Source organism: Streptococcus cameli (assembly GCF_053207365.1).
In genome coordinates this window covers 630,667-1,092,039 of sequence record NZ_JBRUIM010000001.1, presented here as the reverse complement: position 1 = coordinate 1,092,039, position 461,373 = coordinate 630,667, and the positions used below count along the sequence as shown (strand labels likewise).

432 protein-coding genes, 3 tRNA genes, 12 pseudogenes, 1 CRISPR repeat array and 3 other annotated features (2 of these 451 cut by a window edge) are annotated in these 461,373 nt (G+C 38.5%); of the genes and pseudogenes, 78 read left to right on the top strand and 369 right to left on the bottom strand.

Features of this window, described 5'->3' with window-relative positions:
• From ACVR1I_RS05440 to ACVR1I_RS05430, 3 genes are all read left to right on the top strand, one after another.
• A protein-coding gene (locus ACVR1I_RS05440) for a YeiH family protein (RefSeq protein WP_447443019.1) crosses the window boundary here: on the top strand, positions 1-960 show its 3' portion. The gene continues 60 nt to the left of window position 1, outside the view; 960 of the gene's 1,020 nt are visible here — the last part of the coding sequence; its start codon lies beyond the left edge, outside the window; its stop codon occupies positions 958-960.
• 18 nt (positions 961-978) lie between these two features.
• A complete protein-coding gene (locus ACVR1I_RS05435) occupies positions 979-1,449 on the top strand; it encodes a cupin domain-containing protein (RefSeq protein ID WP_447442980.1) in 471 nt (156 codons plus the stop codon).
• A 78-nt stretch (positions 1,450-1,527) separates the two neighbouring features.
• Positions 1,528-1,704 (top strand): hypothetical protein, encoded by a 177-nt coding sequence (locus ACVR1I_RS05430; protein ID WP_447442979.1) that lies wholly within the window; start codon positions 1,528-1,530, stop codon positions 1,702-1,704.
• Positions 1,705-1,743: 39 nt separating this feature from the next.
• Here ACVR1I_RS05430 and ACVR1I_RS05425 read toward each other — a convergent pair whose 3' ends face one another.
• Positions 1,744-2,691 carry a polysaccharide deacetylase family protein gene (locus tag ACVR1I_RS05425; protein WP_447442978.1) on the bottom strand — a complete coding sequence of 316 codons (948 nt, stop codon included), beginning with the start codon at positions 2,689-2,691 and terminating at the stop codon, positions 1,744-1,746.
• Positions 2,692-2,804: 113 nt separating this feature from the next.
• Between ACVR1I_RS05425 and ACVR1I_RS05420 the strand changes: the two genes are divergently transcribed.
• The 15 genes from ACVR1I_RS05420 (at position 2,805) to ACVR1I_RS05350 (ending at position 19,470) form a co-directional block, all read left to right on the top strand.
• Positions 2,805-4,091 carry a homoserine dehydrogenase gene (locus tag ACVR1I_RS05420; RefSeq protein ID WP_447442977.1) on the top strand — a complete coding sequence of 429 codons (1,287 nt, stop codon included), beginning with the start codon at positions 2,805-2,807 and terminating at the stop codon, positions 4,089-4,091.
• Between the two features lie 3 nt (positions 4,092-4,094).
• Complete coding sequence (thrB, locus tag ACVR1I_RS05415) at positions 4,095-4,955, top strand: homoserine kinase (RefSeq protein WP_447442976.1); 861 nt, start codon at positions 4,095-4,097, stop codon at positions 4,953-4,955.
• Between the two features lie 113 nt (positions 4,956-5,068).
• Positions 5,069-5,968: a UDP-N-acetylmuramate dehydrogenase gene (murB, locus tag ACVR1I_RS05410; RefSeq protein ID WP_447442975.1), complete on the top strand. Its 900-nt coding sequence runs from the start codon at positions 5,069-5,071 to the stop codon at positions 5,966-5,968.
• A 63-nt stretch (positions 5,969-6,031) separates the two neighbouring features.
• Positions 6,032-7,186 (top strand): ABC transporter ATP-binding protein, encoded by a 1,155-nt coding sequence (locus tag ACVR1I_RS05405; protein WP_447442974.1) that lies wholly within the window; start codon positions 6,032-6,034, stop codon positions 7,184-7,186.
• Entirely contained in the window at positions 7,170-7,970 is an 801-nt protein-coding gene (locus ACVR1I_RS05400) for an ABC transporter permease (protein WP_447442973.1), read from the top strand. The genes ACVR1I_RS05405 and ACVR1I_RS05400 overlap by 17 nt, the downstream gene beginning before the upstream one ends.
• Positions 7,970-8,743, top strand: coding sequence for an ABC transporter permease (locus ACVR1I_RS05395; RefSeq protein ID WP_447442972.1), 774 nt, complete (start codon positions 7,970-7,972; stop codon positions 8,741-8,743). The genes ACVR1I_RS05400 and ACVR1I_RS05395 overlap by 1 nt, the downstream gene beginning before the upstream one ends.
• Positions 8,740-9,810, top strand: coding sequence for an ABC transporter substrate-binding protein (locus ACVR1I_RS05390; RefSeq protein ID WP_447442971.1), 1,071 nt, complete (start codon positions 8,740-8,742; stop codon positions 9,808-9,810). Before ACVR1I_RS05395 ends, ACVR1I_RS05390 begins: the two co-directional genes overlap by 4 nt.
• Before the next feature lie 8 nt (positions 9,811-9,818).
• A complete protein-coding gene (locus tag ACVR1I_RS05385; RefSeq protein ID WP_447442970.1) occupies positions 9,819-11,354 on the top strand; it encodes a chloride channel protein in 1,536 nt (511 codons plus the stop codon).
• 177 nt (positions 11,355-11,531) lie between these two features.
• The gene (locus ACVR1I_RS05380; protein ID WP_447442969.1) at positions 11,532-12,245 is read left to right on the top strand and encodes a helix-turn-helix domain-containing protein; all 714 of its coding nucleotides are present in this window, start codon (positions 11,532-11,534) and stop codon (positions 12,243-12,245) included.
• 100 nt (positions 12,246-12,345) lie between these two features.
• Entirely contained in the window at positions 12,346-13,227 is an 882-nt protein-coding gene (locus ACVR1I_RS05375) for an aminoglycoside phosphotransferase family protein (RefSeq protein ID WP_447442968.1), read from the top strand.
• Positions 13,228-13,302: 75 nt separating this feature from the next.
• Complete coding sequence (gene nth, locus ACVR1I_RS05370) at positions 13,303-13,926, top strand: endonuclease III (protein ID WP_447442967.1); 624 nt, start codon at positions 13,303-13,305, stop codon at positions 13,924-13,926.
• Positions 13,927-14,217: 291 nt separating this feature from the next.
• Complete coding sequence (gene guaC / locus ACVR1I_RS05365; RefSeq protein ID WP_447442966.1) at positions 14,218-15,201, top strand: GMP reductase; 984 nt, start codon at positions 14,218-14,220, stop codon at positions 15,199-15,201.
• Positions 15,202-15,261: 60 nt separating this feature from the next.
• Positions 15,262-15,843, top strand: coding sequence for a xanthine phosphoribosyltransferase (locus ACVR1I_RS05360; protein ID WP_447442965.1), 582 nt, complete (start codon positions 15,262-15,264; stop codon positions 15,841-15,843).
• Positions 15,844-15,950: 107 nt separating this feature from the next.
• The gene (locus tag ACVR1I_RS05355; protein ID WP_447442964.1) at positions 15,951-17,693 is read left to right on the top strand and encodes an ABC transporter ATP-binding protein; all 1,743 of its coding nucleotides are present in this window, start codon (positions 15,951-15,953) and stop codon (positions 17,691-17,693) included.
• A 1-nt stretch (position 17,694) separates the two neighbouring features.
• Positions 17,695-19,470: an ABC transporter ATP-binding protein gene (locus tag ACVR1I_RS05350; RefSeq protein ID WP_447442963.1), complete on the top strand. Its 1,776-nt coding sequence runs from the start codon at positions 17,695-17,697 to the stop codon at positions 19,468-19,470.
• Positions 19,471-19,492: 22 nt separating this feature from the next.
• On the opposite strand, the gene ACVR1I_RS05345 is transcribed toward ACVR1I_RS05350, so the two are convergent.
• Positions 19,493-19,675 (bottom strand): 4-oxalocrotonate tautomerase, encoded by a 183-nt coding sequence (locus tag ACVR1I_RS05345; RefSeq protein ID WP_447442962.1) that lies wholly within the window; start codon positions 19,673-19,675, stop codon positions 19,493-19,495.
• Positions 19,676-19,759: 84 nt separating this feature from the next.
• Between ACVR1I_RS05345 and ACVR1I_RS05340 the strand changes: the two genes are divergently transcribed.
• The 21 genes from ACVR1I_RS05340 to ACVR1I_RS05240 all read left to right on the top strand — a co-directional run bounded on the left by ACVR1I_RS05340 (position 19,760) and on the right by ACVR1I_RS05240 (position 38,279).
• Positions 19,760-20,023, top strand: a complete 264-nt coding sequence (locus ACVR1I_RS05340; RefSeq protein ID WP_447442961.1) for a hypothetical protein — start codon at positions 19,760-19,762, stop codon at positions 20,021-20,023.
• Positions 20,024-20,034: 11 nt separating this feature from the next.
• Positions 20,035-20,343, top strand: coding sequence for a VanZ family protein (locus tag ACVR1I_RS05335; RefSeq protein WP_447442960.1), 309 nt, complete (start codon positions 20,035-20,037; stop codon positions 20,341-20,343).
• Between the two features lie 87 nt (positions 20,344-20,430).
• Positions 20,431-21,012, top strand: coding sequence for a thymidine kinase (locus ACVR1I_RS05330; protein ID WP_447442959.1), 582 nt, complete (start codon positions 20,431-20,433; stop codon positions 21,010-21,012).
• Positions 21,013-21,018: 6 nt separating this feature from the next.
• Positions 21,019-22,098, top strand: coding sequence for a peptide chain release factor 1 (gene prfA, locus ACVR1I_RS05325; protein WP_447442958.1), 1,080 nt, complete (start codon positions 21,019-21,021; stop codon positions 22,096-22,098).
• Positions 22,098-22,946, top strand: coding sequence for a peptide chain release factor N(5)-glutamine methyltransferase (gene prmC, locus ACVR1I_RS05320; RefSeq protein ID WP_447442957.1), 849 nt, complete (start codon positions 22,098-22,100; stop codon positions 22,944-22,946). The genes prfA and prmC overlap by 1 nt, the downstream gene beginning before the upstream one ends.
• Positions 22,921-23,511 (top strand): L-threonylcarbamoyladenylate synthase, encoded by a 591-nt coding sequence (locus tag ACVR1I_RS05315; protein WP_447442956.1) that lies wholly within the window; start codon positions 22,921-22,923, stop codon positions 23,509-23,511. The genes prmC and ACVR1I_RS05315 overlap by 26 nt, the downstream gene beginning before the upstream one ends.
• A gap of 35 nt (positions 23,512-23,546) precedes the next feature.
• Entirely contained in the window at positions 23,547-24,803 is a 1,257-nt protein-coding gene (gene glyA / locus ACVR1I_RS05310; RefSeq protein WP_447442955.1) for a serine hydroxymethyltransferase, read from the top strand.
• A gap of 1 nt (position 24,804) precedes the next feature.
• Complete coding sequence (locus tag ACVR1I_RS05305; protein WP_447442954.1) at positions 24,805-25,779, top strand: nucleoid-associated protein; 975 nt, start codon at positions 24,805-24,807, stop codon at positions 25,777-25,779.
• 1 nt (position 25,780) lies between these two features.
• A complete protein-coding gene (locus tag ACVR1I_RS05300) occupies positions 25,781-26,380 on the top strand; it encodes a lysozyme family protein (protein WP_447442953.1) in 600 nt (199 codons plus the stop codon).
• A gap of 78 nt (positions 26,381-26,458) precedes the next feature.
• Positions 26,459-27,217, top strand: a complete 759-nt coding sequence (locus tag ACVR1I_RS05295) for an SDR family NAD(P)-dependent oxidoreductase (RefSeq protein WP_447442952.1) — start codon at positions 26,459-26,461, stop codon at positions 27,215-27,217.
• Positions 27,218-27,236: 19 nt separating this feature from the next.
• Positions 27,237-28,043 (top strand): DUF6287 domain-containing protein, encoded by an 807-nt coding sequence (locus ACVR1I_RS05290; protein ID WP_447442951.1) that lies wholly within the window; start codon positions 27,237-27,239, stop codon positions 28,041-28,043.
• 728 nt (positions 28,044-28,771) lie between these two features.
• A complete protein-coding gene (locus tag ACVR1I_RS05285; RefSeq protein WP_312221411.1) occupies positions 28,772-29,080 on the top strand; it encodes a hypothetical protein in 309 nt (102 codons plus the stop codon).
• Positions 29,081-29,250: 170 nt separating this feature from the next.
• Positions 29,251-29,850, top strand: coding sequence for a recombinase family protein (locus ACVR1I_RS05280; protein ID WP_447443018.1), 600 nt, complete (start codon positions 29,251-29,253; stop codon positions 29,848-29,850).
• 113 nt (positions 29,851-29,963) lie between these two features.
• Positions 29,964-30,233, top strand: a complete 270-nt coding sequence (locus tag ACVR1I_RS05275; RefSeq protein ID WP_447442950.1) for a Mor transcription activator family protein — start codon at positions 29,964-29,966, stop codon at positions 30,231-30,233.
• Positions 30,234-30,251: 18 nt separating this feature from the next.
• Positions 30,252-30,974 (top strand): double zinc ribbon domain-containing protein, encoded by a 723-nt coding sequence (locus ACVR1I_RS05270; RefSeq protein WP_447443017.1) that lies wholly within the window; start codon positions 30,252-30,254, stop codon positions 30,972-30,974.
• Between the two features lie 248 nt (positions 30,975-31,222).
• Positions 31,223-32,155 carry a hypothetical protein gene (locus tag ACVR1I_RS05265; RefSeq protein WP_447442949.1) on the top strand — a complete coding sequence of 311 codons (933 nt, stop codon included), beginning with the start codon at positions 31,223-31,225 and terminating at the stop codon, positions 32,153-32,155.
• Positions 32,156-32,442: 287 nt separating this feature from the next.
• Positions 32,443-32,961 carry a DUF1643 domain-containing protein gene (locus ACVR1I_RS05260; protein WP_447442948.1) on the top strand — a complete coding sequence of 173 codons (519 nt, stop codon included), beginning with the start codon at positions 32,443-32,445 and terminating at the stop codon, positions 32,959-32,961.
• A 4-nt stretch (positions 32,962-32,965) separates the two neighbouring features.
• On the top strand, positions 32,966-33,985 hold the full coding sequence (locus ACVR1I_RS05255; protein WP_447442947.1) for a hypothetical protein: 1,020 nt from the start codon (positions 32,966-32,968) through the stop codon (positions 33,983-33,985).
• A 122-nt stretch (positions 33,986-34,107) separates the two neighbouring features.
• Positions 34,108-36,879, top strand: a complete 2,772-nt coding sequence (locus ACVR1I_RS05250) for a DUF927 domain-containing protein (protein ID WP_447442946.1) — start codon at positions 34,108-34,110, stop codon at positions 36,877-36,879.
• Positions 36,880-37,074 carry a DUF3173 family protein gene (locus ACVR1I_RS05245; RefSeq protein ID WP_447442945.1) on the top strand — a complete coding sequence of 65 codons (195 nt, stop codon included), beginning with the start codon at positions 36,880-36,882 and terminating at the stop codon, positions 37,072-37,074. It abuts the gene before it with no gap.
• Positions 37,071-38,279 (top strand): tyrosine-type recombinase/integrase, encoded by a 1,209-nt coding sequence (locus ACVR1I_RS05240; RefSeq protein ID WP_447442944.1) that lies wholly within the window; start codon positions 37,071-37,073, stop codon positions 38,277-38,279. Before ACVR1I_RS05245 ends, ACVR1I_RS05240 begins: the two co-directional genes overlap by 4 nt.
• A gap of 152 nt (positions 38,280-38,431) precedes the next feature.
• Here ACVR1I_RS05240 and guaA read toward each other — a convergent pair whose 3' ends face one another.
• Positions 38,432-39,982 (bottom strand): glutamine-hydrolyzing GMP synthase, encoded by a 1,551-nt coding sequence (gene guaA, locus ACVR1I_RS05235; RefSeq protein ID WP_447442943.1) that lies wholly within the window; start codon positions 39,980-39,982, stop codon positions 38,432-38,434.
• Between the two features lie 133 nt (positions 39,983-40,115).
• Between guaA and ACVR1I_RS05230 the strand changes: the two genes are divergently transcribed.
• The 6 genes from ACVR1I_RS05230 (at position 40,116) to xerS (ending at position 45,902) form a co-directional block, all read left to right on the top strand.
• On the top strand, positions 40,116-40,814 hold the full coding sequence (locus ACVR1I_RS05230) for a GntR family transcriptional regulator (protein ID WP_447442942.1): 699 nt from the start codon (positions 40,116-40,118) through the stop codon (positions 40,812-40,814).
• Positions 40,815-40,912: 98 nt separating this feature from the next.
• The gene (locus ACVR1I_RS05225; protein WP_447442941.1) at positions 40,913-41,245 is read left to right on the top strand and encodes a putative DNA-binding protein; all 333 of its coding nucleotides are present in this window, start codon (positions 40,913-40,915) and stop codon (positions 41,243-41,245) included.
• Between the two features lie 21 nt (positions 41,246-41,266).
• Complete coding sequence (ffh, locus tag ACVR1I_RS05220; RefSeq protein ID WP_447442940.1) at positions 41,267-42,814, top strand: signal recognition particle protein; 1,548 nt, start codon at positions 41,267-41,269, stop codon at positions 42,812-42,814.
• A gap of 383 nt (positions 42,815-43,197) precedes the next feature.
• Entirely contained in the window at positions 43,198-44,130 is a 933-nt protein-coding gene (locus ACVR1I_RS05215) for a metal ABC transporter solute-binding protein, Zn/Mn family (protein ID WP_447442939.1), read from the top strand.
• An 82-nt stretch (positions 44,131-44,212) separates the two neighbouring features.
• The gene (locus ACVR1I_RS05210) at positions 44,213-44,719 is read left to right on the top strand and encodes a 2'-5' RNA ligase family protein (protein ID WP_447442938.1); all 507 of its coding nucleotides are present in this window, start codon (positions 44,213-44,215) and stop codon (positions 44,717-44,719) included.
• Between the two features lie 112 nt (positions 44,720-44,831).
• A complete protein-coding gene (gene xerS, locus ACVR1I_RS05205; RefSeq protein ID WP_447442937.1) occupies positions 44,832-45,902 on the top strand; it encodes a tyrosine recombinase XerS in 1,071 nt (356 codons plus the stop codon).
• A gap of 40 nt (positions 45,903-45,942) precedes the next feature.
• On the opposite strand, the gene ACVR1I_RS05200 is transcribed toward xerS, so the two are convergent.
• From ACVR1I_RS05200 to ACVR1I_RS05020, 37 genes and pseudogenes are all read right to left on the bottom strand, one after another.
• Complete coding sequence (locus ACVR1I_RS05200; RefSeq protein ID WP_447442936.1) at positions 45,943-46,893, bottom strand: sensor histidine kinase; 951 nt, start codon at positions 46,891-46,893, stop codon at positions 45,943-45,945.
• Positions 46,890-47,555: a response regulator transcription factor gene (locus ACVR1I_RS05195; RefSeq protein ID WP_447442935.1), complete on the bottom strand. Its 666-nt coding sequence runs from the start codon at positions 47,553-47,555 to the stop codon at positions 46,890-46,892. The genes ACVR1I_RS05200 and ACVR1I_RS05195 overlap by 4 nt, the downstream gene beginning before the upstream one ends.
• Positions 47,556-47,598: 43 nt before the next feature.
• Positions 47,599-49,575 (bottom strand): ABC transporter permease, encoded by a 1,977-nt coding sequence (locus tag ACVR1I_RS05190; protein ID WP_447442934.1) that lies wholly within the window; start codon positions 49,573-49,575, stop codon positions 47,599-47,601.
• A gap of 1 nt (position 49,576) precedes the next feature.
• Positions 49,577-50,329: an ABC transporter ATP-binding protein gene (locus tag ACVR1I_RS05185; RefSeq protein WP_447442933.1), complete on the bottom strand. Its 753-nt coding sequence runs from the start codon at positions 50,327-50,329 to the stop codon at positions 49,577-49,579.
• Between the two features lie 135 nt (positions 50,330-50,464).
• Positions 50,465-51,628, bottom strand: a complete 1,164-nt coding sequence (locus ACVR1I_RS05180) for an ATP-grasp domain-containing protein (protein WP_447442932.1) — start codon at positions 51,626-51,628, stop codon at positions 50,465-50,467.
• A 16-nt stretch (positions 51,629-51,644) separates the two neighbouring features.
• On the bottom strand, positions 51,645-52,391 hold the full coding sequence (locus tag ACVR1I_RS05175) for an esterase family protein (protein WP_447442931.1): 747 nt from the start codon (positions 52,389-52,391) through the stop codon (positions 51,645-51,647).
• Between the two features lie 13 nt (positions 52,392-52,404).
• A complete protein-coding gene (locus tag ACVR1I_RS05170) occupies positions 52,405-53,229 on the bottom strand; it encodes an alpha/beta hydrolase (RefSeq protein WP_447442930.1) in 825 nt (274 codons plus the stop codon).
• A gap of 123 nt (positions 53,230-53,352) precedes the next feature.
• Positions 53,353-54,687 (bottom strand): methylenetetrahydrofolate--tRNA-(uracil(54)-C(5))-methyltransferase (FADH(2)-oxidizing) TrmFO, encoded by a 1,335-nt coding sequence (gene trmFO / locus ACVR1I_RS05165; protein ID WP_447442929.1) that lies wholly within the window; start codon positions 54,685-54,687, stop codon positions 53,353-53,355.
• Between the two features lie 134 nt (positions 54,688-54,821).
• Positions 54,822-57,170, bottom strand: coding sequence for a glycosyltransferase (locus ACVR1I_RS05160; RefSeq protein WP_447442928.1), 2,349 nt, complete (start codon positions 57,168-57,170; stop codon positions 54,822-54,824).
• A 28-nt stretch (positions 57,171-57,198) separates the two neighbouring features.
• Positions 57,199-58,191 (bottom strand): D-2-hydroxyacid dehydrogenase, encoded by a 993-nt coding sequence (locus ACVR1I_RS05155; RefSeq protein WP_447442927.1) that lies wholly within the window; start codon positions 58,189-58,191, stop codon positions 57,199-57,201.
• A gap of 112 nt (positions 58,192-58,303) precedes the next feature.
• Positions 58,304-60,397: a type I DNA topoisomerase gene (gene topA, locus ACVR1I_RS05150; protein ID WP_447442926.1), complete on the bottom strand. Its 2,094-nt coding sequence runs from the start codon at positions 60,395-60,397 to the stop codon at positions 58,304-58,306.
• A gap of 92 nt (positions 60,398-60,489) precedes the next feature.
• Positions 60,490-61,332 carry a DNA-processing protein DprA gene (gene dprA / locus ACVR1I_RS05145; RefSeq protein ID WP_447442925.1) on the bottom strand — a complete coding sequence of 281 codons (843 nt, stop codon included), beginning with the start codon at positions 61,330-61,332 and terminating at the stop codon, positions 60,490-60,492.
• Positions 61,333-61,399: 67 nt separating this feature from the next.
• On the bottom strand, positions 61,400-62,173 hold the full coding sequence (gene rnhB, locus ACVR1I_RS05140; protein ID WP_447442924.1) for a ribonuclease HII: 774 nt from the start codon (positions 62,171-62,173) through the stop codon (positions 61,400-61,402).
• Positions 62,160-63,008 carry a ribosome biogenesis GTPase YlqF gene (ylqF, locus tag ACVR1I_RS05135; protein WP_447442923.1) on the bottom strand — a complete coding sequence of 283 codons (849 nt, stop codon included), beginning with the start codon at positions 63,006-63,008 and terminating at the stop codon, positions 62,160-62,162. The genes rnhB and ylqF overlap by 14 nt, the downstream gene beginning before the upstream one ends.
• 75 nt (positions 63,009-63,083) lie before the next feature.
• A complete protein-coding gene (locus ACVR1I_RS05130; protein ID WP_447443016.1) occupies positions 63,084-63,620 on the bottom strand; it encodes an HD domain-containing protein in 537 nt (178 codons plus the stop codon).
• 96 nt (positions 63,621-63,716) lie between these two features.
• Positions 63,717-64,700: an ABC transporter substrate-binding protein gene (locus ACVR1I_RS05125; protein ID WP_447442922.1), complete on the bottom strand. Its 984-nt coding sequence runs from the start codon at positions 64,698-64,700 to the stop codon at positions 63,717-63,719.
• Positions 64,701-65,239: 539 nt separating this feature from the next.
• The gene (locus ACVR1I_RS05120; RefSeq protein WP_447442921.1) at positions 65,240-65,812 is read right to left on the bottom strand and encodes a hypothetical protein; all 573 of its coding nucleotides are present in this window, start codon (positions 65,810-65,812) and stop codon (positions 65,240-65,242) included.
• A complete protein-coding gene (locus ACVR1I_RS05115) occupies positions 65,805-66,545 on the bottom strand; it encodes an ABC transporter permease (protein WP_447443015.1) in 741 nt (246 codons plus the stop codon). Before ACVR1I_RS05115 ends, ACVR1I_RS05120 begins: the two co-directional genes overlap by 8 nt.
• Complete coding sequence (locus ACVR1I_RS05110) at positions 66,535-67,434, bottom strand: ABC transporter ATP-binding protein (RefSeq protein WP_093998652.1); 900 nt, start codon at positions 67,432-67,434, stop codon at positions 66,535-66,537. Before ACVR1I_RS05110 ends, ACVR1I_RS05115 begins: the two co-directional genes overlap by 11 nt.
• Positions 67,427-67,687 carry a phosphoglycerate mutase gene (locus ACVR1I_RS05105; RefSeq protein WP_093998653.1) on the bottom strand — a complete coding sequence of 87 codons (261 nt, stop codon included), beginning with the start codon at positions 67,685-67,687 and terminating at the stop codon, positions 67,427-67,429. The genes ACVR1I_RS05110 and ACVR1I_RS05105 overlap by 8 nt, the downstream gene beginning before the upstream one ends.
• Positions 67,674-68,057, bottom strand: a complete 384-nt coding sequence (locus ACVR1I_RS05100; RefSeq protein ID WP_447442920.1) for an SPASM domain-containing protein — start codon at positions 68,055-68,057, stop codon at positions 67,674-67,676. The genes ACVR1I_RS05105 and ACVR1I_RS05100 overlap by 14 nt, the downstream gene beginning before the upstream one ends.
• A 71-nt stretch (positions 68,058-68,128) precedes the next feature.
• The gene (locus ACVR1I_RS05095) at positions 68,129-69,643 is read right to left on the bottom strand and encodes an ATP-binding cassette domain-containing protein (protein WP_447442919.1); all 1,515 of its coding nucleotides are present in this window, start codon (positions 69,641-69,643) and stop codon (positions 68,129-68,131) included.
• On the bottom strand, positions 69,627-70,646 hold the full coding sequence (locus ACVR1I_RS05090; RefSeq protein ID WP_014623245.1) for a radical SAM protein: 1,020 nt from the start codon (positions 70,644-70,646) through the stop codon (positions 69,627-69,629). Before ACVR1I_RS05090 ends, ACVR1I_RS05095 begins: the two co-directional genes overlap by 17 nt.
• Positions 70,647-70,768: 122 nt before the next feature.
• Positions 70,769-70,891, bottom strand: a complete 123-nt coding sequence (locus tag ACVR1I_RS05085; RefSeq protein ID WP_014623246.1) for an SSH motif RaS-RiPP peptide — start codon at positions 70,889-70,891, stop codon at positions 70,769-70,771.
• Between the two features lie 49 nt (positions 70,892-70,940).
• The gene (locus tag ACVR1I_RS05080) at positions 70,941-71,990 is read right to left on the bottom strand and encodes a radical SAM protein (RefSeq protein WP_447442918.1); all 1,050 of its coding nucleotides are present in this window, start codon (positions 71,988-71,990) and stop codon (positions 70,941-70,943) included.
• Complete coding sequence (locus ACVR1I_RS05075) at positions 71,980-72,252, bottom strand: PqqD family protein (protein ID WP_043040909.1); 273 nt, start codon at positions 72,250-72,252, stop codon at positions 71,980-71,982. The genes ACVR1I_RS05080 and ACVR1I_RS05075 overlap by 11 nt, the downstream gene beginning before the upstream one ends.
• Positions 72,253-72,348: 96 nt before the next feature.
• Positions 72,349-73,212, bottom strand: a complete 864-nt coding sequence (locus ACVR1I_RS05070) for a helix-turn-helix domain-containing protein (RefSeq protein WP_447442917.1) — start codon at positions 73,210-73,212, stop codon at positions 72,349-72,351.
• Positions 73,213-73,451: 239 nt separating this feature from the next.
• Positions 73,452-73,742, bottom strand: a complete 291-nt coding sequence (locus ACVR1I_RS05065) for a DUF5966 family protein (protein ID WP_447442916.1) — start codon at positions 73,740-73,742, stop codon at positions 73,452-73,454.
• Positions 73,743-73,807: 65 nt separating this feature from the next.
• Positions 73,808-74,281: pseudogene (locus ACVR1I_RS05060) on the bottom strand (DNA primase); the annotation flags it as partial.
• Between the two features lie 197 nt (positions 74,282-74,478).
• Complete coding sequence (locus tag ACVR1I_RS05055; protein ID WP_447442915.1) at positions 74,479-75,195, bottom strand: NisI/SpaI family lantibiotic immunity lipoprotein; 717 nt, start codon at positions 75,193-75,195, stop codon at positions 74,479-74,481.
• Position 75,196: 1 nt separating this feature from the next.
• Entirely contained in the window at positions 75,197-76,474 is a 1,278-nt protein-coding gene (locus ACVR1I_RS05050; protein WP_447442914.1) for a lanthionine synthetase C family protein, read from the bottom strand.
• Positions 76,467-78,263 (bottom strand): ABC transporter ATP-binding protein, encoded by a 1,797-nt coding sequence (locus ACVR1I_RS05045; RefSeq protein ID WP_447442913.1) that lies wholly within the window; start codon positions 78,261-78,263, stop codon positions 76,467-76,469. The genes ACVR1I_RS05050 and ACVR1I_RS05045 overlap by 8 nt, the downstream gene beginning before the upstream one ends.
• Positions 78,256-81,231, bottom strand: a complete 2,976-nt coding sequence (locus ACVR1I_RS05040; protein WP_447442912.1) for a lantibiotic dehydratase — start codon at positions 81,229-81,231, stop codon at positions 78,256-78,258. The genes ACVR1I_RS05045 and ACVR1I_RS05040 overlap by 8 nt, the downstream gene beginning before the upstream one ends.
• Before the next feature lie 239 nt (positions 81,232-81,470).
• Complete coding sequence (locus ACVR1I_RS05035; RefSeq protein ID WP_447442911.1) at positions 81,471-81,638, bottom strand: gallidermin/nisin family lantibiotic; 168 nt, start codon at positions 81,636-81,638, stop codon at positions 81,471-81,473.
• A 357-nt stretch (positions 81,639-81,995) separates the two neighbouring features.
• Complete coding sequence (locus ACVR1I_RS05030; RefSeq protein ID WP_447442910.1) at positions 81,996-82,673, bottom strand: ABC-2 family transporter permease; 678 nt, start codon at positions 82,671-82,673, stop codon at positions 81,996-81,998.
• Positions 82,651-83,388, bottom strand: a complete 738-nt coding sequence (locus ACVR1I_RS05025) for a lantibiotic immunity ABC transporter MutE/EpiE family permease subunit (RefSeq protein ID WP_447442909.1) — start codon at positions 83,386-83,388, stop codon at positions 82,651-82,653. Before ACVR1I_RS05025 ends, ACVR1I_RS05030 begins: the two co-directional genes overlap by 23 nt.
• A complete protein-coding gene (locus ACVR1I_RS05020; protein WP_447442908.1) occupies positions 83,381-84,082 on the bottom strand; it encodes an ABC transporter ATP-binding protein in 702 nt (233 codons plus the stop codon). The genes ACVR1I_RS05025 and ACVR1I_RS05020 overlap by 8 nt, the downstream gene beginning before the upstream one ends.
• A 419-nt stretch (positions 84,083-84,501) precedes the next feature.
• On the opposite strand from ACVR1I_RS05020, the pseudogene ACVR1I_RS05015 reads away from it, so the two are divergent.
• A pseudogene (locus ACVR1I_RS05015) lies at positions 84,502-85,517 on the top strand (IS110 family RNA-guided transposase).
• 228 nt (positions 85,518-85,745) lie between these two features.
• Here ACVR1I_RS05015 and ACVR1I_RS05010 read toward each other — a convergent pair.
• The 23 genes and pseudogenes from ACVR1I_RS05010 to ACVR1I_RS04900 form a co-directional block, all read right to left on the bottom strand.
• On the bottom strand, positions 85,746-87,110 hold the full coding sequence (locus ACVR1I_RS05010; protein WP_447442907.1) for a sensor histidine kinase: 1,365 nt from the start codon (positions 87,108-87,110) through the stop codon (positions 85,746-85,748).
• Complete coding sequence (locus ACVR1I_RS05005; protein WP_447442906.1) at positions 87,088-87,786, bottom strand: response regulator transcription factor; 699 nt, start codon at positions 87,784-87,786, stop codon at positions 87,088-87,090. The genes ACVR1I_RS05010 and ACVR1I_RS05005 overlap by 23 nt, the downstream gene beginning before the upstream one ends.
• Positions 87,787-87,826: 40 nt before the next feature.
• Positions 87,827-89,200, bottom strand: coding sequence for a S8 family peptidase (locus ACVR1I_RS05000; protein WP_447442905.1), 1,374 nt, complete (start codon positions 89,198-89,200; stop codon positions 87,827-87,829).
• Between the two features lie 326 nt (positions 89,201-89,526).
• Positions 89,527-89,922 carry a DUF5945 family protein gene (locus ACVR1I_RS04995; protein WP_124758847.1) on the bottom strand — a complete coding sequence of 132 codons (396 nt, stop codon included), beginning with the start codon at positions 89,920-89,922 and terminating at the stop codon, positions 89,527-89,529.
• Positions 89,923-89,925: 3 nt separating this feature from the next.
• Positions 89,926-90,153: a DUF5965 family protein gene (locus tag ACVR1I_RS04990; RefSeq protein ID WP_447442904.1), complete on the bottom strand. Its 228-nt coding sequence runs from the start codon at positions 90,151-90,153 to the stop codon at positions 89,926-89,928.
• A 53-nt stretch (positions 90,154-90,206) separates the two neighbouring features.
• Complete coding sequence (locus ACVR1I_RS04985; RefSeq protein WP_447442903.1) at positions 90,207-91,295, bottom strand: DNA primase; 1,089 nt, start codon at positions 91,293-91,295, stop codon at positions 90,207-90,209.
• A 38-nt stretch (positions 91,296-91,333) separates the two neighbouring features.
• A complete protein-coding gene (locus ACVR1I_RS04980; protein ID WP_307122160.1) occupies positions 91,334-91,972 on the bottom strand; it encodes a peptidylprolyl isomerase in 639 nt (212 codons plus the stop codon).
• 108 nt (positions 91,973-92,080) lie between these two features.
• Positions 92,081-93,655, bottom strand: coding sequence for an ATP-binding cassette domain-containing protein (locus ACVR1I_RS04975; protein WP_447442902.1), 1,575 nt, complete (start codon positions 93,653-93,655; stop codon positions 92,081-92,083).
• Between the two features lie 8 nt (positions 93,656-93,663).
• The gene (locus ACVR1I_RS04970; RefSeq protein ID WP_447442901.1) at positions 93,664-95,217 is read right to left on the bottom strand and encodes an ATP-binding cassette domain-containing protein; all 1,554 of its coding nucleotides are present in this window, start codon (positions 95,215-95,217) and stop codon (positions 93,664-93,666) included.
• A gap of 175 nt (positions 95,218-95,392) precedes the next feature.
• Positions 95,393-96,754, bottom strand: coding sequence for a radical SAM protein (locus ACVR1I_RS04965; protein WP_447442900.1), 1,362 nt, complete (start codon positions 96,752-96,754; stop codon positions 95,393-95,395).
• Positions 96,755-96,763: 9 nt separating this feature from the next.
• A complete protein-coding gene (locus tag ACVR1I_RS04960; protein ID WP_447442899.1) occupies positions 96,764-97,627 on the bottom strand; it encodes a helix-turn-helix domain-containing protein in 864 nt (287 codons plus the stop codon).
• A gap of 256 nt (positions 97,628-97,883) precedes the next feature.
• Complete coding sequence (locus tag ACVR1I_RS04955) at positions 97,884-98,183, bottom strand: DUF5962 family protein (RefSeq protein WP_447442898.1); 300 nt, start codon at positions 98,181-98,183, stop codon at positions 97,884-97,886.
• 70 nt (positions 98,184-98,253) lie between these two features.
• Positions 98,254-98,343, bottom strand: a pseudogene (locus tag ACVR1I_RS04950) (helicase SNF2); the annotation flags it as partial.
• Positions 98,340-98,765: pseudogene (locus ACVR1I_RS04945) on the bottom strand (putative cross-wall-targeting lipoprotein signal domain-containing protein); the annotation flags it as partial. The pseudogenes ACVR1I_RS04950 and ACVR1I_RS04945, both read right to left, overlap by 4 nt.
• A 469-nt stretch (positions 98,766-99,234) precedes the next feature.
• Positions 99,235-100,076: pseudogene (locus ACVR1I_RS04940) on the bottom strand (nucleotidyl transferase AbiEii/AbiGii toxin family protein).
• A pseudogene (locus tag ACVR1I_RS04935) lies at positions 100,073-100,665 on the bottom strand (type IV toxin-antitoxin system AbiEi family antitoxin domain-containing protein). Before ACVR1I_RS04935 ends, ACVR1I_RS04940 begins: the two co-directional pseudogenes overlap by 4 nt.
• A gap of 183 nt (positions 100,666-100,848) precedes the next feature.
• A pseudogene (locus ACVR1I_RS04930) lies at positions 100,849-101,485 on the bottom strand (hypothetical protein).
• A 355-nt stretch (positions 101,486-101,840) separates the two neighbouring features.
• Positions 101,841-102,784, bottom strand: a pseudogene (locus tag ACVR1I_RS04925) (IS30 family transposase).
• Between the two features lie 311 nt (positions 102,785-103,095).
• A complete protein-coding gene (locus tag ACVR1I_RS04920; RefSeq protein WP_447442897.1) occupies positions 103,096-104,256 on the bottom strand; it encodes a tyrosine-type recombinase/integrase in 1,161 nt (386 codons plus the stop codon).
• Positions 104,257-104,499 (bottom strand): DUF3173 family protein, encoded by a 243-nt coding sequence (locus tag ACVR1I_RS04915; RefSeq protein WP_447442896.1) that lies wholly within the window; start codon positions 104,497-104,499, stop codon positions 104,257-104,259.
• Positions 104,500-104,681: 182 nt separating this feature from the next.
• Entirely contained in the window at positions 104,682-105,041 is a 360-nt protein-coding gene (locus ACVR1I_RS04910; RefSeq protein ID WP_024397052.1) for an SAG1252 family conjugative relaxosome accessory protein, read from the bottom strand.
• 384 nt (positions 105,042-105,425) lie between these two features.
• A complete protein-coding gene (locus ACVR1I_RS04905) occupies positions 105,426-106,412 on the bottom strand; it encodes an aldo/keto reductase (RefSeq protein ID WP_447442895.1) in 987 nt (328 codons plus the stop codon).
• Between the two features lie 84 nt (positions 106,413-106,496).
• Entirely contained in the window at positions 106,497-107,360 is an 864-nt protein-coding gene (locus tag ACVR1I_RS04900) for an aldo/keto reductase (protein WP_307122192.1), read from the bottom strand.
• A 118-nt stretch (positions 107,361-107,478) separates the two neighbouring features.
• Between ACVR1I_RS04900 and ACVR1I_RS04895 the strand changes: the two genes are divergently transcribed.
• Positions 107,479-108,354: a LysR family transcriptional regulator gene (locus tag ACVR1I_RS04895; RefSeq protein WP_447442894.1), complete on the top strand. Its 876-nt coding sequence runs from the start codon at positions 107,479-107,481 to the stop codon at positions 108,352-108,354.
• Positions 108,355-108,752: 398 nt separating this feature from the next.
• On the opposite strand, the gene ACVR1I_RS04890 is transcribed toward ACVR1I_RS04895, so the two are convergent.
• The 42 genes from ACVR1I_RS04890 to ACVR1I_RS04685 all read right to left on the bottom strand — a co-directional run bounded on the left by ACVR1I_RS04890 (position 108,753) and on the right by ACVR1I_RS04685 (position 150,740).
• Positions 108,753-109,667 carry a pre-toxin TG domain-containing protein gene (locus tag ACVR1I_RS04890; protein ID WP_447442893.1) on the bottom strand — a complete coding sequence of 305 codons (915 nt, stop codon included), beginning with the start codon at positions 109,665-109,667 and terminating at the stop codon, positions 108,753-108,755.
• A 26-nt stretch (positions 109,668-109,693) separates the two neighbouring features.
• The gene (locus ACVR1I_RS04885) at positions 109,694-109,987 is read right to left on the bottom strand and encodes a DUF4176 domain-containing protein (protein WP_017770768.1); all 294 of its coding nucleotides are present in this window, start codon (positions 109,985-109,987) and stop codon (positions 109,694-109,696) included.
• A gap of 13 nt (positions 109,988-110,000) precedes the next feature.
• Positions 110,001-110,879: a hypothetical protein gene (locus tag ACVR1I_RS04880; protein ID WP_002943583.1), complete on the bottom strand. Its 879-nt coding sequence runs from the start codon at positions 110,877-110,879 to the stop codon at positions 110,001-110,003.
• Complete coding sequence (locus ACVR1I_RS04875; RefSeq protein WP_141600305.1) at positions 110,872-112,392, bottom strand: LXG domain-containing protein; 1,521 nt, start codon at positions 112,390-112,392, stop codon at positions 110,872-110,874. The genes ACVR1I_RS04880 and ACVR1I_RS04875 overlap by 8 nt, the downstream gene beginning before the upstream one ends.
• The gene (locus ACVR1I_RS04870) at positions 112,382-112,726 is read right to left on the bottom strand and encodes a DUF3958 family protein (RefSeq protein ID WP_017770766.1); all 345 of its coding nucleotides are present in this window, start codon (positions 112,724-112,726) and stop codon (positions 112,382-112,384) included. The genes ACVR1I_RS04875 and ACVR1I_RS04870 overlap by 11 nt, the downstream gene beginning before the upstream one ends.
• Positions 112,713-113,033: a TIGR04197 family type VII secretion effector gene (locus ACVR1I_RS04865; RefSeq protein WP_079268486.1), complete on the bottom strand. Its 321-nt coding sequence runs from the start codon at positions 113,031-113,033 to the stop codon at positions 112,713-112,715. The genes ACVR1I_RS04870 and ACVR1I_RS04865 overlap by 14 nt, the downstream gene beginning before the upstream one ends.
• Before the next feature lie 9 nt (positions 113,034-113,042).
• Positions 113,043-117,419: a type VII secretion protein EssC gene (gene essC / locus ACVR1I_RS04860; RefSeq protein WP_141600306.1), complete on the bottom strand. Its 4,377-nt coding sequence runs from the start codon at positions 117,417-117,419 to the stop codon at positions 113,043-113,045.
• A gap of 15 nt (positions 117,420-117,434) precedes the next feature.
• Positions 117,435-118,589, bottom strand: a complete 1,155-nt coding sequence (gene essB, locus ACVR1I_RS04855) for a type VII secretion protein EssB (protein ID WP_447442892.1) — start codon at positions 118,587-118,589, stop codon at positions 117,435-117,437.
• Between the two features lies 1 nt (position 118,590).
• On the bottom strand, positions 118,591-118,833 hold the full coding sequence (locus ACVR1I_RS04850; protein WP_017770762.1) for a hypothetical protein: 243 nt from the start codon (positions 118,831-118,833) through the stop codon (positions 118,591-118,593).
• Positions 118,834-118,944: 111 nt separating this feature from the next.
• Positions 118,945-119,409 (bottom strand): type VII secretion EssA family protein, encoded by a 465-nt coding sequence (locus ACVR1I_RS04845; RefSeq protein ID WP_095123090.1) that lies wholly within the window; start codon positions 119,407-119,409, stop codon positions 118,945-118,947.
• Between the two features lies 1 nt (position 119,410).
• Positions 119,411-122,695: a type VII secretion protein EsaA gene (gene esaA, locus ACVR1I_RS04840; RefSeq protein ID WP_447442891.1), complete on the bottom strand. Its 3,285-nt coding sequence runs from the start codon at positions 122,693-122,695 to the stop codon at positions 119,411-119,413.
• A 64-nt stretch (positions 122,696-122,759) separates the two neighbouring features.
• The gene (locus ACVR1I_RS04835) at positions 122,760-123,056 is read right to left on the bottom strand and encodes a WXG100 family type VII secretion target (RefSeq protein ID WP_017770820.1); all 297 of its coding nucleotides are present in this window, start codon (positions 123,054-123,056) and stop codon (positions 122,760-122,762) included.
• Positions 123,057-123,354: 298 nt separating this feature from the next.
• A complete protein-coding gene (locus ACVR1I_RS04830) occupies positions 123,355-125,190 on the bottom strand; it encodes a recombinase family protein (RefSeq protein WP_447442890.1) in 1,836 nt (611 codons plus the stop codon).
• A gap of 459 nt (positions 125,191-125,649) precedes the next feature.
• Entirely contained in the window at positions 125,650-125,874 is a 225-nt protein-coding gene (locus ACVR1I_RS04825) for a helix-turn-helix domain-containing protein (RefSeq protein WP_307122182.1), read from the bottom strand.
• A 188-nt stretch (positions 125,875-126,062) separates the two neighbouring features.
• Entirely contained in the window at positions 126,063-126,950 is an 888-nt protein-coding gene (locus ACVR1I_RS04820) for an aldose 1-epimerase family protein (RefSeq protein WP_307122181.1), read from the bottom strand.
• A 22-nt stretch (positions 126,951-126,972) separates the two neighbouring features.
• Positions 126,973-127,251, bottom strand: a complete 279-nt coding sequence (locus ACVR1I_RS04815) for a DUF3884 family protein (protein ID WP_307122180.1) — start codon at positions 127,249-127,251, stop codon at positions 126,973-126,975.
• Positions 127,252-127,275: 24 nt separating this feature from the next.
• Positions 127,276-128,682: a 6-phospho-beta-galactosidase gene (gene lacG / locus ACVR1I_RS04810; protein ID WP_447442889.1), complete on the bottom strand. Its 1,407-nt coding sequence runs from the start codon at positions 128,680-128,682 to the stop codon at positions 127,276-127,278.
• A 97-nt stretch (positions 128,683-128,779) separates the two neighbouring features.
• Positions 128,780-130,468 carry a lactose-specific PTS transporter subunit EIIC gene (locus ACVR1I_RS04805; protein WP_447442888.1) on the bottom strand — a complete coding sequence of 563 codons (1,689 nt, stop codon included), beginning with the start codon at positions 130,466-130,468 and terminating at the stop codon, positions 128,780-128,782.
• Positions 130,468-130,785, bottom strand: a complete 318-nt coding sequence (locus ACVR1I_RS04800) for a PTS lactose/cellobiose transporter subunit IIA (protein WP_447442887.1) — start codon at positions 130,783-130,785, stop codon at positions 130,468-130,470. The genes ACVR1I_RS04805 and ACVR1I_RS04800 overlap by 1 nt, the downstream gene beginning before the upstream one ends.
• 36 nt (positions 130,786-130,821) lie before the next feature.
• The gene (locus ACVR1I_RS04795; RefSeq protein WP_447442886.1) at positions 130,822-131,655 is read right to left on the bottom strand and encodes a PRD domain-containing protein; all 834 of its coding nucleotides are present in this window, start codon (positions 131,653-131,655) and stop codon (positions 130,822-130,824) included.
• A 236-nt stretch (positions 131,656-131,891) separates the two neighbouring features.
• Entirely contained in the window at positions 131,892-132,872 is a 981-nt protein-coding gene (gene lacD, locus ACVR1I_RS04790) for a tagatose-bisphosphate aldolase (RefSeq protein WP_447442885.1), read from the bottom strand.
• 2 nt (positions 132,873-132,874) lie between these two features.
• On the bottom strand, positions 132,875-133,807 hold the full coding sequence (gene lacC, locus ACVR1I_RS04785) for a tagatose-6-phosphate kinase (protein WP_447442884.1): 933 nt from the start codon (positions 133,805-133,807) through the stop codon (positions 132,875-132,877).
• 10 nt (positions 133,808-133,817) lie between these two features.
• Positions 133,818-134,333: a galactose-6-phosphate isomerase subunit LacB gene (lacB, locus tag ACVR1I_RS04780; protein ID WP_050196751.1), complete on the bottom strand. Its 516-nt coding sequence runs from the start codon at positions 134,331-134,333 to the stop codon at positions 133,818-133,820.
• 32 nt (positions 134,334-134,365) lie between these two features.
• Positions 134,366-134,791, bottom strand: a complete 426-nt coding sequence (gene lacA / locus ACVR1I_RS04775; RefSeq protein ID WP_000215993.1) for a galactose-6-phosphate isomerase subunit LacA — start codon at positions 134,789-134,791, stop codon at positions 134,366-134,368.
• A 225-nt stretch (positions 134,792-135,016) separates the two neighbouring features.
• Positions 135,017-135,772: a DeoR/GlpR family DNA-binding transcription regulator gene (locus ACVR1I_RS04770; protein ID WP_307122176.1), complete on the bottom strand. Its 756-nt coding sequence runs from the start codon at positions 135,770-135,772 to the stop codon at positions 135,017-135,019.
• A gap of 181 nt (positions 135,773-135,953) precedes the next feature.
• Positions 135,954-137,816 carry an SAG1250 family conjugative relaxase gene (locus tag ACVR1I_RS04765; protein ID WP_447442883.1) on the bottom strand — a complete coding sequence of 621 codons (1,863 nt, stop codon included), beginning with the start codon at positions 137,814-137,816 and terminating at the stop codon, positions 135,954-135,956.
• Positions 137,803-138,168, bottom strand: a complete 366-nt coding sequence (locus ACVR1I_RS04760) for a MobC family plasmid mobilization relaxosome protein (protein ID WP_447442882.1) — start codon at positions 138,166-138,168, stop codon at positions 137,803-137,805. Before ACVR1I_RS04760 ends, ACVR1I_RS04765 begins: the two co-directional genes overlap by 14 nt.
• A gap of 9 nt (positions 138,169-138,177) precedes the next feature.
• Complete coding sequence (locus tag ACVR1I_RS04755) at positions 138,178-138,537, bottom strand: SAG1252 family conjugative relaxosome accessory protein (protein WP_447442881.1); 360 nt, start codon at positions 138,535-138,537, stop codon at positions 138,178-138,180.
• A 343-nt stretch (positions 138,538-138,880) separates the two neighbouring features.
• The gene (locus tag ACVR1I_RS04750; protein ID WP_447442880.1) at positions 138,881-140,899 is read right to left on the bottom strand and encodes a UvrD-helicase domain-containing protein; all 2,019 of its coding nucleotides are present in this window, start codon (positions 140,897-140,899) and stop codon (positions 138,881-138,883) included.
• A 3-nt stretch (positions 140,900-140,902) separates the two neighbouring features.
• The gene (locus ACVR1I_RS04745; protein ID WP_447443014.1) at positions 140,903-143,227 is read right to left on the bottom strand and encodes an AAA family ATPase; all 2,325 of its coding nucleotides are present in this window, start codon (positions 143,225-143,227) and stop codon (positions 140,903-140,905) included.
• Between the two features lie 14 nt (positions 143,228-143,241).
• Positions 143,242-144,012 carry a type II toxin-antitoxin system toxin PezT gene (pezT, locus tag ACVR1I_RS04740; protein WP_447442879.1) on the bottom strand — a complete coding sequence of 257 codons (771 nt, stop codon included), beginning with the start codon at positions 144,010-144,012 and terminating at the stop codon, positions 143,242-143,244.
• Entirely contained in the window at positions 144,012-144,488 is a 477-nt protein-coding gene (gene pezA, locus ACVR1I_RS04735) for a type II toxin-antitoxin system antitoxin PezA (protein WP_443591766.1), read from the bottom strand. The genes pezT (ACVR1I_RS04740) and pezA (ACVR1I_RS04735) overlap by 1 nt, the downstream gene beginning before the upstream one ends.
• Before the next feature lie 64 nt (positions 144,489-144,552).
• Positions 144,553-144,840, bottom strand: a complete 288-nt coding sequence (locus ACVR1I_RS04730) for a hypothetical protein (protein WP_447442878.1) — start codon at positions 144,838-144,840, stop codon at positions 144,553-144,555.
• 44 nt (positions 144,841-144,884) lie between these two features.
• Positions 144,885-145,280: a DUF5945 family protein gene (locus tag ACVR1I_RS04725; RefSeq protein WP_447442877.1), complete on the bottom strand. Its 396-nt coding sequence runs from the start codon at positions 145,278-145,280 to the stop codon at positions 144,885-144,887.
• A 3-nt stretch (positions 145,281-145,283) separates the two neighbouring features.
• Entirely contained in the window at positions 145,284-145,511 is a 228-nt protein-coding gene (locus tag ACVR1I_RS04720) for a DUF5965 family protein (RefSeq protein ID WP_447442876.1), read from the bottom strand.
• 53 nt (positions 145,512-145,564) lie between these two features.
• Positions 145,565-146,653, bottom strand: a complete 1,089-nt coding sequence (locus tag ACVR1I_RS04715; RefSeq protein WP_447442875.1) for a DNA primase — start codon at positions 146,651-146,653, stop codon at positions 145,565-145,567.
• Between the two features lie 38 nt (positions 146,654-146,691).
• Positions 146,692-147,330: a peptidylprolyl isomerase gene (locus ACVR1I_RS04710; protein ID WP_447443013.1), complete on the bottom strand. Its 639-nt coding sequence runs from the start codon at positions 147,328-147,330 to the stop codon at positions 146,692-146,694.
• Positions 147,331-147,461: 131 nt separating this feature from the next.
• Positions 147,462-148,187 carry a YydJ family epipeptide exporter permease subunit gene (gene yydJ / locus ACVR1I_RS04705; RefSeq protein ID WP_447442874.1) on the bottom strand — a complete coding sequence of 242 codons (726 nt, stop codon included), beginning with the start codon at positions 148,185-148,187 and terminating at the stop codon, positions 147,462-147,464.
• 1 nt (position 148,188) lies between these two features.
• Complete coding sequence (gene yydI, locus ACVR1I_RS04700) at positions 148,189-148,809, bottom strand: YydI family epipeptide exporter ATP-binding subunit (RefSeq protein ID WP_447442873.1); 621 nt, start codon at positions 148,807-148,809, stop codon at positions 148,189-148,191.
• Positions 148,810-148,870: 61 nt separating this feature from the next.
• Entirely contained in the window at positions 148,871-149,032 is a 162-nt protein-coding gene (locus ACVR1I_RS04695; protein WP_139914092.1) for an epipeptide YydF family RiPP, read from the bottom strand.
• Between the two features lie 57 nt (positions 149,033-149,089).
• Entirely contained in the window at positions 149,090-149,833 is a 744-nt protein-coding gene (locus ACVR1I_RS04690) for a YydH/LiaK family epipeptide maturation metalloprotease (RefSeq protein WP_173940484.1), read from the bottom strand.
• Positions 149,808-150,740: a YydG family radical SAM peptide epimerase gene (locus ACVR1I_RS04685; protein WP_447442872.1), complete on the bottom strand. Its 933-nt coding sequence runs from the start codon at positions 150,738-150,740 to the stop codon at positions 149,808-149,810. The genes ACVR1I_RS04690 and ACVR1I_RS04685 overlap by 26 nt, the downstream gene beginning before the upstream one ends.
• Before the next feature lie 166 nt (positions 150,741-150,906).
• Between ACVR1I_RS04685 and ACVR1I_RS04680 the strand changes: the two genes are divergently transcribed.
• Positions 150,907-151,758 (top strand): helix-turn-helix domain-containing protein, encoded by an 852-nt coding sequence (locus tag ACVR1I_RS04680; RefSeq protein WP_447442871.1) that lies wholly within the window; start codon positions 150,907-150,909, stop codon positions 151,756-151,758.
• A gap of 96 nt (positions 151,759-151,854) precedes the next feature.
• Here ACVR1I_RS04680 and ACVR1I_RS04675 read toward each other — a convergent pair whose 3' ends face one another.
• From ACVR1I_RS04675 to parE, 78 genes are all read right to left on the bottom strand, one after another.
• Positions 151,855-152,145, bottom strand: a complete 291-nt coding sequence (locus ACVR1I_RS04675; RefSeq protein WP_156021795.1) for a DUF5966 family protein — start codon at positions 152,143-152,145, stop codon at positions 151,855-151,857.
• Positions 152,146-152,159: 14 nt separating this feature from the next.
• Complete coding sequence (locus ACVR1I_RS04670; protein WP_447442870.1) at positions 152,160-152,459, bottom strand: DUF5962 family protein; 300 nt, start codon at positions 152,457-152,459, stop codon at positions 152,160-152,162.
• 71 nt (positions 152,460-152,530) lie between these two features.
• Positions 152,531-159,355: a helicase-like domain-containing protein gene (locus ACVR1I_RS04665; protein ID WP_447442869.1), complete on the bottom strand. Its 6,825-nt coding sequence runs from the start codon at positions 159,353-159,355 to the stop codon at positions 152,531-152,533.
• Between the two features lie 50 nt (positions 159,356-159,405).
• Entirely contained in the window at positions 159,406-159,957 is a 552-nt protein-coding gene (locus ACVR1I_RS04660; protein WP_447442868.1) for a hypothetical protein, read from the bottom strand.
• Complete coding sequence (locus tag ACVR1I_RS04655; protein ID WP_447442867.1) at positions 159,941-160,132, bottom strand: thrombospondin type 3 repeat-containing protein; 192 nt, start codon at positions 160,130-160,132, stop codon at positions 159,941-159,943. Before ACVR1I_RS04655 ends, ACVR1I_RS04660 begins: the two co-directional genes overlap by 17 nt.
• Positions 160,133-165,037 (bottom strand): SspB-related isopeptide-forming adhesin, encoded by a 4,905-nt coding sequence (locus tag ACVR1I_RS04650; RefSeq protein WP_447442866.1) that lies wholly within the window; start codon positions 165,035-165,037, stop codon positions 160,133-160,135.
• A gap of 192 nt (positions 165,038-165,229) precedes the next feature.
• Positions 165,230-166,624: a hypothetical protein gene (locus tag ACVR1I_RS04645; protein ID WP_447442865.1), complete on the bottom strand. Its 1,395-nt coding sequence runs from the start codon at positions 166,622-166,624 to the stop codon at positions 165,230-165,232.
• Positions 166,625-166,630: 6 nt separating this feature from the next.
• Positions 166,631-167,473 carry a nucleotidyl transferase AbiEii/AbiGii toxin family protein gene (locus ACVR1I_RS04640; protein WP_447442864.1) on the bottom strand — a complete coding sequence of 281 codons (843 nt, stop codon included), beginning with the start codon at positions 167,471-167,473 and terminating at the stop codon, positions 166,631-166,633.
• Positions 167,470-168,063 (bottom strand): type IV toxin-antitoxin system AbiEi family antitoxin domain-containing protein, encoded by a 594-nt coding sequence (locus ACVR1I_RS04635; RefSeq protein WP_447442863.1) that lies wholly within the window; start codon positions 168,061-168,063, stop codon positions 167,470-167,472. Before ACVR1I_RS04635 ends, ACVR1I_RS04640 begins: the two co-directional genes overlap by 4 nt.
• Before the next feature lie 231 nt (positions 168,064-168,294).
• The gene (locus ACVR1I_RS04630; protein ID WP_447442862.1) at positions 168,295-168,930 is read right to left on the bottom strand and encodes a hypothetical protein; all 636 of its coding nucleotides are present in this window, start codon (positions 168,928-168,930) and stop codon (positions 168,295-168,297) included.
• A 343-nt stretch (positions 168,931-169,273) separates the two neighbouring features.
• Entirely contained in the window at positions 169,274-172,078 is a 2,805-nt protein-coding gene (locus ACVR1I_RS04625; RefSeq protein WP_447442861.1) for a phage tail tip lysozyme, read from the bottom strand.
• Complete coding sequence (locus ACVR1I_RS04620) at positions 172,075-174,426, bottom strand: VirB4-like conjugal transfer ATPase, CD1110 family (RefSeq protein ID WP_447442860.1); 2,352 nt, start codon at positions 174,424-174,426, stop codon at positions 172,075-172,077. The genes ACVR1I_RS04625 and ACVR1I_RS04620 overlap by 4 nt, the downstream gene beginning before the upstream one ends.
• A complete protein-coding gene (locus tag ACVR1I_RS04615; RefSeq protein ID WP_001097593.1) occupies positions 174,383-174,736 on the bottom strand; it encodes a PrgI family protein in 354 nt (117 codons plus the stop codon). Before ACVR1I_RS04615 ends, ACVR1I_RS04620 begins: the two co-directional genes overlap by 44 nt.
• 61 nt (positions 174,737-174,797) lie before the next feature.
• Positions 174,798-175,652, bottom strand: coding sequence for a VirB6/TrbL-like conjugal transfer protein, CD1112 family (locus tag ACVR1I_RS04610; protein ID WP_447442859.1), 855 nt, complete (start codon positions 175,650-175,652; stop codon positions 174,798-174,800).
• 16 nt (positions 175,653-175,668) lie between these two features.
• Positions 175,669-175,911 carry a hypothetical protein gene (locus ACVR1I_RS04605; protein WP_155997701.1) on the bottom strand — a complete coding sequence of 81 codons (243 nt, stop codon included), beginning with the start codon at positions 175,909-175,911 and terminating at the stop codon, positions 175,669-175,671.
• Between the two features lie 17 nt (positions 175,912-175,928).
• Positions 175,929-177,749 (bottom strand): VirD4-like conjugal transfer protein, CD1115 family, encoded by a 1,821-nt coding sequence (locus tag ACVR1I_RS04600; protein WP_447442858.1) that lies wholly within the window; start codon positions 177,747-177,749, stop codon positions 175,929-175,931.
• Positions 177,749-178,237, bottom strand: coding sequence for a hypothetical protein (locus ACVR1I_RS04595; RefSeq protein ID WP_447442857.1), 489 nt, complete (start codon positions 178,235-178,237; stop codon positions 177,749-177,751). The genes ACVR1I_RS04600 and ACVR1I_RS04595 overlap by 1 nt, the downstream gene beginning before the upstream one ends.
• Before the next feature lie 77 nt (positions 178,238-178,314).
• The gene (locus ACVR1I_RS04590; protein WP_447442856.1) at positions 178,315-178,896 is read right to left on the bottom strand and encodes a CPBP family intramembrane glutamic endopeptidase; all 582 of its coding nucleotides are present in this window, start codon (positions 178,894-178,896) and stop codon (positions 178,315-178,317) included.
• Between the two features lie 2 nt (positions 178,897-178,898).
• Positions 178,899-179,132, bottom strand: a complete 234-nt coding sequence (locus ACVR1I_RS04585) for a hypothetical protein (protein ID WP_017649785.1) — start codon at positions 179,130-179,132, stop codon at positions 178,899-178,901.
• Positions 179,133-179,141: 9 nt separating this feature from the next.
• A complete protein-coding gene (locus ACVR1I_RS04580) occupies positions 179,142-179,525 on the bottom strand; it encodes a thioredoxin domain-containing protein (RefSeq protein ID WP_447442855.1) in 384 nt (127 codons plus the stop codon).
• A 9-nt stretch (positions 179,526-179,534) separates the two neighbouring features.
• Entirely contained in the window at positions 179,535-179,963 is a 429-nt protein-coding gene (locus tag ACVR1I_RS04575) for a hypothetical protein (protein WP_447442854.1), read from the bottom strand.
• Positions 179,947-181,302 carry a DNA (cytosine-5-)-methyltransferase gene (gene dcm, locus ACVR1I_RS04570; RefSeq protein ID WP_447442853.1) on the bottom strand — a complete coding sequence of 452 codons (1,356 nt, stop codon included), beginning with the start codon at positions 181,300-181,302 and terminating at the stop codon, positions 179,947-179,949. The genes ACVR1I_RS04575 and dcm overlap by 17 nt, the downstream gene beginning before the upstream one ends.
• 157 nt (positions 181,303-181,459) lie before the next feature.
• The gene (locus tag ACVR1I_RS04565) at positions 181,460-182,284 is read right to left on the bottom strand and encodes a replication initiator protein A (protein ID WP_447442852.1); all 825 of its coding nucleotides are present in this window, start codon (positions 182,282-182,284) and stop codon (positions 181,460-181,462) included.
• Positions 182,281-182,454: a hypothetical protein gene (locus tag ACVR1I_RS04560; RefSeq protein WP_447442851.1), complete on the bottom strand. Its 174-nt coding sequence runs from the start codon at positions 182,452-182,454 to the stop codon at positions 182,281-182,283. The genes ACVR1I_RS04565 and ACVR1I_RS04560 overlap by 4 nt, the downstream gene beginning before the upstream one ends.
• A gap of 327 nt (positions 182,455-182,781) precedes the next feature.
• Positions 182,782-183,078: a DUF5962 family protein gene (locus ACVR1I_RS04555; protein WP_307122184.1), complete on the bottom strand. Its 297-nt coding sequence runs from the start codon at positions 183,076-183,078 to the stop codon at positions 182,782-182,784.
• Positions 183,079-183,273: 195 nt separating this feature from the next.
• A complete protein-coding gene (gene rplL / locus ACVR1I_RS04550) occupies positions 183,274-183,642 on the bottom strand; it encodes a 50S ribosomal protein L7/L12 (RefSeq protein ID WP_018167322.1) in 369 nt (122 codons plus the stop codon).
• 66 nt (positions 183,643-183,708) lie between these two features.
• Positions 183,709-184,206, bottom strand: a complete 498-nt coding sequence (gene rplJ, locus ACVR1I_RS04545; RefSeq protein WP_447442850.1) for a 50S ribosomal protein L10 — start codon at positions 184,204-184,206, stop codon at positions 183,709-183,711.
• A gap of 26 nt (positions 184,207-184,232) precedes the next feature.
• Positions 184,233-184,367, bottom strand: a sequence feature (ribosomal protein L10 leader region).
• Between the two features lie 80 nt (positions 184,368-184,447).
• A complete protein-coding gene (yihA, locus tag ACVR1I_RS04540; protein WP_447442849.1) occupies positions 184,448-185,035 on the bottom strand; it encodes a ribosome biogenesis GTP-binding protein YihA/YsxC in 588 nt (195 codons plus the stop codon).
• Between the two features lie 18 nt (positions 185,036-185,053).
• Positions 185,054-186,280 carry an ATP-dependent Clp protease ATP-binding subunit ClpX gene (clpX, locus tag ACVR1I_RS04535; protein WP_447442848.1) on the bottom strand — a complete coding sequence of 409 codons (1,227 nt, stop codon included), beginning with the start codon at positions 186,278-186,280 and terminating at the stop codon, positions 185,054-185,056.
• Between the two features lie 199 nt (positions 186,281-186,479).
• Entirely contained in the window at positions 186,480-186,992 is a 513-nt protein-coding gene (locus ACVR1I_RS04530; protein ID WP_447442847.1) for a dihydrofolate reductase, read from the bottom strand.
• Positions 186,993-187,070: 78 nt separating this feature from the next.
• Positions 187,071-187,910 carry a thymidylate synthase gene (locus tag ACVR1I_RS04525; protein ID WP_447442846.1) on the bottom strand — a complete coding sequence of 280 codons (840 nt, stop codon included), beginning with the start codon at positions 187,908-187,910 and terminating at the stop codon, positions 187,071-187,073.
• Between the two features lie 86 nt (positions 187,911-187,996).
• A complete protein-coding gene (locus tag ACVR1I_RS04520) occupies positions 187,997-188,956 on the bottom strand; it encodes an ROK family glucokinase (protein ID WP_447442845.1) in 960 nt (319 codons plus the stop codon).
• Positions 188,957-189,052: 96 nt separating this feature from the next.
• Complete coding sequence (locus ACVR1I_RS04515; RefSeq protein WP_447442844.1) at positions 189,053-189,388, bottom strand: hypothetical protein; 336 nt, start codon at positions 189,386-189,388, stop codon at positions 189,053-189,055.
• Positions 189,389-189,394: 6 nt separating this feature from the next.
• Complete coding sequence (locus tag ACVR1I_RS04510; RefSeq protein WP_447442843.1) at positions 189,395-191,269, bottom strand: ABC-F family ATP-binding cassette domain-containing protein; 1,875 nt, start codon at positions 191,267-191,269, stop codon at positions 189,395-189,397.
• Positions 191,266-192,474, bottom strand: coding sequence for a CCA tRNA nucleotidyltransferase (locus tag ACVR1I_RS04505; RefSeq protein ID WP_447442842.1), 1,209 nt, complete (start codon positions 192,472-192,474; stop codon positions 191,266-191,268). The genes ACVR1I_RS04510 and ACVR1I_RS04505 overlap by 4 nt, the downstream gene beginning before the upstream one ends.
• Complete coding sequence (gene dapB, locus ACVR1I_RS04500) at positions 192,471-193,238, bottom strand: 4-hydroxy-tetrahydrodipicolinate reductase (RefSeq protein WP_447442841.1); 768 nt, start codon at positions 193,236-193,238, stop codon at positions 192,471-192,473. The genes ACVR1I_RS04505 and dapB overlap by 4 nt, the downstream gene beginning before the upstream one ends.
• A gap of 2 nt (positions 193,239-193,240) precedes the next feature.
• Entirely contained in the window at positions 193,241-194,098 is an 858-nt protein-coding gene (locus ACVR1I_RS04495) for a DegV family protein (RefSeq protein WP_447442840.1), read from the bottom strand.
• The gene (locus ACVR1I_RS04490) at positions 194,099-194,473 is read right to left on the bottom strand and encodes a DUF1149 family protein (protein WP_447442839.1); all 375 of its coding nucleotides are present in this window, start codon (positions 194,471-194,473) and stop codon (positions 194,099-194,101) included.
• Between the two features lie 137 nt (positions 194,474-194,610).
• Positions 194,611-195,222 (bottom strand): acetate uptake transporter, encoded by a 612-nt coding sequence (locus ACVR1I_RS04485; protein WP_447442838.1) that lies wholly within the window; start codon positions 195,220-195,222, stop codon positions 194,611-194,613.
• A gap of 108 nt (positions 195,223-195,330) precedes the next feature.
• Entirely contained in the window at positions 195,331-197,283 is a 1,953-nt protein-coding gene (locus ACVR1I_RS04480; protein WP_447442837.1) for a PTS fructose transporter subunit IIABC, read from the bottom strand.
• Positions 197,280-198,191 carry a 1-phosphofructokinase gene (gene pfkB / locus ACVR1I_RS04475; protein WP_447442836.1) on the bottom strand — a complete coding sequence of 304 codons (912 nt, stop codon included), beginning with the start codon at positions 198,189-198,191 and terminating at the stop codon, positions 197,280-197,282. The genes ACVR1I_RS04480 and pfkB overlap by 4 nt, the downstream gene beginning before the upstream one ends.
• Positions 198,188-198,940: a DeoR/GlpR family DNA-binding transcription regulator gene (locus ACVR1I_RS04470; RefSeq protein WP_447442835.1), complete on the bottom strand. Its 753-nt coding sequence runs from the start codon at positions 198,938-198,940 to the stop codon at positions 198,188-198,190. Before ACVR1I_RS04470 ends, pfkB begins: the two co-directional genes overlap by 4 nt.
• 169 nt (positions 198,941-199,109) lie before the next feature.
• Positions 199,110-200,180: an aminotransferase class I/II-fold pyridoxal phosphate-dependent enzyme gene (locus ACVR1I_RS04465; RefSeq protein ID WP_447442834.1), complete on the bottom strand. Its 1,071-nt coding sequence runs from the start codon at positions 200,178-200,180 to the stop codon at positions 199,110-199,112.
• Between the two features lie 71 nt (positions 200,181-200,251).
• On the bottom strand, positions 200,252-200,986 hold the full coding sequence (gene trmD, locus ACVR1I_RS04460; protein WP_447442833.1) for a tRNA (guanosine(37)-N1)-methyltransferase TrmD: 735 nt from the start codon (positions 200,984-200,986) through the stop codon (positions 200,252-200,254).
• Positions 200,976-201,494 carry a ribosome maturation factor RimM gene (gene rimM / locus ACVR1I_RS04455; RefSeq protein WP_447442832.1) on the bottom strand — a complete coding sequence of 173 codons (519 nt, stop codon included), beginning with the start codon at positions 201,492-201,494 and terminating at the stop codon, positions 200,976-200,978. Before rimM ends, trmD begins: the two co-directional genes overlap by 11 nt.
• A 102-nt stretch (positions 201,495-201,596) precedes the next feature.
• Positions 201,597-203,087 (bottom strand): LPXTG cell wall anchor domain-containing protein, encoded by a 1,491-nt coding sequence (locus tag ACVR1I_RS04450; RefSeq protein WP_447442831.1) that lies wholly within the window; start codon positions 203,085-203,087, stop codon positions 201,597-201,599.
• A 186-nt stretch (positions 203,088-203,273) separates the two neighbouring features.
• Positions 203,274-203,513, bottom strand: a complete 240-nt coding sequence (locus ACVR1I_RS04445; protein ID WP_447442830.1) for a KH domain-containing protein — start codon at positions 203,511-203,513, stop codon at positions 203,274-203,276.
• Between the two features lie 23 nt (positions 203,514-203,536).
• On the bottom strand, positions 203,537-203,809 hold the full coding sequence (rpsP, locus tag ACVR1I_RS04440) for a 30S ribosomal protein S16 (RefSeq protein WP_447442829.1): 273 nt from the start codon (positions 203,807-203,809) through the stop codon (positions 203,537-203,539).
• A 116-nt stretch (positions 203,810-203,925) separates the two neighbouring features.
• On the bottom strand, positions 203,926-204,675 hold the full coding sequence (locus ACVR1I_RS04435; protein ID WP_447442828.1) for a class I SAM-dependent methyltransferase: 750 nt from the start codon (positions 204,673-204,675) through the stop codon (positions 203,926-203,928).
• Positions 204,676-204,725: 50 nt separating this feature from the next.
• The gene (gene carB / locus ACVR1I_RS04430) at positions 204,726-207,902 is read right to left on the bottom strand and encodes a carbamoyl-phosphate synthase large subunit (RefSeq protein WP_447443012.1); all 3,177 of its coding nucleotides are present in this window, start codon (positions 207,900-207,902) and stop codon (positions 204,726-204,728) included.
• Between the two features lie 346 nt (positions 207,903-208,248).
• A complete protein-coding gene (locus tag ACVR1I_RS04425; protein ID WP_447442827.1) occupies positions 208,249-209,337 on the bottom strand; it encodes a carbamoyl phosphate synthase small subunit in 1,089 nt (362 codons plus the stop codon).
• A 47-nt stretch (positions 209,338-209,384) separates the two neighbouring features.
• Positions 209,385-210,311, bottom strand: a complete 927-nt coding sequence (locus tag ACVR1I_RS04420) for an aspartate carbamoyltransferase catalytic subunit (RefSeq protein WP_447442826.1) — start codon at positions 210,309-210,311, stop codon at positions 209,385-209,387.
• A gap of 46 nt (positions 210,312-210,357) precedes the next feature.
• Positions 210,358-210,879: a bifunctional pyr operon transcriptional regulator/uracil phosphoribosyltransferase PyrR gene (pyrR, locus tag ACVR1I_RS04415; RefSeq protein ID WP_447442825.1), complete on the bottom strand. Its 522-nt coding sequence runs from the start codon at positions 210,877-210,879 to the stop codon at positions 210,358-210,360.
• 202 nt (positions 210,880-211,081) lie between these two features.
• Positions 211,082-211,735 carry a Pr6Pr family membrane protein gene (locus ACVR1I_RS04410; protein ID WP_447442824.1) on the bottom strand — a complete coding sequence of 218 codons (654 nt, stop codon included), beginning with the start codon at positions 211,733-211,735 and terminating at the stop codon, positions 211,082-211,084.
• A gap of 42 nt (positions 211,736-211,777) precedes the next feature.
• On the bottom strand, positions 211,778-212,113 hold the full coding sequence (locus ACVR1I_RS04405; RefSeq protein WP_447442823.1) for a zinc ribbon domain-containing protein YjdM: 336 nt from the start codon (positions 212,111-212,113) through the stop codon (positions 211,778-211,780).
• Positions 212,114-212,195: 82 nt separating this feature from the next.
• A complete protein-coding gene (locus ACVR1I_RS04400; RefSeq protein ID WP_447442822.1) occupies positions 212,196-213,095 on the bottom strand; it encodes an RluA family pseudouridine synthase in 900 nt (299 codons plus the stop codon).
• On the bottom strand, positions 213,085-213,543 hold the full coding sequence (gene lspA, locus ACVR1I_RS04395; protein WP_447442821.1) for a signal peptidase II: 459 nt from the start codon (positions 213,541-213,543) through the stop codon (positions 213,085-213,087). Before lspA ends, ACVR1I_RS04400 begins: the two co-directional genes overlap by 11 nt.
• Position 213,544: 1 nt before the next feature.
• A complete protein-coding gene (locus tag ACVR1I_RS04390) occupies positions 213,545-214,450 on the bottom strand; it encodes a LysR family transcriptional regulator (RefSeq protein WP_447442820.1) in 906 nt (301 codons plus the stop codon).
• A 63-nt stretch (positions 214,451-214,513) separates the two neighbouring features.
• The gene (locus ACVR1I_RS04385) at positions 214,514-215,020 is read right to left on the bottom strand and encodes an NAD(+) diphosphatase (protein WP_447442819.1); all 507 of its coding nucleotides are present in this window, start codon (positions 215,018-215,020) and stop codon (positions 214,514-214,516) included.
• Positions 215,021-215,118: 98 nt separating this feature from the next.
• Complete coding sequence (gene rpmA, locus ACVR1I_RS04380; RefSeq protein WP_447442818.1) at positions 215,119-215,412, bottom strand: 50S ribosomal protein L27; 294 nt, start codon at positions 215,410-215,412, stop codon at positions 215,119-215,121.
• Between the two features lie 51 nt (positions 215,413-215,463).
• Positions 215,464-215,778: a 50S ribosomal protein L21 gene (gene rplU / locus ACVR1I_RS04375; RefSeq protein WP_049617884.1), complete on the bottom strand. Its 315-nt coding sequence runs from the start codon at positions 215,776-215,778 to the stop codon at positions 215,464-215,466.
• Positions 215,779-215,810: 32 nt separating this feature from the next.
• Positions 215,811-215,882 (bottom strand) — a sequence feature (ribosomal protein L21 leader region).
• Positions 215,883-215,939: 57 nt separating this feature from the next.
• Complete coding sequence (locus ACVR1I_RS04370; RefSeq protein WP_447442817.1) at positions 215,940-216,386, bottom strand: GNAT family N-acetyltransferase; 447 nt, start codon at positions 216,384-216,386, stop codon at positions 215,940-215,942.
• Positions 216,387-216,507: 121 nt separating this feature from the next.
• Positions 216,508-216,852 (bottom strand): hypothetical protein, encoded by a 345-nt coding sequence (locus tag ACVR1I_RS04365; RefSeq protein WP_447442816.1) that lies wholly within the window; start codon positions 216,850-216,852, stop codon positions 216,508-216,510.
• A gap of 83 nt (positions 216,853-216,935) precedes the next feature.
• Positions 216,936-217,103 (bottom strand): hypothetical protein, encoded by a 168-nt coding sequence (locus tag ACVR1I_RS04360; RefSeq protein WP_447442815.1) that lies wholly within the window; start codon positions 217,101-217,103, stop codon positions 216,936-216,938.
• A gap of 9 nt (positions 217,104-217,112) precedes the next feature.
• Positions 217,113-218,330 (bottom strand): tRNA uracil 4-sulfurtransferase ThiI, encoded by a 1,218-nt coding sequence (gene thiI / locus ACVR1I_RS04355; protein ID WP_447442814.1) that lies wholly within the window; start codon positions 218,328-218,330, stop codon positions 217,113-217,115.
• Between the two features lie 14 nt (positions 218,331-218,344).
• Positions 218,345-219,205 carry an acyltransferase gene (locus tag ACVR1I_RS04350; RefSeq protein WP_447442813.1) on the bottom strand — a complete coding sequence of 287 codons (861 nt, stop codon included), beginning with the start codon at positions 219,203-219,205 and terminating at the stop codon, positions 218,345-218,347.
• Between the two features lie 27 nt (positions 219,206-219,232).
• A complete protein-coding gene (locus ACVR1I_RS04345) occupies positions 219,233-220,378 on the bottom strand; it encodes a cysteine desulfurase family protein (protein WP_447442812.1) in 1,146 nt (381 codons plus the stop codon).
• A 127-nt stretch (positions 220,379-220,505) separates the two neighbouring features.
• Entirely contained in the window at positions 220,506-222,539 is a 2,034-nt protein-coding gene (locus ACVR1I_RS04340; protein ID WP_447442811.1) for a glycosyltransferase family 8 protein, read from the bottom strand.
• 83 nt (positions 222,540-222,622) lie between these two features.
• The gene (locus ACVR1I_RS04335; protein WP_447442810.1) at positions 222,623-223,651 is read right to left on the bottom strand and encodes a threonine aldolase family protein; all 1,029 of its coding nucleotides are present in this window, start codon (positions 223,649-223,651) and stop codon (positions 222,623-222,625) included.
• Positions 223,652-223,711: 60 nt separating this feature from the next.
• Positions 223,712-223,783, bottom strand: a tRNA-Arg gene (locus tag ACVR1I_RS04330).
• A gap of 77 nt (positions 223,784-223,860) precedes the next feature.
• Positions 223,861-225,075, bottom strand: a complete 1,215-nt coding sequence (rpsA, locus tag ACVR1I_RS04325) for a 30S ribosomal protein S1 (protein WP_447442809.1) — start codon at positions 225,073-225,075, stop codon at positions 223,861-223,863.
• Between the two features lie 122 nt (positions 225,076-225,197).
• Positions 225,198-225,269: transfer RNA gene (locus ACVR1I_RS04320), tRNA-Gln, on the bottom strand.
• 140 nt (positions 225,270-225,409) lie between these two features.
• A tRNA-Tyr gene (locus tag ACVR1I_RS04315) sits at positions 225,410-225,490 on the bottom strand.
• A 50-nt stretch (positions 225,491-225,540) separates the two neighbouring features.
• Positions 225,541-225,774, bottom strand: coding sequence for a DUF2969 domain-containing protein (locus ACVR1I_RS04310; protein WP_447442808.1), 234 nt, complete (start codon positions 225,772-225,774; stop codon positions 225,541-225,543).
• A 67-nt stretch (positions 225,775-225,841) separates the two neighbouring features.
• A complete protein-coding gene (locus ACVR1I_RS04305; protein ID WP_447442807.1) occupies positions 225,842-226,864 on the bottom strand; it encodes a branched-chain amino acid aminotransferase in 1,023 nt (340 codons plus the stop codon).
• 146 nt (positions 226,865-227,010) lie between these two features.
• The gene (parC, locus tag ACVR1I_RS04300) at positions 227,011-229,464 is read right to left on the bottom strand and encodes a DNA topoisomerase IV subunit A (RefSeq protein ID WP_447442806.1); all 2,454 of its coding nucleotides are present in this window, start codon (positions 229,462-229,464) and stop codon (positions 227,011-227,013) included.
• A gap of 193 nt (positions 229,465-229,657) precedes the next feature.
• Positions 229,658-230,092, bottom strand: a complete 435-nt coding sequence (locus tag ACVR1I_RS04295) for a YkvA family protein (RefSeq protein ID WP_447442805.1) — start codon at positions 230,090-230,092, stop codon at positions 229,658-229,660.
• Positions 230,093-230,104: 12 nt separating this feature from the next.
• Positions 230,105-232,054: a DNA topoisomerase IV subunit B gene (parE, locus tag ACVR1I_RS04290; protein WP_447442804.1), complete on the bottom strand. Its 1,950-nt coding sequence runs from the start codon at positions 232,052-232,054 to the stop codon at positions 230,105-230,107.
• A 170-nt stretch (positions 232,055-232,224) separates the two neighbouring features.
• Between parE and plsY the strand changes: the two genes are divergently transcribed.
• Positions 232,225-232,863, top strand: coding sequence for a glycerol-3-phosphate 1-O-acyltransferase PlsY (gene plsY, locus ACVR1I_RS04285; RefSeq protein WP_447442803.1), 639 nt, complete (start codon positions 232,225-232,227; stop codon positions 232,861-232,863).
• Positions 232,864-232,888: 25 nt separating this feature from the next.
• Here the strand turns inward: plsY and ACVR1I_RS04280 are convergent, their stop codons facing one another.
• From ACVR1I_RS04280 to cpsA, 25 genes are all read right to left on the bottom strand, one after another.
• Entirely contained in the window at positions 232,889-234,157 is a 1,269-nt protein-coding gene (locus ACVR1I_RS04280; RefSeq protein WP_447442802.1) for a dihydroorotase, read from the bottom strand.
• An 18-nt stretch (positions 234,158-234,175) separates the two neighbouring features.
• Entirely contained in the window at positions 234,176-234,523 is a 348-nt protein-coding gene (locus ACVR1I_RS04275) for a MazG nucleotide pyrophosphohydrolase domain-containing protein (protein WP_447442801.1), read from the bottom strand.
• The gene (locus ACVR1I_RS04270; RefSeq protein ID WP_447442800.1) at positions 234,516-234,983 is read right to left on the bottom strand and encodes an NUDIX hydrolase; all 468 of its coding nucleotides are present in this window, start codon (positions 234,981-234,983) and stop codon (positions 234,516-234,518) included. Before ACVR1I_RS04270 ends, ACVR1I_RS04275 begins: the two co-directional genes overlap by 8 nt.
• A 7-nt stretch (positions 234,984-234,990) precedes the next feature.
• Positions 234,991-235,644, bottom strand: coding sequence for a uracil-DNA glycosylase (locus tag ACVR1I_RS04265; RefSeq protein ID WP_447442799.1), 654 nt, complete (start codon positions 235,642-235,644; stop codon positions 234,991-234,993).
• 2 nt (positions 235,645-235,646) lie between these two features.
• A complete protein-coding gene (locus ACVR1I_RS04260) occupies positions 235,647-236,579 on the bottom strand; it encodes a glycosyltransferase family 2 protein (RefSeq protein ID WP_447442798.1) in 933 nt (310 codons plus the stop codon).
• Positions 236,580-236,683: 104 nt separating this feature from the next.
• Positions 236,684-237,313 (bottom strand): orotate phosphoribosyltransferase, encoded by a 630-nt coding sequence (gene pyrE, locus ACVR1I_RS04255; RefSeq protein ID WP_447442797.1) that lies wholly within the window; start codon positions 237,311-237,313, stop codon positions 236,684-236,686.
• Between the two features lie 51 nt (positions 237,314-237,364).
• Positions 237,365-238,060 (bottom strand): orotidine-5'-phosphate decarboxylase, encoded by a 696-nt coding sequence (pyrF, locus tag ACVR1I_RS04250; protein ID WP_447442796.1) that lies wholly within the window; start codon positions 238,058-238,060, stop codon positions 237,365-237,367.
• Between the two features lie 180 nt (positions 238,061-238,240).
• Entirely contained in the window at positions 238,241-238,726 is a 486-nt protein-coding gene (locus ACVR1I_RS04245; protein ID WP_447442795.1) for a prolyl-tRNA synthetase associated domain-containing protein, read from the bottom strand.
• A 1-nt stretch (position 238,727) separates the two neighbouring features.
• On the bottom strand, positions 238,728-239,669 hold the full coding sequence (locus ACVR1I_RS04240) for a dihydroorotate dehydrogenase (RefSeq protein WP_447442794.1): 942 nt from the start codon (positions 239,667-239,669) through the stop codon (positions 238,728-238,730).
• 9 nt (positions 239,670-239,678) lie between these two features.
• Positions 239,679-240,479, bottom strand: a complete 801-nt coding sequence (locus ACVR1I_RS04235; protein ID WP_447442793.1) for a dihydroorotate dehydrogenase electron transfer subunit — start codon at positions 240,477-240,479, stop codon at positions 239,679-239,681.
• A gap of 206 nt (positions 240,480-240,685) precedes the next feature.
• Complete coding sequence (locus ACVR1I_RS04230) at positions 240,686-241,918, bottom strand: nucleotide sugar dehydrogenase (RefSeq protein ID WP_447442792.1); 1,233 nt, start codon at positions 241,916-241,918, stop codon at positions 240,686-240,688.
• 9 nt (positions 241,919-241,927) lie between these two features.
• Positions 241,928-243,376: a flippase gene (locus tag ACVR1I_RS04225; RefSeq protein ID WP_447442791.1), complete on the bottom strand. Its 1,449-nt coding sequence runs from the start codon at positions 243,374-243,376 to the stop codon at positions 241,928-241,930.
• 18 nt (positions 243,377-243,394) lie between these two features.
• The gene (locus ACVR1I_RS04220; protein WP_447442790.1) at positions 243,395-244,717 is read right to left on the bottom strand and encodes an O-antigen polymerase; all 1,323 of its coding nucleotides are present in this window, start codon (positions 244,715-244,717) and stop codon (positions 243,395-243,397) included.
• A 12-nt stretch (positions 244,718-244,729) separates the two neighbouring features.
• The gene (locus tag ACVR1I_RS04215) at positions 244,730-245,578 is read right to left on the bottom strand and encodes a glycosyltransferase (protein WP_447442789.1); all 849 of its coding nucleotides are present in this window, start codon (positions 245,576-245,578) and stop codon (positions 244,730-244,732) included.
• Entirely contained in the window at positions 245,575-246,198 is a 624-nt protein-coding gene (locus tag ACVR1I_RS04210; protein WP_447442788.1) for a P-loop NTPase family protein, read from the bottom strand. The genes ACVR1I_RS04215 and ACVR1I_RS04210 overlap by 4 nt, the downstream gene beginning before the upstream one ends.
• A 20-nt stretch (positions 246,199-246,218) precedes the next feature.
• Positions 246,219-247,262, bottom strand: a complete 1,044-nt coding sequence (locus ACVR1I_RS04205; protein ID WP_447442787.1) for a glycosyltransferase family 4 protein — start codon at positions 247,260-247,262, stop codon at positions 246,219-246,221.
• Between the two features lie 20 nt (positions 247,263-247,282).
• Positions 247,283-248,203, bottom strand: a complete 921-nt coding sequence (locus ACVR1I_RS04200) for an ATP-grasp fold amidoligase family protein (protein ID WP_447442786.1) — start codon at positions 248,201-248,203, stop codon at positions 247,283-247,285.
• A complete protein-coding gene (locus tag ACVR1I_RS04195; protein WP_447442785.1) occupies positions 248,187-248,960 on the bottom strand; it encodes a glycosyltransferase family 2 protein in 774 nt (257 codons plus the stop codon). The genes ACVR1I_RS04200 and ACVR1I_RS04195 overlap by 17 nt, the downstream gene beginning before the upstream one ends.
• Positions 248,961-248,968: 8 nt before the next feature.
• Positions 248,969-249,823: an NAD-dependent epimerase/dehydratase family protein gene (locus ACVR1I_RS04190; protein WP_447442784.1), complete on the bottom strand. Its 855-nt coding sequence runs from the start codon at positions 249,821-249,823 to the stop codon at positions 248,969-248,971.
• Between the two features lie 2 nt (positions 249,824-249,825).
• Complete coding sequence (locus ACVR1I_RS04185) at positions 249,826-250,428, bottom strand: sugar transferase (protein WP_447442783.1); 603 nt, start codon at positions 250,426-250,428, stop codon at positions 249,826-249,828.
• Positions 250,429-250,430: 2 nt separating this feature from the next.
• Positions 250,431-252,197, bottom strand: coding sequence for a polysaccharide biosynthesis protein (locus tag ACVR1I_RS04180; RefSeq protein ID WP_447443011.1), 1,767 nt, complete (start codon positions 252,195-252,197; stop codon positions 250,431-250,433).
• A 132-nt stretch (positions 252,198-252,329) separates the two neighbouring features.
• Positions 252,330-253,043, bottom strand: a complete 714-nt coding sequence (locus tag ACVR1I_RS04175; RefSeq protein WP_447442782.1) for a tyrosine-protein kinase — start codon at positions 253,041-253,043, stop codon at positions 252,330-252,332.
• Between the two features lie 10 nt (positions 253,044-253,053).
• A complete protein-coding gene (locus tag ACVR1I_RS04170; protein ID WP_447442781.1) occupies positions 253,054-253,743 on the bottom strand; it encodes a Wzz/FepE/Etk N-terminal domain-containing protein in 690 nt (229 codons plus the stop codon).
• Positions 253,744-253,751: 8 nt separating this feature from the next.
• Positions 253,752-254,483 (bottom strand): capsular polysaccharide biosynthesis protein Cps4B, encoded by a 732-nt coding sequence (gene cps4B, locus ACVR1I_RS04165; protein ID WP_447442780.1) that lies wholly within the window; start codon positions 254,481-254,483, stop codon positions 253,752-253,754.
• 11 nt (positions 254,484-254,494) lie between these two features.
• Complete coding sequence (gene cpsA, locus ACVR1I_RS04160) at positions 254,495-255,961, bottom strand: LCP family glycopolymer transferase CpsA (protein WP_447442779.1); 1,467 nt, start codon at positions 255,959-255,961, stop codon at positions 254,495-254,497.
• A gap of 213 nt (positions 255,962-256,174) precedes the next feature.
• Here cpsA and ACVR1I_RS04155 point away from each other — a divergent pair, with 213 nt between their 5' ends.
• From ACVR1I_RS04155 to glgB, 5 genes are all read left to right on the top strand, one after another.
• Entirely contained in the window at positions 256,175-257,089 is a 915-nt protein-coding gene (locus ACVR1I_RS04155) for a LysR family transcriptional regulator (protein WP_447442778.1), read from the top strand.
• 182 nt (positions 257,090-257,271) lie between these two features.
• Complete coding sequence (locus ACVR1I_RS04150) at positions 257,272-258,399, top strand: glucose-1-phosphate adenylyltransferase (RefSeq protein ID WP_447442777.1); 1,128 nt, start codon at positions 257,272-257,274, stop codon at positions 258,397-258,399.
• 12 nt (positions 258,400-258,411) lie between these two features.
• Complete coding sequence (gene glgD, locus ACVR1I_RS04145; protein ID WP_447442776.1) at positions 258,412-259,527, top strand: glucose-1-phosphate adenylyltransferase subunit GlgD; 1,116 nt, start codon at positions 258,412-258,414, stop codon at positions 259,525-259,527.
• 9 nt (positions 259,528-259,536) lie between these two features.
• A complete protein-coding gene (glgA, locus tag ACVR1I_RS04140) occupies positions 259,537-260,982 on the top strand; it encodes a glycogen synthase GlgA (protein ID WP_447442775.1) in 1,446 nt (481 codons plus the stop codon).
• 63 nt (positions 260,983-261,045) lie between these two features.
• The gene (gene glgB, locus ACVR1I_RS04135) at positions 261,046-262,884 is read left to right on the top strand and encodes a 1,4-alpha-glucan branching protein GlgB (protein WP_447442774.1); all 1,839 of its coding nucleotides are present in this window, start codon (positions 261,046-261,048) and stop codon (positions 262,882-262,884) included.
• A 40-nt stretch (positions 262,885-262,924) separates the two neighbouring features.
• Here the strand turns inward: glgB and ACVR1I_RS04130 are convergent, their stop codons facing one another.
• Positions 262,925-263,728: a transporter substrate-binding domain-containing protein gene (locus ACVR1I_RS04130; RefSeq protein ID WP_447442773.1), complete on the bottom strand. Its 804-nt coding sequence runs from the start codon at positions 263,726-263,728 to the stop codon at positions 262,925-262,927.
• Between the two features lie 235 nt (positions 263,729-263,963).
• On the opposite strand from ACVR1I_RS04130, the gene ACVR1I_RS04125 reads away from it, so the two are divergent.
• Positions 263,964-264,380: an OsmC family protein gene (locus ACVR1I_RS04125; protein ID WP_447442772.1), complete on the top strand. Its 417-nt coding sequence runs from the start codon at positions 263,964-263,966 to the stop codon at positions 264,378-264,380.
• Positions 264,381-264,466: 86 nt separating this feature from the next.
• On the opposite strand, the pseudogene ACVR1I_RS04120 reads toward ACVR1I_RS04125, so the two are convergent.
• The 5 genes and pseudogenes from ACVR1I_RS04120 to ACVR1I_RS04100 all read right to left on the bottom strand — a co-directional run bounded on the left by ACVR1I_RS04120 (position 264,467) and on the right by ACVR1I_RS04100 (position 269,813).
• Positions 264,467-266,113: pseudogene (locus ACVR1I_RS04120) on the bottom strand (carboxylesterase/lipase family protein).
• Between the two features lie 146 nt (positions 266,114-266,259).
• Positions 266,260-266,808: a GNAT family N-acetyltransferase gene (locus ACVR1I_RS04115; RefSeq protein ID WP_447442771.1), complete on the bottom strand. Its 549-nt coding sequence runs from the start codon at positions 266,806-266,808 to the stop codon at positions 266,260-266,262.
• On the bottom strand, positions 266,792-267,238 hold the full coding sequence (locus ACVR1I_RS04110) for a MarR family winged helix-turn-helix transcriptional regulator (protein ID WP_447442770.1): 447 nt from the start codon (positions 267,236-267,238) through the stop codon (positions 266,792-266,794). Before ACVR1I_RS04110 ends, ACVR1I_RS04115 begins: the two co-directional genes overlap by 17 nt.
• A gap of 240 nt (positions 267,239-267,478) precedes the next feature.
• Positions 267,479-268,336, bottom strand: a complete 858-nt coding sequence (locus ACVR1I_RS04105) for a phytoene/squalene synthase family protein (protein WP_447442769.1) — start codon at positions 268,334-268,336, stop codon at positions 267,479-267,481.
• Positions 268,329-269,813, bottom strand: coding sequence for a phytoene desaturase family protein (locus ACVR1I_RS04100; RefSeq protein WP_447442768.1), 1,485 nt, complete (start codon positions 269,811-269,813; stop codon positions 268,329-268,331). Before ACVR1I_RS04100 ends, ACVR1I_RS04105 begins: the two co-directional genes overlap by 8 nt.
• 182 nt (positions 269,814-269,995) lie before the next feature.
• Between ACVR1I_RS04100 and ACVR1I_RS04095 the strand changes: the two genes are divergently transcribed.
• The gene (locus ACVR1I_RS04095) at positions 269,996-270,244 is read left to right on the top strand and encodes a hypothetical protein (protein WP_447442767.1); all 249 of its coding nucleotides are present in this window, start codon (positions 269,996-269,998) and stop codon (positions 270,242-270,244) included.
• Between the two features lie 39 nt (positions 270,245-270,283).
• Positions 270,284-270,937, top strand: a pseudogene (locus ACVR1I_RS04090) (DNA/RNA non-specific endonuclease); the annotation flags it as partial.
• Between the two features lie 20 nt (positions 270,938-270,957).
• Here ACVR1I_RS04090 and ACVR1I_RS04085 read toward each other — a convergent pair.
• The 6 genes from ACVR1I_RS04085 to ACVR1I_RS04060 all read right to left on the bottom strand — a co-directional run bounded on the left by ACVR1I_RS04085 (position 270,958) and on the right by ACVR1I_RS04060 (position 276,798).
• Complete coding sequence (locus ACVR1I_RS04085) at positions 270,958-271,263, bottom strand: DUF5960 family protein (RefSeq protein ID WP_447442766.1); 306 nt, start codon at positions 271,261-271,263, stop codon at positions 270,958-270,960.
• Positions 271,256-271,615 (bottom strand): hypothetical protein, encoded by a 360-nt coding sequence (locus ACVR1I_RS04080; RefSeq protein WP_447442765.1) that lies wholly within the window; start codon positions 271,613-271,615, stop codon positions 271,256-271,258. The genes ACVR1I_RS04085 and ACVR1I_RS04080 overlap by 8 nt, the downstream gene beginning before the upstream one ends.
• A gap of 2 nt (positions 271,616-271,617) precedes the next feature.
• The gene (locus tag ACVR1I_RS04075) at positions 271,618-273,033 is read right to left on the bottom strand and encodes a Y-family DNA polymerase (RefSeq protein WP_447442764.1); all 1,416 of its coding nucleotides are present in this window, start codon (positions 273,031-273,033) and stop codon (positions 271,618-271,620) included.
• A gap of 6 nt (positions 273,034-273,039) precedes the next feature.
• The gene (relB, locus tag ACVR1I_RS04070; RefSeq protein ID WP_447442763.1) at positions 273,040-273,717 is read right to left on the bottom strand and encodes a type II toxin-antitoxin system RelB family anti-toxin; all 678 of its coding nucleotides are present in this window, start codon (positions 273,715-273,717) and stop codon (positions 273,040-273,042) included.
• Between the two features lie 105 nt (positions 273,718-273,822).
• Positions 273,823-275,814: an excinuclease ABC subunit UvrB gene (gene uvrB / locus ACVR1I_RS04065; RefSeq protein WP_447442762.1), complete on the bottom strand. Its 1,992-nt coding sequence runs from the start codon at positions 275,812-275,814 to the stop codon at positions 273,823-273,825.
• 63 nt (positions 275,815-275,877) lie between these two features.
• Positions 275,878-276,798, bottom strand: a complete 921-nt coding sequence (locus ACVR1I_RS04060) for a CPBP family intramembrane glutamic endopeptidase (protein WP_447442761.1) — start codon at positions 276,796-276,798, stop codon at positions 275,878-275,880.
• Between the two features lie 162 nt (positions 276,799-276,960).
• Here ACVR1I_RS04060 and ACVR1I_RS04055 point away from each other — a divergent pair, with 162 nt between their 5' ends.
• Both ACVR1I_RS04055 and ACVR1I_RS04050 read left to right on the top strand, forming a co-directional pair.
• Positions 276,961-279,177 (top strand): amino acid ABC transporter substrate-binding protein/permease, encoded by a 2,217-nt coding sequence (locus ACVR1I_RS04055; RefSeq protein WP_447442760.1) that lies wholly within the window; start codon positions 276,961-276,963, stop codon positions 279,175-279,177.
• Positions 279,177-279,917 (top strand): amino acid ABC transporter ATP-binding protein, encoded by a 741-nt coding sequence (locus ACVR1I_RS04050; protein ID WP_447442759.1) that lies wholly within the window; start codon positions 279,177-279,179, stop codon positions 279,915-279,917. The genes ACVR1I_RS04055 and ACVR1I_RS04050 overlap by 1 nt, the downstream gene beginning before the upstream one ends.
• A gap of 29 nt (positions 279,918-279,946) precedes the next feature.
• Here the strand turns inward: ACVR1I_RS04050 and ACVR1I_RS04045 are convergent, their stop codons facing one another.
• On the bottom strand, positions 279,947-280,432 hold the full coding sequence (locus tag ACVR1I_RS04045; protein WP_447442758.1) for a P-loop NTPase family protein: 486 nt from the start codon (positions 280,430-280,432) through the stop codon (positions 279,947-279,949).
• A 241-nt stretch (positions 280,433-280,673) separates the two neighbouring features.
• On the opposite strand from ACVR1I_RS04045, the gene ACVR1I_RS04040 reads away from it, so the two are divergent.
• Positions 280,674-282,182 (top strand): ATP-binding cassette domain-containing protein, encoded by a 1,509-nt coding sequence (locus ACVR1I_RS04040; RefSeq protein WP_447442757.1) that lies wholly within the window; start codon positions 280,674-280,676, stop codon positions 282,180-282,182.
• A 26-nt stretch (positions 282,183-282,208) separates the two neighbouring features.
• Here the strand turns inward: ACVR1I_RS04040 and ACVR1I_RS04035 are convergent, their stop codons facing one another.
• The 30 genes from ACVR1I_RS04035 to ACVR1I_RS03890 all read right to left on the bottom strand — a co-directional run bounded on the left by ACVR1I_RS04035 (position 282,209) and on the right by ACVR1I_RS03890 (position 311,550).
• Positions 282,209-283,990 carry a glycerophosphodiester phosphodiesterase gene (locus ACVR1I_RS04035; protein WP_447442756.1) on the bottom strand — a complete coding sequence of 594 codons (1,782 nt, stop codon included), beginning with the start codon at positions 283,988-283,990 and terminating at the stop codon, positions 282,209-282,211.
• Positions 283,991-284,101: 111 nt separating this feature from the next.
• Positions 284,102-287,557, bottom strand: a complete 3,456-nt coding sequence (locus tag ACVR1I_RS04030) for a pneumococcal-type histidine triad protein (protein ID WP_447442755.1) — start codon at positions 287,555-287,557, stop codon at positions 284,102-284,104.
• A gap of 128 nt (positions 287,558-287,685) precedes the next feature.
• The gene (locus tag ACVR1I_RS04025) at positions 287,686-287,856 is read right to left on the bottom strand and encodes a hypothetical protein (RefSeq protein ID WP_447442754.1); all 171 of its coding nucleotides are present in this window, start codon (positions 287,854-287,856) and stop codon (positions 287,686-287,688) included.
• A gap of 27 nt (positions 287,857-287,883) precedes the next feature.
• Positions 287,884-288,495, bottom strand: coding sequence for a DUF1349 domain-containing protein (locus ACVR1I_RS04020; RefSeq protein ID WP_447442753.1), 612 nt, complete (start codon positions 288,493-288,495; stop codon positions 287,884-287,886).
• A 38-nt stretch (positions 288,496-288,533) separates the two neighbouring features.
• Positions 288,534-289,154, bottom strand: a complete 621-nt coding sequence (locus tag ACVR1I_RS04015; protein WP_447442752.1) for a tetratricopeptide repeat protein — start codon at positions 289,152-289,154, stop codon at positions 288,534-288,536.
• Positions 289,155-289,194: 40 nt separating this feature from the next.
• Positions 289,195-290,511: a GTPase ObgE gene (obgE, locus tag ACVR1I_RS04010; protein ID WP_447442751.1), complete on the bottom strand. Its 1,317-nt coding sequence runs from the start codon at positions 290,509-290,511 to the stop codon at positions 289,195-289,197.
• A gap of 80 nt (positions 290,512-290,591) precedes the next feature.
• Positions 290,592-290,717 carry a DUF4044 domain-containing protein gene (locus tag ACVR1I_RS04005; protein ID WP_447443010.1) on the bottom strand — a complete coding sequence of 42 codons (126 nt, stop codon included), beginning with the start codon at positions 290,715-290,717 and terminating at the stop codon, positions 290,592-290,594.
• 162 nt (positions 290,718-290,879) lie between these two features.
• A complete protein-coding gene (locus ACVR1I_RS04000) occupies positions 290,880-291,749 on the bottom strand; it encodes a MerR family transcriptional regulator (RefSeq protein ID WP_447442750.1) in 870 nt (289 codons plus the stop codon).
• Between the two features lie 141 nt (positions 291,750-291,890).
• Entirely contained in the window at positions 291,891-295,520 is a 3,630-nt protein-coding gene (gene nifJ / locus ACVR1I_RS03995; protein WP_447442749.1) for a pyruvate:ferredoxin (flavodoxin) oxidoreductase, read from the bottom strand.
• A gap of 105 nt (positions 295,521-295,625) precedes the next feature.
• Complete coding sequence (gene eutM / locus ACVR1I_RS03990) at positions 295,626-295,898, bottom strand: ethanolamine utilization microcompartment protein EutM (protein WP_447442748.1); 273 nt, start codon at positions 295,896-295,898, stop codon at positions 295,626-295,628.
• 20 nt (positions 295,899-295,918) lie between these two features.
• Positions 295,919-296,194, bottom strand: a complete 276-nt coding sequence (locus ACVR1I_RS03985) for a BMC domain-containing protein (protein ID WP_447442747.1) — start codon at positions 296,192-296,194, stop codon at positions 295,919-295,921.
• Positions 296,195-296,214: 20 nt separating this feature from the next.
• Positions 296,215-296,490, bottom strand: coding sequence for a BMC domain-containing protein (locus ACVR1I_RS03980; RefSeq protein ID WP_447442746.1), 276 nt, complete (start codon positions 296,488-296,490; stop codon positions 296,215-296,217).
• Between the two features lie 15 nt (positions 296,491-296,505).
• Positions 296,506-297,225: a phosphate propanoyltransferase gene (locus ACVR1I_RS03975; protein ID WP_447442745.1), complete on the bottom strand. Its 720-nt coding sequence runs from the start codon at positions 297,223-297,225 to the stop codon at positions 296,506-296,508.
• A gap of 11 nt (positions 297,226-297,236) precedes the next feature.
• Positions 297,237-298,892: an acetaldehyde dehydrogenase (acetylating) gene (locus ACVR1I_RS03970; RefSeq protein ID WP_447442744.1), complete on the bottom strand. Its 1,656-nt coding sequence runs from the start codon at positions 298,890-298,892 to the stop codon at positions 297,237-297,239.
• A gap of 20 nt (positions 298,893-298,912) precedes the next feature.
• Positions 298,913-299,569, bottom strand: coding sequence for a BMC domain-containing protein (locus ACVR1I_RS03965; RefSeq protein ID WP_447442743.1), 657 nt, complete (start codon positions 299,567-299,569; stop codon positions 298,913-298,915).
• Positions 299,570-299,584: 15 nt separating this feature from the next.
• Positions 299,585-300,220, bottom strand: coding sequence for a EutQ-related cupin domain-containing protein (locus ACVR1I_RS03960; RefSeq protein WP_447442742.1), 636 nt, complete (start codon positions 300,218-300,220; stop codon positions 299,585-299,587).
• Between the two features lie 81 nt (positions 300,221-300,301).
• The gene (locus tag ACVR1I_RS03955; RefSeq protein WP_447442741.1) at positions 300,302-300,598 is read right to left on the bottom strand and encodes a EutN/CcmL family microcompartment protein; all 297 of its coding nucleotides are present in this window, start codon (positions 300,596-300,598) and stop codon (positions 300,302-300,304) included.
• A 12-nt stretch (positions 300,599-300,610) separates the two neighbouring features.
• Entirely contained in the window at positions 300,611-301,453 is an 843-nt protein-coding gene (eutJ, locus tag ACVR1I_RS03950; protein ID WP_447442740.1) for an ethanolamine utilization protein EutJ, read from the bottom strand.
• Positions 301,431-302,072 carry a hypothetical protein gene (locus ACVR1I_RS03945; protein WP_447442739.1) on the bottom strand — a complete coding sequence of 214 codons (642 nt, stop codon included), beginning with the start codon at positions 302,070-302,072 and terminating at the stop codon, positions 301,431-301,433. Before ACVR1I_RS03945 ends, eutJ begins: the two co-directional genes overlap by 23 nt.
• A 123-nt stretch (positions 302,073-302,195) precedes the next feature.
• Positions 302,196-303,329 (bottom strand): 1-propanol dehydrogenase PduQ, encoded by a 1,134-nt coding sequence (locus ACVR1I_RS03940; protein WP_447442738.1) that lies wholly within the window; start codon positions 303,327-303,329, stop codon positions 302,196-302,198.
• Positions 303,326-303,760 (bottom strand): EutP/PduV family microcompartment system protein, encoded by a 435-nt coding sequence (locus ACVR1I_RS03935; RefSeq protein WP_447442737.1) that lies wholly within the window; start codon positions 303,758-303,760, stop codon positions 303,326-303,328. The genes ACVR1I_RS03940 and ACVR1I_RS03935 overlap by 4 nt, the downstream gene beginning before the upstream one ends.
• Positions 303,761-303,771: 11 nt before the next feature.
• Positions 303,772-304,110, bottom strand: a complete 339-nt coding sequence (locus ACVR1I_RS03930; RefSeq protein WP_447443009.1) for a BMC domain-containing protein — start codon at positions 304,108-304,110, stop codon at positions 303,772-303,774.
• A gap of 36 nt (positions 304,111-304,146) precedes the next feature.
• On the bottom strand, positions 304,147-305,136 hold the full coding sequence (gene cutD, locus ACVR1I_RS03925; RefSeq protein ID WP_447442736.1) for a choline TMA-lyase-activating enzyme: 990 nt from the start codon (positions 305,134-305,136) through the stop codon (positions 304,147-304,149).
• Between the two features lie 159 nt (positions 305,137-305,295).
• A complete protein-coding gene (cutC, locus tag ACVR1I_RS03920) occupies positions 305,296-307,836 on the bottom strand; it encodes a choline trimethylamine-lyase (protein WP_447442735.1) in 2,541 nt (846 codons plus the stop codon).
• Positions 307,837-307,930: 94 nt separating this feature from the next.
• Complete coding sequence (locus ACVR1I_RS03915; protein ID WP_447442734.1) at positions 307,931-309,277, bottom strand: aldehyde dehydrogenase family protein; 1,347 nt, start codon at positions 309,275-309,277, stop codon at positions 307,931-307,933.
• Positions 309,278-309,296: 19 nt separating this feature from the next.
• Positions 309,297-309,620, bottom strand: a complete 324-nt coding sequence (locus ACVR1I_RS03910) for a BMC domain-containing protein (RefSeq protein WP_447442733.1) — start codon at positions 309,618-309,620, stop codon at positions 309,297-309,299.
• Positions 309,621-309,637: 17 nt separating this feature from the next.
• Positions 309,638-309,934, bottom strand: a complete 297-nt coding sequence (locus tag ACVR1I_RS03905; protein ID WP_447442732.1) for a BMC domain-containing protein — start codon at positions 309,932-309,934, stop codon at positions 309,638-309,640.
• Between the two features lie 15 nt (positions 309,935-309,949).
• Positions 309,950-310,234, bottom strand: a complete 285-nt coding sequence (locus tag ACVR1I_RS03900; RefSeq protein WP_447442731.1) for a hypothetical protein — start codon at positions 310,232-310,234, stop codon at positions 309,950-309,952.
• 3 nt (positions 310,235-310,237) lie between these two features.
• A complete protein-coding gene (locus tag ACVR1I_RS03895) occupies positions 310,238-311,233 on the bottom strand; it encodes a DMT family transporter (RefSeq protein ID WP_447442730.1) in 996 nt (331 codons plus the stop codon).
• Between the two features lie 38 nt (positions 311,234-311,271).
• The gene (locus ACVR1I_RS03890; RefSeq protein WP_447442729.1) at positions 311,272-311,550 is read right to left on the bottom strand and encodes a BMC domain-containing protein; all 279 of its coding nucleotides are present in this window, start codon (positions 311,548-311,550) and stop codon (positions 311,272-311,274) included.
• A 422-nt stretch (positions 311,551-311,972) separates the two neighbouring features.
• On the opposite strand from ACVR1I_RS03890, the gene ACVR1I_RS03885 reads away from it, so the two are divergent.
• A complete protein-coding gene (locus ACVR1I_RS03885; RefSeq protein ID WP_522732206.1) occupies positions 311,973-312,314 on the top strand; it encodes a hypothetical protein in 342 nt (113 codons plus the stop codon).
• A gap of 421 nt (positions 312,315-312,735) precedes the next feature.
• Positions 312,736-313,020: pseudogene (locus ACVR1I_RS03880) on the top strand (Rep family protein); the annotation flags it as partial.
• A 97-nt stretch (positions 313,021-313,117) separates the two neighbouring features.
• On the opposite strand, the gene uvrC reads toward ACVR1I_RS03880, so the two are convergent.
• From uvrC to ACVR1I_RS03825, 11 genes are all read right to left on the bottom strand, one after another.
• Complete coding sequence (gene uvrC / locus ACVR1I_RS03875) at positions 313,118-314,896, bottom strand: excinuclease ABC subunit UvrC (RefSeq protein WP_447442727.1); 1,779 nt, start codon at positions 314,894-314,896, stop codon at positions 313,118-313,120.
• A 93-nt stretch (positions 314,897-314,989) separates the two neighbouring features.
• On the bottom strand, positions 314,990-315,691 hold the full coding sequence (gene pynA, locus ACVR1I_RS03870; RefSeq protein ID WP_447442726.1) for a pyrimidine 5'-nucleotidase PynA: 702 nt from the start codon (positions 315,689-315,691) through the stop codon (positions 314,990-314,992).
• A gap of 139 nt (positions 315,692-315,830) precedes the next feature.
• Positions 315,831-316,502: a hypothetical protein gene (locus tag ACVR1I_RS03865; protein ID WP_447442725.1), complete on the bottom strand. Its 672-nt coding sequence runs from the start codon at positions 316,500-316,502 to the stop codon at positions 315,831-315,833.
• 325 nt (positions 316,503-316,827) lie between these two features.
• Complete coding sequence (locus tag ACVR1I_RS03860) at positions 316,828-317,607, bottom strand: sulfite exporter TauE/SafE family protein (RefSeq protein ID WP_447442724.1); 780 nt, start codon at positions 317,605-317,607, stop codon at positions 316,828-316,830.
• 36 nt (positions 317,608-317,643) lie between these two features.
• A complete protein-coding gene (locus tag ACVR1I_RS03855) occupies positions 317,644-319,104 on the bottom strand; it encodes a glycoside hydrolase family 1 protein (protein WP_447442723.1) in 1,461 nt (486 codons plus the stop codon).
• A gap of 61 nt (positions 319,105-319,165) precedes the next feature.
• Positions 319,166-321,004, bottom strand: coding sequence for a beta-glucoside-specific PTS transporter subunit IIABC (locus tag ACVR1I_RS03850; RefSeq protein WP_447442722.1), 1,839 nt, complete (start codon positions 321,002-321,004; stop codon positions 319,166-319,168).
• A 143-nt stretch (positions 321,005-321,147) separates the two neighbouring features.
• On the bottom strand, positions 321,148-322,041 hold the full coding sequence (locus ACVR1I_RS03845; RefSeq protein ID WP_447442721.1) for a MurR/RpiR family transcriptional regulator: 894 nt from the start codon (positions 322,039-322,041) through the stop codon (positions 321,148-321,150).
• 530 nt (positions 322,042-322,571) lie between these two features.
• Entirely contained in the window at positions 322,572-323,222 is a 651-nt protein-coding gene (locus ACVR1I_RS03840) for an ArsR/SmtB family transcription factor (protein ID WP_447442720.1), read from the bottom strand.
• Between the two features lie 96 nt (positions 323,223-323,318).
• Positions 323,319-324,578, bottom strand: coding sequence for a YeeE/YedE family protein (locus ACVR1I_RS03835; protein ID WP_447442719.1), 1,260 nt, complete (start codon positions 324,576-324,578; stop codon positions 323,319-323,321).
• Positions 324,575-325,894, bottom strand: a complete 1,320-nt coding sequence (locus ACVR1I_RS03830; RefSeq protein ID WP_447442718.1) for an APC family permease — start codon at positions 325,892-325,894, stop codon at positions 324,575-324,577. Before ACVR1I_RS03830 ends, ACVR1I_RS03835 begins: the two co-directional genes overlap by 4 nt.
• A gap of 1 nt (position 325,895) precedes the next feature.
• Complete coding sequence (locus ACVR1I_RS03825; protein WP_447442717.1) at positions 325,896-327,593, bottom strand: FAD-dependent oxidoreductase; 1,698 nt, start codon at positions 327,591-327,593, stop codon at positions 325,896-325,898.
• A gap of 142 nt (positions 327,594-327,735) precedes the next feature.
• Between ACVR1I_RS03825 and ACVR1I_RS03820 the strand changes: the two genes are divergently transcribed.
• Positions 327,736-328,590, top strand: a complete 855-nt coding sequence (locus ACVR1I_RS03820) for a putative phosphoesterase (protein WP_447442716.1) — start codon at positions 327,736-327,738, stop codon at positions 328,588-328,590.
• Positions 328,591-328,769: 179 nt separating this feature from the next.
• A CRISPR array of direct repeats spans positions 328,770-330,656; the repeat unit is 32 nt; unit sequence ATTTCAATCCACGCACCCGCGAAGGGTGCGAC.
• A 147-nt stretch (positions 330,657-330,803) separates the two neighbouring features.
• Here the strand turns inward: ACVR1I_RS03820 and cas2 are convergent.
• The 13 genes from cas2 to dhaK all read right to left on the bottom strand — a co-directional run bounded on the left by cas2 (position 330,804) and on the right by dhaK (position 345,974).
• Positions 330,804-331,097, bottom strand: coding sequence for a CRISPR-associated endonuclease Cas2 (cas2, locus tag ACVR1I_RS03815; RefSeq protein ID WP_447442715.1), 294 nt, complete (start codon positions 331,095-331,097; stop codon positions 330,804-330,806).
• 10 nt (positions 331,098-331,107) lie between these two features.
• A complete protein-coding gene (gene cas1c / locus ACVR1I_RS03810; protein ID WP_447442714.1) occupies positions 331,108-332,133 on the bottom strand; it encodes a type I-C CRISPR-associated endonuclease Cas1c in 1,026 nt (341 codons plus the stop codon).
• The gene (gene cas4, locus ACVR1I_RS03805) at positions 332,130-332,801 is read right to left on the bottom strand and encodes a CRISPR-associated protein Cas4 (protein WP_447442713.1); all 672 of its coding nucleotides are present in this window, start codon (positions 332,799-332,801) and stop codon (positions 332,130-332,132) included. The genes cas1c and cas4 overlap by 4 nt, the downstream gene beginning before the upstream one ends.
• A 1-nt stretch (position 332,802) precedes the next feature.
• Positions 332,803-333,654, bottom strand: a complete 852-nt coding sequence (gene cas7c, locus ACVR1I_RS03800; RefSeq protein WP_447442712.1) for a type I-C CRISPR-associated protein Cas7/Csd2 — start codon at positions 333,652-333,654, stop codon at positions 332,803-332,805.
• A gap of 3 nt (positions 333,655-333,657) precedes the next feature.
• Entirely contained in the window at positions 333,658-335,541 is a 1,884-nt protein-coding gene (gene cas8c, locus ACVR1I_RS03795) for a type I-C CRISPR-associated protein Cas8c/Csd1 (protein WP_447442711.1), read from the bottom strand.
• Positions 335,541-336,278, bottom strand: coding sequence for a type I-C CRISPR-associated protein Cas5c (gene cas5c, locus ACVR1I_RS03790; RefSeq protein WP_447443008.1), 738 nt, complete (start codon positions 336,276-336,278; stop codon positions 335,541-335,543). Before cas5c ends, cas8c begins: the two co-directional genes overlap by 1 nt.
• A gap of 288 nt (positions 336,279-336,566) precedes the next feature.
• A complete protein-coding gene (cas3, locus tag ACVR1I_RS03785) occupies positions 336,567-338,963 on the bottom strand; it encodes a CRISPR-associated helicase Cas3' (protein WP_447442710.1) in 2,397 nt (798 codons plus the stop codon).
• A 102-nt stretch (positions 338,964-339,065) separates the two neighbouring features.
• Positions 339,066-339,575, bottom strand: a complete 510-nt coding sequence (locus ACVR1I_RS03780; RefSeq protein WP_447442709.1) for a phosphatidylglycerophosphatase A family protein — start codon at positions 339,573-339,575, stop codon at positions 339,066-339,068.
• A 68-nt stretch (positions 339,576-339,643) separates the two neighbouring features.
• On the bottom strand, positions 339,644-340,837 hold the full coding sequence (locus tag ACVR1I_RS03775) for a cation:proton antiporter domain-containing protein (RefSeq protein WP_447442708.1): 1,194 nt from the start codon (positions 340,835-340,837) through the stop codon (positions 339,644-339,646).
• Between the two features lie 242 nt (positions 340,838-341,079).
• Positions 341,080-343,818, bottom strand: coding sequence for a cation-translocating P-type ATPase (locus ACVR1I_RS03770; protein WP_447442707.1), 2,739 nt, complete (start codon positions 343,816-343,818; stop codon positions 341,080-341,082).
• A 204-nt stretch (positions 343,819-344,022) separates the two neighbouring features.
• The gene (gene dhaM / locus ACVR1I_RS03765; RefSeq protein ID WP_447442706.1) at positions 344,023-344,397 is read right to left on the bottom strand and encodes a dihydroxyacetone kinase phosphoryl donor subunit DhaM; all 375 of its coding nucleotides are present in this window, start codon (positions 344,395-344,397) and stop codon (positions 344,023-344,025) included.
• On the bottom strand, positions 344,390-344,971 hold the full coding sequence (gene dhaL, locus ACVR1I_RS03760) for a dihydroxyacetone kinase subunit DhaL (protein ID WP_447442705.1): 582 nt from the start codon (positions 344,969-344,971) through the stop codon (positions 344,390-344,392). The genes dhaM and dhaL overlap by 8 nt, the downstream gene beginning before the upstream one ends.
• A gap of 13 nt (positions 344,972-344,984) precedes the next feature.
• A complete protein-coding gene (gene dhaK / locus ACVR1I_RS03755; protein ID WP_447442704.1) occupies positions 344,985-345,974 on the bottom strand; it encodes a dihydroxyacetone kinase subunit DhaK in 990 nt (329 codons plus the stop codon).
• A 156-nt stretch (positions 345,975-346,130) separates the two neighbouring features.
• On the opposite strand from dhaK, the gene dhaS reads away from it, so the two are divergent.
• Together dhaS and dhaQ are read left to right on the top strand one after the other, a co-directional pair.
• A complete protein-coding gene (gene dhaS / locus ACVR1I_RS03750; RefSeq protein ID WP_447443007.1) occupies positions 346,131-346,679 on the top strand; it encodes a dihydroxyacetone kinase transcriptional activator DhaS in 549 nt (182 codons plus the stop codon).
• The gene (gene dhaQ / locus ACVR1I_RS03745; protein WP_447442703.1) at positions 346,676-347,665 is read left to right on the top strand and encodes a DhaKLM operon coactivator DhaQ; all 990 of its coding nucleotides are present in this window, start codon (positions 346,676-346,678) and stop codon (positions 347,663-347,665) included. The genes dhaS and dhaQ overlap by 4 nt, the downstream gene beginning before the upstream one ends.
• Positions 347,666-347,699: 34 nt before the next feature.
• Here dhaQ and ACVR1I_RS03740 read toward each other — a convergent pair whose 3' ends face one another.
• The 5 genes from ACVR1I_RS03740 to ACVR1I_RS03720 all read right to left on the bottom strand — a co-directional run bounded on the left by ACVR1I_RS03740 (position 347,700) and on the right by ACVR1I_RS03720 (position 352,289).
• Entirely contained in the window at positions 347,700-348,197 is a 498-nt protein-coding gene (locus tag ACVR1I_RS03740) for a YkgJ family cysteine cluster protein (RefSeq protein WP_447442702.1), read from the bottom strand.
• Between the two features lie 22 nt (positions 348,198-348,219).
• Positions 348,220-348,456: a hypothetical protein gene (locus tag ACVR1I_RS03735; RefSeq protein ID WP_447442701.1), complete on the bottom strand. Its 237-nt coding sequence runs from the start codon at positions 348,454-348,456 to the stop codon at positions 348,220-348,222.
• Positions 348,457-348,477: 21 nt separating this feature from the next.
• Complete coding sequence (gene lepA, locus ACVR1I_RS03730) at positions 348,478-350,310, bottom strand: translation elongation factor 4 (RefSeq protein WP_447443006.1); 1,833 nt, start codon at positions 350,308-350,310, stop codon at positions 348,478-348,480.
• Positions 350,311-350,397: 87 nt separating this feature from the next.
• A complete protein-coding gene (locus ACVR1I_RS03725; protein ID WP_447442700.1) occupies positions 350,398-351,489 on the bottom strand; it encodes a hypothetical protein in 1,092 nt (363 codons plus the stop codon).
• 62 nt (positions 351,490-351,551) lie between these two features.
• Positions 351,552-352,289 carry a PHP domain-containing protein gene (locus ACVR1I_RS03720; RefSeq protein ID WP_447442699.1) on the bottom strand — a complete coding sequence of 246 codons (738 nt, stop codon included), beginning with the start codon at positions 352,287-352,289 and terminating at the stop codon, positions 351,552-351,554.
• A gap of 172 nt (positions 352,290-352,461) precedes the next feature.
• Here ACVR1I_RS03720 and ACVR1I_RS03715 point away from each other — a divergent pair, with 172 nt between their 5' ends.
• Both ACVR1I_RS03715 and ACVR1I_RS03710 read left to right on the top strand, forming a co-directional pair.
• On the top strand, positions 352,462-353,613 hold the full coding sequence (locus ACVR1I_RS03715; RefSeq protein ID WP_447442698.1) for a cobalamin-independent methionine synthase II family protein: 1,152 nt from the start codon (positions 352,462-352,464) through the stop codon (positions 353,611-353,613).
• A gap of 129 nt (positions 353,614-353,742) precedes the next feature.
• Positions 353,743-354,780 carry an NADH:flavin oxidoreductase/NADH oxidase gene (locus tag ACVR1I_RS03710; protein ID WP_447442697.1) on the top strand — a complete coding sequence of 346 codons (1,038 nt, stop codon included), beginning with the start codon at positions 353,743-353,745 and terminating at the stop codon, positions 354,778-354,780.
• Positions 354,781-354,834: 54 nt separating this feature from the next.
• On the opposite strand, the gene ACVR1I_RS03705 is transcribed toward ACVR1I_RS03710, so the two are convergent.
• Positions 354,835-355,518: a DUF4956 domain-containing protein gene (locus ACVR1I_RS03705; RefSeq protein WP_447442696.1), complete on the bottom strand. Its 684-nt coding sequence runs from the start codon at positions 355,516-355,518 to the stop codon at positions 354,835-354,837.
• Positions 355,499-356,242, bottom strand: coding sequence for a polyphosphate polymerase domain-containing protein (locus ACVR1I_RS03700; RefSeq protein ID WP_447442695.1), 744 nt, complete (start codon positions 356,240-356,242; stop codon positions 355,499-355,501). The genes ACVR1I_RS03705 and ACVR1I_RS03700 overlap by 20 nt, the downstream gene beginning before the upstream one ends.
• A gap of 122 nt (positions 356,243-356,364) precedes the next feature.
• Here ACVR1I_RS03700 and ACVR1I_RS03695 point away from each other — a divergent pair, with 122 nt between their 5' ends.
• On the top strand, positions 356,365-356,688 hold the full coding sequence (locus ACVR1I_RS03695; RefSeq protein WP_447442694.1) for a hypothetical protein: 324 nt from the start codon (positions 356,365-356,367) through the stop codon (positions 356,686-356,688).
• Positions 356,689-356,816: 128 nt separating this feature from the next.
• On the opposite strand, the gene pheT is transcribed toward ACVR1I_RS03695, so the two are convergent.
• The 7 genes from pheT to ACVR1I_RS03660 form a co-directional block, all read right to left on the bottom strand.
• Positions 356,817-359,219, bottom strand: coding sequence for a phenylalanine--tRNA ligase subunit beta (pheT, locus tag ACVR1I_RS03690; protein ID WP_447442693.1), 2,403 nt, complete (start codon positions 359,217-359,219; stop codon positions 356,817-356,819).
• Positions 359,220-359,230: 11 nt separating this feature from the next.
• Positions 359,231-359,755: a GNAT family N-acetyltransferase gene (locus ACVR1I_RS03685; protein WP_447442692.1), complete on the bottom strand. Its 525-nt coding sequence runs from the start codon at positions 359,753-359,755 to the stop codon at positions 359,231-359,233.
• A gap of 14 nt (positions 359,756-359,769) precedes the next feature.
• Positions 359,770-360,816 (bottom strand): phenylalanine--tRNA ligase subunit alpha, encoded by a 1,047-nt coding sequence (gene pheS / locus ACVR1I_RS03680; protein WP_447442691.1) that lies wholly within the window; start codon positions 360,814-360,816, stop codon positions 359,770-359,772.
• Positions 360,817-361,116: 300 nt separating this feature from the next.
• Entirely contained in the window at positions 361,117-361,962 is an 846-nt protein-coding gene (locus ACVR1I_RS03675) for a DNA/RNA non-specific endonuclease (RefSeq protein ID WP_447442690.1), read from the bottom strand.
• Positions 361,963-361,990: 28 nt separating this feature from the next.
• Entirely contained in the window at positions 361,991-362,182 is a 192-nt protein-coding gene (locus tag ACVR1I_RS03670; protein ID WP_447442689.1) for a DNA-directed RNA polymerase subunit beta, read from the bottom strand.
• Positions 362,175-363,458 carry a UDP-N-acetylglucosamine 1-carboxyvinyltransferase gene (gene murA, locus ACVR1I_RS03665; RefSeq protein ID WP_447443005.1) on the bottom strand — a complete coding sequence of 428 codons (1,284 nt, stop codon included), beginning with the start codon at positions 363,456-363,458 and terminating at the stop codon, positions 362,175-362,177. The genes ACVR1I_RS03670 and murA overlap by 8 nt, the downstream gene beginning before the upstream one ends.
• Positions 363,459-363,495: 37 nt before the next feature.
• The gene (locus ACVR1I_RS03660; protein ID WP_447442688.1) at positions 363,496-363,729 is read right to left on the bottom strand and encodes a DUF1146 family protein; all 234 of its coding nucleotides are present in this window, start codon (positions 363,727-363,729) and stop codon (positions 363,496-363,498) included.
• 157 nt (positions 363,730-363,886) lie between these two features.
• Between ACVR1I_RS03660 and ACVR1I_RS03655 the strand changes: the two genes are divergently transcribed.
• Positions 363,887-364,213: a hypothetical protein gene (locus ACVR1I_RS03655; protein WP_447442687.1), complete on the top strand. Its 327-nt coding sequence runs from the start codon at positions 363,887-363,889 to the stop codon at positions 364,211-364,213.
• A 30-nt stretch (positions 364,214-364,243) separates the two neighbouring features.
• Here ACVR1I_RS03655 and ACVR1I_RS03650 read toward each other — a convergent pair whose 3' ends face one another.
• The 15 genes from ACVR1I_RS03650 to ACVR1I_RS03580 all read right to left on the bottom strand — a co-directional run bounded on the left by ACVR1I_RS03650 (position 364,244) and on the right by ACVR1I_RS03580 (position 382,801).
• Positions 364,244-365,449, bottom strand: a complete 1,206-nt coding sequence (locus ACVR1I_RS03650) for a TPM domain-containing protein (protein WP_447442686.1) — start codon at positions 365,447-365,449, stop codon at positions 364,244-364,246.
• Between the two features lie 13 nt (positions 365,450-365,462).
• Positions 365,463-366,557 (bottom strand): TFIIB-type zinc ribbon-containing protein, encoded by a 1,095-nt coding sequence (locus tag ACVR1I_RS03645; RefSeq protein WP_447442685.1) that lies wholly within the window; start codon positions 366,555-366,557, stop codon positions 365,463-365,465.
• A 30-nt stretch (positions 366,558-366,587) separates the two neighbouring features.
• Positions 366,588-367,745, bottom strand: a complete 1,158-nt coding sequence (locus tag ACVR1I_RS03640; protein ID WP_447442684.1) for an SPFH domain-containing protein — start codon at positions 367,743-367,745, stop codon at positions 366,588-366,590.
• Between the two features lie 201 nt (positions 367,746-367,946).
• A complete protein-coding gene (locus ACVR1I_RS03635; RefSeq protein ID WP_447442683.1) occupies positions 367,947-368,864 on the bottom strand; it encodes a DUF4300 family protein in 918 nt (305 codons plus the stop codon).
• 152 nt (positions 368,865-369,016) lie between these two features.
• Positions 369,017-370,021, bottom strand: coding sequence for an NADP-dependent oxidoreductase (locus ACVR1I_RS03630; RefSeq protein WP_447442682.1), 1,005 nt, complete (start codon positions 370,019-370,021; stop codon positions 369,017-369,019).
• 79 nt (positions 370,022-370,100) lie between these two features.
• Positions 370,101-370,535 (bottom strand): Rrf2 family transcriptional regulator, encoded by a 435-nt coding sequence (locus ACVR1I_RS03625; RefSeq protein ID WP_447442681.1) that lies wholly within the window; start codon positions 370,533-370,535, stop codon positions 370,101-370,103.
• 176 nt (positions 370,536-370,711) lie between these two features.
• On the bottom strand, positions 370,712-372,313 hold the full coding sequence (locus ACVR1I_RS03620) for a type I restriction-modification system subunit M (protein WP_447442680.1): 1,602 nt from the start codon (positions 372,311-372,313) through the stop codon (positions 370,712-370,714).
• A 127-nt stretch (positions 372,314-372,440) separates the two neighbouring features.
• Positions 372,441-373,001 (bottom strand): hypothetical protein, encoded by a 561-nt coding sequence (locus tag ACVR1I_RS03615; RefSeq protein WP_447442679.1) that lies wholly within the window; start codon positions 372,999-373,001, stop codon positions 372,441-372,443.
• Between the two features lie 17 nt (positions 373,002-373,018).
• Entirely contained in the window at positions 373,019-374,272 is a 1,254-nt protein-coding gene (locus tag ACVR1I_RS03610; RefSeq protein ID WP_447442678.1) for a restriction endonuclease subunit S, read from the bottom strand.
• Positions 374,273-374,390: 118 nt separating this feature from the next.
• Positions 374,391-375,245, bottom strand: a complete 855-nt coding sequence (locus tag ACVR1I_RS03605) for a DUF8370 family protein (RefSeq protein WP_522732207.1) — start codon at positions 375,243-375,245, stop codon at positions 374,391-374,393.
• 819 nt (positions 375,246-376,064) lie between these two features.
• The gene (locus ACVR1I_RS03600; protein WP_447442676.1) at positions 376,065-379,064 is read right to left on the bottom strand and encodes a type I restriction endonuclease subunit R; all 3,000 of its coding nucleotides are present in this window, start codon (positions 379,062-379,064) and stop codon (positions 376,065-376,067) included.
• Positions 379,065-379,273: 209 nt separating this feature from the next.
• Positions 379,274-380,326, bottom strand: coding sequence for an LLM class flavin-dependent oxidoreductase (locus ACVR1I_RS03595; protein WP_447442675.1), 1,053 nt, complete (start codon positions 380,324-380,326; stop codon positions 379,274-379,276).
• 196 nt (positions 380,327-380,522) lie between these two features.
• Positions 380,523-380,822 carry a rhodanese-like domain-containing protein gene (locus ACVR1I_RS03590; RefSeq protein ID WP_447442674.1) on the bottom strand — a complete coding sequence of 100 codons (300 nt, stop codon included), beginning with the start codon at positions 380,820-380,822 and terminating at the stop codon, positions 380,523-380,525.
• Complete coding sequence (locus ACVR1I_RS03585; RefSeq protein ID WP_447442673.1) at positions 380,815-382,467, bottom strand: FAD-dependent oxidoreductase; 1,653 nt, start codon at positions 382,465-382,467, stop codon at positions 380,815-380,817. The genes ACVR1I_RS03590 and ACVR1I_RS03585 overlap by 8 nt, the downstream gene beginning before the upstream one ends.
• Before the next feature lies 1 nt (position 382,468).
• On the bottom strand, positions 382,469-382,801 hold the full coding sequence (locus tag ACVR1I_RS03580; protein WP_447442672.1) for a rhodanese-like domain-containing protein: 333 nt from the start codon (positions 382,799-382,801) through the stop codon (positions 382,469-382,471).
• Positions 382,802-382,957: 156 nt separating this feature from the next.
• On the opposite strand from ACVR1I_RS03580, the gene ACVR1I_RS03575 reads away from it, so the two are divergent.
• Positions 382,958-383,218 carry a metal-sensitive transcriptional regulator gene (locus ACVR1I_RS03575; protein ID WP_104967803.1) on the top strand — a complete coding sequence of 87 codons (261 nt, stop codon included), beginning with the start codon at positions 382,958-382,960 and terminating at the stop codon, positions 383,216-383,218.
• Between the two features lie 44 nt (positions 383,219-383,262).
• Here ACVR1I_RS03575 and ACVR1I_RS03570 read toward each other — a convergent pair whose 3' ends face one another.
• From ACVR1I_RS03570 to ACVR1I_RS03490, 17 genes are all read right to left on the bottom strand, one after another.
• The gene (locus tag ACVR1I_RS03570) at positions 383,263-385,803 is read right to left on the bottom strand and encodes a M1 family metallopeptidase (protein ID WP_447442671.1); all 2,541 of its coding nucleotides are present in this window, start codon (positions 385,801-385,803) and stop codon (positions 383,263-383,265) included.
• A gap of 280 nt (positions 385,804-386,083) precedes the next feature.
• Positions 386,084-387,253 carry a MalY/PatB family protein gene (locus ACVR1I_RS03565; protein WP_447442670.1) on the bottom strand — a complete coding sequence of 390 codons (1,170 nt, stop codon included), beginning with the start codon at positions 387,251-387,253 and terminating at the stop codon, positions 386,084-386,086.
• A gap of 8 nt (positions 387,254-387,261) precedes the next feature.
• A complete protein-coding gene (gene malX, locus ACVR1I_RS03560) occupies positions 387,262-388,827 on the bottom strand; it encodes a maltose/glucose-specific PTS transporter subunit IIBC (RefSeq protein ID WP_447442669.1) in 1,566 nt (521 codons plus the stop codon).
• 110 nt (positions 388,828-388,937) lie between these two features.
• On the bottom strand, positions 388,938-389,696 hold the full coding sequence (locus ACVR1I_RS03555) for a MurR/RpiR family transcriptional regulator (protein ID WP_447442668.1): 759 nt from the start codon (positions 389,694-389,696) through the stop codon (positions 388,938-388,940).
• A 363-nt stretch (positions 389,697-390,059) separates the two neighbouring features.
• The gene (locus ACVR1I_RS03550) at positions 390,060-391,094 is read right to left on the bottom strand and encodes a hypothetical protein (RefSeq protein ID WP_447442667.1); all 1,035 of its coding nucleotides are present in this window, start codon (positions 391,092-391,094) and stop codon (positions 390,060-390,062) included.
• A 342-nt stretch (positions 391,095-391,436) separates the two neighbouring features.
• Positions 391,437-392,225: an ABC transporter permease gene (locus tag ACVR1I_RS03545; protein WP_447442666.1), complete on the bottom strand. Its 789-nt coding sequence runs from the start codon at positions 392,223-392,225 to the stop codon at positions 391,437-391,439.
• A 1-nt stretch (position 392,226) separates the two neighbouring features.
• Positions 392,227-392,997, bottom strand: a complete 771-nt coding sequence (locus ACVR1I_RS03540; RefSeq protein ID WP_447442665.1) for an ABC transporter permease — start codon at positions 392,995-392,997, stop codon at positions 392,227-392,229.
• Between the two features lie 8 nt (positions 392,998-393,005).
• Complete coding sequence (locus tag ACVR1I_RS03535) at positions 393,006-393,818, bottom strand: ABC transporter ATP-binding protein (protein ID WP_447442664.1); 813 nt, start codon at positions 393,816-393,818, stop codon at positions 393,006-393,008.
• 103 nt (positions 393,819-393,921) lie between these two features.
• Complete coding sequence (locus tag ACVR1I_RS03530; RefSeq protein WP_447442663.1) at positions 393,922-394,968, bottom strand: ArsR/SmtB family transcription factor; 1,047 nt, start codon at positions 394,966-394,968, stop codon at positions 393,922-393,924.
• A gap of 285 nt (positions 394,969-395,253) precedes the next feature.
• On the bottom strand, positions 395,254-396,930 hold the full coding sequence (locus tag ACVR1I_RS03525) for a recombinase family protein (protein ID WP_447442662.1): 1,677 nt from the start codon (positions 396,928-396,930) through the stop codon (positions 395,254-395,256).
• Positions 396,931-397,334: 404 nt separating this feature from the next.
• Complete coding sequence (locus tag ACVR1I_RS03520; RefSeq protein ID WP_447442661.1) at positions 397,335-397,952, bottom strand: TIR domain-containing protein; 618 nt, start codon at positions 397,950-397,952, stop codon at positions 397,335-397,337.
• The gene (locus ACVR1I_RS03515; RefSeq protein ID WP_447442660.1) at positions 397,952-399,361 is read right to left on the bottom strand and encodes an SIR2 family protein; all 1,410 of its coding nucleotides are present in this window, start codon (positions 399,359-399,361) and stop codon (positions 397,952-397,954) included. The genes ACVR1I_RS03520 and ACVR1I_RS03515 overlap by 1 nt, the downstream gene beginning before the upstream one ends.
• Positions 399,362-399,378: 17 nt before the next feature.
• Complete coding sequence (locus ACVR1I_RS03510; protein WP_447442659.1) at positions 399,379-400,278, bottom strand: hypothetical protein; 900 nt, start codon at positions 400,276-400,278, stop codon at positions 399,379-399,381.
• Positions 400,279-400,312: 34 nt separating this feature from the next.
• Positions 400,313-401,068: a type II toxin-antitoxin system toxin PezT gene (gene pezT / locus ACVR1I_RS03505; protein ID WP_447442658.1), complete on the bottom strand. Its 756-nt coding sequence runs from the start codon at positions 401,066-401,068 to the stop codon at positions 400,313-400,315.
• Positions 401,068-401,544, bottom strand: a complete 477-nt coding sequence (pezA, locus tag ACVR1I_RS03500) for a type II toxin-antitoxin system antitoxin PezA (protein ID WP_447442657.1) — start codon at positions 401,542-401,544, stop codon at positions 401,068-401,070. Before pezA (ACVR1I_RS03500) ends, pezT (ACVR1I_RS03505) begins: the two co-directional genes overlap by 1 nt.
• Positions 401,545-401,639: 95 nt before the next feature.
• Positions 401,640-401,777 (bottom strand): hypothetical protein, encoded by a 138-nt coding sequence (locus ACVR1I_RS03495; RefSeq protein ID WP_447442656.1) that lies wholly within the window; start codon positions 401,775-401,777, stop codon positions 401,640-401,642.
• A 192-nt stretch (positions 401,778-401,969) separates the two neighbouring features.
• Positions 401,970-402,347 carry a hypothetical protein gene (locus ACVR1I_RS03490; protein ID WP_447442655.1) on the bottom strand — a complete coding sequence of 126 codons (378 nt, stop codon included), beginning with the start codon at positions 402,345-402,347 and terminating at the stop codon, positions 401,970-401,972.
• A gap of 575 nt (positions 402,348-402,922) precedes the next feature.
• On the opposite strand from ACVR1I_RS03490, the gene ACVR1I_RS03485 reads away from it, so the two are divergent.
• From ACVR1I_RS03485 to ACVR1I_RS03475, 3 genes are all read left to right on the top strand, one after another.
• Complete coding sequence (locus ACVR1I_RS03485; protein WP_447442654.1) at positions 402,923-403,888, top strand: phage integrase N-terminal SAM-like domain-containing protein; 966 nt, start codon at positions 402,923-402,925, stop codon at positions 403,886-403,888.
• Between the two features lie 68 nt (positions 403,889-403,956).
• Positions 403,957-404,562, top strand: coding sequence for a hypothetical protein (locus tag ACVR1I_RS03480; protein WP_447442653.1), 606 nt, complete (start codon positions 403,957-403,959; stop codon positions 404,560-404,562).
• Positions 404,563-404,824: 262 nt separating this feature from the next.
• Entirely contained in the window at positions 404,825-405,190 is a 366-nt protein-coding gene (locus ACVR1I_RS03475) for a S24 family peptidase (RefSeq protein WP_447442652.1), read from the top strand.
• Positions 405,191-405,472: 282 nt separating this feature from the next.
• Here ACVR1I_RS03475 and ACVR1I_RS03470 read toward each other — a convergent pair whose 3' ends face one another.
• Positions 405,473-405,763, bottom strand: a complete 291-nt coding sequence (locus ACVR1I_RS03470) for a hypothetical protein (protein ID WP_447442651.1) — start codon at positions 405,761-405,763, stop codon at positions 405,473-405,475.
• Between the two features lie 227 nt (positions 405,764-405,990).
• Here ACVR1I_RS03470 and ACVR1I_RS03465 point away from each other — a divergent pair.
• Positions 405,991-407,096 (top strand): annotated as a pseudogene (locus tag ACVR1I_RS03465) (IS3 family transposase).
• Between the two features lie 181 nt (positions 407,097-407,277).
• Here ACVR1I_RS03465 and ACVR1I_RS03460 read toward each other — a convergent pair.
• From ACVR1I_RS03460 to ACVR1I_RS03430, 7 genes are all read right to left on the bottom strand, one after another.
• Positions 407,278-408,069, bottom strand: coding sequence for a SagB/ThcOx family dehydrogenase (locus tag ACVR1I_RS03460; protein WP_447442650.1), 792 nt, complete (start codon positions 408,067-408,069; stop codon positions 407,278-407,280).
• The gene (locus ACVR1I_RS03455) at positions 408,062-408,916 is read right to left on the bottom strand and encodes a hypothetical protein (protein WP_447442649.1); all 855 of its coding nucleotides are present in this window, start codon (positions 408,914-408,916) and stop codon (positions 408,062-408,064) included. Before ACVR1I_RS03455 ends, ACVR1I_RS03460 begins: the two co-directional genes overlap by 8 nt.
• Before the next feature lie 28 nt (positions 408,917-408,944).
• Positions 408,945-409,949: a YcaO-like family protein gene (locus tag ACVR1I_RS03450; protein ID WP_447442648.1), complete on the bottom strand. Its 1,005-nt coding sequence runs from the start codon at positions 409,947-409,949 to the stop codon at positions 408,945-408,947.
• Between the two features lie 42 nt (positions 409,950-409,991).
• Positions 409,992-410,963, bottom strand: coding sequence for a YcaO-like family protein (locus ACVR1I_RS03445; protein ID WP_447442647.1), 972 nt, complete (start codon positions 410,961-410,963; stop codon positions 409,992-409,994).
• Between the two features lie 19 nt (positions 410,964-410,982).
• On the bottom strand, positions 410,983-411,582 hold the full coding sequence (locus tag ACVR1I_RS03440; protein WP_447442646.1) for a hypothetical protein: 600 nt from the start codon (positions 411,580-411,582) through the stop codon (positions 410,983-410,985).
• 3 nt (positions 411,583-411,585) lie between these two features.
• Positions 411,586-412,434: an McbB family protein gene (locus ACVR1I_RS03435; protein ID WP_447442645.1), complete on the bottom strand. Its 849-nt coding sequence runs from the start codon at positions 412,432-412,434 to the stop codon at positions 411,586-411,588.
• A 78-nt stretch (positions 412,435-412,512) separates the two neighbouring features.
• Positions 412,513-414,099, bottom strand: coding sequence for an ATP-binding cassette domain-containing protein (locus ACVR1I_RS03430; protein ID WP_447442644.1), 1,587 nt, complete (start codon positions 414,097-414,099; stop codon positions 412,513-412,515).
• Between the two features lie 982 nt (positions 414,100-415,081).
• On the opposite strand from ACVR1I_RS03430, the gene ACVR1I_RS03425 reads away from it, so the two are divergent.
• Positions 415,082-415,990: a hypothetical protein gene (locus ACVR1I_RS03425; protein WP_447442643.1), complete on the top strand. Its 909-nt coding sequence runs from the start codon at positions 415,082-415,084 to the stop codon at positions 415,988-415,990.
• A gap of 143 nt (positions 415,991-416,133) precedes the next feature.
• On the opposite strand, the gene rlmD is transcribed toward ACVR1I_RS03425, so the two are convergent.
• From rlmD to ACVR1I_RS03345, 16 genes are all read right to left on the bottom strand, one after another.
• Positions 416,134-417,765, bottom strand: coding sequence for a 23S rRNA (uracil(1939)-C(5))-methyltransferase RlmD (gene rlmD / locus ACVR1I_RS03420; RefSeq protein WP_447442642.1), 1,632 nt, complete (start codon positions 417,763-417,765; stop codon positions 416,134-416,136).
• A 92-nt stretch (positions 417,766-417,857) separates the two neighbouring features.
• Positions 417,858-419,231, bottom strand: coding sequence for an LCP family protein (locus ACVR1I_RS03415; protein ID WP_447442641.1), 1,374 nt, complete (start codon positions 419,229-419,231; stop codon positions 417,858-417,860).
• 13 nt (positions 419,232-419,244) lie between these two features.
• The gene (gene pheA / locus ACVR1I_RS03410; protein ID WP_447442640.1) at positions 419,245-420,072 is read right to left on the bottom strand and encodes a prephenate dehydratase; all 828 of its coding nucleotides are present in this window, start codon (positions 420,070-420,072) and stop codon (positions 419,245-419,247) included.
• On the bottom strand, positions 420,063-420,554 hold the full coding sequence (locus ACVR1I_RS03405) for a shikimate kinase (RefSeq protein ID WP_447442639.1): 492 nt from the start codon (positions 420,552-420,554) through the stop codon (positions 420,063-420,065). The genes pheA and ACVR1I_RS03405 overlap by 10 nt, the downstream gene beginning before the upstream one ends.
• The gene (aroA, locus tag ACVR1I_RS03400; RefSeq protein WP_447442638.1) at positions 420,547-421,830 is read right to left on the bottom strand and encodes a 3-phosphoshikimate 1-carboxyvinyltransferase; all 1,284 of its coding nucleotides are present in this window, start codon (positions 421,828-421,830) and stop codon (positions 420,547-420,549) included. The genes ACVR1I_RS03405 and aroA overlap by 8 nt, the downstream gene beginning before the upstream one ends.
• An 85-nt stretch (positions 421,831-421,915) precedes the next feature.
• Positions 421,916-422,830, bottom strand: coding sequence for an L-lactate dehydrogenase (locus ACVR1I_RS03395; RefSeq protein ID WP_447442637.1), 915 nt, complete (start codon positions 422,828-422,830; stop codon positions 421,916-421,918).
• 97 nt (positions 422,831-422,927) lie between these two features.
• Entirely contained in the window at positions 422,928-425,837 is a 2,910-nt protein-coding gene (locus ACVR1I_RS03390) for an oxidoreductase (protein ID WP_447442636.1), read from the bottom strand.
• A 3-nt stretch (positions 425,838-425,840) separates the two neighbouring features.
• On the bottom strand, positions 425,841-426,608 hold the full coding sequence (gene aroD, locus ACVR1I_RS03385) for a type I 3-dehydroquinate dehydratase (RefSeq protein WP_447442635.1): 768 nt from the start codon (positions 426,606-426,608) through the stop codon (positions 425,841-425,843).
• 148 nt (positions 426,609-426,756) lie between these two features.
• The gene (locus tag ACVR1I_RS03380) at positions 426,757-428,094 is read right to left on the bottom strand and encodes a citrate:H+ symporter (protein WP_447442634.1); all 1,338 of its coding nucleotides are present in this window, start codon (positions 428,092-428,094) and stop codon (positions 426,757-426,759) included.
• Positions 428,095-428,118: 24 nt separating this feature from the next.
• Entirely contained in the window at positions 428,119-428,937 is an 819-nt protein-coding gene (locus tag ACVR1I_RS03375; RefSeq protein WP_447443004.1) for an alpha/beta hydrolase, read from the bottom strand.
• 292 nt (positions 428,938-429,229) lie between these two features.
• Positions 429,230-430,117, bottom strand: a complete 888-nt coding sequence (locus tag ACVR1I_RS03370) for a quinate/shikimate dehydrogenase (protein WP_447442633.1) — start codon at positions 430,115-430,117, stop codon at positions 429,230-429,232.
• Positions 430,118-430,171: 54 nt separating this feature from the next.
• A complete protein-coding gene (locus ACVR1I_RS03365; RefSeq protein WP_447442632.1) occupies positions 430,172-431,056 on the bottom strand; it encodes a quinate/shikimate dehydrogenase in 885 nt (294 codons plus the stop codon).
• A 26-nt stretch (positions 431,057-431,082) separates the two neighbouring features.
• Positions 431,083-432,300 carry an MFS transporter gene (locus ACVR1I_RS03360; RefSeq protein WP_447442631.1) on the bottom strand — a complete coding sequence of 406 codons (1,218 nt, stop codon included), beginning with the start codon at positions 432,298-432,300 and terminating at the stop codon, positions 431,083-431,085.
• A 75-nt stretch (positions 432,301-432,375) separates the two neighbouring features.
• Positions 432,376-433,701 (bottom strand): MFS transporter, encoded by a 1,326-nt coding sequence (locus tag ACVR1I_RS03355; RefSeq protein WP_447442630.1) that lies wholly within the window; start codon positions 433,699-433,701, stop codon positions 432,376-432,378.
• Between the two features lie 47 nt (positions 433,702-433,748).
• The gene (locus ACVR1I_RS03350) at positions 433,749-434,606 is read right to left on the bottom strand and encodes an SDR family NAD(P)-dependent oxidoreductase (protein ID WP_447442629.1); all 858 of its coding nucleotides are present in this window, start codon (positions 434,604-434,606) and stop codon (positions 433,749-433,751) included.
• A 56-nt stretch (positions 434,607-434,662) separates the two neighbouring features.
• A complete protein-coding gene (locus tag ACVR1I_RS03345; protein WP_447442628.1) occupies positions 434,663-435,505 on the bottom strand; it encodes a sugar phosphate isomerase/epimerase family protein in 843 nt (280 codons plus the stop codon).
• Between the two features lie 157 nt (positions 435,506-435,662).
• Between ACVR1I_RS03345 and ACVR1I_RS03340 the strand changes: the two genes are divergently transcribed.
• Complete coding sequence (locus ACVR1I_RS03340) at positions 435,663-436,565, top strand: LysR family transcriptional regulator (RefSeq protein ID WP_447442627.1); 903 nt, start codon at positions 435,663-435,665, stop codon at positions 436,563-436,565.
• A 39-nt stretch (positions 436,566-436,604) separates the two neighbouring features.
• Here the strand turns inward: ACVR1I_RS03340 and ACVR1I_RS03335 are convergent, their stop codons facing one another.
• From ACVR1I_RS03335 to ACVR1I_RS03295, 9 genes are all read right to left on the bottom strand, one after another.
• Complete coding sequence (locus ACVR1I_RS03335; RefSeq protein ID WP_447442626.1) at positions 436,605-437,408, bottom strand: ABC transporter ATP-binding protein; 804 nt, start codon at positions 437,406-437,408, stop codon at positions 436,605-436,607.
• Positions 437,409-437,418: 10 nt separating this feature from the next.
• Entirely contained in the window at positions 437,419-438,315 is an 897-nt protein-coding gene (locus ACVR1I_RS03330) for an ABC transporter permease (RefSeq protein WP_447442625.1), read from the bottom strand.
• 36 nt (positions 438,316-438,351) lie between these two features.
• Positions 438,352-439,320 carry an ABC transporter substrate binding protein gene (locus ACVR1I_RS03325; RefSeq protein WP_447442624.1) on the bottom strand — a complete coding sequence of 323 codons (969 nt, stop codon included), beginning with the start codon at positions 439,318-439,320 and terminating at the stop codon, positions 438,352-438,354.
• A gap of 10 nt (positions 439,321-439,330) precedes the next feature.
• The gene (locus tag ACVR1I_RS03320; protein ID WP_447442623.1) at positions 439,331-440,290 is read right to left on the bottom strand and encodes an ABC transporter substrate-binding protein; all 960 of its coding nucleotides are present in this window, start codon (positions 440,288-440,290) and stop codon (positions 439,331-439,333) included.
• A 422-nt stretch (positions 440,291-440,712) separates the two neighbouring features.
• Positions 440,713-441,051 (bottom strand): YlbF/YmcA family competence regulator, encoded by a 339-nt coding sequence (locus ACVR1I_RS03315; RefSeq protein WP_447442622.1) that lies wholly within the window; start codon positions 441,049-441,051, stop codon positions 440,713-440,715.
• An 11-nt stretch (positions 441,052-441,062) separates the two neighbouring features.
• Positions 441,063-442,169 (bottom strand): prephenate dehydrogenase, encoded by a 1,107-nt coding sequence (locus ACVR1I_RS03310; protein ID WP_447442621.1) that lies wholly within the window; start codon positions 442,167-442,169, stop codon positions 441,063-441,065.
• Positions 442,170-442,238: 69 nt separating this feature from the next.
• The gene (gene aroC, locus ACVR1I_RS03305) at positions 442,239-443,405 is read right to left on the bottom strand and encodes a chorismate synthase (RefSeq protein ID WP_447442620.1); all 1,167 of its coding nucleotides are present in this window, start codon (positions 443,403-443,405) and stop codon (positions 442,239-442,241) included.
• 1 nt (position 443,406) lies between these two features.
• Positions 443,407-444,081 carry a type I 3-dehydroquinate dehydratase gene (locus ACVR1I_RS03300; protein WP_447442619.1) on the bottom strand — a complete coding sequence of 225 codons (675 nt, stop codon included), beginning with the start codon at positions 444,079-444,081 and terminating at the stop codon, positions 443,407-443,409.
• A complete protein-coding gene (locus ACVR1I_RS03295; protein ID WP_447442618.1) occupies positions 444,078-445,250 on the bottom strand; it encodes a class I SAM-dependent rRNA methyltransferase in 1,173 nt (390 codons plus the stop codon). Before ACVR1I_RS03295 ends, ACVR1I_RS03300 begins: the two co-directional genes overlap by 4 nt.
• A gap of 115 nt (positions 445,251-445,365) precedes the next feature.
• Here ACVR1I_RS03295 and ACVR1I_RS03290 point away from each other — a divergent pair, with 115 nt between their 5' ends.
• Positions 445,366-447,534, top strand: coding sequence for an LTA synthase family protein (locus tag ACVR1I_RS03290; RefSeq protein ID WP_447442617.1), 2,169 nt, complete (start codon positions 445,366-445,368; stop codon positions 447,532-447,534).
• A gap of 91 nt (positions 447,535-447,625) precedes the next feature.
• Here the strand turns inward: ACVR1I_RS03290 and rplT are convergent, their stop codons facing one another.
• From rplT to ACVR1I_RS03265, 5 genes are all read right to left on the bottom strand, one after another.
• Positions 447,626-447,985: a 50S ribosomal protein L20 gene (rplT, locus tag ACVR1I_RS03285; RefSeq protein WP_000124834.1), complete on the bottom strand. Its 360-nt coding sequence runs from the start codon at positions 447,983-447,985 to the stop codon at positions 447,626-447,628.
• 46 nt (positions 447,986-448,031) lie between these two features.
• Positions 448,032-448,232, bottom strand: a complete 201-nt coding sequence (rpmI, locus tag ACVR1I_RS03280; RefSeq protein WP_447442616.1) for a 50S ribosomal protein L35 — start codon at positions 448,230-448,232, stop codon at positions 448,032-448,034.
• A gap of 26 nt (positions 448,233-448,258) precedes the next feature.
• The gene (infC, locus tag ACVR1I_RS03275; RefSeq protein WP_447442615.1) at positions 448,259-448,789 is read right to left on the bottom strand and encodes a translation initiation factor IF-3; all 531 of its coding nucleotides are present in this window, start codon (positions 448,787-448,789) and stop codon (positions 448,259-448,261) included.
• 14 nt (positions 448,790-448,803) lie between these two features.
• Positions 448,804-448,928, bottom strand: a sequence feature (ribosomal protein L20 leader region).
• A gap of 26 nt (positions 448,929-448,954) precedes the next feature.
• Positions 448,955-449,632, bottom strand: a complete 678-nt coding sequence (gene cmk / locus ACVR1I_RS03270; RefSeq protein WP_447442614.1) for a (d)CMP kinase — start codon at positions 449,630-449,632, stop codon at positions 448,955-448,957.
• 10 nt (positions 449,633-449,642) lie between these two features.
• Positions 449,643-450,140, bottom strand: a complete 498-nt coding sequence (locus ACVR1I_RS03265) for an SAG1386/EF1546 family surface-associated protein (protein WP_447442613.1) — start codon at positions 450,138-450,140, stop codon at positions 449,643-449,645.
• A 48-nt stretch (positions 450,141-450,188) separates the two neighbouring features.
• Here ACVR1I_RS03265 and ACVR1I_RS03260 point away from each other — a divergent pair, with 48 nt between their 5' ends.
• Positions 450,189-450,383 (top strand): ferredoxin, encoded by a 195-nt coding sequence (locus ACVR1I_RS03260; RefSeq protein WP_447442612.1) that lies wholly within the window; start codon positions 450,189-450,191, stop codon positions 450,381-450,383.
• On the opposite strand, the gene ACVR1I_RS03255 is transcribed toward ACVR1I_RS03260, so the two are convergent.
• The 10 genes from ACVR1I_RS03255 to ACVR1I_RS03210 form a co-directional block, all read right to left on the bottom strand.
• Positions 450,372-450,860: an EbsA family protein gene (locus tag ACVR1I_RS03255; protein WP_447442611.1), complete on the bottom strand. Its 489-nt coding sequence runs from the start codon at positions 450,858-450,860 to the stop codon at positions 450,372-450,374. The genes ACVR1I_RS03260 and ACVR1I_RS03255 overlap by 12 nt on opposite strands.
• A gap of 167 nt (positions 450,861-451,027) precedes the next feature.
• Complete coding sequence (locus ACVR1I_RS03250; protein ID WP_447442610.1) at positions 451,028-452,656, bottom strand: LTA synthase family protein; 1,629 nt, start codon at positions 452,654-452,656, stop codon at positions 451,028-451,030.
• On the bottom strand, positions 452,653-454,437 hold the full coding sequence (locus tag ACVR1I_RS03245; RefSeq protein WP_447442609.1) for a rhamnan synthesis F family protein: 1,785 nt from the start codon (positions 454,435-454,437) through the stop codon (positions 452,653-452,655). The genes ACVR1I_RS03250 and ACVR1I_RS03245 overlap by 4 nt, the downstream gene beginning before the upstream one ends.
• Positions 454,438-454,443: 6 nt before the next feature.
• On the bottom strand, positions 454,444-455,781 hold the full coding sequence (locus tag ACVR1I_RS03240; RefSeq protein ID WP_447442608.1) for a glycosyltransferase family 2 protein: 1,338 nt from the start codon (positions 455,779-455,781) through the stop codon (positions 454,444-454,446).
• Positions 455,774-456,994, bottom strand: coding sequence for an ABC transporter ATP-binding protein (locus tag ACVR1I_RS03235; protein WP_447442607.1), 1,221 nt, complete (start codon positions 456,992-456,994; stop codon positions 455,774-455,776). The genes ACVR1I_RS03240 and ACVR1I_RS03235 overlap by 8 nt, the downstream gene beginning before the upstream one ends.
• Positions 456,994-457,800, bottom strand: coding sequence for an ABC transporter permease (locus ACVR1I_RS03230; RefSeq protein ID WP_447442606.1), 807 nt, complete (start codon positions 457,798-457,800; stop codon positions 456,994-456,996). Before ACVR1I_RS03230 ends, ACVR1I_RS03235 begins: the two co-directional genes overlap by 1 nt.
• A gap of 2 nt (positions 457,801-457,802) precedes the next feature.
• Positions 457,803-458,732: a glycosyltransferase family 2 protein gene (locus ACVR1I_RS03225; RefSeq protein WP_447442605.1), complete on the bottom strand. Its 930-nt coding sequence runs from the start codon at positions 458,730-458,732 to the stop codon at positions 457,803-457,805.
• On the bottom strand, positions 458,729-459,877 hold the full coding sequence (gene cps2T / locus ACVR1I_RS03220) for a beta 1-4 rhamnosyltransferase Cps2T (RefSeq protein WP_447442604.1): 1,149 nt from the start codon (positions 459,875-459,877) through the stop codon (positions 458,729-458,731). The genes ACVR1I_RS03225 and cps2T overlap by 4 nt, the downstream gene beginning before the upstream one ends.
• A gap of 129 nt (positions 459,878-460,006) precedes the next feature.
• Positions 460,007-460,858, bottom strand: a complete 852-nt coding sequence (rfbD, locus tag ACVR1I_RS03215; RefSeq protein WP_447442603.1) for a dTDP-4-dehydrorhamnose reductase — start codon at positions 460,856-460,858, stop codon at positions 460,007-460,009.
• Between the two features lie 37 nt (positions 460,859-460,895).
• Positions 460,896-461,373 carry the 3' portion of a glycosyltransferase family 2 protein gene (locus ACVR1I_RS03210; protein ID WP_447443003.1) on the bottom strand. 476 nt of this gene lie beyond the right edge of the window, so 478 of the gene's 954 nt are visible here — the last part of the coding sequence; its start codon lies beyond the right edge, outside the window; its stop codon occupies positions 460,896-460,898.

Sequence of the window (461,373 nt, the reverse complement as noted above, 5' to 3'; positions counted from 1 at the left end):
CTAGGGAATGTATTTCCCATTGTTGGTGGAGCTGTTTTTGCTCTTGCCATCGGAATTGGTGGAGCTCGTTTTTTTGGAGACAAAGAAGAATTAATAGCAGGAATTACTTTTTCTTCCAAAAAATTATTGCAGTATGCGGTTGTATTGCTTGGATTTGGTTTAAATTTAATAGTTATCCTAGAGACTGGGAGACAATCTCTGCCTATTATTATTTCAACCATCTCAATAGCACTCCTGGTTTCCTATTTCTTTTATAGGCTATTTGGGATATCGAGTCATACAGCAATATTGGTTGGAGTGGGTTCTTCAATCTGCGGTGGTTCTGCCATTGCCGCAACTGCACCTGTTATTGAAGCTGAGGAAGAAGAAGTAGCCCGAGCCATTTCTGTTATTTTCTTCTACAATCTCGTAGCTGCAGTTCTTTTTCCTCTTTTAGGACAAGTTCTTGGCTTTTCGACTGAATCGGGTATCAACTTTGGAGTATTTGCAGGAACCGCTATAAATGATACTTCTTCGGTTACTGCTGCAGCCTCTACCTGGGATTCCTTGTTTCATTTAGGTAGCGAAACACTAGATACTGCTGTAACAGTCAAGTTAACGAGAACATTGGCTATTATTCCGATTACTGTTTTTTTATCTTTTTGGAAGTCTCGTTCTAGCTTGGATCAGGCTAAGACCTTTTCTCTGAAAAAAGTATTTCCTACGTTTATTGTTTATTTTCTTCTAGCCAGCTTGCTGACAACCTTTTTGACATATTTTGGGATTGATACTCGTATTTTTCAATCTTTAAAAAATTTGTCAAAATTTTTCATCATGATGGCTATGGCTGGAATTGGTCTGAAAACGAATTTGTTATCCCTTTTAAAAAATGGGAAATCGGCTCTGATTTTAGGTGGTGTTTGCTGGCTAGGAATCACAATGGTCTCACTAGTATTTCAATATGTCATGAAACTAATATAATGGAAAAGAGGTATGGGTATGAAAAAAACAGCTATGGATTGGATTGAATCTCTAGAGATGGAGGCTCATATTGAGGGTGGCTATTTTAAGGAAGTTTACCGTGATGGAGACAACTTGGAGCAGCGCCCCTTGTATTCTAGTATTTATTTTTTATTAGATGAAGGGAACCCATCTCATTTTCACCGCTTAACGGCTGATGAAATCTGGTATTTTCATGACGGTCAACCCTTGACGATTCATATGATTCATCCAGATGGTCGTTATGAGGAAGTAGATTTGGGGCTGCATTTTCAAAAAGGGCAAGTCTTGCAGTATTGTGTGCCTAAAGGAACCATTTTTGGTTCCAGTGTGAAAAAAGGATTTTCTATGGTGTCTTGTATGGTGTCACCTGCCTTTGAATACAGTGATTTTGAATTATTTGAGAGATCATTATTACTCGAAAAATATCCAGAACATACTGAAATTATTACAAAATTGACAAGAGTATAACCTTTCTCATTTTACATATATATCCTTTTTAATTAACCATGGCTATGGTATAATAAAAATAAAAAAGGGAGAAAAGCGATGTCTCATCATATTCATGGAACTTTAGTAGAAGAGCATGGGGTGAGTTGCTGCCATTCCATCATTCAACATGCTGATCATGTTGGTTTTCGATATGAGGAAGTATTTCCGTATGGGCAAGAAGAACATTGGTTTGGATTTTATATTGTGCACACAGAATCAGAAGATAGGTATTAAAAAAGATTCGAGTGGTTTTAAACCATTCGAATCTTTTTATTAAGGCGTATAGATTGTTTGCAATAGCATCTCTGAAGTGGTAGTCGGAAAGACTCGGATTCGTTTCAATGTCAGTAGTCCATCAGCTGCTGAAGCGATTCCTTCGTTAGTTGTAGTTGCCAGTTTGTAATTAGCTTGTTCCACAAGAGTGATAGTTTCTTCAGAGTAACTTCCTGAAGGGTAAGCAATTGAAATGGTATCTTGTGAAAGATTGGTATCCAAGAATTGTTTTGATCCAACCAATTCAGAACTTTGTGTGGTAGCATCCACATATTCTAATGATGGGTGGTTAACAGTATGAGCTTGAAGTGATATACCGTTTTCTTTCATTTCTTTCATTTCATCTAAGGATAAGTTAGCTTCATATCCGACCGTTCCTGTAATGACATTGTTGGTGGCTTTCATATTGTATTTTTTTAAAATAGGATAGGCAATATCATAGAAATCCCAGATGCTGTCATCAAATGTTAACCAAACCACTTTTTTATCCTTTGGTAGAACATTTTCAGTTAGAATTTTATAGGCTTCTTCAGGAGAAACGGCATAGTAGCCATTGTCTTTTAATGCTTGAATGTGACTTTCAAATATCGTTGGATCGACAATTAAATTGGCACTTTCAGCTTCTTCTGGTGCCATGACATGGATCGCATGGTACATTAAGATGGGAAGCTGTACAGGAGATTCTTGAGTAACCCATTCAATTTCTTCATTTGAAGGAGGTGCAGGAGTATCAACTGTTTGTGGCTCTTCTTGCGGTTCTTGGCTAGGAGCTACTTCGGACTTCTTGGTTACTTTAGCAGCATTGCTAGTGGTAGCAGAAGGTGTTCTCATTTTATGAAAGGTTTCTGTTTTTGTAAAAGCTAATCCAGCAACAATAAAAATCAAAAGAAAAATAGTCAAGAGGACTAAACCAAATTCTTTAAATTTGTTTTTTCGTTTGGCGGACATGGTATTCTCCTTGATCAATGTGTAAATAATATAATTCTATTATACCAAAAAAATACTATTTAATTATCAGAAAATTTGGTATAATAGAGAAAATATTCGAAAGAGGATTAGCTATGACAGTTCATATTGCATTATTAGGGTTTGGAACAGTAGCCAGTGGGATACCATTTTTATTAACAGAGAACAGAGAAAAAATTGCGATTGCAGCACAAGAAGACATTGTGATATCAAAGATTTTGGTGCGCGATGATAATGAAAAAGAAAAATTATTAGCAGCTGGCCATTCGTATCATTTTGTAACAGATGTACAAGAGATTTTGACGGATTCTGACATCTCAATTGTTGTGGAGTTGATGGGAAGGATTGAACCTGCTAAAACTTTCATTACAAAGGCTTTGGAATCTGGAAAGCATGTTGTGACAGCAAACAAAGATCTTTTAGCTATACATGGTAAGGAATTAAATGAAATTGCTCATCAGAATGGTGTTGCCCTTTATTACGAGGCGGCAGTAGCTGGTGGGATTCCGATTTTACGGACACTGGCAAATTCGTTTGCTTCGGATAAAATCACTCGTATCTTAGGTGTCCTAAATGGAACGTCTAACTTCATGATGACAAAGATGGTTGATGAAGGGTGGACTTATGAAAAAGCCCTACAAGCTGCTCAAGAATTGGGGTATGCAGAGAGTGACCCCACAAACGATGTGGAAGGCATTGACGCTGCCTACAAGGCCGTTATTTTGAGTCATTTTGGTTTTGGGATGACCATTGATTTTGATGATGTTACACATAAGGGAATTTCTGGTATTACACCTGAGGATGTGGCTGTTGCACAGGATTTAGGCTACGTCATCAAATTGGTCGGAGATATTTCTGAGACAACGACAGGATTGGCAGCGGAGGTTTCACCAACTTTCCTTCCTAAGAATCATCCTCTAGCAAGTGTCAATGGCGTGATGAATGCTGTCTTTGTGGAATCAATCGGTATTGGAGAATCCATGTTTTACGGTCCTGGCGCAGGTCAGAAACCGACTGCAACAAGTGTTTTAGCTGATATTATCCGCATTGTCCGCCGTTTGAAAGACGATACTGTTGGTAAATCATTTACGGAATACAAACGCCCTGTCAAATTAGCCAATCCAACAGATATTCAAAGTCATTACTATTTCTCCATTACTACACCTGATACAAGTGGCAAAATGTTACGATTGGCAGAAATTTTCCATTCAGAGGATATTTCATTCAAACAAATTTTACAAAAGCCAGTTTCAAATAATGAGGCACGTCTTGTGATTGTGACACACTTGATGAACAAGGAGCAGTTGGAAAAAGTGAGTGGAAAATTAGCTCAGTCAGAAGACTTTACTGTCTTAAATTGTTTTAAAGTGTTAGGAGAATAATAGATGAAAATTATTGTTCCTGCAACAAGTGCTAATATCGGCCCAGGTTTTGATTCGGTTGGTGTTGCATTGTCAAAATATTTAACCATTGACATTCTAAACGACCAAGATGAGTGGTTTATTGAGCATGATTTGGAATTCGTTCCGACGGATGAACGAAATCTCCTCATCAAAACAGCGTTGAAAGTTGCTCCTAATATACAACCTCATCGCTTAAAAATGACGAGCGATATTCCCTTGGCGCGTGGATTGGGTTCCTCGAGTTCAGTTATTGTAGCTGGGATTGAATTGGCCAATCAATTGGGCGATTTGCAGCTAAGTCAAGAAGATAAGTTGCGAATTGCAACGTCAATCGAGGGCCACCCAGATAATGTCGCACCGGCAATTTATGGTAATTTGGTGGTAGCAAGTTATGTCAATAAGGAAGTTACAGCTCTAGTTTCCGATTTTCCAGAGGTTGATTTTGTAGCCTTTATTCCGAATTACCAATTACGTACAAAGGATAGTCGTGGTGTTTTACCAAATCAGCTCTCTTATAAAAAAGCAGTAGCTGCTAGCTCCATTGCTAATGTGGCAGTGGCATCCCTAGTAAAAGGCGATTTAAAAACAGCTGGAAAAGCGATTGAATCGGATCTATTTCATGAACAACATCGTCAACGTTTGGTCCATGAATTTTATCCAATTAAGCAAATTGCAAAGGAGCATGCAGCCTATGCAACCTATTTGTCTGGAGCGGGGCCAACCGTTATGGTATTGAGTCCAAAAGCGAATACCCAACAACTGATTCAGGCTTTGCAACAAGAAACATTTGATGGTGAAATTGCATTATTAAATGTTGATTTATCTGGTGTTCAAGTGATCTAAAAATGTCCATTTAAAAAATGGGCATTTTTTTATCTTAAAAAAAGATAATTAGTTTTTTATTGGTTTTTTTGGTATAATTGACTAGATGTATCTAAATTTGAAATGAGAAAAATATGAAAGAAAAAATATTATTAGAATTGAATGGAATAGACATTCGATTTGATGAGCCGTTAAAAGATTATACCTATACAAAAGTCGGGGGGGCAGTAGACTACCTGGCTTTTCCTCGTAATCGATATGAAATTGTGAGGATTGTTGAGTTTGCAAACCGGGAAAATATCCCTTGGATGGTTTTGGGGAATTCAAGCAATATTATTGTGCGGGATGGTGGCATTCGTGGCTTTGTCATTCGCATGGACAAACTGAATTCGGTCACTATTTCGGGCTATACATTGGAAGCTGAAGCAGGGGCTAACCTCATCGAAACAACCCATGTTGCACTGCATCATTCCTTGACAGGCTTTGAGTTTGCTTGTGGCATTCCTGGTAGTGTCGGTGGAGCAGTCTTTATGAATGCTGGTGCATATGGCGGGGAGATTGCCCATATTCTTGTGTCCGCTCAAATCTTAACACCTGCTGGCTATGTTGAGACATTAGATGCTAGAGAGTTGCGTTTTGGTTACCGGTCATCGATTTTACAAGAAAACGGAGCGATTGTTTTATCCGCTAAATTTGCTTTAAAACCTGGTAGCCATACGGCTATTCAACAGGAAATGAATCGTTTGACACACTTGCGAGAATTGAAACAACCACTAGAATACCCATCTTGTGGCTCTGTTTTCAAACGACCTTTGGGACATTTTGCAGGTCAGTTGATCATGGAAGCCGGCTTAAAAGGTCATCGTATGGGTGGGGTAGAAGTGTCTGAAAAACACGCTGGTTTTATGGTAAATGTAGCTGATGGAACCGCAAGCGATTATGAAAATCTCATCAACCATGTAATTGCGGTTGTAAATGAATCCTCTGGCATTACCCTAGAGCGTGAAGTTCGTATATTAGGTGATTGTTTGTAGTTTGTTTTTTGTGGTCTCACAGAGCCTGTATCTGTAATACACGAATATAAGGAATCAAAAAAATTGAAAAATCCAATTATTGAATTTAAAAATGTGTCAAAAGTTTTTGAAGACAATGGGACAACTGTTTTAAAAAATATAAATTTTGAATTGGAGGAGGGCAAGTTTTATACCCTTCTTGGTGCTTCTGGATCTGGTAAGTCTACTATTTTAAATATTATTGCTGGATTATTGGATGCCTCCTCGGGCGACGTGATGTTGGACGGCAAACGAATCAATGATGTACCGACCAATAAACGCGATGTCCATACTGTCTTTCAATCCTATGCCCTCTTTCCCCATATGACGGTTTTTGAAAATGTCGCTTTTCCACTTAAATTACGGAAAATTGAAAAATCAGAAATCAAGAAACGGGTTACCGAAGCCTTAAAAATGGTGCGTTTAGAAGGCTTTGAAAACCGTTCGATTCAAAAGTTATCAGGTGGACAACGCCAACGGGTTGCCATTGCACGTGCTATTATTAACGAGCCACGTGTTGTCCTTTTAGATGAGCCCTTGTCAGCGCTTGATTTGAAATTGCGGACAGAGATGCAGTATGAGTTACGGGAATTACAGCAACGTCTTGGGATTACCTTTGTCTTTGTCACTCATGATCAGGAAGAAGCACTTGCGATGAGTGATTGGATTTTTGTCATGAATGATGGAGAAATTGTTCAATCAGGAACGCCAGTTGATATTTATGATGAGCCGATTAACCACTTTGTTGCAACCTTTATCGGGGAATCCAATATTCTTCCTGCAACCATGATTGAAGACTATTTGGTGGAATTCAATGGCAAACGGTTTGAAGCCGTTGATGGAGGGATGCGTCCAAATGAGGAAGTAGAGGTTGTCATCCGTCCAGAGGATTTGCAAATTACGCTTCCAGAAGAAGGCAAGTTACAAGTTAAGGTTGATACGCAACTCTTCCGTGGGGTGCACTATGAGATTATTGCTTATGATGATTTGGGCAATGAATGGATGATTCATTCCACACGAAAAGCAATTGTGGGAGAGATTATCGGACTTGATTTTGAGCCAGAAGATATCCACATCATGCGTCTCAATGAAACAGAAGAAGAATTTGATGCTCGTATTGAAGAATACGTTGAAACAGAAGAGGTGGAAGAAGGTCTCATCAACGCGATTGAGGAGGAAAGAAATGAAGAAAACCTCTAATTTCTTTGTTGCGCCTTACTTGCTCTGGGTAGCCTTGTTTGTTTTGGCACCAGTTGTCCTTATTGTTTACCAATCTTTTTTTGACATTCATGACAATGCAACTCTAGCCAATTACCAGACCTATTTTAACTCACCGAACATGACCTATCTTCGCATGAGTTTGAATTCCATTCTTTACGCTGGTCTGATTACCTTGGTCACCTTATTATTTGCTTATCCGACAGCCTTTTTTCTAACCCAGCTAAAGCATAAGCAATTGTGGCTCATGTTGATTATTTTACCAACCTGGGTGAATTTATTGCTCAAGGCCTATGCTTTTATTGGTATTTTTGGTCAACATGGTTCCATTAATCAGTTTTTAGGATTTTTTGGAATCGGTGCCCAGCAAATCTTATTTACGGATTTCTCTTTTATTGCAGTTGCAAGTTATATTGAAATTCCCTTTATGATTTTACCAATTTTTACGGTCTTAGATGATTTGGATCCTAATCTCATCAATGCGAGTAGAGATTTAGGAGCCAATCCTTGGCAGACATTTTGGAAAGTGATTTTCCCCTTGTCAATGAATGGTGTCAGAAGTGGTGTTCAAGCTGTTTTTATCCCAAGTTTAAGCCTCTTTATGCTCACTAGGCTAATTGGAGGAAACCGTGTGATTACCCTGGGAACCGCTATTGAGCAACATTTTCTGACAACACAAAACTGGGGAATGGGATCTACCATTGGTGTGGTCTTGATCCTTGCAATGTTGGCTGTCATGTGGTTAACAAAAGAAAGGAAAAAATAATGAAAAAAATTGCAAAAATTTATCTCGTTGTCGCCTTTCTTATCCTTTATCTTCCTATTTTTTATCTGATTTTTTACGCTTTTAACAAGGGCGGTGATATGAATAACTTCACCGGTTTTACCTTGGAGTATTTTTCAAGCATGTTGAGTGACAATCGCCTCATGTTGATTTTGGCTCAGACATTCTTTCTTGCCTTTTTAAGTTCCTTGATTGCCACAATTATTGGAACATTTGGGGCGATTTATATTTACCAAGCCAAGGAAAAATGGCAAAATGCTCTTTTATCTGTTAACAACATCTTGATGGTGGCGCCAGATGTCATGATTGGTGCTAGTTTCTTGATTTTGTTTACTAAGATTGGTTTTAAACTCGGTTTCGTATCTGTTTTGTTAAGTCACATCGCCTTTTCGATTCCGATTGTGGTCTTAATGGTCTTGCCACGTTTGAAAGAAATGAATGCAGATATGATTTCGGCGGCTTATGATTTGGGTGCAACCCAGTTGCAAATGCTGAAAGAGATTATGCTGCCTTATTTGACTCCAGCTATTATTGCGGGCTATTTCATGGCGTTCACTTATTCTTTAGATGATTTTGCGGTGACATTTTTCGTAACAGGAAATGGCTATTCAAATTTATCTGTTGAGATTTATTCACGCGCTCGTCAAGGTATTTCACTGGAAATCAATGCCCTATCTGCACTTGTCTTCCTCTTTAGTATCCTTCTTGTCGTTGGCTATTACTTTATTTCAAAAGAAAAGGAGGAGACTGCATGAGACGACTCTATTCATTTTTTGCAGGCGTTCTAGTGATTATCCTCATTTTATTTGGGATTTCCTCTAGCTTAGAAACAAAGAAAAACAAAGGAACAACTGATAAATTAGTCATCTACAACTGGGGAGATTACATTGATCCCGATTTGTTGGATGAGTTTACAAAGGAAACGGGGATTCAAGTCGATTACCAGACATTTGATTCCAATGAAGCCATGTATACCAAAATCAAACAAGGCGGAACAACCTATGATTTAGCAGTACCGTCTGAGTACATGATTTCCAAAATGATAGAAGAAGAGATGCTGATTCAGTTGGACAAAACAAAAATCAAAGGGATGGAAAATATTGATTCTGAGTTTTTAGGATTGAGTTTTGATCCAAACAATGATTATTCCATTCCTTATTTTTGGGGAACGCTGGGTATTGTTTACAATGAGAGCATGGTAAAAAATCCACCACAAGAGTGGGAAGATTTATGGTCGGAAGAATACAAAGACAGCATTATGTTGGTGGACGGTGCCCGTGAGGGGATGGGAATTGGCTTGCAGACCTTGGGTTACAGTCTTAATTCCAAAGATCCAGCTCAATTAGAAGAAGCTGCTAATCTCATGTATCAATTAACGCCTAATATCAAGGCAATCGTTTCGGACGAAATCAAAGGGTATATGATTCAAGATGCAGCTGCCATTGCTATTAGCTTTTCTGGTGAAGCCAGTGAGATGCTAGATGGAAATGAAAATCTTCGCTACGTTGTCCCATCAAAAGGTTCCAACCTTTGGTTTGACAATATGATTATTCCAAAAACAGCTAAAAACATTGATGGGTCTTACCAATTTATTAATTTTATGTTGCGGCCTGAGAATGCTTATCGCAATGCATTGTACATTGGTTATGCCACACCGATTGGAAAAGCAAAAGACATGCTCCCAGAAGATGTGAAAGAAGACGAAGCTTTTTATCCAACTGCTGCCACCTTGGAAAATCTTGAAGTCTATGACAATTTAGGTGCAGAGACCTTAGGACTTTATAATGACCTGTACCTTCAATTTAAAATGTATCGTAAATAATAGAAAAAATGGAACAAACAAAAAAAGAATTTCGCTACGCCTCCAGCTCGATCATGGTCTCTATCTTAAGAGGCATTGTAGTCGGTCTTGCTGTTGGTTTAGTGGTTAGCCTATTTCGGTTGTTTATTGGACATAGTTTTGAATGGCTGGTCCACCTTTATCAAATGGCACGACAAAACCTGTTCGTGCTTTTTGCTATTGCATTGGCCTATTTCTTATTGACACTTTTTCTATCTTGGCTAGCCAAAGGTGAAAAAGGCATTCGTGGCTCGGGCATTCCCCAAGTAGAGGGGGAATTGAAAGGTTTGATGGAATCAAACTGGTGGTCGATTCTCTGGCGAAAATTCATTGGTGGTGTCCTAGCGATCTCTAGCGGTCTCATGTTAGGACGTGAGGGGCCATCGATTCAGTTAGGAGCAATGACTGCTAAAGGAGTTGCTGGTCGATTCAACTTAAGTCCTTTGGAAACCAGAGTATTGATTGCTAGTGGGGCTGCTGCTGGTTTATCTGCGGCTTTTAATGCTCCAATTGCAGGTTTGCTATTTGTAGTTGAAGAAGTCTATCGTCATTTTTCACGGCTCGTCTGGGTAACAACCTTGACGGCTAGTCTGGTAGCCAATGCTGTTTCACAATCAATCTTTGGTTTGACACCCGCTCTTCATTTGCCAATTTCATTGCCGACTTTGGATTTGACACAATATTGGCTATTGATTGTAACAGGTGCTATTCTAGGACTTGCTGGCTATCATTATGAGCAGGTGATTCTTTCCATGTCACTTGTTTACCAGCGTATTGGGAAAGTGCTTCGTTTGACGCCAACTTTTTACCCGCTGATTCCGTTTATTTTCATTCTTCCAGTTGGTATTTTCTTACCTGAATTATTGGGCGGAGGACATGAGTTGATTGTTCACTTGCCGAACGCGCAGACAAGCCTTGGTTTGCTGATGGGATTCTTTGTTGTTCGATTTATCATGAGTATGTTCAGCTATGGCTCAGGATTGCCTGGTGGTATCTTCTTACCTATATTGGCATTGGGTTCCGTTTTAGGGTTGATGATCGGTCATATTTTGCTGGAGCTGGGCCTTATCACAGCTGAAGATTTGTCACTATTCATTGTACTAGGAATGGCTGGGTATTTTGGGGCGATTTCAAAAGCCCCATTGACTGGGATTGTTCTTGTTACTGAAATGGTTGGTGATATGCATCAGTTAATGCCGTTAGGCCTTGTTACTTTATCGGCCTATGTAGTCATGGATCTTTTAAATGGTGCGCCGATTTATGAAGCTATGCTTGAAAAAATGCTTCCGGAACATGCCAAAGAAACGTCTAAAGTTACTCTGATTGAGATACCGGTTTCTGAGAAAATCGCTGGGCGACGTGTGGCAGATTTACCTTTGCCAGAAGGAGTGTTGATTACTGGTCAAATCACGCATGAGCATTCCGAAGTTGTCAATGGACAAACCATGCTCTATCTTGGAAACACGATTCACCTAGTTGTCCAAACCCACAAAATGGATGAAGTCAAATCCCTTTTATTGGATTAGTACGTCATATTGAAAGAAAGACAAGGCCAACAGTGCCTTGTCTTTTGTGGTATAATGTGGAAAATAGTGGATTTACTTACCAGACATCAGTTGTCTAGTTAAAAAATAAGGCTTTTCTCGCTTTTTGTCCTTGTTTTTCAAAGAATTTCTGATAGACTGAAGGAGAAAGGAGGCACAATGAATCAAGAAAAAATTGGATTGTTTTTAAAAGAACTCAGACTAGAAAATGGGTTAACCCAAGAACAATTTGCAGAAGACTTTGCTGTTTCTAATCGGACAGTATCTCGTTGGGAAAATGGTGTTCATCTACCGGATTTGGGATTGCTGATTGCCATTGCCCAATTTTACAATGTTTCTATTAACGAGCTCATAGACGGAGAAAGGAAAAGCGAGATGAAATCAAATGAATTCGATACAACAATTGAAAAAGTAGCGGCCTATGCAGATCAAGATAAGAGGACCTATCGGTATAGAATACGAAAAACAGTTGGCTATGGGTTTATCTTGTTTGGCTTCTTTCTCATTATCACCTTCCTGACCATGATGCCAGCTGACAGTAGTTGGGGCAGCTTTTATTCGGTGATTGGGACACTATTTATCTCCATTGGGATTACCTATATTCTGGCGATGACACAATTTTGGAAAAGAATCTTGCTGTCAATCTCAGCTTTTGTAGTTATTATGGCTGTTCTTTTGTATGCGGATTACCTTGGTGTCAAACACCAAAATCAAGTTCCACGCTTTGTCCACTCTAAAATCTATTACGGTGGCAGTGACTATATCATCTACGAATCATTCTTCTATACAGCCCTCTATCATATCGAAACAAAAGATGTCAAAATTGTTGATGCACAAGAAATAGAGATGTATGACCCTAAAGAAGACAAATAGATAGAGGAGAAGTAAATGAAATACTATGAATCTAGGCAAGCATCGCATACATTTTTGATACTGTAAAGTAATTTTCAAAGAAACAACTAGAAGGAATATTATGCTCTCTTTATCCACAATAAACCTCTCAAATCAGCAAGAAATCAAGAAAGGCTATTCTCCAGAAAAGAAGTACAAGCTAGTTGATGATAAAGCCTATTTCTTAAAGGTATCCCCTTTATCCTTTAAGGAACGCAAACATTTAGAGATGAAATACCTGAGTGATCTTCCCGATAAAACACTCCAACGAGCTCAGCTGTTAGATGTTACCTTTGAAAAAAATCACATTCTTAGCCTATACGACTGGATTGATGGTGAAGACTTTAGGGATGTTGCAGATAGACTAACTTCCCAAGAATTGTATGATTACGGCTTACAAGCTGGAAGCTACCTAAGGGAAATTCACAGCCTGCCAATTGATGAGAAACCATCAGACTGGGCCAGTCACTATAAGGCTAAAATTGAGCGAAAAATTACGGCTTTCAATGAGGTTAAAACCCTCTATCCTAAAGGTGGTATTTTCATTGAATTTATTAAGAAACAGCAACACTTACTTGACAATCGTCCGCAACGTTTGTGTCATGGGGACTACCATGTTGGAAATCTAATGATCGAAAACGCTTCTAAAGAATTGGTCATCATTGACTTTGGCAGCTTAGAGATTGGGGATCCGTATGAAGAATTCAATCGCATGATATGGAATGCCCAGCTTTCAGAAGAGTTTGCGACAGGGGTTATCCATGGTTATTTTAAGGGAAAAGAGATTCCAGAAAACTTTTGGAGGTTAATGGCTCTTTACATGGCGACAGACGTCATTGGCTCCATTCCTTGGGCAGTGCCTTTTGGTGATGAGCAGGTTCAAACCATGCTTACAAGAGCCGAAGCGGTGCTGGCTTGGTACCAGAATTTTGACACAATCATACCGAGCTTTTATCAGGGATAAATCACTGGTTTCTTCACTTAGAATAGCTTATGGTATAATATTCTAAAACAGGATAAAGAAAGAGTGATTGAAAATATGGTTTTATCAAAAAAACGAGCTCGAAAAGTGATTGAAGAGATTATTGCCCTATACCCTGACGCCCAGCCAAGTTTGGATTTTCGAAATCATTTTGAATTAGTCTGTGCTGTTTTATTATCAGCTCAGACAACTGATGCGGCAGTTAACAAGGCAACTCCTGGGTTGTTTGCGGCTTATCCAACGCCTCAAGCCATGGCAGCAGCAGATGTGGCAGATATTGCAAAGCATATTTCAAGATTAGGTTTGTACCGAAACAAGGCAAAATTTTTAAAAGAATGTGCCCAACAACTCTTGGATAGACACGATGGCATTGTTCCACAAACTCGTGAAGAATTAGAAGCCTTATCTGGTGTTGGACGAAAAACCGCCAATGTAGTCTTAAGTGTTGGTTTTGGGATTCCTGCTTTTGCAGTAGATACCCATGTTGGACGGATTTGCAAACACCATAATATTGTGAAAAAGTCTGCAACTCCACTTGAAACAGAAAAAAGAGTGATGGAAGTTCTGCCTCCAGAACTTTGGCTAGCGGCTCACCAAGCCATGATTTACTTTGGTCGGGAGGTTTGTCATCCGAAAAATCCAGAGTGTGATACCTTTCCACAACTGTATGAATTTGACTAGAAACTTAGGAGTATTCCTAAGTTTTTTGACTTTTGAAAATGGAAAAAGTCGCTATGTCAAAATGAATTAAACTTATAATCGATTCCATATTTGAATGCCACAAAATGACGAACTAATTGTTTCACAAACTTTAATTAAAGTATAAAAACCGAAATATATTTAAAATAAAACAAATTTAATTGACAAAAACAGAACGTTATACTATACTTATAATGGAAACGCCTGTGCGTAGTAATCTGGTGAGAATGGTCTTATTCAGATAGGTAGGTTAGCTTTTTAAAGGAGATAAGCATGTATAACGATGTTCCTGTTTTTGATTATGAAGATGTCCAGTTAATCCCCAATAAATGTATTGTAAAAAGCCGGTCTGAGGCAGATACATCAGTGGTATTTGGTGGACACACTTTTAAATTACCAGTAGTTCCAGCCAATATGCAAACGATTTTAAATGAAGAATTGGCGGAAGAACTCGCAAAAAATGGGTATTTTTACATTATGCACCGCTTTGACGAAGAAGCTCGTAAGCCATTTATAGCTAAAATGCACGCTCAAGGCCTCATTGCTTCTATCTCAGTTGGAGTGAAAGATTATGAATACGATTTTGTGACCTCACTTAAAGAAGATGCTCCTGAATTTATTACCATTGATATTGCACACGGTCATTCTGATTCTGTTATCAATATGATCAAACACATCAAGGCTGAATTACCTGAAACCTTTGTCATTGCTGGAAACGTCGGAACGCCAGAAGCTGTTCGTGAATTGGAAAACGCTGGTGCAGATGCGACAAAAGTGGGTATCGGTCCAGGTAAAGTCTGTATCACTAAAGTGAAGACTGGTTTTGGTACAGGTGGTTGGCAACTAGCGGCCCTTCGTCTTTGTGCCAAAGCTGCGCGTAAACCCATTATCGCAGACGGTGGGATTCGCACACACGGCGACATTGCCAAGTCCGTTCGTTTTGGGGCAAGCATGGTCATGATCGGTTCACTCTTTGCCAGTCACAACGAGAGCCCAGGTGAAACCATTGAAGTAGACGGTAAAGAATTTAAAGAATACTACGGTTCAGCCTCCCAATTCCAAAAAGGCGAATACAAGAACGTTGAAGGTAAGAAAATTTTATTGCCAACCAAAGGCAGTATCTTCGAGACCTTGACAGAGATGCAGCAAGATTTGCAAAGCTCTATTTCCTATGCTGGTGGTCGGGATCTGGAAAGTTTGACACGAGTTGATTACGTCATTGTTAAAAATTCCATTTGGAATGGTGATTCCATTTAGTGACTTGCAAAAGCAACTAAATTTTGTTTTAATAGTATCAAACACTGAAGGAGTAGCGCAATGAAGTTATTAGAAGACCGTATTCTAAAAGATGGTCAGGTTTTAGGTGAAAATATCTTAAAAGTCGATTCGTTTTTGACCCATCAAGTCGATTTTTCACTGATGAAGGAAATTGGAAAAGTATTTGCTGAACATTTCAAAGCCTCAGGCATTACAAAAGTAGTGACCATCGAAGCTTCAGGTATTGCACCTGCGGTTTATGTGGCAGAAGCCCTGAATGTTCCAATGATTTTTGCGAAAAAATCAAAAAACATTACCATGACTGAGGGGATTTTAACCGCAGAAGTCTACTCTTTCACGAAACAAGTGACGAGTCAAGTTTCTATCGCTGGAAAATTCCTGTCTCCTGAGGATAAGGTTTTGATTATTGATGACTTTTTAGCCAATGGTCAAGCAGCAAAAGGATTGCTTGAAATCATTGACCAAGCTGGAGCTAGTGTTGAAGGCATTGGTATTGTCATTGAAAAATCCTTCCAAGATGGACGAAAATTACTAGAAGATGCAGGACAAACTGTTGTTTCCCTTGCTCGTATTGAAAAATTTGAAAACGGTCAAGTCGTCTTTGCAGAAGCTGATGCTTGATGAAGAAAAAAGGAAGCACTGAATAGAGTGTTTCTTTTTTTAATCTTAGTCCAATCATTTGAAAAATATGGTATAATAGTAAAAGATTTGAAAGAAAAGGAGTTTGTATGCATTTAATATGGTCTTATCTTAAATCAAAACGCAAATGGTTAGCCTTAGATTTTCTAGGTGGCTTTTTATTTGTCGTTGTGAATCTTGGGATGCCAACAATTTTAGCACGTATGATTGATGAGGGCATCACAAAAAATAATCCTGAACGCCTCACGTTTTGGGCGTTTATCATGTTTGTAATCATTGTTTTAGGGATAGCTGGTCGCGTTTTTTTGTCTTATGCATCCGGAAAATTAACGACAACTATGATTAAAGAGATGCGAATGGACATGTACGCAACCTTACAAACGTATTCCCACAATGAATATGAAAAAATTGGGGTTTCCTCACTTGTTACTCGTATGACGAGCGATGCGTTTGTGTTGATGCAATTTGCTGAAATGAGCCTTCGAATGGGTGTTGTGACACCACTGATGATGATTTTTTCAGTTGTCATGATTTTGCTTACGAGTCCTTCTTTAGCGTGGATTGTTGCTGTTTCCATGCCGTTTCTGGTTGCAGTTGTGGCATATGTTGCTACCAAAACACGGCCAATATCTACAAAACAACAAGAAACGTTGGATAGAATCAACCAATATGTTCGTGAGAATTTGATGGGGCTTCGGGTTATTCGAGCATTTGCACGAGAAGAATTTCAAGAAGAACGATTTGGAGAAGCGAATCAGACTTATTCAGCGATTTCAAAACGCTTGTTTATCTTGACCGGTTTAACAGAACCTCTTTTTGTACAGATCATTATTGCCATGATTGTTTCGATTGTTTGGTTCGCTTTAGATCCCTTATCAAGAGGAAATCTGCAAATTGGGGATTTAGTCGCTTTTATTGAATACAGTTTCCATGCACTGTTTTCGTTCTTGATTTTTGCCAATTTGTTTACCATGTATCCAAAGATGTCTGTGTCAAGTGCGCGGATTCAAGAAGTACTGGATATGCCTATTTCGATTTCTCAAAATGAAGATGGTATTACTGAGACAGAAACCCATGGCTATTTAGAATTTGACAATGTTACCTTTGCTTATCCTGGTGAAACAGAAAATCCAGTTCTTCATAACATATCTTTTAAAACAAAACCTGGTGAAACGATTGCTTTTATTGGCTCAACTGGATCTGGAAAATCATCACTTGTCAACTTGATTCCACGTTTTTATGATGTAACGCTAGGGAAAATTCTTGTTGATGGAGTAGATGTTCGGGATTACAATCTAAAAGCACTTCGTCAGAAAATCGGTTTTATCCCTCAAAAAGCCCTTTTGTTTACTGGAACTATTGAAGAAAATCTAAAATACGGTAAACCAGATGCTAGCTATGTAGAATTAGATGAAGCGACTGAAGTGGCCCAGGCAAAAGAATTTATTGCTAGCCGTGAAGAGGGATACGAAACTCACCTAGCAGAAGGGGGAAGTAATCTTTCAGGTGGTCAGAAGCAACGCTTGTCCATCGCTCGGGCTGTCGTTAAAAAGCCAGATATTTATATCTTTGATGATTCATTTTCAGCTTTGGATTATAAGACAGATGCAACATTGCGCAAACGTCTGAAAGAAGTAACGGGAAATGCAACTGTTTTGATTGTAGCCCAACGTGTTGGCACAATTATGGATGCAGACCAAATCATCGTTTTAAACGAAGGAGAAGTAGTTGGTCGCGGAACACATGAGGAACTCATGGCGTCCAATACCATTTACCGTGAAATTGCAGATTCGCAACTAAAAAATCAAACATTTGAAGAAGGAGGGGCATAGCATGAAACAACAATCCGTTTTTCTACGTCTATGGGATTACTTAAAACACTATAAAGGCTCCCTCTTTTTAGCTGTTTTCCTAAAGATTGTGGCAGCAGTGATGAATGTTTTGGAACCCTTTGTTCTTGGTTTGGTCATTACAGAATTGACCAGCAATCTATTGGATATGGCAAGAGGTGTTGAAGGTGCCGCAATCAATACACAATATGTATTTTGGGTCTTGGTACTTTATGCCATCCGTGCGCTTTTTTATGAAATCGGAGCTTATGGTTCTAACTATTTCATCACTAAAACCGTTCAAAACAGTATTCGAGACTTGCGAAATGATTTGAGTATCAAAATCAATCAAATTCCTGTCTCTTATTTCGATAAAAATCAATTTGGTGATATGTTGGGACGTTTTACAAACGATGTCGAGACGGTCGCCAATGCTTTACAACAATCTTTCTTGCAGATTGTGAATGCCGTGCTCAGTTTGACCTTGGTCATCTGCATGGTCCTCTACCTTAATTTCCAATTGGCCTGGGTTGTCATTTTGAGCATGCCGATTACATTTTTCTCGGCGCGCTTTATTCTTAAAAAATCCCAGCCTTATTTCAAACGCCAAGCCAATGTTTTGGGGAAAATGAATGGTTTTGTGCAAGAAAACTTAACAGGATTCAATGTTTTAAAGTTATATGGTCGCGAAGAAGCCTCTACAAAGGAATTTTCAGAGATTACTGATGAATTACAAGATGTTGGTTTTAAGGCCAGTTTTATTTCAGGGATTATGATGCCCGTATTAAATGGAATTTCTGATTTGACCTATCTTTTAGTTGCCTTATTAGGAGCTTTGCAGGTCATGGCTGGCAAGATGACCATCGGGAACATTCAAGCTTTTGTTCAATATGTCTTCCAAATTAGCCAACCGATTCAAACCCTGACTCAGTTAGCGGGTGTTCTCCAAAGTGCTAAATCATCATTGGAACGGATTTTTGAAGTTTTAGACGAGACTGATGAAGAGACAAGAGCTACTGAAAACCTTGAAAAAGATTTGACTGGTCAAGTCAGCTTTAATCAAGTTGACTTTCAATATGTAGAGAACAAACCTTTAATTCGTGATTTTAATTTAGAAGTGAGTCCGGGTGAAATGGTTGCCATTGTTGGTCCAACTGGAGCTGGAAAAACCACTCTGATTAATTTATTGATGCGATTTTATGATGTAACCAAGGGCAGTATAACAGTTGACGGCCATGATATCCGCAACTTATCACGCCAAGAATACCGTCAACAATTTGGTATGGTCTTACAGGACGCTTGGCTTTATGAGGGAAGCATCAAAGAAAATCTTCGTTTCGGAAATCTCAAAGCAACCGACGACGAAATCATCGAAGCAGCTAAAGCTGCCAATGTCGATCATTTTATTCGAACCTTGCCTGGGGGCTACAACATGGAGATGAATCAAGAATCCAGTAATATCTCTCTTGGCCAAAAACAGTTGTTAACCATTGCACGCGCACTTCTAGCTGATCCGAAAATCTTGATTTTAGATGAAGCAACCTCCTCTGTTGACACACGTCTGGAATTGCTGATTCAAAAAGCCATGAAACGCTTGATGGAAGGCCGGACTAGCTTTGTCATCGCTCATCGTCTTTCGACCATTCAAGAAGCAGATAAAATCCTTGTCCTAAAAGATGGTCAAGTCATTGAACAAGGCAATCATAACAGCCTGCTTGCAGATAAAGGATTCTACTACGAACTTTATATGAGTCAGTTTAGCCAATCAAAAGAAGCATAAAAATAAGACCAGATGCCTGGTCTTATTTTCGTTTCATCTCACCTTGAGGGAAGTAAGTGCCTTCTTTCAAGTCATTGATAAAGACATGAATGGCTTCCTTGCTGGCTCCAGTATGTTTGCTGACAACTTCTGTCACCTCTTTGGCAAGGGCAATCTTTTGCTCGTCTGAACGTCCCTCAAATAAATCAATTTTCACAAATGGCATCGTAACAATCCTCCTATTGGTTTATACCATTTTATCATATTATACTCGATTATGGTACAATGAAACGAAAACAGGAGAAGCAGTATGAAAAAGAAAAATACAATCCTAATAGATAGTTTGGTGCTAGTCCTATCCTTTCTCATTTTAAGATGGATTTTTATGAATTTTTTATATAACCGGTTTGTTTCTATTTTTGGATTCCCAGCATCTGGAGTTGATTTTTGGCGTCCCTTAGGAGCGATTCTTCTCTTAACGCTTGTCTTTTTTGTGAGTATTAGGCTACTCTATAAAGGAAAAATCAATCGCCCATCCTATTTGTTCTTTATTTATCCTACTTTCTCATTCTAATCTATGCCTTATTGTTCAAAAATATTGGCTTAAAAGGATGGAATTGGGATTTAATAGCCTATTTTCGTGATATGCTCCAGATTGATGTCTTTGTGCCTGTTCTTAATGTCCTAATTTTTATTCCAATGGGAGCCTTAATGCGGTTTCGTCCAAGAATTCTATGCTACTTTATCATCTTTATTTTCTGCATTGAAGGTCTGCAATACCTCCTTTCGCTAGGATTTTTTGATATCGGTGATATTGTCACCAACACTGTTGGCTTTGTGATTGGAAATGGTTTAAATCCTTATATTCAAAAATACATTACATCTAAAAGCTAGTCTATTTTGACTTGCCTTTTTTCTGTCTAAAGACATGATTTTGTGTTAAAATAGAATGAGTGACTTTATTAGAATGGAAAAGAAAAAGTGGCACAACTATACTACAAATATGGCACTATGAATTCAGGAAAAACCATTGAAATCTTGAAAGTAGCCCATAATTATGAAGAACAGGGAAAACCTGTTGTCATCATGACCAGTGCTCTGGATACCCGTGATGGATTTGGCTTAGTTTCGAGCCGTATCGGGATGCGGAGAGAAGCGATTCCGATTGCGGATGATACCGATATTTTTGCTTATATCTCCTCCTTGCCTGAGAAACCCTATTGTATTTTAATTGATGAGGCTCAATTCTTAACCAGACCTAATGTTTATGATTTGGCTCGGGTTGTCGATGATTTGGATGTTCCAGTTATGGCCTTTGGCTTAAAAAATGACTTCCAGAATCATCTTTTTGAAGGTTCCCGAGAACTATTACTCTTAGCAGATAAGATTGAAGAAATCAAAACGATTTGCCAGTATTGCTCCAAAAAAGCGACCATGGTTTTAAGAACAGAAAATGGGAAACCCGTCTATGAAGGAGCACAAGTCCAAATCGGTGGCAACGAGACCTATATCCCGGTTTGCCGCAAGCACTATTTTAATCCTGAGATACCAAAAGGAGAATAAGAAAAAATGAATATTTACGATCAATTACAAGCGGTCGAAGATCGTTATGAAGAATTAGGAGAATTGTTGTCCGATCCAGCCGTTGTCTCAGACACCAAACGTTTTATGGAGTTGTCTAAAGAAGAAGCGGGAACACGTGATACTGTAACAACCTACCGTGAATACAAACAAGTGATTCAAAACATTGCTGATGCAGAAGAAATGATCAAAGATGCCGGTGGCGATGCTGAATTGGAAGAGATGGCCAAGGAAGAACTCAAAGAATCCAAAGCTGCTAAAGAAGAATACGAAGAGAAACTCAAAATCCTTCTCTTACCAAAAGATCCTAACGATGATAAAAATATCATCTTGGAAATCCGTGGTGCAGCAGGTGGGGACGAAGCTGCTCTTTTTGCAGGTGATTTACTTCAGATGTACCAAAAATTTGCCGAAGGCCAAGGCTGGCGCTTTGAAGTGATGGAAGCTTCCTACAATGGTGTCGGTGGTATCAAAGAAGTTGTGGCCATGGTATCTGGACAATCCGTCTACTCAAAACTTAAATACGAGAGCGGTGCCCACCGGGTACAACGTGTTCCAGTAACCGAAAGCCAAGGCCGGGTCCACACGTCAACTGCAACAGTATTGATTATGCCTGAGATTGAAGAAGTCGAGTACGATATCGATCCGAAAGATCTTCGGGTTGATATTTACCACGCCTCTGGTGCTGGTGGACAGAACGTCAATAAGGTTGCAACAGCTGTTCGTATTGTCCATTTGCCAACCAACATCAAGGTGGAGATGCAGGAAGAACGGACACAGCAGAAAAACCGGGATAAGGCTATGAAAATCATCCGGGCCCGTGTAGCAGACCATTTCGCACAGATTGCCCAAGATGAACAAGATGCAGAGCGGAAATCAACGGTTGGTACAGGAGACCGTTCAGAACGGATTCGGACCTATAATTTCCCGCAAAACCGCGTGACGGACCACCGTATTGGCTTAACCTTGCAAAAATTAGACACGATTTTATCTGGAAAATTAGACGAAGTCGTTGATGCACTCGTTCTTTACGACCAAACACAAAAATTAGAAGAGTTGAACAAGTAATGAATTACGCGCAGCTCTTTGCACACTACGAAAAAAAATTGAGCTTGATAGGTGAGGAACCTGAAAGTCTCAGTTACATCTTTAAAGAGAAAAAAAACATCTCAACTACTGATTTTTATCTGTCTCTCCGCCAAGAAGTGACCGAGGCAGATGCAGCCTTACTGGAAGATAGTTACCAGCAGCTGGCTAAACATATTCCTGCACAGTATGTCCTTGGTTATGCATATTTTTCAGATATGAAGTTGAAAGTCGACAACCGCGTCTTGATTCCTCGACCAGAAACAGAGGAATTGGTTCAGCTCATTTTAGAAGAAAATAAGGAGCATAACCTTAAGGTCTTGGATCTCTGTACAGGTTCAGGAGCTATTGGACTTGCCCTTAAAAAAGCAAGACCAGCTTGGGAAATCGTAGCCAGTGATATTTCTTCTGCGGCATTAGAGGTTGCTAGAGAGAATGCGAACGTTCAGAATCTAGATATAAATTTCATTTTATCAGACCTTTTTAATGAGATTTCCGAACAGTTTGATATGATAGTATCAAATCCACCTTATATTGCTCCTGAAGATCAGCATGAAGTTGGATTGAACGTCTGGCATTCAGAGCCTCATTTGGCCTTATTTGCTGAGGATAATGGACTAGCGATCTATCAAAAAATAGCCGAGCAGGTATCCGATTATCTGGTGGAAGATGGAAAACTATATTTTGAAATCGGCTATAAACAGGGACCAGACTTGGTACACTTACTCACCAAGGAATTTCCCAAAAAGCGCGTTCGTCTCTTAAAAGATGCATTTGGCTTGGATCGAAAGGTGGTGATGGACAGTGAAAAACTGTTTGCAAACCATTAAAGATGGCGGAGCGGTTATTCTACCAACAGAAACGGTGTATGGTCTGTTTGCAGATGCATTAAAGGAAGCAGCTGTTAATCATGTTTATGATTTAAAGCAACGTCCTAGAGACAAGGCGATGAACTTAAATGTATCGAGCTTAAAGGATATTGTTCGGTTTTCTAAAGAACAACCACCCTTTTTAGAAAAACTGTTTGCTCATTTCTTACCAGGACCTTTGACCATCATTTTAAAAGCCAATGAGCAGGTGCCGACTTGGATAAACTCTGGCTTGGACACGATCGGTTTTCGTGTTCCGAATCACCCTGTGACACTGAAAATCATTGAAGAGACAGGACCTTTGATTGGCCCATCTGCCAATCTTTCTGGGCAATCAAGTGGGCAAGTTTTCACAGAGATTCAAGATCAGTTTCAGGTTGCACTCAATGGGATTGAAGATGATAGCTATTTATCTGGTCAAGATTCCACCATTTTAGACTTATCAGGCGACCGTGCTCGGATTTTAAGACAAGGTTCCATTACCAAAGAAGCATTATTGTCTATTGTTCCAGACTTGCCTTTTTAAACCATCACTTTATACCATATCAAAGGAGAAGACATATGATTTTTGATAAAGCAGACTACAAAACATTTGATAGTGAATTATGGAATGCCATTGCAGCAGAAGAAGACCGCCAACAGCACAATATCGAATTGATTGCATCAGAAAATGTCGTGTCAAAAGCAGTCATGGCTGCACAAGGTTCTATTTTAACCAATAAATATGCAGAAGGCTATCCAGGGAAACGCTATTATGGTGGTACAGAAGTAGTAGATGTGATTGAAAACTTGGCCATTGATCGTGCTAAAGAAATTTTCGGTGCGCAATTTGCCAATGTTCAACCGCATTCTGGTAGCCAAGCAAATGCTGCTGCTTATATGTCTTTGATTGAACCGGGAGATACAGTTCTTGGGATGGATTTATCTGCTGGTGGTCATTTGACACATGGTGCACCTGTTAACTTTTCAGGAAAAACCTATAATTTTGTAGCTTATGGCGTTGATAAAGAAACAGAGCAACTCGACTATGAGGCTATTTTAGCACGCGCTAAAGAGGTCTCTCCAAAATTGATTGTAGCTGGTGCTTCAGCCTATTCACGTATCATTGATTTTGCAAAATTCCGTGAAATTGCGGACGCTGTTGGTGCCAAACTAATGGTTGATATGGCACACATTGCTGGCTTAGTAGCAGCAGGTCTTCATCCAAATCCCGTTCCGCATGCTCACATTGTTACCACAACGACCCATAAAACCCTTCGGGGTCCTCGTGGTGGATTGATTCTAACCAATGACGAAGAATTGGCAAAGAAAATCAATTCTGCTGTCTTTCCTGGTATTCAAGGTGGTCCACTAGAGCATGTGATTGCAGCTAAGGCAGTCGCATTCAAAGAGAATTTGGATCCGTCTTTCAAAGAGTATGCCCGCCAAATTATCAAGAACTGTCAAGCAATGGCAGCAGTCTTCCAGAAAGACGAGCAATTCCGAGTAATTTCAGGTGGAACAGACAACCATGTCTTTTTGGTTGATGTCACTAAGGTTGTTGAAAACGGTAAAGTAGCTCAAAACTTGCTAGATGAAGTTTGTATTACGCTTAACAAAAACTCGATTCCTTTTGAAACACTTTCACCATTTAAAACTTCAGGAATCCGCTTAGGAACAGCAGCAGTTACAGCACGTGGATTTAAAGAAGAGGAATGCCAATTGGTCGCTGAATTGATTATTAAAGCCTTGAAAAACGCAGATGATGAAACTGTCCTAGACGAAGTACGACAAGAAGTGCGCGCTTTAACCGACCGTTTCCCACTATATGAGAAATAATATGGATATTTATATAAAACAAGCCATTCTTCATCAGTTTAGTCCAGAAGATACTGAATTACAGCTATCTTCTTCTTTACTGACCATTACAGCCAAGATTGAAGAATACTTACGAAAAAAAATTGAACGTGTCTATTCAGACGAAGCGAAAACAGGCCAATTAGCAGTGGACAGTCCCTTTTTAGAGATGATCTCTCAGGACTTGATTGCAGCCTCTCACCAAATCGCTCAGCTTTGGAAAGAGGAATTTTTGGTTTCTGAAAATCAAAAAACAAATGATTTACTGTTTATTCTTTTTGAAAAAAACGGTAAGGAGAATGTTGCATTTCTGCGCATTGCGCTGAGAGAAAATTTGGTGCATATCGCAGACAATAGCGACAGTCCACTCAAATTGACTCAGAATAACCTGCCAAGTGCAGGAGCTGCACCTGACGAAGCAATTGTCGTTGAGTTGGCTTCTAGGAAATACCATTTAATTGAAAAACGCATCAAGTACAATGGTGCCTTTCTGAATTATTTCTCGGAAAATGTATTGCAGGACCAGCCAACGATTTCTCCAAAGAAATCAATTCAAGCGATCGAAAAGACTGCTCAGAAGATTGCAGATAATTTTCAGCAGGATGATTTTCAATTTCAATCCAAAGTCAAATCAGCTATTTTTTCTACTCTTGAAGAAGAAGGGGAACTTTCTCCTGAAAAATTAGCCAATCAGCTCTTTGATCAAAACTTGACTGCGCGTTTGACTTTTGTTGACCAGTTAAAAGAAGTTGTTCCAGAGACGATTAGCTTTCAAGAGATTGATAGCTCACGCCAACTGAAAAAATTTGAAAATCAAAAACTTTCCCTCTCCAATGGAATTGAATTGATTGTCCCGAATACTATCTACCAAGATGCTGAATCCGTTGAATTTATCCAGAATGAGAACGGGACCTATTCCATCTTAATCAAAAATATAGAAGACATAAAGAACCACTAATATGAAAAAATTAACAAGAACGATTTTCCTTGTCGTCCTTGTTTTTCTCGCTTATTATTCCTATAAAACTTGGCAAAATGTCAAGCAAGTGATGACCTACCAATCGATGGTCCAAGAAGTGCTTGCTGAAAATGATAGTCAAGCAAATGAGGAATTGATTCTAGCGATGATTTACACTGAAACGAAGGGGAAAGTAGCGGATGTTATGCAATCGAGCGAATCAGCATCAGGCTATGCCAATACCATTACAGATAGTAAAGAGAGTATTCGACAAGGAGTTGAGTACCTCAGTCAAAATTTGATGCTAGCAGAAAAAGCAAAAGTTGATGTCTGGACAGCAGTTCAAGCCTACAATTATGGACCGGCTTATATTGATTATATTGCTAAAAATGGAGGACGCAATACCATTGATCTGGCAACTACGTACTCAAAAGAGGTCGTAGCACCAAGCCTAGGCAATACAAGAGGAGACTCCTATACTTATTACCACCCGATTGCCCTGATGCATGGCGGAAAACTCTATGTCAATGGTGGAAATATCTATTACTCCAGACAAGTTTATTTCAATATGAAATTGATGAAACTCATGAATCTTATCTAAAACGAATCGAATAACAGGATTCGTTTTTTCTATTTATCAAAAAGTGCTATAATAGATGTAGTTAAGGGAGGAAAAAAGATGTCTCGAACAGTATTAGTCACAGGTGCGACAAGTGGTATTGGAAAAGCGATTGCGTTTGCTTTTGCCAAACAAGGGGATCGTCTGATTTTAATAGGTCGACGTACGGAACGACTCCAAGCTATCAAAGCAGAGCTTGAAAACGAATATGGTGTTACAGTATGGATGTATCAGTTGGATGTAACAGATCCTCAAGCCATTCAATCTGTTTGCCAAACCATTTTGTCCGATGTTCAAAAAATTGATATTTTAATCAATAATGCTGGTTTGGCTCTTGGTTTGGAAAAATTTTACGAATATAATAGTGAAGACATGTTAACGATGTTGGATACCAATGTCAGAGGACTATTATTGATGACACGCCAGATTTTACCCGCAATGGTAAAAGAAAATCATGGCCATATCATCAATATGGGCTCAACAGCAGGAATTTATGCCTATGCAGGAGCAGCTGTGTATGCAGCTACCAAATCTGCTGTAAAGGTCCTGAGTGATGGCATTCGCATTGATACCATTGAAAAAGACATAAAGGTGACCACGATTCAACCTGGAATTGTTGAAACGGATTTTAGTGAAGTGCGCTTTCATGGTGATAAGGAACGTGCGGCCTCAGTTTACCAAGGTATCGAAGCGTTGAAGCCAGAAGATATTGCCGATATTACCCTCTACATCGCTAACCAACCCAAACATGTTCAAATTTCAGACATTACCATAATGGCAACCCAACAAGCAACAGGATTTACCATTCATCGTCAATAATTTTTTAGGAGAAAATACCATGAAAAAGAAAAATAGCCTTCGTTTCTTAGCCGTTAGCAGCCTTGTATGTGTCAGTTTACTAACAGCCTGCTCTCAAAAAGCAAAAGAACTACCATCTGCATCATCCAATAAACCAAAAACAAGTCAATCTGTCTCCAAAGCGTCTTCGACTCCAGCAGATACATCCAAAACGACGGCAGCAACAAGTCAGGCGCAAACTCCTGTCGCAACAGGAATGGACCTTCAAGCAATTGCAAAAGGCGATTACTCCAGCATTTCTGGAACATGGCAAAACCAAAATGGAAGTGTCCTTGTTTTTAATCAATCTGGTTTTGTGAGTGGCCACACGTTCACATCAGCGGGACAGATTGAAGATCATATTTACAGTGTGGGTGTCTCTCCTCAGACTAGTGTCGGTGGTTTTCAACTGCTAATGATTCCTAAAAATGTGACTATTCCAGAAAAACTATTTGAGCCAGGGCATAGTGATACTTCAGACAAAACACAAGACCGAATGGTTGGAACACAGAATGCGCTATCTAAGGATTTCTTTATTGTCTACTATAAGGTATCTGACTCAACAGAAGCTCCTGTTGAGCCAAGTAAGCCAGTAAATAGTGGGGTAACTCTCTCAAGTGGTCAAGAAACAATTGATTACGCCAATGCCATTCTTGGTGAGTCTGGCTGGACTGTAATTGAAGATAACTACAATCGGACAAATGTCAATCCCTTTAATGTTGTCCAAAGCACAGAAGGCCATATCTACCGTATTTATCAAAACGGCGTTATTGAAGATGCTGACGGCTTTATCGTATACACACCATAAACGAATACAATCACTCTTGGAGAAGCTCCAAGGGTGTTTTTTTATCTCTAATAATTTTTTTAAATTGATTGGCAATTGGACTGCTGTTGGCTTAATTTAGGATGAGATAAAACAAGTTCACCACATTCTACTAATGAACTTGTTTGGGTGGTACTTTAAATTTTGTTAGCTTGGACATCAATCTATCTCGTCAAAGATTGATTTCCATTGAAAGAAATACCCCCTTTTTACTTCATTGAAGTTCATACAATACAGATTATTTACTTAGCTTTTCTCCTAAAAATGAATATTTTTAGGAGATTTTTTTTAAAAGAAGAGAATTGCTATATGATTATACTTTGAACAGTAAGAATGTAAACTATATGTTGTTGATATATAACAGATTTACTTTACTTTTGTACGAAAGGGGGAATAAACATGGCACTTTTTCGATCTATTGAACAGCTGTATTGAACCTTCTTCAGTAACTTTAGCAGGCATTCAGTTCTTCTCCGATACCCTCCAACAAACCATAAATGACAAAAGTAGCTGTCTATAAACAAGTCAGCAGTTCTATAATAAATAAAAAAACCGCTGAAAAAATGATTTCATGCGGTTATTTGAGTAAATAATCTCTACTCCCACTCAATAATTAAAAAATAGCATAAGTAATAGATTTATCAATAGCTAATAATGAATGTGGCAGGGAAATAGGCAGGGATATTTTAAGAATAGAAAAGTGAGGCTCCATGAACCAAAAAACAATAGTTATAAATTATTTATCTAAATATATAAAAGGGGAGATTCAAATTGAAGACATTAGCAACGAGAGTAATGTTTTTGACTTTATAGAATTAGATATAGATTTACTTCCTAGTGAGTATCTCAATCTTTTTCTAGAGAAGAGGGTTAAAGTAGATGGTTACATGTATGGCCTATTCTATATCTACTTTATAAGTTCACTAGATGCTACTCAAACAGGCATTCTAGTTGGAATAGTAAAAGAACATCTGCTACTAGAATATAAATTTTTACAGAAAGGGAAAGAAGATGTTTAGTCTAACATTGGTTCTAGAAGTGATAGCATTAATTGCTAAGTCTGTTTCAAACGAATTAAAGAAAAAGAAATAAAAACGTCTAAAATAAGTGTACCTATAATTGACAATAATCAGTTAGGTAAGTTATCTATAGAAATTGTAAAAAATACATGACAAAAAAGGGAGGACAGATGAAAATAGGATATATAAGGGCTTCTACTAAAGACCAAAACTTAGACAGGCAAATTGAAATGATGAGACAAGTCTGTGCAGATAAAGTTTTTAGTGAAAAAGTCAGCGGTAAGGATATGAACCGTAAGGAATTAGAGAATCTATTGAAATTTGTAAGAGAAGGTGATGAAATTATAGTAGCTTCTCTTGATAGATTAGGTAGAGATTACCAAGACATAAAAGAAATCGTTAGACAATTACAGCAAAAGCGCATCAAGTTAACTATACTTGATGCGCCTTTTTTAAATTTCGATACAGGAAATAATACACTAGATACAGCAATGTTTGATATGTTTCTATCATTATTAGGATATATAGCACAAAATGAGCGTGAAAAAATCTTAGAAAGACAACGCCAAGGAATCCAATTAGCTAAACAGCGTGGAGTTTATAAGGGACGTCCCATACAGTATCATGAAAATGCTAAAAATGCTAAGGATAGGTTAATCTATCAAAATATTAAGCGAATGCTTGAAGAAGGACTACCAGTTACACAAATAGCTAAAGAGAACGGTATATCAAGGCAGACAGTCTATATTATACAAAAAAGAATGAGATAAAGAGAAATACTTAATGACAAATATCAGACTTTTATGAAACTTTTGTCTAGGTCATTATACTATTGATTTGTCTTAGAAAGGATAGTTTAATTTAGATATAGGAGAAATTAAGAATGGCATTAGAAGAGACAAAACCTGATGATTGGAGTAAACTTTATATGGAGTTAGCTATATTAATAGGGAAAGAAAATGCTTTTCGTTTATACACTCATTACAAAGGAGCTTATATTAGTTTCCCCATGAGATTATTATCAAAGGACGGGTTACAAAGAATAGTATCTTCCGAGTATGACGGAACTAATTCAAGAGACATTGCAAAGAAGTATGGCTATTCTACTAGGCATATTAATAGAGTTATACAAGAATTAAATCATAGAAAATAAAAATGGAGCGTGAAAAAGATGTTTTGTAAAACATGTGGTAAAGAAGTAAATAAAAATGCTGACTACTGTTTAAGTTGTGGGGTGAATCCACAAGTTGGAAATGCATACTGTTATAATTGTGGAGTTGACATAAATCCAGAACAAGTTGTTTGTGTAGCATGTGGAGTTAATCTTGAAAAAATTGAATCTAACAGTTCTGATGGGAACGAAAGTACTAATATGTTCTGTAAAGGTTGTGGAAGTAAAATTCATGAGAAAGCTGAAATATGCACATCTTGTGGTATTAAACCTTTAAACGCTCATAATTTTTGTCAGCATTGTGGAGCTGAAACTAGAGAGGAACAAGAAATATGTACATCATGTGGTGTAAGAGTTAATAGTAAAGCAAGTGAGAAAGAAACATCTCGTTTTAAGAATACAGATTCTTCCTACAACTCTTACCCTCAATATTATCAAGCTGAGTTTTCTGCTATAGAAAATAGTAATGAACAATATCAAGGAAAGTTTAATTGGCCATCATTTCTTATTTGCCCAATTTGGTTAGTGTCAAAAGGTTTGTGGCAATTGGCATTAATAGTTTGTGCAACAGCTTTATTACCTTTTTTCGGAATGATTCTAAATATTCTATTTTGTTTCTTAGTTGGTCGTAAGGCAAATTATCTATATTATCGAAAAGAGAAGTATGGTGAGCAACTTCCAAAAGATTGGAAAATATTCCTAGACTTTAGCAATCGTAACTAGTAAATGTCGTCATACCTAGAAATACAGTACTTTATAGTGCTGTTTCTTTATTGTTTCCTTTATAAAAATTGATGGTATTTATATCATTTATCTAACAAGGAGTGAAAATACAAATAATAATGTGATATAATCTATTAAGAAAACACTTAATAAATTTATAGTGAGAACTCATTAAAAGAGAATACTTAAATTGGGAAATTATCTTATATTTTGTACTATTATAAATTTATATTTTTAGGAGAGTAGAAATGAAAAGTAAAGCACAAATAATTAAAAGTCTTATAACTGCAGGTATTGTTATTGTCGGCGCAAGTGGTATCTATTATGTATCATCGAACTCTGATGGTAACACCAATGGTGTTTTTGTAAAAGAAAATCAAGAAACAAAAGTAAAGAAAGAACTAAAATCTTTTGAAAAATCTATGACTAAATTTTTGCAGAAAGATGAGTACGATTCATTAAAATCATTACTAGAAAAATCCTCTAAAGACCTGCAGGAACTGCCCGAATTTATAGCTTTGAAAGAAGACTTAGAGGTAATTATCAAAGCTTCGGACATCTTGAAAAATAAAAAGACGGAAGATTACCAATCTATCATAGAAGAATTGAAATTACATACAGATAGCAATCTCCTCGTTAAACGTGAAGCTGAAGATTTGACTAAAAAAGTTAACACTCTTAAAGCAGAAGCAGATAAGAAGGCGGCTGAAGCTAAAGCAGCAGCTGACAAGAAAGCTCAGGAAGAGAGAGCTGCAGCAGAAGCAGCGGCAGCTCAAAAAGCAGCTGAAGAGCAAGCTGCAGCAGCGGCTGCTGCTCATGTTAACCCTGTTGATATGACCGATATTGCCCCTCTACCACCAGAGCTTCAAGGCTATAAACCAATAGCCGGAACTATCTATCCAGAAAATCAACGTGGTGACCTTGTGGGACTCCTTCATGGGAAAGCAGCTGGACATCAAGACGACCCTCATACTTTGATGCAACGTCTCCGTGAGAATACAGACATAGATGGTGAACGCCTCAATGTTATGGACCAATGGACTTATAACTATTTAAATGATTTATCCATTCGAGCTTATGCCTACTATGTAGGTAGTGATTTCCTTGATAATGAGTGGAGAGCATATTACCTCCGTTACGCAGGTACTATCAAGACCTACTTCTTTGGTATTGTGGAATAGGAGGGACTAGGATTCAAAAACTTAATTTACATATACTATTAATCTATCTAAATAAGGACACAGCATATCAAAAAGTGCTGTGTCCTTTAATATGTGCTATTTTGTAAGTGATAACTTGTCATAAAAGATAAAAATATCCTTTGTCACGGCAGTACGTAACAAAAAGGACTATGTTAATATATCATAGATTAGAAAGGAGAGTAAGATTAGCACTTGATATTGTCACTCTACTGTTAACCCAACAATGTTTTACACCAGTTAAAATTAAGCTAAAGAGGAGGAATTCAATGGTAAAAAAACAGTCAAATGTTAGCATCAAAATAGAAATTATAGAGTCCAGTAATAGACATCATCGCTATGTTCTAAGTAAACAATGGAGTAACAAACCCATGGTAACAGTCTTGACTCTTTATCCCAGTTCTAGTAATTTAGTAGAAGATGATATGACTATGATGTTGATAACTAACAATATTCATAAGTTAGGATATGGAGGTTTCTATAGTGTTAATTTATTTTCTAAATATAAGATTGATAAGAAAAACTATTTGAAAGCGACTAATGTGGATAATGACGACCACATATTAGAGTGCGTGAAAGAATCATCCGAGGTAATATTTGCTTATGGCTCATTACCTTTTAAAAATAAACAAGTGGCTCAACGACTCAGCGACGTATACAATTTACTAGAAAATAATCAATTGAATGAAAGAATCAAGTATTTAACAGATAAGCATCAAGAAAATTGTTTTCATCCATTAGCTAGTCAAGTAAGAGAAAAGTGGTATACTATGAATAGGGAGGAATAACATTATGACGATAACAATAAGAGAAATAAAAGAAAATATTTTTTATGTGAATAAAAGACAAAATGAATCTGAACAAGGGATAATGGTAAGAAAAGTAACAGTAGGGAATTTTTATACTAAGCATAATAATTCTTTTTACAGAAGGTTACTTGCTTGCATTATCATTCTGAAAAGCTCAAAAAAAATTCAAGAGGATTACCCTGAGTTATTTGGGGATATTATCAAGAGACTAGACAAGGAAGGTTTTCCCGATGCACTAGATCATTTGAGTAAATTAGATAAATATGTAAAGTATAATCGCAATAATATAGATGATACCCAAGTACCCAAACCAGTAGCTTATCTTCTATTTATGCTCGTTTCATTCTATAATTTAAATGGACTATTAAATGATTTTTATCTAATGTTTAGTCGTACTTTTGCGTATGAAAAGGAACAACTAGTCATTCAAAAATGGGATAGTCTGTTAAAAGATGATTTTTTATTATCAATGCTTATTTTCGGACTTGATGAACTAGAATTATCTGAGGATTCCTCCGAATACTTTGAATCACTTCAAGAAAAATATATAGAAAAGAGTAATTTTTACCGAGATGTCGTTCAAGAGAAAAAACTTATAGTTTCTAAATCTTTTGAGCAGTCAGTTAATACAAAAGTATTTCTTATAAAAGATGAAGATAAAGCACTTCTAAAGGAAAATGAAGTATTTGACAATCTAAAAAAGATGACACCTGAAGAAAGGAAACAGACCGAGGAGCTAATTTTAAGTTTATTTGTATTTAACATTTCACCAAGGCTACGACAGGAAATTGAGGAGAAATCCTATCTAAGTAGTCAAATTTCAAGCAAATCACTTACATTAGTAGATGCTATTAAAAAAACACATGTAAGAAAAGACCTAGAGGAATATCAATGGATTCAACCTTTAGAGCAAGCCTATAGATATATAGATGAGGATATCGCAGACTGTTTTGTAAATAAAGATATTCCTTATAAACTAATACCCTTCTTCCCTTTATCATAAAAATCCGATATTGTCAACCCTCTTCCTATACCCATGCAAGAGGGCTTTTTTTATGATAAAGATGTCTTATAATCTATGTACCTTTTGAAAAAAAGGAAATAAATTTTTTAGAGGTACTTATCATGAAAGATAATAATATTGCTACCAATTACGTGCGTCAAGTGCGTCGAAATGAAATATCGCAAGATATGATTATATCAGAAGTACAAAAAACTATAGGTGTATTAAGCGATTATGGTATTCGTAAAATTAACTTGCGCCTATTAGGTGAGGGAAAAACTGAAAATCAAGTGTGTCAAATTGATGAAATTGATGTGTCTACAGTTGTGTCAAATGATATAAAGATTGCTTGCTATACAACATTCAATGAGATTGATGATGACTGTGAAACAGGAAGCATAGCAATCAAAGATAGCAATATTTCCTCCTATCGTTTTATGTTGATTGATGTAGACCCAGAACGACCAAGTGGCACCTGCGCTACAGAAACAGAAAAGCAATCAGCTATTACGATGACTAATAATATTTTAGAATGGTTTGAGACTAATGGCTTCGCACAAAAAAATATCATTGTTGCAGATTCAGGAAATGGTATGCACTTATTAGTTCCATTAAACTTTATACCAGCAAACAGTGCAAAAGTTATGGTAAAGGCGTTTTTGCACTTGCTTTCTAAGAAATTCTCAAACAAAGAATCTAAAATTGATACTACAGTATATAATCCTAGTCGTATTACACGTCTGTATGGAACTGTCAATTGTAAAGGGGAGGATATTTCTGAAAGGCCATATCGCCAAAGTAAATTACTAAAAATACCTAGCGAGATACCAGATGGTTTAAATAATGAGGACTTAAATTTATTACTTAAACTATTAAGAGACTCTCTTGAGGAGAAAGAAGTAGTAGTTTACAATCCAGAAGTCCATGAAGAAATTCCCTACATAGTAGCAAGAGGAAAGGAGTGGTTAGAGCATTATAATTTTGAATTCTCTACACCTAAAAAAGACGAATATGGTAATGAACTTTACCCATTCAAATGTTGTCCATTAAAAAATCACTCTAATAACAATTATGGAGCAAGTTTTACTATTACTAAATATGGAAGATGTCGGTTTAAGTGTCTTCATGAAAGTTGTTCCAGTAAAACAATTAAAGATTTTATGACTAAATACCCGTGTCCTAAAGAATTCCTAGTAGGAGCAAAATCTTCAAGTAAAGAAGTTCCAACTTTAGATGGGTTACTTGCAGGAGAAAAATATACTTACGGGGACTATGAGATTAGTAAATCAGGAATTAAGAAATTAAGTGATAAAAAGATTGAAACTCTTTCATCTACACCTTTCTTTATATCACAAAGCTTTCTTAATGTTGATACAAACCAATTTCAATATGAGTTACAGTATCTCATTCAAGATAGGAAAGGTACTCAGAAAATATCAGCTAGTACTTTATCGCCTTATAAAATATCTGATTTGACAAATTATGGAATTATTGTGGCATCAGCGCCACAAAAAGTAATTGAATATTTGAATTATCAGATAAATTGTGCGCCTATTCAAAATACACATTCCTACATAGGATGGAAGAAAAATCAGCAAAATAGACTAACATTTCGACTGAATAGAAGCTATGGTGATAGCGAATTAAGTCTATTAGCGGAAGATTCAATCTTTAAAACTTCAACCAAAGGAGTATTTGAAGAATGGAAACAAATGGTAGTAGATAACGTATTAGATAGTAATCTAGAGATTGCTTTATGCGTAGGATTCAGTTCCATTATTTTAGGGTATCTATCGGTTACAGATAAGCCAGATATCGGTAGTTTAATTATCAATTTCTATGGTAAATCTACTAGCGGTAAAACAACAGCCCTTCATTTAATCAACAGTATCTACGCTAATCCAGTGAATACTATATTTTCTTTTAATGCTACGCAAAATGCTTTGCTTGCTATACTGAATGAAAATAAAGGGGTTGTAACTACCATAGATGAGTTATCAGCTTCTAAGACGACTGACCTCTCAGAGTTATTATATCAGATAGGACAGGGACAAAGTCGCTTGCGATTAAGTTCAGCTTCGACCTTAAATCAGCAATTTAGATTTAACACTGTGATTGCTACCACGTCAGAAATTCCTATGGCAAAATATCTAAACTCCAATCAAGGACTACATATGCGCTATATAGAATTAACATCAGATATGGGGTGGTCAAAAAATGGAGAAGTTGCTGACGCAATTAAATTAAAATGCTCACAGTGTTATGGAGTGGCTAGCGATACATTCATGACAAAACTTTTTAAACATGAGAAAGGAGTTCATTACATAAGTGAAGTATATAGTTCAGCATATACTGAATTATTGGAAAAACTTCCAGATACTGAATTTAAAACTCGTATCGGTGCTTCCTATGCTATAATCTATACTTCAGCAATTTTAATTAAAGAATTGCTGAACATAGACATCACTGTAGAAAAAGTACGTGACTTTTTAGTGGAGACGGAAAAAGTAGCACTAGATAAACGAGGAGAAATCCCAAATAATTTGTATGATAAATTAGTGGCCTATACCTTGTCACATTCTAACTTATTCCATATTAAGGACAGTTATAGTAGAGGGGGAAATAAGGTAGGAGTTATTAAGCAGAACAAAGGGACGTACCGAGCTTTCTTCTTTAGAGATGAGATGGAAAAAGTACTGAAAAAAGATTTTTCTATATCTAACATAGAAAAAGCAGTTCAGTTTTTGAAAAGTCAAGATAAATTGGTTACCGATAAACGACGAATGACAAAATATCTCATCATTGAAAGTAACCGATTTCCTATGTACTGCATAGAACTACCAGCAGGATGGAAAAGAACTGCCATGGAATTTGGGATATTAAGGGAGTATTAAATGCAAATGATAGATTACACAGTATTAATGAAACTGGGTTATAAACAACATACAGCCAAAGGCATTATTAAACAAGCTAAAGCTTGGCTTGTGGGAAATGGGTATGAATTTTACCTCAATAAACGTTGTGGTGTTGTACCTGCGTATGCTGTAGAAAAAGTAATAGGAGTAAAACTTGAGGGGGAAGTTAGATGAGTAAAACAAAGTATCCTTGTGTATTTAAAAATGATAAGACTGGGTTCTATTACTATAGTGTAGAACTGGGAGTAGATAGAATTACAGGGAAACGAATTCAGAAAAAATCTTCTAAATCAACAAAAGGAAATCCATTTCGTACAGCTAAAGAAGCTTACGAGGAAGTAACCAAAATTAAATTAGAATATCATAAAGTGAAAAGGTACAGCGATTATGATATAACCTATGAACGGTTTATGGAGGAACACTATTTGCCAATGTATGAGAAAAGTGTTGAAAAAGGGACATGGATTTCTAAACAACCTGCATTAAAATTGTTAGTTCAGAGGTTTGGGAAAATTAGGCTGCGGGACATCACGCTAACAAACTGTGAGAAATTTAGAGTCTATCTCTTAACCCATGACCAATATTCTCAAAGCTATGCTTCTATGATTTATGGAGCGTTTAGAAAAACTTTAGACTATGCAGTCAAAATACAGTACCTCGAAATGAATATATCCAAACAAACGGATGCAATTTCTAAAGGACGAACAACTGTAGCTTATTGGACTAAAAAAGAGTTTGAAAAAGTACTGACAAGCTTCTACATCGATGACCTTTATGAACACATGTCCTTTATTGCAGTTTGGTTATACTATATGACTGGAATTAGAGTGTCTGAGGGGTTAGCACTAAAGTGGACGGATGTAGACTTAGAAAATAAAAAGTTACGGATACATGGGACTTTGGAGAGAAGAGGAAGAGCAGAATATGAAGTAAAAAACTATACGAAGACCGTAAGTAGTCAACGTATCATCTCTTTAGATGATACAACTGTTCAACTGTTGACGAAATGGAAGCAAAGACAGGAAAAACAGCACATATCTCCTTTTATTCTCAGTTATTCTAAAACACCCCTCTACCGTTCGACAATCAATAGAATTATCAAACGCCATGCCAATATTAGCGGTGTCCGTCCAATACAAGCAAAGGGGCTAAGGCATAGTCATGCAAGCTATCTCATTAATGAGCATAACATTGATGTCCTAGTGATTTCAAGAAGATTGGGTCACTCAAGTCCTGAGATAACGCTAAAACATTACGCCCACCTATGGTCTAGGAATGACGAAAGCGTAGCACAGGCTATAGAGGACGACATTATTATTAAGTATAGTATAGAAAGTAAGGTGAATTTTAAAGGAAACCAAAGCATAAAGAAAAAATAAACAAATAACCCCCAACGCATAAAGGTTAGCGTTGGGGGTTAAAAGCAGGGATAGAGGCAGGGAATAAGTTAACTAAAAGTTGCGATAAGTAAAATAACTTAACGTTAAATCCTTATAAAATCAATTGAAAAAAGATTGGAATAGAGGTTGACTTACTCCCACTCAACAGTTGCTGGTGGTTTGCTGGTGATGTCGTAGACGATACGATTGACGTGGTCCACTTCATTGACGATACGGGTTGAGATTTTCTTCAAGATATCCCATGGCAATTGAGCAAAGTCAGCTGTCATTCCATCGATAGAAGTGATGGCACGAATTGCAATGGTATAGTCGTAGGTACGTCCGTCTCCCATAACACCAACGGAACGCACGCCTGTGTTGACAGTAAAGTATTGCCATACGTCACGGTCTAAGCCAGCCTTGGCAATTTCTTCCCGCAAGATAGCATCCGATTCACGAACGGTTTCTAGTTTTTCTTCTGTGATTTCCCCCATGACACGGATAGCTAGTCCTGGACCTGGGAATGGTTGGCGCCAAACGATGTGGTCTGGCATACCAAGAGCAGATCCGAGTGCACGAACTTCGTCTTTGAAGAGCGTGTTAAGAGGCTCAATCAATTGGAATTGCATGTCTTCTGGTAGACCACCAACGTTGTGGTGTGATTTGATGGTTTGTGCTGTTTCAGTACCAGATTCAATGATGTCGGTATACAAGGTTCCTTGTGCCAAGAAATCAACATCTGTTAACTTGCTGGCTTCATCGTCAAAGACGTAAACAAATTCGTTACCAATGATTTTGCGTTTTTTCTCAGGATCAGAAACTCCTGAAAGAAGGTCCAAGAAACGTTTTGCAGCATCAACTCGAATGATATTCAAGCCAAATTTGCCACCTAACATGTCCATAACTTGGTCACCTTCGTTTTTCCGAAGCAGTCCATGGTCTACAAAGATACAAGTTAATTGGTCACCAATTGCACGTTGCAAAAGAACCCCAACAACAGATGAGTCAACGCCACCTGATAAGCCAAGAAGAACTTTTTTATTGCCAACGGTTTTGCGAATCTTCTCGATTTCTGTTTCAATGAAGTTTTCCATGGTCCAATCGCCTTTGGCACCACAGATATTGATGGCAAAGTTTTTCAAAAGATCGTTACCGTAGACAGAATGACGAACTTCTGGGTGGAATTGAATACCATAGATTTTCTTTTCTGTATTCTCGATGGCAGCAAATGGGCAGTCAGCAGATAAGCCGACCAAATGGAAATCGGCAGGAATTTCTGTCACAGCATCGCCATGGCTCATCAAGACAAGCTGTTCTTCAGGAGTGCCGTTAAAGAGAGCAGATTCAGTTTTTAATTGAAGATTTGATTGACCATATTCACGATTTCCGGCTTGGCCAGCGGGTACCACTTTACCACCCAATTTGTGTGTAATAAGTTGCATACCATAACAGATCCCCAAAATCGGAATCCCCAATTCAAAAATTTCTGGATCAATGTCAAAAGAATTTTCAGCGTAAACTGAGTTTGGTCCACCAGAGAGGACAATACCGATTGGATTAATATCACGGACTTCTTGAGCTGTGATTTTATGGCTTTTTAGCTCAGAAAATACTCCGAATTCACGAATACGGCGCGAAATCAATTGATTGTATTGGCTACCGTAATCTAGAACGATAATTTTTTGGATGTCTTGTTTCGTCATCTTTTTACCTTTCATTTTGAAAAAATATCACTTTTCACATCTTATTTTAACACAAAAACGAACAATTTGCTGAAAGAATGGTGAAAAAAAGAGAATTTTGGTAAAATAAAGAAGAGAAAAGCGAGGAATGTCTATGAAACCAGCCTATTTAACCATTCATGACCAGATTAGAGATGATATTGATAAAGGAGTCTGGAAAATTGGCCAGCGTCTTCCTAGCGAGCGTGATTTGGCCGATGATTTTCAAGTTTCCCGTATGACCCTACGTCAGGCCATAACCCTTTTAGTAGAAGAAGGAGTGCTGACGCGTAAGGTTGGGGCAGGGACTTTTGTAGCCAATACGCGGGTACAAGAAAAAATGCGCGGTACGACCTCTTTTACAGAAATCATTCAATTACAAGGGAAAAAACCTTCTAGTAAGTTGCTCTCTTATATTCGTACCTTGCCAAATGAAAAGGAGAAGGAGCAGCTCTGCCTATCTGATAGAGAGAAAATTATCCGAATGGAGCGTGTCCGTTATGCAGATGACCTTCCTGTTGTTTATGAAGTAGCCAGTATTCCTGAACGATTGATTAAGGATATGAAAAAAGAAGATGTGACTAATCATTTCTTTAAAACCTTGTCTGAAAATGGTTATCGGATAGGTACCAGCCAACAAACCATTTTTGCTCGATTGGCCAGTGATACTGTTTCTAAACATTTGCAAATTTCCAAAAAAGATGCCGTTTTAGCATTGCGTCAGGTATCCTATTTAGAAGACGGACAACCTTTTGAGTTTGTGAATAGTCAGTATGCTGCGGAACGGTTTGAATTTTATTTAGAAAACAACTAATTACATAACATTTATTATGTAATTAAAACAAAAAAAGAAATCATATCAAACTACTGAAATGCTTTTAAGATAAGAGGAATTTTGATATAATAAATCTTATGGAAATTGAAAAAACCAATCGCATGAATGCCCTCTTTGAATTTTATGCTGCACTCTTAACTGACAAGCAAATGAACTACATCGAGCTTTATTACGCTGATGATTATAGCCTGGCTGAGATTGCAGAAGAATTTGGGGTGAGTCGCCAAGCTGTCTATGACAATATCAAGCGGACCGAAAAAATTTTAGAAGCTTATGAAATGAAATTGCACATGTACTCAGATTACATTGTGCGAAGTGAAATTTTTGATGAAATTACTCAGAAATACAAAGAAGATACATATTTGCAAGAAAAAATTGCGATTTTAAGCAGTATTGACAATCGAGATTAAGAAAGGAAATCGGTATCCATTATGGCATTTGAAAGCCTAACCGAACGCCTACAAGGCGTCTTTAAAAATTTACGCGGCAAGAAAAAGCTGTCTGAAAAAGATGTGCAAGAGGTTACCAAAGAGATTCGTTTGGCCCTTTTAGAAGCTGACGTTGCCCTTCCAGTTGTAAAAACTTTTATCAAGCGTGTTCGAGAACGTGCAGTTGGACATGAGATTATTGACACACTGGATCCAACCCAACAAATTGTTAAAATCGTTAACGAAGAATTAACGGAAATTTTGGGTTCTGAAACAGCTGAAATCGAGAAATCACCAAAAATCCCAACCATTATTATGATGGTTGGTTTGCAGGGGGCTGGTAAAACGACCTTTGCAGGCAAATTGGCTAACAAACTGATCAAGGAAGAGCAAGCTCGTCCAATGATGATTGCTGCAGACATTTACCGTCCAGCGGCCATCGACCAGTTAAAAACGCTCGGTGGACAAATCAATGTTCCTGTTTTTGACATGGGAACAGACCATTCAGCAGTTGAAATTGTCACAAAAGGTCTGGAACAAGCTCGAAACAACCACCATGATTATGTCTTGATTGATACGGCTGGACGATTGCAAATTGATGAAACGCTCATGCAAGAATTGAGTGACGTCAAAGCCATTGCCCAACCAAATGAAGTCCTCTTGGTAATTGACAGTATGATTGGTCAGGAAGCTGCTAATGTTGCGGCAGCCTTTAATCAACAACTGGATATTACCGGGGTTGTCTTGACCAAGATTGATGGTGATACCCGTGGTGGTGCAGCTCTTTCTGTTCGTGAAATTACCGGTAAGCCAATCAAGTTCACAGGTACTGGTGAGAAGATTACTGATATTGAAACTTTCCACCCAGATCGGATGTCTAGCCGTATCTTGGGGATGGGAGACCTTTTAACCCTCATTGAAAAAGCTTCGCAGGAATACGATGCCCAAAAATCAGCGGAATTGGCTGAAAAAATGCGGGAAAATACCTTTGATTTTAATGACTTTATCGACCAATTGGACCAGGTTCAAAACATGGGCCCAATGGAAGACCTTTTGAAGATGCTCCCTGGTATGGCAGGTAATCCTGCCTTGGCCAATCTCAAAGTGGACGAACGCGAAATTGCACGAAAACGTGCGATTGTCTCATCTATGACACCAGCAGAACGTGAAAATCCAGATTTGTTGACACCAAGTCGAAGAAGACGGATTGCTGCTGGATCTGGCAATAGCTTTGTCGATGTCAACAAATTTATCAAGGACTTTAACCAAGCTAAAACCATGATGCAGGGTGTCATGTCGGGAGACATGAACAAAATGATGCGTCAAATGGGTATTGATCCAAATAATCTTCCGAAAAATATGCCAAATATGCCCGATATGGGAGGCATGGGGATGCCAGATTTGTCTGCCTTCGGTGGTGGAGCTGGAATGCCCGATATGAGCCAAATGTTTGGTGGCGGATTCAAGGGTAAAATTGGTGAATTTGCCATGAAACAAGCCATGAAACGCCAAGCCAATAAGATCAAAAAAGCCAAGAAAAAACGCAAATAAAAAGAGAATTGAATGCTCGTCATTCAATTTTTCTTGGACTTATCCTTAACTGGTAAAATATGGAGGTTTAAGGTGATGGCAGTTATCATTTGGTTCGAAATAGTACCTATATGAAAACTTCAAATTTGATATCATTTTTTTCATTGTTGGAAGTCTGTATTTCTTTGTTTATTTAATGGTTGTTTAGGGGACATTCTGGCAATTCCCGCAAGTGTTGGTGACACTATATCTACTAGCCTGTACCACTTGATTTGCATTTGTTGCAGAAACACCTTGATCAAAAATTTCAAAACCAAGTACATCTATTTTCTTACGAATAATTTATCTCGTCATGTATTTTATTTCGCCAATTTACTATATCTATTATGCTAATGGAGTTAAAAATGAAACTAAAAACTAATCTGGTTCTGGTATTCCTTTTTTCTTTCTTTTTCTTATCAGCCTGTGGGCAGCAAACTACGGTTCAAACCAGTGATAAGGAATCAGGATTGAAAATTGTGACCAGTTTTTACCCTGTATATGCTCTAACCAAGGCTGTCAGTGGTGATTTGAATACAATTGAAATGATTCAATCAAATGCTGGTATTCACGGCTTTGAACCTTCTGCAAATGATGTTGCCAGTATTTATGACGCCGATGTCTTTATCTATCATGCAGATAACTTAGAAAGTTGGGCAACTGCTTTGTCTGGCAACTTAGATGACAGTTCTGTCCAGGTTATCATGGCAACAGACGGAATGAAATTAGACAAGGTTAAAGGCTTGGAAGATATGGAAATAGAGCCAGGAATGGACGAAGCTAGTGTCTACGACCCCCATACTTGGAATGATCCAATCAAGGCAGCAGAAGAGGCAAAGGTAATTGCCAGCCAATTATCGAAAATTGACCCTGACAATGCGGCTATCTACCAAAAAAATGCAGAAGTTTTTTCGCAAGAAGCCCAAACATTGGTTGCAGAGTATCTCCCAAAATTCCAAGAAGCAAAATCACCTTATTTTGTAACCTCACACACAGCCTTTGCCTACCTTGCTAAACAATTTGGTCTAGAACAAATCGGAATAGCCGGTATTTCAACAGAAGATGAACCAACATCACGCCAAATCGCGGAAATACAAGATTTTGTCAAAACCTACCAAGTCAAGACTATCTTTGTAGAACAAGGTGTCTCCACAAAAATTGCTGAAACCATTCAAGCAGCAACGGGTGCAAAGATTGTGACGCTCAGTCCCTTAGAAACACCTCCAGACAACCAAAACAGCTACCTTGAAAACCTAGAAACCAATTTGAACATCTTATTGATAGAGCTTAATAAATAAGGTAATATTATTGAAATAAAAAAACAAATGTACATAATATATATTACAAAATATATATTATGTAAAAAGAAAGGCTGAAATAATGGCTTATAGAACGATTCTTTGTTTTCCAAAATTCGAAAATGATCAGTGGATTCAGCAAACACGCCAGCAATACGATCCCTTAGCAGAGTTGATTCCCTATCATATTACCTTGGTTTTTCCTTTTGAGGAGGACATGACACAGGATGATTTAAAATACCATATTATTGACCATATTCAAGATTTTAGACCATTTACAGTGACGTTTTCTGGATTGCAACAAGCTGAGGAATATATTTTCTTACAAATGAGAAAAGGAAATCAACACATTGTTGAATTACACGATGCCTTGTATCAGAATGGCTTGAGTAAACACCTCAGGAAAGATATTCCTTATGTACCACACATTACCTTGGGACGGTTAGCTGATGCTGAAACAGCCTCACAAGTGATCAGTGAATTGCAAGAAACCGCCATAGAGGAATATAGCTGTGTAATTGACCGCATTTGTGTAGAAGAAATTGGTCCAAATGAGGAATCCATTATCTTGTTTGAAATCCCTCTCTAAAAGAGAGAGGGTATTCTTCTACATAACATCTTTCCGAAAAACTGTAATTTTCTTGAAAAATATATAATGGTGTGGTATACTACTATTATAGAAATTTGGAGTGTGTCGATACATGAGACGTGAATTGTTACTGGAAAAAATTGAAGAGCTAAAGGAAATCATGCCCTGGTATGTTCTGGATTACTACCAATCCAAGCTAACCGTTCCGTATAGTTTTACAACCTTATACGAATACTTAAAAGAATACAGACGTTTTTTTGAATGGCTCTTAGATGCTGGGATTTCAAATGCTGACAAATTAGCCGATATTGAGCTTTCTATTTTAGAAAATTTAACCAAAAAAGACATGGAAACCTTTATTCTCTATCTAAGAGAACGTCCGTCATTGAATACCTATTCGACCAAACAAGGCGTTTCCCAAACCACGATCAATCGGACGCTTTCTGCCTTATCCAGTTTGTTTAAATATCTGACAGAAGAGGTTGAGGTTAAAAATGGGGAGCCCTACTTCTACCGAAACGTCATGAAAAAGGTAGCAACCCGTAAACAAAAGGAAACCTTGGCATCACGAGCTGAGAACATCAAACAAAAACTCTTCTTGGGCGATGAAACCATGGAATTTCTTGAATACGTAGATACAGAATACGAAAACAAGTTATCCAATCGGGCAAAATCTTCCTTTAAAAAGAACAAAGAACGTGATTTAGCCATCATTTCCTTGCTGCTGGCTTCTGGTGTTCGTTTATCTGAAGCGGTTAATTTGGATTTGAAAGATTTAAACCTCAAAATGATGGTCATTGATGTGACCCGTAAGGGTGGAAAACGGGATTCCGTCAACGTTGCAGGATTTGCCAAACCCTACTTGGAAGCCTATCTAGCTATCAGAACACCGCGCTATAAGGCTGAAAAACAAGATACTGCCCTCTTTTTGACGGAATACAGAGGAACTCCAAATAGAATTGATGCTTCCAGCATTGAAAAAATGGTCGGAAAATACTCCCAAGATTTTAAAATTCGCGTTACCCCCCATAAATTACGTCATACATTGGCAACCAGGCTCTATGATGCCACTAAATCGCAAGTCTTGGTCAGTCACCAGCTTGGGCATGCTTCAACACAGGTAACCGACCTCTATACCCATATCGTCAATGACGAACAAAAGAATGCCTTGGATAAATTGTAAATTACATAATACATGTTATGTAAACAAAATGAAAGAACTCTCAATTAGAGTTCTTTTTACTTGTAATTATAACGGATGTTCCCTCGTCAATGACACTTTCAATAGAGATATTTAGGTTCAACTCATCTAAAATCAATTTGGTCATGTAGAGGCCCAAACCAGTTGATTTGTGGTGTTGGTGCCCATTAAAGCCAGTAAAACCTTCATCAAATAGGCGGGGCAGGTCTTCAGGCAAGATGCCCATCCCCTCATCCTGAATGAGTAATTGGCTCTCTTTCATTAAAATCCTGATTCTACCACCACTTCTGCTGTATTTAATGGCATTATCAATCAATTGACTAATCGCAAAGCTTAGCCATTTTTTATCGGTTAGCAACTGCCAATCGCCCTCTATTTGAACGGATAAGTCCTTTGCCAAACAGTGCATGCGGTAGTCTTTGATGATGGTAGTGATTAACGGACGGATAGAAACATTTTCAAATCGGTAGTCGTCCAATTTTTCTTGGAATTTCATGTAGTTGAGTAAGATGGTCAAGTAATGTTGAATCGCATGGACCTGACTAGCCACCTCTTGTGTTTTTAATTGATTGGTCTGCACCATCAAATCCAAACTAGCTAAGGGAACCTTGATCTGGTGGGACCACATTTTGATTAAGCTATTTAGTTTGATGGATTGCTGCTGGAGGGTTTCTTTTTCAGCTTGAGCTTGATTCAACTCTTTCATCAAAACAGCATAAAATGCTTGTTCTAAAGGCGTCTGCAAATCTTTTTCCTGCTGGATGGACAAATGATCTAAATCTTGGATGAACCTTCGAAACCGAACATATTGAAAGCATAGTACCAAGACAAATACAGTCGAGGCAAACAAGAGACTGTTGGCAAAGATGGACAGGGGTAAGCGATAGAGGAAGAAGGTTGCAAGAAAAATCAAGACCAAGACTAGATAGAGAAGAATCCAGCCCAGGTGTTGTTTGATAAATTTTCCAATCATTGAATTAAAAAGCCTACCCCTCTAATGGTGTGAATCCTATCAAATTGCAAGGACCGTAATTTTTTCCGAAGCCTTGTCATATTGACATTCAGCGTGTTCTGGTCGATAAAATCTTCATTTTCCCAAAGCTTTTCGAGCAAGCGTTCTTTGGTCACCAATTTTCCCTGTTCCTGCATTAAGATATGAAAAATCTTGTTTTCCGTGGGAGTGAGTTGAATGCTCTCAACACCGTCTGTAAATTCTCCATCTCCTGACAGACGGAACTGATCCAATACAAGGTCATTGCTACTATAATCCTGACTTCTTCTCAGCAGCGCAGCAATTTTGGCTTCTAAAATAGACAAAGAAAAAGGTTTGGCAATGAAGTCGTCTGCTCCCATATTCAGTGCCATAATAGCATTCATTTCCTCATTGGCACTGGAGATAAAAATCAAGGGAACACTGGAGTGTTTTCGCAACTCGGTTGTCCAATAAAAGCCATTAAAATAGGGAAGTGTGATGTCCATCAGAACAATGTCTGGTGCTACTTCTGCTATTTCTTGTTGAACTGCTCGGAAATTTTGGACGCTTTCAACCTGGTAGCGATCCTGAAAATAGGTCTTTAGCGATGAAACAATCAATGGATCATCTTCCACTAAAAATAGTTTCTTTTGTTCATTCATATCTTTATTTTACAAAAAAGTGGCTTGAATTGCCACTTTTTGTCTACCTTTCAATGATTCGGTAATAAATCCTGCTGGTTATTCTATACACCAGATAATAGAGCAGGACAAAAACCAAAATAAGAATAGCTGCAATGTAATAGATTTTGTAGCCAAAATCTGGCCCCATTTGACTGATAAAGCGATTAAGAAGAGGAAGAGCTGCTACAACATGGCAAACTGCCAATAATAGAGGTGCAAAGAAAACCAAAAGTATTTGGCCATTGATGGTTTTTTTCACCAATTGTTGGCTCATGCCAACTTCTTGTAGCACTTTGTAGGACTTCTTGTCTTCGTAACCCTCTGAGAGCTGTTTGTAATACATGATCAAGCAAGCACCCAGTAAGAATGATGTGCCAATAAGAACGCCAATAAAGAGGAATGGTCCCGTGAAATCCAAGTTTTCCTGTTTGTCTTCGTCCTTGTTATTGGACCAAAAATAAGTGCTAGCAATTGTTCGGTTATCTCGTAGATAACTCAATTTTTCATATTCTTCTGAAGTTAAGCTGCCATTGAGGGAATAACTGAGGTAACCTGCATTTTCATCGTCGAAAGCATAATCGCCTCCAAAGATATCTGATTGCTTATATAGCAGGTCTTCGTTTGGTAAAACCACTATGACACTGCTTTGTGCAAGGTTTAATGATTGTATAGAGAGAGTTGGCTGCTGATCCAATTGTTTGACCGAATAGGTTTTATTATCCAATAGTGTCACACTTTTTAACTGGCTATTGCTCTTATCATCACTTTGGTATACGGCTACTTCTCCTGCTTTTAATGCAAGAGAAGGGTTATCGAAAGTTTCATAATCCTCCATGCTGATGAGGTAGAGATTGGAAGTATAGCCACCATCTTCCATCACTTGTTGAAGGGATAAGTTTTCTATGTTTTCAATATTTCCACCTGTTGAAAAGTAAAGTGTGCTGTCAAAATGTTCTGAAGACGCCCCAATTTCTGAGAAAATTTCTTGACTAACTTTTTCAGCAGCGTGACGGTCTCGGACGTTGTTGATTGTAAGATAGGTATTTTTATCAGTAGAATACATCTTTTCAATCATTTCATTGGTCGAGTAATAAAAACTGGCCGTTCCGATAAGAGTTGCCATGACCATGGTTGCTAAAATCGTTATATTAGCCAGACCAAGTGCATTTTGCTTCATGCGGTACAACATGTTGGATACCGGTATAAAATGCTTGGAGTTGTAAAAATAATGAGGATTTTCTTTTTGTTTCTTTAAGAACCAAGAAAGAAAACTGATAAAGAAAAGATAGGTCCCAATGATGACGCTGACGACAGCCAAGAACGAAAATTGGACATAGTAACCGTCGAAATGCTGAATATCTTTGAAAGAAAAGATATAGCTCGCAAGGATCAGTACGACGCCCACTATTCCAATGAATCCATTGCCTCTAGGCTCTTTTTCTTCTTTCTTGCTGGCTTTTAACAATTCCAAAGAAGAGAGACGAGTCAGCCTTAACCATGTCATCAGCATAACCGTCCCAAAGATGACTGCAAAACAGAGAAGGCTCTTGAAAAAGCTAGCGCTGGTAATCTGAACATCAAAATTGGACAGCTGCATCAAATTGACCAAGACAAGATAAAGAAACTTAGATAAGACTGTTGCTAACAAACTACCTAATAGAAGTATTCCCAAAAACACAAAGACCAATTCCAGCGTGGCAATCAGGCTAATGCGCTTACGGTTCATCCCCAATACACTATAAAGACCAAATTCCTTTGTCCGCTGTTTTAAAAGGAAATTGTAACTGTAATGGACGATGATAAAGGAAAAAATCGCAATGACCCAAAAGGCAAAGCCCAAAACAGTTGGCGTTGTCCGCTTGACTTGGATATCGGGTGTCAGCCAGATGATGGAAACGGTATTGAGGAGTACAAAAAGAGTCACGCTGGAGAGAATAAATGGAAAATAGGCAGAATTGGCCTTTTTTAAATTACTGAGGGCTAATTTAAGATAGAACATCTTACTCACCCCCTAGCAGGCTGGTCATAGTTAATGAAATAGTCTTGTAAAACTCTGTATTGCTTTGGTGGCCTCGGTACAATTGATGGTAAATGCGCCCATCTTTAATAAACAAGACCCGACTAGCATGGCTAGCTGCCATCGGAGAATGGGTCACCATTAAAATGGTTTGCCCACTCATATGAATATCTTCAAAAATCGTCATTAAGTCTTCTGAATTTCGGTAATCCAAGGCCGCTGTCGGCTCATCTGCTAAAATTAACTGAGGCTGGGTAATGAGGGCGCGTGCGATAGCCACCCGTTGTTGTTGGCCACCAGAGAGTTCGTAAGGTCGTTGCAGCAAGAGATCTTTTAGTCCCAAACGGTGTGCTAATTCTGGCAGTTTGGCTTCCATCTCCTTTGGTGGTGTATCCGTCAATACCAAGGGGAGAAAAATATTATCCTTGACGCTTAAGTTATCTAAGAGGTTAAAATCTTGAAAAACAAATCCTAGATTGTTCAAGCGAAAATCAGCCATTTGATGTTCTTTAATCTTGGTTAAATCTTGACCATTTAAGCTGATTGTCCCTGAAGTTGGTTTGTCTAAGGTCGCTAGTATATTGAGTAAAGTGGTTTTACCAGAACCAGACTCTCCCATAATGGCTACAAATTCACCTTTTTCAACTTGAAAGCTAATATCCTGTAAGGCTTTCACTTCCGCACTCGATTTTCTCGTCCGAAAGGTTCGGGTCACATGATTGGCTGTTAGAAACATACTCCTACTCCTTTTCTTTGCTTATTGTATCAAAAGATAAGTGGTTTGACTATCCTTATTATAACGCAAGTGTTCTCCTTATCCCCTTACAGACAAAAAATCCTCTCTTACAACTTTGTAAGAAAGGAATAAAGTTTATGATTTTTCACCAATAAAGTTAAGCATTTCTTGGATATCACCAAGTTCCTGCGTTGTGAAAATGAAGAATAAATCGCCTTGTAAATCTGCAAAGGCTTTTGGCATTTTCTTAACAGCCTTAAGCTTATCCGCATAGGTTGACCGAATCTCTTCTTCCGACTGAATATAAGACAACCGGTTGCGGCGGCTTACCGCCAAACAGTATTGAGGTTCAAACTGTCGTTCTTCTACTTCCTTACCAGCAACAACACGGGCATAATCCCTGTATAGATCAATAGAGTGGGCATAATTATAAACATCCAATGCAAAACCACCAGCAGGACGGTTGTTGTATTCGAGGGCAATATAATCATCGCCAACACGGAAAAATTCAATATGGAAGAAACGTTCCTTCATTTTGAATGTAGAAATAATTGCACGGCCATATTCTTGCAATTTTGAATCCAGCACTTTTGAAACGTAAAAGGCATTTTCCTTGTCGTCGTTGACCAATTCAATCGGTGGGTGAACGTAGTCCAGTGTCGTTTCAAAAACAATATTGCCATTTGTATCAATCAAACCGTCATATGTACAGACGTGATTGGAATCGATAAATTGCTCGAAGAAATAAACTGTTTCTCCATCCCATTTTTCCTTAAAGGTGTCTAAATCTGATTGACTCAATAATTTGTAGGTCCCTGCTGCTCCAACACCGTTGTCTGGCTTTGCAATCATGGGAAAGCCAATTTCTTTGACCGCCTTGGCCATATGTTTTTCATTTTTAATGACTTGTCCTGGAACGACTGGAACGCCTGCTTTTTTAAAGTATTTCTTCATCTCAGATTTGAATTTGGTCTTTTTCAATTCAGAAGGTTTCATACCAAAAACATTAAATTGTTCTCGTAAGATTGCATCTTTCTCTAACCAATATTCATTGAGCGACTCGATGCGGTCAATGGGACCGTGTTTGTAGAAAAGGAAGGCGACAGCTTTTTTCACCTCTTCGATATTTTCTAAATCTTCAACACGAAAATATTCTGTTAAAGCATCTTGTAGTTCTTTCCCCAACTGGTCGTAAGGTTCTTGTCCAATTCCCAAGACAGTAATTCCTTGCTTGGCTAATTCAATGGAAAATTGTTGAAAATTTTTAGGATAATAGGGCGATAGTACAATGTAGTTCATAGGCAGTCCTTTCTATTTACAAATTCATATGTGCGAGGAAGTAAGGCATTTGCTGGCGCCACCAGATCCAATCATGAGCCACGTCATTGCCCCACTCATCAAACCAGGCTGGAATATTTTTTTGAGAAAAAGCATCTTTTAAGGTATAGAAACTTGGCAAGCCTTCACCCTCCCAATCTCCAAGACCGGTACAGACGATAATATCCGCTTGTCGATAATGGTCAATAAACCAGCCATCGTTCTGGTGCCAGATATAGTCTGATGGAGACTGATTGTAAACGACTGGATCATTGCCATAATCGTTTTGTTGGTTAAAATAGCGAACATCATAGACACCTGACAAGGCAATGACTTTTGTAAAAACATCTGGGTGTTGGAGAAAAAAATTGACTGAATGGTAAGCTCCCATGGAGCATCCTGTGGCCATCATACCGTCAAACCAACCTGTCTTATGTTTAATAAAAGGAATGGCTTCTTCAATAACATATTGATCATAAGCTTGATGAGCTAAGGCACGATCATGAAGAGACTTCCAATCAGCTAGCCAACTCTCCGAATCAATGCTACTAAGGGTAAAAAATTGGATTTTCCCTTGTTCAATAAACTCTTTACTGGCTTCGATCATTCCAAAATCAGCATATTCATTGTGTGAACCACCTGAAGATGGAAAGACAACAACTGGAATCCCAGCGTGGCCATACCGATTTAAAAACATTTCACGGCCAAGTTTTCCAGACCAGTGATTTAAGGCTTCAAAATGCATCGTGTATCTCCTTTTACCAATTTTCACCTAAAAAACGAAGACAGTTTGGCAGTTGACTGGACCAGGCTTCTTCATTGTGAATCGCTCCTGATACAATCTCTAATTGAATCTGGTTCAATGGAATGCCACCTTCTATCAATTGGCGATAGTATGAAAGGGATGAATTGATATAGGCTTGCTTGATATTTCCGGCCATCAAGGTTTTATCTGTTTCATCCGCTTCTTCTGTTCCAACATAGAGATAAATCCGTTGTTCTGGATCCAGATTCTTTTTTTCAATATAGCGATTGAATGCCTCCTGGTGCAACCAGTTAGCAGAAGAAAATACTCCTAGACAACCTATCTGATCAGCATAGGCTAATCCCATAAACTGGGTAATATTGCCACCTAAAGAAGAGCCAACCATCGCTGTGTGTTGTTTATCTGATTTGGTACGGTACTCTTGATCAATAAAGGGTTTAACCACTTCCATTACAAATTCAGCATATTCAATGCCTTTTCCGCCAAATTGCATACCAGGAATCGCAAATTCTTGGTATTTCCAGGCTGCATATTCATTCATGCGGTTTCCACCATCATTGTCAATTGTCACCACAATCATTTTTGCGATATCGGGATTTCGTTTGATAGTTGGGATGACTTTCCAGGAATGACCAGAAAAAGATTCCTTGCTATACAAAACATTTTGGCCATCATGGAAATAAACAACTGGATAGGCTTGTTCCTGTTCTTTTTCATAATTTTTGGGAAGTAAAACACGAACCCTTCGTCGCTGACCACTATAAGGCACTTCTAGTTCATGTGTTTTCATATCCAAATAAAAATAGGATTTATTCATAAGCTTATCCTCAAATATCTTGTTTTTTGATATTATACCTTTTTTTGCAAAAAAATTCTATATTATCTTTTTAAAACAAAGAAAAAACCGAACATTTTCGGTTTTTTGTGTTAGTGAATCAGTTTAATACGAAAGATAGGGTTCCAAATCTGTCAAAGCTCGCTCAGCAATGGCTTCATAGCGTGCCTTCTTATCACGAATCCGAGGGCCTTCAAGCTCCTTGATAATACCAAAATTGACATTCATGGGTTGGAAATGCTTGCTCTCTGTATGCGTAACGTAATAAGGTAGACTACCAATAGCCGTTGTTTCAGGGAAGAAAATAGGTTCTTCACCATTGAAGAGGCGCGTAGCATTGATACCAGCAACTAAACCACTAGCAGCAGACTCGACGTAACCCTCAACACCGGTCATTTGTCCCGCAAAGAAGAGGTTGCTCTGCTTCTTAGACTGGAAGGATTGGTTAAGAAGGTTTGGGGAATCCATGTAGGAATTGCGGTGCATCACACCGTAACGGACAAATTCCGCATTTTCAAGACCTGGAATCATCTGGAAGACACGTTTTTGCTCGCCCCATTTGAGGTGGGTTTGGAAACCGACCATATTGTAAAGAGATCCAGCAGCATTGTCCTGACGAAGCTGAACAACGGCGTAAGGCGTTTTAAAGTCGCCATCGCGTGGGCCTTCAAAGTCTTCAGGGTATTCCAGTCCGACAGGTTTCATCGGACCATAAAGCATGGTTTTAATGCCACGCTTGGCCATGACTTCGATCGGCATACACCCTTCGAAGTATTTTTCTTTTTCAAAGGAATTCAGCGGTGCTTCTTCTGCTGTTGTCAAGGCTTCGTGGAAAGCGATGAACTCTTCCTTAGTCATTGGACAGTTGAGGTAAGCAGCTTCGCCTTTGTCATAACGCGACTTGAGATAAACCTTGCTCATATCGATGGTATTGACATCAATAATAGGAGCTGCCGCATCGTAGAAATAAAAACCATCGCCATCATTGAAGTAATGAATTTTAGCAGCCAAGGCGTCTGACGTTAAAGGACCTGTTGCGATAACGGTGATCACATCGGTTGGTAATTCTGTGATTTCTTTACGGATAACTTCGATCAGTGGGTGATTGTGGATTTCCGCGGTAACGGCTTCTGCATAGCCTTCACGGTCCACTGCCATGGCTCCGCCTGCTGGCACACGGTGGGCTTCACCATTCCGCATAATGATCGAGTCCAAGCGTCGCATTTCTTCTTTAAGAAGGCCAACGGCGTTGGTTAAACTATCTCCACGGAATGAGTTAGAACAAACTAACTCCGCAAAATTGTCTGTCTTGTGCTGCGGTGTTGGTTTGACTCCACGCATTTCATACAACTTCACGGGAATGCCACGTTTGGCGATTTGGTAAGCTGCTTCAGAACCAGCAAGACCAGCTCCGATGACATTGATATAAGATTGAGACATGCACTAATACCTCTTTGCTAGGAATCCCTAGCACAAATCTTTCTATTTCCCTTTAAAGGGGTAAATTTTGATACTTATTGATTATACCAAAAATCAAACTTAAATGCCTCTTGTGCGTTTATGAATGTAAAAAATTATTTTTTGGATTTGCTCAGTAGTTTCAAATGGTATTGGAGTTTTTTGTATTGCTGACTAATCTCTAATTCATCTAATGTGAAATTAGCTTTCGCTTCAGTTTCTAAATCATGCAAATCGTTTATCAATGATTGAATCGATAAACCCGCAAAAGTAAAGTCCAGTACTTGTTGGTACTTGTCTTGCAACTGTTTTTCAAACGCCGAAAGACTCAGTGGCTCTTTATCAAGTATTGTTTGTTTCTGACGGTGGAGATAGGCATTCTCATTAACAACGACAATCTTTGTGCTTGCAAGTATGAGGCGATAGTTTTCCATGTTCGGATCAAAAATAGAAAATCCACTAGTGAGTGCTACTTCAAATAGTTGTTTTTTATATAGTTTTCCCCAAGGTGTAGCCACCATTTTATTAAAATAGTCACTGAACTGTTCTTTTGCCAAAATGGTAGATGGTTCAAAAGTTTTAATAGAGAATTCAGAAGCTAACACATAATAAACGAATTGCTTGACTTCTTCTTTGTATTCGTAGTAATTTGCAATTGCAACATCCGCTTGAAACCAGTTCAAATTAAAATAAAGTGAAGCAAGATAGTATTTTTCAATACAATCATCTGGCTGAATAATGGTGATCAGTTCATTATCGTTCTCCTGCAGCATTTGCTGAAGTTGCTCTTTGGTATTTTTTTGAGCATATTGGACAAGTTTAAACCGTTTGTCCTTTTCAACGAATTGTTGACAAATAGCCAGCGAATCAGGTGGGGCTCCATTGTCCATCATCAATACTTCAAAGTTCGAATAGGTCTGCTTCCGAATACCGCCCAAACATTCTGCTAAATGTGGGACATCGTTGTTGATTGGAACAAGAATACTAATCGTTTCGGTTTTTCGAATACGTTTGATATAAAAATGCCCATTGACATTTGTAACTGTTTGTTGCGTTTGAAACAGATGGTGCATCATTTTACTTTCCTCTCCGTTATAGGAAAGTAAACTCTCAAATGCTTTTGCAGTTAATATTGTGCCGTAAATTTCATTTTCTTGCCAATCATTTAACGAAATCGAACAATTTTTCGATAATAGGTTTTCAGTCGATACTGTTGTGATATGGTAATTTTTATTAGGGAAATAAAAGTATCCGTCATGTTCGTTGAATGAAAAATAATTCGGAATCAATAAATCAGCTTGTGACTCGATTAAGGGCAACATCTCTTCTTCCAGAGCCTTTTCTGCTAGCCAATCAATTGATTTCACAATCAGATAAAAATCGCTACTTGCATGTTGGGAAGCACTTTTTAGAGCTGCAAGTAGATTAGTTTGTCGATCTGTTATGACTTTTATACAATCAAATGACTTAAAGTAATCAAATGTATATTGTCCGAGAATATCAACCGAGTCATTCAAAATAATGATTTCAATGTTCTTATAACTTTGGTCTAATAAGCTTTCTACACAAGCTTCGAGGTAATGCGCGTATTCTTGAGTAGGGATGATAATACTTAATTTTGGTGATGGGTCAAACAAAGCATGATAACGACGTTGGTAATTTTGATAGGTTGCGGCAGAAATCTTTAGATAATCTGGTATTTTTGATAATGGGTGCCATGCTTTGATGGTTCCGTTAAAATGTTCAATAATAACTTCTTCAGAAGGTAAATCTTTATCTTTTTTTCTACGGTCTGTATAATTATATGCCGGTGATAAAAAGACATACTGTTCCTGATAATAGAGATTTAAAATGTCCTGATCAGGAAATTTATATTCCAATCCTTTTTCAATGGCCATCTTGACCAAATCGCGACTCGAATGATTTTTTCGCATCAAGTCAAGGTTCATGAGTAGAACACCAGAGCTGAAATAATGACTATCCATTGAAAATCCAAGTGAATTGAGATAAACAGGCCGATAGGCATAAATATCTGATTCTCTAACAGCCGCAATTTCCTTACCTTCAAAATCGATTGTCCATAAAGAAGATAAATTTCCCTTTACAAGAATATCGACATCAAGATAAAGGACACGATGGCAATTTGGTAATAAATCTGGAAGTAAAAAACGGAAAAATGACTCAAATGGAAATTGTTCCGTTTGAATAGGGATCTGAATGAATCGCTCTGCTTCTACTTGAATCCAATGGATACTCAGGTTTGGTTGATGTTCTTCTAGAATATTTAATTGTTCAATAATAGTAGGTGTCAATTCTTGATACAAAACGTGGGTAATTATTTTCGTATCTGAGTTGCTTGTCAATATAGACGATAAAGTCGCTCCTAAATACTGGGCATAATTTTCATTAACAGCAAAGGCGATATCAATAGTTTGTTGTTTTGATTTTTCCTGAATTGTTTGCAATGGTTTCTCCTTAGGATTAATGTATCTGTTAATTTACACGATTTTGAGTAGTACCAGTCTGAACAATATCAAAGGTCGCATTTAAAGCTCCTTCAACCAGGTTTTTCACTGCTTCATCTGTAAAATAGGCTACGTGTGGTGTATAAATAACTTTGGGATGGTGAATGAGAGCTTCAAAAGCATTGTCTTCTAGTGGCTTTTCTCCCCAATTTTTAGGAACATAAGGACCTTCAAACTCATAGGTGTCAATTCCAGCACCAGCTAATAAGCCCTTATCCAAGGATTCCAGTAAATCCTCTGTTTTGACCAAGGCTCCGCGGGCTGTATTAATTAAAATAGCATCTTTTTTCAATTCTTGGAACATCTTCTGGTCAAACAAATGATGATTGTCTTCACTTGGTGGCATGTGTAGGGAAATCACATCTGCTTCTTTAACAGCTTCCAGCACAGAATCTTTATACTCAATTATGTCAGCCATTTGCTCTGATGGATACAGGTCATGCCCCACAATACGACAGCCTATACTCTTAAACATTTTAGCGGTAGCTTGTCCAATACGGCCTGTCCCCAAAATGGCAACCGTCATCTGTCCTAATACGCGACCACAAATTGAATTATCCCAGCTAAAATTATGGTTTTCAACTCTATTGCTGATGTCTTTGGTCTTGCGGATCAGCTGCAGTGCTAAAGTCAATGCAAACTCCGCTATGGACTCTGGGGAGTAACTTGGTACATTTGTTATGATGATGTCGTTAGCAGTCGCCACTTCCAAGTCATACATGTCAATCCCAGCGCCTCGTTGGGCAATCTGTTTAATACCCAATGCTTTTAAAGCAGGGTAGATTGCTTTATCAAGCTGGCCAATTTGTAGATTGACAACCCCGTGGCAGCCCTCTAAGCCAGGTATTTCTTCCATGGTCAAGAGATTTTGAGTGCTCTCAATGGAAACACCTTTTTCTATTCCCCACTTTCGAGCGATAGCTGCTTCTTCAACCGTTGCATTAAATAATTTAAGTTTCATGCTTTTACCTCAATATTAAGTCAATATAACTATACCATATTTTGATTTGAAAATGTAATGATAGGAAAAAGAAAAAAGTTTGCATAACATTAGATATGCAAACTTAGTGGTTTTATTTCACTTTTTCTTCTTCGTAGTCACCATTTGGACAAACAACTTGTTTGCCACCGCCACGCACTTTCTTTTCGACGAGGTAATGATCACATTTTGGACAAGAACGCCCAACCGGTTTATCCCATGAAGTGAATTCACAAGCCGGATAGCGGTCACAACCGTAGAAAATACGATTGCGTTTGCTTTTACGCTCAATCACATTCCCCTCTTGGCATACTGGGCATTGCACACCAATTGATTTAACGATTTGCTTAGTATTGCGGCAATCCGGGAAGTTGCTACAAGCATAGAATTTACCAAATTTACCAAGTTTTATAACCATCTCATGACCACAAACCTCACAGTCAAATCCTGCTGGCTCATCCTTAATTTGGATTTTTTCCATTTCAGTTTCAGCCTTTGCCAATTCAACTTTAAAGGGTTGATAGAAACTATCAATGACTTTTTGCCATTGGGCTTTCCCAATTTCAACATCATCTAATCTCTGTTCCATGTCAGCCGTGAAGGCAACATTAACAATGTCTGGGAAGAATTCAACAATCAATTTATTGACAACTTCTCCGAGCTCTGTCGGTTCAAAACGTTTGGCCGCCAACTTCACATAATAGCGCTTTTGAATGGTTTCAATGGTTGGTGCATAAGTTGATGGCCGACCGACACCATTTTCTTCTAAAGTTTTAATCAGGGTCGCTTCAGAATAACGTGCAGGCGGTTGTGTAAAGTGCTGTTCTGGTTTGGTGAGGGTCCGTTGAACCGTATCTCCCTCTTCCATATCTGGCAACATCTTGCTCTTGTCAGCATCATTATAGACTGCCATGTATCCATCAAATTTGGTTTGGCTACCATTGGCAGAGAAGACAACACCATTTTGCGCTAGACGAACGTTCATGGTATCAAAGATAGCAGCCGTCATCTGACTAGCCACAAAGCGGTTCCAAATCAAGGTGTAGAGTTTTAATTGGTCCTTGTCCAAGTACTTAGCGATTGATTCAGGCGTATACTGAACATTTGATGGTCGAATCGCTTCGTGGGCATCTTGGGCACCACCAGCATTTTTAACACGGCTTCCATGTTTGGAATAGTTACTTCCAAATCGCTCTGTGATAAATGCTGCTGCTTGACCTTGAGCAACAGGGCTGATACGAGTCGAATCGGTACGCATATAGGTAATCAAACCTTGTGTGCCACCAGTACCAAGACTAACACCCTCATACAATTGTTGGGCGACCATCATGGTCTTACGGGTACGGAAATTGATTTTATTGGCCGCATCCATCTGCATCGTAGATGTGGTATATGGAAGTGGTGCATTGCGCTTTCGTTCCTTGCGTTCAACTTGTTGCACGGTAAAATCATCACCTTTTAAGCGGTCCAACACTTCTTTAACCTGGTCATTATTTTCCAGTTTTAACTTTTTACCATCTACACCATAAAAGTTAGCTTGGAATTTCTTTGTACCTTTTTTAAAGGTTGCATCAATGCTCCAGTACTCTTCAGGTTGGAATTGATTGATTTCATTTTCGCGGTCAATGATGAGCTTAAGAGCAACTGATTGAACCCGACCAGCAGATAAGCCTTTCTTAACTTTTTTCCAGAGAATAGGAGAAATGGAATAACCAACAATCCTGTCCAAAACACGACGAGCTTGCTGAGCGTCTACTAAAGATTGGTCAATGGTGCGTGGTTCTTTAAAGGCATTTTTGACGGCATCTTTGGTGATTTCATTAAAAACAACACGGTTTTCATCGGCTTCGTCTAGATTCAAGATATGAGCTAGATGCCAAGAAATAGCTTCTCCTTCTCTATCCGGGTCACTTGCCAAATAAACTTTTTTTGCATTCTTTGCTTCTTTTTTCAATGAATTGATCAAATCACCCTTACCACGAATATTGATATATTGTGGCTCGTAGTTATTCTCAAAATCAATGGACATGCTGGATTTTTTTAAATCCCGAATGTGACCAACTGAAGCCACTACTTTGTAATTTTTTCCAAGGTATTTTTCAATAGTTTTAGCTTTTGCTGGCGATTCGACAATGACCAAATTTTTCTTAGTCGCTGTCTTTTTCTTACTTGTTGTTTTTGTTACCATTCTGACACCCTTTTTGTTTCTTAGCTTCAAAAAGAATATACTATTTTTTTAAGTGTGTCAAGAAATTTCTTTTTCTTATAGGAAAAACAGCTTTAGTTTTGGTATTCCGAAAGGATATCAAAGCCTGATGTGACGCAGGTTGCACCTTCTTTTATCAAATGATGGCAGCCGTCTGATTTTCCATCTAAAATCGAGCCTGGTACAGCAAAAATATCTCGTCCTTCTTCCAAAGCTCGTTCACAGGTAATCAAACTACCAGAACGCATTTTAGCTTCTGCAACCAGAACGGCACGAGACAAGCCAGCAATTATTCGGTTACGCTCAGGGAAATGAAATTTACGAGGTGGCTCTCCAGCTGCATATTCTGTTAACAACAAGTGGTGTTTTGCGATATAATCTTGTAATTCTTTATTCTCTTTGGGATAATACTGATCCAATCCAGTGCCGATAATGGCAATGGTTTTACCGCCATTTTTTAGACTTGCAATATGGGCTGCAGTATCAATCCCTCGCGCTAATCCACTCACAATGTTGAAATGATTGCCCAATTCTTTGATGAGTTTTTGAATCGATTTCGTACCGTTTGTACTGGCATTTCTAGTCCCCACAACTGCTAACTTGGGTAGTTCTAACAATTCCAGATTTCCTTGGTAAAACAGGAGGACTGGGGGATTGTAGATTTGTTTTAAACTTTCTGGATAAATCCTATCTAAAATAGAAAAAGAGGGATAGCGGTTAAACTCTTCTCGACAGGACTTACTATCCAATTGTTTATAAGCTTCTAAAAATTGACTGGGCTTGCTGATTTCAGAGACGACCGCAATATTACGAACACTCAACGATTTACCGGTTTCTTTTTGGTACTGAATCACACGGTTTAGTTGAAGATTGGTTAAGCCAGCTTTTTTTAATTTAAATAGTTCAAAATTGTTCATATAGTTCCTCCACCTATACATTCGAAAAACCGCCTGGAAAATCCAGACGGCTTTAAATAGTAAAAATTTATTTTTTTACAAGTAATGACTTAATGGGTTCAAAACTTCTTCGGTGGATTGGAGTAACACCAAATTGTTCCAAACCTTTTAGGTGACTAGCGGTACCATAACCAGCATTTTGGGCAAATCCGTAGCCAGGATAGGTTTGGTCATATGCTGCCATCATCTTGTCCCTAGTTACCTTTGCGACGATAGAAGCCGCTGCAATAGATAGACTATTGGCATCACCTTTGATGATGGATTGTTGTGGCAACTTTACTCTTTCTAATGTCATGGCATCAATCAACAAAGTTTGTGGTTGAATAGACAACTGTCTCAGAGCCTCTTCCATAGCCAATTTAGTCGCTTCATAGATATTAACCTTATCGATAACATTATTGTCCATGACACCGATACCGACTGCAAGGGCCTGATTTAGAACCGCTTGATAAATAGTTTGGTGCTTGGATTTAGGAATTTTTTTTGAATCATTTAATCCTTTGATTCTGCAATTCTTGGGAAGAATAACTGCCGCAGCCACAACAGGACCAGCCAGAGGACCACGACCAACTTCATCAATTCCAGCAATCAATTCATACCCTTTTACATAAAGATCTTTTTCATAAGACAACATCTTCTCCAAACGGCATTCTTCATCCTGTTCAGCTTGAATAGCTTTGCGGCGTTGATTGATGGCGGTTTGAACACCACTTCTACTGTCTTCTTCAAAGCGTGCCCAAGCCTTGTCCTCTAAATCTGTCAGCAAGGCTAACGCTTCTTTAATTTGTTTAATCGTTGCCATCAATTGCTACCCGATCTAGTGTATATAAGCCTAGTTTGCCATCACGTACTTCTTTGACAAAAAGATTGTAAAAGCGATCATAGTCATCGCGAAAACCAAGTTTTCTAGTTAAATCCATAATGATTTCAGGAGCTTCCGCTTCCAAATCAATGCCCCTAAACCGCTCCTTCAGGCGTTCAGGGTAGTATTCTTTGAAATAATTTAATCCAAAGATAGTGACCTCATCCATCGGCAATAACTGGTCTTTGATGGCTCCTGTTAAGGCCAATTTCAGACCAACGACCTCATCTTCGAATTTCGGCCACAAGATACCTGGCGTATCTAATATTTCCAAATCCTTGTTGGACTTCAGCCATTGTTGTCCCTTTGTGACACCAGGCTTGTTGCCGACGACGGCAATTTTCTTACCAGCCAACCGGTTCATCAGCGTTGATTTTCCAGCATTGGGAATCCCAATAATCATGGTCCGCAGTGTTTCTTTTTGAATACCACGTTCCCGCAAGCGAACAATCTTATCTGCCATTAACTGTTTAGCAGCATCTGTTACTTTTTTGACAGTCGATTGTTCCTTGGAATTGATTCGGAGGGTTTTAATACCTTGGGCTTCAAAATACTGTTTCCACTCTTTGAGAAGGACTGGGTCTGCCAAATCCGCCTTGTTTAAAATCAATAACTTTGGTTTGTCCCCAACGATTTTTGTCAACATGGGATTTTGACTCGATAAGGGCAGACGAGCATCCACTAAAATCGTGACAAAATCCACGTGTTTGATATTTTCTTGTACCTGTCTCCGAGCTTTGGACATGTGCCCTGGAAACCATTGTATAGTAGCCATTTTCTCATCCTTTTTCTTTCTTATGTCTATTATAACATGAAATGAAAGAATTTTTTGAAGAGTGACTCTAAACAGTTAGAGAATAGCCAGAGTTTCAGTTAAAATTTTTTCGACAATATCTTTTCGAATTTCCTCACGTAAACTTTGCAAGTAAGGAGAAAAAGCCACTTTATCATGAGCATAGGTCAAATTTAATTCAAATTCGTTGGGAATCCAAGTTGATAAATCAGAAATATTATGTTGAATCAAGGCTTCTAGTCCATCCAAGGCCTTATACAATTTTGCTTCTGCTGTTTCTCTCTGATTCATTTCAGCATACAAATCTTGCATTTTGCGTCGAAGAGAATTTGGGAGCTGACTTAGCCAAGCCTGTAAATGATTTTCTTCTAATTTTTCATCTTCTTCATTTTTATCAAAAGTCGGAATATCCCCTATAAAAGCTTCTCCTAAATCATGAATCAAACACATCTGAATCACGTTGTTCATGTCTAAATCTGAAATTTCCTCTGTTAAAAAGAAAGCCATCAAGATCATCATCCAACTATGTTCTGCAACACTTTCATGCCTACCTTTACGCATATAGCAACGCCTCGTAGTATCTTTTAATTTAATATCTCTAATAATTTTCTAGGCTATAAGTTCAAACCTCCTTTTTCTCAAGTATATCCCTAATCAAAGCAGAATTCAAACATCTTTTTAAAAACTCACTTACTTTAGATTTTCTAATTCTTCCACTGAAAAACCAAGTGCTTCTGCCATTTCTTCATTAACTTGTAACGATAATTTTTTCGGTTGCTCAACTGCTAAATCAGCTGGTTTTGCTCCTTTTAAAATTTTAAGAGCCATTTCACCAGTTTGACGCCCTAATTCATGGTAATCAACACCGTAAGAAATTAAAGCGGCGGCATTCATTCCATTATCACTGGCCACAGCAGGCACTTTTTTCTCCTTCAGAACAGAACCAACTGTTTGTGCAGCAGAGGCAACTAGATTATCTGTTGGGATGTAAATAGCATCTACCTGACCTGCTAGACTTTCCAAATTCGTTTGGACATCATTTGTATTGGAAATGGTTTTAACAACAGCTTCTAGTCCTTTTTCTTTCAAAATCTTTTCTGCTTCCTTAGCTTGAACTTCCGCATTTATCTCACTAGAAGCATAGAAAATTCCGATTTTCTTAGCACCAGGAACAACTTTTAAAATTAAATCCAAACGGGCTTCAACTGAACTGGCATTGCTAGCACCTGTCATGTTTCCACCTGGCTTGTCCAAACTGTCCACCAATTGAGCTGCTTCAGGATCATAAACGGCTGTAAACAAAGATGACGTTTGGCTATCTGCAGTCAATAAGGATTGGGCAGCAGCGGTTGCAATCGCAAGATTAAGTGTATTTTCACCTGCTAACTGCTCGGACATGGTTTGCAACTGACTTTGGTCGCCTTGGGCATTTTTGTAGTTTACCGTTAAATTTTTCCCTTCAACATAGCCTGCATATGAAAGTGCTTCTAAAAAACCTTCTCGTGATGCTGTTAAAGCTTGGTGTTCAGCATATTGAAGAATACCGACAGAAACAGCATCAGAATCAGAATCAGATTCTGATTTCGTTTCTGATTGACAGGCCATAAGAATTAAGCTTCCCAAGACCAATGTGGTAGCAAGTAAAAGTGTTTTTTTCAATGGTTTTTTTAACATGATTTTCTCCTTAATGTATAAAAATAAGACCATTTATCTCTAAATGGTCTTACTGTACAGTAAAAGGAATCAGATTCCAGTTCGTATGGTAGGTCCACTTAGATTTCATCGTCTATGTGGACAGTCAACGCAAAGAACATAGCCCCATAGATACAAACATTGTTTGAAATGTGTTTGTATCCATATTTCTATGTCTACAAACACTATCTAAAGAAGCTATAGTAATAAGAAACTGCGTTCATTTGGATCGTGTTATGAGTTACCATACGAACCTCCTTTGTGTTATTTTTAAACAGTATACCGTAATTTTATGCAACTGTCAATCTCTTTTATAAAAAAAGTCCGAGAAATCGGACTTTTACTGTATTGGACTCTATTATTTAACATCACTAGTGCTATCTCCTTTTTTATAAGATAGCACTATCATAACAAGATGGACTTGAAAAAGTTATCACAAGAAAAAAGGACTACCTCATGTAGCCCTACAACCTTCGTATGCTGAAATGATATACTTTGAGCATATCAACTAAATCTCGAGTCTAATTCAGAAAAATATCCAACAAATCTGCATAGCTAGCAAATGAAGTTGGAAATACTAGGCCTGAATAAAATAACATAATAGTATTAAATAAATTTAATATGACCGAGATTCTTTTAAAACGTTCAGTTAACTTAATTGTCAAGACATAAATCACCAAAAATGAAATACAATTAAGTGCTGTAATTACTATCAGACCGACCATATCTAAAGAAGGAATAGTGAATTTCTTATAAAAAAATGGGTAAGATAATAAAATTGAAATTGAAAATATGAATGTTGACCAGATAAAATAGGTTAATGAACGGGTGATATAAATCATCATTGGTGTACGTTTTGTTGTGCTAATATTTGCATATTGATCTGTTCGAATTTCGTATTCTAACTCTTCATTCGCAAGTAAGATTATATTAGTCATCGAATAATAAATAAAAAAATTAATTAAGTTTATTGGTTTATCACTATCAAAAATAATAATGATACCTGTAATAAAAATTAAAGAGTATATGACTTCACAAATACTACCAAACAGATATCGAGCTTTATAATTAAAATATCTTCTCAATTCAAACATGGAAGAGACTACCTCTTTTCTTAGCTATTTTTAATAAAGCAATAAATAGAAAAGTTCCAACTAACCAATATAAAGCACCATAAATAATTATAAAAAATACATTCTGATATGATGGAGAGATAATAAAATTTCTCAAAGCATAATAGGGGAAGAATTTACCTATTATTCCAAATAGACCACCTAGTGGGGCTAGTATACCAGTAAAATATAGCATAAAATAAGAAATTAATGATGTGATACTAGATGTACGATTAAAAATAAAACAGAGACTGGATAAGCAAAAACCAAAGCCATACATGCAAATAATAGTTAGCATACATGCAGCGATACTCCCAACTAATTTAAAAAAATCATCTGGAAAATTAATATGATTAATCATGGATAAAACAATAAAGATAGGAATTGCTTTGACAAAATCTACCAATATTTGAACTATGATTTTAACCATTAATACATGTAAAATACTTTTACTGCTCTGAATGATGCTTATCAGAGTACGATCATAAAGGTCATCTTCAATAAAGAATGTTGGATGTGTAATAGCATGACTTGTAAAGTACCAAGTAAATAGTAAACATAATAACAAATACTTACTCTGTACATCTTTAAAGTATTGGAGATAAGCTGAAACCATTATTAGGATTCCAAAATTTGCAAAAAATAAATTAAATTTAAACTGTGTCATCTCTTGCAGCTGTCGCTTCAACTCCCTCCTTATTTCTTTAATCATGATTAATAACCTCATACAAAATTTCTTCAATACTTTCTTCAATTTCTTCAAAAAATATAATATTAAAATTATTGAAGATATGATTTTTTATATGACTTTCTTTCACTTCAACAATTAATCTCTCATTGTCTACATGATAAGATAGCTCGGGAAATTGTTTTTCAAAGGACTCTTTCTCAAAGTATGAAATACCAATTCTATATTTAGTCCACCTATTATTTTTTCCAAAAATTTCTGAGAAACTGCCTTCTTGCTTTATTTCTCCTCTATTCATCACGCAAACTCTTGTTGAAATCTCTTCTGCAAAATAAATGTCATGTGTAGTCATCAGAACTATGGTTCCTTTTTCTTGGCTTAGGGCCATTAATAATTTTGCAAATTGTTTTTTTGCAATGATATCTAAACCATTTGTAGGCTCATCTAAACACAAGACTTTTGGATTACAGAGAAGAGCAATAATCAGAGACAATTTTTGTCTCGTTCCTTGTGACAATTCGGATACCAATACATTGGTGTAGGCATTAAAGTCAAGTATTTCAAATAAATTCTCTAAATCCTTCTTAATCTGATTCCGTGAAATTCTATTCAAGTGCAAAAAATAGTCAATGTTTTGATTTGCAGTTAAATACTCATAGTACCCCCTACCGCTTTCTAAAACAAATTTGACATCCTGATGAACAGCTACTGAATCATTACTATTGCCAAAAACAAAAACATTACCTGAATCTTGTAACATTAGACCCGAGACAATCTTTATCAAAGTGGATTTACCTGCACCATTAGCACCTACTATAGATACGACTTCTCCTTTATCCACTTCAAATTTGGGGATATTCAGTACGTTTTTACCATGGAAACTTTTTTTGATGTTGTAAACTCCAACCTCACTCATTAATAATTACTCCTAGTGATATTAGATTTTTTAAAATCGTATTTTCAATCTCAAATACATCTTCTTTTTTGGTTTTATATTTTCTTAAGAGAAGCGTTTGAAAATTAGTTCCACTTCTTAATGAATCAATGAAATCATAATAAACTTCTGTCACTTCATACAATTCTCCATTTAATTTATTGAATAAAATTGTATTTTGTTCTGTTTGAAAATTAGGCTCAAACCTAATAAACCAATTTTTACTTATTTGCATGTATGATACACCTCTTATCATATTCTCGTTTCGAAACAAATGCCATGGCATAGCAACCTCCACCACAATCTTTAAAAAGTTTACAATCCTTACATTTGGTATCATTTGACCAAGTAGTTCTATTTAATCTATCTACGCCAGAACTCCATACTAATTCAAAATCATTAGTAAGCAAGTTTCCCATTAAATGAGTTTCATCATGCAAAAAAGGACATTGATATACATCTCCATGCATATCAATCTCAAATTCTGTTTTTTGAGCTGGACAATAAAGTGGTGAATTATATTCAACTCCGTTCTTAATTGCAAGTGACCATGGATGACAAAACGGTGATGTTAAAAATTTCATACCTTGATTGCTAAATTTCATTATTAAATTATTGTAATAATCAGCATAACTGGTAAAAATGATTATAGTTTGGAAATGTTTTGTACTCGTTCTTACGACTTTTCTATCACCAAACTTCCGTTAGCTATACGCCAAACTTGAGAAAATTTATTTAAAATCTCATCATTTTGGTGTATGGTTAAGATTACTGTACTATCCAAATCTAATACTTTTTTCAATTGTCTATCAAATTGAGTCCTGTCGAGAGCAGAAAAGGGCTCATCAATAATCAGTAACGGAGAGTTCCTGTTAATTTCTCGTTCAAGAAACATTATTTGTTTCTCCCCACCAGATAGAGTAGCACCATTTTTTGAAAAGAAAGTTTTAGTTGAAGCTTTCATTGAGTAAGACCCAAATAAGGAAATATTATCTTCATAGCTTGCCTTATAGGCGTGGTCTTTTTGGAGAATCTTACCAAACAGACCGTCTAAACTATTAATTCGTTTACCATCCAAAAAAATTTGACCAGAAAAATCTGCATCACTCCCATTAAAAATATTCAGCAACGAACTTTTTCCTACACCATTCTCACCAATCACTACAATTTTTTCTCCAAATGACACTGTTATCGAAGGGATTGTTAAAGTTTGACTACCAATGTCTTTCTTGATATCTTTCAATTCAAGAGTTTGAAAACTTTTTATCGGTTTCTTTTCACTTGGCTTCTGAGAAATGATTTCTAAAAAACTCATCTTAACTGGCTTTACCGACTCTAGCATTTGTATATCGTACAATATTTCTTGAAGCGGCTCTGAGAAGGCATTTATATAACTTAAACTTGCAACAATCTGAGCAATTGTTATATTGTTGTTGTAGATTGAAAGTGCCAAATAAATAAACAATATAATATCTGTAAACCTAATTGATAAACCTGTTAACGCAAGTCCTAATGACTTTGTCATACCATACTTGAAATAATTTTCTTGCAAAATAGCCAGAGAACCCCTTTGAACCAACTTGATATTAGCTACATTTTCAGCGTCCACTAAATGATGTCCAGACAACAAATTTTCAAGTTGATCATAGTATTCACCTTGCTTATTTAAGTATCGACTCCTTTTATTTGCGATTTTCTTTCCCAATATATTTGGAATCTGGAGTGAAATCAAGGAACAAACAAAAATAATTACTGCAACACTTAGATTTACAACTTTTCCAATGGCAACAGAAAATATAATGATCCGAATAATCTGTTTATATAAACTAACCAGTGGGGGAAGATAATCTTTTTCCAACGCATCTAAATCATTTGATTGGTAGGATAAATACTCTGGAATACTCTTCTTTTTAAACTCTTGATGAGAAAGACTCTGTAAAGCATCAAACCACTTATTCTTCAAAATACTAGAGAAAGTGATCGCTTGCTTCCACTCAATCACCATCTGAATGTAATTAAAGATAATAAATAAGAAAATACAACAAACATAGCCAATGACTGCTATTGTTAAATGACCATTTATTAGCTCTTGTATATAATAGGGCATTAACGCTAGTGCAATATTTGAGAACATACTAAATATGACATCTAATATAATATTAAGATGAATCGGCTTAATTAACTGCTTCATAATTTAACCTCCTAGCTATTGCTGTCTTTTGACATATTTTGGAACATGAAGTTGAGTTATTCCCTTCACTTAAAGCAATACCTGGACACTGAGTACAATACTTAGATAATGAACAAGTTGAACAATGGTCACTATCTTTTAAAGTATAGTTTGATAACTTCCTAATACAAAAATCATCCCAAATATCCTTTATATTATCAAAATTTACATTAGCGATACTATAATTGTAGAGAGAACAGGGTTGTACCCCTCCTATTGATGTAATATAGAGGGAAAGACGAAGAGATTTACACGTCAAATAATTCTCACTTTTTTCAATAATTTGTACGCCATTAATTTTATCTAATCTACTTTGAATTTTAACTAGCTCCTTTAGCGATAATGAGTAGTCTAGCCCATCTTTTTTTATCCGATTTGGAACAATCTGAGCATCAACCTTATATCTTATATTGTTGATTTTACAAAAATTATATATGTCTTCGAAACAATGTTTATTCCTTTTCATAATTGGAGTTTTAATCTCCACGTTGATATTTTTTTGTTTTAATAACTGTAAATTTTTTAGACTTCTATTCAATGAACCAGAAACTCCGGTAATATAATCGTGTATTTCAGATTTTAAAGAAAAAATTGTACACGTAATATAATCTATATTTAATTTTGATAATTCTTCTATCTTTTGTGAAGTTAACATTGAAATATTAGAATAAAGTATAACATTAAAAAACATTTCTCGAGCAATTCTTATCATCGAAAAACAGTCAGGATGGGCGAAAATTTCACCTCCTGTTAGTACTATCTCATAGGTACCCATTTTACGCAAATCTATCAGTAATTTTTTAAAATTATCTAATTCAAATCCTTTAAAACTATAATCACCAATATAACAATGCTTGCAATGCCAATTACAAAATGAAGTTAGTTCAATCGTAACAGAAAATAAATTTTGCTTTTGACGATATAAAGAAATAACATCATTAAGATTATTTATTTTATCTTTCATAATATTTTTTGCTCTCAACTATTTAATTTTAATTAAAAGTGCATGTAACATTATTTTAGCTACATGCACATATAAACCCAATAAATGTTATAAAAATAATTTGATTTTACCACCAATTATTTTTATTTATCAACATCTACAACAATATGAGAGCTACTACCGCTACACAAGGCACTTTTATTAGAGGCAACAAATGTTGTTGTCTTTTTTACCCGAAGCGTAGGTTTTAAAAACTTTTTAGCCATATGTATATACTCCTTAATTTTGTGGTATTATTACCCCTCCCCAGGGATGTTAACAATGATTTTTAACCTTTTGTATGGTTGAGTACCATTCTTTGTTATGAAATCTAGCATTAGCTACTTTTCTTTCAGATGATAAGCAACCCCAAAGATTTCCATCCTCTAACAAGGCAATCCCACTGCATCTATTACAATAACTCTGTAACGGGCACTGGGGGCAATTTTCTAGAGTATCAAAAGTTTTATTTTGAATAATATGTAAAGTTTCTGACCTCTTCCAAATTTCTTTAATTGATCGTTCATTAATATTAGCAATTGGAAGATTTAGATTGTTACAAGCTAAGTAAGTGCCATCCGCTTCAATTGTACAAGAATATCTTGTCGCGTTACATACATAAGTTGACTCATCCCTATCGTAACAATGAAAATTTCTGATTTTATCAATATGAATAATATTATTCTCCAAATACTCATTATCAACACTTAATTTTAATGGCGACTTATTACCGTCAGATTGAGCAAAAATATTTGTTGTAGCTAAATGTTTAAAACCCATTTTGGCACAATATTGAGCCACCTCATCAACACAATCTTTATTATTCTCCATTAAAATTTGCTTGACTTCTACCTTTATACCATATTTATTCAAAAGTTCTAAATTCTTAAGAGAATGTTTGAGGCTCCCCTTTACCGTAGTAATCCCATCATGTATTTTTTCATCTAAGGAAAATAATGTGCATGAAACCTCAGATACATTAAGTTTTGCTAGCTCCTCTATTTTACTCTCTGTTAAGAGTGACACATTAGTAAAAAGCTTGACGTCGAAAAAATATGACCTAGCATCTCTAATAATGTCGATAACATCTTTTCTAGTAAAGATTTCTCCCCCCGTAAAAATCAACTCAAAGGTTCCCATTTCTCGTAACTCTCGAAATAAATCATTGAGTTTTTCTCTTTTCAACCCCCTTTTTGTGTATGTTGGAATATAACAATGCTGACATCTCCAATTACAAACAGTTGTTAATTCAATTGTAACAGATAAAAGAGTTTTGTTTTCAGAAGCCAAAGTGTACAGATCTTTTTTATAGAAATCAGATTTCATAAATTAGCTCCTTTTCTAGTAATTCTGTAAAAAATTCTAATATTTCGTCTTGAATTTCTGAAACATCACATTCATAACTGATTGAAATTTTTTCAATAATATCTCTTAATGTTGATTCTTTGGATATTAGCAACCATATATCTCTACCTGAATCTTCAATGATGGTCATCTCGTTTGTTCTTTTGTCTAAAATAAATACAGTCTTAGTAGAAGGTTCAATCTGCCAAGCAAGATGGCTACAATAGTAATATATTTCATCCATAGTTAGTATCTTTCCTTGTTTGTCAATAACATCGAAATTTTATAAAAATTATATCACTTGGTTAAATCAGGCAATAATTTTTCCCATATCTGCTGACTAGTCATTTTCAGCTAAAATTTTTTCTAGATGTCCTTCATAAGTCTTTGCTAAGTGGTTACTTCCTGCTAATTTCATTGCTCCAATACATTTTCTCATTTCAATAATTGCTTTACAATCCTTCTCTTTTTTATGGTGATACAGATGTTGTGCATACTGAAACACCAATCGCTCATAAATTTCAGTCTCAGTGAAAAAGCATTGATTTAGTTGTTTTTCAAAATACAGAGCATCCAGAAATTTTCCTCTCTCAACACATGTGATATATCCATTTAATAACATTGATGAGATTAATCGTCTATTATTTGGAATTTCTTTATAGAAATCAGAACGTCTAGACATTTCCCTCGCTAAGACCATGAAAACATCGTGTTTTAGGACATCTAAAGTATTTGCAAAAATCAACAATTCATAATAACCCCAGTATTCCACACCAAAAAGATAGTCTGTTAATTCAATTAAATCTTGTTCTGTATAATAGTCTTCGCCAGACAAATCTTGCAAGCGTATTTTTAATAAAATAGTATTAATGTGATGAAATTTCTCTCTCTTAGTCCTTGACTCCATTTGAGAATAAAGTAACTTTTTCAATCCCTCAATATCATGATTAGACACAAAATGGCGTACCTTTGACAAGATTTCGTTAAGTTCATCACGGTGAAAATCATGAACTGCATACATAAATTCATCAATTGGCATGTTAATCTCATCCAAGATGAGCATAAATTTTGAAATGGTTAAATCAGTCTCCCCTTTCTCAAAGCGAGAGAGCTGGGAGATTGATATACCAGCCTTAGCGACATCTTTTAATCGTAATCCTCTAGATTCTCGAAACTTTTTAAAAATTTCTCCAATTTTTTTCATCATACACCTCCAATAAGCATATATGGGAATGTTTTTTGATTTTTAACATTTTAGCATAAAATAGAAAAAAATAAAAGTGAGGTATTTCACATGAAAAATCAAAAACTACTACCTTTATTGTTCCTACTCTTTGAGGGAATTATTATTATCGTTGTTGGCTAACACTAAAAACTTTGTCACTATAATGCTTATACATTCATGAAAATAGGGCTACCTGAACTCAGGTAACCCTATTTTTATCATGTCATCCTACTTCTAACAACTTTTCTAACAAGTCCAAAGACAAGTAAAAGATTAAAAATAATATAGAAAGTGGTAAAGCTGAGAATTCCATTGGTGGATAAATCTTCCACATAGAGGTATCTTTCTGTAAAAAAGAGGTAAATCCCATAGACTTCTGTAAAAGCTAAAAATCCGATTAATCCAATGACAAATAAGCTTCCAAGCATCTTCGCAATCTGGTAAAGGACAAGCAAAATCAGTCCTATCGCTGCGATAATCAAAAGACTTTGAATGATTTGTTCTAACATCTCTACACCTCTTTCTACCCTAATTGCTTACGATAATAATCTGCCTTCCCCTTGTCTAGGTCATCCAGTTGGCCATGATGATTGTAACTCTTAAAGACAAGGACTGATTCTTGAAAGGTCTTTGTCTGGTAATGAGCCTGTGCTAATAGACCTTGTCTGCCAAAAGCATTTATAGTCTCGTCACTTAAACCACGAATGTCATTCAGGTATATCTGTGCTTGGTCAAATGGTTCTTCCCTTAGATAATAACGAAAGGGTTGGTAGGTCTCTTCGACTACCTTAGCTTGTTCAAAGTCTCCAGTTTCAAGGTAAGACAGGGCTTCTTTAAAAGACACTCCTGTCATTAACTGAACGAAATCAATCACATCTCCCTGGATGTCACGTGAAAACCATTTAAAAGTATTGGTATCCGCAAATATCCTAAAAGAATCATGTTCTGGATGTTCATAGACTTGCCCTGATAGTCGTTTAAAAGAATAACCTAGACTTTCTGCCACCTCTAAAATCGCCTTTTGTTTCACTTTTTCAATTCTTGTCATCTCACTTTTTATTCAGCTTGAGAAGTTCTCGCCACTATAAGAGTGAAAATATGGTGCTTTTGTTCCCCTGAAAAATGTTTGTAAAAAACAGCAAGCTCTCCTGAACTTGCTGAACTATATTTTAATAAGTTTCTGTTTATACGTAACAATAAGATATTTTGCTATATAAGCAATGTAATACCTAGATAATCTATAATTTATTCTATGCGCGCTATTCTAAATTCATTATTAATCTCAACAGCTATGGTTCCTTCTTCTGCTAACAAATAAACTTCTCCGTAATCCCAAACTTCTCTTTTTCCATTAGAATTAGAACCAGAATAATCTATTTTATTTAGTTCTGATTTAGAAATTTCTTGTCCCGTATTCAAAATAAATGTTTTTGAATCTGCTATTACTCCTAGAAATTCTTTCAGTTTATCATCAGATACAATATCAGATGAAATACGAAATTTATTACTATTAAATTTAACTATCCTACAATCAGATGGATCAATTACAAGTTCCCCACCTTCTGAATTATTATTGAACTCTTCCAAGCTCAGCATTTCATTATTGGATTGCACATCCGAACTCAAAGAAACCTTATAATAAGAATCATTTATAGAAATAGCTAAACCATCACTAAAATTATAGAGCCCACTATATGCTAATGATACTGTATCACTATTACTTTTAGTAACAACTTTCTGGCTATTTCTATCAATTACTAATGTTTTAAAAAAAGATTCCTTCACAGTACCTAGATCATTTTCATCAACAATTTGATTCATGATTGTATAATCATTTCCTTTATATGTAAATTGATTAAATGATTGATCATAAAACTCTATTGTTTTATTGTCTACCAATCTACATGCAACTAAAGTGCAAATTCCAAAAAGAACAACTAAGCTAAATAAAATTTTCCTCATGCTACTTCACCTCCTTTATAACATCATCAAATAATAAGAGTGCCCTTTGCCAATTTGTTGTAACCTTTAAGTTATTTAGTTCGATCATTGTTAACAGAATTCCAATTATTCCATCTAAATAACCAAGATTATCTTTTGTTTTTATATTTTCAAATTCCTCGGCAGTATTAAAACCATATGTCATGTCTTCTCTAAAATCACTAATTAACTTTTCCTTAAGAGATTTTATACAGTCATCAAAATCAGTTGTTTTATAAATTTTTTTAAAAAATAGACAAATCTCAATTGCTCCAGAAAATCCGTGACATAAAATAGATTGTTCCAAACCATTACTTCTCCTGATGGATGCTTTCAAAATGTTACAAGCTTTAGATTTTAGTTTCTTATCTTCTAGAGCCAAACTTGAATACAGATATAGTAAACTAATTCCTGGGCTACCGTAGCACCACGCATCTCGAATAAATTCATACTGTAAATTGCTTTTTTCTGTTTTCTTTAGTTCAATATCGCTTAATCCCTCTTTCCACATATAATTTTTTAACTCGTGTTTTTCGTATAACAATATAATTTTTTTGATTGCTGCAATAGATTTTTCATTAGAATAGCCTTTTAATTTTGAATAAGACAACATTACGCCAACACCCGCAAGGCCGTGTGCTAAACCAAAATTTAGACATCCTAACGGATAAAGCTTAGACTCTGTCTTGGACATTTGATTCTTTGATTCCACATAGAAGCCTGTTAAAGTAGAATTTTTTAGTGAAAACTCAGATAAGAAATTGATAATTCTGTTTATTATATAATCATTTTCATCTTGCTCCTGAGATAAAAGATAAACTAATACTCCAGATACTCCTTCTATAATGTCATAATCTGTAGGAGAGATTTTCTTAATATCTATATTTTCAATCTTACTTAACGTATAGTACTTAATGTACTCATTAAAACTAATCAATAAGTTATGATATTCTGGGTGTTCTTCAACTAAATGAAGTATACTTATTCCAATTCCAGAAACTCCTGAAAATAAAGAATCCGATAAAACACCATAATTTCTCATTTGTTTAACCATAAAGTTAACATATTTACCCGTTCTAACAGAGTATTTTCTTTCACTAGTTAAACCTGTCAATTCTGAAGATAATAATATCAATCCAGGTAAACCAGAAGACAAGGTCAATAAATCATAATTCGGTTGTTCAGCATATATTTTTAACTGCTCATCAAATTTAGCAAATACTTTCTCAGATAAATCAATAATAACTTTATTTTCATCCATCAGACTCCTCCTCGTACTTTTCTGAATAGTAAAGTTCCCTATAATATTTAGATTTACTTATAAGGTCGTCATGTTTTCCTTCATCAATAATTCGTCCATCTTGCATAACTATAATTCGATCTGCTCTACTCGCAGCCATTAGATTATGTGACACAAACAAAGCAATCTTATCTTTAGAACGAGTTACAAATTCATCAAATATTTCTTTCTCTGAAACAGGATCAAGCGCTGAACTTGGTTCATCCAAAATGTATATGCTTGCATTCTTGAAGAAAGTCCTAGCCAATGCTACTTTTTGCCATTGTCCTCCTGAAATTTGTCTACTATCGTTAAACCAGGTCCCTAAACGTTGATTAAGGTTGAAATTGTTTTCTGCGGTTAAGAAATTTAATTTTAAGTTATCAATATGTTTCTTTATTTTGGAGTCAGATATACTGTTTACATCACTTAGGCCAATATTTTCTCTCACAGATAATTCAAACTTCACAAAGTCCTGAAAAAGAACAGAAACATTATTTTGATAATAACTCAAGTCTAGGACATCACTAGATTCGTTATTATAATATATTTGACCCTCCGAGGGTTGATATAATCCCGATAGTAATTTTACTAAGGTACTCTTACCAGAACCATTCTTCCCCACAATTGCTACAAGTTCACCCTTATTAAACTCAACATTAATATCCTCTAAAGTTTTTTTGACTCTTCCTGGATAGATAAAAGAGAGATTATTGACTTTTATTTTGTCAATGCGCTTTTCAATTGTTGAGATTTTACTATTCTGAATTGAAATATTACTTTCTTCCATATCAAAAAATTTAAATAATTGTTCCATGAATAAACTTGTGTTATAAATGATATAAGTATTTTGGATCATAGATTGTGAGTAGGTATTTACACGAGTTATTGCTTGAATAAGGCTTACAAAATTACCTACTAAAAGTTTACCGCTTCGAATTGACTGTATCATCATAAAAATAGCTATACCATTAATAAAATTCAATAAAATATCCAAACTTCCTCTGAAAAGAACTTTCTTTTTCGAAATATTCAAATCCTGATTCATAAAATTTCTTTTCAATGTTCCATATTTATCGATGAAATATTGACTAATACCATTTAGTTTAATCTCTTTAAATGAAAAATCATGAGTAAGAAGATAATTGATGTACCAAACTTCTCTCTCCGAATTTGCTCGCTCCCATTGAATCAAAAATTCTAGCTGGCCAACACGCATAAAAATTACTAAGGAAATAACAGGAATTATCAGTAAAAAAGTCGATACTGCCACATTCCAAGTGGACACATAAATAATACTTGTTAATAAAGATAGAAACCCTGTAATCACACCAATGATAGCATTGAAAAGTTGGAACGGCTTATATGTACTATCTTGTACAATATTTTCAATGAGATTGTATGTATCTGCTTGTTCAAAATCTATTAAATTTAGAGATGATGTTTTTTTCAATAACTTCAAATTGAGATTATAGGACAAGTTCATATTAAATTTCTCACTTATATTTGAGTTTAACTGACTTAGTATTGATAGCATCATTTGCATTAATATATAGACAATTAATACTGAAAAAATGTTACTTCCTTTTTTTGAAACAGCATTGATTAATTCTTGATAGATAAATAAGCTCGCTAAAGGTATTATTGATTGTAATATGTTTAAAATTATTAGATAGCTAGCATATTTTCTTTCTATTCGAAAAATTAATCTTATTGTTTTAGGAATTGTCAAAATTGTTTGAAAAAAATTTTTTAGTGTAAATTTATCCATGATTGTGCCCATTTCTAAATTCTTCACTGATTATCAATCCGCGAATTATAGCATAAATCTTAGTCTCATTTTCTCTCTTTATACCAAATAAGCGATTATTGTGTACATGAATGATACTATCATAAATGATATATGTATAGTCATTTGATAATTGAATACAACTGTCTGATAATTTCTTAAGTCTTTGACATAGTTTAGATAGTTCTGGAAGAAGATTTATTAAATATCCCTTTATTAAGTACAAATCAATTAATGCAGTATTCCTATTTTTATCTCTATTTTGGCTGTCTAAATGCTCTGGACAAGCAAATTCTAAAAATTGTATTATTTCTTTATTGTTATCTTTAAAAAATGATTTGAGATAAAAGTAGTTAAATATTATTGCTAAATCATCTAGGGTTAAATCTAATCTTTTCTGCCGAATTAAACTTAATGAATTGATGACTATTTCAGTATCTAGACAAAAAATTTCTTCTACCAAAGGAATTCTTTCTAGCCCCCCATACCTTTCGATTTCTCTGTCATACGTTGAAATATCTATATTTGATATTAACTTGTTTTGTATGCAGAGTTGAAAAATCTCTTGAATTTTTTCAAAACTTTTATATAAATTCTGCGTTCTTATCCTTAGTCGGATATGAAATTTTGGATCAGTATATCTGATATAGAAGCTCATCCCATCATCTAAATATACTAACTTCAAAATTTGAGGCATTATATCCGAAAGAAATTCCTCTTGCCTATCTGCCGACATATACAATTTAAAGTAGAGCCATTCATCAAATGGTATTTTCTGTCTAACATTTGTCGGAATAACCTCTGGTAATATTTCTTTTATGTTCCTAGGTTCCATAATTTCATCCTTAGCAAATACTGGAACAACTATATCAGAAATATGAGTTGTAGATTCCTTCTCTACAAGCTGTGAATCAAAAATACACTCTGATAGACATAATTCTTCATTTTTATTACTACTTTTTTTTACAATATCTTCAAAAAGTTGATTATCTAGTGGATTATTACGGTTAATTAATATTCGATTATCACTGTTATCAATATAAAATTTTGTCGGAAGATTGTTTTCAAGAATAATCTGATGAATATCCTTCGACAACATCCTTCCACTAAGCCTCCAACGTTCAGGAGCAACAATAATCTCCTTAAATACTATTCTAGGAATATGAGAAAATTTTTGATAAACTATCTCCCAAGGGAATATTCCGAAATGGTCTTCTTGAGCTATCTCACATAAAAACCGTAATTCATTGCTAAACATCATTTGGTTATACATATTTGTACTATAAAATTTTAAGAGTTCCTTAGTTTTGAAATTTCTAGCATAAAAACTATTCTTAGAATCAATACCAATATATATATCAGATAAAATTTGACTTCTCTTATCCATATTCGTAAAAAGTGATAATACTTTTTCTCTGACATTTGTTGTGCGCATAACATTAGCATGACGAAGATTCTCTGGTAAAAATGTTATCTCACAAGAGTTATACCCTGATACGTGATTATTGTTTTCAACAATTTGAGTGATAGTTTGATGATAATGTTCCAATTTATCTGATAGAATAGAAAACCTGCCTGAGCTAGCTCCTAAGTTCTTAGAACATCCTGTATTAGTTAAGCTTAGTACGCTTTTACCATCTACTTTATTAACATAAAAGAACAACTCAAATCCTACATTGATTTTATCTTTGTCTTGATTAAAAAAATCTTCTTCATTATAAAGTTGAATATTTCCACCTGTTTCTAAGGCTTTTTCAAAATTATTGAGATATTCTAATTCTTCTTTTTCACTAAAATATACAGTAGAAGGCGAAGATTCCCAGAAATCATTTTTGGGGTGCTGATATCCATATGGAGAACCAATTCCTAAATTAGAATCAAACAACTCCATCAACTGAACTTCTCTATTTACTCCGTACTTATCTAAAAATTTTTCTTTATAATCATCTAAATAAGTACGCTTTACATGATGTGAATTACTTACTAGAAACTCAGCAAATTCTACTATCTGAGTTTTATTTTCATTACCTAATTGGATTTGACCATCATTATAAAGATCAATTTGAAGAAAATTAGGGGTTTCAACTAACGATGACATTAACTTGTAGATTTCTTGAAGCTTTTCAATCCCATCCCCAATTTCCAATTCAGAATATTCAACAATTAAGTTGCTAATTGCTATTAGTTTAAAATAATAAAGATTTTGCTTATCGATTTCTTTGACTTTAGAAATGAATTCTTCAAACTTAAAATTCATTATTAATTCTGAATTAATATTTGAAATTAGAAAATGACTATCAATCAAACTCATGATATATGATGTTGCAATATCTCGATACTCTTCACCATAGGATTCAACAAGTTTTTCTATAATACAGTTAAAATATACATATTTATCACAACAAAACTCATCAATAAGTTGATAAACTTTAGTGAACTTTATGTTGACTTCTTCAATTTTAGTATCATTTATAGAAAACAATTGAACAACTCTATCTCCAAATTGATAGTTGGCTGTATTTATTTTATAGGCTAAGTCTCGAGAATATTCCTTCTCAATCTTAAAAACTAGACGTATTAACCACTCTGAATCCAAGAGTACTTTTTTCAATGTTTTTCCATCCAAGTTTAATTTCTCTGTAGAAGAAAATGAACCTATTGAAGTTTCACTAAATAAACCAAATGGTGTTGAGCGCTCCTTACTACGCTTATAATATTTATATACAGATTCTGATAATTGGTTGATTTTTTTCCTTTTCATTGAATCACCACTATAATATTTTTGAAGCGATTCATATAAACTCCTGCTGGCTACAAATAGTTGCTCCTGGAATATCTTATTCTCTCTTATAGTTTCTAAAAATGAATTATAATCACATTCCAACAATTCATGAATTCCAATGATTGCATTACGAACCAAAAAATTATTTGTAGTATATTTATGTTCCATTAGCAGCTCCAACTTCTAAATTATTTTTATAAATCTTCAAATATTATTTTGGAAATTTATAAAAATAAAGGTAGTAGACTACTATCCACTACCTTTATTTTAGCAATAGACATACTCGTCTAAAGAGTAATATCCTAAGCAAGTATTCTAATATTTAGAGGGACCTTACTTGAAAAGATATAGAGTCCCTTTCTTTCTTAGTCAAAATTGCAAAAAGATAGTTACTAAACAAATCAATTTTATCCAAAATGGCAACCACAAGTTGCGGTTTTGATTGCACAGGTCATCAAAATACCCGTCTTACATCCAGGAGTACATAATGATTTACTAGTTATCCGAGGTGAAGCTCCTGAGTTGTTTTCCTTTGAGATTGTGACAAGATCCAAATTGAAATCTTCATTGTTCATAATAAAATTCCTCCAATTATTTTTTCTTTGTTCGAACAAATATATTGTAAGATACCTAGTTCAGAATTTGTTCATAATTATAGAGAATGAACAATTTTTTTATTTAGAATGCATGAAATATTTATACTGATACTCTGGATAATTAAATAAAAAGATAGTTGACCGATGAAACTGCTGAAAAAGTCTGATTTTTTTAAAATATCATGAACAATACTATCTTGAAAAGATAATAAAACAGACATGAAAAGCGGATGACCTACAAGCTTTAGATTTCAAAATATGCTGTCATTCGCTTTTTATCTATTGAATTTTGTTGTATTCTACTTTTCCAGAGACCCCTAACCAATTTACCTCTTTTTACATAATTTTTTGAATTTTAACCTTATTTATAACAGCTAAATTACAGAAATACGATAATATGATAAAACCAATTAAGTACACTAGAATCATAAAAATTTCATTTTTCCCAATTTCTAGAATCAGATTAACTGGTAAAACGATAGGCAACCATAATATATTTAAAAATACTTTATTAGTTGCAAATATAATAAACAGACATTCGATAAAAGAAATTACTAGATTCCCTCCCTTGCCCATGATAAGACTAAGTAACATATGAAAATGGTTTAGTAAGACTAATAATAACCAAGTAATCATACCAACATAAGCAAAGTAAGAGAGTCTATTAAATTCAACTCCTACCACTATCCAAACCGGAACTCCCAGTAAAACCATGAGTAAGTCTGTCGAAATAAGCTTCATTCCCCAAATAATTCCACTATTTTTTTCACTTTTTATATTTTGAAAGAAATTTGCTTTTTTCTCCTGTTCATGAAGTAAGATAGACAAAATTGATGCTAGGATACAATAACCTAGCATAGGTAAAAAAATGATATTTTCAATGATAACTGGATTATTTGTAAAATGTAAATAGAGAGGAATTGTGAGTAGTTCAATGATTGCTAAAATCAAAATAAAATTGAAAGCAAAAGAGCCTTTCCACTTTAGTAACTCACTTTTTAAAATTTTGTTCATTCATTATCCTCCACTTCAACAAACCAAGGAAAGTCACAAAAACTAAGATTGAAAGAGTTGCTGATAATAAAATTGTCGATGTTTCAACTCCATTTAATGTTACATCTAAATTGCCTGATGGTTTCAAATGTAAAAGAGCATAAGCAATTTTATAATGATAAGTATAAGGAAATATGAACCAAACCGATGTCTGAGCTATTAGAGGAGCAACTAATAAGCAAATAAGAGAATTTGTAGCTAACAACAAGTAGGGATTTATCCACTTTGCTAGAAAATATAAAAGTGGTAATACCCAAGCAGAAGAAACACCAATAAGTAATAAACAAATCAAATCTTTACAAATGTCTACTGACATCACACCTGAAAAAAGAAATGAGATGAAATAAAATATTATCGTAAAAATAAAGGTTGAAATCAAAACATCCTTGAACTTCAACAGTATCTTCGCTAAATAAATCGTAAACGTATATCTACCCAAGCTAATATTTTGAAATGCACCTGCATTCTCCTCAGCACTATAATCAGCTAAAAATAACAATCCAATGAGAGTAAAAAGAAAGACACCTTCCCACCAATAAATTGAGAAACTTTCTAGATTAAATGGTCCTGCGAGTATGAAAGCTATAAAAATTGCTAGCAAAGGAATAAGGGTTAGTAATTTTTTATCAGAACTAGATTTTTGCTTCAACCACTCAGATTTAAAAATATTATTCATTTCCATCACCTCCATGGACAATTCTAAAGAATAGGTTTTCTAAATCATTTGAATTCCTATTAGTATCATCATAAAAAATCTTACCCTGATTCAGTATAACGATTTGATCTGCAATTTTGCTGACTTCACTTAGTTGATGGCTGGACAAGAGGACTGTCATTCCAGATTTTTTTAGATCCCTAATTAAATTTAGCAATTCTTTTATCCCATCTGGATCTAGACCATTAGTTGGCTCATCTAAAATTAATAAATCAGGATTGGTAATAATTGCCATTCCTAGTCCAAGTCGTTGCTTCATTCCTAATGAAAAGTGCCCTGCTTTCTTTCTTCCAGTATTAGATAAACCAACCAACTGAAGCACCTCATAAATTCTTTCATCTGGAACATCATGTAGCAATGCTCGTGTTTTTAAGTTGTCGAATGCAGAGAGATTCAAATAAATAGCAGGAGATTCAATCAACGCTCCAATACCAGATCTATTTTCTTCTACAATATCCTTGTGTTTTCCATTAAAAACAACTTCTCCACTATCAGCTCTTTCAATACCAAAAAGAATCTTCATAATAGTTGATTTTCCAGCACCATTTACTCCTAGAAGACCACAAATAGTACCTTCTTCAATTGTAAACGAAACACCTTTTAAAACCTCTTTGTCTTTATAGCTTTTTCTTAGATTTTGAATGATAACTTCCATATTTACTGCCTCCATTTCTTTAATTATAATATACAAAAGAAATTTCAGTATTTGTTCAGAAAAAGGGGGCTGGGTAAGACATCCATGATGGCTCCGCCCTCACCCACAGAATAATGAAAACGAACATAAAGCCCTCACTAGGTGTAACATCTTAGTGAGGGCTTTGTGGTTGACGAGTTAATGATGTTATTCATCGAGGGAAAAACTGATCCACTCTACTGACGAGCACCCCAAAATATGCGATAGGCATGAGTATAAAAATATAGTCGAATAAATGAGCTTTCAGACAAGGAACTGAGGTGCAGGCAGTACTAGAGTACGGCAAGCCGAAAGTGACGATGTATCAAAGTTAATTCAAATGACTATGCGACTAAAATTCGGTGGATAAGCTCTCTAATTTTTAGAAGGAGGGAATTATCATGGATGTTCTCTATCAATCTTTTGCAGGTATTGATGTCCATCAAGCCAATATTGTCGTCTGTATCCTACACGGACCACTCACCTCAACTTGTCCAAAGCGTGAGATGGCTACGTTTGATACAACGACTAAAGGCCTACGTGCTTGCCACGATTTTCTCAGTCAATTTCATGTGGAAGCTGTTGGTATGGAAAGCACAGGTGTTTATTGGCGACCTGTCTGGCATGCTCTATGTGATGACTTCAAGTTGATACTCGCTCAACCAGCCCACATGAAGGCTATTCTAGGTCAGAAAACCGACAAGAAGGACGCTCACTGGATTGCCAAATTAACACGGATTAGTCTGTTGCCTCGGAGTTTCGTCCCCGATAAAACCATTCAAGAAATGAGGGAGTTGACCAGACAACGAAAACATTATGTGGAAAGTCGTAATCTTCTTCAATTATTGTTTGATAAGATGCCAATCACACATCGTATTGTTCATCAATCAGTTTATACCAGTTTGAAGAAGAAAGTACCAAAACTTCTGGAAGCCTTGGATGGCTATTTCTCCAACCACCATCGTTTCATGTTAAAGCAGTCTTTGGAGATTTATGATTTTTACAAGAAGCAGATTGACTTGTTGGAAGAGCGAATTAATGTCTATCTATCACAATATGAAAACCATATAGAAATATTGGATTCTATCCCAGGTATTGATGTCATTACAGCTTCTGGTATCATTTCTGAAGTTAGTGTTGACATGAGTCAGTTTCCGACATCTGGACATTTAGCCTCTTGGGCGGGACTCTGTCCAGGTAATAATGAGAGTGCTGGTAAGAAACGAAGTACCAAGATTCGACATGGAAATTCTTATCTGAAGAAGTGCCTTTGTCATGCCGCTTTCGCTGTCAAAAAACAAAAAGGAAGTCCTTTAGCAGACCGATTTTATCAAATTCAAAGTCGACGTGGTTCACAAAAAGCTACTATTCAGTCGCACACCAACTATTAAAAATTGACTATATCCTCTTGAAATAACAGATAACCTATCTGAATTTTTAGCACAGAAAAAGACTACTAGAGACGAGCTAGTAGCCTAACATAAAAATTTTTCGCTTTAATTATATCATAGGGAGGGAATTTTTGCATTCTTTTTTGTTTTCGTATAAAAAGTCGAAATCTCATTGATTTTTTCAAATTTCCGAAATAAGAAACCGCATGAAATCAACGTTTGTAAACGAAAGATTTCATGCGGTTTTGTTTATATTAGGCTTTTTGCCTACCCCCCTGAAAATTTTTAATCAATAAAGTGACCTGCGCACCACCATTTTGTGGATTTGAGAGTACTAATTGACCTTGATGTCTCATAGCTATCTTTTGAGCAAACGAAAGTCCTATTCCGTAATGCTTATCATTTCTTCCTTTATTCTCTGTGTAAAAAAGTTTTCCTCCATCTTTAAGAGACTCTTCTGTAAATGGTAAACCATTATTCCAAATCTCAAAACTGATAAAGTTAGAACTTTCAGATATAGTAAGTACCACCTTGCCCTCTTCTGAACAAAATCTAGTCGCATTGGATAAGATATTTATCAAAGCTCTATCTAAGTTGAGACGATTTCCTTTAATCACTTTGGTATGAGATTCATTAACTATTTGAAAATTAATTCTTTTTGAAGACATAATTTCTCGACATTCTAATGACAGTTCATCAAGAAATTTTGATAATTCAATATTTTCCTGATAATTCTTATCTTCAATTAGCAACCTTGAATAATTAACCATTGAATTAAAATACTTTTCAAATATACCAACACTATGATTCATTGAGGACATAAAATCTAATTGTTTTTCATCTAGATTAGTCATCTCAAGCAACTCGATATTCCCCTTTAAAACAGTTAATGGTGTTTTAATATCATGTGCTAATGCAGCAACTTGAAATGACAAATCTTTTTTATCTTTTTTCTCTATTTCTAATAACTTTATCAACTCTTCGTCTTTTTGATAAAGCGTCAATAAAATGTTATTACATTCTAGCATTTCAGTTTCTTTACGTTCAATATCCATTCCTGGTATTCCCATATTCAGAGATATTTTTTCAATTAAACGAAAATTCTTTGTAAATTCTCTTAAGAGCCTGATAACGGAGATAGAGATAAGTAGTAATTCTAGCACTATAAAAAACAAATAAGAGACTAAATTATAGGAAATATGTCGAAAGTTTCGATTTACAAATTCGGGCATTGTTGGTCTTCTAATAACCAAAATAAAATCTGAGTTTTCATATTCTGTAAACAATATAGAATCCTCGCTAACCGAACTTCCAGTATCAAAAACTTCTTTATACTGTTGTAAATCCTGTTTTTGATATTTTCCAGAGACCAATTCGCCATTATCGCTATCAAACAATACATAATCAAAGACAGAGGAATCCATTTGATTCTTAATACTGCCAGCAGATTTACTATCACCAATTGATATATGATAGTCTGTTCCATATGTATTCAACTGACCTGTAAAAATAAGAATGTAGCTCAATACAAGCAACATAGTAACATTTGCAACTGTACCAATCACTATTTCAAGGACTGTCCTTAAAATCCGCTTATTAATTGAATATCTTTTCATCATTCCACTTATATCCCATCCCCCTTATTGTTTTAATGGGATTAATTCCATAGGGAACAAACTTGACTCTAATTTGATAAATGTATTCCGAAATTGAACGAAATAATGCATCTGCTTCATCATCATAGACACATTCATAGATTTCTTCTCTTGTATAAACCTTATTTGTCTTACTAGATAATAGCTCTAAAATATCATATTCCCTTTTAGTAAGAGAAATAGCTTTACCATTAACACACACGAGTTTTTCTTGAAGGTAAAATGTTAGTGGAAGTAATTCTCGAATAACAGATTCATTAGATTCAGCATTTCTATAACGTTCTTCTCGTTTTAAATGTGCTGCAACCTTGGCAACTAGTTGATTAACACTAAAGGGCTTTGTTATATAATCATCGCCACCAAGATTTAAGCCAGATACAATATCATCTTCAGAATCTTTTGCACTGACAAAAATAATTGGAGAGAGTACTGATTCACGAATATGTTTACAGATTTGCAGACCATCAACATTGGGCATCATAACATCAAGCAATATTAAATCAAATCCTTCAAAATCACTTATTTTTATAGGAAGCTTAACTTCTTGATAAGTCGTCACATTATAGTTTTTCATTTCTAAAATTGTTCGCATCAATTTTAAAATTTCAAAATCATCATCAACTACCAAAATCTTATACATACTAGGTACCTCTTTTATCTCATACAACTATTTTACACTATTATTGTACAAAATTTGTAATATTTAGTAGCCTAATTTGTCCATTGTTTCCATTATTACTAAGAAAACAATTATCATATAAAATTCGAATAGCTTCATCTGGTTGGTCCTTCAAATTATACTTTTCTATAATCAATCCTAAAGCTGCAGAGACTTTAGGAGTAGAAATTGAAGTCCCATATGCATATGTATACTTTCCTTCAAGCGTTGGAACAAGAATCCATTCTTTTTCATATAATTTATCAGCTACCCATTTATCATATCCTACTTTCGAAAGCGCTTGACTTCCACCCCCTGTCGCATAGATATCAATGTATTCATTCCCTTGATTTGAGAAACTAGATACAAGATCGTTATCATCTACTGAACCAACTGTAATAACATTGTCTAATTCAGCCGGAATATCTTGTACAGTTCCATCAACTTGACTATAATCTTTTCCTCTTAAACTACCAAGGTAGTTTTTTAATTCATCTTGATTCTGTAAATCCATCCCTTCATCACCTACTGAAGCAACGACAACGGAACCTTGATTATGAGCATAATTAATTGCCCGTTGATAGATATTGATCAAAGCTGTATCATCATCTTCATCAGTGGAATCTCTTAACAAATATTCTCCTAAACTAAGGTTAATAACATCAACATCATCTTTTGCTGCTTGAATGAGCGCTTTGAGAATCCATTGGTCTTGAGCATTCCCTTCATCAAAAACACGATACATTCGTATTTTCATGTCAGGTGCTATCCCTAAATATTCTCCATTTGATGAAATTTGTCCCACAACAGAGGTCCCATGCCCAATTTTATCTACAACATTTTGGTTATCAACTATTCCTGTTTCCAAATCTGATGTGAAATTTTGTACTGAAATAATGTGTGAATAAATATCTGGATTATCATATGTAATACCAGAATCTATTACACCAATTGTTGCTTTACCAGAGGACTTATGTTGAAATTTACTTCCAGTACTAATACTCTTTTGCATATCCCACTGATTTTCCCAAAAATCTAAATTAGTATTTGTATAAACCTTGTCCCCATACAAATAAGTAATATTAGGCTTTACAGTCATAGTATTATCTATAACTATGTCATCAATATAATTAGAGTTTTCTTTTTTTATTGTATCTTCACTTTTTTCGGTAGAAATAGTTAAAAAATTTATTTCAGGTATTTTATCAGTAACTTTAATTCCTTGGCTTTGTAAAACATCTTCTACATCCTCAATAGATTTATTTTCACTAACTAAAACATTATAACTAATTTCCTTATTTTCATTAGCACTTACTCCTGATGACACAGAACCGCTAGCTAATATAACAATAAACAATGATATAAAAACATTCGACAATAAGCCTATCTTTTTCATAATATCATCTCCTTAGTTTTTTATTCCTTTTTATCAATTTTATTTCAGAATTTCTTCAGAGTACTCAATATTTGGTATCAATAAATCCGAAAAATGCTATTCTTTCACATTTTTTCACTGTGTTCCAATTTTAGTTCATCCTTGCTTGAGTCTATTTCATTTAAAATTTTGACAAACTTTTCCAACCTCCTTATTAAATACTCATTGTCATCTATTGACTTATCTGATGGATGAGACGCTTAAAACTATCTTGATTATGCCTTTGCTTTTTGAATAACTTCATCTTCTCTCCCCATAAAAAGCAGCCCTTGTAAGGACTGCCTCACTTACAAGTCATCAATAGCTGCTGAAATGGCTTGTAATTTCTTATTTTGCTTATTTTTGTCATCAATCAACTGGTGCAACTCTTCAATTTTCTTCTGACTTTGACGAATGTCCTCATTGTTTTGATCCATCACATCGGCTAGGTGTTGCTTGTAGTCACTGGTAATAGTTGAGGAGGGCTTTACTTCTGGTATAGATTGCTTTTGAGGTTCTTGCTGTGGAGCCATCTGATTTTTAGCCTTTTGTTGTTCCATTTCAAAGGCTGCCACATAGTCAACATCTTCAGTGCCCTCTTGGTTTTCTTTATGAAATAGTGCCGCAATCTTCGCACGTTCTTCCGATGAAGATGTCGGTGTGTTATCATCTAAGGGTTGGTCAAAGGTCCAGTCTTTTGTCATGTGTTATTCCTCATTTCTATTATCTGATGGTATTGGTTTTTGTTCATACTGGCCAAAGGCTTGCGTCAATGCTTCATCAAATGTCCAGGGACTATTTTGTTGGCGTTTGATAAAGGCTTGATACATCGCTGTTTGTAATTGACTGCGATAAGTATCTAGTTTTTCCGTTTCTTTCGCAACTTTTTCCTCTTGCCTAGCCACTCTTTCAACTAGGCGTTCAATCAGACTCATAGGGTGTCCTCCTTATCACTTTCTAGATTAATCTAAGAAACTTGATTTTGTTATCACAACTCTAAAGCAGTATTTTTTCTAGGCGGAGGATTGCTTCGGATAACTTGTAACTTGGCCGATTGGATCACATCTTTTAGAGAATGATTACTATGACCTTTCACAATATCGTTCCAATCTGCTTTAGTTTCCAGTTCCTGTAATGATGGTAAGTCTATTTCAATGGGAAGTCCTTTCTCAGATAACTTCTGACAAAAGTCTCGCCCTGCTTCATCATTGTCAACAGCTAATGTTATCAAACCTGGGTGGTTCTGAAAAAAGATAGTTGTTTCTTGTATGATACGAAGAAAATGCGTTAATTTACTTGGCTTGATATTATCTAAAAAATTGAGCTTGTCATGTTCCTCTGCTGTTAACCTTAGTGTCTGATAAGCAATCACAGAGAGTTTTAAGCCCTCCATAGAAACCAAACGCACATCTGATAACTTCTTCTGATGGAGTTGATAATAACTCATCATATCAATCACCGATTCACAAAAGATAAGGCGTTTCGGTTTTCCTATATCAAAACTCATTCCTATATAACCATGAGAGTCTTTCATGATTTTTTTGAGATAACCTCGATCATGTCTCTGAGCATTTTTGACAAGCCCTTGAAGACTTGCCCCCTCTAGTTGTCCATGATGATTGTAACTCTTAAAGACAAGGACTGATTCTTGAAAGGTCTTTGTCTGGTAATGAGCCTGTGCTAATAGACCTTGTCTGCCAAAAGCATTGATAGTGTCATCACTTAAACCACGAATGTCATTCAGGTATATCCGTGCTTGGTCAAATGGTTCTTCCCTTAGATAATAACGAAAGGGTTGGTAGGTCTCTTCGACTACCTTAGCTTGTTCAAAGTCTCCAGTTTCAAGGTAAGACAGGGCTTCTTTAAAAGACACTCCTGTCATTAACTGAACGAAATCAATCACATCTCCCTGGATGTCACGTGAAAACCATTTAAAAGTATTGGTATCCGCAAATATCCTAAAAGAATCATGTTCTGGATGTTCATAGACTTGCCCTGATAGTCGTTTAAAAGAATAACCTAGACTTTCTGCCACCTCTAAAATCGCCTTTTGTTTCACTTTTTCAATTCTTGTCATCTCATCTCCTTATCAAAAAAGCAGAAGATAAACTCCTGCTAGTTGGTCTCACTTGTCGTAGTGCCTTGAATCTTTGGAATGCTTGAATTTACTTCATCAGAAGATTCTTTCAAGTCTCCTAGCTTCCCATTCCAAATGGTTACCTGATTGACAAGGAGTTTATCTGACAATTTGGCATAAGATAGTTTAAGAGAGGTCGTTTCTGTCTGTGTACTTTTCTGAGCCTTGTCACTGACATCTGACACGTAAACAACCTGATAAGACACTTCCACAAAAGCTTCATTTTCTTCTGTATTGACATAGATGTTGGCAGATTCAAAGCGATAATCCAACATATAGTCTTTATAGACTTGGTTGATAGAATCTTCTTGACGAGCTACCTCTTCCTTAAAGGCAGAATCTGTCATATAGGGCTTGATACGGTTGTTGTTCTCGCCCAGCTTTTCCTTGGTATAGTATTGGGTAAGGAATTCCTTGACTAACTCATCAGAGAGGACACTTGCCTTCTCTTTTTCTTTCTCTTTGATCAGCAGTTTATGAGCTTCAGTCTGAATCTGTTTCTGCGTGTGATTGGTTACAGACTGAGAACCAATGGTGTAGCCCATCATCACCATAAAGCTGGTGACTGCTAGACCACCAAAACCAATCAAAAATCTAGCCTTCATTTTATTTAACATCACTAGTGCTATCTCCTTTTTCCATAAGATAGCACCATCATAACAAGATGGACTTGGATAAGTTATCACAAGAAAAACTACCACTCACTAATGAGTGGTAGCTCCTCCTTAATTCTCATAATATGACAAATCAATCTCACTATCATAGATAAAGTCATCATCAATGTGATGGGCGATTTCAATAACAGTAACTGGTAAATTGAACAGTAGGTTTCGGATATTCTTAGCATTTTGAGCATCCAACGGAGCTGTCACTTCATCTGCAAGAAGCACATCTTTTTGTCTAATCAGATTTCGTGCAATTTCAAGGCGTACCTTTTGTCCCCCAGAAATATTTTCCCCATTATTAACAATTTGATAGTCTAAAATATTATCAAACTCAGCTGTCAAACCAACTTGCTCAAGCTTTTCTAATAATAGCTCATCAGAAAAATCAGCTCCCAATGTCAAATTAAAGCGAATGCTATCATTAAAGAGATAAGGTGACTGGGCAATGAGACCGATACACTGCTGATAGTCTGTCGTCACCTGACCATTATCAAGCACCATGTCAATAGCCCCCTCATCAGGACTTAATTCCTGTAAAATCAGTTTAAAAAGCGTTGATTTTCCAGAACCACTCGGACCCTTAATGAGGTATTTCTTCCCTTTGTCAAAGCGATAAGTGAGATTTGAAAAGAGTCTTCTGCCTGCAAAGGATTTCGCCAATTGATGGCATTCTAAAGCTTCAAAATCTTCATTTGTAAGAGACCGCTCCTGCTCTTTAGGAATAGGCTGAGCTAATATCTGGTCAAATGTGTCAGAAATGGATTTTGCTCCTTTGAGCCTAAAAATATCGTTAACAATATTCATCAATGGCTGCTCCAGACGTGTTGCTGCAATAAACATGGCAATTAAATCTGTCACTTGTATGCTAGTTCCTGCTGCTATGAGTACCAGACCTAAAAAGATTGGGAGAAACTGAGACACAAAGAGCATCAGATTGGCTAAAAAGGCAAAGAAAGATTGATAAATTCCAAATGTTTGTCGTGAATCTTCGTAGCGTGTTGACTGGTTTTGAACATTTTTAAGACCAGAAGAAAGGGCTTGATTCTGAACTAACGTTGGCCTTCCAACAACGGCATCGCTCACTAAACTCAGTAATTTCTGTCTCTCTGATGCTTGCTCGTCCCCTTTTCGCTCTGCTATTTTACTAATCCTCAGTTGAACAACTAAGAAAATAAAGGAACAGGCAATAAACAGCAAACCAATCGGTATATTTTTTACCAAGAGATAGATGCTAAGTAATAGGAAATTACTAATGTGTGCAACAAGGAGAATACTTGGACTAATATGATTCCAGAGATAATATTCAACATCTTGTGTTAAAAGGGAAATCTTCTGTTCATTCCCAATCTCCTGATGCCCCAATATCAAACGCTTGTAAAGATCAAGGCGAATGTTACCGCAGCCAATGGTCATAATCTGATTGATCAAGAGATTAGCGATAAACATGACAGCATATAAGAGCAAGTAGAGAGTCAATCCATAGACCAAAAACCCCCATGTTTCTTTACGACTATTTAACGCTGTAAGGTCAAAGATTTTATCTGTCATCAAGGGTTCAATGAGAAAGACAAAACTGTTTAAGATACAGGCGATAAGGGTTAAGGTCACTAAAAATTTATTAAAATACTTAAACATCTCATCACCTACAACTCTATCACAGCATCATAAACGATTGTTTCGTCCACATGATGAGCCACTTCAATAATGGTTATGGGCAGTGAAAAAATCAACTCTCTGACACGATGAGCATTCTCTTTATCAAGTGCTGCTGTCACTTCGTCAAGCAGTAAAACATCCTTCTGGCGCAGTAAAAAGCGTGCTAATTCTATGCGCACTCGCTGACCACCTGAAACATTGCTGCCGTTATTTTCAATGTTGGAGTCTAAGCCGTCTGGTAGCTCTTCAAGCAGGTGGACTTGATTTAACACCCTAATCATCTCGTCATGAGAAAAGGTCTGATTTAGACAGATATTTTCTTCCAAGGTGCCATTAAAGAGAAAGGGTGACTGACTGACCATACCAATATTCGCTTGATAAGAGTTAAATAACTGATTGTCATCCGTCACAAGAGCGACTTGTCCCGAATCGACAGCTTCACCTTTAATGATATTTAAGAGGGTGGTTTTTCCTCGTCCACTAGCTCCCGTGATGAGATATTTCTTCCCTTTTTCAAAGGTGTAGGAGAAATCTTTCAAAATAGTTTTGTCTCCATAGGATTTTGTGATATTTTGCAAAATCAGAGCTTTAAAATCTGGAATATAGGAGACTTCCTCCTCATTAACAACCTTATCCATTAGATTATAGATTTTTGTCTTGATAGAATGAGCAGCTTGCATGTCAAAAGTGGCATACATCATATTTTGAAGAGGACTTGACAGGCTATTTGAAGCGATAAACATGGCAACTAGAGATGATACTGGAATATGACCAAAAACATTTGGGAATAAAAAATAAATTCCAATTGGTAGCACACGTCCTAAAAACTGTGTCAAACCATTACAGAAAAAGAGGAAATTAGATAGGTAATAATAATTTCGGCGGGCAGTTTCATAAGTCAGTACCTGATGTTTCAATTTTCCATAGGTCGTTGCAAATGCTTGATGATGTAACAAGGTGCTTCCACCATTGACAAAGTCCATAATGAGAGCCATGGAACGCTCTCGCTCCTCGCTCTGCTTTTGTCCAAAAGCATCTGCCACTTTACTCAAAAACACTTGGGGTAGTGGGCGTAAGAGAGAGCCTAAGATAAACAGCAGCGCTAAAATGGGATTTAAGGTGATTAAATAGACCGACACAACCAAGAAAATCATGCCATTTTTGGGCAAACGCATGACCTGAGTCACGTAACTATCATAGAAAAATTCTAAATCTTGGCTGAGAAAATTCGTCGTCTCATGCTGATCTGTGAACGCGCTAGATAAAAGGAGCGTCCTCATCAACTTATCTCGTAAGACCAACATGATGCGTTTACAAGACACATCGTAAACGAAATCTGCACCAAACTCCAAACCATAAAAAAGCAGATAGGTCAAAAGTCCCACGACAAAAACTTTCCCGAGTGACTCAAAATCCGTTACCGTATCAATCGCAATGACTTTTTGAATCACTAACGATTGTAAAATACTAGAGAAAGCTCCTAATATAAAGACCACGAAGGCAACATAACGGAATTTCCCAAGATAAGATAATAATTTCATAGTAAGCTCCCATTAAATAAAATAGTCAGCTAGGAAAGGATAGCTAACTATTTTATATGCTAATTAGCAGTTTCCGTTTGTTCTTGGACAGCTAGCATTCAGCTCAATATTATATGCTGAATTGGGATCATATTTTTTATTTTCTTTTATAATCATTGTTACTTCCTCCAAAAAATTAATTTATATCAAGGATATCGTTATAGGACTTACTAAGGATAAAAAGTGAAAAATCTTTTTGTATGCGCTCTTTATATAGTCGACACAACCTTTCCCAAGATTTTTCTTGATTTATCCTTACCAAAGGACAATATCCTGATTTACAAAGCAATACATAAGGGCATTGGCTACATCTCTCAAACTCAATCTCTTTGAGCCAATCATTCCTTTTCTTTTCGTTAACAACACTTGTTAAAACGCTTCCAAAAATATTTTCTTTATGGTACAGAGCTACTGTGCAGCTTTGAATTACTCCTTTAACGTTGAACATATAGTGGTATTTACGATTAGCATAGCAATTTATACTGTTCGACATCATTATTTGAGGGGATTCTATATTATATCCTAAAGAAATTGCCTGTTGAGAACAATAATAACTGAAATCACCATTTGGAATATCAACACAATAATCATCAGCTCGCTCTCCTTGCCCCCAATCCCCAATGTTATGATAAGCAAGACTAAATCTGCTATCTTCCCTGAATACCAGACCATCTAATTTTAGAAAGTGCTCCATAGATTCAACATTCTCTTTTGAAATATTAAATCGAATAGTACAATGAAAATGTAACGAACTAGCCCCCATCATTTTTAAATTTGCAAAAATTCTATCATAAGAACCTACACCATTTTTAAGTAAACGTTGATTATCATGGAACTTCTTCTCACCATCAACCGTTATTTGATAACCAGTAACTTTACATTTTCCTACTAAGTTTTGAAACATACGTTTATTTAAGAAATAACCGTTAGTTGTAATTCCAGAAAAATATTCAATATCATATACCGAACATAGTTCTAAAAATCTCTCAGATAGCCGAACTATTGTTTTATAACCAAGCAAGGGCTCTCCACCAAACCATTGGACACTAAATCTCTCGAACTTTCCCTCGGATAATAGTTTATCCGCAAACGTTACAATAGCATCTTCTACTTCTGGAGACATTGAAATATTCTCAAACTTTTCATAACAATATTTACATCTAAAATTACAATCTCCATGAGTTAGAATTGTAAATTCTAGGAGCTTTTCATCAACATTTTTAATTTTCGCTAGGGTTTCTTCCAGCTCATTTTCTTCTTGATGATAATGCCAAGACTCTAGATAATCATTATACTGACTTCTTGTAGTATCATCACAATCAATTTTCCTTAATAATTCGTTGGTTATAAAAAAGGAGTGATTATTTTTGGTATTGAAATGTACCTCTCCTTCAGGAAGAGATTTACTTAAAACATAAGGTGACATTTCCATAATAGAACCTCCTTCATCACGCTTTAAGTATATCACTCTGAAAAAACTTTTAAATTTCTTTCCCATATCTGCTGACTAGTCATTTTCAGCTAAAATTTTTTCTAGATGTCCTTCATAAGTCTTTGCTAAATGGTCACTTCCTGCTAATTTCATTGCAGCGATACACTTTCTCATTTCAATAATAGCTTTACAATCCTTCTCTTTTTTATGGTGATACAGATGTTGTGCATACTGAAACACCAATCGCTCATAAATTTCAGTCTCAGTGAAAAAGCATTGATTTAGTTGTTTTTCAAAATACAGAGCATCCAGAAACTTTCCTCTCTCAACACATGTGATATATCCATTTAATAACATTGATGAGATTAATCGTCTATTATTTGGAATTTCTTTATAGAAATCAGAACGTCTTGACATCTCTCTGGCTAAAACCATGAAAACATCGTGTTTTAGGACATCTAAAGTATTTGCAAAAATCAACAATTCATAATAACCCCAGTATTCCACACCAAAAAGATAGTCTGTTAATTCAATTAAATCTTGTTCTGTATAATAGTCTTCGCCAGACAAATCTTGCAAGCGTATTTTTAATAAAATAGTATTAATGTGATGAAATTTCTCTCTCTTAGTCCTTGACTCCATTTGAGAATAAAGTAACTTTTTCAATCCCTCAATATCATGATTAGACACAAAATGGCGTACCTTTGATAGAAGTTCATTTAGTTCATCTCTATGAAAATCATGAGCCGCATACATAAATTCATCAATTGGCATGTTGATTTCATCTAAGATAAGCATGAACTTAGAAATGGTTAAATCAGTCTCTCCTTTCTCAAAGCGAGAGAGCTGAGACGTTGATATACCAGCCTTAGCGACATCTTTTAATCGTAATCCTCTAGATTCTCGAAACTTTTTAAAAATTTCTCCAAATTTTTTCATCATACACCTCCAATAAGCATATATGGGAATATTTTTTGATTTTTAACATTTTAGCATAAAATAAAAAAAATAAAAGTGAGGTATTTCACATGAAAAATCAAAAACTACTACCTTTATTGTTCCTACTCTTTGAGGGAATTATTATTATCGTTGTTGGCTAATACTAAAAAATTTGTCACTACAAGCAAAATCAGTCCTATCGCTGCGATAATCAAAAGACTTTGAATGATTTGTTCTAACATCTCTACACCTCTTTCTACCCTAATTGCTTACGATAATAATCTGCCTTCCCCTTGTCTAGGTCATCCAGTTGGCCAACCAGGTCTAGATACTCTCCTTTAGTCACTTCATCTAAGTCTGGAAAGTCATTCTCACGAGTCGTGATAATAACTTCTAATTGACCAATGATTTCTCGCTTTGAAAAGCTATAATCAAGGGTTTCATCTTCATATTGTTCCTTTAAGACTTGATAATTAGCTTGGTCTTCAAGGCTAGTAAATCCTTGTGATAGCCATTCTTCTAGTTGATAACGCATTTCTTCTACTGTTTGGCTCATTAGTTTGTTCTCCTTTGATGATTTCTTGACTTCATTTTATCGCGTTCACTATTTTTTGTCAGCCTTTTTCTTAAAAATCAAGCGAAAGTTGTTGGTCCTGTTGCGGTTGGGTCGTTTCATTGAATTTAGCTAGTGCTGCATCTATTTCTTCAACCTCTGCTTACTAGTGTCACTCGCAGAAGTCGTATTTCCCAAGTCCATAGGTTGGTCTTGAACAGTAGTAACTCCTTCAGCAGTTGCTTGATTGACAGCCTGTATCACAACATCATGAGGAACCGTAACCGTGATAGCCTCATCTGATTGACCAGTTGACGCAAGGCTATTCGTCTGTTCAACAACTGGAGTTGGCTGTGCTTCTGGTAAGTTGGTCGCAGGATTATCTGTCAACTGAACGGCTTTATCTTGCGAGGGTGTTACCACTTCGTCAGCTTGTGCTACTTGGCTACCCCAAGCGACAACAGCCGTCACCATAGTTCCAAGAGCTACCGAACAAAGTGTCCGATACTTCTTACTTTTACGGAAGAAGTGCTTTTCTGCTTTTTCCTGATTGACTAAAAAGTGATGATGACATTGTTTGGTCATAAAAAGTCCTTCTTTTCTTTTGATAAGTAGCAACAATCTGTCACTCTCTCCTCATCATAAAAAAGACGACTTGATTTTGGTATCACATCAAAAAAAGTACAAAGAAAAAAACTATCTGTAGCACTATTGATAACTTCTGAAACCCCCTATAAAAAAGGGGAGGACTGACGTATCAGACCCTCCCAGACGTGACTAGCACACCCCAATTCGATATAATTATACTACCACTAACTTTGTTTTTCATCAATAAGTTTACTTATTTGTCGAATCGACGGTTTTATATCGATATATATCGTTACAAAACTATTATAAAGCAATGAACCCAAGGCCTACAAAATCAGTAATACTAAACTTTTGGATTATACTATTTTTTAGCCACTCTATAACATCAAATTATTTGTTTCATTTGTCCGGCCATAAAGAATATCTTCTTCTACGAATTTGGCTTCTCCTGTCCAAACATGCATTACTAAATCCCTAAGTGTTTTAAAATAATTGCCACCACTTCTACCGACTTCTCAAAACTAATTTCACTGGCATACCTAAATGATTTTTGATAGCGAGACCAAAGCTGATTCTGATAGTCAGAGCTACGGATTACCTCTAATTGACTTTCCCAATTTATCAAAACATCTAAGCTTTCTCTTTTTTTACCAGTATTGTTTAGAGCAGTTTTCAATATTGGGATATCAATCTCATCTTTTCGAAGGTGATACAATGTGTAGAGGTCATAGCGATCACGAGGTCTAGTTGAAGCAGCTCCTCGACGAATAATCGTTTCTAATTTTTCAGCAAGAACAGTTTCTAAATTATAAGTCCAAACTTCTAGTTTATTCTCTGAAAAAACAGACTGCAATTGATAAGTAATTTCTCGTGGCGTTATCCGATCACCTGTTGTTATATCAATAAAGACAACTTCACGTAGGGTATCAAATGTCGCCCTGAGTTTGAGGGTAAAGCAACCATATTCGTCATCTTGTCGAATTGGCTCTAACATATCAACTTCAAATTGAAAACCTTCAGAAGGTTGACTTACAATTTCTTTGAAGATTGTTTGAATATTTTCCTCGCTAAGAGGTTGACCTTTCAAAGTAACATCTAAATCCATTGTTGTTCGTTTATCTAAGCCAATCATCTGTCCGATAAGGAATCCACCTTTCACAATGAAATAATCTTTATACCGACTTTCAGAGATGAGTTTTAAGATTTTTTCAATCAAATAGTTCTGCTGAACTTGTTGAGCAGATATCCTTTTTCTCTTGCGATATTCATAATTTTCGCTTTGAAGCTATTGGCATTTGAAAATTTCACGACAATACCTCCACATAAGATTGTAGCTTTTCAGTGACTTTAAATAGTTGTGCATAGTGGTACAACTTGGCATAATTCACAGCTCCTTTTTTAAAGTAAGCTTGAAACGCTGGAGCAACGACTTGAACATCAACATGATAAGCTGTTCTCAAACACTCTACCAAAGTTCGTTCCATATCATATACTGAGATAAACTGTCCAGCCTGTCGCTCTAGTTTTATAATACCGATTTCATGATGATTTCTAGCAACAATCGGCTTAACACCAGCTTCTTTCATTAGCCTCGTGTTCGTCCCAAAAGGAAAAGTCATCACAGGTTCAAATGGAACAGTGAGGGAAAGGCCATGTAACCATAGTGCTGTTTCTAAGGAATAAATTCCTTTTGGAAAACGATACTGTAAACTAAAGAAATCATCAATATAGGTATCAGGCAGATGATAAATCCCTCTTTCAATTGATTCCACTTTACCTTTTGAGACCAATTGATTCAGTTGTTGGTAAGAAAAGTTAAGCTCTTCTATATCACGAAAAGTTATAACTCCATGATTTTTTTTATATAATCATAAACAGGTTTCTCTAACAGATCCATATCGCCACCTCCTAAACAATAACAAAGAAAACAATATGCTAACAACTTAATCGTTTGTTAGCATATTGTTTTTTAATTCCCCGTAAAGGCAACTTGGTTTTGGTATCACATCAAAAATGGATAAAGAAAAAAGCCACCCACAAAAAAGTGGATGACCCAATGATTATCATATCAATTTTTACATTAAGACGGCCAATTAACCTTTCTAGCTTTAGCGGTCTTAAAGCGTTTCTTATCAACAAGTTTCAACTCTATTTCTCTACAATTTGTAATTAAGGTGTCGTTGATTTTAAGACTTCTTGGAAAGTATTGGTTCCCTTGTTCACGCGATAATTCAACGGTATAACTAATACCATTACTTAATTTGAAGACCACAAAATAAATATTATCTCTTCTAAATCGTTTGCCAACTTTTATATTCAAAATACCATCCGTTGTGTAGAATTTACATTCCATCACATGTAACATTTGATAAAGTAATAATGTTCCAACGATTTTGAATTTATTTTCGTTAAACCATCCATTATCAGCCTTATTTAGAGGCTGATAATGTCCAATCATCCTTTAATCCTTCAAAAATACTCCCTGCATTATTAGTTGGTAAATTGACATGATGATCACTTTATAATCCCAATAGATGGGGAATAGAGGAATTTGGGACGGAGAGAACAATTTCGGAGTAGTCTTCCATATTTGTCTGATAAACGTATTTGTACTGAGAAATATATTTCTCAATAGTATTGGCTAGACAAGACATATTGACATTGAGAATATCAATTTCTCCATCAAAGGTCTCGAGCCATTCCAAAGTATATGTCATTCTATTTTTCTCCTAAAAAAGAGAAGGAATCTGGTACTTCCTTCTCTTCCACGTATTGAGTTTCACCTCACGCTAGATATGCCCTATCTATTCCTCAAGGGTAGGCAGTCCTGCTATTCTTTTTCTCAACAAACAGTTTGAACTGAGTGCGGAGCCCACAGGCGGGTGCAGGCCATATCCACTAGCCCACAAGTAATTTATAATCTTTATTTGCTATTATTATACTGGATAATTCCTTATTTGTCAACACCTATGTTCACGCTTAAAGTTTAGATGAGATGATTACTTTGTCCCAAATATCGTACAACATTTGGGACAAGAAGACAAGTACTCTAATATTACCCAGATTGTCAAATTAAGCTAGACATTTTATGTAACTCAGAAAAACTTGATAAGGTGTTTGATAGTTTAGTGATTTCCTAGGAATGTTATTTCGTCTATCAGCTATAGCTGATAACACATTTTGAGACAAGTCATTAAAATCCATTTGTTTAGGCAATCCATGACGTCTTAATAACCCATTTGAGTGTTCATTTAATCCACGTTGACCAGGGCAACCTGGATTCGCAAAGAAAATATCAATATCGTGCTGGTTGGAAATCGTCTTCCAATTAGAGAACTCTTTTCCACAATCAAAGGTCATTGATTTAAAGAGGTGTTTTGGAAATCTTGAGAACCATCTAGTTAGTGCTTGTTCAACATCATTAGCTTTTCGCCCCTTTGTTTGAAGCGTGATAATAGCTTTAGACTGCTTCTCTACCAATGTGATAACAGCACTTTTATGGTTTTTACCAACAATAGTATCACCTTCAAGATGGCCAAACTCACTGTCAAATTCTAGATAGACTTTCGAACGTTCACGATTATCCCGACGAAAAGCTTGCTTGCCACGTTTTTCTGTCTTACCATTTGGCTTGCGCTTTCCCTTCCAGGGTAATCCTCTTTCTTGAAGATACCACGGTCAGCTAGGCGATAAAGAGTTCTCATAGAACAAGAGATTTTATCAGGATAAGTTCCTTTAACAACATCTAGACTCCAATCGCGATCTAAATGCATTTGGATAAATGTTTGTTCATTTTGAGTGAGTTGGGTTTTACGACGACCACAACGTTGCTTGTTAGCTTTGTAGTTTTCATAGTAATCATAGGCGGTATGTCCGGCTTTAAAATAAGCAATAAGCTTATAAATGGTTTGTTTTGATCTTTTGAGAGAGTGACAAATAGCACTAACTGCCATTCCTTCTTGGTAGTAAGCCTCTATCATTACAAGCTCGTTTGTGGTAAGATGAGTGTAGGTCATGTATGTTAGTTCCTCTCAGAAAAATGTGGTGTTTATCTGAGACTAACATAGATGGCTTTTTTCTGTCTAACTTAATTTGACAATCTGGGTATATAAAAAAAATCCTGCCAAAGATTTTTTGGCAGGATTTTTGGCAGGAAACCAAATCAATTTATCAGTTTCTCTAAATCGCTATAAGCTCTAAAAGACTGGTAAATCGGGCTTCCACTCTCAAATTGCTATGTGCTTCTTATTTAAGAGTAACATAAGCAAATCGCTTTTAAACCTTAGTATTATGCATTTTTTTAGTCAAATATTATTGATAGTGGTCCTTATCGGGGTGTTGATGAAACACCCTCCTTTTTCAATAATTCTGTTATCTCATTACCTACTGTCTGCTTTCTAGCATTGTAAAAATGAGAATAAGTATTTAGAGTTGTAGCTTTATCAATTCTACCTGAACGTTGAGAGACTGCTAAAACATCTTTTCCTAGGACATTGATCATAAATGAATCATGACTATGTCTCAATCCTTTACCAGTTATCTCAGGTACTCCTGCTAACTTAGCCTGTCTCTTCAACATTCTAGTTAAGGTACTCTTAACCATAGGTTCACCAAACTTAGATAAGATGTAGTTATCATCAGAATTAGCAATTTGAACTTTTCTCCAACGTTCTAAGACATTAATCGTTTCATCATCTAGATCAACAAATCGAACCCCTGCATCCGTTTTAGTCTGGTCTTTTATACGATAAATACCACCTTTTAACGCTTCTAAAGTTGAATGGACAAAAATTCGCTTATTCTCTTTATCATAGTCAGACCACAATAAAGCAAAACCTTCACTGACTCGCACCCCGGTCATGTAGTATAACCAAGTTGTTGTAAAGCGATGTAAATCTTCATAGTCTTCTATATCAAAGGTTGCAATAACTTTTTTGAACTCATCGAATGTCCAAAATTTTGTATCTGGTCGCTTCCCTTTTGGATTATCAAGATTCTTACATGGGAAAGTTTTAATATATTCCATTCTTTCCGCATATCCTACGCATTGTTTGAAACGAATCCAAACACATTTTGCATAATTAGGAGAATGGTTTGCTATAAGCTTTAGTCGAAATCTCTCGCAATCATGTGGCTTAATATCACGCAATTTCATTTTCCCGAATTCCTCTATAAATAACGTAAAATGAGTGATTGCAGTTCTATATGTTGAATCCTGTACCGTTTGTTTATAATACGGTAAGAAAATGTCTTCCATGTATTGAGCAAATGTTAAATTATAATCTGAATAATCAAATTTATCATAAAACTCAACTCTTGCTCGACAAAGCTCATTATAAGCTTCTTTCTCTGTCGTGAAAGATTTTCCCCACATATTGCGATAACGTTTAAAACGTTGACGTTTCCCAGTTGCAGATGCCTTAAATTCAGTTTGACAATATATCCTACCTTTTTCATCTCTAAATACACCTTTATATTTCTTAGACATTTATTTGTTTTCCTTTCTTTCATCAATGATTGGAAAACCGAGCAGCTCCTCTACGATAATTTTTGGAGCTAAGTCTAATCGTCTATTATCAAAAGGCGATTTTCTTAATTTTACCGCATTATTATCTAAATGACTACTATAAAATTGATTAACGGCTATTGCTTTAGCTTCTCTGATAATCAACTTTGAAGCTGTCTTAGAAAAACCAAGTTTCATAATATTTTTATGTGTAATAGTTTCCATTGGATACTCCTTCTATTTTATTCTGATAAACTCTCAGATAATAGTAAAGTACCAATTTATGTTTGAAAAAGTTATCACAGTACAGTCATTTCTAAAATACTACTTTAAAACTTTCATTACTTAAAATTAAAGTAAGTAAATCCCTAGGATTAAAACAGCTATACACTATAAAATTAAATCTACTAACCTATATACTTTTCACGAAACTCTCTACTCAATGGTTGCATCTGACTAACTTCGAAAATTAAATCTTGAACACAGGTCAATAAAATAGATACATGTTCCTGAGTCACTTGATTATTCACTCTTGCGACAGTCATAATTTCATGAACATCACGTCCAATCTGTTCTAACTTCTGAGTTTTCCAAAATGAAAACCACTCTTTAGCAGTTAACTGTTTATCATCAGTCATTAATAATTGATCTCTGACAAATGGTGAAAAGTGTCGATAACGCTTCTCCCTCATTAATTGTTCAATTTGTTTTAACTCATTGGCTGTTAAATTTATTTCTTTTCGAATATCTCTATATTGTTCAGACATGTTATTTTCTCCTTTTTATCCTTTCTCGGGTAATCCCCGACCCCGTATGTCATACGGGAAATTCCCTAAAGACCTTGTTGGGTCTTTGCGAGCTCAGATATTGTATCCACAATATCCCAAAAATCATATCGCCAGCCAACCAAAACTTTCCAGTTTTGACAGCCAACGATAAGATAACTTGGTAGCTTTGCCCCCAAACCCCCAACAAAAAATCAAGACTTGATTTTCTTAGGTATAATATTAGGATAACAAGGATGATTTGGAAAAGTTATCACATCACTCAATAAAGCATAATAAAAAGAGAACAGAATGCTCTCTTTAATACTTTATAATGAACTTATTTTTGTGGCTCTAAGAATGTTAGTTTCTAAGAAGATATATTAATTACAAAGCACCTACAATTTTATGAGGGAGATATTTTTCATCTAAATAAGCAATATCTTCATCTATCAATGTAACTTCAAAAGCTCCCATAAAATCATCTAAGTATTTTTCTTTTGTGACACCAACAATAGGAGAATCCATTCCCTTCTTCCACAACCAAGCAAGTGCTACTTGAGAACGAGTAACGTTATATTTTTCTGCAATTTCTGCTACCCTCATTACAATTGCTTTGTCCTGCTCCATCGTACTATCATATTTTGAAATAGCTACTGTATCTGTTTTACTTCTAGCAGTGTCAGCATCCCAGTCTCTAACGATACGACCTGATGCAAGTGGGCTATAAGGGGCAAGACCAACACCATAATCTTTACAAAATGGAATCATCTCTCGTTCATCTTCACGATAGAGCATATTGTAGTGATTTTGCATGACGGAAAACGGTGTCCAACCATTTTTCTCAGCAATATACTGCGCTTTTTGAAATTGCCAAGCGTACATCGCAGAAGCGCCTAGATAATGTACTTTTCCAGAACGGACCAGATCGTTTAACGCAGATATCGTTTCCTCAATTGGAGTGTTGTAATCCCAACGATGAATGTACAAAACGTCAATGTAATCCGTACCTAAGCGTTTTAAGCTTGCTTCAACTTGGCTAAAAATAGCCTTTCTAGATAAACCAGTTGTATTTCTTCCCTCATGGAGACCGTCTCCGAAAAACACTTTTGTTGCAATAACAACCTCTTCTCGATCTGCAAAATCGCGTAAGGCACGCCCCAGATATTCTTCACTAGTCCCTTTACCATAAACATTTGCAGTGTCAAAAAAGTTAATCCCCATATCCAAGGCTTTTTTGATAATCACACGTGATTTTTCTTCATCTAATAACCATCCTGAATGAAACTCTTGACTGGCATCTCCAAAACTCATGCCACCTAAACATAATTTTGAAACTTCGAGACCTGTGTTACCTAATCGTGTGTATTTCATATTGTCTTCCTTTCTATTTTGAAAATCTCAATAAGTCAGTCTGCCAAGACCAACTTTTTTGCTATTTGCTCAAGATGATATAGCTTAGAAGCTTTTCCCCACAAATCCAGCCAAGAGTTCAACAGTTGTAGCGTCGTGGTGGTCGGCAAAGACAGTAGTATCAGTGTTGAGAGTGGCAATTTGTGCCATATCGTCATCCGACAATTCAAAATCAAAGATTGCAAAGTTTTGACGAACACGTTCTGGATTAGCTGATTTAGACAGGCTTACGATACCACGTTGCAACTGCCAACGCAACATGACTTGGGCGGTTGTCTTGCCGTACTTGTCTGCAATAGCTTTCAAGACAGGATTGTTGAACACATCATTTTTACCTTCTGCAAAAGCACCCCAGCTCTCCATTTGAATCCCTTTTGAAGCGAGATAGTCTTGGTCAGCTTGTTTTTGGTGAAAAACATGGACTTCTACTTGGTTGACAGCTGGAATGACCTCATTAAAGAGTGACAGATTAGCAATCTGGTCATTTTTGAAGTTTGAAACGCCAATAGCACGGATTATTCCTGCCTTGTAAAGTTCTTCCAAAGCACGCCAGGCCCCAAAAGTATCACCGACAGGCTGATGTAAGAGATATAGGTCAATATAATCCAAATCCAATTTTTTCAAAGATTCAGCGAAGGCTTCCTTAGCCCCCTCGTAGCTCATATGCTGGATAAAGGCTTTGGTCGTAATAAAGAGCTCCTCACGTGGCACACCAGAGGCTTTAATGGCTTTTCCGACTGCCTCTTCATTACCATAGACTTCAGCCGTGTCAATAAGGCGGTAGCCTGTCTTGATGGCTTCTTCTACCACTTGTTGGGTCGTATCGGCATCTTGAATCTGGAAAACACCAAAACCAACTGCTGGCATTTTTACGCCGTTATTAAGGGTTACTGTAACTGTGTTTGTCATCATGTTTACCTCACTTGTTTTTCTTGATGATATTAGTATAACCTGCTTTAAAGGACTTGAAAATTGCTAGTTAGGCATGGTAGTATACTATTAACGTATACTTACGAAAGGAGATATTATGATTGACAATTACCTCTTAGAAGAATTGGTGGCTTTTGCTAAGTACGGGACGCTGGCCGCCACAGCAGAGCACCTCATGGTGACCCAACCTACCGTCACACGCGGCATGCAAAAGTTGGAAGATGACCTAGGTGTAGCCCTCTTTGACCGCAAGCCCAACCGCATCAACCTGACCGAAACAGGCCAACTGGCAGCCAAAGAAGCAGCCAAGCTTCTGAAAGCCCAAGACAACTTCATCCAGACTGTTCAAAATTTCGATCGCCACCACCGAAGTATTCAGATCGGCTTTACACTACCCGGACCACGCCTAGTTTTGAAAACTGAGGTAATTAAAAATACCACATTATTACCAGGCTTGCTAAAAACGTCTGACATCATACAGCGATTGTTCAATCGTAAAGCAACACTTATCCTCTCCGATCAGGAACTCCACTCCGACCAAATAGAGTCGCTTTACCTGGCAGATGAATATCTCTATGTCAATTTGGACGCCATGACGACAACCGCCGATAAAAGTGAGACAAGCTTTAACAATTTGGCTGGGCAGAGCTTCTTGGTACTAAGTGACATAGGGGTATGGCAAGAGATTATCGAGAAACATATTCCTCGTGCAAAATTCCTCTACCAACAGAATGACGATAGCTTTGAAGAAATCAATCGATATGCCAACTTCCCTGTCTTTACAACCAACCTAACCAACAAATTACGCAGTGAGAAAATCGACAATTTCGACCGTAGAATTGCCCTAAAAATCACTGACGAGGTTGCTACTGTTCCCATCTATGCCAATTATCTGATTGAAGACAAGCAGCGCCTAGCACCTTTACTTACAACTATCCGAGACAAGCTGAACCAAACAATCTCTTCAGAATGAAGCCTCTGAAGGGATTATTTTTACGTTTATGATTTAGGGACATATAAAAGTCAATATTTTCTCCATCTTCTGGGATAACCAATTGGTCGACAAAGCCTTTTTCGGTTGTAAAACGATCCAACTCTGAACGCGAAAGTACCCAACGGTTGACGGCTTCCATATGAACAGATAATAACTGGGCACCATGACCTCCTATAAAGTGGGTACGATTCTATTCCCAAAAACTCCTTGTCAATGGAAACAAACACGTACCCACAGGGTAAATGGAAATAGAAACTGATAATTTCTTGCTATCACTTCTACTTACTCCAAAAATTTACTCACTCTGATACTTCCCCACTATAAAGCAAAAAGCCTTGTAATCAAGGCTTTTCATTATCCCTTTCGTTCCAATGTTTCTAGGCTTTTACGGCCGCAAGTCCTGCCTTCTTCCCTGTCTTGGCCAAGTCATTGAGATAGGAAACACCTGGGATTAGGTCAAAGAGAGAAAAGACGCCACGAAGCACACGCTCTGTGTTATCCAACTCTCGGCCCGTTCCCCAGTCTTTCCCGACAGCTGCTGAGTACATATCAGCTCCTGCTAGAACGACACCTGCCGCAGCTCCTGCTGGTGGACAGAAGATAGTAAGGATAATGACACCCGCAGTCAGTGCAAGGTCACGCCACATCTCAATTCTTTCCTTCTGGTCATCAATAGAGTCATAGGTAAACGCCCTAGTATGATGCATGGCCATCAGGTAGTCGTCTTTGCTGAGTTTATTGTCCTTGTAGGCATCGCTATTTCTAAATTGCTCATAGCTTTTCTCAAGAGTGGCCTTATAGGGGCTATCCACCTTATATAGGTCAGAAAGACTGATTGTTGGAGGAGTCACCTCCCGGGACACAAATTGCATTCCAGTCGCATCTGGGACATACTCTGTCCTCTTAAATCCTACCGTATTACTTGTCGTATAACTCCTAATCGATACGGCTTCAAGTCTTGCACCAACTTTATCCATCTCTTCATAGAAAGGTTGGTCAATCTTCTCCTTGAGGTAGCGAGAGACATTGCTGGAGTAGCGTTCTAACTTGACCAAATTAACCTGCAAGTTTGTTGCAGTAGTTCGGTCATCGTGATAGTTAAAAGAGACTACACCGTCTGTATCTTTCTCGGCAATGAGACGCTTGGCTTTTTCAGAAATTTTAACCAAATCATCGATTCGTTTACTAAATCCCTGCTTTCCTGAACTGATGTCCATAGAGTAGCTTGAACCCATGTAAGACCCTCCATAGCTGGAGGAGGCTTCTGTAATGGCAGCTAAAGCTCCTTTCATCTTCGACCAGGTATTTGAACGATGGTTTACATTTTTATTTTTATTACTTCTAGCTCAGATTCCCAACTTTCATACACTTCCATAAAGCGTTTTTCTTCATCATCTTTATAGCCTTCAAATACAACCTTTTCAATATTTTCGTGGTTGAAGAAAATGGCATCTTCTGGATTGATCCCTTCTGGATAAATTACTCCTACATAATCACTATACACATTCTCCCCATCTGATTCAAAAATAGGACCTCTTCCTACAATCATCAACTTTGTTGTTGCTTCCTCTAAGTAAATCACACTTCCTAATGGTAATAATTCTTTAGTCATTATTTTACTCCTATTATTTATTTTTATTCATCTTTTTTGCACGCCATTTACCATACCATTGCTCGTTTGAGACTTTAAAGAACTGGCGATATTCTTTTTGGTACTTGAAAAAGTAAAATGCAGCTACAAAATTTTTCAGGGTCATGCCCGTAGTAAAAATCATGAGAGCCGCAACTAATAAGAAAGCCCAACCATACAAGAAACTGAAAATGTCTGGTTGCGTTTTGATCGCTTCCCCAAAATTGAAGGTCCAACGATTGACAATAGCTAGAAGTAATAGAACACCTCCATACTTCTTGATAAATGCCATTAGGCTCTCTCCCCAGTCTTTATTAGCTGGTTCCCCCTTATAAAGTTGTTTTTTAAGCTGTTCTACATTTGAGATTACTAGAGTCTTCCACAGATATACACATACTAACAGTTGAAGTAAAAAACCAATCCATCCAAAGGCACCTACTGTGAGACCGATTGTAAAGGGAAACAGCATCAAAAATACTGTGATTAAAAAAACAAGAAGAGTAATGGTTCCATAAAGCAATTGATGTGCATAATTTTTTTTTGGAAAAACATTTATGATAACCATTACTATTGAGCAATACATCAGTGCCAATAGCGGGATTCTAAAGATTGTTCCAATAGTGACAATTGATTGGGCAGTAGAGGTTGATATGTATCTAATTTTCTCTGTTGAGGTTAAGAGACTTTCTGGTAGATATACTCCTACTCCATATGACATAATAAAAAGTAATAAAATGACTAGCCCAGAAAACCTTTGAGATAGCTTCATAGAAGATAATACGCCAACCTGTGCACCTTCTTCTGTTAGTATCTTCTTACTAACAACCTTTTTTGATTGCTCAAAGGTTGCCGATAGTAACCTCTCTTTACGCATATTTAGCTCCTCCACCAAACCAACTAGTCACAGAATTCCATGTACCTTTAACCGCTTTCCCGACACCATCCGCAATGAAATCGTATCCATCGTCTAGTACATTCTGTACTCCAGAGTAAAACGCATTTTTTGTATCTGGTGACACAATACCCCAAACAGTATTTATAGTGCCTGCCGCAAAACCGGCAAGAGCGCCCCAGGGTCCAGCTTTAGCACCTATCAGAGCCCCTTCAATCGGTCCTGCGCTCTTCAGTTGTGCAACACCTGCATGAATTAAAGACTTTCCTACGCTACCGTAGGCTCGACTGTCCTTATTATTAAATTCTCTGACACTAGTGACAGTGACATCAACCCCAACAGCAACCCAACCCAGTACTTTTGCAGCCTTACCTACGAATTTAAGTTTACTTCCTATTTTAGACTTACTTACTGTCTCGATTAATTTTTTTCCATAGGTTTTTATTGGATCTGTCATTTTTCCAAGCACGGAATTAATATTTTTTACAGGATATTTACCAAATACTTTAAAGTTTGCAGCCTTTGAAGTGATGGAATGATGGAATGTACTCAAAAACTGATTGAAGCTTCCCTTTTTCCACTTCGAACCTAGTTTAGCATACCACTTCCAATTTTTCTCGTTTGCAAGCTTTTTCACACTACGCCATGCAGTCTGTAAATTCTCGTTGGCTTTTTTCCCCAACTTACCGTATTTCATAAAGCCAGATTTTTTGTAATCTTTTGAGACAGCTGACATATAACTCTTCCCCATTAAATATGCTGTTTTTGCATAAGGATGAATTGCACCTGCCCCTTTAGAAATAAAATCTGGTTTTATGAGGTAATCAATACCAGCTTCGACAAGGTCTATACGCTGCTCCCACTTCTTGTTCACACCTTCAGCCCAAGATAGCTTTTCCTTTTCAGGTATCACGAAACTTCGAGTGCTCGAATTCCAAGAATTTTTTACTTGCTTCAAGCCTTGTTGAACAGCATCTATCAAAGGTTCAATTGAAGAGAAGAGATGTGCAGACTGATTATTAAATATCAAAAGTTTTTGCAACTTTTCCTGCAACCTTCGCTCAACCTCCATATAGCGACTAGCTGTAAGAGATAGGTTGTAAGCATGCGATAGATTGGGAACTTTCTTGTTTCGCTCTAAAGACGCTAGGTAGTCGTACCGACTAGCCATGAGGCCTGCCCTCTGAATCTTATCACGCAACTCGTCCTCCCTCAAATCAATATTGTCTACTTGGCTACGATACTCTCTAGGTAGTTTAGCGCAGGCTTCTTTTATCGCTTCATCAAGCAAAATGGCTCCTTTAAGTAGCGGAATTAGGACTTGACTACTATAAGTTTTGGCTGTTTTATAGGTCTGTCCTTGCAAACTATTAGAACCAATAAAAATTCTCAGACTATCCCTAATAGACTGGTAAGCATTAATCCGATTAGATAAAATAGCCGACGCAGTTCCTGCTTGTTGTTCCGACTGACCTAAGTACATTTCAACGCCCATTTTTCTCCTCCTCTAATCTCCGTTTCTGTGACGCCATTTCATCCACTCGAGAACTTACAAAACGGTATTCACTTTGTAATTCGTCGTATTCTCGCTCAATATCACCTTTTAATTTTTTGTCAAGCGACACTAACTCATCATAGAATCCTTGAAAGATATGGCCTTCTGAAGAGCCTTGAAGAAGAGCCAGTGTCTCTTGAAAAAATCCTTGCCCTTCCTTAGACAATTGTTGAATTTCTTCTAGACTGGTTTTATTTTCTTTTAGTCTTTTTTGAATTTCAATTACTTGTTCAGTCAGATTTTTTTCATCACTAAGTAGTTTATTTTCTTCCATTTAAGCTAAACTCCAGACTATTGGCTTGATCTAACTTATTGAGTTGATTGCCCAATTGATTATCCATCGCTTCAAATTCACTAGAGACACTTCTGATATTTCGTGACATTTGTTCAATCGCCTGACCTATTGCTTTAGAAATATCGTAAGAGGCACTAATAGCACTCTTAGCTTTGTCATTTCCGCTGAGTCTGCTACGTTCGTCTCTGATAACCGTACCTGTACTAGCTAGAGACGACACACCTCGAGCTAGCGAGGTGGCATTCCTTCCTGCTACATGAACATCGTTTTGTAAGATTTCCATCATATTTCCTTTCTAAATCTCTAATAACTGAATAAACTCATAGCCCTCGGGATGCAAGATATAACCCTGATTTGGTCGAAGAGCTGGTTCATTATTGATATATGGGTAGCGTGTATGATTTTGATCACTGATACGTACGCCAAGGAAGACCTGCTCCACCAGTTGGTTGGCCAACTTAACAAAGCTGTCATAGGTATTAGAGACCAAATCTTGATAAGTTCCAATGAGAAGCACCGTCACCCCATGCTGGCTGCCTTCCACAAGCAAGAGCTTCAAGTCCGACTCGCTAATCCCGGCTGCCATTACAGTCGCCGCAAGGTCAGGAATTACAATCAACCATTTTGGATAATCTGGATTTGGTTCTGCCACTCGTTTTCTCAAATCTTCTAGAATGGTTTTCATGACATTTTCCACATCCAATGATTTATCAAACCGCTTAAGCCCTACAAACAGGTTGTTAGACAGGCGTTGGCTAGAATCCAGAATAACCGTATTGTAAACTCCTGCCAAGCGTTTCAAATGGAACTCAAGCAGTTTATAGTAATTGTTCACAAAAGCGGGACTGTCTGAGGCCATCAAAATTGGACGCTCAAAACTCATTATCGCTGGTACAACAGCTTCACGCTCCAATCCCAAGACAAAGTCTTGGCTGCTTGCTAGGACATCTGCCAGTACCTTTTCGCTGACTTTCTCTGGCAACATTGGGATACCCATAGGCAGTGAACCGATGTAGGCCTCTTTCATAGCCTCCACCTCATCTCTGACCTCAGAAATATAGTCAGTATAGTGTTCACTACTATAAGGCAGCGTCATTTGGAATTGGATAATTTCATCTAACTTGGTTATCGCCCGTCCCTTGATTTCATCTAGTGAAATATTGGAACGACCGACGACACCTGACAGGTCACTATTGTCAAATAAGAAGAGAGATAGCTTGGTCTTGAAGTTAGACTGTAGCTGCAAACGCATAGCATTAAGACGTGACAGAGTTACCACAAGATAGATGCCTAGGGAAACACCGTCACGGGCAATGACATTCAGGACATCATAGAAGGCGTCGGAGAATGGGGCATCTGCTACACTATCAAAACCGTCAATCTGGATAAAGAGAGTAGGAAAGCTATCAGAGGATAGCTGATTATACTGGGCTAGGTTGGTCGCCTTGACTTTGGATAAGGCTTTCTTACGTTTTTTTACTTCCTTGGTCAAGAAACGAAGGGATTTCATAATCTTCTCTGTCTCATCTAAAGCAAAATAATCAGCCACATGAGGAAAATCAGACAATGAAATCAAACCACTTGTCCCAAAGTCATAGAGGTAGAAATGAACCTGGGCTGGCGTCTGCTTCCGCATAACGTCTACTGCAAAATTCTGTAGGAAAGTGGATTTACCAAAACCTGGACTGGATACGAGGAGAATATGGCCTCGTTGTTCCATATCAAAGTAGAGAGGGGATTGTTCCTGTCTCTCAGGGATATCCTGATAACCTACCAAGATTGGTTGAAGGCTATCAGTCTGGTTCCAATAATCTCTAAAGTCTACAGACTGCAAGTCTTTGGCATAAATCTTTTCCTTCAAAGGAGGAAGCCATGGACTAGCTACTTTTGGAATCTGCAAGCCTTCAAACAGCTGATGTGCTTCTTCCACGATGGCATCCAACTCTGTTGGCACAGATTTGGTTTCTTTTTTCTTATCCAGGCCACTCAAGTCCTTGTTAATGGCGTTGTACTGACCATTTTCTGTAATTTCATAGACTGTCGTATCTCGCTGGATATGATTGCGACCTTCAGGATTATAGTCAGCACCTGACCAGGCACTCTGGAAGAGTTCATAGATCTCATTATTTCCGACCTGCAAATAGGCACGACCAGTCTGCGTGATTTCTGCTGCGTCCGGTGTCTTGATGACTTCACGAGAATCTGCGACATCTTGAACCTTCAGGGCGATTTTGAACTTGGAGTTAGACCAAATTTGGTCGTTTACCACACCACTTGGTTTCTGAGTCGCTAAAATCAATTTCACACCAAGTGAGCGACCGATACGAGCTGTGGAGACAAGCTCATCCATAAAGTCAGGTTGGTTGGCTTTCAATTCCGCAAATTCATCACTAATAATCAAGAGATGCGGAAGAGGTTCGCTCACTTTTCCTTCCTTGTAGAGCTTCATATACTGATTGATGTGGTTGACATCATTTTCAAGGAAAATTTGTTGGCGTTTTTTCAGTTCTGCCTTGATGGATACCAAAGCTCGGTTAGCTTGGTTTCCATCCAAGTTGGTAATTGTACCAACCACATGAGGAAGATCCGCAAAGAGATTGGCCATTCCCCCACCCTTATAGTCAATCAAAAGAAAGGCAACTTCATAGGGATGGTAGTTGACTGCAAGGGAAAGGATATAGGACTGGACCAGCTCAGATTTCCCTGAACCCGTCGTACCCGCAATCAGACCATGGGGCCCATGAGCCTTTTCGTGTAGGTTGAGATAGAGAATATCGTCTCGTCCCCGTACCCCAAGAGGCACAGCCATGGTTTGATAGGTTTCATTTTCCTGCCAACGATGTAAGAGGTCCAATTCTTCAACCTTATTGACACCATACATTTCTAGGAAAGTAATACTGTTTGGAATGGAATTGCGGAGCGTTTGAACATGGTTGATTCCTGCCAGATTTCTCGCAAAGTTTTCTTTCTCTGCCAAAGGAATATGCGGTAGCGGTGCAATTTCTTTGTTGGTATAGTCACCATCCTGCAGCAACAAAATCCCATTCTTATCCCCTCGGAAGTCGACAACTGTTGTCACATGTTCTGGGAGACTTTCAATCACTTCTTCCACAAACACATAGTGGATACCCAAGTGGGATAAATCCTCATTGATGTACTCCATGATATTGTGATCCAACATCAAGCTCATGTCTGTGATAAAGAGAATAAAGCGTGGCGCATACTGCTTCTCAGTCCCCTTATCTTGCTCGCTATCCAGCTTTCTCTCTTTGATGACTTGGTACAAAGAAGTTAACAACTGGTCACGAGTTCGCTGACTGTAGACAAAGCCCCGACTGTTTAAGGCCTTAATCTTTGTATGTGGCAACCAACGACTCCAATTCCAGATATCCAGCTCCTCTTCACGGAAAATCGGAATAAACTGAACATCATGGTAACTTTGGAAGGTCGCCAGCTGCATCATCATCTGTTGGACTTGCTCAATAACTACCTGACGTGCCCCAATATAGCCAATAGGTCCTGTTATGGTATGAGTAATAGGAACCTGATCAATGATACGGTAATAAGAAAGGAGTTCCTTTACCTTTTGATGAGCAGACAGATTATACTTGGTTAGTTCCGAATCTGAATATTCTACTTGGAAACTAGTCTGTACATTCCCCAGCCCCAAGCGGTAAGATAAGAAGTCAAAATGGTAAGGTGTCTTTTCATAGATTCGTCGATCTACTTTCTCGACCATCTCTAAAATCTTGTCAGTTCCTGGATAGTGATACACTAAGGCTTCTTGTTGTTCTTCTTTCAAGTCTGCCAGTTGAGAATACTTGGTGTCCAAGTACTCCATGTACTCATGAATTTTTTGTTCCTGATTTGCTTTTTGAGACTTCTTATCCGAGAAGTAAGAATGGATCGAGGTTCCGATCGTAATCACAGACATCCCCATCATCATCAGTACCATCCCACCACTTTGTGAAAAATAAGCAGTTAAGGCTGTAAAGACAATCATGGCTAATGGAGTCATGATATTTTTCAGTAGCGATTGTTTCGTCCCCTCATCATCTGTTGGAGCAGAAGCAATAACCACCTTGCCTTCTGGTTCTCTTAAAATAATTCTTGGGGAGCGATGGAATTCCTTTGAGCGGTCTCCAACTGCCACTTTAGAGAAAGGCAATAAACTTGTCTCTATTTCAAACAGCGACTGGATGGATAGCACTTGCCGTTGAAGGGATAATACAAGCCCTTGTTCAAATACAATTTGGTCCTTCTCCTGGATGCTTTGCTTGCCTGTTGTCTTTCGGCCATTGATAAAGTATGACGATGCACTATAGATGCTTCTTTCCTGAGGATCCAGGGAAAGTAAAATTTCTTTTCTAAAACCTCTTAATCGAATGGTCGCCTCTTCTTTATCTGCCAAGTATAGAACTTTTTCAGGAAGTAGGTAGTGGGCCTCCTCTGTCAGAAGCAAAAGAGTGGCAACTAGACCATCCTCAAACGAAACCGAATGATGCCCCAGACCATAGCTCTTCCCTAATACTTCTACTACCTCATCACCAACGTCTAGGCTTGCTTCTTCCTTAAGGGGGAGGTAGATGTCTGAATGTTCTCCCTCTCCTAATGAGTAACTCGCCCCTGAATAAAGCGGATAGACATTTTCCTTATAAATAAAGTACTTCATCCTAATCTCCTATTTTTAATCTGATGAATCTGTAGTTGAATCAGCAGTTTCTGGTGTTAGGTAAATTTTCTTCAATTCCTCTAATTTGCCCTTATAGCTGTTCAACTGATTGGTCCGTTCTTCCGAAGACAGGCTTGGGTCACGCTGCACCTCGTCAATTTTCTTGGTCAATCCATACATGAGTAGTTGCGGATCGTCCAAATAGCTGGCGATATCCATCGCTTCATCAACCTTGGCTTGTCCAATTAAAATCCAATAACGAAGGTAGTCCGCATTAGACTGGATAGATAGTTTAGACAGCTCTGTCTTTTGTACCTCTGTCAACGGCTCTGTCATAATGACCGAATAAGCGACCATATACTTATCATCCTGGCTCAGAGATTTCGAGTCTGTCTGTTTAGCCGTCTCTACAACACTAGAATAGTTTTCATGCACGAAAGCTAGACGCAGTTCGGAAATCATCTCCTGATTTGGCATGGCAAACAGTAAGAAGTAAAGAATACCAATCGTAGAGAGTACTCCGATGATAGATGTCACAATTGCTGTAATCTTCAGTCTGGACATCACCTTATTCGAGACACGAGAAAAATTCTCTAGGTTATTCTGTTTTTCCTCTTGGTATTTTTTCAATAATAGTTCAAGAATAGTAGCTAGGTTTTCTGACTTAATGACATTTTCACAGAAGAGATTTCCCTTGTAGAAAGGAAGTTTGCCATCTACCAAACTTTCATAACTCGCTCTCTTGTCAAAAAGTGATACGATCATTGCTTTGAATGCTTGAATAAACGATTCTTCCTCAATCGCTTCATAAGGAGGGATTTGACCTTTAATACCGCGGGAAACAAAGAGTGGTTCCGCATTTCTAGAGAATACTAGATGAGATGGTTCTAATTGATAGGTATAGACTGTATCCTTCAAAGTAGTAAATACCTGACCGATATTTAGAAGATGGCGTAGTTTCTCCTCATCAATCATCGTTGAAAGGGTAGCCCAGTCATAATAGGCATCCAATCCTAGACTCTCAACAACTACCTTCCCCTCTTCTTCCCTTACATTTTGGGTAACAAAAAGAGGATGCTCAGCCGTCAACAAGGCATAAGCAACCTCACGACTTCCTTTTACATCCTCAATAAGTAATTCTCGTTTTTGTGTTTCCATCTTTTTCTCCATATTAAACATTCTCCAACTCTAATAAGGCACCATCTCTTACCAGTCCCAAGAGACTTGTACTGGAGAGAATTTCACCTGTTTGCTTATTTCGAGCACTAGGATTTTGAACCTTAACATTTACTCCATATGCATCGATAACAATTTGTACCAACTCTCTGAGAGTCAAATCTATAGGAACTCGTAAGTCTAACTCCTTTGATAAAAACAACGGACAATAAAAACTAATATTTATATAGCCATCCATAGACCTATACCCCTCGTGCTTGTAATACTTTTATTATATCATGAAGAGCATGATTTTTGAAGTAACTTCATGAAGAAAAAAAAGAAAGTACTTGCGTACCTTCTTTAAGTTTTATTCTTGCTTGAGAGACTCAAATTTCTTACGAAAAATCGAATAAATCATAACTGCTCCACCTAAAATAGATAAGACAATTACTGGCCAAGATAAAGGCGTCTCTACCTGATTCAGGGATACTCCATAGTCTGATTTATTGACAACAATGGTCTGCGGAGTAAACAACAGGGATTGATAGCTATCAAGAATACTCTCCTTCTCCAATTCTGTAACAAATAAATTGGTCTTGGTTTCTCGATAGGTTTCTTCATCTGCTTTTAGTACAGTCTCAACCAGCTTTTCTGTCTCTGGTCGAAACAGCTTTACTAAGTCGCCTTCTTGTTCAAAATACTGTAATTCTGTCTTCTGGTTATTCTTGTCTAAAGATGTATCGATTTGCAAGGAACCGTCATTTGCAAATACCAGCGATGGACCTTGTATGATCCAAAATATAAGAGAGAATACAATAACTCGTTTTTTCATACTACTCCTTATGCTCAACCTGTCGATAAAGGAACATATTCCCCACTCCTAAGACACTAGCTAAAATGATTAACATAACCACAGACAATAGAAGATTTCCTTGCTGATTAATGAAACCTTTAACAAGTTCCTCTAGATAGGTTAATGGAGACAATCTTGCCAGAAGCTGAGTTGAATTGACATAGTAGGTGTCAAACAGCTGAGTCGCTGAAACAATATAAACCATTAACACACCAATGCTTAACAAGAAACCTAGACTTCTTAGATTATCCATCAATAGGTTCACTCCATAGGTCATAACCAGACTAATAAGAGAAAGGAGAACGATGAAGGAACCAATTTGCGGCATTGAGAACTCAAGTTTCAGTCCTGAAACCAGTGCGATAATGAGACCAGCAGTAGCTGATATCGCACTTAAGAACACCAGTGGACCTGTCGCATTTTTCCAAGATAGACGCTCTGTCAAGTTCAGACGCTTTTGTAATTCAGCTTTATCTGCATGCTGCATCAAGTAGGCTGCAACCAGACTAACAAGATAAGCAATCAGGATAATCAACAAACCTGAACGTTCATCTTGACGACTTGCTTGTGGTTGAGCGGATGTAGCTGCTGAGACAACATTTCCAATCTTTGCTGCATCGACTGGATTAGAAAGGTATTCATATACTGCCTCATTCTTTGTATTTCCAGTTCTAGTATTGCTCAAAACTGTAGAGAAATTTTTGAGGAACTCTTCATTGGAAGAATACTCACGAGACATAATTTGTTGCAATTCCGCAACACGGCCACTTAAGGCTTCTCCGTCTTTTTCCAAATTGGTAATGTCACCTGAAAGTTTATTTATGTTCCCTTCAATCATTTCCGACACCACTTGATTGGATTTCGTGTTGTTCATCAGATTCTGACTGGCTGCCATTAGTTTAGATAAGTCACTATTCAGATCCATGCTGACGGTGACCATATCTGTATTATCTATCTTCTCGGTAGTAGCAAAAATTGGCTTATCTTTCAGCGTTTTATCAACAGCTACTCCCTGCTCGATTAGGCTTGACAACTGTTCGAGTAATTGGCCTGTAGTCGCTCGTAAATCTGCAATATTGCCTGTTAATTGCTCTGAATTTACCAACCGACTCTCAATAGCTGCCAACTTCTCATCAGATGTCTTCAAGTCTGATTTCAAAGCTTCAACAGTGGTAGCCTTGATAAGATTGGTCACAATAGATTGCAAGTCATTACTATTAGCCAGAGCGACTAGTGAGCCCTCGGCAGGTAAAATAGAACTTTGCGAATAAGTGCCATTCGTTAGATCTAATCCATAATAGGCAGTCACAATACCAGACAGCTGCAAGTAGGCATTCACATCTTGATAGATAGCCTGAGACAGAATCAGCGGATTGTATGTCCAGCTAGTGACGATATCCTGTTTTTCATAATGGCGTCTCAAAACTTTTGTTTCTGTCTGATTGGTTCTCGTTATGGTGATTGTTTTTGTGACAGTCACAACTTCTTTCTCACCAGTCTGTGTGGTTCCTTCTCCTTCTGCCCCCTCGCCTTCCGAACCTTCATCTTCTGAACCTGTCCCATCTGTACTAGTACCAGTTGTATCTGAGGAACCTCCTGATGTAGAGGTCGTTTCCGTCTCTTCCCTCTCTTCGTTAAACGGAGCACCTTCCTTAATAACTGAGACTTCCTCAGTCGTATCAATCGACATCTTCACCACAACCGGTGAAAAAATACTTACAGACTCTTTGTCTTGAATATTGAGTGAGTAAGGAATTTTTGTTCCACCTGCAATATCTTCTGGCAGGGATACTTGATAATTTCCATTTCCTAAATCAGTCAATGGATAGTCTGCCAAACTTAAAGAGTAACCTTCGGGAACGGTTAGCGTCATAGATTCGACTTTTCCCTCAAATGTTGGAATCGTCAACGTACGGGCTGACTCAATCTTAGAGGCCACTTCTTCCCTTAATTTTGTTAACTCTTCCTTCTCAACAGTCACTTCTTTAGAGGTTGGCAGTTCTTGACCTTTTTCTTGACTATACCACTGAATAAAGGCATTGATATTCTTCAAATGTATCTTATCTGCCTCAGATAAAGACAAGCTAGCAATCGTTGCTGCATCATAATAAACAGTAGGCCATTTAGAAGCAACTTGACGATCCATGCTAGCATTCAAGCTATCAATATAGCCTCCTAGAGTCTTGCTGGCATTATTAACGACACCTTCCTTAGTAGCCAGAGACGCTGCTACAGCTTCTTTTATTTTAGTATCGTAGTCAGACAAGGTCGTATCAATCTCACCATTAAGTAATCTCAATTCCTCAAGGAGACTAATGATATCTTGATTGTAGGCAATTACCTTATTTTCAGTTTCTTGCCAAACTGCAGGCTCTGATAGATTTGTCCCCAGATGAGTATTTATTTCTGCTAATTTAGCTAATTGTTCTTCAACTGATAAAGAAGAGAAGCCTTCGTCAAAATTAGCTAAATTTTGTTCCCTAGTAGCTAATGAAAGCTGCCATGCTTCCTGTTGTGATTTGATTTGGTCAATCACGCTTTCATAGGTCTTATCGACAGAGATAATCGAAGTGAACGCATCATTACTATTTAACAGGTCCTTATTAAACGATGAGTAGGCAGACAGCAAATCTGACGGGGACGACCCTACTCCTGCAAACTGTTGAGAGTATAGGTTCAGTGGATTAACCAAATTGTTATTAAAGGAGGCTAGGGAGGTTTCTTCATTAGCAACAACATCCGCAACCTGAACTTGAGCAGTCCTTAAGTTTCCGATAATACTGGTGAAGTAAATATTAATTAGATCTTTATTAAAAAGTTCTTTGAATTCAAGTACAGCTTGCTCAGCCTGTTTTACTGTCAACTGCTTATCGGAGACAATCTGATATTGGAAATTCGCTTTGATAGGTGAAGCTGACTCTAAAGCCAGTGTCTCTTCTGAGAACTTACTAGGTAAGACAATCATCAACTGATAAGTATCATTTTTCAAGCCGTTCTCAGCAATGGCCCGTGAAACAACTTCAATGTCATAATTGTTTTGGGCAATAAAGGAGTTGACCAATGTCGTAGCGATATTGACAGGCTGACCATTATATACTTTACCAGCGTCCTCATTTACAACCGCAACTCTGATAGTAGCTTGTTGGGCTGGGGTAGTCGAAGCCGTTCGACTAAGGGGTGTTGGTTTTACAATGGCGACAAAAGACACCAATGTCGTAACCAACAGTAATAATGTTCCTAGATAAAATAAAATTTTTTTCTTCACTGTTTCATAATCTCCGTAAAAATAAAAAGGTTAGGGACACCGCCCCAACCTTGCCATAGACTAATTATTGAAGACCAAAGTTACGAGACAAATCTTGGTCATTTTGTTGCATTGCTTGAGCAGTCTTATCAAGCTGGGTGTTGATTTGTTGCATCAATTCCGCAAAATTTTGTACCTTCGGTTTCAATTCATTGAATTGATTATCAAAACCTTGGAAGGCAGCACCTTCCCACTCCGTACGAAGTGTGTCTTGCAAACGTTGAAGGCTGTTCAAGATTGCTGTGATGTCATTTGAAGCTTTACCGTATTCACGAGCACGTGATTGTAGCGTTTCTGGGGATACACGGATTTGTCCTGACATAAGATTGTCTCCTTTAAATTTTATTGATTCTATTTTAGCACGATTTTAGATGAATTACAAGCATTTTATCAAAATTGTAATCTGAAAAAATTGTATCAATTACTGAACTCACACTTCCATCGACCATATTGGTGACACTATTAATAAAAAGGGGGGGTGCAAAACTATTCCCACAAACACCCTACCTGTTGGAACATTTTGCACCCCCTCTGCGTATGTGGGAATAAATTTCATACTTTACCACTATCAATCCTACTACATCACTTCAGAGTGTTGGATTGATACTTCACTCAAAAATTCAAAAAAGGCTTAGTATCAAGCCTTTTCTAAACCCTGAAACGGTGGGCTTTATCCCTTTCTCTCCAGCAGTCCTACAACCTCGATATGTGTTGTCTGTCCCTTGAGAATACAATTTTTTGTCCTCGTCACAGTTTTGAGGACACAATTTATCTGGTTCTAGTTTAGCATTTTTACGTTTACTTTTAAATTGTTTACCGTCCTTATTTTGAGTTTCTCCTGTTTTGAAAATAATGGTTAACATTGCAGGATCAATTTCACCATCGCTATTAACACCACCTACAATAATTTTCTCAACGATGCTCTCAAAAACTGTACGATCAAACTCAGTGAGCATTTTCTGTGAAGACAGTAATTGTTTAAATTCTGTTAGTCTTTTCTTAACATCAATTTCTGACTTCAATATTGTTTCAACATTTACTTTTTCTTCTGCAAGATATTCTTTTTCTGAGGAGAGCTCATTATATTTTTCATTATAAATAGAATCACTTATTTTCCCTTCTAGTTTTAAATTTACAAGATTCTCCTCTTTTTTTAGTAAAGTACGAAGCTTATTAGTAATCTTTTTTAGTTCCTTGTTGAGGCTATTGTCATTTAATTCAGATTCAATCGTTTCAAGTAAATCTGACACTATATTTTCATTCGAATGATATAGTTGTCTGTAAGCTTCCATGAAAGCTCCCTCAATAGCCAGTTCCTCTAATCCTTTACTATGTTTACAGTATTTTTTCCCTTTTTTTATCGAAGTAACACAATGCCACACAACTTTTCGATAATCTGAACGACAGTGCCAACTTCTCCTAGACAATAATGAACCACAAAAGCCACATTCTAACATACTACTAAAAGCATACATTTTTGAATAGCGTTCACGTTTTCCATTTACATTCGCAACTGTCTTTTTATTTCCTGCCCTACGCAACCTAATCTCCTGAGCTTTCTCAAAGTCTTCTTTAGATATTATAGGTTCATGGTTATCTTTGATGTAGTACTTATCTTCTTCACCAAAATTACTTAAACGTCTCTTGCTTATTGGATCCACTGTAAAAGTTTTTCCCATTAGAATATCGCCTTTATATTTTTCATTCTTTATGATTCCTAAGACTGTTGTATCATTCCAATGATCTAATCCTCTCGGAGATTTGTAACCTAGTTCATCAAGTTCCCTTGCTATAACTTTCCCTCCAATACCTTCCAAGTACCTTTTAAAGATATAACGTACTATTTTTGCTTCTTTTTTATTGATAGAAAGTTGTTTGGTTTCTACATCATAGTCATACCCCAAGCACCCTTGAAACCCTATCAGTTCACCACGTTGCATCTTCATTTTTAATCCCTTTTTCACATGTGCAGATGTATTTTCTACTTCTTGCTGTGCAACAGAGCTAAGAATGGTTAGAAGTAATTCTCCATCCATAGTAAGGGTATCAATGTTCTCTTCCTCAAAATAAACTCCAATTTGCATATCCTTTAACATTCTGACATACTTCAAAGTATCTAAGGTGTTTCTTGCAAATCTAGCAATTGCTTTTGTTACAATATAATCAATTTCTCCATTAACACAATCATTGATTAAGCGTTGAAAATCTTGTCTCTTTCCTACTTGAGTTCCTGAAATCCCCTCATCTGCATAGATATCAGCAAGTTCCCAATCTGAACGCTGAGAAATGTAATCTTTATAATGTCTCACCTGAGATTCATAACTGTTCTTCTGATCCTCACTATCAGAACTCACTCGGCAATAAGCAGCAACCCTTTTTAAATGTCTTTCTACACCGACACCTCTACGTCGAACTAAAGAATCAGCTTTTATTATTTCAACATTATTTTTTTTCATACTGAAATTCCTCCTTTTGATTCTATATTACCGCGTTCAAATAAAAAGGTCAGCTATTTTGTGTACTTAGTACGCAGTCTATTTCTGATTTTTTCATATTCATTTTTAGATAACAATTCTTTAGAGTATAAAAAATTAAGCATTGATAACTGCAGACTATATTTTACAATTGTTTGTTCCAAAATTTTTCCTCCTGATAACGTGATACTCTATATTTTCCTCAGTAGGTATGATTGGTTAAATCGTGCATGGGCATCTCACCCGCTGTCCTTTTACGATGGCAGCCTGAACGTTCAGAAGTATCATTGTCCTTATTTGTGGTCATGGCAGATAGAGAACCACTCTATTTTATAGCAAATAATTTTCGCTCCTATCACGGCGTATCTCACTAAATTGCTCGACAAATAAGAAAGTCCCACCTCGGTTTATTCAATTGTCAATGAACAAAGCAAGGAGAGACTATTTTATTTTTTGTTTAATTCTTTGAGGACAATCTGATAGTCCAAGAATGTAATCCGTACTAACGTTATAGAGTGCAGAGAGTTTTATAAGTATTTCAGCTGTCAGAACTACCTCACCTCTCTCAATCTTTGCATAATTTGTGGAAGAGAACGATAGTTTTTCAGCTACAAATTTCTGAGTGAAGTCACTGTCTTCTCTCAAGTCCCTTATACGTTGGTACATATAGCTTTCTCCTATGAAAAGTATAGAATACTTTTAGAAGAAAACTTGGAAATTGTCATAATATGACAGCTGATATATTACCTCAATATTACTGAAGTTTATTGATAAATTTTAAATCAATAAATCATAATTTCATGATATAAGTAAAAATATTAAAGTAAATATTATTAAGCTAATTGCCAAATTCATTAACAAATTTCAATTGTAAATGCTTTGCGAGATACTTCGCCTTTTTCAACATAAGTGACATGAGTTTTATCGATAAAGTTGTCCGTTTCTGTCAAAGAGGTAGATAAGCCACTCCACGGTTCCAGAGCAATAAATGGCCCTTTATTAGTTGTTGTCCAAACAACTAAGAAAGGAAAATCTTCAAATGATACCTTTAATCCTTTTTGATGGTTTTTGGATTTCAAAGTAACCTTCCGAGATTTAAGGTTATCAAACGTCAACGCATCATGTTGAAACAGTTCATAATTCAATTCTAAAATTCTTGTTTTAGATAGCATTGGTTGACGTTTGGAAAAATCAAGAAGTCCCGTATCTGGGAAACTTTCTGGAATCGTGCAATCTTCTTCCAATTCGAATTCTAGGTAATAGTCATCAAATGCTTCATCCTCTAATAATGGACAATTAAATCCTGGATGTCCTCCAATAAAGAATGGCATCGCATCTAACTCACCTAAATATCGAACTGCATATTCTGTTTCCAACTTCTTACCGTCCAAGCGATAGGTTAATTGGAGTTCAAATGGAAATGGGTATTGCTTTAACATCTCGTCGTCAGATAAAATACGAAACTGTATCTCATTTTCGGTATGTTTTACTAAATCAAAAGTGCGTTTTCTGACAATCCCATGGCGAGGCATGGATCCAGAAATTGTTTTTTCACCAACCTGAAACGTGGCCCCATCATTTCTTAGACTACCACAGATAGGAAATAGAACTGGTGCCTGACCACCCCAGTACTCTGGATTACCTTGCCAAAGATATTCCACACCATCTCGATCTTTAATCGAACTGATGGTCGCCCCCTCCGGTTTAAATTCAACCGTTAATTCATCATTTTTTAATTTCATTAGTTGATTCCCCAATTATAGTCTATGATTGCTGAAAAGGCATATAGTCCATTTCATATCTAACATTCCCTTTTAAAGAATCTTCTAAGAGATTGTTAAACAATATTTTGAATTCATCTAATTCTAAATCTGAATGACAAATCCATTCTCCTCCAGTAGAGACATACCATTTCCCTAAAGATTTTAAAACATCTTGATCGATGTACGGAATATAGGGACATTTTTCAAAATTAACAATATAAACTTTTTCATAGGCAGAAGTTAAAACACCGTCTGCCACTCTTTTTAATGTTTTAAACATAGGTACACACTTTCATAGTAAGGATTAATCAATGACTTGAGTTTCAGCAACTTTCTTGTACCAATGCGCTGATTTTTTAGGATAACGTTCTTGTGTCTCAAAATCAACATAGAAGAGACCGTAACGTTTCTCATATCCATTTGACCATGAGAAGACATCCATCAGAGACCAGATAAAGTATCCGTTAACGTTAGCACCATCTGAAATCGCATCAGAAATCACTTCCAAATGTTTTTTTACGTAGTCAATACGACCATCATCATAAACTGTTCCGTCTACAAATTCATCCTTATAACCAAGACCATTTTCAGTAATGTAAATCTTTTTATAATTAGGATAGTCTGTTTTTACCCGCATAATTTGATCATATAGACCTTGAGGGTAAATAATCCAATCCCAATCTGTTTTCGGAACATTCACTGGTGCTTCTCGTCTACCAACACCTTTAATTTGGTATTTTGAACTTCCTTTTTCCCCTTTACCGTTATGAATGATTTCAGTCTCACCATCAAAAGCTTGCATCCAATCACTCATGTAGTAGTTAATTCCAAGGAAATCATTCAAATCTTTAGCCGCTTCGAGGATGGCAAAGTCTTCTTCACGAAGATCTAATTCCCCTCCATTTGCTGCCAAAATGTGCTGAACACCTTCCATTGTTTTCTCAGAATAACGGCCAAGGTAAGTCGCATCCAAGATAAATTTGTTGTGAATAATATCTTCTAATTCTGCAGCTCGCACGTCATCTGGATTAGCTGGATCATAAGGGTATTTGGTTGGTAAAGCATGAACGACACCGATTTCCCCTTTGTAACCTTTATCTTTATAAAGCTTAACTGCACGTGCATGGGAAACCATCATATTATGATGAGATTGAAAAACTTTTGCCAAATCATATTGGATACCTGGAGGGAACTTACCAACTAAGTATTGCCCGTCACCGATAGGTCCAATTTCATTGAAGGTAGTCCAGTAGTTCACTTCCGGAAACTCTTCGAAACAGAAGGCAGCATAGGCAACAAAATGGTCAATATTGTCACGATTTAAAAAATCACCGTTTGAATGCAAGGCTTCTGGTGTATCAAAATGATGCAAAGTAACGAATGGTTCTACACCACGCTTATGACATTCTGCAAATAAATTATGATAGTACTCAACTCCTTTGCGATTGACCTCACCATATCCAGTAGGGAATACACGAGACCAAGCAATCGAAATACGGATTCCATTGACACCGTATTCTTCAGCCAGCTTTAAGTCGACAGGATAACGATTATAAAAATCACTTGCAGGTTCTGCTGTGTACCAATAATTGTCTTCTAAATATTTATCCCATGCAACCGGGCCTTTACCATCTGTTTTAGTTGCTCCTTCTGCTTGGTAAGCTGCTGTTGCTCCACCGAAAATAAAGTCTTTTGGTAATGTTTTAGTCATTTCAATTCCTCTTTCTAATGAAAAAAAGAAAGGGAAGAGCAGATTATTCTCGGATAAGCTACTCCGTTAATCTCACTATTCCCTTACATGTATAGCATTAGCCTTCGATTTGTTGTGTTACAAAGTCCAAAGCACCTTGACCATCACGGGTCAATCCGATATATTGTGCACCCTCAGTTTTAGCTAACTTAATACCGAGTTTGTCAGTTTCTAATTTCATATCTTCATAGTTAGATGCCACTTGAGGCGCCAAGATAACTAATTGATATTGAGGTAAAATTTCACGGTGAGCACCATAGCTACCAGCCGCAGCTGTTACTGGAGCTCCGTATTCTTTAGCAGCCTTGTTCAAGGCATTCGCTAGAAGACCACTTGTGCCACCACCTGCACAAAGGACGAGAACGTTGGTTTGTTCTTTAATTTCTTTAGCAGTAACGCCAGCATTTTCAAGAATAGCATCTGCTTTTGCTGTGTTGAAGTTTGCAGCAACTTTTTCTTTCAAACTATCAGATGTCTTACCTGAACGTTCTTCTTCCAAAATTTGTTGGTCATAGACCTTCAAGAATGGGTAGTAAATAAGTACGTCTACAACAATCAAAGTCAAAGCAAGAACAAATGACCAGAGACCAAAACCAGTACCCATGATAATACCTATAGGACCAGGTGTTATCCATGGCAAGTTCACACTAAAGCTGTTCATACCAAGAACATCAACGAAGAATTTGAAAATCCAAACATTTGCAATAGGTGCAAAGACAAATGGAATAAAGAATGTTGGATTCAAAACAAGTGGTGCACCAAATAAGATTGGTTCATTAACACCGAAAAATGTTGGAACAACTGCCGCTCGACCAATTGCTTGATTACGTTTTGATTTTGTCAGCCACATGAACATGAATGGCACCACAAGAGTTGCACCTGTACCACCCATCGTTACAATAAACATTTGAGTTCCTGAAGTCAAAATTTTATCAGCGTGTTGTCCTGCTTGAAGTAACTGCAAGTTTACTTCTACATTAGCATAAGTAATGGCAGCAATAGCAGGTTCAACGATTGATGGCCCATGAATACCAACGAACCAGAAAAGAGCATAGGCACCAAAAATAATCGTGATTCCAAGATAACCATCAGCTGCTGTAAAGAGTGGCGCAAGTAATGTACCAATCGCTTCAGCAACGCTTGTGCCAACAGTATTACGAACAATAATATCAAGAGCATATAGAGTTACAATTGATAATGTGAATGGGATTAAGTCTTTGAATACTTGCGAAATGTTCGGTGGAACTTCGTCTGGCATACGAATTGTTACATTGTTTTTCACACAGACTTTATAGATATTTACAATGACAAAAGCTGAAACAAAGGCAGAAAGAAGACCTTTTGTCCCTAAGAAGCCACTTGCAAAGCCACCTTCAATCGCATCTGATGCTAAAATCAAGAAGCCAGTGATAGAGGCAAGCATAGTAGATAGGAAGTTAATCTGATTTGTACTTTCTAATTTACGGTTTACAGAATCAGTTAATGATTTTGCTGTTGTACCTGCGATCAAGAGAGCTACAACTCCCATTGTATAATTATAAGGTTTCATTAACATTCCAACTACTTCTTCACTCCAATTAAATCCGAAGATGTTTGGAACAAAAGCAATCAGAAGGAAAATACTTGAGAATAAGATAACTGGCATGCTGGCAATAAAGCCATCACGGATAGCACGTAAGTAGATATTACGTGAGATTTTCTCAAAAAAAGGTTTCCCTTTTTCAATTTGAGCAATTAGTTTATTCATTAGTTCGTACCTCTCTTATAAAGTTCAATCATATGTTTCATCATATCTTTCAATAGAAGAGTTGTCATCAAGTGGTCTTGCCCGTGCATCAAAGTTACGCTAAAGGCTAGCTCTTCACCTGCTGCTTCTTTTTGAAGTAGACTTGTTTGAGCATGGTGTGCTTCAACAATACTTGAATTAGCAGATTCCACCAACTCTTCCGCTTTTTCAAAGTCGCTATTTTGTGCTGCTTTTAAAGCATCTAATAATTTTGAACGTGCTTCACCAGCATAAGATACAATTTCAAATCCCAAGAGGGTAATTTCTTCTCTATTCATTTTTTAAGCTCCTTTATTAATTTTTTGGTTTAGTGATTAGAGTAAGCGTTGTACATGTAATACAATATAAAACTTTTCACTTTCATGAATCGCAACACCTGTTTCTGAGGCTATGATTTGATAAATTTTATCACCAACATCATAAGCTTCAGGGTAGGCTATCTGAATATGTTTTCCCATATCCATGAGAGGCCCATTATCATTTGGACTTCTATCCAAATATTGAAGGAAGTATGTTAGATGGATCATTAAGCGATCGTAAAAGTTACTATTTTCTTTTGTTCGCTTAATTCCTAACCTTTCTAACTCTTCTTGAACTTTTGACAACACCGAACGTGTTAAGTCTACTTTAGGTGATTTTTCAACAGCTGTTACCCCTTTTGCATTGATGAAATGTAAGGCTATCCTTCCAATCTCATCATCAGGTAAATCGTTCAAGAGTTTCTGACGAAACATCCCCAAAGCTTCTTTTGCAATGACATACTCTATGCTGTATTCTTGTGAAATATTCGGCAACTTACTTTCTTGATAATTATCTTCAAGAACCGCCTTATAGGCACAATGAATATGGTCCGTTAAGGTAACATAGAGATATTCTTGAACGGGATAGGAATATTTGCTTGACAAGGTTTCAATCACATCATAGGTTACTGTGATAAAGTCCAATGGCACATCTTTTAGCAAGGTCATGAAATTTTCTTGCGATTCCGTGCTTTTTAAGGAAAAGACTTTTTCAATCTTCTCAGCAATAACGAGATCTCCTTTTCGTTTCTGAAAAGTAATCCCAAGTCCCATCACTACAAACTGTTGATCATGCTCATCTTTTACTAAAGCGACATTATTATTAAGCGCTTGTAAAACACGATACATTTATTACCTCCCCCTCTTAATTTATAATTGGATAGAAAAAGAGACCACAAATAAACTAAAGATAGCAAAGGCTTACCTTCCATTCATTTGTAGTCTCGCCTATTCGTAATAGTTACGATCTACCCGTATTCGATTTATGAACTTATTATAACACAGGACAAGAGGTTTGTAAACCCTTTCTGTTTAAAAAAATAACATTTTTTTATTTTTTTGTTTGCTTTATGTTGTTATAATGTTTAAATGCGTTGTGTCCAGGGTGTTGCTGTTTCTTTCAAGACCTTGTTCAATTCATCAATATTTTGGAATCCAGTAGTGCGTAACCACTCACGAGCAGCTGCTTCACCTTGTTCAATATAGTCTTTGACACTACCAGCCCAAGTTGCACGGCCACAAAGGACACCGTTAAAGTTTGCACCAGATTCTTTGGCAAACACTAAAGTGTCTTGGAAGAGCTTAGCTGATACACCTGCGCTCAGGTAGATATATGGAAGGTGAGTCGCTTCATCCTGTTGTTTGAAATAAGAAGCAGCTTCTTCCTTAGTATAGACCACCTCGTCTTGACCAAAACCTTCTACGAAATTCATATTAACTGGAACTTCTACCTTCAAGACATCAATACCAAAACGGTCATCCGAAAATACTTTCATCGCTTCAATAACCTTGCGTGGTTTAACTTTGGCATATTCTGCACTTGAAGCATCAGCGATTTTCTCATCATAAGCTAGGATTTCAAGATAAAACGGTATATCTTCAGCTGTACATTCTGAGCCAATACGTTCGATATAAGCTTTTTTCTGACGATTTGTCGCTTCATCACTATCGACATCATAGTAAAGCAAGAATTTAATGGCATCTGCCCCTTCTTCTTTCAAACGCTTTACAGACCAATCAACCAAGCAATCCGGTAAGCGTTTCGTGCTAGTGGTGTCATAGCCTGTTTTTTCATAAGCGAGAAGCAACCCTGCGTCTTTATGAAGTACCTTGGTGGCAGGCAAACCGTATTCAGGATCCAAAAGCATAGATGAAGCAAATGGCGTCAATTCTTCAGAAACCAATACTTTAAGCTCTTCCATTTGAGCAACTGTTGGTTCATCAGTTTGATGTTGTGCCATCAAACGTTTTAGAGCACCACGTTGGTCAAATGCTAATGCTGAAATAATACCATTTTCATCACTTAATTTTTCCATGTAACGACGTTTTTGTTCTGTTAATACCATGATTATACCTCTTCTACTTTAATACGTTCAAATAATGCTGAATAGTTTGCCATATTAACATGGCCGGTTTGTTTTTCTTGGGCATTTAACATCCCCAAACAATTGGCTTTTTTCAATAGCTCTTCATCTGATTCTGCATGGTAAAGAGCTGATGTAATTCCTGCTACCGTTGAATCACCCGAACCTACTGGGTTGACTACTTCTATTTTGGGAATCGTCACCTGATAATACGAATCAATATGTTTGGCAAAAGCACCCTTAGAACCTAGTGATACAATCACCCATTCTACTCCGTCAAATAAATCTTGATCAAGAGCTGCTTTTAAGACACTAGTATCACTCGTAACTTCCATATTTAAGAGCTGAGACAATTCTTCTGTATTGGGCTTGATGACTGTCGGTTTTGCATGTCCTTTCAAAACTTCTAATAAGGCTTGGCCGGAACAATCTAAAACCACAGGTTTCTGATAACGCTCACAAATCTCAATCATTTTAGAGTAAAAGTCCACAGGCAATCCCTTTGGCAGGCTACCTGAAACAGAGATAATACTTACTTGCTTAACCAGTCTTTCAAAGTGCTCTAAAAAAGCTTTGCCTTCTTCATCAGAAATAGTTGGACCTGACTCTAAAATCTCTGTTTGCTGACCTTCATGTAAAACTGCAATACAGTTGCGTGTTTCTCCTGATATTGGTGAAAAATCATGCTGAATACCAACTTGATCTAATTCCTTCTGAATAAATTCACCGATTTTGCCACCCAATAAACCAGTAGCAAGAACATCATCATCGACTTGAGAAAGAACTCGTGTAACATTTAAGCCCTTTCCTCCAGGGGTTTTGTGTGTTTCAGCAACACGGTTAACCGTATCTAGATTAAAGACATCCAGTTGATAAGCAATATCAACCGACGGATTCATAGTGACTGTTAAAATCATGATTCACCTCTTAGTCGTGGTATTCTCCGCGATCCCATTTTTCTAAAAACTCATCGAAGAAATGCGGATCGGCTTGTCCTTGATTCAAACTTTCAACTTTCGCAATTTTTTCAATCAATGCTTTGTTTTCTTCAGTTGGTTTATATTCTGCATGGATAAATGCTTCAATAATATCTGTCATTAATAAGCCACCAGTGATTTTACCACCAAAGCCAATGACATTAGCATTCAACTCTTCTTTAGCGTAGATTGCAGAGGTCATATCACGAACCAAAGCTGAACGAATTCCTGGTACTTTGTTTACAGCATTATTGATTCCAACGCCAGTTCCACAAATACAAACGCCTAAATCTGCTTCACCACTCGCAACAGCTTCACCAACTTTTTTCCCAAAAATTGGATAGTGAGTCCGAACATTGTCATAAGTTCCACAATCAATGACTTCATAACCTTGAGTCTTCAAGTAGTCAACAACAGCAATTTTATCGTTTGTTACAATATGGTCACAGCCAACAGCAATTTTCATCTTATTTTACCTCTTGATTATATTATTTTTTATTAGCACATTTTGTTAAGCATGTCGACACGGATTTGGTGACGACCACCGTCATACTCACCTTCGACAAATCCTTTAGCAATGTTTTTTGCAACGCCAGGACCAACAATTTCAGACCCCATTGTAATAATGCGAGAATTATTGTGTCCGCGGGTCATATAAGCTGAACGTTCATCTGAGACTTCAGCAGCAATCATGCCTTTAATTTTAGTAGCCGTCATAAATGAGCCAACACCGTATGCATCAATTACAATTCCTAGGTTAACATCGTTAGCAGTTACTTCTTTAGCTACTGCTAGTGTTGTATCAACAAAATCACGACCTTCAGCAGAGACATCTTGGACATCATGACCAAGTTCTACCAAATAAGATTTAACGATTTCTTTCAATTCTAAGCCTGCTTTATCAGCACCAATAATAACTGTCATCTGTTTTCTCCTGTTTAAAAATGTTGTTTTGTTTGATTTACAATTATATTATAAACATTAAAAAACATCTTGTCAACCCTTTTTGTTTATTTTTTGTTTGTTTTTGTTTATTTGTTTCTAAAAAAAAGAACATCCATCATAGAATGTTCTTTTAAATCATGACCAAACTAGCTGCGAAGACGATAATGTTAACATTATTTATGCCTGGCAAGAATTTAAGCCTTGTTAATTAATTATTTCCGTCCATTTCGCGAGTTGACTGACCTTTTCCTCGTCTTTTTTATCGGTTATAACACCTGTTAACTGTGAAAGTTGGCAAAAGACTGAAAAATCCTCTTTGCCTATCTTTGAACTATCTAGCAGAAGATATTGTTCAACCGATCGGCTAATCGCTAAACGTTGGGTATAGGCCTCTTCAACTGTTGAAGTCATAACATCATCTTCACGATTACCATTTGCACTAAAAAACATTTTACTAAAGTGCATTTTTTCTAGACTTGTATTTGTCACTTCTCCTACAAATGATTCCGTGACCTGCCGCATCTCACCTCCTAAGAGAAAAACTTTAAATGTCTCTGATTTTTTCTTAAGTAAGATATTAAATACAGGCAAACAGTTTGTTACGACACTCAATCGTTGATTATTGATTTCTTCTGCAAAACTCTCAACCGTAGTACCAGGACCTAAAAAGATAGTATCCCCTTCTTCAATGATATTTGCAGCTAATTTAGCAATATGGCGTTTTTCTTCTATATTTAATGTATGTTTTTCTTTATGTGAAATCTCTCGGTATTGGAAAGCTGAATTACTTCTTGCTCCACCATGGATTTTTTTTAGCAAACCTTGTTCTTCCAGTTCGATTAAGTCTCTACGAACGGTCATATCTGTTACACCAAAAGATTCCATAATTTCAGAAATACGAACAGTCCCTTTTTTGTTAACTAATTTCGTAATCTCTTCTAAACGTTGAAATTTATTCATTTTACAGCCTCCTTTATTTTATTATATCTCTTCCTTAAACATTATTCAACATTTTTTGTTTGTTTTTTAAACAAAACTCATAAATAAATTATTATTACTATTTTCTTATTAAGCTGTGAACAATTAAGTCAAAATCTGAATATTAAGCGCTCGCTTCTGATAAATCTTGAATATCTTTATACTATAACGAAATCTCCTCATCAAACTGTTTGTCAAATCCGTTATCAAAATTCAAGATTTTTACAAATTTTACCAGTTTTTTTGTACTCTTCTCATAGTCATTCATATAAAGTTTGAAATCCTGTTGAACCATGACAATCTCTTTATTCACTTGTTCTATTGAAATTGATTCTGTCATATTCAGTTTTGAAAAATCATACCTTGCTAATTTTCGACTATTCGGATCATCACTCTTTAGATTGATAAGCACTTCCGCCATCTTGTTTAAGGTGGCGTTTTTTTCATTTGTTTGAGTCAGTTTGATATCTAGCTCTGCTATTTCTGCGATCAGTTCGTCTTTGATGTCCTGGTATTTTTTGTCTGTCTCAGTTAGCTCAATCAAGAGGTTAATCTCAGAAATCTTTTCTTGAAGTCGTTCAACAGTTGGTCTTCTGTATGGTATCACTCGACTATCGTTGGTTAGCTGTCTAATCAAGGTTCGCCCTTTTATATACTGATTCTTATCCGAATATTCTTTGTTATAGATAAAGTATGAGGTTGTCTCACGGATATAGACTTTAAATTTTTTCCGATTCTCTTCTTCAAGAATATCTAATTGATAGTTGGGAATGAAAATAAGACCGCTCTGTTTGACACCGAAAGACACCTTGATATAAACGCCCTTATCAGCTAGCTTCTCTATTTGGTGCTCTGCAAGTTCCACTTCAAATTCATGAACGGCATCTCGTTTTTCCTTAAATGTCTCAAAGGCTTCTTCAATCTCTTCAGTGGATACCTTATCCTTATCTCGTTCTTCTTGAAAAGCATGGTACTGTTCCTGTAAATTTTCTAATCCTTCTGAATCACCGACCTCCTTATTTTTAAAGTAATCTTGAAAAAAATTAACATCATATAATTTCTTGTCACTTATTTTTTTATGACCCAAACTTATCTTTTGAGTATCTTCTTCTAGTATAAAAGTTACATTTTTTTGTTTTAAGTCAATGGTTAGATTCAATTCTTTTGCTTTTGTCAGTAACTCTTCTAAAGAATTGACACGGTTCAACAAAAATTCTAAACGACTTTCAATCTCTTGCTTAGCAAAATGCGTTCTAAAAAATTCTTCATCATAGAAATTTCGTTTGCTGAGTTGGCGTCCTCGAATTGGTTTTGTCATTGCTCTATCCGTCATCATGAATCGACTATGCTTCTGACTAAAATCAATATAAACATGTAACTGCACCGCTTTTTCTAAAAAATCATCAAAGGACTTTGACTGTTGCATCAAAAAATACAGACGTTGTTTCAATTCAAATTTATGATTAGACTGCCTATATTTTTGATAATCACAGTAGGAGTAACGCTTCTCGATAATTTTTGCCCCCGCCATTTTAGAAATACGGTCTGAAATCATACGTAAATTTCGTTCTAAGGCATAATTCCATATCAATTTTTTATCTGAATTACTGTCTATGGCATTGACTAAGATATGGTTGTGGACATGGTCTTTGTCTGTATGGGTTGCCACGATAAATTTAAAGCGACCTCCAGTCAATTCCTTCATAGTCTCATAACCAATGAGGTTAATTTCTTCAGGTGTCAGATTATCTTCAGGAGAAAATGATTGAATGAGGTGATGGGCATGAATATTTTGTTGGTGTTTTTCCTGTCGGTCATTTCTAGATTCGTACAACTTGTCGTTATTGGTAAAGTTGACATTGTACATTTCTACCATTTCTTCATAGCTAGGGAAGTCTAAATAATTGCTCATGCCAAAATCAGATACCAATTTCAAATTGTCTGTTTTATCAGGATTGAGAATATACTTAATTAAACGCCTACGATATTTTTTTCCATGTGTCGCAAAGTGTTTAGTGACTACCATGAAACTCCTTTAATTTTTTAATCTTTACTTGAAATTCTTTTTCGACTTCTGTAACTAACTCACCAATCCCCTTACGCAATTCATTCAGCTGTTCTTGAGAAATAAGATGACTGTAATTAATAACACGCGCAATTTGATTGATGTTATTTCCAATCCGTCTCAATTCAAAAACTAACTGGTCATAAGTATCCGTGTTAATTGTGACAAAAGATATATTGGGATTAAGCAACACTTTTCTGGCATAGACCGAGAAATTTTGACAGTGACTCTTAGCAATACGCTCATTTAATTGATGTAATTCTGAATCAGTCAGAAATACTTTTTTAAGATTGGTACGATAACGATAAACCATAGTAGCCCCCTATCTCATATATTTTTCACGAAACTCACGACTGAGTGGCTGTACTTGATTGACTTCCGCTATCAATTCTTGAACGCAGCTCAATAAGATTGAAACGTGTTCTTGAGTCACTTGGTGATTTTCTCTTGCAATAATCAAAACTTCATACACATCTCGACTAATCTGCTCAAACTTTTGAGATTGCCAAAGGGAGAACCAACTTTCAAAAATTCTATCCTGATAATTCTTTTTCAACAAATTTTGACGAAGAAATTCTGAGAAACTATCCAGTTTTTGTTCCCTCATCATTTCTTTTATCTGTTTTTCTTCTTGTCTCGTGATTCTAAATTGCTTACGAATCAACTTAATTTCTTGTCCCATCCTACTATCCTTTCAACATTATACTTGTCTGACAATGTCAGGCTGCCTCACATTGTCAGTACGCTTCCTAAAGACCTCACTCTCTTCTTGTTCGGTCTTTGCGAGCTCAGGCATTGTGGTCACAATACCCAAAAAATCATATCGTCAGCCGTCCAAAAACTTCCAGTTTTGACAGCCAACGATAAGATAACTTGGTGGCTTCGCCCCCAAACCCCCAGTAGAAAATCAAGACTTGATTTTCTTAGGAATGATATTAGGATAACAAGGATGATTTGGAAAAGTTATCACATTACTGTAGAAGGTAAGAAAAAAGAGAGCTGGATAGCTCTCGGAAAAATTTAGATTATATTAAATTTTGGATCTTACCAAAAATACTCTCAATATTTGCCAATATGTTTTCTTGTATTTCAGCAATATAAACCACATGAAGATTTATTTTTGCTCTTGAACATGCTACATAAAGAAGATTACGAATTTCAATAAACCGATTAACATCATCAGTTCGATTATCATAATTTTCAAAAAAATATTTACAATAATCCTTTTTCTTAGCAAAATTATCCTGTAACACAACAACTACATTATCAAATTCTAAGCCTTTTGAACCATGTAATGTATAGTAGCTAATCCCCTCATCTTTAAGGTCATCAAAAATATATTTATACCACTTGATAAATTGAGAAACATCTAAGCTAAAAAATTCATCAATAACTGTCATTTCTGGTTCGGAGTCCTCCTCCGAATCTTGAGAATAGTAAAAATAATCATACGCTCTATTTTTGATGTTCAATAAAATGTTGTCAGCAGTTTCGTCAATCGAGAATATTTTTCTTAAAATCTCTACACCTGAAATTCGTCCTAAGATTTTTGCAATTTTATTAATATATTCATCAATTGTCAGTGGTGACAAGTTAATTTCTCTAAAACTACTAATAAACTGTTTCATGTCTGCAAATGTTAGTGTTGATTTAGACGATGCTATAAACTGAACAATTTCCTTAACGGTTGAATCACTATCTGAGGACTTTTGAATAAAGTCTATTAAAGTTAAACTCTCTCTTAAAAACCATCCCATGTGCTGTAAATTCTTCTGTAAAAACTCATTGGTTACGTTTTCATAGTTAGAACCTCTAAATCTAGGAAATTTTTTCAAAACCAATAATAGTTCCTCAAATCCTCGAGCCTTGGAAATATCATCATTTTTCATTAAAAGACATGCTGTATTATCGGTCAGACTATTTTCCCGTAAAAAATTATCTAAATTAAAATCATCACTAGCAATATAAAATTTATATGAGCCTTTATCAAAATCAGTATATATCGATTGTTGTCCAAAATTATCATTTCTGATTTTCTCAATTAGCTCTACTATTTGCTTAGAGGAACGTCGATTAAAGATTTTTTCAATACTTTTGTACTCTCCCTTATTAGGGAGAATCCCTACTCCTGAACCATAAATATTTTGTAAGGAATCACCAAAAAAACCTACCACAAAGTTTTTTTTAGAATTTGAATATTCTCTGATACTATCAATAATCTCAATAACTTTTTCATCCGTATCTTGATACTCATCAACTAATACATATGGATATCTATCTGAAAGCAATCTCTTTAATAAATTCTGACTCGTGATGATATTCTTACAATAAAGCAATAACGTATCATGGCTAATAACATAGTTTTCAAGCTTATCACGATTTTGAACTGGGTTATAGATAATTTTTTTAGATATTTTATCTTCAATCTCCTTCAGTGTCATTTCCAACTTATACCTTTTATTAGTATTCTTAACTAAATCGCTAAAGTTCTTGACACTACTTAAATATGGTCTAAAGTATTCATTGTAGCCAATAATCACTTCTTTGAAATTTTGTGCTGGATTAGCGGGGGTGCTATAAAATACATTGAGAAACTCTTCATCACAGATACGCTCTCGAAATTCATTCTGTTCCACATTGCTGGAAAGAGAATTTCCATTTATTTTTTGTTCAATTTTTTCGAGTTCAGCTTTTATTTTATTTTTATGTTCTTCAGTCAGTAGTTCTTGCTGAATCGCAATAAATCCCCAAAGAAATTCATGAATGGTAGATACTACCACCGAAGAATTTTTTCCAAGTCGATCAAGAATCTCATTTTTTGCAGCATTAGTATATGTGATACATAATATTTTTTGATTACTTAGCTTTAAATTGTCTCCCTCCGTCTTTAAAAGATGCTCAATTGATTTTTGAAGAGCATAGGTTTTCCCTGCACCAGCACCCGCATCAAAACAAAAACTCTCAAAATCATCCAAACATTTATTAATTTTTTTCTGAATGTCTAACTCTAATTGTCTATTTTCTGGACTAATCGTATATGTCATCGTTTACTCCTTAAAATAATCACAAAGCGACTCTAAACCTGACTCAATATACTTAGGAATCTTGAGATTAAAGGTATTATCAGTTACAGATAGATATACTAACCCTGTAGAAAATCTTGATTTCCCATCAGATAGTTTCACTTGATACATATAAGACTTTTCTGCAATCTCAGAACTTTCGTCAATATCTTTAAAATGCTTCATCCTTGGATGAACATATTTTAGAAGTTTAACCAAAGATTTCTTGTGTCCGTTTTCATCATCTATCGCATTTGTTAAAACAATTGACTCCTCAAAACTAGTGGCATAGAATCCATTTATTTTCCCTTGAGAATACATTAAAATGTTATTATGTTTAAAAATCAACTCCTCTTTATTCGTAAGCATCTCAATTAACTGAGAGTTGATTCTATCATATGTCGCACTATCATCATTCAGCACTTTTTTTACAAAGTACTGTATGGTTCCATTGGTAGTCAAAGAACTTCCTATACTGCTATACTTTTCCTCTAAATCAGAAATATTTGAAGGAATAATATCAGGATCACCGTTTTCTTTTATATCAACCTTCTTTTCAGATTCTGATCTTTTTAAATCTAAATCAGAAATATTTGAAGGAATAATATCAGGATCACTGTTTTCTTTTATATCAACCTTCTTTTCAGATTCTGATCTTTTTAAATCTAAATCTGTAAAAATAACAGTTTTAATTCCTAACAAATCTAATAAGCTAATAAACTGATGGGCATATGCTCCATCAATCCTATAAACCTTAATATGATGATTTTTCAAAGTAGGATGCCTATCAATTTCAAACCTAAGATAAGTTTCTTCAGAAACTCCTTCAACCAAAATAACTGCATCAGCAAAGAAAATATCTGAAACCTCTAGTCTTAAATATTTTTTGATATATTCATAAGCTTTTTTGTCAATATCTCTACCAGATACTATTTTGTCATCACTTATGTTTTCTATAATATTATTTGTATTTGCTTGCCCCAGATAACAAATATTATTCAGAGTATTTCCTGATTGAATCTTACTGTTTAAGATATGCGTTGAGTGAGTCGTGATGATAATTTGAAAAGTATCTAATTGCTGTTTTTTACCAAGTAAGGTAGCAATTGCTTTTGAAATATTTTTTATAAATAATTCTTGCATCTGAGGATGCATAAATGACTCTGGTTCCTCAATACAAAGAATATTTACTGAACCATTAATATCCTTCTCACTATATAATTCAATATAATCAACAATCTTTGCAATAATGACCATCAAATTTGTATATCCCATACCAAACTGACTTTCGGGTATGTTATTATTTCCTTCTTGGTACTCATAAATAATACTATTTGCAAAAATTTTCTCTAAAGTTACATCTGGATGTAAATTCATCTTTAAATTCTTTGTTGACTCAATACTAGAAACTGCAGTTTGAAGAATATCCTTTATATTGGTATCAACCATAGCCTTGACTTGAGAATTAATATTATCAACTAAACCATCAATTGCTGTTATATCATTGTTTTTTATGTAAGTTGAAACTATTTTATTATATGCTTGTGAAAGTGTCTTGTCACTTTTTACTGTATTTGCTTCTATTGTTTCTACCTTTAGTAATGAAGATAGAGAAAATTCTTTAGCAGGCTCCTCTCTTCCTAGTGGATAGCAATTTAATACAAAGTAATTACTACTGAATAAACCTAAAAATTGTCGGTACTGAATCTCTTTTTTATAGTCTAAAATTTTTTCATCCTGCTGAACTTCTTCTAAATAACTACTCTTAAGTTTAACAAGCTCTTCTGAAAAAGACTTAACATCAGCAACTTCATACTTAATATTGATAGTTACTTCTGCAATCTCTTCATTTTCATGAGTTCCAACTGTTTCTATACCACCTAAAATTAAGATATCTTCGAAACTTGAAATCAGATCATTTTGATCATCAATTCCTAATACCAGTTGAAACTCCATACTAGGAAACTTATCAATACTTTTTACCTCTTCGTCAGATTTACTATCAATATTTAAACGATACCAATCCGATAACATTTTTAAATTGAAGTCTGTATGCTTGAAAATATTTCTACTACCTGACTTGGTATTTTGTAGTGTACTTAATAACTTGACAATTGTACTTTTACCAGAATTATTTTTTCCTACAATTAATGATGAACTTTTTGATATATACTCTTCTGTTATATCTATCTTTTCCGATTCATCTTCAACACCTGACGTTTCTGGCCATTTACTATGAGCAAAGTTAATAGTCTGAACTTCTTCGCCATATTTTCTATAATTTTTTATTGATAAACTTTTTAAATACATTCCATATTCTCCTCTTAATTTTCGTTCATTATAGAGAGCTCCCTCAACTGTTCCTGTCCCATTTTCATCATCTCCTCCTCTACCTTGCTCCATTTTCCGAAGAGGCATTCTTGTAGGACATCGGCTACTGAACCTTTATCTGTTTCAGAATCATAGACACAACGTCTGTCTCTTTGATAAATTTGAATCTGTTCAAAGAGTTTATCAGTTTCTAACTCTCGTAAGTTATCAACTAAATGTTCTACAATACCATCGTGATGCTCTTTCGGAGTTGCTCTAGCTTGGTTAGGATTCACCACATAGACTTCTTCGTAACGGATTAAGGTGCTAATATAGGATAATTCAGGCTTGGTTGCTATCAAAGCTAATGAGACTTGATAGCCTCGTGATTTCAATAGCCGAGCAGTTTTTCGCGGGACTTCTGTCGTTCTCAAAGTTCCTTCGATTAACAAATGATACCCCTGCTTACTTAGCTCATCTACAAGATGTTCCACCATTTTTCCTGCAAAACCTTTGGTATAATCCACGCTATTTTTACCGTATTCATCTTGTAAAACTAGATAATTCGGGTGTAAAGAACGATAGCTGTCGCCGTCAATAATAATGATATTGCCTTGGAACTCTTTCTGCTTAATACGGTGTATCGTTGTCTTACCCGCTCCGCTTTGTCCGCCAAGTAAAATGGCATTTGGATTAACTGATGTCCTTTTACCACGAGTTAAGGAACGAAGGGTCCGTTTTAAGGCTAAGTCAAAGTCATCTTTGCTAAATTCTTCTAACCGCATTAAGCCACCACCTGATGATGAGCAAGCTCCAACATTCGCTCAATACCATCCAAATAACCATTGTAGCGCTCCACTTCATCAAACGATTGAACAAGATAAATCTTGGTATTGATAAGATCAGACAAATCATCACTCATCAAAATCCAAGGATTGATTTCATCGTCAAATGCAATTTCTTGGCTATCTTGATAGCGATACAGTTGGGATAAAATCGCTGCGCCTCGCTCTTTAATGACTTCTATTTTTAACGTTAATTGATAATCTTCTACTGGTGTTAGCATTTTTTCTTCTCCTACAATATCGACATAAGACACGTTGAATTTCTGACAAATACGGTCTATCAGTTCTGTCGAAACAGAGCTTGTTCCATTTTCATAGCGACTAAGGCTATTTCGTGAAATTCCAACAATCTTTGCGAATTCTGGTTGTGTTAAATCATGGGTTTTACGTAACGATTTGATATTCTCTCCAATCATGAGCGTCCTCCTCTGTTACTTTCATTATAACACAAAAAACGGATAACGCACCAAAAATGGTGCGTTATCCGTTTTTATGTTTCTTCGCCTGCCTAAATTGCTCTATCCGCTTTTCAAGTTGCTCAGTCTTCAATTTATTCTTAGCTTCAGTTATGGTCTCATCTAATATAGGCTCCTTTAGCAATATTTCAGGAGACTTTTTTTCATCTTGGATAGTTTGACGTGTAGCGTCAAAAACGACATCTAATAATTGGTTGACCTTCTGTAAGTCAGCTTCAGACATTCCTGATAAGCGATGAATGAGACGTTTAAAACTATCTTGATTTTGCGTTTGCTTTTTGAATAACTTCATCTTATCTCCTTATAAAAAGCAGCCCATTTAAGGACTGCTCGTTCTTACAAGTCATCAATAGCCGCTGAAATGGCTTGTAATTTTTTATTGTGCTTATTCTTTTCGTCAATCAACTGGTGCAGCTCTTCGATTTTCTTCTGACTTTGACGAATGTCCTCATTGTTTTGAGCCATCCCATCGGCTAGGTGTTCCTTGTAGTCACTGGTAATAGTTGAGGAGGGCTTACTTTCTGGTCTGGATTGCTCTTGAGGTTTTTGCTGTGGAGCCATCTGATTTTTAGATTTTTGTTGTTCCATTTCAAAGGCTGCAACATAATCAACGTCTTCAGTGCCCTCTTGGTTTTCTTTATGAAATAGCGCCGCAATCTTCGCACGTTCTTCCGATGAAGATGTCGGTGTGTTATCATCTAAGGGTTGGTCAAAGGTCCAGTCTTTTGTCATGTGTTATTCCTCATTTCTATTATCTGATGGTATTGGTTTTTGTTCATCTTGGCCAAAGGCTTGCGTCAATGCTTCATCAAATGTCCAGGGACTATTTTGTTGGTGTTTGATAAAGGCTTGATACATCGCTGTTTGTAATTGACTGCGATAAGTTTCTAGTTTTTCCGTTTCTTTCGCAACTTTTTCCTCTTGCCTAGCCACTCTTTCTGCTAGACGTTCAATCACACTCATAGGGGATCCTCCTTATTCCTTTCTAGCTTATGATAAGAGACTTGATTTTGCTATCACAACTCTAAAGCGGTATTTTTTCTAGGCGGAGGATTGCTTCTTAAAACTTGTAACTTGGCCGATTGGATCACATCTCTCAAAGAAAGATTTCTCTGACTTTTCACGACATCATTCCAATCTGCTTTAGTTTCCAGTTCCTGTAATGGTGGTAAGTCAGTTTCAGTAGGAAGTCCTTTCTCAGATAACTTCTGACAAAAGTCTCGCCCTGCTTCATCATTGTCAACAGCTAATGTTATCAAACCTGGGTGGTTCTGAAAAAAGATAGTTGTTTCTTGTATGATACGAAGAAAATGCGTTAATTTACTTGGCTTGATATTATCTAAAAAATTGAGCTTGTCATGTTCCTCTGCTGTTAACCTTAGTGTCTGATAAGCAATCACAGAGAGTTTTAAGCCCTCCATAGAAACTAAACGCACATCTGATAACTGCTTCTGATGGAGTTGATAATAACTCATCATATCAATTACCGATTCACAAAAGATAAGGCGTTTCGGTTTTCCAATATCAAAGCTCATTCCTACATATCCATGAGAGTCTTTCATGATTTTCTTGAGGTAACCTCGATCATGTCTCTGATTATCTTTGACAAGCCCTTGAAGACTTGCCCCTCCTAGTTGGCCATGATGATTGTAACTCTTAAAGACAAGGACTGATTCCTGAAAGATCTTTGTCTGGTAATGAGCCTGTGCTAATAGACCTTGTCTGCCAAAAGCATTGATGGTCTCATCACTCAAACCACGGATCTGCTTCAAATAAGTTCGTGCTTGGTCAAATGGTTCTTCTCTTAGATAATAACGAAAGGGTTGATAGGTCTCTTCGACTACCTTAGCTTGTTCAAAGTCTCCAGTTTCAAGGTAAGACAGGGCTTCTTTAAAAGACACTCCTGTCATTAACTGAACGAAATCAATCACATCTCCCTGGATGTCACGTGAAAACCATTTAAAAGTATTGGTATCCGCAAAAATCCTAAAGGAATCATGTTCTGGGTGTTCATAGACTTGCCCTGATAGTCGTTTAAAAGAATAACCTAGACTTTCTGCCACCTCTAGAATCGCCTTTTGTTTCACTTTTTCAATTCTTATCATCTCATCTCCTTATCAAAAAAGCAGAAGATATACTCCTGCTAGTTAGTCTCACTTGTAGTAGTCCCTTGAATCTTTGGAATGCTTGAATTTATTTCATCAGAAGACTCTTTCAAGTCCTCTAGCTTGCCTTTCCAAATGGTTACCTGATTGACAAGGAGTTTATCTGACAATTTGGCATAAGATAGTTTAAGAGAGGTGGTTTCTGTCTGTGTGCTTTTCTGAGCCTTATCACTGACATCTGACACGTAAACAACCTGATAAGATACTTCTGCAAAAGCTTCATTTTCTTCTGTATTGACATAGATGTTGGCAGATTCAAAGCGGTAATCCAGCATATAGTCCTTATATACCTGAGTGATGGAATCTTCTTGACGAGCTACTTCTTCCTTAAAGGCAGAATCTGTCATATAGGGCTTGATACGGTTGTTGTTCTCGCCCAGCTTTTCCTTGGTGTAGTATTGCGTGAGGAATTCCTTGACTAACTCATCAGAGAGGACACTTGCCTTCTCTTTTTCTTTCTCTTTGGTCAGTAATTTTTGAGCCTCAGATTGGATTTGTTTCTGCGTGTGATTGGTGACAGACTGAGAACCAATGGTGTAACCCATCATCACCATAAAGCTGGTGACTGCTAGACCACCAAAACCAATCAAAAATCTAGCCTTCATTTTATTTAACATCACTAGTGCTATCTCCTTTTTCCATAAGATAGCACTATGATAACAAGATGAACTTGAAAAAGTTATCACAAAAAAGAAAAAGACTACCTAATTTAGGTAATCCGATAATCCTTAGCATAAATTTTCTCTATTTATAGTAGACCATTTCTGAGCCATCTTTTATTAGAAATGACTCCAACAAATAAACTTAGAAAAATTAGAATTAATATATAAGGGATTACAACAACAAAGTCGTGCATTTGAATAATTTCCCCTTTAGAAAATATTTTTTCAACTAAAACATATAAAGAATTGGAAGCATCAAAAATTGCAACAAGTTTAAAAAAACCTCCTACTGCAACAAGAATGATAGACAGTATCCAATAAACAAGTGATACTCCTAATGAGATTAACAAATTTGAAAATATTAAACTAATGGTGCCAACAATCAAGATATATTGAAGAACAATTAATGAAAACATTAATAAAGAAAACATAAAATGAAAACTATTAAAACGAAGAAAAAATGCCGTTAAAATATTAGAAATAAAAATTGAAAAAACAAATTCAAATAGAAGTACTGTCACTTTTGTAAAAAGAAATTTCAGTGAATTAATACCTGAGAAGAAGCTGAATAATATTGTTTTATCAGCATAGTCCTTGTTAAAAAAATAGACAATTACAAAACCAAATAACAAAAAACCAAACTGGGTAAAAACTGTGTATGTACTGAAATAAAAATCACCTATACTAAGTTTACTAACTTTATCAATTCCAACAGGCAAAATATAGCCCAAAATATAAGATAAAATAACAGAAGAAAAAATATAAAGTAATGTCTTATTTCTAAACGACTTAATAAATTCCATTTTTAACATATCAAATTTCTCCTAAATACCATTTTATTGCTTCGTCCGCTGTCGAAATTTGGTATAATCTTTGATTATCGATTATAAAATAATTTCCATGTAATGTTCGAATGTCACTCAAATCATGAGAAATATTTATAATAATTTTTTCTGGATGTTTTTTACTATATTTTTGTAAAAAAATATGAATTTCATTAACAGTAACTTTATCAAGCGCATTAGTAATTTCATCAAGAATAATAATTTCTTTATTCCTAGATAATAAAATATATAATTTTATTTTCTGATTTTGTCCATCACTTAATTTTTTTAATGGAATATTATTTGGCACATTTTCTAAACCCAGTAATCTATAAATCTCAGCAGATAAAGACCAGCTTACTGTTTTTATCACATCATTTAGCGTCAATTCTTTGGGTAAATTTGAATAACTCGAAATGACTAATGTTCGATCCGGAATATTCCTTGAAAAATATCCTCCCCTATTTAAAATAAAATCTTTGGCAAGTTGAGATTTCCCCGAACCATTTCGTCCTATTACATGATTTATTATTCCTTCCTCGAAATATAACTCTGAGTCTTTCAATAAAACTTTTTTCCCAATTACCAGGTTATAATTTTTTACTATCATCACTCATCCTCCAAACCATTACTTGCTTCAGAAAGCAACCTGTCCCAAAATTAATAATTAGTTAATGGGCAGAACCTGCAATCCATCTATTTTTTGAACTTTTAACAAAATACCATAAATCATTTACATTATCTAACTCATTTTTTTTGGTTAAAACTTTTTCAAAATTCATGTCGCTAAGGACAGGTTTCATTTCACGTTTGATATTTTCTGATTGTTTCATAATATTTTCCTCCACACTGTGCAGGACAGGTCACTCACTGAAACAAGTAAAACTTTTTTACAAACTCCAAATAAACCAAATAGTATATACGATAACGAATAAAATATTTACTACTTTTATTATTTGAATTAAGCGCCTATTTTCTTCAAAATTTTTCTTTTCTTCCATTCCTTTCAACGATAAAATAACTTTATACCCATCTGAATTCATCATCGGTAAAGAATTAAACATAATATCAATTGACATATATTTTGCTAAATATACCAAAAGAACATTATTTAACATAACACCTAATAGAAATACAAACGTATTTATCAAAAGACTAAACATCATCCCTCCTGAGTGGACTATTAAACGCTCTTTTTTACTCAGTAAATATGTATCATTCATTCGTACAAAGAAAGAGGGAAAAATATAATTAAATTTGAAGCCAACTTTATCAATTTTTTTATCAAATAGATGAAAAAATGAAATATGACCTAGCTCATGTAAAATTATGAACATAGGTAAATATATGCATAGAGAGTATATAAAATCAATCTCATCTATCTCTCCAACAACAGATTTTAGGACGATATATATATTAAAAATTTCTAAAGAAAATAGTATAATAAAGAAAATAAATAAGTTTAAACTGGAAATTTTTTCATCTCTATTTTTAAATTTTAAATTGAAATTTTTTATCTCAGTAGCAGTAAGTTTATAGTACTTGTGCTCCTGTATATCTTTTACAATATACTGGTCATCTTCTCCAAAAATTTCATAATTATCATCTTTATATACTTTCAAAGTTTTCATCATAATATAATTTCATGTCGTCTGTAATAGAGTTAATACGATCAATATCTGAGAAAATATATTTACATATTTCACATGTTGACACAAACTTCATATCTGAAATATCTAAATTCATTTTTTCAATAAACCAGCTTAACCCTTCCTCCTTCAAAATATAAAGTAAAATATTGGAATAAAATTTTTTCTCAAGAGTTTCTATAGAAGAATCAGCAATATTTCCAAGTCTGAGTTCACTCTCGAAAACAGACGGTGAACAACAAGGGTAAATATAGCCATCATGATGTACTACAAATTCCCAACCAGTTGCTGGACAAGATAAATCTAACTCAGAAATATTCTTAACGTACAAATCATCTTTATTTATTCCATTTGCACGTCCAACTGGTGAAGCTGGTACAACTGTAATTTGAACCCCAAAAATACTCTCTCCTAATTGCTCCAGTAAACCAATCCCATTATTAGTCTTATCAGCAACCATATTCATTGCTACTTCCATCTCGAACTCCCTAACAATTGTAAGTAGTCTTCTAATATTTTCGACTGGAATATACTTAGCATGGTAATCATCAAAACTAACCGTTAGATATTTTAACCCTGCTTCAGTTAATTCCGTAAGAATTCTTCGAGTAGTGCGATCATTAGTAGCCCAAAAGCCATTTGAAATCAATGTAACTTCTTTGCCAGCTGAAGAAAGTCTTTTTGTAATTTCTAATACTTTCGCTTTCCTTAATAAAGCTTCTCCACCTGTTAATGATACTACTTTTACATCTTCATGACTCTCGGCATACTGAACAATTTTTTTAATTTCAAAATCAGTTAGATAATTTTCAGAATTTGGTAAACAACCAAAACAACAATGAGCACATTTTGCATTACATTTCTGTGTTAAATTTAAAACTATACTTTTCATAAGAATATCCTTCTTTTTCATTACTTAGTTATAGGAATAATAGTAATAACCACATAGATTTTCCCTCCACTTATTTATGCAACTATATTACTACTGGTATAAATCAAATTGATTTTTTGTTGCAAATCATATATAATGGTTACAAATATGTTACACGAGGGTCATTATGAATTTTGGTCAAACTGTAGAGTTTATTCGGCATCAAAAAAATTTTTCTATAAAACAAATCTGTGGAGATTATCTTTCTAGGCAAACGTATTACAGATTTGTAAAAGATGAAATAGATATTTCAGCAAAAAAGTTGTTTTATATTTTAGACAGTCTTAATGTAAACGTTGATGAATTCCTCTTTATAAATAATAACTTTCAAGTATCTAAAGAATTCTCTGATATGGAGAAAGTTAAATTTCATTTTGAAAATAATGACATTAAAGAATTGAATAATTTGCTAACTAATTATTCTTCCAAATCATCGAGTAAAGAGCAGGTTCTATCCTCACTTATTTCCAGTTTGATTGGTCGATTAACTGGAGAAAAAGCTCCTAATGAAGAAAAATTACTACGTGAATATCTGATAAATATCGAAACGTGGACTCACTATGAAACAGTACTTTTTAATAACTCAATGTTTATTTTTGATAACGAATTCATTGAGCTCGTTTTTGCTAAAATTAATTACAATATCGAGAAGTATTCTACCTTGAGATACTATGGTAACGAGTCTATACGAATGTTCATAAACATGGTAATTTTATACATTGACAGACAAGATTTAATAAGAGCTCAACAAACCCTGGATACTGTACAAACTTTCAAATTAAATGATGATTGTCTCTATGAAAAAAGCTGCATATTATTTTTTAGTGAGGTGCTCAACTACTTGACTAGAAAAACAAGTACTTTAAATAATTGTTTCTCAGTTATTACTTATTTCAAAATGGTCGGGAGTACCTCTATTGCTTCAATGTTTGAACTTTACCTTGAAAATCTAGTGAAAAATTATCCCTATCAAATATAGCTCATTCATCTTACAATAAAGTAAATAACCAGCATCATTAAAATACCTGATGCTGGTTATTTACTTTATTTGTCAAAAATTGGATAACCATTTTTATTATGCCATCCGACTTCTAACAACTTTTCTAACAAGTCCAAAGACAAGTAAAAGATTAAAAATAATATAGAAAGTGGTAAAGCTCAATATACCATTAGTCGCTAAATCTTCCACATAGAGGTATCGTTCTGTAAAAAAGAGGTAAATTCCATAGACTTCTGTGAAAGCTAAAAATCCGATTAAACCAATGATAAATAAGCTTCCAAGCATTTTCGCAATCTGAAACAAGACAAGTAAAATCAGTCCGACCGCTGCGATAATCAAAAGACTTTGAATAATTTGTTCAATCATATCTGTACCTCTTTCTACGTTAATTGCTTGCGATAGTAGTCAGCCTGTTCCTTGTCTAGGTCATCCAGTTGTGCCACTAGGTTAAGATACTCTCCTTTAGTCACTTCATCTAAGTCTGGAAAGTCATTCTCACGAGTGGTGATGATAACTTCTAATTGACCAATAATTTCTCGCTTTGAAAAGCTATAATCAAGCATTTCATCTTCATATTGTTCCTTTAAAGCTTGGTAATTAGCTCGGTCTTCAGGGCTTGTAAAGCCTTGTGCTAACCAGTCTTCTAATTGGTATCTTAATTCTTCTACTGTTTGACTCATGGAATCTGTTCTCCTTTGGTGATTTCTTGACTTCATTTTACCGCGTTCATTATTTTTTGTCAGCTTTTTTATTAAAAATCAAGCGAAAGTTGTTGGTCGTGTTGCGGTTGGATCGTTTCATTGAACTTAGCTAGTGCTGCATCAATTTCCTCAACCTCTGCTTCTTGTTCAACCAAAGGGGCAAGGATGTCATATTTGGCTTTAACCAGCTGATAATCTTCTTCTTTAGGAAAGACCTTCTCTACTTCAACCCTTGCGACTGCTAGCTTGTCTTTGAGGTTATTAGCCATTTCTTCTGTCTTTTCTTGGTCTTCTAAGATATGGTCAATGGCATTGGTAATGCGTTGGATGGTTCCCACGTCTGATTTCAAGTCTAAAGAGACAGAATACTGGTTGCTGCCTGAAATGGTTAAAGACACCATATCTGGCAAGGGCTCACTAGGACTTCTGGTTGCCATTTTAAGCTCAAACCCTCTAAAATTAGCCAGTGTTCTCACTTCTTTGGTTTCAGAACGGTTATAGGTAATGAGTTTACGTAGATAGTCTCCAGCTTCTGCACGGTTATCCATCATTTGATTGTCAAACCGCATGATAAAATCTTGTGACTTAGTTGCCAAAGATTGGGCAATATCACGGTCATATTTGCTAAGGCGATTCTCTAATACAGGGAGGTTCTGCTCACAGTAAGAAATGGTATGGCGATACTCATCTTTGGAGCGATGAAAGGCACGCTTTTGATTGTCCAATACCGTCAACTCATTCTCTAGTTCCATTTTCAGTTTGAGATAAGGATTACCTGTCGCTAAAGCCTTAAAGTCTGAAGCAGTCATGGTTTGTTCATCAATGTCTTCTGCCGACCGTACTGGGTCTTTAGAGGTCATGATTTGCGTGATATATTTGAGTTTATTCTCCTGAGTTTGCCAGAGGTAGTTATCGAAGCTCCCTTTCGTAATGTAATGATAAATATCTACCTCTTGGTGCATATTACCTTGACGAATTAACCTACCATTGCGTTGGACAATATCACTTGGTCTCCAGGGAACGTCTAAATGATGAACAGCTTTCATGCGAGACTGCACGTTTAATCCTGTCCCACCTTTTTCCGTAGAAGCCATGAGAATCCGTACTTCTCCACTGTTGACTTTGCGTGACAGAGAGTTCTTTTTCTCATCCGTATTAGCGTCATGGACAAAGGCAATTGCTTCTTTGGGAATCCCTCTATCCACCAAGAGGTCTTTCAATTCATTGTAAACATCAAACCCTTCTTCCTTACTTTTAGGTGTGCCAATATCTGAGAAAATCATCTGGGTAGCTTTATCATGTTCTCCCTCACGATAAATGCGTTCCACATTGTCCACTACTTGAAGAATCTTCTGATTGTCAGATAAGGTATAAGCTGGGTCAATAAGGCGCATGTCAATGGCTAATTTTCTAGCTTCTCCAGTAATCTTTAACATGTTATCAACACTAGGGTCAACGCTGCCTGACTTGATAGCGTCTGAACGGTCAACCAACTCTTCAAGATAATATTTCTGAGCTTCTGTCAGTTCGCTCTCCACCGCAATGACTTTAGCTTCAGGAACAGGTAAATCAAGCATATCTGAGGTCTGAATATCAGCTGTTTCCTTATAAATCCGCATGAGTTCAGGCAGATTCACAAATTTCTTAAAGCGTTTCTTGGGTTGGTATTTATCCCCTGTCGGTGCTAGTTCCATGGAATTTTCGATATTTCCAAAAGCACCCACCCACGAGTCAAAGTTAGATACTTGATACCGTTCTAAGACATCTGGTTGAATATAGCTCATCATGGTATAGAGTTCACTAATAGAGTTAGAGACTGGTGTTCCTGTCGCAAAAACCACATTACGATAGTCGTGTTCTCCTTGAACCTGTCTCACTTTCATTTCCATATCCACGTTCTTTTTTGAGGTAGTGTTGGTAATCCCTGCCACATTTCCTAATCCAGTAATGGGGCGAATATTCTTGAAATGGTGAGCTTCGTCCACAAAGAGAAAATCAATGCCAAGGTTTTCAAATTCAATAAAGGTATCTCGCTCCAGTTTTTGGAGTTCTTCCAATTGGTGTTCCAAACCTTTGATGGAACGCTCTGCTTCTTTGACCGTATAATCACTATCACTGCCTTGCTTGATGTCACGAAGTTGTTGTAACTTATCTTGGATATAAGTCACCTGCTTTTCATGGCTCATGGGGATTTTTTCAAACTGGGAATCCCCAATGACAATGGCATCGTAGTCCCCTGTGATGATCCGTGACACAAATTGCTTGCGTTTAGCTTTCGCAAAATCTTTCTTGGTCGTCACATAAACATTCTTGGTTGGGAAGAACTTCATGATTTCTTGGCCAAACTGAGCGGTCAGACTAGACGGCACCACATAAAGAGGTTTATGCACCATTCCGAGTTCTTTCAGTTTGAATCCTGCCCCAAGCATGGTTAAGGTCTTACCTGAACCCACTTCATGAGCTAGAAGCGCTCTTTTTTCTTCCACAATCCGTTGAATAGCATTCTTCTGGTGAGGGCGTAAGGAAATATTCTGGGCAAGCCCATCAATGGTTAAATGACTGCCATCATAAACTTTTGAGACTGTACGATTATAAAGGCTATTATAGGTCTCTTCAATCATCTGTTGCACCTCTGGGTACCTCGCCACAAAATCTTGGAAGAGTTCTTGAAGTTGTGTTTCCTTAGCACGAAGAACCGTTGTCTTCTCCACGTCCGTCACATGCTTTTTCTTATCCCCATCTTCAACTTGTTTGGTAATGGTTGGTTGATTGGAATTAAGCAGGTTTTCAAAGATTTTTCGGCCACTATCATAGCGTGACCCAGGCACACCTAAACTTCTATCCGTTGCGGTAGAATACCTAAAGGCAAACTTGGATTGATAAGACATCGTCCCATCAATCGGACTGACTTCAAGAACAGTTGATACTTCTTGGTCAGTCAGGTCAAAAGTTTGTCCCATAAAGGTTTCTTGGGCAAATTTCCCATAAACGGCTAGAGGAATCCAACGTGAGCCAATCCGATAATCAATATCAGCTAAGGTCACACGTGGCGGTTTCACGTCTTCTAAGAGGTTTTGATAGTGTTGCCACGGAAAATCAGAATTGTCTTCTTTAATGAGTAAGTCCACGACCTCTAACTTAGTCATCACATCCCCTGATAAGAAATCCTGCCGAGATACATAGACCACTTCCCTATCGTTTAGATAGCGTTCTGGGTCTGGAATAATAGCGTCTCCTAATTCCTCAATCAAAGACGCTTTAGAATCCGTCTGATAAATAGACATCATGTAATCCAAATCGACCCCACGACCATCTGCTAGACTAGAATTGAGAGCGTCAAGGGCAGAAGAAACTGCCGTTACTTCCTTTTCAGGACGAACTAGGGCTTTCTCAAAAGCCAGAGACTTGGTATAAATAACTGTCTTCCCACTTGAGTCAAGACTTTCATCTTCTAAACTCGCAAGGAGCGAATACTTATCATCACTATCAAAAAGGTTACGATTCACAGCACTATTGACATAACCAAAGCGTTTCACAAAAGTATCATAGGTGCGATTGAGATGTCCTAACAAGTGGTTAAACTCATCTCTGTCGTAATCATAGTAGCGCTGAATGGCAATCACCTCTTGGTAGGCGTTCCGAATATCAACCATCCCTTTAATCCGTGCCACTTCTTTCTCTGACAAAGGCGCTTCATAGAAAACCGTCTTTTTGAAATAGCCCTTAAACTGCCCACGTTTAGTGGCTTCTTCGGTCACATACACATCAAGAGCGGTGCTATCAGTCACTTCTAAAGCATTAAAACGGTCAATTTGCTTTTGAGAATGCTTAGTGTCCCAAGCCTTAAAGGTCCCCTCCTCATCCACATAATAGCTAATCTCCTCGGTCTTAGTCCCTACACGAATGCCCTTATGATCTCGGTAGTAAACCGTAGAATCTTTATAGCCAAAACTATAACGAGCTAAGCTTTCTCTGATGTCAGAAGGAATCGAGGTATCAATGACCTGTCTTCTCATCACATCAGGAGTGATGAAGATGTCAGAGTTATCCACCACTCTAGGGGCTTTAACCTGTTTAAGAGCAGTCTGAACATCTGCTAGCAAATGATCAGAATTGCCTTTCACAGAAAGTGTCCCACCGTTAAAGTTTCTAACCTCATAGGTCCCAAGAACCTGGCTATTGTAGTCCCCATCAAAGTAAGGATTGAGCCAAATACGGTCATCCTTGTCATAGCGAATAGAACCTGAAAAAGCTAAATCATCTGCCACATATCCCTTATCCATATGTTTCTGGAAGAACAACATATCTGTTGTGACATTGGTACCTGCAATTGCCTTAAAGGCGTTATCTGGTAGGCGCACACCACCAAGAAAATCAGTCGTCTCGCGAATGTCCTGGAGAATGTTTTCCGTCCGTTTGTCCATGGTTCCTGTGGAGGAAATGATAGCGACTTGCCCACCATCATGCACCAAATCTAATGATTTTTTGACAAAGTAATCATGAATCATATAGGGTTTGTCATAGCGACTATCCGCAATCCTGATATTGGCAAAAGGCACATTTGAGAGAACCAAATCAAAGCTATTGTCATTAAAGGCAATGGTCTCAAAGCCCTTTACTTCAATGTGACTATTCGGATGAAGGTGTTTGGCAATAACCCCTGTAATCGTGTCTAGCTCTACACCATACAACTCACTATTTTCTCTCAGGTGTTTAGGCATTGCCGCAAAGAAATTTCCCGTTCCCATAGACGGGTCTAGGATTTTACCACCTGTAAAGCCATCACGTTCTAACTTCTCCCACATCTGACGAATCAAGTGAGGATCTGTGTAATAAGCTGTCAGAGAAGATTGTTTCATATCGGAATATTCTTTATTGGTGACTAGCGTTTTTAATGCCCCACGTTCCTTAGAAAACTTTGGGTTATACTCATCAAAGAACTCGTTAGCTAAGCCTCCCCAGCCCACGTATTTAGCAAGGAGTTCTTGTTCAATTGGTGTGGCTTGACGGTGTTCAGATTCAAGACTTTTCACCAAACGAACAGCAGCCACGTTGGTTTCAACCTTATCCCTTGTTGTCTTAGGGTAGAAGTCTGTCAAATCTTCTGGGAAGTGAAAATCTGTAGCTGGTGGCGTCTTAATGACTTTTGGTTCCAACCCATCTTCTGACAATGCTTCTTCTTGTTTAGCCTCTCTCTTATTTGATGATAGAGATGTCATCACTTGAGAAACCGACTCTTTTTGTTCTTCCATATCCATGAAGGAAAAGAGGTCTAATTCCTGATGAGATTCTTTCACTTCCTCTTTTTCTTCGACAGAAGGAACATGAAGAGCTTGAGTGATGTCTTCTAGTGTCCGTAAGAAAAGAACTGGATTTTGTTCAATCACATCGGTGAAATCATTTTGTAATTCAATCCGAATCAGGTTATTAACGCCTGACTCCTCAATGGCCATTACCTGAAACTCTTGCCCCTTATAAGTTACTCTAGAATCAATCGGGTAGCGTTTAAGGGCTTCTTCTACGATAGGATTTGGTAGTTTTTCTTGAGTCACAATGATTTCAGGTTCTGTTTGCGGTAGGTATTCTCGCCATTCCCTAAAGGATAGATCTGGTTGGGACAGTTTGTCCCTTTCAAAGGTTCTTGCTTCTTCAAGAGTGAGGTCTTCATGCAAGAAGGCGTAGGCAATGGTTCTTGCTTCTTCTAAATCTAGCTGACCGGTCAAGAAAAATTCTGCCTTGTCATGAGCAAGTCCCATCTGAAGCAATTCTGTCGTAAGGGCTAATTGAGTAACGGTTGCTTTGGGATAGCCCCCTAGTAAGGCTAGGTCGGCATTCTTCAAATGAAAACGCCCTGCAGCATCTATCAGTATCCCACGTTGTTGCTCGTCAACGTCAGCTAAGTCTATTCCTAAACGAGTCAGTTTTTCGGTATTTTCACCCAAAATGGTTTGACCCATTTCAGTTAAGATCACTTCTTCTTGAGGTGTTAGAGGACGTTGTAAGTCATAGACTGTCCCATCAGCTTCTAAATAGGTTAATAGCTCATTGTCCGCATAGATTGGCGTCATTTCCATCTCATGATCAAACTCCCCACGTCTCAGGTTTGGTAGCTTTGGACGGCTATTTCGCACTTGGTCAAAGTGACTTAGTATCTCAAATTTTTGGGACAAGTTTAGATATTCATAAGCTGGTAAATGTTCTGTTTGCCCTGTTCGTAAATCCAGTTGTGATAACTCGTCCTCATCAAGACTTGCGATTATCGCAAAATCTTCTTCTCGGAAGGTGATCTCTTGACGAGACTCTGATATTACTATATTCTCAACAACCTCCTTTTTTTCCTCCAACGTTTCCTGGGGACTTTCTATTTCAGGTTCATAAGTGAGAAGAAATTGTTCAATATCACGGCTAATACGGTCAGACAAATTATTGGCCACTCGGTAGACATTAACCAAATTAGCAGCTTTGCTTTTATCAAAAAGAGAAGCTACCGAAATGGATTGATAGGCGCCCTCTTGGTCTAAGAGCTGAAAGCGAGTGGCTAGGTTAAAGAGGGCTACCTCAATCACCAAGGCTTTCTCATCACTGTTTAATTGAGGTAACTTCTTTAAGCCAGCCTGACCAAAGGTCTGTGTGTAGCTGCTTAGGTCTGTTGCCTCGTCAAAGGGGCTTGCCTCTACAAAAGCAGAAACTTCTGTTTCAAAGCGAACCACTTGAACAGGTGAGGTGACTACTCCTCTTTGAGTTGTAAAATTTTGGATAAGGCTATCCCAATCCTCATCAAAATGGGTTGCTTGATAGCGTAAAAAGGATTCCAAAAGAATCTGGTCACGTGGCAATCTTGCCCGCAACATCTCAAGTAATTGTTCTTGATTCATACGTTCCTCCAATTAAAAAAGGAGCTGAGAGGTATTCTCAGCCCACTGCTTTAGTCTAGGACCAAGGCTCTTTGGTCTTTTTCTTGTGGCAACTTATCCATCAAAGTTGTCACATACTGTTGTAAGAAATGGCTTTTCTGGTCTAACAAATCCTTCTGCAAGGCAAGATAGGTCACATCTCCAAAATAATCTTGACTCGTTAAAGACAACTCCTGTTGGATAATGTCTTCCAAGGTTTCTAAGGTAAGAGACGAATAATCCTCCTCATCCAAAATATCATATTGTGCAAGGGACTCAGAAATATTGTTGGACGCTAACACTCCCATGATGAAACTGGCTCCCTCCCCTGTTCGGTAGAGTTTATCCAAGAGGTCCGTCATTTCTTCTTGAATCTGTCCCTGATAACCGTCTGCTCTTAGGCGCATGTCATTACTGACTAAAGACAAGTCATCAATGCCCATAAAGTCTTGATAAAGCCTGTCAAGAAGTGGCTTGTTTTGAATGTTTAGCTCCATGGCTAAAAAGGCTTTAACCATGTCTTCATAATTTTCTCGTGCCATCTCAGAAAGGGCTCTAGAAATTGTGTCATAATTCCAAGCCATAGTTTCTCTCCTTACGCTGTTGAATTGGATTCAAGTCTTGTTGGACTTCTTCAAGGTCTGTCAGTCCGTCACTATCCGAATCGCTACTAAAAGGATTGGTGCCTAGAGCTAACTCCTGAGCATCCGTTAGACCATCTTGGTCTGAATCCATTGTGTAAATGTTTTTGGGTTCCATTTAGTTGTCCTCCATTTTGCGTTTAGAAAGTCCGTAAGCCAAGCCAAGAAGAAGTCCTCCACCGACAAGCGCCAAGAGGGAGTGACTCTCTCCTGTATTCGGTAAGACACTTGCTGGAACTGGTGGTTCTTGTGTTGGAATAGGTGGTTGGGGTGGTGTTGGTTGATTTGGAGTAGGTGACTCTGGTTCAGGGGTAGTCGTTTTAACCGTATTTGAACTGATGGTGTAGCCATTGACAATATGTAATACGGTATTTTCCACCTCACCTGAAGCAATCCGTTTCATCTGCAAGTAAACATCAGCCTGAAACTCGGATTCTTCTGCTAGTTTTTCAAGGAATTCCTGATCAAAACTGATGGTAACCGTTCCTTTTGACGTGTCGACCTGTTGTAGCGTGTACTTGGTCACTTCTGTCCCTTTTGGTAAAACCGTTCCATCTTTTAGGGTGACATCTACCACAGTATAAGCCTTGTAAACACCATTATAGTCGTCATGGCTTTCATCGTAATCATCGTCAAAGCGGTATTCGATGAGTGGTGTCGCACGATTGCCTGGAATGAGTGCTCCCACCAAACGGTAGTTAAAGACCTGATTCAAGGCAACTTCTTTTCCATCAAGGCTTTTCTCCTTTTGCGACAAATCAATCACCACATCTTTTTGTGGGTCTAGTTTTGGCACATTATTGACCACTGTCTCTGTCACATAAGCCAAACCAAAGTCAATCTGATAAGCGGTGTTTTCATACTTCCCACCAGTCTTTGTCAGCTCATTCTTAATGGTCATTGGAAGGGTCACCACTAAGGTTTGACCAGTTTTAACATAAGTTTCGTAAAAGGCTTGTGGATCATCAGCGCTTAAAACTTGAATGGCTCCTTTTGGTGTGAACTGACGTTTGGCCATAGCATCTTGAACCACTTTAGGCGCTTCTGACAATGAAGCATAGGCTTTCACCGAAATCCCTTTGACAAGATTTCCTGCCTTATCCATCACTTGGATACCATCTGCATTGAGGCTAAGCGCTTCTTCAGGGTAATCATCCACCATGTAAAAACCTTTGGCAAGAACATCCTCCGTCACCACCAAGTCCTTGTACTGACTGTAATCCAGAACAATCTTATAGTAATTGACGGTATTTGGAAGAACAGTCTTCCCATCAATAGACACGCCCTCTTTATTGGTATTGGACTTATGAGGGTTTACTTTTGGCACGTGATTCGTTACCGTATTGGTTTCATAGGCTTGTCCAAAGTCTACTTGATAAGCTACATTGTCATAAGACTTTCCTGAATTAAGCATAGACTCACGGACAGTCATAGGAGTAACGATGGTGATGTTTTGACCTTGCGTTACATAAGAATCATAAAAGGCTTGCGGATCTTCTGCCATAAAGACTTGGAAAGCTCCTTTAGGAGAAATCTTGCGTTTTGATAGGGCTGCTTGTAGGGTTTCCGGAACTTCTGATAGGCTCGTATAAGTTTTTACTGTAACTCCTGTGACAGCTTTACCATCAGATGTAATGAGTTGAATCGCTGTTTCATCTGGTAATAGAGCTTCTTCGGGATAGTCATCCACAAAGTAAAACCCTTGTGCAATCTGAGCCTTATCGGCCTTAGTGCCTCGGTATTGGTCTAAGTCCCATGACAAGGTATAGTAGTTTTGTGAACCCACTATCATCGGTTTTCCGTCAATGTCCACCTTATCCTTATTAAGGTTTTGTTTTTTAGGTGTTGGGCTAACGAGGGTATTGATCACCTCATCGGTTTCATAGCCATTGCCAAAATCCACTTGGTAGGCTTTGTTTCGATAAGTCTTCGTCTGACCATAAAGGCTGTCTTTGACGGTCATTTTGGTGAGAAGGTTTAAAGAAGTTCCTGTTTTGACATACTGGTCATAAAAGTCTTGATTGTCATTAGGCATAAAGACTTGGAAAGCCCCTTTAGGAGAAATCTTGGCATGAGTGAGTTTATCTTGAAGGTCTTTAGGAGCTTCTGACAGCGACGCATAAGCCTTAACAGTAATCCCTGATACGGCTTTGCCATCAGGAGTGGTGATACCTGTCCCATTGTCTACTAAGTCCAACACTTCTTCTGGGTAGTCATCTACAAAGAAGAAACCACGAGCAATTGTCTCTTTAGAAGACCTATCGCCTTTATATTGATCTAAATCCCAGGTCAAACGGTAATGATTAGTTGTTCCTAAAGCCACTACCGTATCGTTAATGACCACACCATCTTCATTTTCATTTTTCTTCTGCGGCTCAATACGGCTAGTGGTCGTTCCATCACCAGGCGTACGCACTGTCACAACATTAGAAGTCACTGTATAGGCATTTGGGGTCCCCTTATTGATGAGGAGCTTATAACTGTTGGAATAGCTTGCTCCATCATTTTGAAGGCTACCATAAAGTTTCGGAGTCACCAGTTGGTAAGACTTGGTGAGGTCTTGGTTGACCTCTTGAAGCAAGGCTTCCTTGGCGGTCAAGGTCACAAAGTTCTTAGCAGCATCAAAGGTAAGGGTATAATTTCCATTTTCTGCCTGCGTTTTTTCCTTGTCAAAAGCATAGCCTGCTGGAAGGTAATCTTCAAAGGTGAGGCTTGTGGTTTTGGCTCGATTTGGAGAAAAAGCGTCTACGGTTAAAGGGTAAATGACCGTTGAATCTTTTGCGACCGTTTTGTCATGAAGGTTCACTTGGTCGGTATTGATAACTTCCTTAACAATTTCAGGAGTCGTTGTCAGACGATAGTCGTGATAATGAACCGTTGGCACTTGTGGTGCTTTTGGTAACGGTTCTGGCGTAGGGTCTTTAGGCAAGGTGACCTTGGTAAGTGTTAGGCTAGGCTGAGTGACTTTCTCTAATGGTTTTTCCTTAAAGCTCACAGATGGCTCTGGCGTAAAGGTCTTTGGGGTAAAGGTTTTTGGCACAACCTTAACGGGTTCTGGAATTGGCTCTAACTTTGGTGTCACATGAGGTTTTGGACTATAAGGTTTAACCGTCCGTGCAACTGGAAGGGTGTTTAAGGCAAACCAATAAGAGAGACCAACATTTTGGGGCATATCCCCTTGACCAAAGGTCACCGTATAGGTGTTGCCTGATGTAACCGTTGAGACAATTGCTCCTTTATAGGCATACTTACTATATGACGTATCCCATTCTTCAGGAAGATTTAAATCACTGGCACGGTTTGACCCAAGTGAACGAGCCAAACCTTCGTTAGTCACTTGAATGGTTGAGCCATTGATAGGAACAAACTTACCTGATGTGTCTTTTACATACTCTAAACCGATGTCATTGTGGTTGAGTGAGGAATGAGTAAAGACACCTGGTTTTTCCTTGGTGAAGCTGACTTGTGAGCCATCTTCTAAGAAATACTTGGCCTTGACACGAAACTCCATCTTGTCTGTTCGCCAATTGCCTGTCCCATCATTACGGTAAGCGATAAAGCCTTCTGTTGGGTCATTTGGCACGACTAACTGCACGGCATTAGTTCCAGTTGGAGAAACAAGGTTTGTAATGTCATAGGCTACTTTTGTGATTTTCTTACCATCAAAGCGAGCATTTTGAAGATTTTGATAGGTAAAGGAAAGGGTTTCTCCCGTTTTGAAAGTATCATAGACAAAGAAACCAGTAGAATCTAGAATTTTAGAATAGCCCCCAAGCATGGCGTCACCCTTAGCAATGATGCGATTAGGGTTTCTGGTATCAGCTGAATGACGAGCTTGCGGTTCTCCATTATTCAAATTGAGAGCCTGAGCAAGAGCTTGAGAGATATAGCCTTCCTCACCTTTTGAAATCTCAGCTAAATCACGTTTATAGCGCTCCATTTCTTTGGCGTTGTAGGCATCAATGGCATCATTTTCTTTCTTGGCGGCTTCTTCTTTTTCCTTATTGCGTTTCGTGATAGCAGCAATCTCAGCTTCACGGTCTTTCACTAATTTCTGTTGGTCTTTATTATAGGTATCAACAGCAGCTTGACCTGCCTTGTTTTCGTCATCCACTGCTTTTTGTCCGGCTTGATTACGTTTATCAATTGCTTCATTATCAGCCTTTGCCTTAGCAAGACCCGCTTCATTTTCCTTTTGAATCTGAAGGTTCTTTGCGACAATGGCGTCTGCGGCTTTTTTCTTCGATTCATACTCAGCTAGATTATCCTTATTTTGCTTATCAATAGCAGTTACCGCAGAGGTATAATCCTGATAGCCTGAAACAGTTGAGCCATCTCCTGATGGTACTGTTTGAGTGGTAACGGTCACATTAGCCGACTGATCTTGACCTTTGATTTTTGAAACTGTGCTATCCACTGAATGATTCAAGGCTTTTCCTGCTTGAGTGGCGTCTTTATGACTAGCAGCCAACGCAGTATTCCCTTGTTCAACACGAGTTTTATCTTGTTCATAGGCGGCTTTATCTGCTTTATAGGTATTGGTCACCTGAGTGATGGCTTCAGCCTGCTTAGCAGCATCCGCTTCCGCTTTATCTAATTGCTTACTGGTATCACTCGCAGAAGTCGTATTTCCCAAGTCCATAGGTTGGTCTTGAACAGTAGTAACTCCTTCAGCAGTTGCTTGATTGACAGCCTGTGTCACAACATCATGAGGAACGGTGACTGTAATAGCCCCATCTGATTGACCAGTTGAGGCAAGGCTATTCGTTTGTTCAGCAACTGGAGTTGGCTGAGCTTCTGGTAAGTTGGTCGCAGGATTATCTGTCAACTGAACGGTCTTATCTTGCGAAGGTGTTACCACTTCGTCAGCTTGTGCTACTTGGCCACCCCAAGCGACAACAGCTGTCACCATGGTTCCAAGAGCTACCGAACAGAGCGTACGGTACTTCTTACTTTTACGGAAGACATGCTTTTCTGCTTTTTCCTGATTGACTAAAAAGTGATGATGACATTGTTTGGTCATAAAAAGTCCTTCTTTTCTTTTGATAAGTAGTAACATTCTGTCACTCTCTCCCCATCATAAAAAAGACGACTTGATTTTGGTATCACATCGAAGAAGGACAAAGAAAAAAGCTATCGGTAGCACTACCGATAACTTCTGAAATTCCCTACAAAAAAGAGGAGAACTGACGTATCAGACCCTCCCAGAGCCACTCTATAATGCCAAATTATGGTGAAATACTTCATTTATAATTTTTTGGATTTCTATCTCATCTATTCCAAAATATTGGAGTTGCATAGCTAGGACAATTTGTTCAAGGAACACCACATCTAGCAAAGACTCATTTATAAATTCTTTATCTAAATTTCCGTGGGCAAAATTATTTCTTTGCTTGCCAATCCTCTCTCCGATTTTAGAATGATCATAAGAGATATTGTTTATTTTATACATATAACAACCAAATATATCTAGTATTCTAGCCCCGTATTCTTCAAATATTTGATGAATCTTTTGAGAAAGAGATAGATAAGAAATAACTGATTTTTTCAAATCTTTGTAAATTTTTTTCTTTTTACCTGTTGAGGTTTCAATTAAACACTCCAATTCTTTGCTGACTTCCTCTTCCAGTCTTTTTCTTTGATCACTTTTCCATTTATCTTCTGAAAATAGTTTGCTAAACTCCCATTCAAAGGCAGCAGTTCTTAGCACAAAACTGGCAGCATCAATTATCAGACTATCCCTAAAACTATTACCTAGATGTCTGAGATATAGATTATTTTCAGCTATGTCATTTAATACCTTCCCCTCATAACCAGCAATATATTTTTGTTGAATATATCTTCCATCTCTCAATGGCTTCATCTCAATCTCAATACTTTCTTCAATCACATTGAATTCCCCAACCTTTCCTTGATTATTTGACAACCGAATATCAGTAAAATTAACATTTCTTCGATTACAAAGAAATTGGATAAACTCCTTTGCGATACGATATAACTCTCGTACAAAAGAATAATCTTGAGTTTCTTCAAAATGAAAAACCATTGACGATGATAACGCTAGAGGTGGCTTTTCGATAGATAAACTTGTTGTTCTAGTGACGCCGAAATAAACTTGAACTTCTTTTCTAAAAACATTAAACTTCTGTTCTTCTGTCGTTGTTGAGTCAAAATCATAGGTACTAATATTTATTTTTCCATCATGTTCATCAGGTTTATACGAAATTTCAAAAGCATGATTGATTGGATGAATATAGTTTAGTTCTAACCCGCTGAAAGATATCCGACTAATCATCGGTCTTTCAGAATAACTAAAAAAATAGGCCAAAAACGGTACAGTAATAACACCATTGTTTTCATGAAGTTGAATGTGTTTATTTATTAAAAATGTAATAACTTGATTTGTTTCATTTGTACGTCCATAAAGAAAGTCTTCTTCTACAAATTTAGGCTCTCCAGGCCAAGCATAGCTCCCATTTCCCAATTTTTTATAAAACCAAGAATGCCTAATCTCGTCTTTTTCCCCTTCTTTGGGAATCAAGGATAATTTTTCTTCAGCGAACGTAAAGAAAAATTCATAACCCATCATCTGCAAAGTTCCTGTCAGCATACACTACTAACCCCCTAATTGATTTAAAATAATTGCCACCACTTCCACTGATTCCTCAAAACTAATTTCACTGGCATACCTAAATGATTTTTGATAGCGAGACCAAAGCTGATTCTGATAGTCAGAGCTACGGATTACCTCTAATTGACTTTCCCAATTTATCAAAACATCTAAGCTTTCTCTTTTTTTAGCAGTATTGTTTAGAGCAGTTTTCAATATTGGGATATCAATCTCATCTTTTCGAAGGTGATACAATGTGTAGAGGTCATAGCGATCACGAGGTCTAGTTGAAGCAGCTCCTCGACGAATAATCGTTTCTAATTTTTCAGCAAGAACAGTTTCTAAATTATAAGTCCAAACTTCTAGCTTATTCTCTGAAAAAACAGACTGCAATTGATAAGTAATTTCTCGTGGCGTTATCCGATCACCTGTTGTTATATCAATAAAGACAACTTCACGTAGGGTATCGAATGTTGCCTTGAGTTTGAGGGTAAAGCCACCATATTCGTCATCTTGTCGAATTGGCTCTAACACATCAACTTCAAATTGAAAACCTTCAGAAGGTTGACTTACAATTTCTTTGAAGATTTTTTGAATATTTTCCTCACTAAGAGGTTGACCTTTCAAAGTAACATCTAAATCCATTGTTGTTCGTTTATCTAAGCCAATCATCTGTCCGATAAGGAAACCACCTTTCACAATGAAGGAATCTTTATACTGACTCCCAGAGATCAGTTTTAGTACTTGCTCAATCAAATAGTTCTGCTGAACTTGTTGAGCAGGTATCCCTTTTTCTCTTGCAATATTCTTAATTTTCGCTTTGAAGCTATTGGCATTTGAAAATTTCACGACAATACCTCCACATAAGATTGTAGCTTTTCAGTAACTTTAAATAGTTGTGCATAGTGGTACAACTTGGCATAATTCACAGCTCCTTTTTTAAAGTAAGCTTGAAACGCTGGAGCAACGACTTGAACATCAACATGATAAGCTGTTCTCAAACACTCTACCAAAGTTCGTTCCATATCATATACTGAGATAAACTGTCCAGCCTGTCGCTCTAGTTTTATAATACCGATTTCATGATGATTTCTAGCAACAATCGGCTTAACACCAGCTTCTTTCATTAGCCTCGTGTTCGTCCCAAAAGGAAAAGTCAGCACAGGTTCAAATGGAACAGTGAGGGAAAGGCCATGTAACCATAGTGCTGTTTCTAAGGAATAAATTCCTTTTGGAAAACGATACTGTAAACTAAAGAAATCATCAATATAGGTATCAGGCAGATGATAAATCCCTCTTTCAATTGATTCCACTTTACCTTTTAAGACCAATTGATTCAGTTGTTGGTAAGAAAAGTTAAGCTCTTCTATATCACGAAAAGTTATAACTCCATGATTTTTTTTTATGTAATTATAGACAGGTTTCTCTAACAAATCCACATTACCACCTCCTAAATAATATGCTAACATTTCACTACAATGTTAGCATATTATTTAGAAAAAATCAATCACAAATAAAACAATATGCTAACAACCTGACGATTTGTTAGCATATCATTTTCTATTTCGTCGTAAAGACGACTTGATTTTGGTATCACATCAAAGAAGAACAAAGAAAAAAGCCACCCATAAAAAGTGGATGCCCCAATGATTATCATATCAATATTTCCATTAAGACGGCCAATTAACCTTTCTAGCTTTAGCAGTCTTAAAGCGTTTCTTATCAACAAGTTTTAGCTCTATTTCTCTACAATTTGTAATTAAGGTGTCGTTGATTTTAAGACTTCTTGGAAAGTATTGGTTCCCTTGTTCACGCGATAATTCAACGGTATAACTAATACCATTACTTAATTTAAAGACCACAAAATAAATATTATCTCTTCTAAATCGTTTGCCAACTTTTCTATTCAAAATACCATCCGTTGTGTAGAATTTACATTCCATCACATGTAACATTTGATAAAGTAATAATGTTCCAACGATTTTGAATTTATTTTCGTTAAACCAACCATTATCAGCCTTATTTAGACGCTCCAATGTCCAATCATCCTTTAATCCTTCAAAAATACTCCCTGCGTTATTAGTTGGTAAATTAACATGATGATCTCTTGATAATCCTAATAAATGGGGAATAGAGGAATTTGGGACAGAAAGAACAATTTCGGGATAGTCCTCCATATTTGTCTGATAAACGTATTTGTAATGAGAAACATATTTCTCAATAGTATTGGCTAGACGAGACATATCGACATTGAGAATATCAATTTCTCCATCAAAGGTCTCGAGCCATTCCAAAGTATATGTCATTCTATTTTTCTCCTAAAAAAGAGAAGGAAGCAGATGCTTCCTTCTCTTCCACGTATTGAGTTTCACCTCACGCTAGATATGCCCTATCTATTCCTCAAGGGTAGGCAGTCCTGCTATTCTTTTTCTCAACAAACAGTTTGAACTGAGTGCGGAGCCCACAGGCGGGTGCAGACCATATCCACTAGCCCACAAATAATTTATAACCTTTATTTACTATTATTATACGGGATAATTCCTTATTTGTCAACACCTATGTTCACGCTTAAAGTTTAGATGAGATGATTACTTTGTCCCAAATATCATACAACATTTGGGACAAAAAGACAAGTATTCTAATATTTTTTTATTTCGTCGTATAGGCAAAACTAATCGTACCATCGACTCCTGATAACTTACGGAAGATATAGTTAGGATTGCCATTATAGTTGGTTTCTGAGATAAGGAAAGATTCATCTGGATAAACTTTCTCGACAAAGGCGACATGACCGTATTCTGTTGGCGATCCATGGCCTCCTCCCGCAAAGGAAATAATCGCTCCTGCTTTTGGTATCTTACCTGTTTCTCCACCAAGGCGTGCTGCTGTTGCCACCCAATCTTGACCATTCCCCATGGTACTGATAATTGGAATTTTTTCACCGTTTCGGCCTTTGAGTTTCAAGCCCAATTGGTTAATCCGAGCGGCCACTCCCCAAGTACATTGTCCATAAGCATAACCCATACCGTCACCCCCACCTGGAACGGAGTTGTCATAAAGGTCTCCTCGAACAGCCCCAAGTGCTTTTGGATCACTCTGGGCGGTTCCACCATTTGGTTGGCTAAAGCCTTTCTCAATTTGGTAATACCACTCGGTGGCTCTGGTTTGACGTTCTAAGAGCTTATCACCACTATTTCCCTCCCAATAAATGAGAAAGAGTTGGGCAAGACTAGCTGGGCTTCCTGAGTTTTTGAAGAAATCTTTTAACCAGTTGGTATAGTAAGGATTATCCCCATGCAACATGAAATCCAGTTGTAAGCCTAAGTCATACCACTTCTGCTTTTTTCGTTTGGCATACTCTAATAATAAGGTATGTCTGCGTGACCCATCTGCTGTATCTGTCCACTGCCCTAAGCCTAAGCCACGTCTTAAAATATTTGGGTACCTGCCATTATAGATAGCTGGACCATTTAGAGACAACCAGCCCTCATTGTCCCAAGAACTATCCGTTGCCCCAACAGGAGGTGATAAGTAGTCGCCTTCAGCTCGTTTAGGATTGATAGAGGATTCTACTGACCAGTTTCCTAAAATTGCCGCAATGGCTTGATTGGTCGCTCCTTGACTCTTAAAATACTCATAGATAGCTTTGGCTCTCGCAAACTCATCACCTCCAAATTGACCAATGGTAGGTAGAATGGTCGTTTGGAGTTGAATGACTTTAGGAAAGTAAAAGGCTGGATTGACGTAAACCAGTTTCTCTGAATCATCGTCAACCTTTTGATAGGTCACTTTAAGACCAGTACCATCCTTGGTTTGACCAATCACTTCCCCTGCTTGGACTTTCTGACCGTCTGTCACTCGACCACTATGACTATTAAATAGGGTCAGCTGAGCTTTATTCAGTCCCTTACCTGACGTAATGATAATGTTCTCTCCCTCTAGGGAAACCTTACCATCCATGGGAGCCACAATCACTTGATTCTCTTTAGCTTCTAGAATGATATGGTGATGAAGTGTTGGCTTGTCATCAATCACCTCATAGCCATAGCGGACCGTCATGGTTAGCGCATCGTCTTCAGTCTGTCCCTGAAATGGATTATCCAATTCTTGGAGGGCAAGGTAGGTGCCTTCCTCACTTAATTCCTTTAAGTCTTCTCTATCGTCATCAGAGAGCTTATAGGCAGGCTCCTTACTTAACTCAAGCATAGATTTTAAAGAATCCCCACTGTTTAAGTCCTGCCAAAGCTGACTGAGATAGGCTTGATAAGTTTTATCCCCTTCTTCCATGACCTCATCTAAAGCATAATCTTGATACTTGAGATTCATAAAGCCCATGACGTCATCAATCTTGGTGTAGTAGGTAATGCCAGTGGGGTTGGTTCGAGTGTTTTCCGCATCTTCCCACGTCATGTGTGTATAGGCTTTTGTCAGTTCACTCTCATCCTGTTGAATGAGAGTGGTTCCTGAAATTCCTATGACAAAACTCATCATCAGAAGCAAGAAAAACAAGAGGCCTGATACGACCCAAGTCATAGGATTAAGGGCAATCGATGAAAAGAAGGTCAGGCTATTCTTAATTGCTTGAATAACCCTTGTTATTCCTGACACACTGTGCCTTCTGGCTTGCTTGAGAAAGGTGTGGTATCGCCTTTTGGGCTTTAAGGGCTTCTGACGGGTGAACCCTTTCCCCTTTTTAAAGTTCTGATACCACTCCTTACTATGAGCGGCTTTCGTCTTAGTAAACCGAAGACCTGTCTGCCCACTTTTGACAAGGAGTTTTCCTGACTGATAAGTAAATCTCCCATAGCGTCTTCCTTTAATCACAGACTCTTTTAGGGTTCTGATTCCCTCTAAGTCATCATCTTGAGCGACTACATCCAGTGATTCTGAAACGACAAAGCGTAACCCTCGTTTGACCTTAGTCGAGGGGTTCTTAAACTGATGTGCTTTTTTCAGTTGTTTCACGTCACGCTTAGCTGATTTCACCTCTTTTTCTGCCTGAAGGCGTTCAAGAGGTTTTTCCTTTTGAAACTGAAACCGTGATGTTTTTGATTCTGTTGGCTTTTTCTGATCGATAAACTTAGAGGTAACAGCCTCCTCTTTTTCGGCCATCTTGACCTCTGCCAAGTGTTTTCTCGCTACTGCTAGGCGCTGTCTGGCTTGAGGAAGCCGATACTTCTTAATTTCCCTAGCCTTTAGCCATCTGGGAGACACATAGGCAATCGCTTCCTTAAAGGTATCTGTCGCTAGGTCTTTTTCCTCCTTATAGGTTTGCTTCAGAGTCTGACGTTGTTCCCTTGTTTCAGCTCTCTCAGCTCGGCGCATGATAAAGCGTCGTTTCGGAAAAGAGCGTTTTAACCCCTTCTTCTCCCTGCGGTAATGGATACGACTAGCCTTTAAACTACTCTGAAAGGTTTTACGGGCCTCCTTGACCTTCTGTTGCTCTCTTGTCATGATTCACCCCTCATCTTTTCTGGATCGGTACTCATGATGTCAAAGAGTTGGGTTTGAAGTGGGATTTTATTTCTAAAGGGAACAACCGTTGAGCCTGCCTTAATCAATCCAGCTCCCTTTTCTGGGTTAACCAAATATTTCTCAAGCTCCTTAGATAAGCCCAAAAGATGAACCAACTCTTCTCGGTCACTCTTAGCTTGTTTTAGAAGTATCATGAACTCGCTATTAGCGATAATACGTCTCCCGTTGGCATCAAGCAATAAGGTTTCTACGTTTTGAGTAATGCCTGTTGGAATGGCCCCATACTTACGGACACGGCTCCATAATTTGAAGAAGAAATCAGAAGCGTACTTATCCATCAACAGAAGCTGCATTTCATCAAAGTAAATCCAGGTCTTCTTGCCAAGTTTTTGGTTTTTAACCACGCGATTCCAAATCTGGTCAAAGATGACCATGAGGGCAATCTGCTTCAATTCATCCCCTAATTTTTTGACATTGTAAATGAGGAAATGGCTATCGGTTTTGATGTTGGTGCGGTGTGAGAAAATGTCGAGTGACCCTTCCACATAGAGTTCCATGTCAAGGGCTAAGTCCTTGGCTTCTTGTTCAGGTTGTTTAGAGAGAACAAAGACCCATTCCACGAGAGATGGTGTGTCAAAATGTTTATAGGTTAGCCGTGTTACACGGTCAATTAGGGACTTTTCTCGACCGTCCATTTTCCGGTCTAAGAGTTTCCCAATCCAAGACAATAGAAATTCAGATTTGACCTTAATAGGGTCTTCATCCATATTGTCATCGGATAAGTCTAAAACGTTTAAGAAAGTGGTAGAGTCAGGCGCAATGTCAATACTTTCCCCACCAAAGGCTTGACCAATGATACTGTACTCATTTTCGGGATCAACGATGATGATTTCGGTATCAGTCTCTGCTTCTTTTAACTTGGTTGAGATGATTTCATGCTTAGTCGCCATCCCCTTACCTGCACCTGAAGTTCCTAGAATCAATCCTGATGGGGTATTTAGTTTCCCACGGTCAATGGTGATGATATTACTTGAAATCTGGTTTATCCCATAAAATTTCCCTCCCTTATCTTGTAGGTCAACAGAGGTCCAGGGGGAATTAACGGCAATGTTTGAGGTCAAAAGAGACCGTGACACACCATCAAGGTAGTTCTTGCCAAATGGCAATAAGCTATTAAAGGCAGCTTCTTGCATATAGGTCAGATTATCAATCACAAGGTCATTAGAACCTGCCACTTGTTTGATAATATCAAGGGAGTGCTTCAATTGGTCTTCGTTATCCGCAAAGACCCCAATCAAAAAAAGAGTGTCAAAGAGCTTATCGCCTGTTTGCGTCATGGTTTTAATCAACTCATCGGCTTCATCAATATTACTTTCTAAGACTTGACTAACCTTTTCAAGATAAACGCCAGAACGTGCCATCTTTTGTTGCTCCCCAATTTTTTGCGATTCCATCAAAGTCTTCTTGGTGCGGAGCTTGGTCATGGCTTCTGACTTGGCTGCTCCTTTGGCATGAAGACTAATCATCACTTCTAAATCCGACTGCATGAGTTCTCGTAAGAACTTATCTCCCAACTCCATCCCATAGTCACGAACATAGACAATCTGAAGCAGTTTATCATCCATTTCAATATGATTTTTGTGCTTAAAGGACAGACTGGTTGGGGCAATAAAGTGCTTAGTTGTTTGTCCTGAATGCACCAGGTCTTGATAAGTAAAGGGCAAATGATTTTCCCCTCGCAACATATCAGCTAAGTGATTCACACGGCTTTCTCCACTGAGGAGAGTAAAGTTCGCATCTATTTCCGAAAAACCACTCTTGAAGTATTCCCCAATCTGAGACAGAGAGCGATAAGCGAGTTTCGGATTTTGGTCTGACTTCCCAAAAGAAATGAGCTTAACCGCTGAAAAGTTATTTTCTCCAGCTTCAAGGTTATTTTCCATAATACGATTGAGTTCTTCACGATAGGTATCGTAGCCATCCTCATGAAAAGGATACAAGACACCCTTTCTAAACTTATCCAAGTTGACCCTCTGGTTAAAAATAGTAAGTTGGAAATTGGTCTTGTCATCCAAACTGTTAATCAAGTCCGAATAGGTTTCCATAATGGCTCCCTTATCCTCCAAACCAACCGTTTGGTAATTGACATCTCCTAGAAGATAGGACTGGGAAAAATAATCTGGGGTGACTTGCATGAGACCATTAGGAAAAAGCCCTTGGTAAAAAAGCGTATTAACAGTTGTTGGCAGCACTTCTTCTTTTGGTTTACGTGTCTTCTTGTGTTTAGAAGAGGTCTTTGGTTTCATTGAGCGATTTGTTTTTTTCACGTTGTATTCCTTTCTGTCCAGTTAGTGTACGGTCTGGTATGGTCATTTCATAATGCCATCTATAATTAAGATACGTTTCAAAAGGTAAGTCATTAGGGCGATAGACCCCAAAAAGCATAAGAGGAATGGTAAAGGTAAAGATAAGACCATAGACAAACCAATCCCCAAATTGCCAATAAAAGAGGTTTAACCCTAAAATCAGGATGGTAATGGCAATGGCTGGCAAGACAAAGATGACTTGTCGTGTGGTAAAGCCTAGCCAAGCCCTATGTTGGACTTTTGTGATGTCCTTAAAAACACGTGTATTCATAAGACTCCAATCTAAGATGAATATGAAAAAAGATTGGAAGGAACGTCCTTCCCAATCCTCCTTACATGCCTAGGATACTCCTGGCAGTCCGTTGACTGCCCACCAAGGCAATGATCAATAAAATAGCCTGAACTAAACCACCAAAGGCGGTCGCTAGCGTCTCCATCACTCCCGCCCCATTTGAGAGAGCCAATTTCCCAGCTGATTCAAAGAGGGGAACAAGGGAGATGATTAAGAAAATCAAGACACCTTGGAGAGCATAGACTATGATGTTTTTCAGGTAGCCAATCCCAACGCTTCGCCAGTCATCACTAAGGAAAGTCGGAATCGTTAAAGGTGCAAACGGAATCATGAGATAAAGTTGAATAAAGCGAATGGAAATGAGGAGATTCACCACCATCACACTGACCAATCGCACTAACCATATCAGAATGGCAAAAAATCCAACAATCAGTTTTCCAATAATTCCTGAGCCTTTAAGTCCTGAAATAGTCTCATAAGTCGTTCCCCCATGAGAAACGACACCAGCTACGCCTTCAATGATGTGAGAAGCAACGGCTAGAATGGCTTCCACAATAACGGTGGTGTTTGTAATGACCACAGCCACCATGATATAAGAGACAATCATAGGAGCAATGGCTTCAAAGGTCATGGCACCACCTGAGTTGGCGATTTTCTTAGCCATCTTAGAAAACTCAAGGACTAACACAACGGCTAAAATAGCCACTCCCAAGGGCTGCATCACTCCTTTTGTGATCGCTGACATATAAGACCAAACGGTTGGGTTATAATCCGCAAGGGATTTGACCAAGTTGGCCGTCGATTCCAAGTCAACGTTAAAGCCTTCAAAAAGGCTATCGATTGAAATCTTCTCCGAGGCTAAAAAGGCAAAAGCTGAAGGTAATGTGTTGTTCATGTCATACCTAGTCCTCCTAAATAGTAATTTGGGTGATGAAGGCACCTGCGGCACCTACCATAACACCACCCACAATTTCTAAGATGGCATTGCGGACACCAGGTCCACCATCTTTGATATTGGTTGATAGGTTAATAATGCCCATGACGACAAGAAAGGCGCCTGTCGCAACCATTCCTTTTTGTAAGAGCGCCATGGCTTGGGCAAACATGGAACTAGCGTCCACGCCATAAACAAATCCTGGAAATTTTTGGTTCATACGATTCCTCTTTTCTATTAGTGTAGTGTGCTTTCTGTACTTAAATCCCTAACCTTGTGGTCTGATGGTTCAAACGGAACTTCCTCTGTTTTGAGGGGGTCAATGTGGTAATGCCACCAACGCTCATCCGTCTCATTGTCCGCCAGGTATTGCCAGTTCTTGTGTTTCAAGGGGAAATACTTCTTTTCCTTAAAGACTGGAACCCCTGCAATTCTCACCAAGCATTCATCACGTTTCATGTTTCCGACTTCATCAGGGGTCATGAGATCCCTTGCGATTTTTTGATGAGACGTTGACCCAGACCCTGTTTGGCCATACGACCGACTGGTACTTCTCACATCAATGGTTTGTTTGCCTAAGAGACCACTCATAAACTTAAAGGTCTCTTCATCATTGCCTCCAAGATAAAGCAAGCTATCACAGTTTCCTAGAATGGTTTTCCAAGCCTCCTTCTCCTTATAGAGCCCTTGAAGTTGGGCGATGTTTTGAAGAATGGGTACGAGACTCATGTTCCGTGAGCGAACTGTTGAGGTTTGTTCCGCAAAGTCTGGAATTTCGCCGACATTGGCAAATTCATCTAAATAACTTCTGACGTGGATAGGCAGTTGTCCCTTAAAGTCCACATCAGCTTGTCTCGTTAAGGTTGAAAAAACCGTGGAGAAAAAAAGGGCTGAGAGAAAGCGATAGGTGGTGTCATTATCTGGAATAACGAGATAGACCATGGTTTTCTGCGTTCCCCATGTTTTTAAGTCCAAGGTGTCACGTTTGGTTAAATCAATGACGGATTGGATATTAAAGAGGGCAAACTTAGCCGTTGTTACGGCAATTACTGAATCCAAGGTCTTATCCTTGTAGTTTTGGAAGTCTGCCCAGTTACGCATGGTGAAGTTTTCTGTCCCATATGTCTTGGCATAGGTCTCAAACATCACTTCTAAGACACTCTTATCTTGATTTTCTCCTTTGGATAAGAGCTTGATGAGTTTTCCAATTTCAGAAAAAGAGGGGTAACACCCACGCTTACGACGACTGTCTGCTTCTTCCTTTGGACTACCTGGAGGATTGTAAAAATCCACCAAGTAAGAGGAAATGGCTCTCACTAAGGTCATGGAAGCTTCATCCCAAAAAGGATCACTGCGACTGCCATTGCCTTTGGTATTATTGAAATAGACCGTAAGCATACGGTTCAAATCATTCTCCGTTTCCACATAGCGAAAAGGATTAAAGCCATCTGAGTTTGTCATGTTTACGAGGTCTAAGACCTTGACCTGATAGCCATTCTCTAAAAAGAGCTTCCCTGTCTTTTCAGCTAAGTGATCCTTAGGGTCAACGACAATATTGGAACAGTTTAGCTGAATCAGATTGGGTTTGACAAACCGAAAGGTCTTCCCTGCCCCTGACCCACCAATGACCACAAGGTTCTTGTTTCGGTCAAACTGTGGGGCTTTCTTTTCTAACAGGGTTAGCCTAACATTACGTGACAAAATAGAGTCATTAAAGGGATCTTTACTGATAAAGGCTTTACGCTCACGATTGTTTCCAAAGCGAGCAGAGCCATATTCAGCCCCTTCTCGATAAACCTTTTGACCAGTTGAGACGTAAAGATAGACTAGCCCCATCGTCACAATCCCAAAGCAATAGCCTAAAAACGATCTTCCAGTGAAGTTGCCATTCCACAAGGGATTTAAGACCTGATTCTGTCCCTCTCCTAAGAGATAGGCAAGGCGTTCCAAGGGCGGTTGATTAGGTAGACTATCGTAAAGCAAGACTAGTCTATGGCAGAAATAGCCAAAGGCAAGTCCTAATACGCCAAAAATAAAGGCTTTTTTCCCTGAGACCATTAGAGAATGACCTCCTTTGTTTTCACAGCAGAGGGTTCTGACATCACAATCTGTTCCTTGGCTTGTGCGATTTCCTCATCAAGAGTTTTATCCATAGTTAGCCCTTTCAGTTTTTCTGGATTGGAAACCAACTTCTGAAGCAACTCATCTAAGTGCTTGTCTAAGAGCGACTTATCCTTAGCATAGAAATGCAGGTAGTCTCCTTGCCAACTAATGGCAATAGGAAGGTTATCCGATTCCACCAATTCCTTGAATTTCTCGACATCAACGGGTTTATCCAAGATGTCTTTTGAGATATTAAGCGACTCAATGGCATAAGGACTTTGAAGGAGTTCTTCTAACTTTTGAACCCCAATCTTATAAGCCGAGTCTTGTGCTAGGGCGTGTCTAGCTGACCACTCTAAGAGTTTGAGAAGGACCTTTACCGTAAACATAGCACTCCGTTCTGCATATTGAATAGCTTGGCGTTCCTGTTGTTCAGATGACATCATTCCCTCCTTTATGTGATTCCCTTATCAAAACAATAGGGTGCTTTCATGATACGAAAGCACCCTTGATTTTGGTATCACAATAAAGATAGAAAAAAGACGATTCCATTCCAAGACAGATGAACGAGAGTTGAGCTCAAACAGTCTGTTTGCCCTCTCACCACACCAAGTGTGAGACCTAAACTCCCATAAAGCACCCAAGTGAATAGACTAGAGGGGTGGTGGGCTAAGGCAAAGAGGAAACTCGTTAACAAAACTTGAACCACTGGTTGAGACAAGACTTCCCACAACACTTCACGGTAAAAGACTTCTTCCACGACACTAGCATTAAGGAGAAAAAGAATAAAGGACAGAACAGGAATCTGGTTTTGAACAGTCACTAACGTTTCTTGGTTTGGTTCGCTTCCTGAAAATAGAGCACTCATAATAAGAGCAATACTTACCATGACACCAAGACTACCAAGTAACCAAATTCCTCTCTCCTTCAAGGATAGGTTTCTTTTCGGTATCTTAAGCCTTTTCCAGCTCCACAATAGCAGGGCTAGAAACGTCACTTGTAAAACTGTTAACCATGCCCCGTTTAGCCAACCAACTAGGTACACACTCACTAGGAGTACATTGACATGAATGGCTCCGTACATGACTACTAAACGTTTCATCTCTACCTCCTAAACAAATCTTCATAGTCAATCTCTAAGACGGTCACTATCGTCTCCACCCATTTGACTTGTGGCATGAGACGATGAGATTTGTAGTGACGAAAGGTTTGGTAGAGGCGCTTAAACTCACTAGGATAAACATATTGCCCCTTAAACATCTGTCGAGCAAGGTCAGCCCATGACAGTCCTTTTTCCATAACGATAATTTCCAAATTTTCCCAAAAACGATCGTTCATAACTCCTCCTTATGTCACCAGGTCCTTAAAAAGATGTTCACGAAAGGAAACCACTTTTTGACTTCTCGGAAGAAACGTTCTCGCTTCTTCTAAACTCATATCGGGATACACGTTGTCCTCACAAACCACAATTGGGAGACGAAGATTCTGGTCAGGTTTCCGTAGAACCAACTTCACTAACTCACTCAATTTCATCTCTCTATGACCTTTAAACCGGTGTAGCGAGGGGGATAAGAGCGTAAAACAATCACTGCTTTTGGTAAACAAGCCCAATAAGTCTTCACGTGACAGGTTACTTACTTCTTTACTGGAGTAGGAAATACCATGTGAGTCACAAAAAGACAGGAGTTTTTGATTCCGACTGGTATTTCGACTTAAATAGATTTCTAACATCGCTTCCTCCTACACAGATAGCTCCTTCTCTAATGATTGAGTTGGTGGGGTAAACACTTTACTCATATCGATGGGTGACCGACCTTCACCGAAGCACTTCACTGTTATTAATGTGGTGACGACATCATTCTTATCATTCCAAGAATAGCCTTGCCCATATGCCCTAAAGGCGAGATCGTTATCATCCGTTAGATAAGTATCAACACCATTTTTGATGTCTTGGGTTTCAATAAACTCAAAAATACGGTGTAAGTTGGACTCATAAGCTAACGGATAATTCATTTCTTTGTGGTAGTCATCTTCAAAAGTAACATCAATATCACAATCATAATTGGGTAAAGAAGCAATCATCTCCGAAAATCTCTCCACTTCTGCTTGATGTATGGCTTCTTCTAGATCCGTGCAGTTCCTAATACTTTTACTATGTAATAATTTCATGTTTTTCTTCCTCTTCAATCTTTCTAAATTCTCTAGCAATGGCCTCGATAACGGTGACGGTCACGCTATTGCCTACCTGTTTATATAACTGACTTTTACTTGAAACACTTTCTGCCCTCTCAAAAGCCCAGTCAGGAAATCCTTGTAACCTAAAACACTCTCTTGGGGTTAGGCGTCTGATTCTCAAACGATACAGTTTTCCATCTAGGATTATTCCAGTCACTTCATACCACTTGTCCTTACGGTACTCCAAAGCCGCAACAACCACTCCCATATTGTCAGAAGTGGTCAAAGTATTTGAAATCCCCTTTCCCACTCGACCTCTACGTTTGGTAGACTCTGGGTAAGCAAGGTTGATAGAATCTCCCACTATTGCCTTGGCATAGCCTAGTTTGGTCGCTTCCCTAATTTTCAAATGTGGCGCTTCTTCACGACAAAGAATCTTAGGAACTTTATCCCCTCCTTGCATCGTGGTCAGTGTTGGAGAAAGCCCTGAAAGGTCATAAACTCGTCCAGTTTGGATAAAAGAAGTTGGTAAAGTTCCTGCGACAACTACACCATGTCGATCTTGGCTAGTTAAAGTAAACATCGGATCATTGTTCCCCTTAAAGCGTCTCCCATGTTGGCATTTTTCTAGCCTATCAGGGGTTAAAACTGGAATGGCAATTTCAGTTCCCTCGCCTTTTCCTCTGGTTAAGGTTGGTGCTAGCCCACGTGGTAAATAGACTTCTCCATTCATTCCTTTGCCTGACGGATTAACATTACCTAATCGTTCAAGACTAGCTGAGCTGTTTTCTCCTCTGAGAGGAAATAGGAATCGGGGACGGTATCTTCTAGAATGTCCGATAATAAAAATTCTTTCACGGTTTTGCGGCACTTGGAAATCTTTACTGTTAAGCACCTGCCATTCGACATCATACCCCAACTCATCCAATGTGGCGAGGATTGTTCGAAATGTCTCTCCCTTGTCGTGACTGAGTAAGCCCTTGACATTTTCGAGGAATAAAAAACGTGGTTGGATCTGTTTGGCCGCTCGAGCAATCTCAAAGAACAAAGTTCCTCTAGTATCCTCAAATCCCAATCGTCTGCCTGCGAGTGAAAATGCCTGGCAAGGGAATCCCCCACAGATGATGTCCACTTGCCCTCTAAGTTGTCTAAAGTCCTGATCTGTGACTTGTCTAATATCATGAAATTCTATTTCTCCTTTGGTCTCATAGATGGCCTTGTAAGATTTCCTCGCAAACTTGTCAATCTCACAAAAGCCAATACACTCATGGCCCTGACGGGTTAACCCCAGTCGAAAGCCTCCAATTCCTGCAAACAAATCTAAAAACTTCATGTCTCTCATTCCTTTCTGACAAAACTAAAAAGGACCTTACTTCTTGCGTAACGTCCTTTCTTAACAATGCTCTTCCATTTCTGGGGCAGTGATAAGTTCAAAAATAAACCAAATCATTCCTAATCCCCAAATACCTAATAATATCCACCAAAACATCTTACTCACCCCCTTTTAGTTCTTTTAAGCGTTGGACCTTGGTCCATTCGGATAAGACGCCATTAAAGACGTATTCCGCTATCGTTTCTGCCCTGTCCGCAAACCTCATATTCTCTAAAGAGTACTTATAACGATGATCAAAATAGATCATGGCATAATCACTAGCAGCCTGTGAAAGACCAACTTGTCTCAACTGGTCATGAACCAAACCCCAAATGTAATCTTTGTCGTATCTTGTGACTCGGTCTACTTTACGTTGAAAATTGTCATTGTCACTTTTCTTACTTGTTAGACTTTCTTTCTCCTCCTCGTCCTCAATGACTGACTCACTCCCTTTAGTTTCACTCATATCAGTCTCACTAACTTCAGTCTCACTAGTGGCTGAATTTAAGACTGGCCCCGGCTGATTTTGATACCCCCCTAGTGTTTTTTGAACACTACCCCCGTCTGAATTTGAGACTGGGGTAGGTTCATGTTCCAACTCCCCTAAGTAAATCTTATTAGCCATTCGTCCTTTTTCACTGGAAGACTGTTGGACTTCATCTATCAAGCCATACTCTCGTAAGGTTTTCTTAATCGTTAGCAATTTTGACTTAGAACAACCAAGAAGTGTCATGAGTTTTGAGTTGGAATAAACCAAATAAATAGCCCCATCCTCATCTATCCACCCTCTACTCAAAGATAACTCCAAACGGTCTTTTAAGACAGCATAGGCTACCTTAACTTCAAGTTTCATGTCCTTATATCGGTCACTCTCAAACAAAAGTTTTGGGAGCTTATAGTAACGCTCTGATGTTTGGTAGTGATTTGCGGTGATACGTTTCATGATTGTCCCTCCAACTCTAATAAACCAACATTTCCTAACTCATCAAATTGAATGAGTCCTTTCTCCTCCATTTCAGCAACTATCCGCTTCGCTTTATTGATATCGATTCTCATGATAGCCATGAGATGACACATCACAATTTGTCGTGATGACTGTTCATTCTTTTGCATGATTTTCCTCCTGAAACTAAAAAAAGCGAGAACACTTATTAAAATGTTCTCGCTGAACTATTATATTTTATGACGTATCTATTTTTTATCTACGCAGTCGACATTCAAACAGACGTTCACATCAATGTACTTTTTTTGCACCTTTTTTATGTCAAAATCACTCTTTTCAATAAAGACAAAATGCTTGAAAAAGTGCTTAAAATAAAGGATTTTTACCCTTTGCTTCGTTGTAGCAACACTACGCACTCCACGTGATGTGTAATTGGGAACAAATCAACAAAATAATTTTTTTCTATAAGAAAGAATAATTGCAACTTCATACATCTCTCAGTCATAAGATAAACTGATATATTTTCCAGCTATATTACAATCTAATCTTTTTAATTCATTAACTAAATACAAATATTCTCCATGTAAGCATTCATCTAAATTAGGAAAATCATTTTCTTTGGTATTGATAATAACTTCAAGTTGATTAGTTAATTCTCTGATTGAAAAACTATAATCTAAAGTTTCTTCTTCATATGAGTCCTTAAGTTCTATATATCTTTCATAATCACCATTATTTTTAATACCAAGAGTTAACATTTCTTCTAACTCATAATATAAATCTTCACTAAACATAAGTTCCCTCCTCTGTATTTGTCATTAGTTTACCGCAACAAATATAGAATGTCAGCTAGAAACAAAACACCCCCACAAAAATTTGTGGGGGTGTTTGTGGGGAAATTTCAATTGAAATTATCCCTTCTTAATCACCTTGACATTAGCGAAAAGGCTTTAAAACTCGGCTTTCAGCCTTAAACAATCAATAATTGATTATTTAAGAGTAACTGAAGCACCAGCTTCTTCCAATTTAGCTTTGATTTCTTCAGCTTCAGCAGCAGCAACACCTTCTTTAAGGATTGATGGTGCACCGTCAACAAGAGCTTTCGCTTCTTTAAGGCCTTCGCCTGTGATTTCACGAACAACTTTGATAACGCCAACTTTTTTGTCGCCAGCAGCAGTCAATTCGATATCGAATGAATCTTTAGCAGCGCCAGCATCAGCAGCACCAGCAGCAGCAACTGCAACAGGAGCAGCCGCAGTTACACCAAATTCTTCTTCGATAGCTTTTACAAGGTCGTTAAGCTCAAGGATTGTAGCTTCTTTAATTTCAGCAATAATGTTTTCAATGTTCAATGCCATTGTTATTTCCTCCAATTTAGGTTTTAAAATATAATTTGTAGCTTTAAGCTGCTACGAGCTGACGCATTAAGCAGCGTCTTCTTTGTTTTCTGCAACAGCTTTGACAGCGTATGCAACGTTGCGAACTGGTGCTTGAAGTACAGAAAGCAACATAGAAAGCATGCCTTCGCGGTTTGGCAATGTTGCAAGTGCTTCGATTTCTTCTTTAGAAGAAACTTTACCTTCAACAGCTCCACCTTTGATTTCAAGTGCTTCAGCAGTTTTCGCAAAATCGTAGATAATTTTCGCTGGGGCAACTGCATCGTTAGAGAATGCAACTGCTGATGGTCCTACGAACAATTCTTCAAGTCCATTTAAGCCAGCTTGAACAGCAGCACGACGCAAGATTGAGTTTTTGATTACTTTGTACTCAACTTCTTCACCACGCAAGTTACGACGAAGAACTGTATCTTGTTCAACTGTCAAACCACGTGCGTCTACAACAACGATAGATGTTGCAGCTTTCATTTGCTCGGCAACTGCGTCTACTAATTCCGCTTTTTTAGCGATGATAGCTTCACTCATTTCTTTACCTCCGTAATTATTTTGGTTGGATACGAAAAAAATCGCATCCAAACCTAGACACGAAAGTACAAATACGTTCTTAAAAAGTTACGTTTTGTGCCTCGGTAGGATTTTTATGAGTCTAGCTCCCCTACTGTCTTAGGTCAGTTTTTTCAAACCTTTAATAGAATACCACTTCTCTCAGGGTTTGTCAACGATTTTTATCTTATTTTTAAAAAAAGTTGGAATAAGTTTATTCCAACTAGATCATATCCAAAATTGTATTCCAAGCTTGCTCAAATCCGTGTCTAGTTTCAGATGAGAAAATAATAAAAGAGTCTGTTGAGTCAAACTGCAATTTCTTTTTAATAGCTGCTTCGTGCTTGTTCCATTTTCCACGAGGAATTTTGTCCGCCTTAGTAGCCACTACAATGACTGGAATTTCATAGTACTTAAGAAATTCATACATTTGAACATCTTCAGCTGAAGGATCATGACGAAGGTCCACTAAACTGACAACAGCTCGAAGGTTATCGCGATTGGTCAGGTATTCTTCAATCATTTTTCCCCACTTAGCCCGTTCTGTTTTAGAAACTTTAGCGTAGCCATAACCTGGTACGTCGACAAAACGAAGTTTGTCATCAATGTTGTAGAAATTCAATTGTTGTGTTTTACCAGGTTTACTCGATGTTCGCGCTAAATTTTTACGCCCTAAAAGAGTATTGATGAAGCTAGATTTTCCGACATTTGATCGCCCAGCTAAAGCAATTTCGGGCATATCATCATCAGGATACTGAGCCTTTGAAACTGCGCTCAAAACAATGGAGGCATTATTGGTATTGATTTCCATACTATCCCCTTTCTTGTTTTAAGCCGTCTCTAACAGTGGCTTTTCTTTGCCAGCGACAGCATCTTTGGTAATTCGAACGCGTTTGATATCCTCTTGCCCTGGCACTTCAAACATAACATCCAACATGGTCTCTTCGATAATGGAGCGAAGCCCACGAGCACCTGTTTTTCGTTCGATGGCTTTTTTCGCAATTTCTAGAAGAGCTTCCTCGTCAAATTCCAACTCAACATCATCATAGGAGAGCAAGGTTTGGTATTGTTTTACTAAGGCATTGCGAGGCTCTGTTAAAATACGCACTAGATCGGCTTCTGTCAATTGGTTCAAAGCTGCAAAGACTGGTAAACGACCAATCAATTCAGGTATGATTCCAAATTTTTGGATATCATCTGAAATAATCTGTTGCATATAGGAATCTTCTTCCTTGATAGCCTTATTATTGTGGCCAAAACCGATGATTTTTTCACCAAGTCGCTGTTTAACAATTTCTTCAATCCCATCAAAGGCTCCGCCTACAATGAAGAGAATATTTTTTGTATCAATTTGAATCATCTCTTGCTGTGGGTGTTTGCGACCGCCTTGTGGTGGAACACTGGCTACTGTTCCTTCGATAATTTTTAGAAGCGCTTGTTGGACACCTTCTCCTGAAACATCCCGCGTAATGGAGACATTTTCTCCTTTTTTGGCAATCTTATCAATCTCATCGACATAGATGATACCACGTTCGGCACGGTCAATGTTAAAATCAGCAGCTTGCAACAATTTCAACAAGATATTCTCAACATCTTCCCCCACATACCCAGCTTCTGTCAAAGCTGTCGCATCTGCAATGGCAAAAGGGACATTGAGACTTTTAGCTAATGTTTGGGCTAAAAAGGTCTTACCTGATCCTGTCGGGCCAATCATAAGGATATTGGACTTTTGCAAATCAACATCGTCCTCACCACGGGTATCTTGAAAGTTAATCCGTTTGTAATGGTTGTATACTGCTACTGCTAAGGCCCGTTTTGCACGATCTTGTCCAATGACATAATGATTCAAAATATTTAATAGCTCTTGCGGTTTAGGGGTATCGGCTAAGTCCGTCAAGACTTCTTCTGCCAATTCCTCACGAATAATCTCTTGTGCTAGTTCTACACATTCATCACAAATAAAAACGTTATTTCCTGCAATGATTTTTTTAACTTCTTCTTGATTCTTGCCACAAAATGAGCAATAAACCAATTCTTTTTGATTTCTTCCAGGCATTTCCTTACCTCGTTCTCCTCATACTCTTAAAATAAAAATCCATAAAATGCATGAATACTATTGACCAAATTGGTAAAAGCATTCAGCAAAAAAAGGATAGCTAAACCATAGCGTTTCTTATGGAAGGCTTGGGTAGCACTAATAATACAGATTCCACACAAAAAAGCTGTAAATAGACCGAATAAACTTTTTTCCACTTTTAGTTCTCTTTCTTTTCAAATATACGTACTGTAAAAGCAGCTTCATTTTCTGAATCTTTATCATGGAAAACCGCTTCTTTTTCTTCCCAGTTGCTCCAGTTAAACTCAGATGGGAAATAGGTGTCGCCATCATATTGCTTATGGATGTCTGTTCTAATCAATCGATCTAGGTGCGACTCAAATAGTTGAAATAATTGTTTGCCCCCAATGACAAAAAGATGCTTATCTTGTTGGGCATACCAGCTTAAGATTTCTTCTACACTATTAAAAACCAATACACGATCATGATCAACAGTATAAGAGGTATCTCGTGTTAGGACCAGGGATAAGCGATTTGGTAACGCGCGTTTTCCCATACCATCAAAGGTGATGCGACCCATAAGAATATTGTGACCTACTGTTGTTTTTTTGAAATGTTGCAATTCAGCAGGAAGGTGCCAAGGGAGAATATGATTTTTCCCAATCACTGCATTTTCATCCTGTGCCCATATACCAATGATTTTTTTTGTCATATTCTTTGCATCTCCTTCATTTCATTTTATCAAATAATCAATAAAAATGCACTTGCTAGGTATCTAGCAAGTACGTGTTTAAATTGCTAAGTCAAATGTTAATTGTGGCTTAACAGGTGTATAATCGACTAATTCAAAGTCTTCTGGTTTCATGTCGAAGAAATTGGTACCGTCTGGAACATTTAAAACCAAACGTGGCTGGCAATTTGTCGGCTCCCGTCTCAACAATTCTTCCGCATTGTCAAACTGATTGTCGTAAATGTGAAGGTTATTGATAAAATAGAAGAATTTTCCAACCTTCCAACCAAAATGTTTGGCAACCATCATCTGTAAGGCTACATATTGCATGGCATTGATATGGTGCGCCACCAACATATCATTTGAACGTTGGGTCAAGGTTGCATCTAGGTAAATATCGTCTCCAACTTTACGGACATCAAACATAGTCTGAAAGGCACATGGCAAGAGACCATCTGTTTTTTCAAAAGCTTCATAATCCCAAAGAGAGATAACGTTTCGTCTGTTCCATGGATTTTCTTCTAGCTGTTTGAGAAGTTTATCCATTATCGCATGTTTTTTGACGATGGCGCCATATCGTTCTCCGATAGTACCCGTTTCTCCTACTTCCCAATCGTTCCAGTATTTAACACCATATTTATCTTGTAAAACGGACAAATCATTGGTCTGGTCTTGGTAAATCCAAAAAATTTCCTTAATCGCTGATTTGATTGCAATCGGCCGCAATGTCGTAATCGGAAATTCTCCCTTACTTAAATCATAGCTTGCAAAACTACCAGTAATATATTTAGAATTAGCTGTTTGGCCATTTTTATACTTTGGACGAGCCTGTTCTGACCAGACACCTTCTTCTAAAATCGTGCGAATATTTTTCTTAAAAATTACATCTGCTTTCGTCATGGTTTCATTATACCATTGCAACAGGATTTTGTCTTAAAAGGAGTGGCCTTGAGCAAAAAAAGATTGGCAGAGCCAATCTCAATTCCTTAGTTTAATACCAATGACGCAGCCCCAATAACGCCTGCATCATTTCCTAGTGTAGCTAAAGACAAGGTCGTTGATGTCCGAATTTGTGGGAAAGAATGTTCTTCAAATACTTCTTTTACTCCTCTGAGTAAGAATTCCCCTGCTGCAGAAACACCACCTCCGATAACAATGAAGGCTGGGTTTAAAACACTAGCAATATTGGCACAGGCTGTTCCAAGGTACTCTGAAAAGTGCTTGTAGACAATCAAGGCAAGGTCATCATCGTCTTTTGCCAAATCAAAGACATCTTTTGCTGTTACATCTTGTCCATCATCAATCATTTTCTTCAATTGGGAGTCACCGGCATACTGATCAGCATACCGACGCGTTAAATTCACGATACCGGTTGCAGAAGCCACTGTTTCAAGGCAACCTTTTTTGCCACACGTACAAGCAAATGGTTGGTCAAAATCAACGGTTATATGACCTAATTCGCCACCTGCACCCGCGATACCATGAATCAGGTTTCCGCCAGCTATAACACCGCCACCAACACCTGTTCCAAGAGTCATAAAGACCACATCGGGATTGTTTTCACCAGCTCCAACCCAGCGTTCACCAAGTGCTGCTACGTTGGCATCGTTGTCAATGTAAAATGGAATTTCTAGACTACCTTCAATTTGTTCTTTGATTGGTTGAATGGTTTTCCAGTTGAGGTTATAGGCACCTACTACTGTTCCTTTTTGGCGGTCAACAACCCCTGGTGATCCCATACCGATTCCTAGGAAATCTTCTTTTGAAAGTCCATATGTCTCCAAACGGTGTTTGATGGAATCAATAATATCTGGAACAATATGGCTACCCTCATCTAAAATATTGGTTTTGATAGACCACTTTTCTTGAATTGTCCCATCTTGTGTCAAAATAGCTAATTTGACAGATGTTCCACCTAAGTCAATTCCGATAATTTTTTTTGACATGATTTACTCCTAAATAGATGATTTGTTCACATTATACCATAAATGAAAAGGATTTCATACAGATTTCATAATTTGTTGATTTTTTTGAATAGTTTGTTAGCGAAAGAAATAAAGAAATCCTAGCAACTGCAAATGCACTAATAATCTGACCATACTCAAGGCAAATACAAGAGTAAATTTATCTTCTGCTCTTACGCCATTATAAAAGAAAATACTGGATATGGAAGTAAATGAAAGCGCAAAGGCTACCATTTGAATGGGGTGGTAGCCTTTGCCGTAGAAAAAAAGACTAACGGAAACAATCAGTAAAAAAATAAGAGTCAGCGCCAGGCGGAGTTTGGACATTTTCTTGGTCTTCCAGACACTATATATCGCCGAGGCTGCTACAACAAGCACATATACTCCCATATAGAACATAATGATGTTTTTCACTGGGTTTTATTCCTCCAATTCACTCAGGTACTCATAGCGATCGTATTTGTCTAACAATTCCTCATTTTTTTGCTCCAATTCTTTTTGCAAATCGGATAAACGGGTAAAATCACTGCCACAAGTTAGCATTTCTTCTTCGATCTGGGCAATCTTTTCTTCTAGCTCCGCAATGTCTGTCTCCATACTAGCCCACTCTTGCTTTTCTTTGTAGCTCATACGTTGTTTGGTTGGTGAGTTTACTTCGACTGTTTTTTCTTCTACTTTTTTTGTACTTTCCTGATGAACTTGAGTGTCTAAGAATTTTTTTTCATCCAAGTAATCTGTGTAATTTCCGTAAAAGACTGTGACACCTGTTTCTTCAAAAGCAAGAATTTTGGTAGCCACTTTATCCAAGAAATAACGGTCATGACTGACTGTTATAACCGGTCCAGCAAACTGTTGTAAAAAGTTTTCCAGTATCGTCAAGGTAGCAATATCTAGGTCATTCGTTGGCTCATCCAAGAGTAAAACATTGGGACGCTGCAAGAGAATTTTTAAGAGAAAGAGTCGCTTCTTTTCTCCTCCGGATAGCTTTTCAATCAGGGTTCCGTGGGTATTTCTTGGGAAAAGAAACTGTTCCAACAATTCGGTAATGGAAACCATGCCAGATGTAGTCTGAGCTTCTTCTGCCACTTCTTGTAGAAAATTGATTACACGCTTTGATTCGTCTAGACCTTTGATTTGCTGAGAAAAATAACCAATGCGCACCGTTTCTCCGATACTGAGCTGTCCATCATCAACTTCAAGCTCACCTGAAATCAGGTTTAGGAGGGTTGATTTTCCCTTACCATTGTCACCAACGATTCCAATACGATCCTTATTTTGAATGAGGAGATTGAAATCTTTTAGAATTGGTTTTTCAGGGTATGAAAAAGAGACATTTTCAAATGAAATAACCTTCTTACCAATTCGACTGGTTTCAAAATTGATTTCTAATTGGCTGTCGTCAACAGTATGAGACAAATCTTTTTTTAAGTCATGGAAACGATTGATCCGTGCTTCTTGCTTGGTTGCTCGGGCTTGCGGTTGGCGACGCATCCATTCCAATTCTTTCTTGTACAGTTGTTCTTTCTTATGTCGCAGTGCAGCATCACGTTCATCTTGCTCTGCTTTTAGACGGACATAATCTTGGTAATTTCCTTGGTATTCGGTCAAACTGGCTCGGTCCAATTCAAAAATCCGCGTGGAAACATTGTCTAAAAAATAGCGATCATGGGTGACAAAGAGTACTGTTTTTTTAGAGTTTTTTAGAAATTGTTGCAACCAGTCAATGGTATCAATATCCAAATGGTTGGTCGGCTCATCCAAGAGCAACAAATCGTCATTTCCAAGCAAGGTTTGGGCCAACTGCACCCGACGACGAAGCCCGCCAGACAAATCGCCAACTAGTTGATGAAAATTGTGCAAACCTAGCTTTCCCAATACCGTCTTGACTTGACTTTCGATTTCCCAGGCGTTGAGGGCATCCATTTCTGCCATGACCTTTTCCAAACGAGATTGGTTGGTATCACTGTAATTGGATAAAAGCTTCTCGTATTCAGCGATGACCTGCATTTCACGTAAATCACTGGACAAGACAGTTTCTAAGATTGTTTTGTTGCGGTCAAAAGTTGGTTCCTGCGTTAGATAAGAAATTCGGTAGTCATTTTTTACGATAAAGGGAGAACGATCTCCGTCATAGCCGATTCTGCCTGAAAGGATATCTAATAAGGTCGTTTTTCCTGTTCCATTGACACCGATAATTCCGATTCGATCTCCTTGGTGTAAGATAAAGGAAATATCTTGAAAGACTGTCTTATCTCCGACAGACTTTGTTAAGTGCTCTACGATAAAATCGCTCATAAGAGGTTCTTCTCCTTGATAAATGAAAAAATAGCATGAGGTCGATTCTCCAGTTGATTGGTCACAATGGCTTTTTCAATTTGATTAAGAATAGTTCCCAAGTGCGGACCTGGTTTGGCATTAAATTCTTGCATTAGTATGCCACCATTCACGCATATTTCATGACGATCATGAATTTGCAACTGCATGTGAATCTTCTGAATGGCTGCTACTTCTGTTTGTAATCCCGCAGCTGCCCGTAATTCCTCTACCAGTAACAAACATGCTAAACCATACTGATAGACAAACCATTCGTCGGGCTGACCTGTCAATCGTTTTTGATAGGCAGAAACAATTCGGTCCACCATCTTTTGAAAGTCTCTGGAGGTTTTCCATTTTTTACAAAAAGCATTGGTATCTGAAACGTTTAAGAATAAAAGCAGCGCAGCCCAAGCTTGTTCTGAAGTTTGAAATTGAAAATCAGGGTTGACGGTCTCTAAGAAAGCATAGAGCTCTGCTTTTTTCCCTGAAAGGCCGGGTAAATAGTCATACGCACCTGAAGAAATCAAATCTTCTAACCCTTTTCGCCAGCCTTTTGCTAACAACAACTTATCAGATTCAATGAAAATTCGTTCAACTGATATTTTTTTCAATAGCGGTGCTAATTCCGTCATGGCTTTAAAGGTTTCATTTTCTATCGTAAAACCTAAGCTGGCCGCAAAGCGAAAGCCACGCATAATCCGAAGAGCATCTTCATTAAATCGTTCCCTAGCCACACCGACTGCGCGGAGCGTTTTATTTTGAAGATCAGCTAGGCCATTAAACTTATCAATGACTTGTGCTTGATTGTCTAAAGCAAAAGCATTTACGGTGAAGTCTCTTCGCTTTAGATCTTCTTCTAAGGAGCGCACAAAAGACACCTGACTCGGACGGCGAAAATCAACATAGACATCTTCTGTCCGAAAGGTGGTAATTTCATATTCACCTTGTTCGTGCAAGACAAGAACTGTCCCGTGTTCAATTCCAATATCAACGGTTCTAGGAAAAACAGCCTTTGTTTCTTCAGGATAAGCACTGGTTGCAATATCCACATCGTGAATAGGACGCTCCAAAATGGCATCACGAACAGAACCGCCTACAAAATAGGCTTCATAACCGGCTTCTTGTAATTTCTCTAAAATCGGCAAAGCCTCCTGAAATTCAGAAGGCAAATGAGTTAATTTCATAATAAATGTTCCAAACCATATACTAGCTGTTGGCGTTTAACAACTTCTTTGATACCTAAATTAACACCACTCATAAAGGAAATGCGGTCATAAGAATCGTGGCGAATGGTCAAACCTTCTCCCTGAGCCCCAAAAATCACTTCCTGATGGGCTACTAAACCTGGCAAACGGACACTGTGAATACGGAAACCGTCAAAGTCAGCACCACGTGCTCCTTCTAGTAGCTCCTCTTCATCTGCTGCTCCTTGTTGTAAACTGGTGCGTGTTTGCGCTACCAGTTCTGCAGTTTTGATCGCCGTTCCGCTTGGAGCATCTTTTTTCTTATCATGGTGGAGCTCAATGATTTCTAAATTAGGGAAGTATTTCGCTGCTTGAGCTGCAAATTGCATCAGTAAAATCGCACCGATTGCAAAGTTTGGCGCAATTAAGCCACCCAATTTTTTTTCAGCAGATAAAGCCATTAATTCATCGATTTCTTCTGGTGTAAAGCCAGTTGTTCCAACAACAGGAGCAAAGCCATTTTCTAGGGCAAACCGTGTATTTTCATAGGCAAATTTTGGCGTTGTGAAATCAACCCAAACATCTGCCTCAAAACCAATCAGTTCTTCCTTGGTTTTAAAAACAGGAACACCGTCAAAAGCTTCTTCTGTTGCAAATGGGTCAAGCACCGCAACAAGTTGCAGTTCCTTGTCCTCCTGGACCATCTGAACAGCTGTTGAGCCCATTTTACCCTTAAAACCTGCAATAATTACCTTTACTGTCATATTTACTCCCTATCCATAATTGGTGTGTAGCCAAACGCAATGCCACCACTTCCTAAATGTGTTCCAATAACAGCTCCTAAACTCACTATCGGCAACTCATCTCTTATTCCATTTTCTTGCAAGAGCTCCTTAAAAGAATGTGCTTTTTCTAGAGCATTTGAATGTAGAATGAGTAGTTGGAATGAATCTTGCCCCGTTTCTTTCTTTAACAACTCTACCAAACGTTTTACTGCTTTTTTCTCTGTTCGTACTTTTTCGTAGACCTCTATTTTCCCTTGATCACTAAAATATAGAATTGGTTTAATGCTCAAGAGATTACCAAGTAAAGCAGCGCCATTTGATAAGCGACCACCTTTTACCAAGTGATTTAAGTCATCAACCAAGATAAAAGCGGATGTATGGGCAATTTGGTAGTCTAGCTTTTCTAAAATGGCATCAAAAGAAACACCTGCCTTATACCAATTGATGGTATTTTCCACCATTATACCAAGCGGCGCAGAGGTAATCTTACTATCCGGAAAAGCAATTGTCAAGTTAGGAAATTCGTCTTTCAAAAACTGGATATTTTGATAAAAACCAGAAATACCAGCTGCTAAAAACAATCCGATAACATGTGTATAACCATTTTGTGCTAAGTATTGTAAAGTGGATTCTAATTCAGCTAAGCTTGGTTGACTCGTTTTAGGCAGTTCATAACTAGCTGCCATTTTCTCATAAAATTCTTGCTCTGTCAGATTTTTTCCTTCAACATAGCTTGTTCCTTCGATAATGACAGGAATATCCAACACATAGAGATTTTCCTCAGCCACAACTGATGATGAAAGAACTGCAGATGAATCCGTAATGACTGCTAATTTCATTTAAATCTCCAATTTAATACCTGGTGCATCAAATGCTACCTCGGTCACTTCATAAGTCAAGCGTTTTAACATGTCAATCAACGGTGATACTAAAGAACGCTTCTCTTCTTCTGTTAAATCAGCTGGTTTATCAATATAGCGATTGGTTACCGTCACCAATTGAGTCATGGCTCCTGACACTACAAATTGGTCTAAAACAATCATATAGCGCATGATGACAACCATTTTAGTCATGGTTTGCTCTTCATTTTTTTCAACTAGTTGAAACTCAACAGATATTTTTGTTTCAGGTACACCATTTGCTTCTTCCCATTTAGGGTTTCTAGCGTCAAAATGAAACTGATTGACAAATTCTTTTTCACGAACGATTTCCATAGTTTTCTCCTTCAAATACTAGATAGTCTATTATACCACAGTTTGGACAAAGAGACTATTTTTCACCGTCATACAACTACTTTTAAAAATCCAAAAGTCTAAAAAAATAAACCTGAACAGGCCAGGTTTATGAAATACTATTTTTTAAAAATACCAAACGGCTTTCCAAGTGGTAAAAATGAATACCCGAAATGGCCATTCAAGATATTACCGGCAAAACCATAAAAAGACACAACCGCAATAGCCAGTTCACTGTAAGCAGCTAAAGTGTGCATTGCATGTGTTGCAATTCCCAATGTTGAAAACGTTAATCCAACAAACAAGAAATCAATTAAGACAAAAATAATAAACAACACTTTGTTGGTTTCCATCGCAGCGACAGTCATAACCAAAGTGAAAATCAAATAGCCTAAAAACGCAAAACCAAGTTGCTTCACATCGGCTGATTGTGCCATTTCTTTTCCAAAGACGCCATTTTGGATCAACCAGCTAGTTGCCACACCAAACCAAAATAAAGCATAAGCACCAAAGGCAGTTGTTCCAAAAAGATTTTGTCTCTTTGAATCATTGATACAAGCAAATAATTGAGCAAATGCACCTAAAAAAATAGCCCAAGGAATAACCATGGAGGTTCCAGAAGTTAATCCAAGTTTTTGCGAGGAAGCAACCAGAGTTACCATGGCAAGCCCAAATAGTCCTAATGCAGACGGATCTGCATTAGCGATTTTAATCGTTTTGTGATTCATCATATCATCTCCTAAAAATATAATCCTCGAATATTCTATCAGAAGTCTTTCTAAATAACAAATTGAACACCTTAAAAAAGAAAAAGCTGAGAGCACTCAGCTTTTATCAGCTTATTTTGTTTTGCGTAAGTATCCAAATAAGATACCAGAAACAACCGCACCAACCAAGATACATGCAAAGTACAAGAGCCAGTTGCTAGTCAATAAGAAGACGAAGATACCACCGTGTGGAGCCATCAATTTGATTTCAAATAATCCTACTAAAGCACCTGCCAAGGCAGAACCTGCCATAAAGCTTGGGATTGCACGAGCTGGGTCAGCCGCACCAAATGGAATCGCACCTTCTGTGATAAAGGATAAGCCCATGATGATGTTTGTTAAACCTGAATCGCGTTCTTCTTGGGTGAATTTATCTTTAAATAAGAGAGTTGCAATGAAGACTGCAAGAGGTGGAACCATACCACCAGCCATAACGGCTGCCATCACAACCGATCCACCGCTAGTAACTGTTGCTGCAAGTGTACCTGTACCAAATACATAAGCTGCTTTGTTGACAGGGCCACCCATGTCAACCGCCATCATACCACCAACAAGGAGGCCAAGAAGAACAGCTGAACTACCGGAAAGACTGGTTAGGAAGTTATTCAAGGCTGTATTGATTGCAGACATTGGAATATTAACTGCCAACATCAAGAAACCAGTGATGATTACACCAAACAACGGTAAGATAAGAATGGATTTTGCACCTTCAAGCGAACGTGGTACCTTGATGTATTTCTTAAGGGCATTGACTACAAATCCTGCCAAGAAACCACCAACAAGAGCCCCAAGGAATCCAGAAGGAACACCCGCAAGCGCAAGCGTTTTTTCACCACCAGCAGCATATGGAATCGCACCGAATGCAAGACCGCTAGAGGCAATGCTACCCGCTACAAAACCAGAAACCAAACCTGGTTTTTCAGCGATAGAGTATGCTACATAACCTGCAAATACAGGAAGCATGAAGGCAAAGGCTGCACCACCAATCTTCATGAACATTGCAGAAATTTCATGGTAAGATCCAAGGCTACCCAATTGATCTTTCGGAACACCCATAAATTGGTCAAACAAGAAAGCAAGGGCAATCATAATACCACCACCGATAACGAATGGCAACATTTGAGAAACACCACTCATCAAGTGTTTGTAGAAAGCACCACCAAGACTTGTTTTTTCTTCAGACGCTGCAACACTTGCACCATCTTTAGCAACATATACATCTGCTTGGTTATTCAAAACAAGGTTGATTAACTCTTCTGTCTTTTTGATACCATCTGCAACTGGACGATTCACAAGAGGTTTTCCGTTGAAGCGAGCCATTTCAACTGCTTTATCTGCTGCAATGATAACACCTTTTGCACGGTTGATATCTTCGGCAGTTAATTTATTACCGACGCCAGAAGCACCATTTGTTTCAACTTTAATGCCAACACCCATCTCAGCAGCAACTTTCTTCAAGCTTTCTTCTGCCATATATGTATGAGCAATACCAGTTGTACAAGCCGTAACAGCTACGATAAAGTCTTGATTTTCGCTTGTCGCTACTGGAACAACAGCTTCTTCAACTTTTGCTTCTTCTGCTGCATCAAACACCGCTAATACTTCATCAGCTGTGTTTGCTTGACGCAATTTCGCAGCAAAACCATCTTTTAACAAGTATTGTGACAATTCAGCCAATGCTGACAAATGAGTGTCGTTAGCCCCCTCTGGAGCTGCAATCATAAAGAAGAGATCCGTTGGCTGACCATCTAATGAAGCATAATCAACACCATTAACTGATTTGGCAAACAATACTGCTGCATCACGGACAGCAGTATTTTTACTGTGCGGCATAGCAATACCATCACCAAGACCAGTTGTCATTTGTTCTTCACGGTTCATAATACCTGTTTTAAAAGTATCAAAATCGCTAACAACATTTTTGGCAACGAGACTTGAAATCATCTCATCAATCGCTGCTTCTTTTGTAGTCGCTTGTAAATCAAGCAACATGAGTTCTTTTTTCAGTAAATCCTGAATTTTCATAGGTTTTCTACCTCCACTTTTTCATAAATCCCTTTAATGAATGCAATGTTAGCCAAATCATCGGAAAAGGCTGTTGCGGTGCCACAAGCTACGCCCCATTTAAGGGCTTCAATTGGGTCACCAGTCTGGACAAATTTTCCTGTAAATCCAGCGACCATTGAGTCGCCGGCACCAACAGAGTTTTTAACTTGTCCCTTAATTGGTTTGGCAAAATAAGCCTGCTCATTGGTCACAAGAAGTGCCCCGTCACCAGCCATGGAAATAATGACATTCTTGGCCCCCTTGGCTAAAATTTCTCGACCATATTTTTCTACATCAGAAAGACCGTTCAATTCTACACCAAAGATAGCTTCCAATTCATGGTTATTCGGCTTCACCAACAAAGGTTCGTATGCCAAACTATCTAAGAGTGTTTGGCCTTCAAAATCACAAACCACTTCGGCCCCTGTTTGTTTTACGAGTGGGATTAAGCGATTGTATACATGATTGCCAAGACTGACAGGAGCCGATCCTGCAAAGACAACCACATCTTCTTTTGTCAATTGTGACAAGATACTTTCCAAAGCAACAAGCTGTTCTTCAGAAACGATTGGACCTTGTCCATTGATCTCTGTTTCTTGGTCTGCTTTCACCTTAACGTTAATGCGAGTATCCTGATTGACACGAACAAAGGAACTGTCAATCCCTTCATCTCTTAATCCGTCTTTGATAAATTCGCCTGTAAAACCACCGATAAAGCCAGTTGCTACATTCTCAATATCAAGACGTTTCAGGATACGACTCACGTTTATTCCTTTTCCTCCGACGTACTTATCATCGCTATCCATTCGATTGACAGCCCCCATTTCAAGCTGGTCCAAACGAACAATATAGTCGATAGAAGGATTCAAGGTTACCGTATAAATCATACTTCTATTACCTCTGTTTTTTCCTTTATTTGTTGCAGTAATGGCGAATCAGATGAAGAAGTTATTAAACTAACCTTTTCAACTTTTTCTACCTTAGCAAACGAAACCTGTCCAATTTTAGTGGCATCTAATAACACAAACGCTTTTTTGGCATTGTCAATAATAGCTTTTTTGACAGCTGCTTCTTCTGGATCAGGAGTTGTCAAAAATGCTGTATCAACACCATTCATTCCAAGAAAAGCCTTGTCGAAATTCAACTGCGAAATTTGCCGAACACTCTCATAACCAACACTAGCATCAGTTGAGTGCTTGACCGAACCGCCGATAATGATTGTTCGAATCCCTTTTTCAACCAATTTCGCTGCATGATGAATAGAATTCGTTACCACTGTCAACTGCTTTTGATCTAGTAGTTCAACTAATCGCTCTGTCGTTGTGCCTGCATCAACAAAAATCACATCATTATCCCGAATCAAGGAATGCGCTTTTTGGGCCACCAAACTTTTCTCTTGAATGTTTTTGATAGATTTTTCTTGAATGGTTTCTTCTGTCTGTAAATGGGAGAGGACTTCAGCACCACCGTGAACTCTTCTCAAATGGCCTTCTTGTTCTAACTCATCTAAGTCTCTTCGGACTGTTGATTCAGAAGTATCGAGCAATTTAACAATTTCGTCTAAATGAAGAAATTGTTTAACTTTTATTTCCTGCAAGATCCATTTTTTACGCTCGGATTTTAAGATTGTTACCACCTCCTGCAACCGATTACAGATACCATTATACTCTAAAAACCTTCATTGTCAATCAAAATCTATCATTTTCTGTCACTTTCAATCATTTTCATGCTTACATTTTTAATTTTCATAAAAAAATAAAAAAACATGGTTAAAACCATGTTTTTCAAGTTCGTTAATTGTATATTTAGACTTTAGATTGCTTGACAATTTCAGTGATGATTTCTTTCATTAATTTCATCTCTTCTTCGGTACCAACGCCCATCCGAATAAAGTTTGTTAACGGGCCTTCTTGATAATACTTAAAAGCCAGATCTTTCTCTTGGGCTTTTTGGAATATAATTTCGGCATAAGGGGCTGTATAGGTCACAAAATTTGTTTGACTTTGCAACACTTCCACTTCTGGCAAGTTTCTTAAAAATGCAATGAAATCCTCTCGAAGAGTAATGATTTCTTTAACTGATGTTTCAACACGTTCAATCTCTTGCAGTGCTAAGGTTCCAATTTTTCCGACAATATTGGGCATACTATAAGGTGCCAATACCTTATCAATTTCTGTCGCTAACAGTTCACAAGAGATTGAAAAACCGAGACGAAGTCCAGCCAGGCCAAAGGATTTCGACATGGTCCGCAGTACAATCAGGTTATCATACTGATCAACCAAATCAATCATGGAATCAACAGAGGAAAATTCAATGTAGGCTTCATCAATAACGACTAATCCAGTGAAACCAGACACAATTTCTTGGATGATTGTTTTGTCAAAAGCAATGGATAAGGGATTATTTGGATTAGATAAAATAATGGCTTTCGCATGAGTAGCTTTTGCAAAGTCCAAAAACTTCCCAACGTCCAAAAATGGCACACCTTCCCGCCATTCAAGCTTATATTCTTTCACAGAAACTCCATGTACTTGAGAAAAAATGTGATACATGAAAAAATCTGGCGATACTGTTAGGAGCACCTCATCAGCCTGTAAAAATCCAGTGATAATCGTATGAATTAACTGGTCAGAACCTACTCCTTGAACCAATTGACTTGGTCGAACTCCAAGATAGTTGGCATAGGCATGCAGAATCTCAGAATACCGGTTATCGCCATAAAAAGACAGGTCATTAGGAGTTAGGTTTTGTGTCAAATTGGGCAATAAATCCGACCAATCAATCAAACGATTTTCATTGTCTCCTAAGTTATGTTTTGCTATTTTCTTTATTTTATAGGGCTCCAATGAGCTTAAATCACTTCTAAAATCTACCATTTTCCTCACTTCTTTCCATCATCATTGTATAATTATACAATCATTTAGAAAATAAATCAATAAAAACACAATCAATCGATTGTGTTTTCTGCTAACTCTAATTTGATTCGATTTAAGACAAGCTCTTCTTCTTTTGAAAGTATATAATAATCCAATAAATCTGGTCTGCGTAGATAGGTCTTGCGCAAGCTTTCTTCCATCCGCCACTTTCGAATATTCTCATGATGACCACTCATCAAAACATCAGGTACTGTCATACCACGAAAGTCATAAGGACGAGTGTATTGTGGAAATTCTAAGAGACCAGATGAAAAACTGTCATCTTGGTGACTGGCTTCTTTTCCGATTACATCAGGAATAAGTCGAACAGTCGCATCAATCATGGTCATGGCGGCTAATTCGCCACCTGTTAGGACAAAATCACCTAAAGACACTTCATCTGTTACCAGGGTTTTAATTCGTTCATCATAGCCTTCGTAATGCCCACAAATAAAAATCAATTCTTCTTCTTGGGCCAATTCTTCGGCAAATGTCTGGTCAAATTTGCGACCAGCAGGATCCAGCAAAATTACACGGGGATTCTTTTTGTTAATAGCATCCATAGCATCAAAAATCGGTTGAGCCCGTAACAACATGCCTTGCCCACCCCCGTATGGTTCATCATCTACGTGGCGTGATTTTTCTGCATGTTCGCGAAAGTTGTGATAGATGATGGACAAGAGGCCTTTTTCACGAGCCTTACCAACAATGGAATGTTCCAAGGGAGCAAACATATCAGGGAAAAGGGTTAATACATCAATTTTCATCGTCTAATCCTTCTAACAATTCCACATCCACTCGCTTCGCAGCAACATCAACATTTAAAATAACAGGCGGAATATAAGGAAGCAGCAAATCACGTTTGCCTTTTCGTTCAACCACCCAGACATCATTGGCACCGGGCTGCAGGATTTCTTTGATGTGGCCAATTAAGATGTCATTCTCATAAACTGCTAAACCGATGATTTCATGGTAGTAAAACTCATCTTCTTCTAAATCAGAAAGCTTGTCTTCCGCTACTTTTAAAGTACACTCCTTGTACTTTTCTACATCATTGATGTGGTACAGACCCTTAAATTTTACAATATCAAAATTCTTCTGTTTGCGGTGGCTCGCAATCTCTACTTCTGTGACTAATTGGTCTTTGTCATTGAAAATGGCTAATTGACTACCTTTTTTAAAGCGTTCTTCTGTAAAATCTGTTACAGATAAAATACGTAATTCTCCCTGTAATCCTTGAGTATTCACAATTTTACCGACATTAAAGTATTCCATAGAAACTCCATTTCTTTCTAAACTTACTTTTATCATTCTATCATGTTCTTGTGCTTTTCTCAATTCAGGCGACAAAAAAGAGCTAAAAAGCTCTTTTTTTATTTAGTCTTTAACGTTTTCTTTTTTAAATAAGAAAATTGCTACGGCTGCAAGTGCCACACCAATTACAGTCATTACCTTGTATTCTTTGGAACCTGTTGCTGGTAAAACTTTTCGCGTTTGATTCCCTGTATCTGCTGATTCTAGAGGTGTAGTTTTTTGACTTGTTGATGCCAAAGCTGAAGAACTACTTTGGGATGTGCCAGAAGAACTTTCTACCGGATTTGATGAACTTGGACCTGTAGGGGTGTTTTGTTTTCTAATTTGATATGATGTGAGATAAGCACTGATATCATTTCCTGGTGTAACTGCATGCATTTTAATACCATTCACAGAAAAATCATAAAACATTCCTTCCATCAACTTATCCGCAAACACTGCTTTACCTTGATGGTCAGTTACCACAGTTGAAACAAGTTGACCAAGTGCGTTTGTGAGGGATACTTCTTGATTAGCCAATGGTTCACCTTCTTCATTTCGAACAGTAATGACGAGTGGTATATCAGTGTAAGAAGGTTCTTTTGTTCCTGTCCCTTCAGCAAAGAAACTAGCAGCTTTTGTTGTTTTGGCTTGACCAGCTCGAACAGTATAGCCTTTTGATTCTCCCTCAACTGATACGCTGATATTTCTCAAAATAGGAAGATGTTCAAAAATAGCTTGGCCGTCAGCATTTGAGACTTGATTCCCTAAGTCAATCGGACTACCATCTGTGATATCAGTTAATGAGACTGATTTTCCTTCTAAAACTTTTCCGTTCTTGTCTAAAATCGTTACAACAAAACGAAATGTTCCTGTTTCAGGAATTGATGGAGCTGGTTGAGTTGGATCATCAGAAAAAGACGCAGTATTGATATAGGCACTCAATGAATTTCCAGGCATAATCTGACCTGTAATTTCCCCATTGATGATGTAAGTGTACATCATTCCGTCCATTAGATTGCCTACGAATGAAGCTACTCCATCAGAACCCGTCATGATTTTGCCAACCTCTCGTCCTTCCTTTGTTTTAAGAACAACTTCTTGTTTGGCAAGAGGTTCGCCTTCTTCATCACGAACGACAATCACTGCTGGCTTTTCTGTAAAGGTCGGTTCGAGCGTTCCTGTTCCAGGAGTAGTAAAACTAGCCGCAAGTTTTGAACCACTCACTCCTGTTCGCACTGTGTAACCTTGATTGATTCCTTCAACAATCACGTTAAAATTACGATTTAAAGGCAGTTTTGGAAAAACAACTTGGCCTTTATCGTTTGTTTCAATTTCAGGTAGTGTTTGAGTATGATTAGCATCTGTTACATCTCTGAGTGAAACTTTTTTTCCTGGTAAAACTTTTCCGTTTGTATCCACAACAGTCACTGTAAATGAAAATGATTCTGAATGTGTTTCAAAAGAATAATTTGTTTCAGCAGTAACAACTTTATTATCAAACACAAGAAAGCCTGCTCCTGTTATGGCAAGAACAGTCATTAAACGAATTGGATATTTTGATATTTTTTTCATAATTCCTCCATTTTTGGTTAACCGGTTAAGTATAATAGATAATAACAAATTAAAAAAAAGATGTCAATAAAAAACTGGAGAGAATAAAAAATAATGAATGACAAATAAAAGTGTGAACAGGTAACATCACTCAAGCACTCGTTCAAAAAAAGAAAGCAAGAAAAAAACAGCCCGAAGGCTGCTTGATTATTTCTCGTCAATTACAAGACGAACTTTTTTATCACTTGTTGGAACTGAATAAACAATCGTACGGATTGCAGAGATTGTGCGACCTTTACGGCCAATCACACGTCCAATATCAGCTTGGTCCAAATCCAAATGATATTCTAAGAATTCTGGTGTGTCAACGATTTTAATCGTTAAGCTATCTGGCTGTGAAATCAAAGGTTTCACAATTGCAATAATAAGATTTTCAATCATGTCCATAAGTGTCTCGTTTCGTCAAATGCTTATTTTGAGAATTTTGCTTCGTGGAATTTCTTCAACACGCCTTCTTTTGAAAGGATGTTTCGAACTGTATCAGAAGGTTGTGCACCTTTAGACAACCAGTCAAGAACACGGTCTTCTTTTAATGTTACTTGGTTTTCAGCAACAAGTGGGTTGTAAGTACCAACTGTTTCGATGAAACGTCCATCACGTGGCGCACGTGAATCAGCTACGTTGATACGGTAGAAAGGTTTTTTCTTAGAACCCATACGAGTTAAACGAATTTTTACTGCCATTTTGAGTATATCTCTTTTCTTTATTTAATGTCGTTTGGTAATAGCAGAGCTATTTACCTTAACTATTATAACACAAATCAAAAGACTGTCAAGAAAAAAACTTGACAGCTCATAAATTATTTTTCAAGCCTTATGTCTCCAAAATGAAATTTTTGGTAAGGACGAACATGTCGGGTAAAGCCGAAGCGTTCAAAAGCGTCATCACGAAAATGAGCTTTCAAAATAATCTTCTTACGAGCTACCCGCTTGGCCTCAGAAAGAAATTCTGAGTTTAAGGGTGTGCTATTAGCAATCTGTTTCATCCCAGAAAGATTTTGTGACTCGCTGATTTCTTCCGAAAACATGGGATCACAATAGACCACATCAACTGATTGTTTTGGAAGTTTCTGCAAATAAGCTAGGCTGTCGACACAAGTCGTCTGAATACGACGCATGGCTTGATCAATTTCAGTATTTCCAGTTGAAAAAGTTTGCAAGCCACGCGCAACAATAAGATGAATCAGCTCCTGGCTTTCAAGGGCATGAACAGAGTGACCAGCATAAGACATAACAATACTGTCGCTAGCAAGACCCATCGTCGTATCTAAAATGGTTAACGGCTCCTGTCCCAACAACTCCAACAAAGGATCCCGCGGAGCTTTTATCCGCAACATAGCTGTATCTGGATGGAACACAAACCGCTCCCCACTCTGATATTCTAAAGATAATCCTTCTTGCGTTAGTAAGAGAAGATCGCCATAAATATCTTGCAAGGCCGCCAAAGACCGTTTCCTACGCTCCACATATTCCAAATTGTACTGTGCAGCCATCTCTTTTGCTTCTCTTTCCAAAACTGATGTCACTCTTGAACTGGTTGTAATGATCATAGGGGTATTATAGCACAAAAACTAGTTCATTTCTGAACTAGTTTTACTTTTTAGATAGCTTGTGTTGTAAAGCCACGGCTTTCGAGTACGCGTAGCATGGCATTAGCGGTATCCAGAGCTGTAAAGAGTGGGACACCTTGTTCAATAGCTGAGCTACGAATAATTTGTCCATGTTCATCAGCTGTTCGTTTGGTACCAACCGTGTTGATGATGGCTTGAATATGTCCGGAACGAACCAAGCTTGGAATATCATTGCCATCTTGGCCGATTTTACCAACAAGTCGAGGGTTAAGGCCATTTTCTTCAAAGAATTTCGCCGTTCCTTCTGTTGCAAAAATGGAATACCCAATTTGATCAAAACGTTTGGCCAATGCTAAGGCTTCTTCTTTGGTATCATTTGCAATGGTAAAGACTACATTTCCAAATTCTGGTAAGTGGAAATAGGAGGCTTCAAAGGCTTTGTAAAGTGCTTTTTCTAAGGTAACATCAGAACCCATTACCTCACCAGTTGATTTCATCTCAGGCCCCAACAAGCTGTCCACTTTTGCCAGTTTGGTAAAGGAGAAGACAGGCGCCTTCACATGGACTTGTTGACTCTCTGGATACAATCCATCTTCGTAGCCTTGTTCAGCCAATGATTTTCCAAGAATTAAATTGGTCGCCACCTGAGCCATTGGGATATCGGTCACTTTCGATAAGAATGGCACGGTACGGCTGGCACGAGGATTCACTTCGATGACGTAAACCGTCTCGTCTTTAATGACAAACTGAATGTTCATCATACCGATACAGTTTAAGCCGAGAGCCAAGCGTTTGGTGTAATCCGCAATCGTATCTTGTATTTCCTTAGAAAGGGTTTGTGGAGGGTAAACCGCCATAGAGTCTCCTGAGTGAACACCTGCCCGCTCAATGTGTTCCATGATTCCTGGAATTAAGACATCTTTACCATCTGAAATGGCATCGACTTCACACTCACGACCAACTAGATAAGAGTCGACTAATACTGGGTGTTCCGGACTTGCCTTGACGGCAGTTCGCATGTAGCTGCGCAAATCTTCTTCGTTTTCAACGATTTCCATTGCCCGGCCACCCAATACATAGGATGGGCGAACCAATACAGGGAAGCCAATCTTGCGGGCAGCTTCTACTGCCTCTTCTTCATTAGTTGCGGTTTGTCCAGGAGGTTGTGGAATGTCTAATTCTTTCAAAGCCTTTTCAAACAACTTACGGTCTTCAGCTCGATCTAAGTCTTCCACTTGTGTTCCAAGAATTTGGACACCTGCATTTGACAAACTTTCTGCCAAATTGATAGCTGTCTGTCCACCAAATTGGACAACAACACCTTTTGGTTGCTCCAAATCAATCACATTCATGACATCTTCAAATGTTAGCGGTTCAAAATACAATTTGTCTGATACAGAGAAGTCCGTTGAAACCGTTTCTGGATTCGAGTTCATGATGATGGCTTCATAGCCAGCAGCCTGAATGGCTTTAACCGAATGAACGGTTGCATAGTCAAACTCAACACCTTGTCCAATTCGGATTGGACCAGATCCCAAGACCAAAACAGATTCTTTGTCGGAACGAATAGATTCATTTTCCCATTCATAAGTAGAATAGAAATAAGGTGTTGCACTTTCAAATTCTGCCGCACAGGTATCCACCATTTTGTAGACTGGAATGAGGTTGTTTTCTAGACGAAGTTTACGGATTTCATCAGCAGTTTGGTTCCACAATGCTGCGATTTTCTTATCTGAAAAACCATTACGCTTGGCTTCTTTTAAAAGATCCAAGTTACCAACATTTTCAGCTAATTCTTTTTCAATTTCAACAATGTGAAGCAATTTGTCTAAGAAGAAAAGATCAATTTTTGTCAGCTCAGCAATTTCTTCAATAGTAAAGCCACGACGAATCGCTTCTGAAACGTAGAAGAGACGATCATCTTGTGGTTTCACCATTTTCTCGATAACCAGGTCATCACTAGCCTGTGCTAATTCAGGAATTTCATTATGAGAAACACCAATTTCAAGCGAACGGCAGGCCTTGAGAAGACTTTCTTCAATGTTACGACCGATGGCCATAACTTCACCGGTCGCCTTCATTTGGGTTCCAAGACGGCGCTCCCCTTTTTCAAATTTATCAAATGGGAAACGAGGAATTTTAGCCACCACATAATCAAGAGCCGGCTCAAACATGGCATAAGTTGTTCCTGTTACAGGATTGATCATCTCATCCAAGGTCAAACCAACCGCAATCTTAGCAGCTAATTTTGCAATCGGGTAACCTGTCGCTTTTGAGGCAAGGGCAGATGAACGGGAAACACGTGGGTTTACTTCAATCACATAATATTTAAAACTATGTGGATCCAAGGCCAACTGCACATTACATCCCCCTTCAATTTTAAGGGCACGGATGATTTTCAAGCTGGCATCCCGCAGCATTTGGTTTTCAATATCAGATAATGTTTGTGTTGGTGCAAATACAATGGAATCCCCTGTATGAATCCCAACTGGGTCAAAGTTTTCCATGTTACAAACAACAAGAGCATTGTCTGCCGCATCCCGCATCACTTCGTACTCAATTTCCTTGAAACCGGCAATTGAACGTTCAATCAAACATTGGGTAACTGGTGACAATTTTAAGCCGTTTTTAGCAATTTCACGAAGTTCTTCTTCGTTGGCACACATGCCACCACCTGTACCACCAAGGGTAAATGCAGGGCGAACGATAACAGGGTAGCCAATGCTATTGGCAAAGGCAAGGGCCTCTTCAACTGTATTGACAATTTCAGATTCCGGAATCGGTTGCTCTAGGTCTTCCATGAGATGTTTGAACAAGTCACGGTCTTCTGCTTGGTCGATCGCAGACAGCTTTGTCCCCAATAATTCAACCCCTAATTCATCTAAAATACCTGCTTTAGACAACTGCATGGCCATATTTAGACCTGTTTGTCCACCAAGGGTTGGTAAAAGGGCATCTGGACGTTCTTTGCGCAAGATACGTGTCACAAATTCAAGTGTAATTGGCTCAATGTACACTTTATCCGCAATTTCCTTATCCGTCATAATGGTTGCAGGATTGGAATTGACCAAAACGACACTGTAACCTTCTTCTTTTAAGGCCAAGCAAGCCTGTGTTCCTGCATAGTCAAATTCAGCAGCCTGACCAATAATAATTGGACCAGAACCGATCACCATAATTTTCTTAATATCCGTACGTTTTGGCATAATAATAAGATACAAAGGGTGTCTAAAAATCCGTAAGAAAATAGAAAGCTGACGCTGTGTGCTCGCACACAAGGAAAGGTTCTCTTTTTCACTAGGATTTTAGCCCGTGTTCATTTCGAGAAGCACGAAACCTTTGTTTTCTCCTTTCTATTCGCCGTCTCTCTGGACGGCATTAAATCAGTAACTCCGACATGAGAAAACAACTGCGATTATTCCGTTGTTTTGCGCTAGTGCATCCCCTAGACAAGACACCACAGCGATTGGTGTAGGACAAGGCGCTACTTCAGTACCCCTTCGAACTGGGCAGGGATTTCTATTTATCGTCTTTCGGAGACGACATTGCGTTTTACTTCTTAGTTTGTTTTACCTGAAAAGCATCAATCATTTCTAAGAATTCATCGAATAAATAACTAGCATCATGTGGACCAGGCGCAGCGTCTGGGTGATACTGGACTGAAAAGGCTGGATAGTGACGGTGTCTCACTCCTTCAACCGATTTATCATTAATTTCTTCATGGGTAATCATCAAATCTTCTGGGAAGTTTTCTCTAGAAACTGCGAATCCATGGTTTTGGCTAGTAAAGTCCACTCTGCCTGTTGCAATTTCTCGCACTGCATGGTTAAATCCACGGTGCCCAAATTTCATTTTGTAGGTTTCAGCCCCATTTGCTTTGGCAAACAATTGATGCCCCATACAAATCCCAAAGATTGGAATTTTACCTAAGATACCACGGATCATATCCAAAGCTTCTGGTACATCATCTGGATCCCCAGGTCCATTTGACAACATAACACCATCAGGATTTAAGGTCAAAATTTCTTCTGCTGTTACATTGTAAGGAACGACGGTAATGTTGCAATCGCGCTTGGATAATTCCCGTAAAATAGAGTGCTTCAAGCCAAAGTCAACTAAAACAATATTTTTCCCAATTCCAGGCGCGGGATAGGCTGTTTTGGTTGAAACTTGTTCAATATTATTGGTTGGCAAAACAGTCGCCCGCAGTTGATCTGTTAAATGCTCGACTGAATCACCGACATCAGCAATCGTTGCCCGCATAGTCCCATGTTGTCGAATGATTTTAGTCAAGGCACGGGTATCAATACCAGAAATCCCTGGAATTTTTTTAGCCTTTAAAAATTCATCTAAGGTCATTTGGTTGCGCCAGTTGCTCGCTCGCCTCGCAGCTTCTGCTACAACTACCCCTTTACAGGTTGGGAAAATAGACTCGTAGTCATCACGGTTGACACCATAATTTCCAACTAAAGGATAGGTAAAAGTCAGTATTTGGCCATTATAAGATTGGTCTGTAATCGACTCTTGGTAACCGGTCATACCAGTATTAAAAACAAGCTCTCCTGTTACATCTATATCAGCTCCAAAAGCTTCTCCTTCAAAGATTGTTCCATCTTCTAAAATCAATAATCGTTTTGACATATTTCTCTCCCTAGACTATCTCTTGCTTGTTCATTACTGGACTGTTTTTATGCTTTGCCATTTAAAACAGCTTCTAAAATTGCCATTCGTACAAAAACACCATTTTGCATTTGGCGAACAATACGGGCTTTTGGAGCCTCAACCAAACTATCATCAATTTCAACATCGCGGTTCACTGGAGCTGGGTGCATCACAATAGCAGTTTCTTTCATGCGATTGTAACGATCAACTGTCAATCCAAATTGTTGGTTGTATTCTTCTTTTGAAAAACTCTCTTGTCCATCATGGCGTTCATGCTGAACACGCAAGAGCATCAATACATCAACTTCTTCTACAATATCATCGATTCCAATGTGTTGACCATAGACATCAAACTCACTAGAATACCATTGCTCTGGACCAGCAAAAAAGATTTCAGCTCCAAGACGTTTTAGAATTTGCATGTTGGATTTTGCAACACGTGAATGGGTAATGTCACCAGCAATCACAATTTTCAGATTTTCAAACGTACCAAACTCTTCATAAATAGTCATCAAATCTAACAAGGATTGGCTTGGGTGTTGACCAGAGCCATCTCCACCGTTGACAATGGAGGTTTGAATCGTTGGGCTATCAATTAACTGTTTGTAGTAATCAACTTCAGGGTGACGAACCACACAAATATCAACTCCTAGTGCACTCATAGTTAGAATCGTGTCATACAAAGTCTCTCCCTTATTGACCGAACTAGTTCGTGCATCAAAATCAATCATGCCCATACCAAGTCGTAACTCCGCCATTTCAAAAGATTTGTGTGTTCGTGTTGAATCTTCAAAGAAAAGATTAGACGCATAATAAGTTCGATCGAACGCAATATCCACTTCGCCATTTTTAAATTGCAAACCACGTTCAATGAGACCAAGCACCTCTTCGTTTGAAAGTGTCTCCATAGTAACCAAGTGCTTTAATGAAACTTTACCATTTGTGATTGTCATGATTCTTACCCTATGCCTTTTTGATGTGTTTGATTCTATTTTGTGATTAGTTATTTTCTACTAGAAGAATACTATCTGTTCCATCTACTTCTGAAACATGGACGATAATTTCTTCTGAACGACTTGTCGGAATGTTTTTTCCAACATAATCAGCTCGAATTGGCAATTCTCTATGGCCACGGTCGACCAATACTGCTAAGCTAACACGAGCTGGTCTTCCAAGACTAACAATATTATCAATTGCTGCCCGAATCGTTCTTCCTGTATACAAAACATCATCAACTAAAATCACATCACGGTCATTGATATCAGCTGTCATAGAAGTTGTATCTTCTTCAACTTTTATATCATCTCGAAATGGCTTGGTATCCAATTCTCCAATCGGAACATCTAATCCTTCCAATTGTTTGAGTCGCTCTTGGATGCGTTGAGCAATATAAACTCCTCTGGTCTTAATACCAGCAAGTACAATCTTATCCAAATGCTTGTTTCGTTCGATGATTTCATAAGTAATCCGTGTAATGGCACGTTTCATTGTTACATCATCAACAATTTCTTTTGTTTTCATGAAAGCCTCCAAAATTATGCAATAGAAAAAATCTCCTTTTTCAAGGAGATTTCAGAAAATCTAGGTACTGCAAAAATACAGTCCTATCTCTACATGATTCTCCTTGTTTGCCTCACGGGACAATACTTAAAGGATTTTTATTTCTTGTAGTATATCAAAAAAAAATCAGCCTAGCAATCTTTTTCTATTAATTTCTCAAAAATCAGTTAAAAATCGAACGATTCAATCCTTTATTTTTAAAAGGGATTGATTTAAGCGCCAATAGGAAAAAACCAGCTACTAAATAAGCACAGAAAATCACGGCAGCATAGGTTAGAACATATTTCCAGCCATACTTTGTCATATTCAGGAAGAAATAAGCAAAGGGACTATCTTTAGCGTCCGGAATTGGGATTTTCAAAACCAAGCCATTTAGTAAGGCAAAGGCCATATAAACTAAAGGCATAACAGTCCAACGAATTGGATCCGTTCGTTTGTATTGTCCTTGTTTGTCAACCAACAAGGTATCCATTAAAAAGTAGAGCGGGACAATATAATGGCAAAGAAGATTTTCAACCCGCCAAAAGTTGTCCGCAATAGGAGCCAACATAAAATGATAAATCACACAGGTAATCATGATTGACATCGTTATACCAGCTTTTAAGCGTAAAAAATGTTGTTCCTGCAAATCCTTTTTTCTCATCATGGCATAGACCATATACAAACTAAAGCCAGAGACAAGTAAATTCGACAAAACAGTATAGTACATGAGCATACCAATACCATATTTGATGATTTCCAATGCCGTCCCCAGTACAGCTAAAAAGGCCATAAAACATCTGGAATAAAATAAAAATTTGTTATTTGTTTGTATCATATCTTTTCCTATTAAAAAAAGCTGAGTCGCCTCAGCTCGCCCTTAAATTTTCTTGACAAATTCTGATTTGAGTTTCATAGCGCCAAAACCATCAATTTTGCAATCGATATTATGGTCACCTTCAACAATGCGAATATTTTTCACGCGCGTGCCCTGTTTCAAATCTTTTGGAGCACCTTTGACTTTCAAATCCTTAATCAAGGTTACTGTATCACCATCTGCTAATGGATTGCCATTGACATCGCGGGCAACTAAACCTGTTTCTTCCGCAATTTCTTCTGGATTCCATTCATAGGCACACTCAGGACAAACCAACAAAGCTCCATCTTCGTAGACATACTCTGATTGGCATTTCAAGCAATTTGGTAAAGTTTCCATCTTTTCCCCTTTCATTTTTCCACTGACTAGTATAGCATGTTAGGACAGCATGGGCAAGATGATAGGGTTTTCACTTCTCAAATTACTGTGGATTATTTTTTCGCAATTTCTCAAGGGTTTCCTGAAAAATAGCTGGCGCTTCTGCCGTAAATGTGACTAATTCTCCAGTCGTCGGATGAGTAAAACCAAGTGTTTGCGCATGTAAGAATTGACCGTGCCCCTTTAAAGTCTTACGCGGTCCGTAGACTTCATCGCCAGCTACGGGATGCCCAATGTAGGCCATGTGAACCCGAATTTGGTGCGTACGCCCCGTTTCCAGACTAACCTCCACTAAGGTATAATCTCCGAAACGTTCTAGAACTTGAAAACGGGTAAGGGCATCTTTTCCTTTAGCAGTAACAGCTTGCTTTTTACGGTCTTTTTCAGAACGACCAATCGGAGCCTCAATGACTCCTCGATCATTCGGCAAATTGCCATGAACAATAGTGATGTATTTTCGAAGCGATTTTTTATCCTTTAATTCCTCAGCTAACTTAGCATGGGCCGGATCATTTTTAGCAATCATCAACAAACCAGAAGTATCCTTGTCAATCCGATGAACAATCCCTGGCCGCATCACACCGTTAATGCCCGACAAATCTTTTATATGGTATAAAAGAGCATTTACCAAGGTACCAGAAGTATGTCCCGCAGAGGGATGCACTACCATTCCTTGCGGTTTATTAACAACTACTACATCACTATCTTCATAGACAATATCTAGGGCAATATTCTCAGGGAGGTAGTCCACTTCTTCTACTTCAGGTAAGTTATAAGTAATAACATCCCCTACTTGAACAGTGTATTTGGCCTTTTTGGCAATACCATTTACCAAAACTTGTCCAGATTTAATTTGCTCATTAGCAAGGGTACGGGACAAGTCCGTCATATCAGCCAAGGCTTTATCCAAACGAATGCCGCCTGTTTCAATCTTAATTTCCATTTTCCTCTTCTCTCATGATACAAATAAATAAAATCAGGACACCAACTGTCAGGTAACTATCAGCCACATTAAACACTGGAAAATCAATAAAGTCCAAGTGAAACATGTCTACCACATAGCCCAAACGCAAGCGGTCAATAAAGTTTCCCAAACCACCCGCAATCACTAAAGACAAGGCCGATAATAACCACAAGCTTCCTTTGATGTGCTTGACCATATACCAAACAGCCACTGACATCACTACTATCGTTACAATGGTAAAAAACCATTGTTGATTCTGGAGAATGGAGTAGGCTGCTCCATAATTACGGACATAGGCTAGACTCATTATATTCGGTAGGAAATCACGCACACTATCCAGTGCGATATTCTCAACAGTCCACCATTTTACCACCTGGTCCAATAGTATTAAGAGCAAAATAGAAATAGAGATGATAATTTTTCTCATACTAACCTTTCTTCTTATCAAAGTAACGATGCATCACTGCAATAAAGTCTTTGGCACATTGGCTCAATTCTGCATCTTCCCGTTTGACATAGACCATTCGGTTGCCCGTTTCTTCTTTTAAGGGAACGACCGTAATCCCATGCACACTCTCACTGTCCAAAAAACCTGATCCAGTTGCATAGGCATCTGTCCGCTCTAAAATTCCATTTAGGGTAGCACGGTCAGTTACATCAAAGGTCACCGACGAATCCGAAGTAACAAAGAAGTTTTCAGAGTAATAGAGGTATTCATCTTTTTCCTGGGTAAATCGAACTGTCGGCAAACCTACCAAATCACTCAATTCAATCTCGTTTTTACTAGCCAAGGGGTGCCCCTTACGAATATAAAGATGTGTCTGGAAAGAGATTAAATCTGCTACTTCAAGGTGCAATTTAGAGAGTTTTTGCATAATACCTTTGGTATTGCGGTCATTTAAGTAAATAATCCCCAACTCACTGTGGCCTTGGGCAACTTCATCTAAAATCTGGACCGTTGTAGACTCAAAAATACGAAAATTCGGATATTCTGGATGAATGGCCGAAAATTCTGTAATCAAAGGTGGCAGAAAATCGTAGTGTTGACTGGAAATAGAAAATTCGATATGCTCTTCCTCTGGCTGCAAATAGAGATTTTCAAATGAATCAAAGCCCTTAACCAATTGCTGGGCTTTTTCATAAAATTCCAAACCACGACGGGTCAAAAAAGCACCTGAACTCGTTCGATTGAAGATTTTAAATCCCAACTCTTTTTCTAAGTCACGAACAGAGATAGATAGACTTGGTTGAGAGACAAACATTTTTTCAGCTGCTTCACGAAAAGTACCACTATTGGCAATTGCTACGACATAACGTAATTGTTGAATATTCATAAACACATTCCTTCACATTCTTCCTTCTATTATACCATAAAGCCAATAAATAGGCTTTTTACGCTATTTATTCATTGCAATCAGTCTATTAGATTCTAACCAACTTAGTAAAAATTCCTGGGCGATACTATTTGGATAAATGGCCTCTTTAGCTTCTTCTTTGGTAAACCACATTGCCCGATCCACTTCGTGATTTAAAGAGAGTTTTTTCTTATCCAAGATATGGCATGCAAAATTCACCATTAAAACATTATTTTTAGCATAAAAACGGCTGGCATTAAAGCACAAATCGGTCACTTCGAGGTTGGTTTCTTCAAAAACCTCACGTTTAACAGTAGCTTCTAAGGTCTCTCCTTGTGAAACATAGCCTGCCACCAAAATATTTCGAGTATGACCGTATTGCTGAATCAGGAGTATTTCTTCTTCTTTTTTATCAAAAACTAAGGCTGAAATGGCTACGTTATACTGAGGAAAGCGATATGTGTTGCACATTTGGCAATAAGGAACGAGCCCCTCATGCTCCAATTCTTGTTTTACGAGTTCTCTACCGCATTCAATACAATATTTCATATTGTCTCCTTTTATGAGGAAATACCCCCTCTAATTACTTCTATACTATAAAGAAAAGCTTTCTGATTTCTCAGAAAGCTCTCAATGCTATACCAGCATTATTTTGCGATTGGGTAAACAGAAACTTGTTTTTTATCGCGACCTTTACGTTCAAAGCGTACAACGCCTTCAACTTTAGCGTAAAGAGTATCATCTCCCCCACGACCAACGTTTGTTCCTGGGTAGATTTTAGTACCACGTTGGCGGTAAAGAATAGAACCACCAGATACTGTTTGACCGTCAGCAGCTTTCGCACCAAGGCGTTTTGCTTGTGAATCACGGCCGTTAGATGTTGAACCTCCACCTTTTTTGTGGGCGAAGAGGTTTAATTGAGCAAGATTCAAGTTTAACATAATGTTATTCCTCCAATTATTCTGTAATGACAGTTGTTCAGCAAGACGCAATTAAGCGTTGATTGCAGAGATAACAACTTTTGTGTAAGGTTGACGGTGACCTTGTTTACGGTGGCTACCTTTTTTAGGTTTGTATTTGTACGATACAACTTTCTTTTGTTTGCCTTGTTTTTCAACAGTACCAACAACAGTAGCTCCTTCAACAAGTGGCGTTCCGACAACAGTTTTGTCACCACCAACAAGAACAACTTCGTTAAAAGTAACTTCTTGACCTGCTTCTGCGTTCAATTTTTCAACGTAGATAGCTTGACCAGCTTCAACTTTAACTTGTTTTCCACCAGTTTTAATGATTGCATATGTGCTCATTATGCACCTCCTATGTTTTTAGGGTTTCCCCAATTTTTGTGAAGACTCGCCTAGCACCGTGGGACAAACCACTTAAGACGGCGTTCGTGCGGTTGCACAGGTGTGCATAGTCAACATTCTTATTTTATCACTTCTATCAAGGGTTTTCAAGTATTTTGTGTCTAATTCTGAGATTTTTTCTCATTTTTTACTTCTAAAACTTGAATGTTCATGCCCGATCCCGCTACTTCCATAGCCAGATTCTTAAAATCTGTTTGATCATGGTTAGGTTGATTGGTCATAACTTGGTAGGCTTCTTGATCTTCGTAATAATAAAGTTCCGTTAGATGAAAGCCATTTTTTTCATAAAAAGCTAACCGCTTTACTCGTTGCGGATAATTCTCTGCATTCTCATTCATTGGCTCGATTGCCAGATAGATTGGACGCTCTCCAGCCTGCTTTGCGATTTCCTCTAAAATGAGTGACCCAAATCCCATCGAATGCATCGAAGGAGCGACTGCTATAAAGAGAAGATAAAAGGCTTTTTCAGAAGCCAGACTATAAGTAAAACCACAGTACCGACCACGGCTAAAATAAGCCCTGAAATCGGCCTTTTTGAAAAGAACCATTTTTGTCATCCAAGAAAATGACACCTGCTCCACTACTGGAAAACTACTTTCATACAAAGCTTTGCTTTTCCAATACAGTGGGCTATAAGGAAAAATAGTTTTTGAGTAAAATTCATAAGCATTATTCACCGATAAAGTCACTAATCATCATTTCCTTTCCGTCCTTGTCGAGATACAGAGTAGCCCGATAGCTGATTTGGTCGCGGTCCTCAATCCGATTTGCCAAGCGTTTGTTTCCATTAACCAGATACAGGTGATGAACCTTCTCCCCACCGTCTTCCAAAAAAGCCAAATCAATTGAATCTCTCGAACTCTTGCTTGAGCCCTTTTTGATGTTTAGTACAACATCTGTTCCTTCAATGCTTTGAGTCATTTGGGGCCTATACTGGCTGTAAATGCGGATCATATCCCCGATTTCAAATATTTTACTGGACACTAAGATACTCGCAAATAAAATCGCAATCACTAAAGTGGCACGAGCTCTATGCTTTCTTTTCTACATGGTTTCCACCAAAGAACAAATACTTAGCTTTTCAGGTTGATACAGTCTCATTCTATTGAATGTTTAAAAAACCAAAAAACAATGGCAAGACTAAGCACAATTCCAAATGGATAAGCCGGACTCGGTAGCTCTTTATACAGAACATTTGAGACGCCACTTCTGAAATTGTAAGTACCAATCAGCCCATCAAAGAAATATGAAAGGTGTGGATTCATAAACAACTCCTACAACAAACTATCGATGAGATTATCCACTTCATCCACCTGCTCTTCCACTGGAGAAATTTCAGTCACCATAATACCAGCTACTGCACGCTCAACCAAACCTTCCACATCCAATCGTGCTTCATATTGTTCGGCATTTTTTAGTTTAGGATTGGTTTTTGGTTTGTCAGGTGCAAAAATGGTACAACAATCTTCAAATGGTTGAATCGAAATATTAAATGTATCAATTTTTTCAGCAAGCTCAATGATTTCTAACTTATCCATAGTCACAACAGGGCGAATAACAGGTGTGGTTGTGACCGCATTGATGGCCTGCATGGACTCCAGGGTTTGACTGGCAACTTGGCCGAGACTTTCTCCATTGATGATGACCAGGCCTTTTCTTTCTTCACGAATGCGGTCCGTAATCCGCATCATAAAGCGGCGCGTCAAGGTCATGAGATAGGCTTCTGGGGCTTTGGCTTTGATTTCTTCCTGGATTTCGGTAAATGGTACTTCAATAAATTGGATATTACCGCCAAAAGCCGTTAATTTTCTGGTTAAATCTTTGGCTTTTTTCAAGGCACCAGGACTAGTGTAAGGCGGACTAGCAAAATGCACCGCTTCAATATCAACTCCCCGTTTTAAGGCCAGATAGCCAGCAACAGGGGAATCGATCCCCCCCGATAACATGAGCATCCCTTTTCCGGCTGTTCCAACAGGTAATCCACCAGCTCCACGAACTTCTTCATGGGAAATATAAGCCGCATCAGATCGAATCTCAACCCGCAAGTTGATATCAGGCGATTTCATTTGCACTTGTACGTTTGGAATGGCTTCAAAAACTGCTCCACCCAGAACTTGATTTAAGTCACGACTATCCAGCTCAAAACTATGATCACTTCGACGAGCTGACACCTTGAAAGTCATCCCTTCTTTATAGATTGATGTCATGATATCCTGCACAGCTTGTTTCAAAGCAGGAACGGATTTTTCAACACGGTAAGAAGGCGCAAAACTTTGGATACCAAAAATCTTCTTTAGAGAAACAGCCACTTCCTCGTATTGTGCTCCATGCATATAAACATGTCCTCGGTCACGATCACAAAAAACGGTCACCTCTGGGTAGATAGACAAGGCTTCTTTGATATTGTTCCGAAGAGTATTGATAAACCGCATCCGGTTTTTTCCTTTTGTTGACAATTCGCCATAACGAATCATAATTTCTGAGTAACGCATATTTTTCCCTATTTTTATTGATTTAATGAAAGATAATCTTTTACAACCTGAACCATTTCTTCCGGCCTATCTTGTGCAATCACTTTATCTGTAATCTCAGCACGTTTTACCACATTTTCAAAGGCAAAAATGGGTTTCTGTCTTGCTTTTATTTCATCTAACACATGATGAGATTCCCACAGATGATTGATATCCAAATAAATATCACACTGTTCTGCAAAATCAATCACTTGATCTTGACGTGAGATATTCGGATAAATTGTAACATTCTTTAGTTTGTTGAACTTCATTAAATGCTCTGAAACATTGGTCGGAGCAGCAATATGAAATTCGACTGCTTCTAGTTGTTCCGCTAGATAAGCTAAATGCTCAATATTGGCTGACAAAGTATACGTAAAGGCATGGTATTGAGCTTGTTTTCTCGGCCGAATGGTTAAGCTTTGACCAGCTGTTACAATCGAATCTGACGGAATATCCTGATAGACCACACTTCCCGCTCCAACAATGACATTGTCTCCAATCGTAACCCCTTTTAATATGACACAATTGGCACCAAACCAACAATTTTTTCCAATCGTAATCGGAGCACTTGTATAGTTATTTTTATCTGTATGGTATGCGGAATACAGATGATTGTGATCAAAAATACGGCAACCATCACCGAACATAGTATCTTTTCCAATACGAATCTGATGGCGACAAGTGATACTGCAATAATCATTAAAAAATACATTATGGCCAATTGTTAAATGAGCATTTTCCAAGAGTTTGATGCTAGTATATTCACCTAAAATAACCTTTGAATCTACTGTTAGTAAAGCAGATTTATTGATTCGAATTTGATGATGATTTCCATCAAAATGAAAATAATTCATATAATCTTCTAGTTGCATACTTGGTATCTAACCTCTTACTTTCTCTGTCTGATCATATATCTTCCTTAAAATAACCAAAAATTGTTCCACTTCAGCCATATTATTTTCCTCATCTAAGCTAATTCGAACTGCTGTCTCAGCTATCTTTTGTGGAATTCCCATCGCTAATAAGGTTCCTGCTGGTTTCCCTGCTTTAGAAGAACAAGCAGAGGTTGTCGAGATATAAATTTGATGTTCTTCAAATGCATGCACCAAGACTTCACCACGAAGATTTTTGATTCCAAATGTCAGAATATGGGGTGCAAAGTCATCTATATCTGAAAAAACAGAAATATCTGTATAATCTTTTAAAGCATTAAAAATGACTTGCTTCATAGCCAATATGATTTCACTAGATCTTGCATGCTTTTCCATTGTCAAACGAAGTGCTTTTGCCGTCGCCGCAATTCCTGCAAGATTTTCAGTTGTTGAACGCTTATCTGATTCCTGACCTCCCCCTGTCAGTAAAGGTGAAATTTTTTTCCCTTCTTTGATGTATAACATCCCAACACCCCTAACAGAATGGAATTTATGGCCTGAAAAGCTAGCAAAATCAACACGATCTGTTAAAAATTCAGAGACAGGAATTTTCCCGATAGCTTGGACAGCATCCACATGAAACGAAATACCAGGTTTGTCACGCAACAACTGAGAAATTTCCTTAATCGGCTGCATACTTCCGATTTCATTGTTAACAGCCATCACTGAGACTAAAATAGTATCCGAACGAATGAGCGACCCTAAAGCCTCAAGATCGACAAAACCTGTATTTGTTACAGGGATAAAATCTACTTCAAATCCTTGTGTTGTTAACCACAAAGCAGATTCTTTAACAGCTGGATGTTCGATAGTTGAAACAATAATATGCCGACCTAAATGTGATTTTTCAAATGCGATTCCTTTAATAGCCCAATTATCACTTTCAGTACCACCAGATGTAAAGAAAATTTCGTTTGATTTTTTCCCTAATAGTTCTGCGATCTGTTTTCGAGAAGCATCTAAAATACGAGTTGCTTTTGTGCCCAAATCATGTAAACTAGAGGGATTTCCCCAAATTTTTGTTGCTACTTCTGTATAAGTCGCAAGCGCTTCTGGATAAACTTTTGTTGTCGCAGCATTGTCAAAATAAATCATAACTATCTCTTTCTATTATCACATTATTCCTATTTTATCACTTTTTTAGGGCTTATGCCAATCTTCTTTATTTTAAAAAGACTTGTTCCAACCAAGTCTTTTATTAAATCTTATTCAATAGAAATGGCTAACTAAACGTTAGTTTAGCTGATATTTTTTTATATACTTCACTATGAGATAGATCTGCCTGTTCCAATTTGTTTTTCAATTCGATTAGTTGCTTCTTATAATATACATTAACACTCGGCATAGGCTGTGAACTGAATACAAGATCCATAAAAAACTGATCATATCCAGACAATAAATCCTGTGCCTTCTTTTCATTGATTGCTTGGTGAATAAGATTTGCTGAATGATTTCTCCAACAATAGAGAGCCTTATCAATATAAAGAATGGAATGAGCTTTTAAAAATAATCGATGAATCAGGTAGGACTCTTCAGATTCAGATCCAAATGGGAAACGAAAGCCACCCTCACCCTCAAATAATGTTCGAGAATACACTTTACCAATACTGGATAAAAATAACAAAAACCAATCAGACATAACTTGTTCGAAGTAGTCTTCAATAGTAATCATTCTTGTTGAAAATTCAGATGAGTATGTTTGAAAAACGCCATCACTTTCAACATAGGAATAGTGAGGCGAGAGTGCTATATCTGCACTATACTTTTTCATAAGGCTTAAGTGTTCTTCAATAAAGTTTGGATCAATCCAATCGTCACTATCGACAAAAGTGAGATAGTGTCCATGGCTATTTTCAATACCAATATTACGTGAATCAGCAACTCCAGTATGTTCATATTTATTAATCAATCTGATTTCGTCATATTGATTAGCATAGGCTTTACAGACACGCAAAGATTGATCTGTCGAAGCATCGTTAACCAAAATAACTTCAATATTTCGATATGTTTGTTGAACCAGACTCTCTAAACATTTTTCTAAATGTGCCTGAGCGTTATAGATAGGAACAATAATGCTGACTGTTTGGGAATCAATATACCTTCTTTTAAATTCTGCTTGAATTAGATTGATCATATCAGTTTCAGAGTGTGCTAACTTGGGTTCAAAACGAATGACAGAATGATTAAATTTTTCGAAAGCAAATATCGGAAGATGTTTCGCTTGAACAAATTCCAAAATATTATCAACTTCTACACCAGCATTGATATCTAAATAAAAATCTGATTCTTCCAATAAAAAGTCAATATCTTCAAACTCCGTACATTTTTCATAAATATAAAGATTTGAATATTTTGTTAATGCTTTTAGTTTTTGTGAGCAACTTGTTGGTGCAGCAACATGAATCGTTACATTCGGCAAATTTTTTAGTAATTCTTCTAGATAAAAAATGTCATCAGACAGAGTATAAATGAAAGCATTTAATCGTTTTCCAGAAAGAAGTTCCCAGCAATTTTTGCGAATCTGGTAATAAAAACGATCCTTGGTCAATTGATTCCACGGTTTACTAAATCCGTTAAAATGTCTGAGTAGAAAAGATGTTTCATTATCTGAAACCATCTGATTAAATTTGGAAGGAAGCAATCGAATGCTATTTTTAAAGACAAAATTTATAGCACATTGATCATCGTACTTTAATTCAAATTTAGAGCAATAATCAAGCAATTCATTAGAACTATTTTGAGAACGCCAATAATCAAGGTTTAAAACTAAAACCCCAGCATTGATATATTCATCAGCATTCTTATGGTGTTCTTTTAAATAAGGAAGATTGGAAGATGTCACATATGCATCATGAACTCCAGCAACTGCTTCATTTTTGGTTAAATTAATAGATAACAATTCAGAAATATCACCATAGCACACAATATCTACATCCAGATAGATACATTGAGATAAATCTGGAAACAATTCTGCAATAAAAAATCTATAATAGGTTTCAAGCGTAATATAATGACTTGTTTTAAATGATTGAAAAAGTGAAGAATCAATCGTGTAAAACGAAATATTAGCAAAAGGATAGTGGTCAAATAATTTTTCGATTTGTCTTTTTTTCTTAATACCGATATCACTTTCAAGTATAACAAACGAGAGGGCTTCATTTGAATGAAATTGTAAGATAGAATAGATTGATACTAAGGCATGATAGGCGTAAGCATCATTACTGGCATAAACAATTGTAGTTTTTTTCGTATTCATAAATAACCTCTGATTTCCAATAAACAAGAAAATCATATCATCTATTTTAACACGTTATCAATAAATTCCGCAAACTGATTGCCTCATAGTAAATGTCTTAATTCTTCTATCTCTTCGCTTGTTGTCGACCAACTGGTTGCCAATCGAATCACGGTATGCTTCTCATCTAATTTTTCCCAAAAACTATACAAGATACCATTTTCAGAAAAACGTTTGAGCTGATCATTTGTTACAATAATAAATTGTTGATTTGTCAGTGACTGTAAATAAAAGGGATACCCTTTTTCTTGTAAAACTTCAACCAACTCATTGGCTAATTGGATACCATGTTGCCCAAGCTTCAGGTATAAATCATCCGTAAACAAACGATCAAATTGCACACCAATTAGGCGACCTTTAGCCAGTAAAGCGCCATGTTGTTTCACAATTGGTACAAAATTTTTAGGTTGATTCTTTTTAGTAAAGACAATTGCTTCCCCAATCAATGTCCCAACCTTTGTCCCACCAAAATAAAAGACATCTGTTAATCGGGCAATATCTACCAATGTTACATCCGTATCAGCAGCCAAAGCATAAGCTAAGCGAGCGCCGTCAAGATATAGGGGAATCTTGTAGTGTTGGCAAATCGTGGCTAATTCTGTTAATTCATCTTTTGTATAGAGCGTTCCATATTCTGTTGGATGGGAAATGTAGACCATTCCAGGAAAAACCATATGGGCATGATTGCCATCAGCATAAAATGTATCTAGATAGGTTGCTACATCCTCAGCCTTTAATTTCCCTTCAAAGTGGGGCAATGTCAAGACTTTATGTCCAGAAAACTCAATCGCGCCAGCTTCATGAGTTGCTATATGTCCCGTATCAGCTGCCAAAACACCTTCATAAGAAGCGAGAAGTGAATCAATTACTAATTGATTGGTCTGAGTTCCACCAGCAACAAAGGTCACTTGGGCCTCCGGACAATGACATGCCTGACGAATTTTCTCAATTGCAGACTCTGTATAAGAATCTGTACCATATCCAGATAAACCTTCGTCGTTTGTTTCCAACAATGCTTGGAGCAAAAGAGGATGTGCCCCTTTGTTGTAATCATTTTCAAAATGTAAGGCCATACAATTTCCTTTCAGAATATAAAAATAGAAAAACCAAATGGTTTTTCTATCGAGATATAGTCCGTCCTGAGGGAATCGAACCCCCATCTCAAGAACCGGAATCTTACGTGATATCCATTACACTAAGGACGGATAGGAAGCCCGTATCGGCTTCACAAAATATAAAATAAGAATGAAAGGCTGGTTCAAAACCAGTCTTTCAATTGTTATTATAATTCAATATCACCGAACAAGTCAGCCATTGAGAATCCAGTTTGTGTTTCTGGCAATTCGTAGTCACGTTTTGCAGATTCACGTTTTGGACGACGTGCTGGACGCGATTGGCGTTTTTCGCCTTCTTCACCAGCATTTTCTTCACGAGCTGGACGCTCTTCCAATGCTTTGATAGAAAGTGATACACGCTCATCAGCAGCGTTCACTTCAAGAACTTTAACAGTTACATCTTGACCAACAGACAAAGCATCTTTTGGATTTTCAACACGTTTGTGTGAAATTTGTGAGATATGAACCAAACCATCGATACCAGACAATACTTCAACGAATGCACCGAAATCAGTCAAGCGTTTCACTTTACCTTCGATAACATCACCTTGAGCTAATTTTTGCTCAACGCCATCCCATGGTCCAGGTGTTGTTGCTTTCAATGACAATGATACACGGCCTTCTTCTTCGTCGATAGCCAACACTTTAACGTCAACTTCTTCGCCAACAGTTACAACTGATTTAGGAGAAACGTTACGGTCATGTGATAATTCAGTTAAGTGAACCAAACCATCTACACCGCCAAGGTCGATGAAGGCACCGAAGCTAGTGATACGTGCAACTTTACCAGTTACAACTTCACCAACTGCTAATTTAGAAAAGACTTCTTGACGAGCAGCTGCTGCAGTTTCCTCAACAACATCACGACGTGAAAGGATAAAGCGGTTTTCTGCTGGATCAACTTCTTTTATTTTTGCGTCAAACTCTTGACCAACAAAACGTTCAGTATTACGAGTGAAACGGCTGTCGATCATTGAAGCTGGAATAAATCCACGAAGACCTTCAAACTCAACTGACAAACCACCTTTAACGGCACGAGTAACTTTAACAGTTACGACTTCGTCTTCACGGCCAACAAGTTTGTCCCAAGCTTTGCGTGCTTCCAAACGTTTTTTAGATACAAGATAGGTAACAGTGTCTGTGTCCTTACCAACAACTTGGCGAAGAACAAGCAATTCAAGTGTTTCACCAACTTTTACAAGTTCGTTGATATCTGCATCGCGGTCGTTTGTCAACTCACGAAGAGTCAACACACCTTCAACACCAGTACCAGCAATTGCAACGTTCGCTTGACCAGCATCTACTGTCAATACTTCTGCTGTAACCACATCACCAGGTGTAACCTCGTTTACACTGTTCAACAAATCTTCAAATTCGTTCATTAAAAAAACCTCCGACGTCAGCCAGCCCCATTGCTAACTGACAAAATATATTTTATTTAAGGCACACGCAAGGACAACATTATGTAGCTTCTTTGACGAATTAGGAAAACCTAATACCTTGACTGGGGTAGCTGGATTCGAACCAACGCATGAGGGAGTCAAAGTCCCTTGCCTTACCGCTTGGCTATACCCCAATGAATAGATACTTTTTCAGTTGGATAACAACTGAACTCGTGCTAAATCTCTAGTGAAAAAGATAAATCAATTTGTGTCTATAAGACACTGCATTGATTTCCTATTTTCATACGGGATTTTTAACGCACTCGTATCTTGATGGAGAGAGAGGGATTCGAACCCCCGAACCCGAAGGAGCGGATTTACAGTCCGCCGCGTTTAGCCTCTTCGCTATCTCTCCAACACTAACAGTCACTATTCTACCATAAAATAGCGACTAATACAAGCCTTTTAATGGCTTAAATTGTAATTTTCAATAATATTTCCGACCGCTTTTTCGAGTTTTTTATAAAAACTTTCAGCATTTCCGTTTTTTAGGACAGCATAATTATTTTCTGAGAATTCTGCGATTTCCCCGATAACTTTTTTACCAATAACCAAGCGGTATCCGTCATATTTTTGTCCGTTAGATGTTACTGTACTTTCTTCAATCTGAATTTCAATTTTTTTGTCTTTTTTACTCATGCTTTCACCTCACTTTTTCCATTGTACCGAAAAAGAAAAGAGCTTGCAAGTGCAAGCCATCTCTTTCTTAGTTAACTGGAACAATCCAGCCCTCAGGTGCTTCAATATCGCCAAATTGAATACCTGTTAGTTCATCATAGAGACGTTTGGTAACAGGACCTACTTCTGTTTCGCTATAAAATACATGGAGCTTATCACCGTGTTGTACCCCACCGATTGGTGCGATGACAGCTGCTGTTCCACAGGCACCAGCTTCTGTAAACTTGTCCAACTCTGTCACAAAGACATCACCTTCAATCGGCGTTAAACCAAGTCGATGTTCTGCTAAATACAAGAGAGAATACTTGGTAATGGATGGCAAAATTGATGGACTAATCGGTGTGACAAATTCATTATTTTTGGTAATACCAAAGAAATTGGCCGATCCAACTTCTTCAATTTTGGTGTGAGTCGCTGGATCTAGATAAATCACATCTGAAAAACCTGCAGCTTTGGCTGCCTTACCAGGAAGAAGACTGGCTGCATAGTTACCGCCTACTTTAGCAGCACCTGTCCCATTTGGTGCAGCACGGTCGTACTGGTCTTGTATAAGGAAATTGGTTGGTTGTAAACCACCTTTAAAATAATTCCCCACAGGCATGGCAAAGACTGTAAAGATGTATTCCTGAGCTGGTTGCACACCAATAATATCTCCCACTCCAATCAAGAGCGGTCTTAGATAGAGTGTGCCACCAGTTCCGTACGGAGGAACATAGTCTTCATTGGCCTTGGTAACTAGCTTACAAGCATCTACAAACATTTCTACTGAAACTTGTGGCATCAAGAGTCGGTCCGCTGTCCGCTGCAAACGCTTGGCATTTTCATCTGGACGAAAGAGTTGAATCGTCCCCGATTTTGTTCGGTAAGCTTTTAGGCCTTCAAAGGCTTGTTGTCCATAGTGAAGGGCGGGTGAACTTTCAGATATATGCAACTGACTATCTTCTGTTAATTTCCCCTCGTGCCACTGACCATTCTTAAAGCGAGCAATGTAGCGGTAGGGTAACTTCATATATGAAAACCCTAAGTTTTCCCAATTCATATTTACTGTCATAGTTTAAACCTCGAAAATCTTTACTTTCTTTATTTTACATTATTTTTCAGAACTTTCCAACTATTTTTTAAGAAAATACAATTTAACTCGATTTTACCTATTCAAAAAAGGCGAAGAACGCTTTCGTTCTCAGCCTCATAACGATGTTATTTCATTCGAGCAGCGAAAACACCTTGATCAGAAATGGTATCCGATACAAAGGAACCGTTGCTGGTGCGTTCTGATATTCCCAGATTGATCAAATTGATTTCTTCTGTTTGGCCTGTTGTAGAAATAATTTCAAGAATTTCCTGTTTTTCTTCGACTTCAGTTGCAAACAAATCAAGTTCAGCACCACTGGTTTCTGCAAAGACTGGGCCTGCTAAAAAGACACGGTGTGGTTTAGTCTTAAGCTCACGTAAGATTTGCAAGCCACGTCCTGCCCGCTTGGCAAGTGGAAGATCTCCAACTGCCATCCGCTTCAAGCTTCCCCGTTGGGTCAAGACAAACATGGACTTGGTATTGGCGATAAAGGCTGATACAACCACATCTCCATCCTTGAGATTGATCGCCTTGACCCCTGCTGCCTTAGCCCCAATGACTGGCACTTCTTCAATGGCAAAATGAAGGGCGTATCCGTTTTGGGTTACTATCATTACCTCGTCCAATAGGATTGGGGAGACGGTCACAATTTCATCACGATCGTCTTTTAATTTGGCATATTTCAAGGATTTGGACTTGTAGGTCCGCCATGGCGAGAATTCCTTTCGCTCAAAGCGTTTGATTTGACCGTATTTTGTCACTGCAAAATAGGTTTCACCACCAAATTCATCGACAATTTCAGCAAAGAGAATCTGCTCCTCATTTCCAAAGCTGGTAATGGTTTGAGATAGATGTTCTCCAACGTCTTTCCAACGAATATCGGTGATTTCGTGGATTGGCCGGTAAATGACATTTCCAAGATTAGTAAAAATCAGGAGGTGTTGAGTGGTCTTTGCCTGCTGAATAAAGACAAGTTCATCCTCATCACGTTTTCCAATTTCCTCAATCGAGGACGAATTAAAGGAACGTAGACTGGTCCGCTTGATGTAACCACCACGTGTGACGCTGACCATGGTTTCTTCTTCTTCGATTAAGCTGGCCGTGTCAATTTCAATGGTTTCTGCTTCATCTTGCAACTCAGACAAACGTGGATGTGCAAACTGCTTTTTAACGTCCCGCAACTCTTTTTTCATCAAGTTGTACATAGTTCGCTCATCACCAATGATAGCAGCCAACGTTGCAATCTTGTCACGGAGCTCCGCTTCTTCTTCTTGCAAGGTCACAATGTCGGTATTGGTCAAACGATACAATTGCAAGGTCACAATAGCTTCTGCCTGTTCTTCTGAAAACTCATAGCTGACTTTCAGATTTTCCTTGGCGTCAGCCTTATTTTCTGAAGCCCGTATCAAGGCAATCACTTCGTCCAAAATCGAAATAACACGAATCAAGCCTTCTACAATATGAAGACGCTTCTCCGCTTTTTCCTTATCAAACTTAGAACGAGCAATGATAATGTCCTTGCGGTGGGCAATGTAGCTCGACAACATCGGAATAATACCAACCTGGCGAGGGGTATAGTTGTCAATGGCCACCATGTTAAAGTTGTAATTGACCTGTAAGTCCGTGTATTTGAAAAGGTAGTTTAAAATGGTTTGGGCATCGGCATCTTTTTTCAACTCAATGGCAATCCGCAATCCATCACGGTCCGACTCATCACGGACTTCCGCAATACCTGGGACCTTGTTATTGACACGCACATCGTCAATCTTCTTAACCAGAACTGCCTTGTTGACTTCATAAGGAATTTCTGTTGCAACAATTTGCTTCTTGCCACCTTTTAAGGATTCGATTTCTGTCCGCGAACGCACTACTACACGGCCTTTACCCGTTTCGTAGGCTTTTCTGATTTCATCACGCCCTTGGATAATGGCACCTGTCGGAAAATCAGGCCCCGGCAAGAATTCCATGAGCTTGTCCAACTTGGCAGACGGGTGGTCAATCATGTAGACAACCGCATCAATAACCTCTGATAAATTGTGAGGTGGAATATCAGTCGCATAACCGGCTGAAATACCAGTTGCCCCATTGATCAAGAGATTTGGAAAGGCAGCTGGTAGTACCGTAGGTTCTTTTTCGGTATCGTCAAAGTTCCAGGCAAAAGGCACAGTATTTTTGTCGATATCTTGTAGGAGAAAACCTGCAATTTCAGACAAGCGGGCTTCCGTGTACCGCATCGCAGCGGCAGGGTCGCCGTCCATAGAACCGTTGTTTCCGTGCATTTCAATCAAGGTTTCGCGATTTTTCCAATCCTGAGACATCCGTACCATGGCGTCATAGATGGAGCTGTCACCATGCGGGTGAAAATTACCCATGACATTCCCGACAGACTTGGCGGACTTCCGAAATCCTTTTTCAAAGGTATTGCCATCCTTATTCATGGAATAAAGAATCCGGCGTTGAACAGGTTTCAGACCATCCCGTATATCCGGTAAGGCCCGCTCCTGTATGATGTATTTGGAGTAGCGACCAAAGCGCTCTCCCATGATATCCTCAAGGGATATATTTTGAATGTTTGACATAATATAAGATACAAAGCCCGTTGAAAAAGCAAGGTCAAAATAGGAATCGTAGAAAATCCTGATTTTCTAGACGATTTATCTTTTTGATACAGCCTTTAGGGCGCGTTCAGTTAGAGTGACTAACCAACAGTCCTTTCTAATTTCTTCGTATAGGAAAGAATGATTACTTCTTTTGTTTTTATTAGTACTTACCTTAAGGGTTGGAAACACCAGTAGCCTGTTTATCTGATTCTTTTGCCTTCTTCCACTGACGATAGGCTGCAATATCCTTATGTACCATGCGCCAGCAAGTGCTGATGACCAGTGCATCGTCCAACTGACCAAGAACTGGAATCCAGTCTGGTACTACATCAATCGGAGATAGGAAATACAACAATGCACTCACAATGGCCACCATTGTCCTAAAAGGAACTTTGGTATACTCTTTTTTCCAGTAACTACGAAGCATACTCATTAAAATTGGAATGGATTTTAATTCTTGACTAAGAAAAGGAATCCATTTCATTTTACGTTCTAGTTTGTTTAAAAAAGTTTCGACCTTTGCATCATCGTTTAGGATATTTTCAGCTTTTTTATAGCCCTTTTGCAATTGAGCAAGAGCATCTTTTGATGACATTTTCTTTTTCATATTGACCTACTTTTAAAACAATGTATTTTCTTCCAAGGTAAACTTAACATTGTCCTCAATCCATTTCCGGCGTGGTTCAACCTTGTCACCCATGAGGACATTGACCCGGCGTTCGGCACGAGCTAAGTCTTCGATGGTAACACGAATGAGTGTACGTGTCTCTGGATTCATGGTTGTTTCCCAGAGCTGGTCTGCATTCATCTCACCGAGACCCTTGTATCGTTGCAAGATGGCACCTTTTCCAAAATCTTTTCGAATATCTTCTAATTCACCATCGGTCCAAGCATAGGCAACCTTTTCAGACTTGCCTTTTCCTTTAGACATCTTGTAAAGAGGTGGCAAGGCGATATAGACTTGACCTGCTTCAACCAAGGGACGCATGTAGCGGTAAAAGAAGGTCAAGAGCAAGGTTTGGATATGGGCCCCATCAGTATCCGCATCGGTCATGATGATGATTTTGTCATAGTTGGCATCTTCGATGTTAAAGTCAGCCCCAACACCTGCACCAATGGTGTAAATCATGGTGTTGATTTCTTCGTTTTTCATGATGTCGCTCATCTTGGCCTTGGCAGTGTTTAAGACCTTACCACGAAGCGGTAAAATAGCTTGGAACTTGCGGTCACGACCTTGCTTGGCAGAGCCACCGGCAGAATCCCCCTCGACGAGGTACAATTCATTTTTCTTAGGGTTTTTGGATTGGGCCGGAGTTAATTTCCCAGACAGAAGCCCCTTGTCTTTTTTATTCTTCTTGCCGTTACGGCTTTCATCACGCGCTTTGCGGGCTGCTTCTCTGGCATCTCTAGCCTTGATGGCCTTACGAATCAAGTTAGAAGCCATCTCTCCATTTTCCAAAAGGAAATAGGTCAACTTCTCTGAAACAATGCCATCCACAATCGGACGGGCCAAAGGGGAGCCCAGTTTGTCCTTGGTTTGGCCTTCAAATTGCAAGTGTTCTTCAGGCACCAAAATGGAGAGGATGGCTGACAAGCCCTCCCGGTAGTCTGATCCTTCTAGGTTCTTGTCCTTTTCTTTGAGCAAACCAGTTTTTCGAGCGTAGTCGTTCATGGCCTTGGTGATGGCAGTTTTTAGTCCCGTCTCATGGGTCCCACCATCCTTGGTACGAACATTGTTAACAAAAGAAAGGATATTGTCAGAGAAACCGTCATTGTATTGGAGGGCTACTTCCACTTGGAAGCTCTGCTCTTCTCCAGAAAAGAAAATAACCGGCGTCAAGGTCTCCTTGTCTTCATTGAGGTACTCAACAAAATCTTGGACACCATTTTCATAATGGAACGCTTCTTGTACCACTTCTTCTGGACGCAGGTCTGTCAAGGACATGGTCACATTTTTTAGAAGGAAGGCTGATTCTTTGAGACGCTCTGAAATGGTATTAAATTTGAAATCCGTTGTCGAAAAGATGGTCTCATCTGGCATAAAAGTGACTTTTGTACCAGATTTAGACTTAGGTGCTGTACCTATCTTTTGCAAGGTTGTCACGGGTTTGCCACCATTTTCAAAGCGTTGTTTGTAAATGGTCCCTTCCCGAGTTATTTCCACTTCTAGCCAGCTAGACAGGGCGTTTACAACTGATGAACCGACACCGTGAAGACCACCAGAAGTTTTATAACCGCCTTGGCCAAACTTACCACCCGCATGCAAAATGGTAAAGATGACTTCTACAGTTGGAATTCCCATAGCATGTTTCCCGACAGGCATCCCACGTCCGCGGTCCGCAACGGTCAAACTTCCGTCCTTATTGATGGTAACATCGATGCGATCACCAAATCCAGACAAGGCTTCATCGACGGCATTGTCGACGATTTCCCAGACCAGATGATGCAGCCCAGTACCATCTGTTGATCCGATATACATCCCTGGACGTTTACGGACAGCATCCAGCCCTTCTAATACCTGAATGGCATCGTCATTGTAATTATTGATTGTTATTTCTTTCTTAGACATTCTTACCTCTAAAAATCTTTATCTTACCTATTTTACCAAAAAAGCTGGAATGACGCTAATAGAAACGGGTTATTTTATATTCAACACTCTTTTTTCGGATGTAGCAACTGGAGCATTAAAAAGAGTTGGAGTTGTTACCGAGAATAGAGAGCTTATGGTATAATAGAAGCATGTTAAAAACGATTTTATTACTAATTGTCGCCTATTTACTCGGCTCCATCCCATCAGGTTTGTGGATTGGACAGGTCTTTTTTAAGAAAAATATCCGTGAACATGGTTCTGGAAATACCGGAGCAACCAATACGTTTCGTGTCTTAGGAACGCCAGCTGGTATCGTTGTTTTGTTATTGGATATTTTCAAAGGGACCTTGGCTGTCTTATTACCGATTTATCTACAAGCACAGGGAATTTCACCAATTGTATTTGGACTAGTGGCTGTCCTCGGGCATACTTTTCCTATCTTTGCCAATTTTAAGGGTGGAAAGGCAGTTGCCACTTCTGCCGGTATGCTACTTGGATTTGCGCCAGCCTTCTGCCTGTACTTGATTATTATCTTTACGATTACCCTATTCTTGACATCCATGGTATCTTTGTCCAGTATAGTGGCTGGTACCTTTGCAATCATTGGTGTCCTAAGCTTTCCGGCACTTGGCTTTATTCTACCAGAATACGATTTGCTCTTTACTCTCGTCATCGTTTTCTTAGGTAGCTTTGTCATTATTCGACATAAAGACAATATCAAACGCATCCGCTCCAAAAAAGAAAACCTTGTGCCATTCGGTTTAAACATCACCAAACAAAAAAAATAAACTGAGACCTATTGGTCTCAGTTTTTTATACTTTGTAAACAACTTCGCCTTTGCAAATCGTGTAATGAATGACACCTTTCATCACATCACCAACAAAGGGTGAGTTGCTGGCTTTGGAAGCAAATGTAGCAGATACAGTGCGTTCTTCATTTGGATCAAAGATGACGAGATCAGCTGGACCATTTTCCGTTACATAACCAGCATCCAAACCATACAATTCAGCAGGTTTATAGGTCATTTTTTCCAATAATTGAGAAAGGGATAAATGGCCTTCGTGTACCAAATGGGTCACGCCCAAGGACAGGGAGGTTTCCAGACCAGTCATACCAGACGGTGCCTTGGCAATTTCAGCCACATTTTTTTCATCAGCGTGGTGTGGCGCATGGTCGGTTGCAATCACCGAAATCACACCAGATTTTAATCCTTCGATCACAGCCAGACGATCGGATTCCAAGCGTAAAGGCGGGTTCATCTTGGCGTTTGTTCCTTTGGTCAAAAGAAGATCTTCTGTCCGTGAGAAATGCTGTGGAGTAGCTTCAGCAGTCACCTTAGCGCCTAACGATTGGGCAAATTCCACTACTTTTACGGATTCTGCTTTTGACAGATGCTGGATGTGAACCTTGGCACCAGTTTCATAAGCAATCATCACATCACGCGCTACCATGCTGTATTCTGCAACTCCTGTCGCGCCACAGACATGGAAATGTTTGTCAGCAATATGTTCGTTCAAGCCAAGAACACCGTTTAAATCAGGATCTTCCTCATGTAGACTGAGCAAGACATCGTGTTCTTTAGCTAGCTTCATAGCGTCACGCAAGATAGCCGCATTGGTCAATGGAATCCCGTCATCAGAAAGCGCAACCGCCCCATTTTCCAACAAGGCTTGAAAATCAGTCAGGTTTTGACCATCAAATTCCTTTGTAATGGTTGCGACTGTATGGATGTTGATTTTCTCTTTGGCTGCTGAGTCTAAGACTTCTTTCAAGGTCTCCACCGTTGAAATCGTCGGATTTGTATTGGCCATCATGACTACGGAGGTCACACCTCCAGCAGCGGCAGCAAGGGCCCCCGTGTGAATATCTTCTTTGTGCGTTTGGCCTGGCTCACGAAAATGCACATGGACATCAACCAAACCTGGTGCAACAACCATACCTGTCGCGTCAATGACTTTGGCACCGACAACATCAATGGATGCGGCAATCTTCGTAATTTTCCCATCTTCTATTAAAAGATCCAATTCTTGGTCCGTATTGGACTTTGGATCAATCAAGCGACCGTTTTGAATTAAAAGCATCGTCTTCTCCCTGTACTCTTAGTTTTGAGATTGTTTTAAAAATTCTTCTAAGTTTATCTCGTGTTGATACTTGATAGCAGCTCGTTTATCTTTTTCAAGAATCGTCTGTGTCAAATCAATGCCATGCACTGCTGCGATTGCCACTGTATAATGAATTAAATCGGCTAATTCTGCTGCCAATGCTTCGTCTAAGTCATCTTTATTGCAAACTTTCCGTCCAACTTTTTGATTTAAAACTTCGGCGATTTCTCCCACTTCTTCTACCAGCTTCGTAAAAAAGCCTTGAGTATCACGGTCACCTTGATAATGTCTGGTCAAATAAGCTTGCAAGTCCGCAATTGTCAATGAAGTTAATGAATTACTCATAAAACACCACTTCCTGTTCTATTAATGTATCACCTTTATAGGCAAATTTTGCAGAGAAAAAGGATTTGTTTTCAAGGAGCCACTTCATAAAGACATAGTCTCCTTCCCAAGTCGGCAGGTCTCTAATGTCTTTGTAAGGAACCCACTCTAGTGTGCCTTCTTCACAATCAATCACTTCCCCTTCAAAATCCGTTACCTTAAAAACGTAGGTATACCAATCATTGTCCGGTGTAAATTCTGGAAAGGTGATGATGCCTTTTAGGGACAGAGCTTTGACATCTAGGCCAGTTTCTTCCTTGATTTCACGAATGGCGCATTCCTCGGGTGTTTCACCTGCCTCTATCTTGCCACCAACCCCAATCCATTTTCCAGCATGGACATCGTTTGGTTTCTTGTTGCGGTGGAGCATGAGCCATTCTTTCCCATTGTCCACATAACAAATCGTTGCTAACTTAACCATATTTCTCCTAGTCTAGCCAGTTTATTTCAGTCCGACCTTGTTCCCGTAAAAAAGCGTTGGTCTTGGAAAAGGGCTTGCTACCAAAGAATCCTCTGTAAGAAGACAGCGGACTTGGATGTGCTGATTCCAGTATTAGATGGTGCGGATTGGTAATTAGTGTTTTTTTCTTTCTAGCATAAGCTCCCCAGAGGATAAAGACAACTGGCTGTTCCAAATCATTGACCACTTGTATAGCAGCATCCGTAAAGGGCTCCCAAATCAGACCAGCATGGCCATTGGCATTTCCAGCAGGAACTGTTAAACAAGCGTTGAGCAAAAGCACTCCTTGCTTAGCCCAAGAAATCAAATCATGATGGGTACGCGGACCAATATCTTCTGCTAATTCTTTCAAGATATTTTGAAGAGAAGGCGGAGCCGGCAAATCATTTGGAACAGAGAAAGATAAACCTTGTGCTTGATAAGGACCATGATAGGGATCCTGACCCAAGATAAGAACACGGACATCCTTTAAATTCGTCTCCTGAAAGGCAGCAAACACCTTGTCTCTTGGAGGATAAACGGTCCCCTTTGCATATATTTCGTCTAGAAAAGCATTAATTTTCCCATAGTAATGATCTGGTAAATGAGCCTTTATAGCTTCATGCCATGCTGAATGTTCCATAACTATTCCTTCGGTTGATTTTCTTCTTTTACAATATAAATAGGGCGTTTTTTAGTTTCCAAAAAGACTTTTGATAAGTATTTACCTAGTATTCCAATGGTCATTAGTTGCAATCCACCAAGAAAGAGGATAACACAAATGGTTGATGGCCAACCGATTGTCGGATCCCCAAAGACCAAGGTTTTGACAACAATGAAAATCATCATCAAAAGCGATAAGAAAAAGGATAAGACCCCAAAATACGACGCTAAATTCAATGGTAATTCTGAAAAGTTAACCATTCCTTCGATGGAATAAGACAAGAGTTGCCAAAATGACCAACTAGTTTGTCCTGCTACCCGCTCCACATTGTGATAGGGAAGATAGGCTGTATTATAGCCAACCCAAGCAAAAATACCTTTTGAGAAACGATTGTATTCGCTGATTTCAAGAATACTGTCTACCATCTTGCGACGCATTAATCGAAAATCTCGTGCACCGTCGACAACCTCTACTTGACTAATCTTATTCATCAATTTATAAAACAACTTAGCAAAGAGCGAGCGCACCCAGGGTTCTCCCTTACGATTGTCCCTTCGAGTTCCGACACAATCCAATTCAGCATCTGCTTCTAGCATTTGTTTCATCTGAATAAGCATCTCAGGTGGGTCTTGCAAATCAACATCCATAACAGCAACCAAATCACCTCTTGCAGCTTCTAATCCTGCATAGAGCGCCGCTTCTTTTCCAAAATTACGAGAAAAAGAAAGGTAGCGTACTGCTGGTTGCTCGCTGGCTAACTGACGCAAAACAGATAAGGTAGCGTCCTTTGAGCCATCGTTTATAAAAATGTATTCAAAGAACTCTCCCATCTCTTTTCTGACTTTTTCTGTTTCATGAAAAAAAATAGGAATCGTTTCTTCTTCATTAAAACAGGGCACAATAATCGAAATCATGTATTCTCCTTCATCTTCAAACTAGTACTATGTTCATTATACCATAGTTCAGCTAGTCAGTTGAACAATCAGGATAAAAAAACAAGGGGCTTGTAGCCCCGTTTTTAATCTTGCCAAGTTTCTTGGTTTTCTTTGAATTTCTTCAAAAGCTGAAGGCCGTCCGCGTTGATATATCCTTGTACTTTTGCTACTTTAATCAACTCAGAATAAGTCGATAAGGTCACCAAATCAACACCCGCTTTTTCAAAGTTTTCAGTTGCTTTTGGCAATTCGTAAGTGAAGATAGCTGCCACTCCAAGCACATCTGCTCCTTCGCGTTTTGCTGCTTCAACCGCATCTAGAACTGAACCACCTGTTGAAATCAAGTCCTCGATAACCACCATTTTTTGGCCTTTGACAACACGACCTTCGATTTGGTTCCCAGCACCGTGGTCTTTTGGTTTGTTGCGGATATAAGCAAATGGCAAATTCATACGGTCTGCAATAATGGCACCGTGTGGGATACCAGCAGTTGCTGTACCTGCAATCACCTCTACATCTGGATAGGCTTCTTTGATTGTTTCCACAAACCCATCTTCAATCAAGGTACGGGTATCTGGAAAGGATAGAGTAATGCGGTTATCGGTATAGATTGGAGATTTAATACCGGAAGCCCATGTAAACGGCTCTTCTGGCTTCAGATAAACAGCCTTGATATCCAAAAGGTGTGATGCAATTTGAGTTCCTAATGTCACGATTTTTTCCTACTCACCGGTAACCGGTGCCTTTCTTCCTTATGCGTAAACTTATTGGTTTGACCACTCGGCCTTGATGGCCAGGTAACTTGCGACTGGATCATCAGCTTGTGTAATGGGACGTCCCACAACAATATAATCCGAGCCAATCTCTCTTGCCAAACGCGGTGTCACAACCCGTTTTTGGTCTCCTACTGCTGCACCTGTTGGACGAATACCTGGTGTCAAGCAGACAAAGTTATTATTTGTTGCTTTTTTAATGGCTTGAGCCTCCTGAGCCGAACAAACGATACCGTCCAAACCTGCTTCTTGGGCCTTCTTTGCATAATGCACTACTGACTCCTGTAAACTGGTTTGGATATTTTGGAAATCCTTCATTTGTTCTTCAGATGTTGAGGTTAATTGTGTCACAGCAATAAGAATTGGGCCTTCACCCAGCCCTTTTCTGGCTGCTTTCATCATCTCAACTCCTCCTGCCGCATGGACATTGGTCATATCGACACCCAGTTTTGCCAAGACAGCCATGGCAGACTGCACAGTATTGGGAATATCATGAAGTTTTAAATCTAAGAAGATACTGTGGCCTAACTCCTTAATGTAGGAAATAATCTCCGGACCAACAGCATAATAGAGCTCCATGCCCACTTTCACATACAGCTTTTCCTCTTGGGGAAAATGGGCTAAGAAGGATTTTACCGCATCGAAACTCGGAAAATCCAGGGCAATAATGGGACGATTCTCTTTCATATCTTCCTTTCTCGGTCAAAAAAAGCCTCACCAAAGAAGGCGAGGCTACACAAAATATGGGCACAATCATCCCTTTTTCTTGGTAGACCTTTGATGCCTCTCTGGACATGATTAAAGGTTATAAACTTAATTTATTTTAGCATTCTTAGTCTGTCCTTGTCAAGAATGAACTTAGCTCTCTCAGCAGTCGATTATGGTGATAGCATGATTAAGTTCTTCCAGTATTCTCTCAAAGTCTGTGAATCCAATATTCAAGGTCGTTGAATTCACAAAAGGATGAAAGCCAACTGTCAAAGTGCGATCCACATCTGAATCAATAATGACTTTTATCTTATTTTCTGAGTCAAATAATAGCCCAAAAGGAGTAACTGTCCCTGCCGGAACATGTAGCATCTCTTCTAATTGTTCCTTACTTGCAAAAGACAACCGTTTTTCGGACAAACGCTCTGCCAATTTGGCTAAATCAGCTTGTTTTTCATCATGCAAAATCACAAGATAAAACTTTTTTCCTTTTTTATTTTTCAAAAATAAATTCTTGACTTGTTGACCCGGTAATTCAAAATCTAAATCTTTTACAGAGATAATGGGGCGGTGGTCTAACCGATCATAAGAAATGGACAATCGATCCAGTAATTCATAGGCCTCTTTTTCAGTTGCAAACACCATATCATCTCCTTAGCAATTGACGGACTTCTGTTCGAAAGGTTTCCAAATCTGAAATTCCATATTTGTCCATCACTTTTGGCAGATTATCAATGATTGTCGGACAGGCATATGGATCAGTAAAGTTGATGGTGCCAACACCAATTGCTGAAGCACCGGCCAACATCATTTCAAGCACAGCCTCAGCTGAATCTACTCCTCCCATTCCAATGATGGGAAGGTCAGATACCAGAGCAACCTGGCGAATCAATTTCAAGGCAACTGGAAAAATGGCCGGTCCAGACATGCCTCCTTGACCATTTGCGATGATGGGTTGTCTTGTTTTTAGATCATAGCGCGTGCCGACCAAGGTATTGATCATAGTAAAACCTGTTGCCCCTGCAGCTTCAACGGCTTTGGCAACTGTTGTGATATCGGCTACACTTGGAGTTAACTTGACATAGACAGGGACTTCAGAGACGTCTACAGCTGCTTTAACAGCATCATAGGCCAATTCTGGCACCTGCCCAATCAAGAGCCCAGCATTCCCATGGTCAACGTTGGGGCAAGAAATATTTAATTCAATAGCTTTAACATTTGGTGCCGTTGAGATTTTTCCAGCTACATGAGCATATTCTTCATTCGAGAAACCAGCAACATTGGCAATAATCGGTAAGTTAGGAAAATGCTGCGCCAACCACGGTAATTTTTCAGCAAGAACAGCGTCCACTCCTGGATTCTGAAGACCGATGGCATTGAGCATACCAGATGGAGTTTCCGCTACACGAGGAGTTGGATTGCCAAAACGTGGATGTTGAGTGGTCGCCTTGATCATGATGGAACCTAAACAATCCAAGTCATAATACTTGGCATACTCTTGACCAAAACCAAAACAACCCGAAGCAGGAATAATAGGGTTTTTTAAGTCTAAACCAGGAAGTGAAATCTGTAAGCGATTATTTGTCATGCCAACCTCCTATAAAACAATGCTGCCTGTATCAAAGACAGGACCATCTTCACACACCCGCTTATTGGCCGCATCTCCTTGATCTTTCAAATGCACCACACAGGCATAGCATGCTCCCATCCCACAAGCCATACGGGATTCCATTGACAAGTAGGCATGAGGGTGGTTCGCAAAGCGTTGGTCCACATATTTTAACATGCCAGGTGCCCCACAGGAATAAATGGCATCAAATTCACCCTCAAGTCCGTCTACTACTGTAGAGACATAGCCTGCTATCCCGTATGAGCCATCATCCGTTGTCACGTATACCTCACTGTACCGATTTAGCTCTTCTTCCAAAATCACCGCATCCCGATTGGCGAATCCAATGACAGAAATAACGTCAACGCCTTTTTCCTTTAGTTGCTTAGCTGTTTCCAGCAAGGGAGGAACCCCAATTCCTCCACCAATCAAAAGAGCCCTTTGACCTGAACCAATAACGGATAGATCAAAACCGTTGCCTTGAGGGCCCATGGTATCAACGATATCCCCTGCTTTCAGCCGAGACAAAATGGCTGTCCCTTCTCTCTCCACCCGGTAAATAATAGTTGCCTGTTGCTTTTCTTGGTCAATAAAGGCAATCGAAATCGGACGACGAAGCAACTTACTCGGATCTGGAACCCGCAAATGCAAAAATTGCCCTGCTTTCATATCCTTGGCCATTTGACCGGATAAGACCATCTCAAAAATAGCGGGTGCAATTTCTCTTTGAGCCACTACTCGTAAATCTTCTTTTAAGACCTGAAGCTTTTTGTTGCAACGTGGATCCATCTCTTCTCCTCACTCTTTACACAATAAAAACCCTGCCCGAGGGCAAGGTTACACGAAAATACAGAGAGATCTGACAGACTGACACTCTTGTTTTACCGGAACCTTGGCAGCCTCTCTGGACTGAATTAAAGGAATAGTTTAAATCATTATAGTCTGAAACGGTGAATAAGTCAAGGAAAATTAAAAAGCTCTCAAAAGAGCTTTCATTAGTCACGACCAAACAAATCACGCGTATACACTTTGTCTGCGACATCATCCAATTCATTATCGTAACGATTGGCGATGATAGCTTGTGATTTTTCTTTAAAAAGGGATAAATCATTGACCACTTCGCTTCCAAAGAAAGTTGTTCCATTCTCCAAAGCAGGTTCAAAAATAATCACCTTGGCACCTTTGGCTTTGATTCGTTTCATGACACCTTGGATAGAAGATTGACGGAAATTATCTGAATTGGCCTTCATCGTAAGACGATACACACCAATTACTACTTCTTTTTCCTTAGAGGGGTCATACTGACTACTTCCAACATAGGTATCTGCAATTTCTAACACCCTGTCTGCAATAAAATCTTTTCGTGTACGATTGCTTTCCACAATCGCTGACATCATATTTTGTGGCACAGCATCATAGTTAGCAAGCAATTGTTTCGTATCTTTGGGCAGGCAGTAACCACCATAGCCAAATGACGGATTATTGTAATGATCACCGATTCGTGGATCAAGTCCAACACCATTGATAATATCCTGTGTATTTAATCCCTTCATCTCTGCATAGGTATCCAATTCATTAAAATAGGAAACACGCAATGCAAGATAGGTATTAGCAAATAATTTTACAGCTTCTGCTTCTGTAAAGCCCATTATCAATACAGGAGTATCCTCATCAAGTGATTCCGCTTTTAGCAAACTAGCAAAGCCTTCTGCTTTTTGAGTCAAAGTCTCATCGGCAAGATTAGAACTAACAATAATCCGAGACGGATGTAAATTATCATAGAGAGCTTTTGATTCACGTAAAAATTCTGGACTAAAAATAATGCGGTCACAATTAAATTTTTTCCGAACTTGTTCTGTATAGCCAACAGGAATCGTCGACTTAATGACAATAATGGCAGCATCATTAACAGCCAATACTTGTTCAATAACAGATTCCACAGCTGATGTATCAAAAAAGTTTTTCTTACTATCATAATTAGTTGGTGCTGCAACCACAACATAGTCAGCACCACGATAAGCTGAGTCACCATCAAGAGTGGCAACTAACTGTAATGTTTTAGAGGCAAAATATTCCTCAATTTTATCGTCTTGAATAGGTGATTGACGCTTATTAATCAAATCAACCTTCTCTGGAATAATATCTACTGCAACAACTTCATGACTTTGCGCCAAAAGTGTCGCCAATGACAAGCCAACATAGCCTGTTCCTGCAACTGCTATTTTCATGTTAAATCTCTACTTTCTTTTTCTTATCAACAGACTTACTTGCTCATTTTTGGTAATAATCAAAAAGAGTAAGTAGAATACTAGAGAACTGATTCCAGATAAAGCGACTCTAATTAGAGCATGGTATGCATCTTGCCCTGGAATAAAGGTATTAAATATACTACATAATAATAAAACGATAACCGCCCCAGAGACAGAGCTGATTATTGTCTTATGATACAAAAGCTTATCAGCAAGAATTGTTTTTTTAGCTTGATAGCACTGAATAAGAAAGTTAATACATTCAGATAATACAGTGGTAAAAGCAGCTCCAGCAATGCCAATAAATGGAATCAAGATGAAATTACCAACTACATTGATAGTTGCTGAAATAGACGTTCCAATTAGAATTTTACGTTCTTGTCTTCCAATAATCAACATACAGTTTGTATAAATAGAAGCTAATAGAGCAAAAATTAAAGAGAAACTTAATATTTTCAGAGCCATATCACCAGCTAGATATTCTTTCCCACCAACAATCAGGATAATTGACTCGCTTAATATCATCATTCCAACTGCAATCGGAATCAATACCAAAACTAAAGAATTCAGAATGGTTTGAATATGGGATTTATATTTAGCCTTATTTTGGACCAACAAAGTAGTAAGTCTAGGAACAGCTACAACAACTGCAGAATTGATTAACATTTTTAAAATATTATAAATTTTTGAAGCGAAGCTATATTGACCTACATCAACATCTGTTTTAAGTATTCCTAAAATAGTGATATCAGAATTAACATAGATAATAACAGCCAATGAATTAACAAATAAAATAGCCATTGGCAAAATGAATTTTTTAAAAGGAATGGCTAAAGTAAAACGAACTTTGACATATTTTCGAATATAAAATAAATTAACTAAATTCCCACCATAAGATCCAAGCACCATAATAATACAATACTTAATGGTATCATCAGGATTTTTTACAAAAACAAAAATAGCAATTAGTGCCAAAATTTGAATTAAAATATAACGGATTGTGATATAAAGATAATCTTCATACACGGTATTTACCCAATCCAACCCAATTGTCGTTAAAAGAATGGATAAGCTATGAACCGCAACTAGTATTATATAGGTATTCAAACCTTTACTTAATCCAAGAATTAAAAATAGGAAAGCGTATGAAATACCAGTTGTTAAAACATTAAAAGAAAATAATTGAGAGGCTAAATTGGTAAAAGCTAGTTTATCCTCTCGAACACGAGCGCCTTCTCTGACAGCATAATTTGTTACACCAAAAATAGCTAATAATGCAAAATAACTGACTAGCGATGTCGAAAAATTATACTTTCCAAATTCTTCACTTCCTAATATCCTTGAAACATAAGGAAATGTCATAAAAGGAAAAACTATTGTCATAGCTTGCCTCGTTAGATTTAACAAGGCATTTATTTTAAGTGATTTTTTCTTCAAGTTTACTCCATTTCTAGATTAAAATTTAATTTTTATTTTATTATCATGAGATGTTAAAAAGATAAAAATAATAAAAATAAAAATTAAATTAGTTATAGTTCCAACTGATATATACGCAACACTATATTGTAAAATTGATGACGAAACTATCCAGTAAAATAAGTAAGCATATGTTAACACCCAATAACTTGATGATATAGCGGAATGCTTATTTTTTATCTTTCCGTAATATATCCATGCAAAAAAAACGGCAATTAATGCTATAAATACATACATTCCAAACAATCCAAAATCATGAAGTGGTCTTCTAAAAAAACTATAAATATTACTATATCCTAATCCAAGTCTTCTAAATTCTAAATTGTATGATGTTGATTCTGGACTAAGTCCCAATCTATGTAAAACCTTTAACAAACTAAAGAGGGATTCTTCTCCCCAAACACCTCTATTTACAGGATTGCGTAGGTAATCTGAAAACAAAACAATACCACTTGAAATATAAACTGCTACATATTCAAACATAGCCTTAGAAGTTTGTCTTCCTAGCAGAGCTAGTGAATAATAAAACGATGGAATTCCGATGATTAATGTAGAAATACCTATTCGAATCATTTTCCATGATAGATTTCGATTCCAACCATGTTGTTGATGCCATAAAATATAATATTCAATCAATATAGCACTAGCCAACCGAAGCATCCGACTACGACCAGCAGAGAAAATACTTGGTAAAATAGAAACAAGAATTAAAAGGAATAAAAAGATATTCGTTGACAACTTTTTCTTTTTAGAAATAATATTTTGGATAAAGAGGTAACTTGCTGCAAAACCAGACATTTCAACGATACGAATGAACTGTATGATAATTCCACTAACCAATTCTACTTCTGCACCACCTTTATTAGCAATCCCCATTCGTCGATAAAGTAGAAAAATTGATGACAATCCATTTCCACCAACAATACTTCGAATCTTTAAGTAATACCAAAATAAGATAATAATATTAAAAATTAATAAAAAGAATAGTTTTCCGTTAGATACTTGAAAGATTTGTTGATAAACACTCGGAGGTGAATATTGCTCTCGCTTGCTATTTCCATAAAGTAAGCTCGTAAATGACTCAGCACAAATAAAAACGAAAATACCGGATAAAATAATGGACATTGCCTGCCAGCTAAATTGAATATTCCACGGACCAATCATTGGTATCGCAAATAATGTACTGATAATAAACATTATCGTCATCAATACAGATGGAGCCAAAATGTCTCTATTAGATAAAATATATGCTAAGAAAAATAAGAGAATTAAACCCAATAGTAAAACATATAACATACTCATATATTCACCTTTTTATTTTTCATAATCTTCCATTAAATCTATAAATACCTTAGACGAATCAAGTAAACACTTATTAACAAAGGCAACCTTTTTATAAAGGTCTGAATATGTTTTATCCGTTGATACATCTTCATGATGAAGAACTTTTATTGTCGGATCATAAACAAATGATAAGCCTTCCTTCATTCCCCAATAATGAAGAATATAGGATTCATAATACATAAATGTTTTCGGATAAAAGCAATTTTCATATTTTTCAATAAAAGGTTTTGAAAAAATATAAGCAGCCCCATGCAGAGGTTTATTAAATTGTACATCTGTATAATTTTCAGATTGTCTTGGTGTTCCACCAGTATTTTTTTTCAAAAGATATTTTAAACGAAGCAAAAATTTAAAGCGATTTTTAAAAACTAGTTTTTTGTGCTCGGTTTTTAATTGCTCTAGTGTATAATTTTCACCTCTTTGAGGATTTTGATGCAATTCCCCCCTAGTAGAATAAATATCTGGGCCTAAGACATCAAATCGATATGTATCATAAGAATTTTGTATTCGTTCAACAAAATCTTCTTGCGTTAAAAAAACATCGTTATTCATTACAACAATAAACTCAGGGTGATGTTTTTTCGCTTCTTTATAACCAACATTATTTCCTTGTGCAAAGCCAAGATTTTTCTCTGTGATAATCACCGAAACTTCTTCGTCATTTTTATAATTTTTTTCTAACTCGAAACCAGATTTATTCGGAGAAGCATTGTCTACAATTACAATCTTTTTTTCAGATTTAACAAATTTCTTGATAGTCTCTACACAAGAGAGTGTCTCTTCAATTGCTTGATAATGCAAAAGTACAAATGAAATCATTTTATTTTATTCCTTTCCACAAATGTATTGACATCAGCTCTCGTAATTTCTTCAAATTTAAATGTTGAAGTCACTACTTCACACAATTCGATATATCTACGGACAAAAGCACCCAAAGTAGCATCATCAAAGTAGTCCATTTTAGACTCTTTTCTACCTCTTTTTTTTATAGAATCCCATAATTCCTCAAAAGATAAGGAAACTGAAACAACCTTTACTTCTTTTAATAATGGCTCAAAAAAAGCAATCAATTCAATCGTTTTTTCATTTGATAACCCAAAATTAATCGCTAGTGAGATGATTCGCTGCACCAATCCTTCATCTAATATATTTTTTGAACCTATCTTCAATTTATATGATGTAGCAACTAATATAATACTATCAATCATCAAATTCTTATCAGTTTCATGAAATAACGGTTGTGAAGATTCATTCTTTAATATTTTTTTTACATTTCTCTTAAAATACAAAGATTGTGGACTGTATTTTGATAGCAGTTTTAATTTCGCAAGAAACGGAGAAGTAGCCTTTTTACGAATAAGTTCCCGACTTGTACCTGTCAATTTTTCAACAATATATGTTTTGCCACATCCAGGCGGACCATAAAACTCAATTTTCAATATTTATTACCTAATTTCTATTACTTCATCATTGTCAGAAGACGGCTGATGTGTCTATCTGGAATATAATTATAGGAAGCATCTACACAATTTTTCTTAATTTGATACATTTCCTGTGAGGATCGATTAATTAACCATTCAATCCCAGATATTAAATCTGATGCTTCCGCACCAGGGTATATAAGACCTGTTCGACCAGTTTCAATCACTTCACTATTGCAGTTCCAATCACTTGCAATTACTGGAACTCCCGCAAAAAAGCTTTCAGTGATTGTACCAGCAATACCTTCTCCCTCCCAAAAAGTAGGAAAAAGAACGCCATAATAAGACTTTAAAATTTCAACTGCTCTACTAGTATCAACTTCCCCACAGTAACGAATCGCATCAGAAGAACTAGCTAGTAACTCTTCAAATTCATCATTAAAGTCCGGATCAATTGGACCATAAATCTCTAACAAAACCTTTTTTGTTTGAGATTTATAATTCAATGCTTCCACTGCTAAAATTGCTTCTTTGATTCCCTTTTTTTTCGTGACTCTAGAAAAAGTGCAAAATGCAAATGGTTCAGTATATTCTTTATCTAAAGATGAATAAGATACCGCAGTTTTTCTTCTAAAGTTTGGCATTACTTCGACATTTGTAATACCTCTTAACTCTAAATCTTTCTGTAACATCTCCGTTTCTACTAAATTCACATCAAAACCGTTTAAATACTTAACAAAACTAGGATTACTATCAACATGAATGCCAAATCTTCCACCAATAATATCATGAATAACATTTGTACCAAATAGTTTTTTTCCGAAATACAAGAGAGGGAAAAAGACTTTCATACCATTACTAGAAATTAAAAGAATAATATTTTTAGAAGTTATAATCGCTTTTATAGATGAAAAAAATAATTTTAGCGGATTTTTCTTACTATAATAAGTATCAATAATTTGAATTTCTTCATCAATAACTTCTTTTAATTCATTATATAATGTAAGTGTCTTGACAGTTTGTCCATCTGTAAACGTTTCTGCCCCCCCAAAATGACCGATTATCGCTACTTTATGTTTCATACTTCTCCTTATTCATATCCTTAATTAGATATTTCAAATAATTTTCCAATTCTTATATCAAATTCATTTGGTTCAATTTTTTGATATCCTGAAGCATGATAAAATGTAATTTCTCCAAAATAAATCTTGTTGTCAAAATAATAAAAATCTATCCTTGCATGTGGAAACTCCGAAGATAGTTTTTCAGCAATATCAATCATTTCTGTTAATCGTTCTGGTCTTGTTTCTAAATTTGGATTATTTGGATAACGAATACTTGCATCTAATTTATTCCACTGTCGATCGTAGATATTTCTAGTATAATTTGTATTTTTTATACCATCGATAACCGAGTTAGAATCTACAGTAATAAATTCAACCTTACCATTAAAACAAAAGAATCGATAATCATCTGGGATAGCATCCCCAAATTCAAGTAATTCTTCAACCAAAACACGATTTTTTACATCTTTATATGCCCATTCCCTCCCATAGGCATAATAATCAATTTTACTATACAAACCAAATAATTTTGAAATTTTTAATTTATCAAAAGAGTTCTTATCCGGAATAATTTTGTTAAAACTTGATCCGTTAGATAGCTTTACAATAAATTTATTTGGTAGTTTATCCCAATCAATTGATTCTATTGAATCGCCATAAGCTAAGAGTGGTATTAAGATTTCATTTGCACGTTTAAATCCAAGTTTATCAATGACAAAATCCCTAACTTCAATCTTATCTACACACTGATGCATTAATTCATTATGATACTGTAACTTGTATAATTGCAGTTTTTCATTATACGTTTGTGGATTTAATAAATTTAATTGTTTCCCAGTTCGATTTTTGTATTGGAATTTTATATATTTCTCAGAACTAAGAAATTTCGAAATAGCACTTATAAACCTAATTTTATAAGCTTTTAAGATATGCTTTTGATCATCATTTATGTGTAACATATTTCCCTCTAAATATTCCTTTTGTAATCCAGTAAGCTATTAGTCTAACTGAATTGAATATGGATAGTTTTTCGATCTCACGGTATACTTTCCAATGGTAAAAAATCAAACTTTTTTTATTTGCAGAAAGACTCCCTGAACTTTCACGATGAAATGATAAAGGATCAGTCAAACAATGAAGAGACTCTGCTTGTTTAATGACTTGCAACCACATCACATAATCGTTTCTTTTGCGAATATTTGGTATAAAAAACTTTCCTAATTCTTTTGCATTATAAATAACAGTTGAATTACCAGGACAATTTTTCAACAATTCCTCATAATCTGCCGTTTGCTTATACCTAACAACCCTGTGGAGATCGTTTGAAAATTCATCTATTTTACCATAATAGGTGCAAGTAAATAAATAATTATTTTCTTGCATAAACCGAATCTGTTTTTCCAACTTATCTATTTTCCACAAATCATCACTATCCAAGAAGGCAATAAAACCTCCTTTAGCTTTTTTTATAGCAGTATTTCTCGCAATAGCTGCACCACTATTTGTTGCTAAAAAATGATACTTGATTCTAGAATCATTAATCGCACATTTTTTTATCATTTTTCTAGTATTATCTGTTGAGCAATCATCAACAACAATTAGTTCCCAGTTTTGATAAGTTTGTCCTTGAAGAGTGCTTATTGTTTCATAGATGTATTTCTCTGCATTAAATGCAGGCATTATAATTGAAACTAAATTTTCCTCAAAATTTTTCATTTTAAATTCTATAACTCCGTTACCTCAATTGACTCTTCAAATGGTCTTACTTGATAATCAAATTCATATTGACTCATTTTCTTATCATATGTTAGATTTCCAAATAGCTTTTTAATGTTATCGTTGAAAAACATTTTTCGAATAAGTGGGTTTGCTATTTTAGAGGTAAAAATTCTATGATTGTGAAAATTTGCTATCTCTTTTACTAAATCAACAGTAGAAACATATTCTTTATTTTGCGGAAAGAATATTCCACTTTTTTCAAGTAAGATAAGATGCTTTATAAATTCACATAAATTATCAATGTGTAACATACTTCTTTGATTTTGATAGTTAGGGAAGATAGGAATTTTTTGTGCTAATTTTGATAATTTAGGATAATTTCCTTTTGAACCCTTACCGTAAATCATCGGAGGTCTAACAATTGCAACCTTAAAATTTAAATCCTCTAACTTTTGCAATCGCAATTCTGCCTGCCATTTGCTATCACCATAAAAATCACTTGGAGTTGGAATAGTATTTGCAGATATAACTCTTTCTCTTTCTGTACTATCCCCATAGACTATGATACTACTCATAAAAATAAATTGCTTTACTCCTTGGTTTTTAGCTAATATTCCAACTTTTTCAGTAAGATCTGTATTTACGCTATAATAAAGGTCTTTTTTCGATTTGTCTTTTGAAAAATGTGCAATCCCAGCAACATGAAAGACTGAATCATATTCAGAAAAATCATATTCTGCCCAATTGCAACTTTGCATGTCTAGTGTGTCGACTTGGAATAGTTCTTTTGATACAGATAACCATTTTTCAACAGATGTCCCTATATACGAATTTGCTCCAGTAATTAAAATGCGTTTCAAGTCTACTCTTCCTTCCTTTGTCCGGTGCCACCTTCAACGACACCTTCGCTTTTGGCAACACTAAGAAATGTTCCAAAGAAGCACTTCACATCCATCAAAAAACTCATGTTTTCAACATAATAACCATCTAGTTTTGACTTCACATCAATTTCTAGTTCATCACGGCCATTGATTTGGGCCCAGCCTGTCAATCCTGGACGAATAGAATTCGCGCCATATTTGTCACGCTCTTCAAGCAAATCATACTGATTCCACAAAGCTGGACGAGGCCCAACAATCGCCATTTCACCTTTGAAAATATTGAACAATTGTGGCAATTCATCTAAGCTTGTTTTTCTAAGAAAAGCACCTACTTTTGTAATCATTGCTGATGGATCTTTCAAAAGATGAGTTGGCATATCAGATGGAGCATCTACATACATACTTCTAAACTTGTAAATCATGAAATAAGTTTTGTCTTTTCCAACTCGTTTTTGTTTGAATAAAACTGGTCCCTTCGAGTCTAGTTTAATGGCTAAGGCAATTAACAATAAGACTGGACTCAAGACAATAATGGCACATCCTGAAATAATGATTGCTAATAATCTTTTTATAATTGGATACATTTTTACTCCTGTTTTGCAAATTCAATCAATTTTTCTTTCATGAGAACTGCATCATCTTCTAAAATGTTTGAAATAAATTCTTCCACTTCTTCTAAAGGTTTCGGTGTTACTTTTCCAACAAAAATCTTTTCCTGAATTTGTTCACTAACACGTTCAGATGAAGATAGTAATTCTTCGTATAATTTTTCACCTGGGCGAATCCCAGATTCAACAATACCAATTTCCTCAACTGTATGTCCACTTAACTTAATCACTTTTTTGGCTAAGTCAACAATTTTAACAGGTTCACCCATATCCAGTACAAAAACTTCACCGCCCTTGGCAAGATAGCCAGCTTGAATGACCAAGCGACTTGCTTCAGGAATTGTCATGAAATAACGCGTCATTCTAAAATCTGTTACCGTTAACGGGCCGCCCTTGGCAATCTGGTCCTTAAAGACAGGTACAACGCTTCCACGGCTTCCTAGAACATTCCCGAATCGGACAGCTACAAATTGTGTCTCATCTGTTCCGTTTAATCCTGTTACAATCATTTCAGCAACTCGTTTGGTTGCTCCCATTACGTTCGGTGGATTAACAGCTTTGTCAGTAGAAACCATTACAAATTTGGCAACATTTGCTGCTTTTGCTGCTTCAGCAACATTTTTAGTGCCGTAAATATTATTTTTAACAGCTTCTTTCGGATTGTATTCCATAAGTGGAACATGCTTATGAGCAGCAGCATGATAAACAACATCAGGCTGATAATTCTCCATAATATCAAACATTAATTCACGGTCTTGAATATCCGCTATTAAAGGAGTAATTGCGAACTGACCAACATATTTACTGGTTAATTCTCGGTGAATCAGATAAATAGAATTTTCTCCATGTCCCAATAAAAGCAATTTTTTAGGCTTCAATTTTGATATTTGACGACAGATTTCTGAACCAATCGATCCACCCGCCCCTGTTACCAACACCGTCTTGTCAGAGAAAAATTCACTCAATTGGCTTTGGTCTAGAACAATCTCTTTGCGACCTAATAAATCAGCAATATCTACTTCTTTCAAGTGACTCGTTGAAACTTTGCCAACAACTACATCTTCAACACTTGGCATGGTATTTACTGTCACATTCAATTGGTTACAGATATCGACCAATTTCTCCCGTTCAGCACCCGCTAGTGATGGAATTGCAATTGTTACCTGGTTCACATCATAATTTTTTACAATATAAGGAATATCATTTCGATCCCCCAAAACCTTGATTCCGTGAATATAGGTTCCATGTTTATTGACATCACCATCAACGATACCAACAATTTCAATGTCACTACTTCCACTAAGAACAGTATTTACGAACAAACGCCCACCTGATCCTGCACCAACTACCAATGTTCTCCGTTTTTTCTTTTTAGAAGGAAGAAAAGCAGAGGATTCTCTTATCTCAGTCAATATACGCCAGGTTAATCGAGGCAACATTAATACCGGAAAAGTGAAAAACCAAGATAGGAATAAAAATCGGTAACTATATTCTTTAAAGAAAAAGCTCAGTAGCAACAAAGCAAAATGGGCAGCAGTAACCGATAAAAACAAACTAAACAAAACGCGGTAATCTGTATATCGATTGATAATAGAAAATATTTTTAAATGTGTTGCAATTGCAAAATAGAATGTCAGAATTATAGCGACTGATATTAGAAATTCTACCCTGCTAATACTGGTAAAAAAATCAACGAAGGCTAGTGAAAGTTTCATTGAAAATAAGATAAGTAATGTATCAATCATGATTAAAATGATTCGTTTTGTTGACCGTTTTAAATTTTTCAATATAACCTCCACTATCTCAATCGTATTCTTTTTTATGTATATGTACAAAGGCGTATTTCCTACGCCTTTGCCTCTACTATTGTATTGATACTATTTTTTAGTTTTATTCTTTCCATACTCACCATAGTTCCCATATGCACCATAAGATCCATACGCTCCATAGCGATCTTTTGTTGTATCAACTTTGTTTAAAATCACTCCCAAAAATTGGGCTCCACTTTGCTCCATCTGTGCAACAGCTTTTTTTACAAATCGGCGACTGATAGCTCCAGATTCAGTTACTAAAAGACTTGCATCTGTTTTTTGAGCAATAATCGCAGCATCTACTACTAAGCCAATTGGTGGAGTATCGATGATAACATAATCATAGATATTTCGAACTTTTTCAACCATGGTCGCAAAATAGTGGTTTTGTAAAAGTGTGGTTGGATTTGGAGCAACTTGTCCAGCAGGAATAAGATGCAAATTCGGAACGCTAGTATCACTAATAACATCTGCTAATCCAACATGACCAGATAGATAACTAGTTAAACCGTGATATGCGCCCTCTGCTTTAAACGTTCCCGACATAACTGAATTCCGAATATCGGCATCAATTAATAACGTACGATAGCCTGCAGTTGCAAAAGAAATCGCTAAATTCGTTGAGGTTGTCGATTTCCCCTCACCGGGTTGTACAGAGGTCAAAGCGATGACTTTAAAATTACTACCACTAAATTGAATATTTACACGAATAGCATTGTAGTACTCTTCCATGGCATTAACCATTTGGGCTTTGGCTCTACCTAATACAAATTGTGTCATTTTACACTCCTTACAATTTATCTGTATCTGGAACTGTTCCAATTAAAACAAGCCCCAAGACATCTTCTACGTCTTCCGGACGGCGAACGCGATCATCTAGTAATTCTTTTAATAGGATACCGACGATTGCCATAAATCCACCAATAAACACTCCTAAAAAGACGTTTCTTTGAATATTAGGAGAAGAAGGTGAGTTAGGCAGTTTTGCCTCCTCAAATGTTGTCACATCTTCCACCTTAGTAACAGCTCTAATTTTTTCAGCCGCAGAATCTCTAACACTATTTGCAAATCGTTGCGCTTCAGCTGGATCATCATTTTGAACTGAAATCGTGATAATACGTGTTTCAGCAGGAACTGATACAGAAATCATAGAAGCAAGTTCTCTCTCGGACATAGCGAGACCTTCTTTATTAATGACATCAGCCATTACAGAATTAGAAGTAATAATTTCTTTATAGTCATTAACTAAGTATGCTCCTGCTTGTAAATCTTGTGTTGTTAAATTATTCTTATCAACTTGATTAACAACATATATTTTAGTAGAAGACGTATATGTTGGCTTCAGTAAAAAGACGCTAACCAAGAGAGAAATCGAGCCAATAAACAAGGCTGAAAAAATAATTAGCACTTTTTTATTCCATAATTTATGTAACAAATAGCGTACATCAATTTCAAGACTGTTGGTATCTGCAATATTCATATTATCTCCTATAAATAATCATTTTCTAATAAGGTTTGAGGATTAAAAACAAACAAATCTTTCGCGCGATTATTTCCAAAATCTTTCGCAACGAGTTGATAAGCTTCTTTCATAAATGGCTTTCTACCTGTTAAATTATGCATGTCACTTGCAACACAATGAACAAGGTTTTCTTCCAAGAAATAGCGAGCTCGTTTTTTAAAGACCTTATGGCTGTCACCAAATAGTTTTGCTTTTAATACATGAGAACTGTTGATTTGAGTATAACATCCCAAATCAATCAATTCTTTCACACGTTCTTTATTAAACTCTAGGGCATTGTAACGCTCGATATGCGCTATAACAGGTGTTACTCCAAGTGCTAATACTTTTTTTATAGCCGATTGCATTTCACGCCATGGTGTAGACATACTAAACTCAATCAGATAAAAACGAGTTTTGTTCATACTTGGAACTAATTTTTGTTCGATTTTAGTCAACATATCGTTTGTATAAAACAATTCTCCACCATAATACAACTCTAAGTCTGGAAATTCTAGCAATGCTTTTTCTTTTAAAGTTGTAAAGTTTTCAAGAATGATATCTTCAGGAGTTTCAAACATCCCTTTTCGACGATGAGATGTTGAGACAATCTTTCTGACTCCTTGTGCATAACTTTCAGCAAGTAAGTCTAAACTTTCTTCAATTGTTTCTGGGCCATCATCTACTGCAAAAACAATGTGTGAGTGAATATCAATCATAGTTTGTCAGATTATTTTCCTTCCATTGTGTTTTGAATTGCTTCTTTAGCAGTATTCAAACTTGTTTCATCAATAGAGAGCATATATAGACTGTATCCAGGCATTGCATAAGAAGGTAGTTGTCCTGTCGAACCAATACCCGTTACGTCTTGCGAAGTTACAGCAAAAGCCGTTCCGCTTGATAATTGTTTGTTTGCTAGCTCCATCATTTTGTCGAGAGACATATTTGTCTGAACAGAATCTTGCAAACTATTTATAATAGTAGAAAAATTTGCAACAGAATTAAAGGAAGCTAATTTATTGATAATAGCTGCGATCACTTTTTGTTGATTTCTTCCACGATCTGCATCTCCTGCTTGTAGTCTGTACCGCTCGCGTACAAATCGAAGCGCCTGCTCAGAACTGAGTGAGATTGTCCCAACAGGGAAATCATAACCACCTGCTGAAAACGCCTGTTCATTGTCGACTTCTATACCACCAAGAGCATCTATTAAATTTAAGAAACTAGTAAAGTTTATGCGAGCGTAGTAATGAATGTCAATGCCATATAGGTTTTCGAGAGTTTTCATTGATGTCTCAACGCCGTAAATTCCTGCATGCGTTAACTTATCATACTGATTTGCTCCTCCGTCTGGAATTTGGACATAAGAATCACGAGGGGTCGTTGTCAATAAAATTTTATGAGTATCCATGTTGACTGTCATGATAATGTTCACATCTGACCGTGAAACAGTTGAAATAGATCCAAATGTATCAATACCACTGATATAAATGTTGACAACATTTTGATTTGTTGCTACTTCAGCAGGTTGTTCTACTTGGATTTTTTTTGTCACTTTGTAAGTATAGATTGTCTTTATTTTTTCTTCAAAATCTGGATGACTTAATTCCAATAAGCTAGAATACGCACTATTCAACACCATCGCTTGGCTAGTTCCTGCTAAAAGTTGATCATAGGCAATTTGATAAGATTCAACAGATACTGGTGCTAAATCAACTCCACGATTTGCTTTTACATCCGCAAGCAAATCTTGCACATTGGTTGCGTCATTATTAAGTGGAGCTAATAAGCTACTGACAGCATTGACATCATTAATTTCACTGTCAGTAGGAACAACAATTTTCATTTCATGTTCTGAATAGGAAGCTGTATGATTTAACTTCTCAGCTACTTGAACAGTTGATTGAACAAGATAGAGGCCTGCTCCTGTAAAGAATGAAAATAGAACAAGAAGAGTACTTGTCAATATTTTCGCCTTTTTTGTCACAAGCAAAAAAAAGGAAACCAAAAAGATAGCAAAAAGCACAACCGTTACGAGATGGTTGATGTACCTAAATGCTAAAAAATGGTTTTGATACATTTTAAATATAAAGACAGATGATAAAATAGAGAATAATGCTAAGAAAGCTCCATTTATAATTCTCCATATGCTACTAGAGGATTGAGTTTTTTTTCTCTTTTTTGAGTGGCTAGACATAAAGTACTCCTAGATTTTCTAAAAACTATACTAAATAATTTTATCACTTTTTTACCTCAATGACAAGCTTAGACAAAAGTTTTTGCATCGTTTTCTGTTGTTTTTATGAAATTTTCTGGAATAAAATTCATATTTTATTGTTCAAACTAAATTTTTCTTGTTTTATCATCATTAAAATGAAAAGTCTCTACTGTTTTATGATAGACTAGTATTATGAGAATACAACAATTATATTATGTGATTAAAATTGCAGAAACAGGTTCAATGAATGAAGCTGCAAAACAACTCTTTATCACACAACCAAGCCTATCAAATGCTGTTAAAGATTTAGAAAAAGAAATGGGAATCAGTATTTTCCATCGTCGCCCAAAAGGAATTACTATGACCAAGGATGGTATTGAGTTTCTTTCCTATGCACGACAAATTGTCGAACAAACAGATCTATTGGAAGAACGCTACAAAAATAAGGAAGCCCATCGCGAACGTTTTAGTGTTTCCTCACAGCATTATGCTTTTGTCGTTAACGCCTTTGTATCGCTCTTGAAAAAAACAAATATGGATACATACGAATTGTTTTTACGTGAAACAAGAACATGGGAAATCATTGACGATGTGAAGAATTTTCGTTCAGAAATCGGTGTTTTATTTTTAAATGATTTCAACCGAGATGTTCTAACCAAATTATTAGATGAAAATGATTTGTCCTTTACGCCACTTTTTACTGCCACTCCCCATGTCTTTATTAGCAAAAGTCATCCTTTGGCCACAAAAATATCTGTAAAATTTGAAGACCTCGCAAATTTTCCATATCTCAGTTACGAACAAGGGATCCATAACTCCTTTTACTTTTCCGAAGAAATTCTTTCACAAGAACGCCATAAAAAATCAATTGTTGTTTCAGACCGTGCAACACTCTTCAATTTGTTAATCGGATTAAATGGCTATACAATTGCTACTGGTATTTTGAACAGTAACTTAAATGGTGACAATATCATTGCTGTCCCTCTCGATTACGAGGACACAATTGAATTAATTTACATTCAACATGAAAAAAATAACCTTTCAAAAATGGGTGAAAAATTTATTGAATATCTTTTGGAAGAAGTTCCAAAAATAGTGGTAGATTAGGCTATGTTATTTAAACATCGTCTAATTTTTATTTTACCGCCTTTTTCTTTCTTCCTATTAAATATAAATTTTATAAAAAGCAATGATTTTCTTGAAAAAAATTGTAAACTCTCTCCGGAAACGCTTTCAATATTTTCATTTTAGTGGTATAATAAATTATCAAATATTAAGGAGTGATTATTTTGGGACAAAATAAATTATTAGCAATGATTCTTGCTGGTGGACGTGGCACACGTTTAGAAAGTTTGACTAAAAAAGTAGCTAAACCTGCCGTTGCTTTTGGTGGAAAATACCGTATTATTGACTTTCCGCTTAGTAATTGTGCCAATTCTGGTATTGATGTCGTAGGCGTCTTGACACAATACGAGTCTGTTCAGCTCAATTCGTACGTCGCTCAATCGCAACGTTGGGGATTAGATGTGCAAGGTTCTGGTATCTTTGTCCTGCCTCCTCGTGAAAAAATTGAAGGTTTTGGTCTCTATAAGGGCACTGCGGATGCAATTACCCAAAACATTGATTTTATTGATCTTCATGAACCTGAATATGTCTTAATTTTATCAGGTGATCATATCTACAAGATGAATTATGATAAGTTGCTAGATACTCACATTGAAAAGGGTGCTGATGCAACGATTGCGGTTATTGAAGTACCGATTAAAGAAGCCTCACGCTTTGGTATCATGAATACCGACGAAGACTACCGCATCGAAGAGTTTGAAGAAAAACCTGAAAATCCACGTAGCAACCTTGCCTCAATGGGAATCTATATTTTTACTTGGAAGACCTTGAAAAAATATTTGCAAGAAGACGATAAATTAGATACTTCTTCTCATGATTTCGGACATGACATTATTCCAAAATACCTAGAAGATGGAAAGAAACTATATGCCCACCCATTCCGTGGTTACTGGAAAGACGTTGGTACCGTTAATAGTCTTTGGGAATCGAACATGGACCTGATTGATCATTCTGAGGAATTGGACTTATCCGACCCATCTTGGAAAATTTACTCAGAAGACTCTGGGTCACCAGCTCAAGTCATCGGCTCTACTGCTACTGTACAAAACGCTTATATCGACAAAGGAACCATTATTGATGGTACTGTGGTCTATTCTGTTATTTCAACAGATGCGACTGTTGAAGAGGGTGCCTTAGTGAAAAATTCAGTTATTTTACCTGGAGCATATGTTGGGGCAGATGCTGAATTAGAGTACGCTATTGTTGCGGAACATGTCAAAGTTGGGAACGGAGTTAAGCTGTCTGGCACAGCTGATAAAATTCTGCTAGTTGATAAAAGTATCACGAAATAAGAGAGGGAGATTATGCTACGAAATACATTAGGAATTGTCAATATCGAGGGAACAAATGTCCAATTTGGAGATGTAATGGATCATCGTGGTGTTCAGGCCTACGGTTTTCTTGGACGCTACCGCTTGATTGACTTTGTTCTTTCTAATATGTCAAATTCTGGTATTACCGAATTTCAGGTTTATATGCCCGCTAAAATGCGTTCAACCATTCAACACGTTGGAACTGGAAAGCACTATAACATCAATAGTAAACGTGGAAAATTACGCCTTCTAAACAGTGCTAAAGATCCAAATTCTATCTATCAACATGATATCAAGGCTTTTGCTGACAATATTCACTATATTGAAAACTCTGATAAAGAGTATGTCTTGATCTCTCCTTCTTATTTTATTTACAGTCAGGATTTTTCAAAAATCCAAGAAGAACATATCAAAACTGGTGCAGATATCACTGTTTTGTATAAAAATGTGACAGAGGCAAAAGATAGCTTTATCGGCTGTCAAACCTTGAAATTTGGTGATGATCGACGGGTTATTCAATTTGAAGAAAATCACGGAAAATACAAAAATCGTCCCGTTTCACTCGAGTGTTACTTTATGAAACGCACCACGTTTTTAGAGTTAATTGACCGTGCCAAAAGAGTGTCTTCTCTTTATTGGTTAAAAGACATTTTACGTGACGTAGTTGGCCAATACAAGATTACGGGCTACGCACATCGGGACTATGTAGCCTGCATCAACACTGTGTCTGCTTATTTTCAAACGCAGCTGGAGTTGATTGACCGTGACACGCGCAAACTCCTCTTTAAGAACAACTGGCCAATCTATACACAAACCAGTGACAGCTCACCATGTCTATACGGGCCACTTGCTGAAGTAAAGGGAAGCCTGATTTCAAACGGAACACACATCAATGGACAAGTTGAAAATGCTGTCATCGATCGTGATGTTGTGATTGAAGAAGGTGTTGTGATTAAAAACTCTATTATTTTAAATGGAGTGGTGATCAAGAGCGGTGCAAATATTGAAAATGCCATTATTGATAAAGCTACTAAAATCATTCATCCGGTTGATATCAAAGGATCTGAAACAGCACCTGCTTATATTAAATCCTATCAGATTATCTAGGAGGTCAGTATGTCAAAAAAATCGATTCTTTTTGCTGCAGCTGAGGGGCTTCCCTTTATCAAAACTGGTGGTTTAGCTGATGTCATTGGCTCTCTTCCAAAAGAATTAGTGCGTCAAGGAATGGACGTTCGGGTTGTATTGCCATTGTATCAAAAAATAGCTCGTACCAATCATTCTGATTTTACGTACGTATCTAGTTTTGATGTTCGAGCAGGGGACATCCAATCCATGGCAAATGTGTATAGCCAGGTGATTGAGGGGGTTACCTTTTACTTCATTGAGCACCGCGACTTCTTTGAACGAGATGAGCTCTACGGCTACGACGATGATGCTAGACGCTTTGGTTTCTTCCAACATGCCATCTGCCGTATGTTAGAGGCTTTGGACTTCTTCCCTGATGTCTTGCATAGTCATGATTGGCATACGGGTGCACTGCCATTTCTGTGCCGTACTTTTTATAGTTACCGTGAAGAATTTCGTCGTATCAAACACGTCTTTACCATTCACAATTTAGCCTTCCAAGGTATCTTTTACAAGGACGAGCTGTGGTCTTCTTTAGGAATGGACTATGGTTACTTCTTAGATGGTACAGCCAGATTTTATGAAGATTGTATCAGCTACATGAAACTAGGTGTTCTTTATGCTGATAAGGTAACGACGGTTTCTGAGACCTATGCCCAAGAGATTCTCACAGAAGAATTTGGCGAAAACATGCAACATGTCTTGGAATTACGTCGCCATGACTTATGCGGTATTGTCAATGGAATTGACTACGATAGTTGGGACAGTAAGACAGATCCTTATCTAGCTAAAAATTTTGATAAAAAGTCAATAGCTGCTAAAAAGACCAACAAGCTCGCCTTACAAGCTCAGTTTGGCCTGCCTCAAGATGAACAGGTCCTCTTAATCGGGATTGTCTCTCGCTTAACAGGACAAAAAGGTTTTTATCTTTTAACGGAAGTCCTCAGTCACCTTTTGCAAGCTCATGTTCAATTTGTCATTCTTGGCAACGGAGAAACGGATATTGAAAACTCCTTCCATCATTTTAAAGAAGCATTTCCAGATAAATTTGCCTTCTACCGTGGCTATAATGAACCACTCGCCCATCAGATTTATGCAGCAAGCGACCTCTTTCTCATGCCTTCTATCTTTGAACCATGTGGCATCAGTCAACTGATTTCCATGCACTATGGAACTCTCCCTTTGGTACGAGAAACTGGAGGTCTAAAAGATACTGTTGCTCCTTATCATATCGAAACAAAAGCAGGAACAGGCTTTACATTCTCTGGGAAAAACGCTTATAATATGAAGCAGGTCTACGACCTTGCACTGGATACCTACTACAACCGTCCGGAGGACTGGAAAACCATGGTAGAACAAGCTATGGATTTAGACGTTAGTTGGGAAGCTTCTGCTAGTCGTTATATCCATCTATACCAAGAAATTACCCAATAATCCAAGGGAGTTCGATAAGGGCCTACGGGCTACTTGCCGACTCCTTTTTAGAAAGCGAGTCCTATGAATACATTTAGTGAGCTGGATCTTTACTACATGAAGTCTGGTGAACATACCTCTCTCTTTGAAAAAATGGGTGCCCATCTGATCAAAGAAAGAAATAAAATCATCGGTTGCCACTTCCGGGTTTATGCCCCAAATGCCCAGATAGTCTATCTGGTTGGCAGCTTTAATGACTGGCAACGGACCCATCCTCTACAAGAAGAAATCGATGGGGTTTACCACCTATTTGTGCCAGAAGTAACAGCTTTTCAAGAATACAAGTACCTCATCATTACATCAGACGGACAAGAGCTCTATAAGGCGGACCCCTATGCCACTTATAGTCAAATCAGACCAGAAACTGCTTCACTGACCTATAACCCACGGTATAAGTTCAAAGACGACACTTGGATGTACCACCGTGTTCATTATGACTTTAGGGATAAACCCGTTTCTATCTACGAAGTACATCTTGGCTCTTGGCGGCAAAAAATAGCCAACAAAGATGAAAATGGTGCTCCTGTATCTGCTTTTTATAACTATAAAGAACTAGCGCCCCTTCTCATTGAACATGTCAAAGAAAACAACTATACCCATATCGAACTCTTGCCAATTATGGAGCATCCTCTGGATGCTTCTTGGGGTTACCAAGTAACAGGTTATTTTGCTCCAACCAGTCGGTATGGCAAACCAGATGACTTAAAACACCTCATTGACCAATGCCATCAGGCAGGAATTGGGGTCATATTGGATTGGGTGCCGATTCACTTTTGCAAGGACAGCCACGGACTGTACCAATTTGATGGGAGCTATCTCTATGAATACAACATTGAATCTGACCGTGAGAACCATCAGTGGGGAACAGCAAACTTTGACCTTAGCAAAGGTCTGACCAGATCCTTTCTTCTATCCAACATCAAATACTGGTTAAGCCAGTTTCATTTTGACGGGATTCGTGTGGATGCCCTCTCTTATCTTCTTTATTGGCGCGGAGAAACGGAATCTAAAAACGAAAACTCTGCCGCTATTGATTTTATCAAGCGGGTCAATGCTCTGGTTCACGAAGAGTTTAAGGGTGTGCTGATGATCGCAGAAGATTCTTCTAGTTATCCCAAAGTAACTGCTCCTTTATCCCAGGGCGGTTTAGGATTTGATATGAAATGGGATTTAGGGTGGATGAACGATACACTTTCCTTTATGGCTCGTCCTTCTATTCACCGACCCCATCATTCAAAGGAAATCACATTTGGCATGTACTACAATCCAAATGAACAATTTCTTCTTCCCTTGTCGCATGATGAAGTTGTCCACGGAAAATTATCCATTATCGAAAAAATGAATGGGAATTATGAAGATCAATTTCATCTGGCACGGGCTTATTATAGTTTCTTTTTTGCTCATCCAGGAAAAAAACTCCTGTTCATGGGAAATGAGTGGGGACACATTAGAGAATGGCACGAATACACTGAAATGGACTGGGTCTTAAAACTCTACCCAATCCACGACGCCTTTTATCAAATGATGAAAACTGTATCTACTTTCTATCGTGAACACGATGCTTTCTGGAAGTACGATTACCAGGCCCATAAAAAAGGGTTTAAATGGATTTCCATCGCAGAAGAAGCCAATACCTATGCTTTTTGCCGATACAGTGACAATGAAGAAATTTTAGTTGTCAATAATTTTAATGACCAAGACATCTTTGATTTGCAGCTAGACTTACCTGAACACTCTGAATACAAACTAGTTTTTTCTTCTAATAGCGTCCCAATTGACACTTTCCATCTTTATAGCCAAAAAGACGGTGTCAAATTGACGATACCTCGTTTAACAACTTATTATTTCCAACGAATCCATTAAAAAAATGTATGAGATGTTCAATCTCATACATTTTCTTTTTTTATTCTACTGCTGTATAGGTTGCAGCTTCTTCTAGATAGGTATTGTATTCGCCACTCTCAACAATTTCAGCGACAATTTTATTGATTTCCGTTTTCAAATCGCCACTATCTTTTTTCATGGCAATGGCTTTGGCATTTTCTTTTTCAGCCTTGAAAGACAATTTTGCGATTCCCAAATCTGGATTTTGTGAGATATACCCCTCCGCAACAGCTGAGTCCAACAAGATAGCTTTTACTTTCCCATTTTTCAACTGGTTAACAGCTTCTCCCATCATGGTCAAAGAGACAATATTGGCATTTGAGAGGCTATCCTTTGCATAGGTTTCTTGAGTCGTCCCTTTTTGAACAGCCAAGTCTGCCTTGTCCAGTGATTTTACAGAATCATAGGTGTCAACATGCCCTTTTTGGACCAGAAGAACATTTCCAACTTGGTAATATGGGTCTGAAAAATCAAAGATTTCTTCTCGTTCTGGGGACACACTCAATCCTGCTATCGCCAAATCTGCTTTTCCATTTTGAACACTGTTTAAAACATTGTCAAAACTCATCGGTGAGATTTCTAAGGTTACACCTAGTTCTTCGGCTAATTTTTCTGCTAATAAAATATCAGATCCGACGATTTTATTTTCCCCGTCCACCAGGGTTTGAAACTCAAAGGGGGCATAATCCGGACTTGTCGCAACTACAAGGGTGCCCTTTTCTTTAATTTTCTCAAGTTGTGATTCAGTTGTTGTTTGGCAAGCAGCAAGCGCAAAACCTGCTACTAAAGTCGCTGCTAAGGTTACCATTTTTTTCAATTTCATATTTTTTCTCCTATTTCATTCATGATGTCATTTTCTATACAAGTATACAAACGCCATCATCGGACCTTAAAAAATTGTTTCATATTTTCACTCCGTTTTCAAAAGATGTTTCTATTTTAGTTTATTTTTATACAAGTGTCAAGGATTTTTTGTGATTTTATTCATTTTTTTGTATAATTTTTTCTTTTTAGACGAACGACTTTAAATTTGTTATACTGATAAAAAAGGAGACGATATGATTTATAAAACCATTGTGACTAACCAAGATGGTATCACAGGTCAATTGACCTATTCCGATAATCAACCACTTACCACGCAGCATCCCTTGACAGATGATCCTGGCTATAATCCAGAACAACTAGTCGGATCGGCTTGGGCTACCTGCCTCAATGCAACTATCCAAACGATTTTAGCCGAAGAAAAGATTCAAGCACGTTCGCAAGTAACAGTTTCTGTTGAACTCTGTAAGGAAAAAGAGGAGGCAGGCTACTACTTTTCTGTAAAAGGCATGGCAGCAATTGAAAGTCTGGATATGGACAAGGCTCAAAAATTGGTTGAAAAGGCCCATCAACGCTGTCCTGTTTCCAAATTATTGGGACAGACAAAAACGGTTGAGCTTGTTACTGTCCCTTATTCATCCAACATCTCCTGATAACTATGTTTAATGAACTAAACAGATATAAAACACCCTATTTTCTTGAAAATAGGGTGTTTTAACTTTGAATAACAAATTTTAAATTACAGAGATTTTCTGCCTGCTTGTTTCATCCAAAAACGGACTATAAAAATGATTAGAACGAAAATAAGAATAAAAATACCAATCAATTTGTAAACAAAGGGGACATTCAAATCAAGTTCGACATAGCGACCGTTAAAATTGTACTTCAACAAAGGCTGTAAGAGTTGCCGTTGTTCTGATAGTGGGTTGGATACCAGTTCAATGTCACTTCCTAAGACCATGGTCTGACGGAAATCAGCTTTATAAGGCTCCCACTTGATCGCATCAGTACTAGGATTGCCTGTTTTAGCAAAATTGACCCACATCTGACGGACAGTCTTTCCAAGGTCGGCATCAATTGGACTGCCGCTATAGATGACTACATCATGATTGTTAAACACGGCTGATAATTCGACAGCATGGGCTGCTCCCAAATGGGGAATCGTCGATGGTTAGGTCCAATAATACATATATGTATTACCACCTTGGTTGGCATGGTGGGTCGCTTGTTCAATAGCTGGAATTCGGAACATCATCTCATTGTAAAACTCAGTTCGCTTCCATTTGCTTTCCATATCGAGGCTAGCCATGAAATCCTGAACTGCCTTTTGATCTGTCTCAGAAAGGTTTTTAGTATTGTTTTCAAATAAGATCGGTAATTGCAACATATAAGGATAGTAGCCACCGACTTCTCCTATCCAGTACCGGGCCTCATCTTTGTTAGTCCCGATCATCAGGTCAATATGACTGAGGTCCGACGTCTCATAAGCCGCATACAAATCTCTTGGCAATAGCCTTCCATCACGGATGGGAAAGTTATTGTATTCATTGAGTGACTCATTGACCGCTTTGAGGTCCTCCGTCGACAGCGCCATCAAGTCATCCATGGAAGTAGCTTTGGTTTCTTCTAAAAGCATCTGTGTCAGATGTTGGGCATCTTCTTGACTAAAGGTCAAGGCTACGGATCCGCTTTGAGCAATCACCCTGTGGAATAAGCCTTCTGTCCCTGCCATGAGTGGTAACAAGGAAACACTTCCACCGCCTGCTGATTCCCCAAAAATCGTGACATTCTCAGGATTGCCACCAAAAGCTTGGATGTTTTGTTGTATCCAGCGAAGGGACTCTATCTGGTCTAGCAGACCGAGGTTTCCGCTATCTGGGTATGCCTCGCCACCTGGTACCGATGTGAGGTCTAAAAATCCCATAATCCCTGTTCGGTAAGCAACTGTCACCAGAATAACATCGTCATGTTCTTGGACAAAATTATGGCCGTCATAGAGCGGATCAGACGTGCCACCCCAACCATAGGAGCCTCCGTGGAAAAAGACCATGACCGGCTTGTCTTGTTTCGTATTTATTGGATTCGTCCAGATATTTAAGGCCAGGGCGTCTTCACTTTGAGGATAAAAGGAAGCGTATTCCGAACTGGCTTGCGTCTGAATCGTAGCCTCCTTAAAATACTTGGCTTCATAAATCGCATCACTGGCCTCTACTGGAACTGGCGCTTTCCATCTTAATTCACCTGTTGGGCTTTGAGCATAAGGTATCCCTTTAAAAGAGAGTATCTCATCTTCTCGTTCACCCTGAAAAATGCCATTGTAGGTTTTAACCGATCGGTTGGAAGCCACCTTGTCTAGTTTTTGATTGGTCCCGTATTGCGAGACCATTAAGCTTTCAATGGCTTCTAATTTCTTAGCCTCCTTTACTTTAGATGTCCAAAAAACACCTAAACCAAGCACTAGGAGAACTAGAGGCAAAATAAGCCACTAAAATCGTTTCTTCATAGTGTTCCTTTCATACTGTCATTTCATGTTTATGATTTTTTTACTTTTGAGAAGGTGACAGCCACCGTCCCAAGTGAAAAGCGTTTAAGGAGAGCCTTTAAGAGTTCAGGTTGTAAGTCTCCGGATTGACTCAGAACATGAAAAGGGAGACCGCCTTGAACAATCTGGTAATCCGTTTGATAGATACCGTTTTTCTCATAGAAGGCGAGACGTTTTATGCGTTGTAGGGCATTGGGAGCAGAATCATCCAGCGGCTCAATGGTCAGGACAATTTCCTTATCTGCATACAACTCCTTTAACAATCTCAGTAATTGACTCCCATAACCATTGCCACGTACCTGACTACCCACCGCTAAATAAAAAACGAAGGCATAAGCACCGTTCGTTAACACGTAACTCATGCCCGCTAATTGGTCATCATCATAATAGGCTTTAAATTCAACAAAAGACCGATAAGATAGGAGATATAGCAACCAAAAGGCTAGGCGTTCTTCTTTTGGAAAAGCTTCTGAATAAAGTTTTTTCACATCCGACCAAGTTTTTCCAAGTGGCTGGACTGCTTTAGACCTTAGAGTCATGGCGGTCTCCTTTTGTAGCTATCGGCGCTTTCGCCAGCTTTTCCAAGATCTGCTGAAGTTGTTCTTGTTCCCCATCTGTCAATACACCAAAGAAATCTTGAAAAATAACTGTCAGCTGCTGGTCAATCTCTTTAAAAATCTCTTCAACCTCAGCTGTTAAATGAACTGTTAGGCTACGCTTATCCGTTTGGGAACGCTCTTTGACTACCCAACCCTGCTTTTCAAATTTATTGAGGGTTTGCGTCGCTCCGGCCCGCGTCATATGGGCTAAACCAGCAAAATCAGATGACGTGATGCTCCCCCGACTATGAATCACTTGTAAATAGGTGTATTCCTTATCTGAAAAATCCATGTCCTTTTTCACATTCTTCAAATATAGCAAACTAAAGCGTTCGTAAACCTGTTGGTAAAGGGTAATGAGATGGTTCATCTTGTTTTCCTTTCATTGTTTGGCAATTAATAGATCAGGGATTATAAGCTATTATTTCATGCCCTTTTCTACTCTTCTATAGATTTTTATCTACTTAATAAAGTTAATTAACTTTATTAAGTAGATTGCGGTTTTTATTTTTTGTCAAGAAAAAAATAAGACGTACATTGTTTTCTGTAGTGAAACGTATATTCTTATTACAAATGAGGTAGCAAAAAACCATTCTAGCGAATGGTTTTCCTATTTATATTGTTTCAAATCTTCTTTGACTTTCAATAGTAATTTGGCTTTTTCTAGACTGGAAACGGAATGGCGTTTGGTAAATACTTGGTAATCAGCCTGACGACAGGCATCTAAAATGGCTCTATAAAAATAGATGGCTGCTAGTAAGGCCAAACGCGCTCCTGGCTTGATGGCTTTCATCAAAGACAAACCACTTTGGTAGAGCTTTTCTGCTCGTTGTGCTTGGTCTTCCCACAGGGAAATAAAGTTTTCCGTCACCATTAAGCCTTGAAAATCAGGATCAACTCCGTAAGCTAACATTTTATCCCGGGGAAGATAAATACGCCCCTTCTCCTTATCTTCGCCAACATCCCGTAAAATATTGGTGAGCTGCATGGCTTCACCGATTTGTTTGGCTTCTTCTTGGTAGTTTGTAGGATCATCCGAAATAATCGGCAAGAGCATCAGTCCAACCGTACCAGCAACGTAGTAGGAATAAGTAGCCAGCTCTTCTTGGTTTTGTGGTTGGACAAAGGCTGCATCCATCTCTTGACCCTTTAGCATATCATAAAAGGGTTTGAAATCCATTGGGTATTGGTCAAAGACAACTCGCAAGGCTCGCCACATGAAGTTATCTGGTGTTTGGCCTTTTTCAAATACTGCCAATTCTTTTTTTAATTGCTCTAAGGCCAATGGGGCTTTTGCTTCATCAATCAGGTCATCCGCCTTGCGGCAAAAGGCATATACTGCATAGACACTCCAGGCATCCTGTTTGGGCAATTGGGAAAAGGCTGCATAGAATGTTTTGGATTCACGTTCAATAATTTCCTGACAGGCGAAAAAATCCGCTTTATGGTCTTGAAAAGCCTTATTCATCTCTTAGAAATTCCTCCACAGCTAATTGGGCACTTTGTAACACAATCGGTACACCTGCTCCGGGATGGGTACTGCTACCACAGAAATACAAATTATCAAGTGCTTTAAATTTACTCTGTGGCCGGAAATTGTTGCTTTGGAAAAGGGTCGGTTTCAATCCAAAGGTCGCTCCATTGTAGGCATTAAATTGCACTTGGAAATCTTTTGGTGTGAAGATTTTTTCATATACAATATGGTCTTCAATATCATCAAACCCAGCTTCTTGAATGAGTTTTTCCAAAATCAAGTGTCGATAAGCTTGAATGGTCTCAACTGACCAGTCTTGGAAAAGAGACAACTCTGGTACTGGAACTAGAACGTAGAGGACTTGGTGACCTTCTGGTGCTAGGCTGTCATCTAGTGTACTTGGGCTGTAAACATAGTAAGATGGATCGGTTGGTAATTGCCCATCTTCAAATAGTTGGTTGACATTTTTTTGGAAATCTTGGGCAAAGTAGATATTGTGTAAAGAAGGGACATCATATTCTTTGTCTACACCCAAATAGAGTAGGAAACAAGAACATGAGTACTCCATCTTATTGATTTTCTGGTTGCTATACTTGCCACGATTTTTAGGATCCGGCAACAAATGAACCATGGCATGCGGGAAATCAGCATTACAAATCACTGTATCCGCTGTAATGATTTCATTTCCAAGTCGAATCCCCTTTGCTTGTTTGTTTTCTACGATGATTTCTGAAACATTGGCATCATAATGAATGGTTCCACCAAGTTCATAAAAGAGGGTTTCCATGGCTTTGGCAAAGGCGTGCATGCCACCTTTGAAATAATAAATGCCATAAAACAGCTCAATCATGGGAATGATGGAATAAAGAGATGGCCCTTGATACGGAGAAATCCCAATATAGAGCGTTTGGAAGGCCAATGACTTTTTCAACCGGTCATCCTTTACAAACTTTGAGATTGAACTATAGGCATCGTCAAAGGTTCGTAGGCGCAAGGCATGGTACAGCGTTTTAGGATTGTAAAAATCCCAGGGACTCCGAAAGGATTTGGTAATAAAATGCTCTTTTGCAATGAGGTAGCGTTTGTAAATATCTGCTAAAAAGGCCATATAGCCTTGGGCCTCTTCTTCTGAGATAGATTCCAATTGTTGGATTAAGGCAGGGAAATTCCCTGAAAGCGGAAAGGCCTGGTCCTTATCAAAATGCAGGGTCAGCATAGGTTCAACTTGTTGGTAGTCAATGTAGTCGCTGAGCTTTCGTCCACAGAATGAAAAGACGGCTTCGTAAATATCTTTCATCATAACAATGGTTGGGCCCACATCAAATCGGAACCCTTCTTCTTCAATCTGGTACATTTTTCCACCAGGTTTGTTGTTCTTCTCATAAATATGGACATCGTATCCAAGGTGTTGTAGACGAATGGCTGCTGCTAGGCCCGCAACACCTGCTCCAATAACGATAATTTTTTTCATGTGTTCTCCATTTCTGTTTTGTCTATTTTACTTTAATTCCTGTTTTTTCTCAACGAATCCTGCTTTTTTATAAGAATTATTCGCTTTTTGTTCCTTATTTTAATTTGATTTATAGTACAAAAATATAGTATAATAAATATGATGAAAACGTTTTAACAAAATCATTAAAGGGAGTTTTTAGCATGAAAAAATTGCCTTCTTACTGGCTTCGTTTCTCTTTTGTTTTTACAACTCTTTTAGCAGTTCTCTATGCTCCAGTTGGACATCCCTATCAGGTCCAAGCGAAAACGGATTATAGCCCTCGTTATACATTGGAGCTGAGTCCACTTGATGGTTTAGGACGGGCTGGCATGGCCCATATTCGGCTCAAAGAATCCGAACAACCGGACTGGAAACGTAGTGAGAGACTGACCTATAATCCTGCTGGATGACACAACTACAAGCTCTATTATGGGGATGGTCAAAAAAAAGCTTGGTTGATGAACCGCGGTCACCTCATTGGTTTCCAATTTTCAGGTTTGGACAATGAAGCTCGAAATCTATCCCCTATGACAGCCTGGGCTAATTCCGGTAACTACAGTGGAATGGATGCTGGTAATCCTGAAGGCATGCTGTTTTATGAAAAACGACTAGACAACTGGCTCGCTCTCCATCCAAACTATTATTTAGATTACGCGGTTTATCCAATTTATGCTGGTCATGACCTGATTCCAAATCGCTTTTTACTGGCCTATTTTGGCATGGATGACCATGGTCGGAAATTGGAAATCCGACTTGGTGGTGGGCGAGAATCCATCAATCAAGATGGAGTGACAGTGGTGACCGTAGACAACTACTCTCCCAATGCTCATATTGACTATGCCAGCGGTCGGGCTAGGGGAACGGTAGATTCTGCTCAGGTCCAAGCGGATCGAGCAGCGTTTGCAGAACAAGTTGCTGCGCAAGACCCAGCAGTCGCACCTGGTGCATTACAAGATACAGTTTACATTGCTCGTAATGGTCGAGCCGAAGTCTATTGGTACTCTATGGACAACATGCCTGCCAGCACCAACTGGGACAATGTAATCCAGGTAAGCGAGGCAGAGGCAAAAGCCATGGGTAAACGCCACACCGGTAAAGAATAAATAAATCACTCCTTGAATGCTCAGGGAGTGATTTGCTTTGGCTCTTGTAAGGAGACCGAATGGTATTCGTAGATGCGAACAAGCGGTACTTCCTTATTAGTCCTGACTTTAAAAAGAAAATAATGGTCTCGTTTGTCTCGGGCATTTTCTTTGTTGAGCTTAAAATAATTCTTTTGCGAACGAGCCATGGTCAATAAGATGTCGTCAGTCAAAAAGGTTAAGGGGATAGTGAGGTCTGAATACTTGTAGAAGTCATCTTCAAAGCGGCCATAACTGGCTGAAAAATAATCCAATTGCAATTCATTTTGTTGAAAGGTTCTATCCATCTGCTCCCTCTTTCACTAACCGTATCTCCATTATTTCATCGAGTAAAATACGGTGGTAATGCTCATCCCGTATCATCACACTATCTTTCTCCAAATGGGTCACCACACCCTTGATGGAGTAGACTTCCTTATTACGAACATAGTCCAGTTGACAATTGCTCTGGCTAGCATACAATTGACCTAACAAGAGCAAGCCTTCTTGACTAGACCAATCGAAAAGAGAGTGTGGTAGGATTCTTTTTCTTTCTCCAAGAGCACTGGTATGCTCCGATAAAAAGAAGCCCATCCATTTGGCCATGCCCCTATCTTGAAATTCTCTAGCTGAAGCAAAGGGTAAATATTCTCTGTACATCGTTACTCTAAACCATCCAATCCACCGGCAGAATGTCCACCAGTTAGTTTTGAACGTGCAATCAGGCGTGACCCACTGGACAAAGCACTAGCTTTCATGATGGATAGAAAACCATGGTCTTTTCGCAGGTGATCCATGGTCGATTGCAGGCGTTCTTCTTTCTCCAGTGCTTCGGTATCGTCAAAGAGGGAAATCAAAGAATAGGATTCATCCACCAACTGGCTATAACGAACACCAATCCGCCGGACAGCACCACCCTCGTATTTGGCTCGAAAAAGTTGAATCAGGTGGTGGCTTAAGATTCTGGTCTGATTGGTCGGGTCCACTTGCATTTGCCCTTGTAGAGATTCCAATCCTTCTGTTTTCGAATAGGAAATGTGCAAGGAGACGTTCCCCGCTTTCTTTCTGGCCCTACGCAATCGAATCGCAACCTGTTCTGCCATCTCTCTGATCACCAATTCAATTTCTGTTTGAACGGTGTAATCTCGTGGCAAAATCTGGGAATTGCCAATCCCAGTCGATTGAGGCTTATAGGGGTTGGACAGATTGCTTTCGTCCACACCATTGGCATGAAACCAAAGTTGCACCCCCATGACCCCAAACTCTTTTTTTAAGGTATCCGGATTACTATTGGCCAGTTGCTTGACGTTTCCAATCCCCAAGCGATTCAACCGCTTAGCCGTGCGGTAGCCAATTCCCCAAAAATCCGTCAACTCTTGAATGCCCCAGACCTTCTCCTCCACATCTTCATAAGACCAATTGGCACGCATGGTCAAGGTCTTCTTGGCTTCTATGTCCAAGGCCAACTTAGCCAACAGGGGATTAGCATTGCTCATCCCAATCGTTGAATAAATCCCTGTTTTTCGCCAAATCGCATGCTGGATCCGGTCGCAGACCAGGTCCAATTTTTCCCGTCGTGTCAGGGACTTGTCTTTGACAAAATAGTTAAGAGAAGAGGTCAAATCTAAGAAGCCTTCATCGATAGAATAAGGCAGTACTTCTTCTGGGGAAACATAGTCCAAAAAAATGGATTGTATCTCTACATTTTTTTGGATATAGAGATTCATACGGGGCGGAACGATATAGGTTCGTTTGGCCCAGGATTCAATATAACGGACAAAATCTGGACTTGTCGGAAGTCCTTGTTTCCGGGCATTGGTATAAGAAAACTTCCGAGTCCGAATATCAAAGGGAAGGTCATAGGTCCTAGAAACATTGCTTTTCCCAAAGACTTGTTTGAAGATAGGAGAACTGGCTAAAATGACACCTGAAGTGATATCTGATCGACTTAAGACACACAGAGAAGTCCGTAAGGGATGCAAGCCTCTTTCAACACACTCCACACTGGCATAGAAACTCTTCATATCGATAAAGGCTATATCAGACCTGGGTTCTCTCGTATAATCAATGTAGCCCATTGTGCACTACCCTTCGATGGGTTTGAAATGGCCAATGACCTTTCCAACAATCCTAGGTTCGTCTTCGTAAAAAGCGAATTTTTCTGGGTAAGCTGGGTTGACCGACACCAATCGAAGTCCATCTTCCTCTCGGTAAACACGTTTGATGTAGGTGTGGCCATACCAGACAACCGCATAAACAGCCCCATCATAGTCAAAACCGTCTGCTTTAATCAAGGCAACTTCTCCAGATAGGTACATAGGTTCCATCGAATCCCCTTGGATCCAAGTTGCAATATCATAGCTATAATCTACATCTGAAAAGACTTCTTCTGTATCGTGCTCATTGTAAAAAACTTCCCCGTGACCAGCTGAGAGTTTGATGTCCCGTAAGACCTTAATACTGTATAACTGCACGGTTGCTGTTTGTTCGGCATATAGGTCCTGGGCGTATCCTACCACCCGTTCTTTATTGGCTGGCTGCAATTTTCGGTAAATGGATGTCAACTCGCTATGCTCTTCCAATTCTTCTTTTGTCAGTTGCAAAATCGCTGCTAAATCTTGTATATTTTTCTGATTTGGAACTGTCGTCCCATGCTCCCAATGGGAAATAGAGGATTTATTCACCTGCAGCTGGTCGGCCAACTCTTGCTGGGTCAATCCAAGCCGTTTGCGGCGTTCTTTTAATTTTTCTGGCGAAAACATGGCATTTTCCTCTTTCTTTATAAGTTTAGTTATAACTAAACTTTATCAAAATAACTGTCTTTTGTCAATCAAAAAACAGACAGAAAATCTTCTGTCTGTTGCTATTTAATCCATTGCTTTTAATTCCAAGACCAGGTCGCGGATTTCGGCTGCCAATTCGAAGTCCAGTAATTCAGCTGCTTCCTGCATTTGTTTTTGGAGTTTCTTAATGGCTTCTTGCCGTTCTTTCTTGTTCATGGTGCCGTAGTCTGCGGTCGGTTCCGCTACTTCACCTTCGGTTGCTTTGGTGATGGCAATCAGGTCACGGATTTCCTTCTTGATGGTTTGTGGGACAATGCCGTGCTCTTCATTATAGGCCATCTGGATTTCCCGACGGCGGGCAGTTTCGTCCATGGCCCGTTGCATGGAATCTGTCACCTTATCGGCATACATAATCACATGGCCCTCACTGTTTCGAGCGGCCCGTCCAATGGTCTGAATCAAGCCGCGTTCATTACGCAAGAAACCTTCCTTGTCTGCATCTAAAATAGCTACCAGACTAACTTCTGGCACATCAATTCCTTCTCGCAAGAGATTGATTCCGATCAAGACATCAAAGACTCCCAAGCGCAGGTCTCGAATAATCTCGGTCCGCTCCAAGGTCTTGATGTCCGAGTGCATGTATTTGACCTTGACCCCCATTTCCTTGAGGTAATCAGTCAAATCTTCGGCCATTTTTTTGGTCAAGGTGGTGATAAAGGTCCGCTCGCCTTTTTCTGCTCGGACAGTGATTTCTCCTAAGAGATCATCCATCTGGCCCATAGTTGGGCGAACTTCCACTTCTGGATCGAGTAGTCCAGTCGGCCGAATAATCTGCTCCACAACGGTCTCTGTTTGCTCGTTTTCATAATCTCCGGGTGTTGCCGATACATAGACAATCTGGTGGATATGGCTTTCAAATTCTTCCCTGCGCAGCGGACGGTTGTCCAAGGCACTAGGGAGGCGGAACCCATAATTGACCAGCATTTCTTTACGGGAGCGGTCACCATTGTACATGCCTTTGATCTGCCCCATGGTCATGTGGCTCTCGTCAATCATGATGAGGAAATCTTCTGGGAAGAAATCCAGTAAGGTGTAAGGGGGCTCGCCTTCTTTTCGACCATCCATGTGACGGGAATAGTTTTCGACACCGTTGGTGTAACCCATTTCCCGCAGCATTTCGACATCGTACTCGGTCCGCTGGCGAATCCGCTGTGCTTCAATCAGCTTACCTTCTGCTTCAAAGAGTTTGACTTGGACTTCCATCTCGTCCAAGATGTTTTTGATGGCCTGCTCCATATGCTCTTCATTGGTCATAAAGTGGGTCGCTGGAAAGAGCACCAAGTGCTCCACTTCTCCGAGACTTTTACCTGTTAAACTCTCGATTTCACGGATGCGGTCAATCTCATCTCCGAAGAACTCTACCCGAAAGGCATGTTCGTCTCGACTGGCTGGAAAGATTTCAACTACATCACCGCGAACACGAAAGCGTCCCCGTTGAAAATCAATGTCGTTGCGTTCGAATTGGATATCAACCAGCGCATTCAAGAGTTGGTCCCGGGAAATTTCTTGTCCAGGACGTAAACTCACCGCACTGTCTGCGTACTCTTTTGGAGAACCCAAACCGTAGATACAGGAAACCGAAGCCACAACGATAACGTCGTTTCGTTCCAAAAGGCTGGAGGTGGCGGAGTGCCGCAATTTGTCGATCTCATCATTGACCGAACTGTCTTTTTCGATGTAGGTATCACTGGAAGGAACATAGGCTTCTGGCTGGTAATAATCATAATAGGAAACAAAATACTCAACAGCATTGTCAGGGAAAAATTCCTTGAACTCTCCGTAGAGCTGACCGGCCAAGGTTTTGTTGTGGGCGATAACCAGGGTCGGTTTGTTAACTTTCTGGATGACCTGACTCATGGTATAGGTCTTACCGGTCCCCGTTGCCCCAAGTAATATCTGGGCTTTTTCGCCCCCTTCAATGTTGTCAACCAGTGTTTCAATGGCCTGTGGCTGGTCACCAGAAGGCTCGTATTTGGAAACCAGTTTAAATTGGTTACTACTAGTGCGATCAATCATAATCTATCCTCTTCTTCCTTTTTTCTATTTTACCATATCCATAAAAAAAGATTGGTTTCCCAATCATTTTTCATGTTTCATTTTCTTTTCCTTATAAAGAGACCACGCTAAATAGAGAATGTAAATCCCCATGACAAGTGAAGAGAAAATACTGCCTTCTGGTCCAAAACCTCCACCGGATAAATAATCTGGAACGTCTCCATTTTGAAATTGCATAAAAGCATAGGCGGGTTGCATACCACTAACATTTAGGCCAAAGAAATTCCCTTGGAAACAATTCCAGGCTGCATGCATAGCTGAAATTCCCCAAATATTATCAGTTTTCAACACATAAAGACAAGCTAACAAGCCAAATAAGGCAATGTTTACCAAAGGAATGGCGGAAACAGATGGGTTTGCGGCATGCAAGAGGGCAAACAAGAGGCTGGAAACAGCTACTCCAACCCATAAACGTGTATTCTTTGAAACGACTGGAAAGAGCCAACCACGGGTTAGCAATTCCTCTGTCCCACTTTGGATTAACCAAAAAGGAATGATCAATAGAAAACTTATCCAATTCGCAGCTGAGAAATTAAGTCCTTGTAAATGAATACTACCTGTCAACACTTGGATTCCAACCACACTGCCCATCAATAGAGCGCCGATCCCCCATCCTTTTAATAGTTCAAGAAAAGCCCCTTCCTTATAAAAACCGAGGGTGACAGGAGAACGTTTCTCTGCCAGCTTGACCCAAATCATCACTAAGGCAGATGGAATCGCAAACAAGAGTAAGTGCATGAAAATTGGATCAATCGTAAACATGAGCCACTGAATGATTTCAGACGGCAATGACATCATCATTGGATACAGGGTCCAATTTCCGATTAGCATACCAACATCCAGGATTAATATCACCAAAATAACTGTTAAGAGCGCATACAGCCAAGCTGAAATGGGATGCAATTTGATTTGTGGTTTGACTGCTTCTAACATTCTTTTTTTCATATTCTACTCTCTCCTCTTTATTACCTTTTATTGTAACGAAATTCTTTGATTTTTGCAATTCTTCAAAAAACCATCCAAATGTCAGAAGATGTGACATCAATGTTGATTGTTCAGAAAATTTGTGCTATACTCATTTACATACATTTTAGAAGGAGATTTGACATGAAGAAAAAATTATTGTCATTAGTGGTCTTGTTAATGCCACTACTCATGTGTTTCTCAGTAGTTTCGGCAGAAACCAAAGCAACACCTCTTAAAAACGCCTATACTATCGTATCGGATTCCTCTTTTGCCCCCTTTGAATTCCAAGATGAATCTGGGCAATATGTCGGAATCGATATGGAATTGATTCAAGCCATTGCTGACCAACAGGGTTTTACCATCAATATTAAAAATCCTGGTTTCGATGCAGCCTTGAATGCGGTTCAAGCTGGACAAGCCGATGGTGTTATCGCGGGTATGTCCATTACCGATGCTCGCAAAGAAATCTTTGATTTCTCTGATCCTTACTACACGTCAAACATCCTCTTAGCTGTCAAAAAAGGAAGTGACATAGCTTCTTATAAAGACTTAAAAGGAAAAACCGTCGGTGCCAAAAACGGAACTTCTTCCTATACTTTCTTAGAAAAAAATGCCAGTAAGTATGGATACAGCTTAAAAGCCTTTGATGAAGCTTCTGGTATGTATGATAGCTTGAACTCTGGTTCCATCGATGCTTTGATGGACGATGAAGCTGTTCTTCGCTATGCGATCCAACAAGGTCGTAACTTTGATACACCAGTTGCTGGTGAAAAATCTGGTGAATATGGTTTCGCCGTTAAAAAAGGCAGCAATCCTGAATTGATTGAAATGTTCAACAAGGGCCTCGCAGAGCTCAAAGAAACTGGAAAATACGAAACCATCTTAAATACCTATTTTGGCACTGACAAAGCAACAGCCTCTTCACCAAACTATTCTGATAGCTTGGTATTGACAGGAGATGCAAGTGCCAAAGCAACTGCAATCAAGCCAACTTACACCATCGTGTCAGACTCTTCTTTTGCCCCATTTGAATTCCAAAATGACAGCGGTCAATATGTCGGAATTGATATGGAGTTGATCAAAGCCATCGCAGAACAACAAGGTTTTGTCCTTGAAATCAAAAATCCTGGATTTGATGCTGCCTTGAATGCTGTTCAAGCTGGACAAGCGGATGCGGTAATTGCAGGGATGTCTATCACCGATGCCCGTAAAGAAATATTTGATTTCTCTGACCCATACTACACTTCCAACATTCTCTTAGCAGTCAAAAAAGGCAGCGATCTTTCGTCTTATGAAGATTTAAAAGGGAAAACCGTTGGGGCCAAAAACGGAACCTCATCTTACGCGTTCTTAGAAGAAAATGCCAGCAAATATGCCTATACCCTAAAAGCTTTTGATGAAGCGTCAGGTATGTATGACAGTTTGAACTCCGGTTCTATCGATGCCTTGATGGACGATGAAGCCGTCCTTCGTTACGCGATTCAACAAGGCCGTAACTTTGATACACCAGTTGCTGGTGAAAAATCTGGTGAATATGGTTTTGCTGTGAAAAAAGGCAGCAATCCTGAATTGATTGAGATGTTCAACAACGGTCTTGCTGCTGTCGTTGCATCTGGTCAATATGATAGCATTGTCAATAACTATTTTGGTTCAGAAGACCAAACAACAAACAATACAGCTACTGCGGATGAAACAACCATTGTTGGCTTAATTAAAAACAACTACCGCCAATTGTTATCTGGTTTGGGTACAACAGTTGCCCTTGCCTTAATCTCCTTTGCGATTGCCATTGTCATCGGGATTATCTTTGGACTCTTTGCTGTTAGCCCAGTGAAAGGCTTGCGCATCCTCTCATCTGTCTTTGTCGACGTGGTGCGTGGTGTGCCATTGATGATTGTGGCAGCCTTCATCTTCTGGGGCATTCCAAACTTTATCGAAAGTCTAACTGGTCAACAAAGTCCGATTAACGACTTTGTAGCAGGGGTCATTGCCCTATCCCTAAACTCGGGTGCCTACATCGCTGAAATCGTTCGTGGTGGTATCCAAGCCGTTCCTGCGGGTCAAATGGAAGCCTCACGCAGTCTGGGTATTCCATACGGAACGACCATGAAGAAAATCATTCTTCCACAAGCAACAAAACTCATGTTGCCAAACTTTATCAACCAATTTGTGATTACCTTAAAAGATACAACCATTATCTCCGCTATCGGACTCATCGAGCTCTTCCAAGCTGGGAAAATCATCATCGCACGGAACTACCAATCATTCCGTATGTATGCGATTTTGGCCATTCTTTATCTCGTGGTTATCACACTCTTGACACGTCTTGCCCGTAAATTGGAAAAAGGAGGCCGTTAATGGCAGAATTAAAAATTGATGTCCAAGATTTACACAAATACTATGGAAAAAACGAAGTTTTAAAAGGGATTGATGCCAAGTTCTACGAAGGGGATGTCGTTTGTATCATCGGTCCTTCTGGTTCCGGAAAATCAACTTTCCTCCGTACCCTCAACTTGCTGGAATCCATTACCAGCGGAAAAGTCATCGTCGATGGCTACGAATTGTCTGATCCAAAAACCAATGTCGACAAGGCGCGTGAGAATATCGGTATGGTTTTCCAGCACTTCAACCTCTTCCCTCACATGACAGTCTTAGAAAACATCGCATTTGCACCTGTTGAATTGGGTAAAGAAAGCAAGGAATCCGCTGAGCGCCATGCACTGGAATTGCTGGATAAGGTTGGTCTAGCAGATAAAGCTAATGCTATGCCAGACAGCCTCTCAGGTGGTCAAAAACAGCGTGTGGCCATTGCCCGCTCCCTTGCCATGAATCCTGATATCATGCTCTTTGACGAACCAACATCCGCTCTTGACCCAGAAATGGTAGGTGACGTATTGAACGTTATGAAAGACTTGGCTCAGCAAGGCATGACCATGCTGATCGTAACCCATGAAATGGGCTTCGCCCGTCAAGTAGCCAACCGCGTGATCTTTACAGACGGTGGAGAATTCTTGGAAGATGGGACACCTGAACAAATCTTTGACCATCCAAAACACCCTCGTTTGATTGAATTCTTAGATAAGGTTTTGAATATCTAAAGCAAAAAGGAACTCACCGAGTTCCTTTTTTATATGCTATCTAGCCACTCGCTTGTTTCTTTTCGAGTTGAAAAGACAATGTGCTGTTTATCAGAATACTGGGCTAAAAAGTCTACAATACGAGGGAGACTAGTATTGGGAAAGTTGCGAATAAAGTCCATCAACTCTGGATCCTCTTCTACTTCAACCCAAGGCATATCTGGGCGGTGTTTCCCGATTCTATTTCTGATGCCAGCAAGGCATTCTTCAACTGGAATATCGAGAAAAATAACTGTGTCACAAGCTTTCAGTCGCAATTCCAATGTATTTCCATAATTGCCATCAATAATCCACTGGACCTGATTCACTACTGAGTGTAAACGTTCCAAAAAAACTGCTGCTGGAACCATTGTCCGATCAGCTTGCCAATTTAATTGGTCCAAATGCACCAAAGGAAGGGACATTTTCTGAGCTAAGATACGGGAAAATGTCGATTTGCCCGATCCTGGACACCCAATTACCATAATTTTTTTCATAGTTTCAGTATACCACCATTTGACAGCCCTTTCAAGAAGTGCTAAACTAGTGAGAGAAAATAAGGAGGTAAGAGGGCCATGATCAACTAAGAAGCAACTTAGGATAGACCTTATCAAGTTTGTTTTTTAGTGTGCCTTTTTATCTAATCAAAAACCAGGACGTCTGGTCTCTTTGTGCATGCTTTTTGAAACTTTCTACTTGATAGGGTAGGAAGTTTTTTTCATGCAAAGGAGGCAACTTATGCTACACATTCAAGACTTAACCATTAGCCATCAAAAGGATTTAAAGACACTGGTCAAAGAGCTTGACCTTATGGTCCACCCTGGTGATAAGTTGGCCATTATCGGCGAGGAAGGTACAGGGAAATCGACCCTCATCAAGGCCATTGTGGAGCCAGAGACCATCACAGACTATGTTCAGATAGAGGGACAGTTCACCAATCACTTTTCCACTATCGGTTATCTGGGACAAAATTTACCGACAATCATGGCCGAGCAAACGGTGACGGAATTCCTCTACCAAGATATGGATTATGAGCGCTTTGATTTCCAAGTGTTTTATCGTTATACTGATATGTTTCAACTGGATATAGAAGCCTTTGAAGAAAAGCAGCAAAGACTAGCCACTCTATCAGGGGGAGAAAAAATCAAACTCCAACTCTTGAAAGTCTTAGCCTACAATCCTGACTGCCTGATTTTAGATGAACCGACTAGTGATTTAGATTTGGAGACTGTGACGTGGCTGGAGCATTTTATCGAGGAGAGCGATAAGGCCATTCTCTTTATCTCCCATGACGAAACCTTGTTAACAACTGCTGCAACTGCTATTCTGCATCTGGAACTGGTCAAGAAGAGACAAGAACCACGATGGACTTATTTTCATGGAAATTATGCAGACTATCTAATTGAACGCAAGGAACGCTTTAGCAAGCAGTTGCAAGTGGCCAACAAGGAACGAGAAAACCACAAGAAGCGCATGACTGAGAATAACCGTATTCAGCAACGGGTTGAACACCAACTCAGACATACCAAAAATGGTGCTGCTGGACGGCTTCTAGCTAAAAAAATGCATAGCCTACAATCACAGGAAAGACGGTTCCTAAAAGAAGCGGAAGGCTTCACAGAAATTCCAGAGGATATGGATAGCCTGCGGCTATTCTTTTCAGGTATTGAGCCCTTGCCTGCTAAAAAACTCATTCTGAATTGGCAAGACAAACAGCTACCGACTGGACAAGAGATTGATTTGGCTATTTGTGGACAAGATAAACTGGTCATCACTGGGCAAAACGGTATCGGTAAGACCCTGCTGCTTCAGAAAATCCATCAGGAATTGTCGGAACGTACGGATATTTCTGTGAGCTATATGCCACAACACTATGAACAGGCCCTACCCAATACTGCTACTGCTTTGGAATTTCTATCGGATTGTGCAGGCGAAGAAACAGTCCGCACCTTTCTAGCCAGTCTGCAGTTTACCCGTCAAGAGATACACCACTCCGTTGCCGATTTGTCTGGGGGACAAAAGGCCAAGCTGTTCTTAGCCAAAATGGTCTTATCCAAGCACAATGTCTTGATCTTAGATGAGCCGACGAGGCACTTTTCACCAACCAGTCAACCTTTGGTTCGGCAGTTGCTCGCTGACTTCCCTGGTTGCATCATAAGCGTTTCCCACGACCGAGCTTTTATTAAGGAACTTGGTCAAAAACAGTACCACTTAACGAAGCGACAGCTTGATACCCAATCATTATAAAAAAGTTCCTCAATTAAGAGGAACTTTTAAGGTTGAAATTCGAGCAAACGAAGGGCCTTATCAAAATAGCTATCGTCCTTGCGAAGCTCTGCTTCTTTTTTCTTAAATAAGTCTAATTCATCTGTGATAATCCCATTGATTGGTGTTTGTAGATAATTACTCATCAGTGATTCATCGTTAATGGTCCAAACATAGACATCTTTTCCTTGTTGTTCAGCACTCCACATCACCCAGTCGTTATATGAAAAATCTTCAATCACATAGAAATCAACTCCATGCTTGTCAAAAGAGCCAAATTGGAGAGGAATGACATAACCTGTCTCTAGTTCAGGAGCCTTTTTCTCCAGCTCTTCCATGATTTCCAAATCAAGAGACATGACCTTGTGTTCAGAGGATAATTCCAAACGTTTAAACTCTTTCAACAGTAAATCCACATAATTATCTGGCTCATGGCCATAAGGCTTTAATTCAATCAAGAGAGGCTGCTGTAAGGCTTGTGCCTTCTGAATATAGGTCTCAAGAGACACAATCTGACTGGTAAAACTATCTTGCGCAATCTGCAGTCCTTCTAATTCAGCCAACGTTCTCTCAGAAACCTGCCAATTTTTTTCCGCCAAACGATTCAAATCATTGTCATGGATCACTAAAAATTGCTTGTCTACCGTCATCACGACGTCCATCTCGACAAAATCGGCACCCTTTTGATGAGCCGCCTCTAAGGCTTCTATTGAATTTTCCACCCCTTCTGAAACATCACCCCGATGGGCAATGAGTGCAATATCGGTATTGGTCTGCAACAAATACATGCGAACTCCATTATAGACCAATCCAATAATCACTGTTGCCCATAAAATGACTTTGCTCCACTTAGGATAGCGAAAAGGTCTGGCTTGGCTATCTGTTAGCGTTACAACATTTCGGCTTGGATGACGCTCGTGTTCGCTCAATAAATGGCGGACCAGCAACTCCATCAATATCAATTTTTCAAAAAATTGAATCAGATAGAGAATTCCTCTCACAAGACTATAAAAGATTGTCTGGATAATCAAGCTATCTGTTACGCCCTCAGCAAAACCAAATACGAGGGATAAAACAAAGGTCACTCCTATCCCTAATAGGGTAAGAAATACCATTATGGCAGCAACCGATAGAATCAAGGTTAAAAAGCGTTTTTTAGTCAATACCCAACTTTGTTGCACGTTCTGCCAAGGAGTCGCATCATTGACAACCGATAAAGGTAGGAAATAAATCAAACGGACATTCAAGAAAAAAATAAAGGCTAGAAAGACAGCGTAAAGCACATTTCCAAATGGCATTTTCCCAAGCTCACCAGTGATAAACTCTGGTATCCGTATATTGCTGAGCAAGGGTGAGCTTAGCCCCAAATTCTCAAAAGGAATCATGGTCAACAGATAAATCAGAAAAATCAAGACTTGCGGTCCAGAAAGCCAAAGTATTTTCCGCCAACCGGAATAAATAAAATCACGAAATTCATAGTGTCGATAGGTCCTAGTTACCATAAAAATCAAGCAACTAAGCTCCAAAAAGATAAATGCGGCTAGTAATACAACGTATAAAATCAGGAGTAAAAACGGACTTGTTTGTGAAAGAATAGCCAATAGATTGTCTTTGGTTAGACTCGTGTAACCTGCCGTATCTAAAGCTAAATCAAATACAACAGCTAGTGAAAAACGTCCAACAGTCATTAGAAAAATCTGTAAAATAACGCTGGTTAGCAAGTAACGGTATTTGTTCTGGTAGACATTCTTTAAAGATTCCCAGATGAGATGACGGATTTCTTGTATCATGTTTTCTTCCATATCTAATTTAATAGAATTATTATACCAAAATTAGACACAAAATGACGGAGTATTTGATAGAATCAAAAACACTCTTGGTATGCAAGAGTGTTTTGTTGATTATTGAAGAGCTTCAATCCTTGCTTTTAAGGCGAGCAGTTCTTGATTGATTGTTTCCAAATCTTCTTTATAGAGAAGATCACCATTTTTAATTGGCAGGATAATGACTTCCAATTCCATACTGTATTGGTTGAATAACTCTGGTTTGTCTTCAAACTTTTGCCAAATCAATTGGAAAACCTCTGTTGTCAAATCAGTTGTTTTCTTTTGATCATCAGGAGTCATTGGTGTACCAGGCTCTTCTGGTTCCTCATCAACTGGCTCATCACCAAATGGATCGTCCTCTATTGGTTCATCATCAGCTGGAGTAGGTTGAGCTGGAGCTTCTAATACTGATTTTCCATAGGCAACAACTGAGGCTTGAATCGCTTTTAAGTCTTCCTTACTTAAGTCACGTCCTTGATTGACTTGAATTGGAGCCAATAATTCCTGTAATTTTGCAATGTGGAAATACTGATCTTCTTCTTTTTCAAAGTGGTCAACAATTTGCATCTGAATCGTATGGGTAACCGTCAGCAACTCGTTCATATCCTCTTGCGTCCATGGCGTTTTAGTTGGAGCTGGAGAAGGTGCCGGTGTTGGATTGACAGGTTGTGTTGGTTGAGATGGTGTTGTTGGATTTGGTTGGGCAGGTGTTGGACTGCTTGTTTGTGGGTAGTCGACACTGTAACCAAGTGCTTTTGTTGCATAAGTGATAATGGCTTTCTTAATCGTTTCAAACGTCTCACGATCCAGACTTTGACCATAATTAGCTTGTTGGATAGCAGCCAGCATCGACATAAGATTCGCAATATGCTCTAAACCAATCTCTTCATCTTTTCCAGTATATTTTTCTAAAATGCGATCTTGAATATCCCAAACGTACTTCATCAACACTTCTTGTTCTGTTTGACTTACTGTACCTTCAGTAGGAGTTGGGGAAGGCGCAGGTGTAACAGGATCTGGTTGTACTGGAACAACTGGATCTGGTGTTGGTTGCGTTGGACCAATTGGTTCTTCTGGAGCAAATGGTAACTTAGGTTCCTCATCAGAAGAGAGTGGTTTACCATACGGCTCGACAACGGCATTCGGTACCTTCATAGAACCGTTATAATTAAAGTCATCTGAGAATGTTTTAATGAAACTTTGAATCGATTTTACAACATGAGGATCATTTAAAAGACCTTGGTAGTTCTGACCAATTGTTACCTCAAATTGTTGGCGTTTCACTTTGGCAATATCTATTTCAATCTTGGTAGCAATCCAATTCTTGACAAGTGTTTGGAAGCTTTCTCCCTCCATCATTTTTCGATCAAGAATCCGGTAGATTTCACCAATATGCCCCGCAACTTTTTCACGTAATTCATTTGATAAAGCTGGGCTAGCAATATGGCTTGTAAAGTAATCCAAGTACTGAATAGCTGTCACGTTTGTTCGGCTATCAAAGCGTTTTAATTCTGCCAATTCATATTGAATGCGGTGCAATTCTGCTGCATTTTTTGCTTCATAGGCCTTATTGATTTGCTCTACAAAACGATTTTTGTCAAATTCTGTAATGGCAATATGAGCTGAACGGACGTCATCTAATAAAGCAAAATAAAGTTTATCTAGATTAGAGACAGGAGGAAGTTCAGAAGCGGCACCTAAAATTTGTGTCTGTCTGAATTCTTCTAACATCTTCAAATAACCTGCTGTTGAATTGGTTACCAATTCATCTAAGCCAGCTTTGAATTCGGTCAAAGCCTGCATCACACGACGGTACTGTTTTGGTTTAGTTGCAGATAAGAGCGTCTCGGCTTCAGCTTCTAATTCTTTGATTTTAGCAAGGACTGCTTCCTTATCAAATTGACCTGAAACATAACCACCTGTAATGGCAGGAAGTTTATTGCTCAAATAAGCCTTCATGCCATCTATGGCTTTGATATTCAAATAATGGGTGTGTCCGTGACCAGGTCCTAAGTGAGGGACAACAAATTTGCCATTTTCAATCCGAATATCCGTTGGTTTCATGCCCCGGTGTTTGGCAATCGCTAGTAACTCATTTTCAAAGTCTGTCTCAGGATCGCCAGTGACTACTGGAACTTCTACCAAGTCTTTTGGTAACAGGAATGGATGAATATGGGTTGGGTCATATTGTTGCGTTGGTTCGTTAAAGACAAAGAAGTTATCTTTTACTTTAATCGCTTCAAGTGGAACACCGTAGGTCTCTGAAATATACCGTCTTTTAGCTTCGATTTCTTCAGGTGTATCGTGTCCTGTACTAATTTTCTTACCAATTACGATATCAGAAAGTAAATAGACATGATCATGGTCTCCATGTCTCCAAACCGCAATCAATCCTTTTTCTGAATTCATCACCTTCAAGTTAGATCGTTTGATGCCCAAAAGATTTGCGAGATAGACTAATTTTTCCTCAATCTCAGGTGTAATAACAGGTTCATCACCTGGAGTTGGTTCTGAAGGTTCACTTGGTTTTGCTGGATCACTCGGTTTCGTTGGAACTGGCTTAGCTGGCTGACTTGGTGTTGTTGGATTGCCACCAAAGCTAGCAGGTACAAGATACGCCCATTTTGTTCCAATTAAGCCAGAATAAGGTAGAAAATGTTGGTGATGACCATGTTTTACAACAATCCCGCTTGCAGTATGGAACTGAATGCCAGTTCCATCAAACAAGAAACCATCAGATGTCGGATAATCGATACCTGCAACAGGAACACGCTTAGTTGGTGTTGGTTGCTTGACTTTAGGTGGTTTATGGTAACCAATCGGCTGCACAATCGGTGCTGGCACTGCCGTTTTAGCACCACGCGCTTGTAATACAGCCATCGCTGCCGCAATCTGAGCAGACGTCAGCTGTGATTTTGGAATATAGTGAGTATGATCACCGTGTGGCACCAAAAATCCATCGCCCAAATCTTCAATAACATCATTTGGATCAAAGACATAGCCATCGCTAGTCTGATAATGAACAGAAGGAGAGCCAGCTGGCGTTGCAACTGCTGAGTGACCATGTTTTTGGCGATTGATGTCATCTTTACTACGAACATTGCTGGCCTTGTTTTTATCCTTAAGATAAAGGTAATATTGCCCCTTTACCTTGATGATATAGCCGTCTTTGACTTCGTTGACAATATCACTGTCATTTAGAACGTAGCTTGGGTCTTTCATGACCAATTCTTCACTGATAATAGCATCATACGGCACTTTTCCGTCATAATAATGGAAATGGTCTCCATGGGAAGTGACGTAACCACTGTCAGTGATTTTCACTACGATTTGTTCTGCATCAATGTCGTCTTCAGCACTGACTTGTTCCACATGAGGTGTCTGCTTTCGGACTTCCTTTTTAACCGTTTCTTTAATGGTTGCAATCAACTGTTCATCAGAAATCGTTTTTTCGTGAAAACGTCCCATCTGATAGCTCGAAACACTTAATAAAATGGCTGCTGCAGAGCTAATGATATATTTCTTTTTCATAAGACTCCTTTGTTTTTTAACCGGTTTATTTACCAGTTATGTAATAAGTCAAGAAATAGTTTACTCTTAAATAATTAACTTGTCAACCATTTGGGCAAAAATAAGAAAAAAGCCTAAAGAAAAATTCCTTAGGCTTCTGTATTATCTTGTACTTTCAGTAATCGCTCCCGCTCTAAACGGTACTTGCGATTGGGATTGAGACGGTTAAACAACTCTTCTAATTTGGTCGCATTCCACACGTCTGCTGCTGATATAAAATTTCCATCCTTGTCTTTGAAGGATATTGGTTTGTCTCCCATAATCGTACCTCATCTATTGGTAAAGAATCAATCCATATTTGGTGCTTGACCATCATGAGCTGGCCATTGGCACTCCATCAGTTGCATGTCTGTAAAAACCGCTGTAAATGAAGATTCTTCTGGCGAACAGGCATAGATACCAAATTGAATTTCCTTGTCACCTTTGGCCAAATGGCAAACCCTCATTTGATGGAAGGTTTGACCATCCAATGAATACTCAATACGATAGTCATCTTCCCGTCTACTCAAGCGATACCAGATTTCTTTCATACTAGCATCTATTTCTGTGGTTGCCCAATCTGAAAAACCTTGATTGGTTACAACGCTTCCTAAATGTTGAAAACGGTCATTTTCATATTCAACAGAAGCTTTTAGCCAGTTTTCTGAATCCAAATAGACAACAATCCCACACTGATCGAAACGCGTATGGGCATCATCAAATCTAGTTTTTACTACGAAACTAAAATAAGGATCATGACTTGTCATTTGAAGAACCGGTGCATTGTCATTGATAAAATGGTAATAGGTCTTCTGCCACAAATCTGTATGAGGCTCTGTCGTAATCGAAATTTGATTGGCCTCAATGCTGAAATCTCTTGGTTTACGTATCCAAGAAAAATGACTCGTATCAATCTTCATCTGGAACAATTCTTTCTAATTTAGTTGGTTAAAATGATTTATTTTCTATCTACATCAAGCTGTTGTAGAAAGGCATCGATTTCTTGGCTACCGATGTCATCGCCTGCTTGTTGAAAAAGATCTTTTGCTGTTTCGAAATGAGAAGGGCTGGAGAGGATTTCTCCCAAGCCTCGGTAGGAACAGGCCTGTGCAATGAGGTCATCTGTCTGCAAGGCATAGCCTAGACTAGCTGTCATCTGCTTTTCTGCGTCAGCTTTGTCCCCCATTAAGTAAGCTATATAGCCAACTTCATACAGGTGAACGGACCAAACGTGAGCATCTGTCGGAAAATGGGCTTGGATTATGGCTTCTTCTTGGGCAAGGTAATCTCTGGCTTTGGTGTACTCCTGATTGAGACGAGCGACCATGCACAACTGGTGATAGGCCATGTGTTGGTGACGGGCATCCCCTTCAGAGATGGCTTTTTCTAGGTAGGCCTCGTAAGCCTGGTAGGCATGAAGAAAGTCCTTCATCTCCGCATAGACATAACCGTACACAGAGAGGTAATCAAAATATTCGGGACTTTCTTTTGAAACGGATAAGTTGTCAAGCCAATACAAGGCTTCCTGCAACTGTCCTTTTTCCATCAAGTCAAAGGCTACATAAATATCTTCAATCATAACTGGCCTCACCATCTACAACCTAACAGTATTTCTATCCTTAATCCACAAATTCAAACTCGAAATTGCCGAGGCGCACAATGTCGCCGTCCTTGGCACCACGCGCACGAAGGGCTTCATCAACTCCCATTCCACGTAATTGACGGGCAAACTTCATCACTGATTCATCACGGTCCATATTGGTCATGACAAAGAGCCGTTCCAACTTCTCACCAGACAAGACCCAAGCAGCATCATCGTCACGTGTGATTTCAAAGGCTGGTTTGTCATCTTGGAAGCCATAGTATACTTCGTCTTCTTCTTGGAAGTCAGTTTCATCATACAAGAGGAATTCTGGTGTTTTATCCAGCAATTCAGCAGTTGCTTCTAAGAGATTGTCCAAACCCTGATGAGCCAAAGAAGAAATTGGGAAAATCATAGGCAATTCATCGAATTCATCGTATTGTGCTGCCAATTTTTCTTTGAAAGTTTTCAAGTTCTCTTCTGATTCTGGCATGTCCATCTTGTTGGCTACAATGATTTGCGGACGTTCCATCAAGCGAAGATTGTAGGTTTCCAACTCATTGTTAATCGAGAGGTAATCGTCAAATGGATCACGTCCTTCCGCAGCTGACATATCAATCACATGAAGGATAACCCGGGTCCGCTCGATGTGACGGAGGAACTGAGTCCCTAACCCCACACCTTGACTAGCTCCCTCAATCAATCCTGGTAAGTCAGCGACCGCAAAAGATTCGCCTGATTTAGTTCGGACCATGCCAAGGTTTGGTACAATCGTTGTAAAGTGATAGGCACCAATCTTTGGTTTGGCTGAGGTAATAACACTCAATAAGGTTGATTTCCCAACAGATGGAAATCCAACGAGCCCAACATCCGCGAGGACTTTCAATTCCAAGGAGAGAGACCGTTCTTCTCCTGGTTCTCCATTTTCAGAGATTTCAGGTGCTGGATTTTTGGGTGTGGCAAAGCGGATATTTCCACGGCCACCACGACCACCACGGGCAATGACAAATTCTTGTCCATTTTCAACCAAGTCTGTAATGACCTTGTTGGTCTCAGCATCCCGAACGGTCGTGCCAGGAGGAATGCGGACAATCAAGTCATCTGATCCACGGCCGTGCATGCCTTTGGTCATCCCTTTTTCACCATCTTTGGCTTTGAATTTGCGGTTGTAGCGAAAATCCATCAAGGTACGTAGACCTTCATCGACACGAAAGACTACCGATCCACCTTTGCCGCCATCGCCACCCCAAGGACCGCCATTAGGGACGTATTTTTCCCGGCGAAAGGCCACCATGCCATCGCCACCTTTACCTGCCTTCACTGTAATCTTGGCAGTATCTAAAAACATACTCATACTGTTTCTGCATAAGAGGGCTGGAAGTTGCCACTCCTATTTCCTTTCTTTTCATTAGAAAAAACGCTAAAAAGCGTTTCTTACAAGAGTGCACTAATGGCTGGAAATACGAGTCCAGCAATTGTTGCCAACACCATCAAGATAATGACAACCATAGTCACTTTTTCAAATGTTGTTTTTTTGTGTTTTTCTTCTCCGAAAGCCATGGCTACTCCTTTTTTAGCTTTAATCATTCTCTTCATTTTATCATAAAAATGATATTTTTCCAATCATTGTCTTCCCAACCCTTAAAATACAAGAAAAGCCACAATTTTATCTTACGGTAAAATTGCGACTTTTTATGTATACAGCAAATCTTCTATAAAATTTCATTTGCGTGAACGCAAGTTGAGCTCATCTTTTTTAATAATCGGCATGATAATTTCTGTAACAAATTCGTCCTCGTTCTGAGTTACCCAGTAGTCGATGACATGGCGTTCAAAGCATTCTTCTTTTAATTCATACTGGTTTTCATTCGCAAAATCGATCATGTTTTGATAGGTTTCCTGAATCTTATCCAGAGAACCGATATGGTAACAGCTCAGGGCCATGAAACCACCAAACTTACCGTAATCTGACGCTTCTGGCAATACATGTTGCAGAATAGTTGAAAATTTTATTTCTCCTGCCATTTTTTTCTCATAAGAATCGTATTTTAAGATAACTGGACCAGATACTTCTAATTCCTTTTCTTCTAAAAATTTTGTCCATTCTAGGTTGATGATGGATTCTTTATGGCAATAGTTATAGGGTTGTTTAATGTGATAGTAAGATTGTTCTTCTTGGTAGTACTTGAGATTGATATTTGGATTAGCTTTATTTGACAAATAATTTTGCAAACAAATCTCTCCTTCAATAATCATCTGCAACCAGTCGTCAATGGATGTAATAGAAACAAGTAGTCGTTCTCGCTCTGCTTCTAACTCATCTCTACGCTGTTGTAAATATTGGTAATGCGTAGAACACCCATTAAAAAATATGAGTTCTTTGATTCGCTTTAAGTTTAAGCCAATTTGCTGGTAATACTTAATCATAGGAATCAAGAGTAAAGTCGATTTATCATAATACCGATAATTAGTTGTCTCAGAAATGTATTTTGGAAAAATGAGACCTAGACTTTCATAATACCGCAGTGTCTTTGCAGAAACGCCACTTATACTTGCAGCTTTCCCAATAGGAAATAAACCTTCTTCTACCATACCCCTCCTCTTTCTAGCATAATGTTATTTAAGACTGTCCTTTCATTATACACAAAATATGAAACCCCTTCCATTAAAAACCGTAATTTTCGTGGAACTGTTTCATAAATGAAAATGAAAGTCGTTCATAGGCAATTTGGTTTAAAACTCTAACTGCTTCAAAATATCTTCAATGGCATCCGGCGCTTGTTTGGTGCTTTGTTTTTTTATTTTTTTCTCCCTTTTCTCCATCTGTTTTTTGATAGTTAGATAGTCTCCAGATAGATTCGCATAGTTTTCAAAACGTCGCTTGGCTTGAGCTACTGTTTTCTCCAACAAGCGTTCTGCTTCTTCTGGATTGACTTGGTGCAAGGCTGAAAATCGTTCTTGCTTGAGCATAAAGGCCATCATTTGTCCAAAGTCTGGTCGTTTAAAATCTAAGGTCATTGGATTTTTATCCTGTTCACTTAAAAGTGGATTGTATCGGTAAAGTGACCAGTAGCCTGAGTCGACCGCTTCTTTAGCTTCTGTCAGGGTTTCACTCATCCCTCCTTGCAAACCATGGGTAATACAAGGAACATAGGCTATAATAATGGACGGTCCTGGATAACGCTCTGCTTCTTCAAAAGCCTTGATAACTTGAATCGGATTAGCTCCGCTGGCAACTTGTGCAACGTAAACATTACCATAAGTCATAGCCATCATTCCTAAGTCCTTTTTGGAGCTAGCATTTCCAGCTGCCGAGAACTTGGCGATAGCTGAACTTGGGGTTCCTTTTGAAAGATGACCTCCTGTATTGGAATAAACTTCATTGTCCAAAACAAGAATATTAACATCTGCTCCACTGGCAATTACATGGTCTAGTCCTCCGTAGCCAATGTCATAAGCCCATCCATCTCCACCAATAATCCATTGGCTTGGTTTGACAAATAAATCACGTTTTTCGTATAGACTTTGGAAAAGTGGGTGCTTGTGGCAGGATTCTTTCAAAATCGCACTAAGCTTTGTTGAGCGAGACCGCGTTCCACTTCCTTGATCAACATGGTCAATCCAATCTTGCAAAAGAGCTCTCAAATCAGTATCTGCTTCCCGCATGGCTTCTTCCATCATCGGAATTAGAGCTTTCCTGCGCGCTTCATTGGCGACAACCATTCCGTATCCAAATTCGGCTGTATCTTCCAATAAAGAATTGCTCCAAGCTGGCCCTTGTCCCTGACAATTTTTACTGTACGGTGTTGTTGGTGCGATTGCTCCCCAGATAGAGGAACAACCTGTCGCATTGGCAATAACCATTCGATCCCCAAAGAGTTGAGTTAAGAGCTTGACATAAGGTGTTTCCCCACAACCAGCACAAGCTCCTGAAAATTCCAAGAGTGGTTGTTCAAATTGGGTATGTGAAAGCGTTCCAGGTTTTCCAGGATTTTCTTTGACTCGAAGCGTCTGAGAAAATGCCCAATTCACCACTTCTTGGCTGATTTCATCTTGACGCTCATGACTGGCTTGAACCATTTTTAGAGCTTTTCCCGCTTTTGGACAAGCACTAACACATAAGCCGCAGCCTGTGCAATTTTCAATAGAGACTTGAATACGGTACATGAGGCCATCTTTGCCCTTAAAGTCCATGACGCGATAGCCTTCTGGTGCCACCTGCAACTCATCTTCTTCTGCTAAAAATGGGCGAATAGCTGCATGGGGGCAAACAAAGGAACAGCGATTACACTGGACACAGTGATTGCTATCCCACTCAGGAACTTCCCAAGTGATATTGCGTTTTTCTTGTGGAGCAAGCCCTAGAGGAATATCCCCTGCTGTCATGCCATTTTTTACCAAGGTGGAAACTGAAATTTTTTCACCTTCTAAACGATTCATCGGAAGCTGAATCTGACAAGAAAATTGACTAAGTTTTCCGTCTAACGCCCTATCTTCAATGGCCAGATCGCTCCATTCGCTTGGTACAGAGATTTCTTCGACAGCTCCCGTAGACCGTCGAATGACCTCCAGATACTTGAGCATCTTTTCAGGGGATTTTTGATGGTAGCTGTGTTTAATATCTTCTTCAATGACCTTTTGACTTCCTGGTAAAATACCTAGTATTTCAAAAAATGCCGTTTCAAGACAGAGGCTCGTTCTGGGAAAAATGTCAACATCTTGTGCAATCTGAAAAGCGTCTACAATATAGAATCGAATCTGATGCTGAGCCATGTATTTTTTCAGTTTCTTAGGTAATTTACGACAGGCCACCTCTGCCTTATCTGGGGTGTTGAGTAATAGCTTTCCGCCTTTTTTCAATCCTTTGCTAATATCGTATTTGTGCAAATAGGCCGGTGTCGATACTACAACAAAGTCCGTTTCTTGAACCGAATAGCTGGAGTGGATTGGCTGTTTCCCAAATCGTAATTGTGAAATGGTCAGGCCTCGTTGTTTTCTAGAATCATGATAAAAATAGCCCTGAATCTCTTGCTCTGTGTGCTGTCCAATCAGATGAAGGATGGATTTGCTAGCAGAAATCATGCCATCTCCGCCCAAACCCCATAAGGTCGCCTGAAAGGTATCTTTTGGCGTCAAATCGACAATTGGACCTGCTTCCAAAGACAGATGAGTTAGGTCATCTTCAATCCCAACTGTAAACTGTTTTTTGGGGGTGGACTTTGTCAATTCATTGTAAATAGCCAGAATTTGATCTGGGGTCGTATCTTTCGAACCAATGCCATAGCGACCTCCTATGATACGAGGTCGAAGCGAACTATCATAGAAAGCGGCTTGCACGTCTAATAAAAGTGGTTCTCCAGTTGAACCAGGCTCTTTTGTCCGATCCAATACGGCAATAGCTTTTACAGAAGATGGGACTTTTTCCAGCAAAGTTTCAGTTGGAAAAGGTCTATAAAGATGAATCTGTAAAAAACCAACTTTTCGACCGGATTTGTTGAGGTATTCAACGGTCTGTTCAATCGTTTGGGAGACAGAGCCCATTGCTACAATAACCTGCTCTGCCTCTGGATGACCGTGGTAATTCACCAAATCGTAATTCGTTCCTTGTATACGATTGATTTCATTCATGTATTTTTTTACAACATAGGGAGTAATCTGGTAGTTGCGATTAACCGTCTCCCTCTGCTGAAAGAAAATATCGGGTCCTTGATTGGTACCAGAAGCTGTGGGGTGGTTTGGACTCATCGCACGAGAACGAAATGTATCCAATGCCTCTTGATGGATTAGTCCTGATAAGTCCTGATCATCTAAGACCTGAATTTTTTGTAACTCATGACTCGTCCGAAAACCGTCAAAAAAACTAATAAAAGGAAGACTCGTTTCCAAGCTAGCAAGGTGCGCAACAGTTGCCAAATCCATGACTTCCTGAACAGAAGATTCTGCCATCATGGCAAAGCCAGATTGTCGAACAGCCATTACATCACTATGGTCCCCATAAATACTCAATGCATTTGTTGAAACGGAGCGAGCTGCCACATGAAAAACAGTAGGAAGTAATTCTCCGGCAATTTTATACATATTTGGAAGCATGAGCAAAAGGCCTTGTGACGAGGTAAAGGTGGTACTCAAGGCACCTGTCTTTAAAGAACCATGAACAAAACCAGCAACACCTGCTTCAGACTGCATTTCAACAATTTTTAAGGAGTGACCAAAGAGATTCTGACGGCCTTGTGTTTGCCAAACATCAACACTTTCTCCCATATTGGAACTTGGGGTAATCGGGTATAGTCCCGCAACTTCACTAAAAGCATATGCAATATGTGCCGCTGCTGTATTGCCATCCATAATTGCTTGATGTGTCATCGCTTCTCCCCCCTAACTTTTGGAATCTTGTCTCTCTTAGTAAAAACGCCCACCCTCTACCTTAGGATGGGCGTATGAATCATATATAACTTACTTTTCTGCCATTTACTTTGGTAAAATGGTTTCAACTTCGGTATGTGGACGTGGAATCACGTGGACTGATACCAACTCACCAACACGTTGTGCTGCGGCTGCTCCTGCATCTGTTGCAGCTTTAACTGCGCCAACATCTCCACGAACCATTACTGTAACCAAGCCACCACCAATGTGCTCTTTACCGACTAAGACAACATTAGCTGCTTTGACCATGGCATCGGCTGCTTCAATCGAGCCAATCAAACCTTTTGTTTCAATCATTCCTAGTGCTTCTGATTGCATAATAGACACCTTTCTTTTTCTTATTTATGGGTTAAAATAGTTTCGACTTCGGTATGTGGACGTGGAATCACATGAACTGATAACAATTCACCAACACGTTGTGCTGCAGCTGCTCCTGCATCTGTCGCTGCTTTAACTGCACCAACATCTCCACGAACCATCACTGTAACCAAACCACCACCTACATGTTCCTTACCAATCAAGGTAACATTGGCTGCTTTGACCATGGCATCAGCTGCTTCAATTGAGCCAATCAAACCTTTTGTTTCAATCATTCCTAGTGCTTCTGATTGCATAATAGACACCTTCCTTTTTCTTATTTATGGGTTAAAATAGTTTCGACTTCGGTATGTGGACGTGGAATCACATGAACTGATAACAATTCACCAACACGTTGTGCTGCGGCTGCTCCTGCATCTGTCGCTGCTTTGACGGCACCGACATCTCCACGAACCATCACTGTAACCAAGCCACCACCTACACGCTCTTTACCAATCAAGGTAACGTTGGCTGCTTTGACCATGGCATCAGCTGCTTCAATTGAGCCAATCAAACCTTTTGTTTCAATCATTCCTAGTGCTTCTGATTGCATATGTACTACCTACCTTTATGTTAATAATTTTAGTTTATTTTTGGCCGATACACCTAAGGCGTTGGCTTCTTCAGTGTCGATATGACACTCTAAGTTAAAACTTTCATGGACACGAATGGTCACATTTTGAAGAATTCCCCCTCGACTGCCTGGACATTCCAGAGAGACTTCTTGACCATCAACTACACCAAAATCTTTCGCATCAACTGGTGACATATGGATATGGCGTTTGGCTACGATACAGCCTCTGCTCAGTTGAATGGAACCTTTTGGTCCAATCAAGGTACACCCTGGTGTACCACTAATGTCTCCTGACAAGCGAAGTGGTGCTTGGATACCTGTTTTGAAACAATCAGAATAGAGCAATTCTACTTGACTGTCACTACGAACCGGTCCTAAGATACGAACTTTTTCAAGAACGCCTTTGGGACCAGCTACCAGCAAACATTCTTGCATGGCATACTGTCCAGTTTGCGATAAATCCTTTAGCCGTTGAAACTCATATCCCGGACCAAATAAAGCATCTGCATCAGCTTGTGATAGATGAATATGGCGATTGGAGACACCGATAGGAATGGCATATCCTGCAACATCCTTATTTGTTTGTGGCGTTGGTTCAATCGGTTTTGGTGTTTGCTGTTCAGCTAGAGATGTTCCTGCAGGAGAGGCTTCTAATGGTGCTTCTCCACCAAGATGGTCGATGACGCGGTAAAATAGTTCTTCTAATTCTTCCATCAAGTCACCTCCTATTTTTGCCGAAGAGCAGATAAGATTTCCCGGACGATTGCTTCGTTATCCACACCAGAAGTCGGTGGCGTTGTTGATGCATCAGCTTCTTTTACTGGCTCAGTTCCTTGTTTCTTTTCAAATTTTTCTTGAATAGACTGTGGGGTCTGTTTCAAGAAATCAACTGTTTCTGCAACTTCTATATGTGCTTTATGATGCACACTGGCTGACGAAACTGCATCTGATGATACAGGTGTTGCCATGGCTAATTTTGGCAGGGATTGGAATTCTGGATCATCCACCAAACTGGTTACGTCCTTGACACCATATGCAACAGTTTTTACATTTACCAAATGTTTTGGTGAAAGGTTTTCAGACATGGAGCTGCCTCCACCTGTTCCACAACCAAGTGTGAAAGAAACCGGCAATCCAGTTGAAATTCCAGTTCCACCTTGGCTTCCTCCAGTGTTAATCAAGATACGAGAAGCTGGTTTAGCAGAAAAACGTAAAATCATATCTGGGTCTTCTGTGTGCATGCTCATGGTATGGCCGATACCATTTTGCAAGAGACGAATGCTTAATGCACAAGCTTCCTCCCAATTTTTCACCACGTAGAATCCGATGACTGTGGTCAATTTTTCAAAGGAGAGCGGATTCCCCTGGCCTACACCAGCCTGCGGTCCAACAAGAATCTTGGTATCTTTTGGAACACAGATCCCTGCTGCTTCGGCAATTTCAAGTGCAGGACGTCCGACAAATTTCGGATTCATAGCTGGGTTACAACCGTGAGAATTGCCTCTAAAAAGTAATTCACAAACCTTATCGGTCTCTTCCTTACTCATCATGTAGCAACCTTGTTTACTTAATTCCCGTACAACAGTATCTTTATTGACTTCTTCACAGATAATGGATTGCTCAGAAGCACAGATTGTTCCATTGTCAAACGTTTTAGAAGCAACAATCGTACGAATGGCTTTTTCAACATTTGCAGTTCGTTCAATGTAGGCTGGAGAATTACCAGCTCCTACACCAATCGCTGGCTTTCCACAACTATAAGCGGCTTTGACCATACCTGGACCACCTGTTGCGATAATCATCGAAACATCTTTGGCATTCATCAACTCGTTAGTGGCTGCTAAAGATGGATTGGAAATGGAGCCAACGATATGTTCAGGTGCTCCTGCTTCAACCGCTGCTTTTCGTACAATCTCCACCGCTGCATTACTGCATCGTTTTGCAGATGGGTGCGGTGCAAATACAATCGCATTGCGTGATTTTATGGCTATCATGGATTTAAAAATCACAGTTGAGGTAGGATTGGTGGAAGGAGTAATCCCTAACAAGAGTCCCATTGGTTCTGCAACACTAAATACTTTATTTGTTTCATCAAAATCTAGGATTCCTGATGTTTGAACTTCCTTTATCTCCTTATAAAGAAGATGAGATGCTGCATAATTTTTGTAGGCTTTATCTGCTACCTTACCAAATCCAGTTTCTTCTACTGCCATATCTGCTAGATAGTAAGCATTCGCACTTACTGCCTTAACAATATTTTTTAATATGGCTTCAATTTGTTGATCAGAGAAAGTTGCTATCACATTGGCAGCTTGTTTCCCATTTCTTACAAGATCTCGTGCTTCTTGAATCGAACAGAGATCTACATCAATTGTCTTCATCTTTCGACCCCCAATATTCCCTATTGTGTTTCTTCATTGTTTTGCGTTTGGAAATCCTCTAACAAGAGGGCAATCATTTCACGTCTGATCATACTTTCTAAGACAGATTCCTCAATTTCAAGTCGTTCATTTTCTGCTACCAAAGCTCTAAGATCAGCTGCTCGTGTCTTGTTGAGTTTTCTTTTGTAATCATCAAAAGTCATCTCTTGTTCTTTTGTAACCAGTTCTTCTGATTGCATGTTAGGGGTTTCTTTAGGCACAACTTCTTCTTGGATAGGAACTTGACTTTCATTTGGCAAGATTTCCGATTCGATTGAAGGCTCTTTTTCAATAGGTACTTCTGTACTAGACGCTATTGGATAAGAAGTCTCCTCCTTGCCATCTTCTTGGTCTTTTCTTGGAGTTGCTAATCGATGAAGTTCTGCTAATTGCTCATCGGGACGAGGAATCACATGTGCTCCTTGTAGGTAATGTTCTCCAAGACGTCGAACAGCTTCAGCTCCCGCATCAACAGCTGTTTTAACGGCTCCAACATCACCAGTCACACTAACGTAGTACAAGCCGCCCTTGACTTTTTCAGTTCCTAAAAGCGTAACGTCTGCACATTTTAGCATCACATCAGCTGCTTCTACGGAACCGATAAAACCGTAGGTTTCAATCATTCCTAAAGCTTTCATACATCCGTCCTCTCATTACATCAAGTCAGACCAGTTGGAAGGGTAGGTTGTATAGAAAATTTTCGCATTATCTGGTGAGCCCCAAACAACATCTGAACCAGCCGGTACAAAGAGAACATCTCCTGCACGACCAACATAGGTTTGTCCATCTATTTCTACTGAAACCGTTCCGGAAATCACATAATCAATTTCTTCATATGGTAATTTCCATGCAAAGCTGGAATGATCAATGGTCAAGAAACCAGCACTCATCTTCGATTCGTCCTTGCTGACCAATTCTTGGAAACCGACTTTTGCTCCAGGCGTTCCTGTATCAAAGTCATCCATGCGTACCGTACCACCTTTGACCACTTTCAATCCATTCCCGTGAGTAACACAGCGATACGGAGGGGTTTCTTTTGCAGGTTCTGAATCACCGGTCAATAACATTTTCTTTAACAAGCAAAGCAATTCATCTGACGTAATGCTATCTAATCCCTTTCCAATGTTAGGAGTTTTGCATTCTTCTTTGCCTTCTTTAAAACAAATTCCGTGTTTTTTTGCTTCGTCACGCGCAGCTGGTGTCACGATTGTTCCTGGTTCTATGCAACAAACTGTTTGTCCAGCTTCGTGGCAACAAATCACATCTTTTGCTGTAATTAATTTTGCCATATTTTCTCCTTTTCTAAGATACAAGGAAACAACAATTCTTATTTCTGGGAAATTTTGCAAGACTTGTCATTTCTTTTTTAGCTATGAGAATCGTTCTATTTTTCCATTTTGTTTTTTGACTTCATCATAATTGTCGTCAATAATACCAATGACTGCGGCATCGACAGGCATATCATCATCGCCCATCATTCGGCGAGCTGCAGAGCCAGTCACGATGATAACTCGGTCACCAATGCCCGCACCAATCATATCTACAACAACCATCAATTCTCCTGCTCTACTGCCTCCTTTTACTTCGGCTAGTAGAAATTTTACCCCATTTAGGTTTTCGGATTTTCTGGTTGCCCAAATTGTATCTACTAATTCTGCAACAAGCATAACTGCCTCTTTCTAATATGCTATATCCTGACTGCAATTCATGGCTATGCCAATTGGTGTTACAAACATCGGATTTTTCGGTTTGATGGTTTTAATCTGAGTTTCTTTTTCAATAATGCTTTCGATTCCAGATAGACAGCTGGTACCACCAACAAGGTAGATAACATCAACATCCATCCCTTCGATGCTTTTCTTGATAATCGATGCGACCTTTTCAATGACAGGTTTTAAGACCCCGATTAATTCTTTATGGTGTTTGGGATTCCGTTTATAAGCATCCGCTTCATCAAAACTCAGCTTGTAAGCTCCCGCAACGACCAATGAAAAATGGGTACCGCCCGTTGCTTCATCAACAGACGCAATCACTTTTCCATCTTTTAAAATTGAAATTCCAGTTGTACCACCACCAATATCAACGATGGCGCCATTTTTAAGACCAACAATCGTATTGGCTGCTGTTGGCTCATCTAAAAGAGCTGTTAGCTCAAATCCTGCACCTTGCACAACATTTTTAATCGCTCCGCCATCTAGGGCGTCTGTACCAGGTGGCAAGGCTGCTGCTGCATACACCAATTCGGTTTCCAGTTGTTGTTCAAGTGATTCTTTTAATTCACGAACAATCTGAATAGCCCCGATGTAATCAACAACCATTCCATCACGAATAACAGATGCTGGTCTGTGAGCTCCGGCCACAATGTTTTTTTGCTCGTCTAAGACGACTAAGACAATATAGGCTGTCCCTAAGTCTACACCAGTCAGATACACTGAGCTAGTACCTTTGATTGGCTTTTTTTCAACACGCTCAAATTCTTCAACATATTGATCACACGTTTTAGGTAGCTGATGTGACGTCATGGCTCACTTCCTCTCTTTTTTGTAAATAATGAGCAATTAGCAGTCCGATACGGTTTAAAATCTCTGTCAATTTTTCATCACTGCTAAGTTCCAAGTCATTCAGCTGATTCATCAGGTGAAAATATAGTGGATAAACCTTTGTCAGGACACGTCCATGCTCTGTTTGAAGAAACAAACCAACATTGGAGAGGTTTCCAACAATAAAGTTTTTATCAACTGATTCAGCTAGCTCACTATTTGAAATAAATGGTGGTAAAACACTCTCACCTCCTGCAAGAAGAGTGGAGAGACAACGCTCTAACGTTGTTAATTCTTGTGCCACCGTCAAGTCAAAGGGAGCTAAATCATAGGCTACTTGCAACAATTCACAGCGAAATTCCAACCAACTGCTGTCATTAGCCCAATCCACATCTTTTTTCATTGGTGGACTTGAAGCTTTCCCTTTAGAGAATGGACCCGGTTTTCCCTGAATTTCTCGCTCATCAATGATTGCAATCTTGCGATCCAATAAGAAAGTGCGAGCTCCAGGAGTCAGGCGTTGATTTTTATGAACTGTAAACGTGTCAAATGGAAATTGATGATACTTTAGGCGTAAATCATCTTCAGTTAAAAATTTCATACTAACCTTCTTTCCTTTTAACAACTTCTTTCTCCACATTCATTTAGCTAAGACATCTGTAAAGTCTCGCAAAGTGATCCGTTTACTGGAGAACATCTAGATGATTCCCTTCACGTTTACCCTCTATAATAAGGCTCTGTAAATGGCCTCTAGGTCCTCAAGTGTGACAGAACGTGGATTAGCTGGTGTACACGCATCCGCTAAGGCGCGTTTTGCCATTTCAGGAATCATCGCTTGAAACTCTTGGCGGTCAATGCCCATTTCTTCAATCGACATTGGCATATTCATTTGTTTCGCCAAGCATTTAATGGCATAAATCAGAGCTCTAGCCCCTTGTGTTGGACTTGAGCCATAGATGCCAAGTAAGTTAGCCATCTGAGAATAGCGTTTCGTCGCGAAGGTTTCTTGTTTTTCATCTAAAGAAGCATTAAAAGCAACCACATGCGGCAGGAGCATAGCGTTGATTCGACCATGTGATAGGTGGAAAAAGGCTCCAATCGCATGCGACAAGCTGTGGCATATACCAAGCCCAGCATTGTTAAATGCAATTCCAGCAAGGGCTGATGCATTGTGCATCTTTTCTCTAGCAAACTGATTCTCACCGTTTTTATATGTTTCAAACAAAAAACGATAACTTAAGGAAACAGCTTTTTCAGCACAAGCATCGGAAAAGTCAGTTGCTCCTTTTGCAACATAGGCCTCTAAAGCATGTGTCAACACATCCATTCCCGCATCAGCTGTAATTGCTGCTGGAACAGTCATGGTAAAGTAGGTATCTAAAATGGCTAAGTCTGGCACCATCGAATCATCAATGATGACAAATTTTTCATTTTTTGATGGATCTGAAATCACTGCAAAAGCTGTAATTTCACTACCGCTCCCACTCGTTGTTGGAATCGCAATCATTTTGGGCTTTGCAACTTTTTCAGATTCCGTATAAACTTTTAGGACCGCCTTGGTAGAATCAATCGCAGATCCGCCACCTAGGGCAACCACTAAATCCGGTTTAAATTCTTTAATTTCTGAGATACTCTCAGCAATCACTTCAATCGTAGGATTTGGGACAACTTTCGAAAAGACTTTTGTCTGTGCACCCGCTTTTTCAAGTTGGTCTGTTACAGCCTTTACTTTCTTGCTTTGTTCCATAAATGGATCACAAATGATATAGGCTTTTTTGACAGCTAACTGCGAAAGCGTCTGTGTGGAATGATGTCCCATAACAAATTTAGGCCCTACGCTAAATTCTTGTGTATTCATATCATTCCTTCTTCGATAAGATTTATTTTCTGTAAGAGTTGTTGGCATTGACTGTTATCGGTTAGGTCAATGGTCAATATCATTTCGACCTTTGCTTCCTCCAATTCTCTGAGGCACTGCTCAATCCCTTGGATACTGCATTCTGAGCCCTCAACCAATACGATCCCAAGCGTCGGAATGCGAAAGGCTTTGGCAAAGTTTGGAGAATAAACAGGAAAAGGGCGATCGGCTGACAAAATCATTAAGATAGCGTTGGCATTTTGCTGCGTAGCAATGATATGTTTCATCATGCCAGAACCTCTCAAATACGAACTCGGTATTTGAATCGTTCGCTCAAGATAAACCATTGATTGAACTCTCGGAAGCTTCTCTTCTCCTTCAATGAGCTTGGCGATATTGACCTTGTCCTGATCATTTGGAGCAATTATCATGAGCCTTTTTTTCATGATTGGGTCACACTGACAACTGTGAAATCCAGTTGTTCTTTAAAATAATCCAAAATAGATTGCAAGGCTGTTTTAACACTTTGGACATCTCCACTAAACATGACAGAGCCAGTAAAGCGGTCAACAAAACAAATATCAACATTGGCTGCTTTACCTGCAATATCCGCTGCAATGATAGCAGTCTCGTATGGAGTTAAAGCCAGAATTCCTATGGCACCGGACTCTTCCACACCTAAACTTTGATAAACAGATTGAATCGGGGCAGCAATCATATGAGCCAAGGTAATTTGTTTACCAGGGACGGATTCTTGAATAATCCGATCAATCTTTCCCATATTCTCAATCAAGACTGTACCTCCTTTTCTTCAACATTAGTGTTTGACAACTGTCACTGGAAAATCATAAGCTAAAATATAGGATTCAATCCGATCCAAATCATATTGACTTAGAGATGGATCGCCTTCAATCTGGTATTCTAGACCAAGTTGGTGGTATTTGTTGACACCTAGCTTGTGGTAGGGAAGCAAATCAATCCCCTGGAAATTACTATAATCTTTGTAGGGAAGTAAAAATTCAATAATGGCTTGAATTTCCTCCTGACTATCGTTAATTCCCTTGAGCATTGGCATCCGAATCTTAACGTTGTAGCCCGATTCAATGACGTATTTCAAGTTGGTTAGAATCCGTTCATTTCCAACTCCCGTCCATTCATTGTGTTTCTTAGAATCCATGTGCTTCATATCAAATAGAAAGAGATCCACATATGGAGCAGCGGCTTGAAAGACCTTATTGGGAACATGTCCTGCTGTCTCTACTGCAGTATTGATGCCATCTTGTTTACAAGCCTGCAACAAAGCAATCGCTCCTTCTGGTTGTGCTAAACATTCGCCACCAGATAGGGTGACACCCCCACCTGACATTTCATAAAATGCATCATCTTCATGGATAATCTCTAAGAGTTCCGAAATGGTTTTTGATTCACCTGCGACAGTTAAAGCACCCTCAGGACACCCTGCAATATCTTCTTTTTTTGGAAGACGTTTTTTGTATTTTCGAATATCAATCGGGTGCTCTCTGTCAGCATAATCAAAAGGACTAGGATTCTCTGGATTTTTATAGGAGAAGCAAATCTGACCTAGCGGACAGGTTGTCGCACAAGAATTGTATGGTTTACATAAGCTTTCCTTGTACATGACATTGGTTCCAAATTCCAGACCTTCTGGATTGGCACACCACTTACACCGCATTGGACAGCCCTTGAAAAACACCATCGTTCTGATACCAGGACCATCGTAAAGATTGTACTTTTGTACATTGAATACATTGATTCGTGTCTCGTGTTTTTTCTTCTGCATTCCCATCACTACTTCCTAACCATCGTTCTCAAAACTCAGTTTTCTTTTCTTTATTATCACCAAAAGACAAGGAATCTTGTGACTTGTTAACCCTCATTATCAATTCCTTTGGGATTCACTTGTCTTTTTAGGTGATGAATGAATAAAGAATATCCTCTTTTCTTACTAAATCTTTGTCAATACTGTACGTGAAATGATTTCATCTTGCACATCTTTACACAATTCAACGAAGAATGCACTGTATCCAGCTACACGAACAATCAAATCACGGTATTTCTCTGGGTGTTTTTGTGCTTCAATCAAGATTGAATTATCTAGATAGTTAAACTGCATTTCACCATTTCCAAGAATACTTGCTGTTCTCAACAAGGTAATCAAACTTTCTTCTCCTTGAGGTGTATCTAGTAAACCAGCCATAATCTTGAAGTTGTGTACCATACCAATATTCATATTTTCATTGGCCATCTTAGAAACAGACTTGATAATAGCTGTTGGGCCTTTCACATCCATACCATGGTCTGGTGAGATACCGTCAGAAAGTGGTGTCCATGCACGACGTCCTGAGGCTGATGCACCTGTGATTTGACCAAGCGGTGTGTTATTTGAAATAGACAAGGTACCATGACTCAATACAGAGTACAAAGTCTTGTATTGACGGTGTAATTCTTCGGTAAATTCAACAATGTCTGAAGCAAACTGATCAACATAGTCATCATCATTACCATACTTAGGAGCTGCTAAACAGTCTGCCTTAATTTGATCATATCCTTCAAAGTCTGCAACCAAGGCTTTGTTCAATTCTTCTAAAGTATATTTCTTATCATCAAAGACTAATTTCTTGATGGCAGCCATTGAATCCGCATAGTTGGCAAGACCAGACCAAACAACACCCGGTCCAAAGTTGTACATAGCACCACCAGATTTAACACCGCGACCATTTTCCATCGTACCTTCATACATCATTGACATCAATGGTACAGGAGCTAACTCTCTTTGGACACGTTGTGAAATAACGGTCATAACAGAAGTCCATTTGGTAACGTATTTAATGGTTTCTTTAACAGCAGCTTCAAATTCTTCAAAGGAGTTGTACTGATCCAGAGGGCCCATATCCGGTGTAACTGGTTTTCCATACCAAAGTGGTACACCACGGTTTAAAGTTGTTTCAATCAAGATTGGCCATTGAGTGTAGGAAGTTGACGTCCATTGGTAAAGACGACCCGCTTTTTGTGGTTCCACACAACCCATCAAGCAATAGTCACGGGCATCTTCCATCGAAACGCCTTTTGCCAACATCATCTTAATATGGCTATCATCGAAGTGACATGCTGGGAAACCTACACCCGCACGAATAACATCTACAATCTTTTGCAAATATTTACGTGGCGACTTGTTGTTGATACGGGTTGCCAAGGTTGGTTGATATACTTTCACATGGCGAATCGCATCCATCAATAGATAGGTCAAATCATTGGTTGCATCGCTACCTGAGCGAGTCACACCACCCACACACATGTTAACAAATGGTTGGTAACCTGCAAAGAATTTAGAGGATCCTTCTGATGTTAACCACATCATTTCTGACATCTTAATGAACATGGATCCAGCAATTTCAAAAGCTTGGAAATCATTCATACGGCCTTCTTCAAGATCCTTCTTGTAGAATGGATACATGTATTGGTCCACACGACCGATGGAAAGTCCAGTTTGGTTTTCTTCACATAGCAATAAGTGCTGAATGGTTACAAGGTACTGCATTGCTTCCCAGAATGTTTCTGGTTTGTTTGCTGGTACATTGGCATTGACCCGAGAAATCATTTCCAATTCTGCTTTACGTTTTGGATCACTTTCTTTTCTTGCCAATTCTGCTGCGTGTTCAGACATGCGTTTTGCATAGATGATCACACCTTCAGCTGTCAAGATTTGCCCTTTGTAGAAGTAAATCTTTTCAAGATCATCTGGATTTGCATAATCCAATTGATCCAAATGAACCTTCGCTTCTTCGATAATGTCCAACATCCCTTTTTTCATTCCGACAACATCGTAACCAGGGTTGGAGTCTCCACCACCAGATTGCGCGTGATAAGAACAGTCTGAAACGTAGGATTCACCGGATAATTCCCAAGCTCCTGCTTCGCGGTATTGGGATTCACAGGCTTCATCGACAGATTTACCAGTCCAATATGGGAAAATTTCTTCCACAAGGATTTTCTTATTTTCTTCAGATAAATCATATGGGTCTTGCGGACGAGTAGATACCGTATCTAGCTCATCACGTAGCCAACGCCAAGAAATATCTGGTGAGAAAGCACCCCAACGGGCACCACCATTTGGCGCACCAACCAACAATTCATGGTCTTGGATAATCACAGGTGCTGTTTTACAGAATTCCTTAAAGGCTGTCCCACGAAGAATCGCTTTTGGCATACCTTCATTTTCTTTTGAAATTCGGGTCAAGTTAATCGCACGCAACAAGGAAATGGTTGGGCGAGCATTTAAATATTGATTTTTCAAAGCTTGCAAACGCGGAGTGATGCCATCTGGTATTTCTGTTCCTTCTGATGCAAGATGCGGTGTTTCTTTTGTTTCAGGTTTGGTAATGTCTTCTGAAACACTTTGGAAAATTTTTACGAGCGATGCACGTTCAGCGTCGCTTAATTGTTTTGTAGCCTCTTCTAATTTGGCTGTGAATTCATTCATGTCCATCTGTATAACATTTCCTCTCTTTTAAAATAGAGTGAGCAGATTGTTCATTTTTAGACATTTCAACTGCTCGGATAATATGATTTACAATTTTCCCTTACTCAAATCCAACTTGACGGATATAGGTGAGGTGTCTTGGAGTAATATTTTCTGATCGGTAGCCACGGCCAGTTGTGATGCCCCCCAATATCAAGGAAGGAGCAAAACTCGATTTGACACCTGTTGCGGTACAAGCTGTTGGGGCATTCACCACAATTCTTCCAACTTGTTTGACAACAGCAAATTCTCGAATAATCTTCCAATCTGCCGAGTGAATCGTCAAGGTATGACCCATTCTCAACTCAGCCAATATACTCATACATTTTACGCAGGCCAGGGTCCAATAGGGTTCTCGGTACATCACAATGATTGGACAAAGTAATTTTTTATTGAAAAAATCTTCATTGTTCATGTACTCTTGAACAGAAACCAAAACCTGAGTTCCATCTGGAACTGTAAAGCCAGACATTTTCGCCAACCAGCAGGCCGATTTGCCGTTGTAGCTGTTGATGACATTTCTTTCTGATGCCTTCAAAAAGTGGATTAGTTTTGCTGTATCTTCATCTGTTAAAATGTAGGCACCATTGTCCACCATCAATTGCTTAATCTGATCTGCAATAATATTTTCCGTCACAAGGAACTGTTCAGAGCCTGGCAGGATTCCGTTGTCAAAACTTCTCGAATGAAGTACATCTTTGACTGCTTTTTCCAAATCGGCTGTCCGTTCAATAAAGACAGGACCAGAGGATTCTCCTCCATAAATGAGTGGTGTATTGGTCCGAAATTGATTGTTGATGTATTCTGGACATCCAATATTAATCAATAAGGATAACTTATCACTTAAGAGCAACTCCGAAATTCCTGCATCATTTGCAATTTCTGCTAACGAAAGACTGCCTTCTGGATACCCCATTTCATCTAGCAATTCCAATAAGGTTGAGATTGCTTGAATCGTTGCTGGTCTTGTTAATTGATTGGCTACCAACACCATGGCATTCCCAGACTTAATAGCCAGTAGCAAGAGATTTACAATCAATGTGTAGGTTGGGTAAGCAGGCAAAAGAACGCCTACCACACCAAGTGGCACACCAATTTCAATAACCTTCTCCTGACTACTACCTGAAATAATGCCTGTAAACGTTTCTTTTTGCAAGGTTTCTTCAAATCGCTTAAGAAACTCTCGGCACAAAAAGATCTCATCGTCTACCCTGCCATAATGGTTTTGCTCTACAAATTTCTGGATATAGCTGGATCCGTCTCTTTTCAAACTCTGAATCAAAGTGTTGCTGTACTGATCGAAATCAGCTTGAGTTAGTTCTTGTAATTGAGCAAAAGCAGTTTGAGCATTCAACAATAGGTTTCTGATTTCTTGAATGGATGCTAAATCTTTGTCAATATACAACATACTCTACACACTTTCTTTTTTAAACTTCTGTTTCTGTTGCCTCAGGCAATAAAACATCTAATGAGTAACGGTCTACAATTTTACGAAGTTCTTCATGTGGTCCAGGAATAACAACATGACTGTAAACTTCAGCCCCCATTGCTTCAACTGCTCTCACACCAGCATCAACTGCTGTTTTACAAGCTTCTGTTTCACCTTGGACAATGACCGAAATGTAACCAGAAGCAACGTTTTCATAACCAATAACATCTACTTCAGAGGCTTTTACCATGGCATCAGCTGCTTCTAACACATATACTAAGCCAAATGTTTCAATTGCCCCAATTGCTTGATATCTTTTCACGGTATTCTCCTTTGCGTCTAATTATCAATATCATGTACTGATACAATATCGCCAACTGCTGGGATTGGTCTTGGCATCACATTGTGAGCAGTTAATTTCCCAATCGCTTTTGCAGCAGCTGCACCTGCCTCAACAGATGCACGAACAGCAGCTACATCTCCAACCACCATAATGGTTACGAGTGTTGATCCGACATTTTCGTAGGACACGAGTTTCACATCGCTGGCCTTTAGCATTTTATCGCATGCTTCCAAGGCAGGAACAAGTCCAACAGTTTCGACTAAGCCCAAGGCTTGTCCACCATAATATCTCATTGATAATTCCTCCGATTATCTTTTATATTCTGCTGAAATATATTTGTCAACGGCATCAAGGCCATCAGCATTGATTTTATACAAAATTCTTAATTGTTGATTCTCATCTAGATCGTATCCAACCTGATCCACATATCCATTACATTCCAAGGACATGAGGTGTTCTAAAAAGAGTGGTTCTGTAAATTGTCTTTCGCTGCCGTATTGAGATTTCAAAGCTTCCATCACTTGGAGGACATCTGCTTCTTCAACAGTACTCATATAATTTAAAACGGCAGTTCTTGCTGGTAAAATTCCCATTAGTTACACCTCACTCTTTCTAAAGAAATCCAATGGATTGGTTGTTACAATAATCGCACCCAAAATAACAATAATGGATCCAATTGCAATTGTTGGTGTTAGGGCTTGTCCCAAGAATAAGATACTAAAGAAAACGCCCCAGAATGCATAGGTAATATTCAAAGACATACCGACTGCTGTTCCAACCATGGCATTTGATTGGTACCAAGTTGCATAAGAAATGGCAACAAGTGTTCCAGATACCAACAAGAGAATCATTGGTATTGGAGCAGCTAACATATCTACAAAAAGTCCTGTTGCACCAACCAATGGCACAATAATGACCATTTGGATTAAACCTGAAATAATTTGACGAAGGGTTACAGCAACTTCAGAGTCAAGCATGGCTCCACCAAAAGCAGAAATGGTTCCCTCAAGCCCCCAACAAATTGCTGCAAAAACAGCTAGTATAATTCCCAAAGTAAAGTTTGATGCACCGTCTGGTTTTACCAAGTTCAAGATAACAGCACCAGCTACACAAAGAATCATACCCAAACCAACACGAGGAGTGATTTTTTGTTTTAGGAAAATGGCTGCGAATAACGCACCAAAAGCTGCGGTAGTTGCAGAGACAGGAATTGCAAATGCTCCCGCAAGTGACAAACCAACTAGGTAAGCTCCATTTGCAACAGGACCTCCCAAGATAAAACCTAACAACATAATTTTTCCAGGTTTAGTTGCTAAACTTCTGCCCAATTCCTTAAACTTACCTGCTCGAATCACATTGACCAATAGGGCACATCCACCGAGGAAGTCATTAATGCCCCCCATTACAAAAGGCGCCGCAAAGATGCCAACAGCTGACTTTATGGGGTCAAAACCACTGACAATCATGACTACAAAGGAATAAAGACCATAAAATAAACCTGAAATAATCCCACGTCTAATCCCCATTGAATGAAATTTCTTTGTTGCTTCGGCCATTTGTTTTTCAGCCAAAGCACGACTTCCATTATTCATATTTTCTCCCATGGAAAAACTACTCCTTCTTTAATGTTTTATTCTTTTGTTGGTAAGATTGTTTCCACTTCTAAATGAGGACGTGGAATAACATGAACTGAAATCAATTCACCAACGCGTTGTGCAGCTGCCGCACCTGCATCCGTTGACGCTTTTACTGCACCAACATCGCCGCGAACTAGTACCGTTACTAACCCGCCACCAACTAGCTCTTTTCCTACTAAGACAACATTCGCTGCCTTTACCATTGCATCGGCTGCTTCAATAGCACCAATCAAGCCTTTTGTTTCAATCATTCCTAATGCTTCAGAACTCATGATACAAACCTCCTTTTTTTATTTTATTTTTTTAAATTTAAAAACGATTTTAAGATAGGATATCTAATCCATTCCATTATTTTTTATGAGTCATTTTCTTACAAAAAGATTATTTATAATTAAATTGTAAGCCTTTCCATTGCGATAAAGTCAATAAAAAACTGAAAAAATATTTTTTTGTGATTTTTATTACAAAATCTGTTTTTTAGGGATTCTTTTTCTAATGATTGATATCTCAGTTTGAATATTCTGAATACTTAACCTTGTTTTCTTACTGTAAACTCTTCCCCTAGGGACAAGTTTTCGTTTTTCTCTTTTAACTGATTTTGAAACACAAAAAGCCTCGAATACCTGTTCGAGACTGTTATCAATTTATCATTTTTATATTATAAAATCATTCCTTTATCGATACAAATTTATACTTGTATTTGACTCATGAGAGCAAAGATGCAATTGCTAAGAAAAAACATGTTTATGATAAGGCTCATATAAAGCTTATCAATAATTTTGATATTGATCGCTATGTGACCTTAGATGTTGAAGAAAAAGCAGAACTTTTCAACGTAGTGGTTTCTCTTATTCGTGCATATACTCTTCAAAACATTTTTGATTTGTATGATTTTATTGACGAAAACGGAGAGGCTTACGGATTAAATATAAATTTGGTTAATGAGGTTATTTCGGGAAAAACTGGTTTTATGAAATTGCTTTTTGATGGTGCTTATCAGCGTAGTAAACGTGGTTTTGTTAAAAAAGAGGAATAATAAACTGTGCGATGACGGATGGTGAGGATAAAAAAGAGGAATAATAAACTGTGCGATGACGGATGGTGAGGATAAAAAATGAGTTGTAAATACAACTCATTTTTTCTTAGAATTTAAGTATGTATATATAAAACTTGTACTTATTGCTAGGGTTGTCCACCACTTAAATTCTATATTGAGAAAAGAAAATACGATAAAGCTGATAATAAGGGACAAAAGAATATAGATGACAGCTAGAAATTTATTTCTCATTATTTCAGTTACCATTCAAAATTAATTTTACCGTTTCCTGGGTATTTGTCATGATTGTCCCAATAATGTATCTTGTTCTTTAGCTAGAACTGTAATTGCAGGGAAGAAGCTAGGAATTAGGGTTAATAACGTAGTACAGACAATGAATTGTTTGGGTATATTATACTTTATGGCTAAAGAAAAATCAAGATACTTTACTTTTTTGCTCTATCCAGAATCAATTCCGAATGATTGGGAATTGAAGCTTGAAACTCTTGGAGTGCCGATAGCAGTTAGTCCGCTTCACGATAAAGACAAGAGTAATGTTGAGGGGCAGAAATATAAAAAACCTCACTATCATGTGCTTTATATTGCTAAAAATCCAGTTACTGCAGATAGCGTGCGTTGGAAAATCAAGAAATTGCTTGGAGAAAAGAGTTTAGCAATGGTGCAAGTTGTTCTAAACGTTGAAAATACATTGTGTATCTTGTATCGATTATTGAAGGGAGTATTGAAAACTCAACTCTCCTACATAACCAATCCCTCTCTTGTCAATAGCTTTGTTTCAAGTTCTATTTCTGTTGACCCAACTTCTCCTTGACCGCTTCCGCAACTGTTACTGGAATGCCAAGAGCCACGATGTCCTCTAGCGGAGCTTCTTGGATTTTGGTCAAAGACTTGAAGGTTTTGAGCAGGGTTTGCTTGCGTTTGGGTCCCAGACCAGTAATACCATCTAGTTTTGAAGAGAAGGAATTTTTAGATCGTAATTGACGATGGAAGGTAATGGCAAAGCGGTGCACCTCATCTTGTATCCGCTGCAGGAGAAAGAACTCTTGCGAATTGCGGGACAAGGGAACAGCTTGTAATGGGCTGCCAAAAAGCAGTTCATGGGTTTGGTGTTTGTCGTTTTTCTGGAGACCCGCAATCGGAATCGCCATTCCTAATTCTTTCTCAATGACTTCTTTTGCAATGTTGACTTGACCCTGCCCCCCATCAATCACGATTAAATCTGGCGGTGTCAGCCCTTCTCGTTGTACCCGGCTGTATCGCCTGCGAAGTACCTCTCTCATCGAAGCATAGTCATCAGGCCCCGTAACAGTTTTTATCTTGTACTTGCGGTATTCTTTTTTATTGGGTTGTCCATTTTCAAAGACCACCATGGCAGAAACTGGATTAGTTCCCATGATGTTGGAGTTGTCAAAGGCTTCAATACGCACAGGTGCCTCAATCCCCAACATTTGGCCTAAGTTTTGAATAGCCCCCACTGTTTTTTCATGGTTTTTATCCACCAGCAAGAATTTTTGTTCCAGGCTAACACGCGCATTTTTAATAGCCAAGGCAACCAGCTGTTTTTTCTCCCCACGCTGGGGCTTGACAATCTTCGTGTCTACCAAGGCCTTGACGGATTCCTCATCAATATCTTGTGGAATCAGGATTTCATTGGGGATTAGATGCTGTTGGTCTCGGTAAAATTGCCCAATGTAGGTCAAAAAATCTTCGTCCGCATCATTGTAGTAGGGAAAGAGATTGACATTACGCTCAATGAGCTTACCCTGTCGGACAAAGAAGACCTGCACACACATCCACCCCTTATCTGTATAATAACCAAACACATCTCGGTTTTGGAGGTCATGGCTCATCACCCGTTGCTTGGTCCGTAGGGTTGAAATGCTGGTTAGCAAGTCACGGTATTCTGCAGCCCGCTCAAATTCCATTTCACTAGCTGCTGTTTTCATCTTGTCCTGCAACTGCCCTACAATCTTATCGTCATGTCCCGTCAGAAAATGACTGACTTCTGTTGCCATTTGGGCATACTCTTCTCGACTGGGCATGCCATCCCCATGGGCTAAACATTGCCCCAAATGGTAGTACAGACAGTACTTGTTCTCAGGCATCTTGCACTTACGAAAAGGATAGAGACGGTCCAAAAGCTTCAAGGTCTGACTGGCTGCCCCCGCATCTGGATAAGGACCGAAATACTTTCCACCGTCTTTTTTAATCTGGCGTGTAATCATGAGACGGGGATGGCGTTCATTGGTGATTTTGATAAAGGGATAGGATTTGTCATCCTTGAGCAAAATATTGTAGCGGGGTTTGTTCTCTTGGATTAAATTGATTTCAAGTAAGAGGGCCTCAATATTGGACTCAGTGACGATAAATTCAAAGTCTGCAATTTCGGATACCAAGGCCTCTGTTTTGGTATCATGGGCACCACGAAAATAAGACCGAACCCGATTACGAAGATTTTTGGCCTTTCCTACGTAGATAATAGTTCCGTACTTGTTTTTATGGAGGTAACAACCAGGGCTGTCTGGCAGGAGCTCCAATTTGTGCTTGATGGTTTCATTCATAGCTTTATTTTACCAAAAATAAGGAAACTCTGCAGTTTCCAAGACACGCCTCCTTCATTCAAACCACCTAAAAAACCTGTTTTTCAACAGGTTTTAGGATTGATCTTGCAGAAAAACAATCAAGCTCTCATAATCTCTTATTTCAACAGTAGGTACAATGCTTGTTGAATTGGTTTTATTCTCTGGGTTAAACCAAACGGTATCCATACCAGCATTGATTCCACCCTGAATATCAGCATTAAGGTTGTCTCCAATCATCAGGGCTGTGCCGGCATCAAAACCAGGCACCGTTTGTGCAATCACATCATAGAATTCCTTGTCAGGCTTATGGTAGCCCATTTCATCAGAAATGAAGATATGTTCAAACAAATGCTCTATCCCTGAATTGGCCAAACGTCCCTTTTGGATAAAAGTGACCCCATTGGTAGCAGCAAGAAGTCTGTAACCCTGAGCTTTCAATTCTTCCATGAAGGGCAAGACACCCTCAAATACCTGTCCCTGCTGGCTCAGGAAATGTTGGTATCTCTCCGCATAAAGAGCTCCGTCTACCTGTTGCCCAAAATGCTCAAAGAGCTTGGCAAACCGGGTCCGAATCAATTCGGGCTTGGTCAATTGCCCTGCGGTCAAGGCCTCCCACATGGCCTTGTTCATGGGAACATAATAATCTTTGTAGGTTTGAATCTCTGACTCTGACACCCCTGCTTCTTGCAAAAGACAGGTCAAGGCCACTTCTTCATCCGACGCAAAATCCAAAAGCGTGTGGTCGAGGTCAAATAGTAGAAATTTATAATACAATTTATGGATTTTCCTTTCTAGGAGGCAAAATTTAACGATTAATAACAATAGTACTTTAGAAGTTTATCCTAGTTTGTTTCATTTGAAATTTTATGAGTACGTAAACTAAAGATTTTTTATGCAATAAAAAGCTAGTTCTTTAATCTTCCAAATTAAATGAATGAGTAGCAATTATTTCTGCTTTTCCTTCAAGTGGTTGGTAGAGTTCAACTAACTCATAAGTAGATTCAGGTTTTTCAGTACTTGGTGAGACTTCAACTAAAATCAAACTGTTAGTGCCAGCAACTACTTGTTCAGCTAAAAGCGCAATAAGCTGATAATCTGCACCCGTCATACCTTCAGTAGCTTGGTCAAAACTATCTTGAAGTTCATTAGTGATGGTCATATCTGAGACTGACTGATAAGCTCCTAGGCCATCAATATCTACTTCAATATCTGAACTATCTACTTCTATAATTTCTGCATTGCCATCTAAATCTTCGTAAATAGTCACCAAATCAAAAGTCGTTACTTCTTCCTGGCTTGCTGTGGTAACTTTACACAAAATTAAGTGATTCGTACCAGCAACCACCTGGCTTGCTAGGTAAGCTACAGGTTCATAAGTCGCACCTGTCATGTCTTCCGTTGCTTTTTTAACCAATGATGTCATTTGGGGAGTAACAATAACTGATTCTGCTTTCTCAAAAGCACCCGATTCAACATTAATTGCTGGTGTTTCCTCAGTTGTTTTCGATTGTTTTTGAGACACACTACATCCTCCCAAGGAGAGAAGTGACAAACTAACAATAGCTAGTTTAAAACCACTTTTCATTTTCAATTTCCTCCTTTTATTTCACCTAACATACATTATATAACATAATATTTGTGAAAAGTAAATCTTAAAAATACCATTCGATTTTCATGCCTACTTGAAGATTCTTGTATTTAGAAGTTGTTAATTTTTCAAATTTACGAGAATTTATGATTTCAAACTATATAATATTATGTTTCATAAAACACCTATATAGTTAACTTATTTAATTAAGTTTTTTTAATTAAATAAGTTAACTATATCACAAAAAAATAATTGCACAAGATTTTAATCCAACCTCAATTAAAAAAACTCAGCCACCTCATCATAGCTGAGTTCACTTGTTCTAAAAATTACTCACAATATTATACAAGCAAACCATCAAAAGTCCTGTCATCAGGATTGCATAGATACGATTGACCTGTTTGTCCGTGCTTTTGTGATTGATTACCGTCCCGATATGGCCACCTAATATGGCGGCAATGACTATCAGAGGGACAAGAGTCCATCTGAAGTTCTCTGGAGGTGCTATGGTCATCAGTTTTAAAACTTTGGGGATCTGGGCAAAGAAAATCATAGCGATGGAATAGGGAGCCGACTCTTTAGTCGTGTAAGACATCATCCCCACTAGAACGATAATGTTCAATGGCCCACCACCAATTCCCAAGAAAACAGACAGGGCCCCAACTAGCATTCCGACCACAACGATAGTTGGCAAGTGTTGGAGCTGGTATTTGGGGAATCTATCTCGAAATTGGGTAAAGAGCAAAACAGATAAGAGCACGATAAAGAGTAGGATGGATTGCACCAAGGTAACCGTGTGATTTGGCACCGCCTGAGTCAAGCGCTTGAAAACCATATCGCCCAGTATACCACCAATAACAGACCCGATGGACAAACCGTAGAGAATCTTCTTGTCAAACGTTACCCCGTTTTTGGCATGTTTGTAGATAGAGGACAGGCACATGGCAAAGACAGCGATCGTTGCATACATGCCTATCACCGTGGCATTATCGATGCCAATCAGGTCAAAGAGAGGTTTGATAATCGCCCCTCCTCCTGCTCCTGATGTCGCCCCAATGGCTGTCGCAAACAAAACGATAAGTGTGTAAAGTAGGATTTCCAAGTTAGCCTTCTTTCTTAATGCAGTGGTTTCTTACCATTAATTGATGATTTCGCCATTGCTGGCAATGACTGCCTTATACCAATCAAAGGATTTTTTCTTGTAACGTTTGAAACTGCCTTGTCCACGGTCATCCACATCCACATAGATTAACCCGTATCGTTTTTTCATCTCACCCGTAGACCAAGCGACCAGATCAATACAACCCCAAGGAGTATAGCCCATCAGGTCAACCCCATCCAAATCCACGGCATCTTTCATGGCCTTGATATGTGTGTGCAGGTAGTCTATCCGGTAATCATCCGTAACTGTTCCATCGGCCTCTAAGGTATCCATGGCACCCAGTCCATTTTCTACGATAAAAAGGGGCACATGGTAACGGTCATACATCTCCGAAAGGGCGATGCGCAAGCCTAGTGGATCCAAGGTCCAGCCCCATTCAGAAACCTCTAAATTAGGGTTCTTGTAGCTGAGAATATTGTTGCCAGGTGTTTTAGACACGCTGGTGTCCGTTGTGGACATGGTCGACATATAGTAGCTAAAGCCAATGAAATCAACTGTGCCATTAGCGAGACAGTCCAAATCCCCCTCTTCCATGGCAATTTGCACACCCTTACGTTCAAATTCTTTTAATTTGTAGGCTGGGTAATAACCCTTGACCTGAATGTCTAGGTAAAATTCCACTTGGCGTTTGTAGGCGATATTTTCTAAGACATCTTCTGGTTTAGCGGTCATAGCATAGCTCGGTGCATACATGACCATATTGCCAATCATGGCATCTGGGATGATCTGATGACAGAGTTGCACCGCCTTTGCTGACGCAAGGAAAATATGATGTAGGGCTTGAAACTTGGTCTGATCATCGTTTCGATGGATACCAATCTGCAACCAAGACCTTAAGACGTTGATCTCATTAAAGGTCATCCAATACTTGACCTTGTCCTTGTAACGCTTAAATACTGTTTCACAATAATGGGTAAAAAAGCCAATGACCTCACGGCTGGACCAGCCATCATAGTGGTCAGCCAAGTAAAGCGGGGTATCAAAGTGACACAAGGTCACGACTGGCTCAATCCCGTATTTCAGACATTCGTCAAATACCGCATCATAGAAGGCGAGGCCAGCTTCATTAGGCTCCGTCTCGTTACCATTTGGGAAGATACGCGTCCAAGCAATGGACATGCGGTAAGCCTTAAAGCCCATCTCCGCAAAGAGTTTGATGTCTTCCTTGTAATGGTCATAGAAGTTAATCCCTGTGTGAGAAGGATAGAAAACATCCGGAGCAATATGGCCAACAGCTCCTTCTGGAACGGCAGCCAAACGCTCTGCATGCCTAACCTCGCCTTTCAAGGTTTTAAAGGTAATCTGACGCGGTCTATCCTTATCCCCAACCGTCAAGGTATCCATGGTCGTCAAACCACGACCGTCTCGGTCATAAGCGCCTTCAATCTGGTTAGCAGCTGTTGCTCCTCCCCAGAGAAAATCTGTTTTAAATCCCATTGCAAACTCCTTTTTCAAACAAATTAAACGAAAGGAGGGAACCCCCTCCTGTTCTAGTTGCTTAGATTAAATCTCCGGCAAAAACCTCTCCTGCCGTCTTAACTGTAATGTCTTTGCCTTTGGCATCTGTAATAATGATCATGATAGTGGTGTCGTAACCTTTTTCTTTCACAAGCTCTAAATCAACGGATGCAATCGCCTGGCCAGCTTTAACGGTCTGACCTTGTTGTACCAGAGTTTTAAACCCTTGACCAGCTAAATCAACAGTATTGATACCAATATGAACCAACACTTCAACGCCATCTGGACGAACGATACCGTAGGCATGTCCAGTTGGGAAGACTGTTGAGAGCACACCATTGACAGGGGCAAGAATCTCACCTGAGCTAGGTACCAGTGCGACACCATCCCCCATTGCTTTGCTAGCAAAGACTTCATCTTTTACAGTTTCAAGTGGCACCAAAGTACCAGTGGCAACTGCTACAACAGTGTCATCAGAGACAGTTGTCGTTGGTATATTTTGAGCCTCTGCTTCTTTTGGAAGTCCTAAAATAAGGGATGCAACAAAAGCAACCACAAAAGCGATGGCACAACCGATTGCTGCATGAACGATGACATTTGGAAATTCAGAACTGAAATAACTTGGTAATGACAGAAGACCTGGTGGTACCTGCGCAAATCGGCCGACACCCATAATCCCAAGATAAAGCCCAGCCACACCTCCACCGATCATGGCTGCATATAAGGGACGCTTGTATTTGATGTTAATCCCGTACAGAACAGGCTCTGTGATCCCTAATACTGCTGAAATACCTGTTGAGATGGACAAGGCTTTTAGGTTCTTATCTTTGGTTTTAAAGGCTAGCGCAAGCGCTGCACCGCCTTGGGCAATGTTTGAAACCATCATCCCTGGTCCTGCCACTGTATCTATCCCCTTTGTCGCCAACATATTGATTCCAATTGGGATAATCCCGTAGTGCATCCCTGTCATGACTAAGAGTGGAGTCGTTGCCCCGATGAGCATCGGCACCAACCAAGGCGCTACACCATTTAGCATCGATACAAGAGTGTTCAAGCCATCTCCCATCCAGGTTCCCAATGGACCGATCAAGAGGAAGGTTGCTGGCAAAACAATGAGCAAGGTCACCATCGGAGCCAAGAAAATCCTTAGGATAGCTGGCGTATACTTTGTCACTACAGGATCGACATAAGACAAGAACCATACCGCAAGAATAATCGGAATGACAGAAGAGCTATAGTTAGCAAGAGTAACAGGTAAGCCTAGAAAATCTAGTCCTGTTCCTGCTTCACGCGCTGTTCCTACCATAGCCACAAAGGTTGGGCTAATCAGGCTTGCCCCAATCACCATAGCGAGGTATTGGTTGGTTTTAAACTTCTTAGCAGCAGATGCAGCTAAAATAACCGGAAGGAAATAAAAGATGGTATCCCCAAAAATACTCAAAAACTTAAACGTATTATCTTCAGGGGTTAACCAGCCAAACATGAGACTCAAGGAGTTGATGACCTTAATCATTCCAGCACCAGCCATGACAGGCACGATTGGTACAAACATACCAGCAATGGTATCTAAAACCTTAGCGACTTTCTCCTTATCGTCCTCTTCTTGAGGTGCTTCTTCCCCAGCACTAAAATTAGCCTGGTCATTGATCGCCTTAAAGACCGAAGCCACTTCCGGTCCAATAACAATCTGGTACTGTCCCCCGCTTTGAACAACGTTAATCACACCTGGGGTATTGTTGAGACTTTCAGTGTCAGCCTTGCCTTCATCCTTAAGGTTAAAACGCAGACGGGTCGCACAGTGAATTAAGGAATTCACATTGTTCTCGCCCCCTACTTTATCGATAATCGTTTGTGCCAATGCTGTATAATCTTTAGCCATGACGTCAACTCCTTATTGTTTGATATTAGTATTGTATTCCCTTTCATCTCACAACACAATAGTTTTTTAACCGCTTTCACAAGCGTTGCCAAATTGTCCCTTAAAAACAGCAAAAAACCGCAACACTGTTGCGGATAAACTGATTATTCCACTTCTGTTCCCCCTTTTAACAAAGGATTGTTCGATTTCCGTTTTTGCTCAAAGGCGCGGGAAACCTTGACCTTCTGGTCATAATGCTTGTCATAATCTCTTTGAAAATAACTAGCATAGAGGCTATCGAGAATATAAGAAATGGAAATCAATGAACTGAAATTACCAAGGTTTTCGATTAAGCGTTCCCTGGTTGAGATACGAATGACCACATCAAAAAGCTGAGACAGGGTATTGTCTCCAAAAGAGGTCAGTACAATAGTGGGCAACTTTCTTTTTTTCAAGACTTCTGCTACCTTTAAAATCGACTCTGTCTCCCCTGAGTAGGAAATCAAGATGAAACAAATCGTCTCTGTTGCTTGAAGGGCCGTGAAAAAGAGATTATCCAAGCGCCGCTCAATGGTCACTGGCTTTCCAAGCTTGACCATACGGTTTTTAAAGGTCTCTGCCATCTCAAAAGCGTCTCCAACAACACCGAACTGAATACTGGTTGCTTTTTCTAGCATACGGGTCGCCTGTTGCAGAACATCATGATTAAGAAGAGACAGACTATCCTGAACCGTTTCTTGATATAGGCTAGCCATTTTGGACGCCACAGCCAAATGTTGATCCCGCTTGGTAAAAGGACAATTGGGATCAATCTCTTGGAAATTAGTATCCAAATAAGTAACTTCAGCCAGATACGCCTCCTTAAAGGCGTTGAAACCATCAAAACCTAGCCATTGACAAAAGCGAGTGACAGTCGATGGCGCCACATAAAGCTCCTTAGCAATAGCACGAGAGCTCATGGTTTTCAGGTCATGACCTGCACCTAAAAAGTAATCGGCAATCCCTGCTTCAATTTCAGTCATTTCACTGTGATCCAGCAAGCGATCCTTAATGAGCATAGCTGACCTCCTAGTATCATCTTAATCTATTATAACACAGCCATGACAAAAAACCAGCTGCCTTAATGACAGGTGGCAGAGACTCAATTATTTTCTAAAACTATATTGAAACGTAAGACTAGATTTTCACAAAGCGTTTTGCCGTCATTGACTCTTGGAAAATCAACTCTTCTTCCTTTAAGATATGCTGCTTTCTTCTCATCCACATAAAAACCTCCTTTTTGAAATCATATCAATAAAATTTTCTGCCAGTGAGTGAGGCAATAAGGTGACAAAACTGTTTCCAATTATCTGGAAAGTGATTTTCACCTGGCCTCACAACATTTTTCTATTATACCATGATTGTTGACTTGATATAGAGTCATCAAGTTGGATACATTTTCTAGGTTATATTCTACTAAACGGAATTAAAAAACCACACTCTTATCATCAGTGCAGTCTTGTTTACTATTATAAATTACCTAGTATTCTTTCGTCTCTCATACCATACTGAACAGAGATCCCAAGGCATTTCGATTTTCTTTCTTATATTAACCTCGTCTCCAGTCAAAATGAGTAACATTGACACTATATGCATCGTATCCATGTCGATTCAAGAATGCTGATGCCTGATTGGCATATGGACAGAAACGGCCACGACAATATAAAATAACAGGCTCTTCTTCTCCCAACTCTTCATATCTAGTTGGCAACTCTTTATACGGAATATTCACTGCGCCATCAATATGGTCTTTTTCAAATTCTTTGTGAGAACGCAAATCGACCAATTGGATTGGACTTTTTTCAGAGAGAGTGATGGCATCATCTAAAGTCATCACTTTCATTTGATCATCACTTTGGTCAAAGGAATCTTCAATATAACGAAGAGATGGAGATTGTTCCTCACTTAAAAGATGGATTTCATTTAAAATCCTTTCAACTCTATCTGAGGCAACTCTATAACAAATATACTTTCCCTTTTTAGTAGTTGTCACTAGATTGACTTCTTTGAGTACCTGTAAATGTCTTGAAGTATTGGCTACTGTCATATCCGAAATACGGGCAATCTCTTCCACTGTCTTACTGCCATGTATCAAACGGTGTAAAATTTCAATTCGTTTTTCACTGGATAACGCTTTTCCAATCTTGACATATTCATTGAAAATTTGATCCATGTACTCTCTATTTTTGTCAGAAGACATTTTCGAATAACTCCTCATACTTTATCTTGTAAACTAGTATACCATATTAAAAACTGTTTTTAGTAAAAAATCAAGAAAGAGCCGTTTGGCTCTTTCTTATAAATTCACTTTTTTGGCAACCATGTTTCCTAAAATTCCGCCTGCTACTAGAACAGCAAAGAATACCCAACCAGATAGTGAGAAATTCGCAATTGGTGTGTATAAAGCACCAACGTTACATCCGTTCGCTAGACGTGTACCAAATCCCATACAAATACCACCAAGGGCATAAAACAATGCTTGTTTTCCAGAAACTGTTAATTCAGAACGCGTTACTTTTGAGAAAGTACCTGATGATAATAAGAAGAAAATGGTCCCCATCATAATTCCAAAGTTCTGAACACTAATTGGATGTTGGAAGAAAGGAGTCGCAAAGGCACCTTCTGGCATCAGGGTAAAATTAGCCAAGGTTTGGGCATCCACCCCAAACAACATCAATACTTGACCAAACCATAAACCATAAGGTGTACTTGCACCCCAACCTGCTTTGGTCACACCCATTAACAAGGTAAATAAGACAGCTAAAATAATTCCGGCTTTTTTCAATGACCATGCATTTACAAAGATACGACTGTACCAATCTGTTTCAGAAGTCACTTCTGCTGCAGCTTCTGCCACTTCAATATCTTGGATTTTTTCTCCAAAATGGCCGCTGTATGTGCCTTCTGCTTTTCGTTTAGCTTCATAGCGATACGATAACCAAATCACGAAAGCACAAAGTAAGCCTGTTACAATCATTGCTCCAAGGTAGCCTTGCAATCCATCAAATTTAAAGAGATCTGGAAGATAGACACCGCCATATAGTTTGGAACCGACCTCAGATGTTACCCAAGAATCTGTCACCCAACTAGCACTATTTTGAATTGGAAATCCAATGAAAACTCCAAAACAGAAGAATACAAGCGTTATTAATCCACGAGGAAGTGCTGTAACAACGTCTGTTAATACTCCAGATGCACAACAAGATGAGAAAGTCATCCCAAAACCAAATAGAATACCACCCAACAACAAACCGAGATTGATTGGGTTGACCCAAAGGTCATACGTTGCAGCGTCAGCATTAAATAAGAATGCCGTACTCAATAAGGCTGTGACAAAAAACATTGTGACCATGGCTCTCATCAACCGTGTTGAGCCCGTGCGGTAAGCACGGTTGACACTACCGGCAAAACCAGTATAGCCTCGGCTGAGTGTATACCCCAAACCAGCCCCAATTAAGAGACGGAAAAACAACATATCCGATGTTAAAAACATCTTACCTAAGAATACGACAAGTAAGCCAAATGCTATACCTGCAATATGTTCAACTTTTTTCATATTTTCTCCTTTGTATTTCTTTTTTTAAAATAAATAAATCCAAATAGAATCCAAATGCCCAAAATACCAAATGAAATGGGACTTAACTGACTGGGAGAACCAGGAATCAACAGTAATAGAAGAAATAAAATAGCAATCACTAAAGCCATTCGATTAAAAAATCGTTCCTTTTTCGACTTAGCCAATCGACTACTGATGAAAGCGACATAGGCATAAATCAATGCAGCCATCAGACTGGATATATCAACTATATAGAGTATAACCATTCTACCTAGCAAGGGCATCAAAATAGAAATCACACTAACAAAAGCAAGAGCTTTCGATGGAACCGACTGAGCATTTTTTTCCTGAAAACGATTCGGCAATAATTCTTTTTCAGCCAAGGCAACGACGACTCTACTACTTCCAATCATAAAACCATTGATACCACCCGTAATCGCAGCTAGCAATGCAATAGCTAGAGCTAAGAAACCTAGGATTCCCAAATGTTCCAAAACAGCTTGTCCACTAGCCCACTCCTTTTGTAGAGCCTGGTCTGGTGAATAAGCGAAAGCTGTTAATAGATTTAATGAGTTGTAAATCAAGACACCTATACCCGTGGCTAAAATCGTCATTCTAGTCGCAAAGCGTCTGTCAAAACCAATGTCTGTCAAAACTTGTGGGACAATGTCAAAACCAACAAATAAGAAGGGTATAATCGAAAGAACTGGTACTATTTCCTTCCAACTGAACTGATAGGAATCCAGATAAGATACCCTAAATTGTATAGCATCTCCTAGCTTGACCATGATGAGTGTTAATCCAATGACTAAAACAAAGAGTAACAACATCAAAACTTTTTGAAAGTTCATAGAAAAGGTTAATCCCCTTTGGTTAATGTAATAGAAAACTCCAATCACCAAAGAAGACAGCAGGATATCTGATAGAAACACAGGATACCCTGCAATACGATACATCTGACCAAATGCCATGTTTGGAAATATTGAACGAAGGACCAATGGTACCGCACTGGCATTCAAAGGTATCAAGGTTAGATAACAAAAAATCAATGACCAACCAGCTATAAAACCGTGCTTCAACCCTAAATGTTTTAAAACATAGGTAAATTCACCACCTGACTCATTGTGGTAATGGATCATCGTATGGTAAGCCACTTGAATAAAATAAATCAATCCCCATCCGATGATGAACCCAATAGCTGTGTTCATAACACCTGACTGGCTCAAAAATTTTTGACCTGGGAGATAAAATGCCCCCCATCCAATGACAGAACCAATAACGAGAGAAATGATATCTAACTTTGATAATTTTTGCATCTTACTCAAAATTATAACCTGTTAAAATACGTTCACGGTTTGTTGTCACGTCTTTAAAGTATTCATAATAGCTTAGTGCTAAGAATGATCCTTGGATGTTGATGATGTTATCGTATCCGTAGCCTTTCAATGCACAAATCGCATAATAGCTATTCCATGAGGTTCGACAATGAATATAGACTGGACGATCTTTTGGAATTTCATTGAGGCGATCTCGAATTTCATCAAGTGGAATATTGATTGCCCCTTTGATATGTGCATGATTGAAAGCCTCTTTTCCACGTACATCCAGAATAAACGCCTCCTCTTTAACTAATTGACGAACGGCTGTTAATGGAACTTGTTCATAAACACCATTTAAGTAATTCAATCCAACAATGCCTGCGAAGTTGATAACATCTTTAGCGGTAGAAAATGCAGGAGCATAACAAAGTTCTAATTCTTTTAAATCCTCAAGATATCCACCCATACTAATGACCGTAGCAATAACATTGATATTTTTAACAGGATTTCCCTTACTGATGGCTTGTGCACCAAGAACCTTACCAGTTGGGTATTCGTACACTAATTTAAAATGCATCGGTGCTGCTTCTGGCATGAGCCCGACTCGATCATTTGGAATAACCAAGGCAACTCGGTAATCAATACCCTGTTTAATACATTCTTTTTCATTTAAACCAGTTGAAGCGCCATTTAAGCCAAACACACGAATACAAGAAGAACCAATAACACCTTTATTTGGAATATTTTTGCCAAATAAATAATCTGCAACATTCCGTGCTTGTTTTTGAGCTGGACCAGCAAGTGGTAAGCGCGTCTTTTTACCAGTTAAACGGTTGGTGACTTCAATCGCATCACCGACAGCAAACACATCTTTCAAATTTGTTTGGTAATGGTGATCAACCGCAATCGCTCCTGTTTCACCTAGCTCAATCCCTGAGGCCACTGCAAAATCAACATCAGGTGCAACGCCAATGGCAAGAACAACAGCTTGAGCTGGGATTTGTTTTCCACTAGCAAGAATAACTTCCGAGCTCGTAATTTCAGAAACGCCATCTTCTAAAATTAGCTGTACCCCATTATCATGTAATTCCTTGTGCAACATTTGCACCATATCTTCATCGAATGGTGCCATGATTTGCTGGCTAGCCTCTACCAAGGTTACATTTTTCCCAGCATGGCGAAGACATTCTGCTGCTTCAACTCCGATAAAGCCACCACCCACAACAACGATATCCGTCACTGCCTTGCTCTTTAGATGACCATCTAAGAATCGAACATCGGAAACATTTTTCAAGGTAAAGACATGTTCTGCATCAATTCCCTTAATGCTTTTAGGCTTGATAGCCTTGGCACCAGGTGACAGAATAAGGTAATCATAATGATCTTGGTATTCAGTTCCTGTCTGTAAATCTTTAACGGTAATCGTATGAGCTTCACCATCAATAGCAATCACCTCTGATTGGGTTTTAGCATCCAGATTATAGGTCTTTTTGAAGCTTTCAGGATTATAAAATATCAAATCCTCAATTTCTGAAACTTCTCCACTAAAGTAGTTCGGCAAACAACAGTTTGAAAATGAAATATCCTGACCTTTGTCATAGATTTGGACTTCAGCATTTTCATCCAACCGACGAATACGAGCTGCAACAGATGCACCACCCGCAACTCCACCAACGACAATAAAACGTTTTGCCATAATGTTCTCCTTTGTTCTTTTTTTCACAATTTCATTCTATCATTCAATTGAATGTTTGTCAATGAAGTTTGTGATGTTTTTCTCATTTTTTAAAACGCTACATTCATGAACCATTAAGCTTGATTTCTGCTATACTATTCTTATGAAAACATTAGCTATTATGAGTGACTTGCACATTGATTTAAATGGTTTTTCGCAAGTTGAAACCCATATTTTGATTGATTTGCTGCATAAGGAAAGGGTTGACCATCTCCATATTGCAGGGGATCTTTCCAATGACCACGAAAGGATTGGAAAGCCATTTTTAGAGCTGTTGAAAAAGGAATGTCACGTCTCCTTTAACTTGGGCAATCACGATATGCTGGGCCTCACAGAAGAGCAAATTCAAGCACTGGATGGGCAGGTAATCGAATTAGATGGTGCTAGTCTGGTTCACCTCGCTGGTTGGTACGATTACAGTTTTCATCCAGAAAAAACTCCCGCAGTCCATCTTGCCAATAAAAATTTCTACTGGTTTGACCGCAAATTAGACCGCAGCCATTCTGATCCACAATTAACCCAGCAGAGCTTAGACAAACTGGAAAAATTGCTGCAGTCTACCCAACAGGCCCCTATTGTCGCATTGCACTTTGTCCCTCATGGTAATTTCGTTCCAACTCACGCTTATTTCGATCGATTCAAGGCCTTTTTAGGGAGTCAAACCTTCCATGATGTATTTCTAAAATATGGTGTAAAAGACGTTGTATTTGGCCACTTACACCACCACCACGATACTGTTATTGATGGAATCCGCTACCAGGCTCGACCACTTGGTTACAAACGAGAATGGAAACTGGTGAGAGATTTTTTAACTCATCATCCCCACCTCTATGATGGTCCCATTTACGATTTGGCCAAACGATTTCGAGCCGTTAAAGACCATGAGGACTTTAAAACCTATACGCTAGATCATTTATCAGATGAATTATTGCAGGCTGTAACGATTTTTAGATTCTAAAGAGAACTCATCAAAAATAACCGTAGAACTTTTCTACGGTTATTTTTATTTCTGATTGGCAATGGCGCTCTTTTGCGGGTCGTTGTGGGCGATAATCTTGATCAAGTTTATGCTTCTATTTCAAACTCCCGCGAAGGGTGTGACCTATCAAATCAATGTTTTAAGCTTGCATAAACGATATTTCAATCCACGCACCCGCGAAGGGTGCGACGCGCTGTGTTTTGCTCTGATAGCTCCTGCTAGCTTATTTCAATCCACGCACCCGCGAAGGGTGCGACTGTATTTTCCAAAAATGTCCGCAATGCAATTTTAATTTCAATCCACGCACCCGCGAAGGGTGCGACGATACGGGTTATTATTTTTTTGTAAAATAAAAAAATTTCAATCCACGCACCCGCGAAGGGTGCGACTCGGGTGGCATGTTTACGTTCGACAACAACGGCTTATTTCAATCCACGCACCCGCGAAGGGTGCGACTCGCTTGTGTCTCGGGTTGAATATATCATCGCTATTTCAATCCACGCACCCGCGAAGGGTGCGACTCCAGGGGTACGTTACCATATCGTTCGTGGTGCAATTTCAATCCACGCACCCGCGAAGGGTGCGACTAGCTGCCGCCGCAGAAAATCCTACGCAAGCCATATTTCAATCCACGCACCCGCGAAGGGTGCGACCTTCACCGTTCAAGATTGTTTCCAAGATACATTATTTCAATCCACGCACCCGCGAAGGGTGCGACTCTTTAAGCAGCCTTTGCAATTCATCTTTTTCTAATTTCAATCCACGCACCCGCGAAGGGTGCGACTTTTTCTTGGTCCACAGACCATTCAGCCCAACCAATTTCAATCCACGCACCCGCGAAGGGTGCGACACAACAATTTTAGGGTAATTTATATGTTTTATAATTTCAATCCACGCACCCGCGAAGGGTGCGACCTGATGGTATTGTTGAGTTTGTCAAACGTGTAGGGATTTCAATCCACGCACCCGCGAAGGGTGCGACGAGTTACGGAAGTACGCCTATCCGGCTATCACTATTTCAATCCACGCACCCGCGAAGGGTGCGACCATTCGATTTCTGCTTGTTGTTTTCCAAACAGATATTTCAATCCACGCACCCGCGAAGGGTGCGACTTTTATCAAAAGTTTGAGCAGTATTAGATCGAAAAAATTTCAATCCACGCACCCGCGAAGGGTGCGACGTTTAAATTTAATAAGCACACCGAACCATACGAAATTTCAATCCACGCACCCGCGAAGGGTGCGACTTGGAATGGCATTTGACCAATAAATGCAAGGGGCAAATTTCAATCCACGCACCCGCGAAGGGTGCGACTAGAGCTTTTTGTTGCTCAACCCCAGAACCTTGATTTCAATCCACGCACCCGCGAAGGGTGCGACACACCAAAAGTTTTCCAACGTTGTCCAAAAAAACATTTCAATCCACGCACCCGCGAAGGGTGCGACAATGCCCCAGCCGATATATGCTTCTGTACGCAAAAATTTCAATCCACGCACCCGCGAAGGGTGCGACACAACCGCCGTTGCTCATTGTTATGGCCGTCAAGATTTCAATCCACGCACCCGCGAAGGGTGCGACAGATACCCGCGGGGGTCTGTTCTAGCATTAGCTTATTTCAATCCACGCACCCGCGAAGGGTGCGACACTAGCAGCCGCCGCAGAAAACCCGACACAAGCCATATTTCAATCCACGCACCCGCGAAGGGTGCGACTTGAATTGTTCCGTCGTGAATACAGCTGCCACTGTGAATTTCAATCCACGCACCCGCGAAGGGTGCGACTAGCCTTAATTCTTCAATTTCATCAGAATAGCCGATTTCAATCCACGCACCCGCGAAGGGTGCGACGCTACAAAGTCGGGGTTATCGAATCAAAGATATTAATTTCAATCCACGCACCCGCGAAGGGTGCGACGTTACTCTTATTAGATGGTATCGCTACATTATTATTTCAATCCACGCACCCGCGAAGGGTGCGACTATTATTTAGATGAAGCTAAAAAAGTAATGTATATTTCAATCCACGCACCCGCGAAGGGTGCGACAGCGCTAAAATGCACTGTTTTGGGCAATTTAATCTATTTTTACTAGTAAGTACTCTAATAAAACCAAACCAAAAAGCCCGTTTTTAACATAATTTTGTGTCGAACATACAGTATTTTGATGTTTAACCTAGGTTCGCACTTAAAATTTTACAAGAGTAGAACACCAATATCTGGATCGTAACTATCATCACGGCCGATGGTTTCTACACGATTTTGCCAATTTTTTCCTAGAAGGTAAAAACGGATACTATCTGCTTCTTCGTCTATTATTTGAAGCAACTGATTTTTAATTTCCACAAATTCAGCTGGTGTGAGTGAGCACTCAAACACTGAATTTTGGACCCTTTGTCCGTAATCTACACATAACTTCGCTACATGTCTTAGACGCTTACGGCCAGCAGCTGTTCCTGTATTCACATCATAAGTTACCAACACCATCATTGCTTGACTCCTATATTAGAAATGGAGGATAAGATTCCAAATCACCTCTTATAGCCTTTGCAAGTAACTGAGATTGTACATAAGGTAATAACATCAATTTGACTTTTTCTTTCGTAAAAGGATGTTCGACCTCGGTATGCTTTCGTTTCTGCCAGGCTTCCAGAAAAACACTGCGCCCCTTATCTGTTAGTAGAACACTCCCATTTTCTTTTATCTCAAAGTGAGATTTTGATAATTGTCCGCGGTTAATCATTGAAAAGACAAAACGATCCACGATGTAAGATCGGAACTCTTCAACCAAATCTAATGCCAAGCTGGGTCTACCAGGTCTATCCGTATGGAAAAAGCCGACATAACTATCCAGACCAACAGCTTCTAAGGCAGACTGGCATTCATAGGTTAACAGGCTGTAACCAAAAGAAAGTAGAGCGTTCACACAATCTAAAGGAGGTCTTCTCGTTCTGCCATTGAAGAAAAATGTATCCTTATCCGACAACACCATTTCATTAAATAATTTAAAATACTGATTGGCAGCTTGCCCCTCTATCCCAAGCAACTCTTCTTTACTAGAAACCGTTTGAATCATTTCCAAAGCCCAAACCAATTCTGTATTCACTTCTTCAAATAAAGACGTGTTGATACGCTCCCGATGGTCACGTCTAAAACGAAGCAAATACTTCCTGGCGTTCGAGACCTTTGCTAGAATAAACCGTTTTGCATACTCTAAAGACCTGTCATCGTCAGCTAATCGGTAATGTTCTCTACGCAACAAAACATTGCCATTCGTTTTACCAACAAACCGTCCACAAAATCGTCCTTGAGGGGTATGAAACGAAAGATGAATGCTCTTTTCTGAGCACAATTCAATCAAGGAAGGCGATGCCCCAAGATAAGAGAAACAAACTATCCCTTCAATAATACGATACGGAAAACGTTGAATAACTTTCCCATCTTGTTTGATGACAATATTATCTCGCTCTCGCGTCAGATAAAAATCTTCCTGAGTAAGATATAGGGTGTTCAGTAATTTCTTCATACGATGTCCTCACTTCTCAAGGATTGCGTGATATAGTTTTCAACATTTCGATTCTTTTTACTGAGCCTTGGCAAACAGATATCCACCAACGAGCATAGCTGACAATTTTTAAAATACACCGCTTTATGAATGATTCGATTATCATAATACCGGTGCATCTCTTGGCTTAACTCAAATACTTCTTGTCTCAAAGCAGGGGTTATCTCTATTTTTTTCTTTTTATTCACACTATGGTAATAGAGATAGCCTACCTCTATAGAACAACACAACGTTTCTTCCAAACAAATCGTTTGAGCAACTAATTGTACAATATCTCTCGTATCTTTTTTGGGTTTACCTCTCTTGTATTCGACAATTGTAGGCAACCATTTGCCAGTTTTGCCTTTTAATGCCACACCAGCCTTATCTTTATGAAATTCAACGACATCTAAAATACCATATAAACCAAGTTGTTTAGAAGAAACATGCATTGCTCTTGACACCAATACATCTTTTCGTTTCTCTTTAACATAAGGATTGTCAGCCTTAGTGTGTAAGATTTGCCCATGAGTTGTGGCTTCATTTTCTGCCCATTGCTGTTCGATATGAATCAATCCCCATTGGCGTTTGCAAAATTGAAAATGCTGAATACCTGACAACATTAAATAATTCTCTTCAGCATAGACCATCTTACAGCCCTTCTAAAATCTCAACTTTCAACCCTTTATCTTTGTAAGTTGCTAAAACTTCCTCATTTAAGCGAATCTGGTAATCTTCATAGCCTGTTTTATCTTGGTTATCAGTATCAAATTCCAATAAGTCGAAAATTCGGCCACTAGAGACATTACCAAGTTTATTTGAATGCGTAAACCAAAAGACTTCTCTTACCCGCATGGAACCTTCTGGTCGAGCTGAGGAGGCATCATTTTCAAAGAGGCTCAAAAGAGCTTCCTTAATAACCGCAGCATCTTCTTCACTAAAACCTGTTTTCTCAGCAAAGTTGGCATTAATTGATCCTTTTAATACATAGACACCATACTCTACAAAATGTTTTGTACCCATCGTATCTGATGAACGCCCGCCAGCTTTTTTAGGCTCTACACCATTGGTACTTCTTGTAATTTGTAAACTAGAGATAACAATTGGTTCTAGAGATTTTGGCATGTTAACTGAAATAGGACCTCGAATAGCAAAAGAGCGATCTTTTAAGTAAGTAAATACTTGACCAAAGGAACGAACATCAAGCCACTCTTTATTTGCTCTCTCATTTATTTCTTCATCCGTTTCTTTGCCTGTAAAGATAGCCTTGAACCGTTTTTCCAACGAGATATAATCATCTTCTATGCGGTCATTGGCCTGAACAAAAATAGCATGTCCCATATCTTGCACACGGTTACGGATTTTACGCTTAATGGAAACATCACTCATCAAGCCATATCCTTTGGCATCTGTTCTAGGCATATTGCCTGACAAGGGATCCCCATTGGCATTTGCTTCTTTCACCTCAAACGTCACCATAAAATCAATCTTAGTTTCTAACATTGTTTATTCCTCACTTTCTTTAATTTGTTTTGTATAGAAGAATTGTTTCTCAGCGTAATACCCAAAAATAAAGCGATAATCTAAAGAACTATTAAATTCCTTGGTCTCCATCAGTGGGGCTAACAAGGCAATCACTTCTTCTCTTTCTTTTTCCAGCTTATGCCATATACCCTTATGTTGGAGCTTTAAGACTTCCTCATAAGGCTTGATTTTATTGGTTAAACTTTCCATCATTTTGGCTGGCTGATTTGTATAAGCTGTCCAATAGCGTTCAGCATTTGTCAATCGACTATTGTCATTCCCATCTATTCGATAGCGTTGCAATTCTATCAGTTCAAAAATTGCTAGTAATCGTCCAAAGAGATAGGAACGATTCGTATTCTCACGGTCTACCATTGGTGTAAATACCTCCTTATTTTTTTGCTGCAATATCGCTAAACTAACCTGTTCAATACGGTGCCAGTTTTTACGATACCTGTGACGTTCTTTAATATTATTTTCAAATTTCCTGACCAAAGAATCTGGTATTGGCCGTCCATCTAATAGACTTGTCACCAACTTTTGGTATTGATCACTTCTGAAACTATCATTGTCTAATTCTAGGAAACGTTCCCTATCAACACCATAAGCAGCCTTAATTATCTCATCAAAGGTTGGTGTTTTTAAGACATAGCCTCTATCTCTATAGTTAACTTCCCAGGAATACTTGTCTTGCCACTTGTTTAAGTTTTCTAACAGTTGAGAAACCTTTAATTCACGGAAATATTTTAAAGCAATGCGCCCATTACTGGTTTTATTTAAAATGGCAACGTAATAAGTAGCATTATCACTAAATTGTTTTTTTCCCTTGATAAAGGAAGAGCCGATTTTGCGATTTTCATCAGTTGATAAGGGACGAACAATTTGTATTTCGTCTTCCTCATCTTCAAATAAACTCTCAATTTCAGGTTTTACAATGTCCAGCTGACTATCATTTGCTAAATCATCACTAAACCAATTGATTAAATATTGAGAAGAACCTAGCCAGGTGCTGGTATGATCATTTTCCAATAAGTATTTCACCATGAGATGAATTTTCTCTGATGTTTCATAGCCTACACTAAAAACATCTCCTCGCTCTTGAAACCGACCTTTATAAGCCTCATTTTTATTACTAACAGATATGATTTTAGCATTTCCCATGAGGCCACGATGCTTTGTTGTTATCTGCTCTTCACGGCCACTGATGTTACAAACCCCGAGATTTGTTTTATGTGCCTCAACAAAGGAAATAAAGGATTGGTGCAAAGCCTTAAAACTTGTGACAGACTCGTTTTTGAAGCCACGGAACTGCACGATAGAAAACTCTAAGAAATAGGCAGATAAATCAACCGTCTTATCTTTTTCATCCGAATCTATATAGCTGACTTTCAATCCCTCTCTCTGGTATTGACTGCCAAATAAAGAATGAATGATCTGTTCTACACAATCAGGTTGCAAAATAAACTGTTGGACCTGGATTAAAAACTGTTTGACTTCTCCTTCATCACAGTAATTTATCCAATTTGCCAATTGTTGATGAAAGCTATCGTATTGAGACTGATCAATTTCAGATAGGTAATAGGAGAATTTATCTACCAACGGATGTGGGGCAGGACTACTTCCTGACCTGGCAACAGAGTCAGCAGTGACCGGATAAATAATAGTTTTTTTATCTGACATTATTTCCGACTTGTAAAACTGAACGTTTTTATCCAGCTGAACAGAAATAATATTTTTACCATTAGACTTTAGACTGCTATGGTATATCGGCAATAAGATTGCCTGTTCTGCACTTTTTTCTTGGTCAACTAAACCTGTCTCTTCTGCTGTTTCATAGGCTTTTAGAAGTGATGTAAAAAAATCCATTAGTGGCCTCCTTTCTCCATCGTATCAAACCGTTCATAGTCTGTATATTCTTCCTCGACTGATTTGATTTTCCCAGGTGTTTTAAAGGAATAGCTCGAGAGAGTATTAACGATTTCGCATTCAGACTGAGGTTTAAAGTGAATAATTCCATTTTCCATTACTGTTCTCGAAAAGAAGGATTTCAGGGGTGTTTTTTTATCCGTTGGGTAAGCAAAGGAATGGAACATCAAACCTAAATCAATAGAGATGCCTTGATAATAAGATTCAGCATTTTCATATTCTTCTTGGCTTACTTCATCAACTACTCCTAAGCATTCTCTTGTGCCAAGAAAAATATCACGCCTTCCTCCCTTCTTCAAGGAACGTTGCATAATCGCCTCGTGCTTATTCGAAAGTCTGTCATGACTTAAATCTTCACGGCTCTCATTCCAAATAAAGTGGTATTTCACCAAATACTCTACATCGCTAAGATAGGATACATAACTCAAATCTGCCTTGTAATCATGCAACAAAGCCCGAACACCATGCAACTCCGTTTGAATCTGATTGATAATCTTCACCTCTGTCACAACGTTGACAAAAGTTGGTTTAAAATAGATCGAATCAACGATCCCCTGCAAAGCCTGTCTAGTAGGCACAGAATAGCTCGATCTCTCTGATCCTCCTTTGGTTGCTGGGTTTGTAAATAGAGCGCGGTCTGCCCGAATCCGAGCATAAAAATTTCGTGACCTGTACAACATAAACACCTCCTTATTTTTTCACGATAAATATGACACTCAAAAACGAACATGGCAACTGTTTTTGAGTGTCATATGTACAATCATATAGTAACATATAAATCCAAAAATTTCAATTTCTATCTATAGCTTTTGATATTTAGAAGTTGTATAAAGATATCAAATCTGATATAATTCTTTTATCATAGTGCTACTATGTGGATTGAAATTATCTTTAGCTATTGCACGATATAGAATTCAGGTCAACGATGTTCTCTAACAACAATCGTTGGCCTGTTTTCTTTTACATCAAAATACAAAACTAGCTGATTCTTTAGTCACCCCTTTTTTCTCATCATAATACCCATCTGATAATATCAGGATTTGCCCATTAAGGTAAGACTTTGTCGCCTGTAATAAGGCATCGTGTTCTCTAACATTTACTGTGAAAAGTTGCAATTCTTTTAATAATGCTTTAATCGCTTGATATTCTTCACCAGAGGGAAAATCTGAATCACAAAGTTCTTCCAGTGCTTCTATCTTTTTGATAGCTCCTCGATAAGGCACAATCATGCCGATTGATTCATTTTGGATTAAATCCATGTTTTGCCCAGCTGTTTTAAAGGCCTGCTTCAATGTTCCCTTGGTAGAGGCTCCTTTGAATTGATTTTCAGTCAAGTAATCATAAACAGACTCATCTGCTGATAACGGATAATCTAGGTCAGCTTTATTATTGGCATAATAGTGTTCAAAAAATTCACGATTAAGAAGAGAGGGCTCAATAGGCGAAGAGATGGTGTGTAGGATAAACTCCGTTACATCTTTTTTAGCTTTGATTTCTTTCAGACGAGAGATATTCTCCTCGTCGTTTGTCAGATTAACCAAGGTGACCTGGCCTTTCTCTCTTTTTCCTTCACGATTACAGCGACCACTGGCCTGGACAATCGAATCAATGCCTGCATAGGACCGAATCACGCGCTGAAAATCAACATCTACTCCAGCCTCGATCAACTGGGTACTGATACAAATAATCGGAACATCATGCTTTAACTGTTCTTTCATTTCAGAAATAACATCCAAACGATGTTGAGCACACATATTAGTCGATAATTGATAAATAGGTCTATCGGTCAGATCAACTAGCATGTCGTACAATTTATCCACTGTTTTTTTCGTATTAAAGATTGCTAGAGTTGACTCGTTCTTGTCTAACATAACATCAACCAAATCAGAAAGTTTTGATGGTTGATTGTTCTCATTCAATTTTCGTAATTCTGTTCGTGAAAAAATCTCTTTTTCTATCACAGTTAAATCAACCAAATCTGCTGCTTCTCCATTTTTTCCGCCATATAGAATACGGTGAACAATTTCTTTTGAATCATAAGTAGGTTGCGTCGCTGTGCATAAAACGACTGTTGTTTGCATGACCCTACTCAAAAAATTCATCGTCAGATTAAATAAGGTCGTCACTTCAATCGGAAGCGACTGCACTTCATCCAATATAACAACACTATTCATAAAACTTGAAAAACGACGAATGTTGGCTGATTTTGTCTTAAATAAGGACTGGAAAAACTGCACCATAGAACTTAGAACAATCGGACTATCCCAGCTATCGATCAGATAATCAGATAAAGCAGCTGACTTACCGTCATCTTCCTGCGTATCGCGGTCCTTAACCACATTGGAATGGTGTTCCAATACCCCTTCTTTGCCTGTAATTTTCCGAATTTCAGAAGCATTTTGTTCTAAGACAGATAAAAAAGGCGTGATATAGAAGAAACGTGATTTATTCTGTTCAACTAATTGATGAAAGGCATAGCGCATGCTGAGATTGGTTTTGCCAGCACCCGTAGGCAAATCCAGACGATAAATCCCTGTAGAATCTTTTTGTCCTCTATTTTTGATTCTCTCAGCAATTTGACTACGAATCTGATTCAACCTCGTTGTGGGATTGCTAAAACTTGCATATTTGTCTTCAACGGCATCAAGATACGATTGTTTTAACTGTTCACATTTCTCCACAGTCATTGGCTCTACTTCCATGTCATAAGCGTTAATGGTATCTAGAATATCCGCATTCTTTAACAGTGATAGATAGAGCCTAACGAAGCAAGATAAATAGAACTCACGTTCACTCTTATCTTCCCAATCAAGCTTTGCCAATGCTTGAGAAAAATTTTCAAACGCTTGATCAATTAAATCATCCAAATCTTTATAACCGTAGTGAACTAATTTAGATTCTAACTGAGCTGCAAAAGGAATGATATCTTCTTCAAAATGATAATCTGGCATGTCTCTACAAATTCGAAGACGAAATCGATTTTGCCCAAATAGCCTTGCCTCATCTTCTAAAGAGGAAATATCATACATACCATGATGAGCTGTTATCACATAGCCGATAATATCATTAAACATGAGCCGCTCACTTTTATCAACATTTTTCGTTTTCAGACGAAACAGTATTTTAGAAAAAAGATATTTTGCTCCTGCATAAGAATGGTCAACATGTAGACTAGGCTTTTCTAATAATTTTGTTTGAAAATTTCTATCTGCTTTTCCTAAATCATGAAATAATCCAACCAAGAAAAGCAGATCCCCCTGTTGTACCAAACTAGCAGTATCTCTTGCCATTTTCGCAACAAGGAATGAATGTTCTTCTAGAGATTGCTCTTTCTGAGTTTCACTATCATAATGTGCTAACATTCTAATTTTACCTAACTTTTTTAAATTTATTATATCATTTTTGCAACCGCATTCAAATGATAATATAGAAAAAAGAAGATCTATTTTCGAATCTTCTTCTTATTATTTCTGATTGGCAATGGCGCTCTTTTGCGGGTCGTTGTGGGCGATACGGCTGGCTGCAGAGGCTGCAATGGCACAGACAATATCGTCCAAGAAAGTGTGGCAGCTAGTTCCATTTTTACTATCCAGACGGCTGATAATACCTGGTTTCACTTTATCCAAGTATCCATAGTTGGTAAAACCAATGGATCCATATAGGTTGACAATCGACAAACCAAGGATTTCGTCAATCCCATAAAGCCCCTCATCACGCTTGAGGATATCCATCAAGGGCTGTGATAATTTGCCTTCTTCTGCTAATTTATCTAATTCAATACCTGTAATAATGGCATTTTGAACTTCGCGTTTTTCCAAGACAGCTTGCACATTTTCCAAACACTCGTTCATTTCCAAATCTGGGATATAGCGGTTTTGTAAATTCAATACTAATTCAGCGATGTCTGCTAATTCAACGCCTCTTTCTTGCAATAAAGCATGGGAAACATGGCGCAACTCTTGATCATTGTTCATTTTTCATTTCCTTTTCTATTCTTTTGTTCCATTATATCATATTCTCCTTTTTCATCATTTTCTTAAGATTAGGACTCTGAAAGCAAGAGTTTGGCATAGCGATCCAATAAAATAGCGCCGAGAGGGGCAGTGATTAAAATGCCGATAAGCGCAACAGATAAGATGATTTCACCACTGGCCAAGCCCATGGATAATGGAATGCCACCAATCGCTGCTTGAACAGTTGCTTTGGGCAGATAGGCTATCACACAAAAAACTTTCTCTTTTAGGCTAAAGCCACTTCCAACCAAACTCAACCAAACACCAATTGTCCGAACCAAGAGGGTCAAGGTAATCAATCCAACAGCTGCTAGACCAGCACTGATAGCGTGGTGAATGTCCACCAAACTTCCTAGCAAAACAAATAGGAAAATCTCAGCCACCAACCAAATCTTGCTGTAAAAATTGGCCATTGATGTCGAGAGATCAGAAGGTAAGGTATTGGGCAATTGAATGGCTATCATCAAGATCGATAGCAGTGCTGACAAAGCTACATAGGGTTTCGCCACTTCTTCCACCTGAACCAAGAAACAAGCCACAGCCAAAACAAGAAGAAAGGCATAAATAGCAGGAATTGTTTGCTTAAGATGCCATTTTTTCAATACCCTACCAACTATTTTTCCAATGATAAAACCCAAAACAATACTCAGCACAATTGAAATTGGAATATGAAGCAAGTGAATCCATTCTACTTTTCCTGTGGCTACCAACCCCAATAAGGAGGTAAACAAGAGGATAACAACAACGTCGTCTAAGGAAGCTCCTGCAAGAATCAATTGAGGCATCTTTCTGCTAGTTCCTATTTTCTGATCAATCAACTCCACCATTCGAGGGACTACTACTGCTGGAGAGACAGCTGCTAGAACACTTCCCATTAAAGCGGCTTCCGTAGGACTAATAGAGAAAAAGAATGGTGCAAAAACAGTATAGGCCAGCATTTCCATGAGAGCAGGCAAAAAGGACATGAATATGGCCGGTCGGCCAATCTCTTTTAAATCTGCTAGCCGAATGGTCAGCCCTGCCTTGATAAGGATAATGACAAGGGCCAATTTTCGGATGGCAGCACCATTTTCAAGTATGGCTGGATCTAACCAATCCAATACAAAGGGACCCAACAAAATTCCCACCAGCAAAAAACCAATCATTTTGGGCAATTTTACAACCTCCATCATAATAAATGCCAAAATAGCCCCAGCAAGAATCAAACCAATTGATACAATCATATTTCCATTATTCTCCTTCAACAAAAAACACCTGCACCACACAAGCTAAAAACTAGAGCGGAAAAGAAAATCCTTTCTTCAACTCCTTTACTCAAAGCTTGTATGGATACAGATGTCATTAGCTTTTTATGCGGTTTTGAAATCTAAGGTTTCAAGGGAGACAATCATTCCCTGTGGCTTTATTTTAGCATCTTTTCACTTATTTCTCAATCTTTTTTCGGCAGTCTAACAGTAAAAAGCATTTAATAAGATTCCTTTTTAACGAATTTGCTCAGGAGTGTATTGACCACAAAAACGAGTGCCGTTGTACAAACTAAAGCAATCCCCATGTAGATCCAGGTCCAGCCTGTTAATGGGACAGTTCCAAGAATTGGATTCATAAACGAAAGGTACACAGCTCCTAATTGCAAAACAAGTGAGAAGAGCAAGGAGAAGACCAGAACCTTATTGCGGAACAAGGAGGCGTCCAAGCCAAATCCAGATGATTTTCTGACATTAAAGATATGAAGCAATTGTGCCAAGGCCATAAAGGTAAAGGTTGCCGTTTGAGCGTATTCCAAGCTAGCTTCTTTTTCCAAGGCATAGCGGAAAATGAGAAAACTAGCAAGGGCTATAATGGCACCACCGATTAAAATCCGTGACAAGAAAGCCTTGTTGACCAAACCACCATTGCTTTTACGTGGCGGCTGGTTCATGATATCCTTGTCTGCTTCTTCAAAAGCCAGAGCCATAGCTGGAGCAATATCAATGACCAAATTCAAATACAAAATGTGCAAGGCCTGAAGCGGCATTGGAAGTACAAAGATAACTGTCAATAGCACTGTCAAAATTTCGACCATATTACAAGAGAATAGGAATTGGACATATTTCTTAATGTTGGCGAAGATATTTCGGCCAATTTCTACTGCACTGACAATGGTTGAAAATTGGTCATCTGTCAAAATCATGGCAGAGGTTTCTTTGGCAACTTCAGTACCACGGATTCCCATGGCAACTCCAATATCAGCACCATTCAAGGCTGGGGCATCATTGACCCCATCACCCGTCATGGCCACAACATTACCTCTTGATTGGAGCGAACGAACGATTTGCAATTTATTCTCAGGTGAGACACGCGCAAATACTGCTGTTTTTTGTACTTTTTCATCGAAGTCTGCACTGTCAACTAGCTGGTCAATTTCTTGCCCCGTCATAGTTTCTTGGTAATTGGTAATTCCAATTTGCTGGGCGATAACCGAAGCTGTCTTTGGATGGTCTCCAGTAATCATTTTAACGGTAATTCCAGCCTCTTGTGTCTTGGTCACTGACATGGTCACATCATCACGCGGTGGGTCCATAATACCGGCCAATCCATCTATCACAAAGCGGCCTTTTTTCTCATCTAAAAGCGTTTCAAAATCAGAGGCAGTACGATACTCTTCCTCAGAAATGGCCAGCGAGGCCACTGCCAAGACCCGCATGCCTTCAGCTGCAAGGGATTCATTTTGTGCCAACCAATAATCTTGATCTTTTGAATTAGAAATGAAATCATGAATCAGAACATCAGGCGCACCTTTGACGATGAGTTTCTTACCAGCAGGTGTATCCATTAAAACAGCCATAAATTTGTGTTCCGAACTAAATGGTATTTCTTCTAAACGGTTCCAACCTTGTTGTCTCAAAGTCGCATAATCCAATTGGTTTTTAGCAGCTAGAACAACCAAGGCTCCTTCTGTCGGGTCACCGATAATAGTGTATTCTTTTTTGTCAGTCTCGTCTGATTGTTCTTCCGCCAGACTTAACTGAGCATTGGAGGCTGCCAAACCATGAATGATAAAGAGGGCAAGGTCATCGCTGGATTCAGATTGACCAAGAACTTCCCTTAGATTTGGCGCTTGCTTTTCATCGCCCTCTGTCATCTCTCCAATTGGATCATAACCTCGTCCGGTTACTTCCAAATAGCGGTCATTGGCCAATTTAATCCGCTCAACGGTCATCTGATTTTCAGTCAGCGTACCAGTTTTGTCACTGGCAATCACAGATGTTGAACCTAAGGTTTCAACAGCCGAAAGGTTTTTAACCAAAGCTTTTTGCTCTGACATCATCTTCATCCCTCGAGACAAAGTGATGGTAGAGACGGCTGGAAGGGCTTCAGGAATAGCTGCAATGGCTAGAATAATGGCTATATGCAAAATATGAACCATGTCTTGTCCCTTAATTAGCCCAACAACAATCACCAAGAGCGCTGCAACTAAGGACAATACAATTAAGAGTTTTCCTAACTTGTGCAACTCTTTGTCCAGTGGTGATTCTTTGGAACTTTTACGGTCAATTAGGGACGAGATTTGTCCGACTTCTGTTGTCATACCGGTTGCAGTCACGATTGCTCGGGCATTTCCTCGTGCTACCGCAGTTCCTGAAAAGACCATATTGACGCGGTCACCAATCGAGGCTTCTTCTTCCAACTCCACTTGGGCATCTTTGTCCACTGGTTCTGACTCACCTGTTAAGGCTGATTCAATGACGGCAAAGTTTGTGCTTGCCATCAAGCGACCATCTGCTGCAATCGCATCACCTTCTTCAAGGACCATGATATCTCCAGGAACCAACTCTTTGGATTCAATTTCCAGTGTTTGGCCATCTCTTATGACTTTTGTCGTGGTAAAAATCATTTTCTGCAAGGATTCGACTGAACTATGGGCCTTTAACTCAACCAAAAACCCTGTTAATACGGCACTGAGTAGGGCAACAAAGACAGCGATAGCCTCGACCCATTCCCCCATAAATAGTGATAAGAGTACGGCTCCACCCAATAAATAAACAATAATGTTGTTGATATTGTGCCATAAAATTTCCCATGGCGACAGGCTCTCTGACTGTTCCAATTCATTGAAACCATATTTTTCTTGTCGTTTCTGAACTTCTTCTTTGGTCAAGCCCTTTTCAGAGCTTTCCAACTGTGACAGAATGCTGTTAAAATGCAATTGATAGATTTTCTTCATATCAAAATTCCCTTTCTATAATAAAAAAATCTGTAAACCAAAAATAGCATACAGATGTGGATAGTATGATGCAAATAAACTGTTTATTCAACTGTTCTTGTATTTATTATACCATATTGTAAGCGTTATCGCAAATCGCTTAGAATCTCCTCTTTTATAGTCCTAAAAAACAGCAAGAAGTTTTTAACTTTCTTGCTGTTTTGATTATTTGGTAATGGCTAATTCTTTTAATTGTGCTAAGATGGCATCTTTGTCAGCTCCTGCTTGTAACAAGGCCGCGGCAGTATACGTTCCTTCTGCAACCGAAACGTCTTGGAGTAAAATTTCCTTGTCTGAAAAATCCGACACCATTTCGATGTTCATGCGGGCTGACCCCAAATCATAGAAAGCCAACAAGGTCTGAGCTGGATTGGCATCCACAATTTCTTGCACCTGGTCAAAACTGGTCCCAATATCCCCGTCTGGTGTTCCCCCAACATAGGTAAAGGCAATATCCTTTGCGACTTCGGAAATCAAATCCGCAATTCCTTGTGCCAAGTTTTTAGAATGGGAAACCAGGATAATTCCTAACTCACTCATAGGCCACCCCTGATTCTAATAAGGCTTCAAACAACAAGCCTGTTGAATACGAACCTGGGTCAATATGCCCAATAGAGCGTTCTCCAACATAAGAAGCACGACCTTTGGTAGCCACTGTATCCTTGGTAGCTTCAACATAGCCCTTAATCCCATCAACCGTTAAACTGTTGGAGCGAAGCGCTTCTACAATTGGTGTCCAAACATCGACCATTGTTTTCTCTCCGACCGTTGCTTTTCCGCGTTTGATGATCATATCCAAACCAGCCTGAACAGCATCTGCAAACGGTTCTTTGTCTATCGCTTTGGCTAAACCAACAAAAGCCGAGCCATAAAGTGGACCAGATGCACCTCCGACTTTACTAAGCAACTGCATACCAACTGTTTTTAGTACATCGCTCGTTGTTTCATAATCTTTTGCTTCTAATTCTGCCACAACTGCTGCCATACCACGGGCCATATTTCCTCCATGGTCGGCATCTCCAATCGGCGTATCGAGTTCACTGAGATAGTCTTTATTGGTTTGAACCTTTTCGTTAAAAAGCTTAATCCATTTGATTGCGTCTTCTACTTTCATTCAAACTCCCTTCTTACCAAGCTGGTGTTGTCACTGGGCTATTCAAGGCATCCAACCAAGCTTCATCTTCCAATTTAATCAAGGTCAAGGACAAGCCTGCCATATCGATGGACGTCATGTAGTCACCTAATTTCTTGTAAACCACTGTCACACCATTTTCTTCTAACAAACCAGCTACGTCATTTGCAAAAACATATTGTTCCATCAGAGGGGTGCTACCGAGACCATTGATCAAGATACCAAATTTGTCCCCTTTCTTGTATTCAAAGTCAGCAACTAACTTGTCGACTAATTCTTTGGCCAAGACATTGGAGGTTTGCATTTTCTCTTTCTTGTAGCCCGGCTCACTATGGATACCAACACCATACTCAAATTCATCTTCTTCCAGAACAAATCCAGGTTTGCCGACTTCAGGAACAGTTGCAGCTGATAGAGCCAAACCGATGGTCTTGATATTGGGCACCAAAGCATCTGCCAAGGCTTTTACTTCTTCAAGCGATTTGCCAGCACGCGCAGCATCACCCAGAATCTTGTGAACTAAAACTGTACCCGCTACACCACGGCGGCCTTGTGTATACAAGCTGTTTTCAACAGCAATATCGTCATCGACAACAACACTTGCAACGTCAATGCCTTCCATTTCAGCTAATTCTTGTGCCATTTCAAAGTTCATGATGTCACCAGAATAGTTCTTGATAACCAGGAAGACACCCGCCCCTTCATCAACTGCTTTAATCGCTTCAAGGATTTGGTCAGGAGTTGGTGAGGTAAAAACAGCCCCACAGACTGCTGCAGACAACATACCTTCTCCGACAAAACCAGCATGTGACGGCTCATGACCACTACCGCCCCCAGAGACAATACCGACTTTACCCGTTTTTTCTGCCTTACGGACAATGACATCAAATCCATCAATGCGTTCTACCAAATCATCATGGATATAGGTAATCCCCTTGATCATTTCATCAACAACGTGGACTGGATCGTTAATAATTTTTTTCATCAGAAAAACTCCTTGTTTTTTATTTTGATACCTTTATTATAAAACCCTGGCTCCAAAAAAGTAAGGGACAGATTATGTAGTCTGTCCACCTGAGCTATTCAATTCTCTTATTTTTTGGTAAGATAAGAAAGACGAGTGATGCGAGAAAGGATTGCGATGACAACTTCGATTATTACCAAAAAAAGAATTGCCAAAGCCTTTAAAACGCTGTTGGAAACAGAAGAATTTGAAAAAATTTCAGTTGTAGACATCATGGAACTAGCAGGTATCCGCAGGCAAACCTTCTACAACCACTTTCTTGACAAGTACCAACTGATGGACTGGATTTTTGAAAATGGCCTAAAAGAACAAATTACAGACAACCTCTCCTTTATTTCTGGCCATAAATTGCTAAAGGAACTTTTTCTCTATTTTGAAGAAGAAAAAGACTTTTATGTCCAGTTGTTTGATATCAAGGGACAAAATGATTTCTATTCTTACTTTATCAACTATTGCCAAACGGTTGTTGAAAAAATTCTACAAGAGTATGCTATCTCAGAGGAACTTCCAGAAGAGGCTGAATTTCGAGCTTTTCATAAACAATACAACGCGCATGCTTTGGCAGAAATTGTGAAAAATTTTGTTCACCATTCCATTCAAATGCCCAATCCGGATTTTTTGATCATTGAAATTACCAACCGTTCTGATTTGAGGAGAAAACCATGACCTTTATACACAATCGACCTGAAAAACTGATTCATGATTTTTATTCTGGCCTAGTTGCCGCCCACTCCCAGCTAACAAAACATGACCACCTCCCATTGATATACTACCGCGATTGGGATCAGTCTCAGGTCCCTATTTTAACTGGAGGAGGTAGCGGACACGAGCCTTCCCATTCTGGCTTTATTGGAAAAGGCATGGTCACGGCTGCCCTTTACGGCCCACTATTTGTCCCTCCTCAAGCGGAGGAAATCCTAGAAGCCATTCAATTTTTAGACAAGGGAAAAGGAGTCTTTGTCATTATTAAAAATTTTGAGGCCGACCTGTATCAATTTCGTAAAGCGATTTTAAAAGCCAAGGATTTGGGACACCAAGTTCGTTATATTGTTTCTCATGATGATATCTCGATTGAGCCAAAAAATCATTTTCAAATCAGGGGACGAGGCCTAGCAGGGACGATTTTGCTTCATAAAATCCTTGGTTACCTTGCTCAAAATGGAGCCAGTCTTGATGCATTAGAACAGGCTGGTTTTGAAGTAGCTACACATACTGCAACCATTGGCTTTGCCACCAAGTCCGCCTCCACTCCACCTGACTGCACCCCTTTGTTCGAATTGCCAGATACAGCCATTTCCTACGGTATCGGTATCCACGGAGAAGAAGGATACCGAACCGTTCCTTTTCAGTCATCCGAGGCCTTAGCCGTTGAAATCATCAATAAGCTAAAATTGCACTATCACTGGAAAAAAGACCAGCCATTTGTCCTCTTGGTCAACAACCTAGGTAGTACAACAGAATTAGAGATGGGTATCTTCCTAAACGATCTGCTCCAGCTCTGTGACATCGAAGGTTTGACCATTCCTCTTATTAAAACTGGGAAATTCATGACCAGTTTGGATATGTCAGGCATCTCTGTTACCCTCTGCCAACTACAAGATAACCATTGGCTTGAGGCCCTCCATGCCCCAACTGATGCCTTTGCTTGGTAAACAAAAAGTTCGATAGGTTTCTATCGAACTTTTTTTATTGAATTCGTTCCCGAAGCTTTTCTACAAACAGGTAAGCTGCAGGACAAAAGAGGGTATTTTTTAAGGTGAGATGGTTAATCTGGTATATCTTTTTGCGGTCTGTATGGGGAAATTCCCGACAAGCCTTGGGACGAACATCATAGATGCTACAAAGATTGTCTTCTCCGAGAAATGGACAGGGCATGGCTTGAAAGACCTTGTCCCCATCTTCATCCGTCCGCAAGAACATGTCTTCAAAAGCTGGTAACTTCATGCGAAAATGCTTGGCAATTCGTGTGATATCTGCTTCTGTAAAAAGTGGACCTAATGTTTTGCAGCAATTGGCACACTTGGTGCAATCAATTTCCTGAAAGACTTCTTCATGGACTTCTTGTACAATGCGATCCAGGTTTTTAGGGGCCTTGCGTTTTAAACTGACCAAGAACAGACGGTGTTCCTTTTGCTTTTGCAAGGCCAATTCATGGTAACGTTCAATATCCAACATTTCACTCATGATTGAATCTCCTCATTCCACCTTACTTGAGACGGCGGTTGCGGATCAAGAAAAAGAGATTGACACCGATTAGGACTGTCCAAATCAAAGCCATCAGGTAATTTCGTGACATAAGATTGGTCACAACACCAAAAGCATAAATTAAGATAAAGAAGACAGATGAGGCTGTTGCCCAGTCCAATTGTTTTTTACCTTGTTCTGGTGTAGATACTGCTGTTTCTTTTAACAACTCTTTGCGTTTTTTGGGTTTCATTGGCATCTAACTGTTCTTTCTGATTGCTTATTTCTTATCATCTTCGTCCATTGACAGCACGCTGAGGAAAGCTTCCTGTGGTACTTCAACAGATCCGATGGCTTTCATCCGTTTTTTACCAGCTTTTTGTTTTTCGAGGAGTTTGCGTTTCCGGGAAACGTCACCACCATAACACTTGGCCAATACGTTTTTACGAAGGGCTTTGATGTCACTTCTGGCCACAATCTTTTGCCCAATGGCAGCCTGAATTGGCACCTCAAACTGCTGACGTGGAATGATTTTCTTGAGCTTGTCTACAATCAATTTGCCACGTTCATAGGCAAATTCCTTGTGAACGATAAAGCTGAGGGCGTCGACCTTGTCTCCATTGAGGAGAATATCCATTTTCACCAATTTCGACGTCCGGTATTCGGAAATCTCGTAATCAAAGCTGGCATAGCCGCGTGTAGAGGATTTCAATTTGTCAAAGAAATCAAAGACAATCTCAGCTAGTGGAATTTGGTAAATGACATTGACACGATTATCATCAATGTAATCCATGGTTACGAAATCCCCACGCTTGCGCTGGGCCAATTCCATCACCGCTCCGACATACTCTTGTGGTACCATGATTTGCGCCTTGACATAGGGCTCTTCAATGGTAGAGACACGGGTTGGCTCTGGAAATTCAGACGGGTTAGACACTTCAATCATTTCCCCGTCTGTTGTATGCACATGGTAAACTACCGACGGAGCTGTCATGATCAGGTCAATATTAAATTCCCGCTCAATCCGCTCTTGGATAACATCCATATGAAGGAGACCCAAGAAGCCACAACGGAAACCAAATCCAAGGGCCTGAGAAGTTTCAGGCTCAAATTGAAGACTGGCATCGTTGAGTTGTAATTTCTCAAGGGCTTCTCGCAAATCATTGTACTTGTTAGACTCAATCGGATAGAGACCCGCAAAAACCATCGGGTTCATCTGCTTGTAGCCATCCAGAGCTTCTGACGCAGGATTCGCAGCCAAAGTCACTGTATCCCCGACACGGGTATCTGCCACAGTCTTAATGGAAGCTGCAATGTAGCCAACATCACCTGTCGCTAAGAAATCACGCCCAATGGCTTTTGGTGTGAAAATCCCCACTTCCGTGACATCAAAGGTCTTGCCATTGGACATCATTTGAATGGTGTCGCCAGGTTTGACCATACCATTGACCACACGGACTTGAAGGATAACCCCACGATAAGGGTCATAAACCGAGTCAAATATCAAGGCTTGTAGTGGAGCATCCACATCACCTGTCGGTGCAGGAACTTTCTCTACAATCTGCTCCAAGATTTCTTCAATCCCGATACCAGCTTTGGCTGAAGCAGGGACGGCTTCGGACGCATCAATCCCGATAACATCTTCAATCTCACCACGAACACGTTCTGGATCAGCCGCTGGCAAGTCAATCTTGTTGATGACAGGGAGGATTTCCAAATCATTATCCAAGGCTAAGTAGACGTTAGCCAGAGTTTGCGCTTCAATCCCCTGCGCTGCATCGACAACCAAGATTGCCCCTTCACAGGCAGCTAACGACCGTGATACCTCATAGGTAAAGTCGACGTGTCCTGGTGTGTCGATTAGATGGAAGATATAAGTCTCCCCATCTTTAGCCGTATAGTTGAGCTGAACAGCGTTAAGCTTGATGGTAATCCCACGCTCCCGCTCCAAGTCCATGCTATCCAACAGTTGGGCTTGCATTTCACGTGTCGATACGGTTTCTGTCTGTTCTAAAATACGGTCAGCCAGGGTTGATTTCCCATGGTCAATGTGGGCAATGATCGAGAAATTCCGAATTTTCTCCTGGCGTTTTTTTAATTCTTGACTGTTCATCATGTCTTTATTTCATTCCTATACATTACAAAATTTTGTCATCTTCCATTATACCACAAAAAGACAAGCTCATGCTTGTCTTTTCTCTTATTCGATACCGGATTCAAAATGATTTTCCACAACATGAGACTCCTCAACTGTTGGTAGTTCCGGACTGGTGATTGGTGCCATTTCTTCTAAACCTGCTTCTTCTGGATCAGATAACGTTGCTTCTTCTAGGATAACAGCTTCTGGGACTTCTTCTGATAATGTTGGTTCTGATGCCAAAGCATCCGCTTCTTCCACAAATTCTGGACTTGGAATTTCTTTAGGAGTTGCCAAAAGATTAACCAGTCCTTGGTACAAATTCTCTGTCCCTTCGGAGTAGCGACGTGGGAAATGAGTCAAATACTCTTTCCCTTCATCCAATTTATCTAATTCATAGGCTAACGAAATCAGCATTTGGTAATATTGTGCTTGATAGATTGGGGTTTGTGGCAGATGTTGAATTTTTTTCAATTCATGGTAATAAATCGCTGGATCACCTTGGGCATACTGAGCAGTCAATCCTTCTACTTCTTGGAAAAAGGCCTTGTCTTTGCGCTTAGCACTACCGATTTCAAAACGCTCTGCTAACCACCCGATACCAAAGGCGCACACAATCCAAGCAATTGCTCCCAGAATATAGGTATCCGTTAAAACCCCAACAGCAATACCAACTGGAATCCCAATAATCCAAGCTAAAATGCTCCATAAACGATTTCCAATTGACGAGTTGCGGTCCTTCATATCGGTTTGGTGCACAAAATCATTCTGAAAATGCTCCCAATATTTTTCTACATTTTCTGAATGAAGCGGTAAGCGTTTGCTTCCTTTTTTATTGAGATAGAACTTATAAAATTCACCATTGTAGGTCCGAATTTTTAAAACAATATTCAAGAGACCTTTTCGGACCTTGAGCCCTTGGATTTCACTTTTTTCAATCAACTCAAAATCCGTAATTTGAGAAACATCAAAGGTTCCAATTTCAATAATCCCGAAATATGTATGGTTTTCCAAAAAAATGTGGTTAGTAGAGGAACGCCCGTTTGGATGCGTCGCAAACGCATAGTTTTTCCAGTCAAATTGAAAGGCTGGATTGGCTTCATTCACCTCAGCAACCATTTTTTCAACCATTTCTTCGTTTAATACAAATGCCATAATCTTAATCTCCTATCTAGATTGAGTATAGCAAAAAAAGCCTATTCCCACAAGATGAGCCATCAGGAAATAATCTCTTCTTCTGAGATACCAAGTGATGCTAACAATGAATAAGCGTCTTCAAATCCCAGACAAAAATGGTCCATCTTATGGGCGTCAGACCCTATTGAATATTTCTGACAACCTAAATTTTTCAGCAGACCAAGTGCATAGACATACAGGTCCTGATTCCCATAAAGGTACATCGATTTTGTATTGATTTCAAAAGCCAAATCTTGTTCTATCATTTTTTGAAAAATACGGCAAAGCTCCTTTTCATAATGAGACAAGTCAGCAACCGACAGCTCAAATTTCCGAAAACCATAATCAAAGTGTGCTAAAACATCTGCTGGGACACGCCCAATCGCATACTCCAAACGTGCTAGATAATCTCGTATCACTTCCCCTTTATCCAGTTGCAAGACCTCATCTTGCAAATAGTCATACCTTCCATTATGGTGAACAGACAAAAGTTTTAAGTCAAATTCTTTGTCCTTTAAAAAGTCCAATATCTCGGATTCACGTGGTTGATAGTAACCAATTTCAATCCCTTTTTTCAAACGATTGCCGTAAAGAGAGTTGAGTCGCTCTATCTCTTGACTATAAGTAACATAATCTGGAACATCATCTTGCCCTGTATAGGGATTAGACAAGTCAAAATGCTCCGTTGTGATGATTTCACCACTCGTATTCTTCAGGTAATTTTCTAATGTTTCATTGGAATCATACGAGTAGTTGCTATGGATATGATTGTCTCTCATCTGTTTTCTCCTTTTTCGTATTATAACAAAGTTTTAAAAATGTTAAAAGAAAATCTAGTTTACCAGTTAATATATAGGCATTCTCTATACCCTCCCTTTTAAAATAACTATTTTTCAAAGCCAAAAAATTAGGATAAAATAAGAACATCACAAAGATATGAGGTAGTAACTTATGACAACATCTAAATTTCAATTGGTAGGTTCTCTCCTACGTCCTGCTAACTTACGCAAATACAAAACAGAAATCGAACACCGTGATGATATCCAGTACCCCTTCTACGATGCCCTTCCAGGTTACCAAGAAACCGAAACGGCTGATATCAAACAAATCATTGCGGATCAAAAAGAAAATGGCATCGATGTTTTGACTGATGGTGAGTTCGGTCGTTCTATGTGGCACTTGGACTTCGTTTGGGGCTTAAAAGGCATTGAGCGTTACATTGCAGAACATGGTTATACTTTCCAAGATGAGGAAGACGGTGCTTTTGAAACACGAAAAGATATCGGTATTCGTATTACAGAACCTCTCTCTGGAAAAGGTCACCACTTCCTAGAGATTTACAAATTGGTCCAAGCTGAAGCTGGAGACCAAGAAACCAAACAAACCATTTGGGGACCTGCCCATGCTTACACAGAATTGGCAATCTTTGATGGCCTATCTGGCGAAGACCAAGTCTATAAAACCAATGAGGAATTGAAGGCAGGACTCATCAATGCTTATAAAGAATTCCTGACTGAATACAAAGAAATCGGTGGTAAAATTGTTCAATTCGATGATTGTCTATGGGAACTCTTTGACGAAACCAATCCCCTTTCTCCATTTACTGGTTTAGGCAGTGAAGCCCTTGCTGGATTAGCTGATGAGTTTGTGGCCATCAACAATGAAGTCATCGACTACGCCCATGAAATAGGTTTGACCGTCTGGACGCACAATTGCCGTGGTAACTATGAAAGCCGTTCAGCAACAGGTGGCACCTACGAAGCCATTGCGACCAAGTTCTTGAAGGAGCAAAAATACGACCGCTTTTTCCTTGAGTGGGATAGCGAAGTTGCTGGAGACTTAAAAGCACTCGAAGCATTGAAAGATAGTGACGCCGAGGTCGTCCTTGGCCTTCTCTCCTCAAAAACGACTGATTTGGATGATGAAGAACGGGCCTTGCAATTATTAGAAGAAGCTAGCCAAATTTTACCAAAAGACCGCCTCTTCTTGTCTCATCAATGTGGATTTACATCTTGTGATTCAGGAAATGAATTGGCTACTCCACAACAATGGGCCAAAATCAAACAAGGACAAGCAATCGCTGAAAAATTCTTCTCAAACTAAATCACATCTGATTCCTGACCAGGAGCGGCAACTAGAACTCACCTAGTTGTCGTTTTTTATTGACCGTTTCAAAAAACAGAAATCAGAAGCAATTTGTGCTATGATAAGGGTATTGTAAAGGAGGTTTCTATGTCGCAATTATTATCACCCGTTTCAATTGCTGGATTGGAACTCAAGAATCGTATTGTCATGCCACCTATGTGCATGTACGAAGTACACAAAGAAGATGGCTTTCCAACTTTCTTTCACCAAGCCCATTATGGTGCCAGAGCCATCGGGCAAGTTGGATTGATTATTCTCGAAGCAACTGCTGTCGAGCCCGATGGGCGTCTCACCAATCGCGATTTAGGTATCTGGTCAGACAAGCATGTGCAGCCACTCCAGGAATTAGTAGCCAATCTCCACCAAGTTGGAAGTAAGGTTGGAATCCAACTCAACCATGGAGGACGGAAAGCACAAGATGCGGTTGATCTAATCGCACCTTCTGCCCTTGCCTACAATGATGATTTTGGGCTTCCAAGAGAAATGACCTTACAGGATATAGAGCGTGTGAAAGAAGCCTTTATTGATGGGGGAAGACGGGCGCAAGATGCTGGCTTTGATATGCTCGAGCTGCATGCAGCCCACGGTTACCTCTTGCACCAGTTTCTCGAACCATTAATCAATCAGCGACAAGATGATTACGGAGGAAGTCTGGAAAACCGCTACCGCCTTCTCAAAGAAATCGTTACAGGTGTCAAAGAAGTGTTTTCTGGCTCTCTATGGATCCGTTTATCTCTTACGGCCTACGATGAAAGCGGCCAGGAAAATACTCTGACAGACTGGCAAACCATTGCACAATGGCTAGAGAGAGATGGTGTCCATGCTTTGGATATTTCAACAGGCGGTCTCATTGAAAAATCACCTAACATTCCCATTTACCCTGGCTACCAAGTACCATTTAGCAACAGCATCAAACAAGTAGTGTCTATCCCAGTTACTGCTGTTGGATTGATTCAGTCTCCTGAATTAGCCGAACAGATTTTGCGGTCAAAACAAGCTGACCTCATCCAAATTGGTCGTGGACTTCTACAAAACGCCAACTGGGCCAATCATGCTGCCAGCCTTCTTCATGACAAAAACTTTCAAGAATACAACCGCTCCTACCAAAGAGGATTTTACAAATAAAAATAACAAAAAGACGATAGCATTAAGATTGACTATCGTCTTTTTTGATAAATTTTATAACCGTTTTTTCTTAGGAATCTGGTGGTGTAGAACAACATCAACTGGATTAGTGGCCATGATTTTCTCAATAATAGCATGGTCACTTGTATTCTTTGTGACGCTAAGAACGTACTCTAACACCAAGACTTCTTTTTTCTTTTTGTAATGGACAGACAGCAACTCTGATTGTTTACAGGCTGATCCCAAAATATCTTCAAAATAGTGGTCATAGGTAAATTCTTTTGGTACCGTCAATAGAATATGACGTGTTGTTGCCTTAGGCTGAAGAAATGGCACATTTTCCAACAAAACCATTAAAAACGACAATAGAACAGTAAAACAAATAGCTAGTAGCAAGAATCCCATACCTGTTGCAAGGCCAATAGCGGTTGCTAAAAAGACTGCAAGCAATTCATTTGACGAACCCGCTGCAGACCGGAAGCGAATGAGACTAAAGGCTCCTGCTACTGCCACACTGGTTCCAAGATTTCCATTGACTAAAAAGATAATAATGGCAATCAAGCTTGGTAACAAAGCCAAGGTAACGACAAATTCCTTGCTGTACTGGGTTTTGTATTTGTAGACAAAGGCTAAGAGCAAGCCCATTGATAAGCTCGTTACCAAGGTTGCCAAGACCTGACTCAAGGTAACCGTAACATTTGTTGTTGTAAAAATACTGCTAAATAATTCTGTTTGCAAGGGTCTCACCTCCTAGACTCTCTTGGTGCAAGCGATAGGCATTCCCGTATTTTGAGAACGATTTCTTTTCGATCTGGTATTTTTCTAATAGAGCCACTAGCCACTTTGGTTGCTGATCAGGGACTTTTATTTCCATGATGACCTTATCTGGACTCAACAGAGTATTACCATATTGGTGTTCTTGTACGGAAACATTTTCTGCCCGATACAGTAAATGTTGATCAATGGTTAAGCGAACTTTTTTATCCTCTTTTCCCTTAAAAGATAAACGGTCATAATAGATATACATCATCGGTTTTAAGGTACCATACCGACTTCGTAACTCTTGTAATTCAAATGTGACTTGCTCATCTTTAATCGTTGCATCAACCATCCCTTTTTCAATATAGTTTAGGACAGATTTTGGATTGGAGGTCAGGCGGTATTTGTAGCCTACTTTGTCAATTTTCTTTTTAATTTCTAAAAAAGCTTGACTGGTTGCACTTGGCCGGGCATCATAGATCCGCATTCGAACTTTTTCACGACCATTTTTCTTTGCAATCGAATCTTGGATGATATCAAAATTCTGATTATCAAAGTAAATATTGGTAATGGTCGATGCTGCAAATTCATCTGACTGCATGTACTGCTCCAATTCTTTTTTCATTTGCAGAAATGTGCTTTTGTCCAAAATATACTTGCTTTCCATGCGTTTAAATTGTTTTTGAATCATCCGTGTTTTCATCTGTGTTTCCTTCTTTCTTTTTGACAAGCTTAGTATAGCTTTCAACTATTAAAGAAATCTGAAAGAAAGGTTAAACATTTCTTAAACTGCTCAGCTTTCATTTTGAGAGAAGATTTGATACAATGAAGAAAAAGAAAGTAGGTCAATCCATGTACGAGCTTTGTTTAGAATACGGCACCTTTCCAATTAGTTTAAAAACAGATGATTTTGCGGACTCGCAGTCTATTCCTGATTTTCTCCAAAAAGAGCCTGAATTGCTAGCAGATTTAATGACAATCAATGCCCAATTTCATAGTCTCTTCATTGAAATTGAGGGAAATTTGGATTTTATTGGTCGAGATGAACCTGAAAAAATTAGCCAGCTAAAAGTAGCCTACCAAGAAATCACCAATCGCGTTTCAGAACGATTTCCATCTATTGAAATTGCTCCCTTTTACTTGGCCTAAGACAAACAAAAAAGACAGATACCATCAGGTTTCTGTCTTTTTTTAGACCTTGAACAGTTGCTAGTTACACAACTAATCCAAAAGGCAATGATCGAGATGTTTCAACAGTGAAGTTACTTTACTTTCTTTTATCGGATCTCTGCTCCGAGTTCTTCCAATTTTTTAATAATCTTGGTCATATAGCCAGTTACTTCCTCATCTGTGAGATTATCAGATGGGTTTTGGAAGGTTAGACTATAAGCCATCGATTTCTTACCAACTTCAATATTGGCACCAGCATACACATCAAATAGACTCACATTCGTTAGGCGTTTCACATTGGCTTGTGCAATCGCTCCTAGAACGTCCTTATGACTAACCGTCTCATCTAAGAGAAGAGCAATGTCTCGGGTCATAACAGGGAATTTCGAAATTTCCTGGAATAGCACTTCTTCTAACAGAGAAGCTTCTAACAGACCGAGATTGATTTCAGCTACATAAGTTTCAGGAATGCCATATTCCTTAGCTGTCTGAGGGTGGACTTGCCCAAGGAAACCGAGGTATTCTTCTTCCATATACAAGAGAGCGGTCCGACCTGGATGAAGACTGGAAATGGCACTTGTTGGACGGAAATCCACCCTTAGATTGTACTTGCTAAAAATGGTTTCTAGAATCCCTTTTGCATAGAAGAAATCAACTGCAACAGCTGGAGTTTGGAAATCTTTTTCTGTCACCAGACCTGTTATAGCAAGAGCAAATTTACTGATTTCTTGCGGCAAATCTTCTTTTTGATTTCCAGTCTGTTCAAAGATATTGCCAATTTCATAAAAGGCTAAATTTTTATTCTTACGGGCAACGTTATATGCTACCGTATCTAGCATACCAGACACCATATTCTGACGGAGAACCGAGCGGTCCACTGTCATTGGCCACATCAACTCTGTCACTTGTGTTGGTTGGTAGCTAAAGGCTACTGCTTTTTCTGGTGTTGTTAGAGCATAGGTCACAATTTCAGTTAGGCCAGCTCCTTCTGCTAGATGACGGATTTGGCGACGGATTTTTTGGGTCTCTGTCAATTCACCGGCTGTGCCATCTTCTTTTGGAAGTGTCGTCGGAAGGTTATTGTAGCCATAAATACGGGCGATCTCTTCCACCAAATCTGCTGGAATAGCAATATCCCAACGACGACGGGGAACTTGAACGGTGAATGCTTCTCCGTTTCCTGAGATGTCCATACCTAATTTGGCAAAGATACTTGCAATAGCAGCATAATCCAAATCAGTCCCCAAGGAACGATTCACATAGCTGATTTTGGCTGATACAGGAACAGGATCGATGTCAACTTCACCCGCAGCTACCACACCTGATAAGACTTCTCCGCCAGCTAAGGTTGCAATCATGGCCGCTGCTGTGTCAAGAGCTTGGCCTAAATCTGCTACATTGACACCTTTTTCAAAACGAGAAGAACTTTCAGAACGCAAGTTCAAACGACCAGAGGTTTTCCGAATGGATTTGCCTTCAAAAAGAGCTGCTTCTAGCACAACTGTTTTGGAAGTAGCAGTGATTTCGGTATCTGCTCCCCCCATGACACCACCAAGTGCCACTGCTTGGTCGCCAACTGAAATCACAATATCTTCTGTAATTAGTTCCCGTTCAACGGCATCCAATGTGACAAGTTTTTCTCCTGCACGCGCTTGTCGAGCCACAATTTTTTGAGCGTCAAATTTGTCATAATCAAAAGCGTGCATCGGCTGACCAAAGTAGAGGAGAATGTAGTTGGTCACATCCACCACGTTGTTAATCGGACGAATCCCAGCATTCATCAAGAGGTTTTGCAGCCACTGTGGACTAGGTGCAATCGTCACGCCTTCAATCACACGTGCTTGATAGGTTTGAACCTTGTCCGATTCAATGTCCACTTCTAAGAGGTCACTTGCCGCTTTGCTACTTTCTGTTAATTCTACTGTTTCAAATTGGACTTGGCTACCAAAAATGGCTGCCACTTCATGCGCAACTCCACGCATGGACAAGGCATCCGCACGGTTTGGCGTGATAGATAATTCAACAATTTCATCATCTAAATCAAGATAAGAGAAAACTTCCTCTCCTGGAACAGCTTCTTCTGGCAAAATTTGAATGCCGTCTGCAAATTCCTTTGGCACAACCGCATCAGAAATCCCTAATTCTCCCAGAGAACAAATCATACCAAGCGATTCGTAGCCACGAATTTTCCCTTTTTTAATCTTGTAATTATCTGCAATACGAGCTCCAGGAAGAGCCACCATCACCTTAATACCTGCACGAACGTTTGGCGCACCACAGATGATTTGACGAAGCTCTTCATCGCCAGTATTGACTTGACAAAGATGAAGATGGGTCTCTGGAATATCCTCACAAGAAACCACTTCTCCAACCACAATTTTGGACAAACCGGAAGCTGGTGAGGTAACCCCCTCCACTTCGATTCCAGTTGTCGACATTTTTTCTGCTAATTCTTGACTGGTCGCATCGAAATTGACCAATTCTTTTAACCATTTGTAACTTACTAACATGTTTTCCTTCCCTATTTCAGCGCCTTTTTCATCAACCAATCGGTATCAACTTTATCGCCAACTAAAAACTGGTGTTCTCCGAATTTTTCAAATCCATATTTTTTATAAAATTCTTGAGCCTTTACATTGTGCTCCCAGACACCCAACCAGACCCATTTATGCTGTGATTTATCAGCAATGGACATGGCATGTTCAAACAGAACTTTTCCCAATCCTTGTCCTTGATAAGCCTTTAGAATGTAAATTCGTTGAATTTCAATGGCATCTTCTAATTCTTGCTCCGTCTGAGTAGTCCCCCAATTGACTTTTAAAAATCCAACAGGCACCGAATCCTGCATCAAAAAATCAATTTGACTCTCTGGATCTTGAATTTCGGCTCTTAATTTCTCTGTGGAATAATTTCTATCAAAAAATTCCTGCAACTGCTCTGGGGTATTATCTTGACCAAACGTTTCTTCAAAGGTTTGAATCGCCAATTTGCGAAGAAGTTCAACTTCTTCAAGTTTTACTTGTTTGATATGCAGTGCCTTATCCATGTTTTATCCCTTTATCATTTAAATTGCTCTGAGAAACGAACATCGCCTTGGTAAAAACCGCGAATATCATTGATACCGTAGCGGAGCATAGCAATCCGTTCTTGCCCTAAACCAAAGGCAAATCCTGAATACTTGGTCGCATCAATCCCAGACATCTCAAGAACACGTGGGTGTACCATTCCAGCGCCAAGGATTTCAATCCAGCCCGTTTGCTTACAGACATTGCAGCCCTTGCCACCACATTTGAAGCAGGAGACATCCACTTCGACAGATGGTTCTGTAAATGGGAAATAAGACGGACGCAAGCGAATTTGGCGTTCTTCCCCAAACATCTTCTTGATAATCAACTCAAGCGTGCCTTTTAAATCCCCCATGGAGACATTTTCGCCAACGACCAATCCTTCGATTTGGTGGAATTGGTGGCTGTGGGTCGCATCATCGGTGTCCCGACGAAAGACACGTCCAGGGGAAATCATCTTGAGGGCCCCTTTTGAAAAATCATGCTGGTCCATGGTTCGTGCTTGAACAGGACTGGTATGGGTCCGCATCAAGATTTCTTCTGTGATGTAGAAAGTATCTTGCATATCACGGGCAGGGTGATCTTTTGGTAGATTCATTCGTTCAAAATTATAATAGTCTTTTTCAACTTCAAAACCATCTACAATTTGGAAGCCCATGCCCAAGAAAATATCTTCAATTTCTTCAGACGTTTTAGTTAAAATATGGCGATAACCTGTATTGATGGTACGACCTGGTAGCGTGACATCTAGAGATTCCAGAGCCAATTGTGCCTTGATTTTTTCTTGCTCTAGAAGCTCTGCCTGTTGCTCAAAAGCCTTGGTTAATACATCCCGGACTTCATTTACTTGCTTACCGACAATGGGTTTCATTTCGTTGGATAAATCTTTTAAGCCCTTTAATAAGTCTGTTAATGAGCCCTTTTTCCCTAAAACAGAAACCTTTAACTCTTGTAATTCTTTTTGGTTATCGTGGCGTAATGATTCCAATTTTTCTAGTGTTTCTTGGCGTAATGTAGCCAGTTGTTGTTCAATTGTTGACATATTTCCTCCAAAATAAAACGCATGTCAAAGCTCCTTTAGCGGAGCGTTGACACGCGGTACCATCCGTTTTCATCTGACAAGCCAGACCTTGATTTCTGATCCTTTGGTGAGTGAATTGGCTAGGCTTTCCTTTAGTAAGCTTGCAGTCACGGCTTACCTCCCTTTTAAAGTTCCCTCTAGTTACTAGTCTCACAGATCCTATTTAATTGTGTGATTAAGTGATTGTTTTTCACAAATGCAATAAAACATATCAATAATGCTATTTTATCAGATTTCACTATCATTGACAAGCAGAATTCTCTACTGATTCACACTTATCTCCCCTGTCTGGTAGTTGATGGAAAGACCAGACTGAACATTTGGGATAAAAACATTAAATTCTAAACTTCCATCAGCTGATTTAGCTTCTAGGTGTCTGCCTATGGCGACCAAATCTTCTTCTTCCGCATAAATCAGCGTGACACGGTAACGAACACGTTTGTTCTTGTCCAAGGCTCTTCGAATCTGTGTTTCATAATAGTTTTGCCCTGTCGACCAGCTATCATCTGCTTGGTTTGACCAAGCTGTCTGAACAGCAATGTTCTCAGGGTTGCTCATGGATGCATCAAAGCCAGCTAAACCGCCTGTAATAGCATAACCCAAAAGATGCCCACGGTCAATAGCATGGTCATATTCTCCGGGTAAATCATGCACTTGATGCCAGCCTGCCGGTTTAAAATCCGTTCGGCCTTGTCCTGTTTCATTGCGGTCACGGTATTGGCGGGTCGATTTTGCAAGCAGAGCATTCGCCACAGTAGGCACTGTTTCGCCTTGAACAGTCTTGGTTTTGTTATCTGCATACGGCGCACTTGCCACATCGGCATTTAAGTTGGTTTTGTTCCCATTGAGGATAAAGGCGCCGGCACCATTCCACTCAATGGACTTTCCTACTTGTTTTTGTACGGATTCTGTCAGTACACTGGATGCTAGTTCCTTAGAAGGCGTTGATTCGCTTGTTTTGGATTGGTTGACGTAGTAAGAGCGCTCTTGTTCTCCTACAAACAATTCTGAAACTTGAGGAAAAACAGCATTTCCTACTAAGAGAAGTACAGCAACCAATAAGCTAATCAAGCTTGTTTTTTGTTTATTGATTCGTTTTTGTGACATGGTTTCTCCAAATAAAAAGTAGGTTACCCTACTTTCCTGTAAATTTACTGATTAATTCTTGCCATTTGGTCAAGGACAAAATGGCTGTGGCTTTTTCACCATCACCAACAACAGCGTAGCCGACCATTAAGCCGAGTACAAAGACAATAAAAGCTAATAGAATAATAGCAAGAACCAATAAGAATTGTCTTCCAACATACTGTAAGTTTTCTTTATTCATCGTCTTCCTCACTTGCCACTCGTTCAATAGAAGCGCCCAGGCCTTGTAGTTTTTTATGAAATTGATAATAACCACGATCTAAATGCGATAAACGGCCAACAACTGTTTCTCCTGATGCAACCAGACCTGCTAAAATAAGAGCTGCACTGGCACGCAAATCCGTAGACATAACTTCTGCCCCTTGTAATTTTCCACCGCCTGAAATAATAGCTGTATCTCGCAAAATTTCAGAATGCAAATCCATACGACGCATTTCTTCGAGGTGTTGGAATCGATTTTCAAAGACTGTTTCAATCATGGTTGATTCACCATTAGCAACTGCCATGAGGGCTGTAAACTGCGCCTGCATATCTGTTGGAAATCCAGGATGTGGCTGCGTTTTTACAGTTACAGGTTTTAATTTGTCTACCTGAGATTGAATGCGGATCCCCGCTTCTTCCTCAGAGACAGAGACTCCCATTTCCATCATCTTTGAAATCAAGGGTCTGTTGTGCTCCCAAATGGCATCTTTGACCAAAACATCGCCACCTGTCATGGCCGCTGCAACCATAAAGGTTCCAGCTTCAATGCGATCTTGGACCACGTTGTGTTCTGTTCCATGCAGACGCTCCACCCCTTTAATCGTCAGAGTATCTGTTCCAGCTCCCTTGATATTAGCCCCCATTTTATTCAAACAATTTGCCAAATCCACAATTTCAGGCTCACGCGCTGCATTTTCAATAACGGTTGTTCCACTTGCTAGAGTTGCTGCCATCATCAGATTTTGAGTGGCTCCAACACTTGGGAAATCCATGTAAATATGAGCACCTCTTAATTGATCCGCTCTGGCTTCAATATCCCCAGCATTTTGAGTAATGGCAGCCCCCATAGCTTCCAAACCTTTTAAATGCAGGTCAATCGGACGACTACCAATCGTACAACCGCCTGGCATGGACACTCTTGCATACCCATTCCGAGCTAAAATCGGACCTAAAACGACAATAGAAGCCCGCATCTTATTCACATACTTATAAGGAGCCGTACTACCGATTGTACCACTGGCATCAACTGTGACCTGGTTATTTTCCTTATCAAATGCAACAGCTATCCCTAACCCACGTACGACATTGTTCATGGTTGATACGTCTGATAAAATTGGGACATTCTTTAAAACAGTTTGTCCTTCACTGGCTAAAATAGTAGCCGCAAGCAAGGGCAAGACTGCATTTTTAGCCCCTTCTATCGTGACCTCACCTGTCAAACGGTTGTTACCGCCTTGAACAACAATTTTTTCCATTACCATATTTCATTCCTTTTCTATCTATTTCACGTTACTATTTCTCTAAAAAAAGAGAGGCAAATTGTCGGCTGATGGACATAATATCCAAAAAGAAATTGGAGACCAAATAACCAAGGGCAATCGCCAAAAACAAAAGCAATAAAGAAATCTTCTTTTGATTCTCAGCTGTTCCCTTTACAAAACGTCCCCAATCAATCACTCCTCTTAACAAGAAATGTGATAAATAGATAAATAGAAGATGACTAAAAAATCGAAATAATATCATCATGCACTCATTATATCAGAATTTTTATTGTCTGGCTAATTCAAAATACGCCTTGTTCTATGCGAAAATAAACAAGTGGAATCTTAATAAGCACTTGATTTTCAATCTCCTTTGGTTTACAATAACAGTATATTAAATTTACCAGAAATTGGAGAGACTCATGTATATTCTTACACTTGTCCTACTTGGACTATATGTTGCTATTGTCTTATTAAGTGCTTTTTTGGGTGTCAAAACCAATATCATTTCGACACAAAATTTGATTTGGACACTAGTGTGGAGTTTTATGATTGTCATTTTCAGCATCACCTACACTCGCACTGGTAACATCTATTCACTGGCTGGTGTGGCCGCTGGTTTATTTGGGTATTCATCTGTTGCTCTTCGAAATGCACAAGCTCTTCGACAAAAACCACAGTTGAAACACCACCTCATTCGGATGGGAATCCACCTTCTCTTTCTAGCCTTATTATACTTTACAAAATAAAGCTTCCAGTAAATCTGGAAGCTTTTTTCTTTAAAATTTTCCTCCATGACCACCATGGGAGATTCCCAATGAGGAGATATGGCGACTCGAACCTCCTCGTCGACCGCCTTTATAATTACTTGCAGTTCGAGGAATAGCTTGACGATAGAATCGTCTATACCGAAAAATATTTTGAGAGTGTGTCATGGTCATAGCATCCGATGCAACATATTCATCTGCATGATTTTTCCCATGAACACTAATCAATTGATTCTTCATTCCAGAAGTAACTCCGAATGCAGCAAATAAAGCCAATACAACCGAAATTGGTGCTAAAATCAACCAAATCAGAGGATTGCGTGGCATATTTCCAACATCATAAGGCTTACCCGTGGCTGCCTGTGTTAAAAATTGATCCGCTAGGTCTGCAAATGCTGCAAAACCATTCGCATAATGCCCATCGCTAATATCACTTAAAAAATGATTTTCCATGTACTCTAAACCAGCATCGGTAAAGTTGTCAATGGCAGAACCCGCAGTCGTAATGTGCCAATCACGATGTTCCATACTAATTAACAGTAAAATACCATCTTTAGTTGCCCCTTGACCGTAACCATTTTGGTCATAAACTGCATCTGCATAATTCATTACATCTTGACCATTCAAGCTGCGAATCGTGACCACAGCGACATCTGTTTTATGGCGCTTACTCACCTCAGTCAGCTGTTCAAGCAATTGCTTTTCTTCCGTATCTGAAAGCAAATCTGCTTGATCAACCAATAAAGAACCGTTGCTATTTAAAACAGTTGGTGTTTTTTGGGTAATCGGCACTTGTTCTTCAATTTTACTAAGTGTTTGGTTGATTTTTTCCTCTAGTGTTTGAGCAGATTGATAAGTGGATAAAAATTCATCTAAAGCCGATTGATTAAACGAATAGGAGGAATCTTGAGTTCGGTAACCAATTGCAACTTCACTGCCATCTGGATTGCTGACAAAAATGATTCCCTTATCTTGACCAATATAATCCTGATAGAGTTGATTAGCCGTCTCCTGCAACGGAACCTTCTCGTCTACACCGATGAAATAAACGGAAAAAGAATAGAGACTATTTAATGTTGAAATCCTATCTTCTACTGTTTTTTCAACGCCTGGTGGTAAGGATATGTTTCGTATATTTCCAATTGAATCCGCAAAAAGTGAGGGACTTAGGGTAAGACAAAGGAGCAAACTAGTGAAAAGTGTCAGTATTTTTTTCATTCTTTTTCTCCTCTCATAACACATATATCAACCAAGAAATCCCCAGAGAAATAGCTAAAACCACTAAAAAAACCAGTAGAAAATATTTCCAAAATTGTTGCTTATCAAGTGGCAAATCACCAACAAACTTCCCAGTTTGACCATTCATTGCAAACAAGTACGATTGATTTTTCCACGAGGTATGGAGTAACCAAATTGGCAATAGAATGTATTTGCCATTGGCATTTTCTAAGCGAATGCTTTCAGCTTCTTTTTGAATATCGTTGAACCCTTCCACCGTTTTCAACATCTTTCTTTTGATGGTTTCTTGTATGCGTTGATTTGCAATCGGTAACACTGCCGTTGAATCTTGGTCATATCGATCCGCTAAAAAACCAGCTAAATAAGCAGTTTGAAAATCGATAGCTTGGGTCAAATCAAACGGTTCAATGGATTCAATTAAGGCATTGTCTATCTTGCTCGAGGCATCAACAGGGACCGATGAGAAGCGGATTTCTGCCGAACGATGAAGCAAGAAGTGATTAACTTCTGTATAATTGTAACGGCCGTCTGACCACATTCGCTTGCTGTTGCCTTGATAACGAACATCCACTGAAGCATCAGTATCAAAGACCCAAAAAGGAACGTACAAACCTTTTATTTCATTAATGTGTTGTTCATCTTTAAAAACCTTTGGTAGTAAACGTTTCCCTTTTACATGCTGATGCAATTGTGCCACAGCCTCTTCCTTGCTTAGTTGAAAAGGAATGAGAGATTCTGGCCGTAAAGGACCACTAACCCTTTCTTTTAACACAACTGGATTGTCACAATAGGGACAGCTCGTTGCCACTGTCTGAGAATCTGTTATCAATTCTCCAGCACAGGATTCACAAACATAGACCTGTAAATTATCTTCTACTTCTGACCGATACCGGTTTGAATCGAGTTTTTGACTCTCTTCTGTCAACTCAGCCGAGGCTGGCAATTCCTGTAATGCTGCATCGAGCTCTCTTAAACTTTCTAGTTCGATCTCTGCATCACAATAAGGGCATTTCATCTTTTGAAGACGGGAATCAAAATGGATAGCGCCGTCACAATTGGGACATTTAAATTCGATTATTTCTGCCATTTATCCACCTCCTCCCAGTAATCATCAGCCTTAAAAGGCTTTTCCACATTGTGGACAAAAACGAGGCGGTTGGGCTGGATTGTCCACTTTCCAGCCACAATTGCTACAAAAATTCACAACTGTCCTATTTGCAGGAGCTGTTGGGGCTGCTTGTCCTTGAGCAGATGCTTGGGTAGCTTGTTGTTGCCCCATTTCATATAAGGCCTTGGTATCTATCCCTCCAGCTTGTTGAGCCATCCCCATGCCCATATAGCCCATAAAGGCGCCGTTAGGATTTTCAGCAGCCGCCCGCATAGCATCCGCACTTGCAGCTGTCATGGCTGCACCTGCCATTGACGGGTCACGGTAAATCGCACTCCCTTGAGCTTGGCGAATCAGTTTTTCATATTCTTCTGTCAAGCTGATCGGGTTCATGGCAACAGAGACAACCGAAATCCCGCGAGTTTCTGCCCATTTATTGGTCAAGGCCTCGTTCATGGCTTGTGAAATCTCTTCTGCATGTGCTGGAAGAGCACTTGGACGGATTTCTAAAGCAGAAATTTTTGCCAAGGCAGGCTGCAATGCACTGATAAACTCTGTTTTGAGTTGTGCATCAATTTCTTCACGCAAGAATCGATCTGACACATTTCCACAGACGTTAGTATAGAACAAGAGTGGGTTCGTGATACGGTATGAATACAAACCAGAACAACGCAATTCGACATCAATATCCAATTGAATGTTGCGGTCTACCACACGGAACAGAATCGGGCTTGGTGTCCCGAATTTATTATCCATCAACTCTTTGGTATTAAAATAGTAAACCCGTTGATCCGCCGCAGCATCGCCACCATAGGTGAAGCGTTTGCCAATTTGTTTAAAGGTTTCGGTAATGGCTTCGCCTAAGTTTCCGGTAAAAATACTTGGAGAAACAGAATTGTCGTAAGTATATTGGCCTGGTTCTGCACAGACTTCAACGACCTTCCCTTGCTCCACAATCATCATACACTGGCCATCCGCTACAATAATGCCAGATCCATCTGAGATGACATTATCACTTCCTTTAGTATTAGAAGAACGTCCAGATACTTGTTTGTTCCCTTTTGCAACTAGGACCTCTTTGTCCATGGCGTCGCACGAAAAGAACTCTTTCCATTGGTCAGCCAGAACACTTCCCACTGCACCTGTTGCTGCTTTAATTAATCCCATCGTATGCCTCCTTTATTCTTTGCATCGTTGTTTCCTGTTAAACTTTATTGAAAACGAAGTGAATCCCTTCGATACCGTTTTCATTATTACTATTATACCTTTTTTAAAAGGTTTTGTCTGTTGGGAGCTTTGTCTATACTTTTCCATTTGTTTATAAAAAAGCATTGCAAATAAAATCAAAAAAACGCCCAAAGGCGTTTTCTATTTTGTAGAGTTCGAATGGACTGATTTGTAGGTCTCCAATAGCTGGCCATTTTCAAAAATCAAGGGTTTAAAAGCGTCAGAATTTTCTTCTTCATAATAATGCATCAAGTAAGTATTGAGGTCTTCTTTGGTCTCAAAGCGCAAGACTTGGTAGGGTTCTTCAAAGGAAATTTTCTCAATAAATTGATAGCCCTCACCATCTTTAACCAATACACCAACATGCCCCACAAACAGTCGAACATAGTCTTCTTCCAGGTCATCTAAGAACCAAACGGTTACCATGCTGGTATCTCCTAAGTCAAAAGCAATGCCTTGAGACTGATAGTAAGACTGGATTTGTTGAATGTATTCTTCTTGAGAGAGATCGACTTCTGATTTGACGGCACTAAAGAGGAGGTTAAATTCTTGGATTTCTTCCTGGCTAAAGGTGTGTTGTGGTTTTTCTGCACTGTCAAAAGCAGCCTGGTCCATAAACAACAATTTGGTATCTGGATCTTGACTTGGCTTAAAAGTGATTTTGTCCTTTAAGAGGGTATAAGTCGTCAAGCGACAATTCATACCCGGTAAAAACGGCTCTTTTTCCATCCATTTTTCTGCAATCTCACCAGAGTTGTAGAGTTTTTTTCCACCCTCTAAGGCTTCATAACCGGTTTGGACCATTGATTCATCGCCCACCAGAGCATTGTAATGGAGAACCTGACCAAAAAATTGATGAATATTTTCTTCTGGTAAACTGTTTCCTAACAAAACCCTTAGGTTATCCTGCGTAGCTTGGTCCATTAGATTTGACAGTTCAATCTTAGCTGGGAATTCATTAGACGACTCACTGCTGACATTTTTCCCAAGAGAACAGCCACCTAATATAAACAAAACAGATACCATCCATACAAAAAATTTACGAAATCGAATAAACATCGGGAAACTCATCCTTTAACAGTATTTTCTAAACCTCATTGTACCATAAAAAGAAACAGCCCAACACTTACACTTTTGTAAGAGTGTTTAGGGTAAGTTGTCTTTGGAAGAAGGCTTTAATCTTCAGGTCTCGCAGGTAATCATTCATGAACTCATCTGCCAACAGTCAAAACCGTTTTTCCGCTGGAACGCCCATTAGCAACCTTTTCCAGAGTAGCATTGACCTCCTCAAATGGGTACACACTATCAATAGATGGTTTGAGTTTCAGACTCTCTAAGATATCAGCGACTTCTTGGAGTTGGGCCCCATTGCTCTCCACAAAGATGAAATCATAGCGGACACCGTAATTTTTTGCCATCTTATCAAAGCTTCGACCCGCCAGTCCAAAAAGAATTTGTTTCCATTTTGGCAGCTTCATTCGTTTGGCAAAAGCACCATTCGGCATGGCACGGAGCGAGACCAGATGTCCTCCTTTTTTTAGGATAGTCATCTGTTTCTCTGTTTCCTCGCCACCCAGGGTGTCAAGGACAAGGTCCACTTCGCTCAGCACTTGGCTATAATCCTCTGTCTGGTAATCGATAAACTGATCTGCACCGAGGGCTAGGACACGCTCCTCATGACTTCCATTGCCATTGGTGATGACGCGCAAGCCTTTGGCCTTAGCAAGGGGAATCGCCATCCCACCAACTCCTCCGGTCCCCCCAGAGATGAAGAGGGTTTGACCAGCATTGGCCTCCATCAGATCAAGGGCCTGCATGATGGTGAGTCCCGTCAAGGGAACCGCTGCTGCTTCCACATCTGTCAGGTAAGCAGGGACATGGGCAAGGGCTGCACTATCGACAGCGACATACTCCGCAAAGGCGCCGATCGCATCCAAGGGCAAGCGGGCAAACACACGGTCTCCCTGTTCAAACCCTTGAACGGCTACGCCGACTTCTTCGACCTGACCAACAAGCTCATTACCTGCAGTTTGGGGCATCTCATAAGGGACGATCATCTTGACATCGCCACTGGAAATCATATTGTCCAGAGGGTTGACACCCGCTGCGCTGACCTTAACCAAGACCTGGTTAGGTGAAATCTCAGGAATGTCACTGTCTGTAAGGGTAAGAGCGATGGCTTTTTTGTTGTAGGTGGTATGTTGTGCTGCTTTCATGGATTTTTCCTTTTACACGTTTATGATATACTTGTATCTGATACAAGTATGGGTAAAGTGATTTAAAACATTCTTTTGATTAAGAATGTTTGCTTTGACCAGCTTGGTCATAGAGATTTTGGATGACGTCAGCCAGGCTATGCCCCTTTAACTGTTTAGTCAAGGCAGCTTCGATGTCCGAAAAGACCGGCGTCAGCGCTTTATCAATGTGCCGTCCGACCGGGCAGTCTTCATTGGGAGACTGGTGGACCTGAAAAAGCTTGATCTGACTTACCTCTTGAGTCGCATAGTAAACTTCCAAGAGGCTAATCTCTGAAATAGCCTTGGTCAGCTGGTAGCCAACCTTGCCCTGATGGGAGGCAATCAGTCCTGCTCCTTTTAAGAGCCCGATGACCTTGCGGATATAGCTGGCATTGGTGCCGACACTTTCCGCTAGAGCCTGAGAGGATAAGGTTTTCTGACTCTCTGAAATCATAGCCAAAATGTGTAGGGCCACAGAAAATTTGGTATCCATTTTACGAATCCTCTTTTCTAACTTGTTCTTGCTTGTGATACAAGTATAACTGATAGCGAGAAATTTGTCCAGAGATTTACTCTATTTCTTTGAAATGATTCCAAAATCAAAAGCAACCCCTCCTTTAGAATTGCGTCTAAAGGAGGGGAGTCCATAACAATGCTTTCAAATCCTCTCTACCCCTTAAATTGCTCCAAGAGGGCTTGAAGGTCTTGGCTGGCTTCTGGCGTCGTGCCTTTGAGCTGGCCAAGCATGTCAATCAGGCTGGCCGTTTTCTCCTCAATCACTTGGTTGGTCGTGTTGATATTGGTCACGATTTCAGCTAGTGGTGCTACTTCTTCCTCTTCAAAGGTATCAACGTAGCGTGGGATATTAAGGTTAAAGTCATTCTCCTGAATCTCCTCAAAGCTAGCCAGATGGGCAAGCTTATCGCTATCCTGACGAGACTTGTAGGCCTCAAGGATTTTCTCGATGTGCTTGTCTTCCATGAGGTTTTGGTTTTTACCCTTGGTAAATTCCTTCGAAGCATCAATGAAGAAGACATCACGGTTGGTCCGGTCTTTTTTGAGAATAATGACTGTGGTCGGAATACTGGTGTTAAAGAAGATATTGGCAGGCAGACCGATGACGGTGTCAATGGCCCCTTCTTCTAGCAGGTGCTGACGGATCTTGCCTTCTGCATTGCCACGGAAGAGCACCCCATGGGGTAGGACGATGGCCATAACCCCGCCATCTTGCTTAAGGTGGTAATAGCCGTGCAGGAGAAAGGCAAAGTCAGCCTTAGACTTGGGAGCGAGGGCACCAAATGCCGAGAAGCGAGCGTCTTGCAAGAACCCACTGTCTGCAGACCACTTGGCAGAATACGGTGGGTTCATGAGCACCCCGTCAAAGTTGGTCGGCTCCTGGGTTGGCCAGTCTTCGTCCAAGGTATCGGCATTGTGCAGGTACTGGTTTTCAATCGGAACCCCGTGCAGAATCATGTTCATGCGAGCCAGATTGTAGGTCGAGGTGTTGAGCTCCTGTCCAAAGTAGGAAATGGTATTGGGCTCTTTGCTATAGCGCTTGGCGTTTAAGAGGAGGGAGCCAGACCCCATGGTCGGATCGTAAAGGGTAAAGCCTTTCTTGTCCTCGCGACCAAGGAGAGCAATCTGGGTCATGAGCTTGGCCACAGGTTGTGGCGTGTAGAATTCCCCAGCCTTCTTGCCCGAGTCGGTCGCAAACTGACCAATTAGGTACTCATAGGCATCCCCCAACATGTCGCCAGCGTGTCCAGCGACATCGAGCGCCGCCAACTCTTTCATGACACCCGAGATGGTTTGGTTTTGCTTTTGCGGGGTTGCTCCAAGCTTTTTAGAGTAGAGATCAATGTCCTCAAAGAGATTTTCAAAGAGCTCATCGTCTTGCTCAATATTGCGGAAGCCCTGTGCCAAATCCTCTAGCTGAAAAGTTCCTTCATTGACCCGATTGACCAAGGCTGTGAAGGTCAAGTCCGGTGCTATGGCATAGCTCATCTCATCCTTGATCACAGCGACCAGGTCCGCATGGGTCTCCTCGTCCTCGTAATAGCCCCGGTAAAGGTCCAAGGCCTGCTGCAAGTCCTCGGTCGGCTCCTCCATGGTCTTTGCCACGAAAAAGAGCATCTTGTCAGACAAGTACTTGTAAAAGACCATGCCCAGGAGATAGGACTTGTAGTCATTGGCATCCATCTTAGAGCGGAGCACATCCGCTGAGTTCCACAACGCCTGATAAAGCGCTTGGGAAGTTTGTGTTTGTTCCATGTGTGTACTTTCTATATCTAGTAAATTTAGTTTAGAAATTAGCTAAATCTTAAAAATAAGCTAACACTCACAAAATGAGCAGATTTTTGAGCTAATCTGTGATCCTTTTTATTATAGAAGACTATAGTTAGATCTTAAAACTATTATTTAAATTCAGCTCATCTATCAATTTATTATTAGCTTCAGCAAATTTACGTTGGTTAGCACTAAAATCATTGAGCTTCATTTCAAACCAGTACTTAGGACTGACTGCAACTGAAGTTACATCGTATTTTATCTGTGTGGCTAGTAAAATCAATACTGACATCATTCGATAATTATCTCGATTACCTTTAAGTTTTGCTGCTTCATAATTTTCTTTTTGCATTAGTGATGCTATTTTTATGGCATCTATAGACCCGTAAGAATAAATTGTATTCATCAATTTTTTAAAATTCTTAAGGTTATCTTCTTGTTTCATCTTTTGCTGTTTATTATTTAAAGATTCAGCATCCATCATATTATCGAAAAGTGATAGCACTTCATACGGAATTGTAGACATTTTTTCTAAAGCAACTGTATCTCTATTCTTTTCAAGTTCATTCCTAAAATTCTTTTTTAAAGAATGTGTTGTAATAAAGAAACCAATTAGTGATACAGCGCTTGGAACACCTGTTGTTATAAATGTATTAATCAAATTTTGGTTCATATTTTATTTTCACCTATTTAAACAAACATATCCTGTAAGAGCTTTTTCTTCAAAGTTTCAAGTTGAGTGATTTTTTCTTGGCATGATGAGATAAGCTCGGCTAAATTTTTAAAGAAACTAGCAATTGCTTTTTGCTCTTGCAACGATGGAATTAAAAATCTATATTTTTTAAAATCCACTGTAGTAAAACTAGCCTGATTAACAGCTGGTTTTGTAATAGATTTTATAAAATATTTATAATTTGATTTAAATGTTAAAAGGAATACAAAATAGGCATCAACATCATTAACTAACGACATTTTTAGAATGTTTGTCGTATAAATAGTGTCCCGATTAGGCTCCTCTGTAACATATGCTGCAGTTCCCATTTTAGCTTCACTATTAATAAAATTTATCAATATATCGTCTTTATGAATTAAATAATTTTCTGTCTTCGCTCCACTAGGGTCATTTTTATACCAATATTTTATTGCATTGTTTAAATCTAATTGACCATTATTAATATTATTTGCTCGCACAACTGGTAATCCAATGTCATTAGTAGACAACTCACGAGATAATCCACTTTTTAAACTATAAATTTTTTCTGATATTCCAACTTCCTCCCACTCGCCATCAAACCCATCTAAGCGGATTTCAGGCGTGGTCTGTCCTGCCTTTGGAAACATCTTGGACAACATGGTCGCCTTAAAGGCTTGATAGTTGGCCAAATTATCCTTATAGGCAGATAAGAGCTCGTCAAGCGTTTGGAAGAGAGATCCGATGGCAGATTGTTCAGGGAGGGAGGCTACACTAAGGTCTTGTTTCCCCAATGAGGTTTGATTTATACTTGCTTGACTTACTGCTTGGTTAGCATGTGAACGAGCCCATGCACGTTTCTCATCAGTATTTAATTGATAAAAGAGAAATTCGGCATTGAATTGTGATTTATGAACTAACCTTAGTAAGTTGATACCATGATAAATTATTTTATCAACATTAAATAAAGCAACTTTACCAATATGAGATATCGAATTAATATTACTATATAAGATGTCTCCCCTATTTAATTTATAATTTTCATTAGGAAGGATATTGGAGAAACCTAATTTATCAATATTTACTTTGCCATCAGCGATCGTCTCTATTCTAGTAATATAATATTTACCATCATTTAAAGATGAATCACCAGTAAAGCCCGAGGATACATAAAAAACTTCTTTTATTTTTTTTTTATCCCAATCTTTATCAAAATCTTTGAATCTGAGTTTGGGTGTGTTTTTATTTTCCATACTTTTTCTACTTTCTTAAATCGACTCTCCTTCATTATACCAATTATTTCTGATAATTTGTGGATAAATAAAAAACCATCTTCAAAAAGATGGCTTAGGCGCTATTCATAGTTTTAGATTAGGAGTCTTTTGTAAGTTGCTCTATCAATTGTTCATCCGTTAATGATTTAAAGCTTCGGAACCGGAGAGATTGCTCATAAAATTCCTCAAAAAGTTCCGGCAGAGCTCCTGTTGTATCCAAGATATACTCTTTTTCCTTATTAAACTTATAAGAATCAGATATCTCAAGCTGCCGTAATTTCTTTTTTGTAAATGGAGAACCGTCAGGATCTTGATAAGCTTCCTTAGTTTGGAGATGTGAAAAAATCACGGAAATATATTTTGCAGGAGTTACCTCAAACCTACGGTTAACAATAGTTTTGGGAAGTAAGATAAGCTCTTTTCCCACATAATCTAAAACATAGTAACTCTCGAAAACATCCCATTGATGTTTCTCGATATTCCAAAATTCAAACTTGGCTTTTCGAGAACTAAATGGCAAGTTGTGTATCTTAGCCTGATCTAACGAAAAAAGTATTAATTCTTTTTTTAAAATACTGATCAGTAGATCCGACATCCTATCCTTCGAGAATTTCTTGATGAACAAAGGGAGAGAAACCGGTGTTAACAACTTTTCTTTTAACCGATCTGTAGCTTTCATGACATAAGTAAAGAACTGGTCAAGCATTTCCTTTGAGACACCTGTACCTCTTGATTTACCAGAAGAATAGCCAATATGCGTAGCGTTGCACTCTTTTGAATAAACAAATAAGCCCAAAGCCTCATTTTTCTGACCACTGCTATATTTATCATAAACAGTCTGTATAAAGTCAAATACAATTTTCTCCAAGTTAGCAGGTAAAAGCAATGGATCCACAAAAAGCTTCACATCCGTTTCAACGTCAACATCTAAGAAATCCAACTCTTTTTGAATTTCTTTTCTATTTAAAAATTCAGATATATGAATAATATTTTCCTCTTTTCTATTAATTTTGTAGAAAAAGAGAGTAAAGATTCACAAAAGAGCGAGGTTTACATTTTTTTGAAATAATGATAAACTATAGTTGATTAATCAGAATTGCGCCTTGTCATGCTCTTCTTGTAATCATATACCCCATTAGACGATAGTTGTCGCTATCGTCTTTTTCTACATTTTCTATGATACTATATTGTTTCTAAAAAAACAATATCTTGTGGCAAATTAATTTTTAAATATAAAAAAACACAATATATAGTTTTTTGATTTTGAATACCCGATTTCTTTTTTTAAAAATAAAAAAGAGTGACACCCGAGGGCACCACTCATTTCAAGCGCTCTAGTCGCTTTGTTATTAATATTATTCTAACAGTTTTATGCAACAAACTCAACACAAAAATTATTAAGAGAATTATTTGCTAGATTCAGGATACACTTTGTATCTTCTGAATTGAACACGGCTTAAAACCCTGAAATTAAGATATCCTAACTGAACTCGCCTACGATGCTGTGCAAAAAGATAACCATTTCCTAGACGCAAGTCGTCTTCGTCATGGTTTCTATTTTGCTTGGCATCGCTTAACGGCTCTGTATCTTCATTAACTTTCCTATTTTCCTTTGAGTCGTTTAACGGCCTTTGTATCTTCAACAACTGAACACGAACCTAATTCCTTCGGAAAAAAGATGACTTGGCTTGTTTGCAAGCAAACAGCGCCAATTCCCTATTTTTCGGTCAGGAATTTTCGCTTTAGCGAACCGGTTCTTTGTATCTTGTTTCTACCTCCTCACTCTCAAGGGTTCGATCACATCCTCGATGAGTTGGGTGTAGGCTTTTTTGAGTTCGATTTTGTATTTGAGGGGGTTGAGGGCTTCGGCGACTTCGGTTTTATAATCTTGGTAGCGTTGGCTTTGGCTGAGTTCGCTTTCACCGAGTTGCTTGCCTTCGCCTTTGCGGTAGTTTTTGACCATGTACATGAGTTCGTCATAGCCGATATACCATTTCTTGGCCAGTTGTTTGACTTCTTTTTGGATGACGGCTTCGATCATCTGGTCCAGGATATTGGCCATGGATTGGCCTCGGTAGCTTTCGGGGTCCATCTGGATTTGGAGCCAGAGGTCGGCGATGACTTGGGCGAGGCCTGGGTTGGTCTTACCGAGGTCAGCAATATAGGCATCCACGGCTGCGATGTCTTTTGCGGTCAACTCTTTTTGGGCATCATCGTCCTGCGGGATAAAGGCTTGGATGAGGGAGATGATGTACTCGTAGTTGATCTCATCCATATGGACGGACTCGAGCTCATAGTAGATATCCAGCGGGTCCTCATCTGTCTTATCTCCGCCATCTCGTCGGCGTTTGATTTCTTCTAGAACATTTTGGTAGGTGCCCATATAGGTCTCAAGCAGGTCTTCTGTCAGGCCTGTTTCAGCAAAGACTTGCTCCTGGTTGTACTCAGAGTAGACCTTGATAGAGGCAAAATAGCGGTCAAATTCTTGGTAGGATTTGGCAAATTTTTTCAGTAATTCGTCACTGGCGCTGTCGATGTCCAGTCCCATATCACCATCCATAGCGACTTGGCTTTGGAGGTTGGCCAGTTTCTCATCGAAATTGGCCTTTTCTTCTGCCCATTCTGGGGCTAGGACACTGTTTTCCCCGCCATTAGAGTATAGACGCAGGGCTTTATCCACAGCTTCTTTGAAGGCATTTGGCGCTTGGAAGGTCACAATTTGACCGAATTTTTTAGCCTGATCAAAGATACGGTTGGTCCGGCTAAAGGCCTGGATCAAATCATGAGGCCGCATAGGATTGCGGTCGATGAAGAGGGTCGATAGACAAGGGGCGTCAAACCCTGTCAGCAGGCGGTTGACCACGATGACCAGGTCTAGCTGTTCCTCACGGAAGAGGTACTTGTCTTTTTTACGGGCTAAGCGGTTGTTAACATCGGTGTTAAAGCCTCGCAGGTCAGCTAACGTGTAGTGCGTGTCAAATTCCTGGTTATAGTCGATCAAAGCCTCTTTCATCTTGTCCTGATTAAGCGTAGAGTCTTCCTCGTTTTCCGTCACGGAGTAGGTTATGGTGAACTTTGGAAAGTCAGGTAAGGTTTGCTTGGTCCGCTCGAAAATCTTGATGCGGGTCTCGCCTCGTTTGACCCGCTTTAAGAGGTCATAGTATTTTTGAGCAATGGCGATAGACTTTACGGTCAAGATAGCATTGTAGGTTTTTCCAACGCCGTTTTGAAAACCAAGTTTCCCACGCGACTGGTTAAGGATGACATCTAGGACTTCCAGCATGTGCTCCTCATCTTCATAGGCGCTGTCCGGGATATCCTCTTCAGGGACGTCTTTTGATAGCATCAGAGTATTTTTATAGTCAACTTTGAAACCGAGGACCGCCTTGTCATGGATGGCTTCCTTGACCGTGTATTCATGCAGGCGTTTGCCGTATTGTTCTTCGGTTGTTTGGGCCAAATTGCCGAGTTGTTGGCGTTTGTTTTCCGCAAAGATAGGTGTCCCTGTAAAGCCATACCAGAGGGAGTGGATAAAGAAGCTAGAGAGCTTTTGTTGGGATTGTGGCGTGACGGCCCGGTGGCATTCGTCAACGACAAAGGCAACCTTGAGTTGCTTGAGTTTCGCCGCCTCTTTGGCGTACTTGCCTTCCTCCATCTTCCGGATCATGGTGGCCAACTTTTGGATGGTCGTGACCACCACGCGCTTGTCATCAGCCACTAGGCGTTTGACCAAGTGATGGGTGTTATCCGTCTCATCGATGTCAATGACATCATTGGCTGCGTAGGAGGTAAAGCTAGAGGTCGTCTGCTGGTCCAAGTCACTGCGGTCCACGACAAATATGGTCTTGGTGATGGACGGGATTTGTAGGAGGTTGCGCGCGACCTTATAGGAGGTCAGGGTCTTACCAGAGCCCGTCGTGTGCCAGACATAACCAGACTGCTGGGACTTGCTGGCTTCTTGGACGGCTTCGATGGCATGGACCTGATACGGCCGTAATAAAATCAAGGCCTTCTTGTCATCATCGATGACCGAGTACTGCATGACCATCTGATGGGCGCGAGGGATAGAGAGGACCTCTTTGGCAAAGGCAAAGAGACCTGGCACCGGCTGATTGCTGGTATTAACCCACTTGGTGAGGAAGGTCTCATTGAGCTTGTTTTCCTTGGCGGCAGCGATATAGCGGGTATCTGTCAAGTTAGAGACCACAAACATTTGCAGGCTCGAATAAATCCCGCGGAACTTGCCTTCCCGGTCGTATTTTTGAATCTGGCGAAAGGCATCCATGAAAGGATTATTGGTACTTTTTAGCTCAATCTGAATCATGGGCAGGCCATTGATCAAGAGCGTCACATCCAGCCGTCTGTCCTGATCTGTCGGATTAGCCTTGGGGCGCTTGACCTGATGGACCACTTCATAGCTGGATTTACCACCAGCGACATTGTCCCGCCAGATGACGGATAAGCGGATGGTGCCTAGGGTCGCGTCCTCTCTTTGGACTTGGACTTTGGCAATGCCATTTTCCCCTGCCAGCCATTTGGCCGCTTCATAGTAATTGACAAAGTTGAGCTGGTTTTTGACCTGCGCCTTTTCTTGCTCGGTTAAAAGTGTGCCATTTAAAATGGCCACGTTATTCTGCTCTAGCTTGGCAAAGAAATTGTCCCAAAGGGAGTCTTCGGTCTTCAAATCCTTGCGGTAAGTCCACTGGCTGGTTCCTGTTGTCAGCTGGTCAATGAGCTGCTGCTCGATGGCTAATTCACCGGTATACTGCATATGCGATGCTTCCTTATTTCATATCTTTAGAAAATCTAGCTTTTCAACTGTTTTATTAACTGCAGAGAGACTGATTTTCTGGTCTTTTCTACTTTTTTCGTTATCTTTTATTATACCATATTTAGACACTTTTTTAGGTGTTTTTCCGTAGTTAAGCAGTAAAAAAAGCCCACAAAAGTGGGCGAAATGATTACGTTTCAGTAGTAGTTTTATTCGTCTGCAAATTCTTGATCCACGACGTCTGCCAAGAGTTGGTAAGAGTGAGCTTGGGCCTCTTGGTCAAAGATGTTGCTGTGGGCCATGAGTTCGTCAAAGTCAATTTGTTTTTGCATGGCCCTGATTTGGGCAGCCACTGACGCCTTGTCCCCGACAAAGGTGCAGGCGGTCATTTGACTGACAGCTTGTTTGATGCGGGTGTGAGAGAGTTGGGCCTTAAAGGTCACTGGTCCAAAGTGTGGCACTTCTCCTGAAGGCAAAATGGCTTCCCAGACGGCATCATCTGACTCTTTCGGTGGTTGTAATTTCTGGGCCCTGTTGGTGACAATCCCTGCAAAACTCATGGTCTGCGTGGTCGCTAAGCGTTGGGCTTCCTCGTCTGTATCGGCCATAATAACATTGGCGCAAAGAATGACATAAGGCTCAGCCAAAGTTTCAGAAGGTTTGAATTCCCTACGGTAAATGGCTATCGCTTCAATCAGCATCCGTGGGGCAAAATGGGCCGCAAAGACATAGGGCAAGCCAAGCTTGGCAGCCAGGTGAGCACTATCTGTGCTAGACCCCAAGATATAGAGTGGCACATCCAGACCAGCTGCCGGGTAGGCATGGACAGGCAGGGTGGCTTCAAAATAGCCTTGCAACTCTTGAATATCTTCTTCAAAATGGGGGTTGAGGTTGTCGGTCCGTCTGATGGCACGCGCCGTCTGTTGGTCTGTTCCCGGTGCACGACCAAGGCCCAAATCAACCCGCTTAGGATAGAGGGTCTCTAGCGTCCCATACTGCTCCGCCACGATGTAAGGCGTGTGGTTGGGGAGCATGACCCCACCAGAGCCTACTCGAATACTTTCCGTATTGGCTAAAGTCCGTTGGATCAAGAGTTGAGTAGCACTGCTGGCGATGGTTTTGGAATTATGGTGCTCTGCAATCCAATACCGCTCATAGCCCATCCCTTCGACCTTTTTGGCCAAAACCACCAAATCATCCATGGCTTCTTTGAAGCCTTGACCTTCCCTTAACGGGGCTAAGTTTAAGACTGACAGTTTCATCTTGCTTTCTCTCTTTCTTTTGAACACTTTGTTAGAACCATTCACACTAGAATACTGATTTGAAACAGCACTCAACTTTTATTAGGTTTACTATACCACTTTTTAAGATTCTTTTCTTAGCTTTGCTACGGTTTGGAAAGATTGTCCATACAAAAAACCGTCAGCCCCATAGGCTAACGGTTTTCTTTTCACTCAGTTACTGTTCCAAATCGCCTGTCCAAGCGATGGTTCCCCCTTCGACATTGGTCACATCATAGTTTTGACCAGCTAAAAATTGGCAAGCTCTGGCGGAGCGTCCCCCTGAATGGCAAATCAGGTGGTAAGGCCTGTTCTTGTCTAACTCGGTGAAACGCTCTGCTAGTTCGCTCAAAGGGAGATTTTTAGCACCAGGCACATGGCCTGCTTGGTATTCATCTACTTCACGAACATCAATAAGCGAAAGGGATTGGCTGTCAATGGCAGCCACTAAGTCTGCTAGGTGTTGGCTTTTAATCATAAATCAGGTCCTCCGGTTTGACCATTTGGTAGAGGGCATAGGCCCCGTCTAAGTTAGCAACCTCAAAGCCTGCTTGCTTGAGAATACGTTCTGCCACATAGGAGCGTAGGCCACTATGGCAGCTCACGATATAGGATTGGCTCTTATCGAGCTCTCCGAGGCGATCTCGCAAGTCATCTAAAGGAATGGCGATGGCATTCGGGAAGCGTCCTGCAGCGAGTTCACCAGGATTGCGGACATCCAGGAGCACCTTGCCCTTAGCGAGTTCATCGGAGAGGTTGTACCACTGAACGTTGTGACTCAAGCCCTGAGCCAGGTTCATGGCTGCATAGCCAATCATGTTGACAGGGTCTTTGGCAGAGCCAAATGGTGGTGCATAGGTGAATTCCAACTCTGGCAAATCCTCAATCGCGAGGCCAGCCTTTATGGCCGTTGCCAAGATGTCAATCCGCTTATCAACCCCTTTTTGACCGACCGCTTGAGCCCCATAAATCGCTCCTGTTTCAGGGTTGAAAATCAACTTGAGGGTAATGCTGGTCGCTCCTGGGTAATACCCCGCATGGTCATTGCCGCTGGTATGGACAACGGCGACTTTATCAAAAGCCTGACGGGCCACACGCTCACTCAGCCCGGTTGAGGCTGCCACCATATCAAAGACACGTACAATAGCTGTCCCGATACTGCCCTTATTTTGAGCAGGAAGCCCAGCAATCACATCAGCCACTTGACGGCCCTGGCGGTTGGCAGGACTGGCTAGGGCGATGAGGGCGTCTTCACCAGTGATTAGCTGTTTGACCACAACCGCATCGCCAACAGCATAGATATCCTCTTGACTGGTCTGATACTGCTCGTCAACTAAGATCCCACCGCGGAGGCCAAGCTCAAGACCTGCTGACTGAGCTAGTCCGTTTTCCGGTTGCACCCCGACCGACAAGATGGTCAGATCAGATGGCAGGTGGCGACCGTCTTCTAAGACAAGGGTTTTGCCTTGGTCTTCAAAGGCTTGCGCTGACTGACCTGTGATGACCCTAATTCCCTGTTTGACCAGTTCGGCTTCCACAAAGGCGGCCATTTCTTGGTCCAGAGGCGGTAAAACATGGGGAGCTTTTTCAATAAGGGTGACTTCAAGGCCTTTTTTAGCTAAGTTTTCAGCCATTTCCAGTCCGATAAAGCCTGCACCAATCACTGTTGCCACACCTGCTGTTTTTCCTTCTAACTGAGCCATTATCTGGTCCAAGTCAGGAATGCTGCGCAGGGTAAAGACATTCTCAGCCTGATCAAGTCCCGTCATCGGTGGAAGAAAGGGCTTAGCACCCGGTGACAGGATTAACTTGTCATAGCTTTCGGTATAGGTTTCTGTCTTGGTTTGGACCACGATCGATTTGTTTTCAGGGTCGATGGAGAGAACCTCTGACTCTGGACGAACATCCAAGTTAAAGCGTGCCTTGAGACGCTCTGGTGTCTGTACCAATAAGCTAGACCGCTCTGCTATTTCCCCAGAAACATGATAGGGCAAGCCACAGTTGGCAAAGGAGACATATGGCCCCTTGTCAAAAACAATGATTTCAGCGTCTTCCATAAGGCGACGTAAACGTGTTGCAGCAGACATACCGCCAGCAACACCACCAACAATCAGAATCTTCATCTTACTTTCCTCCTGTTACTTTTCCAGTATAGGCAGACATGCCACCCTTGATATTAACCACTTGACAGCCCTTCTTTTGAAGGACACGCGCCGCGCGCTTGCTCCTCACACCAGACTGACACAGGAGATAGTGGACCTGGTCTTTGACGCCTTGAAACTGAGCGATTTGATCCAGTGGGACATTGCGAACTCCCTTGATATGCCCCCTCTGGTATTCCTCTTTCGTCCGAACATCTAAAACAACTGACTTGGGGTCTTGTAAAACCCTATCTAAGTCATTGATATCTATGCTTTTTAGCTTATTTTGACAAAGACGTTGAAACAAACAGATCATCAACACTTTCCTTTCTCTATTTATATTTTGGATAACTTTATATACCCCTATGGGTATATAAAAGGATACCAAATAGTCACCTCTTCGTCAAGAAAAGACTTTCCTAATTGACAAAAATACCCCTAGGGCGTATAATGGTCCTAAAGTGAGGTTCCTATGCAAACAGATCAAAAAAATATTCTCAACCGTCTCAAGCGGGCTGAAGGCCAGCTGAGAGGCATCCAAAAAATGATTGAAGACGAGCAAGAATGCATCGACATCGTAACCCAACTGACAGCTGTCCGCTCCAGTATCAACCGCACCCTTGGCCTGGTCATCAGCACCAAGATGCACCAAATCTTTGAAGACCCCGACCAAAAACCAGAGGACTTTGAAGCTAACCTGGAACAAGTGATCGACATGATTATCAAGAAATAAGACATACTAAAACCAAGCCAGATTCTGACTTGGTTTTTTCCTTATTAGTTTTGTGCTTGAATGGCTTGGTGCACAGCATCTTTTTCGGTTTCAATCAAGGCGACGCGAGCTGCGATTTCCTTAATACCCATAGAGATGTTTCGGCTGATGGCCATGTCGCTGAGTTGTGGTTCAAAGAAGGCCTTGAACTCGGCCAAACGTTCAGCTGTCTTGAAGCTGTTGGCTGGGTAGATAACAAACTTGTCAAAGCTCATGTCCCCACCGAGCGCAGATTTGACCCAATCCCAGTTCTCACGCGCCCAAGCCCAGACAAGCTCTTGGGTAAATGGACGGCGCAGGAAGAAGGCATACCACATCGACAAGTCCTGAGGCTTGATGATGTCCTTGTCCTTGAAGCTTTCAAGGATGCGGTTGACTGTCTTCTTACTGTTGGTGCGGGCCAAGGCAGAGGCCAAGTCGCGGCGGAAGTTGTTATCGTTGGTTGCCACATAAGCCTCCAAGTATTGATCCACCAAAGCATCGGTCTCGGCATTTTTCATCTGATTGACAAGGACCAGAGAGCGAAGGCTGGCTGGAAGACTGGCAAGATTGTCTTTGTGTGCTTCGTAAAGGGCTGACGCTTTGGCAACAGCATCTTCTTGATCCGCATAGAGCAATTCGCCGAGGACGATTTGACGGATCATTTCATCTTCATCAGGCTCTCCTGCTACTTTTTCAAAGCCAAGACGGGCATAGTCAGCCGCAAAAATCTTCATCAAGAAGTCTTTGTAAGCCTTCTCGATGGCACTGCCTTCGTCCACAAAGCGGTTTAAACTAGCACTGATGTAACTAATCCCTGCAGCCACCATGTAAGATTTCTCAGCCGTCAAACCAGCAATCAAGCTAACCAGATCAGCGGTTGAAATATGGCCGGCTTCTGCCAACAAGCGACGTTCTTGCAAGACTTGGTGAACCGTTGTTGGGTCTAATGTTGGCAATTCTGCTAAGAGATTCTCCAACAATTCCCCACGGTAGTCGGTGATGTAGTGAGCGGTGTTTTCCGTGTTGAGGCGGAAGGCTCCTGTATTGGTTTTCGCAAGCACCTTGAAGTCTTCAACAGTAGAATCAGCTGTTGACAAGGTATCTGGAAGACCAGACCAGTTGCTGTTGAGCGGTACTTCCCAAATACGGCCTTTGGCTTCATGTTCCCCGATAAAGAACTGCTCTTGGCTAAGGTTCAAGGCGTTGTCTGCCACTTTAGCCCGAACCACTGGGTAACCCGGTTGCTCCAACCACGAATCCATAAAGCTGGCCACATCTTTGCCAGAGGTTTGGCTAAGCGCATCCCAGAGGTCACGACCAACGGTGTTGCCATACTGGTGTTTTTCAAAGTAGATCTTGAGACCAGCAGCAAAGGCGTCATCGCCTAACCAACGGCGAAGCATGTGCATGAGACGGCTACCTTTAGCGTAAACAATAGCTGGGTCAAAGAGAGTATTGATCTCGTCAGGATGGTTGACTTCGACATGGACTGACTGCACACCATCGGTCGCATCGCGTTTGAGCGCGTGTGGGCAACCTGTGGTCTGGAAGTCCTCCATGATGTTCCAGCTTGGCTCGATGGCATCAATGGCCACATACTCCATCATATTAGCGAAGCTTTCATTGAGCCAGAGGTCATCCCACCATTGCATGGTCACAAGATTACCGAACCACTGGTGAGCCAATTCATGGGCAATGACAAGGGCTACCTGCTGACGGCTAGAGACACTTGAGTTTTCATCCACCAAGAGGTAGATTTCACGGTAAGTAATCAAGCCCCAGTTTTCCATAGCCCCTGACGAAAAGTCAGGAAGAGCCAACTGATAAGAGAGCGGAATCGGGTACTTCACTTGGAAGTAATCCTCGTAGAAATCAATCACACGGACCGCAATGTCAAGGGCAAAGTCAAGCGAAGATGCTGGGTGTGCCTTGGTCGCAAAGATTCCCACTTCTGTGCCGCCTTTGGTTTTGGCCAGTTTAGACTGAAGGTCACCAAGACCGAAGGCCAAGAGGTAAGACGACATGCGAGGAGTCGTGTCGAAAGTCCAGACACCTGTCTCCTTACGCTCGTCGCTCTTGATTTCTGGCATGTTGGAGAGGGCAATTTCGTTTTCACTCTGGTCGAATTTAACAGAGAAGTCAAAGGTTGCCTTGGCTTCTGGCTCATCCACACACGGGAAGGCTTCGCGGGCAAAATGACTCTCAAATTGGGTCGCGATAACTTCTTTTTTGACCCCGTCAACGGTGTAATAAGACGGGTAAATCCCAGTCATATTGTCAGTGATCTTCCCTGCAAAGTCGAGGGTCAAAACCACATCACCTGTCACACCAAGAGCGATATGCATTGCTTCATGCTCATCATCCATAGTGAAGTCAAGTGATTTATCGCCAGCCTTGACAGAGAGAATCTCCAACTCGTGCTGGTGAAGGGACACCTGCTCTTTAACAGCTTCCCCTGTGATGGTCACTTGACCCTTAAAGGTCTTGGACGGACGGTCAATGTCCAAGAAAAGCTTGTAGTTTTCTGGAACAAAGGTTTCGATTAAACGTTGTACTTTTGACATACGGTCTCCTTTTCATACATCGAATCAGTTAGGGATACCTAACTATTGCTAACACCTATTGTAACACAAAATGAATATTTTTTAACTATTTGAGCGTGAGAGACAACATCTTTGTTTTTTACAGCTATTTTTCTCCTATTCCAACAGTCAGAAAGTGTTAGTAGCTTAATTTCCTTATTCGACTCCGAACAAAAAAACATATCCCTTTGAACAGAGATATGTTTTATCATCAAAATCATGATTTTTTGTAAAAAGAGATGTAACAAGAACCATTCGTATTTCACGTGCTTGTTTGCAAAGCCAGTATCATTCTATCCATTCCCTCAATCAATTTACTTCTCGGACAACCGATATTGAGTCGAAGAAAACTATCACCATTTCCACCATAAACTTTTCCAGACATGATGGCTAGCTTCCCGACTTGAATTAACCTTTCTTGAATGTCTTCCATCGATAACGGAAAATTTGAAAAATCTATCCACATTAGATAAGTGGCTTCTGATTCAACGACACTTGCACCAGACAATTCATTTTGGAGTCTCTTAGTGACGTATTCTCTATTTTTGTCAATATAATCTGTTAATTCATCAACCCAATGTGATGATTCATTATAGGCTGCCATGGTGGCTTCTAATCCCAAAGTACTGACGGATGATAAACCATATTTTTGTTTCAAACCAGTCAGAAATTTCTCTCTTAGGTGTTTATCTGGAATGATACAATAAGAAAAAATTAAGCCTGGGAAATTAAATGTCTTGGAGCCAGAAGTTACGATAGCCAAATTTTTTTCAATGAATTGCAAAAGTGGAATGTGCCTAAAACCTTTTCGGACAATATCCATATGGATTTCATCTGAAATCATAAAAACATCGTATTTCTGACATAAAGTGATTATTTTTTGTAATTCCCATTCTGTCCATACTCTGCCAGTAGGATTATGTGGTGAGCATAGGAGAAACAATTTGACTTCTGGTAAACGAAGCTTTTCTTCCATATCTTCCCAATCAATTGTATACTGATTTTCGTGATATAAGAGTTGACTCTCAATTCCCACTCGTTTAGACTGTCCAATCATACCATAAAAAGCATCATAGGCTGGTGTATGGTACAAGATACCATCGCCTTCTTCAGACAGTATTTCGATCAGCAAGGCAATGCTAAATATGACAGATGGACTATAAACCAAGCTATCTTTGGGCAAGTTCAAATGAAATCTTTTTTGATACCAACCATTTACAGCATCGTAAAAATCTTGATGTTGCCATCGAGTATACCCAAAAATAGGATGTTCACTTCTTTTTTTGATCGCTTTTAAAACCGACTCTGGTACTGAAAAATCAGTATCTGAAATGGTGAAAGGTAGCAATCCCTCTACACCAAATCTATCCTGAACAAAATCCCACTGAGTGCAATAAGTCCCTTTTCGATTGACTGTTTGATCAAATTTCATCAGCTATCCTACTTCCCAAGATGGTGGTCCATCTCAGCTTTAACCCCTGTTACTTTTGTACCAATGACTACTTGAATATTTTGCGTGTCAAGATGGATGACACCTAATGCCCCAAGTTGTTTCAAACGATCATCTTCCACTATACTACCGTCTGCTACAACCAATCGTAATCGTGTAACACAATTGTCCAAAGATTGAATGTTTTCTTTTCCACCAAGTGCAGCAACCATTGCAGGAATATTGTATGAAGAAACCCCTTTAAAAGCTAGTTCTTCATCTGAATAAACTTCCCCAGTGTTTTCTTGTCTTCCAGGTGTCTGAACATTCATTTTAGCAATGACGTATTTGAATACAAAATAGTACATTGCAAACCATACGGCTCCGACAACTAAGACCATCCACCAACGCGTATAAGATCCTTGCATGACACCAAAAATAAAGAAATCAAGTAAGCCGCCATCTGTATTACCAATTACGACACCCACTAATGGCATCACCATAAATCCAAGACCAGTCATCACAACATGGAAAATCCAAAGCACTGGACTGGCAAATAGAAATAGGAATTCGATTGGCTCTGTAATACCGGTTACAGCACAGGCAATAACACCTGAAATCAGTAAACCTTTTAGTGTTTTACGATTTTCTAACAGTGCTGAATGATAGATTGCTAAAGCTGCACCTGGTAATCCAAACATGAAGGTTGGCATTTTCCCTTGTGAAAGAAAAGCTGTCGCTGATCCACTAATGTCTACTCCATTTTGCAACTGTGCGTAGAAAATATTCAAAGCTCCAGACACAGTTTCACCATTGATAATCTCTTGTCCACCAGCATCTGTAAAACGAATCATGGCAACCAAGATATGGTGAAGGCCAAATGGTAACAATAATCGTTCGCCAGCTCCAAATAAAAATGGTCCAAATACACCAGCAGACTTGATGAGTGTACCGATACCTGCTATAAAGCTAGCAATAACAGGCCAAATGACGGGAATAAATACACCAACAACGGCCAATACCAAGGAAGTAATAATCGGAACAAACCGAGTGCCTGAAAAGAATGCTAAACTATCGTGTAATTGAACTTTGTAGAAGCGTTTATGAAGATGGTAAACAAGTATACCAGCAATAATGCCGCCAAGCACACCCATTTCAATCGTTTGGATACCAAATACCATGCCTTGTCCAGCTGTACGAAGCTGATCCGCCTCAGCTAATTGATTTGTCTCAGATAGATAAAAATGAATAGCCAAGTGCATAACGGTATAACCTACAAAACCGCTAAAGGCTGCAACCCCTTTTTCCTGACGAACCAATCCCAAAGGAATGGCGATCGCAAATAGAACTGGCAAGTAAGAAAAGGCAAAACCACCAATCGTCGACATAAAGCGAAAGACTAATTGCAATATTGGATTTCCAAGAATCGGAAATGACTCTATGGTTGTGGCTGAAGAAAACGAACTACCGATTCCCAACAACAACCCCATAAAAGCCAGCAAAGCAACTGGCAACATAAATGTTTTTCCTAGACCTTGGAAAAATTCCCAGAGACTATTTGATTTTTTTGAAGACATCTATTTTCTCCTTTTTATTTTTCTTAATTCTATTATAAAATAAAACGCTTTCATTTTGACCTTGTTTCTCCAATAAGAAAGGCCATACAGCATTTTGTACAGCCTTACAGTTATTTAGCTTGAATAAATAATTCTAAAAGATAATCCAATACCGCCTGCATAGCTACTCTCGACCCTAAATCTGCCTCACCGTAATTCTTATATCGGCTTTTCGTCACGATGCTCATATCCGATAAGGATTGTAACTTCGATTGTTCATTACCAATCAAGCTCACAATTCGAGCTCCTGTCTTTTTAACCGTTTCTGCATATTCAATAATATGATGGGTCTCACCACTCATACTAATCATAATGGCTAAATCTTTTGGTTTCATTAAGGTTGCAGCCTGACGTAAATCATCCCAATCCAGCCTAGCTTGGGTAATTTTTCCTAAAAAATTTAATTTTTTACTGGTGTCGGCAGCCAAAGAATAACTACCTCCCACAGCATAAATTTCAATGCGGTCAGATACTTTCAGTGCCTCTAAAACAGCAAAAATAGTTTCATCCGATAAGCTATCAAAGGTTTCATTGATTTGTTCCATCAAAAACTGCTTGTAAGAAAGAATATCTAATGAACCAGAATACTTGTGAGTTAGGAAGCCAGCATGTTGACGCATCACAAATTTAAGCTCATTAAAACCACTAAAACCTACTTTTTTTGCAGCACGGGATATTGTAGCTGTTGACATATGCAGTATCTTGGCAACATCTTCAATGGATTGATTGATGACAGACTCTTTTTGTTGCCAAATATACTCCAGTGCCTCACGTTCTAAAGACGTCAAACCCAGATCCGAGGAAGAAAAACGCTTTTCAAAATAATTCACTGATGATCTCTCCTAAACTATTCGATTGATTAACTAGTTATTGCTATTATAGCATGTTTGATCCCCAGAACAGCCAGGTAATACAAACGAATCATTTATATAACATTTCTCAAATAGCTTTTAACTATCCAGTTCTTCCAACATCTTAGTGGCATCATAAGTTTGATGACAGGTTTTGCGTATCCATTTCGCATTACTCTTTTTTGCTTTTTTATGAAAATAATCTAAGTCTCCTCCACATAAGGGACAATTCTCATGATAGACATGAGTTGGCTCATCACAATTTGTCGCGATGACTGTTCATTCTTTTGCATGATTTTCCTCCTGAAAATAAAAAAAACGAGAACACTTATTAGAATGTTCTCATTTAGTTATCCAATAATCATACTCATCATGAATGTACAAAATAACATTAAATAACTGAAGAAACATTTTCTCTGTTATCTCCTCCTCCCAACGACCGTGTCCAATCATATGTCTATTAGGCTTGTCTAAAGAAAACCGGTTAGTATCTTTAAAAAAATTATAAAACCATCTCATCAGTCCGACATCACTTAAGTGCTTATCCACAATTTTTTTATCAAATTCTTTAACAGCACTATGACCAACTGGTATTCTTTTCCCTGATGAAGAAATTTCAGATAATCTATTGAGAACACCATCAATCGCTAGACTAGCTAATGTATATGCAGCATAGTAATTGTTTGTATGGTAACTATCTACCATTGATGTGATTAGAGGTTCTGAAAAACAGTCCAACTGTCTCAATTCATCTATTTTTGTATCAGTTGATAAATCCGTTCTAAGTAATTCGATCCATGATTGCTCAAAATGAGTAAAATCTTCAATATCGAGTACTTCATATAATTTAGCCTGATAGTAGTAAACAACCCAACCTTTATCTGCTAAAGCTTCCAGTTTCTTGGCAATTTCCTCAAATTCTTCTCTGGTATAAGGTTTTGGTAATTTAGTTATGAAATCAGATAGAGAAGAAAATAATTTAGAATAATCAACCTTATAGCTGCTGATAATTGTCTGGTTCATCTCCCTAACGATATCAATAAATTTTTGGTTTTCAGAAAACATTTGTTGATAGGTATTGGATACCTGCTTAATCGCATCAGTAAATGGAGAGTTCATTTGAATTGTGGACATCACTGAGGATATTTTTGTAACTTGTTCTATCTGTTGTCTAAATATACCATTTTTGTCAGTAAACAATGGAGATAAATTACTTGTATTAACTGAGTTTTGAAAATTTTTTATTGTAGCGATTAACTCAACTGGTACTTTAATCTGGTGCGATTGGACATGATTAAGTGTGTCTGATAATTTTTTTAACTCCTGCGGTACTGACGCACTGAATATATGATCTTTTATATTATCATCTTGAATCATTCTCACACACTCCTACTAAAAAACTTAAATAATTATACCACAAAAACGCAAAAAAGGCTGTAACCACAATGGTTTCCCACTGTCGTCACAGCCTTTCTTTTTCTCTATAAATCAACCTCAGTTCCTTCCAGGAAGCGAACGGTTATTTCTCCATCAAACCCTATCCTGATATGGTCTAGCACTCGGCACATATCTGAGGGGTTGAAGTCTATCTGCTCCTGCTTAAGCAAGTCACTCAATGCCATGCTGTAGTGCTCTACTAAAAGTCGCACCCACTTCCCACCAAGCAAATCGATGTTCTGATTTAGAAACTCCAATTGGTACTAATATATGTATTAAAATCTATGTAAACTCCAATTTGCCAGTTGTACGAGACTTTCTTTCCATAAGTTTCAATAGCAGAGAGGCTACTAATATGAAGGAAAATGCTAGAATTAACTCCTCATATACAAGATTATAATATTTAGAAATGCTATTTCCTTCCACTAAACCTTGAGCAATCTGAATAGACCTTGTCAAAGGTAAAATATTGGAAAACCACTGTAAAATGTGAGGTAATTTACTTATTGGAAAATTAGCACCCGTAAAAATCAGCAACACTCGACTGACTAAATTTAAAACAAGATTCGTTTCACTAGTGATTAAAATGAAACATGAAAATATATATCCAAAACTCATGGCTACAAAGGAAGATAAAAGAAGAACAGCAACAAAAGAAGAAATCATTTCTATTTTCCAACTAATTCCCAAAATAAAACTAACTACTGTCACACCGATAGTTACCGACAACATACTCGTAACCATTGTGCTCATGGCACTGGAAAATAAGATGGAGCTTAATTTCGTTTTAGAGGCCATTAGAAAACTTAGTGTTCCATTATATTTCTCTACCATCAGTTGTGTGCCAACACCAAACAATGCGCCAAAAGAGGCGATGAGTATCGCATTACCAATCATCCACTTTTGGATATAATCCGTTCCGTAAATGTATCCAGCAACCATAGAGAAAAACAAGGTTTGTGAAATTGGAGGAATCAAATCAAACATCATGAATGTTTTCCAATCCGACATGATTGAGGATTGTTTATAAGAAAAGGAAATCCTTCTAAAAAATCTAAAAATACTTTCCATGTTAATATATCTCCAAAGTTGCATCAATCCTAGTTTTCTTCTCCACACTAATAAATGCAACATAAGCCATTATAAAATTAAAGACAGTAAGTGTGCAGAGAATTGATATCACAATAATCTTCTCTTTTAAATTTCCACCATATACAGCTAATTTAAAACCTTCCATTACCCATGTTGGAGACAAAAAATAGGATATCCATTTTATATATTGGGGGATAAGATCTAAAGAAAAAACCATTCCTGTGATTAAAAGCAATGGATATTCAATTAAGTTCATTAGTAAACTTGCAATTCTTGATAAGGTAAAGGCTGAGCACATTAATAGCCCGATACTAATGGAAGTTAAAACTGCTAATACAATTACTATTACTAATAGGATAATACTTTTAACAGCCAAAAAACGATGAAATAATATAGTCACAAAGAATACATTTAGTAAAAATGCAACTACGCCCCACAAACTATTTCCAAGTAATTTTCCAAAAATAATCTTCTTAAAGCCAGACGCTGACGTGAACAGGATTGGTAAGGTTCCTAAATACTTTTCTCTACTAATATCTGCAGCTGATGAAAAACAAATGATGGTCCAAAATGAAGAGAGAGAAGTCCCCAAAATAGCATATAAAGTGAATTCTTGATTGGATTTATCACTATACATTAATCCTAAGAGAATCGCATTACACAAAGGGTTTAAAAATAGACAATAGCGAAACATACTTCTAGCTATCGCTTGTTTCATATGTACAATAGCACTCGAAAAAATAACTTTCATACTCCCGTCTACCTCACTAAACTCAAATAAATGTCTTCCAGAGTTACGCTGATATCACCTTTCTTTAGGGTTTTATCTTCTAAGATAGCTAGTTTTTCCTCTTCAGTTAACAAGCTCGCAATTTCTTCAAGACTTCCACAAGTTACCATTTTCCCATGATTAATAATAGCTATACGATCACAGAGTTCTTCTGCTTCAGGCATATAGTGAGTCGTCAATAGGATGGTTTTGCCTCGATTAGCCAACTCTTCAATCAATTGTCTTAACTCTAAAGCGCCTGCTGGATCAAGGCCGATACTTGGTTCATCTAAAAAAATAATTTCTGGATCATTCAAAAGAGCTCTTGCAATTTGAAGCCGTTGTTTCATCCCCTTAGAAAATGTTTCAACCCTTCGAGAACCCACCTCGTATAGACCAACTAATTCTAATAAATGTGGTACTAAATCCAACTGTTGTTTTCTCGGAATTTTATATAAATCAGCAAAATAATGCAAATTATCTGCTGCAGATAATCTAAAGTATAAACTCCTTTCTCCACCAAAAATAAAGTTGATTTTCTCACGAATTTTTGCTTCCTCTGATTGAACATCAAATCCCAAAATTTCGACACGACCTGATGTCGGCAAGAGCATGGTTGACAGAACTTTGATAGTTGTCGATTTTCCTGCCCCATTCGGACCTAATAAGCCAAAAATTTCTCCTGGATAGATTTCAAAAGAAATATCCTCAACCGCTTTGACACGGTGAGTCCTGTGTTTGAAGAAATGTTTCTTCTCTGAATATTCTCTGCTCAAATGCTGAACTTTAACAACTGAATCCATAAGACCTCTTTTCTACCTTTTCTAATTCGACGTATATCTAATTTGATTATAATAGAAATGGGTTTTTATGTCAATAAAAAATGTGGCTGTTAAACCACATTCCTTATATTTCTAGGTCAATCGAAAAGTCCTCAAATAATTTCTTCAGTACTTCTTTCATTTTAGTTTCTGAGATAGAATAATACTTTGAATTTTTCACCGGCTCCTCATTAATCAAGCCAACATCTTTCAAAAGTGAGATATGATGGGAAACAGTTGAGGGCGCTAGTTTCAACTCTCGACTGAGCTCCTTACTATTTAGAGGAGAGGTGCCTAGCAAGAGTTTCAAGATTTGATATCTGGTCTCGTCAGAAATTGTTTTGAGAACCGGCAATAAAGAAACTGTATTAGACTGACTAATATTATAAATCAAGATTTGTTTGTTATGGAAAGTTCCATCTGTATCGAATAACCTGACACATTTCCCAGGAAGAAAAAGTGTTGGTACAAAATAATAATAGTCATAAGGTCCCGTGTTTTTAAATGTTTTCCCCATCATACGTTGTGACACTTCAAAAGAATTTTCATTTTGAAGCTCCTGTATTAAGTTGTTTTTAAAGGTCAAAAACTGTTTTTCACTAGCCGTCAACTTTTCTCTCAAGACATCATTAAGCAATTCTCGTGATAAATCGAAAAATTCATTTAAGAAGCGATTATTTTCCCGTAAAAAACACGAAAAACCCAAAAAGTTAGAGCATCTTTCTTGCACAGCTAAAAATAAATCATTTAATATACTATCATCACTGAGAGACTTTAAAATGGTTTCCGAGCTTATATCATAATCATAGGGCCAATCTACTAAACGATACATTCTTTCTGCCTTATTTAAACTTGTGATGCGTGTTTGCAACAAATCTAAACTAAGTTCTTCCGACATGCCATCCAGTAAAAAATCAAGAATAGAAAGACCGGTTAAGTCACTTACCGCATGAAAGGTTTCAAATAAAAAACGATATTGTCTTTTCCAACCATCAATCTGAGTTTTAGAATAAAGATTTAAAGCAAGAAAGGCCTCTTCATCCTGCAACAAATAAAGACAGGCTAAGATTGCCTCTAAGTCTTCAGAAACGGTATAGATTGTCTTATACGAAATTACATGATAATCCGTCATTTTCCCTCCAAATAACCCTCAAAACAAGAGTTTCACTTCAATTATACCATCTTTTCACAGTCTATACATCTAAAAATCTCTTAACTACTAATAAGAGAGGTGGGGACATCTATTCCCTCATACTCCTTTACTCATGTCCCCACCTTGTGTCTACGGAAATAGATACCTTATAAATCTCCCAGAATTTTAATTACCTCAACTGAGGTAGTCACTCTGATACTACCTCACCCCAAGCTAAAAAGCCTTGTCTTCAAGGCTTTTTAACTTGCTTTCGTTCAAAGGTATCTAGGCTTTTACGAGCAAAGAAACACACTCGACTCTATCACTATTGTCCAAACTTATTTGAACATCATTTTCTATAATTGGTAGCTTCAAGGTAATAGACTTAATCCATCGTCCATTCTCATTTTTTTCATTATAAACTTCAACTTTATCAATCAATAGTTTACATAGTCTTTTTTTATCAGCATCTTCCATAACTTTCAAAAGAGATTCAAAATTCATCAGTACTTTATAGACATTGTCTGAAGTCATCTTTTCCTTTAGAATGACTTCTCTCTTGTTTTCATTTTCAATAATGAGAGCCTCAATTTCTTCTATTTGATCATAAATACTATCTAATCGAAGATTCAAATCCTTATATTTTTGTTCATAATGCCTGTCTTCAAAATCCAAAGAATCAATTTGAGCCATAATACGGCTCTTGGCAGCATTCAGTTGTCTGTGCTTGTTTCCATATTGAGCTATTAATTTATCCAGTTCCTTTGTATCGATTTGCACATTTATTTTTTCTTCTAATTTACGTGCAAAAAATGGAGTTCCAACCAGTTTTGTAATAATGTTTAAAACTTCCATATCAAGATGTTCAACCTTCAACTGCTTCTTGAATGTACACTTATGTCCATCCATCAATTGCCTATGCTTACATGCATAATAAATGTAATCCTTGTAGTATTCCCCAGATTTGTCTTTCTTTTTCTTAGTGGATTTATTACCATAAAGTCCTGCTCCACAATAAGGACATTTAATAATGCTTGAGAGAATGTAGATATTTTCTCCTTGGGAACGATTTACTTTCTCATACTTTTTAGCTTGTTTTTTTCGCTTAATTTGAGCCTTCTCCCAAGTTTCTCTATCGATGATTGCTTCATGGATACCATCAACTAAAATATAGTTTTCAGCATTTTTGATAATCATTTTTCCAGTTAATTTATCTCTCTTTGTCTGACGACGTCCAAAAGCAATCTGCCCATTATAGACTGGATTATCTAAAATTTTTCTAATGACGTTTGACGAAAAATGAGGTGTCTTACCATTTTGCCGAATTGGTTTTCGAACATCAAGATTTACCAGATATTTGGAAACACTATTTGCTCCCATATCAGTATTGACATAGAGATCAAAAATCATTCGAACCAATTTCGCTTCTTCTTCATTAATTTTTAATTCTCCATTTTGCAATGAATATCCTATGGGTGCAAAACCACCATTCCATCTTCCCTCTCTAGCCTTCTGTTTCCTACCTTCCATTGTTTGCGTAATAATAGTTTCACGCTCCATCTCTGCAATGGCCGATAATATTGTAATCACAAGTTTACCAGCGTCTTTTGAACTATCAAGCCCATCATCAACACAAATCAAATGAACTCCATGATTCTCCATCAAAGCTAACGATTGAAGAGTATCTGCCGCACTGCGTCCAAAACGAGACAGCTTGAATACTAAAACGTAATCAACATCATCTTTTCCTGATTCAATGTCATCCAGCATGGTTAAAAAACTATTTCTTCCCAATAAAGTTTTACCAGATTTACCAGCATCCTGATAGGTATTAACGATTTTAATACCATAGGCATTTGCATACTGCTGTATTCGTTCTTCTTGAGCGTTCAACGAATAACCATCAACTTGCATTGCGGTTGAAACGCGTGTGTAAACATAAGCTCTCTTTTGTTTCATCATACCCTCCACAAAAAGTTTGGACAAATAACAATGTCTTTTAAATATATAATATAACTTATTTATTCAGAAAACAAGTCCTGGTTGCATTCTACTAACTCTTATACAGAAATTGATTGTAATCTATCAAAATCAATTTTATTTCCATATTTTTCTAACAGCTCTTTATATGTTTCGCAAGTTCATCCACAGAAACCTCCAAAAGAGGTTTCTCTTCTCAATACCAATTTCAAAAGTAATAAGACTAGATGCTGATTGAACTGTACATCATGCTTAATCATGATAAACTCCTTTTTCTGACACATAAGAATATATCAGAAAAGGAAACAATAAAAAGAGAGCCTAGGCTCTCTGGAAAAATATACACTATATTATTATCTAACTAGCTTCTACTGCATCAATAATCTTTACATTTTTTTACATAAATTAAATTCATTTGTGCGTTTTCTTTTATCTTTAGCGTTATTAATATATTTAGTATAGTCGCGTTTGAAATCTTCCAAACTTACTAAAGAAATATAAGAATCATGATTATCATCATAAAGATCATTACATGGATTTTTCTTATAACTTGGCTTAATATTCAGCATATTCTTTCGTGCTAAGTTTTCAAAAGGTTTCAAAGTTCTACATGATTTAGTTTGTTGGCATTGTGAACAATAGTGTGAGCTGTTTTCTAGTAGCATATCTTTAGCATCATTAGTATAAACAGCTACCACACCATTTGTTCTATTATCCGTTCGATCTTCCAAAGAGTACCTAAGCTCATCATAAAGCCAATCATCGTATTCCCCACAATTTTTGTTATAATCAACTGCTTTAGGTGTCAACAACACTACTGTAACCGATGTATCCTTTAACTTCTCATATAGATATTCCTGAATAGTGTCCTCACTCATTTGACTTCTATCAACATCTTCTGATCTATTAATTACCTCAGTAGATTCATCAAATAAATCAACTAGTTCATCTTTAATCTCTTTTCCATCACTAAAACGAAATGAAATAAATACTTTTGTTGCCATTATCCAACTCCTTCAATAATTTCATTTATTGTATTAAAAACTTTTATAGCATCTTCTTCGTCCTCTAAATCATTCCAATAATCGTTTAGATATGAATACTCCCCGGACTCTTTCATCTCATCAAAAATTTCTTTTGCAGTAAATCCCGTAGAACCAATTGGAATTATTACTTTTCCTCTTTCTTTAGCAATCCGAAATTCCTCCATCATTCCAGATGCAGATACTACTTCACCATTAACTAATTTATTACCAAATATAAAAATACAGATCCCAGCCTCACTGATCATTTGTTCACGATTTTCAGTCCAACGTTTATGTAAAGACTTTTCTCCATGGTCATGTTGAGGAAAAGGAAATAACCCAAGATGCTCACTGACATGCCTGAACTTGGTCTTATAAATCTCATCAAGAGCTCCGTTGATTACACTACTACCTACACCAAGGCCGAAACCTGATATAATTTTATAATTTTTTGAAACAAGGAAGCGTGATAATTTATAGCAAAATGTATTTACCTTTTCTTCACTCCAATTGTCATTATAATCAGAAATACTACCCGAAATAAAAATTGTATTTTTTAAATACTCTTCCTCAATTTTTGATATTAGTTCAGATATTTCAGAATAATCATCAACTAAAATTGTCTCTATACCATAGCGTAGTAAATCTTGGATTTTTAAGGATTGTTTGGTTTTAGCATAGACATATTCTTCCGAAGTCTTAAAATCTGTTTTTAGCACCTGTTTTTGTATGCAATAATGTTCTCTCTTTTTATCCCCCAGTAATATATTTATCTTTCCCAAAATAGATTCTAAATTTGGGTCATCAAAACTAAACCCCACAAATAAAAATGTTTTAGAAACTAAGTCCCCTCGTAAAGCTGTTACAAATAAAGAGTTTTTATCACTATATCTTTCATAATCATCTTTTGAAATAACTGCATCATTAGGCGAATCTACGTCACCGTGCATCTTATAAACAATTGCATCGCTATCGCGAATACTGATTGCTAAATCATCTATTTTTCTCTTTATATCTCCTCTACGATTATTCTTAATTAATCCATTTTCAATTACCTTATCATAGTTAGTTGTCCAATATGTAGTAATTGGAAGTCGTGTTAACAGATTCATAACTTCTGTTTCCGCATCTGTACTAGAAAACTTATCAATTATTTCCTGGTTAATAGTTCCTCTATTTCCAGACTTAGAATTTATATAATACTGAGTCAATCCAATTAAATCAGGCTCTTTTTCAATATCTAAATCAATTTCTTTAGCGAACGATGCTACAAGTTCTTTCCAGTTTACAAATCCTGCACCTACCGATGTTCCTGCACCAGCAAACACTGCTGCATTTCCTTCTTGTATAGCCTTTGAAAATTTTTTTATAAATACATCTTGTTTCATAATAATTACTCCTTCTACTAATAAAGTCTACCATTTTTTATTGCTCTGAGCGGTTGATAATCCTGAATTAATTGACTTCTACTTCTTACTTGTCTATTTTGTCTATATCTATCAATATAAAATCCCCCACCACTTGTATTATTTGATTTATAATCAAAAGCTCCTATTTCCCATGCACACCATTCCCTAATTTGCCTACTACCTCCTTGCAGTCCCAATTCGCTATTTAAAGTTCTTAGGAACAATAATTGAATTGAATTATCAATTGCCATAATTAAATTATTTTTTATTTTTTTAGTCAACAATCCTTGTGACTGGTGCATCCAGTCTATATATAAGTAGATCCCCTTATCGTAAAAATATAAAAACAATCCCAAAGTATATATCCTATCAGCATAGGCATGGGAAAGGAAGACTTGGTTGTTCCTATTTACTTGAGTTATAGGATATTCACTATTTAGAAATTCAATAAGATTATCTGTATATACAATTTGTGCATTTTGAAATTCTGTAATAGCATCTAGTACTTTTAAAATACATCTCCGTATATTTGAAGTAAGTTTTTTTGAGTTTTGATTATATTTTACCCATTTCTTCTCATCGTATATCAATTTGGACAGTACTTCTAGTAATTTTTCTCTATGAGTAAATTCAGACTGACTTTTCAAATTATAATAGTTTTCTAGATTATCATTTACGAATCCTCCCAGTAAATACTGTAGCTCACTTAACAAATCTTCTGGCAATCTGTCATTACTATCCAATGAAAATAAGATATCTTCTACTCCGTCAATCAAATTACTTGAAAAATCTAATTCCTCAATTTCACTATGGTAATTCAATCTATTAAAAAATTTTGTCACATAATTGTCAATAATTTTTCCTCTAGATAGCTCTATACTTAATTCATCATTCATATCTCATTTAAACCCTTTCAACTCATAATCCAAGTTACCGAAATTCTCTCAACCGTTCCTGCCCTGACTTCAACATCTCCTTCTCCACCTTACTCCATTTTCCAAAAAGGCAGTCTTGAAGAATTTCTGCTGCTGAACCTGTATCTACTGCTGAATCATACACGCAAGTCCTATCTCTTTGATAAATTTGAATCTGATCAAAAATTTGACTCTGCTCGAGTTCTCTCAGATTAGCCACCAAATGCTCTACAATACCATCATGGTGTTCTTTAGGGGTCGCTCTAGCTTGACTTGGATCAATGGCGTAAAGCTCTTCATAGCGTATCAAAGTGCTAAGATAAGATAATTCAGGCTTAGTTGCTATCAATGCTAGTGAGACTTGATAATCTCTCACCTTCAATAGCTGAGCTGTTTTTCTTGGAACTTCAGTCGTTCTCAAAGTTCCTTCAATCAAAAGATGATAGCCCTTTCTACTCAACCCATCCACAAGTTTCTCAACCATCTGTCCTGCAAAAATCTTAGTATAATCGACACTGTCTTTACCATATTTCTCTTGCAAGGCAAGATAGTTTGGATGTAAAGAGCGATAACTATCCCCATCAATAATGATGATATTGCCGTGAAATTCCTTTTGCTTAATCCGATGAATCGTCGTCTTACCAGCTCCGCTTTGCCCCCCAAGTAAGATAGCTTGAGGCTGAGAGGAAGCTACTTTACCACGAGTCAGAGAACGAATGGTACGTCGTAGAGCTAAGTCAAAATCCTCCTGGCTAAACTCTTCTAATTTCATCAAGCCACCACCTGATGTCTTGCAAGATCCAACATCCGCTCAATGCCATCTAAATAGCCATTGTACCGTTCCAATTCTTCAAACGTATCAACTAGATAAATCTTAGTATTGATTAAATCTGATAAGTCATCACTCATTAAAATCCAAGGATTGGACTCGTCATCAAAGGCAATACCTTGTCCATCTTGATAGTGATAAAGTCGAGATAAAATAGCAGAGCCACGCTCTTTAATCACTTCAACTTTCAGGGTCAACTGATAGTCTTCTACTGGTGTCAACATCTTTTCTTCTCCTACAATTTCCACATAAGAAACATTAAAGGCTTGACAAATACGGTCAAGTAATTCTGTCGAAATAGAACTTGTTCCATTCTCATAGCGACTTAAGCTGTTTCTTGAAATACCAATAATATCCGCAAATTCCGGTTGGGTCAAATTGTGGATTTTTCGCAATGTTTTTAGATTTTTTCCAATCATATAAATCTCCTCTTACTTTTCTTCATTATATCATAAATAAGAGAAATGCACCATTTTTGGTGCGTTTCTGTAGTTTCTAATCCAGAAAAAATGATTCAACTCTCTTCCAATACAGAATTATTATCTTTAGCCATTTGCTCAATTACCTTGTTTCCATATTTTTCTAGCATTTCTTCCAAAAATCTTGCTAATTCATCTATATCTCTTATTTCAACATTTGCATTTAACATCATTACTTCATCCTTCTTCCAAAAAAAATTTTGAATGGATCATCGAAAAAGACACAAAAAAAGAGACATCAACATATCGTTAATGTCTCTTGCTTTATTCAATTGATCTATTCAGAATTTATTATGCCGTTTTTGGAAAAATAAAAAATTTAGGTGTCATCATTTAATTTTAATAAGATTATCTATTCCATGATTTTAAAGATGCATCAAGGTATGATGCCAATTGCCTAACATATAACTTTTCAAAATATTTTTCATCGCTAATTTATATCTCTTGATGTCACTCTCGAAGTCGTCAAATTCAAATAAAAAATGAATAGGATCTAGTCCATCACAAAACAAGCCTACTGTAATATATCCATCTTCAGTACCATCATCTGTTGGATTGTAGATACGTATCAAAATATCCGATCCATCATTCAACAGATTATATTCATAATACTCTTCTGTGGTATATCTTTCTGTTACAAAATCTACACCGTAGAAATTAGGGTGGGTTTCTAGATCAGCAATAGTTTGAACCAGAAAATGCAACAATGCAGTTGAACAATCTATCATATCAATGTTCTCCATTCTAATATTATTTATTCACAAATCATTATGCCAGAAAATGATTTTTAAAAAAACACGGTTCATATTTTTTAAAATGAAGTAAGATAGTTTGATTTTTTAATTCATTTTTTAAGGCATAATAAGTATATAAAGATTGAAAAAATAGAGGAGGTTGACTGTCAAGGTATTGATTTAAATCAAACACTGGAATCGGTGAAAAATTGATTTAGATGCAATATCCGATTCTATCTAATTTTGCCATTGAAAAAAGATAGAAATAAAAAAGAAAAGAACGAAATGGTTATTCTACGGAATGAAATGAAGTAAAGAATAACCATTTTGTAGAAAAAAGTAAAAGAAAAAAGTGTTTAACAAAGAATTATGATTTCAAATTGTGTTAGTGAATAACACGATTAATAGAAACAATGGCACAACGATAAACTTTCGAAAGGAAAACGGTGACTACTGAATTTTTTTCAAAAACGTTAATGCTTCAACGCGTTTATCGCGAGCATACTCAGCTCATTTATAAAAAAGAGTGGGAAGCATTTTAACAGTAACTAAAACTCTAAATAGCAAAGAAAGGACAATAGAAAATGCCAAGAAAAAAGAATTCTTTAAAATATGAATTATTTTTACTATCCACAAAAGATGTTAAAAACAACCGAACCCGGACAACATACAAACGGGCTATTACCCGATTCGTAAAATGGGCAAAAAACAATAATATAAAACGACCAGAAGATATTACCGAGGAAGTTCTTCAACTGTATCACGATAATTTAAAAAATGATGCGAAACAATATACAGCAGCAACCATCCACACATACCTTGCACCAATCTGCAAAGCAACAGTTATAAATATGAATAAAATAAGAAAAGACAAGCGAACATCCGATAAAATTATCCGTGGACGCCAAAAAGAATCAAATTATCAAGGAAAGCGGCAGGAAACTGACTCTCGCTTCTCTCGCGTAGTTAATTTTCAAAGGGTTGTGGGTATTCGTAGAAGCGAATTACGTAACTTAACCGGCAAAGATCTCATTCAAGATGAAGCAGGAAATTTTTATGTTGTTGTGAAACGAGGTAAAGGAGGTAAACGGCAGGAACAATTAATCCTACCAAAAGATATATCTACAGTTTTAGATACCTTTAAAAATATCGATAGTAATGAACCGGTTTTTTCAGATAACGAAATGAACAATTTGATCAATTTTCATGGAATGCGTGCGCAGCACGCAAGAGATTGTTATTTTTATTATCTTGAACAGATCAAACTTAATCCAGTATATGCAAAAAAATTACAACGAAAATTGATTATGTTATGGGAAGAAGGACATAAGAATTTACAACAGGAATCGTATACAAAATACAAGAGAAGACGAGAGGCTTTTATCTACGACCTGCGAAAAGATCCTTACAAATTGCGTGGTGCAAATTTCAAAAAAGCTGTTCAAACTGGCATGCCTACTGTATACAACCGATTGGCACTTATGGCCGTATCTGTTTGTAATTTGTCTCATTGGCGTTTATCCGTTGCCGTGACAAATTATATTTTGTAGTAGATTTTTTGAATCAAAAATTAAGGCATAATGATATATGTAGAAATTGAAAAATTGGAGGTATACATATGAAGAAACAAAATATTCTACAAAATACAAATCACAATACAATCTTCGCATGTGGAAAAATTATTGATGTTAATAATCATTCTATTACGCCCTGGTTTATTCTTTTCATCAGAAATGGAGGAGAGCGAAGGCATACTTATCTAAAATTTAGGTACGATCCTAAAACTCTAATGCCTAAACGCAATACTACTGTTTCTATAGAAGGACATATAGAAAATTATGACGTCTCAGATACAACAAAATTTCAACATTTTGTTGCCGATCGAATCCGTTTAGAGAATCCAGAACTAGTAAAGTATTTCGATATACCAGAACAAAGCGGCTTTGCTTATCAAAAACCGTTTGCAAAAGTTTTTTTCTATGGTGCTATAACGAACAAATTATATGACCATAAATCAAAATGGATTGAAATAGGAATTAGAGATTTTAACGGAACTGAAATCAAAGCTCAATATAGTCGAAAAATGCGCGTAGATGAAGTAAATGCACAAGTTGGAGATTATGTCTATCTATATGCATTACCTATCTCAACAAAAAAACATGTAAAAAATAGAACTGTAAATTTTGAAAATTTGATTGTAGAAGACATTGTAATCGATACTTAAAAAAGAAAAATAGGAATTTTCAAAAATGAAGATTCCTATTTTTTAGTCCAGGAATAGATGTTACTGAAAAAGTGACAGCTACTCCCCCATTAGATATTTGATAACATCAACAAAACTCAAAGAACAACGAAAAGAAATAACTCTCCCAACTCTTATATATTAACATCCAAGACTTGTACGAGGAGCAACCCACCTGACCCTCTACAAACAGCTTAACAAGACAAATAAAAAGAAGGTCGATGAGCTAACTCACAACCTTCTCATGGAACAAAAGATTGTCCCCCTATTTTCAGTTCATGTCCTTGACAATATTGCTCTATCAGCTGGACACGGCAATGGTATCTGGGATGAATACGAAACCAAAGAAGTCTTCACAAACAAGGAATATCTCTACGATGTAGCTACATGGATTGAAGGTCAATCAATGGAGCCTATCTATCAAGATGGTGAAGTCGCCTTAATCCGTGAAGGTGGTTTTGACTATGATGGGGCAGTTTACGCCATTGCCTGGAACAACCAAGTTTATATCAAGAAAGTTTATCTTGAAAAAACGGCTATCTCCTCGTTTCCATCAATGATTCTTATCCAGATAAGTTTGCGCCAGCTGAGGATAATCCAAGAATTGTAGGGAAAATAGTTGGAAATTTTATACCTATGACACATTTAAAAGGAAGGAAAGCTAGAAATCTTAGCAGCCATCAGCTAAGCCAGAAATTTTCTTGTTTTTCTCTGCACGAAAAGACTATTTTGATCTGTAACAGTAAAAAGCACTCCTTAAAAGCAATTCAATACCGTTTTTAAGGAGCGCTTTATTTTTTAGCTACATTTTCATTCAATAATTCATATGATTTATTTTACAGTTTGTAGAAAATAAAGACTTTTAGAATTTTAACCAGCAAGGTAAAATTACTTACAGCACAATATCTTCTTCTGAAATAATAGTTAGTTCTGCAGCCCCTCCTCCTATACATAAGCTTATGCAAGCTGAAACACAGGCTGAAACACAGGCCGATGCACATTTTGATGAACATTGTGATGCACATTTACTTCCACAATTGCTGGCACATTTACTAGAACATTGACTTCCACACGCGGAAACACAAGCAGATGAAGGTGTTATAGAAGATTTGCTGAGCGAATTAGAAGACAATCCATAGGTGCCGGTAGAGTGTCCATAAGTAGTTATAGGTTTTTTAGCCATATTGGGACTCCTTTTTATATTAAAAACACATGTAATTTAAATAAATAAAAATCAATCATAAGAAAAGTTGAAGAAAAGTAGTACTAAAAACATTTTAACTGGGCTCTAAAATTTGTTTTGATATTCACCCACAGACTCTATCGTATAGCAAAATATAAATTGAATCGGTTACACTAAACTAGACAGTCTTATAAAGTGTTTTACACTAAAGAAAACAGGAGAATTCTATGTCTAGAAAAATACACCGTCATTTTACAGATGACTTTAAACAACAAATCGTTGACCTTCACACTGCAGGATGAAACGAAGTGCGCTGATCAAAGAATATGATTTAACCCCCTCGACCTTTGACAAGTGGGTGAGACAAGCTAAAACAACTGGATCCTTCAAATCGGTTGATAATCTTACAGATGAACAGCGGGAGCTGATAGCCCTTAGAAAGCCGAAACAAAGAACTTGAAATGCAGTTAGACATCCTAAAGCAAGCAGCAGTGATTATGGCACAAAAAGGGAAATAATCACTGCTAACAAGAATAAGTACAACATTTCAGCTATGTGTCGTTAGTTGAATCTCCCGCGTTCTAGCTATTACTACAAATCCACGGAGGCAGTATCTGAAGCTGACCTTGAAGAAAAGGTGAAGCAGATTTTTCTTGAAAGCAAATCACGATACGGGGCTCGAAAGATCAAGCAATGTCTGGCCTCAGACGGGATCATTCTATCTCGTCGTCGCATTCGTCGGATAATGAAGCGATTAAATCTCGTATCTGTTTACCAGCAGTCTAGCTTCAAGCCTCATTCTAAAGGGAAAAACGAAGTCCCTATTCCAAATCGCTTAGCCAGACAGTTCCACCAAGAAAAACCACTGGAAGCAATTGTGACAGATTTGACCTATGTCCGTGTTGGTCAGCGCTGGGCTTATGTTTGCCTGATAATGGACCTCTATAATCGTGAAATCATTGGTCTGTCAGTCGGATGGCAGAAGACTGCAGAACTCGTAAAGCAAGCGATTCAGAGCATTCCTTATGCTTTAACCAAGGTCCATCTTTTTCATTCTGACCGTTGCAAGGAGTTTGATAATCAGCTGATTGATGAGGTATTGGAAGCCTTTGGCATCACCCGTTCCCTCAGTCAAGCTGGCTGTCCTTATGACAATGCGGTAGCTGAGGGCACCTACCGTTCCTTCAAACTGGAGTTTATTCAACAAGAAACCTTTCAGTCACTTGAAGAACTAACCCTTAAAACCAAGGACTATGTCCACTGGTGGAATGATCATCGCATACACGGTAGTCTCAATTACCAAACACCCATCGCTAAGCGAGTGACCGCTTAACAAAAAACACTTTATAAAAATTGTACAGAAAAGTGTTGCCTTTTCAAAATAATTAACAGCTAAAAAGAAGAAATTGAACTATTTTAACTAACTTTTGATTAGCAGTAAAAGTTCTCTCTTAATAATAAGAGAAAAATGTTCTATAATGAAAGTATTAAACCATGTCAACCTAGTCTATTATTTATAGTAACTTACCAAAGTACATTTCGTAGACATAGACTTTCTCTGAAAATTTTTCATCTATATAATAAGTCAGATAATCAATGAACTCCCCATCTAAAAATCCTCCAGAGCAAACCGACCCAATTGAATATGCAGTGCTCACTAAGGATAAATTCTGCGAAATGTGCCCTGCTTCTAAAGTAAGGAAACGATAACCTCTATCTCCATATTTATATGCAATAAAATCAGGATCTCCTATAAAATGAACGGAGAATGCTGATTGCTGTATTAAAGATTGAGAGCTCGTAAGAAATCTTTCTGTTTTCTGATAATTCTTAGATAGAAGTCGTACAGTACTATTTTTATGATTATATACATAGAGTCCAGGTTCTAAATCCTTTACATTTTTTACATTAACTAAAAGATTAATTGGGTACGTTCCACCTGCTGATGGAACTGAATATTTGTCAAAATTAGAAGGACCGTACGAATAGTAGAGAATTGAGGAAAAAATTTCAAAGTCTACCTCTAAATTAACATTAAAATCTCTATCACTTTTCCTTTCCAAAATACATTCAATGAGATTCTTTTCAATTCTTGAGGGTTTTAGTATTATATCTCCTTCTCTATAGTATTCATTAGAAGGTAATTTATTCTTAATTCCTGTCATAAATTGAATGTCATCGAATGCTCTAGCAATCAAGTTTTCAAAAAGGTGACTATCCTTCAACGATAAGGAGGTTGAATTATGGAACTTTAAAAATAAGCATTGCTCCCCATCATTAATACAACTTTCTCTAAATTTATTCATGGTAACAACCTCTCTTATATCTCTTATACTCCAATACAGAAGAATTATTATTATATATTATTTGACCCTCTCTTATTTGAGTATTTGATGCTAAATTAAATTTCTCAGATATTAAATTATAAAGTTCTTTATTAAGAAATGAAGTCATTATTTGATCACAAGACAATAGAAATCTATAATTTAAATATGTGTACCTCTTTCTTTCTATATCTAAAATATTCGAAACGAAATTGATATCATTTTCATTTTCTATACGAGGGCCAATCGAAAAATAATTATTGTTCAATACAACTGGTATTATGATACCTTTAGATGAAATTTGAATACAATCAAAAAAACCAATTGAATCAGGTATAATATAAATAATTGCATCATAGTCTTCAATAATGTCACTAATTTTATTTTTTTCTTCAAATTGTATAGAAGCAGATATAAAATTTATATGATTATTATATACATTAAACGATTCAATAATCAATCTACCTATTTCTAAGTCAAAAGGATTAAATAACAATAGTCTAATATCTTGATTAACTTCACTATAGGTATCCTCAAAAGCTCTTATTAAAAACTCTTTTTGAATCAGAACATTAATAACTAACTCAATATTCTTAACATTCTTTTCATACCAAGTCGAATATGCTTCCTCTATAACCTCTTGATTATATATATAAGAGACATACTCATCTAATGTCATCGGAACTATCAACCTTCTCCAATATTTTATAAAATACTTAGAAATATTATTACCCGATAATTTCACTCTAGTTCCTTTTATTATGTATATCAGATTTACTTCTGAGTATGACTCAATAAAAACCTCCCTATTTAACTGAAACGATTCCATACAAACTCCTTTACATTATATAATATTTCTAAGGAAACGGAATAAAATTTATACTTCTATCTAATTTTACTCCCGATAAAATCTCAACTCTATTATAAATACTATCTGTAAATTGCGATACAGATAAGGATGGAAACCAATTCTCATCAAATATTTTGATGTTTTTTGAGTAAGACGATATTGAATAATTATAATTTTTATTGAACAAAGATAATGCTTTAGGATGCATCTTATATTTTTTATTTAATTCTTCCAAAATAATTTCAAATCCAATCGTTTCTGTTGGTTTAAACACTATTTCTTCTCCTAATTTTAAAAAATTGTAAGCTTGTAAAATCCTGTCTGGAGAAATCATGTGAAAAACATGCAAATAATCTTGATAAGTATCAATAGAGTTTTCCAACGATCCGTGTTTAACAGTGGGTAAACGTAACTCTCTTATTAATTTTTCCAATGCTTCAGTGGCATCATAACTAGACCCTAGAGCAATATCTAAATAATTATTTTTATATCCAACTGCAAAATACACCTTGTAACTATCTATAATTGAAATTTCATAAAAATCAAGATGATGAAACCTAGACGGTATTTTCTCTAGGAAAGCCTTGTTCTTTTTTATCACTCGTCTCGGACTCTTTGATAAGTATGTCAAAATGAAAGACTGACGCTCAATAAATTCATCAAAGGCATTCAAAAAACAATCCTTAGTATTCGTATGTGAGGCCATTCCACAAGAATCATTAAAGAACTTTTCTAAATTACTATCATTTTCTAATGTCACTATTTTCTTTTCATATAAATCAAAACAATCTATAAAAGAGGATGACCTAGGAGAAGTATACATGAACATAGAATGTCGCTCAAATGCTTCTCCTATCGCTCCTAAAAAGCTTTTGCTTTTTTCTTTATGCAACGATGTCGCAAATGTATGATTATAGTCAGAACTAAGCATCACCATAGGACTGGGACTAAACGAACTAAGAAACTTATTATCTTTTATAGTATAGAATGTGCAGCCTAAATTATTAATCATAAAGCATCTCCTGGAGAAATTATAAAAATACGATAAGAAGAACTAAAGTATAGCACAATCGACTTCTAAGCTAGAAAAATCAATATTATTTTTTTTGACAATGTATGTATCACTACAGAAAGTTAAATTTTCATTATTAGGAATACACTTAATTAATGAACTTGAAGATACAGTAACAACCTTTCCGCGATTAGAGGAATCGAAAAGACTTATATATAAATCATCGATCCAATCAGCTATCATCAGACCATGTATCAATGTTCCTTTTAAGTTTTGATTTACCGTTTCACTTACACTGGTATAGTTTCTGATAAAATTGTAAACGTCTAATTTCGTTTTAATATCAGTACACTTCAATACATCCATAACTCTTAAAGTCTTCCCTTCGCATATAGCTCCTTCTATAGCATCAGATAATTTCTTATCACAGCAAATTCCAGTTGTTACAAGTTCCTTATTATTAAAGGAAATATATATTACTGTTGGCCAATTCGATAAGTTATTCGATATAAATAGAAAATTTTCAAATTCTGCTAAACCATATTTAAGTAGTATGTCCTGTATTAAACAATTATTTTCTATCAATTTCCCTTTTCTACAATACCAGAAAAGTAATAATTCATTTTTCTCTATTAATTCTGAAATGGCCTTGTTTATAATTTCATAACTATCATTACCCGCTGCACTACCCGTAGTATCAACGCAATTAAATTTACCGTTTTCTCCATAAGAAAAATCAGACGCTAGCATATACTCTGATGAATCATTTAGTAAATCATAAGTTAGTATGCTCTTTTTTGATTTATAATGAACACCAATTATATTTCTTTCTAAAAACTCACTAAATAATTTACATAAACTTATATTCAGACTATTATCGGTAGCTGAACTCACTGCAGGAATCTCTAAATTCCCAAATCTTATTGGAGCTATACTACCAACCACAGTTTTAGACTTATTTATAAAACGTAGGTTTGTATATATACATTTATCATTTAAGTGTAAAAAATACATTTTCACTCCTCAATAGTTGCTATAAATTAATCCCTAATACTTCAAAGGTAAGAACTGTACCAGCATTTAATCCAGCAATTTTCGTAATCTTATTATAACCAAATGGTATTGAGAAAATATTTGATAATTCACATTTTTCCTTGATAATCTGTCTAATTTCTCCTGTTTGAATTAACGCATCTCTATAAGATTTTTTTCCTAGAGAAGCGAGTAAGTCAACATCTGAACACACTAGAATAATCAAGTCATAATTCCAGAGCATAGCCATATTATCACTTTTATGAATCCCCGTATTTAAAATATTGGGATAAAAACAGTAGTAACTTCCAGACTTTGTAAATCCAATTTCTTTCGGTACAATAATTTGTAAGAATGTTAATCTTTCAATTTGATAGATTTTATTATGGATTTCTTCTAAAATATTAACTATTTTTGGAGGTAAACAACCCTCACCTCTATCATAAATTTCTAAAGTTGATTTAGAACTTTCCTCCACACTTAAAATATTGAACTCTTCAAATGATTTTAGGATTAGATTTCTTTCATTTTGATCTATAGGTACTACATTACCACATTGTGATTGATACACTTTTCTAAAATAAGAATCTATAGTTTCCACTTTTTACCTCTCCAAACAGTCACATAATTCCCAATGAATTGCTATATCATATTCAACTTCACCATTCAAGTAACATTTTTTTATCCGAGCTGAAGATTCGTTCAAGTTTTTATTTTCAATTACCTCACATAATTCATTAATAACTGGAAGCAACACCCTTTTACTAAGAGGAATTTGACCTTTGAAAAATACCTTTTTATTATAAATCAAATCTATAATTGTTTGAAAATTAGGGTGACCATTGACTTTATTCTTTGCTCTAAGACTTGATTCCAAATTAGAAAAAAAGCATTTGGGACACGGATTATTCCAATCATTTTTATATATATTTGTTATATATAATGCTGTATCGTATCCAAAGCAAAATACACAATAAATATTTGTTTCAATAATGTATGACACTAACTTTAAAAAATATATGTAGTCAAAGGGATTTAAAATAAAAATATTTAAGGCCTCAGCTAATTCAAATTGACTAATCTCTTTAACTAATTCATCTTGTTCTAAAAAAATAATACTTTTTTCAAAGCTACAATCATCAATATTAAATCTTAAACTTTCAAAAATAACCTTATCATTAGTAAAAATATTAATATACTTATAAGGTTTCTTTATCTCATTTTCTTCTATCAGTTTTGACTCCAACATGAACTGAACAGATTGCTCCCACTCCTCACCAAAAAAATTTTTGAGGTAATGTTCTTCAAGATCTAATCTATTTTCATCATCTAAAACCTTAAAAAAACTAATCATTTTAGGATTCTTTAAAACCGTGAATCCATCCATATTTTGAACAGCAAGACTATCATCTATGTCAAACAGAATAAACTGTTTAATTCTATAGGTCTTCATTTTTAAAACAACTCCTTTTTAATATTGATTAATTTTTGCTTAATGGATTTCAAAAAGTAGCAAACAATAATAAACACTTTATAAAATATGCATCTCCTTCGAATCAACTAATATATCATCGTGTGTAATACAGATTACAATTCTCCCTCTATCACTAATTTTCTTTAGCATTTGTTGCACCTTGATTTTAAAAATTGGGTGTAAACTTGCAAGAGGTTCATCTAGTAGAAAAACATCTGCTGATTTTACTACACATACAAAGAGAGAAAGAAGTTGCCTCTCTCCGCCAGATAAATCATCACATTTATTATTTAATTTTTTGCTTAGATTAAACTCTTCCGAGAAAAATACTTCTTGAAACACATTATCATTAGCAATTTTTTCAAAATTTGATATATCATGATCTACCAAATACTCCTCAACAGTTTTACTATTATAGGAGTTATGCTGAAGCATAATCGAAAGAAATTCTTTTCGCAATTGTTTATTATTTAAATCTTTTATATTATCTCTATTAAAAATTATTTTTCCTAAATAATTTTCTTCAGAAAACACACCCACCAATGATAAAAATAAAGTTGATTTCCCAATGCCATTTTTACCAGTAATAGTATATAAGCCTCCTGCTTCAAATTTAAAGTTTATGGGTTCAGAGTACAGAGGTTTTTCATTGTAGTAAAAGTTAAAATCAGTAACTTCTATCGTAGCAATTTTACTAAGCAATTTCCCATTATCTTTGTCAAATTTGATTCTCTCAATCTCAGAAATTCTTTTAAGCGATACTCTATACTTGGGAATCTGCAAAAAAAGTTGCATAAGATTATCTATAGATGTCAGTACAGAATTCATATATTGACTAGTATATAAAAAGACACCTATAGTTAAATTTTCTTTCAGCACAACATAACCTATTATTATGAATATGATAATTTTCAATATCGAACTTATGAACAATTTTATACCATAGATACGATAATTGATTCGAAAACTGTTGTAAATATTCTGAATAAGACCGTCTTCTTTGCTAGAAATCCTCTTTATTTCATTACTAATTATCTGTTTTGATTTTATTTCTAAGTATCTTTGAAAAATATTTTCCCTATGTGCGTACAACGAATTAGCAGATTCAGAAATATCATATTCAACATCCGTAAGGACTTTATGAAACTTAGTATAGATAACAACGTAGATTGGGATAGAAAAAAAAGTAATTCCAAAAATAATAAGACTTGTCTTCAACAGAATAAGAGATACAATTATAAGTGAAATAATATTCATAATAATACCACTTACTATCTCAAAATAGAACCCCCAAATTTGAGAAATGTCTTCTAGTAACCTATTATGAAGGTAATTGGGATTGTAATGTAAAACCTGCTTTGTATTTTTTGTGAAAAGTTGATTTACCTCACCATTAATAGTAGATAAAATTAGTTTTTCTTTAACAATAAATTTATACTTATCAATAAAATAGCTTGTTATAAATTGAATTATTATTAAACCTATAATTATTAAAATATAATTGTAGAATATAATCTCATTCTTATTATAAACTAAATTATCAATCACCCTACTCTCTAGAAACGGTAGTAATATCCCCATAATTGCGAGTATGATATTTGCGAAATAAAATGGTAAAACTTTTTTGATTTTAGATAACTCCATAATATCTCTCCCACTATCTACTTATACAATAAGCATACCATAAACCGGAGTAATAAACTACGGAAAAAGAACAAAGATCACGCCATACGTATGAAGAAAATACATGTACCCATTTTCTTATCACATGCATTTTTTCATAGTTTTTATATTTAGTCATAAGTAATTCCTCAAATTCAAATTAATTATAGCATAAATTTTTGCTAAAAAACTGTATAAAATATGAAAATATGTTCTCTGAAAACTGTATTTTCTTCATGCGTTTGTCGTGAACAAAGATTTATTCTTTTCAATTTCCTTATCCGATTCATTATTTTTCGTAACATCCCTATTTTCATAACTATTAGCCTAAAAAACAACCTCACTTTGAACTGTCATGTTTTCTCCAATACTTTTTACCGTTACAAAAGTTTGTATCAATTTCTATACTCTTATTTCTGTCGACCATAGCGGTGATTTAAGGTGGGGACATCTATTCCCTCATACTCCTTACCCCATGTCCCCACCTTGTGTCTACGGAAATAGATACCTTATAAATCCACCAGCACATCAACTACCTCAACTGAGGTAGTTACTCTGATACTACCCCACCCAAACGTAAAAAGCCTTGTCTCCAAGGCTTTTAATAATGCTTTCGTTCAAAGGTTTCTAGGCTTTCACCAGCAGACCAACTACCTCGACGTGATGTGTTTGCGAGAAAATGATTATCATTACTTAAAGCAAGTTTAACTAATAATCTGAGAGTTCGAATATAACTTCATTAGATTCTTATATATATTTCACTGAGATTACATTTCTAACCTTATTCTGCTTTTCGACTAGTTAACTGAATTTAATAAATTATACTCTGGAATAAGCTCGTCATACATCAGATTTTTTGTTTTGATAAAACTGGCATAATAACAGATAAAAGAAGAAAAATATGACATCAGCAATCGCTGATGTCTTTTGCATTCTCTTGAACACAAGATAAATGAGGTAAAATATGACAACTTCAGAAAACCATAGAATATTTGCAGATGGTTCACACATTATTGTTAAGAGGAAACACAAAGAGAACGAAAAGAAATTAATACCGTACGACCCAAAAAGAAATACTCGATACAAAAAGCGGTCACGGGCAAGAGAAAGATTACTATCTTTTAAATCAACTCACTTTGTCACTCTAACAGTCCAGGAAAATTCAGAGCTAAGACTAAATCCAAAAAAACTCTTCAAAATTGGTAAGAATTTTTTATCATCAACAGGTGTAACCTTTACATTAATATTAGAACGTTATAATGATGGTGGTTATCATCTACATGCGCTGACTGATGGTAAGATTAATTTAACAGATTGGTGTGAACTCGTTAATGCAGATATTAATAACTGCTATTGTGAAAAAATTTATACGAATCGTTTATCTTGTGCATATTATCTGTTAAAAAAAATCCATCTTCTTCCAGCAAATATCCATCATTGCTACACTAATGCGACAAATTACAAATCTGAATTTACAATTGTTAAAAATAAAGAAACTATCTTTCAAAATCAACAAGCTGCTTTAAATGCTGATAAAATGAAAGATAAAGAGACTGTTATATTAGATGGAAGCATTATTGAACTAGATTCAGATGATTTAAATGTAAAAGATTCACTGGCTACGGTAAATTTAACAATTATTAACGAAGAGACTAGTGAGGTTCAGTTTAGAAATTATTCTTTTGATGAAATTCGAAGTAAACGAAATAATAAAACAAGTAAATACGCTTTAAGAACACAACAAATTCAAGCAAAAAATGAGAAATGTCACTTTAGTACAATAGCGATAAAATATACTCTTGTTTCTAAGTACACTAATGAGTGTTTTTTAAGGAAAAAATTAGCTAGAGCGCCGCCAAAAATAAAAAATTGAATAACAATTTCTTATCAAAATTCGATAAGTTTTTTCAGCATGCAGAAAATTTCAAGCGACATTCAAACCCTTAAAATGAAATAGGTTAGACTAGAAAATGAACCATAACAAATAAAATCATTATTGTAATTCTTGACAGATGGCTATATCATCCCAAACCACTCTAATGCCTCTTTAATGGCTTCTTCTTTTTCGGGTGGACAATTTGGAACCTTTGGATTATCTCTTTTAGATTTATTAAAATTTTCATGTTCAATTAAACCCAATTTATTTTTTACTTGTGCAATGTACAAGCTCGAAACTTTTAAACCATGTTTTTTTAAAACAAATTCTTTAATCTCAGGATATGTTGCACCTTTTCTAACACTTACTTCATTAAGATCTTCTTCGTCCAATTCAACCTGAATATGATGATCAACATCAAGTTTGGACAATAAACCTACCACCTCCACGTGATGCGTCTGCGGAAAAAGATCCACGGGCTGGACCTTTTGAAGTTTATAGCCGAGTTCTTCATAGAGCTTGATGTCACGCGCCATGGTCGCTGGGTTACAGGAGATGTAGGTGATTTTCTCAGGCGCGACTTCAACTGAGCTTCGGATAAAGCTTTCTGTCAGACCCTTGCGCGGAGGGTCAACGACGATGACGGTCGGTTTGATGCCTTCTTTGACCCACTTGGCCATGGCATTTTCAGCTGTATCGCAGACGTAAGTTGCATTGGTGATACCATTGCGTTCTGCATTTGCTCGGCTATCCGCAACCGCGCTTTCCACCACTTCTACGCCATAAACATGCTTGACTTGTTTGGCCAACGATAGGCCAATCGTCCCGATACCAGAATAAGCATCAACCACCACATCATCTGCTGTCAATTCAGAAAAATCAATGGCAGTTTGGTAGAGTTTCTCCGCCATTTCGGTATTGACTTGGTAAAAGGACTGGGCAGAGATAGCATAGCTATTGCCCAACATTTGGTCGGTAATGGTCTCTTTTCCATAAAGGGTTCGGAATTCTTGACCCAAAATCGCATTGGTATTTTGATCGTTGATATTTTGGATAATAGAAACAACTGCTGGGAAGGCCGCAACAATCTGCTCAATCACTTGCTCAATCCGAAAGACTTTCGGTCTTGTAGTAACGAGAACCAGCATCAATTCGCCTGTGTAATGCCCACGGCGGACAACCAAGTGACGAACGAGCCCAGTTTGTTGTACTTCATCATAGGGTTTGATGTCGTATCGACGTAAAAGATCACGAACAAAGATCAAGAGGCGGTCAATTTCCTTGTCTTGGATATAAAAATCTTCAATGGGCAAAACATCGTGCGAATGTTTTCGGAAAAAACCAATATCCAATTGGCCATTGACCCGTCGGACTGGAACTTGAGCCTTGTTGCGATAGGCATATGGTTCTGCCATCCCGATTGTTTCAGCTACTTCTACATTTGAAATACCCGCAATCTTGTACAGATTATCCTTGACTTGCTTGGCTTTAAATCGCAATTGTTCTGGATAGCTGAGGTGGCCAAAATCGGCAATTCCTGTCCGCAAATAGGCCAGATCCACATCCTGATTGCGATGAGGCGAGGTCACCAGTCTTTCTTCTACCTTGCCAAAACCAATTGATTTTTTTAGTTTTAAGACCCGCATGAGGATGCGTTCGCCAGGTAGGGCATTTTCCACAAAGAATACGAGGCCATCCTGTTTGGCTACTCCTGCTCCTTCGTGGGTTAAGTCGACAATATCGACCTCAATCATATCATTTTTTTTCAACATGTTTTCTCTCTTTTTCTAATCTGCTCTGCTTTTTCAAAAGAAAAAGGCCAGAACTAGTGTTCTAACCTTTATTATAGCATACTTTCAAGGACTTATCGGAAACCTAATGCTGATAGTTTTTCCTTATATTTTTCAAAGTCAATTTTTAGCCCAGATCCGCCATAGACATCAAATTCGTCGATCCAGTCCCCCATTTCAGGAACTGTGGTCTGCTCGACACCATTGCCACTATTAAAAGCGATTGGCACTCCATTTGTCAACATAAAGCTATATGGAATGCTGGTAGAAGTCAAGGCAAAGACTTTTCCTAGGGCTTCTGAACCTGTGAAAAGTTTGGTTGGGTCTTTGACTTGGGTCATAATGGCCGACATGACTTGTTGCTGGCGTCTGGTCCGTCCAAAATCTCCCTCATCGTCCTTGCGGAAACGGGCATAATTGAGCAGGGTTCGTCCATCCATTTTTTGCGGACCAACTTGAATGGTTTGATTAGGGACTACACCATTTTCCATCCGCAAATCATCTGGTACGTCCACTGCCTCTACCACTTGTCCATCAATGGTCGAGAACTGGGCATCGATGTCAACGCCTTCTGGAAAGAGGGTGTCAATTGCCGTTGCAAAAGTTGAAAAATCAACTAAAGCATAGTGGGAAATGTTGATGTCAAAATTTTCTTTTAACACCTGACGGACATTTTCAGCTCCTTTTTGTTGGCCATTTTGTTCTCCAAAGGTATAGGCAGTATTGAGCTTATAGTCATTTCCTTCAATCGAAATCAAGGTATCCCGCATAAAGCTGACCATCTTGATTTTTTTGTCCTTGTTGTTGACATTAACGACCATGATGGAATCCGTACGAGTCAAATCAGAGGTATCACCGATACGGCCATCTGTTCCCAAAATCAGAATATTTACCCCATCTTGGGTCTTTTCTCCATGAAAGACCTCTCGATTACTGGAAGGGTCAGTATCCACACTGTTTAAACCTTTAAAGAACATGAAGACCATACCAGCCAAGACACATAAGAATAGAAATAAGATAAATTTCAAGAAACGTTTGAAACCACCTTTTCGGCGAACTTTTTTAGTCCGTTCTTTTTTCTTTTTTGGGTAACGAGGTAGTGGCTCTTCATCGTCTTCCACAAAAAGAGGCTGACGGGGTTGGTGATGGCGTTCTTTACGGCGTTTTCGTTCTCTCGGATAAGCCGGTAAAATTTCATCTTCTTCAGCTTCAGAATCGTACTCTGAATACACCTCTTCAGGTGTGTCCTCGTATCGTGATTCGTAACGTCTTCTAGCTGGACGAGAGGATGATGAAGCTTGCGATTGATTTGGTAATTCGCCTTCTGCTTTTAGTCCCAAATAGACCAGTTCACGCTTTTCTCTATCATTTAAATAATGAATATTTTTATGCAAATAATCATAGCGTAGTTGCTCATGATGTGTCAGATTCGTATATCTTCTTGTCATAACATGTCCTTTTTTACTTGGTCTTGTAAACCAAATAGTCCCCTAGAATTTTATAAGAAATTCCTAGACTTGTCAATTCTTTTAAGGCATACTGGACTTTTTCCGTATCTGTATAGTCTGCATCAATGATAAAAAAGTATTCGCCAAGGGCTGTTTTTAAGGGCCTGCTCTCAATCTTGGTCAAATCAATCCCCCGCCAAGCAAACACGGACATGGCCTTATACAAGGCTCCTGGGAGATTGTCTGGCAAGGTAAGGGCAAGCGACAGTTTAGCAGCCTGGTCCTCCAATGGCAAAGGCAACTGCTCACTCCCTAGAATCCAAAAACGAGTGTAGTTTTCCTCTATTTCTTGGATATCTTGGCCAATCACTTCCAAGCCATACTCAATCGCTGCAGCATGCGGAGCAATGGCTGCGTAAGGCTGTTCTGGGTGTTCTGCGACAAAGCGAGCTGCATAGGCCGTGCTGGCCGTCAATTCAATCGCCACATGTGGGTAATGTTCCTGCAGGTATTTTTTCCCTTGGGCAATTGCCTGAGGATGGGAAAAGATTTTTTGGATGCTTACATGCGAACCCGCTACCATCAACTGCTGGGCAATGGGATGAATGATTTCCGCGACCGCATGAATTTGAGCCTGATGAAAAAGGTAATCAATGGTCTCATGGACTGATCCCTCAATCGAATTTTCAATCGGAATCACCGCATACTCAGCTTCACCCTGTTCGTAGGCCTTCATCACCTCAGTTATGGTTGGAAAAGGGAGGAGATTTTCTCTTGGAAAGGCCTGCTGGGCTACATGGTGGGTAAAAGAGCCCTTCGGCCCTAAATAGGCTACATGCATTTGATCAACCTTGCTATTTCTTCTGGTGTGCGATTGTCGGTATTGATGATCAAATCTGACAATCCTTCATAGAGCATCATCCGTCGCTCATAAATCCCATGGAAATCTTCCTTGGAATTGTTCAAGAAGAGCGGACGTTGAAAGACCTTGTCATTTTCAATGCGGTTATACAAGACATCAAAAGACGCTGCCAAGAGAACATTGTATTTGCGGTTTTTGCGTAATAACTCCCGATTTTTTTCGGAAATTACGACACCTCCGCCAGTTGAGATAACTGGATCCCCCTCCATCGCCAATAGTTCTTCTAGGGTCTCTGATTCAATTTTGCGAAAGGCAGGCTCTCCATGTTTGGCAAAAAACTCTGTAATCGACATGCCAATCTTCTCTTCAATCATCGTGTCCATGTCATAAAAGTCACCATCTAAGTGACCGGCTACCGTTGTTTTTCCGGCACCCATAAAACCAAGTAAAATTTTAGGCATTTTGTACTCCTTTCAAATCATCAAAGAAACTTGGGTAGCTGGTATTAATCGCCTCAGCTCGCTCCAGCTTCACTTCTCCTTCTTGCACCAGTAAGGCTGCAATAGCAGCCATCATACCAATCCGATGATCCCCCTGTGTATTGATGGTTGCTCCATATAGAGGTGTCTTCCCCTTGATGATCATGCCATCTTCAGTTGGCGTGATACTGGCTCCCATACTATTTAAAGCGTCCGCGACAACCTGGATGCGGTCTGTCTCTTTGACCTTTAACTCCTCAGCATCGCGGATAATGGTTGTACCTTCAGCCTGGGTTGCTAACAGTGCAATGATAGGAAGTTCATCAATCAAGCGTGGAATGATGCCACCACCAATCTCTGTCCCTTTTAAGGAAGATGTCTCAACAGTGATTGTTGCTGATTTGGCCAGCTCATCCTTGTCTTCTACTTCGAGATGGCCTCCCATGGCTTCAATGACTTCTAAAATACCAGTTCGAGTTTCATTGATTCCCACTTGTTCCAAACGAATCCTTGAATTGGGAACAACCAAACCAGCAACTAACCAAAAGGCTGCACTGGAAATGTCTCCAGGAACCGTCAGCTCTTGTCCTGTAAAGGACTGACCCCCTGAGACCCGGATTTCCTTGCCATTGACCTGTATGTCACCACCAAATTGAAGGATCATGTCTTCCGTGTGGTTGCGGGTTGGCTCTTTTTCAACAATGACCGACTCTCCCTTTGCTTGTAAGGCTGCAAAAATCAAAGCTGATTTGACTTGGGCTGACGCCATGGGCAATTGGTACTGAATAGGTTTCAAATCTTTCTTACCTTTTAAACGAAGGGGAGGCAAGACCCGCTCAGTTTGACCCTGAATGGAGACTCCCATCTCTGATAAAGGAATCGAAATCCGGTCCATAGGGCGTTTGGAGAGACTATCGTCTCCAACCATTTCAACTTCGAAATCTTGACCAGCTAAGATTCCAGCAATCAAACGAATAGAAGTCCCAGAATTGCCCATATCCAAAGCCTTTTTGGGAGCGGATAAGCCCTCAAACCCAACTCCTTCAATGGTCACTAAATCACCATCATCTTCAATTTGGACCCCCAAATCTCGAAAGACCTGCATGGTGGAGAGGACATCTTCTCCTCTTAAAATGTTGTGCACCCTTGTCTTTCCTTTGGCAATACTTCCAAATAAAATCGAACGATGACTAATGGACTTATCTCCTGGAACTCGAATGGTTCCTTGTAATCCTTTTGAATTTGTCTCTAACAGCATCTGACACCTCTTTTCATACAAGATAATTGTCTCTCCATTATAGCATAAAAATACAGGAAATCTGGTATTTTCCTGTATTTTCTTTCTATAAATGAGCTGCAAATTTTTCCTTGATATAATCCGCAGAATGTTGTAACTTCATTTCTTCTTCTTCCGTTAAGTTTAAGCTGACTTTTTCCAAAATCCCTGATCGTCCAACAATAGCAGGATAACTCAAATAGGTATCGTAGTCAGCCATGTATTGGGAAACAGGCAACTCTTCATGGCTATCGGACACAATGGCTAGAGCCAGGCGAATGGCAGCCGTCGCAATCCCATAACTCGTATATTTCTTCCCAAAGAATACGGTATGGCCACCAACAATGGACTCCTTAGCAAGGACTTCTAATGTATCTTCGCCTACTAATTCAGAGATAGGCTGGCCTTTTACACGGACCTGACTCCAAGCTGTAAACTGGGAATTTCCATGCTCACCAAGATTGTAGCCATAGACACTGCGAGGATCCACTTGAAAATGCTCGCCAACAGCCCGCTTCATGCGTGCCGTATCAAGTAGTGTCCCTGTTCCAATAACCCGTTCTTTGGGAAGTCCGGTATGGTGTTGAAATAGGCTCGTCACCACATCCACCGGATTGGAAATGACAATTAGAATGCCCTTAAAGCCAACGGCTTTTAATTGCTCTGCAACCAATGGAACCTGACTGGCTGTAAAAGGAAGTTCCGCAAAGCGATCGGCCTGGGGATTATCTTGCAGGGCAATGTTGCCCAAAGCAGAAATCACCACGTCCGCATCCGCCAAAGCCTGGTAATCATTGCGCACGATATTGGCATGAAATGGAAGATTCATGGCTGCGTCTTGAAAATCAACTTGATCGGCCATCACCTTGGTCTCATTGGGATCAATCAAGACATAATCATCAAAAGTCCCTTGCGCAATCAAGCCATGGGCTACAGTCGAGCCAACATGGCCCATTCCGATAATACCTACTTTTCTAACCATACACTTCTCCTTATGCCATTTGATAGCATTATTATACACTTTTTCTGCAAAAAAAGTAAGAAAAGATTGAGGAAACCTCAATCTTTTCTTGAAATGCTTATAAAGTTGGTACTTGCTCAGCAGCCAATTTACCAGACGTTAAAGCCCAAGCATTGTTGGCACCAGATGGTGAATCTGTACCCATCACACCACCAACTACTTCACCTGCGGCATAAAGGCCTTTGATGACGTCACCTTTCGTATTGTGAACTTGTAATTTATCGTCAACGACCAATCCACCCATCGTGGTTGCAAAACGTGGTTTTTGTTCAATCATGTAGTATGGACCGTCACCTACTGGAACCTGCAAGAACATACTTGGACGACCAAAGTCCTCATCAACACCCTTTTCTACCGCCTCATTAAAGCGAGCGACAGTGTTTGCAAGAGCATTGGTATCCATTCCTGCTAAATCTGCCAGCTCTTCGAGGGTTTCAGCATGGAAGAGGAACGGCGTCTTGCTTCCGTTAGCTTCCAACCATTCATTGACTTCTTTTGGAGAAATTCCTGCTTCAGCCAATCCTTCACGGAAAATATCAAAATACTGTTGATCTAGAAGAAGATAGAGAACTTTTGGATCTTGTTCCATCAATACTTCCAGAATATCATGGTTACTTGCCCGTTCATTGACCACACGATGACCCAATGAATTTACCAAGATTCCATTTTCTTTCAAGACACGTAAATTACCATCAATAGTTGATTTCGCCGTCCCTGGAGAAACTTCAACCCCGTTTGGATAAATTTTTCCAAGGTCCATCATAAGGGTTGCGGCGTTCACATCTTCTGCTTGTGCCATTTGGACCCCTTCACCCATTGACGAGCGTGTTCCGTAGAAAAGAACATCTTTCAAGTCATCAGATAACATGGCCTTGTTGTTACCATAACCACCAGTGGTGAGGATAACAGCCTTGGCAGCAATCCGATGGGTCGTTCCATTTTCCTCTACTGCAATCAATCCTGTCACATTGCCTTGACCATCTGTCAGTAATTTTTCAGCCTTGGTTTGAAGGAGGAGAGTGACATTTGAAGCCGCCATCTTAGCTCTTACAGCAGCTGCAAAACCATGTCCACCATGGGCATAAGCCAATTCGCGGTCTTTTCGGTACTCGGCCAAGATATGCAATCCACCAGCCATATCATACTGAACTCCAACATAATCATGTACCCAATCTGTCGCCTGTCCAATGTTGTTGGCCAAAAGCTCTAGGAGTTCTAAGACATTTTTGTTGTTTCCGTTTTTCAGGAAGTCTTCCACCATCAACTGTGGTGTATCGTCTTCTACACCTGCTTCTTTTTGCAAGCGGGATCCCATTACTACTTGGTTTCCTCCAGAAACAGAAATGGCTCCACCGATAAAGCTGAGTTTTTCTACCAAAATGGTCTTGAGACCAAGTTCGTCTGCTCGAAGAGAAGCTGCAATCCCAGCAGCACCACCACCGACTACGACAACATCCACTTCTTCTTCAATCACTTCTGTTGAACGCTCGATAGTTGGTTTTTGACGGGCCTTCAAGACATCCACAGCATCTTGTCCACTAGCCAAGCGTACCGCATCTGAAACCCCATCAATTACCCCTTGACTGGTCGAGGAAGCACCGGATACTGCATCAACATTCAAGGTTTGGAATTCGATAATTTGTTTTGGCATACGCTCAAAGACCAAATCCGACAGGCCAGCTGATTCTCCAGCACTGTCAATTTCAACACCAGTGATGCGGTGTTCATCAAAGGTCACGACCATTGGCAACTCACTGTTGTGACCATAAGCCAAAACATGGTATTGGCCAGGAGTGAACTCAAGGTCTTTGCTCATCAATTCTTTGAGGCGTTCAGCTTTAGCCAGTTCAGCAGCTGTATCCTTAACAAGGAAGAAACTTTCGTCCATAAACTTCCACAGTGGTGTTGGAATGACTAAGTTTTCACGATCATGGACATCCGCAAACGCTCGAACTGTCTTACCTGCTTTAATAGTACCAACCCAATCTGGCTCTACTAAGAAACCTTTGGCAACAGCCAAGAAATCATAGCCTGCTTCTAATGCATCCTCAGCATCTGCTGCTTGTAAAATACCACCGACACCAATAATTGGCGTTTGGGCTAATTTCCCAGTTTTTAACTTGTTGAACTTGGTGATCAACATTTCAGGATCCATATTGTCGACAATGGAATTGCGCGCGTAGGTAGCCATTGAGAAATGGACGTAATCCAAGTCATATTCAGCCAAAGCATGGAGTAGATACATAGTGTCTTCAAAGCGGATACCAGGTTCTTCTAACTCTTCTGGTGAGAAACGGTAGCCCAACACAAAGTTCTCAGCTCCCTCTTCTTCGATGACGCGTTTCGCCGCCTTCACAACCTCAATCGGGAATTTTGCCCGTTTTTCGATGGTGCCACCCCAGGCATCTTCTCTACGGTTGGAATGGGGGGAGAAAAATTGCTGGAGAAGATAGGTATTGGCACCATGTAATTCAACGCCATCATAACCTGCTTTAATCGCACGGCGCACACCTTCTGCGAAAGCTTCAATCATAGCTAAAATGTCTTGGTGGGTCATCTCAGTTGGAACTGGGGCGTTTGGACGCAAGGCCGCAACCGCTGAAGCTGAAATCGGATTTTGTCCTTCATTCATATTTGGGAAAGCCATCCGTCCAGCATGGTAAATCTGGATAAAAGCTTTTGATCCCTTTTCTTGAATAGCTTTTGCCAAACGGGCAAGCCCTTCTATTTTATCATCGTGGTCAATCCCAACAGCACCGTAGAAACCACGGCCATAATTCTCAACAAAGGCTGACTCAACAATCACTGCTCCAACCTCTCCTGAACGATGAGCATAATAGTCAATCAATTCTTCGGTCATGCTGCCATCGAAATAGGCAGATTGAGTCGTCATTGGGGACACCACAATCCGGTTTTTCAAGCTAACACCAGATTTTAAAACAACCTGTTCAAATAACTCTTTTGCCATATTTTATTCCTCGTTTGCTAATTTTAAAGTTGATAAGATAGAACGGAGTTCCCCTACTGGAACTTGTCCCGGTGCAGAAGCTTTAGCTGCCGCTCCAAAAGTTGCTGATGAACCAAAGACTTCACCGCTCACCCGGCTAACCATCCCAAGCGCTCCCATGGACATGGTAATCAAGGGTTGGGCAATACTGTCATAGGCTTCAGCCGTTGCAGATAATAATGTTAGAACATCCTGTTTGGATTGTGGCATAACCGCAATCTTGCAAATATCTGCCTCTTTTTCTTCCATCCGTTTTAAGCGACTAACAATCTCCTCTTTTGCAGGTGTTGCATCAAAATCGTGATTGCACATGACTACTTTAACACCCTTGTCTTTTGCCAAGGCAATGAGACTAGCTACTTCGGCTTCTGGCATGAAGAGCTCAACATCGATTAAATCTGCTTTTCCTTCTTCCAATACCGTGGTATAAATGTCAAAGTACAACTCATCTGAGAGATCTCTAACGCCACCTTCTTTGGCCGTACGGAAGGTCACCAAAACTGGTTTTCCTGCAGCTGTTGCGACTTGATGAGACAAGGCAGCTACTTGTTTCGGATTCTCCACATCTTGGTAGAAATCAATCCGCCATTCAATGACATCACAATCCAATTCCTTGGCTTGGCTAGCTGCTGCAAGAATTTCTTCTTCTGTTTTTCCAACAAGGGGAACAATAATGTTTGGTCTTCCTTGGCCAAAAATGACGTTACCGACAGTTACAGTTTGTTTTTCCATGTCTTTGTTTCCTTTTTGTGATTTTATTCACTAAAATTTTAACACAGAAGGAACATAGAAATCCAATGAATAATTTTCGGAGAATTGATAGATAAAATTTATGAATTCTTTCACAAAGAAAAAGAGTTGGGCTTACTCAACTCTTTTATTAAAAATGCAAAACCCCAAATACAATAGCTGTCAATATCACTACCAAATTGGTCACAAACATAATGGGTGCAGCATGACGTGTGTAAGGTGTCACTTCTTTTTCGATTAAAGAACATCCTACAAAGGTCGCTGAGTTCATTGGTGTTACACTAGTTGCTAAGGCCAAATTACAAACAAAAGGAGCAATCACGGCAATCGGTGACAAGCCAAAGGCTGCCCCAACTGAAATAAAGAGCGGATAAAGGGCATTATACAACTGATACGGCACGAAATAAATAATCGGCACAGCCAAGATCAGGAAAATAATGTGCATATATTTTAAGAGGAAGGTCGGGAAGACACTTTCCAATAATTGCGCTAATGACGCCACCATAGACAATTTGCTGTCATCTTCTGGTGCAGCGTTGAAAATCGCCAAGTAGAAACAAATAGCCAATAACATGATTAAGACATTAAAGAAGGTCATACCAGCCTTGTTCCAAATTTGTCCAAAGTTCTTTGGGTAGTTGATCATGGCGGTTACCATTGAGGCAGCCACAAAGACCATATAAGAAGGAACCTTGAAGATGGCCAAGGCCACAATGACGAGTAGGAAGACAATAAAGTTGACCCAGAAAAGATCATGGCGTGCGAATTCTTTTTCCTGAACAGCCGCTTCTTCCCCCTCAACAGTCGTATCTTGAGTTGGCAAACCTAAAGTCCCATGTTCTTTTTTATGCCGCCATGCAAAATAGGCATATTGCAAGAGAATAGCTGGAATGAAACACAATCCCCAAGGAATCGAAGCTGCTGCCAAGGTTTCAGCATTGGTCCCAGCCATAGTAGCCGACATCACGACACCAATTCCCCATGGCAACCAACACATGGCCGCTACTGCTGTTTGGCAAATGATAAAGGCGAAATCCCGGTTGATCTTAAATTTTTTATAGAGAGGAATAACAATTGGAAAGACAATCAAGTAGGTGGTCGACATATTGGCCGTTAGGTAGGCAATTCCCCCTAAGACACTGGTTAAAATCATGACACCCAAAACATTTAGACGATTGCCGATCCATTTCATCACCGTATTGACCATGACATCAAACATCCCTGTCTCCGTCAACATGACAAAATAAATTAAACCGAACAAGAGCATGTAACCTGTTTGGTTCATCAGGGTACTCAATTGGTTTAGAATAAAACCACTGGTTTCCTGTAAATTATAGCCCATCAAAAAGCTAAAGATAACGGGCACCGTAAACAAGACAAAGTTCATTGGTACCTTTAATTGTTTTTCGAATAAGATAAAGATCACGACAATCAAGAGCATGATCAAGGCAAGTATAGCTGGACTCATCAGTTCATCTCCTCTTTCTATTCCTTATTTTTTCAAAGTATCCAATAGACCAAACTCACGTTTGAAGGACCAAGCCATCATCTCGTGTACAAAATCTGTATAGGGATGCGGGGCGGCTGTAAAAGTATGTCCCACTCTAGGCGCTTGGAAGATTTCACATGGTACACCTGCTCGTAAGAGGCGTCTCGCATAATCAAGAACACTATCTCTCAAGGTATCGTATTCTGCAGCAATGATCATGGTTGGACCAAGTCCTCCGATATCATGACAGAGATTTGGAAAAGCGTAGTAAGATGGAAACTGGCCATTATAACCGCCTAAGAATGCAGCTTCTGAGCCTAGCGCCTTGTTGTTTGGTCCCATCTTAAAGTCCATCATTTGTTGAAAGGAAATGGTCTCCTCAATAGCTGTATCAAAGGTTGGGCAGTTTAAAACAGTCAAAGCTGGGGTTTGCTCATTATTATCACGAAGATAGAGTGCTAAGCCTTCTGCCAAAGTTCCCCCTGCACTGGATCCATGAAGCCCGATACGCTCACCATCTCCACCAAAATCATCTGCATGCTGCTGCATGTACTTGTAGGCAGTATAGCAATCCGCAAGCGGAGCCCTGTAGTCCAAGCCCGTTTTGCCACAAAGACGGTATTCAACAGCGACTACAATTGCAGGAACCCGTTCTGCCAAGGCAATACAACGGGCGTTGTCAAAAGCAACCGTGCCAGCCACAAATCCGCCACCATGTATATCTAAAATCATCGGAGCTTTGTTTGGTAAATTTGCAGGTGTAAAGACGCGAATCTGTAATTCTTGTCCTTCTTCTGGACCTGGAATCCACTGATCCTCCATAGTCATTCCATCAGGCAGCTCATAGGCCATCATGGCTTTACCTTGGGCTTCTTTGTGCTTCAATACAGTATCTGTCACCTCAGCAAGATTGCTGTACAAGTGGTCTTCATAACCTGGAAATGCTGTATATCTCATACATTGCTCCTATCTATTTTTTATATCCTAATTTCACCATAGTTTGATACACTATTCACAAAGTTGTTTTATGAATTTTTTCAGTGTTTTTCCATAGATATTTTATATCAATTATTTGGTTGTTTTCTTTGAAAAGGCTTCCGCAAAAAAAGAAATCTCAACGAGATTCCTTTTCAAACAAGAGATTTCGGATAGTATCCACCGGCATCTCTTTTCCTGTATGCAAGTAAAAGGCTTCGGCTCCTTGATAGAGCATCATACTTAAACCATTGAAAGCTTTTTGGCAACCATGTTTGCGGGCAAATTTGAGCAGTTCTGTTTCAGCTGGTTTATAGACCACATCAAAAATAACCAAATCAGGTCGAATAACAGCAGGATCCTGAATTAGCTTTTGATCCTCAAATGGTTTCATTCCAATACCAGTCGCATCAATGTAGATACTACTTTCACCAATCGATTGGTAAAAAAGGTCTGTATCTGATAAATCATGTAAACTCACTTGGCAATTGGTTTCTGTTTGCAACCGTTCAATAATCGATTTAGCAGTCTCAAAAGCTCGATCCTTTAAGTTAAAGATGCGAATTTCCTTTGCTCCATCTAATGCAGCTTGTACAGCAATCGCAGTTCCTGCTCCACCAATCCCAGCCAAGGTAATGATTTGGTTGGCTACAGAAACTCCCTCTGCTTCCAAGGCCCGTATGGCTCCAAGCCCATCTGTATTGTATCCTACAAGATGGCCTTTCCCATCCTTATTGGTAAAGGTATTGACCGCTCCAATCAACTGCGCCTCTGGGGACAATTCGTCTAAATAAGGTAAAATAGCCTGTTTATTGGGCATTGAAACATTGCCACCGAGAATTCCGAGTGCACGAACTGCTTGAACAGCATCTGCCAACTCCTCTTGCCCAACTTCAAAAGCTAGATAGGCCAAATCCAAGCCCAAAGTTGCATAAGTTTCATTGTACATGGTTGGTGACAAACTGTGGCGAATCGGAGTAGCCATCAAGGCCAAGAGTTGGGTCTGTCCTGATAAGCGCTCAGACATAAGATTCCTACTTTCTATTTTTCCGAGAGAAAAAGAGAGGACATCCTCTCTTTTTTAGTTTGCATCGCTAAAGAATGTATCGCGAATGTAGTCAACTGGCATGTCGTGACCTGTATGCAATTTGAAGGCTTCTGCACCTTGATACAACATCATTCCGATACCATTGATGGCTTTTTTCGCACCATGTTCTTTTGCAAATGCTAATAATTTTGTTTCTAGAGGGCTGTAAACAACATCAAAGACTACCAAGTCAGGACGAATCACAGCTGGATCATCAATCAAACACTCGTCTTCCAACGGTTTCATTCCAACACCTGTCGCATCAATGTAAATGGAACTTTCTGCGATAGATGCATAAAATTCTTCCTTGTTCTCCAAACGATGAACAGTTGCTTTCGCATCCGTTTTGGCATTGATTTTCTCAGCAATGGTTTCGGCATTTTGGAAGCAGTGGTCATCAATATTGAAAATACGAATTTCTTTTGCCCCATCAAGTGCCAATTGCGCTTCAATAGCTGTACCAGCACCACCTGCACCAGCAATTGTGATGATTTGGTCTTTGACTTCTACCCCTTCTGCTGCAAGTGCACGAACTGCACCAGTACCGTCTGTACAATAGCCTTTCAGATGTCCTGTACCATCCACATTCACAACAGTATTGACTGCACCTGTTAATTCCACGACCGGGTCAATTTCATCCAAAAGCGGAATAATAGCTTGTTTGTTTGGCATGGAAACATTGGAACCGCGAATGCCCAAAGCACGAATGCCCTGAACAGCGTCTGCTAATTCTTCTTGTCCGACCTCAAAAGCCAAGTAAGCATAATCCAAACCCAGTTTTGCATAGGCTTCGTTATGCATTTTTGGCGATAGGGAATGACGAATTGGAGTAGCAATTAAGCTAACAAGTAAAGTATGACCAGATAAACGTTCTGCCATGAGAAACCTCTTTCTATTTTTTCTATTTAACTATATGATTGTTTGTAAACTAATTTTTGATAGCTTTTATTCACAATACTGAGAGCAGTTGTTCCTACAAAAGCCAGAATCACCACTAAGATGAAAACATAATTAATATTTTTTTCCGCCAGTAATCCTGTTAAATAAGGAATTCCCATAACGGAAATCGATGTTGCTAAGGAATAATAACTTGTAATAAGGCCACGTTTGAACGGGAAAAACTCCAATAGAACAGCAAGTCCTAGTTGCCAAATCCCTCCTGCAGCAAAGCATCCAACTGAAAAAGTTGCAAAAAAGACAGTTGCATAATTTGGAACAAGAAGCATAATAGCAAGGGCTGTTCCCGTGATCGTTGTACAGAACATCATAAAACGTGGGACATTGATCCCTCTATTGACGATGAAAGATGTCAGAAAGACTGAAATAAAGGAAAAGATACTATACGCACTCACCATTACTAAACTGTCAGCCTCTTTCATATACAAGGATTTTTGAGCAAAGGTTGGAATCCAAGTAATGAAGACATTAAAGAGGGAAACAGAGATAAACGAAAAGACCATCAAGGCCATACCTTCAATCCGAAAACGAGAACCAGTCGGCTGGTAAGTTGTCCCTGTCTGTTCAATTTTTGTTCCTTGGATACTCCTACCATTTGAAACCTTAGGGAAAGGTAATCTTAAAACCAATAAGAGATTCAGCAACATACAAGCTGCAGAGACTAAAAATGTCCAACCAAAGTAAATGTCATTATTTAAAATAAAACGTGTGATAATCGGAAAAACAAATTGCCCCATGGAGATAAATGCCTTATTTAATACACTAAGAGCACTATTGCGTGATGGATTATCGAATGCTTCTACCACAACCGGATAGGTTGCTGTATCGAGAAAGGCATTTCCAAATCCAGCAAAAATCGACACTACAAAGGCAACTTGGTAATTAGGAGAATACAATAAACCCAAGAAGAAGATAATATAGGACAATCCGCCCAGTGCAACAGCTAATTTCCGACCTAACTTGTCCGAAAGAAAGCCTGCTGTATTGATGCTCAAGATTCTTCCTAAACCAATCGCACTCAACACCAAGGTTACTTGACTTAAGCTGGCTTGCCACTGCTCTCTCAAAATAGTCATATTTTGCGATACAATAATCGCAGCAATCCCCTGAAAGACATAGTTGATATACAAACTACTAATGGTTGGTACATAATTTTGTTTCTTCACAGGCGAATCTCCCTTCCGATATGAACAACAAATGGAGACTATAGCTTTGCCATAGTCAATCCATTTAGTAAAAAATTATTTAGCTGATTTAGAGTTTGAGAAAATCGATACACCGAAGATGTGGCTGTAACGAGTTCCTACAAAGGCCATCAAGGCTGCTGATAAGAGACCAGTCGCAGCGATAAAAAGTAAGATAATCGGTGCGTTTGGATAAGTTAATTCACCATTAACTTCTTTCGCTGCTAGCAAAACTGATGCCGCTTTTGGAACAATGTATGATCCAAGGGCCATAACAAAGTAGTAGACAGTTGTATTAAAACCTTTATTTGAAGTAAAGAATTGGTTCAAGACACCGTTCCCCATTTGAAGAAGACCACCAGCCGCACAGAAACCAACGACAATTCCGGCAATCGTTAAGGTAGTTGCAGATGGTGCAAAATAAACCAAGAGTCCTGCTAATCCAGAGAAAACTGGTGCAATCACAAGAATGGCTACGTCACGAACACCTTTTGCCATCAAGAAGGAGAAGAAAATAGTTGCAACCAAGCCACCCAATTGGTAAAGAGAGGTTACAGAGGCGGCTGCTCCTTCACTCATTTTTAATACTGTTCCTGCATAGATTTTGGATACTTGTTGGAACAGGTAGAAGTTTGAGTAAATGCTCAAGGCAAACAAGGACAAGATAGTCCCATCAATAATGAATTTCGCACGATTACTATGATTGTTTGTCTCAGCAGACGCTGTCGTTTGAGTAGCGACTGCCTGGCGTTGTTCCAAGGCTTTAATAGCTTGTGCAGGTTTTAACCCTTCTGCTTTTTGTACGTCCAAATCAGGGAATGGAGCAAACAAGGCACCAATCAAGACCAAGACACTAAGTACAAATGGCAACCAAATCCCAAGGCTAGCTGGCAAAGTACTAGATGCCAAAAAGGCTACAAAGAGTGGGTACAAGATGGACGATACTGAGATAAAGGTTTTCCCTAATACAGACGCCGTCGACTTGTTTTCTGGGTACATTTCAAAGAGGGCTGGGTTCATTGATCCATCAAAGAGTGATGTCATTGCTCCACCAATAAAGGCAAGAACTTTAGCCGTTCCCATATCTCCTGCTACCAAGAAGGCACCAAACATAATAGCGTAACCGATCAAACCAGTTACAGCAACAGGTTTCCGACCAATTTTATCTGATAACGGTCCAGAGAAAACCAAGAAGGAAATTTTACCAATTCCTGTCCATGCCACTACTGCCATGATGTCCGCTGCTGCTGTTTTAGGATCCAATCCCCATTTTTCAGTAAATAAGGCAGCATTTTGCGAGACAGTCATCGCCTGCATACCGTGACAGAAGTAAGCCATCCACAACAAGAAAGCTGTGAAGTTGTATTTATTGTTTTTAAACATCGTTTCCTAAATTCCTTTCATATTGCCTGACGGATTTTTAGCCACTCTTATTGATTACCATTGATCCGAGCAAGATAAGCTTCGTGCTCTTTAACCGCAAACTCACGACGGCCACCTGGTTTTGGCGTTTGGTCACCCATCATGATGCCAAATCCACCTTCTACACGTAATTCATGGCCATTGGTGTAATCAGAGCGATCACTAGCCAAATACATTACTGCATTTGCAATATCCATGGTATTTCCGATCCGTTTATTGGCAGTTAAGGCCTTGCGTCCTTCTTCAACAACAGGATCCGCATAAAAACTTTCTGAAAGTGGTGTTTTTACAAAACACGGTTGGATACAGTTGGAACGAACTCCAAATTGTCCCCACTCTGCGGCTATTTGACGAGACATCATGTTAACACCCGCTTTTGTCGAACTGTAAGCTGCAGAATAAGTTTCTGGAAAGACAGAAGCAATCGTTGAGATATGCACCATGGTTCCTTTGCCTTGTTTGATAAACTGGCGACCAAAGCGTTGGGATACCAAGAAATAACCTGTTAAGTTAATATCAACTGTTTGACGCCATTCCTCTAAAGGAAGGTCTTCCAATGGACAGGCACGTAACATCGCTGCCGTATTGACCAAAATATCCACTTGACCAAAAGTTTCAACGGCTTTGGCAACCGCATTGTCTACTTCTTCTTCTGAAGTTGAATTGGTTTTGACTGCTAAAGTTTTTACCCCATATTCTGCTGCAATTTCTTCTGCATATTCTGCAAGGGCATCTTCACGAATATCCATAAGGATAACATTTGCCCCTTGTTTTGCAAATTCTTGGACGATAGTCCGTCCCATACCTCCGACTGCTCCTGTTACAGCAGCAACTTTTCCTTCAAGACCTAACCATTTGTCTGACATGATTTCTCCTTTTATCATTTTTTAGTATACCACGATAGCGATTTGTTTTCTATCTGTTAACGAGAAGGTAGCTGTTCTGGCCACACTTCTTCTAATACTTTGACTGTATTATCAAAGGTATGAGCTGCAGCTTCCTCCAAACCACGGTCTAGAATCTCATCAGAGATAACTTCCACACCTATGACTTTTGGTTCAATCCCTGCTTCTTTGACCATACGAAGGAAGCCAGCTGTATCTTTGGCACCAGTTCCTGGCGCCAAACGATCATGCATCGATTCGTCACGTAAGATTGAAAAGGCATATGGACGCTCATAAGCATCATTAACTTGAATAGAAATCACTTTGTCAGCTTCTTCCTTTGTCAATGCACGATACGGTTGATCCGCCCTTACCCAGTGCCAAGTATCCAAAATCAACATGGCATTATCAGCTCCAGAGGCTTTCACAACAGCAAAGGCTTTATCAAAGGTTGGAAGACCTGAATAAGGCATTGGTTCAACACCGATAATACGATGTCCTGCACGCGCGCAGAGCTCTTTTAGTTTTTGGGCTGTGTACTCAACGGAATAATTCTCCATCAAACCACAGTTGATATGGCCAACATTGAACAAATCACACATATGGAAACAGATTTGCTCCTTGTATTTTTGTTCATAACTACGATTTTCCTCAGCCCATTGAACAATGTATTCGACCTCTGAAACGATGATATCGTATTTTTCAAGGATAGCTAGAATACCTTGATCTGTTAAGCCTTCTTGTAAGGCATCGACATAGGTTTCAGCCCGAAGACCAATCGCTTCATATCCTGCTTCTTTGGCAGCCTTTACTCGGTCTTCAAATCGACATTGATCTCCAAGGGTCCATGAACTAATAGTAATTGGTGAAAGTTTAGACATCGTCCCGTCCTCCTAGTTTGTTACTTTTTTCACTTTCTACAATTACAATTATAATCTAGTGATTTCATAAAAACAAATTAAAAATTTCACAAGTATTGATAGATAATTTCTATCAATCATGGTATAATCAAAGAAAAGATTGATAAGGAGACCAACCATGAATTTACAACATCTCCGCTATTTTATCGTGCTGGCAGATTTGGAACACTATACAGAAGCGGCTAAAAAACTACATATCACCCAACCCACGCTAAGCCATGCCATCTCGACCTTAGAAGAGGAGCTACAAGTCCCTCTTTTTAGCAAACAAGGACGCAATATTGTGCTAACCCATCAGGGAAAAGAGTTTTACACAACTGTTCAATCTTCACTTGCCATCCTAGATAAAGGCATTGAAAGACTACAAAAGAAACACGCCAATAAACCAGTTATTCATTTGACGCTTTTACGAGTATTGGGACGGAAGGCTGTTCCAAATTTAGTACGTGAATACATGGAACATTTTCCAAAAGCCAATGTCCACTTTGATTTTCATAATGATAGCGGTATGTCTGTCGACATGCTTGAAGGGCTCATTACCGATCAGTACGATGTCGCTTTTTGCTCTAAAATGGACCATTATCCAACTATCTCTTTCATTCCCATTTTCGTACAAGACATGGTGCTAGTTGTTCCAAAACACCATCCTCTAAGCGAACTGGATAATGTGACCATTCAAGATACCTTAGATTATCCTCAGGTTTGGTTTTCAAAACGAAGTGGCATTCGACCTGTTGTAGAGGGTATTTTTGAGAAGGAAAAAGAACGTCCACAAATTGCTTTTGAAGTCAGTGAAGATGAAACAGTTGCTGGATTGGTTTCCCAAGGATTTGGACTAGCTATCATGCCAAGACTTGATTTTTTAACCAGTATCCCAGATATTGATATTATTGAGATTGATAGCATTAAAAATTCTCGCATTTACTATGCAGCATACCGAAATAACAAGCCACTTCCAGAATGCCTTCATCATTTTATTGATTTCATTGGAACACAGACGACTTTAAGCGATATTGTATAAAAAAAGGGAAAGACAAAATTGTCTTTTTCCTTTTTATAATTAGCTTAAAATCAATTCATCACTGGCTAGAACTTGCCCGCTATTTTTATGAAATAGTTCCATCAATTGTGGTACAGTGAGGTTTTTCTTTTCTTCTCCTCGCACATCCACCACAATTTGACCTTGGTGAAGCATTACCAAACGATTTCCATACTCAATGGCATTTTCCATATTATGGGTAATCATGAGGGTTGTTAATTGGTGGCTCTCCACAATTTTCTTCGTTAATTCCATGACCATATCACTGGTTTTTGGATCAAGTGCCGCTGTATGTTCATCCAACAGTAAGACATTTGGTTTTACCAACGACGCCATCAAAAGTGTCAAAGCTTGACGTTGCCCACCAGATAGGAATTGCGTGTCTACTTTAAGACGATTTTCAAGTCCCAGTCCCAGTTCCTTTAGAGATTCAACAAAGACTTGTCGTTCACTATCTTTTACTCCCCAGCTAAGTCCTCTCGACTTCCCACGTCGGTAGGCGATAGCCATGTTTTCTTCAATGGTCAAGCGAGACGCTGTTCCCATCTTTGGATCTTGGAAAACACGGCTAATGTCCTTAGCACGCTTGGCTGCTGGAACCTGTTTGATGGACTGGCCATCCAAGAGAATCTCTCCCTCATCCACTGTTAGTGTTCCTGCCAAGGAATTCATCAAGGTTGATTTACCTGCACCATTGCCACCAATAATCGAGATGAAATCTCCCTCTTCCACTTCCAACGTTAAACCTCTTAAAACATGGTTTTCATTGATGGTACCTGCTTCGAAGGTTTTGTGAATGGATTCAATAGATAAAATTGTACTCATCTTTTCTGACCTATCCTTTCTGTTTTGTGCCTGCAAGTGGACGAATGCCTAACTTTTTTTGCAATTCGGGTACAAAGAGTACCACAGCCAATAAGATCGCTGAGAACAATTTCACCAAATCTGCATCCATACCAGGAATTTCAAGAATCGCTAAAATAATCAATCGATAGAGCACAGACCCTAATACAACTGATGCTAGGCGCTTGCCAATGCTCAAATTCTTCAAAATCACTTCTGCAATAATCACAGAAGCCAAGCCGATTACAATCGTACCCGTACCAGAATTCAAATCCGCATAACCATTATTCTGTGTCAAAAGAGCACCACATAAGGCAATCAAGCCATTGGATAACATGTATCCATAAATTTTCATCTTGTCTACATTGATCCCATTGGCTTCACTCATAGGAATATTGTCTCCGGTTGATCGAAGAGCAAGACCAACCTGGGTCTTCATTAACAACGTTAAAACAGCAATCACAACTACTACAAAGACTGCTCCAATCACCAATACAGCATTGGTTTTAGATAGTCCCAAACCTTGCAGTTGAGTCACTAAGGTTGTTTGGCGAAGAAGAGCAACATTGGCTTTACCCAATACTTTCAAATTGATAGAATAGAGCCCTGTTAAAGTAACAATCCCTGTTAACAGAGCTGGAATTTTTAATTTGGTATGCAAGAGACCAGATACCAATCCAGCCCCCATGCCACCAATAAAACCTAACAGAGTTGCAACAAGTGGATTGACACCACTCACAATAGCTGTCGCACAAATGGCAGCTCCTAAGGGATAAGCCCCCTCTGCTGTCAAATCTGCAATATCCAAAATTCGATAAGTTAAATAAACACCAATCGCCATGATTGACCACAATAAGCCCTGCGATAAACTTGATAATACTAAATCCACAATTTACTCCTTTGAACACATGTGTTCAGTTACTTTTTATTTTGAAACAGATAAGCTCGATACATCGATGCCCAGTTTTTCCGCCATGTCTTTATTAACATGCAAGTCAACGGTTTCTGGAACTTCAACAGCCACTTCAGCTGGAGCTTTTCCTTCTAAGACCTTGATCGCCATTTTTGCTGTTTGACGGCCCAAGGCTTCATAGTTTGTACCGTATGTTAAGAGCCCTCCAGCATCTACCATATCGGTTGATCCACCAATAACAGGAACCTTGTATTCAACAGACAATTCACCAATCATGGTCATGGTTGAAGCCACTGTATTGTCAGTCGGAACAAAGACAACATCCACATCTTTCATCAAACTAGTTGCTGCATCTTGCACATCATTAGTGGAAGAAATTCCCTTTAAAACAACTGTGTAACCTGCTTTTTTCAACAAAACTTCCGCTTCTTCTACTTGTACCTCTGAGTTTCGCTCACTGGTTGTATACAAGATGCCGACTGTTTTGGCATCTGGAACAGCCTGTCCTAACAATTCAACCTGCTTATCAATCGGTGCTTGGTCACTGGTTCCAGTCAAGTTTCCACCTGGTTTTTCCATTGAATCTACCAAATCAGCAGAAACCGGATCTGTCACAGCTGTAAATAAGATGGGTACTTCTGTTGATGCAGTTGCCAAGCTCTGAGCTGCTGGGGTTGCAATGGCTAAGACAAGGTCATTTTTCCCAACTAATTGCTCAGAAATCGTTTGAAGATTGGCTTGATCTCCTTGTGAGTTTTGATAATCAATGGTAATTTTCTCCCCTTCTTTGTAACCATTCTTTTCCAATTCAGCGACAAATCCTTCACGCGCTGCTGAAAGTGAATCGTGTTCCATATACTGCAAAATGCCAACCTTTACAGTGTCTTCTGATCCTTTCTCACCAGCAGAGCAAGCTGCCAATGTTAGAACAGACAATCCTGTTGCAACTACTACAAGTGATTTTTTCAAATAATGATACATATTTTTTCTCCTATTTTGCTAATTCTTTGATTGTACTTGGATCAATGCCAAGATTTTTCGCCATTTCTTCATTAACAGCAATACTTGCTGTCTCAGGTTTTTCAACTGGAATAGCAGATGGTTTCTTGCCTTTTAAGATGGCAACTGCTTGTTCACCAGCCTGTACCCCAATCGCATGGAAATCAACTCCGTATGTAAAGAGAACACCTTCAAGGTAGGCTTCATCACTACCAATAGCAGGAACTTTTTTCTCCATTAAGATTTCACCAATGGTTGCGGCAGTGGAAGCAACTGTATTATCAGTTGGCAGGTAGATCGCGTCTACCTGACCAGCCAAAGATGTCATTACCTGTTGGACATCGTTTGTTGAGGTAACTGTTTTTACAAGAGCTTTAACACCTACTTTTTCAAGGGCTGCTTCTGCTTCTTTAGCTTGAACTTCCGAGTTAACTTCACTCGAATTGTAAAAGATTCCGACTGTTTTTGCTGTTGGAACCACTTTTAAGAGCATCTCAATCTGACCAGCAACATCTGTCGCGTCAATAGATCCTGTCATATTTCCACCAGGTTTCTCCATACTTTCAACCAATCCTGCCGAAACGGGATCTGTCACAGCTGTAAAGACTGATGGTGTATCTGGATCCACATTTAACAATGCTTGAGCCGCAGGTGTTGCAATGGCAAAATTGACATCATTTTTGCCAGCTAATTGCTCCACCATTGTCTGAAGATTGGCTTGATCCCCTTGTGCATTTTGGAAATCCACTTTCAGATTTTTATCTTCTTCATACCCCGCTTCTTTTAGGGCTTCTAAGAAACCAGCATTAGCTGCTGACAAGGCCTCATGTTCAGCATACTGAATAATCCCGACAGATACTTGATCAGCATCTTTTGACGAGTTTGCACAGGCAACAAGACTAGATGCTGCAAGTAAGATAAAGGCCATGAGGCTAAATCGACTAAATTTCATAATGTTCTCCTTTTAAAACGAATACAGTTTTCAATCAATGTATAAAAATAAGGACCATCTAGATAAAATCTAAACGGTCCTTATACAACTGTATCATGAAAACAGATGGAATGCGGGTGCCCATTTAGATTTTTCATCTATGTGGGCACATGTCAAATAACTACAGCCACATAGATACAAACTTTACGTTTACCGTGTTTGTATCCATGTTTTCCATGTCTACAAACACTATCTAAAATAGCTGAAGTAGTAACGATTAGCTGTTAAGTTTTGACAATTCATCGACATCTATCTGTCTCCATTTCTCATTTTATTTTTTAGGTTAGTAAAATAATAAAACTTTTTTATGCATTTGTCAATAGTTTTTTATGAATAAATTGACATTTTTTTGAAATTTTATGAGAAAACGACTCAAATAAATTTTATAGCAGGTCTCTTAATGGAGAAAAAATAATTTTTTCCACATCAGAAATGTAAATAGATAGTTGTTGTTGTTTGCTAAAATACTCGGTCAATAGTGGATTCTCTTGAATTTTTTGTGTGAATTCTTGCATTTTCGTTTGCATATCAGAACTTGGTAATTGACCAGATTGAATCATTTCTTGAATTTCCGTTTGGAAGGCAAGGTAATCATCTAAAATAGCTTTAGCATCTGAATCTGCTTCGACAGATTGTTTGATTGTTTGTACAGCCTGATACTCAGGAAGTTGGCGAATCGCCCGATCTAGTTCATTTGCTAAATCATAAATATTTGTTGACATAATGGACCTCCTTAATCCATGAAAACTCGGTATGGGGTATGCTGACGAATTGTTTTGGCAGCTTTTTCCAAGTCATTTTTATTTTTAAAGGTTATTTGCAAGATACCACTGATATCTTCACGATTTTCTTCGTTGATACGAATATTGACCACCGAAGTTCCTCGTAATAGCTCAAGAATCATCAAGATTACATCTTCTTCATCGGGCACATTGATAAAAATATCATAGAAACTATCGACACCCGCTCGTTTATGGATTTCCATTTCCTGCCGCATTTGTTTTCCTAAATCAAAAAATTGCCAGATAGCCTCTTGATCCTTGTCTTTGATGGACTGTGAAATAGCATCCAATCGTTTTTTAAACTCATCAATCCTCTCAACAACCGCATCTGCATTGTGTAAGAGGATACTGGTCCACATATCAGGCTCACTTTCGGCAATACGGGTCATATCCCGAAATCCTCCGGCCGCAAAGTTGTTGGTAAAAGGGTGCTCAACAGCATAGTCTCCTGCTTGGATCATCAAACTACTTGCTAAAACATGAGGAAAATGCGAAATCTGACTCGTAACTCGGTCGTGCTCACTGGCATCAATCTCAATAAAGCGTGCCTTTAAACCAGATAACAAGTCCATCATTCTAGCAACCTCATCTTTTTGTGTTGCTTTTGAGGGGGTAAAGATATAATAAGCATTCTCAAATAGATGCAAGTCCGCTGCAATCGCACCCGATTTGTGGCTACCAGCCATGGGGTGTCCTCCGATAAAGTTAATCTTGCGGGGGGCTAGATAGGCATCTGCTGTTGCAACAATGGACTGTTTAGTTGACCCAGCATCGGTAATCAAAACAGTCTCTTTCAAAGAAAAAGTCGCTAACTCTTTTAGAAATGCTATGGTTTGTTGAATGGGTAGAGCTAAGATAATAACATCTGCCTGAGGTGCAAATTGAGAGAAGTCATCTGTGACCTGGTCTACAAAGCCATTTTCCAAAGCATAAAGACGTGATTTCTCCCCACGATTATAGCCTAAAATAGTATATTCTGGATGTTCTTTTCGAATGCCTAAGGCAAGTGATGAGCCAATCAGCCCAAGACCTGCAATATAGATAACTTTTTGCCCCATCTTGCCCTCTTTCTCGTTTGATGATAATGAAGAGGCTAGAGCCATCCGCTCAGCCACCTGTTGCTTGTCTTAAAAGTTTTGAATGTAGTTTCTATGGTTTGCGACAGCTTCAATCAGCTCTTCCATATTGTCCGATGAAAATTTCTCTAATATTTCCTGTGCTATGACAGTTGCAACAACAGCTTCCATGACAACACCAGCTGCTGGCAAAGCTGTTGGATCGGAACGTTCAACTGTTGCTTTATAAGGCTCATGTGTGTCGATATCCACAGACATCAAGGGCTTGTAAAGGGTCGGGATTGGCTTCATCACACCGCGAATAACAAGTGGCTGTCCATTTGTCATTCCTCCTTCAAAACCTCCTAGATTATTACTCTTTCGTGTATATCCATCTTCTTGATTCCACATGATTTCGTCCATGACTTCCGATCCTTTTTTGTATCCAGCTTGGAATCCAACACCAAACTCAACGCCTTTAAAGGCATTGATGGACAGAACTGCTTGGGCTAGCTTACCGTCTAGTTTTTTATCCCATTGCACAAAAGAACCAAGTCCAACTGGTACTCCTCCGACGATTGTTTCTACAACGCCACCAATCGTGTCACCTTCGCGCTTGATTTGGTCGATATAGTCTTTTATTTCCTGTTCGCGTTCTTGATTGACAACAGAAATTTCAGATTGCTGGGCCAATTGTTGGATTTCAGATACACTGAGTCCCTCAGGTACATCAATTTCTTTGCCACCAAACACAACAACATGGTTGGCAATAGCAATGTCTAATGCAGCTAGAATTTGCTTAGCAACTGCTCCAACTGCGACACGCATGGTTGTTTCACGGGCACTTGATCGTTCAAGAGAATTTCTTAAATCATCAAAACGATACTTCATTCCCCCCACCAAATCAGCATGACCAGGACGTGGGTGAACAATTCTCCTCTTACTCTTTAAACGCTCTTCAATATCTTCTACTGCCATGATATCCAACCATTTTTGATGGTCTTTATTGATAACATCCATCGTAATAGGTGCCCCTGTTGTTTTCCCATGACGAACACCAGATGTAAATACAACTTGGTCTGTCTCAATTTTCATGCGACCACCGCGGCCATAACCACCTTGGCGGCGTTTTAAATCGTCATTAACATCTTCAGCTGTCAATCTCAAACCAGCAGGAATACCTTCTATAATAGCGGTTAAACGTGGTCCGTGTGACTCTCCAGCAGTTAAATACCTCATCTTATTTCTCCAGTACTTCTACAATCTTTTTCATGACAGCCAAAGGAATTTGACCTGGCTCGCTCACTTCATCTAGACATGCATAGGTCCAGCAAGAACCTGTAATATTACCAGACAATCGAGACAAGAGGCCCAACTTGCCTAAGGAAATAGTCGCATATGATTGCTCCATATTCAGAGTTTTAAAGCCACGTGTATAGTTCATCACATCTAACACGTCCTGTTCTGTTTTTGGCTTTACTGCAATCTTAACAACGGCAGGTGAAAGGGCTGTTAATTCCGACATGATTTCCATGTAGTTTTCTGGTGTTTCTTGCCAGTTATGGTAGCTCAATACAAGATTTGGGAAATCCAACATTTCCTCAAAAACTGCCTGATGGGAATAATATTCAAAGTCAAGGTAATCAGGCTGGTAAAGCGCCGCAACTTCCTTGAGAATCGAAACGTATTCTTGATCTGATAAATCAAGATAACCACCTTCTTTAGTTGTTCGAATGGTAAAAATGACCTCACGTCCAACAAATTTTTCAAATACGGCAGGAGCAAGTGTTAAAATCTCCTCCTTAGGCAACACATCTGCCCGCCATTCAATCAGATCCGCACCTTCTAAGCGTTCTAAATCAATTGCTTCCACATCTGTTACGTTTTTAGGCATAATTGGAACTACAATTTTCATTTTTGCACCTGTATTGTAAAGACCTTGAGGTAATTACTACTTTCATCATTTTTATTGTATTTGAAATCACTTGGCAAACGATATGATTCTAGAAAATCATATCTTCTACCGTTTAATCCTTTTTCTAACTGACGCTTAAACTTATCACTCGTCACATTTGACGCATTAGTTGATGCAATCACAATACCATTTGGACTTAGGATATCCATTGCTTGAGTGACTAATTTATGGTAATCTTTGGCCACTGAAAAAGTTTGTTTTTTATTCCTAGCAAAACTAGGAGGATCCAGCACAATCACATCAAACACCAAGCCGTGGCGTTTGGCATATTTAAAGTAAGAAAAAACATCCATCACTACCAAATTATGATTTTCTAATTCGATACCATTGGCTTCAAAATGGGCTCGAGACAACTCTTTAGAGCGTTTTGCCAAATCCACGGAGGTCGTGTGAATGGCTCCTCCCATAGCCGCCGCTACCGAAAAAGCGGCCGTATAGGAAAACAGATTGAGAACTCGCTTGCCAGTAGCTAAGCCAGCTGCTAATCGGCCTCTGACCTCATGTTGATCGAGGAAGATTCCCGTCATCAGTCCATCATCTAAGAATACGGAATAAGCAATCCCATTTTCCTTGATGAGAAATGTTTCAGGGGCTTCTTTCCCAAACAGGTGTTCTGATTCATACTCCAGACCCTTAAAGCGAATTTTCTCATAAGCACCCACAATCTCTGGAAAAACTTCCTGAAAGGCTGCTACAATATGCTTTTTAAGAGAGAAAACATAGGTATTATACCACGAAAAGACAGCATATTCATTATAAATGTCTACTGTCAAACCACCAAAGCCATCACCATCTTGGTTAAAAAGACGAAAGGCGGTTGTTGTTTCTGAATCAAAGAAATGTTGTCTGTGTTCTTTTGCCGTTTCAAATAAAGATTGGAAAAAAGACGGCTCCAAACTCACTTTTTTAGAACTGATAAACCAGCCAATTCCCTTGTTCTGCACAGAGAGGTAAGCTGTTCCTAAAAATCTATCCTTTTCAGAATAAACTTCCGCTAAGTCATCACTAAAAGACGGTGTCAAACAAGAATCTGCATCCAAGATACAATAACCTTCTTTGATCTTTTGTTCTCCGATGCGATTCACTTTTAATTTCTTCATAATCTTCATTATAGCAAATTTTATCCTATATCTCAAAAAAACGGCTAAGATTTAAGCTTGTCTTAAAATTATGTTATAATGGACTGAGATTTTAATTTGTATTGTTAGAGGAAATCATAGATATATGTTTAAAGAAAAATGCAAGAAATTTTTGCAGTCTCGCTTTGGTTTTATTTTATTTCTCGTTAGTCTTTTTTGGATCAAAACCATCTTTGCTTATTTTGTTAGTTTTAATTTAGATTTTAACAAAGACTTACAGGGTGCCTACCAAATGTTTATCGCTGCCATCAACCCCTTGCCAACAGGACTATTGCTTATTGGTGCAGCGCTCTACTTCAAAAGAAGTAAGACATTTTACTACACTGCTATTGCCATCTATGTCGGTCTCTTTATTTGGATGTTCTCCAATTTGATTTACTTCAGGGAATTCACCGATTATATTACGATTTCAGCAATGATTGCGAGTTCCAGTACCTCAAAAGGCTTATTTTCTACTGTTTTAAAAATGGTTAGTCCGTGGGATATCCTATACTTCTTGGATATTTTTCTACTGATTTTCCTCCGAGTTAAAAAATGGATTCCAGCAAAAACACCTGCTGTCAACAAGCGGGCTAGTTTTGCAGTAACGGCCTTGTCCATCATGCTCTTATCTGTAAACCTCTTTTTAGCTGAATTAGAACGACCTGAGCTCCTCTCACGGGGATTTTCCAATAACTATATTGTCCGAGCTCTTGGATTCCCTGCTTTCTTTTTATACAATGCCAACCAGACCTATTCCGCTCACAAGGACCGCTCTGACGCTACTGAAGCTGACTTAAAACCGGTTCAAGAATATGTGTCAGAACAATATGCGGCTCCTAATCCGGAATACTTTGGTATTGCAAAAGGCCGAAATGTGATTTACCTCCATCTGGAAAGTCTCCAACAATTCATTATTGATTACAAACTGATGGTTGACGAGACCGAATACGAAGTAACACCTTTCCTTAACTCTCTGTATCATTCAAAAGAAACATTTGCTTTTTCTAACTTTTTCCACCAAGTCAAAGCTGGAAAAACATCTGATTCTGAAACCCTTATTGAAAACTCTCTATTTGGTTTAAACCAAGGCTCTTTCATGGTTCAGTACGGTGGCAGCAACACCCAACAAGCAGCTCCTCATATCTTGGCTCAAAACGGTGGATATAGCTCTGCTGTCTTTCATGGGAATGCTGGTAGCTTTTGGAATCGGAACAACACCTATAAACAATGGGGTTACAATTATTTCTTTGACCAGTCGTATTTCTCTACTCCAACAAAGGACAATTCTTTCCAATATGGATTAAATGATAAGGTGATGTTTGCGGATGCCATCCCATATTTGGAGCGAATGCAACAGCCTTTCTATACTAAGTTTATTACTGTTTCCAACCACTATCCCTACACTACTAGTTTATCTGGTGATGAAGTTGGGTTTCCTTTGGCCAAAACTGATGACGAAACCATCAATGGTTACTTTGCAACCGCAAATTACCTAGATACATCTATCAAATCTTTCTTTGACTATTTGAAAGCAACTGGCCTCTATGAAAATTCCATTATTGTACTGTATGGTGACCATTACGGGATTTCAAATTCACGTAACCCTGACTTAGCCCCTCTACTTGGTAAGGATTCTGAAACATGGACAGATTACGACAACGCTATGTTACAACGTGTTCCCTATATGATTGTCGTTCCTGGAATGAACAAAGGTCATATTGTAAATACTTATGGTGGAGAAGTCGATGCACTACCGACTCTAGAACACCTTCTAGGTATTGAATCCAAACAGTTTCTACAAGTTGGACAAGATCTACTCTCTCCAGACAACAAAGAAATCGTTTCGACTCGAACAAACGGGAGCTTTATTACTCCAAAATATACCAGCTATGCTGGCAAACTCTACTATACTGAAACCGGTGATGAAATTACCAATCCAGACGAAGAAATTCTAGCCGAAGTTGAGTTGCTTCGAACAGCTGCCTCAACGCAACTCGCAATGAGTGACGCTATTCAAACAGGGGATTTGATTCGATTCTTAAAGAATGATATTCCAACTGTTGATGCTACAAATTTCTCGTATCTGAATTCACTTGAAGCTATGATTGCGATCGAAAATAAACTAGGAGATAAATCAACTAGTCTTTACAGTCAAAATGGCAATAAGACCACTCAAGATTTGTTTCAAGCACCAAGTTATCTTGAATTAAATGGAGAAACTGATGAAGCTGCTACGGTTTCTTCTTCTAGTTCTGAAACTAAAAAAGAGTAAATCTGTCTTGATTTACTCTTTTTTATGTCCTTCTTCCACTTAGCACACAGCAATATAAAAAAAACTAGTTGAGAAACTAGTTTTTTTATAATTATTTACCTAATTTAGCTTTTGCTGCATCTGCAAGTGCAGTGAATGCTGCTGCATCATTTACAGCCAAATCAGCCAACATTTTACGGTTTACTTCGATTTCAGCTAATTTCAAACCATGCATCAATTGTGAGTATGACAAACCGTTCATACGAGCTGCCGCATTGATACGTGTGATCCATAATTTACGGAAATCACGTTTCTTTTGACGACGGTCACGGTATGCATAGTAGTAAGAGTTCATTACTTGTTCTTTAGCAGTACGGAACAAGATATGTTTAGCGCCATAGTAACCTTTAGCGAGTTTTAAAATACGTTTACGACGTTTGCGTGATACAACGCCACCTTTAACACGAGCCATTTATAATTCCTCCGAATAATTCTTTCTTTAATAATGCAAGTTGTGCTTATTTCAAGCCAGTCAACATTGCTTTGATACGTGCGAAGTCACCAGAGTGTACCATTGAAGCTTTGCGAAGGTGACGACGTTGTTTCTTAGTTTTACCATGGAAACGGTGTGATGTAAAGGCGCGGAAGCGTTTCAATCCACCAGAACCTGTACGTTTGAAACGTTTAGCTGATGCGCGGTGAGTTTTTTGTTTTGGCATGTTTTTTCTCCTTTAGCTTTCTAAGCTTATTTTTTGTCTGAAATTGGGGCAAGTTGCATGAACATTTGACGTCCATCCATCTTAGCACGTTGCTCAATAATCGCAACATCTTGAGTTGCTTCAGCAAACTCAGCCAAGACTTTCGCACCAACTTCTTTGTGCGTAATCATCCGTCCTTTAAAACGAATAGATACTTTGACCTTATTTCCTTTTTCAAGGAACTTACGGGCATTGCGAAGTTTCGTTTCAAAGTCACCCTTATCAATAACGGGACTAAGACGCACTTCTTTAACAGTCACAACACTTTGTTTTTTGCGTTGTTCCTTTTGTTTTTTCTGGTACTCAAATTTGAACTTACCGTAGTCCATAATTTTCGCAACCGGTGGTTTAGCTTGCGGCTGAATCAACACCAAGTCAACGTTGGCATTATCAGCGAGTGATTGTGCTTCATTGAGCGGTTTGATCCCTAACTGTTCACCATCGAGACCGATTAGACGAACTTCCCGCACACGAATTTCATCATTGATGAACAAATCTTGCTTTGCTATGGCTTTCACCTCATTTTTTTTATTTAGAGAAAAACAAACGGACTTGATAAATCAAGCCCGCACATAACATTTTCCAAATGGAATTTTGACATGTAGGGCCAGACAACGTTAGTCGCAAGGCGAGAAGTTCTCACTTCTGCTTTTCTCATTGTTACTAGTATACCAGTAGTCCACTTACTTGTCAAGAATTTCTTCTGCTTTTTTTGTAATAAAAGATACAACTTCCTCAATAGAGACACCTGTCGTATCAAATGTAATGGCATCTTCCGCTGCTTTTAATGGTGAAACTTCTCTATTGCTATCCTTGTAGTCACGCGCTGCAATTTCTTCTTTTAAAGTTTCTAAATCGGTGTCAATTCCTTTTTCTTGGTTTTCTTTAAAGCGGCGTAAGGCCCGCTCTTCCACAGATGCAATTAAGAAAATTTTCAACTCTGCATCAGGAAGGACCACGGTACCAATATCGCGTCCATCCATGACGATTCCACCTTGTTGCGCAATGCGTTGTTGTTGTCTCACTAATTCTTCTCGAATCTCTGAAATAGCAGCAACCCAGGATACATTATTGGTTACATCCGGTTGACGAATCGCCAGGGTCACATCTACATCTCCAACAAACACCATTGCCTGTCCTGTTGCTGAGTGCCCAAAACTGATTGGGTGTTCTGATAACTGTTCCAAAATCTCAGAAACGTGGTCTTTGCTCAGATTGTTCTTTAATGCTAAATAAGTTGCACAACGGTACATTGCACCAGTATCTAAGTATGTATAGCCTAATTTTTTAGCAATGATTTTTGCAACAGTAGACTTCCCACTTGATGCCGGTCCATCAATAGCAATTTGAATTGATTTCATGATTATCCTTTTATTTAATTCTTACAGTATCTCCAGGGTGAGCCAACCATGAGCCAGTTGACATCTTATCTGGATTTAAACGCTCCAAATCAGCAATGGAAATGCCTGCACGTGCTGCAATAGAGGATTGTCCTTCGCCAGGCTGAACTACAATTGTTTCCCCAGCAGTCTCAGCTGGCTGCTCAGTCGAACTTGGAACGGTCTCTTCTGGGGCTGGAGTTTCTTGTGTTGAAGCTGGTGCTTCTGTTTCACTTGTTGAAGAGCTCTCACTCGCAACAGCTGCAGATGAACTTGCATTTTTTGAATTATAAAATTCTTCTGTCGAATTAGTGCTACTACCACCACTGGATAAATAAATTGCTAAAACAGTAATTCCAGTAACAATAATACAGAAAACAACTGCTAAAATAGTAAAAATCAAATTGGCTTTATTGCCTTTTTCAGTTCTTGCTTTCCGACTCTTCTCTTCTGATGTGTAAATCTCTTCATTCCATGGTTCTTGTGACATCTCTATCTTCTCCTTGTTTTTTTTTATAATAATCGTTACAATAGCACTATGAATATTAAACTAATCCCTGAAAAATGCATTGCTTGCGGGCTGTGCCAAACTTATTCTTCCGCCTTCGATTATGATGATGACGGAATTGTCATTTTTTCTGAACACACTGGGCAAACAGCGGACTTTCCTGATGATCCAGCAATTCGATTAGCAGCAAAATCCTGCCCAACAAAAGCGATTTTAGCGGACTGATTTTGCAGATTCCGAATAATATTCTTCGAAATAATCTTGTTTAATCAAATGATCCATTAAAATAATCTCACCCTTAAAGGATAAATTACGAACTAAATCATTGATGAAATACTTTTTGGGCCATTTTCGCATGTAAAAGATTTTTCCATGTGGAAAATCTTCAGAAAATAGCTTAATGTATAAAAAAGTGACTTCAATTTTTTGGATAGAATCAATCTTAATTTTTTGCTTACGAAAAGGATTGGCATAAGTAATCAGTAAATCCTCATCATCAATTCTAAAATAGCGATGAAATCCAATTCCAAATAAGACGACAACCAAGATGAACAGTACAAAAACAGACACTGATATTTGGGTACGTTCATACAATAACGACAAGCCAATAAACATCGGGGTCAGTGCTAAAGACCAATAAATAATCGACCAAGACAACTCTGGTTGCCAATGATAACGTATTTTTCCAAATATTTTTATCATCTGGTTCCTCCTTCTATTATTCTAGCATAAAACGAGTAAAAATCCTATGAAAATTTTTCTTCTAAGAAAAGATTTATGAAATGTCTATTCTTAGAAAAACAAATCCCCCTTTTTGTGATTCTCATCCAAAGGGGGATTTAACTTTTTCTGGTAAACTAATAACTTTCTTATGGTATTTCTTGTAATTTAGCTGTGAAGTAGCGTTGTAATTCGTCCTCAATAATTGTCTGAGTGGTTTCAGATAATGGTTGCAACAGACCCTGGTCACTAGATTTCAATGTGCTATTATCATGAAACACAGTATCGAAGGAATTATTATTTTCTTTATCCATAAACAAGGTTTTTCCTAGGAAGTAATTCGGAGCACTAATATCAATGTAGTCTAGAATAGTTGGGGCTAAACTCAGTGAATTTCGACCAGCAACATTAATATCAGTCGGTCTCATTCCTTTATGGTAGATGAAAAATGGCACAGCATCCAAACTAGACTCTTGACGTGGATAATCTTTAAATGTTTCTCTAAAATCTGCATCTTGATAGGTTGCATGATCCGTTGTAAAAACAAAAATTGTATTTTCTGAAATAGGACTATTATTGAATTTCTCTATAAACTCACCCATGTGATAATCTAGATTATAAAATCGATTCAATAAATCATTGCTTCCATCTCCAAACTTTTTATCCGGAGATTTCAATGAAACATGAGTACCATATGTATAGATTGCTGTAAAATAAGGCTTATCTTGTTTCGCACTCTGTTCCAGACTATCGTAAAGCAACTCGATTGCTTCCTTGTCATAAATTGTATGACCAACTTCCTTTTTATCTTTCCCTAAATGACTAATGAGGTGATCAAATCCAAAAGACTCTAAATAAGATGTGAAACGCACATTTCTTGGCTCCGTATTAATAAAAGTTGTTTCATATCCCTCATCTTTTAAAATATCCTGAATAGAAATCAATTTATTTTCATCGTAATTGTTTAATTGGTAGCCAGAATACAATTGACCAATTAGTCCTCTATAAGTAGCAAAAGTATGGTTATAATATGCCGAAAAATTTAAAGAATTATCCTGTAATTTGCGCACATTTGGCATAATATCACGTGTATCATCGATAATATTTTGAGACAAACCTTCTACAAATACTAAAACAATATTAGGCTTTTCAGCTAATTCAACTGGGCGATTTATAAAGGACGAAACATCGCTATGTAAAAAATCTGCTGTTAAGTTTGGTTGATTTTTGATGGCTTCCATTTTTCTCTGGTATTGCACAGATTGTTCTGCCAAGGTATATAAGGCAAAAATAGGTGAAAAGGTATTTCCAAAAATAAATGCCAGAAGCAGCTCTAGCCCTAAAGTCACTGATAACAATTTATTTAATGAAATTTTCTTTAATTTAAATCGAGCGATTGGAAGAAAGGTAAAGACTAATAAAGCTACAATACCTGCAATATAGGTTGCAGCTTTACCACTTAAGGCTTCAATCGATTCCAGATTTGTGACCATGACCAAAGTGGTGTAGGTACCGCCAAACAACATAATTAGGGTTTGAATATTTAATAAAAGCAGAGATACACAGTTGAAAAAATAGGCCATCCACTTATTAAACTTCAAAAGATAGTTCGAGACTAAAATAATAATCAGTAATTCAAGGAAACTAAAGGCAACATATCGAACATCCAAACTCGTTTTATAGGAGAGCAGAATAATTGCAATCGTAAATAGGTATTTAATGATGGTCGTATATCCTTTTTTAGGGGATGTTTTAGTTCGCGTTTTTCTAGTTCTCATTTTTCTCCCTCTATTTTGTGTTTCAAACGGATAATAATATACTTGATAGCTCTTGCAGGGCCTAAAACAATGTATTTCAAGGCACCTTTAATCCCGCCCATTTGGTTAAAATCAACATAGGTTCTACCAACAGTTGCTAAATGTCCTTCTCGTCCATTTAACTCTCTATTGTCAACAAATCCTGGAATGTCTGTTGGATTTTTTGAAATATAAAAATCATAATTCTTATCCCAAGCAATATAAATCAACAGACGCTCAATAACGTGAAGAATAGAATCTTGTGGCAATGGTTCTTCTGGAACATCTTTGTCTTGCAAATTCAACTCAAAGACTTTTTCTAAAGCATCATATTTAAACCAAACAAAGGTACCATAAGACATCACAAATGTTTTAAAGTCAGAGAAATTAATGGATTTGTTCATTTGCATCTTAGACCATAACTCATTCATATGAGGAGCGATTCGCTGTTCTTCTGCCAGCGAAATCATATTATGGTAACGAAACGCAGTTGGTATATCGGATATCACAATTCCTAAATCAGCTTTCTGATCAAAATTTGCAATGATGGCATCTGCTGGACGAACAAGCATGTCAATCAATTCTCTCCGCCATGATTGACCAATAAGATAATCAACTGCTAGCGTTGATTTTTTTGTATGGAAATGGCCAATATAGTCATAATCAGCTAATTGGTCTTTTAATTTCAACATGGGTAAAACATCTCGGCCCACATTTCCAGTGACCACAATTTGCCCAGTCAGTTGATAAGCTAGCAATCGTTCTTCAATCACTGGAACTTTTTCTAATCGATCTGTCGTAATAAACAAATCATAATTAAAATGGAAAGATTGAAATGCCTCGAAAAATTCATCGATCAATTCTTCAAAGAAAACATGCAAATGAACTGCAATCTTCTTAGTGGTTTCTTCAAATTTTGTAAGTGGCAGATATTTTCTATTCAAAAGGTATTCAAAATCAGGTCGATTAATTTTAGACATATGGTCTACAATCAATTGAACAGGATAATCACTTGCATTTTCTACTTCTTGTAAAATAAAGGGTGTAACAATATGTTTGGCATCAACCGGATTGGCATCAATCGCTTTAATTTTTAAGAATGGTACACGTTCCTTCAAAATTTTTGAAGGATAAATTTGTGAGAAGTTTTCGTTTGGAAATTCCTTCTTATTCTGTAAATTAACATTTAAAACGGTATCATATGAAAAACCAGCTTTTCGAAAAATATCTGTCATCTGTGTTTCATACTGATCAATCACCAATTGAACTTCGGTATGATTTTGAATTCCTTGCCAAAAACCTTGGAAAACTTCTGATTCAAGAATGGATTTTTTAAAAGAAATGAAATAACTTTGGATATGTTCTTTTAACGTATTTTTAACTGCTCGGTGATTGGTCATCCCCCAAAAATCGGTATCACTTTTTTGTTCAAAGTGATTGTAATGTTCTTGTAAGTCCCATAGGGGGCCAAAACAAGTATCATTCATCAGTGTAACCGAATCATAATCTTGTAGATGATTAAATCCAATCAATTCCATTCCATCTCGCCAAGCAGCGAAATCAAATCCGATGTTATCTCGCTGCATAAATTCATGGATAAGACCTCGCTCAAACAAATGATCAATATCTGCTTGTGGCAATTGACTATTTGATAAAAAGACTATTTTAGAAAAAATGGGATTTATTTTTTCCAATTGGTAGAGCACATGCGGACTAATGGCATTGAATTTATTAAAATGGACATAAAGTAATAAGCGTCTCATTATTTTCTATTTTCTCCTAAAAAAGTTAATGATCTTCGTTGGAATAATCCAACGTCTTGAACCAATAATAGCATGGTATTCTTGATTTAGTTGTGAGAATGCTGCTTGTAGCTGATGCAACTCTTTTTCTTGGTACTCATTTTGGTTCTTTAATTGTCTTTGTGCTTGCAAAGTTGCTTTTAATTGTTGATCAAGAGTCTGTAATTGACTGGTTACGATGGAACCTAAATAATCATCTTCTTGAATTTCAGTCACATTAGCCAACTCATACATCAATTCGAGTTGGTGAGATTCCTTGTTCCCTAATGAATAGACCATTTGAGGATCTTCTGTTGGAAAAAAACAACCATCACCTTTGCGAAAACCATTTGTATGAATCGGCTCTAGTTCCGTTTGATTAGCAACCTGGACAAGGCACAAGGATTTGAAAAAAATCGGAAGTTCTGTCATGTCCACTCGGATAAAACGCACACTAGCATCGAATGATAATGAGAGTGTTTCTTTGTAATTGAAAGCATATTTCAGTGTTTTTTCTTCTGAAAAATTTTGGTCTTCTGAATAATAAATGGTCAGTTTCTCATTCTGATATTTCATCTTCGGATCAGATAAATAAATCGCCCTCTTGAAATTAAAATCTAGGGCCTCCCTAGCAAAATCAGGATTCTGAAGTGTATATTTTGATAGCAAGTGGCTATATGCTTCATAAAATTTCGATGTATTTTTATGGTCGCTAATCGACTGATCCAAAACACGGTAGTAAATACAGGTCTCCATGCAGGATACGGCTTTTGCTTTCTTATTCACTATCAAGTTCATGAAGAAATCATAATCGACTAATTTCTTTAGTTGGTAATCATACCGTACATCTCCGATGATGCTCCTACGGATTAAAGAGCAATTGTCCATAAAATTACCCTTATACATAGTTGCTAAATCAAATTCTGGCATAGAGATTAAGATTTCCTTACTTTCACAATCCACTAGTTTTGTGTAAATTAAATCTGCCTGTTCCTGCTCTGCTTTGTTAACTAAAGCTGAAACAAAATTATCAGGTAAATAATTATCACTATCTACAAATAAAAGGAAGTCACCCTCCACTAAATCAAAGCCCTTATTACGTGTGCGAACAACACCTTGATTTTCATGGAAGTGGTAACTTGTTTTTGCAAAAGGGGATTCCTTTAACAAGGATTGGATGATGGTTTCTGATTGGTCTGTTGAACCATCATTTAAAATAATCAATTCAATTTGTTGGTAGGTTTGTGCAAAAACACTACGCAGGCATTGTTCAATATATTGTTCATGGTTGTAACAGGTCACCACAATAGAAACTAATTTATCCATTTATCTTTTCCCATTTTCCATTTCGATGGAGAAGACCTGATGAAGACATTTTCTCCGATTTGGCATCATTTGCGCTATTGGTCCGCGTAATCAAAATAGCAGGACTATTTTCTGTGTTAGCAAAAGCAATCATTTGATCCTTGCTATCACGTACTGAGACTTGTAATTTTAGTTTTAGGAAATTGATTCCAGAAATTTGGCAACGATATTGGAATTCTTTCCTTCCTGTCCCACTTGTCATCAAGTCATAGGAATTATCGTTGTATATCCAGATATTTTTATCAATATCTGTCAATGAAAAAGCGATATAAGTACTGATGTCTTCTTTGACATCGTAGGAAACTGTAAAGACTACTTCATCACTTGTCTCAATTTGCTCGGAACACTCAAGCTTAACTCGTAAATCATCCACTAATATGATTTCTGGTTTCTCTTCTGTTTCCGACTTAGTTTGAGTTGGTTGTTGGACAACTGTATTGTCCAAGCTATATTGGTTTGCAACGTCATATGGGTCACCAATGGCTTTTACAAGTCCTTCTTCGATCAATACTGCCTTGTTGCAATATTTCTTAACCGCTCCCATATCATGAGTAACCAAAATAGTGGTTTTGCCACTTTTCTTGCGTTCCATGAAATAGTCATTACACTTGCGTTGGAAGGCTTCATCACCGACTGCTAAGACTTCATCCAAAATGAGGACATCGCCTTGGGCTTTGATGGCAACAGAAAAGGCCAAACGCACTTGCATACCACTGGAGTAATTTTTGAGTTTCTGGTTCATAAACTCGGTCAACTCTGCAAATTCAACAATATCATCGTACATATCGTCAATTTCTTCTGTTGTGAATCCCAGCATAGCCCCGTTCATGTAGACATTTTCACGTCCAGTCAATTCAGGGTTAAAACCAACACCCAATTCAATAAAGGACACCAATTTGCCGTTTACAGAGACATTCCCTTTTTCAGGAACATAAATTTGAGAGATGATTTTTAAGAGCGTGGACTTACCAGAGCCATTTCGACCTAGAATACCAAAGAAATCTCCTTCATTTACTTCAAAGGAAATATCTTTTAGTACATGCTGTTCCTTATAACCTTTAATCCCTTTGAATCGATTAACCATGGCCGTCCGCAAGCTATGCGTGGCTTCTGTCGGCAATCGAAAGTACTTACTAACGTTTTCTACTTTTACTGCAATTTTCTTTTCTGTCATTATAAAATCTCCGCAAATCTCTTCGAGCTACGATTAAATACAAACAAACCAATCGCTAAGACCACAAATGGAAGGAGGTACGGAATCACTATATACCACCAATGGTAAGAAATTTGCCAAATTGGAACATTTCCTCGATCAATTAAAATATAGCGGGCATCTTGAATAATTTGTGTCACAGGATTTAGCATGATTAGCTTTGCTGCAAACATACTTCTATCTGTGATCAAGGTAATCGGATAGATAATAGGGGTTGCATACATACCGGCCTGCATGATCACTTCCCAAATTTGACCCAAATCACGGAATTTCACAAATAAGGTCGATAAAATTAGGGCGATTCCAAATGCAAAAATAAATAACTCAATAAATAACAAGGGAACGAAAATGACGTGTGTCCATGAAACTTGAACACCATTGATCATTGCAAAAATCAAGACGACAAAAAGATTAATGGTTAAATTGATCATCGCACCACAAATAGCCGACAAGACAATAATGTGTTTTGAGAAACTCAATTTTCTCAAAAGATCTCCTCGAGTTACAATAGATACCATCCCCATATTGGTCGCTTCTGAGAAAAATGCCCAAATGACATTCCCCAACAATAAGGCCACAGCCCAATGCGGAACTCCATTACCAAGAGGTAAAAAGCGTACAAATACAACATACATGATGGCAAACATCATGAGGGGTTTTAAAATAGACCAGAGGTATCCGATGACGGATCCTTGGTAGCGTAGTTTAAAATCTGTTTTAATCATTTCCTTTAACAGAATGCGATTTTTCTTGGAAAATAAATCCATGATTACTCCTTATAGGCAAATTTCGTTAAGATTAAAGTCGTAAAGACAAGTGTGTGGAAAGCCTTGTTTTTACGAAGGCCATATTGTTTCAGAGTCGCTAGTCTTTCGAAAAATCCCTTTTCCATAATGGTTACGTAGGACTCTATTAAAGCTCTTTGGGATTCTGATAAGGACATCTCCAGTAGAAAGGCCGCCTGTTTTTGACTGTCTTGAATCAGTTTCCAATATTGTTCAAACAAGAGATGGGGCCGCAACCATTTTTTGATACGCTTAGACCAGGTTCTAGCTCCTAGCACATTGTTATCATGCTGGCGATAGAGTTCTCCAGGTTGATCGATATAGACTAAGTAACCAAAAGCAGTCGCCAACAAGGCCAAATACCAATCGTGCATCAAAATATCTTCTGTTTGTGTCCACAACTGAGCTAGGCTATGATTGATCATGGCCACACCACCTGTAACAGTATTTTCTGTTAATTCTTGAACGAGCTGGGTATTGGCATGTCCTGATTGTGTCCGAATCATACTCTCAGATAAGACTTCTAACTCTTGATTCACAACCATCAAGTCCATATAGACCATAAGCGGCGTCTCTGCAGGATACTTCTTCGCTTCTGCTAAAGACACTTCCAATTTATTTGGTAGCCAGACATCATCTTGGTCCGCAAAAAAATAGACATCTGATTCTTGGTACTGAAGTAAGCTGTGAAAACTCTTAATCACACCAAGATTTTCTTGTTTCTCTTGGTTTATCCACTGAATCCGGCTGTCTGTTGTAACAAACTGGCGGATCATATCCATTGTCCCATCTGTTGAACCATCATCACGAATCAATAAGGTCCAATCCTCAACGGTCTGAGACTGAATACTCTTAATTTGTTCTGCTAAAAACTGCTCACCATTATAGGTGGACATGAGAATTGCAATGTTCATCTTAAAAACAAGTCCTCATACTGATGGACTATTCCCTCCCATGTGTAGTTTTCTTGCATGTGTTGCTTGGCTTTTTGTCCTCGCACACAATCTTCTTCTTTTTGGTCAATTTCATTGATAAGGCCACGCAAACTCCCCTTTTCCTTAGACCAATAGCGTGCTGTATCCAGTGCCACTTTTTTATTAAAATCAACACCTAGCACTAAATTTTCATTGGTCTGAGAAAGGGCCTCTAAGAGGCCAGGATTGGTTCCACCGACTTCATGTCCATGGATATAAGCACGCGCTTCTTGACGAATGTACTTGACCAAATCTTTATCATAGACCGTCCCAACAAATTTGACCCGTTCGTCGGTCTCAAATTGTGTGGTTTCTTTTAAGGTCTCAAAATAAGCATTTCCTTCATGATTGCAAATAATCACCAAATCACGCTGTGTTTGGCTCAACATAAACTCACGAATCATGGTCTCATAATTGTTTTCTGGCACGAACCGTCCAAGAATTAAGTAGTATTCTTTTTCTTGAATGCCCCATTTTCTAAATAAATCCCGAACAATAGTTTCTTTTCCAACATAAGTCGTCGGAAGACAGTCTGTTCCATAAGCAATGCAGACTGTCTTGGCCCAAGGGTAGGCGGACATTATATATTCCTCAATCCCTTGATTGTCTGAAACCAATAGGTCGGCATATTTTGACATCCATTTCTCAGAATATTTGAGATAGGCCTGAACTGGCTTAGGCCATTTGCTTCTTTTCCATTCTAGTCCATCAGGATTCACAAAGAGCTTGCCTCCTGCCTGGTGAATGCTTCGAGCAAATGGGGCAATAAAAGCACCAATGGTATTTCCTAGAACATAAAATAAGGGATCTTTTATACCTTGTTTTTTGGAGATTTGCAAACCATAATGGATGGCCATCATGTCATAGGCAATCACTCGGGCTGGTCCCAACTGAGGTGGTTTAATCGTAAAACAATCCGCCCCTTTGTATTGTGAATGTGTTTGGTGTTCCGTCTCAGATAGGCAGGCCACATGGTATTGAATCTGGTCTGAAGCCTGATGTGAAATCAACTCTTCCACAAAGGTTTCAAATCCGCCATATGTCGCTGGCAATCCACGGCTACCGATAATAAAAATGTGTTTCATAATTTTTTTACTCATAAAAGTGGAATCAGGCTATTATACCATATTTTTTCTTTATCTTCATCGTTAAACATTCATACCTTCATCATCTCCAATTTAAAAAACCTGAAAGTCTTTTCAGGTTTTTATAGATTATTTTTTCCCTTGTTGGTAAAAGTCTTCTAAGGCTTCTTGCCAAGTTGGAATGGCAAATCCAGTCGCTTTGGCTTTGGCCAAGCTCATAGTTGAGTTAAGTGGGCGTTTGGCCTTGGCTGGGAATTGATCAGAGGATACTGGATTAACAGTGACATCTGTATCTTTCAAAATTTCTTTGGCAAAATCATACCAGCTGATCCCTTTTTCAGAATCATTTGAGAGATGGTAATAGCCAAAGTCTTGCTTGGTTTCAACCAAATGCACCATAAATTCTGCCAAAGTCCGTGTCCAAGTCGGACGACCAAATTGATCGTTGACCACACCCAAGGTGTCACGGGTTTCAGCTAGGTTTTGCATGGTAAAGACAAAGTTTTTACCATAATTTCCAAATACCCAAGCTGTACGCACGGTATAAAATTTGTCCGCATATTTTTCAACAGCTTCTTCACCCAAACGCTTGGTACGGCCGTACTCTGTTTGAGGGTTAGCTGGCTCATCCACTTCCAATTCCAGACCAACTGGTTTTTGCCCTTCAAAGACATAGTCCGTTGAAATGTAAACCAAGGTAGCATCGTATTTAGCCGCAGCCTTGGCCACATTTTCAGTACCTGTGACATTGATCTTGTAGTTCAGCTCTTTTCCCTCGTCTTCAGCGGCATCAACTGCTGTATAGGCTGCACAGTGATAAACGATGCTTGGTTTCACATCTGCAAAGAATGCATCAACTTTTTCGGCATCTGTAATGTCCATTTCCGCAACGTCTGCAGCGACATAGTCTACACCACGCTCATCCAATAAATAACGTAGTTCTGTTCCCAATTGGCCATTTGCACCAGTAATTAAAATCATGAAGTTCTCCTTTGTATTTAATATATTTAATTTTTGTTTAATATCCTTCTATATCATCTGTCCGCTTATCTATAATATAACGCGGACGGCACTTTGTTTCAAGATAAATTTTACCTATGTACTCACCAATAATTCCTATTGAAATCAATTGAATCCCTCCAATAAAAGAAATAATAGTAATTGTACTAGACCACCCTGAAACTGTATTTCCTATAAAATGACTAATAATACTCCAAATAATAAATAGAAAAGATACAAGTGATGTTATTATTCCCATTCCTGTAATTAAGCGAATTGGTTTTATACTTAAGCTTGTAATCCCATCAAAAGCTAAAGCAAGCATCTTTTTTAAGGGATAATGACTTTCACCAGCGATGCGTTCAAATCGTTCATACTCTACAATCGAATAATTAAAACCAACCAGCGGTACTAAGCCACGCAAAAATAGATTCACTTCAGTATATTCCGCCAAAGCTTTCAAAGCTCTTTTGGACATCAAACGATAATCTGCATGA

Excerpts from the sequence above, each read along its gene's own strand:
- glgA (WP_447442775.1), top strand. The coding sequence starts at position 259,537 with ATGTCAAAAAAATCGATTCTTTTTGCTGCAGCTGAGGGGCTTCCCTTT.
- ACVR1I_RS05170 (WP_447442930.1), bottom strand. The coding sequence starts at position 53,229 with ATGAATAAATCCTATTTTTATTTGGATATGAAAACACATGAACTAGAA.
- dapB (WP_447442841.1), bottom strand. The coding sequence starts at position 193,238 with ATGACAGTAAAGGTAATTATTGCAGGTTTTAAGGGTAAAATGGGCTCA.
- ACVR1I_RS04865 (WP_079268486.1), bottom strand. The coding sequence starts at position 113,033 with ATGATGGAAATCTTACAAAACGATGTTCATGTAGCAGGAAGGAATGCC.
- ACVR1I_RS04585 (WP_017649785.1), bottom strand. The coding sequence starts at position 179,132 with ATGAACGATCGTTTTTGGGAAAATTTGGAAATTATCGTTATGGAAAAA.
- ACVR1I_RS05300 (WP_447442953.1), top strand. The coding sequence starts at position 25,781 with ATGAAAAAATTAACAAGAACGATTTTCCTTGTCGTCCTTGTTTTTCTC.
- ffh (WP_447442940.1), top strand. The coding sequence starts at position 41,267 with ATGGCATTTGAAAGCCTAACCGAACGCCTACAAGGCGTCTTTAAAAAT.
- ACVR1I_RS05355 (WP_447442964.1), top strand. The coding sequence starts at position 15,951 with ATGCATTTAATATGGTCTTATCTTAAATCAAAACGCAAATGGTTAGCC.
- ACVR1I_RS05005 (WP_447442906.1), bottom strand. The coding sequence starts at position 87,786 with ATGTATAAGATTTTGGTAGTTGATGATGATTTTGAAATTTTAAAATTG.
- ACVR1I_RS05380 (WP_447442969.1), top strand. The coding sequence starts at position 11,532 with ATGAATCAAGAAAAAATTGGATTGTTTTTAAAAGAACTCAGACTAGAA.
- ACVR1I_RS05290 (WP_447442951.1), top strand. The coding sequence starts at position 27,237 with ATGAAAAAGAAAAATAGCCTTCGTTTCTTAGCCGTTAGCAGCCTTGTA.
- ACVR1I_RS05425 (WP_447442978.1), bottom strand. The coding sequence starts at position 2,691 with ATGTCCGCCAAACGAAAAAACAAATTTAAAGAATTTGGTTTAGTCCTC.
- ACVR1I_RS04520 (WP_447442845.1), bottom strand. The coding sequence starts at position 188,956 with ATGTCAAAAAAAATTATCGGAATTGACTTAGGTGGAACATCTGTCAAA.
- ACVR1I_RS03520 (WP_447442661.1), bottom strand. The coding sequence starts at position 397,952 with ATGGCAACAAAAGTATTTATTTCATTTCGTTTTAGTGATGGAAAAGAG.
- xerS (WP_447442937.1), top strand. The coding sequence starts at position 44,832 with ATGAGACGTGAATTGTTACTGGAAAAAATTGAAGAGCTAAAGGAAATC.
- ACVR1I_RS04245 (WP_447442795.1), bottom strand. The coding sequence starts at position 238,726 with ATGGTGTTTGCAACTGAAAAAGAGGCCTATGAATTACTGGATCGATTG.
- ACVR1I_RS05215 (WP_447442939.1), top strand. The coding sequence starts at position 43,198 with ATGAAACTAAAAACTAATCTGGTTCTGGTATTCCTTTTTTCTTTCTTT.
- ACVR1I_RS04405 (WP_447442823.1), bottom strand. The coding sequence starts at position 212,113 with ATGGAAACTTTACCAAATTGCTTGAAATGCCAATCAGAGTATGTCTAC.
- ACVR1I_RS03480 (WP_447442653.1), top strand. The coding sequence starts at position 403,957 with ATGAAGAAACAAAATATTCTACAAAATACAAATCACAATACAATCTTC.
- ACVR1I_RS04505 (WP_447442842.1), bottom strand. The coding sequence starts at position 192,474 with ATGAAATTAACTCATTTGCCTTCTGAATTTCAGGAGGCTTTGCCGATT.
- rpmI (WP_447442616.1), bottom strand. The coding sequence starts at position 448,232 with ATGCCAAAACAAAAAACTCACCGCGCATCAGCTAAACGTTTCAAACGT.
- ACVR1I_RS03375 (WP_447443004.1), bottom strand. The coding sequence starts at position 428,937 with ATGGAGGATCAGTGGATTCCAGGTCCAGAAGAAGGACAAGAATTACAG.
- ACVR1I_RS05085 (WP_014623246.1), bottom strand. The coding sequence starts at position 70,891 with ATGGCTAAAAAGTTTTTAAAACCTACGCTTCGGGTAAAAAAGACAACA.
- ACVR1I_RS03435 (WP_447442645.1), bottom strand. The coding sequence starts at position 412,434 with ATGAAGACCTATAGAATTAAACAGTTTATTCTGTTTGACATAGATGAT.
- ACVR1I_RS04820 (WP_307122181.1), bottom strand. The coding sequence starts at position 126,950 with ATGAAATTAAAAAATGATGAATTAACGGTTGAATTTAAACCGGAGGGG.
- ACVR1I_RS03565 (WP_447442670.1), bottom strand. The coding sequence starts at position 387,253 with ATGAAATTTGATCAAACAGTCAATCGAAAAGGGACTTATTGCACTCAG.
- ACVR1I_RS05375 (WP_447442968.1), top strand. The coding sequence starts at position 12,346 with ATGCTCTCTTTATCCACAATAAACCTCTCAAATCAGCAAGAAATCAAG.
- ACVR1I_RS03455 (WP_447442649.1), bottom strand. The coding sequence starts at position 408,916 with ATGGAATCGTTTCAGTTAAATAGGGAGGTTTTTATTGAGTCATACTCA.
- pheS (WP_447442691.1), bottom strand. The coding sequence starts at position 360,816 with ATGTCAACAATTGAACAACAACTGGCTACATTACGCCAAGAAACACTA.
- ACVR1I_RS04525 (WP_447442846.1), bottom strand. The coding sequence starts at position 187,910 with ATGACGAAAGCAGATGTAATTTTTAAGAAAAATATTCGCACGATTTTA.
- ACVR1I_RS04900 (WP_307122192.1), bottom strand. The coding sequence starts at position 107,360 with ATGACAAACACAGTTACAGTAACCCTTAATAACGGCGTAAAAATGCCA.
- ACVR1I_RS03350 (WP_447442629.1), bottom strand. The coding sequence starts at position 434,606 with ATGTCAGACAAATGGTTAGGTCTTGAAGGAAAAGTTGCTGCTGTAACA.
- rimM (WP_447442832.1), bottom strand. The coding sequence starts at position 201,494 with ATGGAATACTTTAATGTCGGTAAAATTGTGAATACTCAAGGATTACAG.
- ACVR1I_RS04130 (WP_447442773.1), bottom strand. The coding sequence starts at position 263,728 with ATGAAATTGAAAAAAATGGTAACCTTAGCAGCGACTTTAGTAGCAGGT.
- ACVR1I_RS03585 (WP_447442673.1), bottom strand. The coding sequence starts at position 382,467 with ATGAAGATTCTGATTGTTGGTGGTGTTGCTGGCGGTATGTCTGCTGCA.
- ACVR1I_RS04185 (WP_447442783.1), bottom strand. The coding sequence starts at position 250,428 with ATGTATCCAATTATAAAAAGATTATTAGCAATCATTATTTCAGGATGT.
- ACVR1I_RS04675 (WP_156021795.1), bottom strand. The coding sequence starts at position 152,145 with ATGATTGAACAAATTATTCAAAGTCTTTTGATTATCGCAGCGGTCGGA.
- ACVR1I_RS03915 (WP_447442734.1), bottom strand. The coding sequence starts at position 309,277 with ATGTTGTATATTGACAAAGATTTAGCATCCATTCAAGAAATCAGAAAC.
- ACVR1I_RS03985 (WP_447442747.1), bottom strand. The coding sequence starts at position 296,194 with ATGCAATCAGAAGCACTAGGAATGATTGAAACAAAAGGTTTGATTGGC.
- ACVR1I_RS04265 (WP_447442799.1), bottom strand. The coding sequence starts at position 235,644 with ATGGAACATTCAGCATGGCATGAAGCTATAAAGGCTCATTTACCAGAT.
- ylqF (WP_447442923.1), bottom strand. The coding sequence starts at position 63,008 with ATGGCTACTATACAATGGTTTCCAGGGCACATGTCCAAAGCTCGGAGA.
- ACVR1I_RS04800 (WP_447442887.1), bottom strand. The coding sequence starts at position 130,785 with ATGAATAGAGAAGAAATTACCCTCTTGGGATTTGAAATTGTATCTTAT.
- ACVR1I_RS05385 (WP_447442970.1), top strand. The coding sequence starts at position 9,819 with ATGGAACAAACAAAAAAAGAATTTCGCTACGCCTCCAGCTCGATCATG.
- ACVR1I_RS03955 (WP_447442741.1), bottom strand. The coding sequence starts at position 300,598 with ATGCTTGTTGCAGAATTAGTAGATACAATTTGGGCAACCAGAAAATCC.
- dcm (WP_447442853.1), bottom strand. The coding sequence starts at position 181,302 with ATGAAGTTTTTAGATTTGTTTGCAGGAATTGGAGGCTTTCGACTGGGG.
- rplT (WP_000124834.1), bottom strand. The coding sequence starts at position 447,985 with ATGGCTCGTGTTAAAGGTGGCGTTGTATCACGCAAACGTCGTAAACGT.
- ACVR1I_RS04910 (WP_024397052.1), bottom strand. The coding sequence starts at position 105,041 with ATGTCTGAACAATATAGAGATATTCGAAAAGAAATAAATTTAACAGCC.
- pyrR (WP_447442825.1), bottom strand. The coding sequence starts at position 210,879 with ATGAAAACAAAAGAAATTGTTGATGATGTAACAATGAAACGTGCCATT.
- ACVR1I_RS04980 (WP_307122160.1), bottom strand. The coding sequence starts at position 91,972 with ATGTTAAATAAAATGAAGGCTAGATTTTTGATTGGTTTTGGTGGTCTA.
- trmD (WP_447442833.1), bottom strand. The coding sequence starts at position 200,986 with ATGAAAATTGATGTATTAACCCTTTTCCCTGATATGTTTGCTCCCTTG.
- ACVR1I_RS04915 (WP_447442896.1), bottom strand. The coding sequence starts at position 104,499 with ATGGAAACTATTACACATAAAAATATTATGAAACTTGGTTTTTCTAAG.
- ACVR1I_RS03225 (WP_447442605.1), bottom strand. The coding sequence starts at position 458,732 with ATGAACATTGCAATTCTCATGTCCACCTATAATGGTGAGCAGTTTTTA.
- ACVR1I_RS04085 (WP_447442766.1), bottom strand. The coding sequence starts at position 271,263 with ATGGATAGAACCTTTCAACAAAATGAATTGCAATTGGATTATTTTTCA.
- ACVR1I_RS04100 (WP_447442768.1), bottom strand. The coding sequence starts at position 269,813 with ATGAAAAAAATTATCGTTATTGGAGCAGGTGTTGCGGGCCTAGCAGCA.
- clpX (WP_447442848.1), bottom strand. The coding sequence starts at position 186,280 with ATGCCTGGAAGAAATCAAAAAGAATTGGTTTATTGCTCATTTTGTGGC.
- ACVR1I_RS04665 (WP_447442869.1), bottom strand. The coding sequence starts at position 159,355 with ATGAATCAAGAACAATTACTTGAGATGTTGCGGGCAAGATTGCCACGT.
- ACVR1I_RS04970 (WP_447442901.1), bottom strand. The coding sequence starts at position 95,217 with ATGAAATTATTATCTTATCTTGGGAAATTCCGTTATGTTGCCTTCGTG.
- ACVR1I_RS04025 (WP_447442754.1), bottom strand. The coding sequence starts at position 287,856 with ATGGGAGACAAACCAATATCCTTCAAAGACAAGGATGGAAATTTTATA.
- ACVR1I_RS03425 (WP_447442643.1), top strand. The coding sequence starts at position 415,082 with ATGACAACTTCAGAAAACCATAGAATATTTGCAGATGGTTCACACATT.
- essC (WP_141600306.1), bottom strand. The coding sequence starts at position 117,419 with ATGAAGTACTTTATTTATAAGGAAAATGTCTATCCGCTTTATTCAGGG.
- ACVR1I_RS04095 (WP_447442767.1), top strand. The coding sequence starts at position 269,996 with ATGAAAAAATTGCCTTCTTACTGGCTTCGTTTCTCTTTTGTTTTTACA.
- cutD (WP_447442736.1), bottom strand. The coding sequence starts at position 305,136 with ATGGGAATGCAGAAGAAAAAACACGAGACACGAATCAATGTATTCAAT.
- ACVR1I_RS04230 (WP_447442792.1), bottom strand. The coding sequence starts at position 241,918 with ATGAAAATAGCAGTTGCAGGAACAGGCTATGTTGGCTTGTCATTGGCG.
- ACVR1I_RS05240 (WP_447442944.1), top strand. The coding sequence starts at position 37,071 with ATGAGTAAAACAAAGTATCCTTGTGTATTTAAAAATGATAAGACTGGG.
- ACVR1I_RS03530 (WP_447442663.1), bottom strand. The coding sequence starts at position 394,968 with ATGACGGATTATCATGTAATTTCGTATAAGACAATCTATACCGTTTCT.
- ACVR1I_RS03370 (WP_447442633.1), bottom strand. The coding sequence starts at position 430,117 with ATGTCTGAGCGCTTATCAGGACAGACCCAACTCTTGGCCTTGATGGCT.
- nth (WP_447442967.1), top strand. The coding sequence starts at position 13,303 with ATGGTTTTATCAAAAAAACGAGCTCGAAAAGTGATTGAAGAGATTATT.
- obgE (WP_447442751.1), bottom strand. The coding sequence starts at position 290,511 with ATGAGTATGTTTTTAGATACTGCCAAGATTACAGTGAAGGCAGGTAAA.
- ACVR1I_RS04035 (WP_447442756.1), bottom strand. The coding sequence starts at position 283,990 with ATGATACAAGAAATCCGTCATCTCATCTGGGAATCTTTAAAGAATGTC.
- ACVR1I_RS03430 (WP_447442644.1), bottom strand. The coding sequence starts at position 414,099 with ATGGAGTTATCTAAAATCAAAAAAGTTTTACCATTTTATTTCGCAAAT.
- ACVR1I_RS03475 (WP_447442652.1), top strand. The coding sequence starts at position 404,825 with ATGGAACAAAAGATTGTCCCCCTATTTTCAGTTCATGTCCTTGACAAT.
- ACVR1I_RS05055 (WP_447442915.1), bottom strand. The coding sequence starts at position 75,195 with ATGAGGAAAATTTTATTTAGCTTAGTTGTTCTTTTTGGAATTTGCACT.
- ACVR1I_RS04995 (WP_124758847.1), bottom strand. The coding sequence starts at position 89,922 with ATGACAAAAGACTGGACCTTTGACCAACCCTTAGATGATAACACACCG.
- ACVR1I_RS03740 (WP_447442702.1), bottom strand. The coding sequence starts at position 348,197 with ATGAGTGAAATGTTGGATATTGAACGTTACCATGAATTGGCCTTGCAA.
- ACVR1I_RS04220 (WP_447442790.1), bottom strand. The coding sequence starts at position 244,717 with ATGAGTATGTTATATGTTTTACTATTGGGTTTAATTCTCTTATTTTTC.
- ACVR1I_RS04045 (WP_447442758.1), bottom strand. The coding sequence starts at position 280,432 with ATGAAAAAAATTATGGTAATTGGGTGTCCAGGATCGGGCAAATCGACA.
- ACVR1I_RS03405 (WP_447442639.1), bottom strand. The coding sequence starts at position 420,554 with ATGCCTAAAATTTTACTTGGTTTTATGGGTGCCGGAAAAACAACGGTA.
- lacB (WP_050196751.1), bottom strand. The coding sequence starts at position 134,333 with ATGAAAATTGCTGTTGGCTGTGACCATATTGTAACAAACGATAAAATT.
- ACVR1I_RS04310 (WP_447442808.1), bottom strand. The coding sequence starts at position 225,774 with ATGAGTAAAAAAGACAAAAAAATTGAAATTCAGATTGAAGAAAGTACA.
- ACVR1I_RS04240 (WP_447442794.1), bottom strand. The coding sequence starts at position 239,669 with ATGACAAATAATCGCTTACAGATTTCACTTCCTGGTTTAGACTTAAAA.
- ACVR1I_RS04335 (WP_447442810.1), bottom strand. The coding sequence starts at position 223,651 with ATGGCCTTACATTTTGAAAATGATTACAACAAAGGGGCACATCCTCTT.
- ACVR1I_RS03290 (WP_447442617.1), top strand. The coding sequence starts at position 445,366 with ATGTTTAAAGAAAAATGCAAGAAATTTTTGCAGTCTCGCTTTGGTTTT.
- prfA (WP_447442958.1), top strand. The coding sequence starts at position 21,019 with ATGAATATTTACGATCAATTACAAGCGGTCGAAGATCGTTATGAAGAA.
- lspA (WP_447442821.1), bottom strand. The coding sequence starts at position 213,543 with ATGAGAAAAATTATCATCTCTATTTCTATTTTGCTCTTAATACTATTG.
- ACVR1I_RS05075 (WP_043040909.1), bottom strand. The coding sequence starts at position 72,252 with ATGGATGAAATATATTACTATTGTAGCCATCTTGCTTGGCAGATTGAA.
- ACVR1I_RS04575 (WP_447442854.1), bottom strand. The coding sequence starts at position 179,963 with ATGAAATTATTACATAGTAAAAGTATTAGGAACTGCACGGATCTAGAA.
- ACVR1I_RS03695 (WP_447442694.1), top strand. The coding sequence starts at position 356,365 with ATGAAGAAAAAGAAAGTAGGTCAATCCATGTACGAGCTTTGTTTAGAA.
- ACVR1I_RS04770 (WP_307122176.1), bottom strand. The coding sequence starts at position 135,772 with ATGAATAAATTTCAACGTTTAGAAGAGATTACGAAATTAGTTAACAAA.
- murB (WP_447442975.1), top strand. The coding sequence starts at position 5,069 with ATGAAAGAAAAAATATTATTAGAATTGAATGGAATAGACATTCGATTT.
- ACVR1I_RS04905 (WP_447442895.1), bottom strand. The coding sequence starts at position 106,412 with ATGAAATACACACGATTAGGTAACACAGGTCTCGAAGTTTCAAAATTA.
- prmC (WP_447442957.1), top strand. The coding sequence starts at position 22,098 with ATGAATTACGCGCAGCTCTTTGCACACTACGAAAAAAAATTGAGCTTG.
- ACVR1I_RS03650 (WP_447442686.1), bottom strand. The coding sequence starts at position 365,449 with ATGAAAAAAATACTGACACTTTTCACTAGTTTGCTCCTTTGTCTTACC.
- ACVR1I_RS04105 (WP_447442769.1), bottom strand. The coding sequence starts at position 268,336 with ATGAATAAGGCTTTTCAAGACCATAAAGCGGATTTTTTCGCCTGTCAG.
- nifJ (WP_447442749.1), bottom strand. The coding sequence starts at position 295,520 with ATGACACATCAAGCAATTATGGATGGCAATACAGCAGCGGCACATATT.
- cmk (WP_447442614.1), bottom strand. The coding sequence starts at position 449,632 with ATGAAATCAATTCAAATTGCTATTGATGGACCGGCATCAAGTGGGAAG.
- ACVR1I_RS04715 (WP_447442875.1), bottom strand. The coding sequence starts at position 146,653 with ATGATAAGAATTGAAAAAGTGAAACAAAAGGCGATTCTAGAGGTGGCA.
- ACVR1I_RS03700 (WP_447442695.1), bottom strand. The coding sequence starts at position 356,242 with ATGAAAACACGGATGATTCAAAAACAATTTAAACGCATGGAAAGCAAG.
- ACVR1I_RS04270 (WP_447442800.1), bottom strand. The coding sequence starts at position 234,983 with ATGGTTAAGTTAGCAACGATTTGTTATGTGGACAATGGGAAAGAATGG.
- yihA (WP_447442849.1), bottom strand. The coding sequence starts at position 185,035 with ATGGAAATCAATACCAATAATGCCTCCATTGTTTTGAGCGCAGTTTCA.
- ACVR1I_RS05430 (WP_447442979.1), top strand. The coding sequence starts at position 1,528 with ATGTCTCATCATATTCATGGAACTTTAGTAGAAGAGCATGGGGTGAGT.
- ACVR1I_RS04175 (WP_447442782.1), bottom strand. The coding sequence starts at position 253,043 with ATGACACAATTTGTATTAGGTAGAGCCAAAGCCCAAATGGTTAATGCC.
- rlmD (WP_447442642.1), bottom strand. The coding sequence starts at position 417,765 with ATGTTGAAAAAAAATGATATGATTGAGGTCGATATTGTCGACTTAACC.
- ACVR1I_RS04580 (WP_447442855.1), bottom strand. The coding sequence starts at position 179,525 with ATGTTAGAAATCTATTTAAGTCGAAATACCAGTCGGAATCAAAAACTC.
- ACVR1I_RS05225 (WP_447442941.1), top strand. The coding sequence starts at position 40,913 with ATGGAAATTGAAAAAACCAATCGCATGAATGCCCTCTTTGAATTTTAT.
- pyrF (WP_447442796.1), bottom strand. The coding sequence starts at position 238,060 with ATGAAAGAGAATCGTCCCATTATTGCCCTGGATTTTCCGAGTTTCGAT.
- ACVR1I_RS04425 (WP_447442827.1), bottom strand. The coding sequence starts at position 209,337 with ATGTCAAAACGATTATTGATTTTAGAAGATGGAACAATCTTTGAAGGA.
- ACVR1I_RS05270 (WP_447443017.1), top strand. The coding sequence starts at position 30,252 with ATGTTTTGTAAAACATGTGGTAAAGAAGTAAATAAAAATGCTGACTAC.
- ACVR1I_RS03260 (WP_447442612.1), top strand. The coding sequence starts at position 450,189 with ATGAATATTAAACTAATCCCTGAAAAATGCATTGCTTGCGGGCTGTGC.
- ACVR1I_RS03945 (WP_447442739.1), bottom strand. The coding sequence starts at position 302,072 with ATGAAATTTTTAACTGAAGATGATTTACGCCTAAAGTATCATCAATTT.
- ACVR1I_RS04765 (WP_447442883.1), bottom strand. The coding sequence starts at position 137,816 with ATGGTAGTCACTAAACACTTTGCGACACATGGAAAAAAATATCGTAGG.
- ACVR1I_RS03900 (WP_447442731.1), bottom strand. The coding sequence starts at position 310,234 with ATGGGAATTTTACCAGCAAGAACTGCCGTTTTAAATTATATGAGTACT.
- ACVR1I_RS04605 (WP_155997701.1), bottom strand. The coding sequence starts at position 175,911 with ATGAACCAAAAATTTCCAGGATTTGTTTATGGCGTGGACGCTAGTTCC.
- ACVR1I_RS03630 (WP_447442682.1), bottom strand. The coding sequence starts at position 370,021 with ATGAAAGCAGCACAACATACCACCTACAACAAAAAAGCCATCGCTCTT.
- ACVR1I_RS03250 (WP_447442610.1), bottom strand. The coding sequence starts at position 452,656 with ATGAGAACTAGAAAAACGCGAACTAAAACATCCCCTAAAAAAGGATAT.
- ACVR1I_RS03620 (WP_447442680.1), bottom strand. The coding sequence starts at position 372,313 with ATGGAACAAACACAAACTTCCCAAGCGCTTTATCAGGCGTTGTGGAAC.
- ACVR1I_RS04030 (WP_447442755.1), bottom strand. The coding sequence starts at position 287,557 with ATGAAAAAGAAATATATCATTAGCTCTGCAGCAGCCATTTTATTAAGT.
- ACVR1I_RS04485 (WP_447442838.1), bottom strand. The coding sequence starts at position 195,222 with ATGATGAATCACAAAACGATTAAAATCGCTAATGCAGATCCGTCTGCA.
- ACVR1I_RS04680 (WP_447442871.1), top strand. The coding sequence starts at position 150,907 with ATGAATTTTGGTCAAACTGTAGAGTTTATTCGGCATCAAAAAAATTTT.
- ACVR1I_RS05120 (WP_447442921.1), bottom strand. The coding sequence starts at position 65,812 with ATGTTTGAATTGAGAAGATATTTTAATTATAAAGCTCGATATCTGTTT.
- ACVR1I_RS03240 (WP_447442608.1), bottom strand. The coding sequence starts at position 455,781 with ATGGATAAATTAGTTTCTATTGTGGTGACCTGTTACAACCATGAACAA.
- ACVR1I_RS05255 (WP_447442947.1), top strand. The coding sequence starts at position 32,966 with ATGACGATAACAATAAGAGAAATAAAAGAAAATATTTTTTATGTGAAT.
- ACVR1I_RS04345 (WP_447442812.1), bottom strand. The coding sequence starts at position 220,378 with ATGATTTATTTTGACAATGCTGCGACAACAAAAGTTTATCCAGAAGCG.
- cas1c (WP_447442714.1), bottom strand. The coding sequence starts at position 332,133 with ATGAAGAAATTACTGAACACCCTATATCTTACTCAGGAAGATTTTTAT.
- ACVR1I_RS05395 (WP_447442972.1), top strand. The coding sequence starts at position 7,970 with ATGAAAAAAATTGCAAAAATTTATCTCGTTGTCGCCTTTCTTATCCTT.
- ACVR1I_RS04590 (WP_447442856.1), bottom strand. The coding sequence starts at position 178,896 with ATGAAACGTTTAGTAGTCATGTACGGAGCCATTCATGTCAATGTACTC.
- pheA (WP_447442640.1), bottom strand. The coding sequence starts at position 420,072 with ATGCATGTAGCCTATTTAGGGCCGAAGGGCTCTTTTACCCACCATGTA.
- ACVR1I_RS03600 (WP_447442676.1), bottom strand. The coding sequence starts at position 379,064 with ATGCAGTATACCGGTGAATTAGCCATCGAGCAGCAGCTCATTGACCAG.
- ACVR1I_RS03975 (WP_447442745.1), bottom strand. The coding sequence starts at position 297,225 with ATGGAAGAATTAGAAGAACTATTTTACCGCGTCATCGACCATCTTGGT.
- ACVR1I_RS04080 (WP_447442765.1), bottom strand. The coding sequence starts at position 271,615 with ATGTACAGAGAATATTTACCCTTTGCTTCAGCTAGAGAATTTCAAGAT.
- ACVR1I_RS04110 (WP_447442770.1), bottom strand. The coding sequence starts at position 267,238 with ATGAACCATCTCATTACCCTTTACCAACAGGTTTACGAACGCTTTAGT.
- eutM (WP_447442748.1), bottom strand. The coding sequence starts at position 295,898 with ATGCAATCAGAAGCACTAGGAATGATTGAAACAAAAGGTTTGATTGGC.
- dprA (WP_447442925.1), bottom strand. The coding sequence starts at position 61,332 with ATGAACAATTTTGAACTATTTAAATTAAAAAAAGCTGGCTTAACCAAT.
- ACVR1I_RS04760 (WP_447442882.1), bottom strand. The coding sequence starts at position 138,168 with ATGGTTTATCGTTATCGTACCAATCTTAAAAAAGTATTTCTGACTGAT.
- ACVR1I_RS03770 (WP_447442707.1), bottom strand. The coding sequence starts at position 343,818 with ATGAAGAAAATCTATCAATTGCATTTTAACAGCATTCTGTCACAGTTG.
- topA (WP_447442926.1), bottom strand. The coding sequence starts at position 60,397 with ATGGTAACAAAAACAACAAGTAAGAAAAAGACAGCGACTAAGAAAAAT.
- ACVR1I_RS04730 (WP_447442878.1), bottom strand. The coding sequence starts at position 144,840 with ATGAAGTTATTCAAAAAGCAAACGCAAAATCAAGATAGTTTTAAACGT.
- ACVR1I_RS04195 (WP_447442785.1), bottom strand. The coding sequence starts at position 248,960 with ATGAAAAATTTTGAGGAAAATTTAGTTTCAATTATAATGCCTGCATTT.
- ACVR1I_RS05230 (WP_447442942.1), top strand. The coding sequence starts at position 40,116 with ATGAAACCAGCCTATTTAACCATTCATGACCAGATTAGAGATGATATT.
- ACVR1I_RS04795 (WP_447442886.1), bottom strand. The coding sequence starts at position 131,655 with ATGTATCGTGTTTTACAAGCGCTTAATAATAATGTCGCTTTAGTAAAA.
- ACVR1I_RS04610 (WP_447442859.1), bottom strand. The coding sequence starts at position 175,652 with ATGAACAACACATTACCTTCAGCTTTTGCCTTTTTAGCCTCGGAGAAG.
- ACVR1I_RS05070 (WP_447442917.1), bottom strand. The coding sequence starts at position 73,212 with ATGAAAAAAATTGGAGAAATTTTTAAAAAGTTTCGAGAATCTAGAGGA.
- ACVR1I_RS04000 (WP_447442750.1), bottom strand. The coding sequence starts at position 291,749 with ATGGTAGAAGAAGGTTTATTTCCTATTGGGAAAGCTGCAAGTATAAGT.
- ACVR1I_RS03380 (WP_447442634.1), bottom strand. The coding sequence starts at position 428,094 with ATGAGTCCAGCTATACTTGCCTTGATCATGCTCTTGATTGTCGTGATC.
- pezT (WP_447442879.1), bottom strand. The coding sequence starts at position 144,012 with ATGCGGTTAGAAGAATTTAGCAAAGATGACTTTGACTTAGCCTTAAAA.
- ACVR1I_RS03525 (WP_447442662.1), bottom strand. The coding sequence starts at position 396,930 with ATGATGAAACAAAAGAGAGCTTATGTTTACACACGCGTTTCAACCGCA.
- ACVR1I_RS03575 (WP_104967803.1), top strand. The coding sequence starts at position 382,958 with ATGCAAACAGATCAAAAAAATATTCTCAACCGTCTCAAGCGGGCTGAA.
- ACVR1I_RS03835 (WP_447442719.1), bottom strand. The coding sequence starts at position 324,578 with ATGAAAAAAGTTGAACATATTGCAGGTATAGCATTTGGCTTACTTGTC.
- ACVR1I_RS05025 (WP_447442909.1), bottom strand. The coding sequence starts at position 83,388 with ATGAATAATATTTTTAAATCTGAGTGGTTGAAGCAAAAATCTAGTTCT.
- ACVR1I_RS04020 (WP_447442753.1), bottom strand. The coding sequence starts at position 288,495 with ATGAAGATTGATACGAGTCATTTTTCTTGGATACGTAAACCAAGAGAT.
- ACVR1I_RS05200 (WP_447442936.1), bottom strand. The coding sequence starts at position 46,893 with ATGATTGGAAAATTTATCAAACAACACCTGGGCTGGATTCTTCTCTAT.
- ACVR1I_RS04880 (WP_002943583.1), bottom strand. The coding sequence starts at position 110,879 with ATGCGTAAAGAGAGGTTACTATCGGCAACCTTTGAGCAATCAAAAAAG.
- ACVR1I_RS03780 (WP_447442709.1), bottom strand. The coding sequence starts at position 339,575 with ATGAACAATGATCAAGAGTTGCGCCATGTTTCCCATGCTTTATTGCAA.
- ACVR1I_RS05260 (WP_447442948.1), top strand. The coding sequence starts at position 32,443 with ATGGTAAAAAAACAGTCAAATGTTAGCATCAAAATAGAAATTATAGAG.
- ACVR1I_RS04755 (WP_447442881.1), bottom strand. The coding sequence starts at position 138,537 with ATGGGACAAGAAATTAAGTTGATTCGTAAGCAATTTAGAATCACGAGA.
- yydJ (WP_447442874.1), bottom strand. The coding sequence starts at position 148,187 with ATGTTAAAAATGGAATTTATTAAGTCGTTTAGAAATAAGACATTACTT.
- parC (WP_447442806.1), bottom strand. The coding sequence starts at position 229,464 with ATGTCAAACATTCAAAATATATCCCTTGAGGATATCATGGGAGAGCGC.
- ACVR1I_RS03580 (WP_447442672.1), bottom strand. The coding sequence starts at position 382,801 with ATGATCTGTTTGTTTCAACGTCTTTGTCAAAATAAGCTAAAAAGCATA.
- ACVR1I_RS04420 (WP_447442826.1), bottom strand. The coding sequence starts at position 210,311 with ATGACAATCACAAATGGTAAAGTTTCATTAAAGCACTTGGTTACTATG.
- ACVR1I_RS03715 (WP_447442698.1), top strand. The coding sequence starts at position 352,462 with ATGACAACATCTAAATTTCAATTGGTAGGTTCTCTCCTACGTCCTGCT.
- ACVR1I_RS03245 (WP_447442609.1), bottom strand. The coding sequence starts at position 454,437 with ATGAGACGCTTATTACTTTATGTCCATTTTAATAAATTCAATGCCATT.
- ACVR1I_RS04990 (WP_447442904.1), bottom strand. The coding sequence starts at position 90,153 with ATGAGTCTGATTGAACGCCTAGTTGAAAGAGTGGCTAGGCAAGAGGAA.
- ACVR1I_RS04260 (WP_447442798.1), bottom strand. The coding sequence starts at position 236,579 with ATGATTTCGATTATTGTGCCCTGTTTTAATGAAGAAGAAACGATTCCT.
- ACVR1I_RS03295 (WP_447442618.1), bottom strand. The coding sequence starts at position 445,250 with ATGAAGATTATGAAGAAATTAAAAGTGAATCGCATCGGAGAACAAAAG.
- pezA (WP_447442657.1), bottom strand. The coding sequence starts at position 401,544 with ATGATTGGAAAAAATCTAAAAACATTGCGAAAAATCCACAATTTGACC.
- ACVR1I_RS04495 (WP_447442840.1), bottom strand. The coding sequence starts at position 194,098 with ATGAAATTAGCAGTCATTACGGATTCATCTGCAGTTCTTTCATCATCA.
- ACVR1I_RS05390 (WP_447442971.1), top strand. The coding sequence starts at position 8,740 with ATGAGACGACTCTATTCATTTTTTGCAGGCGTTCTAGTGATTATCCTC.
- ACVR1I_RS05185 (WP_447442933.1), bottom strand. The coding sequence starts at position 50,329 with ATGTTTCTAACAGCCAATCATGTGACCCGAACCTTTCGGACGAGAAAA.
- ACVR1I_RS04725 (WP_447442877.1), bottom strand. The coding sequence starts at position 145,280 with ATGACAAAAGACTGGACCTTTGACCAACCCTTAGATGATAACACACCG.
- ACVR1I_RS03855 (WP_447442723.1), bottom strand. The coding sequence starts at position 319,104 with ATGGGATTTAAAACAGATTTTCTCTGGGGAGGAGCAACAGCTGCTAAC.
- dhaK (WP_447442704.1), bottom strand. The coding sequence starts at position 345,974 with ATGAAAAAAATTATTAACGATCCAGTCCACGTTGTTGATGAAATGATC.
- ACVR1I_RS03515 (WP_447442660.1), bottom strand. The coding sequence starts at position 399,361 with ATGAAACAAGATGTATTTATAAAAAAATTTTCAAAGGCTATACAAGAA.
- ACVR1I_RS05010 (WP_447442907.1), bottom strand. The coding sequence starts at position 87,110 with ATGATGAAAAGATATTCAATTAATAAGCGGATTTTAAGGACAGTCCTT.
- ACVR1I_RS03510 (WP_447442659.1), bottom strand. The coding sequence starts at position 400,278 with ATGAATGATGAATTAAGTATAGAGCTATCTAGAGGAAAAATTATTGAC.
- ACVR1I_RS03390 (WP_447442636.1), bottom strand. The coding sequence starts at position 425,837 with ATGGCAAAAGAGTTATTTGAACAGGTTGTTTTAAAATCTGGTGTTAGC.
- ACVR1I_RS04305 (WP_447442807.1), bottom strand. The coding sequence starts at position 226,864 with ATGACAGTAAATATGAATTGGGAAAACTTAGGGTTTTCATATATGAAG.
- ACVR1I_RS04845 (WP_095123090.1), bottom strand. The coding sequence starts at position 119,409 with ATGAAAAAACGAGTTATTGTATTCTCTCTTATATTTTGGATCATACAA.
- ACVR1I_RS04650 (WP_447442866.1), bottom strand. The coding sequence starts at position 165,037 with ATGACCAAACAATGTCATCATCACTTTTTAGTCAATCAGGAAAAAGCA.
- ACVR1I_RS04215 (WP_447442789.1), bottom strand. The coding sequence starts at position 245,578 with ATGATTTCATTTGTACTTTTGCATTATCAAGCAATTGAAGAGACACTC.
- ACVR1I_RS04295 (WP_447442805.1), bottom strand. The coding sequence starts at position 230,092 with ATGAAAAAGAAAATGTCATCAAAAGATGCTCTTGCTCAATTGCAAAAG.
- ACVR1I_RS04060 (WP_447442761.1), bottom strand. The coding sequence starts at position 276,798 with ATGAAAAAAAGAATGTTAGAAGCAGTCAAACCACAAATCAAATTGCAT.
- ACVR1I_RS05000 (WP_447442905.1), bottom strand. The coding sequence starts at position 89,200 with ATGAAAAAGATAGGCTTATTGTCGAATGTTTTTATATCATTGTTTATT.
- rpsA (WP_447442809.1), bottom strand. The coding sequence starts at position 225,075 with ATGAACGAATTTGAAGATTTGTTGAACAGTGTAAACGAGGTTACACCT.
- ACVR1I_RS03965 (WP_447442743.1), bottom strand. The coding sequence starts at position 299,569 with ATGAAAGCTTTAGGAATGATTGAAACCTACGGTTTTATCGGTTCCGTA.
- ACVR1I_RS03635 (WP_447442683.1), bottom strand. The coding sequence starts at position 368,864 with ATGTTTATTCGATTTCGTAAATTTTTTGTATGGATGGTATCTGTTTTG.
- ACVR1I_RS04275 (WP_447442801.1), bottom strand. The coding sequence starts at position 234,523 with ATGAGTAATTCATTAACTTCATTGACAATTGCGGACTTGCAAGCTTAT.
- dhaS (WP_447443007.1), top strand. The coding sequence starts at position 346,131 with ATGACAACTTCGATTATTACCAAAAAAAGAATTGCCAAAGCCTTTAAA.
- rnhB (WP_447442924.1), bottom strand. The coding sequence starts at position 62,173 with ATGGCAACGATTAAACAAATTAAAGAAGCGTTAGCCTTGCTGACAGAT.
- ACVR1I_RS04710 (WP_447443013.1), bottom strand. The coding sequence starts at position 147,330 with ATGTTAAATAAAATGAAGGCTAGATTTTTGATTGGTTTTGGTGGTCTA.
- malX (WP_447442669.1), bottom strand. The coding sequence starts at position 388,827 with ATGTCTTCAAAAAAATCAAATAGTCTCTGGGAATTTTTCCAAGGTCTA.
- ACVR1I_RS03710 (WP_447442697.1), top strand. The coding sequence starts at position 353,743 with ATGTCGCAATTATTATCACCCGTTTCAATTGCTGGATTGGAACTCAAG.
- ACVR1I_RS04530 (WP_447442847.1), bottom strand. The coding sequence starts at position 186,992 with ATGACAAAAAAAATCATTGGTATATGGGCACAGGATGAAAATGCAGTG.
- ACVR1I_RS03570 (WP_447442671.1), bottom strand. The coding sequence starts at position 385,803 with ATGTCAAAAGTACAACGTTTAATCGAAACCTTTGTTCCAGAAAACTAC.
- ACVR1I_RS03930 (WP_447443009.1), bottom strand. The coding sequence starts at position 304,110 with ATGGGAAAGATTGATCGGATTATTCAAGAATCCGTCCCTGGTAAACAA.
- ACVR1I_RS05420 (WP_447442977.1), top strand. The coding sequence starts at position 2,805 with ATGACAGTTCATATTGCATTATTAGGGTTTGGAACAGTAGCCAGTGGG.
- ACVR1I_RS03545 (WP_447442666.1), bottom strand. The coding sequence starts at position 392,225 with ATGGAAAGTATTTTTAGATTTTTTAGAAGGATTTCCTTTTCTTATAAA.
- ACVR1I_RS04005 (WP_447443010.1), bottom strand. The coding sequence starts at position 290,717 with ATGGCTTTCGGAGAAGAAAAACACAAAAAAACAACATTTGAAAAAGTG.
- ACVR1I_RS04960 (WP_447442899.1), bottom strand. The coding sequence starts at position 97,627 with ATGAAAAAATTTGGAGAAATTTTTAAAAAGTTTCGAGAATCTAGAGGA.
- ACVR1I_RS04920 (WP_447442897.1), bottom strand. The coding sequence starts at position 104,256 with ATGTCTAAGAAATATAAAGGTGTATTTAGAGATGAAAAAGGTAGGATA.
- ACVR1I_RS03490 (WP_447442655.1), bottom strand. The coding sequence starts at position 402,347 with ATGGAGAACATTGATATGATAGATTGTTCAACTGCATTGTTGCATTTT.
- ACVR1I_RS04350 (WP_447442813.1), bottom strand. The coding sequence starts at position 219,205 with ATGAATTATTTTCATTTTGATGGAAATCATCATCAAATTCGAATCAAT.
- ACVR1I_RS03450 (WP_447442648.1), bottom strand. The coding sequence starts at position 409,949 with ATGATTAATAATTTAGGCTGCACATTCTATACTATAAAAGATAATAAG.
- ACVR1I_RS03970 (WP_447442744.1), bottom strand. The coding sequence starts at position 298,892 with ATGAAGACAATTGATGTAGATCTCTGTTCGATTCAAGAAGCACGAGAT.
- ACVR1I_RS05295 (WP_447442952.1), top strand. The coding sequence starts at position 26,459 with ATGTCTCGAACAGTATTAGTCACAGGTGCGACAAGTGGTATTGGAAAA.
- ACVR1I_RS03655 (WP_447442687.1), top strand. The coding sequence starts at position 363,887 with ATGTATATTCTTACACTTGTCCTACTTGGACTATATGTTGCTATTGTC.
- ACVR1I_RS03315 (WP_447442622.1), bottom strand. The coding sequence starts at position 441,051 with ATGTCAACAAATATTTATGATTTAGCAAATGAACTAGATCGGGCGATT.
- ACVR1I_RS03905 (WP_447442732.1), bottom strand. The coding sequence starts at position 309,934 with ATGAGATATTATGGTGGACAAGCCTTGGGCTTAGTCGAAACTGTTGGA.
- ACVR1I_RS03895 (WP_447442730.1), bottom strand. The coding sequence starts at position 311,233 with ATGAATAATGGAAGTCGTGCTTTGGCTGAAAAACAAATGGCCGAAGCA.
- ACVR1I_RS05265 (WP_447442949.1), top strand. The coding sequence starts at position 31,223 with ATGAAAAGTAAAGCACAAATAATTAAAAGTCTTATAACTGCAGGTATT.
- lepA (WP_447443006.1), bottom strand. The coding sequence starts at position 350,310 with ATGAACAGTCAAGAATTAAAAAAACGCCAGGAGAAAATTCGGAATTTC.
- ACVR1I_RS05125 (WP_447442922.1), bottom strand. The coding sequence starts at position 64,700 with ATGTTAAAAAAACCATTGAAAAAAACACTTTTACTTGCTACCACATTG.
- ACVR1I_RS05095 (WP_447442919.1), bottom strand. The coding sequence starts at position 69,643 with ATGAAGCAGTTAATTAAGCCGATTCATCTTAATATTATATTAGATGTC.
- ACVR1I_RS05110 (WP_093998652.1), bottom strand. The coding sequence starts at position 67,434 with ATGAGTGAGGTTGGAGTTTACAACATCAAAAAAAGTTTCCATGGTAAA.
- lacD (WP_447442885.1), bottom strand. The coding sequence starts at position 132,872 with ATGGTATTAACAGAACAAAAACGTCGTTACATGGAAAAATTAAGTGAT.
- ACVR1I_RS04885 (WP_017770768.1), bottom strand. The coding sequence starts at position 109,987 with ATGACTAAAGAATTATTACCATTAGGAAGTGTGATTTACTTAGAGGAA.
- eutJ (WP_447442740.1), bottom strand. The coding sequence starts at position 301,453 with ATGACGTCACATCAGCTACCTAAAACGTGTGATCAATATGTTGAAGAA.
- ACVR1I_RS03335 (WP_447442626.1), bottom strand. The coding sequence starts at position 437,408 with ATGAGTACAATTTTATCTATTGAATCCATTCACAAAACCTTCGAAGCA.
- ACVR1I_RS05105 (WP_093998653.1), bottom strand. The coding sequence starts at position 67,687 with ATGCAAATAAGTAAAAATTGGTTTATTAGGTTTGAGCCTAATTTTCAA.
- ACVR1I_RS05195 (WP_447442935.1), bottom strand. The coding sequence starts at position 47,555 with ATGAATGAACAAAAGAAACTATTTTTAGTGGAAGATGATCCATTGATT.
- ACVR1I_RS03640 (WP_447442684.1), bottom strand. The coding sequence starts at position 367,745 with ATGGGATTAATTAAAGCAGCAACAGGTGCAGTGGGAAGTGTTCTGGCT.
- ACVR1I_RS03840 (WP_447442720.1), bottom strand. The coding sequence starts at position 323,222 with ATGTCTTCTGACAAAAATAGAGAGTACATGGATCAAATTTTCAATGAA.
- rpmA (WP_447442818.1), bottom strand. The coding sequence starts at position 215,412 with ATGTTAAACTTGAATCTTGCTCAATTAAACCTCTTCGCCCACAAAAAA.
- ACVR1I_RS03845 (WP_447442721.1), bottom strand. The coding sequence starts at position 322,041 with ATGCTCATTAAGGATCGCTTGCTGGATCACAGTGAAATGACTGAAATT.
- ACVR1I_RS04340 (WP_447442811.1), bottom strand. The coding sequence starts at position 222,539 with ATGAATACGAAAAAAACTACAATTGTTTATGCCAGTAATGATGCTTAC.
- ACVR1I_RS04490 (WP_447442839.1), bottom strand. The coding sequence starts at position 194,473 with ATGGAAATCGTTCGTGAAAAAGAATTTGTCAATCAGTTTCATTTTGAC.
- rplL (WP_018167322.1), bottom strand. The coding sequence starts at position 183,642 with ATGGCATTGAACATTGAAAACATTATTGCTGAAATTAAAGAAGCTACA.
- ACVR1I_RS03720 (WP_447442699.1), bottom strand. The coding sequence starts at position 352,289 with ATGAGAGACAATCATATCCATAGCAACTACTCGTATGATTCCAATGAA.
- ACVR1I_RS04465 (WP_447442834.1), bottom strand. The coding sequence starts at position 200,180 with ATGGTAGATTTTAGAAGTGATTTAAGCTCATTGGAGCCCTATAAAATA.
- aroA (WP_447442638.1), bottom strand. The coding sequence starts at position 421,830 with ATGCTGTTAGAGACAAATTCAAAAGGATTACAAGGAACCATTCGAGTT.
- ACVR1I_RS04895 (WP_447442894.1), top strand. The coding sequence starts at position 107,479 with ATGATTGACAATTACCTCTTAGAAGAATTGGTGGCTTTTGCTAAGTAC.
- rplJ (WP_447442850.1), bottom strand. The coding sequence starts at position 184,206 with ATGAGTGAAGCTATCATCGCTAAAAAAGCGGAATTAGTAGACGCAGTT.
- ACVR1I_RS05210 (WP_447442938.1), top strand. The coding sequence starts at position 44,213 with ATGGCTTATAGAACGATTCTTTGTTTTCCAAAATTCGAAAATGATCAG.
- ACVR1I_RS04745 (WP_447443014.1), bottom strand. The coding sequence starts at position 143,227 with ATGTATTTAAAAAGTTTATCAATAAAAAATTATAGAAAATATGGCGAA.
- ACVR1I_RS05340 (WP_447442961.1), top strand. The coding sequence starts at position 19,760 with ATGAAAAAGAAAAATACAATCCTAATAGATAGTTTGGTGCTAGTCCTA.
- pezA (WP_443591766.1), bottom strand. The coding sequence starts at position 144,488 with ATGATTGGAGAGAATATCAAATCGTTACGTAAAACCCATGATTTAACA.
- ACVR1I_RS05275 (WP_447442950.1), top strand. The coding sequence starts at position 29,964 with ATGGCATTAGAAGAGACAAAACCTGATGATTGGAGTAAACTTTATATG.
- ACVR1I_RS04630 (WP_447442862.1), bottom strand. The coding sequence starts at position 168,930 with ATGACATATACTTTGGAATGGCTCGAGACCTTTGATGGAGAAATTGAT.
- ACVR1I_RS05345 (WP_447442962.1), bottom strand. The coding sequence starts at position 19,675 with ATGCCATTTGTGAAAATTGATTTATTTGAGGGACGTTCAGACGAGCAA.
- yydI (WP_447442873.1), bottom strand. The coding sequence starts at position 148,809 with ATGATAGTAAAAAATTATAACCTGGTAATTGGGAAAAAAGTTTTATTG.
- ACVR1I_RS04435 (WP_447442828.1), bottom strand. The coding sequence starts at position 204,675 with ATGATCATTACAACCAGTTCAAGAGTGACATCAGTTTTGGAAAGAGAA.
- dhaM (WP_447442706.1), bottom strand. The coding sequence starts at position 344,397 with ATGAGTGAGTTAGGAATTATCCTGGTTTCCCATTCTAAAAACTTGGCA.
- ACVR1I_RS04985 (WP_447442903.1), bottom strand. The coding sequence starts at position 91,295 with ATGACAAGAATTGAAAAAGTGAAACAAAAGGCGATTTTAGAGGTGGCA.
- ACVR1I_RS04370 (WP_447442817.1), bottom strand. The coding sequence starts at position 216,386 with ATGGTTCTTTTCAAAAAGGCCGATTTCAGGGCTTATTTTAGCCGTGGT.
- ACVR1I_RS04825 (WP_307122182.1), bottom strand. The coding sequence starts at position 125,874 with ATGTACCAACGTATAAGGGACTTGAGAGAAGACAGTGACTTCACTCAG.
- ACVR1I_RS03865 (WP_447442725.1), bottom strand. The coding sequence starts at position 316,502 with ATGAAAAGTGGTTTTAAACTAGCTATTGTTAGTTTGTCACTTCTCTCC.
- ACVR1I_RS03535 (WP_447442664.1), bottom strand. The coding sequence starts at position 393,818 with ATGGATTCAGTTGTTAAAGTTCAGCATTTGAGCAGAGAATATTCAGAG.
- dhaL (WP_447442705.1), bottom strand. The coding sequence starts at position 344,971 with ATGAAAGTAGAAGACGCAATCAAATGGATTAAGCTTTTTAACGAAAAG.
- ACVR1I_RS04015 (WP_447442752.1), bottom strand. The coding sequence starts at position 289,154 with ATGATTGAAGATATTTATGTAGCCTTTGACTTGATGGAAAAAGGACAG.
- ACVR1I_RS03625 (WP_447442681.1), bottom strand. The coding sequence starts at position 370,535 with ATGGATACCAAATTTTCTGTGGCCCTACACATTTTGGCTATGATTTCA.
- cas2 (WP_447442715.1), bottom strand. The coding sequence starts at position 331,097 with ATGATGGTGTTGGTAACTTATGATGTGAATACAGGAACAGCTGCTGGC.
- ACVR1I_RS03345 (WP_447442628.1), bottom strand. The coding sequence starts at position 435,505 with ATGTCTAAACTTTCACCAATTACTATTAGTTCATGGACCCTTGGAGAT.
- rfbD (WP_447442603.1), bottom strand. The coding sequence starts at position 460,858 with ATGATTTTAATTACTGGTGCAAATGGCCAATTGGGAACAGAACTACGT.
- ACVR1I_RS03415 (WP_447442641.1), bottom strand. The coding sequence starts at position 419,231 with ATGACAAGAAGATATACGAATCTGACACATCATGAGCAACTACGCTAT.
- uvrC (WP_447442727.1), bottom strand. The coding sequence starts at position 314,896 with ATGAATGAAACCATCAAGCACAAATTGGAGCTCCTGCCAGACAGCCCT.
- cutC (WP_447442735.1), bottom strand. The coding sequence starts at position 307,836 with ATGGACATGAATGAATTCACAGCCAAATTAGAAGAGGCTACAAAACAA.
- ACVR1I_RS03685 (WP_447442692.1), bottom strand. The coding sequence starts at position 359,755 with ATGGATAAGGCACTGCATATCAAACAAGTAAAACTTGAAGAAGTTGAA.
- ACVR1I_RS03775 (WP_447442708.1), bottom strand. The coding sequence starts at position 340,837 with ATGATTGTATCAATTGGTTTGATTCTTGCTGGGGCTATTTTGGCATTT.
- ACVR1I_RS03320 (WP_447442623.1), bottom strand. The coding sequence starts at position 440,290 with ATGAAATTTAGTCGATTTAGCCTCATGGCCTTTATCTTACTTGCAGCA.
- rplU (WP_049617884.1), bottom strand. The coding sequence starts at position 215,778 with ATGAGCACATATGCAATCATTAAAACTGGTGGAAAACAAGTTAAAGTT.
- ACVR1I_RS04850 (WP_017770762.1), bottom strand. The coding sequence starts at position 118,833 with ATGGATGGCTATATAAATATTAGTTTTTATTGTCCGTTGTTTTTATCA.
- ACVR1I_RS04205 (WP_447442787.1), bottom strand. The coding sequence starts at position 247,262 with ATGAAACATAAAGTAGCGATAATCGGTCATTTTGGGGGGGCAGAAACG.
- ACVR1I_RS03590 (WP_447442674.1), bottom strand. The coding sequence starts at position 380,822 with ATGATTAAAAGCCAACACCTAGCAGACTTAGTGGCTGCCATTGACAGC.
- ACVR1I_RS05040 (WP_447442912.1), bottom strand. The coding sequence starts at position 81,231 with ATGGAACATAAATATACTACAAATAATTTTTTGGTTCGTAATGCAATC.
- murA (WP_447443005.1), bottom strand. The coding sequence starts at position 363,458 with ATGGAAAAAATTGTTGTTCAAGGCGGTAACAACCGTTTGACAGGTGAG.
- ACVR1I_RS05245 (WP_447442945.1), top strand. The coding sequence starts at position 36,880 with ATGCAAATGATAGATTACACAGTATTAATGAAACTGGGTTATAAACAA.
- ACVR1I_RS04555 (WP_307122184.1), bottom strand. The coding sequence starts at position 183,078 with ATGTTTAGTGAAGATTTATATTATGAGTTAGAAGAAATGTTAACTCTT.
- ACVR1I_RS03820 (WP_447442716.1), top strand. The coding sequence starts at position 327,736 with ATGAAAACATTAGCTATTATGAGTGACTTGCACATTGATTTAAATGGT.
- cas3 (WP_447442710.1), bottom strand. The coding sequence starts at position 338,963 with ATGTTAGCACATTATGATAGTGAAACTCAGAAAGAGCAATCTCTAGAA.
- ACVR1I_RS03495 (WP_447442656.1), bottom strand. The coding sequence starts at position 401,777 with ATGATGTTAAATGCAAATGTTGAAATAAGAGATATAGATGAATTAGCA.
- ACVR1I_RS03365 (WP_447442632.1), bottom strand. The coding sequence starts at position 431,056 with ATGGCAGAACGTTTATCTGGTCATACTTTACTTGTTAGCTTAATTGCT.
- ACVR1I_RS03445 (WP_447442647.1), bottom strand. The coding sequence starts at position 410,963 with ATGTATTTTTTACACTTAAATGATAAATGTATATATACAAACCTACGT.
- ACVR1I_RS04445 (WP_447442830.1), bottom strand. The coding sequence starts at position 203,513 with ATGGACATGATTGAAAATCTTATTATTGCAATTGTGAAACCTTTGATT.
- ACVR1I_RS03675 (WP_447442690.1), bottom strand. The coding sequence starts at position 361,962 with ATGTCACAAAAACGAATCAATAAACAAAAAACAAGCTTGATTAGCTTA.
- ACVR1I_RS04125 (WP_447442772.1), top strand. The coding sequence starts at position 263,964 with ATGATTTATAAAACCATTGTGACTAACCAAGATGGTATCACAGGTCAA.
- uvrB (WP_447442762.1), bottom strand. The coding sequence starts at position 275,814 with ATGATTGATCGCACTAGTAGTAACCAATTTAAACTGGTTTCCAAATAC.
- lacC (WP_447442884.1), bottom strand. The coding sequence starts at position 133,807 with ATGATTTTAACAGTCACTATGAATCCGTCGGTTGATATTGCTTATCAA.
- ACVR1I_RS04655 (WP_447442867.1), bottom strand. The coding sequence starts at position 160,132 with ATGGAACCCAAAAACATTTACACAATGGATTCAGACCAAGATGGTCTA.
- ACVR1I_RS05030 (WP_447442910.1), bottom strand. The coding sequence starts at position 82,673 with ATGAACAAAATTTTAAAAAGTGAGTTACTAAAGTGGAAAGGCTCTTTT.
- ACVR1I_RS03265 (WP_447442613.1), bottom strand. The coding sequence starts at position 450,140 with ATGTCACAAGAACCATGGAATGAAGAGATTTACACATCAGAAGAGAAG.
- ACVR1I_RS04690 (WP_173940484.1), bottom strand. The coding sequence starts at position 149,833 with ATGATGAAAACTTTGAAAGTATATAAAGATGATAATTATGAAATTTTT.
- cps2T (WP_447442604.1), bottom strand. The coding sequence starts at position 459,877 with ATGAAACACATTTTTATTATCGGTAGCCGTGGATTGCCAGCGACATAT.
- ACVR1I_RS04400 (WP_447442822.1), bottom strand. The coding sequence starts at position 213,095 with ATGGAAATTAAGATTGAAACAGGCGGCATTCGTTTGGATAAAGCCTTG.
- ACVR1I_RS04750 (WP_447442880.1), bottom strand. The coding sequence starts at position 140,899 with ATGACATATACGATTAGTCCAGAAAATAGACAATTAGAGTTAGACATT.
- thrB (WP_447442976.1), top strand. The coding sequence starts at position 4,095 with ATGAAAATTATTGTTCCTGCAACAAGTGCTAATATCGGCCCAGGTTTT.
- ACVR1I_RS03550 (WP_447442667.1), bottom strand. The coding sequence starts at position 391,094 with ATGATTCAAGATGATAATATAAAAGATCATATATTCAGTGCGTCAGTA.
- cas8c (WP_447442711.1), bottom strand. The coding sequence starts at position 335,541 with ATGGATTTTTTTACATCACTTCTAAAAGCCTATGAAACAGCAGAAGAG.
- carB (WP_447443012.1), bottom strand. The coding sequence starts at position 207,902 with ATGCCAAAACGTACGGATATTAAGAAAATTATGGTGATCGGTTCTGGT.
- ACVR1I_RS03340 (WP_447442627.1), top strand. The coding sequence starts at position 435,663 with ATGAATTTACAACATCTCCGCTATTTTATCGTGCTGGCAGATTTGGAA.
- ACVR1I_RS04835 (WP_017770820.1), bottom strand. The coding sequence starts at position 123,056 with ATGTCAGGACAAATCCGTGTATCCCCAGAAACGCTACAATCACGTGCT.
- ACVR1I_RS05155 (WP_447442927.1), bottom strand. The coding sequence starts at position 58,191 with ATGAAACTTAAATTATTTAATGCAACGGTTGAAGAAGCAGCTATCGCT.
- ACVR1I_RS04955 (WP_447442898.1), bottom strand. The coding sequence starts at position 98,183 with ATGAGCCAAACAGTAGAAGAAATGCGTTATCAACTAGAAGAATGGCTA.
- ACVR1I_RS04595 (WP_447442857.1), bottom strand. The coding sequence starts at position 178,237 with ATGTCATCTGAACAACAGGAACGCCAAGCTATTCAATATGCAGAACGG.
- ACVR1I_RS05190 (WP_447442934.1), bottom strand. The coding sequence starts at position 49,575 with ATGTTCTATCTTAAATTAGCCCTCAGTAATTTAAAAAAGGCCAATTCT.
- ACVR1I_RS03830 (WP_447442718.1), bottom strand. The coding sequence starts at position 325,894 with ATGCAAAAATTATCAAAGTTAGATATCATTTCTCTCGTTATTGGTTCT.
- ACVR1I_RS04235 (WP_447442793.1), bottom strand. The coding sequence starts at position 240,479 with ATGGATCCACGTTGCAACAAAAAGCTTCAGGTCTTAAAAGAAGATTTA.
- ACVR1I_RS03735 (WP_447442701.1), bottom strand. The coding sequence starts at position 348,456 with ATGCCAATGAAACCCAAAAAACGCAAAGAGTTGTTAAAAGAAACAGCA.
- ACVR1I_RS03460 (WP_447442650.1), bottom strand. The coding sequence starts at position 408,069 with ATGAATAAATTTAGAGAAAGTTGTATTAATGATGGGGAGCAATGCTTA.
- ACVR1I_RS03660 (WP_447442688.1), bottom strand. The coding sequence starts at position 363,729 with ATGATGATATTATTTCGATTTTTTAGTCATCTTCTATTTATCTATTTA.
- ACVR1I_RS05035 (WP_447442911.1), bottom strand. The coding sequence starts at position 81,638 with ATGAACAATGAAGATTTCAATTTGGATCTTGTCACAATCTCAAAGGAA.
- cas4 (WP_447442713.1), bottom strand. The coding sequence starts at position 332,801 with ATGGTCTATGCTGAAGAGAATTATTTAATGTTGTCAGGTATTCAGCAT.
- ACVR1I_RS05435 (WP_447442980.1), top strand. The coding sequence starts at position 979 with ATGAAAAAAACAGCTATGGATTGGATTGAATCTCTAGAGATGGAGGCT.
- ACVR1I_RS04815 (WP_307122180.1), bottom strand. The coding sequence starts at position 127,251 with ATGTTTAAAACATTAAAAAGAGTGGCAGACGGTGTTTTAACTTCTGCC.
- ACVR1I_RS03935 (WP_447442737.1), bottom strand. The coding sequence starts at position 303,760 with ATGATAATTGCTCCAAATGATCAGGACAAGGTCAATATCGCCAAGCTC.
- ACVR1I_RS04625 (WP_447442861.1), bottom strand. The coding sequence starts at position 172,078 with ATGACAAGAGAGCAACAGAAGGTCAAGGAGGCCCGTAAAACCTTTCAG.
- lacG (WP_447442889.1), bottom strand. The coding sequence starts at position 128,682 with ATGACTAAAACATTACCAAAAGACTTTATTTTCGGTGGAGCAACAGCA.
- ACVR1I_RS03940 (WP_447442738.1), bottom strand. The coding sequence starts at position 303,329 with ATGAATACACAAGAATTTAGCGTAGGGCCTAAATTTGTTATGGGACAT.
- ACVR1I_RS05100 (WP_447442920.1), bottom strand. The coding sequence starts at position 68,057 with ATGAAATTTAGCAATCAAGGTATGAAATTTTTAACATCACCGTTTTGT.
- ACVR1I_RS03850 (WP_447442722.1), bottom strand. The coding sequence starts at position 321,004 with ATGGCTAAAGATTATACAGCATTGGCACAAACGATTATCGATAAAGTA.
- ACVR1I_RS04600 (WP_447442858.1), bottom strand. The coding sequence starts at position 177,749 with ATGGTCTCAGGGAAAAAAGCCTTTATTTTTGGCGTATTAGGACTTGCC.
- guaC (WP_447442966.1), top strand. The coding sequence starts at position 14,218 with ATGTATAACGATGTTCCTGTTTTTGATTATGAAGATGTCCAGTTAATC.
- glgB (WP_447442774.1), top strand. The coding sequence starts at position 261,046 with ATGAATACATTTAGTGAGCTGGATCTTTACTACATGAAGTCTGGTGAA.
- ACVR1I_RS04695 (WP_139914092.1), bottom strand. The coding sequence starts at position 149,032 with ATGAAACAATCAGAAAATATCAAACGTGAAATGAAACCTGTCCTTAGC.
- ACVR1I_RS03725 (WP_447442700.1), bottom strand. The coding sequence starts at position 351,489 with ATGGCATTTGTATTAAACGAAGAAATGGTTGAAAAAATGGTTGCTGAG.
- ACVR1I_RS05180 (WP_447442932.1), bottom strand. The coding sequence starts at position 51,628 with ATGAACTACATTGTACTATCGCCCTATTATCCTAAAAATTTTCAACAA.
- ACVR1I_RS03470 (WP_447442651.1), bottom strand. The coding sequence starts at position 405,763 with ATGGCTAAAAAACCTATAACTACTTATGGACACTCTACCGGCACCTAT.
- ACVR1I_RS03235 (WP_447442607.1), bottom strand. The coding sequence starts at position 456,994 with ATGACAGAAAAGAAAATTGCAGTAAAAGTAGAAAACGTTAGTAAGTAC.
- cpsA (WP_447442779.1), bottom strand. The coding sequence starts at position 255,961 with ATGTCTAGCCACTCAAAAAAGAGAAAAAAAACTCAATCCTCTAGTAGC.
- aroC (WP_447442620.1), bottom strand. The coding sequence starts at position 443,405 with ATGAGGTATTTAACTGCTGGAGAGTCACACGGACCACGTTTAACCGCT.
- dhaQ (WP_447442703.1), top strand. The coding sequence starts at position 346,676 with ATGACCTTTATACACAATCGACCTGAAAAACTGATTCATGATTTTTAT.
- ACVR1I_RS05175 (WP_447442931.1), bottom strand. The coding sequence starts at position 52,391 with ATGCATTTTGAAGCCTTAAATCACTGGTCTGGAAAACTTGGCCGTGAA.
- ACVR1I_RS04685 (WP_447442872.1), bottom strand. The coding sequence starts at position 150,740 with ATGAAAAGTATAGTTTTAAATTTAACACAGAAATGTAATGCAAAATGT.
- ACVR1I_RS05020 (WP_447442908.1), bottom strand. The coding sequence starts at position 84,082 with ATGGAAGTTATCATTCAAAATCTAAGAAAAAGCTATAAAGACAAAGAG.
- ACVR1I_RS03980 (WP_447442746.1), bottom strand. The coding sequence starts at position 296,490 with ATGCAATCAGAAGCACTAGGAATGATTGAAACAAAAGGTTTGATTGGC.
- ACVR1I_RS05050 (WP_447442914.1), bottom strand. The coding sequence starts at position 76,474 with ATGGATGAAAATAAAGTTATTATTGATTTATCTGAGAAAGTATTTGCT.
- ACVR1I_RS04360 (WP_447442815.1), bottom strand. The coding sequence starts at position 217,103 with ATGAATCCACACCTTTCATATTTCTTTGATGGGCTGATTGGTACTTAC.
- ACVR1I_RS04890 (WP_447442893.1), bottom strand. The coding sequence starts at position 109,667 with ATGAAAGGAGCTTTAGCTGCCATTACAGAAGCCTCCTCCAGCTATGGA.
- ACVR1I_RS04870 (WP_017770766.1), bottom strand. The coding sequence starts at position 112,726 with ATGGAAGAAAATAAACTACTTAGTGATGAAAAAAATCTGACTGAACAA.
- ACVR1I_RS05065 (WP_447442916.1), bottom strand. The coding sequence starts at position 73,742 with ATGTTAGAACAAATCATTCAAAGTCTTTTGATTATCGCAGCGATAGGA.
- ACVR1I_RS04155 (WP_447442778.1), top strand. The coding sequence starts at position 256,175 with ATGAGAATACAACAATTATATTATGTGATTAAAATTGCAGAAACAGGT.
- ACVR1I_RS04450 (WP_447442831.1), bottom strand. The coding sequence starts at position 203,087 with ATGAAAAAAATATCAAAATATCCAATTCGTTTAATGACTGTTCTTGCC.
- parE (WP_447442804.1), bottom strand. The coding sequence starts at position 232,054 with ATGTCTAAGAAAGAAATAACAATCAATAATTACAATGACGATGCCATT.
- ACVR1I_RS04200 (WP_447442786.1), bottom strand. The coding sequence starts at position 248,203 with ATGTTACACATAAATGATGATCAAAAGCATATCTTAAAAGCTTATAAA.
- ACVR1I_RS04875 (WP_141600305.1), bottom strand. The coding sequence starts at position 112,392 with ATGGGCGTTGAAATGTACTTAGGTCAGTCGGAACAACAAGCAGGAACT.
- ACVR1I_RS03485 (WP_447442654.1), top strand. The coding sequence starts at position 402,923 with ATGCCAAGAAAAAAGAATTCTTTAAAATATGAATTATTTTTACTATCC.
- ACVR1I_RS05090 (WP_014623245.1), bottom strand. The coding sequence starts at position 70,646 with ATGAAAGATAAAATAAATAATCTTAATGATGTTATTTCTTTATATCGT.
- ACVR1I_RS03825 (WP_447442717.1), bottom strand. The coding sequence starts at position 327,593 with ATGGCAAAACGTTTTATTGTCGTTGGTGGAGTTGCGGGTGGTGCATCT.
- ACVR1I_RS04390 (WP_447442820.1), bottom strand. The coding sequence starts at position 214,450 with ATGAATATTCAACAATTACGTTATGTCGTAGCAATTGCCAATAGTGGT.
- ACVR1I_RS05280 (WP_447443018.1), top strand. The coding sequence starts at position 29,251 with ATGAAAATAGGATATATAAGGGCTTCTACTAAAGACCAAAACTTAGAC.
- ACVR1I_RS03395 (WP_447442637.1), bottom strand. The coding sequence starts at position 422,830 with ATGGTTAGAAAAGTAGGTATTATCGGAATGGGCCATGTTGGCTCGACT.
- ACVR1I_RS05045 (WP_447442913.1), bottom strand. The coding sequence starts at position 78,263 with ATGGATAAATTTACACTAAAAAATTTTTTTCAAACAATTTTGACAATT.
- glgD (WP_447442776.1), top strand. The coding sequence starts at position 258,412 with ATGCTACGAAATACATTAGGAATTGTCAATATCGAGGGAACAAATGTC.
- ACVR1I_RS03645 (WP_447442685.1), bottom strand. The coding sequence starts at position 366,557 with ATGGCAGAAATAATCGAATTTAAATGTCCCAATTGTGACGGCGCTATC.
- ACVR1I_RS03325 (WP_447442624.1), bottom strand. The coding sequence starts at position 439,320 with ATGTATCATTATTTGAAAAAATCACTTGTAGTAGTTGCAACAGGATTG.
- ACVR1I_RS04560 (WP_447442851.1), bottom strand. The coding sequence starts at position 182,454 with ATGCAAAAGAATGAACAGTCATCACGACAAATTGTGATGTGTCATCTC.
- ACVR1I_RS03230 (WP_447442606.1), bottom strand. The coding sequence starts at position 457,800 with ATGGATTTATTTTCCAAGAAAAATCGCATTCTGTTAAAGGAAATGATT.
- ACVR1I_RS04055 (WP_447442760.1), top strand. The coding sequence starts at position 276,961 with ATGAAGAAAAAATTATTGTCATTAGTGGTCTTGTTAATGCCACTACTC.
- ACVR1I_RS04565 (WP_447442852.1), bottom strand. The coding sequence starts at position 182,284 with ATGAAACGTATCACCGCAAATCACTACCAAACATCAGAGCGTTACTAT.
- ACVR1I_RS04645 (WP_447442865.1), bottom strand. The coding sequence starts at position 166,624 with ATGCTGACAGGAACTTTGCAGATGATGGGTTATGAATTTTTCTTTACG.
- ACVR1I_RS04615 (WP_001097593.1), bottom strand. The coding sequence starts at position 174,736 with ATGAATACACGTGTTTTTAAGGACATCACAAAAGTCCAACATAGGGCT.
- ACVR1I_RS05400 (WP_447442973.1), top strand. The coding sequence starts at position 7,170 with ATGAAGAAAACCTCTAATTTCTTTGTTGCGCCTTACTTGCTCTGGGTA.
- ACVR1I_RS04510 (WP_447442843.1), bottom strand. The coding sequence starts at position 191,269 with ATGAGCGATTTTATCGTAGAGCACTTAACAAAGTCTGTCGGAGATAAG.
- ACVR1I_RS05305 (WP_447442954.1), top strand. The coding sequence starts at position 24,805 with ATGGATATTTATATAAAACAAGCCATTCTTCATCAGTTTAGTCCAGAA.
- relB (WP_447442763.1), bottom strand. The coding sequence starts at position 273,717 with ATGTTTTCGCCAGAAAAATTAAAAGAACGCCGCAAACGGCTTGGATTG.
- ACVR1I_RS04170 (WP_447442781.1), bottom strand. The coding sequence starts at position 253,743 with ATGAATATTGCAGATACCAACAGTCTTGAAATTGATGTACGCTATTTG.
- ACVR1I_RS05080 (WP_447442918.1), bottom strand. The coding sequence starts at position 71,990 with ATGAAATCTGATTTCTATAAAAAAGATCTGTACACTTTGGCTTCTGAA.
- ACVR1I_RS05360 (WP_447442965.1), top strand. The coding sequence starts at position 15,262 with ATGAAGTTATTAGAAGACCGTATTCTAAAAGATGGTCAGGTTTTAGGT.
- ACVR1I_RS04975 (WP_447442902.1), bottom strand. The coding sequence starts at position 93,655 with ATGTTTAAGTATTTTAATAAATTTTTAGTGACCTTAACCCTTATCGCC.
- ACVR1I_RS03670 (WP_447442689.1), bottom strand. The coding sequence starts at position 362,182 with ATGAATAAAGAAAACTTACAGTATGTTGGAAGACAATTCTTATTGGTT.
- ACVR1I_RS04720 (WP_447442876.1), bottom strand. The coding sequence starts at position 145,511 with ATGAGTGTGATTGAACGTCTAGCAGAAAGAGTGGCTAGGCAAGAGGAA.
- ACVR1I_RS04410 (WP_447442824.1), bottom strand. The coding sequence starts at position 211,735 with ATGATACAAACAAATAACAAATTTTTATTTTATTCCAGATGTTTTATG.
- ACVR1I_RS04670 (WP_447442870.1), bottom strand. The coding sequence starts at position 152,459 with ATGAGTCAAACAGTAGAAGAATTAAGATACCAATTAGAAGACTGGTTA.
- ACVR1I_RS03960 (WP_447442742.1), bottom strand. The coding sequence starts at position 300,220 with ATGGCAAAATTAATTACAGCAAAAGATGTGATTTGTTGCCACGAAGCT.
- ACVR1I_RS04180 (WP_447443011.1), bottom strand. The coding sequence starts at position 252,197 with ATGATTGATACATTACTTATCTTATTTTCAATGAAACTTTCACTAGCC.
- pezT (WP_447442658.1), bottom strand. The coding sequence starts at position 401,068 with ATGAAATTAGAAGAGTTTAGCCAGGAGGATTTTGACTTAGCTCTACGA.
- ACVR1I_RS03540 (WP_447442665.1), bottom strand. The coding sequence starts at position 392,997 with ATGAAAGTTATTTTTTCGAGTGCTATTGTACATATGAAACAAGCGATA.
- pfkB (WP_447442836.1), bottom strand. The coding sequence starts at position 198,191 with ATGATTTATACGGTAACCTTGAATCCTTCTATCGACTATATTGTTCGT.
- ACVR1I_RS03355 (WP_447442630.1), bottom strand. The coding sequence starts at position 433,701 with ATGTTTAAAAACAATAAATACAACTTCACAGCTTTCTTGTTGTGGATG.
- ACVR1I_RS04115 (WP_447442771.1), bottom strand. The coding sequence starts at position 266,808 with ATGACTCTAAGGTCTAAAGCAGTCCAGCCACTTGGAAAAACTTGGTCG.
- glyA (WP_447442955.1), top strand. The coding sequence starts at position 23,547 with ATGATTTTTGATAAAGCAGACTACAAAACATTTGATAGTGAATTATGG.
- lacA (WP_000215993.1), bottom strand. The coding sequence starts at position 134,791 with ATGACAGTTATTATTGGTGCTGATAAAGCAGGCTTAGAATTGAAAGAA.
- trmFO (WP_447442929.1), bottom strand. The coding sequence starts at position 54,687 with ATGTCTCAATCTTATATCAATGTCATCGGAGCTGGTCTTGCTGGTTCT.
- ACVR1I_RS04660 (WP_447442868.1), bottom strand. The coding sequence starts at position 159,957 with ATGGCTTGGAATTATGACACAATTTCTAGAGCCCTTTCTGAGATGGCA.
- ACVR1I_RS03610 (WP_447442678.1), bottom strand. The coding sequence starts at position 374,272 with ATGGAAAATAAAAACACACCCAAACTCAGATTCAAAGATTTTGATAAA.
- ACVR1I_RS03890 (WP_447442729.1), bottom strand. The coding sequence starts at position 311,550 with ATGAGTTCTGAAGCATTAGGAATGATTGAAACAAAAGGCTTGATTGGT.
- rpsP (WP_447442829.1), bottom strand. The coding sequence starts at position 203,809 with ATGGCAGTAAAAATTCGTTTAACTCGTATGGGTTCTAAGAAAAAACCT.
- ACVR1I_RS04805 (WP_447442888.1), bottom strand. The coding sequence starts at position 130,468 with ATGAATAAACTAATTGCTCAAATTGAAAAAGGGAAACCTTTTTTTGAG.
- cas7c (WP_447442712.1), bottom strand. The coding sequence starts at position 333,654 with ATGTTAGAAACTAAGATTGATTTTATGGTGACGTTTGAGGTGAAAGAA.
- ACVR1I_RS04050 (WP_447442759.1), top strand. The coding sequence starts at position 279,177 with ATGGCAGAATTAAAAATTGATGTCCAAGATTTACACAAATACTATGGA.
- thiI (WP_447442814.1), bottom strand. The coding sequence starts at position 218,330 with ATGCGTTACTCAGAAATTATGATTCGTTATGGCGAATTGTCAACAAAA.
- ACVR1I_RS03595 (WP_447442675.1), bottom strand. The coding sequence starts at position 380,326 with ATGAAACTGTCAGTCTTAAACTTAGCCCCGTTAAGGGAAGGTCAAGGC.
- ACVR1I_RS04040 (WP_447442757.1), top strand. The coding sequence starts at position 280,674 with ATGCTACACATTCAAGACTTAACCATTAGCCATCAAAAGGATTTAAAG.
- plsY (WP_447442803.1), top strand. The coding sequence starts at position 232,225 with ATGTTAAAAACGATTTTATTACTAATTGTCGCCTATTTACTCGGCTCC.
- aroD (WP_447442635.1), bottom strand. The coding sequence starts at position 426,608 with ATGGAAAAACAAACTGTAACTGTCGGTAACGTCATTTTTGGCCAAGGA.
- ACVR1I_RS05285 (WP_312221411.1), top strand. The coding sequence starts at position 28,772 with ATGAACCAAAAAACAATAGTTATAAATTATTTATCTAAATATATAAAA.
- ACVR1I_RS03310 (WP_447442621.1), bottom strand. The coding sequence starts at position 442,169 with ATGGGGCAAAAAGTTATCTATATTGCAGGTCTTGGGCTGATTGGCTCA.
- pheT (WP_447442693.1), bottom strand. The coding sequence starts at position 359,219 with ATGTTAGTAAGTTACAAATGGTTAAAAGAATTGGTCAATTTCGATGCG.
- ACVR1I_RS04280 (WP_447442802.1), bottom strand. The coding sequence starts at position 234,157 with ATGCTTTTAATTCAAAACGGTCGCTTGATTGATCCAAAGTCCAATACG.
- ACVR1I_RS05250 (WP_447442946.1), top strand. The coding sequence starts at position 34,108 with ATGAAAGATAATAATATTGCTACCAATTACGTGCGTCAAGTGCGTCGA.
- ACVR1I_RS04830 (WP_447442890.1), bottom strand. The coding sequence starts at position 125,190 with ATGAAAAAAAATAATGTTGAAATAATAAAAGCTGATTCTTTAGTTCGA.
- ACVR1I_RS05350 (WP_447442963.1), top strand. The coding sequence starts at position 17,695 with ATGAAACAACAATCCGTTTTTCTACGTCTATGGGATTACTTAAAACAC.
- guaA (WP_447442943.1), bottom strand. The coding sequence starts at position 39,982 with ATGACGAAACAAGACATCCAAAAAATTATCGTTCTAGATTACGGTAGC.
- ACVR1I_RS04385 (WP_447442819.1), bottom strand. The coding sequence starts at position 215,020 with ATGAAATATTGTATTGAATGCGGTAGAGAACTCGTAAAACAAGAATTG.
- ACVR1I_RS03255 (WP_447442611.1), bottom strand. The coding sequence starts at position 450,860 with ATGATAAAAATATTTGGAAAAATACGTTATCATTGGCAACCAGAGTTG.
- ACVR1I_RS03615 (WP_447442679.1), bottom strand. The coding sequence starts at position 373,001 with ATGAACCAAAATTTGATTAATACATTTATAACAACAGGTGTTCCAAGC.
- ACVR1I_RS03300 (WP_447442619.1), bottom strand. The coding sequence starts at position 444,081 with ATGAAAATTGTAGTTCCAATTATGCCTAAAAACGTAACAGATGTGGAA.
- ACVR1I_RS04480 (WP_447442837.1), bottom strand. The coding sequence starts at position 197,283 with ATGAAAATTCAGGATTTACTGAAAAAAGAACTCATGTTGCTTGATTTA.
- ACVR1I_RS04075 (WP_447442764.1), bottom strand. The coding sequence starts at position 273,033 with ATGGGCTACATTGATTATACGAGAGAACCCAGGTCTGATATAGCCTTT.
- cps4B (WP_447442780.1), bottom strand. The coding sequence starts at position 254,483 with ATGATTGATATTCACTCACACATTGTTTTTGCAGTAGATGATGGCCCA.
- essB (WP_447442892.1), bottom strand. The coding sequence starts at position 118,589 with ATGGAGAAAAAGATGGAAACACAAAAACGAGAATTACTTATTGAGGAT.
- ACVR1I_RS04965 (WP_447442900.1), bottom strand. The coding sequence starts at position 96,754 with ATGGGAAAGAAATTTAAAAGTTTTTTCAGAGTGATATACTTAAAGCGT.